412 protein-coding genes and 14 pseudogenes (1 of these 426 cut by a window edge) are annotated in these 461373 nt (G+C 72.4%); 192 read left to right on the forward strand and 234 right to left on the reverse strand.

What is annotated here, in order from left to right; all coding sequences use genetic code 11:
• The 6 genes and pseudogenes from OHA72_RS53495 to OHA72_RS53520 form a co-directional block, all read left to right on the forward strand.
• Positions 1–1308 carry the 3' end of an AMP-binding protein gene (locus OHA72_RS53495; RefSeq protein ID WP_327003803.1) on the forward strand. Its footprint begins 1329 nt before the window's first position, so the window shows 1308 of its 2637 coding nt (coding positions 1330–2637); its start codon lies beyond the left edge, outside the window; its stop codon occupies positions 1306–1308.
• Positions 1206–2408: an SDR family NAD(P)-dependent oxidoreductase gene (locus OHA72_RS53500; RefSeq protein WP_327011834.1), complete on the forward strand. Its 1203-nt coding sequence runs from the start codon at positions 1206–1208 to the stop codon at positions 2406–2408. The genes OHA72_RS53495 and OHA72_RS53500 overlap by 103 nt, the downstream gene beginning before the upstream one ends.
• A gap of 46 nt (positions 2409–2454) precedes the next feature.
• Positions 2455–2820 (forward strand): nuclear transport factor 2 family protein, encoded by a 366-nt coding sequence (locus OHA72_RS53505; RefSeq protein WP_327003804.1) that lies wholly within the window; start codon positions 2455–2457, stop codon positions 2818–2820.
• Between the two features lie 163 nt (positions 2821–2983).
• Positions 2984–3424 (forward strand): annotated as a pseudogene (locus OHA72_RS53510) (methyl-accepting chemotaxis protein); the annotation flags it as partial.
• 155 nt (positions 3425–3579) lie between these two features.
• Entirely contained in the window at positions 3580–4605 is a 1026-nt protein-coding gene (locus tag OHA72_RS53515; protein ID WP_327003806.1) for a LacI family DNA-binding transcriptional regulator, read from the forward strand.
• A gap of 345 nt (positions 4606–4950) precedes the next feature.
• The gene (locus tag OHA72_RS53520; RefSeq protein ID WP_327003807.1) at positions 4951–6318 is read left to right on the forward strand and encodes an endo-1,4-beta-xylanase; all 1368 of its coding nucleotides are present in this window, start codon (positions 4951–4953) and stop codon (positions 6316–6318) included.
• A 58-nt stretch (positions 6319–6376) separates the two neighbouring features.
• Here the strand turns inward: OHA72_RS53520 and OHA72_RS53525 are convergent, their stop codons facing one another.
• The 9 genes and pseudogenes from OHA72_RS53525 to OHA72_RS53565 form a co-directional block, all read right to left on the reverse strand.
• On the reverse strand, positions 6377–7732 hold the full coding sequence (locus tag OHA72_RS53525; protein WP_327003808.1) for an extracellular catalytic domain type 1 short-chain-length polyhydroxyalkanoate depolymerase: 1356 nt from the start codon (positions 7730–7732) through the stop codon (positions 6377–6379).
• A gap of 76 nt (positions 7733–7808) precedes the next feature.
• On the reverse strand, positions 7809–10118 hold the full coding sequence (locus tag OHA72_RS53530; RefSeq protein ID WP_327003809.1) for an endo-1,4-beta-xylanase: 2310 nt from the start codon (positions 10116–10118) through the stop codon (positions 7809–7811).
• Positions 10119–10336: 218 nt separating this feature from the next.
• Positions 10337–10639 carry a ribbon-helix-helix domain-containing protein gene (locus tag OHA72_RS53535; RefSeq protein ID WP_327003810.1) on the reverse strand — a complete coding sequence of 101 codons (303 nt, stop codon included), beginning with the start codon at positions 10637–10639 and terminating at the stop codon, positions 10337–10339.
• A gap of 108 nt (positions 10640–10747) precedes the next feature.
• Positions 10748–12499, reverse strand: coding sequence for a family 43 glycosylhydrolase (locus tag OHA72_RS53540; RefSeq protein ID WP_327011835.1), 1752 nt, complete (start codon positions 12497–12499; stop codon positions 10748–10750).
• 77 nt (positions 12500–12576) lie between these two features.
• Positions 12577–14214: a glycoside hydrolase family 27 protein gene (locus OHA72_RS53545; RefSeq protein ID WP_442788425.1), complete on the reverse strand. Its 1638-nt coding sequence runs from the start codon at positions 14212–14214 to the stop codon at positions 12577–12579.
• Between the two features lie 2 nt (positions 14215–14216).
• Positions 14217–15335, reverse strand: a complete 1119-nt coding sequence (locus tag OHA72_RS53550; RefSeq protein WP_327003811.1) for a ricin-type beta-trefoil lectin domain protein — start codon at positions 15333–15335, stop codon at positions 14217–14219.
• A gap of 64 nt (positions 15336–15399) precedes the next feature.
• Positions 15400–16893, reverse strand: a complete 1494-nt coding sequence (locus tag OHA72_RS53555) for a non-reducing end alpha-L-arabinofuranosidase family hydrolase (RefSeq protein WP_327003812.1) — start codon at positions 16891–16893, stop codon at positions 15400–15402.
• A gap of 32 nt (positions 16894–16925) precedes the next feature.
• A pseudogene (locus tag OHA72_RS53560) lies at positions 16926–18305 on the reverse strand (endo-1,4-beta-xylanase); the annotation flags it as partial.
• An 89-nt stretch (positions 18306–18394) separates the two neighbouring features.
• Complete coding sequence (locus OHA72_RS53565; protein WP_327003814.1) at positions 18395–20497, reverse strand: family 43 glycosylhydrolase; 2103 nt, start codon at positions 20495–20497, stop codon at positions 18395–18397.
• Positions 20498–21071: 574 nt separating this feature from the next.
• On the opposite strand from OHA72_RS53565, the gene OHA72_RS53570 reads away from it, so the two are divergent.
• On the forward strand, positions 21072–22349 hold the full coding sequence (locus OHA72_RS53570; RefSeq protein WP_327003815.1) for an ROK family protein: 1278 nt from the start codon (positions 21072–21074) through the stop codon (positions 22347–22349).
• Between the two features lie 32 nt (positions 22350–22381).
• Here the strand turns inward: OHA72_RS53570 and OHA72_RS53575 are convergent, their stop codons facing one another.
• The 3 genes from OHA72_RS53575 to OHA72_RS53585 all read right to left on the reverse strand — a co-directional run bounded on the left by OHA72_RS53575 (position 22382) and on the right by OHA72_RS53585 (position 24796).
• Positions 22382–23152, reverse strand: coding sequence for a FadR/GntR family transcriptional regulator (locus OHA72_RS53575; RefSeq protein WP_327003816.1), 771 nt, complete (start codon positions 23150–23152; stop codon positions 22382–22384).
• Positions 23153–23270: 118 nt separating this feature from the next.
• Complete coding sequence (locus tag OHA72_RS53580; RefSeq protein WP_327003817.1) at positions 23271–23615, reverse strand: L-rhamnose mutarotase; 345 nt, start codon at positions 23613–23615, stop codon at positions 23271–23273.
• Entirely contained in the window at positions 23612–24796 is a 1185-nt protein-coding gene (locus tag OHA72_RS53585) for a mandelate racemase/muconate lactonizing enzyme family protein (RefSeq protein ID WP_327003818.1), read from the reverse strand. Before OHA72_RS53585 ends, OHA72_RS53580 begins: the two co-directional genes overlap by 4 nt.
• 199 nt (positions 24797–24995) lie before the next feature.
• Between OHA72_RS53585 and OHA72_RS53590 the strand changes: the two genes are divergently transcribed.
• The gene (locus tag OHA72_RS53590; RefSeq protein WP_327003819.1) at positions 24996–25766 is read left to right on the forward strand and encodes a FadR/GntR family transcriptional regulator; all 771 of its coding nucleotides are present in this window, start codon (positions 24996–24998) and stop codon (positions 25764–25766) included.
• Positions 25767–25832: 66 nt separating this feature from the next.
• On the opposite strand, the gene OHA72_RS53595 is transcribed toward OHA72_RS53590, so the two are convergent.
• The 3 genes from OHA72_RS53595 to OHA72_RS53605 form a co-directional block, all read right to left on the reverse strand.
• Positions 25833–28244: an RICIN domain-containing protein gene (locus OHA72_RS53595; protein ID WP_327003820.1), complete on the reverse strand. Its 2412-nt coding sequence runs from the start codon at positions 28242–28244 to the stop codon at positions 25833–25835.
• Positions 28245–28352: 108 nt separating this feature from the next.
• Positions 28353–30053 carry a ThuA domain-containing protein gene (locus OHA72_RS53600; RefSeq protein WP_327003821.1) on the reverse strand — a complete coding sequence of 567 codons (1701 nt, stop codon included), beginning with the start codon at positions 30051–30053 and terminating at the stop codon, positions 28353–28355.
• Positions 30054–30134: 81 nt separating this feature from the next.
• Entirely contained in the window at positions 30135–32936 is a 2802-nt protein-coding gene (locus tag OHA72_RS53605; protein WP_327011837.1) for a PQQ-dependent sugar dehydrogenase, read from the reverse strand.
• A gap of 229 nt (positions 32937–33165) precedes the next feature.
• On the opposite strand from OHA72_RS53605, the gene OHA72_RS53610 reads away from it, so the two are divergent.
• The 6 genes from OHA72_RS53610 (at position 33166) to OHA72_RS53635 (ending at position 41492) form a co-directional block, all read left to right on the forward strand.
• Positions 33166–36003 carry a glycosyl hydrolase family 95 catalytic domain-containing protein gene (locus OHA72_RS53610; RefSeq protein WP_327003822.1) on the forward strand — a complete coding sequence of 946 codons (2838 nt, stop codon included), beginning with the start codon at positions 33166–33168 and terminating at the stop codon, positions 36001–36003.
• A 178-nt stretch (positions 36004–36181) separates the two neighbouring features.
• Positions 36182–37765, forward strand: a complete 1584-nt coding sequence (locus OHA72_RS53615; protein WP_327003823.1) for a sigma-70 family RNA polymerase sigma factor — start codon at positions 36182–36184, stop codon at positions 37763–37765.
• Positions 37766–37877: 112 nt separating this feature from the next.
• Positions 37878–38906: a zinc-dependent alcohol dehydrogenase gene (locus OHA72_RS53620; protein WP_327003824.1), complete on the forward strand. Its 1029-nt coding sequence runs from the start codon at positions 37878–37880 to the stop codon at positions 38904–38906.
• Positions 38903–39664 carry an SDR family oxidoreductase gene (locus OHA72_RS53625; protein ID WP_327003825.1) on the forward strand — a complete coding sequence of 254 codons (762 nt, stop codon included), beginning with the start codon at positions 38903–38905 and terminating at the stop codon, positions 39662–39664. Before OHA72_RS53620 ends, OHA72_RS53625 begins: the two co-directional genes overlap by 4 nt.
• A complete protein-coding gene (locus OHA72_RS53630; RefSeq protein WP_327003826.1) occupies positions 39661–40539 on the forward strand; it encodes an amidohydrolase family protein in 879 nt (292 codons plus the stop codon). The genes OHA72_RS53625 and OHA72_RS53630 overlap by 4 nt, the downstream gene beginning before the upstream one ends.
• Positions 40536–41492 carry an aldo/keto reductase gene (locus OHA72_RS53635; protein WP_327003827.1) on the forward strand — a complete coding sequence of 319 codons (957 nt, stop codon included), beginning with the start codon at positions 40536–40538 and terminating at the stop codon, positions 41490–41492. Before OHA72_RS53630 ends, OHA72_RS53635 begins: the two co-directional genes overlap by 4 nt.
• Before the next feature lie 28 nt (positions 41493–41520).
• Here the strand turns inward: OHA72_RS53635 and OHA72_RS53640 are convergent, their stop codons facing one another.
• Together OHA72_RS53640 and OHA72_RS53645 are read right to left on the reverse strand one after the other, a co-directional pair.
• Complete coding sequence (locus OHA72_RS53640) at positions 41521–43137, reverse strand: arabinofuranosidase catalytic domain-containing protein (RefSeq protein WP_327003828.1); 1617 nt, start codon at positions 43135–43137, stop codon at positions 41521–41523.
• The gene (locus OHA72_RS53645; protein ID WP_327003829.1) at positions 43092–44429 is read right to left on the reverse strand and encodes an extracellular catalytic domain type 1 short-chain-length polyhydroxyalkanoate depolymerase; all 1338 of its coding nucleotides are present in this window, start codon (positions 44427–44429) and stop codon (positions 43092–43094) included. Before OHA72_RS53645 ends, OHA72_RS53640 begins: the two co-directional genes overlap by 46 nt.
• A gap of 618 nt (positions 44430–45047) precedes the next feature.
• On the opposite strand from OHA72_RS53645, the gene OHA72_RS53650 reads away from it, so the two are divergent.
• The gene (locus OHA72_RS53650) at positions 45048–46409 is read left to right on the forward strand and encodes a ricin-type beta-trefoil lectin domain protein (RefSeq protein ID WP_442788426.1); all 1362 of its coding nucleotides are present in this window, start codon (positions 45048–45050) and stop codon (positions 46407–46409) included.
• Positions 46410–46836: 427 nt separating this feature from the next.
• Here OHA72_RS53650 and OHA72_RS53655 read toward each other — a convergent pair whose 3' ends face one another.
• Entirely contained in the window at positions 46837–47019 is a 183-nt protein-coding gene (locus tag OHA72_RS53655; RefSeq protein WP_327003830.1) for a hypothetical protein, read from the reverse strand.
• Positions 47020–47112: 93 nt separating this feature from the next.
• On the opposite strand from OHA72_RS53655, the gene OHA72_RS53660 reads away from it, so the two are divergent.
• Positions 47113–47964, forward strand: a complete 852-nt coding sequence (locus OHA72_RS53660; RefSeq protein ID WP_327003831.1) for an alpha/beta hydrolase family protein — start codon at positions 47113–47115, stop codon at positions 47962–47964.
• 51 nt (positions 47965–48015) lie between these two features.
• On the opposite strand, the gene OHA72_RS53665 is transcribed toward OHA72_RS53660, so the two are convergent.
• Positions 48016–48483 carry a hypothetical protein gene (locus OHA72_RS53665; RefSeq protein WP_327003832.1) on the reverse strand — a complete coding sequence of 156 codons (468 nt, stop codon included), beginning with the start codon at positions 48481–48483 and terminating at the stop codon, positions 48016–48018.
• A 192-nt stretch (positions 48484–48675) separates the two neighbouring features.
• Between OHA72_RS53665 and OHA72_RS53670 the strand changes: the two genes are divergently transcribed.
• Positions 48676–49674 carry a cellulase family glycosylhydrolase gene (locus OHA72_RS53670; RefSeq protein WP_327003833.1) on the forward strand — a complete coding sequence of 333 codons (999 nt, stop codon included), beginning with the start codon at positions 48676–48678 and terminating at the stop codon, positions 49672–49674.
• A gap of 7 nt (positions 49675–49681) precedes the next feature.
• Here the strand turns inward: OHA72_RS53670 and OHA72_RS53675 are convergent, their stop codons facing one another.
• Both OHA72_RS53675 and OHA72_RS53680 read right to left on the reverse strand, forming a co-directional pair.
• Positions 49682–51082: a serine/threonine-protein kinase gene (locus OHA72_RS53675; RefSeq protein ID WP_327003834.1), complete on the reverse strand. Its 1401-nt coding sequence runs from the start codon at positions 51080–51082 to the stop codon at positions 49682–49684.
• An 88-nt stretch (positions 51083–51170) separates the two neighbouring features.
• A complete protein-coding gene (locus tag OHA72_RS53680) occupies positions 51171–53159 on the reverse strand; it encodes a cellulase family glycosylhydrolase (protein ID WP_327003835.1) in 1989 nt (662 codons plus the stop codon).
• Between the two features lie 137 nt (positions 53160–53296).
• On the opposite strand from OHA72_RS53680, the gene OHA72_RS53685 reads away from it, so the two are divergent.
• On the forward strand, positions 53297–54340 hold the full coding sequence (locus OHA72_RS53685) for a LacI family DNA-binding transcriptional regulator (RefSeq protein ID WP_327003836.1): 1044 nt from the start codon (positions 53297–53299) through the stop codon (positions 54338–54340).
• Between the two features lie 1362 nt (positions 54341–55702).
• Here OHA72_RS53685 and OHA72_RS53690 read toward each other — a convergent pair.
• The 7 genes from OHA72_RS53690 to OHA72_RS53720 all read right to left on the reverse strand — a co-directional run bounded on the left by OHA72_RS53690 (position 55703) and on the right by OHA72_RS53720 (position 65141).
• On the reverse strand, positions 55703–58147 hold the full coding sequence (locus OHA72_RS53690; RefSeq protein ID WP_442788428.1) for a glycoside hydrolase family 2 protein: 2445 nt from the start codon (positions 58145–58147) through the stop codon (positions 55703–55705).
• 43 nt (positions 58148–58190) lie between these two features.
• Entirely contained in the window at positions 58191–59084 is an 894-nt protein-coding gene (locus OHA72_RS53695) for an ROK family protein (protein ID WP_327003838.1), read from the reverse strand.
• Positions 59081–59896 carry a carbohydrate ABC transporter permease gene (locus OHA72_RS53700; RefSeq protein WP_327003839.1) on the reverse strand — a complete coding sequence of 272 codons (816 nt, stop codon included), beginning with the start codon at positions 59894–59896 and terminating at the stop codon, positions 59081–59083. The genes OHA72_RS53695 and OHA72_RS53700 overlap by 4 nt, the downstream gene beginning before the upstream one ends.
• A complete protein-coding gene (locus tag OHA72_RS53705) occupies positions 59893–60852 on the reverse strand; it encodes a carbohydrate ABC transporter permease (RefSeq protein WP_327003840.1) in 960 nt (319 codons plus the stop codon). Before OHA72_RS53705 ends, OHA72_RS53700 begins: the two co-directional genes overlap by 4 nt.
• Positions 60853–60926: 74 nt before the next feature.
• Entirely contained in the window at positions 60927–62210 is a 1284-nt protein-coding gene (locus OHA72_RS53710; RefSeq protein WP_327003841.1) for an ABC transporter substrate-binding protein, read from the reverse strand.
• 115 nt (positions 62211–62325) lie between these two features.
• A complete protein-coding gene (locus tag OHA72_RS53715) occupies positions 62326–63318 on the reverse strand; it encodes a glycoside hydrolase family 5 protein (RefSeq protein ID WP_327003842.1) in 993 nt (330 codons plus the stop codon).
• A 245-nt stretch (positions 63319–63563) separates the two neighbouring features.
• Positions 63564–65141, reverse strand: a complete 1578-nt coding sequence (locus OHA72_RS53720) for a methyl-accepting chemotaxis protein (RefSeq protein WP_327003843.1) — start codon at positions 65139–65141, stop codon at positions 63564–63566.
• A 131-nt stretch (positions 65142–65272) separates the two neighbouring features.
• Between OHA72_RS53720 and OHA72_RS53725 the strand changes: the two genes are divergently transcribed.
• On the forward strand, positions 65273–65830 hold the full coding sequence (locus tag OHA72_RS53725; protein WP_327003844.1) for an alpha-ketoglutarate-dependent dioxygenase AlkB: 558 nt from the start codon (positions 65273–65275) through the stop codon (positions 65828–65830).
• Positions 65831–65947: 117 nt separating this feature from the next.
• Here the strand turns inward: OHA72_RS53725 and OHA72_RS53730 are convergent, their stop codons facing one another.
• The 10 genes and pseudogenes from OHA72_RS53730 to OHA72_RS53775 all read right to left on the reverse strand — a co-directional run bounded on the left by OHA72_RS53730 (position 65948) and on the right by OHA72_RS53775 (position 79551).
• Entirely contained in the window at positions 65948–66523 is a 576-nt protein-coding gene (locus tag OHA72_RS53730; protein WP_327003845.1) for a TerD family protein, read from the reverse strand.
• 98 nt (positions 66524–66621) lie between these two features.
• Positions 66622–67266, reverse strand: a complete 645-nt coding sequence (locus tag OHA72_RS53735) for an AIM24 family protein (RefSeq protein ID WP_327003846.1) — start codon at positions 67264–67266, stop codon at positions 66622–66624.
• Between the two features lie 397 nt (positions 67267–67663).
• Positions 67664–68155 (reverse strand): annotated as a pseudogene (locus OHA72_RS65330) (TerD family protein); the annotation flags it as partial.
• A gap of 274 nt (positions 68156–68429) precedes the next feature.
• Complete coding sequence (locus OHA72_RS53745) at positions 68430–68777, reverse strand: VOC family protein (protein ID WP_327003848.1); 348 nt, start codon at positions 68775–68777, stop codon at positions 68430–68432.
• Positions 68774–70051 (reverse strand): pentapeptide repeat-containing protein, encoded by a 1278-nt coding sequence (locus OHA72_RS53750; protein ID WP_327003849.1) that lies wholly within the window; start codon positions 70049–70051, stop codon positions 68774–68776. The genes OHA72_RS53745 and OHA72_RS53750 overlap by 4 nt, the downstream gene beginning before the upstream one ends.
• Positions 70052–70060: 9 nt before the next feature.
• Positions 70061–71911 carry an ABC transporter ATP-binding protein gene (locus tag OHA72_RS53755; RefSeq protein WP_327011839.1) on the reverse strand — a complete coding sequence of 617 codons (1851 nt, stop codon included), beginning with the start codon at positions 71909–71911 and terminating at the stop codon, positions 70061–70063.
• Between the two features lie 73 nt (positions 71912–71984).
• Positions 71985–74144, reverse strand: coding sequence for an RNA polymerase recycling motor ATPase HelR (gene helR, locus OHA72_RS53760; RefSeq protein ID WP_327003850.1), 2160 nt, complete (start codon positions 74142–74144; stop codon positions 71985–71987).
• A 267-nt stretch (positions 74145–74411) separates the two neighbouring features.
• Complete coding sequence (gene sigJ, locus OHA72_RS53765) at positions 74412–75311, reverse strand: RNA polymerase sigma factor SigJ (RefSeq protein ID WP_327003851.1); 900 nt, start codon at positions 75309–75311, stop codon at positions 74412–74414.
• A gap of 89 nt (positions 75312–75400) precedes the next feature.
• Positions 75401–78040 (reverse strand): winged helix-turn-helix domain-containing protein, encoded by a 2640-nt coding sequence (locus tag OHA72_RS53770; protein WP_327003852.1) that lies wholly within the window; start codon positions 78038–78040, stop codon positions 75401–75403.
• A 65-nt stretch (positions 78041–78105) separates the two neighbouring features.
• Positions 78106–79551 carry a peptide MFS transporter gene (locus OHA72_RS53775; RefSeq protein WP_327003853.1) on the reverse strand — a complete coding sequence of 482 codons (1446 nt, stop codon included), beginning with the start codon at positions 79549–79551 and terminating at the stop codon, positions 78106–78108.
• Positions 79552–79733: 182 nt separating this feature from the next.
• On the opposite strand from OHA72_RS53775, the gene OHA72_RS53780 reads away from it, so the two are divergent.
• From OHA72_RS53780 to OHA72_RS53795, 4 genes are all read left to right on the forward strand, one after another.
• Positions 79734–83834 (forward strand): RHS repeat-associated core domain-containing protein, encoded by a 4101-nt coding sequence (locus OHA72_RS53780; protein ID WP_327003854.1) that lies wholly within the window; start codon positions 79734–79736, stop codon positions 83832–83834.
• A gap of 120 nt (positions 83835–83954) precedes the next feature.
• On the forward strand, positions 83955–84758 hold the full coding sequence (locus tag OHA72_RS53785; protein WP_327003855.1) for a MerR family transcriptional regulator: 804 nt from the start codon (positions 83955–83957) through the stop codon (positions 84756–84758).
• Between the two features lie 16 nt (positions 84759–84774).
• Positions 84775–85128, forward strand: a complete 354-nt coding sequence (locus OHA72_RS53790; RefSeq protein WP_327003856.1) for a VOC family protein — start codon at positions 84775–84777, stop codon at positions 85126–85128.
• A 22-nt stretch (positions 85129–85150) separates the two neighbouring features.
• Positions 85151–85987, forward strand: coding sequence for an isocitrate lyase/PEP mutase family protein (locus tag OHA72_RS53795; protein WP_327003857.1), 837 nt, complete (start codon positions 85151–85153; stop codon positions 85985–85987).
• A gap of 18 nt (positions 85988–86005) precedes the next feature.
• On the opposite strand, the gene OHA72_RS53800 is transcribed toward OHA72_RS53795, so the two are convergent.
• The 5 genes from OHA72_RS53800 to OHA72_RS53820 all read right to left on the reverse strand — a co-directional run bounded on the left by OHA72_RS53800 (position 86006) and on the right by OHA72_RS53820 (position 91669).
• Positions 86006–86899 carry an alpha/beta fold hydrolase gene (locus OHA72_RS53800; RefSeq protein WP_327003858.1) on the reverse strand — a complete coding sequence of 298 codons (894 nt, stop codon included), beginning with the start codon at positions 86897–86899 and terminating at the stop codon, positions 86006–86008.
• 10 nt (positions 86900–86909) lie between these two features.
• Positions 86910–88427 (reverse strand): arabinosylfuranosidase ArfA, encoded by a 1518-nt coding sequence (gene arfA / locus OHA72_RS53805; RefSeq protein WP_327003859.1) that lies wholly within the window; start codon positions 88425–88427, stop codon positions 86910–86912.
• Between the two features lie 13 nt (positions 88428–88440).
• A complete protein-coding gene (locus OHA72_RS53810; protein WP_327003860.1) occupies positions 88441–89301 on the reverse strand; it encodes a carbohydrate ABC transporter permease in 861 nt (286 codons plus the stop codon).
• On the reverse strand, positions 89298–90251 hold the full coding sequence (locus OHA72_RS53815; protein ID WP_327003861.1) for a carbohydrate ABC transporter permease: 954 nt from the start codon (positions 90249–90251) through the stop codon (positions 89298–89300). Before OHA72_RS53815 ends, OHA72_RS53810 begins: the two co-directional genes overlap by 4 nt.
• Positions 90252–90316: 65 nt before the next feature.
• A complete protein-coding gene (locus OHA72_RS53820; RefSeq protein WP_327003862.1) occupies positions 90317–91669 on the reverse strand; it encodes an extracellular solute-binding protein in 1353 nt (450 codons plus the stop codon).
• 313 nt (positions 91670–91982) lie between these two features.
• On the opposite strand from OHA72_RS53820, the gene OHA72_RS53825 reads away from it, so the two are divergent.
• From OHA72_RS53825 to OHA72_RS53835, 3 genes are all read left to right on the forward strand, one after another.
• Positions 91983–93017 (forward strand): LacI family DNA-binding transcriptional regulator, encoded by a 1035-nt coding sequence (locus OHA72_RS53825; protein WP_327003863.1) that lies wholly within the window; start codon positions 91983–91985, stop codon positions 93015–93017.
• A gap of 283 nt (positions 93018–93300) precedes the next feature.
• Positions 93301–95805, forward strand: coding sequence for an alpha-L-arabinofuranosidase family protein (locus tag OHA72_RS53830; protein WP_327003864.1), 2505 nt, complete (start codon positions 93301–93303; stop codon positions 95803–95805).
• An 8-nt stretch (positions 95806–95813) separates the two neighbouring features.
• Positions 95814–97205 carry a family 43 glycosylhydrolase gene (locus OHA72_RS53835; protein ID WP_327003865.1) on the forward strand — a complete coding sequence of 464 codons (1392 nt, stop codon included), beginning with the start codon at positions 95814–95816 and terminating at the stop codon, positions 97203–97205.
• Positions 97206–97235: 30 nt separating this feature from the next.
• Here OHA72_RS53835 and OHA72_RS53840 read toward each other — a convergent pair whose 3' ends face one another.
• The 8 genes from OHA72_RS53840 to OHA72_RS53875 form a co-directional block, all read right to left on the reverse strand.
• Positions 97236–97469, reverse strand: coding sequence for a hypothetical protein (locus OHA72_RS53840; RefSeq protein WP_327003866.1), 234 nt, complete (start codon positions 97467–97469; stop codon positions 97236–97238).
• Between the two features lie 163 nt (positions 97470–97632).
• Entirely contained in the window at positions 97633–98823 is a 1191-nt protein-coding gene (locus OHA72_RS53845; protein ID WP_327003867.1) for an alpha/beta hydrolase family protein, read from the reverse strand.
• Positions 98824–98905: 82 nt separating this feature from the next.
• A complete protein-coding gene (locus OHA72_RS53850) occupies positions 98906–99259 on the reverse strand; it encodes a transcriptional regulator (RefSeq protein WP_327003868.1) in 354 nt (117 codons plus the stop codon).
• Positions 99256–99954, reverse strand: coding sequence for a hypothetical protein (locus OHA72_RS53855; protein WP_327003869.1), 699 nt, complete (start codon positions 99952–99954; stop codon positions 99256–99258). The genes OHA72_RS53850 and OHA72_RS53855 overlap by 4 nt, the downstream gene beginning before the upstream one ends.
• A 40-nt stretch (positions 99955–99994) precedes the next feature.
• Positions 99995–100381: a VOC family protein gene (locus OHA72_RS53860; protein ID WP_327003870.1), complete on the reverse strand. Its 387-nt coding sequence runs from the start codon at positions 100379–100381 to the stop codon at positions 99995–99997.
• Complete coding sequence (locus OHA72_RS53865) at positions 100378–101133, reverse strand: arsenate reductase/protein-tyrosine-phosphatase family protein (protein WP_327003871.1); 756 nt, start codon at positions 101131–101133, stop codon at positions 100378–100380. The genes OHA72_RS53860 and OHA72_RS53865 overlap by 4 nt, the downstream gene beginning before the upstream one ends.
• A gap of 32 nt (positions 101134–101165) precedes the next feature.
• Complete coding sequence (gene chrA / locus OHA72_RS53870) at positions 101166–102302, reverse strand: chromate efflux transporter (RefSeq protein ID WP_327003872.1); 1137 nt, start codon at positions 102300–102302, stop codon at positions 101166–101168.
• Between the two features lie 107 nt (positions 102303–102409).
• Positions 102410–103060 carry a TetR/AcrR family transcriptional regulator gene (locus OHA72_RS53875; protein WP_327011840.1) on the reverse strand — a complete coding sequence of 217 codons (651 nt, stop codon included), beginning with the start codon at positions 103058–103060 and terminating at the stop codon, positions 102410–102412.
• Between the two features lie 12 nt (positions 103061–103072).
• Here OHA72_RS53875 and OHA72_RS53880 point away from each other — a divergent pair, with 12 nt between their 5' ends.
• Positions 103073–103204: a hypothetical protein gene (locus tag OHA72_RS53880; RefSeq protein WP_327003873.1), complete on the forward strand. Its 132-nt coding sequence runs from the start codon at positions 103073–103075 to the stop codon at positions 103202–103204.
• 104 nt (positions 103205–103308) lie between these two features.
• Here OHA72_RS53880 and OHA72_RS53885 read toward each other — a convergent pair whose 3' ends face one another.
• On the reverse strand, positions 103309–104085 hold the full coding sequence (locus OHA72_RS53885; RefSeq protein WP_327011841.1) for an endo alpha-1,4 polygalactosaminidase: 777 nt from the start codon (positions 104083–104085) through the stop codon (positions 103309–103311).
• A gap of 270 nt (positions 104086–104355) precedes the next feature.
• Between OHA72_RS53885 and OHA72_RS53890 the strand changes: the two are divergent.
• Together OHA72_RS53890 and OHA72_RS53895 are read left to right on the forward strand one after the other, a co-directional pair.
• Positions 104356–105006 (forward strand): annotated as a pseudogene (locus OHA72_RS53890) (carbohydrate kinase family protein); the annotation flags it as partial.
• 116 nt (positions 105007–105122) lie between these two features.
• Entirely contained in the window at positions 105123–105302 is a 180-nt protein-coding gene (locus OHA72_RS53895; RefSeq protein WP_327003874.1) for a PfkB family carbohydrate kinase, read from the forward strand.
• Here the strand turns inward: OHA72_RS53895 and OHA72_RS53900 are convergent.
• From OHA72_RS53900 to OHA72_RS53920, 5 genes and pseudogenes are all read right to left on the reverse strand, one after another.
• Positions 105283–106116: a carbohydrate ABC transporter permease gene (locus OHA72_RS53900; RefSeq protein WP_327003875.1), complete on the reverse strand. Its 834-nt coding sequence runs from the start codon at positions 106114–106116 to the stop codon at positions 105283–105285. The genes OHA72_RS53895 and OHA72_RS53900 overlap by 20 nt on opposite strands.
• Positions 106116–107054: a carbohydrate ABC transporter permease gene (locus OHA72_RS53905; protein ID WP_327003876.1), complete on the reverse strand. Its 939-nt coding sequence runs from the start codon at positions 107052–107054 to the stop codon at positions 106116–106118. The genes OHA72_RS53900 and OHA72_RS53905 overlap by 1 nt, the downstream gene beginning before the upstream one ends.
• A complete protein-coding gene (locus tag OHA72_RS53910) occupies positions 107051–108382 on the reverse strand; it encodes an ABC transporter substrate-binding protein (RefSeq protein ID WP_327003877.1) in 1332 nt (443 codons plus the stop codon). Before OHA72_RS53910 ends, OHA72_RS53905 begins: the two co-directional genes overlap by 4 nt.
• Before the next feature lie 73 nt (positions 108383–108455).
• Positions 108456–109333 (reverse strand): annotated as a pseudogene (locus OHA72_RS53915) (SIS domain-containing protein).
• A 78-nt stretch (positions 109334–109411) separates the two neighbouring features.
• Entirely contained in the window at positions 109412–110719 is a 1308-nt protein-coding gene (locus tag OHA72_RS53920) for an alpha-glucosidase/alpha-galactosidase (RefSeq protein ID WP_327003878.1), read from the reverse strand.
• Between the two features lie 110 nt (positions 110720–110829).
• On the opposite strand from OHA72_RS53920, the gene OHA72_RS53925 reads away from it, so the two are divergent.
• On the forward strand, positions 110830–111609 hold the full coding sequence (locus tag OHA72_RS53925) for a DeoR/GlpR family DNA-binding transcription regulator (RefSeq protein ID WP_327003879.1): 780 nt from the start codon (positions 110830–110832) through the stop codon (positions 111607–111609).
• A gap of 7 nt (positions 111610–111616) precedes the next feature.
• Here OHA72_RS53925 and OHA72_RS53930 read toward each other — a convergent pair whose 3' ends face one another.
• Together OHA72_RS53930 and OHA72_RS53935 are read right to left on the reverse strand one after the other, a co-directional pair.
• Complete coding sequence (locus tag OHA72_RS53930) at positions 111617–112804, reverse strand: RNA polymerase sigma factor (protein ID WP_442788785.1); 1188 nt, start codon at positions 112802–112804, stop codon at positions 111617–111619.
• A gap of 5 nt (positions 112805–112809) precedes the next feature.
• Positions 112810–113172 carry a YciI family protein gene (locus OHA72_RS53935; RefSeq protein WP_327003881.1) on the reverse strand — a complete coding sequence of 121 codons (363 nt, stop codon included), beginning with the start codon at positions 113170–113172 and terminating at the stop codon, positions 112810–112812.
• A gap of 79 nt (positions 113173–113251) precedes the next feature.
• Here OHA72_RS53935 and OHA72_RS53940 point away from each other — a divergent pair, with 79 nt between their 5' ends.
• The 5 genes from OHA72_RS53940 (at position 113252) to OHA72_RS53960 (ending at position 119074) form a co-directional block, all read left to right on the forward strand.
• Complete coding sequence (locus OHA72_RS53940; protein WP_327003882.1) at positions 113252–114082, forward strand: SMP-30/gluconolactonase/LRE family protein; 831 nt, start codon at positions 113252–113254, stop codon at positions 114080–114082.
• Between the two features lie 54 nt (positions 114083–114136).
• A complete protein-coding gene (locus OHA72_RS53945; protein WP_327003883.1) occupies positions 114137–114691 on the forward strand; it encodes a carboxymuconolactone decarboxylase family protein in 555 nt (184 codons plus the stop codon).
• Between the two features lie 46 nt (positions 114692–114737).
• The gene (locus OHA72_RS53950) at positions 114738–115886 is read left to right on the forward strand and encodes a hypothetical protein (RefSeq protein ID WP_327003884.1); all 1149 of its coding nucleotides are present in this window, start codon (positions 114738–114740) and stop codon (positions 115884–115886) included.
• Positions 115883–116665 carry a helix-turn-helix domain-containing protein gene (locus OHA72_RS53955; RefSeq protein WP_327003885.1) on the forward strand — a complete coding sequence of 261 codons (783 nt, stop codon included), beginning with the start codon at positions 115883–115885 and terminating at the stop codon, positions 116663–116665. The genes OHA72_RS53950 and OHA72_RS53955 overlap by 4 nt, the downstream gene beginning before the upstream one ends.
• An 81-nt stretch (positions 116666–116746) precedes the next feature.
• Complete coding sequence (locus OHA72_RS53960) at positions 116747–119074, forward strand: transglutaminase TgpA family protein (protein ID WP_327003886.1); 2328 nt, start codon at positions 116747–116749, stop codon at positions 119072–119074.
• A gap of 150 nt (positions 119075–119224) precedes the next feature.
• Here OHA72_RS53960 and OHA72_RS53965 read toward each other — a convergent pair whose 3' ends face one another.
• Positions 119225–120052, reverse strand: a complete 828-nt coding sequence (locus OHA72_RS53965; protein ID WP_327003887.1) for a TIGR03619 family F420-dependent LLM class oxidoreductase — start codon at positions 120050–120052, stop codon at positions 119225–119227.
• Positions 120053–120118: 66 nt separating this feature from the next.
• Between OHA72_RS53965 and OHA72_RS53970 the strand changes: the two genes are divergently transcribed.
• From OHA72_RS53970 to OHA72_RS53985, 6 genes and pseudogenes are all read left to right on the forward strand, one after another.
• Positions 120119–121066 (forward strand): ankyrin repeat domain-containing protein, encoded by a 948-nt coding sequence (locus OHA72_RS53970; RefSeq protein ID WP_327003888.1) that lies wholly within the window; start codon positions 120119–120121, stop codon positions 121064–121066.
• A gap of 239 nt (positions 121067–121305) precedes the next feature.
• Positions 121306–121629: pseudogene (locus OHA72_RS65335) on the forward strand (DUF7134 domain-containing protein); the annotation flags it as partial.
• A gap of 199 nt (positions 121630–121828) precedes the next feature.
• On the forward strand, positions 121829–121900 hold the full coding sequence (locus OHA72_RS65340; RefSeq protein ID WP_442788786.1) for a hypothetical protein: 72 nt from the start codon (positions 121829–121831) through the stop codon (positions 121898–121900).
• A pseudogene (locus tag OHA72_RS53975) lies at positions 121897–122199 on the forward strand (response regulator); the annotation flags it as partial. The gene OHA72_RS65340 and the pseudogene OHA72_RS53975, both read left to right, overlap by 4 nt.
• Positions 122200–122844: 645 nt before the next feature.
• Positions 122845–123216, forward strand: coding sequence for a nuclear transport factor 2 family protein (locus tag OHA72_RS53980; protein WP_327003889.1), 372 nt, complete (start codon positions 122845–122847; stop codon positions 123214–123216).
• Complete coding sequence (locus OHA72_RS53985) at positions 123171–123377, forward strand: hypothetical protein (RefSeq protein WP_327003890.1); 207 nt, start codon at positions 123171–123173, stop codon at positions 123375–123377. The genes OHA72_RS53980 and OHA72_RS53985 overlap by 46 nt, the downstream gene beginning before the upstream one ends.
• Here OHA72_RS53985 and OHA72_RS65345 read toward each other — a convergent pair.
• Positions 123353–124286 (reverse strand): annotated as a pseudogene (locus OHA72_RS65345) (helix-turn-helix domain-containing protein). The gene OHA72_RS53985 and the pseudogene OHA72_RS65345 sit on opposite strands and share 25 nt — an antisense overlap.
• Before the next feature lie 71 nt (positions 124287–124357).
• Between OHA72_RS65345 and OHA72_RS54000 the strand changes: the two are divergent.
• On the forward strand, positions 124358–125299 hold the full coding sequence (locus OHA72_RS54000) for a saccharopine dehydrogenase family protein (RefSeq protein WP_327003892.1): 942 nt from the start codon (positions 124358–124360) through the stop codon (positions 125297–125299).
• Positions 125300–125317: 18 nt separating this feature from the next.
• Here the strand turns inward: OHA72_RS54000 and OHA72_RS54005 are convergent, their stop codons facing one another.
• The gene (locus tag OHA72_RS54005) at positions 125318–125683 is read right to left on the reverse strand and encodes a hypothetical protein (protein ID WP_327003893.1); all 366 of its coding nucleotides are present in this window, start codon (positions 125681–125683) and stop codon (positions 125318–125320) included.
• Between the two features lie 56 nt (positions 125684–125739).
• The gene (locus OHA72_RS54010; protein ID WP_327003894.1) at positions 125740–126201 is read right to left on the reverse strand and encodes a peroxiredoxin; all 462 of its coding nucleotides are present in this window, start codon (positions 126199–126201) and stop codon (positions 125740–125742) included.
• A 238-nt stretch (positions 126202–126439) separates the two neighbouring features.
• On the opposite strand from OHA72_RS54010, the gene OHA72_RS54015 reads away from it, so the two are divergent.
• Both OHA72_RS54015 and OHA72_RS54020 read left to right on the forward strand, forming a co-directional pair.
• On the forward strand, positions 126440–127699 hold the full coding sequence (locus OHA72_RS54015) for a hypothetical protein (RefSeq protein ID WP_327003895.1): 1260 nt from the start codon (positions 126440–126442) through the stop codon (positions 127697–127699).
• 56 nt (positions 127700–127755) lie between these two features.
• Positions 127756–128322 (forward strand): hypothetical protein, encoded by a 567-nt coding sequence (locus OHA72_RS54020; protein ID WP_327003896.1) that lies wholly within the window; start codon positions 127756–127758, stop codon positions 128320–128322.
• Here the strand turns inward: OHA72_RS54020 and OHA72_RS54025 are convergent, their stop codons facing one another.
• The 3 genes and pseudogenes from OHA72_RS54025 to OHA72_RS54035 form a co-directional block, all read right to left on the reverse strand.
• Positions 128323–129705: an outer membrane protein assembly factor BamB family protein gene (locus OHA72_RS54025; RefSeq protein ID WP_327003897.1), complete on the reverse strand. Its 1383-nt coding sequence runs from the start codon at positions 129703–129705 to the stop codon at positions 128323–128325.
• Between the two features lie 51 nt (positions 129706–129756).
• Positions 129757–130323: an AarF/UbiB family protein gene (locus OHA72_RS54030; RefSeq protein WP_327003898.1), complete on the reverse strand. Its 567-nt coding sequence runs from the start codon at positions 130321–130323 to the stop codon at positions 129757–129759.
• A 94-nt stretch (positions 130324–130417) separates the two neighbouring features.
• Positions 130418–131125 (reverse strand): annotated as a pseudogene (locus OHA72_RS54035) (ABC1 kinase family protein); the annotation flags it as partial.
• Here OHA72_RS54035 and OHA72_RS54040 point away from each other — a divergent pair.
• Positions 131076–131411, forward strand: coding sequence for a hypothetical protein (locus OHA72_RS54040; RefSeq protein ID WP_327003899.1), 336 nt, complete (start codon positions 131076–131078; stop codon positions 131409–131411). The pseudogene OHA72_RS54035 and the gene OHA72_RS54040 sit on opposite strands and share 50 nt — an antisense overlap.
• Before the next feature lie 64 nt (positions 131412–131475).
• On the opposite strand, the gene OHA72_RS54045 is transcribed toward OHA72_RS54040, so the two are convergent.
• From OHA72_RS54045 to OHA72_RS54065, 5 genes are read right to left on the reverse strand one after another with little or no spacing between them, the layout of a single operon-like run.
• Complete coding sequence (locus OHA72_RS54045) at positions 131476–132336, reverse strand: sugar phosphate isomerase/epimerase family protein (RefSeq protein ID WP_327003900.1); 861 nt, start codon at positions 132334–132336, stop codon at positions 131476–131478.
• An 11-nt stretch (positions 132337–132347) separates the two neighbouring features.
• Positions 132348–133553 (reverse strand): ABC transporter substrate-binding protein, encoded by a 1206-nt coding sequence (locus OHA72_RS54050; RefSeq protein WP_327003901.1) that lies wholly within the window; start codon positions 133551–133553, stop codon positions 132348–132350.
• 34 nt (positions 133554–133587) lie between these two features.
• Positions 133588–134568 carry an ABC transporter permease gene (locus OHA72_RS54055; RefSeq protein ID WP_327003902.1) on the reverse strand — a complete coding sequence of 327 codons (981 nt, stop codon included), beginning with the start codon at positions 134566–134568 and terminating at the stop codon, positions 133588–133590.
• Positions 134565–135590 (reverse strand): ABC transporter permease, encoded by a 1026-nt coding sequence (locus OHA72_RS54060; RefSeq protein ID WP_327003903.1) that lies wholly within the window; start codon positions 135588–135590, stop codon positions 134565–134567. The genes OHA72_RS54055 and OHA72_RS54060 overlap by 4 nt, the downstream gene beginning before the upstream one ends.
• Complete coding sequence (locus OHA72_RS54065) at positions 135587–137098, reverse strand: sugar ABC transporter ATP-binding protein (RefSeq protein ID WP_327003904.1); 1512 nt, start codon at positions 137096–137098, stop codon at positions 135587–135589. Before OHA72_RS54065 ends, OHA72_RS54060 begins: the two co-directional genes overlap by 4 nt.
• A 682-nt stretch (positions 137099–137780) precedes the next feature.
• On the opposite strand from OHA72_RS54065, the gene OHA72_RS54070 reads away from it, so the two are divergent.
• Positions 137781–139487, forward strand: coding sequence for a sigma-70 family RNA polymerase sigma factor (locus OHA72_RS54070; protein WP_327003905.1), 1707 nt, complete (start codon positions 137781–137783; stop codon positions 139485–139487).
• A 19-nt stretch (positions 139488–139506) separates the two neighbouring features.
• On the opposite strand, the gene OHA72_RS54075 is transcribed toward OHA72_RS54070, so the two are convergent.
• Positions 139507–140712 (reverse strand): ABC transporter substrate-binding protein, encoded by a 1206-nt coding sequence (locus OHA72_RS54075; protein ID WP_327003901.1) that lies wholly within the window; start codon positions 140710–140712, stop codon positions 139507–139509.
• A gap of 651 nt (positions 140713–141363) precedes the next feature.
• Here OHA72_RS54075 and OHA72_RS54080 point away from each other — a divergent pair.
• A complete protein-coding gene (locus tag OHA72_RS54080) occupies positions 141364–144870 on the forward strand; it encodes a ThuA domain-containing protein (protein ID WP_327003906.1) in 3507 nt (1168 codons plus the stop codon).
• 58 nt (positions 144871–144928) lie between these two features.
• Here OHA72_RS54080 and OHA72_RS54085 read toward each other — a convergent pair whose 3' ends face one another.
• Positions 144929–145669 (reverse strand): hypothetical protein, encoded by a 741-nt coding sequence (locus OHA72_RS54085; RefSeq protein WP_327003907.1) that lies wholly within the window; start codon positions 145667–145669, stop codon positions 144929–144931.
• Positions 145670–145897: 228 nt separating this feature from the next.
• Between OHA72_RS54085 and OHA72_RS54090 the strand changes: the two genes are divergently transcribed.
• Positions 145898–146329 carry a Rieske (2Fe-2S) protein gene (locus OHA72_RS54090; RefSeq protein WP_327011842.1) on the forward strand — a complete coding sequence of 144 codons (432 nt, stop codon included), beginning with the start codon at positions 145898–145900 and terminating at the stop codon, positions 146327–146329.
• A gap of 48 nt (positions 146330–146377) precedes the next feature.
• On the opposite strand, the gene OHA72_RS54095 is transcribed toward OHA72_RS54090, so the two are convergent.
• Both OHA72_RS54095 and OHA72_RS54100 read right to left on the reverse strand, forming a co-directional pair.
• Positions 146378–146950 carry an RICIN domain-containing protein gene (locus OHA72_RS54095; RefSeq protein ID WP_327003908.1) on the reverse strand — a complete coding sequence of 191 codons (573 nt, stop codon included), beginning with the start codon at positions 146948–146950 and terminating at the stop codon, positions 146378–146380.
• A 78-nt stretch (positions 146951–147028) separates the two neighbouring features.
• Positions 147029–147505 carry a GNAT family N-acetyltransferase gene (locus OHA72_RS54100; RefSeq protein WP_327003909.1) on the reverse strand — a complete coding sequence of 159 codons (477 nt, stop codon included), beginning with the start codon at positions 147503–147505 and terminating at the stop codon, positions 147029–147031.
• 49 nt (positions 147506–147554) lie between these two features.
• Between OHA72_RS54100 and OHA72_RS54105 the strand changes: the two genes are divergently transcribed.
• Entirely contained in the window at positions 147555–148796 is a 1242-nt protein-coding gene (locus OHA72_RS54105) for an MFS transporter (RefSeq protein ID WP_327003910.1), read from the forward strand.
• Positions 148797–149055: 259 nt separating this feature from the next.
• On the opposite strand, the gene OHA72_RS54110 is transcribed toward OHA72_RS54105, so the two are convergent.
• The 3 genes from OHA72_RS54110 to OHA72_RS54120 all read right to left on the reverse strand — a co-directional run bounded on the left by OHA72_RS54110 (position 149056) and on the right by OHA72_RS54120 (position 151931).
• The gene (locus OHA72_RS54110; RefSeq protein WP_327003911.1) at positions 149056–150393 is read right to left on the reverse strand and encodes a condensation domain-containing protein; all 1338 of its coding nucleotides are present in this window, start codon (positions 150391–150393) and stop codon (positions 149056–149058) included.
• Positions 150394–150877: 484 nt separating this feature from the next.
• Positions 150878–151252: a hypothetical protein gene (locus OHA72_RS54115; protein WP_327003912.1), complete on the reverse strand. Its 375-nt coding sequence runs from the start codon at positions 151250–151252 to the stop codon at positions 150878–150880.
• Between the two features lie 10 nt (positions 151253–151262).
• The gene (locus OHA72_RS54120; RefSeq protein ID WP_327003913.1) at positions 151263–151931 is read right to left on the reverse strand and encodes a hypothetical protein; all 669 of its coding nucleotides are present in this window, start codon (positions 151929–151931) and stop codon (positions 151263–151265) included.
• Between the two features lie 24 nt (positions 151932–151955).
• Here OHA72_RS54120 and OHA72_RS54125 point away from each other — a divergent pair, with 24 nt between their 5' ends.
• Complete coding sequence (locus OHA72_RS54125) at positions 151956–152495, forward strand: MarR family winged helix-turn-helix transcriptional regulator (protein WP_327003914.1); 540 nt, start codon at positions 151956–151958, stop codon at positions 152493–152495.
• A 14-nt stretch (positions 152496–152509) separates the two neighbouring features.
• Positions 152510–152857, forward strand: a complete 348-nt coding sequence (locus OHA72_RS54130) for a hypothetical protein (protein WP_327003915.1) — start codon at positions 152510–152512, stop codon at positions 152855–152857.
• Positions 152858–153080: 223 nt separating this feature from the next.
• Here the strand turns inward: OHA72_RS54130 and OHA72_RS54135 are convergent, their stop codons facing one another.
• From OHA72_RS54135 to OHA72_RS54150, 4 genes are all read right to left on the reverse strand, one after another.
• Positions 153081–153488, reverse strand: a complete 408-nt coding sequence (locus OHA72_RS54135; protein ID WP_327003916.1) for an ATP-binding protein — start codon at positions 153486–153488, stop codon at positions 153081–153083.
• A 60-nt stretch (positions 153489–153548) separates the two neighbouring features.
• Positions 153549–153800, reverse strand: coding sequence for a hypothetical protein (locus OHA72_RS54140; protein ID WP_327003917.1), 252 nt, complete (start codon positions 153798–153800; stop codon positions 153549–153551).
• Positions 153797–154804: a glycerophosphodiester phosphodiesterase family protein gene (locus OHA72_RS54145; protein ID WP_327003918.1), complete on the reverse strand. Its 1008-nt coding sequence runs from the start codon at positions 154802–154804 to the stop codon at positions 153797–153799. The genes OHA72_RS54140 and OHA72_RS54145 overlap by 4 nt, the downstream gene beginning before the upstream one ends.
• 72 nt (positions 154805–154876) lie before the next feature.
• Complete coding sequence (locus tag OHA72_RS54150) at positions 154877–155509, reverse strand: response regulator (protein ID WP_327003919.1); 633 nt, start codon at positions 155507–155509, stop codon at positions 154877–154879.
• 28 nt (positions 155510–155537) lie between these two features.
• Between OHA72_RS54150 and OHA72_RS54155 the strand changes: the two genes are divergently transcribed.
• From OHA72_RS54155 to OHA72_RS54180, 6 genes are all read left to right on the forward strand, one after another.
• A complete protein-coding gene (locus OHA72_RS54155; RefSeq protein ID WP_327003920.1) occupies positions 155538–156083 on the forward strand; it encodes a DUF7134 domain-containing protein in 546 nt (181 codons plus the stop codon).
• Between the two features lie 5 nt (positions 156084–156088).
• A complete protein-coding gene (locus OHA72_RS54160; protein ID WP_327003921.1) occupies positions 156089–156652 on the forward strand; it encodes a sensor histidine kinase in 564 nt (187 codons plus the stop codon).
• 58 nt (positions 156653–156710) lie between these two features.
• Positions 156711–157034 carry a hypothetical protein gene (locus OHA72_RS54165; RefSeq protein ID WP_327003922.1) on the forward strand — a complete coding sequence of 108 codons (324 nt, stop codon included), beginning with the start codon at positions 156711–156713 and terminating at the stop codon, positions 157032–157034.
• 35 nt (positions 157035–157069) lie between these two features.
• On the forward strand, positions 157070–157702 hold the full coding sequence (locus tag OHA72_RS54170) for an acVLRF1 family peptidyl-tRNA hydrolase (protein WP_327003923.1): 633 nt from the start codon (positions 157070–157072) through the stop codon (positions 157700–157702).
• A 69-nt stretch (positions 157703–157771) separates the two neighbouring features.
• On the forward strand, positions 157772–159016 hold the full coding sequence (locus tag OHA72_RS54175) for a condensation domain-containing protein (protein WP_327003924.1): 1245 nt from the start codon (positions 157772–157774) through the stop codon (positions 159014–159016).
• Positions 159013–159279 (forward strand): hypothetical protein, encoded by a 267-nt coding sequence (locus tag OHA72_RS54180; RefSeq protein ID WP_327003925.1) that lies wholly within the window; start codon positions 159013–159015, stop codon positions 159277–159279. Before OHA72_RS54175 ends, OHA72_RS54180 begins: the two co-directional genes overlap by 4 nt.
• 69 nt (positions 159280–159348) lie before the next feature.
• Here OHA72_RS54180 and rnhA read toward each other — a convergent pair whose 3' ends face one another.
• Positions 159349–159795, reverse strand: a complete 447-nt coding sequence (gene rnhA, locus OHA72_RS54185; protein ID WP_327003926.1) for a ribonuclease HI — start codon at positions 159793–159795, stop codon at positions 159349–159351.
• A gap of 209 nt (positions 159796–160004) precedes the next feature.
• On the opposite strand from rnhA, the gene OHA72_RS54190 reads away from it, so the two are divergent.
• Entirely contained in the window at positions 160005–160478 is a 474-nt protein-coding gene (locus OHA72_RS54190; RefSeq protein WP_327003927.1) for a macro domain-containing protein, read from the forward strand.
• Positions 160479–160653: 175 nt separating this feature from the next.
• Here the strand turns inward: OHA72_RS54190 and OHA72_RS54195 are convergent, their stop codons facing one another.
• Positions 160654–161727 (reverse strand): hypothetical protein, encoded by a 1074-nt coding sequence (locus OHA72_RS54195; protein WP_327003928.1) that lies wholly within the window; start codon positions 161725–161727, stop codon positions 160654–160656.
• Positions 161728–161789: 62 nt separating this feature from the next.
• Here OHA72_RS54195 and OHA72_RS54200 point away from each other — a divergent pair, with 62 nt between their 5' ends.
• Complete coding sequence (locus OHA72_RS54200) at positions 161790–162290, forward strand: MarR family winged helix-turn-helix transcriptional regulator (protein ID WP_327003929.1); 501 nt, start codon at positions 161790–161792, stop codon at positions 162288–162290.
• On the opposite strand, the gene OHA72_RS54205 is transcribed toward OHA72_RS54200, so the two are convergent.
• Positions 162287–163102 (reverse strand): hypothetical protein, encoded by an 816-nt coding sequence (locus tag OHA72_RS54205; protein WP_327003930.1) that lies wholly within the window; start codon positions 163100–163102, stop codon positions 162287–162289. The two genes, OHA72_RS54200 and OHA72_RS54205, sit on opposite strands and share 4 nt — an antisense overlap.
• A gap of 22 nt (positions 163103–163124) precedes the next feature.
• On the opposite strand from OHA72_RS54205, the gene OHA72_RS54210 reads away from it, so the two are divergent.
• Entirely contained in the window at positions 163125–163625 is a 501-nt protein-coding gene (locus OHA72_RS54210; RefSeq protein WP_327003931.1) for a DinB family protein, read from the forward strand.
• Positions 163626–163657: 32 nt separating this feature from the next.
• On the opposite strand, the gene OHA72_RS54215 is transcribed toward OHA72_RS54210, so the two are convergent.
• Positions 163658–164260, reverse strand: coding sequence for a hypothetical protein (locus tag OHA72_RS54215; RefSeq protein WP_327003932.1), 603 nt, complete (start codon positions 164258–164260; stop codon positions 163658–163660).
• 18 nt (positions 164261–164278) lie between these two features.
• Positions 164279–165421 (reverse strand): SDR family oxidoreductase, encoded by a 1143-nt coding sequence (locus OHA72_RS54220; RefSeq protein WP_327003933.1) that lies wholly within the window; start codon positions 165419–165421, stop codon positions 164279–164281.
• Between the two features lie 117 nt (positions 165422–165538).
• Between OHA72_RS54220 and OHA72_RS54225 the strand changes: the two genes are divergently transcribed.
• A complete protein-coding gene (locus OHA72_RS54225; protein ID WP_327003934.1) occupies positions 165539–166573 on the forward strand; it encodes a helix-turn-helix transcriptional regulator in 1035 nt (344 codons plus the stop codon).
• 6 nt (positions 166574–166579) lie between these two features.
• On the opposite strand, the gene OHA72_RS54230 is transcribed toward OHA72_RS54225, so the two are convergent.
• A complete protein-coding gene (locus OHA72_RS54230) occupies positions 166580–168745 on the reverse strand; it encodes a beta strand repeat-containing protein (protein ID WP_327003935.1) in 2166 nt (721 codons plus the stop codon).
• A gap of 41 nt (positions 168746–168786) precedes the next feature.
• On the opposite strand from OHA72_RS54230, the gene OHA72_RS54235 reads away from it, so the two are divergent.
• The gene (locus OHA72_RS54235) at positions 168787–169098 is read left to right on the forward strand and encodes an SDR family oxidoreductase (RefSeq protein ID WP_327003936.1); all 312 of its coding nucleotides are present in this window, start codon (positions 168787–168789) and stop codon (positions 169096–169098) included.
• Here OHA72_RS54235 and OHA72_RS54240 read toward each other — a convergent pair.
• Positions 169086–169652, reverse strand: coding sequence for a dihydrofolate reductase family protein (locus OHA72_RS54240; RefSeq protein WP_327003937.1), 567 nt, complete (start codon positions 169650–169652; stop codon positions 169086–169088). The genes OHA72_RS54235 and OHA72_RS54240 overlap by 13 nt on opposite strands.
• Positions 169653–169746: 94 nt before the next feature.
• Between OHA72_RS54240 and OHA72_RS54245 the strand changes: the two genes are divergently transcribed.
• Positions 169747–170310, forward strand: coding sequence for a dihydrofolate reductase family protein (locus OHA72_RS54245; RefSeq protein WP_327003938.1), 564 nt, complete (start codon positions 169747–169749; stop codon positions 170308–170310).
• A gap of 90 nt (positions 170311–170400) precedes the next feature.
• Here OHA72_RS54245 and OHA72_RS54250 read toward each other — a convergent pair whose 3' ends face one another.
• Genes OHA72_RS54250 through OHA72_RS54260 form a run of 3 tightly spaced genes read right to left on the reverse strand, consistent with a single transcriptional unit; the run spans position 170401 to position 172870 of the window.
• Positions 170401–171120: an ABC transporter ATP-binding protein gene (locus tag OHA72_RS54250; protein WP_327003939.1), complete on the reverse strand. Its 720-nt coding sequence runs from the start codon at positions 171118–171120 to the stop codon at positions 170401–170403.
• Positions 171093–171908, reverse strand: a complete 816-nt coding sequence (locus OHA72_RS54255; RefSeq protein WP_327003940.1) for an ABC transporter permease — start codon at positions 171906–171908, stop codon at positions 171093–171095. Before OHA72_RS54255 ends, OHA72_RS54250 begins: the two co-directional genes overlap by 28 nt.
• Entirely contained in the window at positions 171905–172870 is a 966-nt protein-coding gene (locus OHA72_RS54260) for an aliphatic sulfonate ABC transporter substrate-binding protein (RefSeq protein ID WP_327003941.1), read from the reverse strand. Before OHA72_RS54260 ends, OHA72_RS54255 begins: the two co-directional genes overlap by 4 nt.
• Before the next feature lie 154 nt (positions 172871–173024).
• Here OHA72_RS54260 and OHA72_RS54265 point away from each other — a divergent pair, with 154 nt between their 5' ends.
• Positions 173025–173768 carry a DUF5995 family protein gene (locus OHA72_RS54265; RefSeq protein WP_327003942.1) on the forward strand — a complete coding sequence of 248 codons (744 nt, stop codon included), beginning with the start codon at positions 173025–173027 and terminating at the stop codon, positions 173766–173768.
• An 81-nt stretch (positions 173769–173849) separates the two neighbouring features.
• Entirely contained in the window at positions 173850–174140 is a 291-nt protein-coding gene (locus tag OHA72_RS54270; RefSeq protein ID WP_327003943.1) for a peptidoglycan-binding protein, read from the forward strand.
• 18 nt (positions 174141–174158) lie between these two features.
• On the opposite strand, the gene corA is transcribed toward OHA72_RS54270, so the two are convergent.
• Positions 174159–175319, reverse strand: a complete 1161-nt coding sequence (corA, locus tag OHA72_RS54275; protein ID WP_442788787.1) for a magnesium/cobalt transporter CorA — start codon at positions 175317–175319, stop codon at positions 174159–174161.
• Positions 175320–175390: 71 nt separating this feature from the next.
• On the opposite strand from corA, the gene OHA72_RS54280 reads away from it, so the two are divergent.
• The gene (locus OHA72_RS54280) at positions 175391–175819 is read left to right on the forward strand and encodes an STAS domain-containing protein (protein WP_327003945.1); all 429 of its coding nucleotides are present in this window, start codon (positions 175391–175393) and stop codon (positions 175817–175819) included.
• Positions 175820–175961: 142 nt separating this feature from the next.
• On the opposite strand, the gene OHA72_RS54285 is transcribed toward OHA72_RS54280, so the two are convergent.
• The 6 genes from OHA72_RS54285 to OHA72_RS54310 all read right to left on the reverse strand — a co-directional run bounded on the left by OHA72_RS54285 (position 175962) and on the right by OHA72_RS54310 (position 180518).
• The gene (locus tag OHA72_RS54285) at positions 175962–176357 is read right to left on the reverse strand and encodes a VOC family protein (protein ID WP_327003946.1); all 396 of its coding nucleotides are present in this window, start codon (positions 176355–176357) and stop codon (positions 175962–175964) included.
• Complete coding sequence (locus OHA72_RS54290) at positions 176354–177202, reverse strand: helix-turn-helix domain-containing protein (protein ID WP_327003947.1); 849 nt, start codon at positions 177200–177202, stop codon at positions 176354–176356. Before OHA72_RS54290 ends, OHA72_RS54285 begins: the two co-directional genes overlap by 4 nt.
• A 4-nt stretch (positions 177203–177206) precedes the next feature.
• Entirely contained in the window at positions 177207–178046 is an 840-nt protein-coding gene (locus OHA72_RS54295) for an alpha/beta fold hydrolase (protein WP_327003948.1), read from the reverse strand.
• A gap of 24 nt (positions 178047–178070) precedes the next feature.
• Entirely contained in the window at positions 178071–178397 is a 327-nt protein-coding gene (locus tag OHA72_RS54300) for a plasmid stabilization protein (protein ID WP_327003949.1), read from the reverse strand.
• Between the two features lie 16 nt (positions 178398–178413).
• A complete protein-coding gene (locus OHA72_RS54305; RefSeq protein WP_327003950.1) occupies positions 178414–179352 on the reverse strand; it encodes a TIGR03557 family F420-dependent LLM class oxidoreductase in 939 nt (312 codons plus the stop codon).
• A gap of 71 nt (positions 179353–179423) precedes the next feature.
• A complete protein-coding gene (locus tag OHA72_RS54310; RefSeq protein ID WP_327003951.1) occupies positions 179424–180518 on the reverse strand; it encodes a glycosyltransferase in 1095 nt (364 codons plus the stop codon).
• A 79-nt stretch (positions 180519–180597) separates the two neighbouring features.
• Between OHA72_RS54310 and OHA72_RS54315 the strand changes: the two genes are divergently transcribed.
• Together OHA72_RS54315 and OHA72_RS54320 are read left to right on the forward strand one after the other, a co-directional pair.
• The gene (locus OHA72_RS54315; RefSeq protein WP_327011982.1) at positions 180598–180795 is read left to right on the forward strand and encodes a hypothetical protein; all 198 of its coding nucleotides are present in this window, start codon (positions 180598–180600) and stop codon (positions 180793–180795) included.
• A complete protein-coding gene (locus OHA72_RS54320; RefSeq protein ID WP_327003952.1) occupies positions 180792–182033 on the forward strand; it encodes a multidrug effflux MFS transporter in 1242 nt (413 codons plus the stop codon). Before OHA72_RS54315 ends, OHA72_RS54320 begins: the two co-directional genes overlap by 4 nt.
• A 108-nt stretch (positions 182034–182141) precedes the next feature.
• On the opposite strand, the gene OHA72_RS54325 is transcribed toward OHA72_RS54320, so the two are convergent.
• A complete protein-coding gene (locus tag OHA72_RS54325; RefSeq protein ID WP_327003953.1) occupies positions 182142–182498 on the reverse strand; it encodes a histone-like nucleoid-structuring protein Lsr2 in 357 nt (118 codons plus the stop codon).
• Between the two features lie 192 nt (positions 182499–182690).
• Here OHA72_RS54325 and OHA72_RS54330 point away from each other — a divergent pair, with 192 nt between their 5' ends.
• Entirely contained in the window at positions 182691–183296 is a 606-nt protein-coding gene (locus tag OHA72_RS54330; RefSeq protein ID WP_327003954.1) for a DinB family protein, read from the forward strand.
• Between the two features lie 63 nt (positions 183297–183359).
• Positions 183360–184613, forward strand: coding sequence for a phenylacetate--CoA ligase family protein (locus OHA72_RS54335; protein ID WP_327003955.1), 1254 nt, complete (start codon positions 183360–183362; stop codon positions 184611–184613).
• A gap of 42 nt (positions 184614–184655) precedes the next feature.
• Here the strand turns inward: OHA72_RS54335 and OHA72_RS54340 are convergent, their stop codons facing one another.
• The 6 genes from OHA72_RS54340 to OHA72_RS54365 are packed head-to-tail and all read right to left on the reverse strand — an operon-like array spanning position 184656 to position 190792.
• Complete coding sequence (locus OHA72_RS54340) at positions 184656–185675, reverse strand: GNAT family N-acetyltransferase (protein ID WP_327003956.1); 1020 nt, start codon at positions 185673–185675, stop codon at positions 184656–184658.
• Positions 185676–185683: 8 nt separating this feature from the next.
• A complete protein-coding gene (locus OHA72_RS54345; protein ID WP_327003957.1) occupies positions 185684–186976 on the reverse strand; it encodes a hypothetical protein in 1293 nt (430 codons plus the stop codon).
• Positions 186951–187658, reverse strand: a complete 708-nt coding sequence (locus OHA72_RS54350) for a hypothetical protein (RefSeq protein WP_327003958.1) — start codon at positions 187656–187658, stop codon at positions 186951–186953. The genes OHA72_RS54345 and OHA72_RS54350 overlap by 26 nt, the downstream gene beginning before the upstream one ends.
• Positions 187655–188839 (reverse strand): ATP-grasp domain-containing protein, encoded by a 1185-nt coding sequence (locus OHA72_RS54355; protein ID WP_327003959.1) that lies wholly within the window; start codon positions 188837–188839, stop codon positions 187655–187657. Before OHA72_RS54355 ends, OHA72_RS54350 begins: the two co-directional genes overlap by 4 nt.
• Entirely contained in the window at positions 188836–189810 is a 975-nt protein-coding gene (locus tag OHA72_RS54360) for a glycosyltransferase family 2 protein (RefSeq protein WP_327003960.1), read from the reverse strand. The genes OHA72_RS54355 and OHA72_RS54360 overlap by 4 nt, the downstream gene beginning before the upstream one ends.
• A gap of 13 nt (positions 189811–189823) precedes the next feature.
• Complete coding sequence (locus tag OHA72_RS54365; RefSeq protein WP_327003961.1) at positions 189824–190792, reverse strand: NAD-dependent epimerase/dehydratase family protein; 969 nt, start codon at positions 190790–190792, stop codon at positions 189824–189826.
• Positions 190793–191290: 498 nt separating this feature from the next.
• Here OHA72_RS54365 and OHA72_RS54370 point away from each other — a divergent pair, with 498 nt between their 5' ends.
• From OHA72_RS54370 to OHA72_RS54385, 4 genes are all read left to right on the forward strand, one after another.
• Positions 191291–191827 carry a hypothetical protein gene (locus tag OHA72_RS54370; RefSeq protein ID WP_327003962.1) on the forward strand — a complete coding sequence of 179 codons (537 nt, stop codon included), beginning with the start codon at positions 191291–191293 and terminating at the stop codon, positions 191825–191827.
• A gap of 69 nt (positions 191828–191896) precedes the next feature.
• Complete coding sequence (locus OHA72_RS54375; RefSeq protein ID WP_327003963.1) at positions 191897–192925, forward strand: hypothetical protein; 1029 nt, start codon at positions 191897–191899, stop codon at positions 192923–192925.
• Between the two features lie 199 nt (positions 192926–193124).
• The gene (locus OHA72_RS54380; RefSeq protein ID WP_327003964.1) at positions 193125–194417 is read left to right on the forward strand and encodes a ThuA domain-containing protein; all 1293 of its coding nucleotides are present in this window, start codon (positions 193125–193127) and stop codon (positions 194415–194417) included.
• Positions 194418–194550: 133 nt separating this feature from the next.
• A complete protein-coding gene (locus OHA72_RS54385; protein WP_442788432.1) occupies positions 194551–196782 on the forward strand; it encodes a rhamnogalacturonan lyase family protein in 2232 nt (743 codons plus the stop codon).
• A 36-nt stretch (positions 196783–196818) separates the two neighbouring features.
• Here the strand turns inward: OHA72_RS54385 and OHA72_RS54390 are convergent, their stop codons facing one another.
• A complete protein-coding gene (locus OHA72_RS54390; RefSeq protein ID WP_327003965.1) occupies positions 196819–197166 on the reverse strand; it encodes a hypothetical protein in 348 nt (115 codons plus the stop codon).
• A gap of 382 nt (positions 197167–197548) precedes the next feature.
• Between OHA72_RS54390 and OHA72_RS54395 the strand changes: the two genes are divergently transcribed.
• Positions 197549–199699: a discoidin domain-containing protein gene (locus OHA72_RS54395; protein WP_327003966.1), complete on the forward strand. Its 2151-nt coding sequence runs from the start codon at positions 197549–197551 to the stop codon at positions 199697–199699.
• A 53-nt stretch (positions 199700–199752) separates the two neighbouring features.
• Here OHA72_RS54395 and OHA72_RS54400 read toward each other — a convergent pair whose 3' ends face one another.
• The 5 genes from OHA72_RS54400 to chvE form a co-directional block, all read right to left on the reverse strand.
• Positions 199753–199896, reverse strand: coding sequence for a hypothetical protein (locus OHA72_RS54400; protein ID WP_327003967.1), 144 nt, complete (start codon positions 199894–199896; stop codon positions 199753–199755).
• 378 nt (positions 199897–200274) lie between these two features.
• The gene (locus OHA72_RS54405) at positions 200275–200901 is read right to left on the reverse strand and encodes a maleylpyruvate isomerase N-terminal domain-containing protein (RefSeq protein WP_327003968.1); all 627 of its coding nucleotides are present in this window, start codon (positions 200899–200901) and stop codon (positions 200275–200277) included.
• 183 nt (positions 200902–201084) lie between these two features.
• Positions 201085–202308 (reverse strand): multiple monosaccharide ABC transporter permease, encoded by a 1224-nt coding sequence (gene mmsB, locus OHA72_RS54410; RefSeq protein ID WP_327003969.1) that lies wholly within the window; start codon positions 202306–202308, stop codon positions 201085–201087.
• Positions 202305–203846 carry a multiple monosaccharide ABC transporter ATP-binding protein gene (gene mmsA / locus OHA72_RS54415; protein WP_327003970.1) on the reverse strand — a complete coding sequence of 514 codons (1542 nt, stop codon included), beginning with the start codon at positions 203844–203846 and terminating at the stop codon, positions 202305–202307. Before mmsA ends, mmsB begins: the two co-directional genes overlap by 4 nt.
• Positions 203847–203848: 2 nt before the next feature.
• Positions 203849–204976, reverse strand: a complete 1128-nt coding sequence (chvE, locus tag OHA72_RS54420; RefSeq protein WP_327003971.1) for a multiple monosaccharide ABC transporter substrate-binding protein — start codon at positions 204974–204976, stop codon at positions 203849–203851.
• Positions 204977–205197: 221 nt separating this feature from the next.
• On the opposite strand from chvE, the gene OHA72_RS54425 reads away from it, so the two are divergent.
• Genes OHA72_RS54425 through OHA72_RS54435 form a run of 3 tightly spaced genes read left to right on the forward strand, consistent with a single transcriptional unit; the run spans position 205198 to position 208012 of the window.
• Positions 205198–206544: an AMP-binding protein gene (locus OHA72_RS54425; RefSeq protein ID WP_327003972.1), complete on the forward strand. Its 1347-nt coding sequence runs from the start codon at positions 205198–205200 to the stop codon at positions 206542–206544.
• A gap of 48 nt (positions 206545–206592) precedes the next feature.
• Complete coding sequence (locus OHA72_RS54430; protein ID WP_327003973.1) at positions 206593–207030, forward strand: cold shock domain-containing protein; 438 nt, start codon at positions 206593–206595, stop codon at positions 207028–207030.
• A 1-nt stretch (position 207031) separates the two neighbouring features.
• Positions 207032–208012, forward strand: a complete 981-nt coding sequence (locus OHA72_RS54435) for an SDR family oxidoreductase (protein WP_327003974.1) — start codon at positions 207032–207034, stop codon at positions 208010–208012.
• A gap of 22 nt (positions 208013–208034) precedes the next feature.
• Here OHA72_RS54435 and OHA72_RS54440 read toward each other — a convergent pair whose 3' ends face one another.
• From OHA72_RS54440 to OHA72_RS54455, 4 genes are all read right to left on the reverse strand, one after another.
• On the reverse strand, positions 208035–208472 hold the full coding sequence (locus OHA72_RS54440; RefSeq protein ID WP_327003975.1) for a DUF5990 family protein: 438 nt from the start codon (positions 208470–208472) through the stop codon (positions 208035–208037).
• A gap of 29 nt (positions 208473–208501) precedes the next feature.
• Positions 208502–211381, reverse strand: coding sequence for a tetratricopeptide repeat protein (locus OHA72_RS54445; RefSeq protein ID WP_327003976.1), 2880 nt, complete (start codon positions 211379–211381; stop codon positions 208502–208504).
• A gap of 309 nt (positions 211382–211690) precedes the next feature.
• Positions 211691–213004 carry a HAMP domain-containing sensor histidine kinase gene (locus tag OHA72_RS54450; protein ID WP_327003977.1) on the reverse strand — a complete coding sequence of 438 codons (1314 nt, stop codon included), beginning with the start codon at positions 213002–213004 and terminating at the stop codon, positions 211691–211693.
• The gene (locus OHA72_RS54455) at positions 213001–213714 is read right to left on the reverse strand and encodes a response regulator transcription factor (protein ID WP_327003978.1); all 714 of its coding nucleotides are present in this window, start codon (positions 213712–213714) and stop codon (positions 213001–213003) included. The genes OHA72_RS54450 and OHA72_RS54455 overlap by 4 nt, the downstream gene beginning before the upstream one ends.
• 58 nt (positions 213715–213772) lie before the next feature.
• Here OHA72_RS54455 and OHA72_RS54460 point away from each other — a divergent pair, with 58 nt between their 5' ends.
• The 3 genes from OHA72_RS54460 (at position 213773) to OHA72_RS54470 (ending at position 217690) form a co-directional block, all read left to right on the forward strand.
• A complete protein-coding gene (locus tag OHA72_RS54460) occupies positions 213773–214351 on the forward strand; it encodes a DNA mismatch repair protein MutL (protein WP_327003979.1) in 579 nt (192 codons plus the stop codon).
• Positions 214352–214943: 592 nt separating this feature from the next.
• Positions 214944–215939, forward strand: a complete 996-nt coding sequence (locus tag OHA72_RS54465) for a DUF305 domain-containing protein (RefSeq protein ID WP_327003980.1) — start codon at positions 214944–214946, stop codon at positions 215937–215939.
• Between the two features lie 188 nt (positions 215940–216127).
• On the forward strand, positions 216128–217690 hold the full coding sequence (locus OHA72_RS54470; RefSeq protein ID WP_327011844.1) for a cellulase family glycosylhydrolase: 1563 nt from the start codon (positions 216128–216130) through the stop codon (positions 217688–217690).
• Between the two features lie 64 nt (positions 217691–217754).
• Here the strand turns inward: OHA72_RS54470 and OHA72_RS54475 are convergent, their stop codons facing one another.
• The 5 genes from OHA72_RS54475 to OHA72_RS54495 form a co-directional block, all read right to left on the reverse strand.
• Positions 217755–218348 (reverse strand): TetR/AcrR family transcriptional regulator, encoded by a 594-nt coding sequence (locus OHA72_RS54475; protein WP_327003981.1) that lies wholly within the window; start codon positions 218346–218348, stop codon positions 217755–217757.
• A gap of 11 nt (positions 218349–218359) precedes the next feature.
• Positions 218360–219001, reverse strand: coding sequence for a YhgE/Pip family protein (locus tag OHA72_RS54480; protein ID WP_327003982.1), 642 nt, complete (start codon positions 218999–219001; stop codon positions 218360–218362).
• Positions 218905–220506 (reverse strand): YhgE/Pip family protein, encoded by a 1602-nt coding sequence (locus OHA72_RS54485; protein WP_327003983.1) that lies wholly within the window; start codon positions 220504–220506, stop codon positions 218905–218907. Before OHA72_RS54485 ends, OHA72_RS54480 begins: the two co-directional genes overlap by 97 nt.
• Positions 220503–221069 (reverse strand): ATP-binding cassette domain-containing protein, encoded by a 567-nt coding sequence (locus OHA72_RS54490; RefSeq protein ID WP_327003984.1) that lies wholly within the window; start codon positions 221067–221069, stop codon positions 220503–220505. The genes OHA72_RS54485 and OHA72_RS54490 overlap by 4 nt, the downstream gene beginning before the upstream one ends.
• Before the next feature lie 76 nt (positions 221070–221145).
• Positions 221146–222060: a LysR family transcriptional regulator gene (locus tag OHA72_RS54495; protein ID WP_327003985.1), complete on the reverse strand. Its 915-nt coding sequence runs from the start codon at positions 222058–222060 to the stop codon at positions 221146–221148.
• Between the two features lie 81 nt (positions 222061–222141).
• Between OHA72_RS54495 and OHA72_RS54500 the strand changes: the two genes are divergently transcribed.
• On the forward strand, positions 222142–223371 hold the full coding sequence (locus tag OHA72_RS54500) for an MFS transporter (RefSeq protein ID WP_327003986.1): 1230 nt from the start codon (positions 222142–222144) through the stop codon (positions 223369–223371).
• Here the strand turns inward: OHA72_RS54500 and OHA72_RS54505 are convergent.
• Positions 223340–223780, reverse strand: coding sequence for a DUF305 domain-containing protein (locus OHA72_RS54505; RefSeq protein ID WP_327003987.1), 441 nt, complete (start codon positions 223778–223780; stop codon positions 223340–223342). The genes OHA72_RS54500 and OHA72_RS54505 overlap by 32 nt on opposite strands.
• Before the next feature lie 1174 nt (positions 223781–224954).
• Here OHA72_RS54505 and OHA72_RS54510 point away from each other — a divergent pair.
• The gene (locus OHA72_RS54510) at positions 224955–225161 is read left to right on the forward strand and encodes a hypothetical protein (protein ID WP_327003988.1); all 207 of its coding nucleotides are present in this window, start codon (positions 224955–224957) and stop codon (positions 225159–225161) included.
• Positions 225162–225739: 578 nt separating this feature from the next.
• On the opposite strand, the gene OHA72_RS54515 is transcribed toward OHA72_RS54510, so the two are convergent.
• The gene (locus OHA72_RS54515) at positions 225740–226783 is read right to left on the reverse strand and encodes a LacI family DNA-binding transcriptional regulator (RefSeq protein WP_327003989.1); all 1044 of its coding nucleotides are present in this window, start codon (positions 226781–226783) and stop codon (positions 225740–225742) included.
• A gap of 115 nt (positions 226784–226898) precedes the next feature.
• On the reverse strand, positions 226899–230369 hold the full coding sequence (locus tag OHA72_RS54520) for a galactose-binding domain-containing protein (RefSeq protein ID WP_327003990.1): 3471 nt from the start codon (positions 230367–230369) through the stop codon (positions 226899–226901).
• A gap of 262 nt (positions 230370–230631) precedes the next feature.
• On the opposite strand from OHA72_RS54520, the gene OHA72_RS54525 reads away from it, so the two are divergent.
• Complete coding sequence (locus OHA72_RS54525; RefSeq protein WP_327003991.1) at positions 230632–232035, forward strand: GH1 family beta-glucosidase; 1404 nt, start codon at positions 230632–230634, stop codon at positions 232033–232035.
• A 117-nt stretch (positions 232036–232152) separates the two neighbouring features.
• On the opposite strand, the gene OHA72_RS54530 is transcribed toward OHA72_RS54525, so the two are convergent.
• Entirely contained in the window at positions 232153–232608 is a 456-nt protein-coding gene (locus OHA72_RS54530) for a response regulator (RefSeq protein ID WP_327003992.1), read from the reverse strand.
• 98 nt (positions 232609–232706) lie between these two features.
• On the opposite strand from OHA72_RS54530, the gene OHA72_RS54535 reads away from it, so the two are divergent.
• Both OHA72_RS54535 and OHA72_RS54540 read left to right on the forward strand, forming a co-directional pair.
• Positions 232707–233042 (forward strand): STAS domain-containing protein, encoded by a 336-nt coding sequence (locus OHA72_RS54535; protein ID WP_327003993.1) that lies wholly within the window; start codon positions 232707–232709, stop codon positions 233040–233042.
• 48 nt (positions 233043–233090) lie between these two features.
• Complete coding sequence (locus OHA72_RS54540) at positions 233091–233921, forward strand: zf-HC2 domain-containing protein (RefSeq protein ID WP_327003994.1); 831 nt, start codon at positions 233091–233093, stop codon at positions 233919–233921.
• A 16-nt stretch (positions 233922–233937) separates the two neighbouring features.
• On the opposite strand, the gene paaK is transcribed toward OHA72_RS54540, so the two are convergent.
• Entirely contained in the window at positions 233938–235239 is a 1302-nt protein-coding gene (gene paaK, locus OHA72_RS54545) for a phenylacetate--CoA ligase PaaK (RefSeq protein ID WP_327003995.1), read from the reverse strand.
• Between the two features lie 110 nt (positions 235240–235349).
• Here paaK and OHA72_RS54550 point away from each other — a divergent pair, with 110 nt between their 5' ends.
• Genes OHA72_RS54550 through OHA72_RS54560 form a run of 3 tightly spaced genes read left to right on the forward strand, consistent with a single transcriptional unit; the run spans position 235350 to position 236809 of the window.
• Entirely contained in the window at positions 235350–235595 is a 246-nt protein-coding gene (locus tag OHA72_RS54550) for a hypothetical protein (protein ID WP_327003996.1), read from the forward strand.
• A gap of 45 nt (positions 235596–235640) precedes the next feature.
• On the forward strand, positions 235641–236195 hold the full coding sequence (locus tag OHA72_RS54555) for a TetR/AcrR family transcriptional regulator (RefSeq protein WP_327003997.1): 555 nt from the start codon (positions 235641–235643) through the stop codon (positions 236193–236195).
• Positions 236196–236203: 8 nt separating this feature from the next.
• Positions 236204–236809, forward strand: coding sequence for a DUF4865 family protein (locus OHA72_RS54560; protein WP_327003998.1), 606 nt, complete (start codon positions 236204–236206; stop codon positions 236807–236809).
• A gap of 63 nt (positions 236810–236872) precedes the next feature.
• Here the strand turns inward: OHA72_RS54560 and OHA72_RS54565 are convergent, their stop codons facing one another.
• Entirely contained in the window at positions 236873–237325 is a 453-nt protein-coding gene (locus tag OHA72_RS54565; RefSeq protein WP_327003999.1) for a DUF309 domain-containing protein, read from the reverse strand.
• A 57-nt stretch (positions 237326–237382) separates the two neighbouring features.
• On the opposite strand from OHA72_RS54565, the gene OHA72_RS54570 reads away from it, so the two are divergent.
• Genes OHA72_RS54570 through OHA72_RS54600 form a run of 7 tightly spaced genes read left to right on the forward strand, consistent with a single transcriptional unit; the run spans position 237383 to position 240775 of the window.
• Entirely contained in the window at positions 237383–237649 is a 267-nt protein-coding gene (locus tag OHA72_RS54570) for a hypothetical protein (protein ID WP_327004000.1), read from the forward strand.
• Complete coding sequence (locus tag OHA72_RS54575; RefSeq protein ID WP_327004001.1) at positions 237649–238266, forward strand: phosphotransferase enzyme family protein; 618 nt, start codon at positions 237649–237651, stop codon at positions 238264–238266. Before OHA72_RS54570 ends, OHA72_RS54575 begins: the two co-directional genes overlap by 1 nt.
• Before the next feature lie 18 nt (positions 238267–238284).
• Positions 238285–238470 carry a hypothetical protein gene (locus OHA72_RS54580; RefSeq protein WP_327004002.1) on the forward strand — a complete coding sequence of 62 codons (186 nt, stop codon included), beginning with the start codon at positions 238285–238287 and terminating at the stop codon, positions 238468–238470.
• A gap of 41 nt (positions 238471–238511) precedes the next feature.
• The gene (locus OHA72_RS54585; protein WP_327011845.1) at positions 238512–238763 is read left to right on the forward strand and encodes an FAD:protein FMN transferase; all 252 of its coding nucleotides are present in this window, start codon (positions 238512–238514) and stop codon (positions 238761–238763) included.
• A complete protein-coding gene (locus tag OHA72_RS54590) occupies positions 238760–239359 on the forward strand; it encodes a ferric reductase-like transmembrane domain-containing protein (RefSeq protein ID WP_327004003.1) in 600 nt (199 codons plus the stop codon). The genes OHA72_RS54585 and OHA72_RS54590 overlap by 4 nt, the downstream gene beginning before the upstream one ends.
• A 7-nt stretch (positions 239360–239366) precedes the next feature.
• Complete coding sequence (locus OHA72_RS54595; protein WP_327004004.1) at positions 239367–240569, forward strand: NADH-ubiquinone oxidoreductase-F iron-sulfur binding region domain-containing protein; 1203 nt, start codon at positions 239367–239369, stop codon at positions 240567–240569.
• Positions 240566–240775 (forward strand): ferredoxin, encoded by a 210-nt coding sequence (locus tag OHA72_RS54600; protein WP_327004005.1) that lies wholly within the window; start codon positions 240566–240568, stop codon positions 240773–240775. Before OHA72_RS54595 ends, OHA72_RS54600 begins: the two co-directional genes overlap by 4 nt.
• 1 nt (position 240776) lies before the next feature.
• Here OHA72_RS54600 and OHA72_RS54605 read toward each other — a convergent pair whose 3' ends face one another.
• Entirely contained in the window at positions 240777–244601 is a 3825-nt protein-coding gene (locus tag OHA72_RS54605; protein ID WP_327004006.1) for a SpoIIE family protein phosphatase, read from the reverse strand.
• Between the two features lie 218 nt (positions 244602–244819).
• Here OHA72_RS54605 and OHA72_RS54610 point away from each other — a divergent pair, with 218 nt between their 5' ends.
• The gene (locus OHA72_RS54610; protein ID WP_327004007.1) at positions 244820–245512 is read left to right on the forward strand and encodes a GntR family transcriptional regulator; all 693 of its coding nucleotides are present in this window, start codon (positions 244820–244822) and stop codon (positions 245510–245512) included.
• A gap of 43 nt (positions 245513–245555) precedes the next feature.
• On the opposite strand, the gene OHA72_RS54615 is transcribed toward OHA72_RS54610, so the two are convergent.
• Positions 245556–246410, reverse strand: coding sequence for a DUF2127 domain-containing protein (locus OHA72_RS54615; protein ID WP_327004008.1), 855 nt, complete (start codon positions 246408–246410; stop codon positions 245556–245558).
• A 38-nt stretch (positions 246411–246448) separates the two neighbouring features.
• Entirely contained in the window at positions 246449–247345 is an 897-nt protein-coding gene (locus OHA72_RS54620; RefSeq protein WP_327004009.1) for a phosphatase PAP2 family protein, read from the reverse strand.
• Positions 247346–247473: 128 nt separating this feature from the next.
• Between OHA72_RS54620 and OHA72_RS54625 the strand changes: the two genes are divergently transcribed.
• Positions 247474–248265: a maleylpyruvate isomerase family mycothiol-dependent enzyme gene (locus OHA72_RS54625; RefSeq protein ID WP_327004010.1), complete on the forward strand. Its 792-nt coding sequence runs from the start codon at positions 247474–247476 to the stop codon at positions 248263–248265.
• Between the two features lie 162 nt (positions 248266–248427).
• Here the strand turns inward: OHA72_RS54625 and OHA72_RS54630 are convergent, their stop codons facing one another.
• From OHA72_RS54630 to OHA72_RS54640, 3 genes are all read right to left on the reverse strand, one after another.
• On the reverse strand, positions 248428–248760 hold the full coding sequence (locus OHA72_RS54630) for an LppU/SCO3897 family protein (protein ID WP_327004011.1): 333 nt from the start codon (positions 248758–248760) through the stop codon (positions 248428–248430).
• 133 nt (positions 248761–248893) lie between these two features.
• A complete protein-coding gene (locus tag OHA72_RS54635; RefSeq protein ID WP_327004012.1) occupies positions 248894–251116 on the reverse strand; it encodes a M4 family metallopeptidase in 2223 nt (740 codons plus the stop codon).
• Positions 251117–251333: 217 nt separating this feature from the next.
• Positions 251334–252038, reverse strand: coding sequence for an HAD family hydrolase (locus tag OHA72_RS54640; RefSeq protein ID WP_327004013.1), 705 nt, complete (start codon positions 252036–252038; stop codon positions 251334–251336).
• Between the two features lie 68 nt (positions 252039–252106).
• Here OHA72_RS54640 and OHA72_RS54645 point away from each other — a divergent pair, with 68 nt between their 5' ends.
• The 3 genes from OHA72_RS54645 to OHA72_RS54655 all read left to right on the forward strand — a co-directional run bounded on the left by OHA72_RS54645 (position 252107) and on the right by OHA72_RS54655 (position 255673).
• Positions 252107–252508 (forward strand): hypothetical protein, encoded by a 402-nt coding sequence (locus OHA72_RS54645; protein ID WP_327004014.1) that lies wholly within the window; start codon positions 252107–252109, stop codon positions 252506–252508.
• A gap of 129 nt (positions 252509–252637) precedes the next feature.
• The gene (locus OHA72_RS54650) at positions 252638–253693 is read left to right on the forward strand and encodes a magnesium and cobalt transport protein CorA (RefSeq protein WP_442788788.1); all 1056 of its coding nucleotides are present in this window, start codon (positions 252638–252640) and stop codon (positions 253691–253693) included.
• Positions 253694–255673: an APC family permease gene (locus OHA72_RS54655; protein ID WP_327004016.1), complete on the forward strand. Its 1980-nt coding sequence runs from the start codon at positions 253694–253696 to the stop codon at positions 255671–255673. It abuts the gene before it with no gap.
• A 150-nt stretch (positions 255674–255823) separates the two neighbouring features.
• On the opposite strand, the gene OHA72_RS54660 is transcribed toward OHA72_RS54655, so the two are convergent.
• The 3 genes from OHA72_RS54660 to OHA72_RS54670 are packed head-to-tail and all read right to left on the reverse strand — an operon-like array spanning position 255824 to position 259202.
• On the reverse strand, positions 255824–257995 hold the full coding sequence (locus tag OHA72_RS54660) for an ABC transporter permease (protein ID WP_327004017.1): 2172 nt from the start codon (positions 257993–257995) through the stop codon (positions 255824–255826).
• Positions 257992–258669, reverse strand: a complete 678-nt coding sequence (locus OHA72_RS54665; protein ID WP_327011846.1) for an ABC transporter ATP-binding protein — start codon at positions 258667–258669, stop codon at positions 257992–257994. Before OHA72_RS54665 ends, OHA72_RS54660 begins: the two co-directional genes overlap by 4 nt.
• Before the next feature lie 2 nt (positions 258670–258671).
• The gene (locus tag OHA72_RS54670) at positions 258672–259202 is read right to left on the reverse strand and encodes a PadR family transcriptional regulator (RefSeq protein ID WP_327004018.1); all 531 of its coding nucleotides are present in this window, start codon (positions 259200–259202) and stop codon (positions 258672–258674) included.
• 85 nt (positions 259203–259287) lie between these two features.
• Here OHA72_RS54670 and OHA72_RS54675 point away from each other — a divergent pair, with 85 nt between their 5' ends.
• Positions 259288–259896, forward strand: a complete 609-nt coding sequence (locus OHA72_RS54675) for a DUF4240 domain-containing protein (RefSeq protein ID WP_327004019.1) — start codon at positions 259288–259290, stop codon at positions 259894–259896.
• 173 nt (positions 259897–260069) lie between these two features.
• Here the strand turns inward: OHA72_RS54675 and OHA72_RS54680 are convergent, their stop codons facing one another.
• The 5 genes from OHA72_RS54680 to OHA72_RS54700 all read right to left on the reverse strand — a co-directional run bounded on the left by OHA72_RS54680 (position 260070) and on the right by OHA72_RS54700 (position 265898).
• Complete coding sequence (locus tag OHA72_RS54680) at positions 260070–260288, reverse strand: hypothetical protein (RefSeq protein WP_327004020.1); 219 nt, start codon at positions 260286–260288, stop codon at positions 260070–260072.
• Complete coding sequence (locus tag OHA72_RS54685) at positions 260285–260788, reverse strand: DUF6232 family protein (protein ID WP_327004021.1); 504 nt, start codon at positions 260786–260788, stop codon at positions 260285–260287. Before OHA72_RS54685 ends, OHA72_RS54680 begins: the two co-directional genes overlap by 4 nt.
• A 34-nt stretch (positions 260789–260822) precedes the next feature.
• Entirely contained in the window at positions 260823–260957 is a 135-nt protein-coding gene (locus tag OHA72_RS54690) for a hypothetical protein (protein WP_327004022.1), read from the reverse strand.
• Positions 260958–261330: 373 nt separating this feature from the next.
• Positions 261331–263817, reverse strand: a complete 2487-nt coding sequence (locus tag OHA72_RS54695) for a DNA gyrase/topoisomerase IV subunit A (RefSeq protein ID WP_327004023.1) — start codon at positions 263815–263817, stop codon at positions 261331–261333.
• Positions 263818–263840: 23 nt separating this feature from the next.
• Entirely contained in the window at positions 263841–265898 is a 2058-nt protein-coding gene (locus OHA72_RS54700) for a DNA gyrase/topoisomerase IV subunit B (protein WP_327004024.1), read from the reverse strand.
• A gap of 224 nt (positions 265899–266122) precedes the next feature.
• On the opposite strand from OHA72_RS54700, the gene OHA72_RS54705 reads away from it, so the two are divergent.
• Entirely contained in the window at positions 266123–267760 is a 1638-nt protein-coding gene (locus OHA72_RS54705) for a methyl-accepting chemotaxis protein (protein WP_327004025.1), read from the forward strand.
• Here OHA72_RS54705 and OHA72_RS54710 read toward each other — a convergent pair.
• Together OHA72_RS54710 and OHA72_RS54715 are read right to left on the reverse strand one after the other, a co-directional pair.
• The gene (locus OHA72_RS54710) at positions 267750–268298 is read right to left on the reverse strand and encodes a hypothetical protein (protein ID WP_327004026.1); all 549 of its coding nucleotides are present in this window, start codon (positions 268296–268298) and stop codon (positions 267750–267752) included. The genes OHA72_RS54705 and OHA72_RS54710 overlap by 11 nt on opposite strands.
• Before the next feature lie 15 nt (positions 268299–268313).
• Complete coding sequence (locus OHA72_RS54715; RefSeq protein WP_327004027.1) at positions 268314–268862, reverse strand: hypothetical protein; 549 nt, start codon at positions 268860–268862, stop codon at positions 268314–268316.
• A gap of 84 nt (positions 268863–268946) precedes the next feature.
• On the opposite strand from OHA72_RS54715, the gene OHA72_RS54720 reads away from it, so the two are divergent.
• Genes OHA72_RS54720 through OHA72_RS54735 form a run of 4 tightly spaced genes read left to right on the forward strand, consistent with a single transcriptional unit; the run spans position 268947 to position 272560 of the window.
• Positions 268947–269915, forward strand: coding sequence for a sulfite exporter TauE/SafE family protein (locus tag OHA72_RS54720; RefSeq protein WP_327004028.1), 969 nt, complete (start codon positions 268947–268949; stop codon positions 269913–269915).
• 28 nt (positions 269916–269943) lie between these two features.
• The gene (pgi, locus tag OHA72_RS54725) at positions 269944–271581 is read left to right on the forward strand and encodes a glucose-6-phosphate isomerase (protein WP_327004029.1); all 1638 of its coding nucleotides are present in this window, start codon (positions 269944–269946) and stop codon (positions 271579–271581) included.
• A 30-nt stretch (positions 271582–271611) separates the two neighbouring features.
• Complete coding sequence (locus OHA72_RS54730; RefSeq protein ID WP_327004030.1) at positions 271612–272163, forward strand: hypothetical protein; 552 nt, start codon at positions 271612–271614, stop codon at positions 272161–272163.
• Between the two features lie 13 nt (positions 272164–272176).
• Positions 272177–272560: a VOC family protein gene (locus OHA72_RS54735; protein ID WP_327004031.1), complete on the forward strand. Its 384-nt coding sequence runs from the start codon at positions 272177–272179 to the stop codon at positions 272558–272560.
• Between the two features lie 19 nt (positions 272561–272579).
• Here the strand turns inward: OHA72_RS54735 and OHA72_RS54740 are convergent, their stop codons facing one another.
• The 4 genes from OHA72_RS54740 to OHA72_RS54755 all read right to left on the reverse strand — a co-directional run bounded on the left by OHA72_RS54740 (position 272580) and on the right by OHA72_RS54755 (position 276070).
• Positions 272580–273428: an NAD-dependent epimerase/dehydratase family protein gene (locus tag OHA72_RS54740; RefSeq protein WP_327004032.1), complete on the reverse strand. Its 849-nt coding sequence runs from the start codon at positions 273426–273428 to the stop codon at positions 272580–272582.
• Positions 273429–273588: 160 nt separating this feature from the next.
• Entirely contained in the window at positions 273589–274938 is a 1350-nt protein-coding gene (locus OHA72_RS54745) for an RNA polymerase sigma factor (RefSeq protein WP_327004033.1), read from the reverse strand.
• Entirely contained in the window at positions 274911–275330 is a 420-nt protein-coding gene (locus tag OHA72_RS54750) for a YciI family protein (protein WP_327004034.1), read from the reverse strand. Before OHA72_RS54750 ends, OHA72_RS54745 begins: the two co-directional genes overlap by 28 nt.
• Before the next feature lie 107 nt (positions 275331–275437).
• The gene (locus OHA72_RS54755) at positions 275438–276070 is read right to left on the reverse strand and encodes a TetR/AcrR family transcriptional regulator C-terminal domain-containing protein (RefSeq protein ID WP_327004035.1); all 633 of its coding nucleotides are present in this window, start codon (positions 276068–276070) and stop codon (positions 275438–275440) included.
• Between the two features lie 68 nt (positions 276071–276138).
• Between OHA72_RS54755 and OHA72_RS54760 the strand changes: the two genes are divergently transcribed.
• Both OHA72_RS54760 and OHA72_RS54765 read left to right on the forward strand, forming a co-directional pair.
• Positions 276139–276369: a hypothetical protein gene (locus OHA72_RS54760; protein WP_327004036.1), complete on the forward strand. Its 231-nt coding sequence runs from the start codon at positions 276139–276141 to the stop codon at positions 276367–276369.
• Complete coding sequence (locus OHA72_RS54765) at positions 276369–277328, forward strand: quinone oxidoreductase family protein (protein WP_327004037.1); 960 nt, start codon at positions 276369–276371, stop codon at positions 277326–277328. The genes OHA72_RS54760 and OHA72_RS54765 overlap by 1 nt, the downstream gene beginning before the upstream one ends.
• Positions 277329–277831: 503 nt before the next feature.
• Here OHA72_RS54765 and OHA72_RS54770 read toward each other — a convergent pair.
• From OHA72_RS54770 to OHA72_RS54780, 3 genes are all read right to left on the reverse strand, one after another.
• Positions 277832–279820: an ABC transporter ATP-binding protein gene (locus tag OHA72_RS54770; protein WP_442788434.1), complete on the reverse strand. Its 1989-nt coding sequence runs from the start codon at positions 279818–279820 to the stop codon at positions 277832–277834.
• 249 nt (positions 279821–280069) lie between these two features.
• Positions 280070–281806, reverse strand: a complete 1737-nt coding sequence (locus OHA72_RS54775) for an ABC transporter ATP-binding protein (protein ID WP_327004038.1) — start codon at positions 281804–281806, stop codon at positions 280070–280072.
• 2 nt (positions 281807–281808) lie between these two features.
• Positions 281809–282438, reverse strand: a complete 630-nt coding sequence (locus tag OHA72_RS54780; protein ID WP_327004039.1) for a TetR/AcrR family transcriptional regulator — start codon at positions 282436–282438, stop codon at positions 281809–281811.
• 185 nt (positions 282439–282623) lie between these two features.
• Between OHA72_RS54780 and OHA72_RS54785 the strand changes: the two genes are divergently transcribed.
• From OHA72_RS54785 to OHA72_RS54795, 3 genes are all read left to right on the forward strand, one after another.
• Positions 282624–283817, forward strand: coding sequence for a GAF domain-containing sensor histidine kinase (locus OHA72_RS54785; RefSeq protein WP_327004040.1), 1194 nt, complete (start codon positions 282624–282626; stop codon positions 283815–283817).
• Between the two features lie 131 nt (positions 283818–283948).
• Positions 283949–285061: a lytic polysaccharide monooxygenase gene (locus OHA72_RS54790; protein ID WP_327004041.1), complete on the forward strand. Its 1113-nt coding sequence runs from the start codon at positions 283949–283951 to the stop codon at positions 285059–285061.
• Between the two features lie 11 nt (positions 285062–285072).
• Positions 285073–285792 (forward strand): hypothetical protein, encoded by a 720-nt coding sequence (locus OHA72_RS54795; RefSeq protein WP_327004042.1) that lies wholly within the window; start codon positions 285073–285075, stop codon positions 285790–285792.
• 52 nt (positions 285793–285844) lie between these two features.
• Here the strand turns inward: OHA72_RS54795 and OHA72_RS54800 are convergent, their stop codons facing one another.
• Both OHA72_RS54800 and OHA72_RS54805 read right to left on the reverse strand, forming a co-directional pair.
• Positions 285845–287191, reverse strand: a complete 1347-nt coding sequence (locus tag OHA72_RS54800; RefSeq protein WP_327004043.1) for a DnaJ C-terminal domain-containing protein — start codon at positions 287189–287191, stop codon at positions 285845–285847.
• Positions 287091–287696 (reverse strand): annotated as a pseudogene (locus OHA72_RS54805) (Hsp70 family protein); the annotation flags it as partial. The pseudogene OHA72_RS54805 and the gene OHA72_RS54800, both read right to left, overlap by 101 nt.
• 132 nt (positions 287697–287828) lie before the next feature.
• On the opposite strand from OHA72_RS54805, the gene OHA72_RS54810 reads away from it, so the two are divergent.
• Genes OHA72_RS54810 through crcB form a run of 5 tightly spaced genes read left to right on the forward strand, consistent with a single transcriptional unit; the run spans position 287829 to position 291705 of the window.
• Positions 287829–288575 (forward strand): class I SAM-dependent DNA methyltransferase, encoded by a 747-nt coding sequence (locus tag OHA72_RS54810; protein ID WP_327004044.1) that lies wholly within the window; start codon positions 287829–287831, stop codon positions 288573–288575.
• Between the two features lie 50 nt (positions 288576–288625).
• Positions 288626–289255, forward strand: coding sequence for a hypothetical protein (locus OHA72_RS54815; RefSeq protein ID WP_327004045.1), 630 nt, complete (start codon positions 288626–288628; stop codon positions 289253–289255).
• 29 nt (positions 289256–289284) lie between these two features.
• Positions 289285–290913, forward strand: coding sequence for a hypothetical protein (locus tag OHA72_RS54820; protein WP_327004046.1), 1629 nt, complete (start codon positions 289285–289287; stop codon positions 290911–290913).
• A 46-nt stretch (positions 290914–290959) separates the two neighbouring features.
• Complete coding sequence (locus OHA72_RS54825; RefSeq protein WP_327004047.1) at positions 290960–291364, forward strand: fluoride efflux transporter FluC; 405 nt, start codon at positions 290960–290962, stop codon at positions 291362–291364.
• Positions 291361–291705: a fluoride efflux transporter CrcB gene (crcB, locus tag OHA72_RS54830; protein WP_327004048.1), complete on the forward strand. Its 345-nt coding sequence runs from the start codon at positions 291361–291363 to the stop codon at positions 291703–291705. The genes OHA72_RS54825 and crcB overlap by 4 nt, the downstream gene beginning before the upstream one ends.
• A gap of 45 nt (positions 291706–291750) precedes the next feature.
• Here crcB and erm read toward each other — a convergent pair whose 3' ends face one another.
• The 6 genes from erm to OHA72_RS54860 form a co-directional block, all read right to left on the reverse strand.
• Positions 291751–292536 carry an ErmE/ErmH/ErmO/ErmR family 23S rRNA (adenine(2058)-N(6))-methyltransferase gene (erm, locus tag OHA72_RS54835; protein ID WP_327004049.1) on the reverse strand — a complete coding sequence of 262 codons (786 nt, stop codon included), beginning with the start codon at positions 292534–292536 and terminating at the stop codon, positions 291751–291753.
• A 307-nt stretch (positions 292537–292843) separates the two neighbouring features.
• Positions 292844–293563 carry an amino acid ABC transporter ATP-binding protein gene (locus OHA72_RS54840; protein WP_327004050.1) on the reverse strand — a complete coding sequence of 240 codons (720 nt, stop codon included), beginning with the start codon at positions 293561–293563 and terminating at the stop codon, positions 292844–292846.
• A 20-nt stretch (positions 293564–293583) separates the two neighbouring features.
• Positions 293584–294429, reverse strand: coding sequence for an amino acid ABC transporter permease (locus OHA72_RS54845; protein WP_327004051.1), 846 nt, complete (start codon positions 294427–294429; stop codon positions 293584–293586).
• Complete coding sequence (locus OHA72_RS54850) at positions 294429–295307, reverse strand: ABC transporter substrate-binding protein (protein WP_327004052.1); 879 nt, start codon at positions 295305–295307, stop codon at positions 294429–294431. The genes OHA72_RS54845 and OHA72_RS54850 overlap by 1 nt, the downstream gene beginning before the upstream one ends.
• Before the next feature lie 59 nt (positions 295308–295366).
• Positions 295367–296881 carry an MDR family MFS transporter gene (locus OHA72_RS54855; protein ID WP_327004053.1) on the reverse strand — a complete coding sequence of 505 codons (1515 nt, stop codon included), beginning with the start codon at positions 296879–296881 and terminating at the stop codon, positions 295367–295369.
• A 58-nt stretch (positions 296882–296939) separates the two neighbouring features.
• Complete coding sequence (locus tag OHA72_RS54860; RefSeq protein ID WP_327004054.1) at positions 296940–297620, reverse strand: hypothetical protein; 681 nt, start codon at positions 297618–297620, stop codon at positions 296940–296942.
• 464 nt (positions 297621–298084) lie between these two features.
• Here OHA72_RS54860 and OHA72_RS54865 point away from each other — a divergent pair, with 464 nt between their 5' ends.
• The 3 genes from OHA72_RS54865 to OHA72_RS54875 all read left to right on the forward strand — a co-directional run bounded on the left by OHA72_RS54865 (position 298085) and on the right by OHA72_RS54875 (position 301019).
• Entirely contained in the window at positions 298085–298933 is an 849-nt protein-coding gene (locus tag OHA72_RS54865) for a sensor histidine kinase (protein ID WP_327004055.1), read from the forward strand.
• The gene (locus OHA72_RS54870; protein ID WP_327004056.1) at positions 298930–299586 is read left to right on the forward strand and encodes a response regulator; all 657 of its coding nucleotides are present in this window, start codon (positions 298930–298932) and stop codon (positions 299584–299586) included. Before OHA72_RS54865 ends, OHA72_RS54870 begins: the two co-directional genes overlap by 4 nt.
• Before the next feature lie 92 nt (positions 299587–299678).
• Entirely contained in the window at positions 299679–301019 is a 1341-nt protein-coding gene (locus OHA72_RS54875) for a hypothetical protein (RefSeq protein WP_327004057.1), read from the forward strand.
• Between the two features lie 369 nt (positions 301020–301388).
• Here OHA72_RS54875 and OHA72_RS54880 read toward each other — a convergent pair whose 3' ends face one another.
• From OHA72_RS54880 to OHA72_RS54900, 5 genes are all read right to left on the reverse strand, one after another.
• Positions 301389–302006: a response regulator gene (locus OHA72_RS54880; protein ID WP_327011848.1), complete on the reverse strand. Its 618-nt coding sequence runs from the start codon at positions 302004–302006 to the stop codon at positions 301389–301391.
• 53 nt (positions 302007–302059) lie between these two features.
• A complete protein-coding gene (locus OHA72_RS54885; protein WP_327004058.1) occupies positions 302060–303406 on the reverse strand; it encodes a sensor histidine kinase in 1347 nt (448 codons plus the stop codon).
• A gap of 11 nt (positions 303407–303417) precedes the next feature.
• Complete coding sequence (locus tag OHA72_RS54890; RefSeq protein ID WP_327004059.1) at positions 303418–304200, reverse strand: ABC transporter permease subunit; 783 nt, start codon at positions 304198–304200, stop codon at positions 303418–303420.
• Positions 304197–305093: an ABC transporter ATP-binding protein gene (locus OHA72_RS54895; RefSeq protein ID WP_327004060.1), complete on the reverse strand. Its 897-nt coding sequence runs from the start codon at positions 305091–305093 to the stop codon at positions 304197–304199. Before OHA72_RS54895 ends, OHA72_RS54890 begins: the two co-directional genes overlap by 4 nt.
• A gap of 92 nt (positions 305094–305185) precedes the next feature.
• Positions 305186–306346, reverse strand: coding sequence for a cytochrome P450 (locus OHA72_RS54900; protein ID WP_327004061.1), 1161 nt, complete (start codon positions 306344–306346; stop codon positions 305186–305188).
• 53 nt (positions 306347–306399) lie between these two features.
• Between OHA72_RS54900 and OHA72_RS54905 the strand changes: the two genes are divergently transcribed.
• The 5 genes from OHA72_RS54905 (at position 306400) to OHA72_RS54925 (ending at position 310724) form a co-directional block, all read left to right on the forward strand.
• Positions 306400–307401, forward strand: coding sequence for a TetR/AcrR family transcriptional regulator (locus OHA72_RS54905; protein WP_327004062.1), 1002 nt, complete (start codon positions 306400–306402; stop codon positions 307399–307401).
• 58 nt (positions 307402–307459) lie between these two features.
• Positions 307460–308383: an NAD(P)/FAD-dependent oxidoreductase gene (locus OHA72_RS54910; protein ID WP_327004063.1), complete on the forward strand. Its 924-nt coding sequence runs from the start codon at positions 307460–307462 to the stop codon at positions 308381–308383.
• A gap of 88 nt (positions 308384–308471) precedes the next feature.
• A complete protein-coding gene (locus OHA72_RS54915) occupies positions 308472–309221 on the forward strand; it encodes a nucleotidyltransferase domain-containing protein (RefSeq protein WP_327004064.1) in 750 nt (249 codons plus the stop codon).
• On the forward strand, positions 309205–310173 hold the full coding sequence (locus OHA72_RS54920) for a DNA polymerase domain-containing protein (RefSeq protein ID WP_327004065.1): 969 nt from the start codon (positions 309205–309207) through the stop codon (positions 310171–310173). Before OHA72_RS54915 ends, OHA72_RS54920 begins: the two co-directional genes overlap by 17 nt.
• Positions 310173–310724 (forward strand): GrpB family protein, encoded by a 552-nt coding sequence (locus OHA72_RS54925; protein WP_327004066.1) that lies wholly within the window; start codon positions 310173–310175, stop codon positions 310722–310724. The genes OHA72_RS54920 and OHA72_RS54925 overlap by 1 nt, the downstream gene beginning before the upstream one ends.
• On the opposite strand, the gene OHA72_RS54930 is transcribed toward OHA72_RS54925, so the two are convergent.
• Both OHA72_RS54930 and OHA72_RS54935 read right to left on the reverse strand, forming a co-directional pair.
• Positions 310708–311130: a VOC family protein gene (locus OHA72_RS54930; RefSeq protein ID WP_327004067.1), complete on the reverse strand. Its 423-nt coding sequence runs from the start codon at positions 311128–311130 to the stop codon at positions 310708–310710. The genes OHA72_RS54925 and OHA72_RS54930 overlap by 17 nt on opposite strands.
• 10 nt (positions 311131–311140) lie before the next feature.
• On the reverse strand, positions 311141–311590 hold the full coding sequence (locus tag OHA72_RS54935; protein ID WP_327004068.1) for a helix-turn-helix domain-containing protein: 450 nt from the start codon (positions 311588–311590) through the stop codon (positions 311141–311143).
• 151 nt (positions 311591–311741) lie between these two features.
• On the opposite strand from OHA72_RS54935, the gene OHA72_RS54940 reads away from it, so the two are divergent.
• Positions 311742–312623 carry a polysaccharide deacetylase family protein gene (locus OHA72_RS54940; protein ID WP_327004069.1) on the forward strand — a complete coding sequence of 294 codons (882 nt, stop codon included), beginning with the start codon at positions 311742–311744 and terminating at the stop codon, positions 312621–312623.
• Here the strand turns inward: OHA72_RS54940 and OHA72_RS54945 are convergent.
• From OHA72_RS54945 to OHA72_RS54955, 3 genes are read right to left on the reverse strand one after another with little or no spacing between them, the layout of a single operon-like run.
• Positions 312604–313119: a metallophosphoesterase family protein gene (locus OHA72_RS54945; protein ID WP_327004070.1), complete on the reverse strand. Its 516-nt coding sequence runs from the start codon at positions 313117–313119 to the stop codon at positions 312604–312606. The genes OHA72_RS54940 and OHA72_RS54945 overlap by 20 nt on opposite strands.
• Before the next feature lie 56 nt (positions 313120–313175).
• On the reverse strand, positions 313176–313553 hold the full coding sequence (locus tag OHA72_RS54950; protein ID WP_327004071.1) for an RDD family protein: 378 nt from the start codon (positions 313551–313553) through the stop codon (positions 313176–313178).
• A 46-nt stretch (positions 313554–313599) separates the two neighbouring features.
• On the reverse strand, positions 313600–314001 hold the full coding sequence (locus tag OHA72_RS54955) for a DUF2752 domain-containing protein (protein WP_327004072.1): 402 nt from the start codon (positions 313999–314001) through the stop codon (positions 313600–313602).
• Between the two features lie 205 nt (positions 314002–314206).
• Here OHA72_RS54955 and OHA72_RS54960 point away from each other — a divergent pair, with 205 nt between their 5' ends.
• The 4 genes from OHA72_RS54960 to OHA72_RS54975 all read left to right on the forward strand — a co-directional run bounded on the left by OHA72_RS54960 (position 314207) and on the right by OHA72_RS54975 (position 318553).
• Positions 314207–315100 (forward strand): ABC transporter ATP-binding protein, encoded by an 894-nt coding sequence (locus OHA72_RS54960; RefSeq protein WP_327004073.1) that lies wholly within the window; start codon positions 314207–314209, stop codon positions 315098–315100.
• Complete coding sequence (locus OHA72_RS54965; protein ID WP_327004074.1) at positions 315097–315819, forward strand: ABC transporter permease; 723 nt, start codon at positions 315097–315099, stop codon at positions 315817–315819. The genes OHA72_RS54960 and OHA72_RS54965 overlap by 4 nt, the downstream gene beginning before the upstream one ends.
• A gap of 23 nt (positions 315820–315842) precedes the next feature.
• Positions 315843–316988 (forward strand): sensor histidine kinase, encoded by a 1146-nt coding sequence (locus OHA72_RS54970; protein ID WP_327004076.1) that lies wholly within the window; start codon positions 315843–315845, stop codon positions 316986–316988.
• Positions 316989–317380: 392 nt separating this feature from the next.
• Entirely contained in the window at positions 317381–318553 is a 1173-nt protein-coding gene (locus OHA72_RS54975; protein ID WP_327004077.1) for an aminoglycoside phosphotransferase family protein, read from the forward strand.
• Between the two features lie 722 nt (positions 318554–319275).
• On the opposite strand, the gene OHA72_RS54980 is transcribed toward OHA72_RS54975, so the two are convergent.
• Complete coding sequence (locus tag OHA72_RS54980; protein WP_327004078.1) at positions 319276–320274, reverse strand: FAD-dependent monooxygenase; 999 nt, start codon at positions 320272–320274, stop codon at positions 319276–319278.
• Between the two features lie 74 nt (positions 320275–320348).
• Between OHA72_RS54980 and OHA72_RS54985 the strand changes: the two genes are divergently transcribed.
• Both OHA72_RS54985 and OHA72_RS54990 read left to right on the forward strand, forming a co-directional pair.
• Complete coding sequence (locus OHA72_RS54985) at positions 320349–320957, forward strand: TetR/AcrR family transcriptional regulator (RefSeq protein WP_327004079.1); 609 nt, start codon at positions 320349–320351, stop codon at positions 320955–320957.
• Positions 320958–321642: 685 nt separating this feature from the next.
• A complete protein-coding gene (locus OHA72_RS54990) occupies positions 321643–321828 on the forward strand; it encodes an antitoxin (protein WP_327004080.1) in 186 nt (61 codons plus the stop codon).
• On the opposite strand, the gene OHA72_RS54995 is transcribed toward OHA72_RS54990, so the two are convergent.
• On the reverse strand, positions 321825–322331 hold the full coding sequence (locus tag OHA72_RS54995) for a DUF1360 domain-containing protein (RefSeq protein ID WP_327004081.1): 507 nt from the start codon (positions 322329–322331) through the stop codon (positions 321825–321827). The two genes, OHA72_RS54990 and OHA72_RS54995, sit on opposite strands and share 4 nt — an antisense overlap.
• Positions 322332–322471: 140 nt before the next feature.
• Between OHA72_RS54995 and OHA72_RS55000 the strand changes: the two are divergent.
• Positions 322472–323833: pseudogene (locus tag OHA72_RS55000) on the forward strand (DEAD/DEAH box helicase); the annotation flags it as partial.
• A 511-nt stretch (positions 323834–324344) separates the two neighbouring features.
• On the opposite strand, the gene OHA72_RS55005 reads toward OHA72_RS55000, so the two are convergent.
• Both OHA72_RS55005 and OHA72_RS55010 read right to left on the reverse strand, forming a co-directional pair.
• Positions 324345–324746 (reverse strand): hypothetical protein, encoded by a 402-nt coding sequence (locus tag OHA72_RS55005; protein ID WP_327004082.1) that lies wholly within the window; start codon positions 324744–324746, stop codon positions 324345–324347.
• A 5-nt stretch (positions 324747–324751) separates the two neighbouring features.
• Positions 324752–325168, reverse strand: coding sequence for a hypothetical protein (locus tag OHA72_RS55010; RefSeq protein ID WP_327004083.1), 417 nt, complete (start codon positions 325166–325168; stop codon positions 324752–324754).
• A 153-nt stretch (positions 325169–325321) separates the two neighbouring features.
• Between OHA72_RS55010 and OHA72_RS55015 the strand changes: the two genes are divergently transcribed.
• Complete coding sequence (locus OHA72_RS55015; protein WP_327004084.1) at positions 325322–325909, forward strand: EAL domain-containing protein; 588 nt, start codon at positions 325322–325324, stop codon at positions 325907–325909.
• Here the strand turns inward: OHA72_RS55015 and OHA72_RS55020 are convergent.
• Together OHA72_RS55020 and OHA72_RS55025 are read right to left on the reverse strand one after the other, a co-directional pair.
• On the reverse strand, positions 325831–326625 hold the full coding sequence (locus OHA72_RS55020) for a hypothetical protein (RefSeq protein WP_327011849.1): 795 nt from the start codon (positions 326623–326625) through the stop codon (positions 325831–325833). The genes OHA72_RS55015 and OHA72_RS55020 overlap by 79 nt on opposite strands.
• A pseudogene (locus OHA72_RS55025) lies at positions 326599–327687 on the reverse strand (lytic polysaccharide monooxygenase auxiliary activity family 9 protein); the annotation flags it as partial. The pseudogene OHA72_RS55025 and the gene OHA72_RS55020, both read right to left, overlap by 27 nt.
• A gap of 57 nt (positions 327688–327744) precedes the next feature.
• Here OHA72_RS55025 and OHA72_RS55030 point away from each other — a divergent pair.
• From OHA72_RS55030 to OHA72_RS55060, 7 genes are all read left to right on the forward strand, one after another.
• Complete coding sequence (locus OHA72_RS55030) at positions 327745–327909, forward strand: hypothetical protein (RefSeq protein WP_327004085.1); 165 nt, start codon at positions 327745–327747, stop codon at positions 327907–327909.
• Entirely contained in the window at positions 327878–330736 is a 2859-nt protein-coding gene (locus tag OHA72_RS55035; RefSeq protein WP_327004086.1) for a hypothetical protein, read from the forward strand. The genes OHA72_RS55030 and OHA72_RS55035 overlap by 32 nt, the downstream gene beginning before the upstream one ends.
• Before the next feature lie 57 nt (positions 330737–330793).
• Positions 330794–331174, forward strand: a complete 381-nt coding sequence (locus OHA72_RS55040) for a hypothetical protein (protein WP_327004087.1) — start codon at positions 330794–330796, stop codon at positions 331172–331174.
• A 128-nt stretch (positions 331175–331302) separates the two neighbouring features.
• Entirely contained in the window at positions 331303–331818 is a 516-nt protein-coding gene (locus OHA72_RS55045; protein WP_327004088.1) for a hypothetical protein, read from the forward strand.
• A 27-nt stretch (positions 331819–331845) separates the two neighbouring features.
• Positions 331846–332727 carry a DUF4097 family beta strand repeat-containing protein gene (locus OHA72_RS55050; protein WP_327004089.1) on the forward strand — a complete coding sequence of 294 codons (882 nt, stop codon included), beginning with the start codon at positions 331846–331848 and terminating at the stop codon, positions 332725–332727.
• Positions 332724–333638 (forward strand): ATP-binding cassette domain-containing protein, encoded by a 915-nt coding sequence (locus tag OHA72_RS55055; RefSeq protein WP_327004090.1) that lies wholly within the window; start codon positions 332724–332726, stop codon positions 333636–333638. The genes OHA72_RS55050 and OHA72_RS55055 overlap by 4 nt, the downstream gene beginning before the upstream one ends.
• A 5-nt stretch (positions 333639–333643) precedes the next feature.
• Entirely contained in the window at positions 333644–334411 is a 768-nt protein-coding gene (locus OHA72_RS55060; RefSeq protein ID WP_327011850.1) for an ABC transporter permease, read from the forward strand.
• 46 nt (positions 334412–334457) lie between these two features.
• Here OHA72_RS55060 and OHA72_RS55065 read toward each other — a convergent pair whose 3' ends face one another.
• Together OHA72_RS55065 and OHA72_RS55070 are read right to left on the reverse strand one after the other, a co-directional pair.
• A complete protein-coding gene (locus OHA72_RS55065; protein WP_327004091.1) occupies positions 334458–337388 on the reverse strand; it encodes a glycosyl hydrolase in 2931 nt (976 codons plus the stop codon).
• Positions 337389–337513: 125 nt separating this feature from the next.
• Positions 337514–338092, reverse strand: coding sequence for a TetR/AcrR family transcriptional regulator (locus OHA72_RS55070; protein ID WP_327004092.1), 579 nt, complete (start codon positions 338090–338092; stop codon positions 337514–337516).
• A gap of 55 nt (positions 338093–338147) precedes the next feature.
• Between OHA72_RS55070 and OHA72_RS55075 the strand changes: the two genes are divergently transcribed.
• Positions 338148–338639: an FBP domain-containing protein gene (locus tag OHA72_RS55075; protein WP_327004093.1), complete on the forward strand. Its 492-nt coding sequence runs from the start codon at positions 338148–338150 to the stop codon at positions 338637–338639.
• A 1-nt stretch (position 338640) separates the two neighbouring features.
• On the opposite strand, the gene OHA72_RS55080 is transcribed toward OHA72_RS55075, so the two are convergent.
• The 12 genes from OHA72_RS55080 to OHA72_RS55135 form a co-directional block, all read right to left on the reverse strand.
• Positions 338641–339615: a magnesium transporter CorA family protein gene (locus OHA72_RS55080; RefSeq protein WP_327004094.1), complete on the reverse strand. Its 975-nt coding sequence runs from the start codon at positions 339613–339615 to the stop codon at positions 338641–338643.
• 28 nt (positions 339616–339643) lie between these two features.
• A complete protein-coding gene (locus OHA72_RS55085; protein ID WP_327004095.1) occupies positions 339644–340831 on the reverse strand; it encodes a hypothetical protein in 1188 nt (395 codons plus the stop codon).
• Entirely contained in the window at positions 340825–341361 is a 537-nt protein-coding gene (locus tag OHA72_RS55090) for a SigE family RNA polymerase sigma factor (protein WP_327004096.1), read from the reverse strand. The genes OHA72_RS55085 and OHA72_RS55090 overlap by 7 nt, the downstream gene beginning before the upstream one ends.
• Before the next feature lie 43 nt (positions 341362–341404).
• The gene (locus tag OHA72_RS55095) at positions 341405–343330 is read right to left on the reverse strand and encodes a response regulator (protein ID WP_327004097.1); all 1926 of its coding nucleotides are present in this window, start codon (positions 343328–343330) and stop codon (positions 341405–341407) included.
• Complete coding sequence (cheB, locus tag OHA72_RS55100) at positions 343312–344358, reverse strand: chemotaxis-specific protein-glutamate methyltransferase CheB (RefSeq protein WP_327004098.1); 1047 nt, start codon at positions 344356–344358, stop codon at positions 343312–343314. Before cheB ends, OHA72_RS55095 begins: the two co-directional genes overlap by 19 nt.
• Positions 344355–344897, reverse strand: a complete 543-nt coding sequence (locus OHA72_RS55105; protein ID WP_327004099.1) for a response regulator — start codon at positions 344895–344897, stop codon at positions 344355–344357. The genes cheB and OHA72_RS55105 overlap by 4 nt, the downstream gene beginning before the upstream one ends.
• An 89-nt stretch (positions 344898–344986) precedes the next feature.
• Entirely contained in the window at positions 344987–346444 is a 1458-nt protein-coding gene (locus OHA72_RS55110) for a chemotaxis protein CheA (protein ID WP_327004100.1), read from the reverse strand.
• Positions 346441–347922 (reverse strand): HAMP domain-containing methyl-accepting chemotaxis protein, encoded by a 1482-nt coding sequence (locus OHA72_RS55115; RefSeq protein ID WP_327004101.1) that lies wholly within the window; start codon positions 347920–347922, stop codon positions 346441–346443. Before OHA72_RS55115 ends, OHA72_RS55110 begins: the two co-directional genes overlap by 4 nt.
• Positions 347919–348443: a chemotaxis protein CheW gene (locus OHA72_RS55120; protein ID WP_327004102.1), complete on the reverse strand. Its 525-nt coding sequence runs from the start codon at positions 348441–348443 to the stop codon at positions 347919–347921. Before OHA72_RS55120 ends, OHA72_RS55115 begins: the two co-directional genes overlap by 4 nt.
• Before the next feature lie 29 nt (positions 348444–348472).
• On the reverse strand, positions 348473–349846 hold the full coding sequence (locus tag OHA72_RS55125; RefSeq protein WP_327004103.1) for a CheR family methyltransferase: 1374 nt from the start codon (positions 349844–349846) through the stop codon (positions 348473–348475).
• Complete coding sequence (locus OHA72_RS55130) at positions 349836–350345, reverse strand: chemotaxis protein CheW (RefSeq protein ID WP_327004104.1); 510 nt, start codon at positions 350343–350345, stop codon at positions 349836–349838. The genes OHA72_RS55125 and OHA72_RS55130 overlap by 11 nt, the downstream gene beginning before the upstream one ends.
• Before the next feature lie 37 nt (positions 350346–350382).
• Entirely contained in the window at positions 350383–351015 is a 633-nt protein-coding gene (locus tag OHA72_RS55135) for a GNAT family N-acetyltransferase (protein ID WP_327004105.1), read from the reverse strand.
• Positions 351016–351088: 73 nt separating this feature from the next.
• Between OHA72_RS55135 and OHA72_RS55140 the strand changes: the two genes are divergently transcribed.
• On the forward strand, positions 351089–352279 hold the full coding sequence (locus OHA72_RS55140) for a DNA polymerase III subunit beta (protein ID WP_327004106.1): 1191 nt from the start codon (positions 351089–351091) through the stop codon (positions 352277–352279).
• 411 nt (positions 352280–352690) lie between these two features.
• Positions 352691–353227 carry a hypothetical protein gene (locus OHA72_RS55145; RefSeq protein ID WP_327004107.1) on the forward strand — a complete coding sequence of 179 codons (537 nt, stop codon included), beginning with the start codon at positions 352691–352693 and terminating at the stop codon, positions 353225–353227.
• A gap of 361 nt (positions 353228–353588) precedes the next feature.
• Here OHA72_RS55145 and OHA72_RS55150 read toward each other — a convergent pair whose 3' ends face one another.
• The 3 genes from OHA72_RS55150 to OHA72_RS55160 all read right to left on the reverse strand — a co-directional run bounded on the left by OHA72_RS55150 (position 353589) and on the right by OHA72_RS55160 (position 355498).
• Positions 353589–354008, reverse strand: a complete 420-nt coding sequence (locus tag OHA72_RS55150) for a CBS domain-containing protein (RefSeq protein ID WP_327004108.1) — start codon at positions 354006–354008, stop codon at positions 353589–353591.
• Positions 354009–354018: 10 nt separating this feature from the next.
• The gene (locus OHA72_RS55155; RefSeq protein ID WP_327004109.1) at positions 354019–354621 is read right to left on the reverse strand and encodes a TetR/AcrR family transcriptional regulator; all 603 of its coding nucleotides are present in this window, start codon (positions 354619–354621) and stop codon (positions 354019–354021) included.
• A 103-nt stretch (positions 354622–354724) separates the two neighbouring features.
• A complete protein-coding gene (locus OHA72_RS55160; protein ID WP_327004110.1) occupies positions 354725–355498 on the reverse strand; it encodes a D-Ala-D-Ala carboxypeptidase family metallohydrolase in 774 nt (257 codons plus the stop codon).
• A 110-nt stretch (positions 355499–355608) separates the two neighbouring features.
• Here OHA72_RS55160 and OHA72_RS55165 point away from each other — a divergent pair, with 110 nt between their 5' ends.
• Genes OHA72_RS55165 through OHA72_RS55175 form a run of 4 tightly spaced genes read left to right on the forward strand, consistent with a single transcriptional unit; the run spans position 355609 to position 357733 of the window.
• The gene (locus OHA72_RS55165) at positions 355609–356469 is read left to right on the forward strand and encodes an aminoglycoside phosphotransferase family protein (RefSeq protein ID WP_327004111.1); all 861 of its coding nucleotides are present in this window, start codon (positions 355609–355611) and stop codon (positions 356467–356469) included.
• Between the two features lie 56 nt (positions 356470–356525).
• The gene (locus tag OHA72_RS65350) at positions 356526–356816 is read left to right on the forward strand and encodes a DUF998 domain-containing protein (RefSeq protein WP_442788435.1); all 291 of its coding nucleotides are present in this window, start codon (positions 356526–356528) and stop codon (positions 356814–356816) included.
• Positions 356726–356983 carry a hypothetical protein gene (locus tag OHA72_RS55170; protein ID WP_327004112.1) on the forward strand — a complete coding sequence of 86 codons (258 nt, stop codon included), beginning with the start codon at positions 356726–356728 and terminating at the stop codon, positions 356981–356983. Before OHA72_RS65350 ends, OHA72_RS55170 begins: the two co-directional genes overlap by 91 nt.
• 9 nt (positions 356984–356992) lie before the next feature.
• Complete coding sequence (locus OHA72_RS55175; RefSeq protein WP_327004113.1) at positions 356993–357733, forward strand: hypothetical protein; 741 nt, start codon at positions 356993–356995, stop codon at positions 357731–357733.
• Position 357734: 1 nt separating this feature from the next.
• Here the strand turns inward: OHA72_RS55175 and OHA72_RS55180 are convergent, their stop codons facing one another.
• The 3 genes from OHA72_RS55180 to OHA72_RS55190 all read right to left on the reverse strand — a co-directional run bounded on the left by OHA72_RS55180 (position 357735) and on the right by OHA72_RS55190 (position 359872).
• Positions 357735–358664, reverse strand: a complete 930-nt coding sequence (locus tag OHA72_RS55180) for a sugar phosphate isomerase/epimerase family protein (protein ID WP_327004114.1) — start codon at positions 358662–358664, stop codon at positions 357735–357737.
• A 133-nt stretch (positions 358665–358797) separates the two neighbouring features.
• Positions 358798–359490 (reverse strand): STAS domain-containing protein, encoded by a 693-nt coding sequence (locus OHA72_RS55185; RefSeq protein ID WP_327004115.1) that lies wholly within the window; start codon positions 359488–359490, stop codon positions 358798–358800.
• A 64-nt stretch (positions 359491–359554) separates the two neighbouring features.
• Positions 359555–359872 (reverse strand): STAS domain-containing protein, encoded by a 318-nt coding sequence (locus OHA72_RS55190; protein ID WP_327004116.1) that lies wholly within the window; start codon positions 359870–359872, stop codon positions 359555–359557.
• An 89-nt stretch (positions 359873–359961) separates the two neighbouring features.
• On the opposite strand from OHA72_RS55190, the gene OHA72_RS55195 reads away from it, so the two are divergent.
• From OHA72_RS55195 to OHA72_RS55205, 3 genes and pseudogenes are all read left to right on the forward strand, one after another.
• On the forward strand, positions 359962–360636 hold the full coding sequence (locus OHA72_RS55195; RefSeq protein WP_327004117.1) for a response regulator transcription factor: 675 nt from the start codon (positions 359962–359964) through the stop codon (positions 360634–360636).
• Positions 360633–361982, forward strand: a pseudogene (locus OHA72_RS55200) (ATP-binding protein); the annotation flags it as partial. The gene OHA72_RS55195 and the pseudogene OHA72_RS55200, both read left to right, overlap by 4 nt.
• Before the next feature lie 187 nt (positions 361983–362169).
• Positions 362170–362538, forward strand: coding sequence for a GerMN domain-containing protein (locus tag OHA72_RS55205; RefSeq protein WP_327004118.1), 369 nt, complete (start codon positions 362170–362172; stop codon positions 362536–362538).
• Here the strand turns inward: OHA72_RS55205 and OHA72_RS55210 are convergent.
• Complete coding sequence (locus OHA72_RS55210) at positions 362525–362959, reverse strand: response regulator (protein WP_327004119.1); 435 nt, start codon at positions 362957–362959, stop codon at positions 362525–362527. The two genes, OHA72_RS55205 and OHA72_RS55210, sit on opposite strands and share 14 nt — an antisense overlap.
• A gap of 91 nt (positions 362960–363050) precedes the next feature.
• Here OHA72_RS55210 and OHA72_RS55215 point away from each other — a divergent pair, with 91 nt between their 5' ends.
• The 4 genes from OHA72_RS55215 to OHA72_RS55230 all read left to right on the forward strand — a co-directional run bounded on the left by OHA72_RS55215 (position 363051) and on the right by OHA72_RS55230 (position 366660).
• Complete coding sequence (locus OHA72_RS55215; RefSeq protein WP_327004120.1) at positions 363051–363557, forward strand: MarR family winged helix-turn-helix transcriptional regulator; 507 nt, start codon at positions 363051–363053, stop codon at positions 363555–363557.
• The gene (locus OHA72_RS55220) at positions 363557–364129 is read left to right on the forward strand and encodes a GNAT family N-acetyltransferase (protein WP_327004121.1); all 573 of its coding nucleotides are present in this window, start codon (positions 363557–363559) and stop codon (positions 364127–364129) included. Before OHA72_RS55215 ends, OHA72_RS55220 begins: the two co-directional genes overlap by 1 nt.
• Before the next feature lie 135 nt (positions 364130–364264).
• Positions 364265–364603, forward strand: coding sequence for a PadR family transcriptional regulator (locus OHA72_RS55225; protein ID WP_327004122.1), 339 nt, complete (start codon positions 364265–364267; stop codon positions 364601–364603).
• Positions 364604–364854: 251 nt separating this feature from the next.
• Positions 364855–366660 carry a hypothetical protein gene (locus OHA72_RS55230; protein WP_327004123.1) on the forward strand — a complete coding sequence of 602 codons (1806 nt, stop codon included), beginning with the start codon at positions 364855–364857 and terminating at the stop codon, positions 366658–366660.
• A 73-nt stretch (positions 366661–366733) separates the two neighbouring features.
• Here OHA72_RS55230 and OHA72_RS55235 read toward each other — a convergent pair whose 3' ends face one another.
• Positions 366734–367825 carry a BtrH N-terminal domain-containing protein gene (locus OHA72_RS55235; protein WP_327004124.1) on the reverse strand — a complete coding sequence of 364 codons (1092 nt, stop codon included), beginning with the start codon at positions 367823–367825 and terminating at the stop codon, positions 366734–366736.
• A 202-nt stretch (positions 367826–368027) separates the two neighbouring features.
• On the opposite strand from OHA72_RS55235, the gene ligD reads away from it, so the two are divergent.
• Both ligD and OHA72_RS55245 read left to right on the forward strand, forming a co-directional pair.
• Entirely contained in the window at positions 368028–369374 is a 1347-nt protein-coding gene (gene ligD, locus OHA72_RS55240; RefSeq protein WP_327004125.1) for a non-homologous end-joining DNA ligase LigD, read from the forward strand.
• 10 nt (positions 369375–369384) lie between these two features.
• Positions 369385–369879, forward strand: a complete 495-nt coding sequence (locus OHA72_RS55245) for a DinB family protein (protein ID WP_327004126.1) — start codon at positions 369385–369387, stop codon at positions 369877–369879.
• A gap of 28 nt (positions 369880–369907) precedes the next feature.
• On the opposite strand, the gene OHA72_RS55250 is transcribed toward OHA72_RS55245, so the two are convergent.
• A complete protein-coding gene (locus tag OHA72_RS55250) occupies positions 369908–371548 on the reverse strand; it encodes an FAD-binding dehydrogenase (protein WP_327004127.1) in 1641 nt (546 codons plus the stop codon).
• A 127-nt stretch (positions 371549–371675) separates the two neighbouring features.
• On the opposite strand from OHA72_RS55250, the gene OHA72_RS55255 reads away from it, so the two are divergent.
• Together OHA72_RS55255 and OHA72_RS55260 are read left to right on the forward strand one after the other, a co-directional pair.
• Positions 371676–372770, forward strand: a complete 1095-nt coding sequence (locus tag OHA72_RS55255) for a PucR family transcriptional regulator (protein ID WP_327004128.1) — start codon at positions 371676–371678, stop codon at positions 372768–372770.
• 891 nt (positions 372771–373661) lie between these two features.
• On the forward strand, positions 373662–374303 hold the full coding sequence (locus OHA72_RS55260; protein WP_327004129.1) for a HEAT repeat domain-containing protein: 642 nt from the start codon (positions 373662–373664) through the stop codon (positions 374301–374303).
• A gap of 209 nt (positions 374304–374512) precedes the next feature.
• On the opposite strand, the gene OHA72_RS55265 is transcribed toward OHA72_RS55260, so the two are convergent.
• The 9 genes from OHA72_RS55265 to OHA72_RS55305 form a co-directional block, all read right to left on the reverse strand.
• On the reverse strand, positions 374513–375817 hold the full coding sequence (locus OHA72_RS55265; RefSeq protein WP_327004130.1) for an acyltransferase family protein: 1305 nt from the start codon (positions 375815–375817) through the stop codon (positions 374513–374515).
• Positions 375818–375894: 77 nt separating this feature from the next.
• On the reverse strand, positions 375895–376161 hold the full coding sequence (locus OHA72_RS55270; RefSeq protein ID WP_327004131.1) for an acylphosphatase: 267 nt from the start codon (positions 376159–376161) through the stop codon (positions 375895–375897).
• Positions 376162–376183: 22 nt separating this feature from the next.
• Positions 376184–377824 (reverse strand): Na+/H+ antiporter, encoded by a 1641-nt coding sequence (locus tag OHA72_RS55275; RefSeq protein WP_327004132.1) that lies wholly within the window; start codon positions 377822–377824, stop codon positions 376184–376186.
• 27 nt (positions 377825–377851) lie between these two features.
• A complete protein-coding gene (locus OHA72_RS55280) occupies positions 377852–379039 on the reverse strand; it encodes an LCP family protein (RefSeq protein ID WP_327004133.1) in 1188 nt (395 codons plus the stop codon).
• A 161-nt stretch (positions 379040–379200) separates the two neighbouring features.
• Complete coding sequence (locus tag OHA72_RS55285; RefSeq protein WP_327004134.1) at positions 379201–379653, reverse strand: hypothetical protein; 453 nt, start codon at positions 379651–379653, stop codon at positions 379201–379203.
• Between the two features lie 15 nt (positions 379654–379668).
• The gene (locus OHA72_RS55290) at positions 379669–380265 is read right to left on the reverse strand and encodes a hypothetical protein (RefSeq protein ID WP_327004135.1); all 597 of its coding nucleotides are present in this window, start codon (positions 380263–380265) and stop codon (positions 379669–379671) included.
• Between the two features lie 137 nt (positions 380266–380402).
• Positions 380403–381134: a hypothetical protein gene (locus OHA72_RS55295; RefSeq protein WP_327004136.1), complete on the reverse strand. Its 732-nt coding sequence runs from the start codon at positions 381132–381134 to the stop codon at positions 380403–380405.
• Entirely contained in the window at positions 381073–385110 is a 4038-nt protein-coding gene (locus OHA72_RS55300; protein ID WP_327004137.1) for an ATP-binding protein, read from the reverse strand. Before OHA72_RS55300 ends, OHA72_RS55295 begins: the two co-directional genes overlap by 62 nt.
• A gap of 89 nt (positions 385111–385199) precedes the next feature.
• Complete coding sequence (locus OHA72_RS55305; RefSeq protein ID WP_327004138.1) at positions 385200–385874, reverse strand: hypothetical protein; 675 nt, start codon at positions 385872–385874, stop codon at positions 385200–385202.
• A 26-nt stretch (positions 385875–385900) separates the two neighbouring features.
• Between OHA72_RS55305 and OHA72_RS55310 the strand changes: the two genes are divergently transcribed.
• The 4 genes from OHA72_RS55310 to OHA72_RS55325 all read left to right on the forward strand — a co-directional run bounded on the left by OHA72_RS55310 (position 385901) and on the right by OHA72_RS55325 (position 390562).
• Positions 385901–386671, forward strand: a complete 771-nt coding sequence (locus tag OHA72_RS55310; protein ID WP_327004139.1) for an SDR family NAD(P)-dependent oxidoreductase — start codon at positions 385901–385903, stop codon at positions 386669–386671.
• 1007 nt (positions 386672–387678) lie between these two features.
• The gene (locus tag OHA72_RS55315) at positions 387679–388017 is read left to right on the forward strand and encodes a MerR family transcriptional regulator (protein ID WP_203844090.1); all 339 of its coding nucleotides are present in this window, start codon (positions 387679–387681) and stop codon (positions 388015–388017) included.
• A 2-nt stretch (positions 388018–388019) separates the two neighbouring features.
• Positions 388020–388346, forward strand: a complete 327-nt coding sequence (gene trxA, locus OHA72_RS55320) for a thioredoxin (RefSeq protein WP_327004140.1) — start codon at positions 388020–388022, stop codon at positions 388344–388346.
• 41 nt (positions 388347–388387) lie between these two features.
• A complete protein-coding gene (locus tag OHA72_RS55325) occupies positions 388388–390562 on the forward strand; it encodes a putative bifunctional diguanylate cyclase/phosphodiesterase (protein ID WP_327004141.1) in 2175 nt (724 codons plus the stop codon).
• Here OHA72_RS55325 and OHA72_RS55330 read toward each other — a convergent pair.
• Positions 390533–391417 (reverse strand): NADP-dependent oxidoreductase, encoded by an 885-nt coding sequence (locus tag OHA72_RS55330; protein WP_327004142.1) that lies wholly within the window; start codon positions 391415–391417, stop codon positions 390533–390535. The two genes, OHA72_RS55325 and OHA72_RS55330, sit on opposite strands and share 30 nt — an antisense overlap.
• Before the next feature lie 163 nt (positions 391418–391580).
• Here OHA72_RS55330 and OHA72_RS55335 point away from each other — a divergent pair, with 163 nt between their 5' ends.
• Entirely contained in the window at positions 391581–391940 is a 360-nt protein-coding gene (locus OHA72_RS55335) for a winged helix-turn-helix transcriptional regulator (protein WP_327011851.1), read from the forward strand.
• Here the strand turns inward: OHA72_RS55335 and OHA72_RS55340 are convergent.
• Positions 391909–392205 carry a hypothetical protein gene (locus tag OHA72_RS55340; protein ID WP_327004143.1) on the reverse strand — a complete coding sequence of 99 codons (297 nt, stop codon included), beginning with the start codon at positions 392203–392205 and terminating at the stop codon, positions 391909–391911. The genes OHA72_RS55335 and OHA72_RS55340 overlap by 32 nt on opposite strands.
• On the reverse strand, positions 392157–392648 hold the full coding sequence (locus OHA72_RS55345) for a hypothetical protein (protein WP_327004144.1): 492 nt from the start codon (positions 392646–392648) through the stop codon (positions 392157–392159). Before OHA72_RS55345 ends, OHA72_RS55340 begins: the two co-directional genes overlap by 49 nt.
• A gap of 73 nt (positions 392649–392721) precedes the next feature.
• On the opposite strand from OHA72_RS55345, the gene OHA72_RS55350 reads away from it, so the two are divergent.
• Both OHA72_RS55350 and OHA72_RS55355 read left to right on the forward strand, forming a co-directional pair.
• Positions 392722–394359 carry a diguanylate cyclase gene (locus tag OHA72_RS55350; RefSeq protein WP_327004146.1) on the forward strand — a complete coding sequence of 546 codons (1638 nt, stop codon included), beginning with the start codon at positions 392722–392724 and terminating at the stop codon, positions 394357–394359.
• A 23-nt stretch (positions 394360–394382) separates the two neighbouring features.
• On the forward strand, positions 394383–394574 hold the full coding sequence (locus OHA72_RS55355; protein WP_327004147.1) for a hypothetical protein: 192 nt from the start codon (positions 394383–394385) through the stop codon (positions 394572–394574).
• A 698-nt stretch (positions 394575–395272) separates the two neighbouring features.
• Here OHA72_RS55355 and OHA72_RS55360 read toward each other — a convergent pair.
• From OHA72_RS55360 to OHA72_RS55375, 4 genes and pseudogenes are all read right to left on the reverse strand, one after another.
• Complete coding sequence (locus OHA72_RS55360; RefSeq protein WP_327004148.1) at positions 395273–396220, reverse strand: putative endonuclease domain-containing protein; 948 nt, start codon at positions 396218–396220, stop codon at positions 395273–395275.
• A 792-nt stretch (positions 396221–397012) separates the two neighbouring features.
• Positions 397013–400480, reverse strand: a complete 3468-nt coding sequence (locus OHA72_RS55365; protein WP_327004149.1) for an ATP-binding cassette domain-containing protein — start codon at positions 400478–400480, stop codon at positions 397013–397015.
• A 70-nt stretch (positions 400481–400550) separates the two neighbouring features.
• Positions 400551–402953, reverse strand: coding sequence for an ATP-binding protein (locus tag OHA72_RS55370; RefSeq protein ID WP_327011852.1), 2403 nt, complete (start codon positions 402951–402953; stop codon positions 400551–400553).
• Positions 402954–403025: 72 nt separating this feature from the next.
• A pseudogene (locus tag OHA72_RS55375) lies at positions 403026–403729 on the reverse strand (AfsR/SARP family transcriptional regulator); the annotation flags it as partial.
• 221 nt (positions 403730–403950) lie between these two features.
• On the opposite strand from OHA72_RS55375, the gene OHA72_RS55380 reads away from it, so the two are divergent.
• From OHA72_RS55380 to OHA72_RS55400, 5 genes are all read left to right on the forward strand, one after another.
• Positions 403951–405750 (forward strand): galactose-binding domain-containing protein, encoded by a 1800-nt coding sequence (locus tag OHA72_RS55380; RefSeq protein ID WP_327004150.1) that lies wholly within the window; start codon positions 403951–403953, stop codon positions 405748–405750.
• Between the two features lie 96 nt (positions 405751–405846).
• Positions 405847–406170, forward strand: a complete 324-nt coding sequence (locus tag OHA72_RS55385) for a hypothetical protein (RefSeq protein ID WP_327004151.1) — start codon at positions 405847–405849, stop codon at positions 406168–406170.
• Positions 406171–406174: 4 nt separating this feature from the next.
• Positions 406175–407107, forward strand: a complete 933-nt coding sequence (locus OHA72_RS55390; RefSeq protein WP_327004152.1) for a carbohydrate kinase family protein — start codon at positions 406175–406177, stop codon at positions 407105–407107.
• 180 nt (positions 407108–407287) lie between these two features.
• Positions 407288–407413, forward strand: a complete 126-nt coding sequence (locus tag OHA72_RS55395; protein WP_327004153.1) for a hypothetical protein — start codon at positions 407288–407290, stop codon at positions 407411–407413.
• A 12-nt stretch (positions 407414–407425) separates the two neighbouring features.
• A complete protein-coding gene (locus tag OHA72_RS55400; protein ID WP_327004154.1) occupies positions 407426–407725 on the forward strand; it encodes a dihydrofolate reductase family protein in 300 nt (99 codons plus the stop codon).
• Here the strand turns inward: OHA72_RS55400 and OHA72_RS55405 are convergent, their stop codons facing one another.
• From OHA72_RS55405 to OHA72_RS55425, 5 genes are all read right to left on the reverse strand, one after another.
• Positions 407726–408733 carry an RNA polymerase subunit sigma-70 gene (locus OHA72_RS55405; RefSeq protein ID WP_327004155.1) on the reverse strand — a complete coding sequence of 336 codons (1008 nt, stop codon included), beginning with the start codon at positions 408731–408733 and terminating at the stop codon, positions 407726–407728.
• A 256-nt stretch (positions 408734–408989) separates the two neighbouring features.
• Positions 408990–411842, reverse strand: coding sequence for a hypothetical protein (locus OHA72_RS55410; protein WP_327004156.1), 2853 nt, complete (start codon positions 411840–411842; stop codon positions 408990–408992).
• Complete coding sequence (locus OHA72_RS55415) at positions 411839–412234, reverse strand: hypothetical protein (protein WP_327004157.1); 396 nt, start codon at positions 412232–412234, stop codon at positions 411839–411841. The genes OHA72_RS55410 and OHA72_RS55415 overlap by 4 nt, the downstream gene beginning before the upstream one ends.
• Entirely contained in the window at positions 412231–414678 is a 2448-nt protein-coding gene (locus OHA72_RS55420; protein WP_327004158.1) for a hypothetical protein, read from the reverse strand. The genes OHA72_RS55415 and OHA72_RS55420 overlap by 4 nt, the downstream gene beginning before the upstream one ends.
• A gap of 15 nt (positions 414679–414693) precedes the next feature.
• A complete protein-coding gene (locus OHA72_RS55425; protein ID WP_327004159.1) occupies positions 414694–417000 on the reverse strand; it encodes a putative bifunctional diguanylate cyclase/phosphodiesterase in 2307 nt (768 codons plus the stop codon).
• A gap of 282 nt (positions 417001–417282) precedes the next feature.
• On the opposite strand from OHA72_RS55425, the gene OHA72_RS55430 reads away from it, so the two are divergent.
• Positions 417283–417792, forward strand: a complete 510-nt coding sequence (locus OHA72_RS55430; protein WP_327004160.1) for a hypothetical protein — start codon at positions 417283–417285, stop codon at positions 417790–417792.
• 101 nt (positions 417793–417893) lie between these two features.
• On the opposite strand, the gene OHA72_RS55435 is transcribed toward OHA72_RS55430, so the two are convergent.
• Positions 417894–419750 carry a ricin-type beta-trefoil lectin domain protein gene (locus OHA72_RS55435; RefSeq protein WP_327004161.1) on the reverse strand — a complete coding sequence of 619 codons (1857 nt, stop codon included), beginning with the start codon at positions 419748–419750 and terminating at the stop codon, positions 417894–417896.
• Positions 419751–419906: 156 nt separating this feature from the next.
• Here OHA72_RS55435 and OHA72_RS55440 point away from each other — a divergent pair, with 156 nt between their 5' ends.
• Positions 419907–420902, forward strand: coding sequence for a LacI family DNA-binding transcriptional regulator (locus OHA72_RS55440; protein WP_327004162.1), 996 nt, complete (start codon positions 419907–419909; stop codon positions 420900–420902).
• An 11-nt stretch (positions 420903–420913) separates the two neighbouring features.
• Positions 420914–421630 carry an AAA family ATPase gene (locus OHA72_RS55445; protein WP_327004163.1) on the forward strand — a complete coding sequence of 239 codons (717 nt, stop codon included), beginning with the start codon at positions 420914–420916 and terminating at the stop codon, positions 421628–421630.
• Here OHA72_RS55445 and OHA72_RS55450 read toward each other — a convergent pair.
• Together OHA72_RS55450 and OHA72_RS55455 are read right to left on the reverse strand one after the other, a co-directional pair.
• The gene (locus tag OHA72_RS55450) at positions 421562–422278 is read right to left on the reverse strand and encodes a phosphatase PAP2 family protein (RefSeq protein ID WP_327004164.1); all 717 of its coding nucleotides are present in this window, start codon (positions 422276–422278) and stop codon (positions 421562–421564) included. The two genes, OHA72_RS55445 and OHA72_RS55450, sit on opposite strands and share 69 nt — an antisense overlap.
• Positions 422279–422316: 38 nt before the next feature.
• On the reverse strand, positions 422317–423342 hold the full coding sequence (locus OHA72_RS55455) for a hypothetical protein (protein WP_327004165.1): 1026 nt from the start codon (positions 423340–423342) through the stop codon (positions 422317–422319).
• Positions 423343–423676: 334 nt separating this feature from the next.
• Between OHA72_RS55455 and fxsT the strand changes: the two genes are divergently transcribed.
• Positions 423677–426157 carry an FxSxx-COOH system tetratricopeptide repeat protein gene (fxsT, locus tag OHA72_RS55460; RefSeq protein ID WP_327004166.1) on the forward strand — a complete coding sequence of 827 codons (2481 nt, stop codon included), beginning with the start codon at positions 423677–423679 and terminating at the stop codon, positions 426155–426157.
• A gap of 43 nt (positions 426158–426200) precedes the next feature.
• Here the strand turns inward: fxsT and OHA72_RS55465 are convergent, their stop codons facing one another.
• Positions 426201–426764, reverse strand: a complete 564-nt coding sequence (locus OHA72_RS55465; protein ID WP_327004167.1) for a hypothetical protein — start codon at positions 426762–426764, stop codon at positions 426201–426203.
• Positions 426765–426842: 78 nt separating this feature from the next.
• Between OHA72_RS55465 and OHA72_RS55470 the strand changes: the two genes are divergently transcribed.
• Both OHA72_RS55470 and OHA72_RS55475 read left to right on the forward strand, forming a co-directional pair.
• Positions 426843–428168, forward strand: coding sequence for an ATP-dependent 6-phosphofructokinase (locus OHA72_RS55470; protein ID WP_327004168.1), 1326 nt, complete (start codon positions 426843–426845; stop codon positions 428166–428168).
• Between the two features lie 24 nt (positions 428169–428192).
• On the forward strand, positions 428193–428453 hold the full coding sequence (locus tag OHA72_RS55475; RefSeq protein WP_327011853.1) for a DUF3303 domain-containing protein: 261 nt from the start codon (positions 428193–428195) through the stop codon (positions 428451–428453).
• Here the strand turns inward: OHA72_RS55475 and deoC are convergent.
• Positions 428450–429118, reverse strand: a complete 669-nt coding sequence (gene deoC, locus OHA72_RS55480) for a deoxyribose-phosphate aldolase (RefSeq protein WP_327004169.1) — start codon at positions 429116–429118, stop codon at positions 428450–428452. The genes OHA72_RS55475 and deoC overlap by 4 nt on opposite strands.
• A gap of 48 nt (positions 429119–429166) precedes the next feature.
• On the opposite strand from deoC, the gene OHA72_RS55485 reads away from it, so the two are divergent.
• Genes OHA72_RS55485 through OHA72_RS55500 form a run of 4 tightly spaced genes read left to right on the forward strand, consistent with a single transcriptional unit; the run spans position 429167 to position 436094 of the window.
• The gene (locus tag OHA72_RS55485; RefSeq protein ID WP_327004170.1) at positions 429167–429919 is read left to right on the forward strand and encodes a GntR family transcriptional regulator; all 753 of its coding nucleotides are present in this window, start codon (positions 429167–429169) and stop codon (positions 429917–429919) included.
• A gap of 57 nt (positions 429920–429976) precedes the next feature.
• On the forward strand, positions 429977–431482 hold the full coding sequence (locus OHA72_RS55490) for an RNA-guided endonuclease InsQ/TnpB family protein (protein WP_327004171.1): 1506 nt from the start codon (positions 429977–429979) through the stop codon (positions 431480–431482).
• 9 nt (positions 431483–431491) lie between these two features.
• Positions 431492–433684: a hypothetical protein gene (locus tag OHA72_RS55495; RefSeq protein ID WP_327004172.1), complete on the forward strand. Its 2193-nt coding sequence runs from the start codon at positions 431492–431494 to the stop codon at positions 433682–433684.
• Entirely contained in the window at positions 433611–436094 is a 2484-nt protein-coding gene (locus OHA72_RS55500) for a DUF4132 domain-containing protein (RefSeq protein WP_327004173.1), read from the forward strand. Before OHA72_RS55495 ends, OHA72_RS55500 begins: the two co-directional genes overlap by 74 nt.
• Positions 436095–436114: 20 nt before the next feature.
• Here OHA72_RS55500 and OHA72_RS55505 read toward each other — a convergent pair whose 3' ends face one another.
• Genes OHA72_RS55505 through OHA72_RS55515 form a run of 3 tightly spaced genes read right to left on the reverse strand, consistent with a single transcriptional unit; the run spans position 436115 to position 438793 of the window.
• A complete protein-coding gene (locus OHA72_RS55505; protein ID WP_327004174.1) occupies positions 436115–437308 on the reverse strand; it encodes an FAD-dependent oxidoreductase in 1194 nt (397 codons plus the stop codon).
• Positions 437309–437366: 58 nt separating this feature from the next.
• Positions 437367–437957, reverse strand: a complete 591-nt coding sequence (locus OHA72_RS55510; protein WP_327004175.1) for a PadR family transcriptional regulator — start codon at positions 437955–437957, stop codon at positions 437367–437369.
• Positions 437954–438793 carry an oxidoreductase gene (locus OHA72_RS55515; protein ID WP_327004176.1) on the reverse strand — a complete coding sequence of 280 codons (840 nt, stop codon included), beginning with the start codon at positions 438791–438793 and terminating at the stop codon, positions 437954–437956. The genes OHA72_RS55510 and OHA72_RS55515 overlap by 4 nt, the downstream gene beginning before the upstream one ends.
• A 144-nt stretch (positions 438794–438937) precedes the next feature.
• Here OHA72_RS55515 and tnpB point away from each other — a divergent pair, with 144 nt between their 5' ends.
• The 9 genes from tnpB to OHA72_RS55560 all read left to right on the forward strand — a co-directional run bounded on the left by tnpB (position 438938) and on the right by OHA72_RS55560 (position 450414).
• The gene (gene tnpB / locus OHA72_RS55520; RefSeq protein WP_327004177.1) at positions 438938–440041 is read left to right on the forward strand and encodes an IS607 family element RNA-guided endonuclease TnpB; all 1104 of its coding nucleotides are present in this window, start codon (positions 438938–438940) and stop codon (positions 440039–440041) included.
• A 72-nt stretch (positions 440042–440113) separates the two neighbouring features.
• A complete protein-coding gene (locus tag OHA72_RS55525) occupies positions 440114–441814 on the forward strand; it encodes an IS1182 family transposase (protein WP_327001903.1) in 1701 nt (566 codons plus the stop codon).
• A gap of 66 nt (positions 441815–441880) precedes the next feature.
• The gene (locus tag OHA72_RS55530; protein ID WP_327011854.1) at positions 441881–442240 is read left to right on the forward strand and encodes a zinc ribbon domain-containing protein; all 360 of its coding nucleotides are present in this window, start codon (positions 441881–441883) and stop codon (positions 442238–442240) included.
• A gap of 57 nt (positions 442241–442297) precedes the next feature.
• Positions 442298–442765 carry a hypothetical protein gene (locus OHA72_RS55535; protein WP_327004178.1) on the forward strand — a complete coding sequence of 156 codons (468 nt, stop codon included), beginning with the start codon at positions 442298–442300 and terminating at the stop codon, positions 442763–442765.
• 61 nt (positions 442766–442826) lie between these two features.
• A complete protein-coding gene (locus tag OHA72_RS55540; protein ID WP_327004179.1) occupies positions 442827–445178 on the forward strand; it encodes a PAS domain S-box protein in 2352 nt (783 codons plus the stop codon).
• A 64-nt stretch (positions 445179–445242) separates the two neighbouring features.
• Positions 445243–446682, forward strand: a complete 1440-nt coding sequence (locus OHA72_RS55545; RefSeq protein ID WP_327004180.1) for a B12-binding domain-containing radical SAM protein — start codon at positions 445243–445245, stop codon at positions 446680–446682.
• Positions 446679–447533, forward strand: coding sequence for an NAD(P)-dependent oxidoreductase (locus OHA72_RS55550; protein WP_327004181.1), 855 nt, complete (start codon positions 446679–446681; stop codon positions 447531–447533). Before OHA72_RS55545 ends, OHA72_RS55550 begins: the two co-directional genes overlap by 4 nt.
• 185 nt (positions 447534–447718) lie before the next feature.
• Positions 447719–448732, forward strand: a complete 1014-nt coding sequence (locus OHA72_RS55555; RefSeq protein WP_327004182.1) for a serine hydrolase domain-containing protein — start codon at positions 447719–447721, stop codon at positions 448730–448732.
• Positions 448733–448842: 110 nt separating this feature from the next.
• Positions 448843–450414 (forward strand): ABC-F family ATP-binding cassette domain-containing protein, encoded by a 1572-nt coding sequence (locus OHA72_RS55560; RefSeq protein WP_327004183.1) that lies wholly within the window; start codon positions 448843–448845, stop codon positions 450412–450414.
• On the opposite strand, the gene OHA72_RS55565 is transcribed toward OHA72_RS55560, so the two are convergent.
• Entirely contained in the window at positions 450411–451580 is a 1170-nt protein-coding gene (locus OHA72_RS55565; protein ID WP_327004184.1) for a hypothetical protein, read from the reverse strand. The genes OHA72_RS55560 and OHA72_RS55565 overlap by 4 nt on opposite strands.
• A 125-nt stretch (positions 451581–451705) precedes the next feature.
• On the opposite strand from OHA72_RS55565, the gene OHA72_RS55570 reads away from it, so the two are divergent.
• The gene (locus OHA72_RS55570; protein WP_327004185.1) at positions 451706–451855 is read left to right on the forward strand and encodes a hypothetical protein; all 150 of its coding nucleotides are present in this window, start codon (positions 451706–451708) and stop codon (positions 451853–451855) included.
• On the forward strand, positions 451852–452541 hold the full coding sequence (locus OHA72_RS55575) for a hypothetical protein (protein WP_327004186.1): 690 nt from the start codon (positions 451852–451854) through the stop codon (positions 452539–452541). Before OHA72_RS55570 ends, OHA72_RS55575 begins: the two co-directional genes overlap by 4 nt.
• 3 nt (positions 452542–452544) lie before the next feature.
• On the opposite strand, the gene OHA72_RS55580 is transcribed toward OHA72_RS55575, so the two are convergent.
• The 7 genes from OHA72_RS55580 to OHA72_RS55610 form a co-directional block, all read right to left on the reverse strand.
• On the reverse strand, positions 452545–453588 hold the full coding sequence (locus OHA72_RS55580; RefSeq protein ID WP_327004187.1) for a 3-deoxy-7-phosphoheptulonate synthase: 1044 nt from the start codon (positions 453586–453588) through the stop codon (positions 452545–452547).
• A gap of 212 nt (positions 453589–453800) precedes the next feature.
• The gene (locus OHA72_RS55585) at positions 453801–454955 is read right to left on the reverse strand and encodes a metallophosphoesterase (protein ID WP_327004188.1); all 1155 of its coding nucleotides are present in this window, start codon (positions 454953–454955) and stop codon (positions 453801–453803) included.
• Between the two features lie 38 nt (positions 454956–454993).
• Positions 454994–455542 (reverse strand): DUF4291 domain-containing protein, encoded by a 549-nt coding sequence (locus OHA72_RS55590; RefSeq protein ID WP_327004190.1) that lies wholly within the window; start codon positions 455540–455542, stop codon positions 454994–454996.
• A 74-nt stretch (positions 455543–455616) separates the two neighbouring features.
• Entirely contained in the window at positions 455617–456126 is a 510-nt protein-coding gene (locus tag OHA72_RS55595; protein WP_327004191.1) for an O-acetyl-ADP-ribose deacetylase, read from the reverse strand.
• A gap of 27 nt (positions 456127–456153) precedes the next feature.
• Positions 456154–456717, reverse strand: coding sequence for a hypothetical protein (locus OHA72_RS55600; protein ID WP_327004192.1), 564 nt, complete (start codon positions 456715–456717; stop codon positions 456154–456156).
• A 134-nt stretch (positions 456718–456851) separates the two neighbouring features.
• The gene (locus OHA72_RS55605) at positions 456852–459284 is read right to left on the reverse strand and encodes a DUF2334 domain-containing protein (protein ID WP_327004193.1); all 2433 of its coding nucleotides are present in this window, start codon (positions 459282–459284) and stop codon (positions 456852–456854) included.
• An 82-nt stretch (positions 459285–459366) separates the two neighbouring features.
• Positions 459367–461328 carry a collagen-like triple helix repeat-containing protein gene (locus OHA72_RS55610; RefSeq protein WP_327004194.1) on the reverse strand — a complete coding sequence of 654 codons (1962 nt, stop codon included), beginning with the start codon at positions 461326–461328 and terminating at the stop codon, positions 459367–459369.
• Between the last annotated feature and the right edge of the window lie 45 nt (positions 461329–461373).

Below are 461373 nucleotides of genomic sequence, written 5' to 3' on the forward strand. Positions count from 1 at the left end.
ACCGAGGTCGGCGCGCCGATCCCCGGGGTGGCGCTGCGCATCGTCGATCCCGCCGACGCGGTGCTGCCCGAGGGGCGGGTCGGCCGGCTGCACATCTCCGGCACCACCGTGCAGCACGGCTACGCGCACAACGAGAAGGCCAACGCGGAGAGCTTCACCGCCGACGGCTGGTTCGACACCGGCGACCTCGGCTTCCTGCGCGACGGCCGGCTGTTCCTGACCGGCCGGCAGAAGAACATGGTCATCGTCAACGGTGCCAACTTCCCCGCGCACGAGATCGAGGCCGTGGTGGAGCAGGTCGCCGGGGTACGCCCGGCGTGCTCGGCGGTCGCGGGCGTGCCCGACGAGGACACCGGCACCGACGCCCTCGTCGTCTTCTTCGTCCCCGACACCGATGACGTGCCCGCCGTCGTCGACGCCATCCGCACCGCACTGTCGCGTGATCTGGCGCTGCGCCCGACGTACCTGGTGCCGGTGACGGAGCAGGAGTTCCCCCGCCAGAACGGCGGGAAGGTGCAGCGCGAGCGGCTCCTGGAGGGCTGGCGCGGCGGCGTGTTCGACGACCGCTGCTACGGCGACTCCGCCGCGCCGGACACTCCCGTCTCCGACACCTCGGCGCTCGCGGTCGTGTGGGAACCGGCGGGGACGCCGCTGCGGCCGCGGCCCGCCGGACCTGTGGTCGCATACGTCTGCGGGCCGGCCGCCGAATGGCTGGACCGGGCCGTCGACGCCCAGGTCTCCGATCCTGGACGGCTCGCTCCGGCGCTGTCCTCGGCGGCGCCGTCCACCGTCGAGGTCCAGGTGCCGCAGGTCCTGTTCGTGGCCACCGGCGATCCCTCGTCGGCGCCCGCCGACGGCGACACCGGCGTCCTCACCCAGTTCCTCGCCGTGGCCGCCACCCTGGCCCGGACGCGTCCCGACGCCGAGCTCACCGTGCTCACCCGTGGCGCCGCGCAGGCCGCCGCCGGCGACCTCATCGTCCCCGGCAGGGCAGGGCTGACGGCGCTGGTGCGCACGGCGGCCTCGGAGCGCCTGATCGCCCGCACCGCGCTCATCGACGCCCCGCCGACGCGGGCGACGACGAGCTGGCGATGCTCGCCGGCCTGCGCCACGACGGCGACGTGGTCGCCGTGCGCGACGGGGCGCCGCTGCAGCAGCGGCTGCGCACCGTGGCGCTGCCGGAGGCGTTCGACGTGCCCACCGGGGTGCTGCCGCGCGGCGGCACGGTCCTGGTCACCGGCGGGCTCGGCGGGCTCGGCCGGACCGTCGCCGAGCACCTGGTCGCCGCGCACGGCGCACGGCTGCTGATCGTCGGGCGTACCCCGGCGTCGCAGCTGCCCGACGGCTCCCGGGAGGCCCTCGAGATCCTCGCGACCGTCGGCGAGGTCCGCTACCGCGCCGCCGACGTCGCCGACCCCGACGCCCTCGCCCGCGAGGTGACCGAGGCGGAGCGTGCCTGGGGACGCGGCCTGGACCTGGTGCTGCACCTGGCCGGCACGCCGGTCGCGCCGCAGTGGGAGCGGTTGTCCGAGCATGAGCTGCGGACCGAGTCCGCCGGCTGGCTGTCGCGGATGCTGCGGCCCAAGGCCGGTGGCTGCGCTGCTGTGGACCGGCTGCTGGCCGCCCGTCCCGGCACCGCGGTCGTGCTCTTCTCGTCCGTGAACGGCCTGTTCGGCGGCACCGGCTTCGGGGCGTACGCCGCGGCCAACGCGGTCCTCGACGGCTGGGCGCAGCGCTGGGCCGCGACCGGCCGGCGGGCGCAGAGCCTGGCCTGGAGCATGTGGGACGGGCCCGGCATGAACCAGGGCAGCCCCCTCGTCGCCGCCGCCCGGCACCGCGGGCTCGCCCTGATCGACCCGGCCCGCGGCACGGTGGCGCTCCTCGGTGCCCTGCACGCCGGCGTGGTGCACCTCCTCATCGGCGCGGACCCGGAGAACGAGCAGATCAAGCCCTTCCTGGCGGCGGACCAGCTGCGCGGCGGCACGATCGCCGTGGCGGTGGTGCCCGGTCCCGGCGAGGACCCGCAGCGGGTCCGCTCCGCGGTCGCGGCACGCCTCGCCGGTGAGGGGATCTTCGCCCGGGTCGCGGTGACGTCACGGATCGAACGGGACCGCAGCGGCGCCCCCGACGCGGCGGCCGTCCTGGCCGCCATCGGCTCCGGCGGCGGCGGTTACACCGCACCCGAGGGCCCCGTCGAGGAGCTGGTTGCCGGTGCCGCGGTGGACGTGCTGGCGGTGCCCCGCATCGGGCGCGAGGACTCGTTCTTCAGCCTCGGCTGCGACTCGGTGCGCGCGTTGCAGCTCGCCGAGGCGCTCAGCGAACGCCTCGGCGCGAGGGTCACCGTCGGATCGCTCTACGAGTCGCCGACCGTGCGCGCGCTGGCCGCCACCATCGCCGCCCCAGTTTAGTCAATGAGGCTCCGGGTAACCGACCACCAACCGGAAGGGGGCCAACATGACAATCGCCAGCGAGCTGAAACACCTCGAGAAGGAAATGTGGCGCGCCAACCGCGAAGGCGACGGCAAGTTCTACGACCGCGTCGTACGGGATGACGCCCTGACCGTGAGCAAACACGGCGTCGCGAGCAAGGCGGACATCGTCCCGAACGTCACCAAGAACGAGAACCCGTTCCTGAAGACGGATCTGACCCACCTGAAGGTCGTGCAGATCGGTGAGGACAGTGCCCTGGTCACGTACAAGGCCACGGTGACCGCGCTGATCGACGACGAGAAGCAGAAGTTCGAGGTGCTGGCCACCAGCGTCTACGCCCGCGAGGACGACGAATGGCGCAGCGTGTTCCACCAGCAGACCGAGGTCTGATCACGGCGATCGGCACGGCCCCGGTCCCCCGCGAACACCGGGGCCGGGGTCGCCGCTGACGTCCTGCCCGGAACCGCCGCGCGGTGCACCTGCCAGGTGCCAGAGTTTGCACCGAGCGACGACTCAGCGGCGGCGCCCGACGACGGGGGTCCGCCGTGCCCGTGGCGCTGCGGGCGCGAAGGTGCAGCGCCTGGAGCGCTCCCTCGCCGAGATCGCGGAGGTCAACGCCCTCATCGCGTCGCCGGCCGACCAGACGAACCTGCTCGCCCTCAACGCCACGATCGAGGCCGCCCGCGCCGGCGAGGTCGGCAAGGGCTTCGCCGTCGTCGCCGGCGAGATCAAGGACCTCGCCCAGGAGACCGCGACGTCCGTGGAGCGGATCAGGACCGTCATCTCCGCCATCGTCAGCGAGACCACCGACGTCGCGGGGACCATCGCCTCCACCGCCGGTGCCGTCGACGACATGCACCAGCTGCAGATCACCATCGCCTCTTCCGTCGAGGAGCAGGCGACCGTGCTGTCCTCGGTCGCCGACCAGCTGTCGCAGGCGACCGCCGCCGCCGATCACGTCCTCGCCGGCCTCGAACGCCTCACCAGCGCCTGACGCCGCATTCCGGCTCGGATGCGCCGGCGTTCAAGAGGACAGGAAAAACACGCCGACTCGCGGTTTACCCGCGGCGTAACACATTTTTCGGCGGATGTCCGGTCGCATTGTGGCGCGGTTAGCATCGGCATTCACGAAAGGACGGTGTGAATGTGATGGTGCAGCGACGAGCGGCAGTCGTGTACGACGTCGCACGCCTTGCCGGGGTGTCGCATCAGACGGTGTCACGGGTGCTCAACGACCACCCGAGCGTCAGCCAGGCCACCCGGCAACGCGTGCTGGAAGCGGTCCGCCAGCTCGACTACCGGCCCAATGCGATGGCCCGGGGGCTGGCGGGCCGCCGGTCGCGGATCGTCGGCGTGGTCAGCTTCGACACGCTGCTGTACGGGCCGGCGGCGACCCTGCTCGGCGTGGAGCGTGCCGCCCGCGCCGCGGGCTACGGGGTCAGCATCGCCACCGTCGAGCGGATCGATCGCCAGGCGGTGGTGTCGGCGACCGGTGCGCTGGCGGAGCAGTCGGTCGCCGGGGTCGTGGTGATCGCGCCGCAGACGGCGGCCGCGGCGGCGCTGGGCAGCATGCCCGCGGGCATGCCGGCCGTGGCGGTGGAGGCCGACACCGACGGTGCCATCCCGACGGTCTCGGTCAACCAGTTCGCCGGCGCACGGATGGCGGTGGAGCACCTGCTGCGGCTCGGGCACCGCACGGTGTGGCAGCTGTCGGGGCCACGCGACTGGCTGGAGACCCGCGGCCGGATCGAGGGCTGGCGGGCGGCGCTCGCGGACGCGGGGGCGCCCGCGCCGCAGCTGATGACCGGCGACTGGAGCGCCAGGTCCGGGTACGCGGCCGGGATCCGGCTGGCCGCGCGCACCGACGTGACGGCCGTGTTCGCCGCCAACGACCAGATGGCGCTGGGCATGATGAGCGCCCTGCACGAGCGCGGGATCCGGGTCCCCGAGGACGTGAGCATCGTCGGCTTCGACGACATCCCGGAGGCGGAGTTCCTCTCGCCTCCGCTGACGACGGTGCGTCAGGACTTCGACGAGGTCGGCCGGCGCTGCATGGCGGCGCTGCTACGGCGCATCGAAGCGGACCTGCCCGACGGTCCGGACCGTCCGCCGGCGGACCCGACGGTCGCACCGTCGCTCATCGTCCGGCACAGCACGGCCGCGCCGTCCCGCTGACGCGAAACGCGCCGGAAAAGTGTTATCCGGTGCCGTTCCAACGAGTCGCAGAATGGCATCGAAACGCAATGCCCCCGAAAAGTTTCGGAAACTATTGCCTCGCCGATGGCTCCGTGTGAGCATGACCTGGCATTGAAGCCCACCGTTCTTCGGTCCGGGTTTGTGCGAATTCACCGACACCCCATGCACGTGCACGGCCGCCGCCGTGCGCGCGGTGGACCACGGCCCGGACACAGAACCGAAAGAGGAGGCCTTGTGCCAGCCCGTCCCCCACACAGACGTTCCCTGCGGGTCAGGACAGCGATCGGCGCCGCCGTCGCCACTGTCGCCGCCGCCGGGGCGATCATGATGATCCCGAACGCGAATGCCGCGGCGAGCACCCTGGGTGCCGCGGCCGCGCAGTCCGGCCGGTACTTCGGCACCGCCATCGCCGCCAGCAGGCTCGGTGACTCGACGTACAGCACGATCGCCGGGCGCGAGTTCAACATGATCACCGCCGAGAACGAGATGAAGCCCGACGCGACCGAACCCCAGCGCGGGCAGTTCAACTTCAACTCCGGCGACCAGATCTACAACTGGGCTACCCAGCGCGGCCTGAAGGTCCGCGGCCACACCCTCGCCTGGCACGCGCAGCAGCCGAGCTGGTGGGGCGGGATCAGCGGCTCCACCCTGCGCCAGGCGATGATCGATCACATCAACGGCGTGATGGGCCACTACCGGGGCAAGCTCGCAGCCTGGGACGTGGTCAATGAGGCGTTCAACGAGGACGGCAGCCGCCGCAACTCGAACCTGCAGGCGACCGGCAATGACTGGATCGAGGTCGCGTTCCGCACCGCCCGCGCCGCGGATCCGTCGGTGAAGCTGTGCTACAACGACTACAACATCGAGAACTGGTCCTACGGCAAGACGCAGGGCGTCTACCGCATGATCCAGGACTTCAAGTCCCGGGGCGTGCCGATCGACTGCGTCGGCCTGCAGACGCACTTCACCGGCGGCAGCTCGCTGCCGAGCAACTTCCAGACCACGCTGTCGAGCTTCGCAGCGCTCGGGGTCGACGTGGCGCTGACCGAGGTCGACGTCACCAACTCCTCGACGTCGCAGTACGCCGGGCTGACCCAGGCGTGCGTCAACGTGCCGCGCTGCATCGGGATCACGGTGTGGGGCGTGCGGGACAGCGACTCGTGGCGCTCCGGGGAGAGCCCGCTGCTGTTCGACGGCGGCGGCAACAAGAAGGCCGCGTACAACTCGGTGCTCAACGTCCTCAACAGCGTCGGCCCAACCAGCTCACCCCCCACGAGCGGCGGCACCACCTCCGCCTCACCCTCGACCCCGTCGGGCGGTGCGAAGCGGATCGTGGGGGCGCAGTCGGGTCGGTGTGTGGACGTGCCGAACTCGTCGCGGACCAACGGTACGAGGGTGCAGTTGTACGACTGCCACGGCCAGGCCAACCAGCAGTGGACGCTCACGTCGAGCCGGCAGCTGACCGTGTACGGCAGCGTGTGCCTGGACGCCGCCGGGTCCGGTAACGGCTCGGCCGTGCAGATCTACGCCTGCAACGGTCAGGCCAACCAGCAGTGGAACGTCAACAGCAACGGCACCATCACCGGTGTGCAGTCCGGGCGCTGCCTGGACGTCTGGGGCACCGGTAACGGCCAGCAGATCCAGCTCTACGACTGCAACGGCCAGGCCAACCAGCGGTTCAGCCTGAGCTGACCCGGACACACTGAAGCGGTGTGGCGGCGAACCTGCCGCCACACCGCTTCGCTGTGCGTCAGGCGATGGCGCAGGTGGTGCCGTTGAGCGTGAACGCCGCGGGGCGGGCGGTGTTGCCGGTGTGTGTGGCCTGGAAGCCGATGGTCGTCGACGCACCCGGGGCAAGCACCGCGTTGTAGGTCATGTTGCGGGCGCTCACCTGACCGCTTGCCGGGCTGTACACGGCGTTCCAGCCCGAGGTGATGCTCTGCCCGGCCGGCAACGTGAAGACCAGCGTCCATCCGTTGACCGCCTGGCCGCCGGTGTTGGTGATCGTGATGTTCTCGGTCAGGCCGGTGTTCCAGGCGCTCACGAGATCCGTGACCCGGCACCCACCACCGCCGGGCGGCGGGCTGGACACCGGCGGGCTCGACGCGGGCGGGCTGGACACCGGCGGGCTGGACGGTCCTCCCGAGGTGCTCGGCGAGCCGCTGGGGCCGGTGCCGGTGAGGCCGAAGAACGCGACGGCCTGCGCGGCCATGCCACCGGCCGGCAGGCTGTGGCCGGCGCCCTGGATGCTGTACGCCTCGACCTGCACGGTGCCGGACGAATCAGCGTAGCGGCGGCGGTTCCAGCCGGACTGCGGCGTGTCGGTCGACGTCGGCGTCTGGCTGAGCCCGGCGACGTTGGTCCACTGCTCGATCTCCTCCTGCAGCAGCCGGTACGGCACGAGCGTGTCGCTGGTGCCGTGCCACAGCTGCATCCTCGGCCGCGGCCCGGTGTACCCGGGGTACGCCTGGCGGACCGCGTCACCCCACTGCTGCGGGGTGCGGTCCATGTTGCCGCCGGTGCACTGGCTGGTGCCCGGCGGGTAGTCCGCGGCGTTGGCGAAGCAGTTGAACGGCACGCCCATGAACGCCGCGCCGGCCTTGAACACGTCCGGGTACAGGGCGAGCATCTCGTTGGTCATCATGCCGCCGGAGGAGCTCCCGGTCGCGTAGACCCGGTTCGGGTCGCCACCGTACTGGCGTTGCACGTAGGTCACCATCGACACGATCGAGACCGGGTCGCTGCCGCCGCCGCGCCGCTTGGCCGCGTCGGACCACGTGTCGAAGCAGTTGCCGAAGCCGGCCTGCTGCGTGGCGGTCGGGTAGATGACGATGTACCCGTACCGGTCGGCGAGCCCGGCGAACTCGCTGCCGGAGTAGAAGCCCGGCCCGGAACCGCCGCAGCCGTGCATGGCCACGACGATCGCCGGGTTGGCCGGCCGGGAGTCCGGCACGTACACATGCATGCGCATGCCGCCGGGGTTGGTGCCGAAGTTGGTGACCTCGGTCAGGGTGGCCGCGTACGCGGGGCGCAGCGCCACGATGGTGAGCCCGGTGCACACCAGCACCGCGACCCAGCCGAACAGGAATTTCCTTCTCAAACTCATGCGTCTGCTCCTTGGGGTGCCCGTGGCCGTGCGCCGCATGGCCACGGGCTCGCTGTCTGCGTCGGGAGTGGGTGGGTCAGCTCAGGCTGAACCGCTGGTTGGCCTGGCCGTTGCAGTCGTAGAGCTGGATCTGCTGGCCGTTACCGGTGCCCCAGACGTCCAGGCAGCGCCCGGACTGCACACCGGTGATGGTGCCGTTGCTGTTGACGTTCCACTGCTGGTTGGCCTGACCGTTGCAGGCGTAGATCTGCACGGCCGAGCCGTTACCGGACCCGGCGGCGTCCAGGCACACGCTGCCGTACACGGTCAGCTGCCGGCTCGACGTGAGCGTCCACTGCTGGTTGGCCTGGCCGTGGCAGTCGTACAACTGCACCCTCGTACCGTTGGTCCGCGACGAGTTCGGCACGTCCACACACCGACCCGACTGCGCCCCCACGATCCGCTTGGCACCGGAGGGCGGGGCCGAGGACGACGACGGCGGCGGGGAGGACGGGCCGCCGCCCGACGGGATGAGCGAGCACCTGGCCGTGTACCGCGAGACACTGCTGGTGTCCTTCAGCGTCGGGCACAGGAACTGGCTGTAGCGGGTGTCGTTGTCGACGAACGTCTTCAGCCACGGGATCTGGCTGCGCATCTCGATGTCGTTGGGCCGGGTGAAGAACAGGTGGTCGGCGCCGGACAGCAGCAGGTAGGCGCCCGGGGTCGCGGACGGCAGGGTCGGGTACAACCCGTCGAGGTAGGACGGGGTGACCGTGGTGTCGTTCTGACCGCTCAGAATCAGGGTCGGCACCCGGTTGTTGGCGAGGTTCCCGGAGGGCTTGAACGGCGCGAGGCCGATCGCCGCCTTCAGCGACGGACGCTGGTCCGCCGCGACCAGCGCGCCGCCGCCGCCCATCGAATGGCCGATGACGGCCAGCCGGTTACGGTCGACCCGGTCGCGCACCGCGCTCTGGTTGGTGAGGTAGTCCAGCGCGGCGAGCAGCTGGGTGCCCCGGGCGGCGTCGTAGTCGGTGCGGCTGTTGGTCTCGATGCCGATCACGACGAACCCGAACGACGCGAGCCGCGGCCCCATCCACGCCTCTTCGTCGGCGAACAGGGCGGTGTAGCCCGGCACGATCGCGACCGCGCCGTAGGTGTTGCTGGTATCGGTCGGGTAGTAGATGAAGCCGCCGTTGAAGCCGTTGCCCGGCGGCACCGTCATCTGCGCGGTGGCGAAGGTGCCGTAGGTCGCCGCGACGCTGGACACGGTGGGCTCAGGCCCGCGCTGGTACGGGTTGCCGGCGGGCGTGCTCGGCGAGGTGCTCGCCGACGGGCTGGTCGTGGGCGACGTGGTCGGGTTGCTCGGGGTGGCGGAGTTGAGGACGTTGAGGACGGAGGTGTACGCCGCCTTCTTGTTGCCGCCGCCGTCGAACAGCAGCGGGCTCTCCCCGGAGCGCCACGAGTCGCTGTCCCGCACGCCCCACACCGTGATCCCGATGCAGCGCGGCACGTTGACGCACGCCTGGGTCAGCCCGGCGTACTGCGACGTCGAGGAGTTGGTGACGTCGACCTCGGTCAGCGCCACGTCGACCCCGAGCGCTGCGAAGCTCGACAGCGTGGTCTGGAAGTTGCTCGGCAGCGAGCTGCCGCCGGTGAAGTGCGTCTGCAGGCCGACGCAGTCGATCGGCACGCCCCGGGACTTGAAGTCCTGGATCATGCGGTAGACGCCCTGCGTCTTGCCGTAGGACCAGTTCTCGATGTTGTAGTCGTTGTAGCACAGCTTCACCGACGGATCCGCGGCGCGGGCGGTGCGGAACGCGACCTCGATCCAGTCATTGCCGGTGCCCTGCAGGTTCGAACTGCGGCGGCTGCCGTCCTCGTTGAACGCCTCGTTCACCACGTCCCAATAGGCGAGCTTGCCCTTGTAATGCGCCATCACGCCATTGATGTGATCGATCATCGCCTGGCGCAGGTTGCTGCCGCTGAGACTCTGCATCCAGCCCGGCTGCTGCGCGTGCCAGGCCAGAGTGTGACCACGCACCTTCATCCCACGAGCGGTCGCCCAGTTGTAGATCTGGTCGCCGGAGCTGAAGTTGAACTGCCCGCGCTGGGGTTCGGTCGCGTCGGGCTTCATCTCATTCTCGGCCGTCACCATGTTGAACTCACGGCCGGCAACCGTCGTGTACGTCGAGTCACCGAGCCTCCCCGCGGCGATCGCCGTACCGAAGTACCGGTCCGACTGCGCCGCCGCCGCACCCAGCGTGCTCGCAGCGGCGTTCGCGGACGGGACCATCACGGCAGCCACCGCCACCGCCACGACGCCGACCATGCCGGCGATCACCGTGCGCAACAACGGCGGGCGTCTCCGTCCGGCCCTGCCACGACGGGCAACTTGACCCACCACCATCAGGAATTCCTTTCGTCACCTGCCAGAACGCTTCGGCGGAAACGACTGGACGTCGAATTACGGGATTCGTGCGCGTCGATACTGCTCCGCACTTCCGACACCGGCAACAGTTTTCGGAAATGTAAATAGCGGAGCAATGTCAGCACGTCGCAAACGGTTCCCGATTCGCGACCTTTCCGGACGCGGCGACATAACAGAAACTCGGGGAATTCCTCCGGCTAACCTGAGTGGTGGGCGCCCTCGGCGCCGGTCGGGGCGTCGGCGCGCTGGGCGAGGTGCGAGGACAGCGCCTGCCGGATCACGTCGGCCCGCTGCGCGTTGCGGACGCCGGCGACCCGGTCCAGTTCGCGCAGCATCGGCACCGGCAGCCAGATGTTCACCGGTGTCATCGGCACATCGGCCGAGCGGCGGGTCTCCAGGTCGAGCTCCGGCGCGCTCGGCGACAGGCCGGTGTCCACGGGCGGGTCGAGCCAGGCGATGACCTCATCCTTGGACATCCGGTCGAAGTCCGGTCCGTGCACGGGACTCTGCCTCCTTTGCCAGCCCTCCACGCCGGTGACCACGCCGGCCTTCGCGGGCCGCCGGGCGATTCGATCGCCCGGCGGCCCGCACCGCGTCAGCGGCCTGATCTACCGCAGCGAGACGTCGTCGAGGTAGAGGTTGTCGGTGCCGGCCGTGGTCTCGACGTAGAAGGTGGCACCGGTCAGGGTGCCGGTCCACGACACGGTGGCGGTGCCGGTCAGCTGGGTCCAGCCGTTGGCGTTGACGGCGGTCGCCGGGGCCAGCTGGACGTAGCTGGTCGTGCCGTTGGCGGTCACGGCCACCATGGCCTTCGCGCTCGGTGTGCCGCTCTGCGAGCGGACCCACACGCTGGTCGTGTAACTCTTGCCGTTGACCAGCTTCGAGGTCAGGTCCTGGCTGGCGCCGTTCCACGCGGCGGTGCGCCCGGTGACCTGCAGCGACTGGGTCCCGCCGTGCGCGACGGCGGTGCTGGACGACAGCGTGCCGCTGCCGAACATGCCCCAGCCCGACGTGCCGCTCTCGATGGTGCCGTTGGTGATCAGGTCCCCGCCGGAGCCGCCGCCACCGGTGAACTGCCACCAGTTGACGTTGAACAGGTTGCCGCTGCCGCCGGTGAACTTGAGGTACAGGTCGCGGGTACCGGTGGCGCCGCTGACCGGGCAGGTGACGCTCGTCCAGGTCTGCCAGCCGCCGGTGCCGCCGACGGTGCACGTGCCGACGAGCGGGCCGTTGACGTTGTCCAGGCGCAGCTCGATGCGGCCGCCGCTGGTCGCCGAGGCGACCCTGGCGGTGAACGTGGTCGCGCCCGTGCCGAACGCCGCGCCCTTGACCTTGATGGAGTCGTTGTTCTCGATCCAGCCGACGTTCATGCCGCCTTCGCTGGACGGTTCGGTCTCCACACCGGAGCCCCAGGCGATGGTCTCGGCCTCCTGGCGCACGTACGGGTTCAACGTGCCGACCTGCGGCGCGCCGCCGCTGCTCATGGTGATCGTCGGGATGGTGCCGTCGGCGTTGTAGGCGAACTTCTCCACGGCGACGGACCGCGTGTAACCGCCGCCGCCCGGCAGCGCGCCGTTGTGGTAGAAGAAGTACGAGCCGCCGTTGAAGTCGATGACCCCCGCGTGGTTGGTGAAGCTGCCACCCTGCGTGGGCATGACGGTGCCGCGGTAGGTCCAGGGACCGGTCGGCCCGGGAGCCGTGGAGTAGCCGATGAACTCCGAGCAGCACTTCGCGGCGAACACGTTGTAGTACGTATTCCCGCGCTGGTAGACCCAGGGTCCTTCCTCGTAGAGCGTCGGGCGGCTCGCGTTGCCGGTGCGGGTGCCGAACCCGGCGGTGGTGAGCGGGATCTGGGTCACGCCGCCGGAGTAGCTGATCATGTCGGTGTTCAGCCGCACGTACCAGAGGTTCGGGTTGCCCCAGTACAGGTACGCCTGGCCGTTGTCGTCGATGAAGACGGTCGGGTCGATCTCGTTGTTCTCCACGAGCGGCCGTCCGATGGCGTCGGTGAACGGCCCGGTGGGGCTGTTCGAGACGCCGACGCCGATGGACATCCGCCCGGTCGCGCGGTTCGTCACCGGCACGTACCAGTAGAACTTGCCGTTGCGGTTGACGACCTGACCGGCCCACGCGTTGGCGCTGGCCCAGCTGAACGTGGTGAGGCTCATCGGGGAGCCGTGGTCGGTCCAGTTCACCATGTCGGCGGAGGAGTAGACCCGCCATTCCTTCATGGTGAAGTAGGTCGAGTTGTCCTCGTCGTGTCCCGTGTACAGGTAGACGCGACCGTCGTACACCAGCGGCGCCGGGTCGGCGGTGTAGATCGTCTGCACGATCGGGTTGTCGGCCCGCGCCGACGGCATCGACACGGCCGCGACGGCGACGGTGCCGGCCACCAGCAGGAACCCCGCGGTGATCAGGCCTGCGAGGCGTCGCACACTCATCCTCTCGTCCAGCGCTGGTTGGCCGCGGCGGTGCAGGTCCACAGCAGCACGACGGTGCCGTTCGCGGTCAGGTTGTGATCGACGTCCAGGCACAGCCCGGATGCGACGCCGCGCACGGTGCCGTCGGTGTTGAGCGTCCACTGCTGGTTGGTGCCGCCGTTGCAGTCCCACAGCTGCACCTTGGCGCCGGCCGCGGCGCCGAGCGGCGCGTCGAGGCACTTGCCGAGGGCCTGGACCGTCTGACCGCTGACCGTCCAGCGCTGGTTGGTGCCACCGTTGCAGTCCCAGATGACCGGCTGCGTACCGTTGGTGGTGCTGCCGTTCGGCACGTCCAGGCAGCGTCCGGAGGAGGCGCTGACGAACGTCGTGCCCGTGGTCGGTGGCGTGCTCGGCGAGCTGGTGCCGCCGCCACTGACGCGGTACACCACCGTGCCGTGCGCGGGCACCGAGGCGGAGATGGCGCCGCTGGTGGTGCTGGTGCCGTTCGTCCAGGCGTCGCGCAGCGTGAACGAGCTGCCCGACTTGCCGACCGCCGCCGCGGTGGTGCTGACGGTCGTGGTCGAGCCACCCTGGTTGAACAGGGCGACGGCGACGTCACCGTTGGACAGCCGTTTCGCGAGGACCCGGCGGGTGCCGTCGTTGGACACCTGCGTCGCCTGCAGGCCCAGGCTGTCCTGGTTGATCGCGATCAGGTTCTGGTTCTTGAGGATCGTCGCGGTCGCGGAGTTCTGGGAGCGGATGTCGTTGCCGGCGATGAGCGGCGAGGCCATGACCGCCCACAGGGCGAAGTGGCTGCGCATCTCGGTGTCGTTCATGCCGCCGCGGCCGACCTCGAGCATGTCGGGGTCGTTGAACCGGCCCGGTGCGGCGTAGGAGGCGATCGGGACGGTGACGTTGACGATGTTCTGGATACCCATCGGGTAGCCGTTGGTCTGGCCGCTGTCCCACGTGTTGGTGATGTCCTCGGTGGTGCGCCACATGTTCGCCACGTCGCCCCAGTTGCGCTGCGGGCCCGTCTTGGCGTGGATGCTGTTCGGGTTGATGCTGTAGACGATCGGCCGGCCGGTTGCCGCGAGCGCGTCACGCATCTTCGCGAACGTGGTGACCTGCTCGCTGATCGAGCCGGTGGGCGAGCACCAGTCGTACTTGAGGTAGTCCACGCCCCAGGCGGCGAACTGGCGCGCGTCCTGCGCCTCGTGGCCCTGCGCGCCGGTCGCGCCCGGGTAGCTGTTGAAGTACTGCGCGCAGGTCTTGTCCAGCGGCGCCTGGTAGATGCCGAAGAGCAGACCGCGGGCGTGCAGGTAGTCGCCGAGGGCCTTCATACCGCTCGGGAACCGGCTGGCGTTGGCCTGCAGGTTGCCTTGGGAGTCCCGGGTGGAGTTCATCCAGCAGTCGTCGACGACCACGTACTTGTAGCCGAGGTCCCGCATGCCGCTGCTGACGATCGAGTCGGCCATCTGCTGGATCAGCGACTCGCTGATGTTGCAGCCGAACGTGTTCCAGCTGTTCCAGCCCATCGGTGGGGTGCGGGCCACGCCGTTCTCGAGGGCCTGCGCGTCGGGGCCGCGCAGCACGGTGGTGAGGCCGGCCACGAGCAGGAGGCCCGCGGCGAGCAGTCCGGTCAATCGTTTCATGATTATCTCCTGGTCCAGCGCTGGTTCGCCGCTGCGGTGCAGGTCCACAGCTGCACAAGGGTCCCGTTGGCGGTGGCGTTGCCGCGCACGTCGAGGCACAGGCCGGACTGCGCGTTGCTGATGGTGCCGTTGGTGTTGAGGTTCCAGCGCTGGTTGGTCCCGCCGTGGCAGTCCCACAGCTGCACCTTGGTGCCGGCGGTGGCGCCGGTCGGTGAGTCGAGGCACTTGCCGAGCGACTGCAGGGCCTGACCGTTGAGGGTCCAGCTCTGGTTGGCGTTGCCGTTGCAGTCGTAGATGATCGGCTGGACGCCGTTGGTCGCGCTGCTGTTCGGCACGTCCAGGCAGCGCCCGGACGCGGCGCTGACCAGCGCGGTGCCGTTGCCCGGGGGCGGGGTGGTGGGGGTGGACGGGTCGCCGATGCTGCCCGGCACCGCGCGCAGCGCCGTGTACCAGGTGGCGGCCATCTTGTCGTAGCCGCCCGCGGTCGGGTGGACACCGTCGATGAGGTCGCCGGTGCCGAGCGCGGCGTGCATGTCGACGAAGTGGACCCGCTTGCCGGCGTTGACCTTGCTCTGCACCATGCCGGGGATGGTGGCGTTGAAGTTCCGGGCCGCCGTCTCCTGGCCGCTGTTGCTGATCGGGATGATGCTGGCGACGAACACGTCGGCGTTCGGCGCGGCGGCGGTGATGTGGTCGACGAGGGTGGAGAGCCGGCCGGGCGCGCCGGAGACGTTGTAGTTCTGCAGCACGTCGTTGGTGCCGATGTGCAGCAGGACGGTGCGCGGGGTGGTGTTGCGCAGCCAGCCACTGATGTTGGCGTCGATCTGGTCGATCCGCCATCCCGGGTGGCCTTCGTGGTCGTGGTCTCCCAGGGACCCCGGGCCGTTGAACTGGGAGCCGACGAAGTCGTTGCGGTAGCCGCCGGCGGCGAGCCGCTGCCACAGGCCGATGCGGTAGCCGCCGGGGACCTGGGTGCCCTCGGTGATCGAGTCGCCGAGCGGCATGACCCGCACGCCGCCGTTGGACTCCGCTGACGCGGGTGCGGTGAGGACCGCGGCGCCGGCCGCGGTCAGTGCGGCGGTCATTGCCGCGGCGATGAGCCAATGTCGTGCCGTGCGCATGGCGGTGCCTCCTGGGGGATGAAAGGCCGGCCGCCCGGAGGCGGCCGGCCGGTGATCCGATGGGTTAGCGCTGCAGGGTCAGCACACCGGGGCGGTACGGCAGGAGGCCGTAGTCGCCGCCGGAGCTGGGGCTGCGGCCCTGGTACAGCAGCTGCAGGTTGCACGGGTCGACGGTCTTGGTCTGGTCGGGGTTGCTGCGGACCAGGTCGCCGTGGCTGATGTCGTTGGTCCAGGTCGCCCCGCTGTTGGCCTTACCGGCGAAGGGGTTGCTCTCGCTGGCGGCGTTCGGCGTCCACGAGCCGCTCAGGCTGGAGGACGTGAACGAGCGGAAGTAGCGGCCCTGGCTGCCGATCGCCTCGACGAGCATCAGGTACTGGTTCTGGCCCTGGACCTTGTACACCTCGACGCCTTCGAACAGGTTGTTGGTCGAGTCGCTCATGATCTGGGTGTAGGAGGAGCCGAAGTTGCCGGGGAAGTTCCCGATCGGCATGCTGGCCCGGTAGATCTTGCCGTTGTCACCGGCGAAGAACAGGTACATGTTGCTGCCGTCACCGATGATCGTCTGGTCGATCGGGCCGGTGCCGGAGCCGGAGATGCTGCCAGTGAACAGCGTCTGCGCCGAGGACCAGCCGTTGGCGTTGGTCGGGTCGCTGGAGGTCCGGTAGTTGAACGCCGCGCCGCCCCACTGGTAGGTCAGCACCCAGATGTTCTTCGGTGCGAAGTAGAACAGCGTGGGTGCCACGGCACCGAAGTTCATGCCGTTCTGGCTGGCCGAGCCCATGTCCGACCAGTTGGTGAACAGCCCGAAGTTCATCGAGCCCCACGTCGACCCGGTGTCGTGCGTCGTGGCGTAGACCAGGTGCCGGCCGTTGTAGACGACGTTGGTGAAGTCCTTCAGCGAGACCCACCCGGACTTCGGGTTGGCCAGGGAGCCCGTCGATGACCACCGGTAGGAGGACGGCAGCGTGCACCCGGAGCCGGTGGTGGTGCCCGGCGTGGTCGGGGTGGTGCCACCGACTCGGACGAGCTGCCACTGCTGGTTGTTGCCGCCCCAGTCGGCGTACTGCACGATGTTGCCGCCGTCGGCGGTGGAAGCGCCCTGAACCTCCAGGGCCTTGCCACTGTTGCGGTTGATCAGCCGCACGTAGCCACCGGACGAGTCCGCCAGGCGCCACTGCTGGTTGGTGCCGTTGAGGTCGGACCACTGCACGACGGACGCGCCGTCGGCCGTGGAGAAGTTGTACACGTCCAGGACCTTCGAGGACAGCTTCGACTTGAGCCGGTAGTAGCCGCCGCCGGAGTCCACGAACTGCCACTGCTGGTTGTTGGCGTCACTGCGTGCCCACTGGGTGATCCGCGCGCCGTCGTTCGTGGCGAAGTTGTACACGTCCAGGGCCTTGCCGCTGTTGCGGTTGACGAGGACGTAGGACGCGCTGGTGTCCACTGTGGCCGCCGAGGCGGTCGACATGTTGAGGACGGTCACGCCCGCGCCGGCCAGTACGGTCGCCACCGCGGCAACGGCGAGGCCGAGCCGTCGACGTGTTCGTTGCGTGTTCATTCGGGATGTGCTCCTTCGAGGGGTGTCTATCAGATGCGGACGAGCTGCCACTGCTGGTTGTTGCCGCCCCAGTCGGCGTACTGCACGATGTTGCCGCCGTCGGCCGTGGAAGCGCCCTGAACCTCCAGGGCCTTGCCACTGTTGCGGTTGATCAGCCGCACATAGCCGCCGGAGTCCGCGAGCCGCCACTGCTGGTTGGTGCCGTTGAGATCGGTCCACTGCACGACGGTGCCGCCGTCGGCGGTGGAGAAGCCGGAGACGTCCAGGACCTTGCCCGACTGCTTCGACTTGAGCCGGTAGTAGCCGCCGCCGGAGTCCACGAACTGCCACTGCTGGTTCGCGGCGCTGGTCCGCGTCCACTGGGTGATGCGCGCGCCGTCGTTGGTGGCGAAGTTGTACACGTCGACGGCCTTGCCGCTGTTGCGGTTCACCAGCACGTACCAGGCGCTCGTGTCCACGGGGCCACCCGTCGGGCCGGGGTTGGTGCCGGCGTTCAGCGCGTTGAGCGTCGAGGTGTAGGCCGCCTTCTTCGCGCCGGAGGCGGTGAACAGCAACGGGTTCTCGCCGGTACGCCACGAGTCGCTGTCGCGGATGCCCCACACGGTGATGCCGGTGCAGCGGGACACCGCGAGGCAGGCCTTGACCACGGTGGCGTAGTTGTTCGCCTGGTTGCTGCCGGCGATGTCGAGCTCGGTGATCTGCACGTCGACGCCGAGGTCGGCGAAGCGCTGCAGGTTGGCCTGGTAGTCACCGGACACCGAGTTGCCCAGGTGGGACTGGAATCCGACGCAGTCGATCGGCACGCCACGGGACTTGAAGTCCCGCACCATGTTGTAGATGCCGGTGCTCTTGGCGTTGATCCCGTCGGTGTTGTAGTCGTTGTAGCAGAGTTTCGCGCCCGGGTCGGCGGCGCGGGCGGTGCGGAACGCGACCTCGATCCAGTCGTTGCCGGTGCGCTGCAGGTTCGAGTCCCGCCGGCCGCCGCTGCCGCCGTCGGCGAACGCCTCGTTCACCACGTCCCAGGCGAACACCTTGCCCTTGAAGTGCGTCGCGACCTGGGTGATGTGGTTGACCATCGCGTTGCGCAGCGTGCTGCCGGACATGTTCTGCGCCCAGCCGGGCTGCTGGGCGTGCCAGGTCAGCGTGTGGCCGCGGACCTTCTGCCCGTGCGCCTGGGCGTGCGCGACGATCTGGTCGCCGCCGGTGTAACGGAACTGGCCCTGGGACGGTTCGGTGGCGTCCCATTTCATCTCGTTCTCGGGCGTGATCGCGTTGAACTCACGGTCGAGGATGCCGACGTAGGTGCTGTCGCCGAGCCGGCCCGCGGCGACGGCGGCGCCGAAGTAGCGGCCCTTCTCCGCCGCCGACGCGCCGAGGGTGGTGCCGGCGTCGGCGGAGCCGTTGAAGAACACGGCGGTGCCGGCGGCAAGCACGGTGGCCGCGACGAGTGGCAGGATCACGCGAAGTCTTCGAGCGGTCATGCTGTGGTGGCTCCTTTCGCTCACGGGGTGGTCTGCACGAAGCGGTTGACGGTGGCGGTGCCGCCGAGCGCCCGGGTGGCATAGTTGAAGATCGCGTAGCGGTAGCCCATGAAGAACTGCCACGCGTTGTTGAGCGTCAGCGCGGAGCCGAGCGCGATGAAGTTGGTGCCGTCGGTGCTGTAGGAGAACCTGGCCTGCCGGCCGCTGCCGGGCCGGATGTCGGCCGTGGCCCGCAGCCAGATCTTGCCGCCGGACACCACCGCGCTCGCCGCTTCCGTGCCGGTGCTGGCGGTCCCCCAGCTGCTGTTCATCGTCAGCCCGTTGACCATCGCGACCCGTGTGGTCGTGCCGTCGCGCCGGACGCCGATCCACGCGGAGGAGTCGCGCAGCATCGCCAGGCCGGCCCGGTCGCCGTCGGCGAGCGCGGAGTAGTCGAGCTCGACCGTCGCCGTGGACGTCGGTCCCTGGATGCGGTGGGTGAGGGTGTTGCGGGCCGAATACAGGTCGTTGGTGACGGTGGCGGTCTGCAGCCGCAGCCCGTTGCCGACCGAGAACTTCGACGTGTCGGGGTTGTGGTTCCACTCCCACTGCGGCCCGAGCGCCGTGCCGGTGAAGGTGTCGGCGCCGATCATCGGCTTGACCGTCTTCGACGTGGTGATGTTCGGCTTCGGGTACGTGGCGCCCCAGCCGCCGTTGACGGTCTGCACGACCGGCCAGCCGTCCGCGGTCCACGTGATCGGGGCGAGCGCGGGGACGCGACCACCGGGGTAGGCGTCCACAAAGGACATGTAGTACCAGTCGCCGTTCGCGGTCTGGACCAGGCCGCCCTGGTGCGGGGTGCCGCCGCCGGAGATCGGGCTGGGCATGTTGAGCAGGACCTGCTTCATCTCGTACGGGCCCCAAGGGCTGCTCGACTTGAGGATGTACTGCCCGTTGGCCGGCCGGGTCACGAAGATGTAGTAGCTGCCGTTGCGCTTGTAGAAGCGCGACCCCTCAAGGGTGCCGACGCTCGACGGGGTGGTGAAGACCTGCTGGGTGCGGACCTGGCTGAGCCCGTCCGCGGACAGCTGGGCGACGCTCAGGGTGCTGTTGCCGTAGGCGACGTACATGGTGTCGTTGTCGTCGACGAGCAGGCCGGCGTCGTAGTAGCAGTTGTTGATCTGCGACCGCTTCTGCCAGGTCCCGTCCACCGCGGACGACGTGTAGACGTAGGTGCGGTTGAACTCGACGCAGCCGAGCCAGTAGTACGTGCTGTTGCTCTTGCGGTAGTTCAGCGTCGAGGCCCAGATGCCCTTGACGTAGGCACGGCCGCCGCTCAGGTCGTAGTTGCTGGAGCCGAAGTCCAGTCTGGGCACCGAGTGCCCCGCGTATTCCCAGTTCACCAGGTCGTAGGAGCGCAGGATCGGCGCGCCGGGCGAGTAGTGCATCGTGGACGCCGAGTAGTAGTAGGCGTCGCCGACCCGGATGATGTCGCCGTCGGCGAAGTCCTGCCACACCACCGGGTTGTTGTACGTGCCGCCCGGGTTCGGCGGGTTCGACGTCGGGGTCGTCGTACCGACCCGCACGAGCTGCCACTGCTGGTTGGTGCCTCCCCAGTCGGCGTACTGCACGATGTTGCCGCCGTCGGCGGTCGAGGCGCCCTGCACCTCCAGTGCCTTGCCGCTGTTGCGGTTGAGCAGGCGCACGTAGCCGTCGGACGAGTCCGCGAGGCGCCACTGCTGGTTGGTCCCGTTGAGGTCGGACCACTGCACGACCGCTCCACCGTCGGCGGTGGAGAACCCGGAGACGTCCAGGACCTTCCCGGAGTGCTTCGACTTCAGCCGGTAGTAGCCGCCGCCGGAGTCCACGAACTGCCACTGCTGGTTCGCGCCGTCGCCCCGCGTCCACTGGGTGATGCGCCCGCCGTCGTTGGTGGCGAAGTTGTACACGTCGACGGCCTTGCCGCTGTTGCGGTTCACCAGCACGTACCAGGCGCTCGTGTCGACCGTCGCCGCCGACGCGGACGTCATGTTGGCGATGACGACCGCGCCGCCTGCCAGCACCGTGACGAGCGCAGCGATGATGCCCGAGCGCCAGCCGCGTCGCCGCTTCGCGACCGGCGGCGCAAGATCGTGGACGTCCATGGGTTCTCCTTCGGTCGGAAGCCGCATCGTTGGCATCGGTGCAGGTGAATTCTTGTTACCGCTCACATGCGGCAACCGATGCAGCGCAGCGCGTATTGCCAATGGCGGATCGGCATCTTGCGAGCGGGGGCGGGAGCGCTCACATCTAGGTCGCGAGATTGCCAGAACTTCTTCGAACATTCAAGTGGACGAGTGCGCCCCAGCAAGCCCGTGGCACCAGCACTCCGAAATTTTCATGGCCCAATGAATGCGACTGCAGCGGGCGCCCGCCGATAACACTTTTCGGGACGAACATGTTACGGCGACGTTTCGCCGCAGCTCAGCTGGGTGCCGGCAACCCGTGCCCACCGACGACACAGATCGCAGAATACTTTTCCGTTATCCGCGTGGAGCCGTCGGAGTCGTCCGTAAATACCGATATTCGCGAACGCGCGATCCCTTGACTCGGTCCTGCGGTTCACGCACATTGGAGACCCGTGACACGCCAATCCAGACAGACCATCCGCCGGTCGCCGCCGCATCGTCGAAATGACCATGCCGCCCGGTCGACCGCGCTTCTTCCGGAAGAGCGTTGATGATGAGGAGCAGGGACCCGGCCGGAGCCGGCGCCGCCGCGGAGCCGACGGACCAGCTCGCCGTGCGGCGCGCCAACCTCACCCGCACGCTGCGCTACATCCGCGCCAACGGGCCGCGCTCACGCGCCGCGATCGCCGCCGCGACCGGCCTGCACAAGACCACCGTGTCGAGCCTCGTCGACGAGCTGTCCACCCGCCGTCTGGTCCGCGAGATCGGTCTGGAGTACTCCGGCACCGCCGGGCGCCCGGGTCGCGGCGTCGCCCTGAGCCCGGACGTCGGCGCCGTCGGCATCGAGATCAACGTCGACTACCTGGCGGTGCACGGCACCGACCTCACCGGGCGCACCGTCATCCAGCAACGGGTCGCGTTCAACGCCATGCGCGGCGGCGTCGAGCGGTGCCTCGACGACCTCGCCGACGCGGCCCGGCGGTCCCTCGCGGAGCTGGCGCGCCGCGGGGTGACCCCGATCGGTCTCACCGTCGGGGTGCCGGGCCTGGTGGACACCGCGCGCGGCGTCGTCGTGCTGGCGCCGAACCTCGGCTGGAACGACGTGCCGGTCGCCACGCGGCTCGCCCGCGGGCTCGCATCCGACCTCTGGATCGGGGTGGACAACGACGCCAACCTGGCCGCCCTCGCCGAGCACGCCGGAGGCGTCGCCGCCGGCACCGACGACCTCGTGTACCTCACCGGCGAGGTCGGCGTCGGCGGCGGCGTGATCCTCGGCGGCCGGCTCCTGCGCGGCGCGGACGGGTTCTCCGGCGAGATCGGTCACCTGCCGGTGGACCCCGGCGGCAGCCGGTGCGGCTGCGGGCGGGTCGGCTGCTGGGAGACCAAGGTCGGCCTCGCCGAGCTGGTCCGCCGGGCCACCCCGGACGCCGCGTACGGCCTCGACCTGGACCCGGTGCCGGACCCGGAGGAGCGCATCCGTGAGATCGCGCGCCGCGTCGCCGCCGGTGACCGCGCCGCCGTCACCGCCGTCGCCGAGATCGGCAGGTGGCTCGGGCACGGCGGCGCCGTCCTGGTCAACCTGTTCAACCCGCGGGTGATCGTCCTGGGCGGCTACTTCGCCGAGTTCGCCGACCATCTCATCCCGGCCGCGCAGGCGGGGCTCGCCGGGCTCGCCATGGCCTCGACCGCGCGCCCCTGCCACTTCGTCGCGTCGCACTTCGGCTTCACCGCCGCCGCACGCGGCGGGGCCGGTGTCGTGGTCGACCGCATGATCGAGGACCCGACCGGCTTCATGCTCCCCCAGTCCCGGCCGCTGGCGGCGGTGTGAACGGGCCGCGCGCGGCGCGCGCCGGGACGCCGCTACCGGCGCAGGCGGTCGGGGTCCGCGGACCCGCTGCGCCGCACCAGCCAGGCGTCGGTGATGTGCGCGAACATCGCCTCCGCCGCGCCCTCGGCGTCGTGCGCGGCGACGCGCTCGAAGATGCGCCGGTGCCCGCGGTTGGCCGCCTCGCGCAGCGGACGGTCGGTCCTGCCCACGTACCGGTCGATGTTGGCCACCTGCTGATGCAACGACCGCACCACGGCACGGGCGATCCGGTTTCCGGACGCCTGCATGATGGCGTCGTGGAAGGCGGCGTCGTGCTCATGGAACGCGTCGGGGTCCGCGATGACCTCGTCCATGCGCTCCACCAGCTCCCGCATCCGCTCGACGGCCTGCGGGTCGGCCAGCCGCGCGGCGACGTTCGCCATGTCCGACTCGAGGACCCTGCGGGTCACGACCACGTCGTCGAGCACCGCCAGGTCCTGGTCCACGGCGATCGCCGCAGCAAGGACCAGCTCGTCCAGCAGGTCCCACATCGCCGGCGGGTTCACCACCGTGCCGCTGCCCTGCCGGACCTGGACCAGGCCCTTCTCCTGCAGGATCTTCACGGTCTCCCGCACGACCGTCCGGCTGACCGAGTAGGTCTCGCACAGCACCGGCTCCGGGGGCAGCGAGCTGCCCGGCTCGTGCGTCCCGCGCACGATGCGCTCCACCAGCTCGGCGGTGAGTGCCTTCGCGAGGCTGGCAGGTCCCCGGACCCACCCGGGAGGCGGTGCGCCGCCCACGGTCGAACGCTGTGATGCCGTCATCTACCCTCCGCCGACCCGCCGCGGCCACGTGCTGCGGGTCGGCGCAGAGTCTACCGAGCGGCGCGGGCCGGCGTGACGGCCAGTTGGCCACGGCGACGGACCCGGACCGCACGCACCGTCACGACAGGTGCCAGATCTCCTCGATGGGCTGCCAGAGGGCGCCGGGGATCCGTTCCTCGACGATGCGCACCTGGCACGGGTCGGTGTGCGTCCACCACTCGCGCGTCACCGGGTCCTCGCCGACCTTGGCCAGGTCGGCCTCGTGATCGTCGCCGACGTACTCGTAGTACGCGAACAGCATGTCACCGACGATGAAGATCGAGTAGTTGGTGATGTTCGCGTCGCGCAGGGTCTGTTCGACCTGCGGCCACACGGCGCTGTGCAGCCGCAGGTACTCCTCCCGGCGCTCCGGGCGGACACCGACGATGAGGGCGTGCCGTTCGACGCCCCGGGGCGCGCTCACGCCGTCGCCTCCGCCGCCGTCGCACCGAGACGCCGCTCGTGGCGGTCGTCGAGGGTCAGCCGCAGCCCGGCGCGGGCGGGCCGGACGTGCGGGCCGGCGACCGCGATCAGCGAGCCTGTGACCTGCAGCGCGGCGATGTGCGCCTCGTCGACCCTGATGCCGAGGCCCGGCTCGTCGCCGAGCACGATGCCGCCGTCCTGATACTCCTGGTCGACCGTGAGCCCGATCGGCGACGAGACGTCCTGGATCTCGAACGCCAGGTGGTTCGGCACGGCGGCGGCGGCGTGCGCGGAGGGGTTGGCGTGGTACGCCACCGCGCTGACGGGCAGGTCGTGCCCGTGCGCCAGGGCGGCCACCCGCAGGAAGTGGGTGATGCCCCAGACGTTGCCGACCTGGACGATGTCGACGGCGTCGGCGTCCAGCAGCGGACGGTACTGCTCCAGGCCGGTGAGGTTCTCCCCCGTGGCCACGGCGGCCCGGATGCCGTGCCGGACGGCGGCGAGTCCGGCGGTGTCCCAGCGTCGCACAGGCTCCTCGATCCAGGTCAGGTCGATACGGCGTTCCAGTGCCGTGACGAACCGTACCGCCTGCGTGCGGTTCCACGACTCATTGGCGTCGAACATCAGCGCCGGCTGCGCCGAATTGCGCCGCAGCACGTCCCGCAGCGCCTCCAGCCGGCGCAGGTCACGCTCGAGGTCACGGCCGCCCTTGAGCTTGGCGGCGCTGAATCCCCGGTCCGCGAAGCCCTCGTACAGCCGCACCAGGGCGTCGTCGTCCAGGGCGATGTCCAGCCCGGAGGCGTACCCGGGGACGAATCGGTCCAGCGCGCCGAGCGTGCGCCAGAGGGGCTCGCCGGCGGCCTTGGCCTTGAGGTCCCACAGCGCCATGTCGATGGCGCCGATGGCGCCGAACGTCGCGCCCGCGTGCCCGGTCTTGAACACCCAGTCCAGCATCCGGTCGTACAGTGCCGACACGGCCCGGGGATCCTCGCCCTCGACGGCGCCGAAGACCCGGCCGATGTCACTGTGCGGGCCGACGCCGACGCCTTCCAGCCCGCTGTCGGTCTCCAGGATCAGCACGTGGACATCGGTGCGGGGCTCGGACATCACCCCGTTGGCGTCGCCGATCAGCCGCCCCCAGTCGTGCTTGGTCGTCAGGCTGCGGTATCCGGTGACTTTCACAGGTGCTCATTTCCGACCATATTCGCGCCCTTCGTATCGAAGACGGTGACGATCAGCCGTTCATCGCCACGAAATATAAGGGCATACGTATGACGTCTGCAAGAGCCGGAAGAGATTCGTATTACGTCTGACGTCACTGGGCCCGTATACTGCGTAGCAGTCGCGACGCCGGTGCAAGGCGTGGGATCCGGGAGGCGTCATGACGGGATCACAGGTGACCGCGGCGGGCGCCGCGGCGCCACCGGGCTGGGCGCGGCGACCCGCGAACCTCGCCAAGGCCATCACCGCCGAGCTGGTGAGCCGCATCGTCCGCGGGCTCCACCCGCCCGGCACGCCGCTGCCGCCGGAGCCCGCCCTGTGCGAGACGTTCTCGGTGAGCCGGACCGTGATCCGGGAGGCGGTGAAGCTGCTGCAGGAGAAGGGACTGGTCCAGGTCCGCCAGGGCAGCGGCACCATCATCACGCCACCGGCGACCTGGAACATGCTCGACGAGCTCGTGCTCGCCGCGACCGTCGCCGAGGACGACACCCTCGCGGTCCTCGACGACCTCGTCGTCACCCGGCGCCTGCTGGAGTCCGACATGGCCAACGTCGCCGCCCGCACCGCCGACCAGGACACGATCGACCGGCTCCGGGCGCTCGTGGACCGGATGGATGAGCTCGTCGACGACCACGTCACCTATGAGGAGTTCGACCGCGCCTTCCACGACACGGTCATGCACGCGTCGGGCAACCGCATCGCCCGCGGGGTGGTCAAGTCGCTGGAGAGCCAGGTGATCCACACCGCGCGGTACGTGGGTCGCACCGAGCGGGCGCTCTGCGTGGCGTCCAACGTGGGTCATCGGCGCATCTGCGAACGCATCGCCGCGCACGACCCCGACGGCGCCGCCGAGGCGATGTTCGCGCACATCACCGACGCCTGGCTGGTGCGCCGCGGCGGGCCGGGCGACGCGCTGCGGCTGCAGCGGTAGCGCCCGGACCGGATCCCCCGGCCCTTCTGGGGCGCCCACGCCGCCGGCGCCCCAGAAGGTCGATGCTCAGGACGAGACCTTGGTCCACTGCTGGTTGGTGGCGCCGAGGCAGTCCCAGATCTGCACCTTCGTGCCGTTGGCGGTGCCGAAGGCGCTGACATCGAGGCACTTGTTCGCCCCGACGGCGGTGACGCTGCCGTTGCTGTTGAGCCGGAACTGCTGGTTGGTCTGGCCGTTGCAGTCCCAGATCTCCACCGCGGTGCCGTTGGCGGTCCCGCGACCGAGCACATCGAGACACTTGCTGCCGTTGTACATCCGCAGCTCCCCGGCCGCGGTCAGGGTGAACCTCTGGTTCGCGTTGGAGTTGCAGTCCCAGATCTGCGCGAGGGCGCCGTTGGCCTGCGAGGCGCCGGCGATGTCGAGGCACCGGTTCGACGCCGTGCCGCGCAGCGCGAACGTGTCCGCAGGCTGGGTGGACTGCACGCCGGCCGCGGCCATGATCGTGCGCGCCCCGCTCGGCCAGTTGCCGCCGGTCACGACGACCGTCCCGGTGTTGACGTTGCCCCTGGTCCCGTTGGTCACGTTGCTGCCGTTGTTGGTCGTCCAGTTGTTGGTCAGGGTCAGGTTGCCGGTGTTGTTGTTCGCCCACTCCTGCGTGTAGGCCCAGGTCCCCGTGTTGTCGAAGACGTTGTTCGCGGCGGACACGTAGCGCGAGCCCTCGTCGAAGTACAGGCCGAGCCAGCCGTTGCTGTTGCGGAAGTAGTTCTCGTTGACGGTCGTGCCGGGGCTGGCCGAGAGGTGGTAGAACGCGCCCGCATCCGTCATCTGCTGCACCACGTCGTGGACGTAGTTGGCCGTGACGCGGTTGTTCGCCGCGACGGTGGCGGTGGTGTAGCGCGGCTGGTAGTTGTAGAGGCCGCGGTCGATGTAGTCCTGGCTGCCGCCCGCGTCGTTGGCGCCCCAGCCGTAGCCGAGGGCGATGCCGGAGTAGGGCAGGTTGTAGAGCTCGTTGTGCGCCATCGTCGAGCCGGCGGTGTAGGTCATGAGCAGCCCGACGTGGCTGCGGTACTCGGTCGCGACGTCGTGCACGACGTTGTTGCTGACGTTGATGTTGCTGTTCGTCATCCGGCTGTCGCTGGGGTGGTGCGCGTCGGCCTGGACGCCGCCGACGATGACCGCCCCGGCGGACATGTACTCGAACGTGTTGCCGGTCACCGTGACGTCGCGGGCGCCGAGCCCGACGCCGGTGCCGTGCGCGTTGGCGTCGTTGCCGATGCCGAGACCGACCTGGCCGAGGTTGGTGTACCGGTTACCGGTGAAGGAGATGGTGTTGGCCGCCGACACCTGGACCGCGGCCGGCATCTGCCGCCAGGCGGGACGGGTCGCCTCGAAGAGCTGGCAGCCTGACTGGCACGACGTGAGCGCGTCGGCCGGCCTGTTCCAGGTGCCGTAGGCGTACGCGCCGGTCTGCTGGTCGGCGTAGCCCTGGTTGCCGCTGGGCTGCAGCCAGCTGGTGTTGGAGAACTGCAGGCCTGCGAAGGACAGGTGGTGCGCCGGCGAGGCGTAGGTGCCGCCGACCCGCAGCAGCGACTCGAGCCGCGGCAGCTGCACGTCGGCAGTGGCCATGTTCTGCCCGGACAGCGGCTTGTAGTACAGCGCGCCGGCGGCCGTGTCGAGATACCACTCCCCGGCGGCGTCCAGGAACTCACGGGCATTCACCAGGTACATCGGCCCGGCGCGGAACGGGCGGGCGAGGGTGTCGTAGCCCCAGTTGTTGTTGTTCCAGGCGGGCTGCTGCATGGTGAGCGTGTTGTTGCTGATCGTCTGCACCGGCACGTAGCGGTCGGTGAACGAGTTGACCGACTCCACCTCGACCCGGCTCTTGTTGGCGAGGTTGTTCAGGTAGGACAGCGCGCCGTTGGTGAACGTGAGCCCGGTCGTCGTGACGGTGAAGTCGCCGCGGTTGACCTGGGTGCGGGCCCTGGTGGCGATGCGGCCGTCGACGTAGAGCTGGCGGCTGTCGAAGCCGGTGCCGACGTTGGCCCGCCAGACGTTCTGCGCGGAGTCGGCGAGGGTCCATCCGGTGACCTTCTGCCCCCCGGAGATGATCGGGCGGGTGCCGGCCGCGGCCTGCCACACGACGGTGTTGCCGTTGGTGCCGGAGTCGGCGGCGGTGAACGTCAGTGGCGTGCTGAGCTGGTACGTGCCGCCGGCGAGCTGCACGACGACGTCACCCGTCATGCTCGGCACGATCGTCCGGACGTTCGCCTGCGCCTGGGTCAGCGAGCACGGCTGGGCGGAGGTGCAGGCGGTGCCGGTGCCGGTCGGCGCGGCGTAGACGGTCTGCATGACGGCGGCCGTCGCCGGCGGCGCCAGGACCGCGACGCCACCGGCGATGACGATCGCGGCGGCGACCCTGGTGAGCGACCGCAACCGGCCCGGTGGCCGCGGTGAGGGATTGGCGGATCTCGAGAGCACGAGGCGCTCCTTTGGTGGGGTGTGATCGTGAGGTGTCGGTGTCAGGGCGCCGCACCCTGACACCGTCAGCTCATCATATGTATGACGTCTTATCAATAACGCGATGCGCTACGGCAGCGTCCACTTCTGGTTGGCCGCTCCCGCGATGCACGTCCACAGGTGCACGACCGTGCCGTCGGCGGAGTTGTTGCCGGACACGTCCAGGCACTTGCCGGACTGCGGGTTGCGCAGCGTGCCGTCCGACTGCGCCGACCAGTTCTGGTTGCCGCCGCCGTTGCACGTCCACAGCTGCACCTTCGTGCCGTTCGCCGTCCCGCCGCCGTTGACGTCCAGGCACTTGCCGAGCGCCTGCAGCGTCTGACCGGAGCGGGTCCAGGTCTGCGCCGCGTTGCCCTGCTGGCACGTGTACAGCTGGATCTGCGTGCCGTTGGCGGAGCTGCCGCCACGCACGTCGAGGCACTTGCCTGCCAGGCCCTTGACCTGGCCGACGCCGGTCGGCTGGGTCCCCGACTCCTTGATCCGGATGTTGCGGAACGCGACGGTGTTCCCGCTGCCATGGTTCTGGATGCCGATGTAGCCGTCGAGGTTGCGGTTCGGGTCGGTGTTGGTGAAGTCGTTGATCAGCACGCTGTTGAGGTAGACGCGGATGCGCTGCCCCTCGACCAGCACCTCGAAGGTGTTCCACTCCCCCGGCGGGTTCAGCGCCGCGTCCCGGGCGGCGATGTCGGCGGACTTGACGGCGTAGATCGCGCCGGTGGTGCGGTCCGCGGCGTCGGTTGCGTCGATCTGGACCTCGTACCCCTGGGTCTGCGCGACGTTCGGGTCGTTGCCGGGGTTGGGGAACCCGACCTGGATGCCGGAGTTGCTGTCCCCGGTCATCCTCCAGTCGGCCTTCAGTGAGTAGGACGTGTACTGCTTGGCGTTGTACCAGAACAGACCCATGCCACCGACGGACGTCAGCGTGGCGTCGGAGTTGGTGAAGCTGCCGGGGCCGGACTGCGACCAGCCCGTGGTCGAGCCGTTGTAGAGCGCGGTGTACCCGGTCTCGGGCCGGCAGTCGGCGTTGGCCCGCTTGGCGGAGTACCGGATGCCGCCGAGCAGCTGGGCGCGCAGCGCCGTCTCCGCGTAGGACGCCTGGCTGTGCCCGAGCCCGGTGTAGAACGACCGTCCACTGTCGATCGTCTTGCACCACGTGATCGGGTGGTCGGAGCCCATCGTGCCGCCGGAGTACGACGACTCGTCCAGGGTGGCCAGGACCCGGGCGGTGGCGCGCGGGTTGCTCTGGTAGTTGTACAGCTCGTCGGTGCGGGTCCAGGTCTGCGGCAGGTGCGCCGTGCCCGGGTGGGCCCGGTTCTCGACCTTCACGTTCGCCTGCTGGATCGCCGGGTGCGACGCGAAGTACGCCCCGACGAGCTGGCCGTAGAAGGACCAGTTGTACTCGGTGTCGGCGGCGGAGTGGACGCCGACGTAGCCGCCGCCACCGCGGATGTAGGACTCGAAGGCGGTCTGCTGCGTGTCGTTGAGCACGTCGCCGGTGGTGCTGAGGAACACCACCGCCTCGTACTGGGCGAGGTTGCCGCTCGTGAACGCGGCGGCGTCCTCGGTCGCGGTCACCGTGAAGCTGTTCGCCGCGCCCAGGTCACGGATGGCCTGGATGCCGGCGGCGATCGAGTCGTGCCGGAAGCCGGCGGTCTTGGAGAACACGAGGACGTCGTAGGGCGCGTCGGCGGCAGCGGCGGGCAGCGACGCGGTGAGGGAGCCGGCGGCGAGGGCGAGCAGGGCGCTCGCACCGGCGAGAAGTCTGCGCATGGTTCCTCCGGTTTGCGGAAGGGTTGCGGAAGGTGGGAGATGGGCGCCCGCGCGGGGTGCGCGGGCGCCGTCGTCCTCAGGTCAGGGCAGGGTCCACTTCTGGTTGGCCGCGCCCGAGATGCACGTCCACAGATGCACGACCGTGCCGTCGGCGGAGTTGTTACCGGACACGTCCAGGCACTTGCCGGACTGCGGGTTGCGCAGCGTGCCGTCGGTGTTCGCGACCCAGTTCTGGTTCGCGCCACCGTTGCACGTCCACAGCTGCACCTTCGTGCCGTCGGCCGTCCCGCCGGCGTTGACGTCCAGGCACTTGCCGAGGGCCTTCAACGTCTGACCGGACCGGGTCCACGTCTGCCCGGCGCTGCCGGAGCACGAATACAGCTGGATCTGCGTGCCGTCGGCCGTGGCGCCGCCGCGCACGTCGAGGCACTTGCCCGCCAGACCCTTGACGGGGCCGACGCCGGACGGCTGGGTGCCGGTGCCGAACGTGAAGCTGTCCACGTCGAACAGCAGCCCCGTGCCGGAGCCCGCGAAGGTCACGTACAGCGACGTGGTGCTGGCGGGTGGGCTGGTGATCGGCACGGTGACCGTCGTGAACGTCTCCCACGAGCCGGTGACCGGGATCGTGGCGGAGCCGATGACGGTGCCGGTCGGTGAGCCGGTGCGGAACTGCACGGTGCCGCCGGTACCCCCGGACGACGCCCGCACCAGCACGGAGGTGGCGTTGTTCACCTTGTACGGGTCGAACTCGATCCAGTCGCCGTTGTTGATGTCGCCGACCGTCTTGCCGCCCTCGGCGGTCGTCTTGGTGAACGTGTTGATGCCCGAGGAGGTCTTGAAGTGCTCCGCCTGGCGGTGGCGGGGTTGCAGGATGTTCTGCGCGTGCACCGTCAGGCCGCCGTTGTCGGTGTAGGACGCGTCGAAGATCGGGAAGATGTTCGCCGCGTCGTCGTGCTCACCGTCGACCGGGATGGTGATCGTGCCGGAGCACCCGGTCTGCGAGGTGATCTGGTGCGCGTGCTGGTCGTGGCCGAGCAGGTAGGTCATCGTGACCTTCGAACAGTCGACCGTCCCGTCCTCGGGGTCGCTGACCGTGACGCTCCACGGCACGCTGTCACCGAAGGACACCAGCTGCCCCGACGCCGGCGCGGTGACCGTGACGGTCGGCGCGGTGTTGCCGACACCGATCTGGACGCCGGCCGACCCGGTGGCGCCCTGCGGGTCCCGGACCGTCAGCGTGACGTTGTAGGTGCCGTTGGCGGTGTAGGTCTTCGTGGGGTTCGCCGCGGTCGAGGTGGTGCCGTCGCCGAACGCCCACGAGTAGGACAGTGCACCACCCTCCGGGTCGCTGCTGCCCGCTGACGAGAAGTTGACCGTCAGCGGTGCGGCGCCCGATGTCACGTTGGCACCCGCGACGGCGGTCGGGGCCCGGTTGTTGCCGCTGCCGACATAGTCGAAGCGGTACAGCGCCGAGTTCGCGTCGCCGTTGCCGAAGCCCGCGCCGTAGTCCAGGACGTACAGCGCGCCGTCGGGGCCGAACTGCATGTCCATGACCTGCTTGCCGACCCACGGGAAGTTGTCGATCGCGCCGCGGGTGCCGTCGCTGTTGACAGCGATCGGCTTGATCCAGCCGCGACCGAACTCACCGGCGAAGAACAACCCGTTGAGCGAGGCAGGGAACTTCGTGGTCGACGGGTTGGCCGCGTCGTAGCGGTACACCGGACCGGCCATCGGCGACTCGGAGCCGCTGCCGAACTCCGACGGGCTGCCCGCGTCGCCGGCATAGCGGATCCACGCGGGACGGGCCGCGGGCAGCGTCTGCAGGCCGGTGTTGCGGAACGAGTTGTTCGTCGGCCCGCCGGTGCAGTTGAACTTGGACCCGGTGGAGTTCGTCGCGAAATTCCACTCGTTGTAGGTCTCGTTGGTGGTGTTGGTCCCGGTGCAGTACGGCCAGCCGTAGTTGCCCGGCGACGTGACCCGGTCGAACTCCACCTGCCCGGACGGCCCGCGGGTCGAGCTGGTGCTGCCCGCGTCGGGACCGTAGTCACCGACGTATACGACACCCGTCGCCTTGTCGACGCTCATCCGGAACGGGTTGCGGAAGCCCATCGCGTAGATCTCGGGCCGCGTGTTCGCCGTCCCCGACGGGAACAGGTTGCCCGACGGGATCGAGTACGTGCCGTTGGCGTTGACCTTGATCCGCAGGATCTTGCCCCGCAGGTCGTTGGTGTTGCCGGCGGAGCGCTGCGCGTCGTACGCCGGGTTCCGGTTCGTCCGCTCGTCCAGCGGCGAGTACCCCGCGGAGTCGAACGGGTTGGAGTCATCACCGGTGGACAGGTACAGGTTGCCCGCGGCGTCGAAGTCGATGTCGCCGCCGACGTGACAGCAGATGCCCCGGTTGGTGGCCACCTCCAGGATGTTGACCTGGCTGCTCATGTCGACGGTGAAGTTCGCGTTGAGCGTGAACCGCGACAGCCGGTTGACCCCGGCCCACGTCGCCCACGTCGCGTCGTTGCCCGTCGCTGGCGCGTCACCGGACGGGGTGCTCAGCGGCGGCGAGTGGTACAGGTAGATGTACCTGTTGGTGGCGAAGTTCGGGTCTGCCGCGACGCCCTGCAGGCCTTCCTCGTCGTGGGTGTAGACGGGGATGTTGCCGATCACGGTCGTGGTGCCGTTGGCGTCGGTGCGCCGCAGCGTGCCGTTGCGGGCCGTGTGCAGGACCGAACGGTCCGGCAGCACCGAGATGGTCAGCGGCTCGCCGACCTCCGAGAGCCCCTTCGCGAGCGTCACCTGCTGGAAGTCCGCGGCGTTGATGGCCGCCGCCGCCGGTGTCGCCGGCGACAAGGCGACGGCCGTGAAACTTCCACCGGCCAGCGCGAGCATCACCGCCACTGAGATTCGTCGATGTCTTTGGTGCTTCTGGTGCATGGAGAACCCTCCTGACAAGTGCGGGTCAGTTGGGCGCGCGCCGCCGCGCCGGTTGCAGTGCACCGATGGACGCCGGGTTCCGGCGCCCATCGATACATCGAAGCACGCTACAGGATTGACGACATACGTCATACGTTTGTAGCTTGACGGAAACACATCCCCCCGTCTCGACAGGGAGATCACGATGACCGATGTCACTCGAAGGCGGGTGCTCCAGCTCGGGGCGGTCGGCGCCGGTGCCGCGCTGACGCCCTGGATGGCGGTCGGTAGCGCCGCCGCCGCGCCTCCGCCGGAGGTGGGCGCCGCCAACGACCTGGCACTCTGGTACGAACAGGGCGCCGGCACCGACTGGCTGCGCGCCCTGCCGATCGGCAACGGGCGGCTCGGCGCCATGGTGTTCGGCAACGTCGACGTGGAGCGGCTCCAGCTCAACGAGGACACCGTCTGGGCCGGCGGGCCGTACGACTCCAGCAACCCCGCGGGGGCGGGCTCGCTGGCCGAGATCCGGCGGCTGGTCTTCCAGAACCAATGGAGCCAGGCCCAGAGCCTCATCGACCAGTCGATGCTGGGACGCCCGGCGGGCCAGCTGGCCTTCCAGACCGTCGGCAACCTCCGGCTGACCTTCGCCGGCGCCTCCGGCGTCTCGGAGTACTTCCGCCTGCTGGACCTGACCACCGCCACCGCCGTGGTGTCGTTCCTGCAGAACGGTGTGCGGTTCCGGCGCGAGGTGCTCGCCAGCGCGCCGGATCAGGTCATCGCCGTGCGTCTCACCGCCGACAGGCCGGGCTCCATCACGTTCTCCGCGCGGTTCGACAGCCCGCAGCGCACGACGCTCACCAGCCCTGACGGCGCGACGGTGGCGGTCGACGGCATCTCCAGCGACCAGGACGGCGTCGCCGGCAAGGTCAGGTTCCTGGCGCTGGCCCGGGCCGTCGCCGACGGCGGCACGGTCAGCAGCTCCGGCGGGACGCTGCAGGTCCGGGCGGCGAACAGCGTCACGCTGCTGCTGTCCATCGGCACCAGCTACGTCAGCTTCCGCGACGCCGGTGGCGACTACCAGGGCATCGCCTGGCGCCATCTCAACGCCGCCGCAGGCACGGCGTACGACGAGCTGCGCCGCCGCCACGTGGCCGATCACCAGCAGCTGTTCGGGCGGGTCACGCTCGACCTCGGCCGCACCACCGCGGCGGATCAGCCGACCGACGTGCGGATCACCCGGCACGCGAGCGTCAGCGACCCGCAGTTCGCGGCGCTGCTGTTCCAGTTCGGCCGGTACCTGCTGATCGCCTCCTCCCGGCCCGGGACCCAGCCGGCCAACCTGCAGGGCATCTGGAACGACGCGCTGTGGCCGTCATGGGACTCGAAGTACACCCTCAACGCCAACCTGCCGATGAACTACTGGCCGGCCGAGACGACGAACCTCGCGGAGTGCTGCGAGCCGGTCTTCAGGATGATCAACGACCTCACGGTCAGCGGCGGGCGCACCGCGCGGGTGCAGTACGGCGCCGGCGGCTGGGTCACCCACCACAACACCGACGCGTGGCGGGGCACGTCGGTGGTCGACGGCGCCCTGTGGGGCATGTGGCAGACCGGTGGCGCCTGGCTGGCCACCCTGATCTGGGAGCACTACCTCTTCACCGGCGATCTGACGTTCCTGCGGGCCAACTACCCCGCGATGCAGGGTGCCGCGCAGTTCTTCCTCGACACGCTGGTTGAGGAGCCGACCCTCAAGTGGCTGGTCACCAACCCGTCGAACTCCCCCGAGCTGCCCCACCACTCGGGCGTCAGCGTGTGCGCCGGCCCCACCATGGACAACCAGATCCTGCGCGACCTGTTCAACGGCTGCGCCCGAGCGAGCGAGGTGCTCGGCGTCGACGCGGACTTCCGCGCCCGGGTCCTCGCGGCCCGGGACCGCCTGCCCCCGATGAAGGTCGGCTCCCGCGGCAACATCCAGGAGTGGCTGTACGACTGGGTCGAGACCGAGCGCACCCACCGGCACGTCTCGCACCTCTACGGCTTGCACCCGAGCAACCAGATCACCAGGCGCGGCACCCCGGCCCTGTACGACGCCGCCCGCCGGACCCTGGAACTGCGCGGCGACGACGGGACCGGCTGGTCGCTCGCCTGGAAGCTCAACTACTGGGCCCGGATGGAGGAGGGCACCCGGGCACACGACCTGCTGCGCCTGCTCGTCACCACGGCGAGGCTCGCACCGAACATGTTCGACCTGCACCCTCCCTTCCAGATCGACGGCAACTTCGGCGCCACGTCCGGCATCGCGGAGATGCTGCTGCACAGCCACGCCGGCGAGCTGCACATCCTGCCGGCACTGCCGGCCGCCTGGCCCACCGGCCGGGTGCAGGGGCTGCGCGGCCGGGGTGGTCACACCGTCGGCGCGACGTGGAGCAACGGCCAGGCCACCGAGGTCCTCGTCCGGCCCGACCGCGACGGGGCCGTCAGGCTGCGAGGCCGGATCTTCACCGGCACCCATCAGGTGACCGACCTGACCAGCGGCGCCGCCGTCACCGTCACCAGGCTCGACACCGACCTCGTCGAGCTGCCCGCTCTCGCAGGCCGCACGTACCGGGTGACCGGCGTGCAGCAGCAGGTCTACTACTCGCGGATCACGAACGCGACCACCGGCCTGGTGCTGGACAGCGGCGGGAACGTCGCGTCGGGTTCGGTGCTCAAGCAGTGGAACTGGGACGGCAGCACCAACCTGCAATGGCAGCTGATCGACCTGGGCAACGGCTACCACCGCATCGTGAACCGGACGAACGGCATGGTCGTGGACAGCCGGGGCAACGCCGCCAACGGCGCCGCCGCCGCGCAGGCGCCGTGGAACGGCGGCAACAACCAGCAGTGGCGGCTCACCAGCACCGGCACCGGCCGCTGGCAGATCGTCAACCGCGGCACCGGCACCGCCCTGGACGGCATGGGCAACGCCACGGCGGGCTCGACCGTGGCCATGTGGGCGCCCAACGCGAACACCAACAACCAATGGTCGATCACGTCACTGTGACCGGCGGAATTCTTCCCCGATTTCTGTTATCCCCGGGCCGATCAGATGGTCGCGAGAGCCGAAACCCGGTCGCTGCTTGACGTGGCGGCCGGTCGTCGGTGACAGTCAACGACCATGCGGGAGGCCATACCCGCCATGAACGGCGGCTGGATGTCGGTTCTGTGACTGCGATGTGACGATGCGAACTACCGGCAGGGATTTCCCGCCCGACCTGGTGCTGGCGGCCCAGGCCGGAGACCGGCGGGCCCTGGATGAGCTCGTCGCCACCGGCCTGCCGCTGGTCTACTCCATCGTCCGCCGCGCGCTGGACGGGCACCCGGACGCCGACGACGTCGTGCAGGACACCATGCTGCGCGCCGTGCGGCAGCTGCCGGCGCTGCATCACCCGGAGAGCTTCCGTCCGTGGCTGGCGGCGATCGCCGTGCACCAGGTGAGCACCCACCTGCACCGCCGGTCCGCCGCGGCCCGCCGGGCCGCGCCGCTGGACGAGGCGGCCGGGATGCCGGACGCCGACGCCGAGATCGAAGACCTCACGATGCTCCAGCTGGAGCTGTCCGGGCAGCGCCGCCAGGTGACCAGGGCCAGCCGCTGGCTCGACCCCGACGACCGGGCGCTGCTGTCGCTGTGGTGGCTGGAGACCGCCGGCGCGCTCACCCGCGCCGAGCTGGCCGCGACGCTGGACGTCAGCATCGCCCACGCCGCCGTGCGCATCCAGCGCATGCGCCAGCAGCTGGACGTGAGCCGCGAGCTCGTCGCCGCGCTGGACGCGACGCCCAGGTGCGCGGTCCTGGACGATCTGGTGTCCGGCTGGGACGGCATGCCCAGCCCCCTGTGGCGCAAGCGCATCGCCCGTCACACCCGGACCTGCCGGGTCTGCGGCCACTCCGCGGAGGGCCTGATCAGCGCGGAGCGGCTGCTGGCCGGCCTCGCGCTGCTGCCGGTCCCCGTCGCGCTCACCGCGAGCCTGATGGGCAAGACCGCCCTCGGCGCCACGGTCACCGGCTCGCTGACGGCGGCAGCGGCCGGCACCTCCGGCGGCGTCGGGGCGACCGTCAAGGCCGGACTGTTCGGCCAGCTCGTCCAGGCAGTGGTGGCGCACCCGGTGGCCGCGGCCGTGGCCACCGCCGTCGCCGCCGGCGCGGCGGTCACCGTCGTCGCCCTGCCCACGCAGGCGCCGCCGTCCCACGGCGTTCAGGCGGCGCCGTCGACGGCCGCCGCGGTCCGGGCGACGCCCTCCACGGCACCGCCGGCCACCGGACCGCCGCCGAGGCCGCCGGCCACCACCACCGCGGCCGCCTCATCGACGCCTCGGACCGACTCCCTCGCACCGGGCCGGACCGTGTCGCTCGAGTCGGCCGACCAGCCCGGACTGTTCGTCACCACCGCCGACAGCCTCGGCGTGCTCGCGGCGGTCCCAGCGGACAGCACCGCCGCGACGCGGCAGCAGGCGACGTTCACGGTGCTCCCCGGGCTGGCAGATGCCGCGTGCTTCTCGTTCCGCGCCGAGGACGGCCGGTACCTGCGCCACTCGTCCTGGCGGTTCCAGCTCCACCGGGACGAGGGCACAGCGCTGTTCCGCGGTGACGCCACGTTCTGCGCGCGCGCCGGGGCGACGCCGGGCACGATCCTGCTGGAGGCGCAGATCTATCCCGGCTGGTTCCTGCACCACCGCGGCGACCAGCTCTGGGTGGACCAGCCCGACGGCAGCGCCACGTTCTGGACCGGGAGCTCGTTCCGGGTCCGGCCCGCGCTGACCGGATAGGACCCGACGCACCGACCGGTCTCCGCGCGCTTCGTGTTGACTGCATACGTCATACGAGTTACGTTTTTTGCCGCCCGGGGTCCCGGACAACCCACCGCACGGATGGAGTCCGATGAAAGTCGTCGTCTATCGCGGGGCACGCACCCTTGAAATCGAGGAGCGGCCCGAAGCAGAGCCCCGCCACGGCGAGCTGAGCATCGCGGTCGCCTACACCGGCATCTGCGGGACCGACCTGCACATCTACCACGGCGACATGGACGCCCGGGTCGGCGCGGACGCGGTGATCGGGCACGAGATGTCGGGGCGGATCGCCGGGATCGGCCCAGGCGTCACGGGCTGGTCCGTCGGCCAGCCGGTGACGGTGATGCCGACGCGGTCCTGCGGCGCGTGCGCCGCGTGCCTGCAGGGCCACTCCCACATCTGCCACGCCATGCAGTTCCTCGGCATCGACTCCCCGGGCGCAATGCAGTCGCGCTGGAACGTCCCCGCGGACCTGGTGCTCGCGCTGCCGGAGGACCTGTCGCTGGAGCACGCCGCCCTCATCGAACCGACCGCCGTCGCCGTCCACGACGTCCGCCGCGCGAACATTGCCGCCGGCGACCAGGTGGTCGTGGTCGGCGGCGGCCCGGTCGGCCTGCTGATCGCCGTCGTCGCCCAGCGCGGCGGCGCCCGGGTCATGCTCATCGAGCCGGACGGGTTCCGCCGCCAGGTCGCCGCCGAGCTCGGCGTCGAGGCGTTCGATCCGGCCGCGACGGACGTGGTCGCGACGGTGAACGAGCGCACCCAGGGCGCGGGTGCCGACGTCGCCTTCGAGGTCTCCGGCTCCGCCGCCGGGGTCGCCACCGCCGTCGACGTCCTGACCACCCGTGGCCGCCTCGTCATGGTGGCCATCCACCCGCAGCCGCGCCCCGTGAACCTGCACCGGTTCTTCTGGCGCGAGCTCGAACTGTTCGGCGCCCGCCTGTACCAACGCGACGACATGACCGAGGCGATCCGGCTCATCGCGACCGGCGCCGTAGACGCGAAACGGCTCATCTCCCGGGTCGGCGCGATCGACTCGGTCACCGACGCCTTCACCGCACTTGAGTCCGGTGGCAGCGTCATGAAGGTTCTCATCGACTGGCAGGAGCAGACCAGGTGACCCCGGCGTTCGATCTCTCCGGACTGACCGCCGTCGTGACGGGTGCGCGGCGGGGCATCGGCCTGGCCATGGCCGAGGCACTCGCCACGGCCGGCGCCGACATCATCGGCGTCTCCGCGCACCTCGAGCCGGTCGGCAGCGACGTCGAGCGGCGGGTCGGCGCCGCCGGGCGGAAGTTCACCGCGCTGACGGCCGACCTCTCCGACCGCGACGCGGTGCGCCGGCTCGCCCAGGAGCTCAACGCGCTCGGCGGCATCGACATCCTCGTCAACAACGCCGGCACGATCGCCCGGGCCCCGGCGGCCGAGCACCCCGACGAGTCGTGGGACCACGTCATCCAGGTCAACCTGACCAGCCAGTTCCTGCTGAGCCGGGAGATCGGCCGGGAGATGGTCGCCCGCGGCCGAGGGAAGATCATCTTCACGGCGTCACTGCTGAGCTTCCAGGGCGGCATCAACGTCCCCGGCTACACGGCCGCGAAGTCGGGTGTCGCCGGGCTGACCAAGGCACTGGCCAACGAGTGGGCCGCCCACGGCGTCAACGTCAACGCGATCGCGCCCGGCTACATCGCCACGGACAACACCCGGGCGCTGCAGGACGACCCGGTGCGCCACCGGGCCATCCTCGAACGGATCCCCGCCGGCCGCTGGGGCAGACCCGACGACCTGGCCGGCGCCACGGTGTTCCTGGCCGCGCCCGCGTCGGACTACGTCAACGGCGTCATCCTTCCCGTCGACGGCGGCTGGCTGGGCCGATGACCGACAGCGCGCCCCACGCACCGCGGGAGATCGTCGATGCGCACCACCACCTCTGGGTCCGCGCCGAGCACCCGCAGCCCTGGATCAACGCCACGACCATGGCGGCGATCAACGCCGACTTCACCGTCGACGACCTCACCCCGCTGGCGGCCGATGCCGGCGTCACGCAGACCGTCGTCGTGCAGAGCATCTCCTCGGAGGCGGAGACCACCGATCTGCTGCGCCTCGCGCACAGCACGGACCTCATCGGCGGCGTCGTCGGCTGGGTCGACCTCACCGCGGCCGACGTCGCCGACCGCATCGCCCGCATGCGGGCCGGCGACGGCGGGGACCGGCTCGTCGGCTTCCGCCATCTCATCCAGGAGGAGGCGGATCTGGGCTTTCTCGACCGGCCGGACTTCCGCCGCGGCGTCGCCGCGGTCGGCGCCGCCGGCCTCGTGTTCGACCTGGTGATCCGCCGCCATCAGCTGCCCGCGGCCGCCCGCCTCGTCCGGGACCTGCCCGGCGTGTCGTTCACGCTGGACCATCTCGGCAAGCCCTCGCCGCCGTACTCCAGGAACGGCGGCTGGGCACGGGACCTGCGGACCTTGGCCCAGCTGCCCAACACCACGGCGAAGCTGTCCGGTCTGGTGACCGAGGTGGACTGGTCCTCGTGGACGCCGGCGCAGCTGCGCCCGGCCATCGAGCACGCGCTGGACACCTTCGGCCCGTCCCGGCTGATGTTCGGCTCGGACTGGCCGGTCTGCCTGCTCGCCTCGTCGTACCAGCGCTGGATCGAGACGCTGGCGGCGCTGCTGGATCCGCTGGACGAGACGAGTCAGGCGATGATCTGGCGTGGGACGGCGCGCCGCGTCTACCGGCTGCGACGGTCATGACCCGCCGTTCCGCGCTCGGGCTCACCGCGCTCGGCTTCGGCACCTCGCGGGGCGGCAACCTGTACAGCGCGATCACCGACGAGGCCTTCGCGGCGGCGGTCGACGCCGCCTACGACGCGGGCATCCGCTACTTCGACACCGCCCCGCACTACGGGCTGGGGCTCGCCGAGCGACGACTCGGCGCGGCCCTGCGCACGCGGCCCCGCGCCGACTACGTGATCTCGACGAAGGTCGGCCGCCTCCTCGTCCCGTCGCCCGCGACGGCGCACCAGCGCGACCCGGAAGGATTCGACGTCGCGGCGACCCACCGCCGGCAGTGGGACTTCAGCCGCGACGGCGTGCGCCGCTCGCTCGACGAGAGCCTCGCGCGCACCGGCCTCGACCGGATCGACATCGTGTACCTGCACGACCCCGACGAGCACTGGCAGCAGGCCGCGACCGAAGCGGTGCCGACCCTGGCCGAACTGCGCGACCAGGGCGTCATCGGCGCCATCGGGGCGGGCATGAACCAGTCGGCGATGCTCACCCGGTTCGTCCAGGAGACCGACATCGACCTGGTGATGTGCGCCGGCAGGTTCACCCTGCTCGAACAGGGCGCGCTGCACGACCTGCTGCCCGCCGCGCAACACCACGGCGTCGGCGTCGTGGTCGCCGGCGTCTACAACTCCGGCCTGCTCGCCAGCGACCGGCCACCAGCGGATGCGACGTACAACTACCAGCAGGCCTCCGCCGAGCTCATCGACCGCACGACCCGTATCGCCGCGGTCTGTGAGGCGCACGGCGTGACGCTGCCCGAGGCCGCGCTCGCCTTCGTCCGGCGGCATCCCGCCGTCGTCTCCACGGTGGTCGGCGTCCACGACCGGGCCCAGGTCACCGAGACCCTGCGCCGCGCGGCCGTCACCGTGCCGGACACGCTCTGGCCGGCGCTACGGGCCGAGGGCCTCATCGAGTGACGATGAGGCCCCCGCGCCCGCGGTGCGATCAGCGGTAGCCGGCCGCGGTGATGTTGGCCTGGACCGCGTTCTCCGTCGCGTCGGACGGGTAACCCGCCACCATCGCACCCTCATAGAACGTGCCCGCGCTCTGGTTCGCACCACCATCGGGCTTGCAGCAGTCCCCGCCACTGCCCAGCACGATCGCGCCCTGCTTCTTCATCGGGCTGTACCCGTTCGGCAGGGTGCCGTCGTACAGCGTGAACAAGCTGCCCGACTGGGCGTTGCTGCCCTTCATCGCCATCCGCGACGTACCGTTGTTCTTCAGTGTCGCGGTGACGAACTTGCTGGTGAACGCCCGCTGGTTCGGGTTCCAGGCGCTGCTGCCACCGGGGAACAGCCCCCACTCCAGATCCGCCTGCACCCACGGCCCGGAGCCCGAACAGCCACCGAACCAGCAGCTCGTGCCGAAGTAGATCGCGTCCATCGCACCGGCCGCGTCGGCCTTCCGCGTCGTCTCGCTGTTGCCGTAGTCGAAGCAGCAACCGCTGTTGACATGCGTGCCACTGGTCACCATGTACATACCCTCAGGCGCACTCCCGGTCGGCACACCCGTCAGATGACCGTCACGCCAATAACTGTTCCCCGGGTTGATGTACAACGAGTACGCCTTACCACCGCCCACCGTCAACGACTCCGTCGTCGCCCGCGCCGGGCTGCTCTGCGGCGAACCAGGAACCACACTCGACCCCTGATACCACAGGTCGTTGCCACGCCCGGACTGGTCGAACAGCACCGTGATGACACACGTGGTGCCGGCACAGAAGGAGTCCTGGGTCGCCGCGTTCGCGACGCCGCCCGCGGCGACGACACCGATGTTCCTGGTGGTGTTGTCCGACGAGCGCCGCACCTGGTACAGGTTGCCGGTGTACGCGGCGAAGAGCGCCCGCGTGGTGCTGTGCGCTGCGACGCACGGCGTGCCGCCCGCGGCGTAGATGTCGCACGGACCGCCGGTGCCTCCGGTGGGTGGCGTCGTCAGGGTCCACTGCTGGTTGGTCTGGCCGGCGCACGCATACAGGATGATCTTCGTGCCGTTCGCCGTGCCACGGCCGGTGGCGTCGAGGCAGAGGTTCGACTGCACACCGGTGATGGTGCCGTCGGCGTTGACGTTCCACTGCTGGTTGGCCTGACCGTTGCAGTCCCAGATGATCACCGGGGTGTTGTTGGTGGTGCCCCGGCCGCTGGCGTCGAGGCACTTGTTGCCGTACACGGTCAGCTGCTTGGACGCGGTGTACGTCCACGACTGCCCGGTCGCGCCGTTGCAGTCCCACAGCTGGACCTGGGTGCCGTTGGTGGTGCTCGAGTTCGGCACCTCGAGGCACCGCCCGGAGCCGGTGCCGACGATCGGCTGGGCGACCTCGGCGGCCAGGGCGGCGCGGCTCAGCGTCACCGCGGCGACGCCGGCGACCACGAGCAGGACGACGGACGCCGCTACCGCGAGGCGGGCGCGGGAAGCGATCATGGTGTCTCCTTTACGGGAGGTGTCCCGGCCGGCGGTGGCACGGGCCACGGGGGGATCGACCGGCGCCATGGGCGGCATGGCGTCGCTGCGCGGGCCCATCAGCGCCGGGTCCAGCGCTGGTTGGCCGCGGCGGTGCACGTCCACAGGATCACCGGGCTGCCGTTGGCGGTGGCGGCGCGGTTGACGTCCAGGCACAGCCCGGACTGGACGTTGCGGATCGTGCCGTCCGAGTTGAGGTTCCACTGCTGGTTCGCCGCGCCGGTGCAGTCCCACAGCTGCGCCTTGACGCCGGCCGTCGCGTTCTGCGGGGCGTCCAGGCACTTGCCGAGCGACCGGAGCGTCTGGCCGCTCACGGTCCATTGCTGGTTGGTGCCGCCGTGGCAGTCCCAGATGTTCGGCTGGGTGCCGTTGGCCGAGTTGCCGCCGGGCACGTCGAGGCAGCGCCCGGACGCGACACCGACCAGCGCCGTGGCACCGGTCGACGGCGGCGGCGTGGTGGGGCCACCGGTGCCGTCCAGGCCGAGGAAGGCGATGGCGTACGCGAGCTGACCGGACATCGGCAGCTGGTGCCCGACGCCGGCGATGCTGATGCCCTCGACGGTCGCCTGGGTGCCGATGGTGCCGTAGCGGGTGCGGCTCCAGCTCGACTGCGGGTGGTCGGTGAACCCGGGTGTCTGGCCCAACCCGTTGAGGTTGGTCCACTGCTTGAGCTCCTCACCGAAGTTCGGGTAGGCGAGGGTGGTGTCGGTGGTGCCGTGCCACAGCTGCATGCGCGGGTACCGGCCGGTGTAGCCCGGGTACATCGAGCGCGCCTGGTCGCCCCACTGCTGGGCGGTGCGGATGATGCTGCCGCCGGAGCACTGGCTGTTCCAGAGCGAGCCGTTGGTGGTGGCGAAGCAGCCGGCGGGGACGCCGGAGAACGCCGATGCGGCGCTGAAGACGTCGGGGTACTGCGCGGCGAGAACGTTGGTCATCATGGCGCCGGAGGAGAAGCCGGAGACCACGATCCGCGACGCGTCGATCGGGTGGTTCGCGCGGGCGTACGCGACCATCGACATGATGCCGGTCGAGTCGCCGCCGCCGTTGCGCTGCAGCGCGGCCGGGGTCGACACGTCGAAGCAGTTGCCGCTGCGGGTGGCCTCGGGCAGCACGATGATGAAGCCGTAGCGGTCGGCCGCGCTGACGTAGTCGTGCCCGTTGCCGTTGAAGATGCCGCCGGCCGAGCCTCCGCAGTAGTGCACCAGCACCAGCAGCGCCGGCCGGGCCGCCACGTTGGTCGGCACGTAGATGTACATGTTGAGGCCGGTCGGGTTGTTGCCGAAGCTGGTGACCCGGGTCAGCCCAGCGGCCGAGGCGGGCCGCACCGACATCAGCACCGCGGCCACCACGAGCGGCAGCGCCGCGACGAGCAGCAGCGCCCGAAGTTTGCCTTGCATGAAGCCCTCCTCCTGAGGACGTGGCGTGCGGCTTGTCGTGTGAGCGCTCACTCGGGCGACAGGCGGGTCGGCACCGAGTTACCGGAACAATGCACGCCGGGATACCGAGACCCGACTATGTGCGCGGGTCTCGGATAACAGTTTTCCGCCGCTGTTCTTGCTGCACTTCACGCCGTTGCCGGTGGCACTTTGTGCCATTGTCAGGCTGGCGCGAGTGGCCGCCGCTCGTGCGGCGCGGGCGACGGCCACTGCGTCATTTCGGGAGTGCCATTCCCGTGTTCCTACTGCTGGGGCCCCTCAGGCAGGACGTACGCTACTGTCGTAATACGTCAGATGTCAATGCCGCACATCAATGCCGGGCCGCATGCGTCGCCGCGCGAATTCCGGGCGAAAAAGCGTTATCCGCAACGGCGCCGCAGAGTCGTGAGTGCCGCCCGGCGAATTTTCACGCCCCCTTTCCGCATTTACCCAGGCGGGTGGCGGTATCCGGCTTTCGCCCATTGACGGTCAGGAGCCCGCGTCCTAGCGTCTGACGTCTCACGTCATACCTTTACAGCGGCGTCCCGCCGGACCCCATCGACGTGTGCCGACCCTCAGGGCGGCAGAAGGAGTTGCGTGATGTCGAGACACAGATCCGTGGCCGGAGCGGTCGCGGTCGTGACGCTCGTCGTGCTGGGCATGGCCGCCGCCGTGGTCAGCGGCAGCATCGGGGGTGGTCCTGCGCCCGCGTTCGCGGCGTCGACCGCCGGCTGCGGCAAGGCACCGACACTGACGAGCGGTACGCGCACGATCCAGACCAGCGGCAAGAACCGCAGCTACATCCTGCGGGTCCCCGACAACTACGACGTCAACCGCCCGTACCGGCTGATCTTCGGATTCCACTGGAACGGCGGCACCGCCAACGACGTCGACTCGGGCGGAACCAGCGGCTTCCCCTGGTCCTACTACGGCCAGCGGGCACTGTCGAACAACAGCGCCATCTTCGTCGCACCGCAGGGCCTCAACAACGGCTGGGCCAACTCCGGCGGCGAGGACCTGACGTTCGTCGACGACATGGTCCGCCTGATCGAGGCCGGCCTGTGCGTCGACACGACGCAGCTGTTCGCCCTCGGCTTCAGCTACGGCGGCGGCATGAGCTACTCCATCGCCTGCAGCCGCCCGACGGTCTTCCGGGCGGTCGCGGTCTACTCCGGCGGCCAGCTCAGCGGGTGCAGCGGCGGCACGCAGCCGATCGCGTACATCGGCCTGCACGGCCTGCGCGACCCCGTCCTGAACATCTCGCAGGGCAGGTCGCTGCGTGACCGGTTCGTCAGGAACAACGGCTGCACCGCCCAGAACCCGCCGGAGCCGGCGCAGGGCAGCCTGACCCACGTCGTCACGTACTATTCGGGATGCCGGGCCGGGTATCCGGTGGCGTGGGCCGCCTTCGACGCGGGCCACACCCCCAACCCCGTGGACGGGTTCTCCGGAGACTACGAACCCGGCGAACGATCCTGGACCAGGGCCGTGGTGTGGAACTTCTTCGCCCAGTTCCAGTCCGGACCGTCGACGCCGCCCTCCAGCAGCTCCCCTCCCCCGGGCAACCCCCAGCAGAACGTCACCCTCGTCGGCGGCCAGTCCGGCCGCTGCGTGGACGTGCCGAACGCCACGACCGCCAACGGCACGCAGGCGCAGCTGTGGGACTGCCACGGCCAGACCAACCAACGCTGGACGTACACCTCGGGCAAGCAGCTGACCGTCTACGGCAACAAGTGCCTCGACGCCAGCGGCCGCGGCACCACCAACGGCACCGCCGCGATCATCTGGGACTGCAACGGCCAGAACAACCAGCAGTGGAACGTCAACACCAACGGCACCATCACCGGCGTCCAGTCCGGCCTGTGCCTGGACGCCGCCGCCCTCGGCACCGCCAACGGCACCAAGGTCCAGCTCTGGTCCTGCACCGGCGCCGCCAACCAGCAGTGGAGCCTGCGCCCCTGACCCGACGCGAGGCTCAACCACCAACCCGGGGATCGAGGCCGACCAGCCTCGATCCCCGGCCGCCGCGGGCTGCCAGCGGCTCGGGGTCCTGGCACGGCGTCCGGCGGCACGCATGAGCCGGGTGATGCGTTGACGGGCCGCGCCGCCGCCCAGTGTCGCCGAGTCCGACGTGGGGTGCGCGGCGCGCCGTAGGTCCCCCTGCAAGCGTTCTTGACCGCGACGATCCGCGAGGTCAGGTCAGCATCGGTGCGGTCTGGCCGGACTCGTGCCCGCGGCGGTACTCGGTAGCAGGCGGACCCGCGAGACCTCGCACGCGCGCTTGACGTCCGTGCTCGCCGGCCTGCTCCGCCTCGATGAACGGATACCCGTTGACCTGGTCTCCTCGCGGAGAAGGGCCGCCTCAAGCGACGGGGCGATGCACCACGCATCAGGCGGCCGGCACGTTCGTCTCCTCCTCATGGCGCCAGCGCTCGTGGTCGGCGTCGGTGGCTGGGCGGTAGCGGCCGGTGGTCTCGTCCTCGATGACGGCCGGCTGGTGCAGCGTGCCCTCCGTCCAGCCGCCCAGCCAGGTCGTGAGATCCAGGGACCGCCTCGAACACCAGATCCTCATCGTCGAACACGCGGTCATCATCGCAGCGGGGTACGACATTTCCGCGCGGCGATGCCACCATCGGTAGGGCCCCGGACCGTTGGAGGTTGCGCCGTGCGCTTCGGCCGTTTGCTGCTCATCTGTGCGGTCCTGACCGGGCCGCTCGCCGGATGTGAGCGTGGCGAGCCCGCCGGCCGCCAGGAGCCGGCCGCCGGTGCGGTCGCGGAGCGGACCCTGCAGCTGAGCAACGGCGCCGACCGGCCGTTGCCCACGCTGCTCGTCCACCCCACGACGGCCGGCCGGTTCCCGGTCGTGGTGTTCAGCCACGGGTACACGCGGCGACCGGAGGACTATCTGCGCCTGTTGCGCACGTGGGCGGCGGACGGGTTCATCGTCGCGGCGCCCGCGTTCCCGCACTCGGCCCGCGGGTCGCAACGCCTCGACGACAAGGACATCGTCAACCAGCCCGGTGACACCGCCGCCGTCCTGACCGCCGTGCTGGCGCTCGACGGCACCGCGGGCGACCCCCTCGCCGGTCGCGTCGACCGCGGCGCCGTCGCCGCGGCGGGGCACTCGCTGGGCGGCATGACGACCGTCGGCATGTTCACGAAGCACCGCGACGACCGGCTCAAGGCGGGCATCGTCCTCGCCGGTGGTCAGTGGCCGTTCGGGGTCGGCTACACCGGGGCGCCGGCGCCGATGCTGTTCGTCCACGGCCGCCAGGACACCGTCGTCAGGTTCGAGGGCGGCACCGAGGCGTACGAACCGCTCCCCTGGCCCAAGGCACTGCTGGACCTGCCCAACGGTGACCATCTCGCCCCGTACCTCGGACCGGACCCCGACTTCGACACGGTCGCCGCCGTCACGCTCGAGTTCCTGCGCTGGTCCCTGCGCGGCGAGCAGGCGGCCCGCACCCGGATGCCCGCCGCCGCGGGCAACCGCGGCAAGCTGGAGGACCGCCTATGACCCCTCATTCCGGGTGGCCGTGCAGATCCGGGACTCCAGCCGCCGCACCGGTCAGTCCAGCGCCGCGCGGGCCGCGCCGAGGAACGCGTCACGCAGGCCGTCGAGCTCTGGGTAGAGAGCCTCCATCGACGGTACGCCGTCCCAGACCGCACGGTTGAGCCGATGGTGATAGGCCCGGCCGGAGGCGTGCACGTCGGCGGGGAAGAGCACCTGCAGCATGCGCTCGGCGACCCAGAACCGGTGCATTGCCTCGTCTGCCGCGTTGGACCAGGCGTCGCCGACGACCCAGTCGTCGGGGCGGGCGAAGGCGACCCGCTCCGCGTCGGCCGCCGCGGCGATGAACCGCTCGAGATGGGTCAGGCGTTCGGCGCGACGGGCCTCGGTGCGCAGCGCGTCCTGCCTGTGCTGCTCGGCGCGCTCGCTCATGCGTTGCGCGGTGTGCTGCACCAGGTAGGACAGGCCGCCACCGAGCGCGACGCCGCCCAGCGAGATGATCGCGGTGACGAGCTGACCGTCCATTGTGCTCACTGTAGTGACACCTTGCGACTTAACCCGTTAAGTGCTCTACTGATGCGCATCGTCACTCGCGAATGACTCGGCACCGCCCGCCAGCGCTGCACTTCTCGCATCGACGTTACCCGCCCGTGGCCACGGGCGGGCGCAGCGCTGTCGACCGTCAGCTTCATCGGTTCAGTGCAGATCGGAGCTTCCATGAACCACTCACCCCGCCTCGCCCTCGCCGCCGTCGCCGCCGGGCTGCTCGCCGCCGCCGGGCTCGTCATCGCCGGGCCCGCCGCGCCGGCCGCCGCCGCGACCGGATTCCGGGTGTCCGGCACCAAGCTGCTCGACGCCAGAGGCAACCAGTTCATCATGCGCGGCGCGAACCACGGCCACGCCTGGTACACCGGCCAGACCCAGGTCTGGGCGGACATGAAGAACTCCGGCGCCAACACGATCAGGGTCGTGCTCACCGGCGGGCGCTACGGCTACAGCAGCGCGAGCGACGTGTCCGCCGTCGTCTCCCGGTGCCGTTCCTCCAAGCTGGTCTGCGTCCTGGAGAACCACGACACCACCGGCTACGGCGACCAGGGCGGCGCCACGACCCTCGACGCCGCGGCCAACTACTGGCTGGCGGTGAAGAGCGCGCTGCAGGGCCAGGAGGCGTACGCGATCATCAACATCGGCAACGAGCCGCTGGGCAACAACAGCGCCTCGCAGTGGGCGAACGCCACGAAGAGCGCGGTGCAGAAGCTGCGCAACGGCGGCCTGCAGCACACGCTCGTCGTGGACGCACCCAACTGGGGCCAGGACCACCAGTGGATCATGCGCAACAACGCGGCGAGCGTGCTGGCGGCCGATCCGCTGCACAACACCGTGTTCTCCGTGCACATGTACGGCGTGTACGACACGGCGCAGGAGGTGTACACCTACATCGACTCCTACTACAACGCGGGCCTGCCGCTCATCGTCGGGGAGTTCGGCCACTGGCACTCCGACGGCCCGGTGGACGAGGACGCCATCATCAACCATGCCAACTACCGCGGCATCGGCTGGCTCGCCTGGTCGTGGTCCGGCAACGGCAGCGGCGTGGAGTACCTCGACATGGTGTACGGCTTCAACGTCAACAGCCGCGCCTGGTGGGGCGACCGCATCATCTCGGGCACCAACGGCTGGAAGCAGACCTCGAAGCAGGCGACCGTCTACAACTGAACGGCCGTCACCGCTTCGGCTTCGCCGGCTTCTTGAGCTTGGCCGCGGGCCCGCCGGCAGGTGGGCCCGCGGCCGATCCCGCCACGTGCGGGTCGGTGCCCGCCGTCGGCGGCGTCGTGCCCGCCACGTGCGGGTCGGTGTCCGCCGTCGGCCGCGTCGCGTCGGCGCCGGTGGGTGCGGTGGTGATGAGCACCTGCCGGCAGGGGGTGCCGTTCAGCGCGAAGTCCGCCGGCAGCCCGGCCTCGCCCTGGTACACCCCGGAAATCGGCAGCTGCAGTGCCGTCCCGGACGGCAGCGCGGTCGCACCCACCACCTCGACCGCCGTGCCGTTCTGGCGCAGGTCGACGCCGTCCGAGCCGGTCAGCGAATGCCCCTGCGGCACCGCGAACCTGAGCGTCCATCCGGCGCCGGGCGAGTCGGTCGCGCTGGTCAGGACCAGATCGGCGGTGTACGTGCCGGCCGCCGCGGACCGGACCGTGTACTGCACCGTGCATCCCTCGGCGGCACCCGGGTGGGTGCCGGCAGCCAGCCGCTGCGAGCGGTCACCGGTGGACGGGTCCTGCGCCGCGCACGTGGCGAGCGCGCCGAGCGCCAGGACCGCCGCGCCGGCCGCCGCGAGCCGGGTCCGGTCGACGCGCAACCGGCGCCGCGGCACAGGTCGCTCATCGCGGCCGGCGGTGAGCAGGTCGCGGACGTCGGCGGCGGACGGCCGGTTGTTCGGGGCCTTGGCCAGGCAGCGCATGATCGTCGCGCCGACCGGCTCGGGCAGGTGCAGCGCATCGGGCAGCGGTGCGGGCCGCGTGCGCTGGTGCGCCTGCAGGACCTCGGTCGTGGTGCCGGTCGCCCACGGCAGCTGCCCGGTGAGGCACCGGTACAGCACCAGGCCGAGGGCGTAGACGTCGGTGGCGGGCGTCGTCGGGTCGCCGCGCAGCCGTTCCGGGGCCAGGTACTCGGGGGTGCCCAGGATCTGGTCGGCCGCGTCGGCGTGATCCCCGGCGACGGCCGTGATGCCGAAGTCGACGAGCTTCGCGCCGCCCGGCGTGAGCATCACGTTGGCGGGCTTGACGTCGCGGTGCACCAGGCCACGGGCATGGACCGCGGCGAGCGCGTCGGCGAGCTGCGCGCCGAGGCGGACCACCTCGCCGACCGGCAGGACGCCGGCGTCCTGCAGCGACCTGCCGGAGACCAGCTCCATGACGACGAACGGCGCGCCGTCATCGGTGTGCCCGAAGTCGTGCACCTGCGCGATGTGCGGGTGGCTGAGCAGCGCCGCCGCGCGCGCCTCGGCGAGGATCCGCTCGCGGTGCTGGACGTCGCTGATGCGTTTGAGCGCGACGGCCCGCCCGAGCACCTCGTCGTAGGCACGCCAGACGACGGACATGCCGCCCGTGCCGAGCGGCTCGATCAACCGGTAACGATCCACCATCCCTTGTTGCCCCGGCCGGTGGCACCTCACACCGGTGCGGGCCGTCGAGATGACGGCCCGCCCGGCGTGGCTACTGCGCGCGCAGGTGGTCGATGTCGTATACGCCGTTGCCGTCGAACCAGATGTAGACGGCCCGCACGTCGGCAAGGGCCGCCGCGTCGCAGGACATCGCGGTGCTCAGGTCCGCCTCGACGGTGATGGTGCCGCCCGCGCTGGCGTAGCCCCAGGTCGACTGGCACCACGTGTAGGCGTCGCCGGTCTGCAGCGCGACGCTGTACGAGGTGCCGGTCGCGCCGGTGCGCAGCTCGTACCGCAGCACGGACTTGCCGGACAGGTCGGCGCGTTCCGGCAGGCCGGCCACGCCGAACCAGCCGCCGTCGGCGGTGGTGGCCCGCAGCCCCGCGGCGCCCTCCGGATGGAACTCGGTCGTCTGCGTCACGGTGCCTGCGCCTGCCTGCCAGCTCGCCGGCGCCCAGCCCTCGGTGCCGGACTCGAACGACGCCAGGACCAGCGCGTCGCCGGGGCGGTTCTTCACGGTGACGCGCACCTCTGCCACGTTCGAGGTGCGACCGGCCTGGTCACGGATGGTGTACGGCGCCACGACCCGACCCACGAACCCGGCCGCGGGCGTGAACGTGACGACGCCGGCGCTCAGACCGAACCTGCCGCCCGGCAGTGTCACCGTCGTCTGCTGGCCGGCGACGGCCGGGTCGAGGTCGATGGTGGACGGCTTCACCTTGGTGCGGTACGCGATGTCGTTCGTCGCGGGCGACACCGTCACCGGCTCCTCGCGCAAGGTCTGCGCGGTGTCGTGGTCGGCGACCGGTGGGCGGGAGCGCTGACCGTGGCGCAGCTCGTCACCGGCGTTGGCGATCGTGGTGCACACCGGGCTCGGGCAGTAGACGGTGAAGCCGTCGTAGTCCGGGTAGTCGGTGCCGTCGTCCTGGACGCCGGACAGGATCCAGTACAGGAACCCGTCGATGCCGGAGCGCACGGCGGCGTCGGTCCACTCCTTGTACACGACGTTGCGCGTGGCCTTGTCCAGCAGCCCGAACTCGCCGAGCATCACGGGCTTGCGCAGCCGGTCCGCGAGGCGGACATGGGTGGTGATCCAGCCCGTCCCCCAGGCCGGGTCCTTCTTCCAGTGGTCCGGGTACAGGTGGAAGGACATGAAGTCGATCGCCGGCAGGGCGGCCAGGGCCGACGAGTCGACGCCGTCGGCACAGTTCAGTGTGAAGTCGGTGCCGGCGCGGTCGGTACACAGGAATCCCTCGTCGCCGGAGCTGATGAGGTGCCGCCCGTCGACGCCGTCGATGTGCGCGCTGATGTCGGCGGCCCATGCGGTGATCGTGGCGTCGGTGCAGGTCGCCGAGCGCGGGTAGACACCGGATCCGCCACAGCGGGGCTCGTTGGCCAGCTCCCACGCCATGACGGTGGGGTCGTCCTTGTACTTGACGCCGGTGAGGCTGTTCGTGCGGTTCAGCACGTGGCTGATCCAGTCCTTGTACCAGCCGCGGATCACCGGGTCGGTGTAGAACTGGTCGTGGTGGGTGCCGCCGCGCCAGCGCACGTACTGGTCCATGCCGCCGAACGCGCTCCAGTTGTTCGTGAGCGGGATGACCAGCCTGATGCCCTTGTCCCGGGCGGACTTGATGACCTGGTCGAGGTGCTGCAGGCCGTCGGCGCCGTCGTTGTAGGCCGGTCCCGTGCCGTCCCAGTACTGGAAGTAGACGCCGTTCTCCTTGTGGTGCACGGATCCGGTGTCGTCCTGGGCGCCGATGTCCAGGAATCCCCACGTCCGCAGGACGGTGAAGCCGGCCCCCGCGGCGTCGGCGAAGACGTCGTCGACCATCGCCGGGGAGCGGTACATCAGGTAGTAGTTGTTGGACCCGGCGAAGCGGAAGTCCTTCCCGTTGAGGGTCAGGTCGTCGCCGTGGCGCACGACGAAGCCGTCGTGCCTCGCTTGATGCTGGGTGCTCGCGGCTGCCTCACCGGTGCTCGCCACCAGGGCCAGACCGGCGAACAGGGCGAGAAGGCGGGCAAGGGGGCGTCTGATCATCGGTCGCCTTCCTGGCGGGGGCAGCACGCGGCTGCGAGGGGGACTTAACCGAATCAGGTCGCAGCGTACGAGTGCCTGTCTGTAGATGTCAACGATGTCCATCGCTGCGCGGGGCAATTGTCTTATACGCTTCAGTAATGGTCGACAGTGCTGGGCGCTCCTCCCGGGTCACGATCCGCCAGGTCGCCACCCACGCCGGGGTGTCGGAGGCCGCGGTGTCGTATGCGCTCAACGGCCGTCGAGGCGTGTCGTCGCAGACCCGCGCGAAGGTCCTCGCCGCGGCCGGCGAGCTCGGCTGGGCGCCGAACATCGCCGCGCGCTCCCTCGGCCTGTCCCGCGCCAACGCGATCGGGCTCGTGCTCGTGCGGCCGCCGCGGGTGCTGATCGTCGACTCGTACCTCACGCAGATGCTCAGCGGGGTCGAGGCCGAGCTCAACCGCAGCGGCATGAGCCTCCTGCTGCACCTGGTCGACGCTGTCGACGACAGCATGGACGTGTACCGCAAGTGGTGGGCCGGCCGCCACGTCGACGGCGTGATCGTGACCGAGGTCCGCGAGGACGACCCGCGCATCGCCGCGCTCGTCGACCTCGGCCTGCCCGCCGCCGTCATCGGCGGGCACCGGGGCCTGGACACGATCAGCAGCGTCGACGTCGACACCGCCGGGACGGCCGGCCGGATCGCGGACTACCTGCGCGCACTCGGGCACCGCTCGTTCGCCCGCGTCGCCGGTACCGCCGAGCTGCTGCACACCCGCCAGCGCGACGTGGCGTACCTCGACGCCCTGACCCGCGCCGGTCTCGACCGCGACCGCTACCGGGTGCTGCACACCAACTACAGCGCGGTCGAAGGCATGGGCGCCATGCTGGAGCTGATGAGCGACAGCTCACCACCGACGGCCGTGGTCTTCGACAACGACGTCATGGCGGCCGCCGCCCTGAAGGTCGTGCACGACATGGGCAGATCGGTCCCGGGCGACGTGTCGGTCATCGCCTGGGACGACTCGGACCTGTGTCAGATCACCGTGCCGGCGATCACGGCCGTGGAGCAGACCCCGGCACACCAGGCGGAGCTGACGGCCCGCGCACTGCTCACCACCCTGACCACCGGCGAGATCACCCACACCACGGTTCCCCCGGGCACGCTGCACGTCCGCCAGTCAACCCGCCCCCTGCGCCTGTAATCGACGGTACGAGGTTGTTCACGGGGAGTCATGGCGTTGGACATGGTGGTGTGCGGGTTCGAGAATGAGGGGGTAGCGCCTGCCGGGGGGAGGCTGCACGTGCCACGACCGTACTTCTCATTGGACGCACCGTCTTCCGGGTCTTCTGCGGCTCCCGGGTCGATCGATTGGGACGCACGCTTCGCCGCGGCGCAGGCCTCGTGCTCGCGGCGCCGGTCGGAGCGGTTGCGGGTCAGTGCGGAGTTCGCGGAGGCCCGGGCGCATGGGCTGGTGGCCCGTCATGCGACGAAGCTGGCCCGGCTGCGCGCCGCTCGGTTGCTGGCGCAGTTGGAGGCCTCGCCGTCGCCCAACGCGCCGCAGCCTCTGCCACCGATAGCCGTGACGACCACAGCAACGGCGTCGTCCGCGGCATCTCGGGCGCCGGAGGTCACGGTGCCTCCCCCCGATGACAGCCACGGCGTCCCCCGGCAAGAACAGTCGCGGCGTCCCCAGCGGAAGCGGTCACGCCGTCCCCCACGACGGCGGCCACATCATCCCCCGCAGGACGGGTCGGGGCGTCTCCCACGATGGCAGCCACGCCGTCCCCCGCGGGAAGGGTCACGCCGTCCTCAGCGGCGAAGGCTGCGGCCGTCACGCGGGCACCTGTTCGTTCGGCCTCGGTCGCTGCCTTCACAGCCAGGCCCGCCCAACCGCCCACGGCCGGCCCAGGACGCACGCCTGCTGACCGCTCACCGGCCGCAGTCGGCACGGCACCCACATCCGCTCCCCCGGAACCCGTCACGCCGTCGCGCACGCCTTTGACCGAGCAGCAGGACCGGCCACGCCGGCCCCCACGATGATGGCAGCCACGCCGTCCCCGGAGGGAACGGTCGCGTCGGCCTCAGCGACGCCCTCGACGGCGACGAGTTCGAGGTCGTGCCGATCGGCGAAGGCCAAGGCCGTCACACGGGCGCCCGGTCTCCCGGCCTCGATCGCTGCCCTCACGACCAGGGCCGCCCAACCACCCACGGCCGGCCCAGGACGCGCACCTGCCGACCGGCCGCCAGCCGCCGTCGGCCCGGCACCGACATCCGCAACCCCAGCGCCCGTCGCGCTGTCACCCGCGCCTTCTGCCCGGGCAACCGCGCCTGCGGGCTCAGCGCGCTCGGTCATCAACGTCGCGTCGGTCCGCTGCGGCGCGCCTGTGGCACGGTCGCCTCGGCGCCTCACCCGCCGGGCAACGCCGTTGTGCCGATGGTGCCCGATCGTCGGGGTGTCGCGGCTCGCGGCCAGCAGGTCACGCCTGGTCCGTCCTGGGCGGGCGCCTCCCGTGCGGGCCCGGGCGGCGCACCCGTCCGTGAGTAAGTTCGGCGTGAGGTCTGGTCAGCCGGCCGTGAGGTCGTTGGCGGTGCGGAGGGCGGGAGTGGTGCGCCAGGCGGCGTCGTCCGGGGCCGGCAGGGCGGTGGTGCCGGTGACGTGCAGGGTGACGGTCTCGCCGGGGAGCAGGGTGACGAGTTGGCGGTCGACGTCGGCGGAGGGATGGAGACGGTCGGCGAACAGGGTCAGATCGCGGACGAAGGTGCGGGCGGTCACCTCGACCAGCGCGCCGTCCGCGGTGGGGTGGACCACGACGTCCGTCGCCGCCGTCGGGTAGTGCAGGTCGATGTCTTCGGCGAAGTACCAGGCCGTGCGGTCTGGGCCGCCGTCGACGACGATCAGCTCGCGGCTGGGGTCGTCGGGTGTGGTGACCTCGGGCGGCAGCGGCAGGGTCAGTGTCCCGCCGGCCGGCACGTCGATGGTGATGGTGGTTTTTGCGCGGGGGTCGCCGTTGAAGGTGATGCGGCGGACGTCGATTTCTGTGTGCCAGGGTGTGGTGGTGTCGTTGATGGCGATGAGTGTGGGGACACCGTTGCGGGGTTGGATGGTGAGGAGGTGTGCGGTGTAGGCGTGGCGGAGGGCGTACCAGAGGGGTTTGCGGCGGCCGTCGCCGTCGATGGTGGACCAGGAGGTGACGGGCCAGTTGTCGTTGAGTTGCCACAGGATGGTGCCCATGCAGTGGGGGCGTAGGGAGCGGAAGTGGGTGATGCCGAAGGTGATGGCGCGGGCTTGGTTGAGTTGGGTGGTCCAGTGCCAGTCGTCGAACCCGGCCGGCGCGGGGAGGTGGCCGGTGAGGCCGCGGGCGAGTTTGCCGTTGCCGTCGGCGGCTTTCTGGTGGTGCAGGACTCCGGGTGACGTCGGCGTCAGCGGCTCGTCCGAGACGGCCCGGCGTAGCGTCGCGTATGCCGGTGGGGCCTGGAATCCGAATTCGGCGAGGAACCGGGGCCGGTAGGTGGCGTAGTGCCGGTAGTCGTGGGTGTTCCAGACGTCCCAGATGTGGGTGGTGCCGTGTGCCGGGTCGTTGGGGTGCAGTGAGGGGGTTCCGGAGTAGGGGCTGCCGGGCCAGTACGGGCGGGTCGGGTCGACGGCGGCGACGATGCCGGGTAGGAGGTTCAGGTAGTAGCCGGCGCCCCAGGTGCGGCCGGCGAGGGGTTCCTGCCAGTTCCAGTCCTCATGTCCCCAGAGGTTTTCGTTGTTGCCGACCCACATGACCAGGCTGGGGTGCGGCATCAGTCGCAGCACCTGCTCGTGGGCTTCGGCGGCGACCTCGGAGCCGAGGGGTTCTTCTTCGGGGTAGGCGGCGCAGGCGAACAGGAAGTCCTGGCCGATGAGGAGGCCGTGTTCGTCGGCGAGGTCGTAGAAGTCGTCGCTTTCGTATCGGCCGCCGCCCCAGACCCGCAGGTAGTTGACGCCTGCGTCGAGGGCCTGCCCGATGCGGGTGGCGTAGCGGGCGCGGTCGACGCGGGTGACGAACGCGTCATCGGGGATCCAGTTGACGCCCCGCACGAAGATCGGCACGCCGTTGACGATGAGGGTGAACGCGGTGCCGTCAGCGTCTGCGGTGGTGTCCAGCACCACGGTCCGGAACCCGATCCGCCGCTGCCACGTGTCCAGCAGGCCACCGTCCGAGGAGGCCAGGGACACGGTCAGGTCATACCGGTCGGGAGCACCGAACCCCCGCGGCCACCACAACCGCACCGACGGCACCCTGACAGTGACCACGGCCGAGGACGCGCCGGCGGCGACGGGCACCGACACCGTGACCCCGCCGACCGTGGCAGTCAGCGTCACCGGGTCCTCGGCGGCGCGTTCGACCGTGACGTGCACGTCGGCCACGCCGTCACCGCCGTCAACGGTGACCAGCGGCCGGACCTCCGCCAGCCGCGCCCGCGACCACTCCTGCAGGCCGATCCGCTGCCAGATCCCGGCGGTGACGAGGGTCGGGCCCCAGTCCCAGCCGAAGTTCGACGCCATCTTCCGGATGTACTGGAACGGCTCGTCATACGCGTTCGGCCGCTCACCCACCGCGTCCCGCACCGCCAACGCATACCCGTACGCCGAATCGAACCGCACCTCAAGACGGTTCCCGGTGGGACGGAGCACCTCACGCACGTCGAACCGGTACCCACGATGCATGTTCGCCGTCCGGCCCAGCTCCACCCCGTTGAGCGTCACCGTCGCCACCGTGTCCAGACCATCAGCGACCAGATCCACCCGATCACCACCCACATCGGCAGCGTCGAACACCGTCGAATACACCCACGCCGCCCGACCGATCCACGCCACCGACAGCTCATTCGCATCCAGATACGGATCCGGGATCAACCCAGCCGCCAGCAGATCCGTATGCACACAACCCGGCACAACCGCCGCGACGACGACATCGCCGAGCGGAGTCGGACCGGCCGGACGCACTGTCCAGCCAGAGTGCAGCGGACGCAGGACAGGCATGGGCACTCCCGTGATGGTGGTTGGACAGGGTGGAACGGGCCGATCAGCGGATCGACCGCTGATACTCGTGCTCGGCGAGGCCGAGCGCGCCCAGGACGCCGGAGAAGGTACCCAGGTCCGGCGGCACGATGTATTCGTCCATCCGGGCCGTGGCGGGCACCGCGTCCAGGGCCTTGCCCAGCCGGGCCGCGGTGGCGTCGCGGACGGCGTCGAGGAGGCCGGGGATGTTGAGCACGCCGCCGCCGACGACGATGCGGTGCGGCATCAACAGGTAGATGATCGACGTCATCAGCTGGGCGAGGTAGTGCGCCTCGATCGCCACGGTACGCCGGAGCTCAGGGCCGAGGTCCCGGGCGGGACGGCCCGCGCGGCGTTCGATGGCCGGGCCGCTGGCGAGCCCTTCGACGCAGTCGCCGTGAAACGGGCAGCTGCCGGCGAAGTCGTCGTCCGGATGCCGTTGGACGTGCAGGTGGCCCATCTCGGGGTGCAGCAGGCCGTGCAGCGGCTGCCCGTTGACGATGGCGCCGCCGCCGATGCCGGTGCCGACGGTGACGTAGACGACGGTGCCCTGGCCGCGGCCGGCACCCCAGCGATGTTCGCCGTAGGCGGCGCCGTTGACGTCGGTGTCCAGCGCGATGGGCACCCCGAGGCCGCGACGCAGCGCCCCGACGAGGTCGGTGCCGCCCCAGCCGGGCTTCGGTGTGGTGGTGATGCGGCCCTCGGCGAGGTCGAGCGGGCCGAACGACGCGACGCCGAGCGCGGCGATGTCACGGCCGGCGGCGCGCTGGCCGAGGAAGTAGCCGATGATCCGGTCGAGGGTCTCCCGCGGGTCGGTCGTCGGGATCGTGGTGCGGTCCAGGACGGCGTCCGGGCCGACCCCGACCGCGCACACGACCTTCGTCCCGCCGGCCTCGACACCACCGAACACAAGACTCACTTGCCCGCTCCAGCCGTGAAGCCGTTGTAGATGAACCGTTGCAGGGCCAGGAACGCGATCAGGGTGGGGATGATGACGAGGATGACGCCGGCGGAGATGACCTCCCACTGCGCCCCGAACGGGCCCTTGAAGCGGTACAGCGACGTGGAGATGACGCCCAGCTCCTGCGACGGCATGTACAGGAACGGGATGTAGAACTCGTTGTACATGGCGATGCCCTTGATGATGACGACGGTCGCGATCGCGGGCTTCAGCAGCGGCAGGATGATCTTCCAGTAGATGCCGAACGGGCTGGCGCCCTCCATCGCGGCGGCCTCGTCGAGCTCGCGGGGCACGCCGCGCAGAAACTGCTGGAAGATGTAGATGGAGATGATGTCGGTGCCGAGGAAGAGCACGATCGCGGACCATCGGCTGTCATACAGGTCGAGGGCGTCGACGACCTTGAACGTGGCGACCTGCGTGGTGACGCCCGGCACGAGGGTGGCGAGCAGGAACAGCGCCACGACCACCCCTCGCAGGCGGAACCTGAAGCGGTCGATGGCGTAGGCGGCCATCGACCCGATGAACACGGTGCCGACGAGCGAGGCGGCCATGATGATCGACGTGTTGACGAAGCCGCGGAGCATGTGCCCCTTGGTGAACGCCGTGACGTAGTTGTCGAAGTTGAGCCAGTCGCCGGGCGGGTCGAACGGGCCGCTGTTGAGGTATTCGTTGTTGGTCTTCAGCGACGCCATGACCAGCACGACCGGTGGCAGCAGCACCACCAGCGACGCACCGATCAACGAGCAGTACTTCAGCACACGCGCGATCACGACAGGTCCACCTTCTCGTCGGGCGCGATGCGGCGCTGCAGCCACGTCACCAGCAGGATGATCAGCAGCAGGACGACCGCCATCGCCGAGGCGAGGCCGAGCTTGTAGTACTTGAAGGCCATGCTCACGGTCTGGATGACGAACGTCTCGCTGCCGTTGGCGCCGCCGGTCATGATGAACGGGATCTCGAAGACCGACAGCGAGCCGGAGATCGCGAGGATGAACGACAGCCCTACGATCGGCCGGATGCCCGGCAGGATGATGTGCAGGAACTGGTCCCACCGGTTGGCGCCGTCGATCTCGGCCGCCTCGTAGAGGTGCGCGGGGATCGACTGGATCGCACCCAGGAACAGCACGAAGTTGAGGCCCAGGTAGCGCCAGATCGAGGTCCCGGCGAGGGAGTAGTTGACCACTTCGGGGTCGCCGAGCCACTGCTGGGTCGCGCCGCCGAGGCCGACCGCGGACATCGCCGAGTCCAGGGTGCCGCCGGGCTGGAAGAAGAACAGGAAGATCATGCCGATGGCGACGCCGTTGATGAGGTACGGGAAGAACAGCACACCCTTGAACAGGTTGCGGAAGCGGGTGTTGAAGCTCAGGATCGTCGCGAAGTAGAGCGCGAGCACGATCTGCACGACGGAGGCGCCGATGTAGTACAGGCTGACCTTCAGGACCCCGAACAGCTCCGGCCGGGTGGCGATCTCGACGTAGTTGTCGAACCCGACGAACTCCCGGCTCGGGCTGAGCCCGTCCCAGGACGTGACGCTGTAGCCGAACATGTTCACCACGGGGATGTAGGTGAACACGATCAGGAACGTCAGCGGTGCGACGAGGAACAGGTACGGCGTCAGCGTGCGGGCAAGGCCGCGGGAGGGCCGCGCCGACCGGCCGGGGGCGGCCTTGCGCGGCGAGGAGCGCCGGCGTCTGGAGTCGGACGCGAGGTTGGTGCCAGTAGCCATCGGGCTCACTTCCGGGCTGGGACGGCGGCGTGCGGACGATGGGTGGTTCGTCCGCACGCCGGTGCGGCGGGGTCCTACTTGAGCTTGGCCCGGGTGTCGGCCCACTTCTTGTTCAGGTCGGCGAAGATCTGTTCCTTCGTCTCCTTCTTCGCACCGCGGGCCGCGTCGACGATGCGCTGGCGGTACTTGCCGTCGAACAGCGCGATCTCGGCCGTGTTGCCGATCTTGTCGGCGAGCCCCTCTTCACCCTTCGGCGCCGGGTTCAGCTCGATGAACTCCGTCTTGGCCGTCTGCAGGTCGGCGAGGGACGCGGGTAGCTGTGCACTGGTCACCACCGAGACCCCGCCCTGGTCGGTGGCGTAGTTCGACTCGTTCGCGAACCAGTCGACCCAGGCCCGCGCGGTCGCCTTGTTCTTGGAGTTGACGTTGATGCCGTTCTTGTAGTCGCCGCCGACGACGGTGTAGAACTTGCCGTTGACCTGGTTCGGGAACGGCCAGTAGCCGATGTCGTCCTTGCTCGCGGCCGCCGCCTGCATCTGCACGACGGACCACGAGCCGAGCATCATCGTGGCGATCTTCCCGGTGCCCAGCATGCCCTTGGACTGCTCCCAGTTCGTCGTGGTCGGGTCCGGCTCGGTGTAACCGCCCTTGACCGCGTCGAACAGCAGCGAGTCGATGATGAACTGCTCCTTGCCCGGGCTCCACGGCGCGTCTTCCTTGCCGAGCTTGATCACCGCGTCGGGGTCGCCGCTGACGGCGCCGCGCGCGCCCTCCCACTGCCCAAGGGGCCAGCCGTCCTTGTAGTTGGTGTACAGCGGGATCACGCCGGTCTTGTCCTTGATGGCCTTCAACGCCGACAGGAACTCCTCCGGCGTCTTCGGCGGGGTGGTGATGCCGGCGGCGGTCCACACCTTCTTGTTGAACACGTAGCCCTGGGCGTTGCCGGTGATGGCGAGGCCGTAGACCTTGCCGCCGACCGTCTGCTCGGAGCGCACGAACCGGTACTTGTCCTTCAGCTCGTCCACGGTGCCCAGCGGCTCGAAGAACGACGGCAGCTGGTCGGCGGTGACGGAGTTCGGGATCGGCAGCACGTCGCCGTAGTTCTTCGTGTTCATCCGGACGCGCACCTCCCCCTCGTAGTCGGTGATCGCCTCGAATTTGACGTTCGTGCCGGGGTACTTGGCCTCGAACTTCTTCTTGTACTCCGGCAGCACGGTGTCGACCAGGTCGGTGCGCTGGGTCAGGACCGTGATGTCACCGGCGATCTTGCCGTCGGTGCTGCCGCCGTCATCGCCGTCGCCGCACGCGGTGAGGACGAGGGATGTCAGGGCGAGCAAAGCGATGAGGTGCTTCTTCATATGCGCGGTACCACCTTCCGATGTCTACGCTGCAGCACCGTCGGGGGGATGCTGCCGGGGCGTGGGGGTGTTATCGGTTGCGCTGTACGTGCCTCAGGTCGGTCGTTGCATGGGGTTACGGGGTGCGGGGCAGCGCCCGCTGCATGAGGTCGAGCAGGTGACGGTCGACGGCGAAGCCGTCGCGGTGCTCGAAGACGGCGCCGGGCCGGCGGTGCCCGACGATGCCGAAGGGGCCTTCGAACTCCCACAGCGCGAAGCCCCAGCCGAACTGGCCGAACACGTCGAACAGGTCGGCGAACCAGGCGCGGGCGACCTCGTCGGGGGTGTGCTCGTAGCAGCCGAACTCGCCGACGTGCACGGGCACGCCCGCGGCCTCCAGCTCGCGCCACGGCGCGTAGAACGCCCGCAGGCCGGCCTCGTCCCACCAGCGGCCGTCGTATTCGCACGGGTAGCTGGGCAGTGGGAGCCCGCGGTGCTCCGGCCACCACGCGGCCTGGTAGTGCGACACGCTCATCGGCTGGTAGCCGCGGACGCTCTGGGTGAGGCCCAGGTCCGCGAGCTCCGGCATGGCGAGGTTGCCGCCGTCGAGGCCGTCGATGACCAGCGGCCGGTCCGGTGAGATGGCCCGCACCGCGCCGACCGCGTGCCGGACGACGGCCTCGTGGGCGTCGCGGGTGAAACCGCGCAGGCCCAGCGCCGGCGGCTCGTTGACGAGGTCGAAGCTCAGGTCCTGCGGCGGGACGTCGGCATACCGCCGCGCGAACCGTTCCCAGGTCGCGACGAACGCGTCGCGGGCGGGCCGGTCCGTCCAGAGGTTGTACGGCTCGGTCTCCCAGCCGGTGATGATGTAGCCCGGCGCGCGGTGCAGGTTCAGTGAAAGATGCAGACCCCGCTGCCGGCAGGCGTCCAGGGTCTTGTCGACAAGGGCGAGCACCGACTCGTCCGCCCGGTGCGGGTCGCCGTCGATGCTCCACGACCGGTAGTCGGTCGGCAGGCGGATGAAGTTGAATCCCCACGCCGCGACGGCGTCCAGGACCCGTTCGTCCGGCCCTGACACGCCGGCGTGGGCGTTGAACATCCACTGGACGTTGAACCCGTGGTGGGACATCGCGGGAGACCCTTCAGGCGGTGCGACGCGGCCGACTCCGGCCGCACGGGCGCCGGAGGACGGGGGTGTGTCGTCGCGGCGAAGTGACTGAACCGGATAAGTTCCATCAACCTAGGCCCGCACTCTGAAGCTGTCAATCCCACGTTTCGCAACAGTTTCCTCACGAGGACCGGATGGTGCGCGGTCCCCGCCGCGCAGCCCTTCCGCACACCTCGCGCCCGGTACTGAAGCGCATAATCAGTGCGTCAGTACTTGAACTGGCCGACCAGGCTGTGCAGGGTCGCGCTCATGGTGGCGAGCTCGGCGACGGACTGCTGGGTGTCGCCGATCGCGGCGGTCGTGCTGGACGCGGCCGCCGCGACCCCGGCAAGGGTGCCGGCGATCTCCCGGGTGTTGCTGGAGGCGTCGGTGACGTTGCGGGCCATCTCCGCCGTCGTGGCCGTCTGCTCCTCCACCGCCGAGGCGATCGTCGTCTGGTAGTCGTTGACCTGCTCGACGATCTCGCTCATCCGGCCGATCGCACGGCTGGTCGCGTCTGCGTTGCGCTGGATGCGTTCCACCTGCTTGCCGATGTCCTCGGTGGCCCGCGCCGTCTCCTGGGCGAGATCCTTGACCTCGCTGGCGACCACGGCGAAGCCCTTGCCCGCCTCACCCGCCCGGGCGGCCTCGATGGTGGCGTTCAGCGCGAGCAGGTTGGTCTGCTCCGCGATCGCGGTGATGAGCTTGATGACGTCGCTGATCTGGGTGGAGGACTCGCCGAGCTCGGTGACGGTGTCGGTGGCGGACGTGGCGACCTGGACCGCCTCCGCGACGACCCGGCTCGCCTCGGAGGCGTTCGCGGCGATCTCGCGGATCGAGGCGCCCATCTCCTCCGCCCCGGACGCGACAGTGCTCAACGCCCCGCTCATTGTCTCGGTGGCGTCGGAGACCCGGCCGGCCTGACCTGACGTCTGCTCGGCGGACTCGGAGATCTGCCGGGTCGCGGTCGACAGCTCCTCCGTGGCCGCGGCGAGGGTGTTGGCCTGCTCCCCGATCCGGCCGATCGTGCCGGCCAGCTTGCTGACGAACCGGTTGAACGCGGCACCCAGCAACCCGAACTCGTCCCGGCGGGCCTCGTCGACCCGGCGGGTCAGGTCACCCTCGCCGTCGGCGATCTCGCTGAGCCGGGTGGTGAGCGCGGACAGCGGGCGCAGGATGCTGCGGCTGATCACCCAGGCCAGCAGCAGCACCAGGACCAGCGCGATCGTGGTGCCGGCGAGCACCGCGGTGCGCGAGGAGTCCGCGGCGTCGGCGGTGGACGCGGCCCGCACGGCGAGCAGGCTCGACTCGGCCTGCGTCAGTTCGGTCAGCTTCGCCCGGATCTGGTCCATGACCGTCTTGCCCTGATCGGTGAGCACGACCGCACGGGCGGCGTCGAACCCCTGCGTGCGGCGCAGGTCGATGGTCTGCTGCAGCTCGGCGAACTTGGCCTTGACCAGCGGCCGCAGCTGCGCGATCCGCTGCTGCTGCGCCGCGTTGTCGCTGGTCAGCGCGGCAACCGCCTGGATCTTGGCATCGATGGCGGCGCTGGCGTTCTGGTACGGCTCCAGGTACCGGTCCTCGCCGGTGATCAGGTAGCCGCGCTGGCCGGTCTCGGCGTCCTTGAGCGTGCCGGTGACCTCCTCGACGGCGCCCATCACCACGTAGGTGTGTTTGACCAGGTCACTGTTGCGCTCCAGCGTGCCCGTGTTGCGGTAGGCCAGCGTCCCGACGACGGTGAGCACGACGAGCGGCACAGCAAAGGCCGCCAGCAGCCTGGTGTTGACGCGGTACAACCAGCCCACGGGACACACTCCCAGCCGAATTTGTGAAAAACGCTCCGTGACGGTCGATTCGGGTCGGACGGCCCCTGCCTGAGGAAAACCGGAAAGAATTTCGCGGCGGTACAGTTCCTGCGGGCACGGCAGGAGGGCACATGGACATCGACGGGCTGACCAACCTGCCCGGCTACCTCGACGCGGACGGGCAACGCGACCTGCTCGCCACGATCGACGCGCTGCCGTGGCGGGACGACCTGCGCCGCCGCGTCCAGCACTACGGCTACCGCTACGACTACAACCGCAAGCGGGTCGACGCCGGCGCGTTCCTCGGGCCGCTGCCGGCGTGGGCGGGCGCCCTCGCCGGGCGGCTGCACCGCGACGGGCACGCGCCGGCACCGCCGGACCAGGTCATCGTCAACGAGTACCAGCCGGGGCAGGGCATCGCCCCGCACGTGGACTGCGTGCCGTGCTTCGCCGGCACGGTGCTGTCGGTGAGTCTCGGCTCGGCGTGCGTGATGACCTACACCCTGCCGAAGTCGGCGCAGCGGCTGGACGTGCTGATGGAGCCGGGCAGCCTGCTGGTGATGCGGGGCCCGGCCCGCTACGACTGGCGCCATGGCATCGCCGCCCGCAAGACCGACCGGTGGCAGGACGCCGTCATCACCCGCGGCCGGCGCGTGTCGCTGACCTTCCGCACGGTACTGCCGAGCTGAGCAGGACGTGACGCACGTGGGCCTCGACCGTCCGCTCGCTCACGACGAGCCACTGTGCGACGGCCAGCGGGCCCGGCTGACGTTCGCGCGGGCCCGCCGGTCATCGGCACCTGTTCGCTACACGTTGACGCCGTAGTCCTTGGCGATGCCGGCCAGGCCGGACGCGTAGCCCTGGCCGACGGCGCGGAACTTCCACTCGGCGCCGTTGCGGTACAGCTCCCCGAAGACCAGTGCGGTCTCCGTGGAGTAGTCCTCGGTCAGGTCATAGCGGGTCAGTTCGTTGTTGTCGGCGGCGTTGACCACCCGGATGAAGGCGTTGGTGATCTGCCCGAACGACTGACCCCGGGCGTCGGCGTCATGGATCGACACCGGGAAGACGACCTTGTCGACCTCCGGCGCCAACCCGGCGAGGTTGACCTTGATCATCTCGTCGTCGCCCTCGCCCTCACCGGTGAGGTTGTCACCGGTGTGCTCGACCGAGCCGTCGGGCGACTTGAGGTTGTTGAAGAACACGAAGTGCTGGTCGCTGAGGACCTTGCCGTCGGCGCCGAGCAGCAGTGCGCTGGCGTCGAGGTCGAAGTCCGCGCCGGTGGTGGTGCGAACGTCCCAGCCAAGACCGACGTTGACGTTGGTCAGGCCGGGCGCGGCCTTGGTCAGGCTGACGTTGCCGCCCTTGGTGAGGCTGACTCCCATTAATCCTCCAGGTGATGCCGGGCACGGGCACAGCCCGCTCTCAGTAAGCCATCATGCTCCGCCACCCTGGACATCCGCTGGGAGGGTTGCCGAACACGTCAAACCTCGTAGGGCTGAACCACCACGAAATGGCCCTGCAGTCCCATGAACTGCAGGGCGAGCCCCTCGGCCGGGCCGCCGGAATAGATCTGCCGGGAGACCCTGACCTGCGTCGACACCGAGACCCGCATCCCCGTGGTCCAGGCGACCACGGCGGCCATGTCGGCGAACGTCGGCCCCTGGCACTGCAGGGTCACCGGGGTACCCCGGGTCATGACCACCACCGAACCCTGGCCGGACACGACCAGGTGGAACACGCCGCCGCCGGGGATGCCGGGGCTCTCGATCCGCTGGATCTCCGTCTGCAGGGTGGCGTCGAAGGCGAGCACGTTGTTGGCGTTGATACACAGCGAGTTGCCCTGCAGCTCGACGATGTGCACGTCGGTGGCGTTCTCCGCGAGGAACACCTCACCCTGGCCCTTGCAGGTCATCAGCTTGAGACCCTGCCCGGTGACGGCACCCTCGAACATCGCCCTCAGGCCGCCGGAGCCCTTGTAGATGAACTCGACATCACCCTGGTAGGCGACCATCGAGCCGCGGCGCGCGTGGAACTCGGGGCCGAGCGTCACCTTCACCATCTTGCTGTTCTGCTTCGTCCACCGTCCGGTGGCCGGCACCTCCCGGTACTTCTGCAGGCTCACCATGACGCCCGGCTGGACCCGCTCGGCGGGCGCCGGCCGGACCTGCGGCGGTCCTGGGTGCTGGGGCTGGAAGCCCTGCTGAGGCGCCCCCGGCTGCGGCGCAAAACCCGGCTGCGGCTGCGGCGCAAAACCCGGCTGTGGTCGCGGCGGCCCTGGCGGCGGCGCAGCCCGGACCCGGCGGCGGCGCAAAGCCCTGGCCCGGATGCGGCGCGAAGCCCGGCTGCTGTGGCGGCGGGGGCGGCGGCCCTGGCGGCGGTGCGAACCCCGGCGCGGGACCGACGGGCGCGAGCGGCGGCGGCGACGACGGCGCGGGCGCCGGCTCATCGTCGACCGTGCCGCCGTAAGAGCGGATCAGGTCGGCCAGCCCGCCCGCGAAGCCCTGCCCGACCGCCCCGGCCCGCCACACCCCCTTGCGGTACAGGTCGCAGATGATGATCGCCCGCTCCGTGCCGAAGTCGGCGCCGGTGAAGCTGTACCGCATCACCTCCTGCCCACCCGCGACCAGCCGGACGTACCCCGACCGCAGCTGGCTGGCGGTGCCCGCCCCCTCGATCGCGGCGCAGAACGACAGCTTGGCGATCTTGTCGGGCACCCGGGCCAGCGTCGCCTGGAACGAGTCGGTGTCACCCGACTGCGGCCCGAGCTGCCGGATCGCCCCCTCGGGTGAGGCGGGCTGGTTGAAGAAGATGAAGTACGCGTCGTCGGAGAGCTTGTTGCCCGCGTCGAGCCCGAAGCACGAGACGTCCCAGGTGAGCCCGGGCCCGTCCAGCCGGATGCCGACGTAGATGTCGTCCGCCGGGGTCAGCGCCGAGAGCGGACTCTTCTGCCCCCGAGTGAATACCTGAGCCACCTGTACTCCCCCGGCTGCCGACGATGCGTCCGCGACCAACATATCCGGGCCCGCCTGTGCGGTCACACCAGTGCCGCCGGCCCGCGCGGATCAGCGCCGTCGCGAGCAGCTCACGCTCCTGCGGTCCGGTGGCCGGGGCCAGCACGGCGATCGCCTCGTCCGGAGGACCGGAACAGGCCAGCAGGGCGGCCAGCCGCTCGCGGGCGTACCCGCCTCCCGCGTCGGGATCCGCCCGCAGCTCGGCGACCGCCTGCTCGTGGCGGCCGGAGGCGACCAGCGCCTCGATCCACTCCAGGCGCACCATGACCGGGTCCGGTCAGGACGGCAGCGGGGCGCCGCCGAAGCCCATCTCGTTGCCGTCGGGGTCGCGGAAGGTGGCCTTGCGCACGCCGTTGGCATACGTCTCCTGCTCGGCGGGTTCCAGGCCGCGCGAGGCGATGTCGGGGATGCGGGTGTCGAAGTCGCTGAGGAACAGGGTGTGCATGGCGTGGCCGGCGTGGTCGGGGCGCACCTCGATGAACACGTAGCGGTGCTCGGCGAGCTCCCACACCGCCTCGGTGTCGTTGGGCAGGAAGGACGGTGGGGCGCCGAGCAGCTGCTCATACCAGGCCACCGCCGCGGCGTAGTCACGGACCGGGATGCCTGCGAACAGATCGACGGTCATGGGCTCATGATAGGCGTGACCGGGCCGTGGAAGGTGGCACGGCCCGCCGGGCCGTCCAGGGTGAAGGCGGTCCGGTCGAAGCGGCTGCCGTCGAAGCGGGTCGTGCCGTGGAACTGGGCGCCGGTGAAGTCGGCGTATCCGCCCTCGCAGCCGCTGAGGTCCAGGTCGACGAGTGTGGCGCCGCACAGCCACAGGTGCATGCCCTGCCACTGCCCCGGACCGGGCCGCAGCCGGGTGGCGAGCAGCTCCTGCGCCGCCAGCCGCAGCTGGAGCAGCGTCGTCTGCCCGGGTGTACGGCCACCGGCACGCAGGTCGAACGGGACCGGCATCCGCAGGAACGCGCACACCGTGGTCACGACCCGCTGGCGCAGCTCGGGGCGGTCGTCACCGAGCCGGGCCAGGATCCGCAAGCCGTCCGCACGGGTCGCGGGGTCGCCGAGCTGCCCGGCGTAGGGCAGCACCGCGGCGTCCCGCACGACACCACCGGCGCCGGGCGCCGTCCAGCCGAGCGGCCACACGGACCCGCCGTCGCCGGTGCCGCCCGCCCAGTGCGCGCCGGCGAGGTCGACCGCGGGCTGGTCGAGGTGGACCCGCCCGGCGAAGCGCGCGCCGGCGAACGCGGCCGCCGCCCCGAACCGGGCGTGGTAGAACCAGGCGGGGCCGTCGAAGCGGGCGTCGCGGAACGACGCGTCGCCGTTGAACCGTGCCCCGTCGCCGCCCTCCTCCCAGTCCTGGTAGTCCTCGATGAGCACGGCGACGGGCCAGCCCGGGTCGTGCTCGTTCGGCTCGTCCCACGGCGCCGGGTCGATCTCCTCGACCGTGTCCCAGGCCTCGTCGTCCTCCCACCACGTGTCGGCGCCCCGGCCGAACCAGGCCATGCCGCCGAACACCGCGCCGGTGAAGTCCGCCGCGCCGCGGAAGCGGGCCCGGCCGAACTCGGCGTCGCCGTCGAAGCGGGCGCCGGCGAAGCCGGTGTCGCCGTGGAAGACGGCGCGCTGGAACGCGGCGCCGCCCTCGAACGTGGCGCCGTCGAACGCCGTGGTGCCGTGGAACCGGGTGTCGGCGAACGTGGCGCCGCCGAGCCGGCAGTCACTGAAGTCGGCGTCGGTGAGCGTCGCGCCCGACAGGTCCACCGTGGCGCCGGCCCACGGCCCGCGCAGCGCGTCGGTGAGCAGCCGCAGTGCCGCGCGGACCTCGCCGTCCGGCAGGGCCCGGGTGCGCAGCCGCGAGCAGATCGCGTCCGTGGCCGGCTGCCCCGGCGAGGTCTCATCCACGGCGCGAGCCTACGTGCGGACCGGCTCGTCCGCGGGGGCGAACTGGGTGTGGTACAGCTCCGCGTACCGGCCGCCGACGGCGAGCAGCTCCGTGTGGGTGCCGCGCTCGACGATCCGGCCCGCCTCGACGACCAGGATCAGGTCGGCGGCGCGCACCGTGGACAGGCGGTGCGCGATGACGACGGCAGTGCGCCCGGTCAGCGCCTCGGCGAGCGCCGCCTGCACGGCCGCCTCGGACGTCGAGTCGAGGTGCGCGGTCGCCTCGTCGAGCACGACGACCTGCTGGCCGGCCAGGAGCAGCCGGGCGATGGTGAGGCGTTGCCGCTCGCCGCCGGAGAGGCGGTAGCCGCGCTCGCCGACGACGGTGTCCAGGCCGTCGGGCAGCGAGGCGACCAGGTCGTCCAGCCGCGCCCGGCGCAGGACCGCCCACAGCTCCTCCTCGCTCGCGCCGGGACGGGCGAGCAGCAGGTTGGAGCGCACGGACTCGTGGAACAGGTGCCCGTCCTGGGTGACCATGCCCAGCGTCGCCCGGATCGCGTCGGACGACAGGTCCCGCACGTCGACGCCGCCCAGCCGCACGGCGCCGCCGTCGACGTCGTACAGGCGGGGCAGCAGCTGCGCGATCGTCGACTTCCCCGCACCGGACGAGCCGACCAGGGCGATCATCTGGCCCGGCTCGGCGGTGAACGAGACCTCGTGCAGGACCTCGACGCCGCCTCGGGTGTCCAGGGTCGCGACCTCCTCCAGGGAGGCGAGGGACACCTTGTCCGCGGACGGGTAACCGAACCGGACCGCGTCGAACTCGACGGACACCGGGCCGGCGGGGACCGTGCGGGCGTCGGGCTTCTCCGCGACGAGCGGGCGCAGGTCGAGGATCTCGAAGACGCGTTCGAAGCTGACCAGGGCGCTCATCACCTCGACCCGGGCGCTGGCGAGGGCCGTGAGCGGCGCGTACAGCCGGGTCAGCAGCAGCGCGAGCGCCACGACCGCGCCGGCGTCGAGGCTCCCGCGCAGTGCGGCGACGCCGCCGACGCCGTACACGACGGCCAGGGCGAGCGAGGAGACCAGCATCAGTGCGGTGATGAAGACGGTCTGGTTCATGGCGGTGCGCACGCCGATGTCACGGACCCGGCGGGCCCGCTGGGCGAATTCCGCCGACTCGTCCGCCGGGCGGCCGAACAGCTTGACGAGGGTCGCGCCGGGGGCGGAGAACCGCTCCGTCATCTGTGTGCTCATCGCCGCGTTGTGCGCGGCGGCCTCCCGCTCCAGCCGGGCCAGGCGGTTGCCCATCCGCTTGGCCGGCACCAGGAACACCGGCAGCAGCACCAGCGCGAGCAGGGTGATCTGCCAGGACAGCGTCACCATCACCACGAATGTGAGCGACAGCTGGACGAGGTTGCTCACGACGCCGGACAGGGTACCGCTGAACGCCCGCTGCGCACCGATGACGTCGCTGTTGAGGCGGCTGACCAGGGCGCCGGTGCGGGTCCGGGTGAAGAACGCCACCGGCATGCGTTGCACGTGGTCGAAGACGGCGGTGCGCAGGTCGAGGATCAGCCCTTCGCCGATCTTCGCCGACAGGAGCCGGGCGAGCAGCCCGACCCCTGCCTCGACGAGGGCGATGACCGCGATGAGCACGGCGAGGGTCACGACGGTGTCGCGGGAGCCGCCGCCGACGATCGCGTCGACGACCCGGCCGGCGAGCACCGGGGTGGCGACCGCGAGCAGCGCGGTCACGACGCTCAGGGACAGGAACCCGGCGAGCCGGGCCCGGTGCGGACGGGCGAACGCCGCGATGCGTCGCAGCGCGGCGGCCGAGAACGGGCGCTTGTCCTGAGACGCGTAGATGGCGTGGTGCATCTGGGTCCAGGCGGTGACTTCCATACTCACGTCAGCCACCGTACGACCTCGACCACGGTTGAGGTCCAGTCGTTCATGTGCTCCTGAGGATGACGAGCTGCTGGGTGGCCCTGGTCATCGCGACGTACCGGTCGACGGCTCCCTCGATGCCTTCGCCGAAATTCTCCGGGTCGATGACGACGACCAGGTCGAACTCGAGCCCCTTCGACAACGATGGGGTCAGCGACCGTACCCGGGGCGTCGCCCGGAACGTCGGTGAGCCGATGACGCAGGCGATCCCGTCGGCGTGCGCGGCGAGCCAGGTGTCGAGGACCGTGTCCAGCTCCGCGACGGCGCCGTGCACGACCGGGACGCCGCCGCTGCGGATGGAGGTCGGCACGTTGGCGTCGGGGATCGCGGCCCGGATGACCGGCTCGGCCTCCGCCATGACCTCGGCCGGCGTGCGGTAGTTGATGCTCAGCGACGCCATGGTGACCCGGTCGACGCCGACCCGGTCGAGCCGCTCCTGCCACGACTCGGTGAAGCCGTGCCGGGCCTGGGCGCGGTCCCCGACGACGGTGAAGCTCCGCGACGGGCAGCGCAGCAGCAGCATCTGCCACTCCGCGTCGGTCAGCTCCTGCGCCTCGTCCACGACGATGTGCGCGAACGGCCCGGCCAGCAGGTCCGGGGCCGTGCCGGGCCGGGCGGCCTCGTCGACGAGGGTGTCCTGCCAGCCCTCGTGGCGCAGCATCGTCACCAGGCCGACGCCGTAGTCGTCGTCGAGGACGGCGCTGAGGTCGTCGACGACCCTGGCCCGCTGCTCGCGCTCGGCGGCGACGGCCGCGTCCCGCCCGCGCTGCCGCTGCGCCGCCTCCGGGTCGCCGAGCCGCTGCCGGGCCGCGTCGAGCAGCGGAAGGTCCGACACCGTCCAGGCCTTCGCGTCGGTACGCTGCAGCTGCAGCACCTCGTCGGGCCCGAGCCCGGGCGCGCACCTGCGCAGGTAGGCGGGGACCGTCCACAGGTCCCCGACGAGGTCGGCCGCCTCGATCAGCGGCCACGCGCGGTTGAGCGCCGTGTGCAGCTCCCGGTTGCGCAGTAGCGACGCGCGCAGCGCCTCGTCCGGCGTGTCACCGTCGTACCCGGCGATCAGCAGCGAGCACAGCTCCTCCAGGACCTGCTCGCGCGCCTCGTTGTGCGGGGTGCCGGGCTCCACCGCGTCGAACGCCTCGGCCCAGTCCCCGGGGCTCAGCCAGAGGTCGTCGGCGTCGGTCTCGACCGTCATCCCCTTGGCCGGTGGCCGCTCGTAGAACCTGACCGCCGCCTCGACCGCCCGCACCAGGTCCGCGGACGACTTCAGCCGAGCCACCTCCGGGTCCGTCTCGACCGCCGCCGACGCCCCCTCGGCGACGAGGTCCCGCACGGTGCAGGTCTGCACGCCCTCCTCGCCCAGGCTGGGCAGGACGTCGGCGACGTAGGCCAGGTACGGCTGGTGCGGGCCGACGAACAGCACCCCGCCCCGCCGGTGACCCAGGCGCGGGTCGGCGTAGAGCAGGTAGGCGGTGCGGTGCAACGCCACGACGGTCTTGCCGGTGCCGGGGCCGCCGTCGACGACGAGCGCACCGCTGGATCCCGCGCGGATGATGGCGTCCTGGTCCGCCTGGATGGTGCCGAGGACGTCGCGCATGCGCGCCGACCGGTTGCCGCCGAGGCTGGCGATGAACGCGGACTGGTCGTCCAGCGCGGCATGCCCCTCGAACCCGTCCGCGGTGAAGACCTCGTCCCAGTAGTCGCTGATCCGGCCGCGGGTCCAGCGGTACCGCCGGCGGCTGACCAGCCCCATCGGGTTGGCGTGCGTCGCGCCGAAGAACGGCTCGGCGGCGGGCGAGCGCCAGTCGACCAGCAGCCGACGGCCCGAGCCGTCCGTGAGCCCGAGCCGCCCGACGTACACGGGCTCAGGGTCGTCGGCGCTGACGATGTGCCCGAGGCACAGGTCCAGGCCGAACCGGCGCAGGGCGCGCAGCCGGGCGGTCAGCCGGTGCACCTCCATGTCCCGGTTCATCGCGGCCTCGCCGATGCCACCGGGCGCCAGCCGCTCGGCGTCGAGCCGGTCGGACAGCTCCGCGATGGATTGCGCGAGGCTCTCCGCGATGGCCGCGAAATGCCGGTCGTCGCCGGCGATCAACGCGGGGTCGGCTTTCGGGGAAAGATGCTCGGGAAGGTCGAACGCACTGGTGGTCAGCGGGGTCACGTGCATCAGCTCCGATCCTGGCTTCGACCAGCGATTCTGCGCCACGACCAGGGTCTTGCCACAAGCCCCCGGGTACGATATACGTTAAGAATGGAAGGAGTGGGTGAGCCTCCTTTCCATGCTTCGCGCACAATGCGCTGACAATGCTGCTCGCGGCGATCGGCTCAAGTTCGTGGCCGCCTCGCCGATCGGGGTGAAGTGGGCGTCGGACTGCGCGGCCAGCTCGACGACACCGTCCACGAGGTTCTGACCATGGTCGCCGCCGACGCCGGCCTATGACGTCCAGGGCCGCAGCTTGTCGGGGTTGAGCACCGCCCAGATGCGCGTGATGCGGTCCCCGTCGACGTCGAACGCCAGCACCGACACGGTCACACCGTCCAGCTGCGCCACCAGCCCGGGCTGGCCGTTGACGGTGCGTTCCAGGACCGTCACACCGGACACCAGCACGGCACGCTCGACGAAGAACAGCGCGATCTGCCCGGCGCCCTGCACCGGGCGCGGCGCGGCGCTGACGAGCCCACCGCCGTCACCGGTCGCCGTGGCGTCCGCGGCGAGCAGCCCGACGAGGGCGTCGATGTCCTTGGCCTCCCACGCCCGCTTGAAGTCGCGCACGACCCCGGCCCGCCGAGCCGCCGGCGTCGCGGGTGACCGCGCGGCACGCAGCCGCCGGCGCGCCGACGAGGCGAGCTGGCGGCACGCGGCCGGCGTGCGGCCCACGATCCCCGCCACCTCGGCGAAGGAGTAGCGAAAGACGTCGTGCAGCACGAACGCGACCCGCTCCGCCGGCGTCATCGACTCCAGCACGACCAGGAACGCCATGCTGATCGACTCGTCGAGGGTGATCCGCTCGGCCGGATCGGCGCCGCCGCGCCCGTCGGCCCACTCGGTCGGCTCCGGCAGCGGCTCGGGAATCCACTCGCCCACGTACCGCTCCCGCCGCACCCGCGCCGAACCGAGCAGATCCAGACAGACCCGCCCGGCCACCGTCGTCAGCCACGCCCCCGGCGACACGATGGCCTCCCGCTGCCCCGGCGTCATCGCGTACCAGCGCGCGTAGGTCTCCTGCACGACGTCCTCCGCGTCCGCCAGCGACCCGAGCAGCCGGTAGGCCACGTTGAGCAACTGCCGCCGCTCCCCCATGATCGCGTCCAGGCCCGGCTCCGGGCTGCTCATGGCGCCGGCTCCCTTCGGTCGTCCCGCCCTGCACCTGTCCGACGAGACACCACCCCGGACTGTCAGGTCACGGTGCGGCGGTCACCGGATCACAGGAGGCCGAGCTCGCGGGCGCGGCGGACGGCCTCGTGGGGGGTCGTGGCCTGGAACTTGCGCAGGACCTCGCGGATGTGGGTGCGCACGGTGCCGGCCGACACGTGCATCATCGCGGCGATCTCCTCGGCCGGGATCAGCGCCGACAGGTGCCGCAGCACCTCCGTCTGGCGGGCGCTGAGGACGGGCACCGGGTCGGCCGCCAGCGGGCGGGCCGGGTCCGTGGCGGGGTCGGACGTGGATGGGTGGGTCAGGGCGTGCTGGCGCAGCAGCCGGCGCAGGATCGCGTCGGACTCGTACACGGCTCGGGTGCCGCCGTCGTCCGCGGTGAACTCCACCGCCGTCTGCAGGGCTTCCGTGGCCCGTTGGTGGTCGCCCTGGCGGGCCGTTGCGGCGGCCAGCAGCAGCCACGCGTCGACGAGGACGCCGACCGGCAGGCCGAGCCTGCGCAGGACCCGGTGGGCGCACTCGACCGCGCGGGACGTGTCGCCCTCGGCGAGGAAGGCCGAGCCGCGGACCACCGTGACCTCGGGGCGCTCCTGGTCGAGCCGGGTCAGCGCGGCGCGGGCCTCGTCGTGCCGGCCCATCGCGACCAGGACCCGTAGCTCCGCGAGGTTGAGCTCGTCGCGGACCCACCTGCGGGGCGGCGCCTCGGCCGGTGCGCCGCGCAGCACCGACAGCGCCGCGGGCAGCTCGCCGCGGGCCCGCAGCAGCCTGGAGCGCACGATGGTCAGGGTGGCCGAGTAGGCGCTCTCCCGCGGGCCGGCGTCGGTTTTCAGGCCGGCCTCGGCGGCGTGCAGGTAGTGCCAGGCGGCGGCGGTGTCGTACCGCTCGGCCGCCACCCACGCCAGCGCGACGTCGGCGATGTGCCGCGGCCCGCGGTTCAGGGCCTCGGTGCGCGCCACGAGGTCGAACGCCCGCTGCGCCGTGTCGTACGCCGCCCGCAGCCGGCCCAGGTGCGCCTCGGCGAACGCGAGATGCTGGATGCAGTACGCGATGAGCGCGCCGCACCGCTCATCGGCCGGCGCCCGGACCGCCGCGGCGAAACCCGCCGCGGCCTCGGCGAGCCGTCCGGCGCGCAGGTGCGCGGTCGCGACCCCGGACAGCACGAACACCCACAGCTCGGGACGCGCGGCGATCCGGCCCGGGTCGACCTGGGGCAGCAGCTGCGCGGCGGCGTCCGTGACGGCGTGGAGCCGCTCGGCGTCGCCGGTCTCGTAGGCGATGCTCTGCTGCACCATGCACGCGGCGATCCGGCTCGGCAGCGGCGCGTCCGGGGCCGGCAGCCACGCGTCGCCGGCCAGCAGCCGCTCGGCGCGGACGATGTCGTCGTGCGCGAGCGCGAGCGCGGCGGCGACCATCACGCCCTCCGAGGTCGCGGGGGTCGCGGGCATGCCCGCCAGCAGGCCGGTGATCCGCCCGGCGGGCCCATCCATGATCACCTCGCCGATCGCCAGGTCGTCGACGACGAACCGGGCCGCGTCCTCCCACGCGCCCACCTCGGCGGCGTGCCCGACCGCACCGGCCAGGTCGCCGTGCCGGGCGCACCAGCGCGCCGCGACCAGCCCGGCCGAGCGCGCCTCCTCGGCCGGCAGCGGCAGCCGGTCGCGCAGCACCGCGCGGAACAGCGGATGGAACCGGTACGTGCCCTGCGCCTCGCTCGCCGGTTCCAGGAACGCGCCGGCCTCCTCGAGGTCGGCGAGCACGTAGTCACTCCTGGTGGAGCCGGCGACGGGCAGGCCGCCGGCGATCGCCGCGAGCTCCGGGGTGAACGTGTCGAGCCGCGCGACGCCGGCCAGGAGCCGCCGTTGTCGCGGCGTCAGCCCTTCCAGGATCTCCCCGGTGAAGTAGTCGACGACGTAGTCGTGGGTGGCGAGCGCCGGTACCGCGGAATCCCCGGCGTCCTGCATCGCCATCGCGCACAGCCGGACCCCGGCGAGCCAGCCCCGGGTCTGGTCCATGACGTCGTCGAGGGCCGCACCGGTCAGGTCGGTGCCGTGCAGCGCGAACAGCGCCTGCACCTCGGCGGGGCTCAGCGCTAGGTCGGCGCCGCACAGCTCACTGAGCTGGTCCGTCAGCCGGTACCGGTGCAACGGGAACTGCGGCCGGTGCCGGCCGATGAGGACCAGCCGGAGACAGCCCTGCGCGTGCCGCAGCAGGAAGTCGATCTCGTGCAGCTGCCCCGCGTCGAGCCGGGACGCGTCGTCGAGGACCAGCACCAGCGGGTGCTGGTGCCTGGACAGGACGGCCGCGACCTCGGTGACCGCCCGGTGCCCGTGCAGCGCCGACCACTCCAGCAGCGTCGCGGGCAGCAGCACACCGGCGCGGCGCAGCGCGGCCAGCAGATGCCGCCACATGCGCGCCGGCTGCCGCGTGTCGTCCTGGTCGAGGGTGAGCCAGGCGATCGTGTCCCAGCCGGGGCTGTCATCGGCCCACGCCGCGACCAGGTGGCTCTTGCCCGACCCTGCCGGGCCGGTGATCACGGTGACCGGCAGGTCGGTGAGGCTCCACAGCTCGTCGATGAGCCCTTCGCGCCGAAGCGTCCACTCCACGGGCTCGGGCCGGGTCAGCTTCGCGGACAGCAGCGGGGACGCGCCCGCCGGCTCGGGCGCGCCCTTCGTGACGCCTCCACTCATGTCGATAGACCACAGCATATGCAGCACGGCGGCTCCTGACGGTCCGTTCAGCAAAACGGCGACGGTCAGTGCACGCCGTTGAGCAATCGCCGGATCAGCGGGGTGAGCGCGGCGAGGGCGGCGCCGAAGACGACCGCGGCACCACCGAGCACGCCGAAGTACAGGGTTTCGTGCTCGGCGCTGTAGTAGCGGGCCAGGACGCCGGACATGGCGGTGCCCAGTGCGACGGACAGGAAGAACAGTGCGACGGTCTGGGTGCGGAACGCGGCCGGGGCGACCTTCGTGGCCAGCGACAACCCGACCGGCGACAGCAGCAGCTCCGCGACGGTGAAGACCAGCAGGATCCCGGCGAGGGCGAGCAGCGGGGTACTGTTCGGCCCGCCGCCCGCCAGCGGCAGGAACAGCAGGAACGCCAGGCCCATGACGACGGTGCCGGCGGTGAACTTCGCCGGGGTCGACGGCTGCCGGTCGCCGAGCCTGGTCCAGAGTGCCGCGAACACGCCGGACAGCAGGATGATGAACACCGGGTTGATCGACTGTACCCATGACACCGGCATCTCCCAGCCGAGGACGGTGCGGTCCAGGCGCTGGTCGGAGTAGATCGTGACCACGGTGAACTGCTGCTGGTACAGCGACCAGAACACCGCGCTGGCAAGGAACATCGGGATGAACCCGACCATCCGGCGCCGCTCGACCGGTGCGACGGCGCCGGAGGACAGGATGACCACGAAGTAGGCGACGGCGGCGACCGCACTGAGGACGACCACGGCGGTGGCGAGCCGACCGGCCGGCAGGACGCCGGTGAGCACGACGGCACCGGCCACGACGATCACCGCCGCGGCGACCAGCGCGACCAGCGGGCGGCGGGCCGGCGGCAGCGGGTTGGGCACCTCCCGCGCCGCGCCCGTCAGCTGCCGGCGGCCGATCGCGTACTGGGTCAGCCCGATCGCCATGCCGACCGCGGCGAGGCCGAAGCCGTAGTGGAACCCGGCCTTCTGCTGCAGCAGCCCGGTCAGCAGCGGCCCGGCCAGCGCGCCGACGTTGATGCCGAGGTAGAACAGCGAGAAGCCGGCGTCGCGGCGCGGGTCGTCCTCGGCATACAGCGAACCGACGAGCGAGGTGGCGTTGGCCTTCACGCCGCCGCTGCCGACGGCGATGCACACCAGCCCGGCGGCGACCCCGGCGAGCCCGGGCAGCACCGCGAGGCAGATGTGCCCGGCCATGACCAGCACGGCGCTGCCGAACAGCACCCGTTCCGGGCCGAACAGCCGGTCCGCGGTCCACGCGCCGAGGATGGTCGACAGGTACACGGCACCGCCGTACGCGCCGACGATGCTCGTCGCGGTGGTCTCGTCGATGCCGAGTCCACCCCGGTCCGCCCCGTAATACAGGTAGATGAGCAGGATGCCCTGCATGCCGTAGAACGAGAACCGTTCCCACAGCTCGACGCCGAACAGGTTCCCCAGAACCCTCGGTTGGCCGAAGAACGTGCGCTCCCGCGGCTGCGTCATACCGGTGACCCCTACCCGCCCGGCGTGCGGCTACCCGTCCGTCATGAAGGTCATAGGCGGCGAACGGCCGCACCGCACGAACCAAACGGTCACTGCAGGTGGTTGCGGCGACTCGCTACGTTGCTGGCGAACGCGGCGCGTGGCGGCTGCCACCGGCCGGTCGAACCGGGGTCGGGGGGACGATGCTTCGGCAGCTGGCGCGGCGGGTGCAGGCATGGTGGCGGCCGACGCAGGTGCGCAAGAGCATCGTGCTGGGCCTGGCGGCCCTGCTGCTGCTCGGATCCGACGCCGTGGCGGTCCTGCCGGGACACGACGGCCCGCCGCCGCACGCGCTGCCCTACCCGGTCGCGGCCCGGCCGGCGCACGAGACCACCGTCGCGGTCGGCTTCACGGAACCGCCCAGGTCCTGGCGCCCGGTGGCCGGCATGAGCTCCGCGACGACCGGGCCGGCCGCCCCGTTCGGGCAGTGCCCCGCCATCGGCGCGGCCACCGGCTGCGCAATGCTGCTGGAGGTGACCGGCGACGGCCGCGCCGCCATCCGCGCCGACCCCGACCAGTCCCCGTACGACGGCTCCAGCGGTGCCACGCTGATCGGGGTGCTCAACTCCAGCCCCGCCCCGGTCCGCGAGCTCACCTTCACCGCGGACACGGACCTGTTCGCGTTCACTGGCGGCGGGATCTGCGCCGGGCACGCCCCGCCGACGCCACGCGGCTGCCGGTTCGGCGACACCGGGTTCGAAGGGCCCGGCGTCGAGTTCACCAGGCTCGGCGCGGACCGGCGCACCGGCACCGTCCGCTTCGACCGGCCCGTCCGGCAGGGCGGCACCGCCTACTTCGCCCTCGCCCAGTCCCCCGCGCCGACGGTGCCGGCGGCCGGCAGCCCGACCCGCGCCGAGCTGGGCGGTGACCCGAGCCCGTCGCTGCGCACCGTGGCGTGCGGCGCGGCGGACGTCAACTGCGCCACCGGGGTGCTGCGGCGGCAGTTCACCGACATCTCCGTCGAGGGCCGCGGGGCACCGCTGCGGCTGACCCGGACCTACAGCTCGGACCGGGCCGCCGTGCCGTCCCGGTTCGGCAACGGCTGGGCCGACAGCTACGACCTGTCGCTGTCCGTCGCCGGCGGCACCGCCACCGTCCACGAGGAGAACGGCGCGGCGGTCGAGTTCACCGCCACGGGCGGCGGCGGCTTCACCGCACCGGCGCGGGTCCTCGCGACCCTGTCGAGGGATGCCGACGGCCGGTACCGGTTCACCCGCCACGGCACCGGCGTCCACCACCTCTTCGACGCCTCCGGGCGGCTGGTGGAGCAGCGGGACGGCAACGACGCCGTGACCCGCCTGAGCTACACCGGCGACCGGCTGGTGGAGGTCGCCGACGCCGCCGGCCGGAAGCTGACGTTCACCTACGACGGTACCCACGTGCGGCGGGTCGACGGGCCCGGGCAGCAGTCATGGACCTACGGGTACGACAACGGGGACCTCGTCGCCGCGACCGAGGCCGAGGACCACGGCAGCCGCACCTTCGCCTACGACGCGCACCGGCTGGTCCAGGAGACCCTGGGCCACGAAGGGACGTGGCGGACCTGGTACGGCGCCGGGGATCGGGTGGTCCGGCAAGAGGACCCGACCGGCGGGCAGACCGGCTGGGCGTACCGCGGCGACGGTGCGGCGGCCGGCGGCGGCACCACGACGATGACGAACGCGACCGGCGACGTCACCGTCCTCACGTACGCCGATCTGCGGCTGACCGAGGTCACCCGCGGCGCCGGCACCGCGGACGCGGCCACCACCCGGTACACCTACGGACCGGCGACCCTGGTCAGCTCGATGACGGACGGGAACGGGCACGTCACCCGCTACCGGTACGACCCGGAGGGCAACCCGACCACGGTCACCGACGCCCGTGGCTACTCCACGGTGTCCAGGTATGAGCACGGCCGCCTCGTCGAGGTCATGGACCCGCTGGGGCACACCACCCGGTACGGGTACGACGCCCGCGGCAACCCCGAGTGGTCGACGGACGCGTCCGGCAACACGACGAGGTACGAGCACGACCCGAAGCGCCCCGGGGACCTCATCGGGATCGTGGACCCGCTCGGACGCCGCACCGCGTTCACCTACGACACGTGGGGCAAGGTGCGGACCGTGACGGTCCTCCCGGCGGCCGACCGGCCCAGCACCGTCCAGTACATCCACGACGCGTCGGGCCTGCTGCGCTCTACTGTGGACGGTCCGGCGGTGACGTCGGTGGAGTACAACCGTTCCGGCCGGCCGACGAAGATCACCGACCCGGCGCTGCACACCACGACGATCGGCTACGACGACGACGGCAACGCGGTCTCGACCCTGGACCGCAACAACAACCTCACCCAGCATGCCTTCGACGCCGCGGGGCGGGCGCTGCGCGTGACGATGGCCGGTGCCAACGGCGGCACCAGCACCGGGACGGAGTACGACGCGGCGGGCCGGCCGAGGGAGCAGGTCGACCCGGCGGGGCGGGTGACCGGGTTCGGCTACGACGCGCTCGGCCGGGTCACCACGATGCGGGACCCGCTGGGGCGCACGACCAGGCTCGGCTACGACCGGGCCGGCAACATCACCGCGATCGTCGACCCGGCCGGCCGGACCACCGCGCTCGCCTATGACCGGACCGACAACCTCCTGTCGGTCACCTACTCCGACGGCGTCACCCGCCAGGTGCGCTTCGAGTACGACGCGGCGGGCCGCCGGACGTCGATGCGGGACGGGACCGGGCTCACCAGGTACACCTATGACGACGACGACCGCCTGCTGGAGGTCATCGACGGCGCCGGCGTCACCGTCGGCTACCACTACGACGAGGCCGGGCAGCAGGACGAGCTGCGCTACCCGGCCGGCACCGTCCGCCGGACCTTCGACGGCACCGGCCGGATCACGTCCGTCAAGGACTGGCGGGAGCGCACGACCTCCTTCGAGTACGGCCCCGCCGGGAACCTGACGAAGAAGATCTACCCGAACGGCGTCACCACCACCTACGAACCGTCCATCGTGGAGCGTCGCGGCGGCGAGCAGCTGGCGGGGTACGAATACGGCCGCGACTGGACGGGTCAGGTCAACTCGGCGACCACCACGTCGGGCACGGGCGCGAAGACGACGGTGCAGTACGGCTACGACAAGTCCAACCGCCTCGACCGCGTCGGCGACCGTGTGCTGACCTACGACGGCGCCGGCAACCTCACCGGCCTGCCCGACGGCACCACGCAGCAGTTCGACGAGGCGGGGCAGCTGAAGGCGTACACCTACGACCAGCAGGGCAACCGGCTCACCGCGCAGACCCGTGACGGCACCGTCCGCCTCGGCTACGACCAGGCCAACCGCCTTGTCACCGTCGGGCCGGACCTGGCGTACGGCTACGACGGCGACGGGCAGCGCACCACCGTCACCCGCCGCGGCGCCGTGCAGAACCTGACGTGGGACCGCTCGACGTCGACGCCGGTGCTGCTCGGCGACGGCACCAGCACCTACGTCTACGGGCCCGACGGGGTCCCGGTCGAGCAGCTCGACGCCGCCGGCAACGCCTCGTTCCTGCACACCGACGGTCAGGGCAGCGTCCGGCTGCTCACCGACAAGGACGGCACCGTCACCGCCCGCCGCGACTACGACGCCTTCGGCCGCACACTCACCACCACCGGCCCGGTTCCGGCGCTCGGGTACCGCGGGCAGTACACCGACGTGGAGACCGGGTTCCAGTACCTGCAGGCCCGGTACTACGACCCGGCGACCGCGCAGTTCCTGACCCGCGACCCGCTGCTCACCACGACCCGGGCGCCGTACTCGTACGCGGGCAACAACCCGGTCAACGCCTCGGACCCGTCGGGGCTGAACCCGTTCGACCCGCGGACCTGGTTCGCGAAGGGCGTCAAGCTGCTCCGCGCGATCGTCGCTCCCGTGGTGCGTTTCGTCGCCGACCTGGCCAAGGTCGTGGTCGCCTCCCTCGGCGACCTGGTCGGCGACCTCGTCACCGGCATCTGCGAGGCCGCCGTCGGCGTCGCGACCGGCGGGGCCGGCCTGATCGCCGCGGCCGGTGCGTGCGGCGCCCTGGGCGGCGCGATCGGCGGCGCCATCGACTACCTCGTCGCCGCCATCCAGACCGGCGAGTTCTCCTGGTCGGGCCTGGGCGGCGCGACCTGGGAGGGTGCCTGGCAAGGGGCCCTTTCGGGCTTCGGCGGCAAGGCGGTGACGGTGCTCGTGCGGTACGGCCGGAAACTCGACACGCGACCCGGCCCGCCGGTGCACGCGATGTGACCCCGATCCGGTCCGCTTCGGCTTCGGCTTCGGCTTCGGCTTCGGCTTCGGCTTCGGCTTCGGCTTCGGCTTCGGCAAAAGCTTGACCTTCCAGCTACTGGAACGGGTTGACTACGTGGCATGACAACGGGCGTCACCATCGGGGAGTTCTCGCGACTGTGCCACCTCAGCGCCAAGACGCTGCGGTACTACCACGACATCTCGCTGCTGGTGCCGGCCGGCGTCGACGAGGAGACCGGGTACCGGCGGTACGCACCCGCGCAGGTCGACGACGCGCACCTCATCCGGCGCCTGCGGGACCTGGACATGCCGCTCGCCGAGATCCGCGGCGTGCTCGCCGAGCCGGACGCGGCCGCGCGGCAGGACGCCCTCGCCCGGCACCTGGACCGGATGGAGGCCGAGCTCACCCGCACCCGGGACGTGGTCGCCTCGCTGCGGCGGCTGCTGGGCCCGGAGCCCGAGCTGCCGGTGCGGCACCGGATGGCGCCGGGATCGCCGGTGCTGCACATCGCGGCGCGGCTGGGCCGCACCGAGGTGGCGGACTGGTGCGGGCGGGTGTACCCCGAGCTGTACGCCGTCCTCGACGCCCTCGGCACGGACCCGGCCGGCCCGGCGGGTGCGACCTACTCGGCCGAGTTCTTCGAGGGCGAGTCCGGTGAGGTCGTCGCCTTCGTGCCGGTGGCGGCGTCCGCGGTGCCACCCGGTGACGACCGCTTCACCTCCCTGCCCGCGTCCCGCTACGCCGTCGCGGTCCACAGTGGACCGTTCGCCGACTGCGACATCACCTACGGGCGGCTCGGCCTGCACGTCGCCGAGCACGACACCGCCCTGCCCGACCCGATCGTCGAGCTGTACGTCGTCGGCCCGGACGACACCGCCGACCCGGACGGGCTCCGCACCGAGATCTGCTGGCCCATCAGTTGAACAAGGAGTTTCTCGCATGACCGACCTCGCCATCGCCCACGTGACCGTCGACTGCACCGACGCGGCCACCCTCGCCGGCTTCTACGCGGCGCTGCTGGACCGTCCCGTCGACCCGTCCCCCACCGAGTTCTTCGCCACGGTGGGCCGCTCGACCGGCGCCCAGCCGGTGCTCATGTTCATCCAGGTGCCGGACCGCACCCCGGGCAAGAACAGCATCCACCTGGACCTGCACACGACCGACCTGCCGGGCGAGGTCGCCCGGGCCGTCAGCCTCGGCGCCAAGCAGGTCGCCGACTTCGCCGAGTACGGCGCGGTCTGGACCACGCTGAGCGACCCGGAGGGTAACCTCTTCGACATCGGCGCCAGCTGATCTTCTGTCTGGGGGGCATGACGTGGACCGGCAACAGCGTTTCGTGGACCTCCACCGGGAGGGCTGCTTCCTGCTGCCCAACGCGTGGGACGTCGGCAGCGCCCGGGTGCTGGAATCGGCCGGGTTCCCCGCCGTGGCGACCACGAGCGCCGGGATCGCGTTCTCCCTCGGCCGGCCCGACCACGACTTCTTCGCCGAGCACGGCCCCCGGGGCCGCCTCGACCGCGACACCATGCTCCAGCGGGTCCGGGAGATCGCCGCGGAGGTCGCGGTGCCGGTCAGCGCCGACCTCGAGGAAGGCTTCGGCGAGACCCCGGATGCGGTGGCCGCCACGATCACGATGGCCCTCGCCGCCGGAGCCGCCGGCGGCAACATCGAGGACTTCACCGGCGAGCGGGCCCGCCCGCTGCACGACACGGCGCTCGCGGCGGACCGCATCCGGGCCGCCCGAGCCGCCGTCGACGCCACCGGCGAGCCGTTCGTCCTCGTCGGCCGCACCGATGCCCTGCTCGTCGGCGGCTCCCTCACCGACGCCGTCCAGCGCGCCAACGCCTACCTGGCCGCCGGCGCGCACTGCGCGTTCGTGCCGGGCGCCGCCGACGCCGCCACCATCGCCACCCTGGTCCGCGAGCTCGACGGCCCCCTCAACGTCGTCATGGGCCTCACCGGCAACGCCCTGTCCGTGGCCGACCTGCGCGACCTCGGCGTCCGCCGCGTCACCGTCGGCGGCAGCATCGCCCGCGCCATGTACCGCCACCTGCAGCGCGCCGCCCAGGAACTCGCCGAGCACGGCACCTTCACCTACGCCCAGGACCAGCTCTCCCAGTCCGACCTCAACGACCTCTTCCGCACGACCTGAGCCTGCGGTGGCGTGCGGTCACCCCCCGTTGAGGACCTCGCGGAGTTTCTGGGCGAAGGCCTCGGGCTTGCCGGCGTAGCCGTGCTCCCCGCCGAGGAAGCCGCCGTGGTGGCTGGGGAACACGGTCGCGGTCTGGCCGAGCAGCTCGGCGGTGGCGACCGCGGTGCGGGCCGTGAACGTGCCCGCGGACTCCTCGCCGACGGCGATCACGATGCGGGTCGGGGCGGCGGCGAGGGCTGCGGCGTCTGGGGTGTAGCTGCTGATCGGCCAGGACCGGTCGGACAGCAGGGGGTCGTCGCGGGAGCCGTCGTCGGTGGTGGGCATGCCGAACTGGGCGGGGTCCGGCACCGGCTGGGCGAAGTAGTCGTCGGTGTACTCGCCCTCCCATGAGGTCATCGCGATGAAGGCGGCCATGCCCGCGTTCGACCCGCGCGCCTCGTACACCTCGCGGATGCCGTCGCGGGCACGGAACACCGCGTCGGCGTCGGGGAGGACGGGGATGAGCGGGGGCTCGTGGGCCACGAGGGTGGTCACGTCGGTGGGGTGCGCCGCGACGAGGGCGAGCGCGGTGACCGCGCCGCCGCTGCTGGCGAACATCTCGACCGGGCCGGCGCCGAGTGCCTCGATGAGGGCGTGCACGTCGGCCGCCTGGACGGTCGGCGTGTTGTCGGTCCGGCCGTCCCGGCGCACGCTGCGGCCGAGGCCGCGCGGGTCGTAGGTGACCACGGTGCGGTCGGGGAAGAGCGAGGCGAGGGTGGCGAAGCCCCGCGCGTCCATCGGCTGGCCGATCATGAGCAGCGGCGGCAGCCCGCCGCCGGGCGGCAGCGGGCCGTGCACGTCATAGGCGATGTCCGCGTCGGCGATGGCAAGGATGTGCGTCGTCATGGCATTGCCCTCTCCCGTGGTGAGCACTCACCGGACCCTACCCGCGGGTGAGCCGGATCGCGGTCCACGACACCGCGGGCAGCGTGGCGTGCAGGACGCCGTCGGCCATGGAGACGTCGCCGGCCGGGTGCGGGACGACGCGGTCCGGGTCCGCGGCGGTGTTGGTGGCGCTCAGGTCCGCGTCGGCGAGGGTCCATGCCTCGGCGACCCGCAGCGGCGTACCGAAGGCGGACAGCGGCACCGAGAGCGGGACGGCGTCGGTCTGGTGGCGGTTCACCACGAAGACGGTCACGTCGCCGCCGGCAGGGTCGTGGGTGGCGACCGCGTCGAGCAGCGGGACCTCGCCGAAGCGTTTCGTGTGGTACGTCGGTGCCTGCAGCTCGACCCGCAGCACGTTGCCCTGGGCGAGGCGGGCGGTGAGGGCGAACGGGTGGAAGATGGTCTGCCGCCACGCGGGGCCGCCCGGTTCGGTGCGGATCGGGGCGATCACGTTGACCAGCTGGGCCTGGCAGGCGGCGGTGACCCGGTCGCTGTGCCGCAGCAGCGAGATGAGCAGGCCGCCGACGACCACGGCGTCGGTGACGTTGTAGCAGTCCTCGATGACCCGGGGCGCGATCGGCCATTCGGTGGACGCGGTCTCCTGGCGGGCCTGGAACTCCCGGAGGTACCAGACGTTCCACTCGTCGAAGGAGATCTGCAGGCGCTTGCTGCTCTTGAGTCTCGCCCCGACGCTGTCCGCGGTGGCCACGACGCTGTTGACGAAATGGTCCATGTCGACGGCGGAGGCGAGGAAGCTGCCGATGTCGCCGTCGACGGGCTCGTAGTAGGCATGCGCCGAGATGTAGTCGACGGCCTCGTAGGCGTGCTCGAGGACCTCGGCCTCCCAGGCCGCGAACGTCGGCATCGACGAGCCGGAGCTGCCGCAGGCGATGAGCTCCAGGTCCGGTTCGGCGGCGCGCAGCGCCCGGGCGGTCTCGACGGCGAGCCGGCCGTACTCGTGGGCGGTCTTGTGACCGGTCTGCCAGGGGCCGTCCATCTCGTTGCCGAGGCAGAACATCCGGATCCCGTAGGGCTTGTCGGTGCCGTTGGTCCTGCGCAGCTCGGCGAGGCGGGTGCGGTCGGGGTGGTTGAGGTACTCGTGCACGTCCAGGGCCGCCTCGACGCCGCGGGTGCCGAGGTTCAGGGCGTACATGACCTCGACGCCTGCCTTGTCGGCCCAGCGCATGAACTCGTCGATGCCGACCTCGTTGGTCTCCAGGCTGTGCCAGGCGAGGTCGCGGCGGACGGGCCGGTCCGCGACGGGTCCGACGCCGTCCTCCCAGCGGTAGCCGGAGACGAAGTTGCCGCCGGGGTAGCGCACCAGCGTGACGCCGAGCTCGCGGGTCAGCGCCAGCACGTCCTGGCGGAAGCCGTCGGCGTCGGCGGTGGGGTGCGTCGGCTCGTAGATGCCGGTGTAGACGCACCGGCCCATGTGTTCGACGAACGAGCCGAAGGTACGCCGGGAGACCGGCGCGACGGTACGGGCGGGATCGAGGCCGAGTGATGCGGGGTGCACAGGTCTCCCAGGGTCATTTGAGGCTGCCCGCCGCCAACCCGTCCTGCCAGTACTTCTGCAGGGTGAGGAAGGCGACGACCAGCGGGATGATCGAAACGAGCGAGCCGACGATGATGAGGTTCCACAGGGACTGCCCGCCGCCGTTGTTGGAGCTGGCGAGCTGCTCCCACAGGCCGATGCCGACGGTGAGCGGGTAGAGCTTCGAGCTGGACAGCATGGTCAGGGGCAGGAAGTAGTTGTTCCAGGTTGACACGACCGACAGCAGCAGCACGGTGACGACGCCGGGCCGCATGAGCGGCAGCGCGACCCGCACGAAGGTGCGCAGCTCGCCGGCGCCGTCGATGCGGGCCGCGTCGAGCAGCTCGTCGGGCACCGACGCCGAGGCGTAGACCCGCATCAGGTACACGGCGAATGGGCTGAGCAGCGACGGCAGGATCACCGCCCAGATCGTGTCGGTGAGCCCGGCGTTGGACATCATCACGAACGTCGGGATGACCAGCGCCGTGAGCGGCACCATCACGGAGCCCAGCACCAGCGCGAAGACCGTGTTGCGGCCGCGGAAGCTGAACTTCGCGAAGCCGTAGCCTGCCAGCACCGAGATGATCGTACAGCCGATGCCGCCGGCGAACGCGTACAGCGCGGAGTTGCCCAGCCAGCGCAGGTATTCGCCGTTGTTGTAGGTGAACAGGTCCGACAGGTTGTCGAACAGGTGGAACCCGGAGAACCACAGCGCGCCGGATCCGGAGAACAGGCCCTCGGCGTTCTTGGTGCTCGCCACGAGCAGCCACCACACGGGGACGAGGAAGTACCCGACCAGCGCGAGCAACAGCAGTTTGGCCCCGACGTGGCGGGGTCTGCGCCGCACGTCGTTCATGTGAACATGCTCCCTCGCTTGCGGGTGACGATGAGGAAGATCGCGACCGCGACGAACACGACGAAGCCGAGCGAGAACGAGATCGCGGATGCGTAGTTGAACTGTGCGTACCGGAACGCGAGGTTGAACGCGTAGATGTTGGGGGTGAAGTCGGGCGTGACCGAGCCGTTGGCGATCGGGGCGAGGATCTGCGGCTCGGCGAAGAACTGCAGGGTGCCGATCAGCGCGAAGACCAGGATGAGGATGAGTGCCGAGGACACCATCGGGACCTTGATCCGCAGCGCGATGTGCCGCGGGCCGGCGCCGTCGATGCGGGCCGCCTCGTAGATCGCGGGGTCGATGCTGCGCAGCGCGGCGTAGATGATGATCATGTAGTAGCCGGACCACTGCCAGGTGACCACGTTGAGCAGGCCGGAGAAGATGTTGCCCTGGCTGAGCAGGAACGGCGCCTGCACGTCGAACGCCGACGCGATCTGCTCGACCGGCCCGAAGCTGGGACTGTAGAGGAAGCCCCACATGAGCGCGCCGAGGACGGCCGGGATCGAGTACGGCAGGAAGATCATCAGCCGGGAGAAGCGGGCCAGGCGGCCGGTGACCTCGTCCAGGACCAGCGCCGCGACCAGCGCCACGATCATCTGCAGCGGGATGACGACGAGACTGAACCGCACCACCAGCCACAGTCCCTTGCGGAACGACGGGTCGTTGAAGGCGCGGGTGTAGTTGTCGACGCCGGCGAAGGTGGTGCCGGTCGCCAGGCCCTTGGTGTAGAGGCTGAGGTAGCCCGCGTACAGCAGCGGCGCGACCAGGAAGCCCGCGAACACCACCAGGAACGGGGCGATGAACAACCAGCCGGCCGCACCGCGGCGGGCGGGGCGGCGGCGGGACGGCGCTGCGGCGGGCGGATAGGGCAGGACAGCGCCCGGCACCGCCGGCCCGGCCTGGACGGCCATGTCACGTCTCCTTTCGAGCGTGCGGTCCGGGCGGCCGCGGCCGAGGCGGCCGCCCGGGGTCCGCGTCAGCGCACCGTGAAGCCCTGGCTCTTGGCGTACTGGACGATCTGGTTGTGCAGGTCGGTGGCGGCCTGCGCGCCGGTCGTCTGCCCGGCGTTGATCTTCACGATCTGGGCCTGCAGCTGGGCGTAGTAGTACACGGTGAACGGACTGTAGACGGCACCCTTGTACGCGTTCTCGGCCGGGACGTAGATGTCCTTGTTGGCCGTCTGCCCGTTGAAGAACTCGGTCCTGGCGTTGACGAACGCGTCGGACTTCAGCACGTTCTGGTTGAGCGGGAAGATGGTCTGCGTCTTCCAGCCGTCGGTGAGGGATGCCTCGTCGGCGTAGAGGCCGATGGCGACCGTGGCGGCCGCCTTCTTGTCGCGGGCCTGGTTGGTCACCGCGAAGGCGGAGCCGCCCCAGTTCACCGAGACCGGGTTCGCGGCGTCCCACTGCGGCAGCGGGGCCACCGCGAACTTGCCTTTCTCGTTGCCGCTGCCGACACCGGCGCCGCTGAGGTAGCCGGGCGCCCACGCCGCCGACACGTAGGTCGCATACTTGCCGCCGACCATGCCGGTGATGTAGTCGGTGGTGAACTGGTCCTCCTTGCCGACCAGGCCCTTGGCCGCCAGATCGCCCCAGTAGTTCAGCACGTCCTTGGTGGCCTGGTCGTCGAGCTTGACGGTGATGTTCTGCTTGTCGGCAAGGTCGTAGACGAAGGGCTGCGCACCCTTCTGGATCATGAGCGCGGTGGTCACGGCCGGCACGTTGCTGCCGAAGTCGCCGAAGACCGGGCCGCCCGCCGCCTTCACCTTCGCGGCCGCCTCGGCGTACTCGGCCCAGGTCTTCGGCGGCGCGGTGATGCCGTACTTCTCGAAGACGTCGGTGCGGTAGATCAGCGCCATCGGGCCGCCGTCGACGGGGATCGCGTAGACCGCGGCGCCCTGCGAGACGTCCTTCCAGGCGCCGTCGCTGAAGTTCTGCTTCACGTCGTTGGCGCCGAACTGCGACAGGTCCACCAGCGCACCCTGGATCTCGAAGCCGACCAGCTGGTCGGCCTCGAGCATGATGACGTCGGGTGCGCCCTTCTTCGCCGAGATCGCGGTCTGGAACTTCTCGTACTCGGGCTGGCCCTGGCCCGCGTTCGTCCAGCACACCTGGACGTCGGTGTGCCCGTTGTTGAAGTTGTCCACGACCTTGGCCATGTTCGGGTACCAGGCCCAGACGAGGACCCGCGCGGCGTCCTCATGGACGATCTTGTTGGTGCAGTTGGTCGGCTTCGCCTGCGTCGCGTCATCGCCGCCGCAGGCGGACAGGCCGAGCACGACGGCCAGGCAGCCGGTGGTCATGACGGAGAAACTCTTCCTGAAGCGCATTCTTCTGGCCTCCTGGTCAGCTCACGCGCCGGCGGTCACTGCGCCTGCGGCATCCTCGGCGTCGTCGTCCGGCCGGGTTTTGCGCAGGCGCCGATCACCGAACGTGACGCACGTTCGGCCGGCGGGGTGCGGGGCGGCGCATGGTGTCGGGGGTGGATGTGCCTCGCCACGGAGCAGCGTTCTGGGGTGTATGACGGATTGCAGCGCTGCAAAGGACTATGCCTCGACCCTTCGGCCCTGGCAAGAGGCAACCTCACGGAAATACGATGCGACCGTGAGCGATCTTCACGCACGACTTCGGGAAGGGTGATCCATGCCGGAAACTACGCTGCGTGATGTCGCTGACCTGGCGGGCGTCTCGCCCCGCACGGTGTCGAACGTGGTCAACGGCTATGCGCGGGTCACCGACGCCACCCGCGAGAAGGTCGAACGCGCCATCGCCCAGCTCGGGTACCGCCCGAACGTGCTGGCCCGCAACCTGGCCACGGGCCGCTCCGGGCAGATCCTGGTGGTGGTGCCCTACCTCGACACCGCGTACTTCGCCGAGCTGCTCCAGGCGATCATCCCGGCGGCGCGCAAGGTCGGCTACAACGTGCTCGTCGACCAGACCGACGGCGACCGGGCGCACGAGGGCGACCTGATCGGGCGGGCCTCCCGCAGGTTCCTGTTCGACGGGATGATCATGAGCCCGCTCGGGCTGTCCCAGGCGGACCTCGCCGTGCGCGACCCCGACCTCCCGCTGGTCATCCTCGGCGAGCGGACCTCGGACGGCACCTTCGACCACGTCGGCATCGACGACGTGGCCGCGTCCACCGACGCCGTGCGCCACCTCATCGACCTCGGGCGCCGCCGGATCGCCGCGATCGGCGACCAGCCCTACCCCACCGGTGAGGCCGCCCAGCTGCGCACGAAGGGGTTCCACGCGGCGCACGCGGCCGCGGGGCTCCCGGTCGACGAGTCCCTGATCATCGGCACCGCCCGCTTCAACCGGATCGACGGCGCCACGGCGATGGCGACCCTGCTGGACCGGCCCGATCCGCCGGACGCGGTGTTCTGCTACAGCGACCTGGTCGCCTCGGGCGCGGTCTACACGCTGCTGGAGCGCGGCCTGCGGGTGCCGGAGGACGTCGCCATCATCGGCTACGACGACATCGAGGACGGGCGCTACAGCCACCCCACGATCAGCACGATCTCGCCCGACAAGAACGCCATCGCCCAGCTCGCCGTCGAGCGGCTCGTCATGCGGATCGCCAGCTCCGGCGGGGTACCGGGGGTCGAGCTGCGGGCCGGCCACCGGCTGATCGCCCGGCAGAGCACCCTGGGGCGCGCCGGCGCGCCCGGAACCTGACCGCGGGCGTCAGACCCACTCGACCCCGCGGCTCTCGACGAACCAGCTCGCCACGACCGCCACGACGCCCCCAGGCCTCGTCCGCCATGCGCCGACGGTATCCACGAATGTCAACGCCATGCTCCCCGGCGGGATTCGGCGGAGGGTTGACCGTGATAGCGGCATCGACGATACTCGACGCTCGTTAGCGCTCACATAACACGACTGCAACTGTAATGAAATCTTGCAGAGTCAACGCGTGCGCGGCATGTTAGCGCTCACGTTCCGGTAATGGAGGACACGGATGTCCCTTCCCCGCGCCAAGATCGGACTGACGGCGGCGACGCTGTTCGTCGCGTCGCTCGCCGGGGTGACGCCCGCGGTCGCCACGCCGCCGGTGGTCCAGCCGGACTACACGATCACCGTCGACCCGGCCGCCACGGGCGCGGCGATCGACGACAGCATGTACGGCGTCTTCTTCGAGGACATCAACTTCGCCGCCGACGGCGGCCTCTACGGCGAGCTGGTGCGCAACCGCTCGTTCGAGTTCCTGCCCGCCGACAACGGCTCCTACACCGGCCTCACCGCCTGGACCGCCGCCGGTGCGACGGCGACCGCGGCCAACGACGACGGCCGGCTCAACGAGCGCAACCGCACCTACCTGAAGGCCGCGCTCGCCGGTGCGCCGTTCACGCTCACCAACGCCGGCTACAACCGGGGCTTCGCGGTCAGGGCCGGCGCCACCTACGACTTCTCGGTCTGGGCCCGCAGCGACGCGGCCGGCCCGACCCCGCTGACCGTCGGGCTCGACGCCGGCCTCAGCAGCCAGGTCACGTTCAGCGTCCAGGGCGACGGCTGGAAGAAGTACACCGCGACCCTGACCGCCACACGCACGACGGACGCCGGCCGGCTGTCCGTGCGGGCCGACGGCGCGGGCACCCTGCGCCTCGACGAGATCTCGCTGTTCCCCCGCGACACGTTCAAGGGCCGCGCCAACGGGCTGCGCAAGGACCTCGCGGACAAGGTCGCCGCGCTGCACCCGGGCTTCGTGCGGTTCCCCGGCGGCTGCCTGGTCAACACCGGCAGCATGTACGGCTACGACGCCGCGTCGAACTTCCCGCGGGCCCGCGCGTACCAGTGGAAGGACACCGTCGGCCCGGTCGAGACCCGCGCGGCGAACGCGAACTTCTGGGGCTACAACCAGAGCTACGGCCTGGGCTACTTCGAGTACTTCCAGTTCTCCGAGGACATCGGCGCGATGCCGCTGCCGGTGGTGCCCGCGCTGGTGACCGGCTGCGGGCAGAACCGCGCCACCGTCGACGAGGCGCTGCTGCAGCGGCACATCCAGGACACCCTGGACCTCATCGAGTTCGCCAACGGACCGGCCGACTCGACCTGGGGCAAGATGCGCGCCGACATGGGACACCCCGCGCCGTTCCACCTCAGCCGCGTCGCGGTCGGCAACGAGGAGAACCTGCCCAACGAGTACTTCGCGAACTTCACCAGGTTCCGGGCCGCCATCAAGGCGAAGTACCCGGACATCACGGTGATCAGCAACTCCGGCCCCGACGACCAGGGGTTCGTCTTCGACCTGCTGTGGCGCTACAACCGTGAGGCCGGCGTCGACATGGTCGACGAGCACTACTACAACAGCCCCACCTGGTTCCTGCAGAACAACAAGCGCTACGACGCCTACGACCGCAACGGCCCGAAGGTCTTCCTCGGCGAGTACGCCTCGCTGGACAACAAGCACTTCAACGCGCTCGCCGAGGCCGCCTACATGACGGGCCTGGAGCGCAACGCCGACGTCGTCAAGATGGCCTCCTACGCGCCGCTGCTGGCCAACATCGACCACGTGCAGTGGCGGCCGGACATGATCTGGTTCGACAACGACGAGTCGTGGGGCACCACCAGCTACCAGATGCAGAAGCTGTTCATGAACAACGTCGGCGACCGGGTCGTGCCGAGCAGGACGACCGGGAAACTGGCCCAGCCCAGGCCGATCACCGGCGCGCTCGGGCTGTCCACGTGGGCGACCGCCGCGACGTACGACGACGTCAAGGTCACCGCACCCGACGGCACCGTGCTGTTCAGCGACGACTTCTCGGGCGGGTCCGGGCAGTGGACGCCGGTGGAGCCGCGCGGCGCCTGGTCGGTCGTCGACGGCGCGTTCCGGCAGACGGACACCGCGGCGCTGGACACCCTGATCAAGGCCGGCAACATCACCGCGACCGACTACGACTACACCCTCAAGGCCACGAAGCAGGCCGGCGCCGAAGGGTTCCTGGTCGCCTTCGGCGTGCAGGAGTCGGGCGAGCTGTACTGGTGGAACCTCGGCGGCTGGAACAACACCCTCGGCGCCATCCAGAAGGGTGCCGGCGGCGGTAAGGAGATGGTCATCTCCAAGCCGAACACGATCGCCACCGGCGTCACGTACGACGTCAAGATCGAGGTTCGGGGCACCAGCGTCAAGCTGTACCTCAACGGCGAGCTGTGGGGCGGGTTCGACGACGACAAGGTCGCCGAGCCGTTCGCCCAGGTCGTGACCCAGGACCAGGCGACCGGCGACCTCATCGTGAAGGTCGTCAACGCCCAGGACACCCCGGCCGTCACGAAGCTCGATCTGGGCGGGCGCAAGGTGCGCACCACCGCGCAGATGACCGTCCTGAGCGGCGACCCCGGCGAGCAGAACACCCGCTCCGCCGAGCCGATCCAGCCCGTCACCTCCACGCTGCAGCGGGTGTCGTCGAACTTCACCCACACGTTCGCGCCGAACTCCGTCACGTTCATCCGGATCCGGACCAGGTAGGGGCCGTCATGTCGTATCAGATCAGCCGGCGGACCGTGATGGTGGGCGGCCTGGCCGCGGCCGGCGCCGTCGCGGGCCTGAGCTCCTCCGCCCGCGCCGAGCGCTCGCAGGCGCCGGTCCCGACGTTGAATCCGCTGATCGAGCAGCGGGCCGACCCGTTCATCACCCATCCGGTGCGCGGCATGTACTACTTCACCGGGTCGGTGCCGGAGTACGACCGGATCGTGGTGCGCGGCGCAGCGACGATCGAGGGGCTGTCGACGGCCACGGAGACCGTGATCTGGCGACGGCCCGCGACCGGGCAGATGGCCGGGCACATCTGGGCGCCGGAGCTGCACCGCATCGACGGCCGCTGGTACATCTACTTCGCCGCCGGCGACTCCGACGACGTGTTCCGCGTCAGGATGTACGTGCTGGAGTCCGCGCTCGCCGACCCGCGGGACCCGTCCGGCTGGACGCTGCGCGGGAAGATCGAGACCGAGTGGGACGGCTTCTCGCTGGACGCCACCACGTTCGAGCACCGCCGCAAGCGGTACCTGGTGTGGGCGCAGAGCGAGCCGGAGATCGCGGTCAACACCAGCCTGTACATCGCCGAGATGGCCTCGCCGTTCGCCCTCGCCACGAAGCCCACCCGCATCGCCACCCCGACCCGCAGCTGGGAGATCCAGGGGTTCCGGGTCAACGAGGGCCCCGCGGTGATCGTGCGCAACGGGCGGGTCTTCGTGACGTTCTCCGCCAGCGCCACCGATTCCCGCTACTGCATGGGCCTGCTCACCGCGGGCGCGGACGCGGACCTGCTGGACCGCGCGTCGTGGACGAAGACCCCCGACCCGGTGTTCGTGTCGGACGAGCAGACGAAACAGTGGGGTCCCGGCCACAACTGCTTCACCGTCGCCGAGGACGGCGTCACCGACCTGCTGGTCTACCACGCCCGCGACTACCGCAACATCGTCGGCGACCCGCTGTACGACCCGAACCGGCACACGCGGGTGCAGCAGCTGTACTGGCACCGCGACGGTACCCCGCTGTTCGGCGTGCCGGTCGGCAAGGGCGGGCCGATCGTGCGGCTCTCCCCCGCCGACGCGCCGCACGGGTTCGTCCGCCACGCCGCGTTCCTGCTGCGCGTCGACGCCGACGTGCGGGAGCTGGCGGACAGCCAGTTCCGGTTCGTGGCCGGCGCCGACGGCACGGAGGTGCTGCGGTCGGTGAACTTCCCGGACCGGTCCGTGACAGTCGCGGGCGCCGCGGTCCGCATCGAGCTGGGGCCGGGCACCGCCTTCCACCGCCGGTCCCGGGGCAAGGGCGTGACGCTGGAGGTCGCCGCCGCACCCGGGACGTTCCTGCGCCACGAGCGCGGCATCGTCACGGTGGGCCGGGAGACGACCTTCCTGCTCGGCTGAGTGGGGTGCCCCGGGTATGGGGCACCCCACTCACTCGCCGATGGCCAGGGCCTCGACGAGCGCATCCACTTCGAGGTGGCGCAGGGCGTCGGTGTACGCCGACGGCGGCGCGCCGTGCTGCAGGCCGAGCGTGATCGCGGTGGCCAGGGCGTCGGCCAGGCCGGCCAGCTCCGATCCGTGCACGCCGGCCCGCAGGTCGACCCGGCGCAGCCCGCCGTCGGGACCGTGGCCGGTGCTCATCGCGCCGGGCACGCCGTCGATCATGAACTCCACGGTGCATCCGGTGGCGCGGCGGTCCCGCGGCCCCGGCACTGCTGTGGTCCCCGTCATTCGATCCACCCGTCCGGTCAGGCCGGCACCCCGACGGCCGGCAACGACACCGAACCGTAGGCCATCCGGCACCTCGGCGACGGCACCGACACGAACGTCATGGGATGTATCGAACCTCGGGGAAAGCGCGGGACGGGCCCTCGAGGAGACGCTGCCGGCGGTGGCGCAGGTGCAGGTCGAAGAAGGCCAGCGGATACGCCTGCTGGATACGCACCCCTCGGGCCTGCTCGAGGGGGCCGATCCATTCCAGCAGCTCCTCGTCGCTCATCCCGACCGCGGCCGCCAGCTGCCGCACGATCACCTGGTAGTCGCAGTAGGAACGGTGACCCGCGCCGTCGGCCTGGATGTTGAGCCTCCACCCGGTCAGGTGCGACCATGCCTGGGCGACCGGCTCGGTCTCCCGGGTGTATTCGGCGGTCATCATCATGAAGGGCCGGTCGAGGTCGGTCTCGATGAGCGGCTCCATCGGGCCGTCGATGCCCAGCCCGGCGTGCACCCGCCGATCCTCCAGCATGGTCCAGGCGGTGGCCGTCGCCCCCTTCGACCAGCCGAACATGCCGATGCGGTGGGGGTCCGGGGCGCCGCGCAGCCCGGCCGGAAGCGGCCGGTGCCCGGCGTCGGGGTTCCGGCCGGCGGCGAGGTCCTCGATGCAGTCCAGGACGAACGGGATGTCGGCGGCGAAGTCCCGGGCGCCGAGGAAGAAGTCTCCGTCCCGGAGCGGTTCGAGGAGCCGGCCGTCCGGGAACACCGTGAACGCGTCGTAGGTGTGATCCACGGTGACCACCACGTACCCGTGGCTGGCCAGTTCCTGCACCACGATCGTGTACTCGGCGCGGTGGCCGTGCGCGCCGTGCGAGAACACCACGACCGGCAGCCGCTCGCCCGCCCGCCGCACCGGCGCACCCACGTGCCCGTCCGTGAACGCCGTCGACACCGCATCGGGCGGGAACCCGTTCTCCGCCAGCAGGGCGCGCACGGCCGCGTCGGCCAGCCAGGGCGCCCGCGGGAACCGGGCCACGTCGCGGGCCGGGTACCAGACGCTGACCATCAGCTCACGGTGGTGGCCCGAACCGGCGACGGGGTCGGGCCGGGAGCGGTCGACGAGGTGCAGCGCGACCGTGCCGACGGGGAAGGGCCCGGTCGGCGCGGGCAGGACGAGCCTCGGGGCGGCGGCCGCCCCTGCCCGGCCTGGAAGGCCGAACGGCACGGTGAGGCCGGCGGCGAGCGCGGCCGTGATGACGCCACGGCGGGACAGGTGTGCCCGGCCGATCGACGGGGTGCTGGTCATGGGGCCTCCTCTGGTTTCGGGCAGCACAGGGCCGCCGGTCACCGTCGGGGTGCCGGCCGCCGTGCGCAGGGATGGTCTGGTGCTACTGCCCGTTCGTCGTCTCGACGCGGGCGATGAGCAGCTTGAGTCGCGCGATCTCCTGGGCGAGCGCGGTGTTGCCGGCCGCGGTCAGGCTGATCCAGGTCCGGCCGCGCTTGCCGGCGTAGCCCTTCTCGACCTCGACCAGGCCCGCGGTCTCCAGCACGCCGAGGTGCTGGGAGAGATTGCCGGCGGTCAGCTCCAGCTGGGTGCGCAGGAACCCGAACTCCACCCGTCGGGCCTCGTGCGCGATGGTGAGGATGCCGAGCCGGACCCGCTGGTGCACGACGTCGTCGAGCCCGGTGACCGGGTGCGGGGATTCGGGCTCCTCCGGCGGCGGGATGTCGGCGCCGGTCACCGGGGTCCCCGCAGGCGTTGTGCCAGCGCGAATCCCGCGCTGCCCAGCAGCAGCACGCTGCCGCCGATGACCAGCATCGGCACGAACTGCCACTGGCTCATCATCGTCCAGCCGAAGTCGATCGGCACCAGCACCACCGCAAGGTACACGAGGGTGAACAGCAGCAGTGCGACGTGCCGCTCCAGCCAGGCCAGCACCAGCAGGGCCAGCCCGATCCCGCCGGCCGGGGCGAGCAGCCGGAACATGAACTGGGCGAAGGCGGACGGGCGCAGCAGGGCCTGCTCGTCCGGGACGATCCACTTCCCCGCGCCGGCCATGACGGCCGCGAACAGCAGCAGCGCGATCACGGCACCGGTGAGCGCGTACGGCAGCACCCGGGCGTCCACTCCCCGAGCCCGGGCCACCCGCAGGTAGCCGGCCGCGATCACCACGTACGCCAGCACGAGGGCCCCCAGCCAGTAGAACTCGGCCGGGAACCACACCTTGCAGATCTCGCCGCCCTCGACGGGCCGGCAGTCACTGACCTGTCCCTGAAGGAGCAGGTAGAACGGGATCGCCCCGAACGTCACCACCCCCAGCACCAGCAGCGGCAACCACGTCACCCGCTGGGCAAAACGGACCCGGCGCGCAAGGTTGCGCGCGTCGGCGAGGAGCCGGCGTGGGTCACCGCCGGCAGGAACCGAATCGGAAGTCATGCCAACAGGTTTCCATAACAAACCAATTGGCGCCAGTGCTTCAGCGGGCGGGCTGGAAAAGTTCGACGACGTTGCCGGACGGGTCCTCCAGCAGGATCTGCCGGCCGCCGGGGCCACTGACGATCTCGTTGCGGAACGTGAGGCCGGCCGCGCGCAGGCGGGTCACCTCGGTCGCGATGTCGTCGACAATGAGGTGGATCCGGTTCCACCCGCCGGGCACCGGCGTGGCGCCGTCCGGCATCGGGCGGCCCGCGGAGCTGGCCGGCCCGCTCAGCAGGAGGCGCAGGCCGCCGCGCACGACGTCGGCGAACGCCGGGGCCGCGCTGGTCCTGAGGGTGAACCCGAGGTGCGTGGTGTAGAACTCGACGGCGGCGTCGACGTCGTCGACCATGTACCGGACATTGACCATAGCTTCGAGGTCGGTCATCGCTCGCTCCTTGTGGTGGTGGTGTCGATGGCGTGCATCAGGAAGGTGATGCGCGTCCTGAGCTCCTCCGCGGCCCGCACGAACGGCGCGTAGCCGGGCTCCGCCGCCGGGTCGGGCATGCTCCAGTGCGCCACCGCGGGAGCGCCCGGAAACTGCGGGCACACCTCCCGGACGCGGTCGCAGAGGCTGATCACGTGGTCGAACCGCTGGCCGGCGAACACGTCGAGGTGCTTGGGGTGGCGGCCGCCGATGTCGATGCCGCCGGCCCGCATCGCGCGCACGGCGTTGGGGTGCACGGGTTTGGGGTGGCTGCCGGCGCTGGCGGCCACGACCCGGGCGCCGCCCTGCCGCTCCAGGAGCGCCTCGGCCATCTGGGATCGGGAGCTGTTGCCCGTGCACAGGAACAGCACCCGGACCGGTCGGCGCCGGCCCGGCGCCGCTGCCGGCGGGTGCGGCGCCGCCGGGACCAGCTGGAGACCCGGGTGCAGCGCGGTGCCGGCGCCGGCGAGCTGATCGCGGTATGCGGCGAGATCGAGGCTGTAATAGGTGTCGCGCCGGTCCGCGGAGCTGCGGCGCATGGTGACGAGGCCACCCTCGCGCAACTGGCCGAGATGGTAGGACGTCAGGCTCTGCCGCTGGCCGGTCAGCTCCACCAGCTCGTAGACCTGCCGGTCGCTGCGTGCCAGCTCACGCAGCAGCTGCCAGCGCACGGGGTGCCCGGCCAGGCGCAGCACGGCGGGCGGTGATTCCATGTCCCGAGTTTACATCAAATTCATTTGATCGATTATTGTGGCAGCGGTCCACCTGCAAGGGCGATGACGACACCGACGGCGCCGGCGCCGAGCAGGGTCGGCACGACGCCGCGGCGCAGCGGCAGCAGCAGGACCGCGGCGCAGGCGAGGACGGCGTACTGCCACGGCTGCTTCAGCGCGGCGGCGAGGAGGATCGCGGAGCCGAGGATGGCGCCGATCGCGGCGGGGCCGGCGCCGTCGAGGAAGGCCCGGACCCGCTCGTCGGCGCGGAGGCGGTCGAAGCGGTGCGCACCGAGCAGGATGAACGCGAACGACGGGCTGAACGCGACGACCGAGGCGAGCAGGCCGCCGCCGACGCCCGCGGCGGCGTAGCCGACCACCGCGATCGTCTGCACCACCGGCCCGGGGGTGATCTGCCCCAGCGCCACGGCGTTGAGGAACTGCGTGTCGCTCATCCAGTGGTAGTGCTCGACCGCGTCGGCCCGCATCAACGGGATGATCACGAAGCCGCCGCCGTATGACAGCGCTCCCACCTTCAGCGCGAGCCAGGCGACCGACAGCAGCACGCCGCCGCCGAGCCCCGCTCCGGCCAGCAGCGGCACCTGGAGGACCCGGCCGGGCCGGGCCACCCGTTGTGCGATCGTCTCGGCCACGCCGCACGCGAGCAGGACGAGGACGAGCCACGGGCCGAGGGTCGCCGCGGCCAGGATGCCGGCGACGAAGTACACCGCCCAGCGCACCCGGCCGCCGGCCTGCGACACGCGCCGCCAGCTCGCGGGCACCAGGCTGGAGCCCGCCTGCACGGCCACTGCCGCGACGGCGGCGCCCGCGCCCGCTCCGGCGCCGCGCACCCACAGCGGCGGGGTGCCGGCGAGGAACACCACCGCGAGGGCGAGGATGAGGATCAGTCCCGGCACGATGAACGCGGCGCCGCCGACGAGCGCGCCGATCCGGCCGCGGACCCGCCAGGCGCAGAAGATCGCCAGCTGGGTGGAGGCCGGGCCGGGCAGCAGGTTGCAGGCCGCGACGGCGTCCTCGAACTCGGTGTCGTCGAACCATTTCCGGCGCTCGACGCAGAGCTGGCGGAGCAGGGCGATGTGCGCCGGCGGCCCGCCGAAGCCGACGCAACCGATGCGTCCCCATTCCTTGAGCACCGTAAGCAGTCCCACCGGTTCCACGCCGCGGAGACTACACCAATCCATCTTGATGCGTTTGCCGACGGGCCGACCGCCCGGCGCTGCTGTTCGCGGCCGGGCCTGCGGCGCGTCTGGACCCGTCAGCAGGAGCGCGGGGTGAGGGGCGGCAGCCATTCCAGCAGCGCGGCGATGGTCTCGGCGGCGTACGGGGCGGCGTCCGGCACGACCGGCCGGAGCAGGCCGAACACCTCCATCGACACGAGCCCGTGCAGGCGGACGTACGTGTCGAGCCAGACGGCGAGGACCTCCACCGGCAGGTGTGCGTCGTGCCGCGCGGACCACGCCGACAGCTGCGCGGCGGTCTGCGGCGACACGGCGGCGGCGCGGCGGCGCAGGGCGGCCGGGTCGAACCGGCCCTCGGCGTGGGCGCGGGCGAGCAGGCCGAGGCCGAACCGGCCGATGCGGGTGCCGGGCCGGACGGTCCGCTCGGGCGGGGCGACGTAGCCGGGGACGGGGGAGCCGTAGGCGAGGCCGAACTCGGCCGGATGGGCGAGCGCCCAGGCCCGGTACGCGTGCAGGGCGCCGCGCAGCGCGTCGGCGACGTCGTCGTCCGCGCCGCCCCGCTCGACCGCGTCGGCGTGGGCGTCGAACGCCGCGACGATGAGGTCGGTGAGCAGCTCGTCGCGGCTCGGGAAGTAGCGGTAGAGCGCGGACACTGCGATGCCGACGTCGCGGGCCACGGCGCGCAGGGACAGCGCGGCGGCCCCGGAGCGGCGCAGCCCGTCGACCACGTTCAACCTGCGATGACCGCGGCCCTGCTCGCCCACGGCGGGCACGTCGCACCGCACGGCGGCACCGAGACCTTCGCCGGGGTCGTGCTGCTGCTCGCGGGCGCCGCCACGGCACTGTGGTGGGCCCGCCGGCGCAACGGGTGAACCCGCGGTGCCAGTCGATTCCGCCGCTGACGTGAGAGCGGGGCGCGGGCGGCACCGGCGTCCGGGTTGACCGGAGCCGCTGCCGCCCGCCTGGAACGCCTGGGTCAGCAGGCGTCGTACTTGTAGGTGCCGCTGCCCGGTGCCGTCACGTTGACGTCGCGCAGCACGATCGAAAGTGCCGAGCCATGGCTGCGGCACGCCTTCGTGAAGGCGCTCTTGGTGTACTCGATGGCGATGACGTTGTTGCCGTAGACGGCGGTGTAGTCGCCGCACTCGCTGTAGCGGCCGCATTCCTCGGCGACGGCGAAGTCCAGGCCGGCCGCCTTGCCTGCGGTGCCCAGGTCGGTGGTGTTCTTCTGGGCGATCGCCAGGCCCTTGTCGTGCGCATGCTTGGCGATCAGCTTCAGCAACGCGATCGCGTTGGCCTTGGTGAGCAGGCCGTCGGAGCGGTCGTAGGAGTCGATGTTGTCCGGCTCGACGGCCTTGAAGCCCTTGGTCGCGCAGCCGTCGATCCAGCCGTTGACGATCGCCGCCACGGCGGTGCGCTTGGCCGCGGTGGAGACGTCGATGAGGTTCTCGCCCCAGTCGCCGTCGATGACGTACTCGCCGTCGCCGTCGCGCAGCAGCAGGTCGTCGTGGTTCGCCTGCCACCACGCGATCTCGTCGGGCTGGGTCTGGAACACGTTGACGTAGCAGATGTTGTAGAGACCGGCCGCCGGTGCGACCGTCCGGTCGCGGCTGACGACCTGGACGCCGGCCGGCGGCGTGTAGGGGGCGCCGATCTGGTAGTCGAACTTGGCGTTGACCGGCGGCAGTGTGTAGGTGGCGGCATCGGCGGTACCGCTACCGAATCCGAGGCCGACGGCGGCGGTCGCCGCCAGGACGAGGACGCCGACACGGCGCAGTGCGGTTCTCACAGGAAGACTCCGAGGGGATCGGGATCTGCCCCGCCTCGGGCGCTGCAGCACCCTGGCGACCTGTGTGCCGGACTCGGGAGGGGTTCCGCTACCGGCTGGGCTCGATCGCGTCGTGCGAGCGATTCAACTGCACGAAACGACACCTGTCAATAGCTGTTTCCGCCCGAAAATGAGCTGTATGAGCGTGATCGACCAGCTGCTAGTGTCCATACGGACATTGAGCGAGGAGTGACGATGCGGCTCGACGTGCTCGTGGTCGGCGACGCCAACCCCGATCTGGTGCTGCGCGGTGACGTGCGCCCGCGGTTCGGCCAGGAGGAGCAGCTGCTCGACGCGGCCGACCTGGTGCTGGGTGGTTCGGCCGCGATCACCGCGGCCGGCTGCGCCCGCCTCGGGCTGCGCACGGGGCTGCTCGCGGCCGTCGGCGACGACGTCTTCGGCGCGTTCGTCCGGGAGCGGCTCGCCGAACGCGGGGTGGAGCTGCTGGTGCCGCACAAAGCGGAGGCGACACCGACCGGGCTGAGCGTGATCCTGTCCGCCCCCGGCGACCGGGCGATCCTGACCCTGCCGGGCACCATCCCGGCCCTCGCCCCCGCCGACGTCACGGACGAGCTGCTCGCCTCGGCCCGGCATGTCCACGTGGCATCGCTGTTCCTGCAGCCACGGCTGCACGAGGGCCTCGCCGCCGTGTTCGCCCGGGCCCGGCACCGCGAAGTCACCACGTCCCTGGACACCAACTGGGACCCGACGGGCCGGTGGTCGGCGCTGACGGAGATCCTCGCGGTGACCGACGTGTTCCTGCCCAACGCGGCGGAGCTGCTCGCGGTGACCGGCGGCGACCCCGCCGACGCCGACGGGCCGGACAGGGCAGCGGCCATCGAGGGCGCCGCGGCCCGGCTGGTGGCCGGCGGCACCACCGTGGTGCTCAAGGACGGCGCCCGCGGTGGCCGCGCCTGGTGGCCGGGCGGGAGTCCTCCGCGCCGGGGCTGCCGGTCGACGTGGTGGACACCACCGGCGCCGGCGACAGCTTCAACGCCGGGTTCCTGGCCGCCCGCCTGGCCGGCCGGGACATCCCGGAGGCGGTGGCCTGGGCCGCACGGGCGGGCTCGCTGAGCACCCGGGCCGCGGGTGGCACCGCGGCCCAGGCGACGATCGACGAGGTCACCCCTTCAATCCGCTGAAGGTCATCGTGGCGATGAACCGTCGCTGCGCGAACAGGAACGCCAGGATCAGCGGCAGGGTCGCCACGACGTTGCCGGCCATCAGCTGCGACCACTCGGTGCGCCGCATACCCTGGAAGCTGGCAAGCCCGACCTGCAGGGTGAAGCGGTGGTCGTCGCTGATCGCGACCAGCGGCCACAGCAGGTCGTTCCAGCTCGACAGCAGGGTGAAGACCGCGAGGGTGGCCAGCGCCGGCCGGGCCAGCGGCAGCACGATGCTGACGAAGGTGCGCCACACCCCGCACCCGTCGATGCGGGCCGCCTCCTCCAGTTCGATCGGCAGGTTCAGGAAAAACTGCCGCATCAGGAAGATGCCGAACGCCGACGCGAGCCACGGCACGAACGCCGCCGCGAGGGTGTCGACGATGCCGAGCCGCGCGAACATGAGGTATGTCGGGATCATCAGCAGCTGGATCGGGATCATCACCGTCGCGATGATCGCCACGAACGCGACGCCCCGCCCGGCGAAGCGCATCCGGGCGAAGCCGTAGCCCGCCGCCGAGCACAGCACCAGGTGCGACACCACGGACACGGCGGAGACCAACACCGTGTTGCCGAACCACAGCAGGATGTGTGACTGCGCGAACAGCTGCCGGTAGCCGTCCAGGTGCAGGCCGCTGGGCAGGAACCGGGGCGGGAAGCGGTTGATCTCCCCGTCGGTCATGAACGACGTGAGCACCATCTGCACGAGCGGCAGCACGAACAGCAGCGACAGCGGCATGAGCAGCAGGTGCCACGGGCTGAAGGGCAGCCGCAGCCAGCGTTTGCCTCGCATCAGAACGCCTCCTCGCCGCTGCGCCGGCTGCGCCAGATCACCAGGGCGGTGAGCAGCAGCGTCACCGCGAACAGCAGATAGGCCACGGCCGCGCCGTAGCCGAGCCGCCGGGTCTGGAACGCCAGCTCGTAGATGTAGTAGACGACCGTCTGGGTGCTGTTCATCGGCCCGCCGCGGGTCGTGGTGTAGATCAGGTCGAACAGCTGCAGCGCGGTGATGCTCTGCCAGACCGTGGTGAACAGCGTGACCGGGCGCAGCTGCGGCAGCGTGACGCTGAGGAAGATCCGCCATCGGCCGGCGCCGTCCATCGTCGCCGCCTCGACGAGCTCCCGCGGCACGTCCTGCAGCGCCGCGAGGTACACCACCGTGGTGAAGCCGACCTCGCCCCACAGCGCGATGACGCAGATGACCAGCAGGGCCTGCCGCGGGTTCTCCAGGAACTGCTGGGTGGGCAGGCCGAGCCGGCGCAGCGCCTCGTTCGCCGCGCCGAACTGCGGGTTGAACACGTAGCCGGCGAGGATGCCGGTGGCCGCCGCGGACGCGACGTAGGGCACGAAGATGCAGGTGCGATAGAACCCGATGAGCCGGATCCGCTGGTTCAGCGCGGTCGCGATGAGCAGGCCGAGCATGATCGACGCGGGCACGAACAGCACGGTCAGCACCAGCGTGTGCTGGGCCGCCGCGGCCAGGTCCGGGTCCTGCGCGAGCCGTTCGTAGTTGCGCCAGCCGATGTCCTGCGGTTCGGCGATGCCGTTCCACTTGGTGCGGGAGATGAAGAACGCCCAGACGGCCGGGAACAGCGACAGCCCGACGACGATGACCGTCGCCGGTCCGGCGAACGCCCAGCCTGTGAGCGTCCGCCGGATCGCCGGTCGCCGGGCCGGCCGCTTCGCCTTCTGTGCGCCGGCGCGAGCGGGGACCGCGAACGTGAATGTCACGAGTCCTCCAACACCCCGACCGACTTCTTGGCCGCGTCGTCGAGGGCCTCCTTCGGCTTGGCCGCGCCCTGCAGCACCTTGGCGATGGCGTCGCCGACGTTGCGGGACATCTCCTCGTAGCCGGCGAGGGTCGGGCGGGCCTGCTTGGCGTTGGCCAGGTTGTCGAAGAACTTCTGGCCGCCGGGGTACTCCTTGACGTAGGAGGCGAACTCGGGGGTGCCCTGCTCGCTGGAGCGCAGCGGGAGGTTACCGATCGCGAGGTTCCACTTCGCGTCGGTCTCCTTGCTGGTCAACCACTTGATGAAGTCGCGGGAGGCGCCGGCCCGGTTGGCGTCGGCGTGGTCGAACAGCACCCACAGGTCGGGACCGGACACGGTCTGGTGGTCGCCGTTGTGACCGGGCAGCTGCGTGACGCCGTACTCGAGCCCGGCCTCCTTGAGGTCCAGCAGCGTCCACGGGCCGGACATGATCATGCCGATGTGGCCGTCGGCGAACAGCGGCACGTACTTCTCGTCGGTCTGGTCGAGGTACATCGACTTGTCGTCGACCGCCATCGCCCGCAGCAGCTCCAGCGCGGCGACCCCGGCGTCGGAGTTGAACGCCGGCTTCTTGCCCTCAAGGATCTTCCCGCCCCGCTGCCACAGCATCGGCCACAGGTGCCAGGTGGTGTCCTCGCTGCCCGACACCGAGTAGGCCGAGCCGTACTGGTTCTGCGCCGTGTTCGTGAGCTTCTTCGCCGCGGCCCGGTAGTCGTCCCACGACCACTGGTCGGTGGGGTACGGGATCTTCGCGTCGTCGAAGAGCTTCGGGTTGTAGATGAGCGCGAGGTTGTCCACCAGCGCCGGGACGCCGATGACCTTGCCGTCGTAGGTGGCCGTGCTCCGGGCCGCCTCGGGGATCTCCTGCCACCCGAAGGACGGGTCGGCGACGTACTTGGCGAGGTTCTGGGTCTTCCCGCTGGTCGCGAGCTCCCCGGCCCAGCTGCCGTAGGCGTAGGAGATGTCGGGGTAGCTGCCGCCGGTGAACCCGGCCGACAGCTTGGTGAGCAGGTCGTCGGTGGTCGACGCGCCGGTCGAGGTCTTGATCGTGACGTTCGGGTGTGCCTTGGTGTATTCGGCCGCGAGCTGCTCGGCCGTGGCCTCCGCCTCGGTGGTCTGCCCGGTCCACCAGGTGATGGTCACCTGGGCGGCCGGGTCGTAGCCGTCGGCTGCGTCCTTGGTGTCGTCGGCCTTGGAGCCGCCGCTGCTGCACGCGCCGAGCAGCAGGGCGACGCCGGCGGCGCCGGCCAGCAGCCTGGTCCGTCGGATGGCTCGGGTGTGGACTGTCATCGCTGCACCTCTTCAGTGGGGGTTGCCGAGGGCTGTCGGTGCCGGGCGGGGGGCACTGGGGTGGGACGAGGGTTCAGGCGAGCACGACCGACCTGGTGAGCAGGCGGGGATGGTCGGGGTCGAGGCCGCGGTGCGCGGCCAGCGCGACCGCGAAGCGCTGGGCCAGGACGAGCTGGGCGAGCGGGTCCCGGTCGTCGCGGTACGGCGTGGCGCCGGCACCGCGCACGGCGTCGTCGAGCCCGCCGGGCACCGCCCCGAACGACCAGACGAGGCTGCGCGGCCCGGCGACGGCGACCGGGCCGTGCCGGTAGTCCATCGCGGGGTAGGACTCCGACCACGCCTGGGCCGCCTCGCGCACCTTGAGCGCCGCCTCGTGGGCCAGCCCGACGGTCCAGCCGGTGCCGAGGAACACGAGGTGGCCACCGCCGCCGGGTCCGCCGGCAGCGGCGCGGCGAGGGCGGCCTCGCCGTCGCCGACGAGGTGGCGCAGGTCCTCGCCGAACGCCGCCCGCGCCATGGCGAGCACGGTCGTCGGGAAGCGGGTCTGCACGACGCTGCGCTCGTCGGCGAAGCCGAGCAGGACGCGGGTGTCGGTGAGGTCGTCGACCGGCTCGCCGTCCACGGCCGTCACCGCCACCCGGTGCACCCCGGCGGGCAGCCGGCGCAGCGCGTCGAGCACCTCCGTCGACGTGCCGGACCGGGTGATCGCGACGACCCGGTCGTACCGGCGGCGCGGCACGAACTCCGACGCGCACACGGCGTCGGTCTCGCCGAGGCCGGCTGCCTCGCGCAGCTCGGCCAGGCTCTGCGCCACGAACCAGGAGGTGCCGCAGCCCAGCACGAGCGTCCGCTCGCCCGGCGCGGCGAGGGCGGCGCGGGCCTCACCGGCCAGCGTGAGCCCTTGCCGCCACACGTCCGGCTGACTGGCGATTTCCAGTGCAGTGTCGTTCATGCACGGAAACTATGCTCGTTTATGTTTGTGCCACAAGGCCATCTGCACAAGTGAACATTCTGCATTGCACGTTTCGGCCTAGAAGGCGATCCGCCCGCGCAGCGCCGGGGGCAGCAGGTCACCGTGCGCCGCGGTCAGGTCGTCGCACAGGGCCCAGATCTGCTCGACGGTCAAGGTGGCGGCGGTGTTCGGGTCGACCATCGCCGCCTGCCGGACCAGCCGCGGGTCGCCGTCGAGCATGGCCCGCACGGTCAGCTCGCCGACGCTGACGAACCCGCGGTTGACCGCCGCGCACTGCGGCGGCAGCGCGCCGACCCGCTCCGGGCGCACGCCGAGGCGGTCCACGACGCACGGCACCTCGACCGCGAAGTCCTCCGGCAGGTTGCTGATCAGCCCGCGGTTGGCGACGTTGGCGTGGATGCGGCGCAGGGTGCCGGTCTCCATGCTGTGGATCACCTGCGGCGCGTACTCGGTCGCGTCGCGGTGCAGGTCCAGCGGCTCGCCGGCGAGGACCGCGGCGCGCGTGGCGGTGTAGTCGGCGAGGTTCGCCTCGCTGATGCGCACGTACTCCCCGACCGGGATGCGCAGCCGCTCCACCTCGCTGTCGTGGTGCAGGTACCACGGCACGTACTCGGCGGAGTGCTCACTGGTCTCGGTCGGGAAGTGGCCGAGCCGCCGGTACATGTCCATCCGCACCCGGCGGCGCAGCTGCGGGTCCTCGGCGATGCGCGCGTCCAGCCGCGGGTACAGGTCCTCGCCGCGGTGCTCCCAGCGCAGCAGCCACGCCTGATGGTTGACGCCCGCCGCGCGGTAGTCGACCTCGTCGAGCGGCACGCCGATCAGGGCGCACAGGTCGTGCACGGTCCAGAAGACGGAGTGGCACAGGCCGACCACGTTGAGGTCGGGGGCGATCGCGGCCAGGTAGGCGACGTTCATCGCCATCGGGTTGGTGTAGTTGAGCAGCCACGCGTGCGGGCACACCGCGCGCATGTCGGCGGCGATGCCGGCCAGCACCGGGAAGGTCCGCAGCGCGCGGAAGATCCCGCCGACGCCGACCGTGTCGCCGATCGTCTGCCGCAGCCCGTATCCGGCCGGTACCTCGAAGTCGCGCACCGTCGCGGCGTGCATGCCCACCTGGATGGCGTTGATGACGTACGTGGCGCCGTCCAGCGCGGCCCGCCGGTCGAGGCTGGTGACGATCTTCGGCGCGACGCCGAGCTGCTCGGCGGTGCGGCGGGCGATCGCCTCGGCGGTCTCCAGCCGCTCCGCGTCGATGTCGTGCAGGGCGAGCGTCACCTCGCGCAACTCGTCGAACGCGAGCAGGTCGGCGAGCAGTTCACGGGTGAACACCACACTGCCCGCGCCGAGGAACGTGATCACAGTCATGGTTCGGATTGTCCGCAGGCGATACAGAAGCGCGCAAGGTTCTTTGACCTTCCGGACGGAAACGACCTATCCTGACTGCGCGTTTGATCATTGTTGGAATCGGAGCCTCCATGCCGCAGAGTTCCCTGCGCCGGGCCGACCGCGTGTCGGCCATCCTTGAACGCGTGTCGGGCCTCGGCTCCGTCGACGCCGGCGAGCTCGCCGAGGAGTTCGGCGTCTCGGCCGCCACCATCCGCCGCGACCTGCAGGTGCTGGAGGACCAGAAGCTGCTGTCGCGCACCCACGGCGGCGCCGTCGCCGTCGACATGGCCTACGAGCTGCCGGTGCGCTACCGGGTCGGGCAGCACCGCGAGGAAAAGGCGCTCATCGCCCAGCGGGCCGCCGCCCTCCTCCCCCGAGGCCCCCTGACGCTCGGCCTGACCGGCGGCACGACCACGCACATCCTGGCCCGCCTGCTCGCCGAGCGGGTCGACCTCACGGTCGTGACCAACGCGCTCAACATCGCCTCCGAGCTGGCCCTGCGGCCCCGGCTCAAGCTCATCATGACCGGCGGCGTGTCCCGCACCCAGTCCTACGAGCTGGTCGGCCCGATCGCCGACCAGGCACTGTCCGGCCTCAACATGGAGGTCGCCGTGGTCGGCGTCGACGGCATCAGCGCCCGCGGCGGCCTGACCACCCACGACGAGATCGAGGCCCACACCAACGCGGCGATGATCCGCCGCGCCGACCGGGTCGTGGTCGTCGCCGACGGCTCCAAGGTCGGCCGCAACTGCCTGGCCCGCATCTGCGCCATCACCGACGTGGCCGTCCTGGTGACCGACGCCGGCGCCGACCACGACCACGTGGAGGCGATCCGCCGCGCCGGCACCGAGGTCGTCGTCGCCGGATGAGCCCGCCTCAGTCGCCGGCGCGCGCCTCGAGGTAGCGCCGCTCCGGCAGGCTCAGGGTCCGCTCGGCGGCGCGGCGGTAGTCGTCGCGTGCCGCCGCCGCGTCCCCGGCAAGCTCGTGCAGGTGCGCGCGGACGGCGAACAGCCGGTGGTGCCCGCCCAGCGCCGGCGCGACGGCGGCGACCAGCTCCAGCCCGGCGCGCGGGCCGTGCACCATCGCGACGGCGACGCTGCGGCTCAGCGCCACCATCGGCCCCGGCGTCAGGTGCTGCAGCAGGTCGTAGAGGCCGAGGATCTGCGGCCAGTCGGTGTCCTGCGGCCGCCCGGCCTCGTCGTGCACGGCGGCGATCGCGGCCTGCACCTGGAACGGCCCGACCGGCGCGGTGGCCAGCACGTCGGCGACGAGCGCGGTGCCCTCCGCGATCAGGCTCCGGTCCCAGCGCGTGCGGTCCTGCTCCGTGAGCGGCACGAGCGCGCCGTCGGGGCGGGTGCGCGCCGGGCGGCGCGCGTCGGTGAGCAGCATCAACGCCAGCAGCCCCTTGACCTCACCGTCGCCGGGCAGGAGCCGGGCCAGCTGCCGCGTGAGGCGGATCGCCTCGCCGCTGAGGTCCGGCCGGTGCAGCGCCTCGCCGGAGGTGGCGGTGTACCCCTCGTTGAAGACGAAGTAGAGCACCTGGAGCACCGCCGGCAGGCGCTGCGGCAGCGGGGTCGCCGCGGTGCCGCCGAAGTCGGCGCCGTGCTGCCGCAGCCGCTGCTTGGCACGGCTGATGCGCTGCCCGACCGCGGCGTCCGGCTGCAGCAGCGCGCGGGCGATCTCGGCGGTGGTCAGCCCGGCGACCGCGCGCAGCGTCAGCACCGTCTGCGCGGCCGGCGGCAGGCATGGATGGCAGCACAGCAGCAGCAGGACGAGGGTGTCGTCGCCCGCCGGTACCGGTGGCGCGTCTGACGGCGACAGCGCGGCGGCGGTCTGCTCGCGCCGGCGACGGGCGACGTCAAAGCGGAGCATCTCGACGCGCCGCCGCGACGCGACGGTGATCAGCCACCCGGCCGGGTTGTCCGGCACGCCGTCGACCGGCCACTGCGCGGCCGCCGCGATCAGCGCCTCCTGCACGGCGTCCTCGCAGGTCTCGAAGTCGCCGTGGCGGCGCACGAGCACCCCCAGCACCCGCGGCACGAGCGGCCGCAGCAGGTCGTCCAGGCCGTTCACCGCACCAGGTCGGCGGCGTCGACCGCCGGCCGGACCTCGACCAGCCCGAGCGACGCCTCCGGCACCCGCCCGGCGATCCGCACGGCACGGTCCAGGTCCACGCAGTCGACCAGGATGAACCCGGCGAGATGCTCCTTCACCTCCGCGAACGGGCCGTCGGCGGACTGCCCCTCGGCCGGGAGCCGCCGGCCCTGCGCCGGGTCCGCGAGGGCGTGCGACACGACCAGCTCACCGGAGCGTTCCAGGTCGGCGGTGAGCTCGGCGTAGTACTGGATCCCGGCCTCCTGCTGTTCCCGGGTGAAATCCGACCAGATCTCCCGGGACAGCGGATTGCTGTGGATCAGAATCATGAACTTCATGCAAAAAGTCTGCCCCAGCTTCGACACCCCCGGTGACGTGCCCACGAAGGGTTCGCCGGTACAGATGAGGAGCAGGATTGTGACAGCACTGCGCACGCTGGTGTCGGGGCTCGCCATGGGCGAGTCGCCGCGCTGGCACGACGGCCGCCTGTGGTTCTCCGACATGGGGACGAAGGTGGTGACGGCGGTCGACCTCGACGGCCGCGCCGAGGTGGTCGCCGAGGTGCCGGGCATGCCGATGGGCCTGGGCTGGCTGCCGGACGGCACGATGCTCATCGTGTCCTCGGACGGGCGGCTCCTGCGGCGCGAGCCCGGCGGTTCCCTGGCGACCCAGGCCGACCTGACCGGCCTGTCCCGCTACCCGTGGAGCGACATGGTGGTCGACGGGCGCGGCAACGCGTACATCGGCAACATCGGCTTCGACTTCGGCGCCCGCGACGAACAGCCCGCGGGCGGCGCCCACCCCGGCACCGTCGCCCTGGTCACCCCCGACGGCACCGCCCGCATCGTCGCCGACGACACCGCGTTCCCCAACGGCATCGCCGTCACGCCGGACAACGCCACGCTGATCCTGGCCGAGTCGTACGCCAACCGGCTCACCGCGTTCGACATCGACGCGAGCGGCGCACTGTCCAACCGACGCCTGTGGGCCGACCTCGGCGACGGCGTCCCGGACGGCATCTGGCTCGACCCGCAGCAGGCCGTCTGGTACGCCGACGTGCCCAACCAGCGTTGCGTGCGGGTCCGTGAGGGCGGCGAGGTCCTGCAGACCGTCGAGGCGGACCGCGGATGCTTCGCGTGCGTCCTGGGCGGGCCCGGCGACCGGACGCTGTTCGTCATGGCGGCGCGGTGGCCGGACTGCATGGACGGCGACCTGCGGACCGGTCAGGTCCTCGCGATCGACGTGTAGACGCTTACCTCGGAGGGAATTGGTGTGCCGCACCGCGGCGCCGAGGCTTGGTCCATGACGACCTACCCGATCCACACAGTCGATTCGGCACCCGACGGTGCCCGGCAGGCGCTGCGGGGCCTGCAGCAGGCGTTCGGCCTCGTGCCGAACCTTGCCGCCACGATGGCGAACGCGCCGTCGCTGGTGAACGCGTTCGTCGCGGCGTTCGGACAGTTCGGCGGCACCCGCTTCACCGGCGGCGAACGGCAGGTGCTGCTGCTGTCCAACGCCGTGGCGAACCGGTGCGCGTGGGCGGTCGCGTTCCACTCGACGATGGCGCTCAAGGAGGGCGTCGACCCGGGCGTCGTCGACGCGGTCCGGCACGGGCGGCCGCCGGCCGACCCGCGCCTGGCGGCCCTGTCCGCGATCACGGGCCGGCTCATCGAGCGGCGCGGCCACCTCGACGAGGGCGACGTGAAGGCGTTCACCGCGGCAGGCTTCGACGACGTCGCGGTGTTCGAGGTGATCACCGGCCTGGCGGTCTCGACGATGGCGAACTACGCCGGCAACGTGGCCCGGCCGCCGCTCGAGCCGCCGTTGCAGGCGCAGGCGTGGCACGAGCAGCGGTGACGCCGGCACGTCGGCCGGGCTTTGGCGGCGGTGCTACGGTGCGGGCATGGCTGCGCGGCGGGTCCCGGCCGGCGGCGACTGCATCGTGGCGGCGTTCCCCGACACCGACACCGCAGGTCTCGCCGCGGCCGCACAGGCGATCACCACGTCGACCGGTTCGACGGTCGGCACCGCCTTGACCGACGCGCTGGACCCGCGGCACTGGCAGCAGAGCCGCTCGGCGATCGGTGGCCTGCGCCGCCTGGGCGTCGCGGCACTGGCCGCGGCGCCCGCGCTGGCCGGCTGGGTGAGGTTGTGCGCACCCGTGGCGGTCACGGCCGAGGAGCAGTACACCGTGAACGAAGGATTCCTGGCGCTGGCGGAGCTGCGGCGCCTGGCCGTGACCGCGCCCGAGGTGCCGCCCGCCGCGGTCGCCGCGGTGACCGGCTTCCTCGACACGACCTTCGAGGCGTCGCTGACCTCCCTGCTGGCGCCGCCGCTGCGGATCTGGCACCGGGGCGCCCTGGGCTACCTGCGCGGCCTGCACGGCGACCCTGAGCGCCTGCTGCCGCTGCTCCACGGTTTCCTGACGGCGCTGGACGGCCCGCAGGAGGCCGACCCGGACGCGGCGTGGCACGAGTACACCCGGATGGAGCTGGTCTCGGTGATCGCGGACCTCGGGCCACGCCTGGACCGGCTCCGCGTCGAACGCGGCTGGCAGGAGGCGTTCCGACCGGCCCAGCCGCCGGACCGGCCCTCGGGCAGGGCCACGGATCCGGCGACGCCGCCTGGCCTCACGCAGCCGGGCGGCGCCTCGGACCTGGCGCCGCCGGACCTCACGCCGCCGGACAGGGGCGCGGACCTGCTGGCGGAAGGGGCCCTCGACCCTGCGGCGCCGCGGGACGTCGCACCGCCGAACCTCCCACCGCCGGACCTCGCGGCGCGGGAGGTCGCGGCGCAGGGCCGGACTCCTGAGGCGCCGGCGGATCTCACGCAGTGGCTGATCGGTGAGCTGGCGGTGCCGTCGATCGCGCGGCGCCGGGCGGCCTGCGCCGCGCTGGTCACCCTCGGGCCGCGGGCGGCCGGCGCGCTGCCCGCGGTGCTCCGGCTGCTCACCGAGCTGGACGCCGCCCCGCAGGCGGTCGTGGGCGAGCTGCGGGACCAGGCCCTCGCGGCCGCCGTGGCCATCAGCACCCCACCCGCCTGGGACCGATGAGCGCCGGGCACGCCGTGGGCCACCTGCTGCAGCAGTGGCGGCGGACGCGACGGCTGAGCCAGCTCGCCCTCGCCGGCACCGCGAAGGTGTCGCCGCGGCACCTGAGCTTCGTCGAGAGCGGCCGCGCCGCACCGAGCCGCGACATGATCATCATGCTGGCGGCGGCGCTCGACGTGCCGCTGCGGGACCGCAACCAGCTCCTGCTCGCCGGCGGGTTCGCCCCGATCTACCACGAGACGCCGCTGACGGACCCGGCGATGGCACCCATCCAGGGCGCGCTGCGACGGGTGCTGCGCCACCACGAGCCGTTTCCGGCGGTGCTGCTCGACCGGCACTGGAACGTCCTGGCCACGAACGACACCGCCACGGCGATGTTCGCGTTCCTGCTCGCGGGCACCGAGGCGACCCAGCCGCCGAACGTGCTGCGGCTGATCTTCGGCCCGCTGCGCCCGTACGTCACCAACTTCGACGACGTCGGCCCCGGCCTCATCCAGCGGGTGTACCGCGAGGCCGTCGGCGGCGCCGTCGACGCGCGGACAGGGGCGCTGCTGGCCGAGGTCCTCGCGCTGCCGGGGATCCCGGCCGCGTGGCGCCGCCCGGACGTCACCGCCCCGCTGACCCCGATGGTGCCGGTCCGGTTCGCCCGCGACGCCGTCGCCGTCAGCTACTTCTCGATGGTCACGACGGTCGGTACACCCCAGGACGTGACGGCGCAGGAGCTGCGGCTGGAGTCGTTCTTCCCGGTCGACCCGGCCACGGAACACCACCGCTGGCGCTGACAACGTCCGGCGGGCAACCGGGCGTTCCACTCATGAGTCCACCAACGTGACAGCGCCGGCGGCATGAGCATCGGAGGCCCGATGAGCCAGCAGAGGCATCGCACACCGGTGGCGGCCGGCGCGTCGTTGCTGGCGGCGTTCCCGATGCTCACCGTGTTCGACCACGCCACCTGGGCGGTCAGGGCGGTCCTCGTCGTCGCGGCCATGTGCGCCGTGGCCCTGCTGGTCCGCAGCGTCCGCGCACACCGCTGGGCGCCCACCGCCGCCATGGCGCTCGCCGCGCTGCTCGTGCTGACCTGGCAGTTCCGCAGCGGCCGCGAGTACGCCGGGATCCTGCCCTCCCCCGCGACCCTCACCCACTTCGCCGCCCTGCTGCGCACCGCCGCCGTCGACATGGGCAGGTTCGCCGCACCCGTCAGCGACCGCGACGGCCTGCTGTTCGTGGCCGTCCTCGGCGTCGCCGTCGTCGCGCTGCTCGTCGACCTCTTCGCCGTCGTGCTGCGCCGACCGGCCCTGGCGGGGCTGCCCATGCTGGCCGTCTACTCGGTGCCGGTCGCCGCCACCGCGGGCAGCACCAACGGGCTCCCGTTCGTCCTGGGCGCCGTGGGCTTCCTGTGGCTGCTCGGCACCGACAACGTCGACCGGGTCCGCGGCTTCGGCCGCAGGTTCACCGGCGACGGCCGCGACGTCGAGCCCTGGGCGGCCTCGCCCCTTGCCGCGGCCGGCCATCGCCTCGGCGCCGTCGGTGTCGGCCTGGCGGTCCTGATCCCGCTCGTCCCGTTCGCCATGCCCGCCGGTGCCACCGACCGGCTGCGCGGATGGGGCGACGCCGGCACCGGCGGCCGGCCCGTCACCATGCTCGCCGAGTTCGCCGGGCAGCTGCACCAGAGCGCAACGTTCGACATGGTCAGGGTGACGGGCGCGACCGACCCCGAGCCGCACTACCTGCGCCTCAACACGCTCGATGTGCTGACCGACCGCGGCTTCAGCGACCGGCCGGTCACCGCGGGCACGCCACTGCACGAGGGCCTCGCCGGGCCGCCGTGGGACGGCCCGGTCAGCAGCACCGAGTACCGGGCCGAGATCGAGGTCACCGGCGGGCTCGGCGGCGGCTTCCTGCCGATCTACCCCTGGCCGACCGGGATCGGCAACCTCGACGGGAGCTGGACGTTCGACCGCCGGACCACCGTCGTGCACTCCCGGCGGCAGAGCGCGGCACGGCAGCGGTACACGCTCACCTACGTCCGCCCCCGGATCACCGCCGACGACCTGCGCGCCGCGGCACCGCTGGACCCCGGCGACCCGGCGCTCAAGGACCTGCTCGCCGCGCCGCCGAACGCGGTCGTCGCATCCACTGCGGAGCGACTGGTGCGCGGCAAGGCGACCGAGTACGAGAAGGTCGCCGCGATCCACGCGTTCTTCTCCGCGGCCAACGGCTTCGAGTACGACACCGGCGTCGGCCCGGACACCGACATCGCCGCCTTCCTGCGGACCCGGCACGGGTTCTGCGTCCAGTACGCCGCGGCGTTCGGCTGGCTGCTGCGCGCGGCGGGGATCCCGTCGCGGGTCGCGATCGGCTTCGCCCGCGGCACCAGGCGCGGCGGCACGACCACGATGACCAACCACGACCTGCACGCCTGGACCGAGGTGTACTTCCCCGGCTTCGGCTGGCTGCCGTTCGACGCGACCCCGGCGGCGGCCGTCCCCGGCTCGGCGACCACCTCGTACCTGCCGCGCCCGGACACCACGGCCGGCGGGGACGACCCCGGCCGCGGCGGACCTGCCCCGGTCCCCACCGCGGCCGATCCCGGTCCGAGCGGCGGACCGCAGACCGAGCAGCCCGGCCCGGCTGACCCCGGCGGACCCGGCCCCGGCGAGCCCACAGCGGACACGCTGCTCGGCGGCGTGGCGCGGTGGGCGCTCGGCAGCACCCTGGCGCTGCTGCTCCTGCTGTCCCCCGCGATCGCCCGCGCCCGCGTGCGCCGCACCCGGCTGGCACTCGCGACGGCCGCACCACCGGACGACGCGGCCGCGAGGTCCCGCGCTCATCACGCCTGGGACGAGCTCATCGACACCATGCTCGACCACCGGCTGCCCGTCCACGACACCGAGACGCCGCGGGCCACCGTCGAACGCCTCGCCGCCGACGGGCGGCTGGGCACGACCGCCCGGGCGGGTGTACGGCTGCTCACCGACGTCGAGGAGCACGCCCGGTACGCCCAGCACCCGCTCACCAGCCGGGAGCTGCGGGCGGCCCTGGCCGCGGTCCGCACCGACCTCGCCGGGCACGCGTCCGCCGCCACCCGGATCAGGGCCGTCCTGCTGCCGCCGTCGGTGCTGCGCCGCTGGCGGTCCCGCCTCCCGGCTCGCGGGACGACGGCGTTCCCGCCGGTCGGGCCGGTCCGGTGAGGAGGTCCCCGAGCAGGAACCGGCGATGGTCGGCCGCCCCGGCGAGCGGTCCGCCGTCGCACGCCTTCGCTCAACCGTCCGGCACAATGTCGCCGCCGGCCGCCGTGGCACTGCCCGGCGCGGCGCGTTCAACCGGGCGCCGTCGCCGGTTCACCGGTGGCGCGCGGCGAACGCCGTCAGGTCCTCCTCCGTGCCGCTGACCACGATCCGGGTCACGCCTTCCGCGGCCAGCGCGTCGACCTGTTCCGGCGTCAGGGCCGTGGACCCCCACCGGGTGTACTCCAGTGCGTCCGGGTCGCGTCCGGCCCCGGCAGCGGCGGCGCGGGCCAGGTCCAGCTGCCGGCGGCGCTCCTCGGGCGTCAGCAGGCCGCCCGGGAAGTAGCCGTCCCCGCGCCGGCCGGCCCGCCGTGCCGCGGCCGCGCTCGACCCGCCGACGTGGATCGGCAGGCCGGCCGCGCCGTGGGGCTTCGGGAAGCTGCACACCTCGTCGAGGTCGAAGAACTCGCCGTGGTGGCGCACGCCGCGCTCGTCGCCGGCCCACAGCAGCCGCAGCACGTCGATCGCCTCGTCCGCCCGCCGCCCGCGGGTGGCGAAGTCGACGCCCGCCGCGCGGGCCTCGACCGGCAGCGTCCCCAGGCCGACGGTCAGCAGCCGCATCCGGCCCTTCGACAGCACGTCGACGGTCGCCAGCCGCTTCGCCAGCACGACCGGATGGTGGTAGGGCAGCAGCAGCACCGCCGTGCCCAGCAGGATGCGGTCGGTGGCGGCGGCGACGAAGGCCAGCAGGTCCAGCGGATCGCCGTAGGGCAGCGACGGCGGGAGCTCCCCGCCGCCGACGCTGGCGCCCGGGTGCAGGGCGATGTGCTCCGGCACGTACAGCGCCTCGAACCCGCACGCCTCGGCGTGCCGCGCGTAGCGCACGAGCCGGTCGGGGTCGGTGCCGAAGCCCGCCATGCTGTACGACACCGCGAATCTCATGGCCGCGAACGTAAACGTTGCCACCGGCGTCAACGCAACACCGAGCGGCTGCGGCAGGATGCACGTGTGGCCGAGCAGACATGGGACGGGACGACACAGGCGGAGAGTCAGACGCGGCAGCGGCTGGCGGACTGCGCCAAACGCTACGACTGGCCGGAGGTGTTCGCGGTCCTCGACGCCGAGCCGGCGCTGGTCAACTCGGCCCGGCCCGGTGGCACGTCGTGGTTCGCGCCGCTGCACCAGGCCGCGCACGCGGGCGCGACCGTGGCGGTGGTGGAGCGGCTCGTCGGCCTCGGCGCGTGGCGCGGGCTGCGCACCGCCGCCGGGGAGCGGCCCGTGGACCTCGCCCGGCGCGGCAACCACGCGCACCTGCTCGACGTGCTCGAGCCGCCGCGACGGGTCGACGTGCCGGCCGAGACGCTGCGGCGCATCCAGGTGTACTTCCACGCCGTCATCCGGGCACGGGCCAACCATCTCGTCCAGGAGCATTCGCTGCGGTTGCCGGAGCTCGAGGTGCTGCTGGAGCTCGACCAGCCGCAGATGGTCTTCCAGCCGCCGGACATGCACGGGCGGTTCGAGTTCCGGCTCGAACCCGACGGTCCCGCCACCCGGCTCGTCGTCGATGTGTTCGCCGACCGGCACGAGGTGACCGCGACGGAGGTCCGGGTGCGCCAGCAGCCCACCGCGGCCCTGGTACGCGTACCCGACGAGCGGGCCGGCTTCCCGGTACTGGTCACGTTCGCGCACACGTACAACGGCTACGACCTGCACGGCGGGTCGGCGGGGCTGTCCGAACTGGTCATGCCGGTGCAACGCGAGTGGGAGCGGACCGCCGCGCTGCCCAACGACGTGGACCTGCTGCGGGCGTGCCTGTTCTTCCAGCAGCGGTCGCACTACTGGGACGGCGGCCTCTGGGACTTCGAGACGGCACCGTTCGTCGTCGCCCTGCTCAAGTGGATCCGCGCGCTGTCCGGCGGCACCGTGCCGGTGCGGTCCGTGAAACCGGCGCCGTAGGGCCGCTTCGGGGTGCCGTTGATCGGCGGCCACACCGGGCCGCCGCCGGCAGCGACCTCAGACATCTCACGTGCGCCCCGACGAAAGCGACGCTCTTCTCTGGCGCTCGAACACTCGCCGCCCGCCGCGGCCGGTGATGGCGACGGCGGAGATGATCTGTGCGTGCAGCACACGGTGATCGGCGTGCGGGGGCGGTGGCCGGCGCGGGGGACGTCGGGCTGGCGGTGGTGGTCGTGGCGGTGAGCGGGCTCGCGGCGGCCGCGGCGCCGTACCGGCCGGCGGACGGGTTCAGCGTCACGGTGGCGGCCCTCGCGGCGCTCGCGCTGGCGTGGCGGCGGGTCCGGCCGGTGTGGGCGGTGGCCGGCACCGGCGCGGCGGTGGTCCTGCTCACCGCGGCGGGTTACGACGTCGGGGTGGTCCCGTGGGCGACGTGGACGGCGTTGTACAGCTGCGTCGCCGCCGGCACGTTCCGCGAACGGGTGGCCGGAGTGGCCCTGGCCGTCGCCGGTGCCGTCGGCTACCTGGCGGCGACCCCGGACGAGCCGGGCCTGTCCGTCACGACCGGGGTGGTCGTCCCGACGCTGCTGGCGGCGCTCGCCGGCGAGGCGGTGCGCACCCGCCGGGCGTACGCCGCCGAGCTCGAGGCACGTCACGCCGCGCTGGAGCGCGCGCAGGTGCTGGAGCGGGCCCAGGTGCTGCTGGAAGGAGCGGGCGCGGCTCGCCGGGGAGCTGCACGACGCCGTCGGGCACGCGGTCAACGTCATGGTGATGCAGGCCGGTGTGGCGCATCGGGTGTTCGACTCCAACCCGGGGTACGGCCGGGAGGCGACATGATCACGGTGCTGCTGGCCGACGACGACGCCCTGATCCGCACCGGGCTGCGGGTGCTGCTGCAGGCCGAGGACGGCATCGAGGCGGCCGACGGGGAGCAGGCGGTCTCGCTCGCCCGGCAGCTGCGGCCCGACGTGGTCGTGATGGACGTCCGGATGCCGGTGCGCGACGGCCTGTGGGCCACCCGGGAGATCGTCTCCTGGCTGGAGCCGCGGCCGCGGGTGCTGGTGCTGACGACGTTCGACCTCGACGAGGTCGTCGACGACGCGTTGCACGCCGGCGCCGACGGGTTCCTGCTCAAGATGAGCTCCTCGCCGAGCAGGTAGTTGAACAGGATCAGCGGCGGCAGGACGCCGAGCAGCCACCACTGGCCCTTCGCCGGTTCGGCGAGGTTCTCGATCAGCGCGTAGTCCGGCGGTGCCAGGAACGGCAGCGCCCGGACCCAGGCGTCGTTGAGCCAGTCGAGCACGCCGAGGTTGTCCCAGGCGAAGAGGAACAGGATCGCCGGCACCGCCAGCCACAGCAGCCGGGCCGCCGGCCGGGCCGTCCGGGGCCGCACGGGGAGGTTCAGCCACAGCCTGCGCCGCAGGCCGGCCCAGGTGAACGGGCGTACCTCACGGCGCAGGATCAGCAGCGCCAGGACGCCCTGCCAGACCAGGCCACCGGTGATCAGCACCAGGTACGCGAACCCGGGGTGGACGTCGAGGTGCGGCACGAGCAGCGGCATGACGACCCAGAGGATCAGTCCCATCGGCAGGGCCGCCGCCGCCCAGATCCCGAGGATCTGTCCGATGCTGTACTGTCCGCCGAAATCCTGCGCGGCGCGGGCCGCCGCCGGTTCGACGTGTGTCGTTTCCATGGTGTGATCGTCGGGCGGGCCGGTCCGCGGGGCATCCCCGCGCGAGTGCATCGGGTTACCTCGCACGAGGGCATCGAGAGGAGCGCACATGGACGACAGGGCCGCCGTGGTCGCGACGGTGACGGACTACTTCGAGGGCTGGTTCGACGGTGACGCCGCACGGATGGAGCGCGCCCTGCACCCGGCGCTGGCGAAGACCGGCGTCAGAGCCGGCCCGGCCGGGGAGCTGCTCACGGAGTCGATGGGCGCCGCGGACATGATCGGCTGGACCCGCGAGGGCGAGGGCGTGGCGCGCAAACCGGCCGACTTCGGCTTCGACGTCACGGTCAACGAGATCTACCACGACATCGCGACCGTCACCGTGCACAGCCCGGTCTACCGGGAATACCTGCATCTCACCAGGACCGCGGACGGGTGGCGGATCCTCAACGCGCTCTACATGAACGTCCTGGAGAGCTGACCGCCGGCCAGCTCTGGCGGGCCGCGGCGGCGCTGCTGCCCGGCGGGATCGACGTCCTCCTCGAGTTCGTCCCGGGCGACGACCCGGCGCTCGTCGCGCCGGAGGCCGCCGCGCTGCGCCGGATCCTGACCGGCGCTCAGGCGCGGAACGTCCGGCGGTAGGTCTCCGGCGGCACGCCGAGCTGCTGGTTGAAGTGCCGGCGCAGGGTCGTCGCGGTGCCCATGCCGGTCCGCGCCGCGATCTGCTCGACGCTGAGGTCCGAGGTCTCCAGCAGCTCCTGCGCGCGGTGTACCCGCTGGGTCAGCAGCCAGCGCAGCGGGCTGAGGCCGGTCACGGCGTGGAAGTGGCGGGCGAGGTGGCGCTCGCTCATCCCGGCCTCGCGGGCGAGGTCCCGCACGGTCAGCGGCTGCCCGATGCGCTCCAGCGCCCACGGCAGCAGGCCGGCGAGCGCGTGGCCCGGGCCGTGCGTGACCGCGGCGGGGATGTACTGCCCGCCCGCCCTGCCGGTGCGGCGGCACCACGAGCGTGCGGGCGAGGGCGTTGGCGACCGCCGCGCCATGGTCGCGGCGCACCAGGTGCAGGCACAGGTCCATGCCGGCCGCCTTGCCCGCCGACGTCAGCACGTCGCCGTCGTCGATGTAGAGCACGCCGGCGTCGACCTGCACCGCGGGATGACGCTCCTGCAGCAGCTCGGTGTGCGCCCAGTGGGTGGTCGCCCGCCGGCCGTCGAGGAGCCCGGCCTCGGCGAGCACGAACGCGCCGGTGCACAGCGACGCCACCCGGGCGCCGGCCGCGTGGGCCGCCCGGACGGCGGCGACGAGCGCCGGCGGCTGCGGCGCCTCGTGGTCGCGGCACGACGGGACGATCACGGTGTCGGCGGCCGCCAGGGCGTCCAGTCCGTGCCGGATGCCGGCGGTGAGCCACCCGCCGACGGCAGCGCCGTCCTCGCCGCAGACACTGAAGTCGTACCAGGACCGGGTCAGCCCCCGGTCGACGCCGAAGACCTCGCACGCCGCGGCCAGCTCGAACAGCGGCGTGCCGTCCGTGACGGCCAGGGCGACGGATCGCATGTCCGAAACTGTACGTGGTACGTCGTTCCGGACACTGGCCGCACCGGATCACCGCGACGACGCTGGACGTCATGAACAACAAGCAGCGAATCGCAGTCCTCGGCGCCAGCGGTCACACGGGCGGCTTCGTCGTCGCCGAGCTCCGGCGGCGGGGCATGACGCCGGTCCCGTGCGGGCGCACGACCGACCTGGACGTGGCGTTGCGGGCCGCCGACGCCGTCATCAACTGCGCCGGGCCGTTCGTGGCCACCGCCGCACCGGCGATCGAGGCCGCGATCCGCGCCGGGATCCCGTACCTCGACGTCACCGCCGAGATCGAGGTCGTGGCCGACACCTTCGCCGCCTACGCCGGCGCCGCCGTCCCGATCGTGCCGGCCGCGGCGTTCTACGGCGGCCTCGGTGACCTGCTCGCCACCGCGGCGCTCGGCGACTGGCCGGCCGCCGACGAGATCACCATCGCCTACGCCCTCAGCAGCTGGCACCCGACCCGCGGCACCACCGCGACGGGCCGCGTCTCCGCGCAGCGCCGCGACGGCCGGCGGATCGCGTACACCGGCGGCCGGCTGCAGCACCTGACCGGCGACGCGCCCGACACGTCGTGGACGTTCCCGGCGCCCGTCGGGCAGCGGCCGGTCGTCGGCGAGTTCACGATGGCCGACAGCGCCACCATCCCCACCCACCTGGACGTGCCGGAGATCGCCACGTACATGACCCGTAACGCCGTGCAGGACCTGCGCGCCCCGGACCCGTCGGCCCCCGTCGCGGTCGACGCCCAGGGCCGCTCGGCGCAGACGTTCCTGGTCGAGGTCGTCGCGCGCTCCGGCGGGATGCAGCGCCGCGCGGTGGCGAGCGGTCGCGACATCTACGCGGTCACCGCGCCGCTCGTGGTCGAGGCCGCCTCGCTGGTACTGGCCGGCGAAGGCGCCTCCACGGGGGTCGCCTCGCTCGGCGCCCGCTTCGACGCCAAGGCGTTCCTGGGCGCGCTGAGCCCCCGGCACCTGACCCTCGGCTGACGCAGTGACGGCCGCGGCTCAGAACGGATCGAGTCGCAGGCGGGCGAGGTCGGCGGCCATCATGAGGGCGCTGACCGCCACGTATTCGTTGGCTGGCTCGCCCGCGTCGCCCTCCGGGCCGCACAGCCAGGCGTCGATCTGCTCCAGGTCGACGCCGTCGACCGCCTGGACGAGGTTGTCGAGCTCGATCGGCGCGGCGTCGTCGATCGCGTCCACCCGGAACACGTCGTCGGAGATGCCCCACCGGCGCGCCGGTGCCAGCAGCGACCGCAGCGGCGCCGGGACGCGCCCGGGATCGAGGTCGACGACCCAGACGCCGCACCACGCGCACGCCGGCTCGTCGGCCGGTGAGTCCCGGCGGCATCGCCAGCAGTTCAGCGTCACGCCGGTGATCCTGGCGGGACACTGCTCGATCCGCAACCGCCGAAGCGCCTTTCCTGTCAGGCGGTCTGCCGCTTGCGCAGCGCCTCGACGGCCTTGTCGGCGTGGGCGTCCATCCGGATCTCGCTCTTGATGACGGCCAGGATCCGCCGGTCGGTGTCGATGACGAACGTGATCCGCGCCGTCGGGGTGAGCCCGAGCGGCCCTCGTTTGACCCCGAACTGTGCCCGCACCACGCCGTCCGGGTCGGACAGCAGCGGATACCCGAGCCGGTGCCTGGTGGCGAACTCGGCCTGCCGCTCGACGGTGTCGCCGCTGATGCCGACCGGCTGCCCGCCGACGGCCTTGAGCTCGGTCGTGATGTCGCGGAAGTGGCAGGCCTCGGCCGTGCAGCCGGTGCTCAGGGCCGCGGGGTAGAAGAACAGGACCACCGGCCCGTCCGCGAGCAGCCCCGTCAGCGACCGGGTCACACCCTGGTCGTCCGCCAGCTCGAAGTCCTCGACGATGTCGCCGACGTCCATGTCAACCGCCCTTTCGTCCCCGCCCGCCAAGATCCGCGGCGGGATGGTCCATCCTGTTCGCTCGCTGGCCCGGGACGCAACTCGGCGCCGTCACCCGGCGCTGCCCGACCACGCCGCAACGGTTCGCCGCCCGCTACGAACGGACGCGCCGACCGGGGTGCACCCGCCACCTCCCGGAACAGTGCCAGACCCGCGCCGGCACGCGTCCGGGCGGCCGTTGCGTGCCTACAGTCCCGGCATGATCAGATCCCAGCAGCCGGGGCGCGGTGCGGTGGCGGTGCTGTCGGCGACCGCCGTGACGGCCTTCACCGTGCTCGTCGCGCTGCTGCTGTCCCTGTACGCGCCCGCCACCGCGCACGGCGCCGCCGGACTCACCCTCACCGGGCCGGTCGTCCGGCCCGGCGAGAGCCCCCTCGACGCGATCCGGGACGTCCTGGCCCGGCAGTCGGAGGCGCTGCTGCGCGGCGATCGCGACGGCTACCTGCGGGCGATCCCGGTGGAGCGGCAGGAGCTGCGCGAGCAGGCCGGCCAGCGGTTCGACTCGCTCACCGCGCTGCACGTGCGGCGGTGGACCCTGACCGCGACCACCATGCCCGAGCGGTACGGCGACGGGTGGCGGCAGGCGGTCGGCGTCGCCTACTGCTTCGGCGCGGACGACTGCACGACGGTCGACCTGCGCGTCGACACGGCATGGTCGGTGGCGCGTGGACGGCTCCAGCTCGTCGCGTACGAGCAGACGACCCGTCCGTGGGACACCACCAGGCTGACGGCGAAGGTGGGCGCCCGGGTCACCGTCGCCGGGCCGGCCGACGGTGAGCAGGTCTCACCCGCGACGCTGGACCTGGTGCTGCACGCCGCCGAGGCCGCCGCACCGATCGACGACCGCTTCGCCACCTCGTTCGAGGGCCCGCCGCAGCGGTACTTCGTGTACGTCGCCGGCGACGCGCAGTGGCTCCGCTGGTACGACGGCACCACCAGGTCCTACTCCGCCGCGTACGCCATGCCGCTGCAGCCGGGCGCGACCGACGTGGTCCTCAACGTCCGCGACGTCAGGTCCGACGCCGGCGCGACGCTGCTGCTGACCCACGAGTTCGCCCACGTGGTGACGCTCGGCGGCACGGTCCCGCCGGCCCAGGCGTTCTGGCTGACCGAGGGCATCGCCGAGTACATCGCCGACGGCGACGGCGCGGCCACGCGCCAGAACCTGCCGGCGGTGCGCGGCTATGTGACGGACGGCCGGTGGGACGGTTCGGTGACCCCGGCCCGGCCGGCGAAGGACGCGTCGCTGGACGACGCCACGGCCCGGTACGGCATCGCCCTGCTCGCCGTGCGGTACCTGGCGCAGCGGTACGGCGAGCCGAAGCTGCTCGCGTTCTTCACCGAGGTCGTGCGCCGCCGCCAGCCCCTGGACGCCGCGTCGCAGTCGGTGTTCGGCACCGACTGGCAGAGCGTCTCGAAGGACGCGGCGGCATCGGTCCGCGCCGCCGCGACCGCGTGAACGCCCATTGCGGACGGTCGATAGCATCGCGGCTGCCTCCGGGAAGGGAGCCAGTCTTGCGACCGATCGGACTCGCGCTGCTGCTCGTCGTGGCCGCGCTCACCGGGTGTTCGGGCGGCACCGCCGACCCGGCGCCCGCACCCCAGACCCGGACCCAGTCCCAGCCGCCGGCCCCGACGCAGGCGGCCGCGGCGGCGTCACCGGTGCCCGGCTGCGAGTTCTACCAGGCCGCCGACGCGAAGGCGGTGCTCGGCGCCGAGGTCGGGCCCGCGAAGTTCACCGACAACGAGCCGGGCAAGACCGACACGAAGTTCACCTCGTGCGTGTACTGGACCGCGGACGGCCAGCGCTACGCCAACGTCGGCTATCGCAGGGCACTGACCGAGGCCGGCGGCGCAGACAACCGGTCCCAGTTCAAGAACCAGCGCACGCCCGACGCGATCGCCATCCCGGGGCTCGGCAGCGACGCGTACTGGGACACCCCGAACGGTCAGATCCTCGTGCTGGTCGGCGACGCCCTGCTCGTCGTCTCCACCGGCGTCAAGGACGCCCCGAAGACCGGCCGCAGCCGCCCCGACACCGAGAAGCTCGCCACGCTCGTCGTCTCCCACCTGCCGAGGTAGTCACCCGGCATAGAGCCGGATCTCCTTCGGACCGTCGGTGTCCTCGATGCCGTCCGCGCCGGTCACCGCCCAGCCGGGGCCGGCGCCGAGCAGGTAGCCGCTGTCATCGGCGATCCAGTCCAGCCGGCCGGAGCCGAGGTCGATGACCCGCAGCACGTTGCGGGCCTTGCCGCCGACGCCGCTCGGAACGAAGTAGTACTGGTACAGGAGCCGGTCGCCGGTCGCGGTGACCCGGTCCAGCCCGACCGGCCTGCCGAAGCTCTCGGGCACCGCCGATTCCCAGCGGCGCCCGCCGTCGGCCGGGTCGAGACCGACGAGGCTCCCATTGCCGCCGTTGCGGGCGACGACGCACCGGTCCGTGAGGGCGAGCGCGTGCAGGTCCGGTCCGCCGGTCCACCGGACCCGGCCGCCGGCGAGCTCCACCAGCTGGACCCGTGCGCCGGCGGTCGTCACCGCCATCGTCGCGCCGGTGACCAGGGGCGCCCAGGCGGACCGCTCGCACTGCATGTGGCCGGCCCAGACGCCTTCCGGGAGGTGCCACTGCCCGGCCGCGGCGGTCCACGTGACCTGCCCGGCGCGGACGTCGTACGCGGAGACGGTGACGTCGCATCCGTCCGCTTCCAGGTCCCACGCGAGCATGGTGCGGGCGCCGACGATCCAGGTCGTCAGGTCGGGCATCGGGTAGCCGCCGACCGGGTCTCCGGTGGTGATGTCGCGGATCGTCACCTTCCAGGTGCCGTCCTGGGCGCGGCCCTCCCGGACCAGGACCACCTCCGCCGCCCGGGTCGCCATCGACTCGGCGCGCTGGTTGCCGCCCAGCACCATCGGCGAGCCGAGCACCTCCACGGTTTCGAAGGACTGCTCCCAGCCGGCCGGCCGCGGGTAGCTGCGCTGCCACCGCTGGCCGCCGGTGGTCATGTCGCGGGCGGTGATGCTGCACTGGGCCGCCGTCGCGGGGCAGTCGTTCACCACCAACGTCGAGGTGGTGACGGCCACGTCCCCGGTGAACGCCTGCGCGTAGCGCTCCTCACCCGTGACCAGGTCGTACAGCTTGACGGACTCCCGCGAGAACGTGGCGACGCCGCCGGCGCCGGTGCGCACCCGGCGGTGCCGTTCGAGCGGCCGGTGCCAGCGGATCCGGCCGTCGGCCTTGTCCAGCACGACGAGTTGGGTCTCCCCCTGCACCAGCACGGCGTCGCCGGCCACCATCGCGTCGCGGACCGGGCCGGTGCCGTCGACCAGCCGGGACCAGGTCGCCGCGCGCTTCGTGCCCTCCGGCTCGGACGGCTCCTGCCCGCCGCGCAGGATCCACCAGACGAAACCGGCGAACGCCACCACGACCACCAGCAGCACCGACAGCAGGATGCGCGCGACACGAGCCATGGTTTCCCCCAAACCGGATCGAACCATCGATCGTAGTCATCCCGTGCACCCTCACCGGCCGGTGCGGAAGATGACGACGAGGACCCGCAGTGCCAGGATCGCCGCGACCGCCAGCAGGTGGTAACCGAACAGCGCGTACAGCGACAGCGTCGCCGTCACCATCGGCCCGCCGGGGGTGCCGAGCAGCATCACCGCCATGATGCCCGCGACCCCGCCGAGCACGGTCAACAGCACCTGGTGGACGAGCGCGCTGACGTGCCGCCGGTCGCGTTCGTCGGCGAACAGCCGCACGTTGACGCCGAGCCGCCCGCGCTCCAGCGCCGAGGCGATCCGGTCGACCCGCCGGGGCAGCCTGCGCAGCACCGGCACCAGCGTGGTGAGCTCCTCGTCGACCTTGTCGGGGCGGGCCACGACGCCGAGCAGCGCGTCGGTGGCGCCCGCCGGGTCGCCGCGGTCCAGGGCCAGCAGCAACCGTTGCAGCGCCTCGCGGACGCCGCCGTCGAGCCGGCCGACGGAGCCGAAGTCGAGCAGCCCGAGCCGGCCGTCGGTGAGCAGCAGGACGTTGCCGGGGTGCGGGTCGGCGTGGAAGACACCGGCGACCAGGATCTGCCGCAGCACGCAGAACAGCAGGGTCCGGGCGAGCTCGGCGGCCGCTGAGCGGCACCCCGTCGAGGCGGCTCATGACGAGGACCTTCTCGGTGCACAGGGCGGAGACCGGCACCGGGAACGTCACCGGGCCGTCGGGGTCCGCGGCGGCGACGGCCACCAGGTTGCGCGCCTCGATGCGGAAGTCGAGCTCCTCGCGCACCGCCTGGGCGAAGCCGTCGGCGAGCCCGACGGCGCCGGCGGTGCGGCCCCAGCGGGTCCGCGTCTCGAGCGTCGCCGCGAGCCGACCGACGATGTCGAGGTCACGGTCCACAATGGACCGGATGCCGGGCCGCTGCACCTTCACCACGACCGGCGCACCGGAGCGCAGCGTCGCGGCGTGGACCTGCGCGACGGAGGCGGCGGCGAGCGGCTCCGGCTCGATCGAGGCGAACAGCTCACCCGGCGGCACCCCGAACTCCGCCTCCAGGACCGCCTGCACCTCGGTCCAGGCGATGGGTGTTGCCCGGTCCCGCAGGGTGCTGAGCTCGTCGACGAACCCGCCCGGCACCAGGTCGCGGCGGGTGGACAGGACCTGGCCGAGCTTCACGAACGTCAGCCCGCCCTCTTCCAGGGCCTGCCGCAGGGACCGGGCGGCCGGGGCGGCGCTGCGGCGCCCCCGCAGGTACGGGCCGAGCCCGTGGCGCACGGCGATGGTGAGGATCTGCGCGTAGCGGCGGGCGCGCCGCGACCGGGCCCGCAGGCCGCGCAGCCACAGCAGCGGCGTGACCCGCCCGGTCGGCACCAGCGCCTCGGCGATGACGAGGAACACCATGGCGACGATGAGGGACGCGATGACGGCCAGGATCAGCAGCCACAGCGGCGCCGTCGACGTCGTCTCGCGCGGCACGGAGCCGGCCATGCCGCGCGAGATGGGGCCGGACACGAGCAGCGCGAGCACCCCGGCGAGCAGCAGCCGGATCCGGCCGAACCGCACCCCCAGCAGGCGGCGCGCGGCGGCGGCCATGACGGCCACCAGCCCCAGCACCGTGACGACGACCGCGACCCAGACCGCCAGGCTCCCCATGGGCAACGACCGTAGTCGATCGCCTACCGGTTAGCGCCTGTTTCATAAGGGGGGTCGAGGCGAGGCGGCGTCTGGGCCCGCCGCAGCCCGGCCATCCCTTATGAAACAGGCGCTGACAGCCCCCGCAGATACGCCAGGCCGTCCAGGGCCAGCCGGTCCTGGGACTCCGCGAGGGGCCGCCAGATCGACGCGGCCGTCGCGATCGTCGCGTTCTGCGCCGTGAACGACTCGATGCACAGCGCGCCCGCGTAGCCGGTCTTGTCCAGCGCCGTCAGGAACCGCGGCCAGTCCAGGTGGTCGCTGCCGGGTGCGCCCCGGTCGGTGCCGCTGACCTGGACGTGCTTGATGTGCGGGCCGGCGACCGCCACGGCCGCGTAAGGATCACGTTCCTCGATGTTCATGTGGTACGTGTCGAGCATGATCCCCACGTTGGCGGGCAGGCCGGCAATGAGCTCGACGGTCTGGGCCATCGTGTTGACGACGCTGGTCTCGTACCGGTTGAGCGCCTCCACGCCGATGGCGACGCCGCGCTCACCGGCGTAGTCGGCGACCGGGGCGAGGCCGGCCCGGAAGTCGGCGTAGCACGCCTGCCGTTGCGCTGGGGTCATCCGCCAGGTGCGGCCGACGGCGGCGTAGACGGGGCCGCCGACGCAGGTCGCGCCGACGGCCGCCGCCGCGTCGACGCAGGCCCTGAGGTAGGCCTGGGTCGACGCGACGGTCGGCGCGTCGGTGCACACCAGGTCGCGGCCGGGCGGCGTGACCGCACAGACGCCGGCGGCCTGGATGCCGTGCTCGGCGAGCAGGTCGCTCGTGCGCGCCGGGTCCCAGTCGCCGACCTGTTCGATCGGCAGCTCGACCGCGTCGAAGCCCCATGCCGCCAGCCGCGGCACGAGCACGGCGAGGGCGTCGTCGTCGACGGGTGAGGACCAGATCCACGGGTTGGCACCGATGGCGTGCACGAGTGAATCCCCTACTTCCAGCGCTGCGGGTAGCCGGGCAGGTCGGTGCAGCCGCACATGGCGTAGTGCAGCGGCGGCATGTTCGCGTCGACGTACTTGTCGAGGTTGTCCTGGGTGATGGTCGGCTGCGGCAGCTTCCACGGGCTGGAGACCTGCTCGCCGGCCAGGATCTTCAGGGCCGCGATGATCGGGGTGCGCCACTGGTAGGTCGGGTAGGTCGGCGCGATCGCGGTGAGCTTCTTGTCCTTCCACAGCTTCAGGAAGTCCAGCTGGTCCTCGCCGTTGATCGGCGGGACGGGCTTGCCCGCGTCCTGGAAGGCCTCGACGGCGGCGACGGCGGTGGCACCGGCGTCCATCCAGATGCCGTCGATCGTGCCGTACCGCTGGATGTAGTCGTTGACGATCTTCTTGGTCTTGGCGGGGTCGCCGTCGGTGAACTCGACGCCGACGACGTTGACCTTCGCCTTGTCGAACTGGACCTTGGCGGCGGACCAGCGGGTCTCCAGGACGTCGACGCCGGGCAGGATGCGCAGCGCGAGGACCTTGCCGCCGGGCTTGACCTTCTCCGACAGGAACGAGGCGCCGACGTGGCCGAAGCCGTAGCCGCCGATGGGGTTGATGAACGTGACCGGGCACTTGGTGTCCACGCCGCGGTCGAAGACGATGACCGGCAGGCCCTTGGCGCAGGCGGCCTCGACGGCGGGGGTCAGGGTGGCGGTGGTGTTGGGTGAGACGATGAGCGCGTCGCAGCCCTTGCCGAGCAGGTCGTTGATGTCGGCGATCTGCTTGCTGTCCTTGCCTTCGGCGTCGACGTGCACGAACTCCTTGATGAGGCTCTTCTGCTTCTCGACCTCGGCCTGCATGACCTTGTAGCCGACCTGCCGCCACGGGTTGTTCAGCGCCGCGTTGGAGAAGCAGACCTTGTAGGGGCCGGCCTTCTTGAACTTCGCGGTGTCCACCAGCTTCGGGTTGAGCACCTGCTCCCACGGCTTGTCGGCGGGGCCGGTCGCGGTCGCCTGCAGCAGCGACAGCTCGTTGTCGTAGTCGGCCTGCACGAAGAACTTCGACTGCTCACCGGTGCCGGATCCGGCGGCGGCGCTGGACGAGGCGGCACCGGACGCGGTCGTGGTGGGTTCGTCGGTGGCGCAGCCGGTCAGGATCAGCAACGCGGCGCTCAGTGATGCAGCAGCCGCGACGACGGACGTGGTTCGTCTCACGTGTTCTCCTATGGATGGGGTGTCGGGGGTGCCCTCAGCGGCGGCGCAGTGCTCCGACTGCCACGGCGATGAGGATGATCAGGCCCTGCACGGTGGATCTGAGGGCGCCGGAGACGCCGTAGAAGTTCAGCAGCGCGAACAGCGTCTCGAGCGTCAGGGCGCCGAGCATGGCGCCGACGACGGAGCCGCGGCCGCCGCCGAGGACGACCCCGCCGAGCACGACGGCGGTGATCGCGCCGAACTCGAGGCCGGCGCCCGCCTGGAACGACACGCCGCTGTAGCCGCCGAGGAGGATCGCGGCGACGGTGGCGATGACGCCGCTGAGCACGAACGCGATCGTCTTGGTCCGCCAGACCCGGATGCCGGTGAGCTCCGCGGTGCGCGGGTTGCCGCCGACGGCCACCAGGGTCCGGCCGAAGTCGGACCGGGTGACGGCGACGCAGACGGCGGCGACGCCGAGCAGGATCAGCAGCGCGTAGGGCACCCGGCCGAGCAGCGGCACGTCCTCGAACGCGCGGCGGCCGAAGCGGCGGAACTCCTCGGACAGGCCGCCCTTGGGCGCACCGTCGGACCACAGGTAGACGGCGCCGACGAGGATCAGGTACATGCCGAGGGTCGTGATGAACGACGGGACCTTCAGCAGCGTGGTGACCAGGCCGTTGACGAGCCCGACGGCGACGCCGAAGGCGAGCACGACGAGCACGACGGGCCAGGTGCGGTCCGGGTCGCTGTCGATGAGCCGGGCCGCGACGACGACCTGCGCGGTGACGAGCGACCCGACGGACAGGTCGAACTCGCCGGAGACGATGACGAAGTACTGCCCGGCGGCGAGCAGGATGATGGGCGCGGACCGGCCGATGAACGACAGCAGCGACGCGGGCGCGAAGAAGTCCGGCTGCCGGAACGCGACCAGCACGAGCAGGATCGTGAGGATCCCGACGATCGGCGCGATCCCGCCGGGCTTTGTGAAATTGAGCCGCCGGCGCGGGCTCGTCTCGACAACGGTGGTCGTCATGCCGCCGCCTTCCGGGTCGTGGTGCGGCGGCGGTGCATCCGCCGGGCGTAGACGGCCACCGCGGCGATGATGATGACGCCGCGGATGACCTGCTTGAAGAACGCGTCGACCTCGAGCTGGTTGAAGATGCTGTCGATGCTGGCCAGCAGCAGGACGCCGCCGACGGTGCCCAGCACGCCGCCGCGACCGCCGGCCAGGGCGGTGCCGCCGAGCACGACCGCGGCGATGGACTCCAGGTCGTAGAGGCCTTCGACGCCGACCCGGGGCGCGCCGGAACCCAGCCGGCTGGCGAGGTAGATCCCGGCGAGGCCGGAGCACAGCGCGCACAGCACGTGGGCGGTGATGAGGATGCGGTCGTTGCGGACGCCGGAGAGCCGGGCCACGTCGGGGTCGCCGCCGACGGCGATGAGGTGGTGGCCGAAGCGGGTGTTGCGCACGACGAACCAGGCCGCTGCGGCGACGGCGAGCAGCAGCAGGAACGCGACGGGGACGGGCCCGATGCGCTGGTAGCCGAGGCTCTGCACGAACGCGGGCGCGGTCTTGCCGGCCGGGCCGTCGTAGCCGTTGTCGAGGTAGCCCTTGAGCAGCAGCCCGACGCCGACCGTGGCGATGAACGCGTTGATTTGCAGTTTCGTCACCAGCAGCCCGTTGAGCAGCCCGATCGCGGCGGCGACGAGCAGCACCAGGCCGACGGCGGGCAGGATGTTGCCGTCGCGTCCCGCCATGGTCTCGGCCGCGACGAGGGTGCTGATGCTGATCACGTACGCGACGGACAGGTCCAGCGAGCCGGCGAGGATGACCAGGGTCTGCCCGACGGCGACGAGGCCGAGGCCGGTCGCGACGTGCAGCAGGCTGACCACGGTGGACTGGTTGAACAGCGACCCGCCGTCGATGGCGACGACGAGCCACCCGATCGCGAGGGTCAGCGCCAGTGCGATGTAGACCCCGCGGGCGGGCCCGGCGGCGGACGCCCGGAGCCTGATTGCGGCGGTTTTCGCGGGTACAGGCGGGGCTACGGTCACGCTGTCACCTCGGTTGCGGTCAGGGCGCCGGTCGCGAGCCCGACGACGTCCTCTTCACTGGCGTCGGCGGGCAGTTCGCCGGCGACGGCGCCGTCGCGCATGACGACGATCCGGTCGCTCATGCCGAGCAGCTCGGGCAGCTCGGAGGAGATCATCAGCACGGCCGCGCCGTCGCGGGCGAGCTTGCGCACCAGGTCATGGATGGCGGACTTGGCGCCGACGTCGATGCCCCGGGTCGGCTCGTCGAACAGCAGGATCTTCGGCCCGAGCGCAAGCCACCGGGCGAGGACGACCTTCTGCTGGTTGCCGCCGGACAGGAAGCGGATCTCCTGGTCGTCCCCGGCGGAGTGCACCTCCACGGCCGCGAGCAGCTCGCGCACCTTGACGGTGCGGGCACCGCGAGCCCTCCACGAGGGAAAGACGGCGCGGCCGGCGAGCAGAGCGTTGTCGAGCACCGACTGGCCGGCCACGATGCCTTCGCCCTTGCGGTCCTCGGTGACGTACGCGATCCCGGCCCGGATCGCGGTGCGGGGCGAGCGCAGCTGCACCGGTGCGCCGTCGAGCTCCACGGTGCCGGCGGTGAACGGGTCGGCGCCGAAGATCGCGCGGGCGAGCGCGGAGCGGCCGGAGCCCTGCAGGCCGCCGATGCCGAGGATCTCCCCGGCGCGCAGCCGCAGGTCGACGCCGCGCAGTTTGTGGTTCGCCCCACCGTGGACGGCGAGCCGGACCGCGCCGACGTCGCCGGGGACGGCCCTGGGCGGGAAGTAGCCGGCCAGTTCCCGGCCGACCATGTGCTTGACGAGCTGGTCGCCGGTGGTGTCGGCGGTGGCGAGGGTGGTGACCCGGCGGCCGTCCTTGAGCACCGTGATCCGGTCGGACAGGTCGAACACCTCGGTCAGCCGGTGCGAGACATAGAGCAGGCCGATGCCGCGTTCCTGGAGGCGGCGCACCAGCGCGTAGAGCAGCTCGACCTCATGGTCGGCGAGGGCCGCGGTGGGCTCGTCCATGATGAGCAGGCGGGCGTCGAGGGCGAGGGCCTTGACGATCTCGACGACCTGCTGCTGGGCGACGCCGAGGCGGCCGACCAGCACGGCGGGGTCGAAGGACGTCTCGCCGGCCGCGGCAAGGAGCTCCGCGGTGCGCCGGTGCATGGCCTTGCGGTCCACCAGGCCGCGGCGGACGGGTTCGTGGCCGAGGAAGACGTTCTCGGCGACGCTGCGCTCGGGCAGCAGGTTGAACTCCTGGTGGATGATCCCGATGCCGGCCCGTTGCGCGTCGCGCGGGCTGCGGAAGCTCACGGTGGCGCCGTCGAGCTCGACGGTGCCGCCGTCCGGCGCGTACACCCCGGAGATGATCTTCATCAGGGTCGACTTGCCGGCGCCGTTCTCGCCGACGACGGCGTGCACCTCGCCCGGCCGCACGTCGAGGTCGACGTCGGCGAGGACGCGGACGCCGAGGAACGACTTACCGATCCCTCGCAGCCGCAGCAGTGGCTGTGGTTCAGGCATCGCAAACCCCTAACTGACCGTAACCATCGAAGACGGCCGTGATCGCGGTCGGGCATCGGTGGAGCACGTAGCGTGGGGACTTTCGCCGTTGAAGTCTGGAACTTTTGCTAGTTTCGACTAAAGGTCGCGGAGAGCAGAGTAAATGTTTCAATGTTCGGCCGCAACGGCGCAACGCCACCGAAACAAAGCCGTTGCCCGACCTCCACTGCTCGACCGAGTTCGACCGGCCGAACGGACGAGGCCAGTGAGAGCGCTTTACCGGCCGAGCTGGCCGGAAAGCGCCGCCTACCTGTGCATACTCGCCAATATATCGACTTCTGGAGATGGCTCTGGCACGCTTGGCGTCGCAGACATGGCCCGGGAACCCCGAGCGTGACTGTCCGTCGCGGCGAGCGACAGTCGATCCGGCCGGAGTCTCATGCTTCGCGCAACCCTGCGCAGCCACAGGATCGATGTGTCGTGCGCCCGTGACTGCATCCCGCCGGCCCGCCGAGAGGAAACGTTCGAGACGTCGCCGAACCGCTCCCGTAAAAATTGTTATGTCCATTCGCGCAACGGACCGCCATTCAGTGGGATCTTGACACCATCGTCTTCCGTCGCCACTGTGGTGGGCCGATGCACGACCCTGCGCATTCATGACAGCGATTGTGGGACCTGATATGCACAGACAGCGAGCCGGTGGGTGCGCCGCGTTGCAACCGACAGCTGGCCCACTCCTCGCGCCGTGAACCAGGGCGGACCGGCACCCCGGCTGCGGAAGCCGCCATCTGTACCGCCCCTGACCTTCCGGGGTGACTATGCGCCGCTGGTCATCGCCGCGCAGGCCGGCAGCAGGGACGCGCGTGACGAGTTGATCTCGGCGTGCCTGCCCCTGCTGTACAACATCGTCGGCCGAGCCGTGGGCAGGCCCGCCGACGTGGACGATGTAGTGCAGGAGACATTGTTGCTGGTGCTGCGAGACCTGCCGGGCCTGCGCAGTCCTGAGAGCTTCCGGCCGTGGCTGGCCGCTGTGGCGATGCATCAGATCGGCAGACACAGGAACCATTGGCAGTCCGCGGCAGCACGGACCACTGTGATCGAGGAGGCGGCCGACGTCGCGGACAGCGCGGCGGACGTCGAACGCACGACAGTGCTGAACATGCAGCTCGCGGAGCAGCGACGCCGGTTGGCCGAGGCCAGCCGATGGCTGGATCCGGACGACCGGACACTGCTGTCGTTGTGGTGGCAGGAGACGGCGGAACTCATGAGCCGCGCCGAGGTGGCCGAAGCCATGGCGGTGAACGTCGCTCACGCCGGTGTCCGTCTGCAGCGGATGCGCGAGCAGCTGGAGCGATGCCGGGCAATCGTCAGCGCCCTCGCCGCCGAGCCTCGCTGCGCCGGCCTGGACACCGTCGTGTCCGAATGGGACGGGCAGCCGTCGACCGTCTGGCGCAAACGGATCGCCCGGCACATCCGCGACTGCGCCGTCTGCACCGCGACCACGGCAGACCTGATCAGGATCGACAAGATCATCGCGGCCCTCGCCGTGCTCCCCGTTCCGGCCACGCTCATCGCTGCCCTCACAGCCAAAGGCCTGCTTCCGGCGGCCGCCACGGGCGCGGCGACCTCCTTCGCGCACGCCGCCTCCGGCGCCGCCGCGACCGGCACCGTGCACTTCTCGCTGACCGGCAAGCTCGCGGCTGCCGTAGCGGCACATCCCATCGTCTCCCTCGTCGCGGGCACGGTCATCGTGGCCGGTGTCGTCATCACGCCGATCGCGGTGTCCACGCCACCGGCGGAACCCGAGCCCGCCCGCGTCGCGGCGGCACCGCCGACGCCGCCGCGACCACCGGTCACCGCCGGGTCCATAACCAAAGGGCCGGCACCGGTCACACGCGGGCCCACCGCATCTTCGACACCGGGACCAAGTCCTTCGGGCACCACGCCGATCACCGGGCGGACGTGGACGCTGACCGCGGAGCACAGCGGCAAGCTCATGGACGTCGAGGCGCAGTCCGACACCGATCGAACCCCGGTCATTCAATGGCCCGGGACCGGCGCCGACAACCAGCGGTGGCAGGTCATCGACGCCGGCGGTGGCACCGTCAATCTGAAAGCCGTTCACTCCGGCAAGTGCCTGGACGTCGACGCCCGCTCCACCACCGCAGGGGCGTACCTGCAGCAGTACCGGTGCCACAACGACGACAACCAGAGATTCACCATCACACCGGTACCTGTCGCAACGCCGGCACCGACCCCGACGGCGACCGCGGGTGTCTACATCATCAGGAACGTCCTGAGTGGACTGTGCGTCGACGTCTTCGGCAACGCGGCGACCGACGGCACACGGCTGGTCCAATGGACCTGCCAGGGCACCACCAACCAGCAATGGCGATTCACGCGGGTCTGATCGGCATCCCGACCCGACCTCATTTCCAGCGCTGCGGGTAGCCGGGCAGGTCGGTGCAGCCGCACATGGCGTAGTGCAGCGGCGGCATGTTCGCGTCGACGTACTTGTCGAGGTTGTCCTGGGTGATGGTCGGCTGCGGCAGCTTCCACGGGCTGGAGACCTGCTCGCCGGCCAGGATCTTCAGGGCCGCGATGATCGGGGTGCGCCACTGGTAGGTCGGGTAGGTCGGCGCGATCGCGGTGAGCTTCTTGTCCTTCCACAGCTTCAGGAAGTCCAGCTGGTCCTCGCCGTTGATCGGCGGGACGGGCTTGCCCGCGTCCTGGAAGGCCTCGACGGCGGCGACGGCGGTGGCACCGGCGTCCATCCAGATGCCGTCGATCGTGCCGTACCGCTGGATGTAGTCGTTGACGATCTTCTTGGTCTTGGCGGGGTCGCCGTCGGTGAACTCGACGCCGACGACGTTGACCTTCGCCTTGTCGAACTGGACCTTGGCGGCGGACCAGCGGGTCTCCAGGACGTCGACGCCGGGCAGGATGCGCAGCGCGAGGACCTTGCCGCCGGGCTTGACCTTCTCCGACAGGAACGAGGCGCCGACGTGGCCGAAGCCGTAGCCGCCGATGGGGTTGATGAACGTGACCGGGCACTTGGTGTCCACGCCGCGGTCGAAGACGATGACCGGCAGGCCCTTGGCGCAGGCGGCCTCGACGGCGGGGGTCAGGGTGGCGGTGGTGTTGGGTGAGACGATGAGCGCGTCGCAGCCCTTGCCGAGCAGGTCGTTGATGTCGGCGATCTGCTTGCTGTCCTTGCCTTCGGCGTCGACGTGCACGAACTCCTTGATGAGGCTCTTCTGCTTCTCGACCTCGGCCTGCATGACCTTGTAGCCGACCTGCCGCCACGGGTTGTTCAGCGCCGCGTTGGAGAAGCAGACCTTGTAGGGGCCGGCCTTCTTGAACTTCGCGGTGTCCACCAGCTTCGGGTTGAGCACCTGCTCCCACGGCTTGTCGGCGGGGCCGGTCGCGGTCGCCTGCAGCAGCGACAGCTCGTTGTCGTAGTCGGCCTGCACGAAGAACTTCGACTGCTCACCGGTGCCGGATCCGGCGGCGGCGCTGGACGAGGCGGCACCGGACGCGGTCGTGGTGGGTTCGTCGGTGGCGCAGCCGGTCAGGATCAGCAACGCGGCGCTCAGTGATGCAGCAGCCGCGACGACGGACGTGGTTCGTCTCACGTGTTCTCCTATGGATGGGGTGTCGGGAGCTCTTGCCATGGATGACCTTGGAAAACACTTCGGAGCGTGAGCAACGAATGCGACGCCACAGCGATTTCCCCTAACGCCGTGTCACCTTCGGTGCGACCGCGTCTGCGTTCGCAGCCCGATGCAGCACTCAACGTAAGCAGCAAACTTCAAGTTGCTAGATCTTCCGGCAACCGGTACAGCACTTCTGCTGGATGAGACAAAAGATCGTGTCCGTCACGTTAAAGGTCTGAGCGTCGACTGGCAACGACGTAACCCGATCAAGACGAAACAGCTACGAAACCGTGCTCTCCCAGCGCAGAACTGAGCCGCAAAAAAGCGTTATGAGCTGCCCATCTGTTGTCCGTATTGACTTCAAAAGGTTCGCCGGAGCAGGCTTGGCGCCGCGAGCCATGACAGAAGATCCCATCGATGTGACTCTTCGTCACGGTAGCTGACGCGTCTCCATCCAGTCGATGTCACTGTCCGTCGCGGCGGACGGCAGTCGAATCGACCGGATCACTCACGCGCCACTCAACCCTGTCCACGGGGGTGCTGTCGTGCGCCCATGGCCCGCATCGCGTTGTCCCGCCGAGAGGAAACGGCATGCGAAGAAGCACGTTGATCTTGGGCACCATCGTCGGCATGCTCTTGTCGATGGCGCTCATCAAGCCCGCGGCGGCCGCGCCCGCGTTCCGCGCGCTGCTGTTCACCGGTACCCTTGGATATCGACACGATTCGATTCCTGCCGGTATCTCGATGTTCCAGCAGCAGGCCGCGGCCAACAACTTCGAGGTGGTGCAGACCGAGGACCCGGCCGTCTTCACGACCGCGAATCTCGCCACCTACGACGTCCTCATCATGTTCCAGACCTCGGGCATGGTGTTCACGACCGCCGCGCAGCGCTCCGCCGTCGAGGGCTTCCTGGCCAGCGGCCGGGGGATCGTCGCGATCCACAACGCCACCGACATGGGCATCGACACCGAGTACCCGTGGTGGGACCAGACGGTCAACGCGGGCGCCCACATGCCGGCGCACTCCCCCGGCGTCCTGGCCGGCCAGGCCATCGTGGCCGACAAGAGCCACCCGTCCACGGCAGGCCTGCCGGACCGGTGGAACCGCAGCGAGGAGTGGTACAACTTCGACAAGAACCCACGCGGCGACGTCCACGTGCTCGTCACCGCCGACGAGCGCACCTACACCCCCGGCGGCTCCGCCATGGGCAGCGACCACCCGATCTCCTGGTGCCGCAACACCGGCGGCGGGCGGGTCTGGACCACCGCGATGGGCCACGCGATCGAGTCCTACAGCGAGACCAACTTCCGCAACCACGTCCTCGGCGGCGTGCGGTGGGCCGCCGGCAACCTCGCCGGTGACTGCGGCGGCACCGTCTGGGGCAACTTCGAGAAGCGCACCCTGGACGACAACACCGCCGACCCGATGTCCCTCGCCGTCGCCCCCGACGGGCGGGTGCTCTACGTGCAGCGGGCCGGGCAGCTGAAGATCTTCAAGCCCAGCACCAACACCACTGTCACCGCCGGCACCCTGAGCGTCTACACCGGCGGCGAGGACGGCCTCACCGGCCTGGCGCTGGACCCGGCCTTCGCCAGCAACGGTTACGTGTACCTGTACCACTCGCCGTCCAGCAGCACGACCGACATCAACCGGGTGTCGCGGTACACGCTGAGCGGCGACACGCTGAACATGTCCAGCGGGGTCACCATCATCGACATCCCCGCGACCCGGGACCGCACGTCCCCGGAGCCCGGCCACACCGGCGGCTACATCGCCTTCGGGCCGGACGGCAACCTGTACATCGGCACCGGCGACGACGTCGCGCCGAACCTGGACACCAACTGGCAGGGCTACGCCCCGCTGGACTGGCGGGCCGGCAAGTCCCACCTCGACTCGGCGAAGACCGCGGGCAACACCAACGACCTGCGCGGCAAGCTGCTGCGCATCCGTCCCGCGGCGGCCGGCGGCTACACCATCCCGACGGGGAACCTCTATCCACAAGGGACCGCACAGACGCGGGCCGAGGTGTACGCGATGGGCTTCCGCAACCCGTTCCGCTTCTCCATCGACCCCTCCAACGGCTGGGTGTACCTCGCCGACTACGGCCCGGACCGCGGCCTGCCGACCACCAACCGCGGCCCCGAAGGGCTGGTGGAGCTCAACGTCATCAAGGCGGCCGGCAACTACGGCTGGCCGTTCTGCCACGGTGACAACCAGCCCTACGCCCCGTTCAACCCGGACACCGGCGTCGTCGGCGCGAAGTTCAACTGCGCCGCGCCGGTCAACAACTCCCCCAACAACACCGGCCTGGTGAACCTCAAGCCGGTCGTCGCGCCCAACATGTGGTACGGCTACGGCGCCTCGCCGAACTTCCCCGAACTGGGAACCGGCGGCTCGGCACCGATGGGCGGCCCCGTCTACCGCTACGACGCGGCGAACCCGTCGGCGACGAAGTTCCCCCAGTACTACGACGGGGTCCACTTCTTCTACGAGTGGTCCCGCAACTTCGTCAAGGAGGTCCACTTCGACAGCAGCACCGCCGTCACCCGCACCAACACGTTCCTGCCCGGCGGCAACTTCAACAAGCCGATGGACATGGAGTTCGGCCCCGACGGCTCGCTGTACCTGCTCGAATGGGGTTCCGCGTTCGGCGGCGGCAACAACGACTCCGGCCTCTACCGCATCGACTACGTCCAAGGTGGACGGTCGCCGATCGCCAAGGCCAACGGCACGCCGACCAACGGCAACGCCCCGCTCAACGTCCAGTTCTCCAGCGCGGGCTCGATCGACCCGGACCCCGGCAACACGATCAGCTACCTGTGGACGTTCGGTGACGGCACCACGTCGACGGCGGCGAACCCGGCCAAGACGTACACCACCAACGGCAACTACACCGCCCAGCTGAAGGTCACCGACAACACCGGCAAGACCGGCTTCGCCAACGTGCAGATCACCGTCGGCAACATCGCGCCGACCGTCACGGTCAGCACACCGGTCAACGGCGGCATGCTCAACTTCGGCGACCAGGTCTCCTACACCGTCAGCGTCACCGACCCCGGCGGCGCCGCGATCGACTGCTCCAAGGTGTACGTCAACCCGGCCCTCGGCCACGACGACCACCTGCACGAGACCACCGAATACCCGGGCTGCTCCGGGACCATCTCCACCGACCTGCTCGGCGGGCACCCCGACGGCGCGAACCTGTTCTACGCCCTCGTCGCCCACTACACCGACAACGGCGGCTCGGGCGGCGCGGCCCCGCTGACCGGCTACGGCCAGGCGATCCTGCAACCGAAGCACAAGCAGGCGGAGTACTTCACCGCACAGAGCGGCATCCGGGTCATCGACCAGGCCGGCGCGGAGAGCACCAAGCGCATCGGGGACATCTCCAACAACGACTGGATCTCGTTCAACCCGATGAGCCTGCAGGGCATCACCAACGTCACCTACCGGGTCTCCTCACCGACCGGCGGCGGCTCGATCGAGCTGCGCGCCGACTCGCCGACGGGCACCCTCCTGGCGACGACGACCGTCCCGAACACCACCGGCTGGGACAACTACCAGAACACGGCCACGGTCAACACGGCCGCCCTGTCCGGCACGCACACGCTCTACATGGTGTTCAAGAACAGCGCCGACAACGGCTTCGACCTGGACTCGTTCACCTTCGGCGGGGCCGGCGTCGGCACCCCGGGCACCGGCGGCGTGGCCGGGAAGACGTGGACGATCACGGCCCAGCACAGCGGCAAGCTCGTTGACGTCAACGCCGGCTCCACCGCCGACGCGGCCCAGATCATCCAGTGGGCGGCCACCGGCGGCAACAACCAGAAGTGGCAGGCCGTCGACGCCGGCGGCGGCGCGGTCTACCTGCGGGCGGTGCACAGCAACAAGTGCATCGACGTGACCGGCAGCTCGACCACCAACGGCGCGTTCCTGCAGCAGTTCACCTGCAACAACGGCAGCAACCAGAAGTTCACCGTAACCCCGACCGCCACCACCGGCGTGTACACGGTGAAGAGCGTCCTCAGTGGACTGTGCGTGGACGTCAACGGCGGCTCCACCGCCGACGGCGCCCGCCTGCTGCAGTGGTCCTGCCACGGCGGCACCAACCAGCAGTGGAGGTTCACCCTGGCGTGACCCGTTGAACCGGCGCCGGTCCCCGCAACGTCGCGGGGGCCGGCGCCGCTTGCCGTCGTCAGCTGAAGCCGGCGAGGTCCGCCCGGGCGTTGGCGAGGCCGGTCTCGTTGCCGAGCCGCTCATACACGTGGACCCGGTCCGCCATCGCCGTCCTGGCGCCGGCACCATGTACGTCTATGCCGCCACCGCCTACTGGAACTGCGCGAGGCCGAGCACCGCGGCCCGGCCGGAGGTCTGCCCGGCGTCCAGTGACCCGAACCAGGCCAGCACGTCCAGCACGTCGAAGACCCGCCGGAAGATCCGGCCCGTGGGGCGCGGCGGTGCCGGCGGCGGCGGGTGCTCGGGTCCCGTGCCCGGGTGCTGTTCGCCGCCGCGCGGGGGTATCGGCCCGCCGGGTGGCACCGGCCCGCTGTGCGGCACCGGGTCTGGTCGGCAGTGGGTCCGCGAACGGCAGCGGGAACCGGTTGCCGAAGGCCGCCAGCCGCAGCAGTGTGGTCCGGCCGTCCTCCAGCATCCAGGTCCGTTCGATCTCGAACGGGTTGCAGGAGTCGGCCCGCACCGCCGGGTTGTCCCTCCACGTCACCAGGTTCTGCCCGTACGCGATCATCGCCGCGTCCCGCTCGTCGATCGTGGCGCTCGGCCGGCCCTCCGGATCGCCGCGCAGGTAGCCCCTGCGGATGGCGACACCGTTGCGGACCGGGTCCAGGACGAACGTCAGCGGGTCCGTCGTGGCCCGGCGGATGAACTCGCGCCGGCGAGCCTCGTACCCTTCGAACAGCTGCCCGTACGGATCGCTCATGACGGCCCCCCGCATGCCACCACCAGGTCGGCGCCCCCGAGCTTAGGCACGAGGTGTGCGGGCAAGGTCACGCTTCGTCGACATGTCGACGCTCTGCACCGCCTGGGTGACACGGCGGACCGTCGATCGTTCGGGCGACGATGAAAGACCATGCAATTTATTGCCATCGATTCTATCCGTCCGTACCGTGCGGGGTCGATCCACGACGGAAGGAACACGAGCGTGTCGATGCGATGGTGTGCCGGCAGGCGGGCTCTCCTGGCCGGGGCCGGCGCCGCCGGGCTGCTCGCGGCGTGCGGGGACGACCCCGCGCCACCCGCCTCCGCACCTGCGGCGGCGGCCCCGGCGACGTCCGCGGCGCCCAGCGCGCCGTCCCCTGCGACCAGCCTGGCCAGCACCGCCGACGTCCCGGTCGGCGGCGGGGCCGTGATCGGCGACGTCCTGGTCGTCCAGCCGGTGGCCGGCACCTTCAAGGCCTACGACGCCGCCTGCCCCCACAAGGGTGTCAAGCTGGGCGTGCCCAAGGACGGCGTGGCCACCTGCCCCGCGCACAACTCGACCTTCGCCATCGCCGACGGCGCCCGCATCAGCGGACCGGCGACGAGCGGGCTCAAGGAGATCGCCATCAAGGTCGACGCGGGCCGGATCACGCAGGCGTGACACCCGCCGGTCCCCGTTGCCGAACTGGGACCGGCGGACGCCCAACCGCTACGCGAAGGACCACACCTGGCGGATCCAGGTGATGTCGTCCTGGTTGTCGTAGTTGCAGCCCGCGATGACGATCCGGGTCCGGTCACTGCCCGAGCTGTTCGCCGTCGCCATGCACTGCCCTGGGAAGCCGATGTTCTGCAACCCGAAGTACGGCCCGACGTTCCGCGTCGGGTTGACCCACCACAGCCCGTTGAAGAGCTCGTTGCAGGGCTGCTGCACGACGGCGCCGGACGAGATCGCGGCGAGGCAGAGGTTGCTGCCGACGTTGCGGATCTCGTAGTACGCGTTGCCGACGTCACCCCGGTTGAACAGCTGCCACCGCTGCGGGCTGCCGTTGCTGGCGTAGCCGTGGCAGTGGAACACCTGGACCGGGTTGTTGACGCTGTTGCTGCCGTTGGTGTTGTCCAGGCATTTCGAGGCCGACGTGTTGAAGTACGGCGGGTAGATCTCCACCCAGTCGGCCGGCGACGGCACGGTGTTGTCGGCGCGCGCGGCCGCACCGGCACCGACCGTGAAGGCGGCGGCGAGCACGAGCGTGAACAGCACACGCACGGTGTTACGGGTAACCATGAAGCCTCCTGTCCCTGTTACGGGATCGACGGTGCCGACACCGTCGCAGGAGCCGCTGACGCCGGACTGACGTGGCGCTCAAAGGTCCAGCTTCATGCCCTCGTGGCTGGCGACGAAGCCGAGCCCCTCGTAGAACCGGCGCGCGTCGGTGCGCCGCTTGTCGGTGGTGAGCTGCACCAGCGCGCAGCCACGGGCCCGCGCCCGGTCCACCACCCACGCCATGAGCGCCGCTCCGGCGCCGCGGCCCCGCCGGTCGGCGCGGACCCTGACCGACTCGACCAGCGCCCGCTCGGCACCGTGCCGGCTCAGCCCCGGGATGTAGGTCACCTGCAGCACCGCGACCACCTCGCCGCCGTCGTCCGCGACGATCAGCTCGTTGCGCGGGTCGTCGGCAACGGCCGCGAACGCCCGCTCGTACACCTCGTCCACCACCGCCTGGTCTCGGGTCCGGCCGAGCAGGTCATCGGCGAGCATGGCAACGACGGCGGGCAGGTCGGCGCGGACGGCCTCACGGAAACGCACCCGCCGATGGTAGTCACCGCGGCGGCGGTACATGGGGAACAATCGGCGTGATCCACCCGGCCCCGTCCCCTGGGAGCGTCCCGTGTCAGCAGCGCCGCCACGCAATGTCCTGGTGCGGGCGCGGGTCGCCACCGCGCTGCTGTTCCTGTTGTTCGGCATCACGCTCGGGGTGTGGACCGCCCGCATCCCCGCGATCAAGCGGGAGCTGTCGCTGGACGACGGCGCGCTCGGCATCGCGCTGCTCGCGTTCGCCGCGGGCGCCATCACCGGCATGCAGGCCACCGGCCGGCTCGTGGACCGCCTCGGCAGCCGCCGGGTGATGCTGCCGGCCGCGTTCGCCGAGGGCCTCGTGCTCATCCCGCCCGCCTTCGCGCCGACCCTCGCGGCCCTCGCCGCCGCGCTGTTCGTCTTCGGGGCGGTGCACGGCACGCTGAACATCGCCATGAACGCCAACGCCATCGACGTGCAACGTGCCTGGCAACGGCCGATCATGTCGTCCTTTCACGCGGTGTACAGCATCGGCGGGTTCATCGGCGCGAGCGCCGGCGGCCTGTTCGCCCACGCCGGCACCGGACCGCGCACCACGTTCACGGCCGTCGGCGGCGCGATGGTGGTGTTCGCCGCCTGGTCGGCGTGGTGGGCGCTGCCGCCCACGGCACCGTCGGCGCCCGCCGCCGCCGCGCTCCCGTCCGGCCCGGTGCGGGGCGTGCTCTTCCTCGGCGTCCTCGTCTGCTGCGCGCTCGTCGGCGAGGGCGCGGCCGCCGACTGGAGCGCCGTCTACCTCCGCGACGACCTGCACAGCTCGGCCGGGTTCGCGGCGGCCGCGTTCGCCGCGTTCTCCGTGGCGATGACGGTCACCCGCCTCGCCGGCGACCGCCTCACCGCCAGGTTCGGTCCCGTCCTTCTGGTCCGCGCCAGCGGCCTGCTGGCCGCCGGCGGCCTCGGCGCGGCCCTGCTCATCGGCGAACCACCGGCCGGCGTGGCCGGCTTCGCCTGCCTGGGCGCCGGCATGGCCCTCATCGCCCCGCAGGTGTACTCGGCCGCCGGCGACCGCAACCCGGAGGCCGCCGGGCGCGCCCTCGCCCGCGTCGTCGGCCTCGGCTACCTCGGGTTCCTGCTCGGCCCGGTCCTCATCGGCGCCGCCAGCAGGGTCACCGGGCTGCCCGGCGCCCTGGCGATCCCGGTGGTGCTGGCACTGTTCGTCGCCGCCACCGCCACCGCTCTGCGCCCCAGACCCCGCCACCCATCGACGACCGCACCGGACACGGCTGGACCGGACACGGCTGGACCGATGGCAACCCGCCCTGACGCGACCCGCCCCTGACCACCACCACGCCGCCCTGACCCGCCCCGCCCCGCACCGCACCGCCCGGCACCGCCGCCCCGCACTGCCCGATCTGCCTCGCACTGCCCGCACCGCGCACCGCGCGCTCCGCACAGCCCTCGCCCAACCCCGCACGGCCTCGCCCAACCCCTGCCGCGCAACCTCGTGCGCCCCCGACACCGCCCAGGCCCGACGCGGCACGGCACGGCACGGGCGCGGCGTGGAGCAGCGCAGCACGGGCCGACACGGGTGTGAGTGGTCAGGGGGTGGTGAGCGCTCCCGTGGCGGCGTCGACGGCGACCTGCTCCATGCACCGCAGCAGCGCCTCGGCGGCCGACGGGGGGACGTGGTGCGTGTCGATCTCGATGTGCAGGCGGACCGTCTCCGGTGAGGCGTCGTCGACGTTGAGGAACAGCCGCGGGTACACGTCGTCGCGCTGGATCGTCCACTCGAACACGGTGCGCGGCAACGCCTGCCGGGCCAGTTCCGGGTCGACGGGGTCGGCCTGGACGGGCGCACGGCGGTCGTTGTAGAAGCAGTTGAGGTCGAAGTCCGGGCCTCGTTCCAGGGTCACGGCCGCCGTGATCTCCTCCAGCCGTTCGCGGTCGTAGTAGCCATGCTTGTAGGCCACCATCGCCGCCCGCTGCACCCGGCCGAGCAGTTCGTCGAACGGTACCCCGGCCACCTCCACCGACCACAGGGCCGTCTGCGACACCGGTCCGACGACCTCGGCGAGGCCGGGACGGAACCGGTTGCTCGACACCAGCCTGGTCGCCACCGGGTCGACGCCGCAGATCCGGGCCGTCGCCACCGCGTAGACGGCCAGCATCACCTGCGTCGCGTCGACCTGGGTGCGGCTCGCGACGGCCCGCACCGCGAGGGGCAGCGCCGCCGAGGTGAGCTCGCCGCGCCAGTAGCGGGGCTCGTGCGGGTCGCCGTCGCCTGCGTACCGGCGCGGCGGGATGGCCCGCAGCATCGTCTCCCAGTATCGCAGCGCCGCCGCGCTCTGCCGCTGTCCTGCCGGCGAGCGCTGCCACTGCACCTGCTCCAGTGCCTGCAGGCCGTTGACCGGCGCGGTCTCGCCCCGCTCGCCCTCCTCGAGCATCACCAGCGCGCCGCGGCCGTCCATGACGAAGTGGGTCATGATGGCCACCAGGTGCGTCGCCGCGCCGCCCTGCACGATCACGGCCATCCGCACCGGCCATTCCTCGGCGAAGTCGTAGTCGGTCTGCTCGTATCGCAGCCGCACCGCCTCCGCGACCGCCTGCGGGTCGTCCGCACCCGCGTCGACGACCTCCAGCACGGTCTCGCCCGACGCGTGCACCACCTGCCGCGGCGTCCCGTCGGGCTCGAACCGCAGCCGGGTGCGCATCGACTGGTATCGCGACATGAGGTACCGCAGCCGCTCCTGCATGTCCTGCACGGTGGTGCCGGCCGGCAGCGGCTGCGCACCGCCGATCGGCATCCAGGTCTTCTGCTCGACCAGCGCCTGCCAGATCTCCCGCTGCCCCCACGACAGCTCGTCCTCGCCCGACCCCTCCCCGGCGAACGCGACGGGGATCAGGGTGCTACCGGCGGGCGGCGTCATACTGGTCATGTCGATCCTGTTCACTGTGGTCGGGGAAACCATCCCTGCCGATGTTACGGCGCTCCTGTCGTCACATTCACGACCGGAACAGTCCCCGCGGAGCACCCGGACATCGGATACCCGCGCCGCCGCAGTGTGCTGCGGGGGCGGCGAGCCAGGACGTTGGACCGCGGTGGCGTGCACGAGCACCGTGAACGTCAGGAAGCTCACGAACCGCACCGTCCACAGTGGGCCGTGCTGGTCGCCGGCGCCCGTAGGCCGCCCGCGCGTCCCGCCACGGTCCACAGCGGACACTCATTCTGCCGTGGTGCCCGCCGAACATCCGGCGCAGCCGCGCGGTGGACGCGACGCGGGCCGGGCCGGAGGTCGCGGCGGCGTGACTGTGTGCGGAGGTGGCAGGGAGGCCGTTCACGGCCGACCGGTGGCTGACGGGAGCGACGGTCGTGCCCACGACGGACCGGAGCCATGCTCTGCACCGGCAACGGCACGGCGGTCAGCGGACCACGTAACCGCCGTCGGAGGCCGCCTGCTCGTTGAAGGCGGCGAACTCGTCGACCCACTCACGCAGCTGCGTCGGCTGGTCGTAGTAGAACAGGGCCATGTCGCCGATCAGGTCGGCGGTGAGGGCGGCACGCAGGCGGGCCGCGATGAAGGCGCTCTGGGCGGCGGTCACCGGCCAGCCGTCGTTGGAGCTGAAGTGGCCCACCGGGACGGTGTCGGCGGACGGCGCGAACTGCTCATTGCCGAACAGCCGCTCGAGGCCGTCACCGGCGATGGCGCCGGCCTCCAGCATGACGAGGCGGACGTGACCCATCTGCCAGTCGTTGAGGCGGTATCCGGTGCCGGCACCGGAGAAGTCGTAACCCACCCGGCACAGACTAGTGGCAGTTCCAGTAGGCGGTGGCGGCATAGACGTACATGGTGCCGGCGTCGCCGAGGTTGACGTCGACGACGGCCTCGCTGAACTGCCAGAGGAAGTCCTTGGTGTACGTGTCGCCGGACCAGTGCAGGACCGGGCCGCCGATGCGGTCGGCGGACACGAGCAGGTCGTGCAGGTCGTCGAGGCCGGGGTCGACGGCGTCCTCGTCGAAGGTCGGGTCGAAGACGTCGTAGAACGCGCGGGCGGGCACGTCCAGCGGGTGCAGCCGGTAGGCGCGGGCCGGCGGGTCCTGCACCGCGGGGCCGGTCCATTCGCCCTTGGCGAGGTCGGCGTCGGTGAGCCGGACGAGCTCGGTCTCCGGCGTGCCGGCCTGGAAGGCCTCGTTGTCGGTGGCATTGGAGATGAACAGCGCCAGGGCGCGGACGCCGGGCACGCGCAGCTGCGGCACGTCGTCGAGGTCGACGGTGATCAGGTGTGCCATGAAGCCGTCCCGCCAGCGGGGGCGGGTGTGCTCGTCGACGCCGATCGGGGCGCCGCCGGCCCTGCGGATCGAGCCCGGCCGGTAGGCCCTGGGCAGCGGCTCGATCAGGTCGACGCGGACGAGCGTGTCGCCGGGGCGTGCGCAGCGGGCGGCCAGTTCAGCGGCGGCGGTTGAGTTGAACGGCATGGACAGTTACTGTACTACTTCATTATGCAGTACGTAACTGATGACGCGGGGCTCGTGTTCGATCCGGGGACGCGGGCGGCGCTGACCGCATTCACGGGAGCCGGGGAGCAGGCCGGCGAGCGGGCGCTGCCGCTGCTGGAGGCCGCCGCGGCGGTGCGGGCGGCGGCCGGGGCGATCGAGCACCTGCGCTCCGCCGGCACCGGTGGCCGCGGGCTCAGCGCCGGCGGGTTCGACCTGCTGCTGCGGCTGCGCCTCAGCGGCGACGGCGGGCTGCCGCTCGGTGAGCTGGCGCAGGCGCTCGGCGTCACGCCCCGCAACGTCACCGGGCTCGTCGACACCCTCGAGCGGGAGGGGCTCGTCCGGCGCGTGCCGGACCCCGCGGACCGGCGGTCGGTGCGGGCCGTCGCGACCGCGGAGGGCCTCACGTGGCTGGACGCGTTCAGGGCGCCGACCCGGGCGGCGATGACCGCCGTGTTCGCGGGGTTCAGCACGGCCGAGGCCGATCAGTTGCGGGACCTGTGTCTCAGGCTCGTCCAAGGTGTACGAGGATTGCGAGAGCGATGAATACTGTCGATGTTGTGCGGGCCTATCACGACGCGCGGTTCCGCGGGGACGCGGCCGCTGCGGTCGCGTTGACCGGGACGCCGTTCCGCTTCGAGAGCCCGATGCTGCGGTTCGACGACCCGGCCGCGCACCTCGCCGGCCTGCCCGGCTTCCTGCAGATCGTGACCGGGGTCGAGCTGCGCAGCGAGCTGTATGGTGCCGACGAGGCCACCCTCGTCTACGACGTGCACACCGCCACGCCGGTCGGCACGCAGCGCACCGCCGAGCACTTCCGGCTCACCGGCGGGCTGATCACGTCGATCACCCTCATCTTCGACGCGACCCCGTGGCAGGCCCTGCGACCCGCGGTCGCCGGCGGGTGATCGCGGCGCGCGGGTTCAAGCGGGGGCAGGTCGGGCGCGACGAGGTCGAGGCGGTGATCCGCCGGCACCGCGACCCGCGCAAGGTCCGCAACCTGTTGCAGGGCCTCGATGAGCTCGATCACTACGACGCCGACATCCTGGTCGTCGACGGGGACCTGCAGGCGGGACTTCCGGGCCGTGAAGCGCCGCGTCGCCGCGGGCCTGCCCCTGCGCACGCGCTGAGCTACACCGGGGCGCCGGCCGTGGACAGTTCGAGCCAGACGCACTTGCCCGCCAGCCGGTCACGGTCGACGCCCCAGCGGGTGGCCAGGGTCTCGACCAGCGCGATCCCCCGGCCGTGGTCGGCGTCGGGCGCGGCGTGCTGGGCAACCGGCGGGGCCGCGACGTGGTCACACACCGTGACCCGCAGGGTCTCGTCGGTGAGGCACAGCTGCACGGCGGTCACCCCGCCGGCGTGCACGACGGCGTTCGTGACCAGCTCGCACAGCAGCAGCTCGGTGTCGTCGTGCAGGTGACCGCGTGGGCGGCGGCCGACCAGCCGCGGCAGGGCCAGGCCCAGCCAGTGGCGGGCGCGGGTGACGACGGCGACGTTCCCACCGTCGGTGGGCCGCCAGACCAGCTGCGTGATCATGATCGTCGGGCCTCCCTCGGCATGGTGCGCTCCGGCTTGTTGTACCCACGTCACCCACGCTCAAGCAGAACGTGACGTGTCTGTACGTCGAGCGCCGTCGAAGTCCGGCGGCCAGGCGGGCGGGCGGCGGCGGTTCAGCAGCCACCAGGCGGTGCCGAGGTCCTCGGTGCGCCGCAGGTCGGGGCCGCACGTCGTGGTCCGGGGGTCGCTGACCATGCCGGTGCCGGGCGGCTCCGCCCCGCACGTCGCCGTCACCGGCCACGTCGGGCCGGCGGGCGTCGCGGAACCGGAGGTCCACGCGAAGATCCTCATCGATCCTCGGCGACCAGTGGGGCGATGACGTCGACGCGGTTGGTCCAGATGCCGCCCGTGTACCCGTCGGGCAGCGATGCCACATCGGCGGGCGTATCGAAGCCGGCGGACCAGCCGCCGTCGCCGCGTACCAGGACGACCCGGGTGTCGGCGGCGCGCATCCGGGCGATGAACAGGTTGGGCCAGCCCCACAGCCACCTGCCGTAGCGGGCCGGGAGGATCAGCTCCCGGTGCCGGCAGCTGTCCGGGACGTGGCCGGTCCAGCCGACCGCGGCGTAGTCGAGCAGGCAGTCCTTGATGATCGCGCGGGAGGAGACCCGCACCTGGGGGAAGCGGCGCTGGACGGTGGCGATCGCGGTGTCGCCGCCGGTCACCGTGACCGTGGCGAGCCGGTCGGCGGGCAGGGTCGCGAGGAAGTCCGCGACGGCGTCGGCGTCGGCCGGGTCGTCGCGTTTGAGGTCCAGTTTCAGCGCCCGGCCGGGCAGCGCGGCGAACACCTCGGGGACCGTCGGCAGCAGCCCGACCCCGGTCCCGCGCAGGGGGAACGTGGCGCCGCCGTCGGCGGTGTACCCGTAGCCGACATCGAGGCGGCGCAGCTCGTCGAGGGTGTGCCCGCCGACGGTGCCGGTGCCGTCCGTGCGGCACTCAAGGGTGGCGTCATGGAAGACGGCGAGGTGGCCGTCGCGGGTCAGCTGCACGTCGATCTCGGCCTGGTCGGCGCCCGCGTCGAACGCCGCACGCAGTGACGGCAGCGTGTTCTCCAGGTACGGCACCTGCGGCGGGTGGATGATCCGGGCGGTGCAGGTGTCGCCGGTGACGCCCGCCAGGTCGAAGGTCTGCGCGATGCCGCGGTGCGCGAGCAGGAACGGCCGCTGCCCGGTCTCGGGGCCGGCGATCGTCGAGCTGTTGCGCAGGTACAGGCCGGCGGTGACGACGAGCGCGACGGCCAGGACGACGGCGGCGCGCCGCGGCCATCGGCGGGCCCGCGGTGGGTCGGTGAGCACCGTGGCAGCCTGGCAGGGCGCCGGCGGCGGTGGGAAGCGGCGAAGGACGTAGCCCGACCGGTCCCTTGGTCCCTATGGTCCCTGGCGCGGTGGCAGGTCCCGGGCCAGCAGCGCCGCCTGGGTGCGGCTGGCCACGTCGAGCTTCGCCAGGACGTTGCTGACGTGGGTCTTGACGGTCCGCTCGGCGAGCGCCAGCTCCGCGGCGATCTCGCGGTTGCCCATGCCCTGCCCGAGCAGGTCCAGGACCTCCCGCTCCCGGGGCGTGAGCGCGCCCAGATCGGCCGCGACGGGGGCCGGGCCCGGGCGCGGCCACAGCAGCTCGGCGGCGGACGCGCTCAGCGGGCGGACCCCGGCATGCGCGCCACGCACCGCCGCTGCCAGCTCGGCGCCGGTGGCGTCCTTGAGCACGAAACCGTCGGCGCCGGCGGTCAGGGCCCGCTGGATGTCGGCGGCGCTGCCCACGGTCGTCAGCATCAGCACCTTGGCCTCGGGCTGCCCCGCCCGCAGCTGCCGCATCGTGGCGACCCCGTCGGCGCCGGGCAGGTAGAGGTCCAGCAGGATGAGATCGGCCCGGACCGGGTCACGCAGCAGGCCGGCGCCGTCGGCGAACTCGGCGACCACCTCGATGTCGGGCTCGGCACCGAGGATCAGGGCCAGACCTTCGCGGACGAGGGCCTGGTCGTCGACGATGGCGAGCCGGATCACCCGGCCGATGATATGTCAGGGGGTACGGATGCCGGTCAGCCTTCGCCGGCACTGGCGGCTCGCGATCGACGTGGCCCTCTACGTCACCCTGGTCACGCTGTACGCGCTGTCCGGCACGGTGCTCAGCGTGCCCCTGGCCGTCGCGCAGCTGGCGCCGCTGGTGTGGCGGCGCCGCGCACCCGGCACGGTGCTCGCCGTGATCAGCGTCGCCACGGCGGCGCACTCGCTGCTCGGGATGGGGCGTGCCGTGGGCTACCTGCCGGTGTCCCTCGCGATGTACACGGCCGCGACGCACCGCTCGCCCGCGGTGCGGTGGGGCATGTGCGGCGCCGCCACGGTCCTCGTCACGGTCGCCGGCGCGATCCGGCGCGGCCCGGTCGAGGGCGGCCTGCTCGCGGCCGTGGCGCTGACCGTCACCTGGCTCGCCGGCGTCGAACGCGGCGAGCACCTGCGCGAGCGCGCCACCGTCGCGCAGCTGCGCCTGGAACGGCGCCTCGCCGACCAGGCGGCGGCCACGGCCCGCTCGGGGAGCGGCTCGCCCGCCGCCTGCACGACAGCCTCGCCCACACGATGACGGTCATGGTGGTGCAGGGCGAGGCGCTGCGCACGACCGCCCGGCTCGCCCCGGCCGACGAACGCCGCCTCGACACCGTGCTGCGCGCCGGGCGGGACGCCCTCGCCGAGGTGCGCCTCGCGCTGGCGGAGGAGGCGGAGCGGGACACGGCGGCCACCCTGACCGCGCGCCTCGACGCGCTGCGGGAGGCAGGGTTGGTCGTGCCACCGGCCCTCGCGGACGACCTGGCCGTGCTGCCGGCGGGCGTGCGCGAGGTGGCGTTCCGGCTGGCCGGGGAGGTGGCCACCAACGCGCTGCGGCACGACGGCCCGGGCGCCATCCTCCGCGCCGACCTCGACCGGGCCGACGGGCACTGGACCCTGCGCCTCACGAGCCATCGGCCGTCCGCCGCGGGCGCGGCGACCGGACCGGCCGGCGGTGGGGGGTACGGGCTGCGCAGCCTCGACGCCGACGTGCGCGCCGCCGGCGGGACGCTGCGCTACGGTCCCCGCGACGCGGGCTGGCACGTGACCGCGGAGTTCCCCGACGGGACTCCGGGCGCTCATCCGGACGTTCACGCGGGAGGGTGACGCGGGTGCCCGACGGGCCGGGCGCCACCTACGCTGGGGTCCGACTCGGGGAGGTGGCGTGCAGGGACGGTTGCGGGCCGTCGCGCAGCTTGCCGTCGCCGTGCTGGTGGCCGCGCTGACCGCGATCGTCGTGAGCCACATGCCCCCACTGACCGGCGCCAGGCTGGTCGTCGTCGCGACCGCGTCGCCGATCGCGCTGCTCGGCGGGCTGTGGCTGGAGATCTTCGCCGTCACCCGGGACGAGCCCAGCCCCCGCCCGCGCCGCCGCGGGCTGCGCCGCCGGGTCCGCCGGTTCCTGCGCACCTGGCGTGGCGTGCTGTCCTCCATCGTGATCGTGGGCGTCGTCGTCCTCGTGCCGCTGCTGTTCGTGCACGGCACCTGAAACCACCGGGGCCTCGGAAGGGGCAGACTGGGCCCATGGTGAAGGCGCGGCCCGCGGCCGGCGGGGGACGATGGGTCGAGATCTCCCCGGAGCGGCTCAAGGGGTGGCTCGACGGGTTCTACGGCCGGCACGACGGCGCGACCGAGGACGCCCTGACCCTGACCGGGGCCAGCAACGGCGACACCGCGACCCTGCACCCACCGCCCGGCCTCGACGGCGTCCCCGACGTCGACGCGCTGCTGCAGGGCATCACGAAACCACCGCGAATCGGGCTGCTGCTCGTGCGGCGGGGCGCGGCGGCGGTCGGGGTCGCCGACGGCACCACCCTGGAGACGTCGAAGGTCGAGCGGTTCTACGTGCAGGGCCGCACGGCCGCGGGCGGGTGGTCGCAGCAGCGGTACGCCCGCCGCCGTGGCAACCAGACCGACGCCGCGATCGAAGACACGGCCGACATCGCCGCCCGCGTCCTGGGCGGCCGCACCGACCTCGCCTCGCTGGTCTGCGGCGGCGACCGCGGCATGATCGACCTGGTCCTGGAGGATCCCCGCCTCGAACGCGTCGCCGCCCTACGCCACCCCCACCTGCTCGAAGTCCCCGAGCCACGGCTCACCGTCATCGAGGACGCCGCGGTCACCGCGCGAAAGGTCCGCATCCATCTGGTGCCGTGAGCTCCGACCGTTACGCTGTCCTGGGTCGCGAGCCTTCCTTACGAAAGTGGTTCGTCGATGGTTGACGTGGTGGATCGGATCGACGTCGCATTCCGCGGCGAGGGCAGCGGCGTGGCCGAACTGACCTGGGGCCAGCAGTCGATGCTGCTGACCATGGACCGTGAGCGGTCCTGGCTGCCGATGGGCGGGCACCAACCCGTCGCGCCCGGCGCCACACTCGCCGACGTGGTCGACGAGCTGCGCTATTCGCAGGAGCGCTACCAGTCCTTCCGCACCCGGCTGCTGCATGACGGGCGGCCGATGCAGCAGGTGCACGCCGCCGGCACGGTGACCGTCGAGGTGTACGAGACCTCCGACGACCCGGTCGCGTTCGCCGCCGAGGTCGAGCACGCGTACCGCACCGCCCAGCCCGACCTGACCGCCGACTGGCCGCTGCGCGCCGCCGTCATCTGCCGCGACGGCCGCCCCGAGCGCCTCGTCGCGATCATGCCGCACCTCGTCACCGACGCCACCGGCGCCGGCGTCATGGTCGCCGAGGCCACCGCCCGCGTCGCCACCCCGGTCACCGGCCCGCAGCCGCTCGAACTCACCGCCTGGCAGCGCTCCCCCGCCGGCGAACGGTGCAGCACCGCCGCCGTCCGGCACTGGGAGCGGCACCTGCCGTCGGTCACGGTCCTGTCCCCGACGCTGCGGCCTGATCCTCAGCAGTTCCCGAAGGCCCGCTTCACCTCGCCGGCGATGGCGTCCGCAGCCCCGGCCGTCGCCGCCCGCACCGGCGTCGACCCGGCCACGATCCTGTCGACCGCGTTCATGATGGCCGTCGGTCAGGTCACCGGCACCGTCCAGGTCGCGGTCCGGCACCTGGTGGGCAACCGGTTCCGCGCCGGCCTCGCCGAGGTCGTCAGCCCCCTGGCACAGCTCGGCCTGTGCGTCGCCGACGTGGCCGTCCCGCTGGACGAGGCGCTCGGCCGGGTCGCCCGCGCGTCCCTGGCCGCCCACAAGCACGCCTACTACAACCCGCTGCAGCTCGCGGACCTGCTCGCCCGCACCGACACCGACACCACCCGCACCGTCTGCTACAACGACCGCCGCACGTCCCGCGCTGCCGCCCCTGACACCCCGGCCGGCGACGGCCTGTTCGAGTGGGTCGGCGCCTCGACGGGCCCGACGGAGCCGCTGTTCCTGCACATCGACGACGAGCCCGGCGCCCTGGTCCTCACCATCGACGTGGACACCGCGTTCCTGTCCCGCACCGACGCGGAGGCCATCGCCCGCACCATGGAGTCCATCATCGTCAAGGGCCGGACCGCATGACGCCGATGAACGACCGCGGCCTGCAGGTCCTGCTCGACGCCATCGGCCTGCTCACCCTGCGAGCCGACGGCAACCACCTCAACGTGCCCGAACAGATCGCCTACCTGAAACAGGTCTATGGCGACAACACCATCGCCGGCGCCGGCGCGATGACCATCGCGCTCGCCACCCTCTGCGAACACCTGATCAGCGACGTGGCCACCCTGCGCGGCATCACCACTGCCGAGGTCCTCCAGGAGCTGGCCGCCCGGTACATCACATGAACCGGGACGGTCACCCACATCGACCTCGGCCGAAGCCGCGTCCGGCGGCCGGCGCAACACGGCCGGCCCCTAAGCGGACAGTGCCTCGCGCAACCCGCGCGCGGCCAGCCGGTCGGCGCGCTCGTTCTCCGTGTGCCCGGCGTGTCCCTTGACCCAGTGCCACACGACCTCGTGCCGGGCGACCGCGGCGTCGAGCTCCCGCCACAGATCTTCGTTCTTCACCGGCTGGCCGGCGGCGGTCCGCCAGCCGTTACGCTTCCACTTCGCCACCCACGACATGATGCCGTTGCGGACATACGTGCTGTCGGTGTGCAGGTCGACGACCGAGGTGCGGGTCAGCGCGTCCAGCGCCCGGATCGGCGCCGTCAGCTCCATCCGGTTGTTCGTCGTCGGCGTGGCCTCGCCGCCGCAGAGTTCCTTCTCCACGTCGCCGTAGCGCAGCAGCGCTCCCCACCCGCCGGGCCCCGGATTGCCGCTGCAGGCACCGTCGGTCCAGATCTCCACCCGAGCAGTCATCCAGAGAACCTACGTCACGAACCCGATCCGGTACGCGAAGATCACCGCGTGTGTCCGGGCCCACGAACAGCTTCTCCGCATTGGACAGTCCTTCCGCGAGCTGCCACAGCACTCCGCCTCCCGCGGCGTCAGGTGGTCGGCCGGCGGCACCACTGCGTCCGGCGGCCACGACCCGATTTTTGTCGTACCCCGCTGGCATGCTGTCGGCCATGACACCGCTGACGGTCATCAAAGGCGACGCGACCAGCCCCCAGGCCGCAGGGCCCAAAATCATCGCCCACGTCTGCAACGACCAGGGTCACTGGGGCGCGGGATTCGTCCTCGCCGTGTCGCAGCGCTGGCCAGAGCCCGAGCGTGACTTCCGGCGGTGGCACCGGGAGCGCGCCGGCAACGACTTCGCCCTGGGTGCCGTCCGGATCCTGGAGGTCCAGCCGTCGTTATGGCTCGCCAACATGATCGGGCAGCACGGCATCAAGAGGGGCAGCTCAGGCCCGCCGGTCCGCTATGAGGCGATCGGCCGCGCCCTGACGACGGTCGGCGACCGGGCGCTGGAGCTGGGCGCGTCGGTGCACATGCCGCGGATCGGCTGCGGCCTCGCCGGCGGCCGGTGGGAGAAGGTCGAGCCGCTGGTGGTTTCGGCGTTGTGCGGTCGCGACGTGCCGGTGACGGTCTATGACTTCTGATTCCGTCTGCGCGTGGTGCACGAGGTGAGCTCCCCGTCGAAATCCGCTCCGGTGACCCGGCAACCCGCGCGGTCCGCGGCGACCTCGAAGGGTCGCCGCAGCCGGCCGCCACGCGGACCCGGTCCGCCTTCGGCCGCGCGCTGGCGTTGCAGACGATGGCGTGGTCGGCGGCGGGTCACTGACGCGGCGTCGTTGCCAGTGGCGCGGTCATGAACGACACGATCGCCGGCGGCGCGGCCTCGGCGGGCAGCGCCGGCACCGGCCGCGTCGCCTGAGGTCCGCGCCCGGTCGCGACGGAGGCTGACGGTGCGGATTCGGCGGCGGCGATGGGCGTTCCCGGCGCGGCAGGTTCAGCCGCCACGGACGCCTTCGCCTTTGAAGCGATCGTCGTGGCTGGCGTCGCCACGGACGCGGAGCCGGCAGGGGACGTCGCCGCGGTCGTTGCGCGAGCGGTCGTGGGCGGCGGCGCGACCGGGTCAGTGCCGTCAAGGAAGGCGGTCGCCTGACCGGCAAGCGATCCGGCGCCGATCGCGCCCGCCCATCGGGCAATCTCGGTGGCGAGGGCGACCGCGGCGGGTTCGTTGCCCGTGTCCCGGGCCAGGACCGCGAGGAGGAGTTGCTGCGACAGCGTCCCCGGCACGTTGCCGCCGGCGGCGCCCAGTTCGGTGGCGCGGTGCCACCGTTCGAGAGCACGGTCGTGGTTGCCGGCGTCGTGGTCGTGGCCGCCGAGGTGGCGCAGCGCCTCCCTGGCAAGGAGCGGATCGCCCGCGCCGGCCTCGAGCGCGGCGGCGTAGTGGGCGGGTGCGGCGGCCGGCCGGTCGAGGAGGTTGTCGGCGATCAGTCCCTGATACATCTCCGCCCAGCCGTTGCGCACCGCGTCCGGGGCGGAGGCGCCCAGCTCGGCCGCCCGGCGCAGGATCTCGTCGTCCGGGGCGGGTGCCTGCGTCGACCGGTCCGTCATCAGCAGCGTCCGGTATGCGTTGCGCAACTCGGCGAACGCAAGGTCCCACCGGCCCGCGTCGTCCAGGCCGTCGGCGAGCCGGGTGGCGGTGGCGAGGCGTTGCGTGGCGCTGGTCGTACCGGCGAACCAGTCCAATTCAATGGCCACCTGCGCCGAGGCGAGGGCCAGCAGCGGGTCTTCCGGTGGCGCCGCGTCGAGCAGGGCCGACGCGTCCAGCCACCGGCCGGCGTGGGCGAGGGCGCGTGCGGCGGACGCGATGGCCTGGCGGGGGACTGCGAGTTCGGTCATGCTGCGACAGTAGTAATCGAAAAAACTATCCTCAAGAAAACTACTTTGCGCGGGGAGCGGCGATGAAGGACGACGTCGAGCAGCACATCGACGCCTGGGAGCGGGAGCTGCCGTGGCTCGATCCGGTGAAGGAGGCGATCTTCATGCGGCTCGCGATGCTGGCCCGGCACACCCAGCAACTGCGTCGCGACACCCTGGCCGCGGACGGCCTGCCGCACTGGCAGTACAAGATTCTGATGAAGCTGCGGAGGTTGGGTCCGCCGTACGCGGCAAGCCCGTCGGAGCTCGCCGACACGCTCGGGCTGACCCGCGGCGCGCTGTCCGCACGGCTCGCGCCCATGGAGGAGGCGGGCCTGATCACCCGCGCGAGCGACACCGCCGACCGCCGCCGGGTCCACGTGCGGCTGACGGAGGCGGGCAGCGCCGCGTTCGAGCAGCAGGCGGGCCGGGAGGACCACGGCGAGGCCGCACTGCTGGAAGCCCTCACCGCCGAGGAGCGCCAGGTCCTCGCCGACCTGCTGCGCAGGCTGGTCCTCGCCGCCGAGGAACGGCCGGCGGCCTAGGCTCGCAGCGACTGCAGCAGCTTGCCGGCCGTCGGGTCGGTGCACATGGTGGAACTGCGCAGCGTGCGGGCCAGGTCCCCGATCGTCCACACCGATTCGAGCACCCGCCGCAACGCGTCCGGCTCGTCGCCGTGCAGCCACCACGCGGAGCCGTCGGCGTCGGCCGTGAGCTGGATGAGGGCGTCGGGCATCCCCCAGCATCGCGTGGGCCCGGCCACGCCCGGCGCGCCGTGCCGACGCGTCAGCTCCTCGACCACGGCGTCCGGGACGGGCAGGTCACGGGCCCGCGCCCACAGTTCGTTGCCGAACGGCAGGACCGGCTGCCGGTCCTCGGCGGCGTCATGATCGGCGTCCGGACCCCAGAACGACACCGGACTGCCCGTGTCGTTGTAGTACGACGCGAACCAGTCGAACAGCCAGCCGCTGAACGGCTCCGCCTCGACGCTCCACCCCTCGCCGCGCGTGTCGTGGTGCAGCACCGGATCGTCGCCTTCGCTTGCGAAGTACACATGATGGATCCGCATCACGTCGGCCTCGAAGCACACCTTCGGCTCTCCGGTCAGGATCTCGTCGAGTGTCCACAGTGTCGCGTCGCCGCTGAACTCGCGCCACAGGTCCGTGAACGGCAGCGTCCACGTGCCGCCGTCGGACAGCTCGAGGGACACCTGAGTGGTGTAGAACTCGCGGACCGCAGCGGGCAGCACCAGCCCCGTGCGCCGGCTCCACGCGTCGACCGTCGCGCCCGCGGCGGCGTCCGGAGCGGCCGTCGCACACATCAGATCCAGCGTGTCCTGGAGCCGCGAAACTGTCATACCCCGATCCTATGGTTGTCCCATGACCACCCCACCGCAGCCACCGCTCGCACCCGATGAGCTGGTCAGCGCGGCCGGCGAGCGCGAGGTGCTGGAGACGTTCCTCGACCTGTATCGCGCGATCGTCACCCGCAAGGTCTCCGGACTGTCCACATCAGACGCCACCCGCCGGCTGGTGCCGTCACGGACCACCCTCGCGGGGCTGGTCAAGCACCTCACGGCCGTGGAGCGTGAATGGTTCCATGGCATGCTGGGCGGCGCCCGCCCCACGCCCGATGACGACTGGGGCGTGCGTGACGACGACACCGTCGAGTCACTCGTCGCCGACTACCTCACGGCGTGCGCCACCTCGCGGGAGATCTGCCGCGGCTTCACGCTCGACGACACGGTGCCCTCGCCGCGCCTCGGCAGGGTGTCGCTGCGCTGGATCTATGTGCACCTCATCGAGGAGACCGCGCGCCACGCCGGACACGCCGACATCCTGCGGGAGCAGACCGACGGCGCGACGGGGTTCGACGCATGAGGCGCCTCATCCGCTGGGCGCTGTCGCGCCTCTCAGCTCTCCGGCCAGCTGTAGGCGAAGGACAGCGAGAAGGTCCGGTCGATCCAGTCCTCGGCACTCTCCCCCGGCGCCGGCTCCGGCCTGGTGCCGACGAGGCGGCTCCGCACCTCGGCGAGGTCCGCGGAGCGGTCGGCCGCCGCGGTCAGCGCGCCGCCGTCGAAGGCCAGCTCCCAGACACGCGCGAAGCCGTAGGCGGGGCGGAAGCCCATGTGCAGGTAGCCGATGGACACCGGCTCCGCCCCGATCAGCAGCCGACCCGTGAAGCCGACAGGGGCATTGAGGTCCACATAGGACAGCTGCCCGCGAAATGCCTCCGGATACGCCGAGCGACCGGGCTCGACGCCCAGCAGCGGGACCGGCGGCGTGCCGGGGGCCGCCCCGATCTCCGCAGCGTGCAGCACGAGGCGCCGTGCGTCGATGCGATACTTGCAGAGGCTGCCCCGGTGGCACGCCGTGCTCATCATCCTGGGCGAGAAGCCGTGCTCGGCGGCGTCGAAGAGGCCGGTCCCGTCCACGGCGGTGATGGCGTGCCAGGCATCGTCGTGCATGACCTCGTCGGCGAACTGTCCCGTCACCCGCCCAGTCTGCCACGCCACCGGCCGGCTCCTCGGGCGTCACACGAGGCGGTGCCCGCCGTCGACGTGCAGGACGGTGCCGGTGACGAAGCCGTTGTCCAGCAACGCGACGATCGCCCGGGCAATGTCGTCGGGAGTGCCGACCCGCCCGGCGGGCAGCCGAGCGGCCATCGCCGCGAGCCGTTCGCCTTTCGCATCGCCGGCGAGGACGTCCCAGATCGGCGTGTCGACCCACCCAGGCGAGACGACGTTGACCCGCACCGGCGCCAGCTCCAGCGCAAGCGACCGTGCCAGCGCCTCCAACGCCCCGTTGGCCGTGGCAATCATGCTCGCCCCCGGCCCGGGCCGGTAAGCCGCGACACCCGAGGTGAAGACGAGCGAGCCACCGGCCGGCAACGCGCCACCGAGGTGCTTCGCCACCAGCCACGGCCCCAACACCTTCGTGGCGAGCACCGCCCTGGCCGCCTCAACGGCAAACCCGGCCAGCGGCGCATACGCCCCAACCGCATCCGCCGCGGTCACCACCACGTGGTCGTAGGCATGCCCCGCAAGCGCCTCAACCTCTTCCTCCACACCGATATCAACCTGCACCGTCCGAAGCCGCCCGTCCACCTCACGCTCCATCCCGCCCACCGCACCGCCCGCCCCGCCATCTGGACCAGCCTCCGCACGACCCGTGCCACCCTCCGACCCGACCATCGCGCGCCGCGCAGCGCCGTCCGACCCGGCCACCGGACTGCCCCCGCCGCCGTCCGTCCCGGCCACCGGACTGCCCCCGCCGCCGTCCGTCCCAGCCGCCGCACCGCCCGTGCCGCCGTCCGGCCCGACCACCGCGCCCGCGCTGCCGTCCAGCCCGGTCGTCACGCGCCCGCCGGCTCCGTCGAGTCCGACCACCTCGCGCCCTGCGCCACCATCTGACCCGGCCACCGCACCGACCGACCCGGCCACCGCACCGACCCCACCTCCGTCCAGCCCGACCGGGCGAACTGCGCGGTCCGCCGTTGCGGGGTCCGGCGCGGTGGTGTCGCGGTCCAAGGCGGTCAGGTGGGCGGCTGCGGCGGCGAGACGGGTGGCGGAGCGGCCGGCGATGGTTACCCGCTGGCCGGCGTGCAGCAGGCGGGCGGCGAGCGCCAGGCCCATCCCCGAGCTGCCGCCGATCACGAGCACGTGCTGGTTCGTCATGTCCGGCAGCGTCGCGGGTTTGCGGGACGGGCGGGAGACCGGGGCTGGCCCGGGTGTGGCGGGAGGGGTCCTGGCAGGGCCACCCCTCGCGCCGGGGCGGCGGGGCAGAATGGCCGGGTGAGTCTCGGGGACTTCCTACGGAACCGGCGCGGCCGGGTCAGCCCCAAAGAGGTCGGGCTGCCCGACGGGGCGGGGCGGCGGCAGACGCCGGGGTTGCGGCGGGAGGAGTTGGCGGCGCTCGCCGGGGTGAGCATCGACTACTACACGCGGCTGGAGCGGGGGCGGGACACGAATCCGGGGCGGGCGGTCCTTGACGCGCTGGCGACGGTGTTGCGGCTCGATGACGACGAGCGGGCGCATCTGCATCGGCTGGCGCACCCCGGGGTCGGCAGCGTGGCGGCGCCGCAGGTCGTCCGGCCGGCGCTGGTGCGGCTGTTGGAAATGGTACGGCCGACGCCCGCGTACGTGCTCAACCAGACCAGCGACCTGCTCGCCGCCAACGCCGAGGGCCGGTGTCTGCTCGTCGGGGTGGCGGTGCCGGGCAACCTGGTCCGGTACGTGTTCACGCACCCCGCGGCCCGGGAGGTGTTCGTGTCGTGGCGGCGGATGGCGGAGGACTGTGTGGCGCACCTGCGCACGCTCGACGACAGTCCGGCCCGGGCCGCGCTCGTTGATGAGCTGCGTGGGCGCAGCGCCGAGTTCGCGGATCTGTGGGCGCATTACGACGTGAGGGTCAAGAGTGGCGCGCGGCGGACGTTCCAGCATCCGGAGGCGGGGCGGCTCGAGCTGACGTCGGAGATTCTGACCGCCGTCGACGGGCAGCGGTTCGTCACGTTCCAGGCGGAGCCGGGCACCCCCGACCACGCCGCACTGCGGCTACTCGGCGACGACAGCGACAGCGACAGCGACAGCGACAGCGACAGCAACAGCAACAGCAACAGCAACAGCGACAGCGACAGCAACAGCAACAGCAACAGCAACAGCAACAGCGACAGCAACAGCGACAGCAACAGCAACAGCGACAGCAACAGCAACAGCAACAGCAACAGCAACAGCGACAGCAACAGCGACAGCAACAGCGACAGCGACAGCGACAGCGACAGCGAGAAAGGCAACCACAGTGGACGGCCGAGCGCCGGCCGTCCACTGTGAGGCGGGTCAGACGACCGTGACGCAGGCCGCGAACTCCGACGTCGGCCCGACCGCCGCGCCCGCCGGCAGCACGGTTGCCGTAGCGGTGACCTGCTGGCCGACCGAGGTCGGCACGGCGAAGGTGTAGATGCCGTTCGCCGCGCCGGCCGCCGCGGGCGTGGTCACGGTCAGGGCGCCGAGGAACTTGCGGCCCTCGCCGTGGCCGCTGGCGGAGCAGGTGGTGTTGACGAAGAACTCGATGCGGTACGTGGTGGCCGGCTGGCCGTCCAGTGCCCAGGTGGCGGCGACGCTGGTCGAGGCGGCGATCACCGGGTAGTTCTGCAGGTCGTTGTCGCCGACGTCGACGTCGCCGGCGTCGTTGGCCAGGACGCCGGTGTTGCCCAGGTCGATGCCGAGGTCGGCATTGCCGTAGATGGCGTTACGGCGGATCGGGTTGTCGGTGCCGCTGGTGACGGTGACGCCGTCCAGCTGGTTGTTGGCGATGGTGTTGATCGGGACGGCGACGGTGCCCGAGCCGATCTGGTTGCCGTTGCCGCCGATGGTGACGCCGCTGCCGAGGTTGCCCAGGGCGACGGTGCCGGTGGTGTCGGTGCCGATGGCGTTGCCGGTGACGATGGTGTCGTCGGCGGAGATCTCGATGCCGTCGCCGGTGTTCGCGGCGATGGTGTTGCCGGTGAGGACGTTGCCGTCGCCGTCGACCTCGACGCCCGCGCCGGTGTTGGGCAGGGCCGCCGCGCCGGTGCGGTCGGTGCCGACGAGGTTCTTCTCGACGGTGGTGCCGGGGCCGAAGAGGTAGATGCCGCCGGCGCCGTTCGCGGCGATGACGTTGCCGGCGATGCGGTTGCCGGTCGCCAGGACACGCACGTCGACGCCGCGGTCGCCGTTGCCCAGCGGGTTGAGGCCGTTGCGGGTGGTGCCGATCAGGTTGGCCTGCACGACGTTGCCGGTGGTGACGTTGCCGAACTGCTCGTGCAGTTCGACGCCGTCGAGGAGGTTGCCGGAGATGAGGTTGCCGTCGACGATGTTGTTGACGCCCTCGATCTTGACGCCTTCGTCGTTGGCGATGGCGGTGTTGCCGCCGATGCCGGTGCCGATCGTGTTGCCCCGGATGACGGTGCCGTCGGCGGAGGCGTCGGTGGAGACGCCGCTGGCGCCGTTGCCCGAGATGACGTTGCCGGCGCCGGTGGCGGAGCCGCCGACGACGTTGCCGACACCGGCGACGAAGACGCCGTCGGTGGTGTTGCCGCGGTCCGCGGTGCCGGCGGCGTTGGTGCCGATCAGGTTGCCCTGCACGGTGTTGGTGTCGCCGTCGAGCAGGACGCCGTGGCGGCCGTTGTTGGAGATGACGTTGCCGGCGCCGGCGGTGGAGCCGCCGACGGTGCCGGTGTCGCCGACGAGGCTGACACCGGTCTCGCCGTTGCCGAACAGGCCGGCGCCGTTGGCGTTGAGGCCGATCAGGTTGCCCTGGATGACGGCGCCGGCGCCGACGGTACGGATGCCGTGGTTGCCGTTGGAGGAGATGACGTTGCGGTCGCCGGGCAGGGTGCCCCCGACCCGGTTGCCGGTGCCGTCCATGTCGATGCCGTCGCCGGAGTTGCCGAACGCGTTCAGGCCGGCGACGCCGAGGCCGATGTAGTTGCCGGTGATGACGTTGCGGTCGCCGCGCACGCAGATGCCGTCGTCGACGCACGGCGCACCGCCGGCCGCGACGGCGTTCGAGCCGCGGATGACGAGGCCGGACACCGTGCTGTCGGAGGTGGCCAGTTCCAGGCCGCGGGTCGTGTTGACCGCGTCGACGACGACGTCGAGCACGGCCGGGGCGACCGCGGTGGCCCTGGCGGTGCCGGGCTGGCTGTACCCGTCGACGGTGGCCCAGCCGGTCAGTGCCGGCAGGTCGTTCACCGGCGTGATGGTGTGCGGCCCTGCGTTCGGGATGTTGAAATTGATCTTGGATCGATTCGGCAGGGCGATGCCGTTGGCGGCCGTGATGGCGTCGCGCAGAGACCCCGCGCCCGTATCGGCTGTGTTGGTCACGGTGAAGATGACGGTGATCGGGATCAACGGCGGCGCCGCACCGAACGCGACGGAAGTGCCGACAGCACCGGAAGCACCGACAGCGGCCAGCACGACGGCTGCGACGAGTCCTGGACCGCGAATCTGGACGATCTGCATGCCTGCTCCTCTGTACCCACGGACCGGCAGAGGACCGGACTATGACGCGGGTCACAACCTCACAGCACGTCAAGAACCGTCGATGCGTTCGGCACTCGCCGGTCCGTAAACCGACAGGAGCTCACCAGGGCAGGCGGGAGGCGGTCAGGCAGGCCGGCCTCGCGGGGCTCACCAGAGCCCTGGCGCGCGAGGTCGGGCCGCGCGGCATCACCGTCAACACCGTGCAGCCGGGCCCCGTCGACACGGACATGAGCCCGGGCGAGGTGGCGAGCCTCGTCGCCTACCTGGCCGGGCCCGAATCGGCGTACGTCACTGGCGCCACGCTGAACGCCGACGGCGGCTACTCGGCCTGAGCCCGCCGGTACCGCAGCAGCACCACGCCGTTCGCGAACTGCCGCGACCCGTCCAGGGCGAGCCTGAGGGTCGTGCCGGGGCGGAAGAGCGGGTTGCCCGCGCCGATGACGGCAGGGTGCACGTAGATGCGGTACTCGTCCACGAGGTCGAGGCGCTGGAAGGTGGCCAGGAGGTCCGGGCCGCCGATGAACAGGTCCCCGGTGGCGGCCGACCTGAGCGCCTCGACCTCGGCGGGCACGACGTCACGCACGATCGTGGTGTTCCAGCCGGCCTCCCGCAGGGTGCGCGAGTAGGCGACCTTCGGCGTCTCGCGCCAGATGCGGGCGAACTCCGCCACGGGCTTCGGCGCGGCCGGGTCCTCGTCGGCGGTCGGCCAGGCCCGCGCCATGAGCTCGTAGGTGACCCGGCCGTTGAGCATGCCGCCGGCCGCGGCCAGCTCATCGTTGAAGTGCGTGTGCAGCTCGTCGGAGATGTCCTGCCACGCGAGGCTGTGATCAACGGTCTCGAAGTAGCCGTCCAGCGACACCGACATCATAAAGATGATCTTGTTCAAGGCGAGGTCCTTCCACAGATCTTGGGGGACGTACTCCCATACTGACGACGGGCGGTTCCCGAACTCATCGGTTCCGTCGCGACGGAGGGACGGCATGGCTGCGATCGAGGCGAACATCTCGATGTCCGTGGACGGCTACGTCACCGGACCGGACCTGGACACGCACCCCGGGCTCGGCGCGGGTGGCGAGGCACTGCACACCTGGGTCTGGACCGAGGACGGCAGGCGGCTGCTCGCGGACACGTTCGGGGCGTCCGGCGCCGTCGTCACGAGCCGCCGGGTCTACGACGCCACCGACGGCTGGGCGGTCGAGGACGGGTTCTTCGGGATGCCGGTCTTCGTCGTCACGCACCGGCCGCACGAGCCGGTGACGCGGGGCGGGACGACGTTCACGTTCGTCACCGGCGGTGTCGAGGCGACGGCGCGCGCGGCGGCGGCCGTCGCCGGCGAGCGCCGGGTGCACATCATGGGCGGGGCGAGCATCATCCAGCAGGCCCTGCGGGCGGGCCTAGTCGACCGGCTCAGCCTGCACGTGGCGCCCCTGCTGCTGGGCGCGGGCACGCCACTGTTCGCCCACCTCGGCGGCCCGGTCACGCTGACCCCGCTCGAGCCGCACCACACCGCCGATGCCACCCATCTGACGTACCTGGTGGGCTGACCGCCCTCGCCGACGCCGGCCGCGTCCGTGGTGCACGGCACGGTGATCGCAGGCGCCTGGATCGACCTCGCGGGGTCGCGGGACAGCCCGTCAGGCGGGCGAGGCCGGGACGTTGAGCAGGCCGAGCAGGGCGCGGCGTTCGGCGCCGAAGCCGGGGGCGTCGACCGCCCGCGGGCGCGGCAGCGGCACCGGCCGGTCCTCGGCGATCCGGCCGCCGTCCAGGACCAGGACCCGGTCGGCGAGCAGCAGCGCCTCGTCGACGTCGTGCGTGACGAACAGCGCCGCGAAGCCGTGCGTGGCGCGGAGCCGGCCGAACAGGGCCTGCATCCGCAGGCGGGTGAGGGCGTCGAGGGCGCCGAACGGCTCATCGAGCAGGAGGAGGTCGGGCTCGCGGACCAGCGCCCGGGCGAACGCGACCCGCTGTGCCTGCCCGCCGGACAGCTCGGCCGGCCAGGCGTCGCGGCGGTCGGCGAGGCCGACCTCGGTGAGGGCGGCGTCGACGCGTTCGCGCAGGGAGCCGCCGCGCACGCCGAGGGCGACGTTGGCCGCGACCCGCTTCCAGGGCAGCAGCCGGTGCTCCTGGAAGACGACGGCCGTGGATCCGGACGTGGTCACCGAGCCGGTCGCGTCGCCGTCCAGGCCCGCGAGGATGCGCAGCAGGGTGCTCTTGCCGGAGCCGCTGCCGCCGAGCAGAGCGACCACCTCACCGGCGCCGATGGTGAGGTCGACGCCGTCCAGGACGACGGTGTCGCCGAACGCGCGCCGCACCCCGAGGGCGGTGCTCACCGCGCCCGCAGTCCGTGGCGCCATGCCAGCAGCCTCCTCTCGCCGAGTCGCAGCAGCAGGTCGGAGAGCAGGCCGAGCAGCGCGTACGTGACCAGGCCCAGGACCACCACATCGGTCTGGCTGAACTCGCGGGCCTCCATCATCATGAAGCCCAGCCCGCCCTGCCCGTTGACCTGCTCGCCGACGACGAGGCTGAGCCAGCCGGCCGCGAAGGCGAGCCGCACGCCGAGGAACAGTGACGGCAGCGCGCCGGGCACGACGACGTGCCGGACCCGTTCGAAGGCCGTAAGCCCGCAGGTACGGGCCGCCTCGACCAGCCGTTCGTCGATGTTGCGGATCCCGGCGTAGGTGTTGAGGTAGATCGGGAAGAACGCGCCGAGCGCCACCAGGGTCACCTTCAGCGACTCGCCGATGCCGACCCAGATGATGAGCAGCGGCACCAGACCGAGGTGCGGCAGCATCCGGGCCATCTGCACGGTCGGGTCGACGAGGTCGTCGCCGAGCCGGACGAGCCCTGCGAGGGTGCCCAGCGCCAGCCCGAGCAGCCCGCCGATGAGCAGCCCGAGGACCGCCCGCTGGACGGAGTCGAGCAGGTACTCGCCGAGCGTGCCCTCCAGCGCCAGCCGCCGGCCCGTGGCGAGGACCACGCTCGGCGCGGGCAGCTTGTCCGGGTCGAGCAGCCCGCCGCGGACGCCGCCCTCCCACGCGGCGAGCAGGACCAGCGGCGTCACGGCCCGCAGCCAGCGGCGCCGGGCGGCGACCCGCCGCGGTGCCGATTTCCGCAGGGCCGGGCGCTCCAGGAGCGTCGTCATCGCAGGATGTCCGAGAACTGCTCGTCGATGCGCCCCTTGATGTCGACCTTGCCCGGGATGAGCTGCAGCTCGGTGAACCCGTCGGCGATCTGCTGCAGCTCCTCGCCGACGGCCGCGTCGATCGCGGCGAGGGGCTGGGCGCTGCGGTCCAGGGCGCGGCGGGCGACGTCCTCGGGGATGTTGAGCTCCGGCGCGAGGATCTTGACGCGCTCGTCCGGGTTGCCGATGCCCCAGTCGGTGACCTCGCGGTAGGTCTTGAGGAACTCACGGATCTTGCCGGGCTTCGACTTCAGCGCCTGGGGCGACACCAGCAGGTACTCGCGGTTGTTGGCAAGGCCGGTCGCGTCGACGAGCACCTTCACGCCGGGCGTCTCGGCGAGGGAGAAGTACGGATCCCAGATGATCCACGCGTCGACCTGGTCGTTGTCGAACGCGGGGCGGGCGTCGGCGGGCTTGAGGTACTGCACGTCGATGTCCTTGATGGTCATGCCGTTCGCCTCGAGCAGGCGCACGAGCAGCCAGTTGACGTTCGACCCCTTGTTCAGGGCGACCTTCTTGCCCTTGAGGTCCTTGAACGTGGTGTACCCCTTGCTGGCCTTGACCAGGACGGCCTCGCCTTTGGGCACCGGCTTCGACGTGCCGATGATCCTGAAGTCGATCTTCCCGGCGGCGGCGAAGATCGGCGGCGCCTCACCCACCTGGCCGATGTCGATCGCGCCGGCCTTGATGCCCTCGGTGAGCGCCGGACCGCTCTCGAACAGCGACCAGGTGGTGCCGGCGGCCTCGGCCTTGCGCGCCTTGACCAAGCTCAGCCCGCCGAAGCGCTGGTACCCGACGCGCAGCGGCTCCTCGGCGGAGCCGGGCTTCGCCGAGGCCGGCTCCTTGTCGGCGGCGCAACCCGCGGCCAGGGTGGTGCCGAGCAGGACCAGGACACCGGTCAGGACGACCGAGAGCCGACGCATCGATGACGCTCCTCATTAACGGACGTGTGTGGCGGCACTATACCCACTACACCTACCAATTGACTAGGATTCAACTTGCCGGCCTTGCCTCGGTGCCGCACACTGCGATCGTGACCTCACTCACCGCGCCGGCCGTCTCGCGTCCTGGGCGGGCATGAACGACGCCGTCGCCGCGGTCATCGCGCGGATGGAGAAGGGCCTGGCCCGCCTCGCGCCGGATGACGCCCGCCGTCATTTCCACGGTACGTACCTGCGCACCACGCACGCCGTCGCCGAGGAGATCGAGCGGGGCGGGTTCCTCGACGCCGACTGGCTGAACCGGTGGGACGTGGCGTTCGCGGAGTTGTACCTGGACGCGTTCGACGCCGACCTCAACGGCGGGCAGGTGCCGCGGCCGTGGCGGATCGCGTTCGACACCGCGCGGGACCGGCCCGGCCTGCCGGCGCTGCGACACGTGCTGCTCGGCATGAACGCCCACATCAACTACGACCTGCCGCAGTCACTGATCGCGGTGATCGAACCGGCCGAGTTCGACGACCCCGAGGTGCGCGCCGACCGGGAACGCGACCACACCCACATCGACACCGTCCTGCTCGCCAGGGTCGGCGCCGAGGAGGCCGAGGGCCGCGCCGCCAACCGTCCGAGCCTCCTGGACCGGATCCTCGCCCCGGCGAACCGGGCCGCGACCCGGCGGCTGCTCACCGAGGCACGGGCGAAGGTGTGGCGCAACACCGCCGTCCTGGACGCCGCGCGCCGGACGGGACCCGAGGCGTACGCGGGAGCCGTCCGCCACCTCGAGGACGCCTCCGCGGCGAAGCTCGACACGCTCACCGCCCCGGGCCAGGTCCTGCTGCGCCTCGCCCGCACCGGCTTCGGTGTCCTCATCCCCGGCGCGTAGAGCCCCGTCAGGGCAAATTCAGGGTCAGCCGACAGGAAAGCCCTGACGCGGTGTGCAGGTGCGCGGGCCAGACTTGAGCGCATGACCGTTCGCCGTACCTTGCAGGCCGTCGGCGCCGCGCTCGCCGGGGCCGTCAGCGCAACCGACACCGCCGCGCCGCCCGCCGACCCGCGCGCCGTGCGCGACCTGCTCGCAGACATCGGCCTGCTGCACCCGCGGGCGCCCGAGGCGGAGATGCCGCTGGTGCTGTGCCGCTTCCAGGCCAGGGCCGGGCTCACCATCGACGGGATCGCCGGGCCCCGGACCGTGCAGGCGCTGACCCGCGCCGCCCGCGAGGCCCGCCACATGCGGTCCCTCGGCCTGGCCGCGTAGAGCGCCGAAGCCCGGGCGCTACAGCCAGCGGTTACGGCGCAGCGTCCGGTACAGCAGCAGCCCGCTGCCGAACATGAGCGCGAGCGCGTAGAAGTACCCGTAGCGCCAGTGCAGCTCCGGCATGAACACGAAGTTCATGCCGTAGACCCCCGCGATGGCGGTCTGCAACGCGGCGAGGGCCGCCCAGGACGCGATCTTGCGCATGTCGTTGTTCTGGTCGATGGTCACCTGCGCCAGCCGGGCCTGCAGGATCGAGTTGAGGATGTCCTCGTGGTTGGCGACCTGCTCCACGACGCGGGTCTGGTGGTCGTTGACGTCGCGGAAGTAGCGGCGGATCTCCTTGGACAGCGCGAACGTCTGCTTGTCCAGCAGCGTCAGCAGCGGCCGCTGCAACGGCACCGCCGCCGTGCGGAACTCCATCAGCTCCCGCTTGAGCTGGTAGACGTGCTCGATGCTGGTGCCGCTGTCCCGGCGGAACACGGCCTTCTCCAGGGCCTGCACGTCCGTGTCGATGGCGGTGACGATGACGAGGTACGCGTCGACGATCCGGTCCAGGATCGCGTGCAGCACCGCCCACGGGCCACCCGCGAGCTGCGCCGGGTTCGCCTCCAGGTCCAGCCGGGCGGACCGCAGCTCACCCGCCTCACCGTGACGGACCGTGACGATGAACTGGCCACCGAGGAACATCCGGAGTGAGCCGGTGTCGATGACCTCGCTCGATTCGGTCAGTTCCCCGTGCGGCAGGTACCGGGCGGTCCGCGCGACGAAGAACGTCACGTCCTCGTACCGCTCGACCTTCGGCCGCTGCGGCGCCGGCTTCAACGCGTCCTCCACCGCGAGCGGGTGCAGCCCGAAGACCTTCTCGACCTCGGCGAACTGATCCGGATCCGGTTCGTGCAGCCCGATCCAGACGAACGCGTCCGGCTGTTCGCGGGCCCGTTCGTACAGTTCGGCGAGGGGCAGGTCGCCCGTTTGGCGGACCCCGCCGACGTACAACGCGCAGTCGACAACCGCAGGCCTTGCGTCCAGTTGCACCGGAAAAGCACCTTTCGTCGGGGCCTGACGTACTGCGGGGGCTGCTGGTTGCGTACCCACCCGGCTTCGTCCATGAACACCCGCCCGACCAGTGCCACGCCCGCTTGTCGGATCACCCGCAGCGACGACCGGCTGCCCGGCCACCGGCCGGTCGGATGGTGCCTCCACCTGGACAGGGGTTCACGGACCGTCACGGCGGACCGTATCGTCGCAGCATGGCAGCTCTCACGTTCGCGGTGGACCGACTCGCTGCCGCGACGGTGCTGACCTGTCACGGTGCGCTGGTCGCGGCCAGTGCGATGCAGCTGGAGACCGCGCTCTCACAGCTCCTGCTCCGCCCCCAGCCCAGGATCGTCATCGACCTGGCGAAGGTCACGGCCATCGACTGCACCGGCGTCATGATGTTGCGCGTCACTGCGGGTATAGCCCTTGAGCAGGGCGGATCGCTCGTCCTGGCGCTGCCGACGCCGCAGGTCGTCCACACGCTGCGTGAAGGCGGCACCCTCTCCACGATCGAGACCTACCGCAGCCTGGAAAGCGCTCTCGCCGCCGACCCGCAGGGCCTCATCACGGACGCCGACGTCGCCGCCCAGTCCACCGGCACCCAGTGGCCGATGAACGCCGACCGCCGCCGCTCCGCCTGATCAGAACCCGCCGCCGCCGCTCGGCGTGAGCCAAAGCCACGGCATGAGGACAACACGGCATGAGGACAACCCGGTGGCGCATCAGCTCCACCGGGTTGCTGAAGATCCGCCGGCCGCCCCCGTGACGCCCGGCGGGCCGGTCCTACACGGGCTCGCCGCGATAGGTCCCGAAGGACCACAGATTGCCCTCAGGGTCGCGGACGGAGAACTCCCGCGAGCCGTAGTCGGTGTCGTTGAGCTCCTTGTGGACCGTGGCGCCGGCGGCGACCGCGCGGGCGTACACCCCGTCGGGGTCGTCGGTCACCACGTAGGCGCCGAAGGTGCCGGGGCGCAGCGGCCAGCCCGGTCCGTCGTCGTCGCGGACGCTGCCGAGCATGATGCCGCCGCCGGGCGGCCAGGCGAGCTGGGCGTGGTCGACACGGTCGCCTTCGCCGTGCACCACGGTCTCCCGGAAGCCGAACGCGTCGACCAGGAACCGGATCAGGGCACGGGCGTCGGTGGCACGCAGTGTCGGCCACACCTGCGGTGGAGGTGTCATGCGGCCCAGTCTGCCGACCAGGGCGCGTCCGGGTCTTGGACGTTTCGGAACGGCGGCAGGTTCTCCTCGGCAAGCCACTTCGCCGGTGGGCTGCCGGCGAACCCGGTGAACTCGCGGGTGAGGTGCGCCTGGTCGTAGTACCCGCAGGAGGCCGCGAGCGCGGCGAGGGACGCGGCGCCGTCCTGCAGCCGGCGCCGGGCGAGGTCGAACCGGGCGACCCGGGCCGCCGCCTTCGGCGAGAGCCCGATCTCCAGGTTGAACTGGCGGCTGAGGTACCGCCCGCTCCACCCGACCTCCCGGGCGATGTCGGCGGTGGCGAGGGCGCCGCCGGCCTGCAGCAGCCGCCACGCGTGCACGACCTCCGGGCGCGGCAGGACCGGCGCGGCGAGGCGGCGGGCGAGCATCTCATCGACGATGCGGAAGCGGTCGGCCCAGGTCGTCGCGGCCCGGACCCGGTCGCGCAGCGCGTCGATGCACGGGCCCAGCACGTCGGAGGCGGTCACGTCGAGGTTGGCGAGCTCACCGGCGGGCAGGCCGAGCAGGGTCCGGGCGCCGAGCGGCGACAGCGCGATCTGGATCCCGGACTGCCGCCCGTCGTGCACGATCGTCGCGGGCGTGGTGTGCAGCCCGCCGAGGAGCGTGTCGTACCGCCCGGGCGGCGTCGCCGGATCGGGGTGCGACGAGATCTGCAACGGGTCGTCGAGGGTGACGATGAGCGTCAGGAACGGTGACGGGAGCCCCCGGTGCACGGCGGGCGCGACGCCGGTCTCGCGGTAGCCGGAGTACCAGCCCGCGAACGGCCGCACCCGCGGTCCCGCGGGCCGGCGCACGTATTCCGACAGCACGCCCTCACGGTAGCCGCCGGGCGGTGTGTTCGAGCAGCGAGGCGGTGAACAGCGGCCACAGCGGACGGGGCAGCTCGTGTCCCGCCCCGGGCAGGACCAGCAGCGACGCGCCGGGGATCGCGTCGCGCAGGGCGGTGCCGTGTCCGAGCGGGAAGACGGGGTCGCGCTCGCCATGGACGACCAGCGTCGGCGCCCTCAGGCCGGCGAGCAGTTGCGGGCCGGCGCCGCCGGTGTCGATGACGAAGTGGTTCACCAGGCAGGAGGCGATGTCGGTGGTGCGGGGGACGTCCCGTTCCGCGAGCCGGCGCACCGCGGGCTCGTCGAAGTACGGGGAGCCGCCGCCGTACACCCGCATGAGACCGACGATGAACTCGACGACGGCGACCGGGTCCGCCGGGTCAGGGCCGCCGCTGCCGGTGAACTCGACGAAGGCGGGTGACATCGGCGGCAGCCCCGGCAGGCCCGGGGTGGTGGTGACGAGGGTCAGCGTGGCGACCCGCGACGGGTGCTCCGCGGCGGCGACGGTGACGATCCCGCCCGCCATCGAACGCCCGACGAGGTGCGCGGCGCCGACGCCGAGCCCTTCGAGGATCCCGATCGCATCGAGCGCCATGTCCCGCATCGTGTACCCGGGCCGCCCCGGCGGGTAGGCGGTGGAGCGGCCCGTGTCGCGGTTGTCGTAGCGCACCACGTGCCGGCCGCCCGCCGCGAGCAGCTCGCACAGCTCCTCGTCCCACCAGAGCATCGACGCGGCCGCGCCGTGGACGAGCAGGATCGTGGGATCGGCGGGGTCGCCGAACGTCTCGACGCACAGCCGCGCGCCGCCGGTCTCAAGAAATCGCATACCTGTTCAACGCTGTGGAGGTGCCTAACCGACGGCCTTCTCCAGTTGCGCCTTGGTCATCTTGGAGCGGCCGTTGATGTTCTTGCGCCTCGCCTCCTCGTACAGCTGGTCGCGGGTGCGACCGCCGGGACCGCCCGAGCGGGCGCGCAACCCGCCGCGGCGGGCGGAGGAGATGTCCTGCGTCGAGGTGCGGCTCGCGGTGCGGGACTCGCCCGCGCGGGCGCGTTCCTTGTTCACGACCCGGGCCGCGATCTCCTCGGCGACGTCCTCCGACCGGCCCTGGGCCTTCTGCTGCCGCTTGATGTGCTCGTACTGCCGTTCCCGTTTGTTGCTCCATGCCGCCTGCGGCATGACCCACCTCCGATTTCTACAGGAATTCGCGCTTGTACAGGTCGATGAGGTCCGCGTAGTGGGGACCGATGTTCGCCACGTACACCTCGTCGAACCCGGCGTCCTTGTACTTCTTGAGCTGCGCCGCCTGTTTGGCCGGGTCGGGACCGCAGGCGATCGCCTCGCGGGTCATGTCCGGGGTGACGAGCTCGGAGGCCTGCTCGAAGTGCTTCGGCGACGGCAGGACCTGCGACAGTTCGCCCGGGACGCTCGCGTTCGCCCACAGCTCGTGCGCGATGCGTACCCCGGCGTCCTCGGTCTTCGCAAAGCAGGCCTTGAAGCCGCCCTGCACCGGCTTGTCCCCGCCGCCGCCCTTGCGGAACGCCTCGACGTGCTCGGCGACGGGCGCCACGGACATGAACCCGTCCGCGATCCGCCCGGCGAGTTCGAGGGCCTTCGGCCCGAACGCCGACATGTACACCTTCGGCGGGGTCTCGGGCCGCGTGTACACCTGGGCGTGCTCGACGGTGTAGTGCGTGCCGCGGTGGTTGACGAACCCGCCGTCCCACAGCTCCCGCATCACGTGGACCGCCTCCTCGAGCATCTCGAGGCGCTCGCCCGCGCTCGGCCAGGCGTCGCCGAGGATGTGCTCGTTGAGCGCCTCGCCGGTGCCGACACCGAGGACGAACCGTCCCTCGTGCAGGACCGCGCTGGTCGCGGCGGCCTGCGCGACGACCGCCGGGTGGATGCGCATGATCGGGCAGGTCACCGCCGTCGTTACGGGGATGGTGACCACCTGGCTCAGCGCCCCGATCAGCGACCACACGAGCGGCGCCTGCCCCTGCGCGTCGTTCCAGGGGTGGTAGTGGTCCGAGATCCACAGCCCGGAGAACCCGGCGTCCTGCGCGAGCTTCGCCTGCTCGATCAGCTCTGCCGGGGTGTATTCCTCGCTGGACAGGAAGTAACCGATTCGCATGCCGTCACTGATACCCACCCGCACGCGAGAGAAGCACACCGGCGACGAACTCCACGACGATCCTGTTCCAGCTAGTGACTGTTGGACATCGAGTGCAGGCGGTCCAAGAGGCGCTTGAGCTCGGCGAGGTGCTCCGGCGGGTACACCCGGCCGGCCGGGTCGACGACCCGTTGCACCGGTTGCAGCAGCCGCCAGGCCTCCGCCACCTCGCCGAGCTGCGCCAGGGCCTGCGCGTCCAGCCAGTCGCAGTAGTCACGGGCGACCCCGGCGCCGCGCAGCTGCGCGGTCAGCACCAGCACCGCCTCGTCCATGCCGGCGCCGAGCAGCAGCCGGGCCAGGGCGTCGGTGCCGAGGATCCACTGCCGGGTGCCGGGCGCCAGCTCCCGCAGCGTCTCGAACGCGTCGACCGCGTCCTGGGTGCGGCCCGCCCCGACCAGGCTGCGCCCCAGGTCCAGCAGCGTGTCCGCGACCTGCCCAGGGTCCGCCGAGCCGTCGGCGATGCCGTCCAGGACCGCCTGGGCCAGCTCGACGTTGCGTTCGGCCTTGCTGCGCCGCTCGTCGGGGTCCGCGTACCCCTGATGCTCCAGGCGGATCGCCTCGCGCGGCGCCGACGGCCACTCCGCGATCCCGATCCCCTGCACCGTCCCGGTGCCGTGGCCGGTGCCGACCCCCGTGCCGTGCCCCCGGTCGACAAAGACGTCCGGGGTCGGGCCGGCGCCCTTGACGCGGACCAGGTGCTCGTGGACGCGGCCCTTCCACCGCAGCTGCGTCGGGCGGAACAGGCGGGCGGTGCGGAACGTGTACGGCAGCTCGTCGTGCGCGTTGTCGATGTCGACCAGCAGCGCGTCGGTGGTGGTGGCAGCGAGGACCTCCCGCAGCTTGCCGGGCGCGGCCACGGCCCGGTCGTCGGCGTCGATGCTGAGCACCCAGTCCGCGGGCGCCCACGGCGTGCCCCTCGCCGCGGCGGCCTCGGCGAGCGCGGTGTTGCGGGCGGCGGCGAAATCCCCGGTCCAGGTGCCGTGACTGACCACGGCGCCGAGCTCGCGGGCCAGGGCCGGGGTGTCGTCGTTGGAGCCGGTGTCGTGGACGTGGATCGTGTCGACGACCCCGCTCAGCGACGTCAGGCACCGGGACAGCATGGTGGCCGAGTCACGCACGATCAGCACCGCGGCAAGGTTCACCTCCGCCCGATCGGCGGCCGTTCGGCCGACCTGAGCGTTTGTCCGGGCGCGGCACCATAGACACATGGCGATCGAAAGCGTCGATCCTGCGGACGAACTGGCGGTCCCCTACGTCCTCGACCACGGTGTCCTGGTGGAGGAAGGCACGCACGAGGAGCTGTCGGCGGCCGGCGGCCTCTACGCCCAGCTGTACGCCCTGCAGGCGACGGCGTACCAGGACGGGAATGTTCTGGACGATCAAACGCTTGACCACAGGATGTGACTGCAAACCCCGTCCGCCTGGTGCTGGTGCTCGGCTCGCTCATCGCCATCGGCCCGCTGACCATCGACATGTATCTGCCGGCCCTGCCGAGCATCACCGAAGACCTGCACACCACCTCGACGGCGGTGCAGCTCACCCTCACCGGCACCCTCGCGGGTCTCGCGCTGGGCCAGCTGGCGATCGGCCCCTGGTCCGACGCCGTCGGCCGGCGGGTGCCGCTGCTGGCCGGCCTCGTCCTGCACGTCCTGGCGTCGGTCGCCTGCGTCTTCGCCCCCGACGTCACCGTCCTCGGCGCGCTGCGCGTCCTGCAGGGTCTCGGCGTCGCCGCGTCCTCGGTCGTCGCGATGGCGGTCGTGCGGGACCTGTTCAGCGGCGCCGCGTTCGCCCGCTTGTTCTCCCGGCTGATGCTGGTCATGGGCGCCGCCCCGATCCTCGCACCCACCCTCGGCAGCGCCGTGCTGCGCTGGACCGAGTGGCGCGGCGTCTTCGTGGTCCTCGCCGTCTTCGGTGTCCTGCTCACCACCCTCGCCGCGCTCGCCCTGACCGAGACGCTGACACCCGCCCGCCGCCGCTCCGGTGGCGTCGTGTCCACCCTCGGCGTCTACGGTTCCCTGCTGCGTGACCGCGTGTTCGTCGGCCTGGTCCTGGTCGCGGGGTTCGCGATGGCGGCGCTGTTCGCCTACGTCGGCGGCTCGTCGTTCGTCCTGCAGGAGGTGTACGGCCTCAGCGAGGCCCAGTTCGGGCTGGCCTTCGGCGCCGGTGCGGTCGGACTGATCGGCGGCACCCAGTACAACGTGCGGCTGCTGCGCCGCTTCACCCCGCAGCGCATCCTCGTGTCGGCCCTGGCCGCCGGCACCGTCGCCGGTGCGGTCCTGGTCGTCCTCGCCGCCACCGGCCTCGGCGGCCTGCCCGCCCTGCTCGCGGCGCTGTGGGCGGTCCTGACCGCGGCCGGCCTGGCGCTGCCCAACGCCCCGGCCCTGGCGATGTCCCGCCACGGCGAGGCGGCCGGCACCGCGGCGGCGCTGCTCGGCGCGGTGCAGTTCGGCATCGGCGCGGTCGCCGCCCCGCTGGTCGGCGTCCTGGGCACGGGCGCGACGGCGATGGCGGTGGTGATCGCCGGCGGCCTGCTCACCGCGACGCTGACCCTGCTCGTGGTCGTCCGGCCGGGGTCACTCGTTACGAGCGAGGACGACCACGACCCGGCCGTCACCCTGGACCGTGCCCCCGCGGCGGTCTGACCGTCCCGCTCACCGCTCGATCGTGACCAGACAGCGGACCGCTGTCTGGTCACGACGGCTTCTGCCAGCGGCTCCCGGCGGTTTCGCCGGCGGCCCCGGCGGTGCTTGTCAGCGGCCGCCGGCGGCGGCGTGGTAGCTGTCGACGATCTCCTGCTTGATCCGGCCACGGTCGGAGACCTGGTAGCCGGCGCCCTGCGCCCACTCGCGGATGGCCCGGTTCTGGTCGCGGTCGCCGCGGGCGGCACCCCGGCCCCGGGCTCCCGATCGGGCCGCGGCGACGACCGCGCCCCGTCCGACCTTCGTACCGGCGGAAACGTAGGGCTTCAACGCGGCGCGCAGTTTCTCGGCGTTCTTCTTCGACAGGTCGATCGCATACTGCACGCCGTCGAGACCGAACTGCACGCTCTCGTCGGCCGGCTTGCCGTCCAAGTCGTCGATCAGTTCTTGAATGACGCGCTTGGCCATGACGGCGCCTCCTCGGCAACGGTACGGGTGACGGCGGCGACCGAACGGCCGGCCATCGGAGAAATAGTATCGCCCATTCTGCGGATTTGAAGTGCACTCTGTTTCAAATGGGCACCATCACCGATCGTGTTGGTTCAATTACCACCGGCCCGGCACGGTGCGCATGATCCGAGCATCGGCGAGACTCTACCCATGGCGAACACTTCCACACCCGATTGGGGCGACCTGCTCATCGGCCAGTTGGCGTTCTACTGGGACGTGCATCTGCGCCCCCGGCTGGACGGGCTCACGGACGAGGAATACTTCTGGGAACCGGTCTCCGGATGTTGGACGGTCGGGCCCGACGCCGCCGGAAATTACCGCGTGGAGGGCGGTCCGGGCGCAGACCCGGCGCCGGTCACCACGGTCGCATGGCGCATGATGCACATCGCGGTCGGTTGTTTCGTGACCCGGAGCAGCACGTTCTTCGGTGACGGAAGTGTCTCCGGCGACGCCGACATGTTCGACCCGCGGCACGTGCCCGCTGATCTGCCGCACACGGCCACGGAAGCGGTCGCGTTCCTGGACGACAGTTACCGAGAGTGGCAAGGGCACGTTTCCGGACTCGACGAGGAGGGACTGCGCGCACCTTTGGGACCGAAGGGCGCCTATTTCTCGCAGGAGCCGATGGCGGCGCTGATCGTGCACGTCAACCGCGAGGTGATGCACCACGGCGGGGAGATCGGGCTGCTGCGCGATCTGTACCGCGCCACGGGGGCGACCCGGCGCACGGATCACCTCGCCACAGCCGCGGCATGACATAGATCGAGGCCACCGTCTGCAAGACTTGCTGCCATGTCGACCATCGGTGGCCTTCTTTCCGTGCGGTCCGTGCTCCGGGCGCAGTACCTCGACCGGGGCACGCTCGACCGGCTGACCCTGGCCGGCCTGCGCGGCGCACTCGATCACGCCCGTGCCCGCGTGATGGCGTACGACGACCACCGCTACGACATCGGCGTCCCGCGCGACCTGACCGACTTCGCGCGCCTGCCGATGCTGCGCAAGGCCGACGTGCTCGCGGCCGGCGAGGACCGGTTCCGGGATCCGGCGTTCGCCCGCGACGCGGTCACCGTCTACACGACCAGCGGCACCAGCGGGCAGGTCCTCGAGGCGTGGCACGACCCCGCCAACCACGCCCACGACCGGGCCAGCAACATCCGCCGGTTCGCGGCCGCCGGCTGGCGGTACCGGCCGTGGTCGCGCCTCGTGCACTTCAAGCCGCACCCGGTCGGCGTCGCCTGGTACCAGCGCATCGGCGTCTTCCGCAGGTCGCTGGTCTTCAGCGCGCTGCCGGTGCGCACCCGGGTGGAGCGCATGCTGCTGGAGCGCCCGCAGGCCGTGATCGGCTATCCGGTGATGCTCCGCGACCTGCTGCGCGGCATGCGGTCCGACGAACTGGCCGCGCTGCGCCGCACGCTGCGCGTGGTGTTCACCGAGTCGGAGCTGCTGACTCCGGAGATCCGCCGGCAGCTCACCGACGGATTCGGGGTGCCGATCTTCAACGAGTACTCCGCGTTCGAGCTGCTGCACATCGCGTACGACTGCCCGGAAGGCCACCTGCACGTCGCGGAGGACCGCGTCCACGTCGAGATCGTCGACGCCGAGGGCAGCGCCGTGCCCGACGGCACCGAGGGGCACGTCGTCGTCACCGGCTGGCGGGAGCGGGCGATGCCGCTGCTGCGGTACTGGCTCGGCGACCGCGCGACCCGCCACACCGGCCGGTGCGCGTGCGGCCGGACGTTCGCCCGCCTCGAGCTGACGAAGGGGCGCGCCGACGACTACGTGCTCCTGCCCGACGGCGAGCGGATCTACGCCGGCACCTTCATCGGCATGGCGATCAACACGGCCGGCGTCGCGGAGTGCATGGTGCGCCAGGACTCCGCCGGCAACATCACCCTGTGGCTCGTCCCGGACGCCCGGGCCGGCCGCGACTTCGACGACCTGGCCCGCGACGCGCGTGCGTGGCTGCACGACAGCGCCGGCCGCCCGTTCGACCTCGACGTGCGCCGGGCGGAGACCGTGGAGCTGACGAAGGGCGGGAAGGGCCGCTTCGTCGTCTCGGAGTTCCGGCGCTGAACGGGTCCCCGGCGACGCCCTGCCCGCCTGACGGTCCGGTCGCTACAGCGTCACGGCGGCGTGCTGCGGCACCAGGTGGGCGCCCAGGTCGGACTTGAGCTCCGCCATGCCCTTGCCCAGGATCATGCCGCTCGCGCCGCGGTCCACAACCCGCTCCACCAGCCGGCGGAACAGGTCGAAGTAGAGGTGCCGGCGGCCGCCCTCCTCGACCGGCAGCGCGCCCCAGGACAGCCAGATGGGCCAGCTCGGATGGTCCAGGATCGTCGCCGCGCCGAGCAGGGCGCCGGCGTTGTCGCGGTAGGCCACGACGTGGACGTCGTCGCGGCCGGCGACCGCCTCCTGCCACAGCTGCGAGCGGGGGCCGCTGCGCAGCTCGACGCTGCCGGCCGAGTGCTTGGCGAAGTTGAGCCGGGTCAGGTGCGCCAGCTCCGCCGGGCTCACCACGTCACCGATCGCGCCGCCGCGCACCTGCAGGTCGGGGTCGCGGGCGACGAGCCGCTGGGTGCGCCGCACGCTCGCCCTGCGTTTCGTGCCGAGGCCGGCCAGCCACGCGTCCACGGACGCCGGCGCGTCGAGCACGGCGAGGGGCTCGGTGGGTCTGGTGTACCGCAGGCGGGGCAGCCAGGCGCCGTCGGCCGCGCCGAGCTGCCGCCACAGCGCCCCGCCGACGCCGGGACCGAGGGCCCGCCGGGCCGCCCGCCGGAACGCCCGGGACAGCTCCACCCGATCCTCCGCTGTGGACGACGCGGTCCACCATCCGGCCAGGGCGCTGCTCTGCGGTGCCTGGACGTGCAGGTACCCCAGCCGCGGCCAGCCCGTGGCGCCCTCGCGGCGGCGCAGCGGGACCACCGACGCCGAGTACAGCCCGACCGGTCCGTCCAGGTCGGACAGCACGGCGAGCAGCAGCGGGTCGGCGCCGGAGCGGACCCCGGCCCGCATCGCCGGCCAGGCCCAGTTGGCCCGCAGCCCGGCCCGGCACCGCAGGGCGTCCCAGCCGGCGGGCTCCGGGTCGGTGGCCGGGTTGTGCAGCCGGACCGTCAACCCCTCGGTCACCACAGCCATCTCCACCATCATGTTCCCCCGTGCCGCTGCGAACCGTCCCCGGGACCCTGCGGCAGGGGCCGCGCGGGGCGACGCCACCACCCGCTGAGGCCGACGTCGAGACTGAGCGCGCTCGCCCCGGCCGACAGCAGCAGCGCCGCCATCGCGCCCGACGACGCCGCGTGAGGCACCAGCACCGCCGCGGCGGCGGCCGCGACGACGAGACCGACGGTAGCCGATGCGGCGGTCAGCCGGGGGGACCGCCCGTCGGTGTTCTCCACCAGGTAGCCGGCGTAGGCGACCAGCGCGAACAGCGGCGTCTCCAGGCAGGTCAGCAAGGCCAGCAGGAGCGTGCCGGGCTCCAGCAGCAGCACCAGCGGCAGGCCCGGCAGGCACAGCAGCATCGCGACGCGCAGGACCCGCCGCGCCTTCGCCCGGCCCGTGCGCCCTGCCGGGCCGCGCAGCCGCAGGGACGTCGCCGGCTGGCGCAGCCGGAACAGGTAGGTCAGCGCCGCCGAGCAGAACCCGGACAGCGTCACCGCGACGTAGAACGGGCCGCTCTCGGTGCTGTGGCCGGCGATGCCGAGGACCACGTAGCACACGGCGAGGCACAGGCTGGCCACCAGCTCCGGCAGGCCGAGCAGGGCGCAGGTCCGCAGGACCAGCCGTGCCATCCGGCGGCGGCGCGGCGGCCCGGCCACCCGGTCCGCCCGGCCGGCGACCGACCAGCCGGGCGGCAGCCGCCACAGCAGGACCGCCGACGCGGCCAGCGCCGTCGCGGCGAGCAGGTTCAGCTGCCACAGCGGCGGCCAGGCGAAGTGGAACGTCAGCGCGGACAGGGTCAGCAGCGTGCCGGTCACCGCGGCGAAGGTGACCGCGTCGGTGCGGAGGTGCCCGCGCACCCGGTGCAGGCCGACGGCGACCTGGAGCAGGCCGAGCGCCGCGCTCCACAGCAGCGCCGCGGCGAGCACCCGCCCGCGGTCCAGGACGGTGGCGGCGGCGAACGCGGCTGCGGCGAGGACCACCGGCGCCGCCGCGACCCGCAGCACGACCCTGGCGATCCCCCCGCCGAGCCGGCGGGCGCGCGGCACCAGCTTCAGGGCGGCCTTCTCGCCGCTGGAGGCGAGGAACACCGTCCACATCGACATCCCGACCGCGCCGGCGTATTCGGCGAAGCGGACGGCGCCCCAAGGCACCGCGAGGGCGAGCGGCGCGAGCTGGATGGTCGCGCGGAACGCCCCGCGCCCGGCGAACAGCGCCAGCATCAGCCGGCCGCCGGGCGCGACGGTGCGGGCCTCAGCCTCCGGCGCGAGCAGCGTCATGACCGGCCGACGGCGAGCCTGCCGGGGCGTCGTCCGGGCCGGGGTCGGGTCCCCGGCCTGGCGTCCGGTGCGGGCCGGTGCCCGCGGTGGCGGCCCGGCGGGAGCGCGACGGCCAGCACAGCACCGCCAGGGCCAGCGCCAGGTGCACGGCGATGAACACGTATGCCTCGGTACGGCTGGCGACGTGGCCGAGCCGGACGGTCATGTGGTCGGCCCAGTCCCACCGCTGCGGGACGGGTTGCCCGCGCCACAGCCAGAACGACAGGTCCTCCAGCCCGGACAGCATGACGAGGATGCTCGCGTAGCTGATCCGGCGCACCGTCGCCGCGGGTGATCCGCCGAGCCGCTGGTGCAGCGCGAACGCCAGGATGAGCAGCGGCGCGAGGACTCTGACGAGGGCGTAGAACCCGTCGAAGTCCTCGGCGATGACCCGGTCGAACATGCGCGGCACGAAGCCGCAGAACACCGCCGTGAACGTGAGGACCCCGATCACCTCCGGCAGCCGCCAGCGCCGCAGCCACTCCGGGTCCAGCGCGGCGATCGTCTCGGCGGCGAGCACGAACGGCACCAGGTACGCCAGGAACAGCCACAACGAGTCCAGCTGTTTGCCGCCGGGGGCGAGCGCGACCAGCAGCACACCCGAGACGAGGGTGGCCAGGACGAGGGCGAAGAAGCGTTTCACGGGCGCACCTCGAAGCGCACGGTCGACAGCAGCCGGTCGGCCGCCCGGCGCAGCTGCACCGGGGTGTCCGCGGCCAGCAGGGCGTAGCCGAGCTTGCTGGTCAGGTCGATGGTGGAGGTGACATGGCGGCCCGGCTCGGCGAGCAGCACGATCCGCAGCACCTCGGGCCACCCGCGGGCCTCCTCGACGCCGTGGACGGCGGTGAGGATGCCGGTCTCGGCGGCGTTGAGCAGCTGCACCATCACCGGGTGCGGCACCGTCCGGGACGGGATCGGCGGCAGCGGCGCGCCGACCGCGACGCTGATCGACGCCTCGATCGGGTCGACGCCGTAGCAGTGCCGGGCGAGCTCGCCGAGGGGGTCGCCGCCGGTGCGGGCGCCCATCTCGATGAGGCGGGGCCGGCCGGCGGTGTCCACGACGAGGTCGAGGTTGAGCGGTCCGCGGCGGTAGCCGAGCCGGGCGCACAACGCGTCGACGGCGGCCACGATCTCGTCGTGGACGTCGTCGGGCACCGCCGCGGGCAGCAGGTGCGCGGTCGTCGTCGCCTGGGGCGGCGGGGTGAGGTGCCGTTCGGTGAGGGCCATGAACACGACCCGCCCGTCGTCGATGACGCACTCACAGCCGCAGTGCTGCCCCTGTACCTCCTCCTCGATGACGATCCCGGCGGTGTAGGAGTGCCGCAGCGCCTCCGCGATCGCCGCGTCCACTGTGGACTCGTCGGGGCAGCGGGTCACGCCACGGCTGCTCTGCGCGTCGACGGGCTTGACGACCAGCGGGAACCGCAGGCCGGCGGAGCGCCAGCCGGTGCCCTCGATCCAGCGGTACCCGGGCAGCCCCAGCTCGTCGCAGACGGTGCGGAAGCGCCGCTTGTCCACCGACGCCTCGACCGTCTGCTCGGTCAGCCCGCACGGTAACCCGAACCGTTCGGTGAGCGTGAGCTGCGTCGGCAGCGCGATGTCGCTGCTGGGCGCGAGGATCCCGGCGACGTCGGAGCGGCCGCGCAGGATCTCGGTCAGCGCGGGCACGTCGCGGGTGCTGACCGGCAGCAGCTCGTCGGCGAGGGCGACCGCCGGGGCGGTGTCGCGCAGGTCGACGGCGACGGTGCGGTACCCCAGCGCCCGAGCGGTGCGGTAGGTGGCCATCGCGCCGTCGGCGGCGCCGAGGATGAGCAGGCTCTTCATGCGGCGTCCTCACGCTGGGCGGGTATGAACGGCGCCGCGGCGGCGCCCGGGAACAGCTGGTCGGAGGCGTCCACGGGGATCGACGCCTCGCGGATGTAGAACATGGCGGGGCGCGGCTGCGCGTCGGCGACGAGCACCGTGTAGCGCAGCATGACCGCCGCCCCGGCGAGCGCGACGCACTCCGCCAGCAGGCCGCCGCCGATCGCGGCCGTGACGCCGAGCCAGCCGGCGAACGCGGCGACGGCCAGGCCCACGGTCAGCAGAGCGGTGAGCAGGAGCACGAACGTGACGGCGTGCACGGCGCGGCGGGAGAACGCGACGTAGAGCTCCAGCGCGTGGCCGATGAGCCGGCCGAGCCGGAACTTCGACGTGCCGCGGGTGCGTGGCCGGTGCTCGACCGGCACGGTGGCGATCCTGGAGGTGAGCAGCGGCACGGTGGCCAGGAAGTACGGCGTGCCGAGGCGCAGCTCGACGACCCGCCGGGCGAGTTCGGTGCGCAGCACCCGGAACGTGGTCGCGCCGGGTGGGATCCGGATGCGCAGCCGGCGGCCGAGCCAGTGGTAGCCAGCCGCGCCCCACCGGCGGTGCCATGGGTCGTGGCGGGTGCGCCGCACCCCGAACACGGCGTCGTACCCTTCCAGGGCCCGCTCGACCAGGTGGTGCACCTCGGCGGGCGGGAACTGCAGGTCGGCGTCCAGGTGCACGAGCCACGGCTTCCGGGCGTACTTGTAGCCCGCCGAGAACGCCGCCTCGAACCCGAAGTTGCGGCTGAACGACAGGTACTGCACGCGGGGATCGGCCGCGGCGAGCCGCTGGATCTCGGCGAGGGTGGCGTCGGCGCTGCCGTCGTCGACGAAGAGGATCTCGAGGTCGTAGCCGCCGAGCGCGGCCGTGATCTCGGCGTGGGTCTGCGCGATGCTGTCCGCCTCGTCGTAGCAGGGCACGACGGCGGTGAGGCCTAACGGGTGCATGGGCCGGCAGGGCTCAGCGGGCGGCGAGCGCGAGCGGCTCGGGCGCGGTCCAGTGCTCGCCCCTGGTGGCGATGAACCAGTCGATGGTGCGCTCCAGGCCCGCCTCGAGGGACACGAGCCCGGCCGGGTCGATGCCGACGGCGCGCAGCGTCTCGGCGTCGGCGCTGACGACGGCGCCGGGCTGCTCACCGGGGCGCATCGGCAGGTCCACGATCTCCACCCGCGGGTAGCCCTTGCGCTCGCACTGGTCGATGACGATCTCGGCGACGTGGCGGATCGTGGTCGAGGCGACCGGGCCGCACTCCACCACGTGGTCCAGCACGGTGCCGGCCTCGGCGGCCTCGAACGCGGAGACCAGCGCCCTGGCGACGTCGCCGACCCACACCATGTCGGAGATCTGGTGGCCGCCGCCGTAGAGCTCGACGGGCATCCCGCACAGCGCGCGGCAGACCACCGCCGGCGTGATCTTGCGGACCTTGCCCGGCCCGAACGGCGCGGCGGCGAGCTGCCGCGGCCCGTAGGCGTTGACGGCGCGCACGACGTTGACCCGGCTGCCGCGGTCGGCGTTGAACATCGACACGAAGCGCTCGACGGCGGTCTTGGAGATGGAGTAGCTGTTGTTCATCCAGTGGTTGCCGACGCCGATGTAGACGCCCGGCAGCTGGTACTGGGTGACGGCCTCGAGGAAGTTGAGCCCGCCGACGAGGTTCGTCTCGGCGGCCGGGCGCGGGTTGAGGATGGTCTCCTGGGTGCCCAGCACCGCGGCGAGGTGGATGATGCCGTCGCAGTGGGCCGCGAGCTCGACCATGGCGGTCGCGTCACGGATGTCGCCGAGCATCACCTCACGCTCGGGTGCCGCATGCGGCCCGCGCCGGCCGTGCGCGTGGTGGTCGAACACCAGCGCCTCGTGCCCTCTCGCTTCGATCTCCTCGCAGACATACCGCCCGATGAACCCGTTGCCCCCGGTCACGCCGATCTTCATGGGTTGTTTCCTATTCACTCGATGGGGCGGATCCTCGCCCATGGCCGGTATCCGGCAAGCCTTTCCACAGGGTGGTGCCCCATGTCAAAGAAGCCGATGAGCAGCGCAAACACCGAAGACACATTGATCTTAATGCCGAGTGATCTCATCCTCATGCGCCGGTCGCAATCTACCGTCCACTCGCCAGTGATCACAGTCCGAGCGCAAAGATTTATTGACTCTGTCGTATCTGAGGCAACGTTTTGCCGAGGTTGTCCGCCATCCGCCGTAATTTACGCGAAGCGATGTGATTTGAGCGCTGCCGTTGGACGCCGTTGGACAGCGGGCGGCGCCGCGCGACACCCGATCGGACGTCGCCGGGACCGGCGCCCTGCTGCCAGGCTGGTGTGAACCCCGGCAGAACCCTGGCAAACGCTCCGACCGGCGGGCTGGCGGTCGACGTTGACCCCGCCGGGCCGAACGGCGGCCCGGCAGTACGGCACCACGGATGGAGCACACGTGACCTCGATCAGCGGCATCAGCGGCATCTCCGGCTCGTTCGCCACCGCCCAGACGGCCCTGCGCCCCCCGCCACCGAAGGACGGCAAGGACCCGATGGCGGCGGTCACCAAGGCGCTCGGCCTGTCCGGCGACGAGCTGAAGAGCAAGCTGGACAGCGGCCAGAGCCTGGCGGAGATCGCCGAGCAGCAGGGCGTCTCGCACGAGGACCTGATCGCCGCGATCAAGGCCGGCAAGCCCGCCGACGCCTCCGCCGTCGGGTCGGCCGCCGAGGAGGAGCAGGACGCCGCCGCCGAGCGGATCGCGGCGCAGAAGGGCCGGCCCGGCCCACCGCCCGGCGGCCCCCGCGGCGGCGCCGCCGGCCTGACGGACGAGTCGAAACTGCAACAGCTCAGCATCCTGCTGGAGACCGACAGCGAGTCCCTGCGCGGCAGCAGCGCCACCGACGTCGTCAAACGCCTGCAGGACAAGGGCATCGACCTGTCCCAGCTCCGCTCGGTCCTCAACAGCGGCGACCTGGTCGACTACGCCGCCTGAGCCGGCGCTGGCTAGGCTCGGCCCCGACGCGGCGGCGCGGCGGAGCCCGCCGGCTGAGGACGGGGGCACATGCCGGTTCTGGTGGACGACGGGTCCGACGACGTCGGTGTGGTCGAGACACCCACGCCGGCGCGCGCCGGGACGGTGACGGACGTGGCGGCGATGACCGCCGGCGGCACCCCGATGTGGCTGCTGCTCAGCGAGGGCGGCCAGGTCGGGCGGTGGCACGTCGAGTCGGACGACTACCAGCGGCTGGCGGTGGCGTCGGTGCCGCCCGAGGCGGAGCGGGACCGGTGGGCCGACCGGGTCCCGCGCCCTCGGCTGCACGCGAGCGCCGACGGCCGGTTCGCCGCCGTGGTCAACGACTACGGCCGGCTCGGCCAGGTGCTCGACCTGCGCACCGGCGAGGTCACGATGACCCTGGACAACACGGGCGACGAGGAGGAGACCGTCCCCTTCTCCCTGGCGTTCCTGGAGCACGCCGGGCGGACCGTGGTGGTCCACCGCACGGCGTGGAACCGCCTGGACGCGTCCGTCGCGGCGACCGGCGAGCCGCTGACGGCACGCCCCGGCGACCCGTCCGACCACTTCCACGGCGCCCTGTACGTCAGCCCGGACGGCCGCCGGATCCTCGACGACGGGTGGATCTGGCATCCCGTCGGCGTCGTGACGGTGTCGGGCGTTCAGCGGTGGCTCGCGCGGGACGAGGACCCGGCGCTGCACGTCTGCTCCCGCGACTACTACTGGGACCACGCGATGACCTGGATCGACGAGACCCGGGTCGCGGTCGAGGGCATCGGTGACGACGACAACCGCATGCGGCCCGGCGCCCGCGTGTTCGACACGGGCCGGACCGCGGTCACGGCGCCCTTCCCCGCCCCGCACGCCGTCGAGGTCGCCACGATTCCCGGTCCGGCCGGGCGGTTCTTCAGCGACGGGGCCGTGCTGTACAGCGCCGACGGCGACGGGCTGCACTCCTGGGATCCGGCCGGGGGCGAGCGGCTCGGCACGGTGCCCGGCTTCACGCCGACGCACCACCACCGGCCCGCCGGAAGGTTCCTGGAACTGCGGGACGGCTCGGTGCGCATCCGCGCCTGACCGTCCGTGCCCGCCGCCGCGGTCGAGGAGATCGCCGTACAGCGGCCTCAGCCTGCATCGACGACTTAATTGGAGACTTAACCTAACTATTAGGGTTCTTTACCTTGTGGCGGCGTCATAGATGGCTGATGATGCGAGGGGAGCGGATCCGCCCGTCCCTCCACCTACCGAAGGACCCCTCGTGCTCAAGAAGCTCCCCTTGAGCGCGCGACGCCTCGTGCTCGCCGCGCTCGCCGTGCTGACCGCGCTGGGGGTGGGCCTGGTCATCAGGCCCGCCCTTGCCGCCACCCCGTTCAAGGTGCTCGCCTTCTACAACGGCACCTGGGACGCGGCGCACATCGACTTCGACAAGGAGGCCAGGGACTGGTTCCCGGCGCAGGCCGCGCAGAACGGCTTCACCTGGGAGGCGACCACCGACTGGAGCCGGCTCAACACCGGCAACCTGGCCCAGTACAAGGTCATCATGTTCCTCGACGACGCGCCGCCGTCGGGGCAGCGGGCCGCGTTCCAGCAGTACATGAACAACGGCGGCGCCTGGATGGGCTTCCACGTCAGCGCGTTCACCACCGATCCCGGCTCCTGGAGCTGGTACTACAACACGTTCCTGGGCTCGGGCGCGTTCCAGACCAACACGTGGGGCCCGACCCGCGTGACGCTGAAGGTCGAGGACCGCAACCACCCGTCCACGCTGCGGCTGCCGGCGACGTTCCGGTCGGCGGTGAGCGAGTGGTACTCGTGGAGCAACGACCTGCGGCAGAACCCGAACATCGACATCCTCGCCTCGGTCGACCCGAGCAGCTTCCCGGTCGGCACCGACCCCAACCAGTCCTGGTACAGCGGCTACTACCCGATCCTGTGGACGAACCGCAACTACAAGATGCTGTACGCGAACTTCGGCCACAACGGCATGAACTACTCCACCAACACCCGCACGTCGTCCACGTTCGAGAGCGCCGACCAGAACCGCTGGCTCATCGACGGCATCCTGTGGCTCGCGGGCCAGAGCACCACCCCGCCGTCGACGTCCCCGACGCCGTCGCAGAGCGCGGGACCGATCTCGCCGACCGCGTGGTACACCGTCGTCAACAAGAACTCCGCGAAGTGCATCGACGCGCGGGCGGCCGGCACCGGTAACGGCACGGCCATCCAGCAGTACACGTGCAACGCCTCCAACGCGCAGCAGTACCAGTTCCAGCCGACCAGCGGCGGGTTCGTGCGCATCAACAACCGCGGCAACAGCGCGCAGGCCCTCGACGTCACCAACGTCTCCAGCGCCGACAACGCGCCGATCCAGACGTGGACCTACGGTGGCGGCACCAACCAGCAGTGGCAGCCGGTGTCCGAGGGCGGCGGCTACTACCACTTCGTGAGCAGGCTGAGCGGCAAGTGCCTCGACGTGCCGGCCGCCTCCACCGCCAACAGCGTGCAGCTGGTCCAGTACACCTGCAACGGCACGGCGGCGCAGTCGTTCCGCGTGGCGCAGCAACCGTGAAAGTTTCGGCTCCGGCGGTTCGTTCGCCGCATTGACGTCCGGTGATGCATTGCCCGACCTGGGTCCTGGGGCTACGGTTCCGCCGTCCCGGGTCGGGCACCCGACCCGCCTTTCGCACAGCGAGGAGCGGATCGTGCGGTACTTCCACCATCGGCGGCGGATCGTCGCCTCCGTCGCGGTCGGTGCGGCCGTCGTCGCCGTCGCCGCGGTCGGCGTGACCGTCGCATCGGCGGCCGCATCCGGCTGCCGGGTCACGTACACCGTGACCAATGAATGGCAGGGCGGCTTCGGTGCCAACGTCGACGTGACGAACCTCGGCGACCCCGTCAACGGCTGGGCCCTCACGTGGGCGTTCCCGGCCGGGCAGGGCGTCACCCAGGCGTGGAACGCGACCGTCACCTCCAGCGGCGGCCAGGCCCGGGCCACGGACGCCGGTTACAACGCCTCCATCGCCACCGGGGCCACCGTGTCGTTCGGGTTCAACGGATCATGGACCGGGAGCAACCCGTCGCCCACGTCCTTCGCGCTCAACGGCGTCACGTGTACCGGCGCCGCCTCGTCCTCGTCGCCGCCCACCTCCGCGTCGCCGTCCGCCTCTGCGTCGCCGTCCGCCTCCACTTCCACTCCTCCCCCTCCCTCGGGCAACGCCAAGCAGATGGAGGACCTGGACCGCGGGCTCATCTCGGTCCGCTCCGGCAGCGGCAACCTCGTCTCCTGGCGGCTGCTCGGGACCGAGGCGCTGGCGACGGCCTTCAACCTGTACCGCGGCGGCACCCGCGTCGCGACGGTCACCGCCTCCACGAACTATCTGGACTCCGGCGCCGCCGCCGACGCGTCCTACACCGTGCGGGCGGTCGTCGGTGGCGTGGAGCAGGCCGCTTCCGGGGCGTCGCTGCGCTTCACCGGCGGGGGCTACCTCGACGTGCCGATCTCCTCGCCCGGCTCCGGGTACACCGCCAACGACGCCTCGGTCGGCGACCTGGACGGCGACGGCCGCTACGAGATCGTGCTGAAATGGGACCCCGCCGACGCCAAGGACAACTCCCAGTCGGGTGTCACCGGCGTGGTGTACGTGGACGCCTACCGCCTCGACGGCCAGCGGCTGTGGCGCATCAACCTCGGCCGCAACATCCGCGCCGGTGCGCACTACACGCAGTTCCAGGTGTACGACTACGACGGCGACGGGCGCGCCGAGGTCGCCATGAAGACCGCGGACGCCACCGTCGACGGCACGGGCCGCGTCATCGGCAGCGCGTCGGCCGACTACCGCAACAGCTCCGGCTACGTGCTCAGCGGCCCCGAGTACCTCACCATGTTCAACGGCCTCACCGGCGCGGCGATGTCCACAGTGGACTACGTGCCGCCGCGTGGCACCGTGTCGTCGTGGGGCGACAGCTACGGCAACCGGGTCGACCGTTTCCTGGCCGGCACCGCGTATCTGGACGGCCAGCGCCCGTCGCTGATCATGGCGCGGGGGTACTACACCCGCTCGGTCATCGTCGCCTGGGACTTCCGCAACGGGACGCTGACCCGGCGCTGGACGTTCGACAGCAACAGCTCGGGCAACAGCGCCTACGCCGGGCAGGGCAACCACCAGCTCTCCGTCGCCGACGTCGACCTCGACGGCCGCGACGAGATCGTGTACGGCTCGATGACCGTCGACGACAACGGCGCCAAGCTGTGGAACACCGGCAACGGCCACGGCGACGCGATGCACGTCGGGGACCTCGACCCGTCCCGCGCCGGCCTGGAGGAGTTCAAGGTCGACGAGGACGGCAGCAAGCCGTCGTCGTGGATGGCCGACGCCCGCACCGGGCAGATCCTGTGGAGCACGCCCGCCAACGGCGACAACGGCCGCGGCGTGTCCGGCGACATCTGGGCCGGCAGCGCGGGCGCCGAGTCGTGGTCCTCGGCCGCCGACGGCGTGCGCAGCCCCCGCGGGGTCGTCGTGTCCTCCCGCAAGCCCGGGTCGACGAACTTCCTCGCCTGGTGGGACGGCGACACCACCCGGGAGCTGCTGGACGGCACCCACGTCGACAAGTACGGCACCTCCGGCGACACCCGCCTGCTGACCGCCTCCGGGGTGCACTCCAACAACGGCACCAAGTCCACGCCGTCGCTGTCCGGCGACATCCTCGGCGACTGGCGCGAGGAGGTCGTCTGGCCGACCTCGGACAACACCGCGCTGCGCATCTACAGCACGCCCGACCCGACGTCGACGCGGCTGTTCACGCTGATGCACGATCCGCAGTACCGGTGCGCCATCGCCTGGCAGAACACCGCCTACAACCAGCCGCCGCATCCGTCGTACTTCATCGGCAGCGGCATGTCGACCCCACCGGCGCCGCTCATCTACGTCCGGTAGGTCCCCGTTTGCCGGGTCTCTGCGGACTCGGAACTGTCATACGGGGGCGGTAGGTTGTTGCGCATGACGTCGGCGAGCGCTGGTTTCACCCGCAGGGTGGATCACTGTCTGCTCGCCGGCGACGTGCCGATGCTGCCGGTGGTGCCCGACGGGTGGCTGGCCGTGCTGGTCGCCCCCGACCTCGAGGTGACCGCCGGCGACCTCGCCGAGCCTGTGCTGGCCGGGCTCGGCGGCGACAGCGTCCTGCTGCTCGCCGCCGGCCCGCTCGGCGCCGCCCTGGCCGTCGCCCTCGACCGGCCCGTGGTCGCGCCCGACGGCCCCGTCATCCAGACGCCCGGCGGCATCCTCGTCACCACCGACGTCGCCGGGGGCTGGTGGCGGCACCGCCCCGGCCGCCCCGCCGAGCCGCTCGGCCCGCGCTGGCCCGCCCCCGGCTGGCAGGACCTCGTGCCACCGTCGACGCAGTGGCCGGCCACGGTCATCGCCCAGCCCGTCCCCGCCGGGTGGCTGCTGTCCCCGGCCCGGTCGGCGCCGCGGCTGCCTTCGACGGCGTCGAGTTCGCCGTCGCCGTCGACCCCGAGCGCCCCCGCCTGCTGCTCGACCCCACCCTCACCGACGACCTGCTCGCGCTCGCCATGGCCGCCCTGCCGACCAGGGTCCGCCGCGTCGCCGACCTCGTCCCCTCGCCGCCGGCCAAGGCGCGGGCCGTCCGATCGCCGCTGCCGCCGCCCGCCGCCTCGGCGAGCCGGTCCACCTGGTCAACGGCGTGCCGCTGCACCCGCCCGCCGGGCCGATCACGGTCTTCGCCCTCGACGCCCACCGCCGCCCCGTCTGGTCCGAGCCGGCCTGGCTGCTGCGCCTCACCCCGGACGGCGCCGAGGAGGTCATCGCGTCCTCCCCGCCGCACACGTCCCTGCGCCTCATCGACCCCGCCACCTATGCGATGGACATGGGCTGGCAGGTGCGGCTGAGCGGCGGCGGCATCCACGCGCTCCCAGGCCCTCCCCCACCCCCGGCGAAGGGCCGCGCCTCCCTGCCGGACCCGTTCGACAGCACCCGTTCCCTGTCATTCACGGTGACAGTGCCGGGCGTCCTCGTCCCCAACCCACCGCCCAGCGGAGCCATCGCTTCCACGCACGCCGACGCGGTCACTGTCGTCTCCGACCCATCGCCCAGCGGTGCCGCTGCTTCCACGCGCGCCGACACGGCCACTGTCGGTGACGCCCGCACCGATGGTGAGGCCGGGTCCGGATCCGGTTTGACCGGGACCGGTGCTGGGCTGGCCGGGGTTGGTTTCGGCCATGGCAGGGTTGGTGACGACACAGGCATCGGCGACGGCACGGGCGGGCTCGGCGCCACTGCCGCCGTCGGCACGCGCTTCACCACGGACAGCCCCACGGCCACCCGCGCGGACACCGCCACCAGCTATGGCATCGCCACCAGCACGGACATCGCCACCGGCCAGGGCATCGGCCGGGGCACCGCCACCAGCACGGACATCGCCACCGGCCAGGGCATCGGCCGGGGCACCGGCAGCGGCGCGGGCACCAACAGCGGGGCAGGCATCGGCCAGAGCATCGGCCAGGGCATCGGCGGCGGCGCGGGCACCAACAGCGAGGTGGGCATCCGCGGCGACGCGCGTGACGCAAGCCCGGCCAGCAGCGGCACGCACATCACCAACGCCGGCAACGCCACCACAGACGCAGCCATCGCCACCGGCGCGGGCAGCGACAACGGCACGGCCATCGCCACCGGCGCGGGCGGCAACAACGGGGCGGCCACTGTCACCAGCGCGGGCGGCAACAGCGGCGCGGGCGTCGGCGCGGGGTGGCCCGGTGGTGTGGGGGGTCACCGTGGCGGCGGCACTCTGCCGGCGCAGGAGGAGCGGGCCGGGGTCTATCGGGTCGTTGTCGGCAGTGCCGGTGAGGTCATCGACGACCTGGTGTGGCCGCCGCTGTCGGCGATGTTCACCGCGTTGTTGACCGACATCCCGGCCGCCGTCGACCTGGTCGTCGAGGGCAAGTCGTCCGCGTGGGGCGGGGCAGCCGAGCGGGAGCTCGCCGAGCGGCACCCGGGCGCCGGCGTGGTCAGCGGGCAGGCGCGTGAGTTCCAGCGCTGCGAGCTGCTGCCCATGCCGCTCGAGCCGGAGGCGCCGGAGCCGCCCAGTGCGGTTCGCCGGGCGCGCAACGGGCTGACGCTGCTGGCCGCGGCCGTGGTCGTCCTGCTGGTGGCGGTGGCGGGGGCGGTCCTGTTCTGGCCGCGTGGCGGTGACGGCGCCGGCCTCGCGGGCGGCACCGATCCGCAGACCGCGGCGGTCCCCGGGGCCGGCGTCGCGGCCGGCAGCCCGGCGCCGTCGGCGTCCGCCGCGAGCGGGAGCGCCTCGCCGAAGGCCAGCGTGTCGGCGTCGGTGAAGGCCAGCGCCTCGGCGCTGGCGTCGGTGTCGGGGAGCCCAGGTGCGCCCTCGTCGGCGGCGAGCACCCCGCCGTTGCCGCTGGACACCGCCACCGACGTCGCGCGCGGGCGGCCGACGTCGGAGAGCAGCCACACCGAGGTGTACGGCTCCGGCCGCGTCACCGACGGCGACCCGATGAGCTACTGGGAGAGCCGCAACAACGCCCTGCCCCAATGGGTCCAGGTCGACCTCGGCGCCCCGGTCGCCGTCCGCCGCGTCGTGCTGCGCCTGCCCCCGTCCGGAGCCTGGCCCGCCAGGACGCAGAACGTCACGGTCCAGGGCAGCATCGACGGCGCCAACTTCACCAGTCTCACGAGTGCCTCGTGCCGCTTCGACGCCGGCAACGGCCAGCGCGCCACCATCAGCGTCAGCTCAGGCGAGCACCGCTACATCCGCATCGTCATCTCGTCGAACACGGTCCAGCCGGCGGGACAGCTGTCCTCGGTGGAGCTGTACCGCGGCTGAGCCTTCTGTGGCACTGTCTCCGTCTGCGGTCGTGCCTTCGTCCGCGGTGCCGTTCACGGCGCGGTGAGGCCGGACTTGCGGCGGTCGTAGCGGGTGGCGGGCACGGCGATCGCCTCGGTCGACCTGGCCGCGGCGACCGCGCCGAGCACCGGCCCGTGCCGGGCACCGCACGCCGGGCAATCCTGCGCGCCGAGCACCGGCCCGATGCCACACGCCGCACGCCGCACGCCGCACGCCGCACGCCGCACGCCGCACGCCGCACGCCGCACGCCGCACGCCGCACGCCGCACGATCCTGCGCGCCGAGCACCGGCCCGTGCCGGGCACCGCACGCCGCCCGATCCTGCGCGCCGAGCACCGGCCCGATACTGGGCACCGCACGCCGCCCGATCCTGCGCGCCGAGCACCGGCCCGATACTGGGCACCGTACGCCGGGCCATCCTGACGACGGTCGCCGCGGCGGGTGCCTCGACAACGGGTGAACACGCCGGGGGTCCAGGCGCCGACGTGACTACCGCTTCGCCAAGTTCGTCGACGTGACCCGCGCGCACGGCCGGTGCAAGGGCGCGGACCTGGTCAGAGAGCCGCGATCGAGTCGGGGGCGCGTTCGCGGCGGGCGAGGGCGCGCACCACGGGCAGTGGGCCGTGCCGCCAGGCAGCGAGCCGGCCGAGCAGGTCGATCGTCGCCCCGGTCGCGGCGGCGGGCAGGTCCGGCGTCGGCAGGTCCAGGCTGACCGCGAGGTCGTCGGTGTGCACGACCAGTTCGAGGACCCTGGTCAGCAGGAAGTCGTCGACGAGGAGTCCCCATCTTCCCAGGTCGACGACGCGCTCGGCGTGCTGGGCCGGCACCATGGTGCTCAGCTCGGCCAGGGCCGCGTCGACCTCGGCGGCGAGGTCGGCGGCGGTGGTCTGCGCGGCGGCCGTCTCGCTGCGCTCCAGGATGGCGGTGTTGTCGGCGCTGTCCGCGCCGGAGTTCACCCAGCCGGCGCCGGTGAAGTGGTCCATCACCGGGATCGCCGACGTGCCGGGCGGGGCGGCCAGCGCCGTGACCGTGCGGGTGACCTGGTTGGCGAGGTGACGGGCCAGGCCGCCGACGGAGAAGCCGGGCAGCGTGCTCGGCGTTGACCAGCGCGCGGCGACGGCGGGCTCCCGCAGCAGTGCCGCTGCGCTCTGCGCGGAGTCCAGGAAGGCGGATCGGATCATCGGCCGACCCTATGCGGCGCAGGACGTCGGCCGCGACCCCGTGGCGATGTCACCCGGATACCGCAGAGCACAGGAGCGGGTGTGAAGCCCAGGGGCGTCAGCAAACCCCTGGGCTTCACCCATCTCTGCCGGGTCAACGGCCCGCCCAGCCCGTGACCCGGCAGCCAACCATCCGATGGAGGGTCAGCGTGAGCGGCCGGCGCGGCGCTTCGCCCACACGTCGAAGGCGACCGCGGCCAGCAGGACCAGGCCCTTGACCAGCATGACGCGTTCGCTGGGTGAGCCGATGAGCGACATGCCGTTGTTGATGACGGCCATGATGAGGCCGCCGGTGATGGCGCCGACGACCTTGCCGACGCCGCCCTGCACGGCGGCGCCGCCGATGAACGCCGCGGCGATCGCGTCGAGTTCGAAGGCGTTGCCGGCGGTCGGGCCGGCCTGGTTGAGGCGGCCGGCGAAGATGATGCCGGCGACCGAGGCCAGCAGGCCCATGTTGACGAAGATCCAGAAGGTGACCGACTTGACCTTCACCCCGGACAGGCCTGCGGCCTGCAGGTTGCCGCCGACGGCGTAGATGTGGCGGCCGAAGACGGTGCGCTGGCTGATCAGGGTGTAGGCGAGGACCAGCGCGGCGAGCAGGACCAGCACCCAGGGCAGGTTCTTGAAGCGGGCCAGCTGCACGATGATGAACATGAGGACGACCGCGGCACCGGCGATCTTCAGGCCGAAGACCAGCGGTGTGTCGACGGCCTGGCCGTAGCCGATGCGGGCGCGGCGGGCCCGCCACTGCACGACGACGATGCCGGCGACGGCGGCGAGGCCGACGAGCAGCGTGAAGAGATCCGCGCCGCCGAGCACGCCCAGGCCGACGTTGTTGAGGAAGCCGGGGGTGAAGCCGTTGGCGAGGGTACGCACGTCGTCGGGGAACGGCCCGATGCCCTGGTTGCCCAGGACCGTCATGGTGAGGGCCCGGAACACGAGCATGCCGGCGAGGGTCACGATGAACGCGGGGATGCCGAAGTACGCGATCCAGAAGCCCTGCCAGGCGCCGATGAGCGCGCCGACGACGAGCGTCGCCAGGATCGCCAAGGGCCACGGCACGTCGAGGTCGACCATGAGGACCGCGGCGACGGCGCCCGTGACGGCGACGACGGAGCCCGCGGACAGGTCGATGTGCCCGGCGATGATGATCAGGATCATGCCGATGGCGAGGATCAGGATGTAGGAGTTCTGCACGACGATGTTCGAGATGTTCTGCGGCTCCAGCAGCGCGCCGGACGTGAGGATCTCGAACAGGACCACGATCGCGGCGAACGCGATGTAGATGCCGCTCTGGCGCAGGTTGACCGAGAACCTGGTCGGCGCCGCGACCACGGGATCGGTCTCGACCTCCACGATCGTCGTCATGAGAACTCCTTAGCTGAACGAGCCGTCATGAGCTGCATGAGGCGCTCGGGGGTCGCGTCGGCGCGGGACAGCTGTCCGGTGACCCGGCCCGCCGACAGGGCGTAGATGCGGTCGCAGATGCCGAGCAGCTCCGGCAGCTCGGAGGAGATGACGAGGATCGCCTTGCCCTCATCGGCGAGCCGGTTGATGATCGTGTAGATCTCGTACTTGGCGCCGATGTCGATGCCGCGGGTCGGCTCGTCGAGGATCAGCACGTCAGGGTTGGTGAAGATCCATTTGGCGAGGACGACCTTCTGCTGGTTGCCGCCGCTGAGCGTGCCGGTGACCGAGCCGACGCCGGGTGCCTTGATGTTGAGGCTGTGCCGGTATTCCTCGGCGACCTGGAACTCGCGGTTGTCGTCCACCCAGCCGCCCCGGGCGATGCGGGACAGCGCGGCACCGGAGACGTTGCGCTGGATGTCCTCGATGAGGTTGAGGCCGTAACGTTTGCGGTCCTCGGTGGCGTACGCGATGCCGTGCGCGATCGCGTCGCCGACGGTCCGCAGCTCCACCGGAACGCCGTCCTTGTACACCTGGCCGGTGATGCCGATGCCGTAGCTGCGGCCGAAGACGCTCATCGCGAGCTCGGTGCGCCCGGCGCCCATCAGCCCGGCCAGCCCCACGATCTCGCCGCGGCGCACGGACAGGTGCGCCCGGTCGACGACGATCCGGCCGTGCTGCGTCGGGCTCCGCACCGTCCAGTCCTCGATCCGCAGCGCCTCCTCACCGATCGAGGACTCGTGCGGCGGGAAGCGGTGCTCCAGGTCCCGGCCGACCATGCCGGAGATGATCCGGTCCTCCGACACGTCCTTGCCGCGCATGTCGAGGGTCTCGATGGTGCGGCCGTCGCGCAGGATCGTGGTGGTGTCGGCGACCGCCTCGATCTCGTTGAGCTTGTGCGAGATGATCACGCAGGTGATCCCCCGCTCCCGGAACTCCAGCAGCAGGTCGAGCAGGTGCCGGGAGTCCGACTCGTTGAGCGCCGCGGTCGGCTCGTCGAGGATGAGGAGGCTGACCTCCTTCGACAGCGCCTTGGCGATCTCGACCAGCTGCTGCTTGCCGACGCCGAGGTCCATCGCGGGGGTGACCGGGTTGTCCCGCAGGCCGACCCGGCGCAGGAGCGCGCCGGCGTCGGCGTTGGTGCGGTTCCAGTCGATCAGCCCGCGGTGGACCCGCTCGTTGCCGAGGAAGATGTTCTCCGCGATCGACAGGTGCGGGATGAGCGCCAGCTCCTGGTGGATGATGACGATGCCGCGCCGCTCGCTGTCGCGGATCCCGCCGAAGTGGCAGGGCTCCCCGTCGAACTCGATCTCACCGGTGTAGGAGCCGTGCGGGTACACCCCGGACAGCACCTTCATGAGGGTCGACTTCCCGGCGCCGTTCTCACCGCAGATCGCGTGGATCTCCCCGCGGCGCACCTCGAGGTTCACATCCTGCAGCGCGGCAACGCCGGGAAAGGTCTTGGTGATGCCGCGCATCCGCAGAATTACGTCGTTCATGATTACTTGAGGTCGCTCTCGGCGTAGTAGCCCGAGTCCACGAGGACCGCCTTGTAGTTGCTCTTGTAGACGATGACCGGCTCGAGCAGGTACGACGGGACGACCTTCACGCCGTTGTCGTAGTCCTTGGTGTTGTTGGTCTCCGGCTTGCCGCCCTTGAGCACCGCGTCGGCCATCTTGACGGTGACGTCGGCGAGCTTGCGGGTGTCCTTGTAGATCGTCGCGTACTGCTCACCGGCGATGATCGACTTGACCGACGCCTTCTCCGCGTCCTGGCCGGTGACGATCGGGTAGGGCTGGCCGGCCGTGCCGTAGCCGCTGCTCTTCAGCGCCGACAGGATGCCGATCGACAGGCCGTCGTACGGGGAGAGCACGCCCTGGACCTTGGTGCCGCCGACGTAGGTCTTGGTGATGATGTCCTCCATGCGCTTCTGCGCCGTGGCGGGGTCCCAGCGCAGGATCGCGACGGTCTTGAAGTCGGTCTGGGTGGACTTCACGACGAGCGTGCCCTTGTCGATGTACGGCTTGAGCGTCGCCATCGCGCCGTTGAAGAAGAACGTGGCGTTGTTGTCGTCCGGCGAACCTGCGAACAGCTCGATGTTGAACGGGCCGGTGGCGGTGCCGTCGGTGCCGTCCTCCTTCTTCAGGCCGAGGCCGACCAGCAGCGACGTGGCCTGCTGCACGCCGACCTTGTAGTTGTCGAAGGTCGCGTAGTAGTCGACGTTGGGCGAGTTACGGATCAACCGGTCGTAGGCGATGACCGGGATCTTCTTGTCCGCCGCCTGCTGCAGCTGCGTGGTGATGGCCGTACCGTCGATCGAGGCGACGATGAGCAGCTTCGCGCCCTTGGTGATCTGGTTCTCGATCTGGTTCACCTGCGTCGGGATGTCGTTCTCCGCGTACTGGAGGTCGACCTTGTACCCGAGCTTCTCAAGGGCCGCCTTGACGTTGTTGCCGTCGGCGATCCACCGCTCGGAGGACTTCGTCGGCATGGTCACGCCGATGAGGCTGCCCGCGCCCGCGGACGCTCCGGCATCCTTGTCGGCGGTCTTCTCGGACGAACCGCACGCGGTGACGCTGAGCGCCACGGCGAGGCCGAGGCCGACGGCCAGTGCTCTGGGGAACTTCATGGGGGTGTCCTCCACCTGTGCGCAGGGTGCAGCAACCGGTGACGCGCATGTGAGCGTTATCAACGGTCCTGGCAGAAATCTTCGGGTGTCTGGGTCATGTGGCGGCTTGAACGCCGGGAAACGTTTCAGGCCTATGGCGGGGGTGTTGCTCGGGACAGTGTTAACGCTCACAAAAGGAGGTGTCAAGACGGTGCCACATCACGAAATGGGAGGATGCTGCCATGCGCCTGATCGCCGGCATCACCGGCCCGGGATCCGCCGACCGGCCCGACGCGGTAACCGTCGCGGGACGGTCACTGTCCGCCGAGGCCCTGCTCGGCGCCGCTCTCGCCGTCGCCGATGACGTGCGCGGCGCGACCGCCGTCGCCGTCGACGCGACCCCGACCCTGGAGACGGTCGTGGCGGTGCTCGGCGGGCTGCTCGGCGGCGCCGCGGTGGTGCCGGTGCCCGCCGACGCCGGCCCGGCCGAGCGTGAGCACATCCTGCGCGACTCGGGCGCACAGCTCGTGCTGGGCCCCGGCACGGCCCCGATCGACGTCACCCGCCGGTCGTCGAGCACTCACCCCGCGCCGGCACCCGGGGACGCGGCGCTCATCATGTACACGTCCGGCACCACCGGCGCGCCCAAGGGCGTCGTGCACACCCACGCGTCCGTCGAGGCCGGGGTCGACGCGGTCGCCGACGCCTGGGACTGGACCCCCGAGGACCGGCTCGTGCACGGGCTGCCACTGTTCCACGTCCACGGCCTGGTCCTCGGTGTGCTGGGTGCCGTGCGGGCCGGCTCGCCACTCGTACACACGGGAAAACCGCAACCGGAGCGTTATGCGGCCGCCGGTGGGACCCTCTACTTCGGGGTGCCGACCGTGTGGTCGCGGGTCTGCGCCCAGCCCGCCGCCGCCCGTGCCCTGTCCCGCGCCCGGCTGCTCGTCTCCGGCAGTGCCGCGCTGCCCGTGCCCGTCTTCGAGCGGCTCCACGCGCTGACCGGCCACCGGGCCGTCGAACGCTACGGGATGACCGAAACCCTGATCACGATCAGTAGCCGCGCCGACGGCCCGCGCCGCGCCGGCCACGTCGGCTTCCCCGTCCGCGGCGTGCAGACCCGCGTCGACGCCGAGGACGGCGCCATCGGCGAGCTCTGGGTGCGCGGCCCGATGCTGCTGCGGGGATACGTGCATCAGCCCGCCGAGCTCACCGACGGCTGGTTCCGCACCGGCGACATCGCCCGCAAGGACCCCGACGGCTGGCACCGCATCGTCGGGCGCGCCTCCACCGACCTCATCAAGTCCGGCGGTTACCGCATCGGCGCGGGTGAGGTCGAGGACGCGCTGCTGGCCCACCCCGCGGTCCTGGAGGCGGCGGTGATCGGCACCCCGCACGCGGACCTCGGCGAGGCCGTCACCGCCTACGTCGTCGCGGCCGAGGGCGTCGGCGAGCGCGAGCTCGTGGACTTCGTCGCCCGCCACCTGTCGGTCCACAAGCGCCCCCGCGTCGTCCACCTGGTCGACGCCCTGCCGCGCAACGCCATGGGCAAGGTGCAGAAGAAGCGCCTCGGGAGTCCTATGCTCTGATGTGCCGGACCCAGCGGACGCGGGCCGGTTCGATGGCTGGTGGTGGTCGTGGTGGAGACAGGCAGGATCCTGCGGTTCGACGAGGTGCGTGGTTACGGGTTCATCGCGCCCAACGCGGGAGGCGAGGACGTGTTCGTCCACGCCAACGACTTCGGTGAGCAGCGGCACCTGGTGCATCCGGGGATGCGCGTCGAATACGAGGTCGAGGAGGGCGAGCGGGGGCTGAAGGTCGCCACCGTGCGCATCCTGGACGCCCCGGCCCGCCGGGAGCACGCGCGGCCCGTCCGGCCCGCGCACGACGCCGACGAGGACGCCGAGCCCGGCGACGACGACGGCCTCTGCGACGTGCTGAGCAGCCGCGAGTTCTCCGCCGAGGTGACCGAGCTGCTCATCCAGCACGTCCCGTCGCTGACCGGCAGCCAGATCGCGCAGGCCCGGCAGCACCTGGTCAGCTTCGCGCGCACACACGGATGGGTGGAGAGCTGAGTTGAAGGTCCTGTTCATCGGCGGCAGCGGCATCATCAGCTCCGCCTGCACCAGCCTGGCCGTGCAGCGCGGCATCGACCTGCACGTGCTCAACCGCGGCTCCAGCACCACCCGGCCGCTCCCCGACGGCGTCACCGTCCTGCGCGGCGACATCCGCGACCCTGAGTCGGCCCGCTCCGCGCTGGCCGGGCACACGTTCGACGCGGTGGTCGACTGGGTCGCCTTCACCCCCGAGCACGTGCACACGGACCTCGAGCTGTTCCGCGGCCGCACCGGTCAATACGTGTTCATCAGCTCCGCGTCGGCCTACCAGACCCCGCCGGCCCGGCTGCCCGTGGTGGAGTCCTCACCGCTGCGCAACCCGTTCTGGCAGTACAGCCGCGACAAGATCGCCTGTGAGGACCTGCTCGTCCAGGTGTACCGGGACAAGGGTTTCCCGGCCACGATCGTGCGCCCGTCCCACACCTACGACCGCACCCTGGTCCCGTTCGACGGCGGCTGGACGGCCATGGCCCGCATGCGCCAGGGCCGCGAGGTGGTCATCCACGGCGACGGCACGTCCCTGTGGACCCTCACCCACCACGAGGACTTCGCCAAGGGCTTCGTGCCCCTGCTCGGCCACCCGCGCGCCATCGGCGACGTCTTCCAGATCACCAGCGACGACGTCCTGACCTGGAACCAGATCGCCGAACACATGGCGGCCGCGCTGGGTGTGCAGGCGAAACTCGTGCACGTCCCCTCCGACGCGATCGCCGCCGCCGACCCCGATTGGGGTGCGGGGCTCCTGGGCGACAAGGCCCACTCCATGGTCTTCGACAACAGCAAGCTGCGCGCCCTCGTCCCCGACTACGTCGCCACGATCCCCTTCCACGCGGGGGCGCGGGAGATCGTCGCCTGGTTCGACGAGGACCCGTCCCGCCAGGTCATCGACGAGCGCCTCGACAAGGTGATGGACGACCTGGTCGCCCGCTACCGCGTCTGACCGGTCCAGGGGCAGGCCGGCCTCACGCCTCCACCGTCCAGACCGGGCGGACCCGGGCGCAGGCCGGCTCCCCCGCGGCGTCGGTCAGCCCGAGCCGGCCGACCAGGGTGCCGGCGCCCTCGTGCGCGGCACGCAGCACGTCGGTCGGGATCTCACCGAACATCAGCTTGGCCCGGCGGAACATGGCGAACCCGTCGCCGTCCACCGCGCCCCAGCTGAGGTAGAGGAACCGCGCACCCGGGCGGCCGTGCACCCACGGCCCGCCGACGTCGAGCAGCCCGTCCACCTCGCGGCTGGTCACCTCGAAGCTCCACCGCGCCTGCGCCGCGTCGGCCGGTATCCGCTCGACCACCTCGGCCTTGCGCTGCACCCCGACGTGCACGTTGTGCAGCCGCAGCCCGTCGGCGACCGCACCCGGCCGCCGCCCCGGCAGGTCGCTGCCCTCCAGCCGAATCAGCACATCCCGACTGTAGTTGACCCGCGGCGGCGTCAGACGGCACCCGTTTTCGCCGCCTCCGACACGGCTCGTGCCGCCTCCGGTGTACCGGCGGCCACCTCGTCGTCGAGGTCGTCGAGGCGGCCGAGCCTCACCAGCACGTCGACCAGCCGGTAGGCGGCGTTGCGATCACCAGCGTCGGCACGGTCGCGGAGCAGCTGCAGCGCCTCGTCCACGCGATCCTGCTCGACCAGCACATCGGTCAGCCGGTAGGGCGCATCCCGATCGCCGGCGTCCGCCCGGTCGCGCAGCAGCCGCAGCGCCTCATCCACCCGGCCCTGGCCGACCAGCACGTCGACCAGCCGGTAGGCGGCGCTGCGGTCACCGGCCTCGGCGCGGTCGCGGAGCAGCTGCACCGCCTCATCGGCACGGCCGAGGTCGGCCAGCAGGTCGGCCAGCTGGTGGGCGGCGTTCTCCGCGCCCGCTGCGGCACGGTCGCGCAGCTGCTGCAGCGCCTCATCCTTGCGGCCCAGCTGCCTCAGCAGGTCGCTCAGCTGCTGGGCGGCGTACCCGTCACCGGCATCCGCACGATCGCGAAGCAGCCGCACCGCCTGCTCCTGGCCGCCGCGCTGGATCAGCAGGCGGGCCAGTTGCTGGACGGCGCCGCGATCGCCGGCGTCGGCACGGTCGCGGAGGAGTCGCAGCGCCTCGTCCACCCGATCCGTCTTGGCCAATACGTCGGCCAGCTGATCGGCGGCCTGCACGTCTCCGGCGTCCGCACGGCCGCGGAGCAGCCGCAGCGCCTCATCGACACGGCCCTGCCCGGCCAGCATGCCACCCAGCATGCGGGCGGCGTACCCGTCGCCGGCGTCCGCACGGTCGCGGAGGAACTGCAGCGCCTCCTCCGTGCGCCCCCGCTGCATGAGCATGTCGGTCAGCTGGTGGGTCGCGTTCCGATCGCCGGCGACGGCACGGTCCCGCAGCAGTTGCAGCGCCTCGTCCAGGCGATCCTGCTCGACCAGGACGTCGATCAGGCGGTAGGCCGCGTTCCGATCGCCCGACTCCGCGCGCCTGCGGAGCAGCTGCAGCGCCTCCTCGACCCGGTCCAGCTTGCCCAGCACACCGATCAACTGGTTGGCCGCGTACCCGTCGCCGCCGTCCGCCCGGTCGCGGAGCAGCTGCAACGCCTCACCGACCCGCCCCTGCTGGACCAGCCTGTCGGCCAGCAGCCGGGCGGCATGCACGTCTCCGGCGTCCGCGCGGCTGCGGAGCAGCTGCAGCGCCTCCTCCGCCCGATCCAGTCCGACCAGCACGCCGACCAGCCGGTAGGCGGCGTCACCCACATCGGCGCGGCCACGGACGAGGTGCAGCGCCTCGTCCACGCGATTGAGCTTCGTGAGCACGTCGGCCAGCCGGTAGGCGGCGTACAGGTCGCCGGCGTCCGCACGATCGCGCAGCAGCTGCAGCGCCTCATCGACGCGACCACGCTCGAACAGCAGGTCCACCAGCTGATGGACGAGGTACCGGTCGCCTATGGCGGCGCGGTGGTAGAGCGTGATGGCGTCGTCGAGGCGGCCTCGGCGCTCGGCGTTGCCCGCGATGCGGGCGCAGTCATCGGGGTGATGATGCGCGATGAGGGCCTGCCACACAGCGTCGGGCAGGGCAACGGTGCGGCGGGTGCTTCGGGCGTGCTGATGCAGGTAGTCGGCGGTGACGTAGCCGGCGGTCTGACCCATGCCGGCCGGCACCGGGGCAAGACAGGCGGCGGCGCCGAGCACCCGGGTCGTCGCATATGCCAGGGCCTGGTCGAGCCAGTCGAGCGGGGCGGTGGCCTGCCGGTCCGGGGTGAGATAGGCGGGGGCGGCGGCGTCGAGAAATGCACGGGTCACGGGCCGATGCGCGCCGACACGGCGGGCGTCGAGCGCGGCGGTGATGACCGCCATGCCGTAGCACTGCCGGTCCGGAGCCTGCTCCCATCGCTGGATGAGCTCGGGCCCGGCGGCCAGCACCTGCGTGAAGCCCGCATCGGCGGTCTCCAGAGCGATCTGGATCCGTCGATCGGTCGGCGCGAGGACGGCGCCGCGACGGCGTTCGGTGGTGCTGAACGCCCCAGGCACCCGGACCACATGGGCAAGCCTGAGCACGTCGCGGTCGTTGGCGTACGGGTCGGGCTGGCCGGCCTCAGGGCGGACGGTCCGGATGTCGTACTCGTCCGTCCACAGTGTTGCGACGACCACCGTTCCAGCGGCGATGAGCTGCTGCATGACACCGACCGGCACTCTGGCCGCGTGGTTGAGATACCGCTGCAGCTCGTCCAGCCACAGCACCGTCCGCGGTGCCGGATCGGCGGCGTGGGCACCGATCCGGACGGCATCGGCGGGATGCACCAGCCACCACTCGGCCAGCACCGTCCGGATCGCCTCGAGCAGCGCACGCGTCTTGCCGACGGACGAGCCACCGACGAGCAGCACGAACCCGCCGTCGGCCGCGGCGGCCGTCACGGCGGTGCGCAGGTCGGCGTCCAGGTCGCGGGGCACGTACGGGGGCAGTTCGTCAACGTCGGGCAACTGGATCGCGGCATGCACGCCGAGGAGCCTCGGGCGGGCGTCACGGACCCGGACCGCCCCGGCCGGCCGGGCCTGGTGGCCGGTGCTGACCCGCTCCAATGCCGACAGCCAGGGTTGCTGCGACGCATCGCCGAGCCCGCACGCCTTCAGAAACGTCCTCAGGGTCTCCGGGGTCGGGATCGACCTGGCGTTGATCAGGTTGCTGAGCGTCGATGACGGCAAGGACCCGGGCGAGGCGTTTCGCCGCAGGTCGGCATAGGAGCGATCGGCACGCAGCGAGTTGCACGCCGCGGCGAACGCGGCCAAGGTCTCCACGGCATCCACGTCGGGCCCGGCGTTGTCGCCCGCAGCAACATCGTCGATCACGGTGATGCCCTCCTCGGCCGTCCGGCGGCCGCACCGGACACTGCCGCATCACCGTAGGGCCCATCGGTGTCCGGCGGCCATTGGCCGGTCACCTGATCGGGCGATCCATCGACGACCCGACCCACCACCCGGCGGGCCCGACCTCCGGCCGGCGGTCAGGCGCGGGCGGCGGTGGCCGTCGCGGCGGCGATGGCGCCGAGCATGGCTGAGCGGCGCGTGAGCCTGAACGGCAAGGTTCCTCCCCCGAAGATGATCAGCGGGAGTGTTCGGGCGACCGGCGCCAGGACGGCAGGACCGAATGACCAGGTTTCAGCGCACGACACGGCGTTGCGGGCGCGGTGCCGCCAGCGCGACCGGCTCCAGCACGATCGCGACCCGGGCGCCGCGCAGCGGGCTGCGCCCGACGACCAGACGGCCGCCGGCGGTCTCCGCGACCCGGCGGACGATGTCCAGGCCCAGCCCGGTGGAGCCGGCGCCGCTGGAGCCGCGGCGCAGCGCCCGCGCCGGGTCCGCGATGCCGGGGCCCGCGTCGTCGACGGTGAGGCCGCGCGGGGAGACGTGCACCTCGAAGCCGGCGCCCTCAGGGGTGTGCTGGAAGACGTTGCCGAGCATGCAGTCCACCGCGGACACCAGGTCGGACTCGGCGACCGGCACCCACACCGGCTCGTGGCCGCCGACGACCCGCCACGGGCGCTGCTGGTCCTCGGCGAGCACCGACCAGAACGCGAGCCGGTCCGCGACGACCTCGACCAGGTCGGAGCTCTGCGGCACCCGGTCCGCCGCGGACCGCCGCGCGGTCGTGATGATCTGCTCGATCTCGTCGTCGAGGGCGTCGAACGCCTGGCGCATCCGCTCCCCGATCGGGCCGGGCGGCATCGCGTCGGCGTCCAGGCGCAGCGCGGTCAGCGGGGTGCGCAGCCGGTGCGACAGGTCCGCGGCGAGCTCGCGCTCGGCGTCGGCGAACGCGACCATCTGGTCCGCCATCCGGTTGAAGCTGCGCGCCGCGTCCCGCAGCTCCGGCGGGCCGTCCGGCTCGACCCGCGCGTGCAGGTCGCCGTCGCCGAACGCCCGCGCGCCGTCGGCGAGCCGCTTCGTGGACTTCACGATCTGCGCGCCGAGCCGGTCCGCGACCAGGGTCGAGCCGCCGATGAGCACGACGGCGAGCCCGACCAGGGCCAGCCACGCCGCGCCGACGCCCCGGCTGAGGTCGGCGTCGGAGACGTACACCTCCACGACCGCGGTCCGGTCGCCGTCCAGGACCACGGTCTGCAGGTACGCCACGCCGCCGGGTGCGTCGACGGTCAGCGACCGGCCCTGCGCGGCGGCCCTGTCGACCTCCACCGCCGGGGCGTGGCTGGTGCCGACGGTCGGCTCGCCGAGCAGGTGCACGGCCAGCCGCCCGCTCTGCCCGGCCGGTACCGTGGCCACCGCCCGATCCAGGGCGCCCGATCCGTTGCCGGAGGTGGACGCGAGCGCCGCCACCATCGCGTCGGCCTGATAGCGCGCCTCGGCCAGGGCCCGGTCGTGCGCGATCTCCTTGGTGACATAGGCCAGCGGCACCAGGAACGCCAGCGCGATCATCGACGTGATCGCGAACGACAGGCGCATGAGCGCGTTCCTCATGGCTGTGCGGGGGGCTGTTCCGGGTCGACGAGCATGACCCCGACACCACGGAACGTGCGCAGATACCGCGGTGCCGTCGCGCTCTCCCCGAGCTTGCGGCGCAGCCACGACACGTGCACGTCGATCGTCTGGTCCTCGCCGGAGCTGTCCGGCCGCTGCCACACCTCGGTCAGCAGCTCACGCCGGCTCACCACCCGCCCGGCCCGCTGCGCCAGGAACGCCAGCAGGTCGAACTCCTTCTTCGTCAGCTGCAGCGGCCGGCCCCCGATCGACGCGAAGCGTTGCTGCGGGTTGACGTGCAGCGCACCGATCGTCACGCCCGCCGGCACCGTGGCCGGCCCGGGCGTGCCCTGCCCGCGGCGCAGGACCGCGTTGATCCGCGCCGACATCTGCGCGCTGGAGAACGGCTTCGTCACGTAGTCGTCGGCGCCGGCGTCCAGCAGCCGGATGATGTCACGCTCCGAGCGCCGTGCCGTGGCGACGATGACCGGCGCGTTGGAGATGCCGCGCAGCATCCGCAGCACGTCAAGGCCGTCCATGTCCGGCAGCCCGAGGTCGAGGATGACCAGGTCCGGCGGGTCGGTCGCGATGACCCGCAGCGCGGATCCGGCATTGCCGACGGGACGCACGACGTGCCCGGCGTCGGTCAACGCCCGCGAAAGGGCGCCGGAGACGGCGACGTCGTCCTCGACGAGCAGGATCAGCGGCATGGCAACACCGTAACGCCGGGTTTGCCACGCAAGGCAGCGCGGGTGAGAAGATCTGCCGGTGCGGGTCAGACGTGCGGCGGTGCCGGTGCTGCTGTGGTGCCTGGCGACCACGGCGAGCATCGCCGTGGCGTCGCTGGCGCTGCGCCCCGTGCTGCACACGGCCGTGCCATCGGACTGGCTGCCCGTGCCGGCCGCCGAGGCCCGCGGCCCGGGCGACCTCATCCCGCAGCCGGGCCTGCCCCCGCCGTCCTCGCCGCCCGGGTCCTCGCACGCCTCGAGCCCTTCCCCCGCCGCGCCACGCACCTCGTCCGCGCCCTCGCCGACCGCGAAGGTCACCACCGGCGCGCCCGCCCGCGTCGTGGACGGCTGGACCGTGACGACCGGCAGTGACGGCATCGACACATACCTGCGCTCGTTCCGCTCCGAGGGCGGCGACGCGGTCATCCGCATCCGCGACGGCGTCGTCTCCGTCGTCACCGCCACGCCCCGCGACGGCTACTCCGTGTCGCGGGGCCAGACGGAGCCGACCCGCCTCGTCGTGCAGTTCATCTCCGACGGCGGCAACGCCGCCTACCTCGTCGACGCCATGTGGTGGCAGGGCGCCCCGCACGGCAGCGTGACCCGCATCGGCACCTGACCCGCCTCAGGTGCTCATGTGCCGTTCGAAGCGGCGGCGGTACGCCAGGCTCGACGCGGCGCCCGCCAGTCCCAGCAGCACCACGTATCCCGCGAACGCCGGCACGAGCACGGTCGCGGTCGTTTCGATGTGGTGGCGGGGTCGCAGGACGGCGGCCGGCCAGAGCGTGACGTGGCCAGGGTCGCGGACGTAGAAGTCGGCCGGGCGAGCCGTGCCACGACAATCAGTCTGCGGAAAAGTTGTTATCGGCGGGGGCGGAAAACGTCGGGGGCGTCTGCGCGAATCTTAAAGTCCCTCTAATGCTCTCCGCAGGTCCGGGCGCTTACCGTCGATGCGTGACCACCGCCCGGACGGTTGCGGGACCATCACCCGTCACCATGCTGCCGCTCGCCCACGGGTGCCGCGGCGCGGGCACCGTGTCCACGGGTTCCCCTGGGGGTCAACCGCCCCATGGGAACCGCTCCGCGGCTGTGCCCAGCGCCGCGGCGCCGTCGGCCGGGGCCGCCACCCCGACCGCGGCGGACAGCGTCACCGCACGCCGGCAGAGCGTCGTGCGCCGGGAGAGCGTCGTGCGGCGAGGAAGTGGCTTGCGGTGACCGACGACAAGCCGGCCATGGCCGGAGCGGAGCACGCGACGGAGACGGCGGCCGGGACCGCAGAGGTCGCCGAGGCCACGGACGCCGTCGACACCGCCGAGGAGACCCCGACGACCGTGCCGGCCCCGGTGGCACAGCCGGCCGTGCCCGCCACGGAAACCGCCGCACCGGCCGGGGGTGGCACCACCGAGACCGCCCGCACGGGGACGTCGGCGGGCAAGCCGAACCGCAACGTCAAGCAGCGGACCGGCCGTGAGCCCATCGCCGCCGCCGGCAAGGCATCCGCGGGTGCCGGTCCGGCCACGGCGACCGGGACCGCCACGAAGACCGCCACGAAGACCGCTACGAAGGCGGCCAAGGCCACCGCAGCCGCGCCGCTCGACGACGCCGACGCCGACGACGCCGGTGGCGGCAGGGACGTCTGGCGGCGCGTCGGGGCGGTCGCGATCGTGCTCGTCGCCGCGTTCGCCGTCGTCGTGCTCTGGGCGCGCCCCGCGCACGAGCCGGCACCGCCCGTCGCGCAGCGCAACAGCGCGCCGCCGGCCGTCACGGTGCTCAACCCGACCGACATCGCCTACCTGCAGCTGATGATCTCCCTGGACACCAGCGCGGCGCAGCTGTTCGACCTCATCGTCGCCGGCGGGGACCCGGTCCTCGCACCGATCGCGCGCTCCGCCGCCGACGGTCACCGCACCGAGCTGGCGGCGCTGCGCAAGGCACTGGCCGACGGCGGGGCCATCGAGGACTCCAGCATCCACGCCGGGCACGACCTGCCCGGGATGGTCGTCGAGGCCGACATGACCGCGATCCGGGCGCTGCCCGCCGCGCAGCAGCCGGCGAAGGCCCTGGAGGTGCTCCGCGAGCACCTGACCGGCACGACGGCGCTGTGCGGCTCGGAGGCGAAGAACGGCGCCGACCCCGCCACGAAGGCCGCCGCCGAACAGGTCCTCGCCGCGCACAGCAAGCTCCTCGCGCAGCTCCCGGCGATGTAACTTTCGTAACAGAAACACGGTTGACCTGCGCAAACGCGCCACACAACACACGGCGATGGCCCGTCGAGCGGGCTGCTCCTAGCGTCGGCACGCACCCGCCGCCGGTACCAGCGAAACCACCGGCGACGGCAGTGTCCACTGAGGAGGGTGTGGTGAGAAGACTCTGGGCCGCCGTCGCGGCCAGCAGTATGGCCGTCGTCGGCGCGGTCGCCGTGATCGGGCTCAACAGCACGGCCGAGGCGGCCGTCGGTGGCACCGGCACCGGCTACCTGAGCACCCGCGGCAACCAGATCATCGACGCGGGCGGCAACCCGGTGCGGCTGACCGGGCTCAACTGGTTCGGCATGGAGACCGACAACAAGACGTTCCACGGCCTGTGGGCCCGCCCGTGGCGCGACCACATCGACCAGATCGCCAGCCTCGGCTACAACACGCTGCGGGTGCCGTTCTCCGAGGATGCCCTGAAGCCCGGCGCGACCGCCAACAGCGTCGACGGCTACACCAACCCGGACCTGCAGGGCCTGACGCCGCTGCAGATCCTGGACAAGGTCGTCGCGTACGCCGGGACCAAGGGCATGCGCATCCTGCTGGACCGGCACCGCCCGACCAGTGCCGGGCAGAGCGCCCTCTGGTACGTCTCGGCGACCCCCGAGTCCACGTGGATCGCCAACTGGCGCTCGCTGGCCCAGCACTACGCGAACAACCCGACCGTCGTCGGCGCGGACCTGCACAACGAGCCGCACGCCGACGGTACCGACCCCAGCGGCACCGGCTCCTGCTGGGGCTGCGGCGACGTGAACCGCGACTGGCGCCTGGCCGCCGAGCGCGCCGGCAACGCCATCCTCGAGGTCAACCCCAACTGGCTCATCGTCGTCGAGGGCGTCAGCTGCACCAGCGGCGGCAACGCCAACGCCTGGGACAACATCCCCGACGAGCCCTGCGGCTGGTGGGGCGGCAACCTGTCCAAGGCCGGCCAGTACCCGGTCCGGCTCAACAAGCCGAACAAGCTCGTCTACTCCGCGCACGAGTACGGCAACTCCGTCTACCACCAGGCCTGGTTCGACGACCCGGCGTTCCCGAACAACCTCCCGGCGATCTGGGACGGCTTCTGGGGGTACCTGGAGAAGCAGAACATCGCACCGGTCCTCGTCGGCGAGTTCGGCTCGACGCTGCAGAGCCCGCAGGACGTCCTGTGGCTGAAGAAGCTCATGGAGTACATGGGCACCGGCGTCACCGGCATGGACTTCACCTACTGGTCCTGGAACCCGAACTCCGGTGACACCGGCGGCATCGTCGCCGACGACTGGAAGACGGTCAACCAGCAGAAGCAGTCGATCCTCCAGCCGTACCTGATCCCGCCCGTCGGCGGCACCGGCCCGACCGGTTCCGCGTCGCCGTCGGTGTCGGTGTCCGTCTCCCCGTCGGGCAACACCGGCCCTGGCGCCTGCACCGCGACCGTCCGCATCGACAACGCGTGGCAGGGCGGCTACCAGGCCGCGGTCACGGTGAAGAACACCGGCTCGTCCGCCGCGAACCCGTTCTCCATCACGTGGACCGTGCCGTCCGGGGTGACCCTCGGCAGCGGCTGGAACGCCACCGTCACCCAGTCGGGCACCACGTTCACCGCGGCCGCACCGACCTGGGCACCGTCCCTGGCCGCCGGCGCCTCGGTGACGATCGGCTACACCGCCAACGGTCCGTCAACCCCGCCGCCGAGCAACGTCAAGCTCAACGGCGCGACCTGCTCCTAGGGGTCGGGTGGGGAGGGGGCCCGGGAAGCGCATGCTTCCCGGGCCCCGCGCCTTTCCAGCGTGCTCAGACGCCGACGCGGGCGCGGATGACGGTGATGAGGGCGTCCTGCACGTCGGCGAGGGAGCGGTCCGGCTCGAAGACGAGCCAGTCGACGGCGACCACGAGGCACACCCCGAACAGGGCCGCCGCGGCCATGCGCACGTCCAGCGCGGCGTCGAACTGGCCCTCGTCGACGCCGCGGCGCAGCACCGCGGCGATGACGTCGACGGCCTCGCTGCGCAGGAGTTGCAGGGTCTGGTGCCACTCGCGGTTGGTGCGCCACATCTCCGACAGCAGCAGCTGCGCAAACGAGCGGTGGCGCTCGATGTACGCCAGCTCCGCCCGGATGAGTGCGAGGACCGCCTCCGGCGGCGCGACGCCGTCGACCGCGGCACGGAAGTCGGCGGTGAGCAGGCCGACGCCGTGCCGCAGCAGCTCCTCGAACAGCGCGTTCTTCGAGGGGAAGTTGTAGTAGACGGTGCCCTTGGCGACGCCGGCGCGCAGGGCGATGTCCTCGACGGTCGTGGCGGAGAAGCCGTGCTCGGCGATGAGCTCCATCGCGGCCTCGTACAGCCGCTGCCGGGTGTCGGTGCGGCGCCGGGTCCGGCCGTCTCCCACGTGAAACCCCTCTACATCACCAGGTCCGGGTGCAGCTTCGACGGCGTCAGGCGGCGCCCCCGCCACGCGGCCACGGTCGTCAGCGCGAACGCGGCAGCGGCGAACCCGGCCAGGACCAGGGCCCCGGTGACGACCGTACCGCCCGGGCCGCCGTTGACGAGGTGCCGGACCCCTGACACGACGTACGTCATCGGCAGGAACGGGTGGACCGCCTGCAGGATGCCGGGCGTGGTCTCGATCGGGTACGTGCCGCCGGACGACGTGAGCTGCAGCATCAGCACGGCGAGCGCGACGAGGCGGCCGGCCGTGCCGAGGCGGGCGCCGAACCACTGCACGATCGCGGTGAACGCGACGGCGGTGAGGCACAGGAACCCGTACATGGCGAGCGGGTGGGCGGGGTGCAGCCCGAGCGCGAACCGCACGACCAGGAACAGCGCCGTCGCCTGGACCACGCCGACGATGAGGCCGGGCAGCCAGCCGGCGAGGGCCGCGCGGTGGGCGGGCGCGCCGGACACCAGGTGCCGGCGGGTCAGGGGGCGCAGGACCATGTAGCTGATCATCGCGCCGACCCAGAGGGCGAGGCCGAGGAAGTACGGCGCGAAGCCGGCGCCGTACGTGGCGGCGGGGTGTTCGGTGTCGCGTTCGAGGGCCACCGGGTCGCCGAGGACGCCGGCCCGTTCGGCGCGGGTGTCGGGGTCGTAGCCGGGGATCTTCGCCGCGCCGTCGGACAGGCCGCGGGCCAGCCGGCTGGCGCCGTCGGAGAGCTCGCCGAGCCCGCCGGCGAGCCGGTGCCCGCCGTCGGCGAGGGCGCCGAGCCCGTCGTCGAGCTGCCGGGCGCCGGTGGAGAGCCGGAACAGCCCGCCGGACAGGTCGCGGGCACCGTTGGACAGCGAGCCGGTGCCGGCGTGCAGCTGGGCGGCGCCGGCGGCGGCCGGTTGAGGCCGTCGGCGAGCTGGTCGACCTGCGCCCGGGCGGCGACGACGTCGTCGGCGAGGTGCGGTGCGGCGGCCGCGACCTGCCGGGCGATCCGCGACGCGCGGTCCAGGTCGGCGCGCACGGCGGCGAGGTCGCCGGTCTCCAGGCGGGTCTGCACCGCCCGCGCCGCGGTGACGGCGGTGTCCGCGGCCGTGACGGCCGTGCGGTACTCGGCGCTGTCGACGATCTGCGGGTACCGCCTGCCGAGCTGCTCCAGCGACGCCCGGGTGGCCGTGGCCCGCTGGGTGGCGGTCGTGGCGAGGGCCGGCAGCGCGTCGAGGTGCTCGCGCAGCAGGTCGGCGCCGTCGGCGATGCTGGTCGCGGCGGCCTCGATGAGCGCGGCGTTGTCGCGCAGCACCGGCTCGATCGCGCCGGCGGCCGCGTCGACCTTCCCGGCGAGCAGCTGCCCGCCGGCGGCGGCCTGCGCCGTGCCGTCGGCGAGCTGCGCGGCGCCCTGGTCGAGGGCGACGAGCCCGTCGTACAGCTGCCGGGAGCCCTTCGTGGCCTCGTCGAGCCCGGCGGCGAGGTCGCCCGCGCCGGTGCCGGCCTGGTCGAGGCCGCCGGCGAGGTCGCCGGCGCCGGTGCCGGCCTGGGTGGCGCCGTCGGACAGCTTGCCCGCGGCGTCGGCGGCCTGGGCGGTCTGCGACTTGAGGTCGGTGAAGCCGATCAGCATCCGGTCGAAGTAGCCGCCGGCGGCGGACGCCGAGGCGCTCGCCCGTACCTCGGTGAAGACGCTGCGCGACAGCTGTCCGGTGAGGTAGTTGGTGGCGTCGTCGTTGACGACGAGCAGCCGCCCGCCGGTCGGGTCGCGGTCCGGGTCGGGCGGGGTGACCAGCGACGCGGAGAAGTCCGCCGGGATCTCGAAGACCACCTGGAAACGCCCCTCCGCGAGGCCTCTGCGGGCCGCCGCGTCGGTGGTCTGCTGCCAGCCGAACACGTCGCGGCGCAGGAGCCTGGCGGTGAGATCGTCGCCCGCGTGCACGGTGCTGCCGTCGGTGGCGGTCGCGGGCCGGTCCGCGTTGACCACCGCGACGGGGATGTGGCGCATGTTGCCGTACGGGTCCCAGAACGCCCACAGGTACAGCGCCCCGTACAGCAGCGGGATCAGCGCCAGGACGGCGAGCGCGGCGACGGTGATCGGCGCCCGGGTGAAGCGCCGCAGCTCGAACAGCGCGAGCCTCATCGGTGTCCCTCCAGGGCGAAGACGCGGCCCGTCGCGCTCTCCCGGGCGGCGGTGATGACGGCGATCCCGTCGGCCGTCAAGGCCTCCAGCGCCTCGTCGAGGCCGGCGCGCTCCACCGTGGACAGTCCGCTGTCGACGTCGTCGACGACCACGGCGGCGGGGCCCGCGATGCGGGCGAGGGTGAGGCCGAGCAGGTGCCGGCCGAGGGCGTCGAGGTCGCGGCCGAGGGTGCCGGGGTCCAGCGGCGGGTCCTCGACGCGACCCCTGCCGCGGCGGCCGAGCAGGATGCGCCGCTCCTCGACGTGCTCCGCGACGGTCAGCGCGGGCTCCGGCTCGTGGACGCCGGGGACGTGCCCGAGAGCGACGACACCCCGCCGGTGGACGCTGCCGGCGCTGGTCGCGAAGTAGCCGGCGAGGGCGAGCAGCAGCGACGTGCGCCCGCTGCCGGCCGGGCCGGTGACGGTGACCCGCTCCCCCGCCTCGATGTCGAGGTCGACGTCCCGGAACACCCAGCCGCGCCGGGTGCGGGCACCGAGCCCGCGCGCTTCCACAACGGTGGTCACAACAGCCCCCTGACTTGTACTGACCAGTCAGTCTAAAAACATGGGACTGCGATGATGCAAATGGATGTGCCGGACCTCACCCGGCGCGCGCCTCAGACGCGGAAGCCTGCACCCGATGGGCGTCGACCAGGTCGAGCAGCGCACGGACCGCGGCGCTCGGCCGGCGGGCCGAGCCGGTCGCCACTCCGAACGTCCAGCGCAGCCTCGCCCCGGTCACCGGCAGCGTCCGCAGGCCGGCCCCCGTGCCGACGGAGAAGCGCGGCAGCAGCGCGACGCCGAGGCCGTTGCGCACGTACTGGGCGACGGTGGCGATGTCCGCGACCTCGAGGGCCACCCGCCGCAGCAGCCCGGCGGCGGCGAACCCCCGGTCGACCTCGGTGCGGTTGCCGTAGCCCGGCGGCGAGTCGACGAACGGCTCGTCGGCGAGGTCGGCGAGGGTCACCGCGGCCCGGCCGGCGAGCCGGTGCGCCGCCGGCAGGACCGCGACGATCGGCTCGGCCACCAGGACGCGCACGGACAGACCCGTCGGCGGCCGCCCCGCCAGGGACAGGAACGCCACATCGAGCTCCCCGTCCAGCAGCGACCTGGCCAGCCCCGCCGACCCGGTCGGCGCCGCCCGCAGCCGCAGGTCAACGGCGGGATGCTCGGCCCGGAACTGGCCGAGCAGACCCGGCAGGTCGACGAACCCGACCGAGATCAGGGTGCCGATCCGCAGCGTGCCCCGCAGCCCGCCGCGGACCTCGTCGACGGCGTCCCGGGCGGCCTGGGCGGCGTCGATCGTGGCCCGGGCCGCGGGCAGCAGCGCGCTGCCGGCGTCGGTGAGCGCGACCCGCTGCGAGCTGCGGTCGAACAGCTGCGCGCCCAGCTCCCGCTCCAGGGACCGGATCGCGGCGGACACGCCGGACTGCACCACCCGCAACCGCTCGGCGGCACGGGAGAAGTTGCGCTCCTCGGCAACGGTCACGAAGTACACGAGATGCCGCAGCTCCATTGCAGCACTATCGCATTTCGTGATGGTGCCCAGCACGAACATTCGTCGCAGGTGCTGATGCGCCGCGGGCACAGTGTCACCATGACCACCGTGCTGACCCGGCCCACCGACCAGACGGCCACTGCCGACGCCACCCGCCACGAGCGGGGCTTCTGGACGATCGCGGTCGCGTTCGCCATATCCCTGGCCTTCACCGTCGTGCCGACCCCGTTGTGGGCGATCTACCAGCGCCACGACGGTTACTCGACGATCGCGGTCACCGTCGCGTTCGCCGCGTACGCGGTCGGCGTCATCGTCAGCCTCTTCCTCGCCGGGCACCTGTCGGACCGCTGGGGCCGCCGACGGGTGCTGCTGCCGGCGATCCTGCTCGAGGCGGCCGCCGCGGCGCTGTTCCTGACCTCGACGTCGCTGGGCGTGGTGATCGTCGCCCGGGTCCTGTCCGGCCTCGGCATCGGCATGATCACCGCGACGGCGACCGCGCACCTGTCCGAGCTGCACGCCACCGCCCGCCCGGCCGCCGGCCGCGGACGCGCCGACCTGGTGGCGACGGTGGCGAACCTCGGCGGGTTCGCGTTCGGCCCGCTCGTCGCGGGACTCCTCGCGCAGTACGTGACGGCGCCGCTGCGCACACCGTACGCCGTCTTCCTGGTGCTCCTGCTGGCGGCCGCGGCTGCCGTCGCCCTGGTGCCCGAGACCGTCGCGCGTCCACTGCGGCGGCAGCGGTACCGGCCGCAGCGGGTCGCCGTCCCGGCCGCCGCCAGGCCCCGCTACTTCGCCGCCGGCGGTGGCGCGTTCGCGGCGCTGTCGGTGCTGGGGCTGTTCACGTCGCTCGCGCCGGCCTTCGTCGCCGGTACGCTGCACCACCCGTCCCGCGCCCTCGCCGGGCTGGTCGCGTCGATGGTGTTCGCCAGCGGCGCCGCCGCGCAGGTCCTGCTGCGCCGCGAGCCGGTCCGCCGCCAGGTCGCCGGCGGCCTGGTGCTCATGACCGCGGGCCTGGTCACCGTGACCGCGGGCGTGTGGGCGGTGAGCCTGCCGGTATTCCTGCTCGGCGGCGTGGTGGCCGGTGCGGGCGCGGGCGCGCTGCTCAAGGGCGCCGTGTCCACGGTCGTCGACCTCGCACCGCCGGCCACCCGCGGCGAGGCCCTGGCGGGGGTCTTCCTCGGCGGGTACCTGGGGCTCGCGGTCCCCGTCCTCGGGCTGGGCGTGGCGACGCAGTTCCTGCCGGCGAGGGTGGCGCTGCTCGGCTTCGCCACCGTCATCGTGCTCGTGATCGCCGCGGTCAGCCGCCGCCTGCTGCGGCGCCGGCGGTGACGGTGACGCCGGCGGGCAGCGTTGCCAGACCCGCGGACCTCGACTCGGCGACCTGCCGGGCGAGGTCCTTCACCGACGGGCTGGTGCCGTTGCTGAGCTCCGACCGGGCCAGGCTCGCCAGCTGGTCCAGGTGCCCCCGCAGGCATTCGGCGACCTTCCGGTCGAACTCGGCGCCGCCCGCCCCGCCGATCGCGGCGAGGGTGTCGGCGTCCACCAGCCCCGGCATCTTGTGCCCCGCGTGCGGATTGCTGTCGTCCAGCCCCGCCTTGACGCGCAGCGCCTTCAGTTGCTGGATCTCCGAGGTGTACCGGACGCGCAGGTCCGCAGCGAGCCGGGTCAGCGCCGGGTCGGCGGAGCGCTGCGACACCAGGTCGAGCACGGGCAGCAGCTGCTCGTCCATCGGGATCATGAGCTGCACCCATGCGATGTCGGTGCCGCCGAAGTCGGTCGCGGCGGCGGCACTCGCGGTGGGGCCGCCGGTGCCCGGAGGGTCGGCTGCGCCACAACCTCCGAGGAGCAGGACGACAAGGGCTGCTGCGGCAAACCGCCTGGCGGGACGGCAGGGTCTGGGTAGCACGGCTGCTGGCTCCTTCCGTGGGCCTGGCCGCGGTCCCGCAGTTGCGGCGGTCAGGGCGCCCAGAGCCCGGAACGACCGCCACAACTGCGGAATCGGTGCACGGGATGGTCGCTCGCGCGGCCGCCCCGCCGGCGACGACCCCAACCCGGTCGCCGTCGGTGACATGCAGGTGGGACTTCCGGAAAATGCCCGGACGCCGCACCCGGCCGACACCGTGGGCGCGGTCCGCGGGCCGTGACGGCCTCGGCAGACCCACCCGCCGGACGATCGTTTCGAGCAGCCCCCGCCTGGACGACCAACCCGAACTGCCAGTCCTGCGGCGTCGGTCAGGTGACCCAGCCAACCCCCGTCGATCCGTTCGAATCGTGTGGCCGGCCACCTCGGCGCTGCTCCCCGCCGGCACCCGACCCGGCTGGAGAGCGCTCTCCGTAAAGGAAGTTTCCCGCCTGCTCCGGGCAGGTGTCAACACCTGCACAGCCACTCCTGACCGAATCCTGATCTTTGCCTCCCAATGGCCACCCGGCTTGACGAACCCCATCCGCACCGGCAGACTCTGACCATCTCGGAGAGCGCTCTCCAAGACGCAGCCCACCCCACCGCACCCCCGCGCCCTCAGCCCGCGCGGCCCACGAGACTGCCGGCGCGCGTCACTGACTCCAGGTCGCGGCGCGCGCCGGTTCAGCGCGATCGGACGATCTTGCCGACGTGATCCAAGTCGCGTGCGGGCCCGAATCGCGGGGAAGTCGTGACCATCGATGACCGGACCGTGAAGTACCACGCTTCACGCGCCGATCTTCACCCCGCCACTTGATCGAAGGACACCCGTGGTCGCCGGCGCGGCCACTGCTGCCCTTTGATCACGCCCGCAAGATCGTCCGCCGGCGCCGAACCGCGGCCGCCGACAGAAACACTGCCGTGCGCGCGCCGCCACCTCGCCCCTGCGCCGTGATCCAAGTCCCGGACCGGCCGTTCGGGCAGCCAGACCACGACTTCGATCAACCGATCCGTGATCCAAGCCCCGGACCGGCCGCGCCGGCAGCCGCACGGAACGGTCGCGCGGGCGGCCACCGGACGACTCGACCTCACCGCCGCGGCGCCACCTCACCGCCGCGGCGCCACCTCACCGCCGCGGCGCCACCTCACCGCCGCGCCGCCACCTCACCGCCGCGCCGCCACCTCACCGCCGCGCCGCCACCTCACCGCCGCGCCGTGATCGAAGTCGCGGGCCGGTCGTCCGGGCAGCCAGACCACGACTTCGATCAACCGATCCGTGATCCAAGTCCCGGACCGGCCGCGCCGGCAGCCGCACGGAACGGTCGCGCGGGCGGCCACCGGACGACTCGACCTCACCGCCGCGCCGCCACCTCACCGCCGCGCCGCCACCTCACCGCCGCGCCGCCACCTCACCGCCGCGCCGCCACCTCACCGCCGCGCCGTGATCGAAGTCGCGGGCTGGTCGTCCGGGCAGCCAGACCACGACTTCGATCAACCGATCCGTGATCCAAGTCCCGGACCGGCCGCGCCGGCAGCCGCACGGAACGGTCGTCCGGGCGGCCACCGGACGGCTTGATCGAGAATGCGGTGATCAAAGTCGCCCTGCGGTTGCCCGAGCGACCAGCGCACGGCGTTGATCACGGCGGTGTGATGGGCGCCAGCCGGCGCCGGACCGTACGTGCCGGTGGATGCGAATTCGGGGCGGCCGACGACCTTGCTGAGCGTGATCGAAGGACCGCGGCGGTCGTCCCGGTGGCCACTGGACGACTTCGATCAAACCCGGCCGGACCGTGAACGTCAGGCGGACTGGCGCACGACGAGCTTCGGGTCGAAGATGACCGACTCCACCCGTAGTGACGGATCGTCGATGCGGGCCAGGACCAGGCGGGCGCTCTCCGCCGCCATGTCCTCCAGGGGATGCCGGACCGTGGTGAGCTGCGGCCGGGCGTCCAGGGCGGCGCTGCTGTCGTCGAAGCCGACCACCGCCACGTCGTCCGGGACCCGCAGTCCGCGGCCGCGCAGCGCCATCACGGCGGCCTGGGCCATGACGTCGTTGGCGACGAAGACCCCGTCCAGCTCCGGCTGCTGCTCGAGGAGCTCCAGCAGCGCGGTCTCCCCCGACTCGTAGGTGAAGCCGCCCTCGACCGTCGGGAACCAGGCGTAGCCGTGGCGGGCCAGGGCCTGGCGGAAGCCGGTGAGCCGGTCCTGGCTGGCGGGGACGTGCGCGGGGCCGGTGATCATGCCCAGGCGGGTGCAGCCGCGGCCGATGAGGTGCTCGGCGGCCAGGACGCCGCCGGCGTCGTTGGCGAGGTCCACGTAGCTGATCGGCACCGGCTGGGCCGGGCGGCCGACGAGGGCCGCGGCGATGCCGGCCTCGTACAGCTGGCGGGGCAGCGTGTCGTCGGGGTGCAGCGACAGCACGACCGCGCCGTCGGCCTGGCCCTGGCCGAGGTCGCCGACGAGCCGGCCGCGGGCCTCGTCGGTGCCGACGATCTGCAGCGCGAGCTGGATGCCCTTGGGGCGCAGGACCGACATGACGCCGCCGACGATGCGGCCGAAGAACGGGTCGGCGAAGAAGCGGCGCATGAACGGGTCGTCGTCGTGGCTGACCGCGTCGGAGACGACGAGGGCCACCGTCCCGCTGCGGCGGGTGACGAGGGAGCGGGCCGCGCGGTTGGGCACGTAGCCGGTGGCGTCGACGGCCTGCCACACGATGGCGTGCAGCTTCGGGTCGACGTTGCGAACACCGTTGATGACGCGCGACACCGTGGCCCGGGAGACGCCGGCGGCTTCCGCGACGTCTTCAAGGGTGGGTTTGCGGGCCGAACGTGGATCGCTCATGGCCGGTTTTATAGCACGGTGCATGGAGAGCGCTCTCCACTACATAGCACGAAATTCGCTGAAAAATACAGACGAAAGGGCGGGCGGCCGAGGCCGCCCGCCCGATTCGCGGGGCCTACCGGTACACGCCGAACTCCCAGAGCGAGTAACCGTAGGTGGTCGGCTTCGCCGTGCCGTTCATGCGCACGTACCTGGCGTTGCCGCTGACGTTGAGCTCGTCGAAGCCGCCGTTGCCGGTCGTCGTCGAGTAGATCGTCGTCCAGTTCGCGTTGTCGTCGGACGTCTGGATCTGGTAGCCGCTCGCGTACGCCGCCTCCCAGGCCAGGAAGACCTTGTTGAAGGTCTGCTTGCTGCCCAGGTCGACCGTGCACCACGCGGTGGCGACCCACTCCGACGCCCAGCGGGTGCCGTAGTTGTTGTCGGTCGCGTAGGACGGCAGCTGCGGGCCGTTGGTGCCGGTTGGCTGGTAGGACGACGCGGTCACGGTCTTGCCCTGGGCGATGTTGGTGCCGGCGATGACCGGCGGCACCACCTTGAACGACTTCGTCTCGATGCCGACGTTGCCCTGGCCGTCGAAGGCGTAGACGTAGACCTTCCACACGCCGAGGGTCTCCGGCGCGGTCACCGTGAAGGTGGAGCCGTTCTGGGTGAACCTGACGTTGCGGAAGCCGGTGTTGCCGGTGATGTGCTTGTCGCTGATCATCACGTTGTACCGGATGGTGTCGCCGTTGGGGTCGTTCGCGGCGACGTTGACGGTGAAGGTGCCACCGGCGGGCACGGCGGTCTGGTTGCCGACCGTCATGCTGGTGATCTCCGGTGCCGTGTTGGCCAGCGGCGTGCCGGTGTAGGCCTGCTTCAGCGCGCCGTACCCGAGCCGGCGCCAGCCGCCGCCGTAGGTGTTGAGCCAGACGCCGCCGAAGTCATTCTCCAGGCCGTAGTGGAACTCGGTCGCGCCGAGCGCCACGCCGGGGTGACCCTTGATCGCGTTCCAGCTGGCGGTGTAGCCCGCCCGCTTCTGCAGGTCGGTCGGCTCGGTGGGCACACCGTTGACGTCGTTCGGGACCTCCCACTCACCGGACGGGCCGGCCTCGGTGACCACGTACGGCTTGGTGTAACCGCCGGCGATCCAGTCCGGCTTGATGTTGTTGATCGCGCCGTAGGAGTTGACCGCGAGCAGGTCCAGGGCCGGGGCGTTGTTCTTGTAGTACGGCCACGCGCCGGTGTACGCGTCGGTCGAGGTGACCGGGTGGTTCGGGTCGGCGGCATGGATCGCGATCGCCAGCTCGTTGACGAACTTGGCGTACGCCACGCGGCGGGCCTCGACGACGTCCGCGGCCAGGCCGTGGTCCTGCATGGTCAGGATGACCTCGTTGCCGACGTCCCACATCAGCACGCCCGGGTGGTTCTTGAGCGCGTTGACCCGGTTCACGACCTCGGTCTTCGTGGCGTTCTTGTACGCGGTGTCGTTGACGTAGTCGGCGCCCTGGTTGAGCCAGTGCCCGACGATCACCTTGATGCCCTGCTGCGCGGCCCGGTTGAGCAGCGTCGGGGTGTTCGCGTCGTCCACGCCCCAGGTGCGGATCGTGTTGACGCCCATGTTCTTCAGGTCGCGCATGTACCCGTCGGCGGCGGCCTGCGGCGGCCCGTAGGTCAGACCGCGGATCTCCCACGGCTGGCCGCCGACCTGCAGCTGCCAGTTGCCCTGCGAGCCGGTGACCTTGACGACGCTCGGGCCGCCCGGCGTGGCCGGGTCCGTCATCGCGGCCGGCGTGGTGCCGGTCTGCTTGGACACCGTGACCGAGTCGACGGACAGGATGCCGCCGGACGTGGTCTGCGGGGTCGGGACGGTGTAGCCGGCGATCGCGTTCGGCCACGCGCCGCCCATGGCGAGGTCGAGCCGCAGGTAGAAGCCGTGCTGGACGGCCGCGTTCCACGCGGTGACGCCGACCTGACTCTTGCGCACGACCCAGGACTGCTTGCCGTCGAGGTAGAAGCGGATCTCCTCGTCGGTCTTCGTGCGGTCGATGACCTGGGTGTACTCGTGGAAGCCGGTCTGGCAGCCGGTGCAGCTGGCCAGGCCCGAGGTGCGGCCGTTGTACTCGCCGCACGGCCCGTCGGGGGCGGTGCCGCAGTGCAGGGTCTGCGACAGCTGGCTGCGGCCGTTGACCCCGGTCATGATGTCGGTCTCGCCGACGCCCGGCCAGTTGTTGTAGTTGCCGCGGTAGGCGGCGCCGGTGGCCCGGAAGCCCGGCCAGTAGCCGTCGCCGTTGGCGACGTCCGGCTGCTTGAGCACGGCGGTGAACTTGACCTGCTCGCCCGCGGCGGCCTGGAAGTCGGTCCGTTGGGTCTCGATGCGGCCCGACGTCCACGCGCCGGCGCCGTCACGGATGGCCTTGATGTTGAGCTTGCCGGCGCCGTCGAGGTAGACGTTGGCGGTCGACGCGCTGGAGGTCTCGACCGAGCCGGTGCCCCAGTTCGCGGCGCCGCCCGGGTACTGCGTGCCGGTCCGCAGCAGCCAGTTGGCCGCCGACGGGGAGGTGTTGGCCGGCCCGTCGAAGGAGTCGGTCCAGACCTGCGTCCAGTTGGGGTCCTGCGACGGCGACGTGCTCGGCGTCGGGCTGGTGCTGGTCGGCGGGGTGGTGGTGCTGCCGCCGCCACCGAGAGCGATCTTGAACTCCCACAGGGAGTAGCCGTAGCCGCCGGGGCGGGCGGTGCCGTACATCCGGACGTACCGGCCGGCGCCCGTCACCGGGATCGTCTGGGTGCCGCCGGTGCCGGTGCTGGTCGAGTAGACGTCGGTCCAGCCGGTCGCGTTGTCGGACACCTGGATCTGGAAGGCCTTGCCGTAGGCGCCCTCCCACTGCAGCACGACCTGGCAGACGTTCTGCTTGCTGCCGAGGTCGACCTGCAGCCACTGCGGGTCGCTGAACTGGCTGCTCCAGCGCGTGCCGGCGTTGCCGTCCACGGCGTTGGCGGCGACCACGTCCGCGCCCTCGACGCTCGACGCGGTGGCGGTCTTGCCCTGCGCGGCATTGGTCCCGGTGTCACACGTCCCGGGGTTGGTGGTGCCGTCCAGGGAGCCGTACACCTTGAACTCGTACAGCGAGTAGCCGTAGCCGGTGCCGCGCTCCGTGCCGCTCAGCCGCACGTAGCGGCCGGCGCCGGACACATTGAGCGTCTGCGTGCCGCCGGCGCCCGTCGTGGTGGTGTAGATGTCGGTCCAGGTCGTGTCATTGCTCGACGTCTGGATCTTGAAGGACTTGCCGTAGGCGCCCTCCCACTGCAGCACGACCTGGCTGATGGTGGCGGGACCACCCAGGTCGATGCGGATCCACTGCGGGTCGCTCCACTGGCTGCTCCAGCGGGTGCCGGCGTTGCCGTCGTTGACGAAGCTGGCGGCCACGTCGGGTGCCTGGTCCGACGACGACGTGACGGGCTTGCCCTGCGAGATCAGGCTGTCGGCGGCGCGCGCGAACGGCGCGACCACGACAGCGACGGCGGCGACGACGGCAACGACCAGGGCGATGCGCCATCGCGAACTGAGCAGTCTCCGCCAGGCGGGGGCGGAAGCATGTGCCGGATGCACGTGAGCTCCTTGCTGAGGGGTGAGGAGGCGCGGGCGGGGGGATCTCTTGGAGAGCGCTCTCCGATAGGTCGCAGTGTTGCCCCGCTGTTTCCCGTGTGTCAAGAGTCCTCGATTTCTTTGGTGGCATTTTGTCCGGTACGCGCAGAAGCGTGCTCCCTCGCACCTTGACACTCGGACACGCGACGTCGCAGTCTGGTCACACGGCTTGGAGAGCGCTCTCCAAGCCACCTATCTGTTGACGTTCGGGGAAGTGGTGGTGGGTGTGAGCACGACAGCGGTGCAGACCGCGAAAGGCGTCCTGACGTTTCCCTCGGACTTCTGGTGGGGCGCGGCGACCGCGGCCTACCAGATCGAGGGCTCCGTGGACGTCGACGGCCGCACCCCGTCGATCTGGGACACCTTCTCCGCCCAGCCCGGCCGCATCGACAACGGCGACACCGGCGCCCGCACGACCGGGCACTACCAGCGCTACCGCGACGACGTCGCGCTGATGCGGGACCTGGGGCTGTCGTCGTACCGGTTCTCGATCGCGTGGCCGCGGATCCGCCCCGCCGGTGGATCCGGGGTCAACGAGGCCGGCCTCGGCTTCTACGACCGGCTGGTCGACGAGTTGCTCTCCGCGGGGGTACGGCCCACCGCGACGCTCTACCACTGGGACCTGCCGCAGGAGCTCGAGGACGCCGGCGGATGGACCAACCGGGACACGGCGCTGCGCTTCGGCGACTACGCGGCGGCGGTCGCCGCCCGGCTCGGCGACCGCGTCGCGCTGTGGAACACGCTGAACGAGCCGTGGTGCTCGGCGTTCCTCGGCTACGGCACCGGCGGGCACGCGCCCGGCCGGCGCGGGCACCTCAACGCCCTCGTCGCCACCCACCACCTGCTGCTCGCGCATGGGCTCGGCGTCGCGGCGCTGCGCTCCGCGGGGGTCGCCGGGCAGGTCTCGGTGGCGTTGAACGCCGGCGCGGTGCGACCGTTCACCGACGCCCCCGCCGACCTGGACGCGGCGCGGCGCATCGACGGCCTGCTCAACCGCATCTACTTCGACCCGATCCTGCGCGGCTCATACCCCGCCGACACGGTGGCCGACATTTCCGAAATCACGGATATGTCGTATGTGCGGCCCGGCGACCTGGAGGTGGTGTCGCAGCCGATCGACGCGGTCTGCGTGAACTACTACCAGCCGGACCTGGTCAGTGCGGCCACGGACGGCACCCTCGACGAGGGCACCCCGTATCCGACGGCGCAGCACGTCCGCTTCCACCCGACCCCGGGCCCCGTCACACACATGGGCTGGTCCGTCGACCCGACCGGCCTGCGCGACCTGCTCCTGCGCATCCGCCGCGACTACGGCGACCGGCCGATCTACGTCACGGAGAACGGCGCCGCCTACGACGACCGCCCCACCCCCGATGGCGCGATCCACGACCCCGAGAGGATCGCCTACCTGCAGGGGCACCTGGCCGCGGTCCACGAGGCCATCACCGCCGGCGTCGACCTGCGCGGCTACTTCGCCTGGTCCCTGCTCGACAACTTCGAGTGGGCCTTCGGCTTCAGCCGCCGCTTCGGCCTCATCCACGTCGACTACGACACGCTGCGCCGCACGGTGAAGTCCTCTGGCCACTGGCTCGCCGAGGCCATCACCCGCAACGCCATCGACGCTCCGTGAGAGTTCAGGCGGCCGGCGCGGGTGGACGGGTGAGTGCTCGCGCGTGGCTCGTCGGCGCCGCTGTCCGTGAGCAACCCGAGGCTGCTTTTCGTACCATGGCGGAAACGAGCGCCACGGTCAGGCTGGTGTGCTGCGCCGCACGCTGATGAAGAACGTCTCGATCCGGCGCACGACGTGCATCAGGCTGGCGAAGTCGACGGGTTTCGCGATGTACGTGTCGACCCGCAGCTCGTGACTGCGCAGGAAGTCCTCCTCGGCCCTGGAGCTGGTGAGCACCACCACCGGGATGCTGTTGAGCTCGGGGTCGGCGTGGATCACCTCGAGGACCACGCGGCCGTCGACGCCGGGCAGGTTGAGGTCCAGCAGCACGATGTCGGGCCGCGGCGCGCCCGCGTGGACGCCCTGCCGGCGCAGGAACCGCAGCGCCTCGGCGCCGTCGGTGCAGACCGACAGCCGGTTGGACACCTTGTGCTCGGCGAACGCCTCGCGCGTGATGAGCACGTCGCCCGGATCGTCCTCGACGAGCAGGATCTCGATCGGCACGCCGGGCGGCGCATCGTCCACGGTGCTCATCGAGTGTCCTTCCGGTGCAACATGTCCCGGGCCAACGATAACGCCCGGCGCAAGACCGGCTACGGTCATACCGCTACCCACGAAGTGGAGATTGTCGGATGGCGTTCTCGATCTCGACGTTCAATGGGCACAGCGTGGTCCGGGCAGACGGCGAACTCGACGTCAGCACCGCACCGCAGCTGCGCCAGACGATCACCACCGCGCTCGACGAGGGCGGCGGCAAGGTGATCGTCGACCTGACCGCGGTCACGTTCATGGACTCCACGACCCTCGGCGTGCTCATCGGCGCGCACAACCGGGTCCGCGAGACCGGCGGCGCGCTCGGCCTGGTCTGCCCGGACGACAAGGTCCGCCGGGTGTTCCGGATCACCGGCCTGGACAAGGTCTTCTCCCTGCACGACACCCTGCCCGAGGCCGCCACCGCGCTGGCTTAGCGCCCGTGGGGCCGCCCATCCAGCGGGTGCGTCTGGCACCATCGGGGGGTGGAGCGTTCCCCTGCCGCCGGTTGCGAGGCCTTCCGCGAGGCGCTGTCCGCGCGTCTCGACGGTGAGGCCGAGCCGATCGACGCCGCCCTGACGGACGCGCATCTGTTGCGCTGCGCCGGGTGCCGCACGTGGCACGCCGACGCGGCGTCGGCCACCCGGCTGTTCCGGGTCCATCAGGTGCCCGCCCAGCCGGCCGGCTCCGACGACCTGCTCGCCGCGCTCGACGCCCACGGTGTCCTTCCCGCCGCGGAGGTACCGCCCACGCGGCGCTTCGCGGGTGCCTTGCGCAGCAGGTTCGCCGGGCGCCGGGCCCTGGTGGTGGGGTTGCGGGTGCTGCTCGGCGGGTTCGGGGCGGCCCAGTTCGTCCTCGGGATCGCCCAGGTCACCAACGCCGCCACCGCCACCGAGCTGCACGGCAACGGCTCGGGGCACCTGTGGCACGAGTCCGCCGCCTGGAACGTCGCCATCGGCGCCGGCTTCGGCTGGATCGCCAGCCGCCGCGGCCGCCCGGCGGGCGCGCTGCCGATGCTGACCGCGTTCGTCGCGCTGCTGGCCCTGCTCAGCGTCAACGACGTCCTCGCCGGGCGGGTCGAGACGGCACGGCTGCTCAGCCACGGGTTCGTCCTGGCCGGGTACGCGATCGTCGTCGCCCTCACCCGGCCCGCCCTCGACCCGGGCCGCCCGCCGTCGCGCCTGCCCTCTCCCCCGTCTTCGTCTTCGTCCTCTTCCTCGTCCGGGGGCGACGGCGGGGACGCTCCGCCGCGGCGACGGTTGCGGCTCGTTCCCGGGCAGACGACCGCCCGGGCCACGGACCGCGAGGCGGCCTGACCCTCGGCCGTCCTCGTCAGGGGCGTTCGTCCACCACGCGGCGCATCTTGCCGGCGGAGCGTTCCACGCCGCCCGGGTCCAGCACGCGGACCGTCACCGTCACCCCGATGACGTCCTTCACCAGGGACTCCAGCCGCGCCCCGGCGACCGGGGCGTCGCCGGGGTGGGTGTCCGGCCGCCGTTCGACCTGCACCGTGAGCGTGTCGAGCCGGTCGGGCCGCGTCAGCACGCACTGGAAATGCGGTGCCAGCGCCGGCACCCGCAGCAGCAGCTCCTCGATCTGGGTGGGGAACACGTTCACGCCACGGACGATCATCATGTCGTCGCTGCGCCCGGTGATCCGCTGCATGCGGCGCATCGTGCGGGCGGTGCCGGGCAGCAGCCGGGTGAGGTCGCGGGTGCGGTACCGGATGACCGGCATCGCCTCCTTCGTCAGCGACGTGAGCACCAGCTCGCCGACCTCGCCGTCGGGCAGCACGGCGCCGGTGACGGGGTCGATGATCTCCGGGTAGAAGTGGTCCTCCCACAGGTGCAGGCCGTCCTTGGTCTCGGCGCACTCGACGGCGACACCGGGCCCCATCACCTCGGACAGCCCGTAGATGTCCACCGCGTGCATGTCCAGGCGCGACTCGATCTCGGTGCGCATGTCACCGGTCCACGGCTCCGCCCCGAGGATGCCGACGGCCAGTGACGTCGCGGCCGGGTCGATCCCCTGCCGGTGCATCTCGTCGACGATCGCGAGGAGGTACGACGGGGTCACCATGATGACGTCCGGCCGGAAGTCCTGGATGAGCATGACCTGCCGCTCGGTCATGCCACCGGAGACGGGCACGACGGTGCAGCCGAGCCGCTCGGCGCCGTAGTGGGCCCCGAGGCCGCCGGTGAACAGGCCGTAGCCGTACGCGACGTGCACGACGTCGCCGGGGCGCCCGCCGGCGGCACGGATCGAGCGGGCCATGAGCGCGGACCACGTGTCGATGTCGCCGGCCGTGTACCCCGCGACGGTGGGCCGCCCGGTCGTGCCGGAGGAGGCGTGGACCCGGACGACCTGCTGCCGCGGTACCGCGAACATGCCGAACGGGTACTGCCGCCGAAGGTCCTCCTTGGTGGTGCACGGGAACGCCGCGAGGTCGCCCAGCTCGCGCAGGTCGTCCGGGTGGACCCCGGCGGCGTCGAACGCTTCGCGGTAGTGCGGCACCCGCTCGTAGACCGTCTGCAATGTCTGCCGCAGCCGTCCGAGTTGCAGGGCGGCGAGCTCGTCCCTGGAGGCGGTCTCGACAGGATCGAGCGTGGCGGGGTCGACGTCGATGTCGCGCACTCCTGCATCCTGCCGCACGCGTGTCGCGTCTCACCATCAATCCAGGTGTGATGATCTTTCTGAATCGATACAGTAGACGGCAGGACCACCCCAGATGAAGGAGTCGAATGATGGCCACCCAGACGACCGCGAGCCGGGTTCGCAACGCTGTGACCAGCCGTTTCGAGGCGCGCCGGGCACGGCGGACCCTCGCGCGGGAGATCGCCGCGTACCGGACGCCGGCCGAGCGCCTGGAGCTCGACCTGATCCTCGGCCGCCACACCGCCGAGGAGACCCGCGAGATCGACGAGATCCTGCGCAACCAGGCGGCCGCCTCGCGCTCGACCTTCCAGGCCCTGCAGGTCGAGCTGACCTAATGCTGTGTGGCGGTGTCCATTGTTGTACCAACTAGTATGTACAGCATGGACACCGCCGACCGCCTGGTCGAGAGCACCCGCGCGCTGCTGTGGGAGCGCGGCTACACCGGCACCAGCCCCCGCGCCATCCAGGACCGCGCCGGCGCCGGCCAAGGCAGCATGTATCACCACTTCCGCGGCAAGCCCGACCTCGCCGCCGTCGCCATCGAGCGCACCGCCTCCGAGTTGCGCGCCCGGGCCGGTGTCCTGCTGGACGGCCCGGGGACTGCGGTCTCGCGGATCACCGCGTATCTGACAGTGGACCGCGACGTGCTGCGCGGCTGCCCGGTCGGCCGTCTCACCCAGGACCCGGACGTCCTGGCCGACCCGGCGCTGCATGGCCCGGTCACGGAGACGTTCGCCTGGCTGTGCTCTGCGCTGTCGTCGGTGCTCGCCTCCGACCCGTCGCTGTCGTCCAAGCTCGATCCCGACGACACCGCTGCCGCGATCGCCGCCACCCTGCAGGGCGGCTATGTCCTTGCCCGGGCGGCGGGTTCCCGGGAGCCGTTCGACCGGGCGGTCCGGGGCGCGCTCGCCCTGCTGCGATCGGCGGCCGCCTGATGCTCGCGATGCAGTACTCGCTGACGCTGCCGGCGGACTACGACATGGGCATCATCCGGGAGCGGGTCCGGCGCAACGGGCACGCCTTGGACGACCGCGCGGGTCTCGCCCTGAAGGCGTACCTGATCCGGGTCCGCGGTGTCGACGGCTCCCAGGTGAGCCAGTACGCCCCGTTCTACCTGTGGAACTCCCCGGCCGCGATGACGCAGTTCCTGATCGGCGGCGGCGGCTTCCAGAACATCGTCCGCGACTTCGGCCGCCCACCCGTCTCCCAGTGGACGGTGATCGCGTGTGTTCGCGGCGCCGCCGGCGAGTCACCACTGGCCGCCTCCCGGCGGATCGTCGAACTCCCGCAACCGCCCCAGGGCGACGCGGCCGTTTCGATCGACGACGAACTTGCCGAGCTGGCCACCCTCGCCGACCACCCGGACCTGCACACAGCAGCACTGGCTTTCGACCCGAGGGACTGGCACCTGCTGCGCTTCACGCTTTGGCGCCACCAGGTGCCCGCCGGCGAACCTGCCGGCGAACGCTACGAGGTGCTGCACGTGTCCGCGCCTGAACTCGACCTGCACAGCGCCGGATATCGCGACTCCACCGATATGCACAAATGAAGGGTGGCGGGCCTCACACCGATCTGCAGGACGAATGTCTGCGGTACAGCTGATTGCGATACCTCAGCTCGCCGGCAGCCTCAGGCGTGGGGTCGGAGGGTCGGTGCGGGTTGCGGCGTCGCGGGCCCAGGTGACCAGGCCGTCGGCGTCGATTCCGTGCGGGACAGGGTCCTGAGCGGCGATGCGGTCGGCGGCGCGGGACAGCAGACGGGCCGCGCCTGTCGCGTTGCCGCGGCGCAGGTGGGTCAGGCCGACCGCCAGCTGTGCCAGCCCTCGCCACAACTCACGCTCCGGCGGTGGGGCGCTCTTCCACGCCGCCTCCAGCACCTCGTGCGCGTGGAACGGTCGCCCGGCGTCCAGCAGTTCCTGCGCCTGGGCGAGCGCCGTCGCGGGCGTGACCGTCAGGTCGTCGGGCATCGTCGGTACGCCGGGGGAGCCATACGGCAGCGGCCGGCCCAAGCCGTCGCGCGGGCGGGCGTTGCGGGCTCTGCCAGTGTCGTCGCGGTCCCGGTCCACGTCTCCAACGTAGTACCAGGCCACTGTTCCCGTTCAATGTCCGGCATGATGTACGGCGTGACGCAATGGGAGTATGCACGACTGGAGTACCGGGCCGCCGGGACGCTGGGCACGGACAAGTTCGAAGACTGGGACGCGGTGTTCCACTACCCGGGCGGGGTGCAGCGGTGGGGCACCGACGAGCGGTTCAACGATCTGCGGCATCTGAACAGGGCCGGGGCTGAGGGCTGGCAGGCGTATGACCGGGCCGCACTGGTCATCGGGCAGCCGCACCGGTTGCACGCCATCACGTACTCCCTGCGCCGGCCGATCCAGCAGCGGTAGTGGCGTTTCCCGAGGACGCCCTCGCCGGGCACTGGGGGCTGGCCGGCGCGGACGTGCGCCCCCACCACGGCGGGATGAACTCGGCGACCTGGTTCGTGCGCGCAGGTCAAAGGCGATTTGTCGCGAAGGCCGCGGATGGCTGGTTCCCCGGCGGCATCGCGGTCGCCGATGCACTGGCCCGGCGCGGGTTCGCCAGCGGCGCCCCGGTCCGCACGAAGGACGGGCGGCTCACGGTCGACGTGACCGGCGGCCACCTGGCGCTGCTCACCTTCGTCGACGGCGAGCCCGGCACGGCCGAGGACCAGCACGCGATCGGCACCACCCTGGCCGAGGTCCACCGGCTGCTGCGCGACGTGACGGTCGAGCACGAGGTCGCCATGGACTGGGTCGATCCGGACGCCGCGCACCTCGGGCTGCGGCCCTGGCTGCGCCCCGCGGTCGCCGCAGCGGTGCGCGGCCTCGCCCAGGCCGGGCCGCTCACCCAGGGCCTGCTGCACGCCGATCCGGCCCCGGAGGCGTTCGTCGGCGACGGGCTCATCGACTGGGGCGTCGCGATGCGGGGTCCGCTGGTGTACGACGTCGCCTCCACCCTCATGTACCTCGGCGAAGACGGCTAGACGTTCCTGTCCGCCTATGTGGCAGCGGGCATCGTCGCCGAGGAGGAACTGCGCACGGCGCTGCCGGTGCTGCTGCGGTTCCGGTACGCGGTGCAGGCCGACTACTTCGCGCGCAGGATCGCGACCGGCGACCTCACGGGCATCGCGGACGCGACCGAGAACGAAAAGGGGCTCGAGGACGCCCGGCTCGGGCTGCACAGCTAGGACACAGCCACCTGCCAAGGGCCCTCGCCACGTCCAGCACGATCAGCCGCCAGTGGCACGGACCGGAAGGGTTGCTGCACCACATCCTGGACCCGCGGACCGGGATGCCGGCGCCGCGGGTGTGGCGGACGGTGTCCGTCGCCGCCCGCAGCTGCGTGCACGCCAACACGCTCAGCACCGCCGCGATCGTGCGGGGGCGCGCGGGGCACGGGTGGCTGGCCCGGCAGGGAGCCCCGGCGCGCCTGGTGTCGCAGCGGCGCCAGGTGTACGCGACCGCGGGGTGGCCGGCATGAACGACGCCCTGTGGTACCTCGCACGAGGCACCGGCGTCACGTCGCTGGTGCTGCTGACGGTGGTGGTCGCGCTGGGGATCGCGAACCGGGTCGGCCGGCCGGCGTTCGGGCTGCCCCGCTTCGGCGTCGCGCTCGTGCATCGCGACGCCTCGCTGCTGGCGGTCGGGTTCGTCCTGGTGCACGTGGTGAGCCTGTTCTTCGACGTGTACGCGCAGCTGGAGCTGTTCGACCTGATCGTGCCGTTCGGTGCGACGTACCGTCCGATGTGGACGGGACTCGGCACACTGGCGGTGGACCTGCTGATCGCGCTGGTCGTCACGAGCCTGCTGCGGCACCGGCTGGGCCTGCGGGCATGGCGGGCGACGCACTGGCTGGCGTACGCGTGCTGGCCGGTGGCGTTCGCACACGCCCTCGGCACGGGCTCCGACGCCGGTACGTGGTGGCTGCGGACCGTCGCCGGCGCCTGCCTCGCGGCGGTCCTCGCCGCCGTCGCCTGGCGTCTGTCCACAAGCGAGCGCCGCACCGTCCCCAGTGGAGCTCCCCCTGTGACGACCCCTGAGACGACCGGCACCGTCCGCAGTGGAGGTTCACGATGAGCACGGTTTGACCGCCGGGCGGCTGCTCGGCGCCGCCCACACCGACCTGCGCTCGCACGCCGCCGCGCACGGGCCGCTGCCACGGCCGCCGCAGGAGGCGCTGATCGGCGCCGTCCGGGACGCCGGGCTCACCGGGCACGGCGGGGCCGGGTTCCCGACGCACCTGAAGCTGGCCGCGGTGCGCGGGCACGCCGGCGGGCGGCGGACGCCGGTGGTCGTCGGCAACGGCGCCGAGGGCGAGCCGGGCAGCGCCAAGGACCGCACGCTGCTGGAGCACTCGCCGCACCTGGTGCTCGACGGGCTGCAGCTGGCCGCGGCGGCGGTCGGGGCGGCGAAGGCGTACCTGTACGTGCGGCAGGCGTCGGCCGGGCACCTCGCGCGGGCCGTCGAGGAGCGCAGGGCGGCGGGATGGGATCGGGTGCCGGTGGCCGTACACCGGGCGCAGGAGACGTTCCTGTCCGGCGAGGAGTCGGCGGTGGTGGCGGCCCTCGGCGGCGGGCGGGCGGTGCCTCGCGACAAGCTGCGCCGGGTCACGGAGTCCGGGGTCGGCGGGGCACCGACGCTGGTGCAGAACGTGGAGACCCTGGCGCACGTGGCCCTCGTCGCGCGGCACGGCGCCGGATGGTTCCGGCAGGTGGGCACGGCACGGGAGCCAGGGACGTTCCTGGCGACGGTGTCCGGTCCGGTCGCGGCGCCGGGCGTCCACGAGGTGCCGCACGGCGTCGCCCTGGGCGAGCTGCTCGCCGCCGCCGGTGGACCGGTCGCGCCGCTGCGGGCGGTGCTCGTCGGCGGTTTCCACGGCGCGTGGGTGCCCGCTCCCCTCGCCGGTGTGCCGATGAGCCGCGAAGGTCTGGCGCCGTACGGCGCGTCGCCCGGTGCCGGGGTCGTCGTCCCGCTCGCCGTCGGCGAGTGCGGGCTTGCCAGGACGGCGCAGATCGCCGGGTACCTCGCTGCGGCCGGTGCGAAGCAGTGCGGGCCCTGCCGCAACGGCCTGCCCCGGCTGGCGGAGACCCTGGCGGCCCTGGCGAGGATGGCGGGCGACCGGGAGCTGCCGGCGGGCGTGGCCCGGCTGGCGGCGCTGGTGCACGGCCGTGGCGCCTGCGGCCATCCCGACGGCACGGTCCGCCTCATCCGGTCCGCGATGACGGTGTTCGCCGACGACGTGACCGCCCACCTGCACGGCACCTGCCTGGAAGGAGCCCGGCGATGACCGCCCTGCACGTCGACTGGACCGCCTGCGACGGGCGGGGGCACTGCACCGAGCTCCTGCCCGAGCTGCTCGCGCCGGACGAGTGGGGGTACCCCCGCAGCACCGACGGCGGCAAGGAGCCCGAGGTCCCGCCCGGCCTGCTCCCCCATGCCCGGCGGGCCGTCCAGCACTGTCCGCGGCTCGCCCTGCACCTGACGCAGCGGTAGGTCAGATCGAGCGCATGCACCACACGGCCTTGCCGTCGACCGTGGGGCGGGTGCCCCAGCGGTCGCACAGCGAGGACACCAGCTGCAGCCCGCGGCCGTGCTCGTCGTCGGGGGTCGGGCGCTGCTTGCGGGGCAGGTACGTCGCGGTGTCGTGCAGCTCCAGCACGACGTGGGTGCCGCCGTTGCGCAGCCGCAGCTGGATCGGCGGGCGGCCGTGCAGGACGGCGTTGGCGGCCAGCTCGCTCACGACGAGGACCAGGTCGTCGATGACGCGGGCCGGGACGTTCCACCGGCGCAGCGTGGTGCCGACGAGCTGGCGGGCGGTCCGCACGGCCCGCTCCTCGGCGGGGATGTCGTGGATGACGGACTGCTCCTCACCGGGCTCGGCGACGACCCGGGCGAGCAGCACGGTGATGTCGTCGTCGGGCCCGTCGGGCAGCAGCGCGGCGACGAGCCGGTCGGGCACGTCCGCGAGCGGGCCGGCGAGCTCACCGGCCGAGCCGCCCGCGACCGGCCCGGTGATCGTGCTGACGTGCTCGGCGAGCGCGTCGATGCCGGTGTCGAGGTCCCGGTCACGGTGTTCGACGAGCCCGTCGGTGTACAGGGTGAGCAGCGCACCGACGGGCAGCTCGACGCGTTCCTCGGTGAGGGTCAGCGGGCCGGTGCCCAGCGGCGGGCCGGAGACGGTGAGGTGCCGCACCGTGCCGCCCGGGAGCAGCAGCAGCGGCGGGAGGTGTCCGGCGTTGGCGTAGGTGAGGCTGCGCTCGCCCGGGTCGTACACGGCGTAGACGACGGTGACGATCTGGTCCTCGCTCAGGTCCCGCACGACGCCGTCGAGGAACTCCAGGACGTCGGCAGGCGGCAGGTCCAGCCTGGCGTAGGCGCGGACCGCGGCCCGCAGCTGGCCCATGACGGCGGCGGCGGGCACCCCGCGGCCCATGACGTCGCCCATGACCAGGGCGGTGCGGTCGGCGCCGAGCTCGATGACGTCATACCAGTCGCCGCCGACCTGGGTGCCCGCGACGCCGGGCCGGTAGTACGTGGCGACCTCCAGGTGCTCCGGGTCGAACGTGAGCGGCGGCATGAGGCTGCGCTGCAGCTCGTCGGCGATGCGGTGCTCGCGGGCGGCGGCCTCCTGCAGGCCGCTGGCGGCGGCGAGGGCCTGCTCGGCGCGGCGTTGCTCGGTGACGTCCTGGTTGGAGCCGCGCAGCCGGACCGGGGCGCCGACGGCGTCGCGTTCGAGCTCGCCGATGGTGTGGAAGACGCGCAGGGTCCCGTCGTGCTGGTACACGCGGACCTCGTAGTCCAGTGGCTCGCCGGCGATCGCGGCGGCCATCGCCGCCTCGACGAGTCCGCGGTCGTCGGGGTGGAGCCGGGCGTCGACGTCGGCGCGGGCGGCCGGGTCGAGCAGCTCGGCGGCGCTCATGCCCATCTGGCGCAGGAACTCCTCGGAGCCGTGGATGTCGCCGGTGGCGAGGTCCAGCTCCCAGCTGCCGACGGACGCGAGGCGCTGCGCCTGGTCCAGCAGCTCGCGGCTGCGCTGCAGCTCGTCGCGGGTGCGCCGGACCCGGTCGAACTCGAGGTTGGCCCGGACCCTGGCCCGCAGCTCCCGCGGCGAGAACGGCTTGATGAGGTAGTCGTCGGCGCCGGCGTCGAGCCCCTCGACGGTCGCCTCGTCGCCGGCCCGGGCCGACAGCATGATGACCGGCAGGTGCGCGGCGGAGCTGTCGGCGCGCAGCGCGGCGACCAGGCCGAAGCCGTCCAGCTCTGGCATCATCACGTCGGTGAGGACCAGGTCGGGCTGGGTGTCGTGCAGCAGCCGCAGCGCGGCCGCGCCGTCGGTGGCCTCCGCGACATGGTAGTCGGCCTCAAGGATGGTGCGGATGTAGTCGCGCATGTCGGAGTTGTCGTCGACGACCAGGACCGTCGGCGCGGTGGACCGCGCCACGGGCCCGCCGGTGGCCGCCGCGGGGGTGATCCACCGCTCGATCTCGGCGAGGAAGCCCGGCACGACCCGGTCGGCCGCCGCGGGCCGGTCCCCGAACACGCCGGCGCCATGATCGTCCGGACCGAGGCCGTTGAAGCCACCGCCGTCGGTGAAGCCCGCACCGGACGGCGGTCCGTCGCCGAACGGCAGCCGGACCGTGAACGTGCTGCCGGCGCCCGGCGCGCTGCGGACCCCGACCGCGCCGCCGTGCAGCGCGGCCAGCTCGGCGACCAGCGCCAGGCCGATGCCGGAGCCCTCATGCGTGCGGGAGCGGGTGCCCAGGATCCGGTGGAACCGGTCGAAGAGGTTGGCCTGGTCGGCCGGGTCGATCCCGACCCCGGTGTCGGTGACGCTGAGTTCGGCGGCACCGTCGGCGGCCGCGACGCGGACCGTGATCGACCCCTCGAACGTGAACTTCAACGCGTTGGACAGCAGGTTCAGCGTGATCTTCGCCCACATCTCGCGGTCGGCGTGGACCGGCCGCGGCAGCGGCGGGCAGTCCACGACCAGGCACAGACCCGCCCGGTGGGCCGCGGACTCGAACATGCCGGCCAGCTCGGCGGTGACCGCGGCCAGGTCGAGCGGCTCGAAGCGGGGCTCGACCTTGCCCGACTCCAGCTGCGAGAAGTCCAGCAGCGTGTTGACGAGCTTCAGCAGCCGCTCGGCGTTGCGGTGCACCACCTCGACGCGTTCGCGCTGCTCCGGCGGCAGCGGCACGGTCTGGTCGGTCAGCGCGTCCTCGGCGGGGCCGAGCAGCAGGGTGAGCGGCGTGCGGAACTCGTGGCTGACGTTGGTGAAGAACGCCGTCTTGGCCCGGTCGAGCTCGGCGAGGGACTCCGCGCGGCGCCGTTCGGCGGCGTAGGCCCGGGCGGTGCCGATCCGCGCCGCGAGCTGCCCCGCGATCAGGTCGATGAAGCCTGCGTACGCGGCGTCGAAGGGCCGGTAGCGGTTGAGCCCGACGACCAGGAACCCGTAGGGCCGGCCGCCGCCGGGCGCTGGCAGCGGGACGAGCCGCACCTCGGTCGGTGGCTCCTCCCACGCGCCGGCCGGCAGGTCGGTGTAGCCGCCGAGGGTGAGCGGCACGCCCCTGGCGAGCTCGGTGACGGGCCAGAACGGCTCGGTGGCCGGGTCGAGCGCGTCCGGTGCCATCGGGGTCCCCGCCGGCACGCCGGTGCGGCAGGCTAGGTGCGCGGTGTCGCCGTCCTCGTCGAAGAGGTAGGTCAGGGTGAACGGCAGGTCGTCGGCGCGGGCCGCGAGGTGCCGGGCGGCGGTGGCGAAGACGCTGTCCTCGGTCACGCCGTCCCGGTCGCCGCCCTCGGGGTCGGCGCCGAGGTCGCGCAGGGTCGCCATGCGGCGCTCGCCGATGACCCGGTCGGTGTCCTCGCTGACCACGCAGAGCATGCCGGCGATGACACCGTCGTCGTCGGTGAGCGGGCTGTAGGAGAACGTGTGGTAGGTCTCCTCGGTGTAGCCGCTGCGGCTGAGGAACAGGCGCAGCGCCACGTCCCAGGTGGCGGTGCCGGTCGCCATGACCGCGTCGATCCGGGGGCCGATCTCGGGCCAGATCTCGGCCCACACGTCGCGGGCCGGCTTGCCCAGCGCCCACGGGTACTTCTTGCCGAGGGTGTCGCGCCGGTAGGCGTCGTTGCAGAAGAACGTCAGGTCCGGGCCCCACGCCATCCACATCGAGAACCGCGAGCCGAGCAGGATCCGCACGACCGAGCGCAGGCTCTGCGGCCAGTCCTCGGGTGGCCCGAGCGGAGTGGCTGCCCAGTCGACCGCGCCGAGGTCGCGACTCACCTCGGAATCGTCGGTCATCGACCAGGCCGCCTCACCCACCTGACCAGCGTACGCAGTATCAGGGCCCTGCCGCGACGCTGAGCGGTGCGTCCGCGACCGGCGCCCCAGTGCGCCACCAGCGGTGCGGCCGCCCCCGTCAGCATCAGCCGCACCGCCGATGGCGAACCAGCTGCGGGAATGTGAGGATGACTCCGCCCTCCATCCGATCGTATATGATTGTGCGGGCGCCCGGCCCCTGTCAAGAGTGGAACTCGCACGTGCAGCCTGAGCACAACAGCACCGGGCCGTCCGGGCCCTCGAAGCACGAGCTCGCCTACCGCCGGATCCGCCAGCGCATCCTCGACGGCCGCTACCAGCCGGGGCACCGCCTGGTGCTCAGCACCCTGGCCCGGGAGCTCGACGTCAGCCCCGTCCCGGTCCGGGAGGCGATCCGCCGCCTGGAGGCCGAGGGCCTGGTCAGTTTCGAGCGCAACGTCGGGGCCCGGGTCGCCACGCTCGGCGACGACGACTGGGTGCAGCTGGTGGAGATGCTGGCGCTGCTGGACGGTTACGCGTTCGCGGCCGCCGCGCCGCAGATGACCGCGGAGCGGATCGCGATCGCCAGGGGGCTCAACGCGCAGCTGCGGCTGGAGCAGACCCACGAGCGGGTCATGGAGCTGCACCGGGAGTTCCACCGCACGATCTACGGCTGCTGCGGCAACCGGCACGTGATCGAGGCCCTGGACTGGATCTGGGACCGCATCGACGCGTCGCGGGTCCTGGCGTCGCTGTATCCACGGCTGCGGGTCCGGACCGCCGTGGACGAGCACGACGCGCTGCTGGATCAGCTGGAGGAGGGCGAGGACGACGCCGGACGGCTGGAGTCGTGCGCTCGCGAGCACAACCTGAACACGATCCGGGCGATCCGGGCGATCCGCTCGGCCGAGGCCATGAACAAGCCTGGACATTAAGAAGACCGGCATCCACGGGGGAAGATGCCGGTCTCGCGCTCAACTATACGACGCCCACACGATTCCCGCCAGTGGTCACTTCGGCGGAAGGCTCGTCCCGCGCCCCGGCCGGCGCCTTCGGGTTGCGCAGCCCGTGCGGCAGGGTCGGTTCGCTGGCGGCGATCTCGACCTCGATGAGGCTCGTCTCGTGCCGCTCGGCGGCGTAGGCGGCGTGACCGCCCCGCAGCCCGAAGAGCCGCTTCGACAGCAGGATGTAGAGCACGGCGACGATGTTGACCACCAGCGCGCCGATCCGCAGCCAGGTGACCTTCTCCGACAGCTCGTAGATCTCCACCGGCAGGCCCAGCGACGTGGCGACGACGGCGAAGTACTCGCCCCAGCGCTTCAGCATCCACAGGCCGACGCCCTCGACGACCTGCAGGACGCCGTAGAACGCCAGGCCGAGCGCGACCCACAGCAGGGTCTTGGACTCCGCCTCGATGACCGTCCGGATCGTGTGGATCATCGCGGAGTCCTCGAACTTCCAGCCGATCCGGTCCGCGAACGGCCGCAGCAGCGGCAGGTCCTCGTTGAACGCGCGCTCGACGCCGTCGCGGTGGGTGCGGAAGCGGTACACCCCGTAACCGGCCAGCAGCACCACGATGCCCTTGACGAACCGTTCGATCGACAGCAGCCGCAGCACGAGGGCGTCGCGCAGGGCCCGGCCGCGCAGCACGATCGGGGCGGCATCGGCGGGCCCGGCCGACTGCGGCTCGCCGATGACGAAGTCACCGCACCGCAGGCAGCGCCACGCCGCGCCGACGGGGGTGGTGGCGTGCAGCCGTTCCCGGAAGGGTGCTTCCTCGGGCGCGTAGGTGACATGGCCGCGCCGCGCGCAGGTGCGTAGATTCCAGTCCACGCGCTATTGGTACAACAGCCGCGCCCGTCCTGAGAAGATCAGGTCGGCTTTCCAACCTTCTGCGGCTGGCCGCTGCTGTCGGTGATGGTGTCGCCGAGCGTGGCCAGGTAGGCGGCCTCGCCGACGGCGAGGTACTCCAGGTTGCGCCGCAGCTGCACCGGGATCTTGGCCGGCGGCGCGTCGGCGGGCCTGCGGGCGCGCCCGACGGCCAGCATCAGCGCGCCGACCAGGATCGCGGCGATGATGCCGTCGAGCCAGTAGTGGTTGGCGGTGCCGACGACGACGACCGTCGTTATGACCGGGTGGGCCAGCCACAGCCAGCGCCACCGGCTGCGGGTCGCGACGATCAGCCCGCAGGCGACCACGAGGGCCCAGCCGACATGCAGCGACGGCATCGCCGCGTACTGGTTGCTCAGCGTGTCGGTCTGCGGCGGCCCGTACACCGAAGGCCCGAACTTCGCGGCGGTGTCGACCATCCCGATCCCGGCCAGCATCCTGGGCGGGGCGAGCGGGAACGCGAAGTGCATCACGAGACCCGCCGCGGTCAGCCACGCGAGGATGCGCCGGAACCGCAGGTAGTGTGCGGGACGGAAGATGTACATGAATAACAGGAAGGCGACCGTCGCCGGGAAGTGCACGACCGCGTAGTAGACGTTGGCGGAGCGGATGACGGCATCGGAGGCGAGCAGCAGGTGCTGCAGGTCCACCTCATCGGGCAGCCACAGGGCCCGCTCGGTGTGCCAGACGAGCTTCGCGTTCTCGTATGCCTGCCCGACCCGGCCGTCGACGAGCAACCGCCCCATCTTGTAGGCGAGGAACAGTCCGACGACCAGCAGCAGCTCGGCCCACGCGCGGGGGCGCACCCGCGTCCGCTTCTGGGACGTGGTTCGCGTGGCGGCGTCGTCCCGTTCACGCAACCCCGGCCCCGTGTTCACGATCGACAACGTACCTGATGTTGCCAACCCGGCAATATTGCCGATCGGACAGGACCCGCCATGTCCTGCGTCACAAACTTGTTTATCCTTCAAGGAAATAGTCGATGTTCAAGGGTTGAGGGAGCACGATGACCAGCCGAGCCGACCAGGCGATCGCCGCCCTGCGCAAGGGGCACGAGGACCTCACCGCCGTCGTCCGCGGGCTCACATCCGAGCAGCTCACTGGCCCTTCAGCGGCCAGCGATTGGGACGTCTCCCAGGTGATCAGCCACCTGGGCAGCGGTGCCGAGATCAACCTGGAGGCGGTGCGCGCCTCCCTGGAGGGGCGGCCCGCACCGGAGTTCGAGTTCAACAAGGATGTGTGGGCCCGGTGGGACGGCATGACCCCCGCCGAGCGCGCTGTCGAGTTTCCGATCGCCAACCAGCGGCTGGTCGAGGCGTATGAGGCCTTCGACGCCACCCAGCGCGCCGAGCACCGCATCGACGTCGGCTGGATGCCCGAGCCGGTCGACGTGGCGACGTCGGCGCTGCTGCGGCTCACCGAGTTCGCCTACCACGACTGGGACGTCCGGGTCGCGCTCGACCCGTCGGCGACGCTCGCCCCGGAGGCGGCCGTCCTGATCGACGACCGGGTCGAGGGGCTGTTCGGCTGGATCGCGAAGCCGGCCTACCTCGACGGCCGCACCGCCGACCTGCTCGTCACGCTCACCGACCGCGGCGAGCAGCGCGGCCTGCGCCTGGCGGACCCGGTCACGCTGATCGGGGCACCGTCCTCGCCGGACGGCGAGCTCAGCATCACGCTGGAGGCGTTCCTGCGCCTCGCCGCCGGTCGCCTGTCGCAGCGGTACACGCCGGCCGACGTGAAGATCACGGGGCCGATCAGCCTCGACGACCTCCGCGCCGTGTTCCCCGGTTACTGACCGCAGCCGGCGGTCCGGCCGCCGTCACAGCGCGACCCCGGGCACAGAGCGACCCCGGCACCGGAGATCCGGGCCGGGGTCGCAGGGGGACGAAAATGAGGGGTGGAGCCGTGCTCGGCGGCGCTGTCGTGCCGGACGGTGCCGCCGTATCCGATCAGCCGATCAGGCGGCCTTGAGCTCCTTGAAGCAGAGCACGTCGCCCTTCTTGCCGCTCTTGCCCCACCAGTAGAGGCCCGTCGCGTCGGGGAACGCTTGGCACACCGTCGTGTTGGGGTCGCGGGCGACCGACGCGTCCTGGTTGCCGACCTTGCCGACGACGCTGTAGTCCGCGTCGGAGCCACCACATTCGACGATCTTCAGTTCGTTCGTCGACACCTCGTGCAGGCAGTCACCGACCTTGGCGTTTGCCGCCGAGTCGCGGCTGAAGTACCACCCGACCCCAGCGATGACGATCAGCACGACGATGGAGACACCGAACCTAACAAGCTTGGACATGCGGACGTTTCTACAGGTCACGGAGCGTCAGCGTTGCCCCGCAGTTGTATCGAATTGATCACGGCGCAGTCTCACATTGGCGCAGGCGGACCGGTCGATGCCCGCCTGCGCCGTTGTGGGTCCTATGCGACGGTCACAGGGTGAGCGTCCAGGTGTCGATCCGGCCCGTATCGAGGCTGGCGGCGTCCCGGACCCGCAGGGTCCAGGTGCCGTCGGCGGCCTCCGAGGACAGGTTCACCGTGTACGTCTGGATGATGTTGTCGGTGCTGCCTCCGGAGCGGTTGTGCAGGTTGTAGACCGAGCCGTCCGGCGCGACCACGTCGACCACCAGGTCACCCTTGTAGGTGTGGATGATCGTCACGTTCACCGAGCTGGTGGCCGAGGCGTTGCGGCCGCAGCCACTGATCGTGATCGTGCTGGTGACCGTGGTGTTGTCCGGGATCGCCACGTCGTTGCCGTTGGTGCCGGTGCAGCCGGGCGCGCCGTTGACGGTCAGGCTGAACGTGGTGGTCCGGGTCGAGCTGGCGCCCGTGCCCGTGACGGTCACCGCGTATGTGCCGGACGGGGTCGACGCGGAGGTCGCGATCGTCAGCGTGGACGTGCCGCCGGCCGAGCTGATCGAGGCCGGGCTGAAGCTGGCGGTCGCACCCGACGGCAGGCCGGACGCGGTCAGCGCCACGGTCTGCGCCGAGCCGTTGGTGAGCGTCGCGGTGATCGTGCTGGTCACCGAGTTGCCCGGGTTGACCGCGCCGCTCGCCGGCGAGGCGGCGAGGGAGAAGTCGTTGCCGGTCGGGCAGGCGGCGTCGTTGCCCGCGACGTTGACCGCGGTCCACGCGGCCTGGACGGCCTTGTACTCCACGGAGCAGGTGCCGTGCAGGTCGGTCGCGGCGCGCAGCGAGTACGCCCGCGCGGTGTTGGCCGGGTTGCTGGTGTTCACGTACGACGTGCTGGAGGTGAAGTACACGTCCAGCGCGCGGTACCAGATCTTCTCCGCCTTGGCCCGGCCGATGCCGACGACCGCGGGGGCGGAGCCGCAGACCGGCGAGGTGCCGAACGCGGTGGCGCCGGTGCCCTCGGCCAGGTCGAAGAAGAAGTGGTTGGCCACACCCGAGGAGTAGTGGACGTTCTTGTTCTTCGTGCTGGTCGACCAGCAGCTGTCCGACGAACCGTCGAGCGAGGGGTTGTACATGTAGCGCAGCGGCGTACCGTTGCCGTTGATGTTGATCTTCTCGCCGATCAGGTAGTCACCCGCGTCGCTGGTGTTGCCGGCGTAGAACTCGACCATCGAGCCGAAGATGTCGCTGGTGGCCTCGTTCAGGCCGCCGGACTCGCCGGAGTAGACCAGGCCCGCCAGGGCCTCGGTGACGCCGTGGCTCATCTCGTGACCCGCGACGTCGATCGCGACGAGGGGCCGGCTGTTGCCGGAGCCGTCGCCGTAGGTCATCTGCGCGCCGTCCCAGAACGCGTTGACGTACGCGTTGCCGTAGTGGACCCGGCTCGGCACGCCCTGGCCGTTGCCGAAGATGCCGTTGCGGCCGTGCACGTTCTTGTAGTAGTCGAACGTGAGCGCCGCGCCGTAGTGCGCGTCGGCGCCGGCGGACTGCCGGTTGGAGTTCGCGCCGGTGCCCCACACGTTGTCCGCGTCGGTGAACGTCGTGCAGGTGCTGGTGCCGTTGTTCATGTCGCAGGTGCGGCCGTTGCCGTGGGACGGGTCGATCATCGAGTACGTCGAGCCGGACAGCGTCGTGTCGACGGTCACGGTGCCCGAGTAGAGGCTGTTCCCGGTGCCGTTGACGGTCTCGATCTCGTCGAAGGCGCCCCGGACCGCGTTGGTGTTCGCGTCGGTGATGACGTGCAGCTTCGACGGGGTCTGCCCGTCGCTCTGCCAGCCGCTGATCACGGTCTCGTAGGCCAGCACGCCGGTACCACCGCTGGCGTCGACGAACAGCTCGGGGCTGCCGACGGCGGTGATCGAACCGCTGAACGCCGACTTCGCCTTCGCCGCTCCGGCCGTCTTGGAGACCGTGGCGGTCGTGCCGACGGTGAGCGGGGCGTGCAGCCCGACGGAGGTGCCGGCGAACGTGCCGTCCGGCGCGGCGTGCACGACGAAGTCACCGCCGTAGACCCGCAGGCCGTGATACGTGCGCGAGTAGCGGGTGTGCGAGGCGCCGTTGGCGTCCTTCTTGCTGCTGGTGACCGTGTAGGCCTCGCTGTCGGCGGCGCGGATGTCGGCGCGGTGCGCCTGCAGTGTCGAGGGGGTTGGCGTGCTGGGCGAAGCGCTCGCTGGTGACGCGATGGCGGCCAGCATGCCGCCGGTGAGCAGCAATACACTGGCGGCGGCGATCGATCGTTTCACTCGGCCTCCCTGGCAGTGGAACGTCCCGTGACGGTAGTCACACATGTACATATAGCAATGGGATTTCAACCGCCTTCCATATCACTTGGTCCATACCATCGCCGCCGTCACCCGTTGGGGCGCGGATCACACTGACCTGCTGCGGCACCGGGGCGCGCTGACCCCGCAGCAGCGCCCGGCGGCGGCCGCGGCGCTCGACCCGGCCGGCCCGCGCCCGCTACCGGGCGGACGCCCGCACCTTCGCGGCCAGGTCCAGCACCGAGCCCAGCCGGCGGTCCCCGGGCACGTCGGCGACGCCCGCCGGGTCGATGAGGTACGCGGTCATCCCGAACTTCTCCGGCCCGGCGAAGTCGGCGGTGTACGTGTCGCCGACGAAGATCGCGGCGCCGGGCTCGATCCCGAGCCGCTGGACGGCCTCGGCGTAGATCGCCGGGTGCGGCTTGCGCCGGCCGACCTCCACCGACGTCACCACGGCGTCCATCGCGTCGAGGACTCCCATCGCCGCGAGGTGGCCGGGCACCAGGTCCGGCTGGTGCGTATTGGTGACGACGGCCAGCCGGTACACCCGCGACAACGAGCGCACCAGCGCCACGACCCCCTCCGGGTAGGAGACACCCGCGCTCCACTCGGCGAGGTAGCCCCGGATGAACGCGTCCACGTCGCCGGCCGCCGGGACCCGCCCGAGGACCTCGGTGAGGTAGGCCGTGCCGACCTGCGTCATCGAGAACTCGCGGTCCTCGGGCTCACTGCCGCGGTCGAAGACGGCGAACGTGCGGTCCCAGCCCTCGACGAAGTCCGCGTAGGACACCGTGGCGCCCAGCCGCACGAGCTCGGCGTGCGAGCGCGGATACCCCTGGCTGGTCCGCCGCGCGTCATAGCGGACGAGGGTGCCGAAGAAGTCGAACAGGATGTGCGTGTGCATCAGCGCAACCCTAACGACGCGCATAGACGGGTCTTGAAGCCTGAGCTACCCGGGAGTAACTTGACCGGATGCGAATGGTGGCACTGGTCATCGCGGCGGTCGGGATCCTCGTCGAGGGCGTGGTCGTCGGCGCCGCCCTGTTCGTGGTCGGCGGGGTGATCGGCGCGTATTCGATGTCGCTCAACGGCGCCGACCCCAGCCACGCGCAGGTCGCGATCCGCATCGCCGCCGTCGTCCTCGGCGTGCTCCTGGTCGCCCTGAGCGCACGGCTGCTCGTCGCCGCCCTGCGCCAGCGTGCGGCCCGGCGCTGGACGATCGTGGCGCTGGTCGTGCAGTGCGTGGTCGTCACGATCGCCGGGGTCGCGCTCGGCTGGGAGGTGTTCGCCGGCACGCTGCTCGTGCTGGGCACGCTCTTCTATGCCGTGCTCGACGAGAGCGACGAGCCGGCCCGGGCACTGTCCGGCAGCTGACCCCGGCACGCCGGGCCCCTCCACGATCAACGCGGTAGCGTGTCGCGGAGCGTGATGCTCGGCGCGAAGGGAGCCAGGGTGGAGCAGGTCAAGGTTGGCCGGCGGGTCGGCCGGATGATCGGGCGGATGATGCGCCACCTCCAGCCGGAGGAGGAGCTGCCCCACCTGCTCGCCGACGCCTCGCAGGACGACGCGGTCGTCGACTGCGCGCTCTACGTGCGCGGCGTGCGCCAGCCCGGCGGGCAGACGTTCCACGAGGCGTACGCCGCGGCCCGCCGCAGGCGCAACGGCTTCGTCTGGCTGGGCCTGTTCCAGCCGACGTGGGCGCAGTTCGCCGCCGTCGCCGAGGAGCTCGGCCTGGACGACCTCACCGCCGAGAAGGCCCTCGCGGCGGAGCGCCGGCCCGCGGTCGAGCGCCGCGGCGACGTGACGATGCTGGTGTTGCGCACCGCCAGGTACGTCGAGCACGCCGAGCTGACCGCCACGTCCGAGGTCGTCGACACCGGCGCGGTGACGTTGCTCATCGGTGCGCACTTCGTCGTGTCCGTCCGCCACGGTGGCGCCGGCGCCCTGGCCGACGTCCGCCAGCAGCTCGAACACCGCCCGGCCATGCTCACCAACGGTCCGTGGTCGGTCGCGTACGCGGTGTGTGATCGGATGGTCGAGCTCTACCACGAGGTCTCGACCGACGTGGAGCAGGACGTCGAGCAGCTGGAGCAGACCGCGTTCCTGCGCGTCGGCGGCTGCGACGTGCAGCAGATCTACCAGCTGAAGCGTGAGCTGGTCGAGTTCAAGCGGGCGGTGCTGCCGCTGCAGGCGCCGCTGCGGCGGATGAACGACCCGGCCATCGTGGAGCTGCCGCCGCAGCTGCGGCAGTACTTCGCCGACCTGCTGGGCCGGCTCACCCAGGTCGTCGACCGGGTCGCCTCGGACAACGAGCTGCTCGACTCGATCCTGCAGGCCCGCCTCGCCCAGGTCGGCCTGGATCAGAACAACGACATGCGCAAGATCGCCTCGTGGGCCGCGATCGCCGCGTTGCAGACCGCCATCGCGGGGATCTACGGCATGAACTTCGAGCGCATCCCGGGACTGCAGTGGCAGTACGGCTTCTACCTGATACTTGTGATCATGGCCGCCGGCTCGGTGGTCCTGTACCGCTCGTTCCGTCGATCCGGTTGGCTGTAGATGACCTCACCTGAATACCTCCTGCCGGCGAAGGTCGACAGCCCGGCGCCGCCGAGCCCGCCCGGCAACCCGCTCAGCCGGTGGCTGCTGGCGCACCGCGTGGCGCCGATCGGCCCGGAGGCCCAGGAGGGTCACGCCAAGCCACAGGCATGGTGGAAGGTCATGTCGCTGACCGGCGTCGACTACTTCTCCACCCTGTCCTACCTGCCGGCCATCGCCGCGCTCGCCGCGGGCGCCCTGTCGCCGCTGGCGACCCTGCTGATCGTCGCGCTGACCCTGCTGGGGATGCTGCCGATGTACCGGCGGGTCGCCCGGGAGAGCCCGCACGGGCAGGGCTCGGTGGCGATGCTGGAGAACCTCCTGCCGTTCTGGCGCGGGAAGCTGTTCGTCCTGGTGCTGCTCGGCTTCGTTGCGACCTCGTGGATCATCACGATCACCCTGTCGGCGGCCGACGCCTCCGTGCACATGATCGAGAACCCGGTCTTCCCGGACTTCATCCACGGCCATGAGGTCATCATCACGGTCGTGCTGCTGCTCATCCTCGGCGGCGTGTTCCTGCTCGGCTTCAGCGAGGCCGTCGCCGTCGCCATCCCCCTCGTCGCGGTGTTCCTGCTGCTCAACGCCGTCATCGTGGTCGTCGGCACGGTCGACGTCTTCACCACCGCCGGCGCGCTGGAGCACTGGCGGCACGCGCTGACCACCGAGCACGGCAGCGGCTTCGGCGGCCTGGTCCTGCCCGCGCTGGTCGCGTTCCCCTCCCTGGTGCTCGGCCTGTCCGGCTTCGAGACCGGGGTCAGCATGATGCCCCTGATCGCCGCCGACGGCACGACCGACGAGCAGCGCCGCGAGTCCCGGCTGCGCAACACGAAGCTGCTGCTCACCACGGCCGCCGTCATCATGTCGGTGTACCTGGTGGCGACCAGCTTCATCACCACGGTGCTCATCCCGGCCGAGGAGTTCCAGCCGGGCGGCGCCGCGAACGGCCGGGCCCTGGCCTTCCTCGCGCACGAGAAGCTCGGCAACATGTTCGGCACCGCCTACGACGTCTCCAGCGTCCTCATCCTGTGGTTCGCGGGCGCCTCGGCGATGGCCGGCCTGATCAACATCATCCCCCGCTACCTGCCGTCCTACGGCATGGCGCCCGACTGGGGCCGTGCCGTGCGCCCCATCGTGCTGGTCTACACCGCGATCAGCATCGGCATCACCATCGCCTTCGGCGCCGACGTCAACGCGCAGGCCGGCGCCTACGCGACCGGCATCCTGGCCATGATGGTCTCCGGTGCGGTCGCCGTGACCATCTCCGCCGCGCGCGCCGGCCAGCGCGGCGCCGCGCTCATGTTCACCGTGCTGACCCTGATCCTGCTGTACGCCCTGGCCGCCAACGTCATCGAGAAGCCCGACGGCATCACGATCTCCGGCATCTTCATCGCCGGCATCGTCGTGGTCTCGCTCGTCTCCCGGGTCACCCGCACCACCGAGCTGCGGGCCGACGCCATCGAGTTCGACGACACCGCCCGCCGCTTCGTCACCGACTCCATCGAGTACGACGGCGAGCTCAACCTCGTCGCCCACCGCGAGTCGGGCGACGAGGAGGAGTACGCGGACAAGGAACGCGAGCAGCGCGGCGTCAACCCGGTCCCCGACCCCGCCGACATCCTCTTCCTCGAGGTCAACGTCGTCGACCCGTCGACCTTCAGCGGCACCCTGCACGTCCGCGGCGTGCAGGTCGGCAACCACCGCATCCTGCGCACCGAGAGCCCGGCCGCGCCGAACGCGATCGCCGCGATCCTCCTCGCCCTGCGCAACGCGACCGGGGTCCGCCCGCACGCCTACTTCGCCTGGGCGGAGGGCAACCCGCTCGGCCACCTCTTCCGGTACCTCATCCTCGGCCGCGGCGACACCGCCCCGGTCGTCCGCGAGATCATCCGCTCCGCCGAGCCGGATCCCGCCCGGCGTCCCGGGATCCACGTCGGCGGCTGACGGTCACCCGAAGCGCACGGTGTCGTGTCATGTGGCCAGGTCCGTCAGACGGTCACTCGAAGCGCACGGTGTCGTGTCTTGTCGCCAGGTCCGTCAGACGGTCACTCGAAGCGCACGGTGTCGTGTCTTGTCGCCAGGTCCGTCAGACGGTCACTCGAAGCGCACGGTGTCGTGTCTTGTCGCGAGGTCCATGAACGGCAGGGCGACGAGGGACACCGCGAACGCCGCGAGGGCCCCGGCGCCGAGGCCGGCGAAGAAGCCGGTGCCCGGCCAGTTCCACTCCCCCGGCGGCACCGCCACCAGCGTGCCCACCAGCGCCAGCCCGACGCCGCCGAGCACGCTGAGCGCCAGCGGCAGCCCGATCTCCAGCATCACGACGCCGCGCAGCTGGCCCAGGCGCATGCCGGACGCGCGCAGCACCGCGAACGGGCGGCGGCGCTCCAGCACTCCGTTGATCACCGACACGGTCAGGCTGCACGCGGCGACCAGCAGGACGAACACCATGGCGTACGGCACCACGGTCGCCAGGCCGCCGACCGATCCGGCGGCGCTGCGCCGCGGCAGGTCCTGGCTGGTCTTGCTGCGCGACAGCGGCACCGTGGCCGCGGCGACGGTGCGGATGCGTTCCTGCGCCGCGACGGTGCCGTCGGTCGGGATGAACAGCGTCTGGATCGCCAGCTGACCGGCGTCCGGGCCCGGCTCGGCGAAACCGTTGGCGCCGAAGATGTGATCGGCGCCGCTCGCCCCCGGGTACGGCAGCGCGAACAGGTCCTCCAGGGCGAGATGGTCCTCGTTGCCCGTCGGACCCTCGACGTACCGAGGCAGCGGGCAGCCCAGGTCCGTCACCCTGGCCAGGTCGGCGCACGCGATCACGATCTGGCGGGACGGGTCGCGCCGGGCGACCGTCACGTCCCCGGTCATCAGCGGGGCGAAGAGCTCCTCGGGCACGCCCTGCACGTGGACCGCGACGACCCCGCCGTCCAGCACCGACGGGGTGTCCGCGGCGGCGGGTTCGCCCTGCGCCGCGACGAGGGCGATGCCGGTCGCCACGTAGACGGCCAGGGCGGCGCCGCTGACGGACCGGAACGCGCTGTACGGGTCCGCGGCGATCCGGCGCGCCACCATCAGCGTGGTCGGGCCGGCGCTGAGCCGGGCCAGGCCACGGGCCGCCCAGTGACACGCCCACGCCCCGACCAGGAAGAACCCCACCAGCATGGACAGCGAAGCGACGGCGGCGAGCAACCCCACGTACACGGGAGGCTCCTGGTCGGCGTCGTTGCTCAGCTCGGCGGAGTACCACGAACCGAGGATCCCGAAGGCGAGGGGCAGCAGCCGCCAGGCCCGCGGTGCTCTGCGCCGGCCGCGCCGGAACACGCCCAGCGGCATCGCCTGCACCGCGGTGAGCGTCACCAGCGCGGTGCCGACGGCGAGCACGAACACCGCGATGAGCGCCACCACCATCGGCGCCACCGGCACCCGGATGTCCTGCGGGAAGATCGGCATCCCATGGCCCAGCGTGATGCCCTCCGCGAAGACCGGCCGCAGCACTGCGAAAGCCCCGCCGCCGACCGCGATCCCGGCCAGCGCCGCGCCGGCCGTCTCGGTCGCGGCGAGCGTCGCGGTCTGCAGCCGGGTCGCGCCGGCCAGCCGGAGCGCGGCGAAACGCTGCTCGCGCCGGATGCCGCCGACCCTGGCGGCCATGGAGACGAAGACCGCGACGGGGCCGATGATGAGCGCGGCCAGCATCCCGAAGAGGACGCCGAGGATGGCGTACAGGTCGAGGCGCTCACCCGGCTGCTCGACGCCGTGGATCACGGTCGTGCTGGCGGTGGCGCGCATCTGCTCCGGGGTGCGCCCCACGATGCCCACCAGTTCGTCGGGCATGATGAGCCCGGCGTCGCCGATCGTGCCGACGACCCGCCCGGGGAACCGGTCGCCCAGCTGGTCGGCGGGCACGCTGCGCATCAGCTCGGCGAGCGCCGGCGACACCACCACCTCGCCCGGGCCCGGCAACCGGTCCACGCCGGGCGGCACCGGCGGGTGCTCCCCCAGCACAGCGACGTGCACCCGGATGACGTCCCTGCCCGCGTACCGGTCAGTGACGGCGAGCCACAGCGCCGGGTCGGGCGCGGTCGCAGGGCTGGCCGCGTCGGTGCGGTGCCACGCCAAGCGGTCGATGTGCTGCTGCATGATGGGCAGCGCGGTCAGGCTCAGCAGGAGCAGCACCACGCCGACCGCGACACCGATCGTCATCAACGCCATGCGGGCGACCGCCTCCCGCCCCCCGGCGAACGCCATCCTGATGCCCAGCAGGAGGTTCATGACGACCTCGACACGGATGCCGGCAGCACGATCCGCCCGTCCCGCACGATGACCTGCCGGTCGGCGTACGCCGCGACCCGCGCCTCGTGCGTGACCACGATGACGCCGGCGCCCTCGTCCTTCGCCGCCGTGACGAGCAGCTCCATCACCTCGTCGGCGGCGACGGAGTCCAGCGCGCCGGTGGGCTCGTCGGCGAACACCACCCGCGGCCCGGCGATCAGCGCACGGGCGATCGCCGCCCGCTGACCCTGCCCACCGGAGACGTCCCCGGCGAGCCGCTGCCCGACGTCCTCCAGTCCCAGCCGCGGCAGCCACTGCTCGGCGGCGCTCAGCGCGGCCCGCCGCCCCTTGCCGGCCAGCAGCAGCGGCAGCGCGATGTTCTCCAGCACCCGCAGCTCGGGCACCAGCTGGCCGAACTGGAACACGTAGCCGAACACGCTCCTGCGCAGCCGGCTCCGCTGCCGGTCCGGCATCCGGTTGATGTGCCGGCCCTCGAAGACCACCTCACCTTCATCGGGCCGCAGGATGCCGGCGAGGCAGTGCAGCAGCGTGGACTTCCCGGAGCCGCTCGCCCCCATCACCGCGAGCACCTCACCCGCGGCGACCTCGACGTCCACCCCGCGCAGGGCCGGCGTCGCCCCGAACGCCTTGTGCAGTCCCCGCCCGACCAACATGCTCACGGCCCGACCTCCATCTCGTCGGCGAAGTGGTCCAGGCGGCCGGCCGCGTGGTCGATCCACCGCAGGTCCGCCTCGATGTGGAACAGCTGGAAGTCGATGAGCAGCCCGTCACGCAGCGACGAGGTGCGCCGCGCCGACGTGAGCTCCCGCATCACCTTGAGGTGCGCCTCGCGTTGCGTGTCGAGGTACTCCAGTGCGGGCCGCCCCGCCATCAACGCCAGCAGAACCTTCTGGAACAGCACCGTCTGGAGCTGCGGTTGCGGCTCCTCCGGCTCGGACAACCAGCGCTCCAAGTCCGTCACCCCTTCCGCGGTGATCGAGTAGCGCTTGCGGTCGGGCCCGGCCCCCGACTCGACACCGGCGATCGTGACGAGACCGTCGCGCTGCAGTTGCGCGAGCGTCCGGTACACCTGGCCGAACCGCACCGGCCGCACGGCGCCGAACCGCCGGTCGTAGGACTGCTTGAGGTCATAGCCGTGCCGGTCGGCCTCCTGCAACAACCCGAGCAACGCGTACGACACCGTCATGCTCCGTGACTATACCCGGTGGGTATACCCGGCGGGAATAGTCACCGGACGACGCGTGCCTATGGCGCGTGCGAGCATTCGCACCGTGGACATCGACCGCTGCTGGGACATCATCGAGGCGGCCCGGGCCGAGGCGGCCGTCGACTGGAAGGGCCTGGGCGAGCACGACCTCGACGTCGCCCTGGCGACCGCGCTGATCGCGCGGCTGGCCCAGCTGGGCGCCGACAAGATCGCGGAGTTCGAGGTCCTGTCCTCCTCACTGCGCAGCCACCTCGACCGCGACGACGTCTACCAGGCCGCGTTCCTGCTGACGCACGGCTGCGGCGACGACGGCTTCAGCGACTTCCGCGCGGGCATCGTCGGACTGGGCCGCCACTGGTACGACCTCGTCCTGCAGGACCCGGACCACCTCGCCGACCACCCCGCGGTCCGCGGCATCGTCACCGGCGACGTCGACCAGCACGTCCTGCGGATGGAGGCCTTCCAGTACGCGACCACCGACGCCTACGGACAGGTCACCGGCGACGAGGACGCCCTCTACGACCACGCGGCCCGCATATCGGCCGAGGTCGACGACGAGCCGGAGCCGACACCGCCGTCCCCGCCACGGCGGCTGCCCCGGCTCGCGGCGATGTTCCCGGAAGCGCAACGCACCTACGACCACTTCCATCCACCCACCCCGCCGGCACCGTGACCACCACCCACGGCCCGCTCAGTCGTCCCGGCCGCGCCGGATCTCGCCGCACGTCACCCACATGACCGGCGGCAGCACACCCGGCGGACGAGCGCGCTGCCTGCGGCAGTCCAGGGCACGCTCGCCCGACCCGGTGGCACCGCCCCTTGGCCGTCAACCGCGACGAGCCGGTTTCACTCCGGTCCGGTGCCGGCCTGCCGCCCGATGCGTTCCCGGCTCACACCGCCAGAGATCACATTCACCCATGCGATTCTCCGGTCGTGGGCCATGTTCTGCCTGGCCGCGGCGAGCAGGGCCTCGGCGATCTCGGGCGCGTGCTTCTTCATGGCGGCCGCGCGCTCATACGGCGCCAGCGAGTTCCACGCCGCCCGCTCAGCGCTCTCGGTCGTCATCGGTCCCGTCCCTCGTTCGCCTGCCAACCGGGCGGGGGTCCGACCCGCAACAGCAGGTCGTCGTACCGGGCGAACGCCTCGTCGATCAGTCCGGGTGGCACGGATGCCTCGTCGACGGCGAGGGAGTCGATCGACGGCGCATCCTGCGGCCGGGCATCGGCGGTCGCGGGGGCGTCCTGTCGCTCGGTCGGCGCCTCCGCGGGACGGGTTGGCGGTCCGGTGGCTCCGACAGGTGAGGTCGTCGGCGTCGCGGACTGGAACGGTGTCGGAGACCGATCCGCGGTTGCGGTGCCGAATCCGGCTGAAGGACCGTCCCGGCCCGATTCGAGCGCCCGCATCAGCGCACGGCTGATGCGGCCGAACTCTGCCGCGTCACGCGTGACGGACAGTGTCACCCGCCGGCCCTGGTACTCCGCCGACAACACATGCTGACGTGGCCCGCATCGCACATAGGAGAAAATGGCTCCCTCCAGCGGCAGCAGAGCGACTGCCAGCAGCACGACGCCCACCGATCCGGCGGCGTTGCTCCGCGAGTCACCCCGGATAGATGCCTGATGAGAAATCGACCAGCTCACTGACAAAGACTTCTGATGTGACCAGGACGCCGTGCAGGGAGTAATGCGTGGGGGCGTGCCGGGTCATGCCGGAGACATCATCACTGCGAGTCATGGCGTTCCACCTTTACATCAGTGGCTCCGACTTCGCGGCGAACGCCGGCGGCACGATGCACCGGGCGACCCAATGGCGTCCTTCAGTGCGTGGGCGGACGCCGTGCCCCGCCGCGGCGGCCCAGTGGCGCCACGCGGGCACCGCACGGGCACGGTGGCGCCGCGCGGGCACCGCACGGGCACGGTGCGCCGCGCGGGCACCGCACGGGCCCGGTGGCGCCGCGCGGGCACCGCACGGTGGTCCGGTGACGCTGCGCAGGCGGCTTGCCCGCACGCCGTCGCGGGGCCGTGGGGCGCGGGCGGGCGACGTGTGTCCTCGCGCGAGCCGCCGCGGATCGTGGGTGCGGCGGCTCGCCGTGCTGGTCGTGGCGGGGTCAGCCGCGCTCGACGAGGTGGCCGACGATCTCCGGGGCGCGGAGCTGGGCGCCTGAGCCGTCGCGGCGCTGGTCGGGGGCGGGCAGGTCGCGGGGCTCGCCCTTGGTGGAGGAGGCGGCGGGGCGGGCGCCGACCCAGGCGAGGACCAGGTGGGTCTCGCCCTTGAGGAAGCGCTGGGCGCGGACGCCGCCGGTGGCGCGGCCCTTCGCCGGGTAGAGGCGCAGCGGGGTCATCTTGGCGTTGCCGATGGTGGCGGTGACGACCATGGGCTCGCCGTGCTGCGGGTCGTGGGTGTTGACGGCGCCGAAGAAGAGGACCTGGGCGCCCTCGGGGAGGGCGATGCCGGCCATGCCGCCGCCCTTGAGGCCCTGGGGGCGCACCAGCTTGGCGGGGAAGCGCAGCAGGGAGGCGTCGGAGGTGACGAAGGCGAGGGTCTCGGCGCCGTCGACCAGCCAGGTGGCGCCGACGACCTCGTCGCCTTCGCGCAGGCCGATGACCTCGAACTCGTCGGCGCGGACGGGCCACTCGGGGGCGCAGATCTTCACCATGCCGTTGCGGGTGCCGAGCGCGAGGCCGGGTGAGCCTTCGACGCCGGGGCCGCCGAGCGGGGCGAGGGCGACGACGGTCTCGCCGGCCTGGAGCGGGACCAGCTCGGCGGTGGACATGCCGCCGCGCAGGGAGACGGTGCCGGCCTGCTCGGGCAGGACCGGCAGGGGCAGGACGTCGACCTTGAACGCCCGGCCGAGGCTGGTGACGAGCAGGACCTGGCCGCGGGCCGTGGTGTGCACGACGGCGCGGACGGTGTCGTGCTTGTCGCGGCCGGCCTTGCGGTTGCCCTCGGGAGCCTCCTCCGACTCGGCTGCGGTGCGGGCGACGAGGCCGGTCGCGGACAGCAGGACCTGGCACGGGTCGTCGGACACCTCGAGCGGGCCGGCGGGGACGGACGCGGCGAGGACCTCCTTGAGGTCGCCGTCGATGAGGGTGGTGCGGCGCGGCTGGGCGAACTCCTTGACCACGGCGGCGAGCTCGTCGGAGACGACCTTCTTGAGGATCTTCTCGTCGTCGAGGATCTGGCTGAGCGCGGCGATCTCCTCGTTGAGGCGGGCCTGCTCGGCCTCCAGCTCGATGCGGTCGTAGCGGGTGAGGCGCCGCAGCGGGGTGTCGAGGATGTAGGTGGCCTGGATGTCGCTGAGGCCGAACTCGCTCATGAGCGACGCCTTGGCGGCGGCCGCGTTCTCGCTGGCGCGGATGAGGGCGACGACCCGGTCGATGTCCAGCAGCGCGACGAGCAGGCCGTCGACGAGGTGCAGCCGGTCCTGGCGCTTCTTGCGGCGGAACTCGGTGCGCCGGGTCACGACCTCGTAGCGGTGCGCCAGGAACACTTCGAGCAGCGGCTTGAGGCCGAGGGTCTGCGGCTGGCCGTCGACGAGGACGAGGTTGTTGACGCCGAAGGACTGCTCCAACGGGGTCAGCCGGTAGAGGTCGGCGAGCAGTGCCTGCGGGTTGACGCCGACCTTGCACTCGATGACGAGACGGGTCCCGTTTTCCCGGTCGGTGAGGTCCTTGACGTCGGCGATGCCCTGCAGGCGCTTGGTCTTGTTGACCTCGTCGGTGATCTTCTCGATGACCTTCTCGGCGCCGATGCCGTAGGGCAGCTCGGTGACGGTGATCGCCTGCCGGCCGCGGCTGCCCTCGAGCAGGCCGATCTCGATCCGGCCGCGCATGCGCACGACGCCGCGGCCGGTCTCGTAGGCGCGGCGGACCTCGTCGAGGCCGAGCAGCAGCCCGCCGGTCGGCAGGTCGGGGCCGGGGACGAACTCCATGAGCTTGTCCAGGGTGGCGGCCGGGTGGTTGATGAGCCAGCGGGCCGCGGCGACGACCTCGCCGAGGTTGTGCGGGATCATGTTGGTGGCCATGCCGACGGCGATGCCCGAGGATCCGTTGACCAGCAGGTTGGGGAACGAGGCCGGCAGCACCGACGGCTCCTCGAGGGAGCCGTCGTAGTTGGGCCGGAAGTCCACGGTGCCCTCGTCGAGCTCGCCGACGAGCAGCATCGCCTCCCGGGACATCCGCGCCTCGGTGTATCGGGAGGCGGCCGGCCCGTCGTCCGGGGAGCCGAAGTTGCCGTGGCCGTCGATGAGCGGCACGTTGAGCGAGAAGTCCTGCGCCATGCGGACCATCGCGTCGTAGATCGCGCTGTCGCCGTGGGGGTGGTACTTACCCATGACGTCACCGACGACGCGGGACGACTTGACGTGGCCACGGTCGGGGCGGTGCCCCTGCTCGCTCATCGAGAACAGGATCCGGCGGTGCACCGGCTTGAGGCCGTCCCGCGCGTCGGGCAGCGCGCGGGAGTGGATGACCGAATACGCATACTCCAGGTAGGAGTCCTCGACCTCGGTGACGAGCGGGTTGTTGAGGACCCGCGCGCCCGCCTGATCGAAAGCGGACAGGTCGGCCTTCATTGGTGTGGCCTTGCGTGCCATGTCGGCGGACTACCCTTCCTGACTCAGGCGTCGATGTTCTCTTGGTCGACCCGCGGCGCGGCGTCGATGAGCCAGTTGCGACGGGGCTCGACCCGCTCACCCATGAGCAGCTCGAGGACCTCCTCGGCCTTCTCGACGTCGTCGAGGGTGATCCGCCGCACGGCCCGGGTCGCCGGATTCATCGTGGTGTCCCACAGCTCGTCGGCGTCCATCTCACCGAGACCCTTGAACCGCGGGATCGGCGTGACGACCTGCTTGCCGGCCTTCTCCAGCCGGGTGACGGTGCTGACCATCTCCGCCTGCGTGTACGTGTAGATCGTCTCCGAGTTGCGGCCCTTGGTGACGATCTTGTGCAGTGGCGGCACGGCCGCGTAGAGCCGGCCGTCGGCGATCGCCGGGCGCATGTACTTGGCGAACAACGTGATGAGCAGGGTGCGGATGTGCGAGCCGTCGACGTCGGCGTCGGCCATGATCAGAATCCGCCCGTAGCGCATCGCCTCGAGGTCGAACGTGCGACCGGAGCCGGCGCCGAGCACCTGCACGATCGCGGAGCACTCGGCGTTGTCCAGGACCTGCTGGATGTTGGCCTTCTGCACGTTGAGGATCTTGCCGCGGATCGGCAGCAGCGCCTGATACTCCGAGGAGCGGGCCATCCGGGCGGTGCCGAGGGCGCTGTCGCCCTCGACGATGAACAGCTCGCTGCGCTGCACGCCGGTGGAGCGGCAGTCGACGAGCTTCGCCGGCATCGACGCGCCCTCCAGGGCGGTCTTGCGCCGGGCGGCGTCCTTCTGCTGCTTCTGCGTGAGACGCACCCGCGCCGCGTCGACGATCTTCTGCAGGACGGTGCGGGCCTCGACCTTGGTCTTGCGGGCCTCGACCCACGCCTTCACCTGCTGCTCGACGATCGCCTGCACGACCCTGGTGACCGGCGCCGTGGACAGCTCGTCCTTGGTCTGCGACGTGAACTGCGGCTCGGGGATGCGCACGTGGATGACCGCGGTCATGCCCTCCAGCACGTCGTCGAGGGTCGGCAGGTCCTCCTTCGGCCGCAGCAGGCCGCGGGTGTTGCGGATCGCGTCGGCGAGGGCCCGCAGCGCGCCGCGCTCGAAGCCGCGCCGGTGCGTGCCGCCGTGCACGTTGCGGATCGTGTTGGTGAACGACTCCACGATGCGCTCATAGCCGGTGCCCCAGCGCAGCGCGATCTCGATCTCGGCGCGGCGCTCGACGTTGGCCTTCATGACGCCGTTCTCGTCGGCGGCATTCTCCTTGTAGGTGCCCTCGCCGGTGATGTGCAGCATGCCGCAGACGGCCCGGTCGCCGGAGGGCGCCAGGAACTCCACCATGTCGGCGAGGCCGTTGGGATACTGGAACGTCTCGGTGGCGATCTGCCCGCCGGTCGCGTCCTTGAGCACATAGGCCACGCCGGGGACGAGGAACGCGGTGTTGCGCAGCTTGGTGCGGACCGTCTCGATGTCGAGCGTGGCGCCGGTCTCGAAGTAGCGGGCGTCGTGCCAGTAACGGATCGAGGTGCCGGTGGACTGGCCCCGCTTCATCCGGCCGATGACGCTGAGCCCCGAGCGGCGGGTGAACGGCGCGGCCGGGCCGGCACCGTCGAAGTCGCCGGGGACACCGTGCTGGAAGGCCATGTGGTGGACCTTGCCGCTGTGGCGCACGGTGACGTCGAAGCGGTGCGACAGCGCATTGACCGCGGACGCGCCGACGCCGTGCAGGCCGCCGGAGGTCTTGTAGCCGGAGCCGCCGAACTTGCCACCGGCGTGCAGCCGCGTCAGCACCAGCTCGACCCCCGACATGCCCGACTTCGCGTGCACGTCGACGGGGATGCCGCGGCCGTCGTCGTCGACCTGGACGGAACCGTCGGCGTGCAGGGTCACCTCGACGCGGGTCGCGTAGCCCGCGATGCCCTCGTCGGTGGAGTTGTCGACGATCTCGTTGAACAGGTGAGCGACGCCGCGGCTGTCGGTCGAGCCGATGTACATGCCGGGCCGCTTGCGGACAGCGTCCAGCCCTTCGAGGAGCGTGAGGTCGTCAGCCCCGTACAAGGTCTCGGGTTGTGCGGTCAACTCGATGCTCTCCAATGATCCTGGTGCGCTGCTGCCCGCGAGCGTAGCCGCAGGGTCTGACAATTCCGTGGCACCCTCGCCGGATGTGGTGCCCGCCGCGTCGTGAAAAGCAAACCCGCACCCGGAAAACCAACTGCAAGGTTGCTCCTCAGGTGCGGGCAGGTCTCGCCGATGTCCCGGTCAGACGCTGTTTCAACGCCGTTCGCCGAATGAGGTGCGCCCCCGTGACCGCTCCTACCGCTCCGCCGCGCTCCGGTCCGCTGCGCGCCTTCCACGACATGCGGGTCGGCAGCAAGATCTACCTTGCCGTCGTCATCGTCATCCTCGTGGCGGTCGGCGTCGGCGGGTTGTCGATCGCGCGGATGAGCACGCTCAACGACCGGCTCACCACGATCAAAGAGCAGAACGTCGATGGCCTGCGCTACGCAGACGCCGCGCGGGGCGGTATCGAGAACATGTACTCAGACCTGGCATTCTACTTTGCGGTCGAGGTCAACAATCCGCAGGGGCCGGACGTAGCGAAGTACCTGACGATGGTCCGCGCCGACGACAAGATCGTCGACGACGCGGTCGCGGCCTACCGGGCGGCCAAGAACGGCGCCAACGAGACGCCGGTGCGGGCGTTCGAGGCGGCCGCCACGCAGTACCGGGCCCTGCGCGACACGGTGGTGTTCCAGCAGCCGCCGGCCGGTGTCACCATCCCCACCGGCCAGGCCGAGGTGGTCAAGGCGTTCCGCGACGGCCAGGACCAGATGGACGTGCGGCTCCAGGAGCTCGTCGATGCCGAGGTGGCCAGCGCGGGCGCGCAGGTCAAGGCGACCACGGACACCTACCACGCGGCCGTGCGCCTGATCGTCGCCGTGATCGTCGTGGGCCTGCTGCTCGCGGTGCTGCTGGCCACGGCCATCACCCGGCGCATCGTGCGGCCGCTGCGTGAGGTGTCGCAGTCCCTGGCGAAGGTGGCGGCCGGCGATCTCACCCACACCGTCCCGGTCACGTCCCGCGACGAGGTCGGGCAGATGGCGGCGTCGCTCAACCAGGCCACCGAGTCGGTGCGGGAGACCGTCCGCGCGTTGCGTACGAGCGCCGACACGTTGTCGTCCAACTCCTCGCAGCTCACGTCGCTCAGCGACCGCATCGCGGTGAACGCCGACTCGGCCAGCACCCAGGCGAGCTCCGCGGCGAGCAGCGCCGACCAGGTGTCGCGCAACATGCAGACGGTCTCCACCGGCGCCGACGAGATGGGCTCGTCGATCCGTGAGATCTCCGCGAGCGCCAACGAGGGCGCCCGGGTCGCCGCGCAGGCCGTGGCGGTGGCACAGTCGACGAACGCGACGATCGCGAGCCTCGGCGAGTCCTCGGCGCAGATCGGCTCCGTCATCAAGGCGATCACGTCGATCGCGGAGCAGACCAACCTGCTCGCGCTCAACGCCACCATCGAGGCCGCCAGGGCCGGTGAGGCCGGCAAGGGCTTCGCCGTCGTCGCCGGCGAGGTCAAGGACCTGGCGCAGGAGACCGCGAAGGCGACGGAGGACATCTCCCGCCGGGTGGAGGCGATCCAGGCCGACACCGGCCGCGCGGTCGAGGCGATCAGCGAGATCGGCGACATCATCGCCCGGATCAACGACTACCAGGTGACGATCGCCAGCGCCGTCGAGGAGCAGACCGCGACGACGAACGAGATGAACCGCAACGTCGGTGAGGCCGCCGGCCTCGGCGCGGAGATCGCCGCGCACATCAGCGGGGTCGCCACCGCCGCGCAGGCGACGGCGCAGAGCACCGGCGAGAGCCGCCAGGCCGCCGCGGAGCTGGCGGCGCTGTCCGACGAACTGCGCGGCCTGGTGTCACGGTTCAGGTACTGATCGAGCCGCGGAACCTGGCGACCGTCGCGATGATCTCCGCCTCTGTGCGGTCGTTGAGCCGCAGCGGTACCAGATAGCGCACGCGGCCGCCGCCCACGGTGACGACGAGCGTGCGGGCGAGCAGGACCCGGCGCGGGCCGGCCCGCTCGACGGACTCCCACGGGACCCAGACCGCGCGGGCCCACATCGCCTGCGAGTTCCTGACCCAGAGACCGGCGTGGTCGAGGGCGAGCACCGGGCCCGCCGCGACGACCAGGCGGACGGCGACGGCGACCACCGCGGCGAACGCCAGCAGCGCGCAGAACCCGAGCGCCACGACAGCGACGAGGTCGCCGCCGGTGCGGTCCGGGGACTCGCCGGCGAGCAGGCCGAACGCCAGCAGGCCGGTCAGCAGCACCCAGATCGCCAGGAAGACCATGCCGAGGAACACCGCCATCCGCCCGGCGCTGCGCCGCACGACGAAGGGCAGATCGCCCGGAATCCGTTTCTGGGGCGCCGGCGGCGCACCACGCCAGGACGGCGGCCTCGGTGCAGTCACGCGAGCAGGATACGGTCAGCCGCTCGTGCGGTCGATCCACGAGCGGTAGCTGTCCCCGGTGCCGTGCGTCTCCATGTAGTACTCACGCAGGTCGCTGCGGGTGATGAAGCCGGCGATGAAGAACAGCAGGCCCGCCGCGAAGAGCCCGGCGATGCCGTGCACCCACAGATACCACTCCGGCACGGCTCGCGCGTACTCCTGCCGCAGCAGCTCCGGCTCGTCGCCGGTTGGGGCGACCGCCCACTCGGGGCCGCCGACGAGCCCGCACAGCAGGGCGAGGGCGAGCAGCGGGCCGATGACCCAGATCGCCGCCCTGATCTTCGGGCTGTGCCGGCGTACAACCAGCGCCAGCGCTGTCACGATCACGGCGCCGACGGAGGCGACCAGCAGGTTGTTGGTGTAGTCCGCCTCGACCTGCTGCAGCTGCCGCGGCGACATGAGCACGCTGTGCAGCGCCGCCAGGTCGCGCTGCACGACCGCGGTCACGGCGGCGTCGAGGACCAGCAGCACAGCGGTCGCCGCGACGGACCAGAACACCAGCCGCACCTGGGTACCCACCTGCATCGTCACACGGTATCGGGGCGACGCGGGCCGTCGCAGCCCCGTTTCGAACCCTCCAAAGCGACCGGCATGGTGCACAATTCCCCGGTGGATCCTGTGATGGCCCTGGCCGGGCTCGGTGTCGGCGTCGTCGTCGGCCTCACCGGCATGGGCGGCGGCGCGCTGATGACACCGATTCTCGTGCTGTTCTTCGGGATCCCTCCGCTCGCGGCGGTCTCCAGCGACCTGGCCGCGAGCGCGGTGATGAAGCCCTTCGGCGGCTGGGTGCACGCCCGCCGCGGCACGGTCAACTGGGCGCTGGTGCGATGGCTGTGCCTGGGCAGCGTGCCGTCGGCGTTCCTCGGCGTGCTGCTCATGCGGGCACTCGGCGACGGCGAGTCGGTGCAGGACGTCGTCCGGGTCGCGCTCGGCGTCGCACTGCTGCTCGCGGTCGCCGGCCTGCTGATCAAGGCGTACAAGGGGAGCAAGTCCGACAAATCCGAAATGCACCAGAAAATCGTGATCAGGCCGGTGCCCACCGTGCTGCTCGGCGCGCTCGGCGGGGTGGTCGTCGGGATGACCTCCGTCGGGTCCGGCTCGCTCATCATTGTGATCCTGCTCGCGCTGTACCCGATGCTGCGCCCCAACGACCTCGTCGGCACCGACCTGGTCCAGGCCATCCCCCTGGTCGCCGCCGCGGCACTGGGCCACGCGATCTTCGGTGACCTGAAGCTCGACCTCGCCGCCGCGGTCCTGGTCGGCTCGGTGCCCGGCGTGCTCATCGGCGCCCGGCTGTCGTCGCGGGCGCCGGCCGGCGTGGTCCGAGCGGCGCTGGTCATCGTGCTCATCGCCAGCGCGCTGAAGCTGTTCGAGGTGCCGACGCCCGCGGTCGGCGCCGTGGTCGGGGCCGCCACGGTCGCGGCCGTCGTGATCGCGATCCGCCGGCGTCAGGCATCTTCCGCGGGTGTACCGGCACCGCCCGCCGAACCGGTCGCCGTGCTCCTCACGGGGCGGGACCAACCGCAAGATCGGCGCACGGAGGACGAGACGGACGCGAAAGGGGCACAATCCCAGTGAGAGTGTGACCTCGCTGAAGGAGTGCTTGATGTCTCACGGCCGACTCAACCAACTGCCCGAGTGGGCTGCGCTGGCGAAACACCGCGCCGAGCTGGGTGAGGTGCACCTGCGGGACCTGTTCGCCGACGACCCCCGGCGCGGCGAGAAGTACTCCCTGCAGGTCGGCGACCTGTATCTCGACTACGGCAAGCACCTCGTCACCGACGAGACCCTCGGCCTGCTGCGCGACCTCGCCGCGGCGCGCGGGGTCGCCGGCCTGCGCGACGCCATGTTCCGCGGCGACCGGATCAACTTCACCGAGCACCGGGCGGTGCTGCACACCGCGCTGCGCGCGCCCCGCGGCGCGGTCGTCGAGGTCGACGGCGAGAACGTGGTGCCGAAGGTGCACGCGGTGCTGGACCGGATGGCGGCCTTCGCCGAGCGGATCCGATCCGGCGAGTGGACCGGCTTCACCGGTAAGCGGATCTCCACGATCGTCAACATCGGCATCGGCGGCTCCGACCTCGGCCCCGCGATGGCCTACGAGGTGCTGCGCGCCTACACCGACCGCAACCTGGAGATGCACTTCGTCTCCAACGTCGACGGCGCAGACCTCTACGAGGCGGTCCGCGCCGCGGACCCGGCCACGACGCTGTTCATCGTGTCGTCCAAGACCTTCACCACGATCGAGACGATCACCAACGCGACCGCCGCCCGCCAGTGGATCCTCGAGGCGTTCGGCGACGACGCCGCGGTCGCGAAGCACTTCGTCGCCGTGTCGACCAACGCCGGCGAGGTCGCGAAGTTCGGCATCGACACGACCAACATGTTCGAGTTCTGGGACTGGGTCGGCGGCCGCTACTCCTACGACTCCGCGATCGGCCTGTCGCTGATGATCGCGCTCGGCCCGGACGGGTTCCGGGAGATGCTCGACGGGTTCCACGCCATGGACGAGCACTTCCGCACCGCCCCGCCGGAAAGCAACGCGCCGCTGCTGCTGGGCCTGCTCGGCATCTGGTACCGCAACTTCCACGACGCGCAGACCCACGCCGTGCTGCCCTACAGCCACTACCTGTCCCGATTCACCGCATACCTGCAGCAGCTGGACATGGAGTCCAACGGCAAGTACGTCGACCACGACGGCCACCCGGTCGACTGGCAGACCGGCCCCGTCGTGTGGGGCACCCCGGGCACCAACGGCCAGCACGCCTACTACCAGCTGATCCACCAGGGCACGATGCTCATCCCGGCGGACCTCATCGGCTTCGCCCAGCCGGCCCCTGGCCTCGGCGTGTTCGCCGACCAGCACGACCTGCTGATGGCCAACCTGTTCGCCCAGGGCCAGGCGCTCGCCTTCGGCAAGACGTCGCAGGAGGTCGCGGCCGAGGGCGTGGCCGCCGCCGAGGTCCCGCACCGCACGTTCCGCGGCGACCGCCCGACCACGACGATCCTCGCCGACAAGCTGACCCCGTCGGTGCTGGGGCAGCTGATCGCCCTGTACGAGCACAAGGTCTTCGTCCAGGGCGCCATCTGGGACATCGACTCCTTCGACCAGTGGGGCGTGGAGCTGGGCAAGGTCCTCGCGAAGCGGATCGAGCCGGCGCTCACCGGGGCCGGGGACCTGTCCGCGCTGGACTCCTCGACCGCCGCCCTGGTCTCCCGCTACCGGGCGCAGCGCGGCCGCTGAGTGCCGGTCACCGACGACGAGCTCGCTCGGATGTCGCCGTCCGAGCGGGCCGACCTGGCCCGGCGCCTCGCCCGCCTGGCGCCGGCGCCGATCGCGTCCCAGACCGCCGCCGAGCACGCCCGGCGCCGGTTCGTCGTCGTGGTCGCCACCGCCAGCCTGCTCATGATCCCGTGGGTGGCGGCGCTGGCGTGGACGCTGCCGCCGCGGTACCTCGCCGGTCACTGGCGGGCCACCTGGGTGGGCTTCGACCTGGTCCTCGCCGCCGCCCTCGCGCTCACCGCGTGGGCGGCGGTGCGCCGCCGCCAGGTCGTCGTGCTGACCGCGGTCCTCAGCGCCGCCCTGCTGGCCTGCGACGCGTGGTTCGACCTCATGACGGCGGCCGGCCCGGACCGCTGGGTCAGCCTCGGCACCGCCCTGCTGATCGAGCTGCCCCTGGCGGGCTGGCTGTTCTACACCGCGCACGCCCTGGTCCGCCTGAGCATGCGCCACCTGCTGACTCTGGCCGGCGAGCCCGTCACCGACGTGCCGCTGCGGCGCATGCCGCTGTTCGGCGTCCCGCCGCGCCGCCGGCGCGGTCCTTAGCTACGGTGCGCGTATGGCGACCCACTGGACCCTCGGCTGCGACGCCGCCGACCCCGCCGCACTCGCCGCGTTCTGGGCGGCCGCGCTGCGCTACGTGCCCGAGCCCGGCTACGACGAGCCGGACGGCGCCTCGATCGTCGACCCGGACGGCGTCGGCCCGGCAATCGGCTTCCTGCGCGTACCAGAGGGAAAAACCGCCAAGAACAGGATGCACATCGACATCCGGGTGGCCGGCGAACCGCCGTGGGACCTGGCCGAACGGGCCCGGCTCATCCGCGACAGGGCCGCCGAGCTGGTCGCCGCGGGCGCCACGCTGGTGCGCGAGGTGACCTACGACGAGCAGCTCGGCAACATCGTCATGCTCGACCCGGAGGGCAACGAGTTCTGCGTCGCCTGAGCGGTCAGCCGACGCCTGTTCAGCCGCGCAGGTCCTCCACGAGGGTCGCCCGGGTCGGCGTCCAGCCCAGCGAGCGGGCCTTCGCGCCGGTCGCCTGCTGGTCCAGCAGCAGCGCGTCGGCGAACGGCGCACCGAGCCGCTCCCGGGACGCCTCGACGCTCTCCGGTGCCACCCCGGCGCCGCCGGACGCGGCCTCGGCGACCTCGCGGACCGTCGGGTTCACCCCGGACGCGGCGACCACGTAGCCGAGGCGCTCCCGCCGCTCGACCACGGTGACGTACAGCGCGGCCACGTCCTCGACGTGGACGCTCGTCCAGTGCTGGCTGCCGTCGCCGACCAGCCGGACCCGGCCCTGCTCGTCCCGCCCCGGCGCGAGCACCCCGGCGGGGATGCCGCCGCCGTGCCCGTAGACGATCCCGGGCGCCACGATGGTGGCCGTCAGGTCCGCGTCGAGGACCGACCGCTCGACCGCCCGCCGCCACGCGGTCAGCGCCGGCGGCGCGAACGGCGCGTCCTCGGCGATGTCGGCGTTGTCGCCGTACACCCAGACCCCGCTGGTGTGCACGTACGGCTTGCCGGTCCCGGACAGCGCCTCCACCGCGGCCGCCACGACCGCCCGGTCGAACTGCTCGCTGGTCCCGTCGCCGGGGGCCGCGGTGTGCACCACACCGTCGGCCGCCGAGAACAGCCGGGCCGTCCACGCCGTGTCGTACAGGTCCCCGACGGCCGGCTCCGCACCCGCCTTACGGACCTTCGCCGCGGCCTCGTCACTGCGCACCAGCGCCGTGACGGCGTGCCCGGCGGCGACGAGCTGCTCCAGCACCACAGATCCGATGTACCCGGTCCCACCGGTCAATACGATCTTCATGGAACGACCGTAGGGCCGGGCAGGAGTCCGGCGCAGCGTGACCAACGCCGCGCCGCTGACCGGGAATGCCCCCGCGACGAGGGTATTCCCGGTCACCGTCGTGACGATGGCGATCGTCCGGCCGTTCTCGGCGGCCGACGATTCCGTACCGTCGTCGCCCTCAGGTCAGGGCGGCCGCCTTGCGCAGCAGCACCGCGCGCTCCGGGGCGTTGCGGCACAGCCGGGCGGCCAGCTCCAGCTCCTTGCGGGCCTCGGCGGTGCGGCCGAGCCTGATGAGCAGCTCGCCGCGGACCCCCGGCAGCAGGTGCGAGCCCGGCAGCCGGTCGGTGGCCACGAGCTCGTCCACGATCGACAGCGCCCGCTGCGGCCCGCTCGCCATGGCGACGGCGACGGCCCGGTTGAGCTCGACGACGGGCGAGGGCGCGATCCGCCCGAGCGCCTCGTACAGCAGCACGATGTGATCCCAGTCCGTCTCCCCCACCGACGCCGCGGTCGCGTGGCAGGCCGCGATCCCGGCCTGCAGCCCGTACGGGCCGAGCCCCCGCCCGAGGTTCGACGCCGTGCCGAGCGCGGCGAGCCCCCGGCGGATCGCCGAGCGGTCCCACAGCCGCCGGTCCTGGTCCTCGAGGAGCACCGCCTCCCCGTCGGGCCCGGTGCGCGCCGGGAACCGGGCCGCCGTCAGCTCGAACAGCGCCTGCAGCCCGTACACCTCCGGCTCGTCGGGCAGCACCGCGGCCAGCATCCGGGCCAGCCGCATCGCCTCGTACGCCAGATCGGGCCGCAGCAGGTCATCCCCGGCCGTCGCGGTCGAACCCTCCGTGAAGATCACGTAGAGCACGCTCAGCACCCCGCCGAGCCGCTCCCGCCGCTCGCCCGCCGGCGGCAGCTCGAACGGCACCTTCGCCGCGGCGATCGTCTTCTTCGCCCGGGTGATCCTCGCCTGCACCGTCGGCACCGGCACCAGAAACGCCCGCGCGATCTCCTCGCTGGCCAGCCCGCCGACGGTGCGCAGCGTCAGCGCGACCCTGGCCTCGGGCGCCAGCACCGGGTGGCACGCCACGAACATGAGCGCCAGGATGTCGTCGTCGATGCGGTCCGGGTCCCACGGCAGGTCGTCGCCACGCACCGGCGGCGTCACGGCCCCCGTGGCCGCCTCACCCTCGGCGAGCTGACCGGCGAGCACCGCGTACCGGTCGTCCCGCGCCGACCTGCGCCGGTAGCTGTCGATGGCCCGTCGCCGAGCGGTCGCGAGCAGCCACCCCACCGGGTTGTCCGGCGCCCCGTCCCGTGACCAGCTGACCAGGGCCTCCGCCACCGCCTCCTGCGCGACGTCCTCGGCGAGCTCGAAGTCGCCGGTGTACCGGGCGAGCGCCGCCACGATCCTCGCCGACTCGATCCGCCAGACCGCCTCGACGGCCCGCCGCGCCCGCGCGTCGGCGACGGGAGGGCCGCCCGTGGGCGGCCCCTCGCTGCCGGTCGGCATCAGAGCTGGCCGGTCCGCTCGCGCCACGCCCGCTCCTTGACGATCCACTCGTTGTCCTGCGGGAACTCGTCGATGCTCGGCACCCGCCGGATCTCACACTTCGAGCCGGCGCCCGCCGGGAGCCGCTTGGCCCACTCGACGGCCTCTTCCTTGCTGGCCACGTCGAGCAGGTAGAAGCCGCCGAACAGCTCCTTCGTCTCCCCGTACGGACCGTCGGTGACCACCGGCGCCTCACCGTCGAAGTGCACCACCACACCGGCCGCCGGGTCGTCCAGCCCCTCGGCGGCGACGAGCACACCGGCCCGCATCAGTTCCTCGTTGAACCGGCCCATCGTCTCGAGCATCTCCTCGAACGGCGTCTCCATCATCTTCGCCATCGACTCGTCGGTGCCGCGCATGATCAGCATGTACTTCGTCATCGTGGTTTTTCTCCTTGCCTTTCGGGGTCGCCCCTCGACCCTCTCACCCCTAGGTCGAACGACGTGGCCACCGATCGACAGCGCCCCGAAGAAATTTCCCGGATCGGTCAGGGGGTGGTCCCGGCTTTGACCGCGGCGCCTGCGATGACCACTTCGAGGCAGTCGCGGAACAGGTCGTCGACGGTGCGGCCGGGGCGGAAGTACTCGGTGATGGCGGCCACGACGGTCGGGTGCTGCTCGGTGAATGTGGCCATGTCGAGGTCCTTGACCGCTTCGGCGTCGGGGCGGGGGGCTTGTTCCTCCAGGACGTGGCCGACGGTGAAGCGTTCGACGGTCAGGACGATGACGCGGGCATGTCGCAGGGGGACGCCGCGGGCCACCAGTGTGCTCATGGCCAGTTCGGAGATTGCTGCCATGGTGCGGGAGAGCTGGGAGGCGGAGATGACGCGGGCGCCGTCGGGGTGGGCGAGCAGGGCCCGGCGCAGCCGTCCGGCGAGCCCGCTCAACCAGTCCTGCCAGGGCTGGTCCGGCTCAGGTGGTGACATGTCGCCGAATTCCTGGTCGAGGATGGCGTCGGCGATCGCGGTGACCAGGGCCGCCTTGTTGGGCAGGTGCCAGTAGAGGGTCGGTGACTGCACGCCGAGCCGGGCGGCGAGCTTGCGTGTCGTCACGCCGTCGAGGCCCTCGGCATCCAGCAGGGCGACGGCTTCGGCGACGATCCGCTGTCGGTCTAGCGCCACTTGGTACCTCCCCACCGGCACTCTATCAGTGCTAAAGTCTCCCTATCACTGGTAGAGAGGGAGATCAGATGACCACCAGGCACCCGCTCCGCGACCTGCTGCACCGCACGACCCACCGCATTCCGGGAGTCCCCGCGCACGCCGACCAGCCGGCCGGTCACCACGGCACGACGGTCCACGGCCGCGGCACCGCTCGCCCTTCGCTGAACCACCGGTGGAACCACTCGCCCGCTCGTCCTGCCCGGTTCATGCCGGCCTGGCAGCGCCGGGTCGCGGCGTTCTTCGGCCGGGAGGTGTGATGAAGGCGGCGGTGCTGCACGAGATCGGTGGCGTCCCCCGCTACGAGGACTTCCCCGATCCCGTGCCCGGCGACGACGAGGTGGTCATCGACGTGAAGGCGGTCGCGGTCGAGAACGTCGACAAGCGCATCGCGGCCGGCACGCACTACGCGAGCCGGCAGTACACCGCCCAGCTACCGGCGATTCCCGCCTTCGACGGCATCGGCGCACTACCCGACGGCGCCCTGGTCGGGTTCGGCAACCCACGCCGGCCCTATGGCGCGCTCGCCGAGAAGACCGTGGTGCCCAAGGGCGCCCACATGCCGATCCCGGAGGGCATCGACCCGGCCATCGCGACCGTGCTGGGCACGGCGATCACCGGCATGTCCATCAGGACCGCCGCCGGCTTCGCGCCGGGCGAGACCGTGCTCGTGCAGGGCGCCACCGGCGTCGCGGGGCGGCTCGCGGTGAAGGTCGCCCGGCTGCTCGGCGCCGGCCGGATCATCGCGACCGGCCGCGACAACGCCGCCCTGGCCGAGGTGCGCGAAATCGGCGCCGACGAGGTGATCAACACCGCCGTTCCGGACGAAGCCCTGGCGCAGGCGTACCTCGACGCCAAGGGCGACGGCTACGACGTCGTGCTGGACTACCTCTGGGGCCGCCCCACCGAGATCCTGCTGCGATCACTGATCCCGGAGACCTTCGCGTTCCCGAAGCCGACCCGGCTGATCCAGATCGGCGAGTCCGCCGGCGCCGGCCTCACCCTCGCCGCGGAGAGCCTGCGCACCTCCGGTGTCGAGATCTGCGGTGCAGCCAAAGGACTCGACCCGCACACCATGCACGAGGCGTACACCCAGGTCGTGACATGGGCACGGTCCGGCGAACTCACCTTCGACATCGTGAAGGTCCCGCTCAGCGACATCGAGACCGCCTGGCAACGCACCGACCTCCGCGGCTGCCGGCTCGTCGTGCTGCCGTGACCGGCAGACCGGATCGGGGCCGGGGAGCGTGAAGACGGCGTTGCGCTTCAGCTGACGACTCTGGCGAGTCAGGTGCCGTGGTGAGGTCTTCGCGGAGCTTGCGTTCGTCGGCGGGGACGCGGCCTCGTGCGATGGAACGGACGTCCTTCACCCACGCCGCCGGCACCCGACTCGGCTCGCCACGTCATCCGCCGGTCCCAGCCCTTACCGCGCGACCCCAGGCGGCTGTAGAACAGGCACTCGGACGGCGATCTCCCCGCCCGACTCGTGATCGAGAGACAACCATGGCCGCCCGGACAGCCATCCTCGTCCTTCGATCATGACCGAGCCCCAGCCCGGAAGTGGGCAGTAACAGCGCCACCCGTCCCGCAGCCGGAGGCTGCGCGGAAACACAAAGGCCGCAGCCGTGACGGATTTTTCTATTACGGGCATGACGACCCGAACGCGAAGCGCGACCCACCCCCGAGGAAGGATCTCCAGGCGGGGGTGGGTCGCGCCGGCGGTCAGTCGACCTCGACGGCCGCGGCGGCGAACTGGGCGGAGTACAGCCTCGCGTAGGCGCCGCCCGAGGCGAGCAGCGACTCGTGGGTGCCCTGCTCGACGATCGTGCCGTGCTCCATGACGAGGATCAGGTCGGCGTCGCGGATGGTGGACAGGCGGTGGGCGATGACGAAGCTCGTCCGGCCTGCGCGCAGGGTGCTCATCGCGCGCTGGATCAGGACCTCGGTGCGGGTGTCGACGGAGCTGGTGGCCTCGTCGAGGATGAGGATCGTCGGCTCGGCGAGGAAGGCCCGGGCGATCGTGATGAGCTGCTTCTCGCCCGCCGAGACGCCGGCGCCCTCCTCGTCGATGACGGTGTCGTAGCCGTCGGGGAGGGTGCGGACGAAGCGGTCGGCGTGGGCCGTCTCGGCCGCGGCGACGATCTTGTCCTGGGTCGGGTGGTCGGCGCCGTAGGCGAGGTTCTCCGCGATGGTGCCCTGGAAGAGCCACGTGTCCTGCAGGACCATGCCGATCTGTTCGCGGAGGTCGTCGCGGGTCATGGTGGCGATGTCGACGTCGTCGAGGAGGATGCGCCCGGCGGTCAGGTCGTAGAAGCGCATGACCAGGTTGACGAGGGTGGTCTTGCCGGCGCCGGTCGGGCCGACGATCGCGACCGTCTGGCCGGGCTCGACGGTGAGGGTGAGGTCCTCGATGAGGGGCTCGTCGGGCTTGTACCGGAACGACGCCCCCTCGAACGTGACCTTGCCCCGCACCTGGGCGGGCCGGGACGGCTTGACCGGATCCGGGGACTGCTCGGCGGCGTCGAGCAGCTGGAACACCCGCTCCGCGGAGGCGACACCGGACTGCACCAGGTTGGCCATGCTCGCGACCTGGGTCAGGGGCTGGCTGAACTGGCGGGAGTACTGGATGAACGCCTGCACGTCACCGAGGGACAGCGACCCCGACGCGACCCGCAGCCCGCCGACGACGGCGACGAGGACGTAGTTGAGGTTGCCGATGAACATCATCGCGGGCTGGATGAGCCCGGAGATGAACTGGGCCCGGAACGACGCGGTGTACAACGCCTCGTTGTGCTCCTCGAACGTCTTCGCGGCCTCGGCCTGGCGGCCGAAGATCTTCACCACGGAGTGCCCGGTGAACATCTCCTCGATGTGGCCGTTGAGCTTGCCGGTGGTGGCCCACTGCCGGACGAACTGCGGCTGGGACCGCTTGCCGATGCGCATCGTGACCAGGACCGAGACCGGCACCGTGACCAGGGCGATGATCGCGAGCAGCGGCGAGATCCAGAACATCATGCCCAGGACGCCGATGATGGTCAGCAGGGACGTGAGCAGCATGCTCAGCGACTGCTGCAGGGTCATCGCGATGTTGTCGGTGTCGTTGGTGGCGCGGCTGAGGACCTCGCCGCGGGGCTGCTGGTCGAAGTAGCTCAGCGGCAGCCGGGACAGCTTCGCCGAGACCTGCTCGCGGAGCCGGTAGACGGTGCGCTGCACGACGACGGTGGTGAGCCGGGCCTGCAGCAGGCCGAGGATCCAGGCGCCGAGGTAGATGACGGCGACCCAGAGCAGCACCCGCTCGAGGCGGTCGAAGTCGATGCCACGGCCGGGCACGACGTGGTCCATCGCGGCGAGCATGTCGGCGTAGCGGTCCTGGCCCCTGGCCCGCGCCGCGGCGACGGCGGCGTCCTTGGTGACGCCCTCCGGCAGCTCCCGGCCGATGATGCCTTCGAAGATGACGTCGGTGGCCTTGCCGAGCAGCCTCGGCCCGATGACCGACAGCACGACGCTGCCGATGCCGAAGATGAGCACGGCGATGACCAGCAGCCGGTCGGGGGCCAGCATCCGCAGCAGCCGCTTGCTGGAGCCCTTGAAGTCCTCCAGCTTCGCCGGCGGCCCGCCGGCACCCATCATCATCCGGCCGGGGCCGAACGCGGGCGGCGAGGGCCGCGATCCACCGCCCGGCCCGCCGCCAGGACGTCCAGGTCCGGTCATGCTGCCACCTCCGCTGCGCTCCAGCGTCCGCACGACGGACTGCACTGCCGATGCCCGGCCCCTCCGCTGCGCTCCGGTCCGGTCATGCTGCCACCTCCGCTGCGCTCCAGCGTCCGCACGACGGACTGCACTGCCGATGCCCGGCCCCTCCGCTGCGCTCCGGTCCGGTCATGCTGCCACCTCCGCTACGCTCCAGCGTCCGCACGACGGACTGCACTGCCGATGCCCGGCCCCTCCGCTGCGCTCCGGTCATGCTGCTGCCTCCTGCTCGGTGAGCTGGGACAGGACGATCTCGCGGTAGGTCGCGTTGTCGTCCATCAGCTCGGTGTGGGTGCCTGTGCCGACCACGCGGCCCTCGTCGAGCACGACGATGGTGTGCGCGTCGCGGATCGTGCTGACCCGCTGCGCGACGATGACGACCGTCGCGTCGGCGATCTCGGCGCGCAGCGCGTCGCGCAGCGCGGCGTCGGTCGCGTAGTCCAGGGCGGAGAACGAGTCGTCGAAGAGGTAGACCTCGGGCCGGGCGACCAGCGTCCGGGCGATCGCGAGCCGCTGCCGCTGCCCGCCTGAGACGTTGGTGCCGCCCTGCGCGATCGGCGCGTCGAGCGCGTCGGGCATGGCCCGGACGAAGTCGGCGGCCTGCGCGACCTCCAGGGCCCGCCACAGCTCGGCGTCCGTCGCGTCGGGCCGGCCGTAGCGCAGGTTGGACGCGACGGTGCCGGAGAACAGGTACGGCTTCTGCGGCACCATGCTCACCGTCGCCGCCAGCAGCGCGGGGTCGATGTCGCGCACGTCGACCCCGTCGACCAGGACGGCGCCGCCGGTCGCGTCCATCAGGCGCGGGACCAGGTTGAGCAGGGTGGTCTTGCCGGCGCCGGTGCTGCCGATGATCGCGGTCGTCTCGCCGGGGCGGGCGGCGAGGTCGATGCCGCTGATGACGGGCGACTCCGCGCCCGGGTAGCGGAACTCGACGCCGCGCAGTTCCAGCTCGCCGTGGCGGGGCAGGCTCGTGACCGCCTTCGCCGGCGGCACGACGCTGGACTCGGTGGTGAGGACCTCCTGGATGCGCTCGGCGCACACCTCGGCCCGCGGGATCATGACGAACATGAACGTCGCCATCATGACCGCCATCAGGATCTGCATGAGGTAGCTCAGGAACGCGGTCAGCGCCCCGACCTGCATGCCGCCGCTGTCGATGCGGTGCGCGCCGAACCAGAGCACCAGGATGCTGGAGGCGTTGACGACCAGCATCACCGTCGGGAACATCAGCGACATCAGGCGGCCGACGGCGAGGGACACGTCGCGCAGGTCGCCGTTGGTCTTGGCGAAGCGGACCCGCTCGTGCTCGTCGCGGACGAACGCGCGGATGACCCGGATGCCGGTGATCTGCTCGCGGATGACCCGGTTGACGAGGTCGATGCGCTCCTGCATGGTGCGGAACAGCGGGCGCATCCGCACCACGATGACGGAGATGACGCCGATCAGGATCGGCACGACGACCAGCAGCAGCGCCGAGAGCGGCACGTCCTGCACCAGCGCGAGGATGATGCCGCCGACGCACATGATCGGCGCGGACACCATCAGCGTGAAGGTCATCAGCACCAGCATCTGGACCTGCTGGATGTCGTTGGTGGTGCGGGTGATCAGCGACGGCGCGCCGAACTGCCCGACCTCCCGCGCCGAGAGCTCCTGCACCTTGTCGAAGATGCCGGCGCGCACGTCGCGGCCGAGCGCCATCGCGGTGCGGGCCCCGTAGTAGACCGCGGCGGCCGAGCACACGATCTGCACGGCGGTGACGGCGAGCATCCAGCCGCCGATGCGCATGATGTAGCCGGTGTCGCCGGTGACGACGCCGCCGTCGATGATGTCGGCGTTGAGGGTCGGCAGATACAGCGTCGCGAGGGTCTGCACCAGTTGCAGCAGCACCACCAGCGTGATCGGCCGTTTGTATGGCCGTAGGTAGGTCTTGAGCAGTTGGATGAGCATCGTCAGGCGTCTCCCCCGGTGGTGTCGGTCGGGTGGACCAGCAGGCCGTCGAGCAGGACGGCGACCACGCCGTCGGCGTCGAGCGCGTCGGGCTCGGCCAGCTCCGACCGGACCGACGCGATGGACAGCAGCATGAGCATGCCGGCGGTGCTGCCGGGGCTGCGCCGCAGCAGCGCCCGGTCGGGCTCGATGATGGCCGCGACCGTCTCGGTCAGCCGTCGCCGGCCCTCCATCAGCTGCTCGACCTGCCGCCGGCCGACCTCCATCGGCAGCGTCCGGGCGACCATCATCAGCTGCGCGTTGGTCTCGAAGCGGCGCATCAGGATCGCCGCGGCGTCGCGCATGCGCTCCCGCAGGGGTGCCTGCGGGTCGATGGCGCTCAGCTGGCGCTGCACCGACTCCTGGTCGAAGGCGGTGCCGAGCGCGGCGAGGATCAGCGACGCCTTGTCGGGGAAGACGCCGAAGATGGTGCCCTCGGCGACGCCCGCGGCCTCGGCGATCTGCTTCGTGGTGACCGCCGCGCCGTGCGTGCGCAGCAACGGGATGGTCGCGGCGATGATCGTCGCCCGCCGCTCGTCCGGCGACAGCGCGGGCACGCGCCGGCGGCGGGTCTGCACGGGCTGCTGGTTCACGATGGCCACCCTAATGAGCGAGCACTCACTCGTACAAGCGAATTTCCGAAGAGGTCGAGAACCACACCCTAAGCACACCCACCGACACTTCCCGGCGGCCGCTACCACACGGCAACCGTCCGTGATCGCTGCAGGCACCTGGGTATCCCGAACCTGATGAAGCACCGTCGAGGCTGGGAGACGAGATGACGACACATGCTCACGACGAGGACGCCCGCCTCGCCGCGCTGCACAGTTACGGCGTCCTCGACGGCCCGCGCCCTGCGGCCCTCGACGAGCTGACCCGGCTGGCGAGCTCGATCTTCGACACCCCCATGTCGGCGGTCTCCCTCGTCGACCGGGACCGGCAGTGGTTCGCCGGCACCACCGGCCTCGCCGACGCCGAGACCCCGCTGGACGTCTCCTTCTGCGCGCGCACCATCACCGACCGGCGGCAGCTCGTCGTGCCCGACGCCCGCACCGACCCGCACTTCCACTCGTACCGCAACGTCACCGGCGACCCGCACATCCGCTTCTACGCCGGATCCCCGCTCGTCGACGAGGACGGCCACGCCCTCGGCGCCCTGTGCGTCATCGACGACCGCCCCGGCGACCTCGGCCCCCGCCAGCGCGAGGCCCTGGACACCCTCGCCGCGCAGGCCGTGGGCCACCTCTCGCTGCTGCGCAACCGGATCCTGCTCACCGAGCTCGGCGACGAGCTGGCCCGCGCCACCCAGCGCGAGGAGGACCTGATCGCGACCGTCTCGCACGAGCTGCGCACCCCCGTCGCCGCGATCCAGGGCTACCTGGAGCTGCTCGCCGAGGAGGAGCAGCCGGCCGCGTACGCCCAGCTCGTCGAGCCGATCCAGCGCAACGGCGAGCGGCTCATCCGCATGGTCGACCACCTGCTCACCGGCACCCGGCCGGCGCACGCCCCGAGCGAGCTGCACCGCACCCAGGTCGACCTGGCCATGGTCGTCGAGGCCGCGTGGCGCGCCTGCCGTGCCCTCGCCGAGCAGCGCGCGGTGGCGCTGACGGTGGTGCCTGCGCCGGCCCAGGTCGTCGTGCGCGCCGACGTGACCCAGCTGACCCACGCGGTCCAGCAGCTGGTGCGCAACGCGGTGCTGTTCACCCCGCCCGGCGGGGACGTCACCGTGTCCGTCGTCGCGGGCCCGGCGCCGACCGTCGAGGTCGCCGACACCGGCGTGGGCGTGCCCGCCGACGAGCTGCCCTACCTCTTCCAGCGCTTCTACCGGGGCCGGCACGCCCGCCAGCAGGCCGTCCCCGGCGTCGGCCTGGGCCTGCACATCGCCCGGCAGGTCGCGGCCGCCCACGGCGGCAACGTCACCCTCAGCTCCGGTGTCACCGGCACCACGGCCAGGCTGTCGCTGGCCGGCTGAACCACGGCGTACGTGGAACTTTCACGGCCCCTGCCTTGTCCCGGCGTACCGGTGACGTCGATGCTTGCCAATGCGCGAAACCCGTGGGAACACTGCGCTCACCTCATGTGAGGAGGAGCACATTGCGCCCTGTGTGGAGCGTCGTCGCGGCCATTGCCGTCGGCGCCGTCGCGGTCCTCGTGGTGCCCGCCCCGGCGGAAGCTCACGGTGTCGCGATGGTGCCCGGCAGCCGTACCTATCTGTGCTATGTGGACGGTCTGCGATCGACCGGCCAGATCGTCCCGACCAACCCCGCCTGCGCCGACGCCGTCGCGCAGGGCGGGCAGCAGCCGCTGTACGACTGGTTCGGCGTGCTGCGCTCCGACGCCGGCGGCCGCACCACCGGCTACATCCCCGACGGTCAGATCTGCGGCGCGGGCACGACGAAGTACGCCGCGTACAACGCCGCCCGCACCGACTGGCCGCTCACCCACCTGACCGCCGGCTCGACGATCCAGCTGCGCTACAGCAACTGGGCCGCCCACCCCGGCACGTTCCACCTGTACGTCACCCGCAACGGCTGGAGCCCCACCACCCCGCTCGCGTGGGGTGACCTCGAGCCGTTCTGGAGCGCCACCGACCCGCCGCAGTCCGGCCCGCCCGGTGCGCTGAACTACTACTCGTTCAACACCACCCTGCCGTCGGGCAAGAGCGGCCGGCACATGCTGTTCATCCAGTGGGTGCGCTCCGACAGCCAGGAGAACTTCTTCAGCTGCTCCGACATCGTCTTCGACGGCGGCAACGGCGAGGTCACCGGCATCGGCGGCACCCCGACGTCGCCGTCCGCGTCGGTGTCCACGTCGCCGTCGCGATCGACCTCACCGTCGGCGTCGGCGTCCGTGTCACGCTCGCCGTCACGGTCCGCGTCCTCCTCGCCGGCCCCGTCCGGCGGCGGGTCCGCGTGCACCGCGACCTGGAGGGTCGTCCCGAGCTCGTGGGCCGGGCACTTCCAGGCGGAGGTCACCGTCCGCAACAGCGGATCCGGCAGCCTCAACGGGTGGACGGTGCGGTGGCAGTACCAGAACGGGCAGGGCTTCGAAGGATCGCCGTGGAACGGCACCCTGGTCGGGCAACCCCCGAACGTCGCCGTGAGCAACGTCGACTGGAACAGGGTCCTGGCCGCCGGCGCCACCACGTCGTTCGGGTTCAACGCGACCGGCACCGCCCCGGCGACCGCTCCGACGCTGAGCTGCTCCAGCCCATGATCAAGTCCCCGTTGCTCCGACTGCTGACCGGTGTGGCGGCGGTGGCGTTGGTACTGGTAGGCCTCGTCATCGCCACCACCCGGACAGGTACGCCGGACAAGCCTGCCGAGAAGGAGCCGGTGCACACCGTCACCGGCACCCTCGACGGCCGGCAGGCGGCAACGCTCGAGGTGGTCACCGGCGCCGAGTCGGTGATCATCCACAGCGAGCCGATGGAGGGCTACCTGTACCGCGCCTCGACGCTGCCCGGCAGCCGGGTCGAACCGGCCGCCGCGGTGGACGGCGACGTGGTGCGGCTCAGCCTGAACGGCACCGAGATCGCCGGGCAGGCCACCGTCCACGTGTACCTCAACTCGACCGTCCGCTGGCAGCTCAAGCTCGCCGGCGGCGGCCTGCGGCAGGTCGTCGACTTCGCCTCGGGCCGCCTCGCGGGCGTCGACGTGGTCGCCGGCGTGCAGGAGCTCGAGGTCACCGTCCCGAAACCGGAGGGCGAACTGCCGATCCGGGTCGGCGGCGTCGGCAAGCTGCTGGTGCACGCGCCCGCCGGGCCGCCGGCCCAGCTGACGCTCGGCGCGGGCAGCACCGTCGGCAAGGCCACCCTGGACGCCTCCGCGAAGCAGAACCTGTCCGGCGGCACGGTCCTCGCGCTGCCCGGCTGGCAACAGGCCGCCGACCGCTACACCCTGCGTGTCGACGGCGGCGCGGCCGAGGTCCTCCTCGACCGCCGCTGAACCTGCTCAACCTCACGGCGAAGGCGCGGGCGTCAACCCCGCGCCTTCGCCGTCAGCGGATCCGGATGGTGACGAGGAGGGCGCCGGCGGGGCGGGCGCCGCGGCCGGGGATGCGCATCGTGCGGCCGTCCGGCACGTCCCTGGGCAGGCGGACCTCGACGGTGCCGGTGGTGGTCGGGACCGTGACGACGGCGCCGGAGCGGGCCTGTTCCCTGGTCACGTCGAGGGTGTACAGGAAGTCGTCGCCGCGGCGTTCGAAGCGTTCGTGCGGGTCGATGAGGACGCGGACGAACAGGTCGCCGCCCGGGCCGCCGGGGTCCGGGCTCGGGTGTGCCCGGCCGGACAGCCTGACCCGCTGGCCGTCGCTGATCCCAGCCGGCAGGCGCACCTTCATCGTCTGCTTGCCCAGCTCGCCGGTCAGCCCTGAGCCGCCGCAGGCGGCGCAGGTGGCGCCGCGGGCCGCACCGCCTGCGACACCGGTGCCCTTGCAGGGACCGCACAGGGTCGGCCAGTTCATGTTCAGCACGACGACGCCGGCGCGGGCCTGGGCCTTGGTGAGCACGACGTCGGTCTCATGGTTGCGGCCCGGCCGCAGCGGGGTGTCGCTCGTCCCGGACTTGAAGAACGCGTCGAGGATGTCAGCGAACCCACCGGGCCCGAACGCCTCCGGCGCCGCCGGTTGGGCGTCCGCCTCCGAGGCCGGCGGTGCACCCCCCGACGACACCGACGAGGCCACCGACGAGGCGGACCACGAGGTCGACGTGGGGTCCGCAGACGTAGGGCCCGCAGATGTGGTGGACCGTGAGGTCGGCGGCGGCGCGGGCCGCTGCGGTGCGGCAAGGGTGACCAGGCCGCCGTGCGCGACCACCAGCTCCGGCTGCTCGATCACGACCGGAGCCAGGCGCAGCGTCCGGTGCAGCATCGTGGCCACCAGCGGGGTCCGGCTCGCGCCGCCGACCAGGAACACGCCGGTGAGATGGTCCACGGGGACCCTGCTGGCGGCGATCGTGTCGCGGGTCAGGCGCACCGTGCGCTCCAGCCACGGCCGGGCGATCGTCTCGTACTCCTCGCGGGTGAGGTGCGCGTCGACGTCCAGGACCGGCACCGCGAGATCCGCCGTGGTGCCCCGCGAGAGCTGCTCCTTCGCGGCCCGCGCGTCGTCCCACAGGTGGCGGCGGTGGCGGCGGTCGGCCGGGCTCTGCGCGCAGCCGCTGCCACGCGGGGTCGCCGGGCTGGACGGTGCGCTGCGCCCAGTCCACGACGGCGGCGTCGAGGTCGATCCCCCCGACGTCGTCGAGGCCGTCCGCCGCGGCGACCTCCCAGGTGTCCTCGCCGGTGCGGCGGACCACGCTGACGTCGAACGTGCCGCCGCCGAAGTCGTACACCACGATCGCGTCACCGTGGCGGACCTGATGGCCCAGGACGGTGGTGAAGTACGCCGCCGCGGCGACGGGTTCGCTGACCAGTTCGACGCCGGTGAGGCCGGCCGCGGACGCGGCGGCGGACAGCAGGCCACGGCGGTGCTGGCCCCAGCCGGCGGGGCAGGTGAGCACGGTCCGCGGGGGCGCCGACCCGCCGAGGGTGCGGGCCGCCTCCTCGCGGACCCGGCGCAGCACGGCCGCGCACGCGTCGACCACGGCGACCTCGACGTCGCCGAGCAGCAGCGTGCCGTCGTCGAAGCGGCGTTTCGGGTTGGGCTCATACCTGGCGGGGTCGGCCCTGGCGGAGCGGTCCGCGTCGCGCCCGACCAGCAGCCTGCCGTCGGCGCCGGCGAACACGGCCGAGGACAGCAGCGGTGAGGCGTCGAACAGCAGCGGCTCGACCCGCCCGTCGTCCCGGGCGAGGACCGCCACGGTGTGGGACGTACCGAAGTCGAGGGCGAGCCCGGGCACGATCGACGTCACCGCAGCAGCCTATCGATGCCACGCTCGCCCGGCGTCCGCCGCGCGGGTGGGCGCGCCCGGCGCGGGGTGCGGCCGGAACCGGATACGCGCCCCGCAGGTACCGAAATCGGGCAGCCACGATAGGGTCCGGCGATGATCGATGAGGACGGCTATTTCGGGGAACGGGTCGCGGCCCGCTACGACGAGTCGTCGAGGGAGATGGCGGACCCCGCGGTGGTGCAGCCGGCCGTCGACACCCTCGCCGAGCTCGCCGACGGTGGCCGGGCGCTGGAGCTGGGCATCGGCACGGGCCGCATCGCGCTGCCGCTCTCGGCCCGTGGTGTGCCGGTGCACGGCATCGACCTGTCCCGGGCGATGGTGGCCCGGCTGAAGGAGAAGCCCGGCGGCGACGCGATCGGCGTCACGATCGGCGACTTCGCCACCGCGCGGGTCGACGCGGCGTTCTCCGTGGCGTACCTCGTCTTCAACACGATCATGAACCTGACGACGCAGGCGGCGCAGGTCGCGTGCTTCCGCAACGTCGCGGCGCACCTGCAGCCGGGCGGGCGGTTCGTCGTCGAGGTGATGATGCCGGACCTGCGGCGGCTGCCGCCGGGGCAGGACGTCGTGCCGTTCCACGTGAGCAAGACCCGCTGGGCCTACGACCTGTACGACGTCGCCACCCAGTCGATGAGCTCCAACTACGTCGAGGTCGCCGGCGGCCGCGGCGGCTTCCGGTCGATCCCGTTCCGCTACGTGTGGCCCGCCGAGCTGGACCTGATGGCGCAGATGGCCGGCCTGCACCTGCAGCACCGCTGGTCGGGCTGGCAGCGGGAGCCGTTCACCAGCGACAGCGCCCAGCACGTGTCGGTGTGGGAGAAGCCACTCCTGCAGGATTGACAGTCAACCCGTTTGACCATGGCGAGCGTGTCCCGGCAGGATGCTGCTCCATGCGGAACCGGCGGGTGAGCCTGCTCGACATCGGGCTGGACCAGTCGTTCGACGCGTCGATGGCGTTCGTGCAGTCCACGCTGCAGAGCATCAACGCCGGGCTGCCGGAGCCGATCGTGGACATCGACTTCGTGCGCTCCCGCGACCTCGACACGGTCCTGGCCGCGTTCACCGCGCAGTGCGACGTCCTGCACGTGATGGCGCACGGCGATCACGGCGAGACACCCATGTTCAGCAGCACCGACGGCAAGACCGCGATCACGCTGGAGGCGATCGGCGACTACTCCGCCGACCGCGGCCACGGCCTCAACGCGAGCACCGTGCTCGCCGACGGGTGCAAGACGGGCATCGGCGCATGGCAGCGGGCCCTGCGCAACTGCCTGCACGGCGAGATCGTCTACATCGGCGCGTCCGCCCTGGTCGGCTGGCATGAGAGCACCGTGTTCTGCTCGGCGTTCTACGGCGCGCTGTTCCGCAACAAGGGCAAGGGTGTCACCCCGGCGGAGCAGGCCTGGGACGCCGCCCGCCGCGCCATCGACGCGTACGCCGCGATCACCGACCGGGTCTGCCCGTACAAGGTGATGGTGCTGGAGCCGAGCCGCCGGGCCCGCCTGACATTGGGCGCTTAAGGGCGGATTTGTCGGGTAGGTCGGGCGCCGTGCTGACGAATCTTGCGCATCTGGACTCGTTGCGGGTCCGTGTCACCCCGCCGCCGCAGCCGGGGCACACCACGTTCCGCCTGGTGGAGGAGCCCTCGGTCGAGGTCGTATGGACCTACGCGGAGCGGCTCCCGGACGGCAGTTACCTCCCGGTCGGCGGCGGTCCCGTCGACCCCGACACCGGCCACTACACCCAGGGGGCGTTCAACGCCGACGACATCGCCCGGGCCGCGGTGGTGTACCTGCGGCACTGGCGGGCGACGGGCGCGGACGCGAGCCGGGCCGCGGCGCGGCAGCTGCTGCGCGGGCTGTGCTACCTGCAGACCGTCCACGACGAAGACCCGGACCACCCCTGCCACGGCAACGTCGTGCTGTGGCAGCAGCCGGACGGCACCCTCAACCGCAGCGGGATCCCCGCGGAGAGCCCCGACCCGTCCGACAGCGGCGAGTCGGCGTGGCTGGCCCGCACCGTGTGGGCGCTCGGTGAGGGCTATGCCGCGTTCCAGGGCGACCCCGACTTCGCCGCGTTCCTCCGTCGCCGGCTCCGCCTCGCGATGAGCGCGATCCGCCGGCAGGTGCTGCCACGGTACGGCCAGTGGCGCGTCGTGGAGGACTCCGCGACCCCGGCGTGGCTGATCGGCGACGGCGCGGACCTGACCGGCGAGGCATTGCTGGGCCTGTGTGCGTACACCGGCTGCAGCGGCGACGACGACGCCCGGAAGCTGCTGGAGCAGCTCGCGGAGGGCGTGACCGCCATGCGCACGGGCACGCCGTGGACGTGGCCGTTCGGGGCGGTCCTGCCGTGCGCCCTGTCGCGCAGCGCGTGGCACGCGTGGGCCGGGCTGGCACCGGCCGGGCTGGCCCGCGTCTACGAGGTCGCCGGTGACCTGGCGGCCCGCGACGCCGCGCTGGCCGACGCCGCGTCGTTCACCCCGCACCTGCTGGTGGAGGGCGGGCCGGACAACCTGCGGGTCGCGGTGCCGGGCGCGCGGGAGGCGCTGACGATCGACGGGGTGCAGCTGTCCTACGGCGCCCAGTCACGCGTCGAGTCGCTGCTGAGCACGGCCAGGGTGACGGGCCGCCCGGCGCTGTCGACCCTCGCCGGGATCGCCGGGTCGTGGTTCTTCGGCAACAACCCGGCCGGCGCGCCCATGTACGATCCGGCGACCGGCCGCACCTACGACGGCGTCGACATCCCCGACGCCCCGCCGCAGCAGCCGGGCCGCCGCGGCGTCGTGCACCGCGACGCGGGCGCGGAGTCCACGATCCACGGCCTGCTCGCCATGCTGGCCCTGGACGCCGACCCGCACGCGGCCGCCGTCGCGCGGATCGCCGAACCCGACGGCGACACCGACACCGGCGACTGCCGCAAGGGCGGCGAGGTGCGCTGCCTGTCGCTGCGTGACCCACGCACCGGGGCGCGGGTGACACTGCTGCGCAGCGTCGCGACCAGCACCCGCATCTGCGACGTCGACCTGGGCGACGCCGCCGAGGGCACCTCCACCGTCACCGTCAGCGACCCCGCCGGCGAGGAACTGGAGCACTACACGACGTCGGCCGGCCGTATCCGGGCCCTCGTCCCGGCCGGCGGGTTCACCATCGTCACGAGGATGCCGGAGATCGGCTGACACATCCCCGGAAGCGCGGACCAGGGCAGCCGCTACCCTTGGCCGCGTGTCTGATCAACCCGTCCGCCCCGGCGCCGTCCTCGCCGTCGTCGCGGTGGGCGGGTCGGCCGGCAGCGCCGCGCGGTACGGGGTGGCGCTGCTGCTGCCGCACGACGCCGGGACGGGCGTGCCGTGGGCGACCCTGGCGGTCAACTCGCTCGGCTGCCTGCTCATCGGGGTCCTCGTGGTCGTGGTCGAGGGCCGCCATCCGCTGCTGCGGCCGATGCTCGGGATCGGGGTGCTGGGCGGGTTCACGACGTTCTCCACCTTCGCGGTCGACGCGGTCGTGCTCGCCGACCGGGGCGCGGTCTGGACCGCTGCCGCCTATGTCGCGGGGACCCTGGTCACCGCGCTCGCGGCCGTGTCGCTCGGGGTGTTCGGAACCCGCCGGCTGCTGGGCCGGGTCGTATGACGCTGCTGCTGGTGCTGCTCGGCGGGGCGGTCGGCGCGCCCGCCAGGTACCTCGCCGACCGGGCACTGCAGGACCGCGCGCCGCTGGGGACGCTGATCGTCAACGTCTTCGGCAGCGCCCTGCTGGGCGTGCTCATCGGCGCCGGCGACGCGCTGCCCGTGGCCGTGAAGACCCTGGTGGGCACCGGGTTCTGCGGTGCGCTGACGACGTACAGCACGTTCAGCCTGGAGACGCTGCGGCTGGTCGAGGAGGGCATGCCGCGCAAGGCGGTGGTGTACGTCACGGCCAGCCTGCTGCTGGGGCTGGCCGCCGCGACGGCCGGGTTCGCGCTTTCATCGTGACCTCGCATGCAGCAGCTTTCATCGTGACCTCGCATGCAGCAGCTTTCATCGTGACCTCGCGTGCAGCAGGCGGAACAGGGTCAGCCACTGCTCCGGCCAGACCAGCCCGACGGGCGTGTCCGGGGCGAGCCGCACCGCCCGGAACGCCCCGGAGACCCGGCGCGGGTCGAACCGGCGGCACAGCGACGCGTGCAGCGACCCGCCCACGCCGCTGAACCCGAGGTCCACGAACGCCTCGTAGCCGTGCGCCGGGGCGAGCGGCACCGGCCGGCGGGTCAGCCGCAGGATGCCGCCGTCGACGCGGGGCACCGGCCGGAACGCCTCCCGCGGCACCCGCCCGGCCAGCCGCCAGTGCCACTGGGGCCAGGTGAGGATCGTCAGCCGGCTCCAGCGGCCGTAGTCGCCGGTGCGTTTCCGCGCGTACTCGAGCTGCGTCAGCAGCGTCGCCGCGGTCAGGCCGGGTGCGTGCAGGCACCAGTCGACGACGGCGGAGGTCAGCGCGTACGGGATGTTGCCGACGACCGTGAACGGCCCCGCCGGCGGTGCCGCGGCGAGGAAGTCCGCGACGCGGACCGTGACGCCGGGGCGGGCGGGCAGCGCGGCGGCGAGGTCCGGGTCGACCTCGTAGGCGATGACCCGCCGGCACCGGTCGGCGAGCGCGGCGGTGAGGTGCCCCCGCCCCGCGCCGACCTCGACGACCACGTCACCGGGGTCGAGTTCGGCGGCGTCGACGAGCCGCCGGACCGCGCCGGGTGCGGTGAGCAGGTTCTGCCCGTACACGCGGCGGCTTCTGGCCTGGGTGTTGCTGTGTCTGCGAGCGGATGGCGCCATGACCGTGGTCCCGTCTGCCGCCGCGGTACGGGCGGCGAAACACGGACAGGCGGCATCGCGGCCCGTCCGATTCCGAAGATGGACTCGACAGGGCCCTGGTGCGGCTCAGGTGGCGACGGCCCGTCCCGCTCGGCGGCGGGAGGGCAAGGACGTCAGACCGAGGACCTAGCGGACCAGGGCGCGACGCCGGATGCGCAGGCGCGCGGCCGGCATCGCCGCCGGCGCGAGGAGGGCATGCGTCATGGTCATGGCCATTCCGGCACCATAACGGACCGCGCGCCGCCCGGCACGCGATTATCCGCGGGGATCACAGCCGGCCGGCGTCGGTGATGCGTTGCAGGAACTGCCGGGTGCGGGGTTCGCGGGGAGCGCCGAACACCTGCTCCGGCGGGCCCTGCTCGACGATCAGCCCGCCGTCGAGGAAGCAGACCCGGTCGGCGACCTGCCGGGCGAAGCTCATCTCGTGGGTCGCGAGGATCATCGTGACGCCGTCGCCCTTCAGGTCGCGGATCAGGGCGAGGACCTCCCCGACCAGCTCCGGGTCCAGGGCGGAGGTGACCTCGTCGAGCAGCAGCAGCCGCGGGTCGTTGACGAGGGCCCGCACGATCGCGACCCGCTGCTGCTGGCCGCCGGAGAGCCGGTCCGGGTAGGCGGCCGCCTTGTCCGCGAGGCCGACGCGGTCCAGCAGGTCCATGGCCTTGGCCTTGGCCTTCGCGGCCGGCAGTCCGTGGACGTGCCGCGGGGCGAGGGTCACGTTGTCCAGCACGCTCAGGTGCGGGAACAGGTTGAACGCCTGGAAGACGATGCCGATGCGGCGGCGGACCTTGTCCGGGTCGGCGCGGGGGTCGGTGATGTCCTGCCCGTCGAGGTGGATGGTGCCGTCGTCGACCTGTTCGAGGAGGTTCACGCAGCGCAGCAGCGTCGACTTGCCGGAGCCGGACGCGCCGATGAGGGCGATGACCTCGTGCTCGTCCACGTCGAGGGACACCCCGCGCAGGACGGGATTTCCGTTGAACAGTTTGTGCACACCGGCAATCTGCAGAAGCGTCACAGCCGGTTGTCTCCTGACTGGCGGCGGGCGGCGCGCAGCGTGACCCAGTCCGTGACGGCGACGACCGGGATCGCCAGCAGCACGAACAGGACCCCGGCCACGACGTACGGGGTGTAGTTGTAGGAGCCGGCGGTCTCGATCTGCGCGGCCCGGATCGCGTCGATCGGCCCGGCGAGGGAGATCAGCCCGACGTCCTTCTGCATCGCGACGAGGTCGTTGAGCAGCGGCGGCGCGACCCGCCGGACGGCCTGCGGCAGCACCACGTGCCGCATCGTCTGGCGGTAGTTGAGGCCGAGGGACCGGGCCGCGGCCCGCTGCGACGGGTGCACCGACTCGATCCCGGCGCGGAACACCTCGGCGATGTAACCGCCGTAGGTGAGCACGATCGCGATCCCGCCCAGCACCAGCACACTCGGCGTGCCGCTGAGCCGCAGCCCCGGCACGCCGAACGCGAACAGGTACAGCGTCACGATCAGCGGCAGCCCGCGGAAGGTGTACGTGTACCCGGCCGCCAGCGCCCGCAGCGGGAAGAACACGGCGGGCCGGATGGTGCGCAGCGTGGCGATGCCGAGCCCGAGCAGCACCGCCGCGACCGCGCAGACCACCAGGAGCCTCACGTTGAGCCACAGCCCGCGCAGCACGGCCGGCAGCGACTCGCGGGCGACGTCGAGGTCCAGGAAGCTGGCGCGGAACCGGTCCCACCCGGGCGCGCCGGTGACGGCCGCGTACAGCAGGATCCCCACGACGAGCGTGGACCCGGCCGCGACCGCCACCGACAGGGTCGTCTGCCGGCGGCGGTACGCGTCGCGTTCCAGCTGTAACGGGCTGGGTTCGAACGTCATCAGGTGAGCGCCGGCGCGCCCTGGACGGACGACAGCCACTTCTCCGTCAGGGTCTTGAGGGTGCCGTCACCGCGCAGCCCGTCGACGGCCTGGCTGACGCAGCCGGTCAGCGGGGAGCCCTTGTCCAGGACCAGGCCGAACTGCTCCGGGGTGCCGGACGGCTGCGGGAGCTGCCCGACGATCTGCGCGTCGGTGATCTCGGCGCCGGTGATGTAGAACGCGGTCGGCAGGTCCACGACGAGACCGTCGATCTGCCCGTTCTGCAGGGCCTTCTTGGCGTCGTCGTTGTTGTTGTACACCTGCGGCTGCGCCGACGGCTTGATCACCTCGGTGATCGAGCGGTAGCTGGTCGTGCCGACCTGTGCGCCGAGCTTCGCGCCCTTGAGGTCCGCGACGCTCTTCGCGCCGGCGATCTTCGAGGACTTCAACGCGATGACCGTCTGGGTCACGTCGTAGTACGGGGCGGAGAAGTCGACGGCCTGCTTGCGCTCGTCGGTGATGGAGAACTCGTTGACGTCGAAGTCGAAGGTCTTCTTGCCAGGAGCGATCGCGTTGTTGAACGTGACCCGGGTCCAGACGACCTGGTCCTTGCTGTAGCCGAGCTTGCCGGCCACGGCGTAGGCGACCGCGGCCTCGAAGCCCTCACCGGACTCGGGTTTGTTGTCCTTGAACCACGGCTCGTAGACGGGTTCGTCGGTGGCGACGGTGAGCTTGCCCGCGGCGACCGTCTTGAGGGAGGCCGGAACGCAGGCCGCCGCGGAGGAGGCGCCGCCGGAAGCGGCCGGGGTGGTGGTGTCGTCGTCGGCCGGTGCGCAGCCGGCAGCGGCGGCGAGGGCCGCCGTCAGTCCGGCGGCGATGAGGAGAGTCCTGGTGCGCATGGCGGCGATCGTACCCACCACAGTGGTAGGAAATGGATCAACCGTGCGTCGGATCACCGTCACGGCAGCGGCGTCGTCCGCCGGGGCATGAGCAGCAGCGTCCCGATGCCGAGCACCGCCACGCAGGCGAGCGCGATGAACACGTGGTGGGTCGCCGCGTACAGGCTGCCCCGCGCGTAGTCCAGCACCGCCGGTGGGGTGTCCTTGGCCTTGAGCACCACGTCGGTCGCGTCGACCCCGCCGCCCAGCTGGTCCCGCACACCGTCCGGCGCCGCCGCGAACCGCCGATCCAGGGTCGCGTTGGCAATCGCCCCGAACACCGCCGCGCCGACGGCGCTGCCGATCGACCGGAAGAACATGTTGGTGCCGGTGACCACCCCGCGGCGGTCCCAGCCGACCACCGACTGCACGGCGACCAGGTTCGGGCTCGACGTCAACCCCAGCCCCACCCCGACGACGAAACAGGCGAGCGCGAGCACGGGGATCCCGGTGTACCGCCCGAGCACAGCACACAACACGGTGCCGGCGATGATGACCGCACCGCCCGTGAGCGCGGTGTCACGGAACCCGATGCGCAGGTACACCCGCCCGGACAGGGTCGCGGCGATCGGCCAGCCCAGCGTCATCGCCGCCACCACGAACCCGGCCACGACGGCGCTCGCGCCCAGCACACCCTGTGCGAAGTTCGGCACGTAGGACGTCAACCCGATGAGCAGCGCGCCGACGACGAGCGCGGTCAGGTTGCCGCCGACGAGCGTGCGGTGCCGGAACACCCACAGCGGCAGGACCGGCTCCGCGGCGCGCCGCTCCACGAACCAGAACCCGACCATCAGCACCACCCCGACCGTGAAGATGCTCACGCTCGGCACCGACGTCCACGCCCAGGTGGTGCCGCCCTCCAGGGTGCCGAGGATCAGCAGGGTGCAGCCGGTGACGAGCAGCGACGCGCCGAGGTAGTCGATGCGGTGCTCGCGCCGCTCGACGCGCTCCTTGAGGTTGCGGGCGAGCATCCACGCGGCGACGAGCCCGAGCGGGATGTTGACGAAGAAGATCCACCGCCACGACAGGTAGTCGGCGAAGACCCCGCCGAGCGTCGGGCCGATCACCGACGACACGCCCCACACCCCGGCGACGTACCCCTGGACCCTGGCACGTTCCTCGACCGTGTACAGGTCCCCGATGATCGTCATGCTCATCGGGGAGATCGCGCCGGCGCCGATGCCCTGCACGGCCCGGAACACGATGAGCGTCAGCATGCTCCACGCGAACCCGCACAGCACCGACCCGAGCAGGAACGCGGCGATCCCGGCGAACATCACCGGCCGCCTGCCGAGCACGTCGGCGAGCTTGCCGTACAGCGGTGTCGTCACCGCCTGGGTCAGCAGGTACACGGAGAACAGCCACGGGAAGTGCGAGAACCCGCCGAGGTCACGCACCACCGACGGCACCGCGGTCGCGATGATGGTGCTGTCGAGGGCGACGAGCCCGGTGCTCAGCATCACCGAGGCCAGGACCGGTCCGCGATCGGACCGCAGCCCCACCGCCCGCCGCTCGGTGAAAGTGGCGTCACTCATGCCGACACCTTACGACGGAGGCCGCCCGCAGTCCTGCGGGCGGCCCGAGGTACAGGGTTCAGGCAGGGACCGGCACCGGGCCGGCGGCATCGACCCTGGTCCGGGCGATGACCCGCAGCCCGGCCACGGCCATCACCGCGAGCATCGGCACGGTGCCCAGCGCCGGCAGGATCGGCGTGTCGTACGGCATGAACAGCAGCCCGGCGTACCCGAGCACGATCCCGCCGATCGCCCACCAGCCGAGCACCCCGGCACGGGCCAGGCCCGCGAACGTCAGCAGCAGCGCGACGGAGACGAGCGGCCCGGGGCTGAACGCCAGCTGCTGCGCGGGGTGCGCGAGGACCTTGTCCGACAGCGCCACCGCCTGCTCCACCGGCAGGTTCCGGCCGATCTCCATGTGGAACCAGTCCGACAGCAGCGCCCCGGACATCTCCAGCAGGGTCAGCGCCCCGAGCAGCGCCCCGACCAGGGTCATGACGGCCCCGCGGCGGCCCCGCACCAGCAGCGGCAGCGCGAGAAGCCCGGCGCCCATGAGCAGGTTGCCGTAGTGCAGCAGCAACGCCGACAGCTGCGTCTGGAACGGGTCGGCGGCAAGGGACTGCAGGTAGGCGGCCTTGTCGTCGCCGGTGCTCGGCGGTGACGTGGCAAGACCGGCGAAGAAGAAGGCGGCCCCCGCGATCAGCGAGACACCGGCGGCGTAAGGAAGGACCCGGCGAGCGGGATTCGAGGTGTTGTTCATGGCCGGAACGCTATGGAACAGCACCCCACCGGGTCTGCTGCCCGGCGTCTCGACCCGCGTCCCCCACCCGGCGGACACGGCACCGTCACGCTGTCCCCCACACGGCCGACCCGGCACGCTGACCAGCGACAATAGGATCACCCCCATGCACCGCACGCTCGTGCCCTGGGCCGCCGCCGCCACGCTGACCGTCATCGGCGTCGCCGAGATCCTCCTGGACAGCGCGTTCTCCGCCGCACCCGTCGTCCCCGCCGCCGCGCTGGTCGCCGTCGTGGCCGGCACCGCCCTCGCCGGCCGCCTCCCCGTCACCGGCGCCGCCGTCGTCGCGCTCGCCTTCCCTCGCCGTCGCCGGCGGCCTCAACGGCCCGACCGGCGCCGCCGTCCTCGGCTTCTTCCTGGCCCCCGGGTGGGCCGGCTACCTGCGGGCGACCGCGTCCTGGCCGGCGCCCCTCGCCGCACAGCTCATGGCGAGCCTCGGCACCTGGATCGCCGCCCGCGCCGCCGGCTCCACCGTCAGCGGCGTCGCCGCGATGGCGTGGGAGAACCTGTTCTTCGGCCTGCTGTGCTGGGGCGCCTGGGGCGTCGGCCTGCTCGCCCGGCGGCTGCGCGACCGCGCGGAGCTCCTCGCCCGCCTCACCACCGCCCTGGACGCCGAACGCGACGCCCGCGAGCACGCCGTCGTCGCCGAGGAACGCCAGCGCATCGCCCGCGACATGCACGACGCGGTCGCCCACTCGATCAGCGTCATGGTCCTGCAGCTCGGCGCGGTCCGCGCGACCCTGCCCGCCGGCACGCCCCAGGCCGAGATGCTCCAGGGCGTCGAACGCCTCGGCCGCGAGTCGGTCCGCGAGCTGCACACCTTGGTCGGCATCCTGCGCGACACCACCGCCGTGGCCACGGCACCGCAGCCGTCCCTCGCCCGCGCCGCGGACCTCGTCGCCGAGGTCCGCGCCGCCGGCCTGCCGGTCGAGCTCACCGTCGACGGTGACCTGACCGGCGTGCCCCGCGCCCAGGACATCTCCGCCTACCGGGTGCTGCAGGAGGCGCTGACCAACGTGCTGCGCCATGCCGGCACCGCGGCGACGAGCGTGCACGTACACCGGACCGCCGAACACATCACGATCACCGTCGACAACGCCGCGGGCAGCCCGCCGTCCCCGCCCGGCGGCGGCGGGCACGGGCTCATCGGGATGCGGGAACGCGTCGCCGTGTTCGCCGGCACCCTCGCCGCCGCACCGCGCCCCGGCGGCTTCACCGTGCGTGCCGTCTTCCCCCTCGGTACCGCGAGCGCACCGGCCAAGGCCCGCTCGTGATCCGCGTCGTGGTCGTCGACGACGAGGCGATGATCCGCGCCGGCCTGCGCATGCTGCTGGATCACCAGCCCGACATCGAGGTCGTCGGCGAGGCCGCGGACGGGGCCCGCGCGCTGGACGAGGTCCGCCGCACCGCCCCCGACGTGGTCCTGCTGGACGTCCGCATGCCCCACGGCGACGGCATCGAGGCCGCCCGGCACATCCTCGCGCTCGGCGACACCCGGGTGATCATCCTGACGACGTTCGACGAGGACGAGGCGGTCCGCCGTGCCCTGCGCCTCGGCGTGAGCGGGTTCCTGCTCAAGGTCGCACCGCCCGAGCAACTCGTCCACGCGGTGCGCACCGTCGCCGCCGGCCAGGCGCTGCTCGACCCGGCCGTGACGCTGCGCGTCATCGAGTCCTACGCCGCCGCCCCCACCGCCGACCCGCGGGCCGCCGCGCAGCTCGCCACCCTCACCGAGCGCGAGGTCGACGTGCTGCGGCTGGTCGCCCGGGGCCGATCCAACGCCGAGATCGCCGCGGCGCTGTTCCTCGGGGAGGCCACCGTCAAGACGTACATCTCGCGCATGCTCACGAAACTCGACCTCCGCGACCGCGTCCAGGCGGCGGCGTTCGCCTATGAGAGCGGCCTGATCCGTCCTGGGACCCCGTAGCGGTTCTGCGGCGGCCCACACCCCGACATTCAGGGTCGCCTCCGGGCAGACGCCGGATGCGTCTCGGTCCCGCCCCGGGCGAGGCTTGGCCGATGCAGGGCTTCGCCAGATCCGGCACGTCCCGGGCCGACCTGTGGGTCCTCGCCGCGTCGGGCATCGCCACCGTGTTGCTGACCCGCTGGTTCCTGGCCACGGCCGGCTACCCGAAGCTCGGCGGCGGAGGCCTGCACATCGCCCACGTCCTGTGGGGCGGGCTCCTGCTGGCCGCCGCGCTCGGCGTCGCGCTGGCCTACCCTGGCCGTCCCGCCCGGGTGACGGCGGCCGCCGTGGGCGGCGCGGGGTTCGGCCTGTTCATCGACGAGGTCGGCAAGTTCATCACCGAACGCACCGACTACTTCTACCGGCCGGCGGCGGGCATCATCTACCTGGTCTTCGCGGTGCTCGTGGTGCTCGTGGTCCGCCTCCGCGACCCCGGCCACCGCACCCCTGACGAACGCACCGCCGAAGCCCTGCGCCTGGCCCTCGACGGTCTCCCCGCCGGCCTCACCACCACCCAGCGCGCCGAGGCCCTGCGTCTGCTCGCACCCCCAGCCGACCTCCCCACCAACGCCCAGCCCAGCACCGACACCCGTCCCACGACGGACACACAGCCGGCGGCGGACGCTCAGCCGGCGGGGCACACTCGACCGGCGCCGGGCACTCGCCCCACGGGGGACACTCGGCCCACGGCGGACACTCGACCGGCGGGGGACGCTCAGCCGGCTGGGGGCGCTCGGCCGGCTGGGGGCGCTCGGCCGGCTGGGGGCGCTCGGCCGATGCCGGACGGCTCGTCCACAACGCACGCCTCGCCCACAGACGGCTCGCCCGAGGCTGACGGCCTTTCCCTTGTCGACGTCGCGTCCACGGCTCACGGCTCGCCGCCCGCAGCGGACGCCGGGTCCACGGCCGGTGGTCGGCGTGAGGTCGACATCGCGGTGGCGGCACTGGTCGCCGCGCTGCCCCACCGGGACAGTCCCTGGGCCGCCCGCCGCCACGCCCTCGCCGCCTTCGCCCGCCGGCTGGTGACCCGACCGGTCGTCGCCATCGCCGTGGCCGGCGTCTACCTCCTGCAGGTGCCACCCCTGGTCGGCGCCGCGGTCGAGGCCGCCACCGGCGAACTGCACCAGACCCGCGAACTCGGCGCGAGCCTCGCCATGGTCGCCGCCGCAGCCGTCGCCACCACCCTCGCCGTCCGCGCCGCCTTCCTCCTGCGCCCCGACCGCCCCCGAGCGCTGCGCCTGCTGCGCGCCTCGGTCCTGGTCGACCTGCTCGCCGGTCAGGTCTTCAAGTTCACCGCGCTGCAGTTCGACGCAACCGTCGGCCTCGGCCTGTCCTTGCTCCTCCTCGCCATCCTGACCGTCGAACTCCACCGCTCACCCGCACCCCAGCAATGACCCACCCGCCCCGCAGCATCGCCGACCTGGCCCTGGGCCTGACCACCGCCGACCGCGCCACCGAAGACACCGCCCACGACCACCGCTAACCTCGCCGTCGAAGACCACCACCCACCTCACCGCCAAATGGCTTCCGCCGCACCGCACCATCCCCGTCCCCCTCCCACCGATGAAGCAACCGCCCGCGACCGCGCCCTCCCCGCCCACAGACCACGCCGCACCGCCGGACCGGCACGTCGTCTCCGGGTCGCTGAACGCCCCGCACCGCCGCGGTCGCATCCCCCTCCCGGCCCGTCGAGCCGTGCTGACGTGGTCGCGAGCGCGGCGGCGCCGAGCGCTGGGTTGCGGCGCCGCCACTCCGGGGCTGTTTCAGGGTTCGCCGCGGCGGACGACGCCGGCCTCGTACGCGAAGACGACGACCTGGACGCGGTCGCGCAGGCCGAGCTTCATGAGCAGCCGCCCCACGTGTGTCTTCACCGTGGCCTCCGACAGTGACAGCGCCGCGGCGACCTCCAGGTTGGACCTGCCACGGGCCACCTCGACGAGCACCTCCCGCTCCCGACCGGTCAGCCGGTCCAGCAGCACGTCGGCCGGCGACGGTCCCGCCGACGGGTCCGGCAGGTGCCCGGCGAACGCGTCGATCAGCCGCCGGGTCACCTTCGGCGCGACGACGGCGTCGCCCTCCGCGACCGAGCGGATCGCGCCGACCAGCTCGACCGGCTGGACGTCCTTGAGCAGGAACCCGCTGGCGCCGGCCCGCAGCGCCGACCACACGTACTCGTCCAGGTCGAACGTCGTCAGCACCAGGATCTTCGCCGCCGAACCCGACCCGACGATCCGCCGGGTCGCCTCGATCCCGTCGGCGACCGGCATCCGCACGTCCATGAGCACCACGTCCGGCGCGAGTGCCGCCGCCATCGCGACCGCCTGCGCGCCGTCGGCGGCCTCTCCGACCACCTCCAGGTCGGGCGACGTCGACAGGATCATCCGGAACCCGAGCCGCAGCAGCGGCTGATCGTCAACCAGCAGCACCCTGATGCTCACGGCCCGTCCTCTCCCCCGCCGCCGTCCAGCGTCGCCCGGACCGACCAGCCACGGCCACCGGGCCGCGGTCCGGCCGTGAACCGCCCACCGTATGCCGCGGCCCGCGCGGCCATGCCCGTCATGCCCCGCCCGTCTCCCCGTCCTTCGACCGCCACGTCACCAGGCCCGCCGTCCCACCCGCCGTCCCGCCCGCCGTCCCACCCGCCGTCCGGCCCGCCGTCCCGCCCGCCGTCCGGGCCGCCGCCGCTCCCCGGCGCACCCGGCCCGTCGTCGGTGACCTCGAGTTCGACGCGTCCGCCCGTGTACCGCAGCCGCACCTCCGACCGGCTCGAAACCCCGGCGTGCTTGAGCACGTTGGTGAGCGCTTCCTGCGTGATGCGGTACACCGCGAGCTCCGCGCCCGCACCGAGGTCCCCGGGCACCCCCTCGACGGTGACCTCGACCCGCAGCCCTGCCGCGCGCACCCCGGCGACGAGCGCGTCGAGATCGGCGAGGCCCGGCTGCGGCTGGGGGGCGGGATGCGGGTCGGGGTCGGTGTGCAGCAGCCCCAGGACGCGACGCATCTCGCCGAGCGCCTGCCGGCCGGTGCCCGACACGTGCCGCATGGCGGCCACCGCGTCGTCCGGGGACGTGCCGGCGGTGAGCGTGGCCGCGTCGGCGAGGGTGACCATCACCGACAGGTGGTGCGCGACGATGTCGTGCATGTCGCGGGCGATCCTGGCCCGCTCGGCGGCGACGGCGATCTCGGCCCGCTGGTCCCGGTCCCGTTCGAGCCGGCGGGCCCGGTCCTCCAGCTCGGCCAGGTATGCCCGCCGCGTGCGCACCACCAGCCCGAGCAGCACCGCCGCGGCCAGCCCGAACGTCACGAACCCCACCGCCGTCCACTGCGGACCGGCGACGAGCGACGCCGACAACGCGAGCGTCTCGACCACCACCACGATCGGCACGAGGTGCCGCAGCGGGCCGTGCCGGGCGACGGTGTACACGGCGACGGCGATCACCGCCTCCGGATACAGCCCCTCGACCCTGATCCCGACGAGGAGCAGCGTCAGCAGCGACAGCCCGAACACGCTCCAGCACACGGCGACGGGCGCGGCCCGCCGCCACGCCAGGATCAGGTGGACCACCACGTAGCACGCGACGCCGACGACCCCCGACCCCTCCAGCGACCGGTGCGCGTTGACCAACCCGATCGCGGCGGCAAGCATGCCGTCGACCCACCGCGGATGCCGCACCACGAACGCCCGGACCTCCCCGAACCACCGGGCCCCGGCCGCACCCTCCACCGAGCCCCCGGCCTGCGCAGCGGACCGGGGGTCGACAGGGTCGGTGATGGGATGCACGGGCAGCAACGCTATGCGTCTCGGCGGCGCAGGACGAGCGTGCCGCCGAGCAGGAGCAGGACGGCCCAGCCGGCGAGGACGGCGGCCGAGCCCGCCGGGGTGAAGGTGTGGAACGGCGTGCCGGTGCCGTCGATGCTGTACATGGCCTGGGCGGCGACGGTCGGCACGAAGGGCATGATGTCGTCGGCGCGGGCCGGGGGCAGGGCGGCACCGAGCAGGGCGGGGCCGACGAACATCGCGGCCACCAGGGCGGTGATCGCGCCGGCGGAGTGGCGCAGGAGCGTGCCGACGCCGAGGCCGAACAGGCCGGTGAGGACCAGGCCGGTGGCGGCGCCCGCGATCGCCCGGGGCACCTGCGGGTCGGCGAGGGACGCGCCGTCGGCGCCGAGGAAGGCCTGGCAGATCAGGAACGAGCCGAGGCACACGACGCTCATCAGCGGCACCGTGACCGCGACCTGGGCGACGGCCTTGGCCGCGACGACCGGCCAGCGCCGCGGCACGGCGGTCAGGGTGGAGCGGATGGAGCCGGTGCCGTATTCGCCGGTCATCTGCAGCACGCCGAAGACACCGACGACGAGGACGACGAAGTCGACGGGGAGGAACCCGGCGCCGACGGCCTGAGCGACGCCGGGCGGTGCGTCGCCGCCGACGATGGAGCGGTGCACGCCGTAGCCGACGGCGCCGGCGAGGCCGACGGTGACGACGGCGAGGATGCCCAGCGTGAGCCAGGTGGAGCGCAGGGACAGCAGCTTCGTCCACTCGGAGCGCAGGACGCGCGGGAACGTGAGCGTCATCGGTATTCGACCTCCGACTTGGTGAGCTCCATGTAAGCCTCCTCCAGGGACGCGCGACGTGGGGTGAGCTCGTGCAGAGTGATGCCGGCGGCGCGGGCGACGTCACCGATGTGTTCGGCGGTGGCGGCGGACACGTGCAGCAGGCCGGGCTCGACGCCGGTGACGACGGCGCCGGTGGCGATCAGGGCGTCGCGCAACGCGGTGGCGGCCGGTGAGCGGACCACGACGGTGCCGACCCCGACCCGCGCGATCAGCTCGGCGACGGTGGTGTCGGCGAGCAGGCGGCCGCGGCCGACGATGACGAGGTGCTCGGCGGTGACGGCCATCTCGCTCATGAGGTGACTGGACACCAGGACGGTGCGGCCCTCGGCGGCGAGGTCCTTGAGCAGGGTGCGGATCCACAGGACGCCGTCGGGGTCCAGGCCGTTGACCGGCTCGTCGAGGATGACGACGGCCGGGTCGCCGAGGAGCGCGGCGGCGATGCCGAGCCGCTGCCCCATGCCGAGGGAGAACCCGCCGGCGCGACGGTGCGCGACGGACTCGAGGCCGACGAGGCCGAGGACCGCGTCGACCCGGGCCGCCGGGATGCCGTGGGTCTGCGCGAGGGCGAGCAGGTGCGCGCGGGCGGTCCGTCCCTTGTGGACGGAACGGGCGTCCAGCAGCGCGCCCACCTGCCGCAGGGGGTCGGGATGCGCACGATACGGCCGGCCGTTGACCGTCGCGGTGCCCGCCGTCGGGCGGTCCAGCCCGACGATCATGCGCATGGTGGTGGACTTGCCGGCGCCGTTGGGCCCGAGGAATCCGGTCACCTGCCCGGGCTTCACGGCGAACGTCAGTGCGTCGACGGCGACGGTGCCGCCGTAGCGTTTGCTCAGTGCCTGCGCCTCGATCATGCCTTCGACGCTAGGGCTCGCACCGATTCGCAACGACCGTCTCAGGTCGCGACCCGGACCCCGGGATGTCGTCCTCAGGGAGGACCCGCGTCCTACCCGGCGACGACGGGCAGCGCCGCGAGCCGCCACGTGCCGGGGTCCGGCACCCGCCGCGCGACGACGCCCGCGAGCGCGCCCGCGTCGCTGAGCGCCAGGTCCGGGAACCGGCGCAGCAGCGTGCCGAGCGCCACCTCGGTCTGTACCCGCGCGAGGGGAGCACCCAGACAGAAGTGTGGGCCGTGCGCATAGCCGAGGTGCGCCCCGGCGGACGTCGAGCGCAGGTCGAGCCGGTCCGGGTCGGGGAACACCCGCGGGTCCCGGTTCACGGCCACGATCGCGACCGTGACCGGTTCACCAGGGGCGACGGTCACTCCGGCGAGGTCGGCGGGGGCTTGCACGTACCGTGGAATCGTGAGCAGCTGAGGACCGCACCATCTCGTGAGCTCCTCGACGGCGCCCGGCAGCAGGTGCGGTTCGGTGCGCAGGAGCGCGGCGCGGGAGGGGTCCTCCAGCAGGGTCGCGACGGCGTTCGCGATGAGGTTCGTCGGGGTCTGCCCAGCGAGGACCAGATGCCAGACCAGGGTGATCAGCTCCTGCTCCGTGAGCCCGTCGCCGAACACGGCCGCGACCTGCGGGGCGGCGGTCCTCGCCCCGTCGATGATCGCCGGGACGGCCGCGGCGAAGGCGGGCCCGTTGCCCGCGGCGACGGCCCGGCCGTGCGCCAGCCACGCCGGACGCTGCGCCGCGGGGACGCCGACCAGCGCGCAGACGACCTCCATCGGCAGCGGCCCGGCGAAGTGCTCCAGCAGGTCGACCGGACCGTCGAGGAGCCGGTCTGCGACGTCGTCGAGCAGGCGGTCGACGATCTGCTCGACCGCGGGGCGGAAGCCGGTCGCCCGCCTAGCCGTGAACGCGGGCGCACTCAGCCGGCGCAACCGCTGATGCTCGGGGCCGTCCATCTCCTGCATGGTCCGCATGTACGGCCGGCAGTGCTCCGGCACGTCCGGGCGCTGATAGCTGGCGGCGCTGTTGCCGAACCGCGGGTCGGACAGCATGGCCCGCGCCTCGGCGTGCCGGGTGACGGCCCACATGGGGCCGAAGCCGGGTGCGACGAGCCTGGCGATCGGCGCGCGCTCGCGGGCCCGCCCGTAGACGGCGGCGGGGTCGTGCAGCAGCTCGGGGTCGGTGAGGTCGATCTCGGGCACAGTCGTCACAGGTACACTCCAAATGATCGCATCATCTGAATGGTGACAGTATCTTAAACACCATGGCCCGACTGACCCGCGCCGAGGCGCAGGAGCGCAACCGTGCGGCCGTCCTCACCGCCGCCCGGGCCGAGTTCGCCGAGCGCGGCTTCCGCGACGCGAAGATCGACGCGATCGCCGAACGGGCCGAGCTGACCCGCGGCGCGGTCTACTCCAACTTCCCGGGCAAGCGCGCCCTGTACTTCGCCGTCCTCGCCGACGACGTCCCCGCCGTCCCCGCGGCCGCCACCACGACCACGGCCCGGGCCGCGCTCGGCGCCCTCGCCAGGGCCTGGGTCGCCCGGCTCCCCCTGGCCACCGACGACACCGGACCTGCCGCCCGCCTCGCCGCCGACCTGATGGCCGAGGTCGTCGCCGACCCCGCCGCACGCACGGCCTTCGCGCAGCTCAAGCACCTCGACGCGATCGTCCTCGGACTCGCCCTGGAACGCCTGCGGCACGACGGAACACGGCAGGTCCGCCTCGCCGAGCTCGCCCTCACCGTGCTGCACGGCGCCGGCCAGCTCGCCGCGGCCGCGCCAGGATTCGGCGAGCCGTTCCACGTCGTGCGGGCCGTCGAGGAGCTCCCCGCCGTCGACGACACCTGGGTCCCGCCGCCGGCCGCGACCACCGCCCACACCACCGACGAGCCGTGGACCCCGCCGTCCACCGCGGACCTGCTGCGCGGCGCGCCAGTCGAGGCCCGACCCGACGGGATCGTCGCGATCGTCGGCCTGCACCGCCTCACGGCCGTCGAGCACGCCGCCCGCAGCGGGCTGCCCGTCACCGCGATCCTCGTCACCGATGCGCCGGACGAGCTGCTGCCGCTGGTCCGGCTCTCCCTCGCCGAGCTGCGGCACCACCTCGCGCACGCCGCACCGCCCGCCGCGTGGCCGGACCTGCAGGTCACCTACGACCAGCGACCCACCGACGACGCCACGGAGACCGCCCTGCGGATCGCCGGGGGCCGGGTCGTCGCCCGCGCCGACGGCTGGGGCGCCTGCCACGCCGTGACATCCATCTAGCCTTGCCATTTCAGCAACAGCCCTTGCCGCAGGCGCCAGGCCGAGCGACGCTCGGGTCATGCGGAACGAATACGACGTAGTGATCATCGGCGGCGGCGCGGCCGGGCTGAGCGCGGCACTGACCCTGTCCCGTGCCCGCCGCCGGGTGCTGGTCGTCGACGCGGGCAACCCTCGCAACGCACCGGCGAGCCACATCCACAACTATCTCGGCCGCGAGAGCACCCCGCCGGGCGAACTGCTGGCCATCGGCCGCGCCGAGGTCACACAGTACGGCGGCGAGATCCTCGACGGCACGGTCACCGCCGTGCACCCCCGGGGCGCCGACCTGCCCCGGTTCGCTGTCGAGCTCGCGGACGGCACGACGGTCGAGGCGCGCCGGGTCCTGGTCACCACCGGCCTCACCGACGAACTGCCCGACATCCCCGGCGTGGCCGAGCACTGGGGCAGCCGGGTACTGCACTGCCCGTACTGCCACGGCTGGGAGGTCCGCGACCGGCCCGTCGCGATCCTCGCCACCTCCACCATGGCCGCCCACCAGGCGCTGCTGTGGCGGCAATGGACCCCGGACGTCACCCTGCTGCTGCACACCGCCCCCGCCCCGACCGCCGAGGAGCTCGCGAAACTCGCGCGGCGCGGGATCCGCGTCATCGAGGGCGAGGTCACCGGGTACGGCACCGACGGCGCCCGGCTCGCCGACGGCACTCTGGTGCCCGTCGACGCACTGGTCCTGATGGGCCGCGTCGAGGCGCGTGTCGACGCGCTCGCGCCGCTGGGCCTGAAGCCGGTCGACTTCGAGGCCAATGGCCTGCGCCTCGGCACGCACATCCCCTCCTCCGGGCCGGGCGGCGCCACCACCGTGCCGGGTGTCTACGTGGCCGGCAACGTCACCGAGCCGATGGCCACGGTCATCGCCTCGGCCGCCGCCGGCGTCTCCACCGCCGGAATGCTGAACATGGACCTCGTCATGGAGGACGCCGCCTGATCCCCGCGGCGGCACCGGTTGCCTCAGCCGGTGCCGCTGTGCCCCCCGCCACGTCGCGCATTGCTTCCTAGGATGCTAGGATTCAGACATGAAGGCGGTGCAGCGGCTCGCAGACCAGATCTCGGAGGTCGTCCAGGGCGACCTCCTCGCATTGATCCTGCACGGATCTCTTGCCACCGGGGACTTCCTGCCCGGCCGCAGCGACATCGACCTGCTCGTCGTCGTCGGCACCGACCTCGCCAGCGACCGGGCCGGCGCGCTGGAGCGGCTCGTCCGGGGTGCGGACCTCGGCGACGCGGCGGGCATCGACCTGCACGTGGTCACCGCGTCCGCGGTCGCCGCACCGCAACGGACACCACCGCTGGAGCTGCACATCGGCCGGTATCCGTCCGGCGTCGAGGTCACGGATGCCGTCGACGCCGACGCCGACCTGCTGGTGGAGCTGGCCATGGCCCGCGACGGCGGACGGGCGCTGCACGGTCCCCCGCCGCAGGAGGTGATCGGCGAGATCCCGGCACAGTGGGTCCGCGACCGCGGCCGGCACTGGCTGACGACCTGGCAGGTGCTGACGGAGGACGACGAGCACGCCGCGCACATGGTGCTGACCGCGTGCCGGATCTGGCGGTTCGCCGCCGAGGAGCGCCACTGCGGCAAGGTGGACGCCGCGACCTGGGCCACGGCCCGGGATCCGAGCCTGGTGGCGATCACGGCCGCGCTCCACCGGTACACCACCGGAGAACGCGACCGCATCGAGCCTTCGGCGATCGGGCAGGTGCTCGACACGGTGCTCCGCGAGGCGGAGCGGCAGATACGGTGTGACCGTGACCGCATCCGGTGAGGAGCGCGACGGGGTCGCGCTGACGAACCTCGACCAGCCGCTGTTCGACGAGGCCGGGGCGACCAAGCGCGACCTGGTCGACTACCTCGACGCCGTCCGCGACCGGATCATCCCCGTGCTGCGGGACCGGCCGCTGTCGGTGATGCGGATGCTGCGCGGGCAGCAGCCCTTCATGCAGAAGAACCTGCCCAAATACACGCCGGACTGGGTCCCGAGGCTGACCGTCTGGGCGGAGTCGTCGAAGCGCAACGTCACCTACGGGCTGTGCGAGGACCGGCGGACACTGCTGTGGTTCGCCAACCAGCGGGCGATCGAGTTCCACCCGCTGCTGGCCAAGGCGCCGGACTTCGCGCACACCACCCACATGATCCTCGACCTGGACCCGCCGTCGCCGGACGCGTTCTCCCTCGCCGTCGGCGCGGCCAAGCTGATCCGCACCGTGCTCACCGACCTCGGCATGGACAGCGTGGTGAAGACCAGCGGCGCCAAGGGGCTGCACGTGTTCGTGCCCATCGACGCGCACGCGCCGATGGAGGACATCGCCGCCGCGACCCGCGCCGTGGCCGCTCGCGCCGCGCGGCTCGACCCGGATCTCGCCACGACCGCGTTCATCCGCGAGGACCGTGAGGGCAAGGTGTTCCTCGACCCGACCAGGGTCGGCGGGGCGACCGTCGCCGCCGCGTACAGCCCACGGCTGCGGCCCGGCACACCCGTGTCGTTCCCGCTGGCGTGGGACGACCTCGACGACGTGACGCCGGCCGACTTCACGATCCACACCGTGCCCGCGCTGCTGGGCGACGGCGACCCGTGGGCGGCCCGGATGCCGGCGCCGCAACGGCTCGACGCCGACCTCATCGCCGAAGGGCACACGATCCCCGTGCCCCGCGTGCAGGCGATGCATGAAGGGAAACGCCGCGCCAAGGCCAAACGGGACGCCGAGGTCGACGGCTGATGCCGATCGTCGTCGACCCGCCGCGGGAGGAGTGGGCGGCGCTCGGCCTCACCCTCGCCGCCCGGATCCGGCACGACCTCGGACCCGTCGCCGTGCGGGTCGAGCACATCGGCAGCACGTCGATCCCGGGGATGCCCGCCAAGCCCGTCATCGACCTGCAGCTCAGCGTCACGGACCTGGACGCGCCCGTGGCCGGGCCGCTGGAGGCGCTCGGCCTGTCCCTGCGGCCGTGGGTGCGCGACCACGTCCCGGCCGGCCTGACCGACGATCCGGCCCGGTGGGCGAAGCGGATGTGGAGCGGGCCGGGCGTCAACCTGCACGTGCGGCTCGCCGGCTCGCCGAACGAGCGGCTGGCGCTGCTGTTCCGTGACTGGTTCCGGGCGCACCCGGCGGCGGTGCCGGCCTACGGCGCGTTCAAGTCGGCCCTGGCCGGGGTCCTCGACGACGTCGGCGAATACAGCGACGTCAAGGACCCCGTCGTCGACCTGGTGATCGTGGTGGCGCAGGAATGGGCGGCGGCGACCGGGTGGTCGGTCAGCCCTCAGGAGTGAAGGCGCGGGGCTCGACGAGGACCAGCCAGTTGCCGGTGTCGTCGCGCATGACCGCTTCCACGCCGTACGGGCGGTCGGAGGGCTCCTGCAGGAACGTGACACCCTTCGCGGACAGCTCCGCGAACGTCTTGTGACAGTCGTCGACCCGCAGGCCGAGCGCACCCATCTGGCCCTTCTCCAACTGGCGGCGCACGAACGCGGCGGCCTCCTCGTCCAGCGGCGGGCCGGGAAGCATGAGCGTCACCTCCAGCTCCGGCTGGTTCGGGTGGCCGATCGTCAGCCACCGGTAGCCCTCACCCATCGTCACGTCCGTGCGAGGTTCGAAGCCGAGCAGGTTGACGTAGAAGTCGCGGGCTTTGTCCTGGTCAAGGCAGTAGACGGTGACCAGCGAGACGTTGGTAATCATGCCGGCGACGTTACGGACCGTCAGACACCGGGCGCTTCTCCAGAATTGCGCCCTTGTGCAGGACCCCGTTCATGAACAGGAAGCAGCCGGGCACGTGCGGCACGCCGCGGGCCGCCCAGCGGTCCCGGTACGCGGTCGGGCTCTCCCCCACGACCGCGGTGAACCGGGACGAGAACGAGCCGAGGCTGCTGAAGCCGACCATCATGCAGATCTCGGTGACGGTCAGGTTGGCCGAGCGCAGCAGGTCCTGGGCGCGCTCGATGCGGCGGCGGGTCAGGTAGCGCATCGGCGTCTCGCCGTAGGCCGACTCGAAGCACCGCACGAAGTGATACTTGGAGACCCGCGCGACGGCGGCGACCGCGTCCAGGTCGAGGGGCTCGCGGTAGTGCCGGTCGAGGTGGTCGCGGGCCCTGCGCAGATGCGCCAGCAGTTGCACGGGCACCGACTGCGTCGACGTCACCCCAGCACCTTACCGCGAGCCGATGGTCACTCCAGGCATCCATACATGCACACAGCGCTACAGGGGATGTGAAACCTGCCCGGATTCGGTTAGGTTGGCCGGACGTGCCGTTCACCGCCGTTCGCCGCCGTTCGTTCGAGGAGTGCTCAGGGTGTCCCGACGCAGGACCGCTGTCGTGTTGCTGGTGACGTCGCTGCTCGCCATGTCGGCGTGCGGGTCGGACAAGAAACCGGACCACTCGGCCGCCCTGCCCGCCACCGGCGCACCCACCGCCTCCGCGACCGACGGCCCGTCGCCGACGGCCGCGGCGTCACCGTCGGCCGGCCCGTCCGCGTCGAAGTCGGGCAAGCCGTCGCCGAAGCCGAGCGCCTCGACCGTGAAGGGCCCCGAGGGCACGTTCGTGATCCGCCCGCCGGGCACCGGTCACGGCGCCGCCGGCTCGCAGAGCCGCACCGGGTCCACCGCGGTCGCGCTGACGTTCGACGACGGGCCAGACCCGGTCAACACCCCGAAGATCCTCGACCTGCTGCGCGACACCGGCGTGAAGGCCACCTTCTGCCTGGTCGGCTTCCGCGCCCGGGACAACCCGGGCCTGGTCCGGCGGATCGCCGCCGAGGGGCACACGCTGTGCAACCACTCGTGGCAGCACCTGACGGACCTGGCGAAGAAGGAGCCCGGGTACATCGACTGGGACCTCAAGCACACCAACGAGGCCATCCGCGCCGCGGCCGGCGCCAACGTCCCGATCAGGTACTTCCGGGCGCCCGGCGGCAACTTCACCCCCGGCCTGATCGCGAAGGCCAAGGACATGGGGATGGCGTCGATCTACTGGGACGCCGACCCGGCGGACTGGAACCACTCGAAGGACTCCGACGACGCCGCCCACATCAAGCGGGTCATCGCCGAGGTGAAGAAGCAGGTCCGCCAGGGCTCGATCATCCTGTCCCACGACAACAAGCAGCCGGACACGATCATCGCCTACCAGACGCTGATCCCGTTCCTGAAGCAGTACTTCACCCTTGAGGCGCTCTGAGCCGCTGCACGCGGTGCAGGACGACGTCGCCGAGCGTGCCACCCGCCACGTCCGCGGTCATGAAGGTGGCGAACGGCTGACGCCGCCGGTCCGTCGGTGAGCCCGGGTTCAGCAGCCGCAGGCCGCCGGGCGTCACGGTGTCCCACGGGACGTGGGAGTGGCCGAAGACGAGCAGGTCCCTGCCCGGAAAGCGCGCCTCGCAGCGCTGCTCGCGGCCGGTCGCCGGTCCCGTCTCGTGGACGACGGCGACCCGCAGCCCGTCGAGCTCGACATCGGCGACCTCGGGCAGCCGCGCCCGCAGTGCCGGGCCGTCGTTGTTGCCGTACACGCCGACCAGCCGTGCGCAGCGGGCCTCGAGGCGATCCAGGAGCGCCTCGTCGACCCAGTCGCCCGCGTGGACGACGAGATCGGCGGCCTCGACGGCGGTCCAGACCGGTGCCGGGAGGTCGCGGGCGCGCTTGGGTACGTGGGTGTCGGCGATGAGCACGAGCCTCATCCGGTCAACGCTAGTGGCGGACCCGGCGCTGCGGGCCCGCCACCAGCACGTGACTGTCAGACCTTAGTGACGACGGTGCCGAGGATCTTGTCGCTCAGGGTCTGCCGCTTGGCGTCCCAGAGCGGGAACAGGAAGCCGACGAAGCAGATGATGGCGTCGACGAAGTGCACGATGTCCCGAACGAACGCCATGCCCGCGCCGATCGGCTGGCCGGTCTCCTCCTTGATCAGGCGCAGGCCGAGGAGCTTCTTGCCCCAGCTCTGACCCTGGCCGCCGAGGATCCACCGGTTGTAGACGAGCCAGGCGATGCCGACCGCAAAGCTCAGGTAGTAGACCACGTCGCCGATGAGCGAGCCGATCATGACCACGACGATGTAGGGGAGGAGGTCGACGATGTAGGCGCCGACACGCACCGGCCATGTTGCGAGGTTCATGGATCTCCTTGGAGAGAACATTGGGGGGGGTGGGGGTGGATGCTGCTCAGGCGAACCCGAACCGGTGCAACTGGAATGCCCAGCTCATGGCGGCGGCCACGAGCATCACCCGTCCCATCCGTGACCGGGCCCGGTCCGACCACGGCGCCGGAGCGCTGATCACGCCGAGCCTGCGCAGGAGGACCAGCGGCAGCGCCACGACAGTCACCGCCGCGAGCCCGAAGATGCCGGGGTTCGCGGCCGCGGCGCCGGCGAGGTGTCCGTGCACCAGCGCCACCGCGGCGGTGGTCAGACCACAGCCAGGGCACGGCACGCCGGTGACCTTGAGCAGCAGGCACGGCACGCCGAGGCCGGTGGACGACGTGAACGTCGGCCACAGCACCGCGGCCGCCCCGGCGAGGACGCCGAAACCGCCGATTCGTTCCGGGACGGAGAACTGCCTGCGCACGTGACCTGCTCGATCGACGGATGAGATCGCGATCGTATGGCAACAAACGGTCCTGTAGGTCATCCGAACGACCGACATCTCTGCCATACCCGGCTACAGCACTGCTCGCATATCGGTCTTTTCGGTCGGGCCATGACATCCGTCATGGGGTCGCGGGTGACGCCGCACAGATCCGCCGGGGTGGACAGCGGGCGATGCTCTCCCCATGACGAACGCAGCTGTCCAGTTGACCGGCCTGACGAAACGGTTCGGTGCGCTCACCGCCGTGGACGGGCTGGACCTCACGATCCGCCGGGGCGAGGTCGTCGCGCTGCTGGGCCCGAACGGTGCCGGCAAGTCCACGACGATCGACATGCTGCTCGGCCTGCAGCGGCCCGACGCGGGCACGGTCCTGCTCGACGGGCAGTCCCCGGCGAAGGCGATCGCCCGCGGTACCGTCGGCGCCCTGCTGCAGAGCGGCGGCCTCCTGCCGGACCTCACCGCCGGTGAGACGGTGCGCCTCACCGCGGCCCTGCAGCAGCGGTCGCGGCCGGTGCGGGAGGTCCTCGACCGGGCCGGCGTCACCGAGTTCGCCAACCAGCGCGTCGGTGGCCTGTCCGGTGGGCAGCAGCAGCGGATCCGCTTCGCGATGGCCCTCGTCGCCGACCCCGAGCTGCTGGTCCTCGACGAGCCGACGACCGGCATGGACGTCGAGACCCGCCGCGGCTTCTGGACCACGATGCGCCAGGAGACCGCGCAGGGCCGCACCGTGCTGTTCGCGACGCACTACCTGGACGAGGCCGACGCGTACGCGGACCGCATCGTCCTGCTGCGCGCCGGTCAGGTCATCGCCGACGGCACCGCCGCCCAGATCAAGGCCGCGGTCACCGGCCGGACGATCCGCGCCACCCTGCCCGGCGCCGACCTCGTGGGCCTCGCCGCCCTGCCCGGCGTCGACCGGGTCGAGACCCGCGGCGACGTGGTCATGCTGCACTGCGACGACTCCGACGCCGCCCTGCGGTCCCTGCTCGGCAGCACCGACGCGCACGACGTCGAAGTCACCGCACGCAACCTCGAAGACGCCTTCATCGCCCTCACCGCAGCCGGGAGCAGCAAGTGAACACCACCTACCTCCGCATGGAGATCGTCCGCCTGGTCCGCAACAAGCGGGTCGTCATCTTCTCCATGCTCATGCCGGCCCTGCTCCTGCTCATCATCGGCGGCGTCTCCGTCGGCGACGACTCCGACGCCAAGAAGTACGTCATGGTCAGCATGGCCCTGTTCGGCGCGATGACCGCCGCCCTCACCAGCGGCAGCACCATCGCCGTCGAGCGCGGCCTCGGCTGGAACCGCACCCTGCGCCTCACGCCCCTGTCCCCCGGCGGGTACGTCGTCAACAAGGTCATCGTCGCGCTGCTCGTCGCGATCCCCCCGGCCCTCTTCACCTTCATCATCGGCGCCGCCGCCCTGCACGTCCGGCTCACCGCCCTCGAGTGGGTCCTGTGTTTCGTCGGCGCCTGGCTGTCGGCGCTGCCCTTCGCCGCGCTCGGCGTCGTCATCGGCTACCTCGCCAAGCCCGACGGCGTCCAGCAGGTCACGGCGCTGCTCAACCTGACCCTCGCCGCGTTCGGCGGGCTCTGGGTGCCGGTCTCGCTCATGCCGCACTTCATGCAGCAGATCGCGAAGCTGACCCCGTCGTACTGGACCGGGCAGGTCGCCCGCAGCCCCCTCGACAACGGCCACATCGACGCCGAAGCGATCCTCGTCCTCGGCGCCTGGACCGTCGCGCTCGCCCTCGTCGCGCTGCGCAGGTTCCGCGTCGACACCGCCCGCGCCTGAGCGTCGTCGGTACCGTGTCCGACATGAGCACAACCGCCGCCCGCCGCCCCTTCTGGTTGTGGGCGGCGGTCTGGCTGTTCTACATGGCCGGCCCGATCGGCGACGCCTGGCGCCGGCCCGAGATCTGGGAACGGGTCGTCGGCCTCTCCGCGGCGACCGCCTTCTGCGCGCTCTACCTGCTGTCCTTCGTCGCCGCCCGCACCGCGATGAAACGCACCGGCGCCCTGATGCGCCTGCCGACGGCCCTGCTGCGGCTCGGGCTGATGGTCGCCCTGACCACCGTGCTGACCCTCATCGTCGGCGAGTCCGGCCTCACCTCCCTCGTCTACGTGGCCGTGATGGCTGTGTTCACCCTCTCCCCGCGCCTGGCGTGGTCCGTCGTCGTCACCGCCGCCGCCGCCGCCTTTGTCCTGCCCAAACTCGTGCCCGGCTGGGACGGCGGCATCGACCTCACCTTCGCCGTCCTGGTCGCCGCCCTGGCCGTCTGGGGCGTGACCCGGGTCGTGCAACGCAACGCCCAGCTGGCCGAGGCCCGCGAGGAGATCACCCAGCTGGCCGTCGCCGCGGAACGCAACCGCTTCGCCCGCGACCTGCACGACCTGCTCGGCCACTCCCTCACCGTCGTGTCCGTGAAGAGCGAGCTGGCCGCGCGCCTGGTCCGCCTCGCCCCTGACCGCGCCGAGGCCGAGCTCGCCGACATCCAGCGCCTCGTGCGTGAGGCCCTGGTCGACGTGCGAGCCGCCGTCTCCGGCTACCGCGAGATGTCCCTGGCGACGGAGCTCGCCTCGGCCCGCAGCGCCCTGGACGCCGCCGGCATCGAGGCCGACGTCCCCCTCACGGCCGAGGCCGCCGACCCCGACCGGCAGCAGCTCTTCGCCTGGGTCGTCCGCGAAGGCGTCACCAACGTGATCCGCCACAGCGACGCGAAGCACTGCTGGATCCGCCTCGAACACGCCGCCGTCGAGATCAGCGACGACGGCCGCGGCCCGACCGCCCGCTCGGCTGCCTCCCCTGCCACCACCCCGGCCGGCTCCCGGCCCACATTCGACGGCGCCGCCAGCCAGGGCCACGGCCTCGCCGGCCTCCGGGAACGCGTCGACTCCGCCGGCGGCACCCTGACCATCGGCAACCGCGACGGCGGCGGCTTCGTCCTGCGCGCCACCACCTGACCCCCGCCGCACCCTGCCCCAGCAGCCTGACCCGCACTCCCGTGACCGACGCACCGCCTGGCCAACGCACCGCCTGGCCAACGCACCGCCTGGCCGACGCACTCCCGTGACCGATGCACCGCCTGGCCGACGCACCGCGTGACGCGTGGCTGGCGAGTCACATGGGCGGCGAGTCGCATGGGCGGCGTGACGCGCGGCCGCGCAACGCATGGCTGACGCAACGCGTTGCCGACATAACGTGTGGCCGGCAAGTCGCGTGTGGGCGGGCGACCGTATCCACCGCGTGGGTCGAGGCGACCCGTTGAACCGGACCTGGCGCGGGTCGATCGGCCCCCTCCCCTCAATGCCTAATGCGGTTGCCGGGCCGCCGGGCGACGGGCAGGCTGCGGCCGGTGGACACGCTGCCGCCCTCAGACGGATCCCAGGACGTGACGGTCCCGGAACCACAACCCCCGACGCCCCCGCCGAGCGCACAACCCGCGACGCCCCAGGACGGCTGCACGACTGCTCCGGACAGCGCCACGACGACCCACGACGGTTTACGGCGCGAGGAGCCTGCAGTCGGGCCGCGGCACGAGGAGCCCACGGTCCGCACGGGGCGGCAGGAGCCCACGGTCGGGCTGTCACACCGGGCAACCGCGGACAGGCGACGACGTGCGGCGGTCGCGGAGGCGCTGCCGGCAACGGTGCGGGCAAAAGCCGAAGCCGCCGGCGCGCACGACTGGCTGCGGAGGTTGCCGGAGATCGTGGCCGAGATCGAGGAAGAGTGGGCGGTCGCGATCGGGAAGGTGTACGCCGACGCGACCGAAGCCCTGGTCGCCGACGCCACCACGGCCGACGGATCGCCCGCGGTCCTGAAGCTGCTCGTGCCGCGTCCCAGCGACGCGACCGCCAACGAGATCACCGTGCTGCGGCTGGCCGGCGGCGACGGATGCGCCCGGCTGCTGCGGCACGACGCCGCCAGGGACGCGCTGCTGCTGGAGAAGCTCGGCCCGAGCCTGTTCGAACTGGGACTGCCGGTCACCCGACGCCACGAGATCCTCTGCGACGTGGCCAGCCGCGTGTGGCGACGGGCGCCGAACGCCGGCCTTCCCACTGCGGCGACGAAGGGCGCGCGGCTCGGCGCCTTCATCACGGATCTGTGGGAACGGCTCGACCGGCCTTGCGCCGAACGCACCGTCGCCCACGCGCTGGCCTGCGCGGAACGCCGAGTCGCCGCCCACGACGACGCCCGGGCCGTCCTGGTCCACGGCGACGTCCACCAGTGGAACACCCTGCGCGCCGCGGACGGCTTCCGCCTCGTCGACCCCGACGGCTTGCTCGCCGAAGCCGAGTACGACCTCGGCGTCCTGATGCGCGAAGACCCGGTCGAACTGATGGCAACCGGCCCCCGCGACCGGTCGCGCTGGCTCGCCGCCCGCACCGGCCTCAACGAGACCGCGATCTGGGAGTGGGGCGTCGTCGACCGCGTGGCAACCGGCCTCGTCCTCACCCAGGTCGGCCTCCAGCCCGTGGCCGCCCAGATGCTCGCCGCCGCCGATACCATCGCCGCCATGCCCACCTGACGCCTCCTCCCGCGTCGCCCGCCGTTCCGCCGCTTTCACGCCGAGCCTGCTCGCCACCTACCCGTCCCGGACCCGCCGCCCGAGTGCACGCGGTGATTCGCGTCCACTGTGGATTCCAGGTCCCGCGCATGACCGGCAGGACTGCTCGCCGCTCGCCCCCGTTCACCTCCGAGCGTCTTCCGCAGTCTGACCACCCCATCCGCCTTCGCCCCAGGCGTGCTCGCCACCTGTTCGCCCGTGTCCGCACGCCAGGCTGCGCACCCCGGTCCGCCTTCGCCCGGCCCGGCCACGCCCGCCCACCTTCGCGCCGCGGGTCCACCGCCGACCGCTCACACCGACCCGCCTACGCCTTGCCCGCCCGGTCGGGTGCTGCGTGCACCAGGTGCGGCGCTCCGAGTGCTGTGCGCTGCTCGCCCGCGTCCGCCTTCGTGCAGCCTGGCCACCCGTCCGCTTTCGCACCGTGCGGCCCCCGCCTACCCGCCCGCGCCTGCACGTGCCGGGTCTGACCGTGTCCGTATTCACGCCACCGCCCACCCCGTTCCGCCTGGCCAGCGTTCCGTCCGGCCACCGCGTTCCGTCTTCGCGGCGCACCGGAGCGCTGTCGAGACGGCTCAGGGCGTGTCGTCCGCCTGCCGCCTCCCGGGGTGGTGCTGGTCAGCTGTGGGAGAGGAGCACGCGGGCGGCGGCGTTGCGGGTGGCGATGCCGAGCCTGGTCTTCGGGATCAGCATCGCCGTGGCGAGGCCGGCGGCGCGCTGCTTGGCGTCGGTGTGGACGCGGTGTGCTGTCTCGTATGCCCTGAAGGCCGACGTGTGGTCCTCCGGGCTTGCGGCCAGAGCGGCGGCGAGGGTGTGGGCGCCGGCCATGGCGAGGCTGGATCCGTCGCCGAACAAGGACACACAGGACGCCGCGTCGCCGAGCAGCGCGACCCGGCCATGCGACCAGGACGGCAGAGTAGCTCCGGCACGCACCAGCCGGCGTCCGCATAGGCCTCCGTCACGATGCGCTTGTGCTGGGCGGTGTCGCGGTGGTCGAACCCGTCGACCATCGGGCCGCGGAAGATGAACGCGACCATCGCCCGGCCCGTCGACGGGTGGATCGACACGAGCCTGCCGGGCGTGTTGTGCATCAGCACGTCGTGCGGATATTCGGCCGGGCCGTCCAGCGGCATGGTCGCCACCCAGACGCCCATGTGCCGCACGAAGTCGCGCTCCGGGCCGAACACGAGCCGGCGCACTGCGGAGTGGAGCCCGTCGGCGCCGATGACCAGGTCGAAGCGTCGCGGGGCCTCTCGCTCGAACATGACGTCGACGCCCGAGCCGTCCTGGCTCACCGACGTGACGGTGTCGTCCCACAGCAGCTCGGCGTCGTCGCGGGCGGCCTCCTGCAGGATCGCGGCCAGGTCGCCGCGGGGCAGCTCGACCTCGCGGTTGCCGGCCGCGCTCTTCGACGACGGCATCGGCACACGGCCGGCCGGGCGGCCCTTGGCGTCGATGACGAGCATCGACGTCGCGTGGGTGGCCGCCGCACGCAGCTGCGGCATGATGCCCAGCTCCTCGGCGACGGGCAGGGCCGGCCCGCGCACATCGACCGGGTTGCCGCTGGAGCGCTGGCCACCGGCGCGCTCCACGATCGTGGGCCGGAACCCGTGGCGGGCCATGAAGTGAGCGAGCGTCGGGCCGGCCACGCCGGCGCCGGAGATGAGGACAGTGGGAGGAGTCATGCCGACACACTATCTGCATCGAGTGCAAAAATGCAATGAGTGCAAGTCGACACTTGATGCGGTACCATGGCAGCATGACCTTGCGCGACCGCAAGCGCGCCCGCATCCGGCAGTCGCTCGTCGACGCTGCGACAGAGCTGTTCGAGCGGGACGGCTATGAGCGCACGACCGTTGCGGACATCGCCGCCGCGGCGGACATCGGCACGCGCACGTTCTTCAGCTACTTCGCCAGCAAGGAGGAGCTGCTTTTCCCCGAGAGCGATCACCGGGTCCAAGCGGCCATCGATGCGATCGCGGCCCGCGGACCTCACGACACCCCCGTCGAGGTGCTGGTCCGCGCTCTGCACCTGACCGGCGCCGACAACGACGACCTGACCGACCGACTGGCGGCGCTGCGGATGAGGCTGATCCGCGAGGTGCCGGCGGTGCGGGGCAGGGGGTTGCAGATCCAGCTGGACGCCCAGCAGCAGATCGCGGCACACCTGGCAGAGGCGTTCCCGGAGCAGTTGGACCGGGTGAGGGCGGGAGCGCTGGTCGGGGCGTTCGTCGGCGCCGTCACCGGGGCGGTGCAGGTGGTGATGGAGGACCTGCCGCCGCATCACGATCCGAAGGAGCTGCGGTCCGCGGTTGAGGAGGCGACGAGCATCGCGTTACGGCCATGGATGACGCTCCCGGCCGGCTAGAGCGGCCGGCGCCCCGGCCGCGGTGGGCGGTGATCCGGACAGGCGCCGGAACGGGAACCCGCACCAGCGAGCACTGCGGGCGGAAGGCGTCCGACAGGCACCGCGGGCGGGTCGTCGAGCCTCCGGCCCGGCCGGCCATCTGCCGCGGTATGCCCGAAGTCCGCCGCGCCCGGATCCGCCACCAGGCGACCGGCCTCGGGAGCGCCGGTTCAGGCGGACTCGAACGCCAGCGGACCAGGCAGCGCCGCTGGGCGCCCGGCAGAGGGAGCCGGACCGGGCTGACCTGCGGGGACCGTGCGATCCGCCAGGACGAGGGGTCGGACCGCGCAGACCCACGGCGAACCGTCTAGGCCACCAGGACGCGGGCCGGACCGGGCAGGCCCGCGGGCACCGCCTGAGCCACCAGGGACGCGGGGCAGACTGGGCAGGTCTCCAGGGGACTTTGTGAACCGCCAGGACGCGAGGCCCGACCGGGCAGGTTCTTAGGGGGCAGCAGAGGCACGAGCGACGGTTCGGGTGCCGGTGCGTCTGATTTGTGCGATTTGTCAAACCCTGCCACGCGACCACCGGGTCGCCTCGTCCGGGTGACCTGGCGGAGGCGGTCGGGCATGATCGTGGCAAGGTGGCAGGGGCGCTTGCCCCGTATCAACAGCGCGCACGCAGATCGGGCAAAGGGGGACGAACAGTGAACAGCTTCTTCGACCGGGTGAAGGATCTCGCGGACCAGCACGACGACAAGGTCGACGCTGCGCTGGAGAAGGTCGGTGACGTCGTCGACGACAAGACCGGCGGCAAGCACTCCGAGCACATCGACAAGGCCGTCGACGCCGCCCAGCAGCACACCGGCGACGGCGACACCACGAGGAGCTAGCCGGCGGCCTTCTTCGCCGCCGCGTAGGCCAGGTGCAGGAAGTCGGCGCCGGCGATCGCGCTCGCCACGCCCATCCCGAAGCGGGTCAGCCGCGGGGCGAACACGAGGCCGGCGCCGAGGCCGGACGCGACCCAGACCGCGGTGCAGAACGGGCAGGTCAGCAGCTCGCCGAGGGCGTGCTGCACGCCGTGGCCGCGGGGGCTCTCGTTGAGCTCCGCCGACCCCGCCGCGCTCTCGAACTGCGTGACCGGGGCGCGCAGCGGGCTGGTGATCGTGTCCTTGGTGATGAGGCGGGACAGCTTGTGGGTCGACACCGCCAGGAGCGCGACGTCGGCGAGGGCGGGGCGCTCCGGAAGCCGCTTTCCGGTGAGTTTGGCAACACCCCCGGCAGCACCCACGGCGGCGCCGAAGACGGCCATGACGGTCGCATACCCCCGCAGCGGACGCTCATCGGGCGCCTTCCGCGCATAGGAGGACGCCGGCCGGGCATCGATGTCTGCCATACGGCCCCGGCTACCCGAACCGTCCGAGCGGCAAACCAGGTGATCGTCTCGGGTACGATGACTCTGCAACGTCGACCCCCGCGCCGCGACCACCACCGTCAGCGCCGGGTTGGACGACCCCTCAGACGTTCGGAGACTTCATGGCGGTCCGCCGCCTCATCCCTTCATCCTCTTCGGCGACCTTCGCCGATCTCGGCGTCCCAGCACCGCTCGTCGCGGTGCTGCACGCCAACGGCGTGACTGAGCCGTTCCCGATCCAGACGGCCACGCTGCCCGATGCGATCGCCGGCCGTGACGTCCTCGGTCGTGGCCGCACCGGCTCCGGCAAGACGTATGCGTTCGTGCTGCCGGTGCTGATCCGGCTCGCCGCGAGCCGCGCCCGCAACCCGCGCCGCCCCGGCCGGCCGCGGGCGCTGGTGCTCGTGCCGACCCGTGAGCTCGCCACGCAGGTCGAGGCCGCGATGGCCCCCCTCGCGCAGGCGTTGTCGCTGCGCACGCAGGTCGTGTTCGGCGGGGTCGGCGCCAACCCGCAGATCTCCGCGCTGCGCGCCGGTGTCGACGTGCTCGTCGCCTGCCCCGGCCGGCTCGACGACCACGTGCGGTCCGGTCACGCGCGGCTCGACGACATCGAGGTCACCGTCCTGGACGAGGCCGACCACATGGCCGACCTGGGCTTCCTGCCGGTGGTCCGCCGGCTGCTGGACGCGACGCCGTCAGACGCGCAGCGGCTGCTGTTCTCCGCGACCCTCGACGCCGGCGTCGATGTGCTCGTCCGCCGGTATCTCACCGACCCGGTGACGCACAGTGTCGACCCGGTCGCCGCCCCGCCGGTCGACATGACCCACCACGTGCTGCACCTGCGCGACGAGGACCGGTTCCCGGTGCTGGTCGAGCTGACCGCCGCGCCGGGTCGCACCGTCGTGTTCACGCGGACGAAGCGCGGCGCCAAGACGCTGGCGCGCAAGCTCGTCATGGCGGGTGTACCGGCCGTCGAGCTGCACGGCAATCTCGCGCAGAACGCCCGCGACCGCAATCTCACCGCGTTCTCCGACGGCAGCGCCCGCACGCTCGTGGCGACCGACATCGCCGCGCGTGGCATCCACGTCGACGACGTCGCGCTGGTCATCCACGCGGACCCGCCGGCGGAGCACAAGGCGTATCTGCACCGCTCGGGCCGCACGGCCAGGGCCGGCGCCAGCGGCACCGTGATCACGCTGATGACCGACAAGCAGACCGGTGACGTGCGGCAGCTGGCCCGCGAGGCCGGCATCAAGCCGACGATCACGAAGCTGCGCCCCGGCGACCAGCTGCTGACCGAGCTCGCCCCGGGCAAGCGCACGTTCCAGGAGCCGCCCGCCGAGCCGGTGGCCGTGCCCCGGCAGCAGGGTCGCGGCCGCGCCAGGGACCCGTTCGACGACGGCGCCGACAGCGCGCGCACCGCGGGCCGCCGCTCCGGTCGCCGCAGGGCGCCGGCACGGGCACGGAGAGTGCCACAAAGACGGGCACGGGCACCGACACCCGGCGCGGCACGACGGCCGGCGAGGCACGCGGCACCGGGCGCTCCGACGGCGGCGCCCGCCGCGGGCAGCAGGGCGACGGCACCACGAGGCGCGCCGCGGACCAGACCGGCACCGCACGCCGGGCACCGGACCAGGCGGGCACGGCACGCCGGGCCGCCGACGACGGCGAGGCAGGTGGGCGTCCACGCGGCCGCCGCCCGTCCAACCAGCGGGAAGTTCAGCGCCAGGCGTCCACCGCGGCCGGCGCCGGGGCCACCGGCGGGGGCGCGGCGAAGACCGGCGGCGCGGCAGCGACCGGCAGACCGGCGAGCGCCGCGGCGTTCTCGTCGCAGACCAGAGTCGGCCGCCGCAGCGGCCGATAAAGCCCCGGCGGCCGATGAAAGCCGGTGAAAAGGCCGCAGCGGCCGATAAAGCCCCAACGGCCGACAAACGATGAAAGCAGCAGCAACCACGAACGACCCGGCAGATCCGCCGGGTCGTTCCTTCAACAGCGTCAGACGGGCAGGCCCCAGCGGACCAGCACCCGCTCCGCGCGGTAGGGGTCGACCTTCACCGAGACGCGCTGACCGATCCCGGCCTGCGCCGAGGCGTGCAGCGGCAGCATCGTCTCGACGGTGACGGGGTAGGGCGGCCTGCCGCTGTGCTCGACGAGCAGGTTCAGGCGCACCAGCGGCACCATGTTGATCCGCGTGCCGGTGTCCACGAGACCGAGGATCGTCGCCGCGCCGGGGGTACCGGTGTGCTCCAGCTCCAGGTCCGCGGTCTGTGCCTGCATGCTGTGCTGGGCCTGCTGCATCTGCGCCATGCCCGCCCGCATCTGCGCGCCCGGGTCGTAGGTGGCGTCGATCGCCCGCGCCTGCTGGTTCAGCTTGCGGAGGTCACCGAAGAGGCCCATGGCTGTCAGACCTGACCGAACAGGTTGCCGTAGTGCACGGCGAGCTGGGTGTCGCCACGCATGCGGGTCGGCCAGCCGGTGGCGGCCTCGTTCCACGCCTCGGCGGGCACACCGAACGACTGCGCCTTGAGGATCAGGCCGTCGACGTTGAGGCCCTCCTGCGAGGCGGCCTTGGAGATGCGCGCGTACATGGCCAGGTCGACGCCCGCGATCGGGGCCAGGCGCGGGTCGTCGGCGGCGATACCGGTCGCGACCGGGGCACCGTAGGCGTTGGCGGCGCCGTAACCCTGCATGCCGTACGCGGCCTGCTGCTGCGCGGCGTAGGCCTGCGCGGCGGCGCTGGTCTGCTGCGCCTGGGCGACCATGCCGGGGGCGGCGGCCACGACGTTCTTCATGTCCTTGAACTGCTTGAAAAGTCCCATGTCTCCCTCATCTGCTGCGTTGTCCTGCCAGACGGTAGAGATCCGGTTCATCGCGCAGCGTCAGGAAAGCGATCAAGGCACTGTCACCAAACCGCATCGTGCGCTGCGCCACAAAGGCTCAGGAGCGCGGTGGCGGCGCCGAGGTTGGTTGGTATGGCCCGAGCCCGCACCGAGTCCGCTCAGCAGATCGCCGAGCTGCTCAGGACCGCCCGTGAGGCGCTCGGGCTGAGCCTGGCGTTCATGACCAGGATGGACGAGACGACCCAGCACCTGGAGGTGGTGGAGTCGGCGATGCCGCTGCTGTTCCGCGACGGGACCACCCGCCCGCGGGCGAACTCGTTCTGCCAGAGCATCATGGACGGCAAGCTCCCGGCGGTGATCCCGGACGTCGGCGCGGGGTTCTCCTCGCTGCGGCACATCGTGCTCACCCAGCCGGACGTCATCAAGCTCGACCGCAGCATCGTCGCCGGGGTCGACGCCGACCCGGTGCTGCGGGTCCTCGCCAGGTCGCTGGTCGACCTGGCGGCCGCGTGCGGCGCCGCGGTCGTCGCCGAGGGGGTGGAGACCGAGGCCGACTCGCTCGCGCTTGCCGGCCTCGGTGTGCACTATGGTCAGGGCTGGTTCTTCGGGCGCCCCGGTGCCCCGTCGGCGCTGCGGCCCAGTTACGAGCTGAGGCAGCCGATCCTGGACGCGCCGACGGCGACGTCGTCGAACCACAGGGTGTCGTCGCCGACGCCGTAGCTCTCCCAGCCGAGCCGCAGGTCCGACAGCCGCGGCTGCCACACCCTCGACGACCACTGCTGGTCGATGTCGGCGGTCGGCACCCCGTCGACCTGCAGGCCGGGCACGGCGGTGCCGTTGAGCCACGTCGACAGCAGCCCGCGACCGTCCACCATGAACTCCACGCAGTTCCACTGCCCGGTCGGCAGCGGGCGGCTCTGCGCGACCCCGGCCGGGCTCTGCGCCGGCAGCGTCGCGTCGTCGGACTCACGGTTCCACTGCAGGGCGCTGTTCTGCCCGCCGAGGCGCAGGTCCTTGCCGTCCACGGTGTCCTTCAGCGCGGCGAACGCCACGTGCGCCTCGGGCAGCGCCGTCGTATGCCGCACGTACATCCGCCCGTACCACACCGAACCCAGACCGCTGAGGTCCTTCGTCGGCTTCAGGTAGACGTGGTTGCAGTAGCCCGCCTTGCCGTCGACCCGGACCGACTTCGTGCCGCTGTGCGTGACCGCACTGTCCACTGTGGCCGTCCCGGTGCCGGAGCAGTTGGCGTTGCTGACCGTCCACGCGCCGCTGACGGGGCCGCTGGTCTGGCTCTCGAACCCGTCGCAGAACGCCGCGCCGGTGCAGCCGGCGGGCGGCGGGCCCGACGACGACGTCGACGGCGACGGTGACGCCGACGACGGGCCCGGCGAGGTCGGCGTCTGGCCGTTCGCGGCACAGCTGAGCTGCGGCACCGAGCTGGTCCCGTTGGCCAGGAAGCCGAAGGTGGTGCTGCCGCCGGCCGGCACGGTGCCGTTCCAGGTCGCGTTGGCCGCGCTGACGGCGGCGCCCGACTGGGTCACCTGGGCGTTCCAGCCCTGGCTGACCTGTTGCCCGCCGGACCAGTTCCACCCGACGCGCCAGGCGTTGATCGCGGTGGTGCCGGGGTTGGCGACCGTGACCTGCCCCTGGAAACCGCCCTGCCAGCTGCCGGTCACCTGGTACGTGGCGGTGCAACCGGCGTTGCCCGCCGGGGGTGGCGGGCTGGAGGACGATGGCGGCCGCGGTGAGGCGGACGCCGACGCGGACGTCGAGGGGCCCGGGTCGGTGGTGCCGACGCCGGTCACCTCGCCGTGGCCGCCGTCGAACATGACGTCGGAGCAGCCGTAGAACGTCTCGGTGCTGTCCGAGCGCGACCACACGGAGTAGATGATGTGCCGGCCGGACTTCGCCGACGGCAGCCGGCCCGTCCAGTAGTAGTGCCCGTCGGCGGTGCCGGGCGAGCCGACCATCGGCGGGTTGGTCGCCTGCAGGAACGGCGTGGACTCCAGGTCCGACCAGCCGAACGAGCGCGTCGGGTCGAAGCCGTCCTTCGTGACGTACAGCGAGAACGTGCCCGGGTGCGCAGCCCAGTTACTGTAGTCGAACTCCATGGTGGAGCCTGACGTGAGGTGGGTTACCGGCCAGTCGGAGCGGTTCAGGTCGAAGCCGGAGAAGTCGTACACGGTCGCGCCGCCGCTGCACAGCTTCCCGTCGGGGATGAACCCGGCGGTGCGCCCGGCCCCGTCGGAGCGCAGCATCGCGAACCAGTTGTACAACGAGTTCGGCCCGCTCTGCGCGACTGCGGCGGCGCACGCCGGGTTCTTCGGCTCGATCGCCCCGGTGGTGCTCAGGCCGTCCTTCCAGCACAGATAGGTCCGGCTGCCCGGCACCATCATCGCGCCGTGCGCGGCCGCCGGGTCCGCCGCGATGACCACCGTGCCCGCACCGACGGTCGCCGCCGCGAGCCAGAGCGCGAGTCTTCGTCGTCGATTCAATGGAACCCCTCTCACAAGACATGCAACTTCGTGGATTGCACGGTGTGTGACGGGCACATGGCAACGAACCCGCGGGCAAAGGACGCATCGACGCTGGAAGGCCGTGAAACATTCACCGAATGGTCGGATATTTCGATACTTCAGGTGAACCGCTCGCGCGAGGGACGTGCGACCCTCGATGCTTACCGCCATGTCGAGCACTGGACCGGCAGCGGTCCTTGAAGCGGCGGAGCTCTGCTCTGCCGCCGGCGAGCACGCCGATGCCGCCCACCTGCTGGCGCAGGCCCTGATCACGGGCCCATTCGACCCTGCCCTGCTGCGCGCGCTCGCCGAGGCGCAGTTCGCGGTCGGCTGGGACGGCTGCGCGCTCACCCTGCTCGCCGAGGCGCAACGCCTCGCGCCCCAGGACGAGTCGGTGGTGGCCACCCGCAACCACCGCCTGCGGGAGCACGGCCGGTTCGCCGAGGCGCTCGCCGCGCTCGACACCCTGCCCGCGGACAGCGTCTGGGCGGCGGTCCTGCGCGCCGGCACGTACGACGCGATGAGCCTGCCCGTGCTGGCGGTCGAGTCGGACGCGGCCGGGCGGCGCGGGCTGTGGTGGCGCACCGGCGGGCCGCTGCCGTTCCTGCGGGCGAAGCGGCGGCGGCAGGAGCAGCGGTTCCTGGCCCGGCTGCTCGACTCGGCCGGCCCCTTGGCACCCGCACCGGTCGACCTGCCGGCGCTGCTCACCCGGATCGTCAACGGCACCGCGCAGGACCGCGACGCCCTCGCCGCCACCCGCGCCGCGGCACGCCACCTCGACGGCGACCGGCAGGCGGAGGCCGCCGCGGTCCTCGCCGAGGCACTGCGCCGCGACTCCACGCACCCGCTGCTGCTGCGGCACGCCGCCCGGACCGCCGAGGCGCTCGGACGGCCCACGCCGGCGCTCGCCCTGTACCGCAGGATCGCGGTGGACCCGACCCCGATCGAGGTTCTCGTGCGGCAGGGCGAGCTGCTGATCCAGCTGCACCGGCTGCCGGAGGCCGCGCTGTTCGTCGACACGCTGCGGGCCGACACCGCCCGGGCGGTCGACCTGCGCCGCGTCGTCGCGGACGCCTACGCCGACGGCGGGCTGCCCGCCGCCGCGGCCGACATCCGCGACCGGACCGGCGTCGCGGCGGACTGGCACCGGTCGCTGTGGTGGCGCAACGGCGGCCCGCTGACGTCCCGGCAGGTCCGGCTGTACGCCCGGGACAGCGCGCTGCTCGCCGAGTGGACGCCGCTGCCCGTCGAGGAGCTGCTCGGCCCCCTCGTGACGGTCGACGCCGCGGACCTCATGGACGCCGCCGCCCGCGCCGCGGCGGTGCTGGAACGGGCCCGCCAGGCGGAGGAGCGCGACGGCCCAGCGGCCACCGTCGACGTCCTCACCGCGGCCGCCACCGTCGACCCCGACCCGCAGGTCGTCAAGGAACTGGCGCTGCAGCTGTCATTCGCCGACCGCGAGGAGGAGGCGCTCACCTGGCTCGAGCGGGCCGCGACCGCGGACCCGAACGACGTGGACGTGGTCGACGGCCGGTTGATGGCGCTGACCTGGCTGGACCGCACCAGGGACGCCCTGGACACGCTGGAGGCGCTGCCGCCCGCCGTGCGGGCCGCGCCGGCCATCCGCAGCCGCGAGTCCTGGCTGTACGAGCGGCAACGGCTCTGGGCCTCGGCCCTGGACACGCTCGGGCCGGCCGCGACCACGCCGCCCTGGCACCGCCGGACCCGCCGGCAGCTCTGGTGGCGCACCGGCGGTCCACTGTGGACGCTCCGGCGGCGGGTGCGCGACTCCGACGAGCAGGCCCTCGCCGCCTGGCGCTCCGGGACCCTGCCGCTGCTGTCCACACTGGACAGCACGGTCCCCGCCGCCACCCCCGCCATGCGGACCATCGTGGACAGCAACCGGCTCAACCACGAGATGCTCACGATGCTGTGGGAACGCGCCAACGTGGTGGCCCGGCTCACCGCCGGCTACCTGGCGACTGCGGCCGCGTTCCTCGTCCTCAGCCGGATCGCCGCGACCGCGGTCGGGCTGTCACCCGGCTGGGCCACGCTCGCCGGCGCGGCCGCCGCGGGCCTGGACTACGTGGTCCTGTCCCGGTGGCTGTTCCAGTACACCCGCGCCGACGCGGGGCGTCTCGTCGTCACCCGCGCGGCCCCGCTGATCGTCGGCCTGGCCGTCGCCGGCACGGCGCTCTACCGGCTCGACCACTGGCAGGGCCTGGACGGCTGGCCGGCGTTCGCCGGCGGCACCGTCGCCGCGCTCGCCGTGATGGCGACCGCCCGGCTCGCCGCCGCCGCCGTCTGGCGGGTCGTCGCCGCCCGGGTGATGGGCCGGCTCCGGCGTCGCGAACCACGTGCCGCCGCACTCACCGAGACCCTCGCCCTGCTCGCCGAGCTGCGCGAACCGTCCCGGCGCAACGACCTGCGCTGGCGCCGGTTCTGGCTGGAGCGGCTGGAACGCATCGCGCACGCCGTGGAGCACGAACTGCCGGCCACCTTCGGGTTCGTCGACCCCGACACGCACCGGCAGCTCACCGACGGCGGCAGCGGCGCCGCCCGCGCGGTGCGGCAACTGAAGTTCCTCGTCGCCGCGCCGGCCTCCCCCGACACGTGGCGGCGGGTCGAGGACGTGCTGCGCCACAACACCGCCGCCCTCGCCACCGGCGAGCTGGGCCGGCTGCGGCGCGCCGAGCCGGTCACCGTGCCCGCCCCGGCGCCGCGCAGCCGCCGCGCGGTCGCCGTCGAGGTCCTGCGCACCGCCGTGTTCGCCGGGCTCCCCCTCGCCGTGGTGTACCTCGCGCAGCCGTGGCTCGCATTCTCCGACACGGCCCTGGACTGGGCGAAGGTGGTCGGTCTCGGCTGGGCGCTGCTGTACGTCCTGCTGACCCTCGACCCGACGCTGCGGGACAAGCTCAGCACCGGACTCGCCCTGGTCACCCTCGGCCAGGGCGGCGGGATCCCCACCGCCGAGGACCCCGTGGTGGTGGCACGTTCCCGGGATTCGGCGAGGTCGCCGGCTCCGTAATGTTCTGTGCATCGCAAGGAACACACCGCGAACCACAGACATACAAGGGGAAACGACATGAGCGAGTACGGCGAGATCGAGACCGGCGAGCAGCACGAGTCGGTGGACCAGCTGCACCAGGTCGACGCGAGCGAGCAGGACTACCAGTCGCAGTTCGGCGTGTACGAGCAGGACCACGCGGCCGCCGAGTCGACGTCCTTCGACCAGGGTCACCACGTCGAGTACTCCAACCCGAACGGCGAGCACTACGAGGAGTCGGACTACACCTCCTACGACCACTCCGCCGCCGAGACCGACCACGTCTTCGCCGCCGAGGGCTCCGAGTCGGCCAGCTCCAGCGAGTTCCACGAGCTCGACGCCCTGCGCGCCCAGCTCGACTCCGCGTTCGCCCAGGCGACCGTGGTCCAGGACGGCCCGGCCGAGCTGGCCGCCTCCTGAACAACTCCACAGCTGCACCCCTGAAGCGGTGCCGGTCAGCCTGAAACATGGCGGGCCGGCACTGACTCGTCTCCACCTCCTGGCGCCACGGCATTGTCGTGGCGCCATTTTGGTGCCATAGTGGCGCCATGGATTTGACGCCGTACGTGGAGAGCCTCCGGCACGAGCTTGCCGTCGCCGCGCAGGCCGGTGGGGACGAGGCGCGGGCCCTGGCCGAGCGGCTGTCGGCACCCCTGGACTCGGCGGTGCGGCTGACGCTGCTGGGGGCGCTGTCGGCGGCGATGGACGAGGTCACCCGCGAGCTGGCGCCCGGATCGGTCGACGTCAGGCTGCGCGGGGTCGATCCCGAGTTCGTCGTGACGCCTCCGGATCAGAGCCCGGCGCCACGGATGGCACCACCGATGGCACCAGTGGCGCCACCGGCGGGCGACGACGACGGCAACGCGGCGCGGATCAACTTCCGGCTGCCCGCGCACCTCAAGGCCAGGGTCGAGGACGCCGCCGGGCGGGAGGGGCTGTCGGTCAACGCCTGGCTCGTCCGGGCCGTCGCGACCGCCCTCGAACCCGTGCCGCAGGCCGGTCCCCGGCCGCCGGGCAGGAGCCGGGGGCGCGGCGAGCAGGGCTTCACCGGTTGGGTCAGCTGACCACCCCCGAGGCAGAAAGGGACCACCATGCCGAGCTTCGACACTCCCGAACCGATCTCCGTGACCCTCGAGTTCGACATCGGCTTCGCCCGGGTCGTCGGCGGGGCCCGCACCGACACCGTCGTCGAGGTACTGCCGACCAACGGCGCCGAAGACGCCGACGTGCGCGCCGCGCAGGAGACCAGGGTGACCTACAACGGCGGGGCGCTGCTGGTGAAAGGGGCGCGGAAGCGTTCCCTGTTCGGCCGGCCGGGCTCCGTGGACATCGTCGTCGAGGTGCCGGCGGGCTCCGACGTGCGCGGCACGACCGCGCTCGGCGACATCAGCTGTGAAGGGCGGCTCGGCGAGTGCCGCATCCGCACCGCGGCGGGCGCGATCCACGTCGAGGAGGCGGCGGCGGTGCACCTGCGCTCCAGCTACGGCGACATCCGGGTGCGGCGGGTCGGGCACGACGCCGACGTCACCGGCGCCGGGCAGATCGAGGTCGGCACGGTCGGCGGCGCCGCCGCGGTGAAGAACGGCAACGGGGACACGACGATCGGCGAGATCGCCGGCGAGCTGCAGGTCAGCGCGTCCAACGGCGGGATCACCGTCGGGGTCGCGCACGCCGGCGTCGAGGCGAAGTCCGCCTTCGGCAGCATTCGCGTCGGCGACGTCGCCCGCGGGCGGGCGCTGCTGCGCACGGCCGCCGGTGACGTCGAGGTCGGCATCCGCGGCACGACGGCCGCGTGGCTGGACGTGCACACCAGCCTCGGCAGCATCCGCAACTCGCTCACCCCGTCCGACGGGCCGGGCGAGGGCAAGGAGACCGTCGAGGTCCGGGCCCGCACCAGCCTCGGCGACATCATCGTGCGGCGCCCCGACGCCGGCGTCACCGGTACCGCCGCCGCCGCGAAGGGACAACGATGACCATCACCGCCACGGGACTCGTGAAGTCCTACGGCAGGAAGCCCGTCCTGCGCGGGGTCGACCTGGACGTCGCGGAGGGCACCGTCTTCGCGCTGCTCGGGCCGAACGGGGCGGGCAAGACCACCACCGTGCAGATCCTGTCGACGCTCATCGCCGCGGACGCCGGCGAGGCGCGGGTCGCCGGGCACGACGTGCGGCGCGACGGCGACGCGGTGCGCGCCGCGATCGGGGTCACCGGGCAGTTCTCGGCGCTGGACAACCTGCTCACCGCGAACGAGAACCTGATGCTGATGGCGGACCTGCACCACCTGGACCGCCCGGTCGGCAGGCGGCGCACCGCCGGGCTGCTGGAGCGCTTCGAGCTCACCGAGGCCCGCGACCAGCCGGTGGTCACGTTCTCCGGCGGGATGCGGCGCAAGCTGGACCTGGCGATGACGCTGGTCGGCAGCCCGCGGGTCATCTTCCTCGACGAGCCGACGGCCGGGCTGGACCCGCGCAGCCGCCGCACGATGTGGGACATCATCCAGAGCCTCGTCGCCGACGACCGGGTCACCGTCTTCCTGACCACGCAGTACCTGGAGGAGGCGGACCGGCTCGCGAGCCGGGTCGCGGTCCTCGACGGCGGGCGCGTCGTGGCCGAGGGCACCCCGCAGGAGCTCAAGCGGCGCATGCCCGGCGGGCACATCCGGATGCGTTTCGCCGGCGTGCCGGACCTCGACGCCGCCGCGGGACGGTTCGCGGCGGGGACCGCCGACCGGGAGGCGCTGACGCTGCGGATCCCGGGCGACGGGCGGCCCGCGACGCTGCGTTCGGTGCTCGCGGTCCTCGACGGCGTGCCGGTGGAGGAGCTCACGGTGCACACGCCCGACCTCGACGACGTCTTCCTCAGCCTGACCGGGGGCACCCGGTGACCACGATGCCCTACGCGGTCCGCGACTCGATGACCATGCTGCGCCGCAACCTCAAGCACGCGCAGCGGTATCCGTCGATGACCGTGTCGGTGGTGATGGTGCCGGTCTTCATCCTGCTGCTGTTCAACTCCGTGTTCGGCAAGGCGCTGGGCGTGGGGATCGGCGGCGTGCGGTACATCGACTACATCGCGCCGGGCGTGATCCTGATGGCGGCCGCGTCGGGTGCGCTGACCACCGCCGTGGCCGTGTGCGTCGACAAGACCGACGGCATCGTCAACCGGTTCCGCACCATGGCGATCTCGCGGGCGTCGTTCCTGACCGGGCACGTCGTGGCCGGCACGCTGCAGACCCTGCTGAGCATCGCGGTGGTCGTGGGACTGGCGCTGCTGCTGGGTTTCCGGCCGTCGGCGACGCCGGTCGAGTGGCTCGCCGCCGCCGGGCTGCTCGGCCTGCTGGCGTTCGCGCTGACGTGGGTGTCGGCCGGGATCGGCCTGGTGGCGTCCAATGTGGAGAGTGCCAGCAACCTGCCGATTCCGCTGCAGTTCCTGCCGTTCCTGGGCAGCGCGATCGTGCCGGCGGACGCGATGCCGGGCTGGCTGCGGTGGTTCGCGCAGTACCAGCCGTTCACGCCGGTCATCGAGACGCTGCGGGGTCTGCTGACCGGAGCGGGCATCGGCTCCAGCGGGCTCGTCGCGCTCGCCTGGTGCGCCGTGCTCGGCGTGGTCGGCTACGTGTGGGCGAAGCGGGTGTTCGCCCGCGGGGTGGCGGGGTAGGCAGACGGGCGGACCTCCGTGGGAGGCCCGCCCGCCGCGTCGTTGGTCAGACGGTGTAGGGGATCGTCAGGGTCGACTGCCGGCCGTTGGCGGCGGTGGCGTCGATCCGGACCGTGGTGGCGGCGTTGCCGATGGCGTTCCAGACCTCCAGGCGGACGCAGCCGTTGCTCATCGCGGCGAGGCTGCCGGTCGAGGAGGACAGGCCGACCGCCTGGGTGTACTGCTCGGTCCCGACGACCGGGTCGGTGGCGAAGTACCGGTAGGTCTCCGTCCGCCCGTAGCTGCCGCCGCCGGTGAAGTCGTAGGACACCTTGACCTGGATGCCCTGCCCGACGGTGTTCGCGGCGTCGACGTGCAGCGAGAACGCCGTCGCGGCGCCGTTCGCCGAGCCGGTGATGCCGCACTTGAGGTACGTGACGGGGTTGTGCGGCGTGCCGTCGTAGTTGCCGTTGGCGGCGCTGACGGTCTGGGTGCCCGCCGCTCCACCGGCGGTGGTGTTCAGCGCCGGCCCGCTGCGCAGGTAGAACAGGTTCGATCCGACCGGCGGCTGGGACGTCGGCGGCTGCGACGTGGGCGGCTGGGAGGACGGCGGGTTCGACGTGGGCGGCTGCGACGTCGGCGGGTTGCTGGTCCCGCCGCCGCCGACCCAGGTGTACGCGCCGGTGGTGGCGGTCTTGCCGGCGGGCACGGTCAGCGTCCGGCCGTCGGAGAACGTGACGTTCAGCGGCGAGCCGGTCAGGTTCGACGCGACGTAGGTCTTCGCGCCGTTCTTGGTGAACACCGCGTACAGCGGGGTGTTCGCGGTGACCGTGGTGTCGACCTGGCCGAGCGCGGCGAGGTTGCGCAGCCAGTGGAACGTGTGCGCCTTGCTCTCGCCCTCCTCCGGGGTGTAGCCGGAGTTGGCCCGGAAGTTGGCAAGGGCGGTGTCGCCGTTGCCGAGCGCCTGGAACGACCACAGGACGTCCTGCCACACGGTCGGCGGGCCGCCGTTGTTGGTGACGAGCTCGTTCCAGTTGGTGGTGTTGTAGGCCGGCTTGTAGCCCATGTACAGCGAGCCGCCGGTGATCGGCAGCATGTTGATGCCCTGGATCATCTCCGGCTCGGCGGAGAACCAGGTGGCGTACGCGCCGCCGTCGCCCCAGACCATGCCGACCGTGTTGTGCGCGAAGGTGCTCGGGAAGTTCTGGTTGGACGAGTCGAACCAGTACTCCTGGATCGCCTGCGCCTGCGTGGTGTAGATGAACAGGCCGGCGTCGCGCACGGCGGTGTTGCCGGTCGCCTGGCCCCACTGGATGAGGGCGTTGGCGAAGTTCATGCCCTCCGAGGAGGACTCCTGGTTGTTGCCGGCGCCGAACGCACCGTGCCCGGAGGCCCAGTCGTGGCCCGCGTAGATGTCGAAGTCCCGCAGGAACGGGAACATCGTGTCGTTGCGGTCGGGGTTGTTGGCGTCGCGGATGAGCAGGTTCACCATGCTGCCGTAGGCGCCGTTGGCGGCCCAGGCCGGGTCGAACTTCGCCAGGGTCGCGGCCGCGGCGATGTAGTAGCCGTAGTGGAAGTGGTGGTCGTTGAGCTCGCTGTCGGAGCCGTAGGACGCCGGGTAGCCGATCAGGGTGCCCCAGTTGGCGTCGTACACGAACAGCCGGGTGGCCTCGCCGGGGCTGGCGGTGAGCCAGTTGGTGAGCCTGGTGCGGATCGCGGCCAGCAGCGCGTCGCGCTGGGAGGTGCGGCCGAGCTGGTCGGCGATCTCGGCGGCGCGGGCGGCGCGGCCGAGGCCCTTGCCGGTCCAGTACGTGTCGTCGCCGAACCCGGCCAGCGGGTCGCCGGTCGCGACCTGGTCGAGGTAGCCGCCGAGGGTGGTGAGGTCGGCGCCGCTGCTGTCGGCGACCGCGGGAATCTCCGGCAGGACGCCCTGGTACTTGGTGCCGGTGGTGAACGACGAGACGCCGGTGAGGGTCTTCATCGCCCCGCGCGCCGAGACGTAGGTCTGCGCGATCGGCGTGGCGCCGGTGAGGGCCTTCCACTGGTGCGGGTAGAGCGACACGACGGTCCCGGAGCCGCTGCCCTCGCGGGCGGTGGTGGTGAACGTGTAGGTCGCGTTGACCGTGCTCGCACCCTGGTTGTAGGCCCAGCTGACTCTGGTGTTCGTCACGTGGTTGTGCGCGTACGTGCCGTACGTGTTGGCCAGGGCGGTGCGGTCGGCGGCCGACGTGGACGTGGTCGTCGGCAGCAGCGCCACCGAGTAGTAGTCCTTGCCCGCCAGGGTGGAGGTGATGGTGCTGCCGCTGACGGTCCAGGTGGCCCCGGTCGGCGCGTAGGCGACGTAGTCGTGGCCGCGGACGGTGAAGCCGATCCGGGCGCCGCTGTTGCTCCACACGGCGGGCGCGCCGCCGAAGGTGAGCTGGGCGCTGCCGCCGCTGGTGCGGGCGTACACGAACGGCAGGCCGTGGCCGATGGTGGCGCGCAGCGTGCGGGCGCCGTCGGACCAGTACGGGGTCACGGTCCAGTCGGTCCAGCCGTCGACCTTGGTGTCGGGCGAGTTGAGCCCGGCGACGCCGAGGGTGAACTCCGTGGTGTACGGGAAGTGGTACTCCCCCACGCCGGTCGCGGTGCCGGAGATGGCGGCCTCGGTGGTGTAGCTGACGCCGAGACCGTTGTTGGCCGGCTTGAACGCCATCGGGTGCGCCACGAGCGGCTCGGAGTAGGCGCAGTTGAACTTCTTGAACAGCAGCGATGACCACCAGTCGTTGGTGGGCACCGCTCCGGCGGGGGCGTTGGCGGTGACCCACTGGCGGGGGTTCGTGCCGATCGATCCGCAGCCGGCCGGTGGGGCCTGGCCGGCGGGACGGGTGGTGGCGTAGCTGCCGGAGCCGAGGGTGTCGGCCGCGGCGCTCTGCAACGCCAGGAACGTGACAGCGGTGGCGACCATCGCCAGCGCGGCGGCGCCGGCGAACAGCGGTCGGCCTCTGGAAAGACGCATCGGGTGGGACTCCGATCAGAAGTGGGCGGCTTCTTGGGGTCCCTGGTGATTTTGGGCAACCAGCGTGACTATTGTCAATGGTCAACTTGAGAGAGCGCTCTCAAACACCGCTCTGAGCTGCGGTTTTATGGTGAGAGCGCTTCCCGCCAGCGGGTCAGCAGGACGTGCAGGGCGTCCACCGTGCGCCGCCAGGACACCTCGACGTCGCGCGGGTCGTTGAAGCCGCCGCGGCACTCCAGGTCCACGAAGCCGTGGAAGGTGCTGCGCAGCAGCCGCACCGCGTCGGTGACGTCGGGCTCGTCGAGGCCGTAGCCGCGCAGCACCCCGTAGGTCAGCTCGACCCCGCGCCGGAACCCGGCCGTGTCGGGCAGCGCGGCGGGGTCGACCGGCTGCTGCATGGCCGCATACCGCCCCGGGTGCGCGCGGGCGTAGCCGCGGTACGCATCGGCGAACGCCACGAGGGCGTCGCGGCCCGACCTGCCGGCGACCGCGGGGCCGAGCAGGTCGGCGAACTCCCCGGCGGCGAGCAGCGCCACCCGTGAGCGCAGGTCGCCCAGGCCGCGCACGTGCGAGTAGAGGCTGGCGTCCTTGACCCCGAAGTGCCGGGCGACCGCCGACACGGTCACCCCGGCCAGGCCGACCTCGTCGGCGAGGTCCGCGGCGGCACGCGTCACCAGGTCGGCCGTCAGTCCCGCACGTCTCATGCTAGCCACAATAGTCAGTTGCCTAGGGTCATTAGGCATGGGTACGGTCGGCGACGTGAGACCACTGACCGAGCCCGACATCCGCGCGTCCTTCGTCAACTGCTCCAAGGGGGAGGCGAAGCGGCTCGCGCTCCCCCGCGACCTCGCCGAACGTCCCTGGGACGACCTCGACTTCCTCGGCTGGCGCGACCAGGGCGCCCCGGACCGCGCCTACCTGATCGCGCCGTGGCAGGACGGTGTCGTAGGGGTCACGCTGCGGCTGGCGTCGCAGCAGCGGGGATTCCTGCACCGCAACATGTGCTCGCTGTGCCTGACCACCCACGGCGGCAACGGGGTGTCGCTGATGACGGGCCGGCGTGCGGGCGAGGCGGGCCGGCGGGGCGACTCGGTCGGCGCGTACATCTGCACCGACCTCGCCTGCTCGCTCTACGTCCGCGGCCGCAGGACCCCGGACACGGGCACCCGCCTCAAGGAGACCCTGACCGTGCAGGAGCAGGTGGAGCGGACCCAGGGCAAGCTCGCGGCGTTCCTGCAGCGGCTGCTCTGACTCACCACCAGCCCTGACGCCGGGCCCAGGTGAGCAGGGTGCCGGACATGATGGCCATGACGACCAGGACGGCGACGAGGTGCAGCCCCTGGGTGTGGTCGTTGACGATGAGGTTCATGCCGAGCACCGAGGACAGCGCCGTGATCGGCAGGGTGACCGCGGCGATCACGGCCAGGCGCTCCGCGGCGATGGTCATCTTCGTCTCGGTCCGCGCCTGGTAGAACTCGATGACGCCCTGCAGGTACTCCCGCTCCCCGTCGGCGACCGACCGGACCCGGCTGAACTGGTCGACGACGTCGGCGATGTAGTGCTCGTCCTGCGGGTGGCGGGACAGGGCCGCCATCCGTCCGTAGATCTCGCCGCCCAGGGCCGCCATCGTCCGCACCGCGAGCAGGCCGTGGCGGGCCTGGAACAGCTCTTCCAGGAACTGCTCCGGGTTACCGAGGTGCCCGGCGGTGACCCGCTGCTCCAGCCGCCACACGTCGGCGGTCATGTCCTCGACGAGGGTTTCCTGCAGCCGGGTGATGCCGGACACGATCGCGTAGGACAGCTCGAACGGGGTGGCCGGCGCGAGCTTCCCGGCCTCGATGCGGCGCAGCACGTCGCGGGTCTGCCGCAGCGGGATGTCCGGCGGGACCGCCGGATTCGTCGGCCCGTGCACCGTCACCAGGAACCGCTTGCCGATGAACTGGTCCAGCTCGACGTAGTGGACGTGGCCGCGGGCGCCGAGGTGCGGCGCGTGCAGCACCACGAAGACATGGTCCTGATACGGGTGGATCTTCGGTACCCGGTTGCGCTGCGCGGCGTCGCGCAACGCGAGCGGGTGGAAGCCGAACACCTCGCCCAGCACCCGGGTCGCCGCCTCGTCGCACACCGGCACGTCGACCCAGAGCAGGCCGTCGCCGTCGAGGAGGCCCGGCAGCTCCTCGACGGCGTGCGTGCTCACCGCACCTGACCGGATGACCCGGACGTCCATGCGGCCACGATCGCACACCCCGGCCCGGTCACCGGCCCTGGGTGACGGCCACGGGGTTGCCATTGGCGTCGGTGGCGATGCCGGTGACCTTCCAGCCGTCCTGCGCGGGTACCCCGCTGATCCAGGCGATCCGCAACCGCGGATGGGCGCTCCAGCGGACCGAGCCGCGGCCGGTCGACACCGGGGCCGCCGCGGTCACAGTGGCCGCCGGCCCGACGTAGACGAGCAGCACGACCTTGGTGCCGCCGGGCTCGTCGAGCTCGGTGCGGCCGCCGTAGAAGCCGATGTCGAACGGCGGGCGGGCGAAGCGGCCGAGGCCCCGCAGCTCGGTGGGCTCGCCGCCGCCGGTGTCGCTGCCGGCGAACAGCCCCGTGGAGCGGTCGTCCCCGGCGAACCACAGGACGAGCTCCCCGCGGTCGGCAAGGGTCACGCCGGTGGGCATCAGGTCGCCGATCCGCACGGCGGTGTCCTTGATGACGACCTGGCCGTCGCTGCGCTGGACGTAGCCGCCGGTGGCGACCGTCGCGCCGGTGACGTCGCGGGCGGTGAACGCGAGGTTCGGGGTGGGGCCGCCGACCTGGCTGGTCGGTCCGACCGCGATCCCGGTGCGCCGGACCCAGAACAGGGTCGTCCCCGGCAGGACGGGGATCGCGGCGGAGGTCGCCGTGGCGTGCTGCCCGTCGAAGGTGACCTCGACGGTCACCCCTGGGGCGCCGACCACGCCGTAGTCCACGATGCCGCCGCGCCGGTCCTCGATCTCCATGATCGTGGAGAACTGCCCGGCGGCGGGCACCATGAGGCCGCCCTCGAACCTGCGGTACTGCGACGTCTTCGGGTTGTACAGCCCCGAGAACACGCCGTTCATGTCCTCGCCGCTGTAGCGCAGGACGAGCTCCTCGTCGGCGCCGTAGGCGACGCCGGTGCGCACGATCGGTCCGCTGCCCTGGAACTCGGCGCCGCCGGCGAGGTCGGTGACCACCGGCGTCGCCCCGGACGGCGGGTCGACGGGCGACGGTGACGGCCCGGCCGGCCCGCCCGCCAGGGCCGTCATGGTGACGCCGACGGGCACCAGTACCGCTGCGGCAAACGCGACCAGGCCGGTGAACCGGCGGCGCCGGGCCCGCTGCCGGATCTGCCCGAGCGTCACCCGGGGTGCGAGGTCGCGGGTCTCGTCGCGCATCGCCCGGCGGAGCTCCTCGATGCTGTGCATCACCATGCCCCCTTGGTCTGGCTGTCTGCGGCGGTCACGGTGTCCAGCGCCGGGTCGATGCGCAGCTTGCGCAGGGCCCGGGCGGTGGTGCTCTTGACGGTGCCGACGGCCACGCCGAGCTCGTCGGCGGTCTGCTGCTCGGTGAGGTCCAGGTAGTACCGGCAGACGACGACGGCCCGTTCGCGCCGGGAAAGCCCTTGCAGTGCCCGCGCCACGCTCTGCCGGGCGACGACGGCGTCGGCAGGGTCCCGCTCCGCGCGGCGGGGCTCCGGCACCTCCCCCACCGGGCGTTCCCGCAGGAACCGCCGCCGCCACCAGTCGTTGTGCAGGTTCACCAGGATCCGCCGGGCGTAGCCATAGGCCGCACCGGCGTCGATGCGGGCCCAGGCCGTGTAGGTGCGCACCAGGGTCTGCTGGGTCAGCTCCTCGGCCTGCGCCGCGTCCCCGGCGAGCAGGTACGCCACCCGGTACAGCCGGGGCGCGGCGGCACCCATGAAGCTCGCGAACTCATCGTCGTCGTCCCTCGGACGCTGCATGCACTCCATACTCCGCAGCGCCCCGAAAGGTTCTGCGGTGCGGTCAGAAGTCGGGGAGGGTGAACGAGAACGTGGCGCCGTTCCCCGGTTCGCTCTGCGCCCAGACGCGGCCGCCGTGGCGGTCCACGATGCGCTGCACGGTGGTCAGCCCGATGCCGGTGCCCGGGAAGTCGCTGCTGTCGTGCAGCCGGCCGAACGGGCGGAACAGCTGGTCGGCGCGCTCGGCGGGGAATCCGGCGCCGTTGTCGCGGATGTAGAACGCCGAGGGCGTGCACCCGATCTCGATGCGCGGCGACGGGGTCCGGCCCGTGAACTTCCACGCGTTGCCGACGAGGTTGATCAGGACCGCGCGGACCAGCTCGCCGTCGCAGGAGGCGCGCATCCCGGCCTCGACGGTGACCTGCACGTCGCGGGACGGGTCGCGCTGGCGCAGTTCCTCGACGACGTCAGCGGCCAGCGCCGACAGGTCGACCTCGGCGCGCTGGATCTGGCCGCGGTTGGCGCCGGCGAGCTGCAGCAGCGCGTCGATGAGCGCGTTCATCCGCTTCGCCGCCTTGTGGATACGCATGACCAGGTCCGTGGGTTCCTTCCCGCTCTGCTCCTCCAGCAGCAGCTCGCTGAAGCTGAGGATCGTCTGCAGCGGCGAGCGCAGGTCGTGCGAGACGGAGCCGCTGAACGCCTCCAGTTCCCGGTTGCGCCACTCCAGCTCCTCGACGAGCTCGGCGCGGGTCTCGGCGACCTGCCGGGCGGCGCGCTCCTCGGCCGCCTCCAGCTCCCGGCGCACCAGCTCGTCGCGGATGCGCCGGTTCTGCTCGTGCAGCTGCTGCCGGCGGATGTGGGCGCGGATGTGGGCACGCAGCGTGCTCGCGCCGTCGGTGCGGCGCACGTAGTCGTCGGCGCCGGCGCCGAGGCAGTCGAGCAGGGCGTCACCGGCGCCGAGGCCGATGACCGGCATGTCGCGCAGGCCCGGCACCGACCGGATCCGCGAGCACAGCGCGAAGCCGTCCACGCCGGGCACGTCCACGGCGAGCACCACACAGCCGGCGGGCTGCACGGCGAGCATGGCGAGGGCGTCGTCGGCGTCAGGCGCCGCGACCGGCTCGTAGCCCTCCTCCCTCAGCAGCTCCGCCGCCTGATCCAGGAACACCCGGTCGGGCTCGACGATGAGCACCTTCACCTGGCCGTGGAACGGGCCGGCCGCCGGCAGCGGCGTGTCGGTGCTCTTGCGCAGCACGGCGGCGAGCTTCGCCAGCACCACGGTCAGGCTCTCCTGCTTGCGCACGAACGCATCCGCGCCGGCGTCGAGGATCTGCAGCTCGGTCGCGTAGTCGTCGGCGGCGGTCAGCAGCAGGCACGGCACGTTGCGCAGCGTCGCGTCGAGCCTGACCCGGCGGATCACGGTGGCGCCGTCGATGCCGGGCAGCACGCCGTCGACCATGATCGCGCTCGGCGGCCGGGCGGCGGCGGCCCGCAGCCCCTCCTCGCCGCTTTCGGCGGTCTGGACGTCGTAGCCGGCGGTGGTGAGCAGCTGCCGCAGCTCCTCGCGGAAGGTGAGGCTGTCGTCGATGACCAGCACGGAGCGCTGGGCGGGCGCGTCGCCGCCGCGCTGGAGCAGCTCCCGGCTGCGGGCCACGACCGCGTGCGCGTCGTAGGGCTTGCCGACGTAGTCGTCGGCACCGTGCCGCAGCCCGCGCAGGCGGTCGCTGACCTCGGCCTCGCTGGACAGCAGCAGCGCCACCACCCCGGCGTGGCGCGGGTGGGCGCGCAGCTCGCCCAGCAGCTCGACCCCGTCGGCGTCGGGCAGCAGCACGTCGAGGAGCGCCACGTCGAACCGTTCGGCCTCGAACGCCTTGCGCGCGTCGGCGCCGGAGCCGCACAGCACGGTGCGGAACCCGCCGTCCTCGAACGCCTCGTGGAGGTCCATCCGGACGGTCAGGCTGTCGTCGACGATCAGGACAGTGCTCGCCATCCGACCTTCTCCGTCAGGCTCGCCGCGATCTGGTCCGGTGGCAGGATCTCCGCGGCCGCGTTGAGCGCCACGGCCTCCTTCGGCATGCCGTACACCACGCAGCTGGCCTGGTCCTGCGCGTAGGTGTGCGCGCCGGCGCGGCGCATCGCGAGCAGGCCCTCGGCGCCGTCGCGGCCCATGCCGGTGAGCAGGACGCCGGTCGCGCCCGCCCCGAGCTCCGCGGCGACCGACTCGAACAGCACGTCGACCGACGGGCGGCACGAGTGCCGCGGCGGGCCCGAGGTCAGGTGCAGGTGGCCGCCGCGGACCGTCAGGTGGCGGTCGGGCGGCGCCATCACGACCTTCCCGGCGATCGACTGCAGGCTCTCCCCGCCGCGGGCGTACCGCACGTCGTGCCCGGTCTGCTCGGCGAGCCACCCGGTGAACGCCTGCGCGAAGGACTCGTTGGCGGCGAGGTGCTGCACGTACAGCAGCGGGACCGTGAAGCCCGGCGGCACGCCCCGCAGCAGCGTGACGATGGCACCCGGGCCGCCCGTGGAGGCGCCGACCGCGACGAGCCGTCTCGGGATCTGGTGGGTACGGGCAGCGGGCGCGGACGGCGCGGCACCGCTCGCGGCGGGACGGTGCCGGGTCACCACCCTGATGCGGGACACGACCTTCACCGCGGTGCGCAGCCGCGCGCCCCACGTGTCGTCGGAGGCGTCGCCGCGCGGCTTCTCCAGCACGTCGACCGCGCCGGCAGCGAGCGCGTCGTAGGTGGTGAACAGCTCCTGCCGGGACGCGGAGCACACCACCAGGATCGGCGTCGGCTGGCTCGCCATGATCCGCTCGGTGGCGACGAGGCCGCTCATCACCGGCAGCACCACGTCCATGGTGATGACGTCGGGCCGCAGCCGCCGGCACAGGTCCACTGCCTGCGCCCCGTCGACGGCCTCGCCGACGATCTCGAAGCCGTGCCGCCCGGTGAGCGCCTCGCGCAGGCATTGCCGCACCGTCGAGGAGTCCTCGACCACCAGGACCTTGATCACGGCTCCCCCACGAGGTCGCGGATGTGACCGAGAAGCTCCTCCTGGTTGAACTCCGACTTCACCATGTACGCGCTGGCGCCGGCCTCCGCGCCCCGCCGGCGGTCCTCGGCGGACGCCCGGGAGCTGACCAGGATCGCCGGGGTCTCGCGCAGCACCGGGTCCTCGCGGGTCAGGGCGACGAACGTGAACCCGTCGATGCCGGGCATGTCGATGTCGACGAGGAACAGTGCGTACCGCCGCAGCTTGACGCGCTCCAGGGCCTCCTCCGCGGAGGCGGCCAGCTCGACGTGGTAGCCCGCCGACTCCAGGATGCTGCGCTCCAGCATCCTGGTGGTGAGCGAGTCGTCGATGACGAGGACCGGGTCCCGCGCGGGGGTGTTGCTCGCCTCGCCGGTGACCGGATCGACGACGGCGGCCTTTCCGGTGGCCGCGGCGGCCAGGCCGTGCGGGTCGAGCACGATGCGCGGGTTGCCCTCCGCGTCGATGGACAGGCCGTTGACGACCGCGCTGGCCGGGGCGAGCTCCGGCAGCGGCCGCACGACCAGCGCCGACGTGCCCAGCAGCCGGTCGACGCCGACGGCGACGGTGCGCTCGCCGGCGGCGAGGATGACGGCGACCGCGCCGCCGGTCAGGCCTGCGGCGCCACCGGACCCAGCACCCCGGCCAGGGACAGGAACGCGATGACGTGCCCGTCGTGGGCCATCGCGCCCGCGGCGCCGGCGGCGGCGACCTCCACGGCGTCGAGCAGGACGCAGGTGCGCACCGCGTCCAGGGGCAGCGACGCGAGGGTCCCGGCGGCCTCCACCACGAGACCCGACAGCGACACCAGCGACAGCGGCACGACCAGTTCGACGGTGGTGCCGCGGCCCGGCTCGGTGCTGACGTTGACCTCGCCGCCGAGCTGCTCGGCGACGTCGCGGACCGCGTCGAGGCCGATGCCGCGTCCCGAGATGCCGGTGACCTCGCCGGCGGTGCTGATCCCGCCGTGCATGAGCAGCCGCATCAGCTCCCGGACGTCGGCCTCGGCGCCGGACGTGACCAGCCCCCGGGCCTCCGCCTGCCGGCGCACGGCGCCCAGGTCGAACCCACGGCCGTCGTCGCGGCATCGGAACGCGGCGTTCGTGCCGCGGCGGTGCACCTCGACGGTGACGTGCCCGGCGCCGGGTTTGCCGGCGGCGAGCCGTTCGGTCTCGCCCTCCACCCCGTGGGAGACGGCGTTGCGGACCACGTGCAGCAGCGCGCCGGACGCGAGGCTCAGCACGTGCGGGTCCAGCCGCAGGTCGCCGCCGCGGCTGTCGAAGACGACCTTCTTGCCCTCGGCGCCGGCGGCGTCGTACGCGGCCCGGTGCAGCGTCGTCAGCACCGTGGCGACCGGCACCAGGCGGAGCCGTTCGGCGCGGCCGCGGATGTCGTCGAGCTCCCGTTCGACCTGCTCGACGGTCTCGGTGAGCTGCCGGCCCAGCGCGGTGAGGTCGGCGGCGAGCCGGGTCGCCATGCCGCCGGTCCGCCCGTCGGCGCCGTCCGGCTGCGCGCCGCGGATCCGCAGCTGCTCGGTGATCGCCTCGGCCGCGCGGCGGGCCCGTTCGACGGTCGCGACCTGCCGCCGCAGCGGCGCGAACCGGGCGTGTGCCTCACCGACGGCGTCGAGCAGCTCGTCGATGTCGGCGCTGTCGCTGCGCACGGGCGCGGCGGCGGGCCGTGGCTCGGTGTCCGCCTTCTCCGCGGCGGGTGGCGGTGCCTGCGGCGGCTGCGGCGGCTGCAGCGCGCCGGCCAGGACCGACATCCGGTCGGTCAGGGTGAGCAACGCGCCGACGGTCTCCGGCGGGACCGGGTCGGCGCCGTCGCGGTGCGGCACGAGCAGCTCTTCGAGCTGGTGCGCCGCGCCGGCGATCTCGCTCTGCCGCACGACCCGGGCCGCGCCCTTGAGCGTGTGCGCGTGCCGCAGCAGCCTCGCCACCGGCTCGCGGTCCGCGCCGTCGCGGGTCAGGTCGAGCACGCCCTGGCTGAGCTGGTCGACCAGCTCCCGGGCCTCGATCCTGAAGTACCGCAGCGGGTCCTTGGCCACCGCGGGCGTCGGAGCGCTCAATGCCGGTCTGTGCCTGCGGCGACCAGCCTGAGCAGCTCGTTGGAGAGCCCGGCGAGATGTGTCGCGGTCTGTCTGGTCTGCACGGCGCTGGACTCGCTCTCCTGGGTGACCCTGGCGGTGTCCGTCACCGCGACGTTGACCTGCTCGACCGCGGTCGTCTGCTGCTTGGTGGACAGCTCGATCTCGCGCGCCGACTCGGTCGTCGTCGCGACCAGGTCCGCGATCTGCTGGAACGACGCGGTGACCGCGCCGAACTGCCGGGTGCCCGCGTCGACGGCCTTCGCGCCGGTCTCGGTCGCCATGACCGTGGTGTTCACCGCGCCGCGGACGTCGTCGATGAGCGCCCGGATCTCCTTCGCGGAGCCGGCGGTCCGGTCGGCGAGCTTGCGGATCTCGTCGGCGACGACGGCGAAGCGGCGCCCCCACTCCCCCGCGCCGGACGCCTCGATGGTGGCGTTGATGGCCAGGATGTTGGTCTGCTCGGCGAGCTCCGACACCAGGTCGACGACGCCGCCGATCTGCTGCGAGCGCTGGCCCAGCTCCAGCATGTGCTGCACGATCAGGTCGACCTGCCGGCGGATCGCGGTGATCGACTCACGGGCCTGCTCGATGGTCGCGTCGCCGGAGTGCGCGGCCACGGCGGTCTCCTCGGCGATCTTCGCCACCCGCTGCGAGCCCTCCGAGATCTGCCGCGACGTGATCAGCAGCTCCTCGATCGTCGTGTTGATCTCGCTCATCGCGGTCGCCTGCTCGCGGGCGCCGGTCGCCTGCTGGCTGGCGGCCGCCTCCAGCTGCGCCGAGGAGCTCTGGATGTGCCCGACCGCGCCGGCGACCTGCCGGCCCAGCGCGCGGGTCAGCAGGATCGCGATGCCGACGCCGAGCGCCAGCGCGAGGACCGCGATGACGATCACCACGACGGTCGCCACCTGGGCCGTGTTCGACGCGGCGTCGCGCTGGTCCGTCAGGTCCTCGCGCAGCAGCGAGGCGAGGGCCTCGATGTGCTGGTTGAGGGCCTCGCGCTGCGGCACCACCGTGTCCTCGAACTCGTCGGCGATGCGCTGCGCGCTGACCGCCGGGTCCTGCCGCAGCGCCAAGACCGCCTGCAGGGCCGTCTCGTGGCCCTGTTCGGCCTGTACGGCGAGGTTGAGCAGGTCACGTTCCCGCTGGGAGTCCGCGACGTCGCGCAGCTGCTGGATTGCCCGGGTGAAGTCGGCGCGGGCGGCGGTGATCTGCGCCCGGAACGCGTCGTCGCCGGTCAGCAGGAACCCACGGGAGGCGCTGCTCTTCTCCTCGACCGCGACCCGCAGCTGCTGCGCCTCGACGAGGCCCTGCACGCCGATGTCGATCACGTGGTCCTTGCCGGAGACCACGGTGTCCAGCGCGCCGACCGTGACGCCGCCCGTGAGCAGGGTCAGCAGCACGACGACCGCGAAGCCCGCGGCGAGCTTGCGGCCGAACGTCCATTGTCGCCTCATCATTCCCCGTCTCTTGCTGTGCTGGTGTTGCCGGTGAGGGCCTGGATCGCGGCGCGGACGGCCGGCACGTCGACGATCGGGCGGGCGCCGCCGTCCAGCGGGACGATGCCGCGCAGGCAGCCCCGCGGGCCGTGGCCCGTCGACTCCTCGACGATGAGGTCTCGGGGCACGCGCAGGTGCCCGTCCAGCTCCTCGAAGGCGAGCGTGACCAGCGGCTCGCCGGCGGCCAGGACCAGCCAGCGGGCGGCGGCGACGGCCGGGTGGCCGAAGACGGCGCCGAGGTCGTAGACGGGCACGATCGAGCCGCGGAAGCTCGCCACGCCGAGCAGCGCGGGCAGCGGGCCGGGCAGCCGCGTCACCGGCCGGTCCGGGAACAGCCCGGCCGCCTGGGTGAGGCGCAGCGCGTACCGGTGGCCGCCGACCCGGATCGCCAGCAGGTCGGCGAAGCCGGCGACCTCCTCGCGGTGCGGGTCGGCGAAGGACCGGTCGAACGAGTCGCGCAGCTCCGCCAGGCGCTGCTGCATGTCCCCGCTCTGTGCGGTCTGGGCGGCGGTCATCGGGCCGCGGCCAGTTCGGCGTGGCACAGCGCGATCAGGGCGCCACGGCCGAAGCCGCCGCCGAACAGCAGGATGCGCTCGTCGCTCTCGTGCCGCAGCAGGGTCACGGCGCGGTCGAGCTCGCGTTCGGCGGTGCGCGGGTCGCCGCGGCGGCGGGCGAGCAGCCCCAGCCGCAGCCGCGGCATCGCGAAGGCGGCGTCGAGGTGCGCGGCCATGCGGTGGTGCTCCAGCGCCGCGGCGAGGTCACCGTCGCCCTCGAGGCACTCGGCGAGCAGGTGATGGGCGTCGGGGTTGAGCGCGTCACGGTCCAGCAGCCGCCGGCACAGGGCCGCCGCCCGGCCCGTGCGGCCGAGGTGGGCGAGGACCGCGCCGCGCACGAGCATGACGTCGGGCCGGTCCGCCTCGGCCGTGTCGATGCCGTCGAGGACGGTGAGGGCCTCGCCGAAACGCTCCTCCTGCACCAGTTGCAGCACCTGGTCCCGCTGCCGCACCTTCGGCCTTCCCCGCTTCGGTGGGCCGGGCCGGGCCGGTACCGGCGCCGGTCGTGCCGGCGGTACCACGCCTGCCTTCTGGTAGTAGAACGTGCCGTGGGTGTGCTGGACCGTCAGCGCGGTCGGCCGGCTGCCGAGCGAGTCGGTGTGGCCGAGGAAGAGGTAGCCGCCCGGCGCGAGGGCGCGGGTGACCCGGGCGACCGCGGCGGCGACCGTGGCCGGCGTCAGGTACATCAGCAGGTTGCGGCAGAACACCACGTCGTAGGTGTCCGGGGCGAACAGCAGCGGGTCGTCGTCGACGGCGTTGTACTCCAGGAACCGCACGCGCCCGCGGAGCCGCTCGTCGATCTCGACACCGTCGGCGACGGCGTGGAACCAGCGGTGCTGCGCGGCGGCCGGGGTCTCCCGCAGCGACCAGCGGGAGTACCGGCCGGCGGCGGCGACCCGCAGCGCGGCCCGGTTGACGTCGAGCCCGACGATCGAGGTGTCCCAGGCCGGGTCGACGCGCTCGGCGGCGACCATCGCCAGGGTGTACGCCTCCTCGCCGGTGGAGCAGCCGACCGACAGCAGCCGCAGCCGCCGCTCGCCGGACCGGGCGCGGACCCGCTCCGGCAGGACCACCTCCGCCAGCACGTTGAACTGTTCGATGTTGCGGAAGAAGTACGTCTCGTTGACGGTGACCGCCTCGGCGAGGGCGGCGAGCTCGTTGTTCCAGGCGGTGCCGAGGCGGTCGAGGTAGCCGCGGCCGGACAGGCCGTGCTGGGTGGCGCGCGCCCGCAGGACCTCGGCGAGCTGCGGGTCGCGCTTGTCGTCGAACGCCAGGCCGAGCCGCGCCGACAGCAGCTGCCGCAGCCGGGCGATGTCCTCGTCACGCTCCATCGGGCGGCACCTCGATGTCGGCCATGAGCCCGGCGTCAATTTCGGTTATCGGCCCGGCGTCAATTTCGGTTATCGGCCCGGCGTCTCGCAGGAACAGCAGTGGCCGGGAGTCCAGCACGCCGACGGCGGCGACGAGTCTGGTCGCGGCGGCGGCGAGCATCGGCGGCGGTGGGCGGCTGTCGTCGGGTTCGACGGGCAGGACGCCGACGACGGGTCCGGTGGCGTACGCGAGGGTGCCGCGCCCGGTCCGCGTCGTGACGAACCGGCTGGGCCGCTCCGCGCCCACTCCCAGGAGCCTGGCCGTGTCGACGACCGGCACCGCGAGGCCGCGGATCACGCTGACCCCGAGCAGGATGTCGGCGGTGCCCGCGAGGGGCTGCACGGGCAGCGGCCGGATCGTCTCCACCACGTCGCGCAGCGCGATGGCGCACAACAGGTCGCCGACGCCGAAGACCAATGACAGTCCCGGCGGCGCCTCCGTGACAGCTGTGATCGCCACGCGATCATGATATGTGGCATAGGTCGGTTTTTTACCACTATCGGGCGAGGCGGGTGATCAGCCGTTCCTTCACCGCCGGCCAGTCGTCGTCGACCATCGCGTACAGCACGGCGTCCCGCCACGAGCCGTCCGCTCGCTGCCGGTGCTTGCGCAGAACCCCCTCGCGGGTCGCGCCGAGCCGTTCGATCGCCAGCTGCGAGCGGGTGTTGCGGATGTCGGTGTACCAGACGACGCGTACCGCACGAAGGTCCTCGAACGCGAACGTCATCATGAGCAGCTTCGACTCGACGTTCATGCCGGTGCGCCACCAGCGCTGCCCGAGCCAGGTGTAGCCGATCCAGAGCGTGCGCTGCACGGGGTCGGGCTCGGCGAACGACGTCGTCCCGGCGAACTGTCCCGTCACGGCGTCGAGCTGGGCGTACGGCAGCCGCCGCCCGCGCGCCCGCGCCGCCAGCGCGGCGGCGATGTGCTGCTCGGCGTCGGCGACCGTGGCGGGCGCCTGGAGGCCACCGCCGGGTGGGCTCTGCCAGCGGAACACCTCCTGCCGCTGCTCGGCGTCACCGGCGGCGGCGAGGTAGCCGGGGGCGTGCTCCATGCTCAGCGGTTCGAGGCGGACCTTGTCCCCGGCGAGGGCGGGCATCGCGAACCATCGGGCGTCGTCGGTCGTCATGCCCGCCAGTCCAGCATCGTGGGGGTGCTCCTGTGGAACGCTTTTTGTCGTACCCCGGCTGTAGGTTCCCTCCATGGATGTGACCGCACCTGTCGCCCGGCTCGCCACCGCCGCCGCGCTCATGCTCCGGCTGCTGACGGCCCGGTCCCTGCAGCCGTCGCACGCGGGCGCCCTGCTGCGCGCCGACGACACCGGCCTGCACCTCATCGGCACCGACGGCGAGGTAGTCGTCCACCTGCGCGTCCCCGCCACGGTCCACACCCCGGGCGAGGTCGTCGTCCCCCGCCGCGCCGTCGCGGAGACCCTGACCGCGCTGGACGCGGCCGACGCCCGGCTGACCGTGCAGGGCGGCCGCCTGGCGATCCGGGTGCCGGGCGCCCGTTTCGCGCTGCCCAGCCTCCCCGGCGCCACGCCGCCCACCGTGCCACTGCCTCCCGCACACGGCACCGTCACCGGCGACGACCTGCGCACGGCGGCCGTCCCGGTCGCCGGCGCCGCCTCCCGCGAGCACGCCCTGCCGATGTTCACCGGCGTCCGCCTCCGCACCCACGACACGGCACTGACCCTGCTCGCCACCGACCGCTTCCGCCTGGCCACCGCCTCCATCCCCTGGCACGCCGCCCTCCCCCCGGCCACCGCCACCCCGACGGACACCGACGCTGCGTCCCGCGCCACCGCGGGCAGCATCGGCGCCGCGACGGGCGGCTCCCGGGTCGAGGCACTCGTCCCGGCCGCCGTCCTGGCCCGCGCCGCCCAGCAGCTGAGCCGCATCCCCGCCGTCCACGTGCACGCGGCCGACGACGTGTTCGCCCTGTCCTGGGACGGCGGCAGCATCACGACCGCCACCCTCGGCGGCGGCTATCCCGACGCCCAGCTCTCCCGCCTGCTCGACATCGCCCCCGCCTGCACCGTCGAGGTCGACGCCGACACCCTCGCCCACGCGGTTGACCGCGCCGCCGCCTACGGCGGCGCACACGGCCGCGTCACCCTCCAGGCAATCGACGGCGCCCTCCTCGTCCGCGCCGACGACCCCCTCACCGGCGAGTCGGAGCAGACCGTCAAGGCCACCACCGACGGCGCCCACACCATCCGCTCGTTCCAGGCCCGCCTGCTACTCGACGCCCTGCGCGCCTTCCCCCACCACACCGTCCAGCTGCGCATCCAGGAGGGCATGCGGGCGACCGCCTTCACCGCCGACCTCCCCGCCGCCACCCTCGACTACCTCGTCGTCCCGCTCCGCACCCCGCCCTCTACCGACACCTGACCCTCCCCGCCCCCCGCAACCGACCGGCGCCCGCCCCACCTCAGCATGTCGCGTCGCCGCACGCCCCGCCGCCCGACGCCCGCCACCTCGCGCCCCGCCATCTCGTACCGAGCGCCTCGCAACAACCCCGATCCGTCACGGCCATCGCTGCGGTCACGGCTTCCCGCCGCGCCGCGGGTCCGCGGCCCTCGGGGTCCACCGCATCGCAGGGGATCGACAGCGCGGGAGGTCCACTGCGGGCGCCTCCATCCGTCCCAACGTTGCAGGTTCACCGCCGGAAATGGTCGACGCGGCATCGCGGGTCCCTGGCGATCTGGTTCGCGAGAGCAGGAGCCAGATGCTCGTCACTTCTGCGCCATCTCACCAGCCGGTGCCGCACCAAGATCAGTGGGTGTTCGCCACAATTGGCGGATGGAGATCATCGCCGGCGTCGGTGTCGAAGCCGTGAGGATCGGTGACGTACGCGGAGAGGTCGAGCGGCGGCTTGGGCGTCCGGTCCATGCACTCGGTGACGCCAGGGCCCTCGCCCGCAGAGCCGTCTACGACGCCATGGACCCGATGCTGGTCGTGACCTACGACCGGGAAGACGTCGTTGAACTCGTCGAGGTCAGCTACGGCCGGGACGATCAGGTGTTCTTCGAAGGGGTGCAGCTGACCTACCGGTTCATGGACGAGGTGATCGCCGACCTGGCCGCCAACGGGCACTCGAGCACTCCGTCCGACATCGGGTTCGACGTGCCGGCCGGGTTCGCGATCTTCTCCATGGCGTCGCTGTCGCCCAGGGACCTGGACCCTGCCGCACCCGAGGAGGACAGCCGCCGCGTCGTCGAGGGCGTGTCCATTGCGCCGTATTCGTACTTCACCGCTGACAAGCCACCGTTGAACGGGACCATCGAAGAACTCGAAACCTGGCTGCGGCAGCGAGGCGTACTTCCGACGGAGTCGTGATCTGTCGCAGGGCGGGAGGTTCGTTGAGGGTTCCAAGATGGGGCGCGTGGCGTCACGGGATTCGTCGTTCTCGGACGTTTGTGGGGCGGCCCGCTTCCTGCACGCAGCCGTTTGCGCGTCTTCCGGCTTTCGCCCGTCGTCCATATTCCGAGACGCCTTGATCGAAGGCGCGGTGCGGCTGTCCGGACGGCCAGAGCTCACCGTTGATCACGGGATCTAGAACTCCGAGCGCCGGAGCCAACGCCGCAAAACCGAGCGAATTGGGCACCAAGGGACGACCGGGCGCGTGTCACGGTGCGTTGCCTGCGGGAGGCTTCGTGGTCTTCGGGGCTGGCGTCCTGGTCGTATTGGTGTGCGGGGGTCAGCGGGTCGGGGGTTCGGTGCTGATGGCGGCGAGGGCGGAGGTGGCGTCCTGGTCGATGGCGAGGTCGCCGAGGGAGACGATGCCGACGAGGTGGTCGCCGTCGAGGACGGGGAGGCGGCGCAGGGCGTTGGTGCGCATCAGTTCGGTGGCGGTGGCCACGTCGTCCTGAGGGGAGACGGCGACGAGGTCAGGGGCGACGATGTCACCGACAGCGGTGGTGGCCGGGTCGTTGCCGGTGGCGACGACGCGGACGGTGACGTCGCGGTCGGTCAGGACGCCGCGGACGCCGCTGCTGTCGGTGACGACGAGGGCGCCGACGTCGGCATCGCGCATCAGTTCGGCGGCGGCGGTGACGGACGAGCCGACGTCGATCGTGAGCGGTGCGTTGGTCATGATGTCCTTCACGTGCTGGCTCATACCGGTACGGCTACCCAGTGGTGGGCGGCGCAATCAGCAGTGTCGACGCGGCGAGGGTGTTGAGGTGGTCGGCGACGGTGTCGGTGGGCAGGCCACGGCCGGTGTAGAGGGTGTCGAACGTCTCGAATGCGGTGAGCAGCCACAAAGTGTCCACGGCGGTGGTGTGGGGCACGCGGAGCAGGCCGGCGTCGTGTAGGCGGTCGACGAGGTGCCGCAGGCCCCCGAGACGGGCCTCGCCGGCGCGGCGCACGGCGCCGTCGGTCGAGGCGGCGAGGGCGTGGAGTGCGGCGAGGGCGTCGCGCTGGGCGGCGTACATGCGGGCCGTGGCGGTGATGCCGCCGCGCAGGTGCTCGCGGGGGTCGGTGGCGCGGACCGCGACGAGCAGGTCAGCGTAGCCACCGCGGTCCAGGACGTCCTGGGCGAGGGCGTCGAAGAGGCCGCCGCGTGAGCCGAACACCAGGTAGATCGTGGAGCGGGCCACGCCGGCCTGGCGGGCCACGGCGTCGACGCTGGGCATGGCGGGCAGTTGGGCGTACATCGCGTCGAGGATGCGGCGGCGGGTCTCCTCCGCGGTGGCCGCGCGGCGGCGCTGCTCATACCGGCGCGTGGTCACCGCGCCCCCCCCCGCGCTGCGGCACCCGCACGGCGGGCGCCGGGGCAGGGCGGGCGCCGGAAGCGCGGCGGAGGGGGCGGTCATGCCTGAGAACGTATCGCGGTCAGTTGTCGCGCAGGGGGTCGAGGCCGCCGGTGAGGCTGGCGACGCCGCAGTTGGGGGCGGACCAGAAGCGGCTCGGGCGGCCGTCGACGTGGGTGTGGTCGTTGTGGTCGGGGTAGCCGGGGCCGAGGATGCCGGCGAAGCCGTGGTTGCGAGCGGCCTGGGCGAGGGTGCACAGCGAGTGCGGGCCGGCACCGAGGTCGGCGGCGTCGCCGTACAGGTGGCGGCTGGTCGAGGCGCCGCCGACGGCGTTGTTGCACGAGACGCTGCGGAAGCCGCTGGTGACCCGGAGCGGCTGGTCGCCCAGGGCGTGGCGCAGTGCCTGCAGCTTCCACATGGTGACGAGGGCGTTGGCCTTGGCGGTCGCGGCGGAGACGTTGCCGCCGGACCAGGTGCTGTTGCAGTTGTTGAGCTCGGCGTAGCTGAAGTTGACCGGGGTGCAGTCGTCGTCCTGCAGGGCATAGAGCTTGGAGAACGTGGCGGGGCCGGCGACGCCGTCGGCGGTGAGGCCGTACGCCGCCTGGAACCGGGCCACCGCGGACTTCGTCGCGGGCCCGAACTGGCCGTCGAGTCCGAGGACTCCGCCGGAGCCGGGGTAGCCGGCGACACGGATCTGCAACTGCCGGACCGCCTCCCCCGACGATCCCTCGGCCAGTATCCCGCTCCACGTGTAGCAGGCGTCCGCGTGTGCCGGCGCCGCCGTGGCGGCCACCACTCCCACCGTGGCCCCGATCGCGAGCAGCGCGGTGGTGAGCAACCGAATCAGTTTCTGCATAGAAGCATGCAAGTGTGTCAATTGGACGTTGTCAATGAGGAGGTGTACCAGCAGCATGGCTACGATCTGGTCGAGATCCCGTCCGGCCCGGTGGAGGAGCGACCCCTGTGATGCGTGACGGCGAGGCCACCACCTCCGTCGAGCTGGTGCGGCGCCTCGTCGCCGGGCAGTTTCCACAGTGGACGGACCTGCCCGTGGCACCGGTCGGCACGCCCGGCACCGACAACGCGATGTACCGGCTGGGCGACGACCTCGCGGTGCGGCTGCCCCGGCTGCGGGGCGGCGTCGCCCAGATCGAGCGGGACGGTCGCTGGCTGCCGCTGCTCGCGCCGCGGCTGCCGCTGCCGATCCCCGAGCCGGTCGCGGTCGGGCGGCCCGCCCACGGCTACCCGTTCGCGTGGACCGTCGGCCGGTGGCTGCCCGGCGACACCGTCGAGGCGTTCACGGACCGCCGCGCCGCGCTGGACCTCGCCGCGTTCGTCACCGCGCTGCGGGCCGTCGACCCTGCCGGCGCGCCGCCCGGCTACCGCGGCGGCGCCCTCGCCGACCGGGACGCCTCGGTCCGGGACGCGATCGCGCAGCTGCACGGCGACGTCGACACCGCCGCCGCGACCGCCGCCTGGGAGACGTCCCTCGCCGCGCCGGCCTGGGACGGGCCGCCGACCTGGAGCCACGGCGACCTGCACGCCGGCAACGTGCTGGCCGTCGGCGGGCGGGTCAGCGCCGTGATCGACTTCGGCTGCGCCGGGGTGGGCGATCCCGCCTGCGACGTCATGCCCGCCTGGACGCTGCTCGGCGCCGAGCACCGCGGCACGTTCCGCGACGCGGTCGGCGCCGACGACGCGATGTGGGAGCGGGCCCGCGGCTGGGTGCTGTGCATGGGCCTGGTCGCCCTGCCGTACTACCGCGACCGCAACCCGCCGTTCGCCGCGACCGCCAGGCGCATGCTCGACCAGGCCCTCGCGGACTGAGGCGTCACCGCGACGGTCCACACCACCAGCGGCAGCATCGTGGCCGGCGCCGGCCGGTGTCCGGATCGCGGCGGCGGCTTCGACGTCCCGCGGGCAGGGCCGGCACGTGGGGGCCGCTGCTGGTCGGGGCGCTCGGCGTCGGCCTGGTCGTGGCGGGCGTGTTCGTCACCGACGCGGGGCCGGATTCCCGCCGGGGGCACCGGAGGGGGCACCGCGGATCAGCTGGCACGGGTGGCTGCACGGGCTGGGCACGACGGTGTCGTTCAACGGGATGGCGGTCGGGTGCCTGGTGTTCGCGCGGCGGTTCGCCGGTGACCGGGAGCGGGGCTGGACGGCCCTCGCCATGACCGCGGCGGTGCTGCCGACCGCGCTCGTGGCGTGGCCGTCGGCCGAGGGGTTCAGCGTGCGGCTGCTCGTCGCGGCGGGGCTGATGTTCGCGTTCGTGGGGGCGCTCGCCTGGCGGTACACCCGGACAACGGGCAAAACGCAACGGCAGGTCGAAATGTCCAATTAGTCTGCCTGAGTGGATCGCAGATCGTTGCTGGTGGCCGGTGGGGTGCTCGCCGGGTCCCTGCTGGGTGGCGGGGTCGCGCACGCGGCCGTGCAGTGGCCGATGTTCGAGTGGGAGGTGCCGGGTGGGTTCTTCCCGCCAGGCGTCGGCGTGATGGTGCCGCCGCTGCTGGCCGTCTACGGCGACGGCGAGGCCTACGCCGATGCGGCCGCGCACCGGTACCTGTCCGGGCGGGACGCGCGGTCGCTGCAGGACCACGCCGTGCGGGTGCTGCGGAACCGGGCCGACACCAGGCGGCTGGTCGGCCGGGAGGGGCCCGCGGACGCGCCGACGGACAGGGTGCGGGTCCGCACCACCGACGGGCGCTACCTCACCGCGCACCTGGACGGGTGGGGCGACGGCGACGAGTCCCACGACTTCCCGAAAGCGCTGCACGAGCTGTACGACCACGTGCAGACGATCCGCAGGGCGGTGCGCAGGGACGGCGAGCCGTGGCGGCTGGACGCGGTGCTGCTGGTCGCGGTGCACCTGGACTTCGAGCCCGACGAGTACGAGCCGTGGCCCGGCGGCGTGCCGCTGCCGAAGGTCGACGCCGACCACCTCTACCTGGAGGCGAGGCTCGCCGGCGCGAAGGCCCGCCGGGTGCGCCGCAACCTGCCGAAGTCCGGCGACGACACGTGGCCGTTCTACCGGACCCCGGCGGGTGCGTTCGTCGCGGCGAACTGGCGCTACAGCCTGCCGCACGAATGGTGAATCAGAACCGCAGGTCCGCCAGGTACCGGTAGCCGTTGCGGGCCGTGGTCAGCGCGTCCGCGGGGGTGCGTGGCGGGGTGCCGGCGTCGTCGCGTTCGACGATGTACTCCACCAGGCCCGCCTCCCTGGCGTGCTGGAAGATCCGGCCGAAGTCGATGAGACCTGCGCCGGGGTCGGTGAACGCCGCCGCGGTGTCCATGTCCTTCACGTGGACCTGGCGGATGCGGCCGCGGTGGCGCTGGATGAGGTCGACCGGGTCGGCGGTGCCGCGCCAGGCCCAGAACAGGTCGACCTCCAGGTGGACGAGGTCGGGGTCGGTCTCGGCGGTGAGGATGTCGTACCCGGTGCGGGAGCCGCCGTCCTGCCGGACGAACTCCAGCTGGTGGTTGTGGTAGCCGAAGTCGAGGCCGGCCCGCCGGGCGAGGGCACCGGCGCGGTTGAGATCTCGGGCCAGCGCGTGATACTTGGCGCCGTCGCGGATCGGCTGGCCGGTGGCGGAGTCGATGCCGAAGAACGGGTGGACGATGAAGTGGTTGCCCACGACGTTGGCGTCGTCGAGGGCGCGCTGCCACGCCATCGCGTCCCACGGCTGCGGGACGGCGACGTGGCCGGAGGTGGCCTTCAGACCGGCGGCGTCCAGCGCGGCGCGGAACTGGGCGGCGGTCCGGCCGACGAACCCCGCGTGCTCGACCCTGGTGTAGCCGATCGCGCGCAGTTCGGCGAGGCTGGCGGCGAGGTCGACGCCGAGCTGGTCGCGCAGCGTGTAGAGCTGGACGCTGATCCGGTCGAGCGGCACCCGCGACTGGCGGTGGGCGGGTGCTGCGGCGGGTGCGGCGGCCGCGGGTGCGGCGCCGATGAGTGGTGCGGCGAGCAGCGGGGCGGCCGCTGCGGCGCCGAGCAGGTTGCGCCGGCTGACGGGGGAGCTGGGCATGCTTGCACTTCCCTCCGGAACGTCACGGACTTTCGTACATCTGAACCTTTCTATATTCGGATCAAGCACTTTGTCACGGGTGCACAGCAAAAGGGCGCCCGATGGGCGCCCTTTTGTCGGAAGCGGTACGAAGTCAGGCGGACGTCGTCTCGCCGCGCAGGTCGCGCTGGCGGGGCAGGTCCGCGTCGTCGCCGCGCAGCCAGCCGACGGCCGTGGCCCGGTCGGGCAGGACGACGAACAGGTGCAGCAGGCACAGGGTGTGCATCATCCGCCGCATGAACGGGGCGAGCCCGACCAGGCAGGTGTGACCGCCGGCCTGCGCGGCGCGGTGCCGGGCGGCGACGAGCAGCCCCAGCACCGACGAGTCCAGGGTGGTGACCCGGCTCAGGTCGATGACCAGGTGCCCGGGCCGGTAGCCCGCGGGCGACAGCGCCGCGCGCAGCGCCGGGCCGACCTCGATGTCGAGGTCGCCGCTGAGGGTCACCACGAGCGCCTCGTCGACGACGGCGCCGGTGACCCGCGGGTCGGTGACCGCCGTCGCCGGGGCGGGCTCGGCGGCGACGGGGGCGTCCGCCACGGCCGACGGCGCGTCCCCGGCGAGCCAGCCGACCGGGTCGGCGTCGGCGGAGGCGAGCGGCACCCGCGAGCAGCGCCCGCAGCTGTGCGGACCGGTCGCGAGCCGGGCGCCGGTCCAGCCGTGCCGGCGGAACAGGCTCCAGACGAGGTCCCAGTTGTGCATGGTCGCGCCGAGCCCGGTCACGCTCTGGCCGCATGCGTCGCAGATCAAGGTGAAATCGGTGCCGTCAGGTGTCGTCGCCGCGGTCACGGTCGCCGCTCCTCTCACTGAGCTGAGTCCGATCAGTTCACTGGGTCTCCGTCATCATGTCGTGTCAGTCGCCCTCCGGGACCATACGTAACACGTGATTTACATGCGCGATTTGCAACGTTCGCCGGACACGGGGTGACGGGGCGCGCAATGTGAGTCTTCCTCCGGATGTCCAGACCTGCCGATGGATGTCCAGCAGCATGCCGATCGCCGTCGCGTCGATGAAGGGGCAGCCGGAGAGATCGATGATCAGCTGCTCGGGATGCATCGTCAGCGCATCCTCGAGCAGAGCCCGCACCCGGGGCTCCGACCCTGCGTCCAGCTCCTCGGTGACCATGATCTCGACGAGCGGCGTTCCAGGGGCGTCGATGCCGGTGTGCATGGGACCGAGCCTCCGCCGCTCATGTGGCGGGCTTTCCGCGGAACTGTGACAGTTGTATGACAACGGACCCGGCCTGGCATGATGCAGTGGTGGCGGGCGTACTGGTCATCGAGGACGACGATCGGATCCGGTTGTCGCTGATGCTCGCGCTGGAGGACGAGGGCTACTCGGTGCGAGGGGTGTCCAGCGCCGAGGACGGCCTGGTCGCGCAGCGCGCGGAGCCCGCGGACACGGTGCTGGTCGACCTGATGCTGCCGGGCGTCGACGGGTTCGAGTGCATCCGCCAGCTGCGCCGCGACGACGACGTGCCGATCGTGGTCGTCAGCGCCCGCGACGACACCCACGACATCGTCGCGGCCCTTGAGGCCGGCGCCGACGACTACCTGGTGAAGCCGGTGGCGGTGAAGGAGCTGTCGGCGCGGCTGCGGGCGCTGCGCCGCCGCGGCCGCACGGTGCTGTCGGCGGTGTCGACGCTCGTCTTCGGCGACCTGGAGATCCTGCCGGAGGCCGGCGAGGTGCGGGTGGCCGGCGCGCCGGTGGCGTTGACGCGCACCGAGTTCCGGCTGCTGTGCGAGCTCGCCGAGCACCCCGGCCTGGTCCTGACCCGCCAGCAGCTGCTGCAGCGGGTGTGGGAGTACGACGTCGGCGACGAGCGCCTCGTCGACGTGCACATCGGGCGGCTGCGGCAGAAGATCGAGGACGACTCGCGGACGCCCCGGCGCCTGGTGACGGTCCGCGGCATGGGCTACAAGCTGCAGCGATGAAGAAGGCCGGGCTTCGCACACGGGTCATCGCGGGGTTCGCCGCCGGTGCGCTGGCGCTGTCCGCGTCGATGGCGTTCGTGTCCTACCAGCTGACCCGCAGCTACCTGCTCGCCGGCCGGGAACGTGCGACCGTGCGGGCCACGGCCTACGACGCGCGGATCATCAACGCCAGCCTCGCCGGCGACCGGCCCGACGTCGTGGCCATCCTCAAGTCGCTGGACACCGGCGGCAACCGGCGCACGCTGCTGCGCCGCGACGGCCGCTGGTACACCCGCAACGCCGACCCCGGCGCGGCCGACGCCGTGCCGGCCGAGCTGCAACGGCTCGTCGAGCAGGGCGGCCAAGGCGCCCAGTGGGTCCGCATCGACGGCGTCCCGGCGCTGGTCATCGGGGTGTCGCTGTCGCCGACCACGGCGCTGTACGAGATCGACTACCTGCGGGAGCTCGACCAGACGCTGCGCACCCTCGCATGGGTGCTGGGCCTCGTCGCGGCCGCGGTCGCGGCGGCCGGCGCGGGCCTCGGCGGGTATGCGACACGGTACGTGCTGCGGCCGCTGCGCTCGGTCGCCGACGCCGCGCAGGGCATCACCGACGGCGACCTGAGCGCCCGCCTGGACCCCGCGGCCGAGCCGGACCTGGCGCGGCTGACGGCGTCGTTCAACGGGATGGTCGACCAGCTGGCGCGCCGGCACGAGCGGGACCGCCGCTTCGCCGCCGACGTGAGCCACGAGCTGCGCTCCCCGCTGCAGACCCTGGCCGCGTCGGCGAGCGTCCTGCACCGGCGCCGGGAGCACCTGGACGAGCGGACCGCGCTCGCGGCGGGTCTGGTCGTGGAGGAGATCGAGCGGTTCCAGTCCCTCGTCGACGACCTACTCGAACTGGCCCGCAGCGACCAGCCGGCCCGCCGCGCACCGGTCGACCCGCACGACCTGGCGCGGCGGGTGGTGGAGGGCCAGGGTCTCGACCCCGACCTGGTGGAGCCGGCCGGCGACGACGCCTCGCGGTGGCTGGTCGACCGGCGGCGGCTGGAGCAGATCCTCGCGAACCTGCTGGACAACGCGGTCCGCCACGGCGGCGGGCCGGTCGCGGTCCGACTGGCGTGCGTGGCCGGGACCGGCCGGGTCGAGGTCGACGACGAGGGTCCCGGGGTCCGCCCGGCCGACCGGGCGGTGATCTTCGACCGGTTCGTGCGGGGCCGGTCGGCGGGTGCCCGCGGCGGCGACGGCACCGGCCTGGGCCTGTCGCTGGTGGCGCAGCACGCGACGGCGCACGGCGGCAGGGTCGTGGTCCTGGACCGCCCCGGCGGCGGCGCCCGCTTCCGGGTCGAGCTGCCCGGGGTCGTGGTGAGGCGCGCCCGGGTCCTCGCGCTCGCCGGGCTGCTCGGGGTGACGTGCACGGCTGCGGGTGCCCGAGGAGCGCACGCCGCGGCCGATCGAGCCGTCGCTGGTGATCGGCAGCCCGCCGCCGCAGGCCGCCGGGAACTCCGCGGGCGCGGTGGTCGAGCGGCTGTACCTGGTCCGGGACGACCAGCTCGTGGCGGTGGAGCGGCGGGTCGGCTCGACCGCCGACGTCGCGGCACTGCTCGGTGACCTGGTCGCCGGCCCCACGGACGCGGAGCGCGACGAAGGGTTGTCCAGCGCGCTGACGGGCACGGATCTCATCGCCGGGGTACGGCTCGTCGCCGGCACCGCAGAGGTGTCGTTCCGGCCGCAGGCCGGTGGGCGTACCGACGACATCCTGGCGATCGGTCAGATCGTGTGCACCCTGGACGCGCGCACCGACGTGGACACCGTCCGCTTCCTGCTGGACGGTCAGGTGCTCAAGGTGCCCCGCGCCGACGGCTCGCTCACGGAGCTGCCGCTGACCAGCGCCGACTACCGCGCGCTGATCACTGACCGGTGAGGCGGTCGATCACCAGGTAGTACTGGTCGATGCCGTTGATGAGCTTCGCGAGCTGGGCGAAGTCCACCGGCTTGCGGAAGAAGTGCTCGGTGGGGACGCCGAAGTCGCGCAGCATCTGCTCCTCCAGCGGCGAGCTGGTCAGGACGACGACGGTGAGGTCGGCCAGGCGGGGGTTGCTGAGGATCCGGTCGAGCACCACCCGGCCGTCGACGCCTGGCAGGTTGAGGTCGAGCAGGACGATGTCGGGCGTCGGCGCGTCGGCGTGGGCCCCGCGGTGCTCGAGGAAGTCGATCGCGTCCAGGCCGTCGCCGATCACGGTGACCTCGTTGCGGAGCCGGTACTCGCGGAACTCGTCGAGGGTGAATGCGACGTCACCCGAGTCGTCCTCGATGAGGAGGATGTGGGCGAGCTCCCCGTTCATTGGCCTCCTTCAAGAATGTTGCACTACTGCAATCTTCACGGCACACGATAGTGCACACCGGCGGCGGTATCCACCGTGCAACGATGTCCGGATGACCACCCGGGGGGAAAACGAGGCGCTCGTGCGTGCGCTGCTGGCGGTCAGTCGGAGCATGGTCGCCCTCGCGGCGCGCAACCTGGCGGCGATGGAGGCCGACGTGACGCTGCCGCAGTACCGGGCACTGGCGCTGCTCGCGACGGCCGGCCCGCAACGCAGCGCCGGCCTGGCCAAGGAGCTCGAGGTGGCACCGTCGACGCTGACCCGCATGTGCGACCGGCTGGAGCGCAAGCACCTGGTGCGGCGCTTCCACCGCGACAACGACCGCCGCTCGACGTGGCTGGCACTCACGCCCGCCGGCCGGGACCTGGTCGGCGTGGTGATGCGGGAGCGGCAGCGGGAGCTGTCGGCGATCGTGCACGAGGCCAAGGTCGACGCGTCACAGGAGTGCCTGGACCTGCTGGACCGCATCGTCGAGGCGTCCGGTGAGCTGCCCGACGCGGTGTGGTGGGAGCGCTGGGAGACCTCCGCGGACCCGGTCGACGGCGTGACGCTGCCCTGATGAACGATCCGGTGCTGCCCCTGGTCACCCTGACCACAGACCGCCTCCTGCTGCGCCCGTTCGGCCCCGCCGACGCCGCCGACGTCCACGCCGTGTGGCAGGACACGCGATTCATCGATTCGGCGCCGCTCGGATACGCCTACGCCGGCGCCGACTTCGATGTCGCCCTCGCCTGGTGCACGAGCGGTATCGAAGAGCGCCGCCGCACCGGCAAGGGCATCGGCTTCGCGGTGGTGCTCCGCGACGGCGGCCGCCTGGTCGGGCACGTGTCGCTGTTCGGCGCGGACTGGACGGCGATGTCGGCGGAGATGCACTACTGGACCGCACCGTGGGCGCGCGGACACGGCGTCGCGGCGGAGGCGGCCGCGGCCGTGGCCCGGTGGGCGCTGACGACGCAGGGCTTCGCCCGCATCGCCCTGCAGGCGGCACCGGCGAACACGGCGTCCCGGCACGTCGCGGAGCGGGCCGGCTTCCAGGCCGAGGGGGTGCTGCGCAACGTCGCGGTCTCCCGCAACGGCCGCCACGACCTCGTCATGTACAGCATGATCCCGTCCGACCTCGGGGTCATGTAGAGGAACCGCCTCTGGCCGCGGAGGAACCGCCTCGGCCATGGAAAGGAACTGCCTCGGGCTATGCATGAGGAACTGCCTCGGGCTATGTAGAGAAACTGCTGAGCCCTATGTAGAGTGCCGGATGTGGTGGCAGACGTGCGCACGACCGCGGCGGTGGCGAAGGTGCTGTCGGCGTTCCTCGCCGATCCCGGCGCGGACCGCTACGGCCTGGACCTCATGCGGGCGACCGGGCATCCGAGCGGCACGCTCTATCCGATCCTGCTGCGGCTGCAGCGGGCCGGTTGGGTGGACGCGCGCTGGGAAGAGGTCGATCCGGTCGCCGCCGCGCGCCCGGCCCGGCGCTATTACCGGTTGAGCCCTGATGGTGCGGTCGCGGCACGCATGGCCGTCGCGGAGCTGTTCGCGCGGCTGGCACCGGGTGCCGGCCCTGCGGGCACGGTCGTCACGCCGAGGACTGCAACGGGGGCGGCGTGACGACCGGCGACGGGGGCGACGGGGGCGATGGGCCGGTTGCGGACCGGATCGCCGAGGCGCTGCTCCGGGTGGCGGCGCGGCGGTGGCCCGCCGAGGTGCGCGAGGAGCAGGCCGGGAGTGGGCCGCCGAGCTGCACGAGCTGCGCTCCGAGCCGGGCAGCGGTGCGGCCGGCGGGCGCTCGGTCAGCTGCGGTTCGCGTTCAGCCTGGCCGCCGCGTCCCCGGTCGAGGACGAGTCGGGCGTGCCCCGCGGATGGCGGAGGGCCTGCCCGAGGTGAGTCGCGCGCTGCAGCCGATGGCGGTGCTGGCGGTCTTCGGCGTGCTGGCGGCCGGCCCGGGCGGCAGCGTCCTGCGGGGCGCCGCGGAGTGGCTCCTGGGCCTGTGCGGTGTGCAGGTCGGCTGGCCGGCCGGCACCGACGTCGCGACCGTGACGTCGGTGCCGGCGCTGCTGATCCTCTCGCTTCTCGCGGTGTGGGTCGGCCGCCGCATGCCCGTGCAATGGACCGGCCTGCGGCGACTGGCCGGCGCCGGCCCGGCGGCCGTCGCACCCGCCGCGCTGGCGGTCGCGTTCGCCGTGCTGACGATCGCGATGCAGAGCATGACCGGCCTGGGCAACCCCGCCCTTGCCGGCGGCCTCGGCGCCGCCGCGACGGCGTGGGCCCTGCTGGCCGCGGCCCTGGCCGTCGCCGTCGTGCGGCTGTCACGGCGGCGCGGGCGGTGGTGGCTGGCGGGGCTGCTCGCCGCGGTCGGCACGCCGCTGGTCGTGGAGCTGGCGGTCACCGCGGCGGTGCTGCCGTCCGGGGCGGGCCTGCCGGCCGCGCTGTCCTGGGCGCCCGACCTCGTGTCCGGCCGGGCCTGGTCCGACCTCGTCATGTCACAGCAGACGCCCGATGGCGCCGCGCTGCTCAACGCGACCAGCACGTTTCCGGTCCACCTGCTGCTGTTCACCGGGCTGGCACTGGGATACGGGCTGGGCGCGGCGCGACCGAGGCCGCGCCGCCCGGCGCCGCTGCCCGATGCCGCGCCCACGCGGCTGCGACCGCTGCCGGCCGCTGCCGTGGCCGGTGTCGTGTCGCTGCTGGCGGGGCTGCTCACGTGGGCGTACACCCTCGCGGTCCTCACCCCCGAGCTGCCGCTGATCGGACAGAGCGCGCCGATGCCCGGCGGCGACGGCGAGCTGTACATGTGGGGGGCCGAGCTGCGCTGGGCGGGCATCACCCTCGCCGCCCTCGGCCTGCTGCTCGCCGCGGCCGACCGGCGGGGCGCGTCGCTCGCCGCGGCGCTGCAGACCGTCATTCTGCTGGTCGCCGACGGCATCCTCGCCCGCGCCGGCGCCGCGGGCCCCGGTGGGCTGCGGACCGCCCTCGCCGTGGCGGCGGTCGCGGCGGCGCTCGCCTGGCAGGTCGCCGGCCGGCGGCACGGCGTGGACGCGCTGGTCGCCCGCCGCCGCCTCGTGTGGACGGCGGTCACCGCCGCCTGCTGCGGGCCGATCCTGTTCGGGCAGGGCACGCCGGCGGTCAACCATCCGTTCCTGCCGCTCGGCCTCGCGGGGGCGACGGCGCTCCTGGCCGCGACCTTCGCGGTCGTGGCCGCGCACGCCGCCGCGGCGGCCCGCCCGGTGCGGCCGTCCGTGCGGCGGCTCGCCGTGCACGGTGCCGTCCCCGCGCTGCTGCTCGGCGCGTGCGGCGCCGCGACGGGCGCCGGCGTGTCCAACGACGTCACCGCGGCCGGCATGCTGCTCGCCGCGCCGCTGATGGTGCTGACCGCCGGGACGCTGAGGGGTCCGCGCCGAACGGCCCTGTGGACCACGCTGGTCCTGGCGAGCCCGGTGCTCAGCGCGCTGGTCGTCGCCCTGGCGCTGCTGCTGTCGATCTTCGTGGCGAACGTGTTGTTCGCGGTGGCCGGCAGCAGCTGGGCGGCCGACGGGCTGTCGCTGCTGCCGGGCGCGGTGGTGCTGGCGGTAGGGGTCGGCGTGGTGGCCGGCCGGACGCTGGTCCGCGCCGATCCGGCTGCCGGGCAGCAGCCCGTCCCTGCCTGCCCGGATCCGGTGGGTCTGTAGCCATCCTTTTGCCGATGCGCTGATTGCCTCCGATCCAGGTTCGCGTGCGGTGCTCGTCATGCCCGTAAAAGGGTCAGCGCAGCAGATCCACAGCGGCCTCTTCCACGGCGCGAGCCTCATCGAGAAGGTCCGCAAGCACGGCGAACACCGCCGCCGGCTCCGATCCATCCGGCTCCCACGCCGTCGCCGACATCGCCGACCACACCGCGGCCGAGGTCCGGAACGCCGCGGCGGCCTCCGCGAGCCGGGGCCGGGACGTCACCGCCGCCGCCTCGTCCAGGAAGTCGGCGTAGATCGGGCGGGTGGCGCCGGGCGCCGTGTACTGCGCTTCGAGGCACTCGTGCACCCGGCGCAGCACGAACGCGAACGCTTCCGGTGACGCGAACCGGCGGGTGAAGCCGGTCCTGGTCCTCGTGTCGCGCAGCTGCGCGGCGAGGCGGGTCATGCCGGCGAAGCCGACGTTGGCGTCGAACGCGTTGCCGAGGACCGGGCCGGTCAGGTGGGCGGCCGTCTCCGCGGTCGCGGCGATGACGGCGGCGTCCAGGGCCACGGTCGGTGCCGCGCCGGTGACGACGAGACGGTGGTGGCGGCCCTTGCGGTGGGCGGACCACGCGTCGAGGAACCCGTCCACCGGCAGCCGGTGCGGGCCGGCGTCGTGCACGGCGAACCCGGAGCCGTCCTCGCCGGTGACGACGACGCCGTACGGGTCTGCGTCCACGGGCACGGTCACGGCCCGCCAGGGCAGGCGGGCGGCGGAGACGGTGCAGTACACCGGCCGTCCGAGCGCGAGGGAGGATCGCAGGGCCTTCAGTGCGGCGGCCGGGGAGGTGCTGTGCGCCTCGGTGAACGCGATCCCGAGCCGGTCCAGGACCGTGGGCGCCCAGGGCGCGGGGTGGTGCTGGGCGACGATGGTGAGGATCGGTGGCATGCCGCGGTAGTCGAAGACGGCGGCCAGGAAGCCGATGCCGCCGCCGAGGCCGCAGAGCATCGGCTCGCTCAGGTCGGTGCCGGCGGGCAGCAGCTGCCGCACCAGGTCGCTCGGCTGGTGCCGGACGGTCCCGTGCGGGCGTGCGGCCAGGACGTGGCGGCGGGCGGTGGTGTAGGACTCCCCCGTGCGGGCGCTGCGCTCCCGGACGAGTCGCTTGAGATGCTTGTGGTCGGTCATCACGGCTGCCTCACCGACGGTCGGGCCGCCTCGCATGCCCACGCGGCGAGCCGGCGACCGTCGTGCGGGTCGGGTGGTGGACCGGCCGTGCACGAGCTGACCGCGATGGCATGAGACCACCTTCTCCCCCGCACCGCCGGTGGGCGTGGGCCACCGGTCAGGGAGTACGGCGCGCGGCGGCGCCACATGTCACCATACCGTAGTGGCTGGTGAGCGGCGGTTCGTGGTGCAGCGGCACCGGGCGACGCGGCTGCACTACGACTTCCGGCTCGAGATCGACGGGGTGCTGGTCAGCTGGGCGGTGCCGAAGGGGCCGACCCTGGACCCGAAGGTGCGGCGGGCCGCGTTCCACGTCGAGGACCACCCGATGGACTACATCGACTTCGAGGGGGTCATCCCCGCGGGTGGGTACGGCGGCGGCGACGTCATCGTGTGGGACGCCGGCACGTGGGAGCCGACCAAGGACCCGGACCCGGCCGCCGCGGTCGCCGCCGGGGAGCTGCACGCGCGGCTGCACGGCGACAAGCTCCGCGGCACGTTCGTGCTGATCCGCACGCGGCGGCAGGGGTCCGGGAAGGACGACTGGTTGCTGCTGCACAAGCGCGACGAGCACGCCGTGGACGGCTGGGATCCGGAGGAGCACCCGCGGTCCGTCCTCAGTGGACGGACGAGCGACGAGGTGCTCGCCGACCCGGACCGGCTGTGGGACCCGCACACCGGCGCGCGCCCACTGAAGGCGAGCCGGGAGGAGCTGCGCGCGCTGGAGGAGGTCCGCGACGGCGACACGTGGCACGTCTTCGGCCGTGACCTGCGGGTGAGCACACCGGACAAGGTGCTGTTCCCGCCGTTGCCGGGGCAGGCGCCGGTCACGAGGCGGGAGCTGCTGCGGTACACCACCCGGTTGGCGCCGACCGTGCTGCCGTACGTGACCGGTCGCGCGCTCGCCCTGCGCCGCTTCCCGGGCGGCGCCGGCTCCACCGGGTCGTGGCAGCGCCGGCCGCCGCGGTGGGCGCCGCCCTGGCTCACCTCCCTGACCGTCACCGAACCCGCCGCCCTGGTGTGGGCGGCGAGCGTCGACGCGCTGGAGTGGCACGTGCCGGCGGCCGGGTTCGCGGTGATCGAGCTGGGTCACGGCACCGCGTGGGCGGATCAGCTGGTGCTCGCCCGGCTGTACCGGACCGCGTTCGAACACCTCGGCGTCACCGCGGGCGCGAAGGTCACCGGCGCGCGGGGCATCGAGCTCTGGGTGCCGGCCGCCGGCGACGCCGGCGGCTGGATCGACGCGCTCACCCGTTCGATCGCGGCGGTCGTGCCCGAGCTGGGCCGGCCCGGCACGGCGGGCGGGCCGTCGGTCGTCGCGCCCTACAGCCCGCTCGCCGCTCCCGGCGCGCCGGTGTCGGCCCCGATCGGCTGGGACGAGCTGGACGACCCGGCGCTGACCCCGGACGCATTCACGATCCGCACCGTCCCGGACCGCGGCGGCGACCCGTTCGCCGCCGTCCTCGGCCCGCCGCGGCCCTTGCCAGCGCTGGACCGGGTGGAGCCGTAGGGTCGATGGCATGGCGGAGACGCAGCGGCGGCCGGTGCCGCGCAACGACGGCGGCGAGCTGGACACGGCACTGGCGTTTCTCACGTTCGCGCGGGAGTCGGTGCTCATCAAGACCGAGGGGCTGAGCGACGAGCAGTTGCGGCGGGTCCTCGTGGCCACCGGGACCACGCTGCTGGGGCTGGTCCACCACCTGGCCGTGGGCGAGCGGTACTGGTTCGGGTATCACCTCGCCGGGGAGGGCCCCGACCGGGAGTGGGACTTCGGCATGGACGTGCCACCGGATCGGGACGCCGCGCAGGTGCTGGACGACTACCGTGCGGCGGTCGCGCGCAGCGACGAGATCGTCCGCGCGATCGGCGACCCCGACACGCCCGCCGCCCGCGCGGTCGACGGCCGACACCTGACGCTGCGGTGGGTGGTGGCGCACGTGACCAGCGAGACGGCCCGCCACGCCGGGCACGCCGACATCCTGCGGGAGCTGATCGACGGCACCACCGGCCGGTGAGGCCGGCGGCCCGCCACGCCCGGCCGAGCTAGGCGACCGCGGCCGCCGCTGCCCGCCCCGCGACCCGGCCGGAGAACAGGCAGCCGCCCAGGAACGTCCCTTCGAGGGAGTTGTACCCGTGCATGCCGCCACCGCCGAACCCGGCGGCCTCGCCGGCCGCGTACACGCCGGGCAGTGGGGTGCCGTCGTCCTGCAGGACCCGGGCGGACAGGTCGGTGTGCAGGCCGCCGAGGGTCTTGCGGGTCAGGATGTTGAGGCGCACGGCGATGAGCGGGCCCGCCTTCGGGTCGAGCAGCCGGTGCGGGGTGGCGACGCGGATGAGCTTGTCGCCGCGGTACGCGCGGGCACCCCGGATCGCGGTGATCTGCGCGTCCTTGCCGAACGGGTTCGTCAGCTGCCGGTCCCGGGCCTCCATGACGGCCCGCACGTCCGGCGCGGACAGCAGCTCCTCGCCGACCAGACCGTTCATGCCCGCCACGAGCTTCTCCACGGTGGGCGCCACCACGAAGTCGGCGCCGTTGCGCTTGAACGCCTCGACCGGGGCGGGCGCGCCGGGGCGGACCCGCTGCAGCACCTGCCGGACGCTGCGGTTGGTCAGGTCCGGGTTCTGCTCCGACCCCGACAGCGCGAACTCCTTCTCGATGATCTTCTGGGTGAGCACGAACCAGCTGTAGTCGTGCCCCGTCGCCATCAGGTGCTTGAGGGTGCCGAGGGTGTCGAAGCCCGGGTAGAGGGGCGCCGGAAGGCGCTTGCCGGTCGCGTCCAGCCACAGCGACGACGGGCCCGGCAGGATGCGGATGCCGTGGTTGGGCCAGACCGGGTCCCAGTTCTGCAGGCCCTCGGTGTAGTGCCACATCCGGTCGGGGTTGATGATCTGCCCGCCGGCGGCCTCGGTGATGCCGAGCATCCGGCCGTCGACGTGCGCCGGGACGCCGGCGACCATGCGCTTCGGCGGCGCGCCGAGCCGGGCCGGCCACGCCTTGCGCACCAGGTCGTGGTCGCCGCCGATGCCGCCGGACGTGACGATGACGGCCTGCGCGGTCAGCTCGAACGCGCCGGTGACCTCGCGCGAGCTCGTCTGTCCACGTTGGACGTCGCTGGGCTCCAGTGTGGACCCGCGGACCCCGGTGACCACGCCGCCGGTCTTCACCAGGCCGTCGACGCGGTGGCGGAAGCGGAGCTCGACGAGCGGGCTCGCCCCGACCCGCTTGGCGAACGGCTCGACGACGCCCGGCCCGGTGCCCCACGTGATGTGGAAGCGGGGCACCGAGTTGCCGTGCCCGTCGGCGGGGCCGCCACCGCGCTCGGCCCACCCGACGACCGGGAACAGCCGGTGGCCCATGGCCCGCAGCCAGGAGCGCTTCTCACCGGCGGCGAACTGCACGTATGCCTCCGCCCACCGGCGCGGCCACAGGTCCTCGTCACGGTCGAACGCGGCGCTGCCGAGCCAGTCCTGCCAGGCTAGATCGACGGAGTCCTTGATGCCCATGCGGCGCTGCTCCGGCGAGTCGACCAGGAACAACCCGCCGAACGACCAGAACGCCTGCCCGCCGAGACTCTGCGGCGGCTCCTGCTCCAGCAGGATCACCCGCTTGCCGGCGTCGGCGACCTCGGCCGCCGCGACCAGCCCCGCCAGTCCGGCACCGACCACGATCACATCTGCATCCACGCCCTCAGACTAGGCACCAGCATGCGAGAATCGTGGCGCCGGGAGCAGAATCTCGGCATCATTTTGTCACCGCGGTGACAATTCCGGGAGGTGTACGGTCGACCTCAGCCCGACGGTCCGGGACCGCTTGCGCGGTCTGCGTGGCCGGTTGCACGAGCACACCCTGGCCACGGTCAGCGCGGCGATGCTCGACCAGGGCCGGTCACTGACCGGCGGGCAGGGCCGCGGCCTCACCGTCGGGGTCGAGACCGCCGTCGACGCGTTCGTCGACACCTTCGTCGCCGGCGGCGACCTGACCCGCACCCGGGCCGCGTTCCACGAGTTCGGCCGCACCGAGTATCGCGAAGGCCACCGCATCGACGCGCTGCGCTCCGTGCTCACCGTCGGCGCCCGCGCCATCTGGTCCGCCGTCAGCGACCCGGCCTCGCCCCTCGACCGCGCCGACCTGTCCGCCGTGGCGCACGCCCTCTTCGGCTACGTCGACATGCTCGCCGGCGCCGCCGCCGAAGGCTACCTGGACGAGCAGCAGGACGCCGCGCACGACTGGGCCCTGCTCCGGCGCCGCCTGATCACCCTGCTGGTGCAGCCCGACCCGCCCACCGACACCGCCCTGCACGCCGCGGGCGAGGCGGCCCGCTGGCCGCTGCCGGCGGCGGTGACCGTCGTCAGCGTCGAGGGCACCGACGCCGAACACCTCGCCCGAGCCGTCGGCGCCGGCGCCATCGCCACCGTCATCGACGGCGCCACCAGCCTCGTCGTGCCCTCCCGCGCCGCCACCGTCCTGCCGGGCGCCGTCGCCCGCGGCCTCACCGGACGCCGTGCGGCGGTGGGCCCGGAGACGGAGCTGCGGCGGGCCCGTGTCTCGCACCGCCTGTCGCGCCGCGCCCTGCAACTGCAGCAGTCCGGCACCCTGCCCGACGGCGTCATCGGCTGCGACGACCACCTGGTCACGCTGCTCACCGCCTGGGAGCCCGGCGTCGCGGACCGCCTCACCGCCCGCGCCCTGGCCCCGCTCGCCTCGGCGACCCCGGCGTCCCGCGAGGTCCTCGCCGAGACGCTGCTCGCCTGGCTGCGCTGCCAGGGCCAGGTCATCCCGACGGCCGAGGCCCTGCACACCCACCCGCAGACCGTCCGCTACCGCCTCCGCAAACTCCGCGACGCCTACGGCTCCCGCCTCGACGACCCCGACGAACGCCTCGCCCTCCACCTCGGCCTGCTCTGATTGGTCAAGATCACCATGCGTGACACATCCCTGGGCGCATACCCAGGCCGTGCGCTGCGACGACGCATGCGGGCCGCCTGCCGATGCCCGTCGCGGCCCCTTGAGTCCGTGCCGCGCCCCCGGGTGGATCTTGTGGTTGATCGAAGTCGGGTACCGGTCGCGCGGACGGCCGCGGGGCGACTTCGATCACGACGACAAGATCGAGTCCAGGTGTGCAGGCGCGTGAGGCACGCAGGTCGCGCACCCGGCCCTGCCCCGGACCCCCGTGATCGCAGAACTTCGGTGGCGCCCAGCACCCAGTGAAGTTCCGTGATCACGGAGAAGTGATCGGAATCGATGACTGGACCGGACAGCACCACACTCCAGGCGGCGATCTTCACCCCGGCCGCTTGATCGAAGGACGCCCCTGGCCACCGGGACGACCACCGCTGTCCATTGATCACGCCCGCAAGATCGTCCGCTGGCACCGAACCGCGGCCACCGGCAGGAACACTGCCATGCGCGGGCCGCCACCCCGCCACTGCGCCGTACCGAGTGGTGCCAGCGCCTCCCGGATCGCTGCGAAGTTCGCGACCATCGATGACTGGACCGGTGGGTACCACGCTCCAGACAGCGACCTTTCCCCGCCCCGTTTGATCGAAAGACGCCCCTGGCCACTGGAACGACCACCGCCGTCCTTCGATCACGGTCGCAAGATCGTCCGTCGGCTGCCCGCCAGCCGCGGCGACACCCAACGACGGCAAACACCAATCTTCGTCGCAGGATCGTGCTCGTCTCGCGCTTGGACGTGAGCGCTGGGGCGGGGCAGCGTCGTGGGGCGACTTCGCGGCCGCCGCGCCCTGTTGCCGGTCGCTCACTGCGCGACTGAGGCCGCACCCTATATTGAGCGCCGTGGTACCAGTGAACGAGCGGACGACGGCGGAGCTGTTCGACGGCGCGTTGGCCGAGGTCGAGGACGACGACCCGGAGTGGCACTACGACCACCTGCTGGCGCTGCACGGGCGGCCGACGCCGGAGGTGTTCGAGACCGCCAGGGCCCTCACCCGCGACGCCGACCCCGCGCGGCGGGAGCTCGGCGTCAGGGTGCTGCGTGAGGTGGGGCGCCACGCCCCGGAGGCGGCGGCGCTGCGGCTGGGCAACGCGCCGCTGCTCATGGAGATGCTCGAGCACGAGCAGGACCCGGTCGTGCTGGGCTGGGTCGTGTCCGCCGCCGGCTACCACGGGATGGCGCAGGCGCTGCCGGTCCTGGTGCGGCTCGCGGGCCACCCCGACGACTTCGTGCGGTTCCACGTCGCGGCGAACATCCCGTGCGTGGTCGATCCCGGCGCGGCCGGCGACGCGGCGGTCACGGCGATGGAGGTGCTGACCGGCGACGAGGACGACGATGTCCGCGGCTACGCGATCTACGGCCTGGTCGTCGAGATGGGGGTCGACCCCACCCGGATCGCCGGCACCGTCGCGAGGCTCCTGACCGACCCGGACCCGCACGTGCGGTGGCTGGCGTCCGGAGCAGGGTCCGACCCGGACTCCTGAGCGCGGACCTACGGCGCCGGCACCCGCAGGCCGGGGCGGGCCGGGCGGAGCAGGCCGGCACCGACCGCGACGAACAGCACCGACGGCGGACCCCTACGGCGCCGGCACCCGCAGGCCGGGGCGGGCCGGGCGGAGCAGGCCGGCACCGACCGCGACGAACAGCACCGACGGCGGACCCTACGGCGCCGGCACCCGCAGGCCGGGGCGGGTCAGGCGGAGCAGGCCGGCACCGGCCGCGAGAGCAGCACCGACGCCAGCGGGGTGACCGGCACGACGATCAGCGTGGCGGTGCGCCCGGCGAGCACGCCGCCGAACCCGACCGCCGAGACGCCGAGCACGCCGGCGGTGCACAGGAGCATGCCGGCGGCGGCGAGCGGGGTCCGGTGGCGCCGGGCCGCGGCGCCGGCGGACGGCACCCAGGCCGGCCGGGGACGGTCCGCGCGGCGGAACAGGACCACCAGCGCCGCGGTCGGGACCAGCAGCAGCGCGATCCACACCGGCCGCCACAGCCACCACGCCGCCGAGCCGGCCGGGGGCTGGGCGACGCCGAGGGCGAGGGCGCCGGCGCCGATCACGAACATGCCGGTGAGGTGCCACAGGAACGTCGTCATCGACAGGCCGTTGGCGGTGACCACGCCCCGCCAGACGGCGGGACGCTGCAGCCACCGCGTCACCGGCCCCCGGGCGAGCAGCACCAGGCCGATCTGCAGCACCGCGCAGGCGAGCAGCGCGACGGTGGGCGGGGACATGTTCGACACCCGCTCGCCGGGCACCCCCACCATCGAGGTCGGGTACCCGCCGGCCGTGGTCAGCGCGACGGTGCCGGCGAGGCCCGTGCCCGCCAGGGCGAGGCCGTGCCGCAGGGAGCCGTCGGCATACAGGAAGCCGGCCTGGTGCACGGCGAGCCAGACGAACGCGACGTTGGCGAAGCCGATGAAGGGCACGCCGTAGCCGAACCGGGCCACATCCACGGCCACGGCCGCCGCGCCGAGCGCCACCGGGACCAGCGGCGCGAGGCGCCCGGCCCAGTGGTGCAGCCGGAGCATGAGCGGGGCGAGGGCGACCACGCCGAGGTACACGCCGATGAACCACAGCGGCTGGGCGACGACCCGGGTGGCGAGGCGCAGCACGCCGCGGTCGGCGCCGGCGAGCTCGATGCCGAGCGCCAGGACCAGCCACACCGCCGCGAAGGCCGCCGTCGGGCGCAGCAGCCGCCCGGCCCGGGAGCGGACGAAGTCCGCATAGCGTCCGCCCTGGCGGCGTACCGACGACCACGCCACGGCGTGGGAGAACCCGCCGACGAGGAAGAACACCGGCATAACCTGCAGCAGCCAGGTCGCCGGTTGCAGGGCGGGGACGAAGGCCAGGACGTTGCCGGCGCGGGCGACCCCGTCGTCGCCGACCGCGACGACCGCCATCAGCCAGTGGCCCAGGACGACGACGCCCAGGGAGAGCACCCGGAGCAGGTCGACGTAGCGGTCCCGGGTCACCGCGGTGGACTGGAGCTCACGCATGCCGTCCAGCGTCCCGCCGGCGCGAGCGGAACGGATCGGTGCTGCTGCTCAATCCTCCTGAGTACCGCTACCCGGTGTCAGAGGATGGCGAAGACCGCCAGGCCCTCCGGGGTCTCCTCGTGGACCTCGACGCCGGTCACGGACGCCTCGGTGGGGCCGTGCCAGGTCCACGCGACAAGCCGGTCGACCGCCTCCGGTGGTCCTTCGAAGACCGCCTCGACCCGGCCGTCGGCGAGGTTGCGCACCCAGCCGCCGACGCCCGCGCCGGCCGCGACCCGCCGGCACGTGTCGCGGTAGTAGACGCCCTGGACCCGCCCCGACACCAGCACCCGCCTGCGCTCCATCCTGCGACGGTACCCGCCGGCGTCACGACGACGGCCGGTCGGGCAGGAGCCGCTCCTCGTGGTCGAGCTCCCGTTCCAGGACGCGCAGGCCCTCGTCGGGGAGGGTGCCGGCGTCACGCCAGCGCAGCAGCTCCTCACGCTGGGCGTCCATCGCGGCACGGCGGATGCGCAGGGCCGCCTCGTACCGCGGCGACACCGGCATCTCCGGGGACTCGGCGCTCTGCAGCAGGTCGATGCGGCCCTGGTAGCGGGCCAGCCGCTGGGCGAGCAGCCCCCGCATGGTCTGGATCGCCTCAGCCTCGCTGGCGTCGATCCCGGGATCGCCGGCGTCGGGGTCTTCGCGGCGGTCCCGCTCGAGGTCGTCGAGGCGGTCGAGGGCCGCACGGACCGACGCCGAGCGGGCCTCGTTGCGCAGGCGGGCCTCGTCGACCGCGTCGGCGCGCAGGCCGAGGCGGCGCACCAGCGGGGCGAACGTGAGGCCCTGCCCCACCAGGGTCACCAGGACCACGGCCAGGGTGCAGAAGAGCAGCAGGTCCCGGTCGGGGGTGATGCGGGGCAGTGTGAACACGGCGGCGAGGCTGATGACGCCGCGGGTCCCGGCCCAGCTCAGGGCGATCACCTCCCGGCCGGTGAGCTTGTCGGAGTGCTGCCCGGTGCCCAGCCGTGAGTGCAGCGACCGGGGCAGCGACTGGGTCAGCAGCAGCCACAGCGGGCGGATGAGCAGCACCGCGCCGACGGACACGGAGACCGCGATGACGACCGTGGACGTGTCGTACTGCCGCAGCCCGCGGATCACCTCCGGCAGCTGCTGGCCGATGAGCAGGAACACGAAGCCTTCGAGCAGGAAGTCGACGAGGCGCCAGACGGCGTTGGTCTGCAGGCGGCTGGCGCCGGACGCGGTGCGGGGGGCGTGGTGGCCGACGACGAGCCCGGCGACGACGACCGCGAGGACGCCGGAGACGTGCAGGTGCTCGCCGAGCAGGTACGCGGCGAACGGGGTGGCGAGGGAGATCGCGTTGGCGGCCATCGGGTCGCGGGTGACCGGCCGCAGCAGGTGGACCAGGTAGGCGATGGCGGCGCCGGCCGCGGCGCCACCGGCGGCCGCGACGACGAACTTGACCACCGCCGCGGACGCGGAGAAGCCGCCGCCGACGACGGCGGCGGACGCGAAGCTCAGGATGGTCAGGGCGGTGGCGTCGTTGAGCAGGCCCTCGCCCTGGATGATGGTGACGAGCCGCTGCGGCAGGCCGACCTTGCGCCCCACGGCGAGGGCGGCGACCGGGTCCGGCGGGGCGACGGCGGCGCCGACCGCGATGCCGGCGGCGAGGGTCGCGCCCGCGACCAGGTGGTGGAAGCCGTAGCCGATCGCGAGGGCCGTGATGAGCACCAGGATCACCGACAGGCTCACCACGATGCGGACGTTGCGCCGGATGGCCAGCAGCGAGGAGTCCAGGGCGGCGCTGTACAGCAGCGGCGGCAGGACGAACGTGAGCACGATCTCCGGCTCGAGCGCGACGTTGGGGCCGGGCAGCACCGCATAGGTGATGCCGAGGACGGGCAGGATCGCCGCGGCCGGCAGGCCGGTCCGCCCGGCGAACCAGCGCACCCCGACCACGACCGCTACCGCGGCGAGGATGAACAGCAGCAGCGTCTCGGCACCCACCACTCCATTGTCAGGGGTGCAAGACCGTTACCGGGTCGAAGCCTTCACGGACGGTGATTTCGTCGGGGTCGTGGTCGGTGAGACGGCGGCCTGGTCGGCGTTGTTGTTGACGATCTCGGGGTGCAGCGCGACGAACGGGCCGACCTCGTCGCGGATGATCGCGGCCAGGAGCTCCTTGGCGGTGTCGTCGAGGATCTCGTAGGACTTCCCGCCGACCGTCTCGGAATGGAAGTCGCCGTTGTTCACCTTGAGCGTCACCATCTTGTCCGGGTCGATGCCCTTGAGGGTGAAGATCCAGTCGGTGAGCTCGATCTTGTTGTTGTAGAACGAGACGGCGTCGCCCATCTTGTTGAGCATCTCGGCGACCTTCAGCGGGTTGGTGATGACCCCCGCGCTGGTCGCCTTCTTCACCATCGCCTTGATGAACTGCTGCTGGTGGCGCTGCCGGCCGTAGTCGCCGTCGTTGTTGGCGAGCATGTCGCGCTGCCGCACGTAGTCCAGGGCCTCCCAGGCCGCCATGTCGTAACAGCCGACCTCGTAGATCTGGGGGCGCATGTTGGGCTTGAGGCTGGTGGGCAGGTCGTTGACGAAGTTGTAGGGCGGGCCTTCCTTCCCGGTCTTGGTGTTCCAGCCGGTGTGGATGGAGATGACCCGCTCGTCGACGCACATGTGCACGCCGCCGATCGCGTCGACCAGGCCCTTGAAGCCGTCGAAGTTGACGATCGCGGCGCCCTTGAACTTCAGGCCGCCGGCCAGGGTGCTGACGGTCTCGGCGAGCAGCTCGAGGCCGCCGACGCGGCCGCCGCCGTTCTGGAAGCCGCCCTGGAACGCGGCGTTGATCTTGTCGGTGCCGCCCACGAACTTCGTCTTCGGGTGCGGCGGGATCCTGACCTTCGTGTCCCGCGGGATCGAGGTGAGGTAGACGGCGTCGTGGCTGGCCGGCACGTGCGCGATGATGATCGAGTCGGCGCGGACGCCCATCTCGGTGTTGTTGACGCGCTCGTCGATGCCCACCAGCAGCAGGTTGATCGGGCCGTCGATGCTGTTGCCCTCGGCCGCGGCCGCGCCGAGACCGCCGGGATGGGTGATCTCGTCGCTGTAGTGGTCCAGCAGCAGCTTGCCGCTGATCAGCCCGCCGCCGCTGGCGACGAGCAACAGCGCGCCGAGCCAGAGCAGCAGCTTCGCCCACAGCGGATCCTTGCGCTTCTTCGCCACCACACGCCCTTCCGACCGTCGATCTCATGCTGAAGACGGAACCGGGGCGTGCAACGTTGCGTTCCCGCTTCTCGGGTCGGCCGCCTCCGACGATAGCGCCGCCGAGTTTCCACTGTTCTCCGTGCATTCACCTGCTGGACCGGGCACGAGTGTGGCAATGGTCACGCCCGATTCCCATCACCTCCGTCGTCGTCGACGTCGACGACCGCGACCGGCTCGGCGACGACCTCGACGGCGGCCACGGACGGTCGCCGGGGCGACACGGGAGCCGGTTCGGCACGGCCCGGCACGCCGATGCGCACGACCATCGCGGGGTGGCCGACGTCGCCGAGCATCCGGCGCAGCATCGCGCGGGCCGGCACGACCTCGACGAGATCGCTCATCGGCGAGGCGGCCAGGCCGTCGCCGGCGGCGGTGAGCAGCACCGCGGACAGCGCCTCCCCCGCGGCGATCCAGTCGCGGGCCAGGTCGCCGCCGGTGACCAGCACCGCGTAGCGGGCGTGGCGGTCGGCGACCTCGCCGCCCGCGTAGACGCTGGCGGGCTCGGCGGTCCCGGTGAAGTCGCGGATCGGCACCGGGCGCGGCCCGCCCGCCGCGGCGGTCTGCGGCGGCACCCGTCGGCGGCGCCGTCACGGACCCAGGCCGCGAGCTCCGCCCGGTACGCCGGGTCCTCGCGCTCGACGTCGGCCGCGTGGCCCGCGGCGACGACGACGTCGACCTGGTCCCGCGGGCGCACCAGGTGCAGATCGGCGCCGGGCGGCGGCGGCGGCCCGCAGCCGGTCGAGGGCGGCCTCGGGCACGTCCTGGTCGGCGAACGGCCGCCGGTCGGTGCGCCGGATGCTCATCGCCCGGCGCAGCCGCTGCGCCTGGGCGCCGCGCTCCACGGCGCCGGCGGGGTGCACGGTGGCGAGCAGGTCGGGATCGTCGCCGTCGGGCAGGTACGCCACCTCGGCGGCGACACCGTCGGCGGCCAGCGCGACCCGGACGTGGTGCAGCGCGGCGCCGCAGCTGAGCGTCAGCAGCCGCCCGTCCGGGTCGATCGTGGCCAGCTGCCGGGACCGGTCGGCGCGCAGCTGCGCGGTGTCGCCGTCGATGCGCCAGCGCCACGGCTGGGTGTTGAGGATCGACGGAGCGTCGAGCGCGGCGAGGACGGCCTCGGTCAGCGCCCGGCCGGCCGGGCTGACCCGCACGGCGGTGCCGCGGTCGGTGTACTGGATGGCGGCCATGACGGGCTCCTTCGAACGGTCGGCTGGTGACTTCCCCACCGTGGCTCCCCGGCATGGGTGGCGGGCAGTGCGGACCGGCCCGCACCGGCGGGACCTTCGGCCCCCGCCGGGCGGGACACGGGCGTGCACGCGGCCGGTCAGGCGGTCGCGGGCACCTGGACGCGGGTGCGGCGCAGGCGCGGCAGCCACCGCACGTCCTCGGCGGTGCGCGCATCCGAGCCGTAGGCGAGCAGGGTCAGGAACACCCCGTACACAGGCAGGTGGCCGAGCAGCTCGGGGGCGCCGAAGATGAGCAGCGTCGCGTTGAACGGCACCGCGGCCACCAGCATCGCCAGCTGCGGCATCGCGCCGGACAGCACCAGCAGGCCGAAGAGCAGCTCGGTGGCGCCTGCGACGAGGATGAACGTGTCGGCGGGCACGTGCAGGCCCAGGTAGGCGAAGACGTCCAGCTGCGGGTAGTGCTCCAGCGTGGCGCGGGCCATCGCCGGGTTCGCCAGCTTCTCGGAGAAGGCGAGCGTGACCAGGGCGGTGGCGACGCCGACCCGCAGCGCGAGCAACGCCCGGCGCAGGGCCCGCGGGTCGGCGGTGACCGCGCCGTGCCGGTCGCCGGACGGCGGCAGGAACGCGAGGAACCCGGCGATGCCGAGCAGGTCCGCGGCCTCCAGGAGGCTGACCGGCCCGGTGGCGGCGAGCGCGACGGGGCCGACGACGACAAGCAGCAGCGCGGCGGCCCGCAGCCGGAAGCCGGTGATGAACCAGACGCCCAGCGCGCCCTCGACGACGCCGAGCAGCGCGGACGCCGGCAGCTCACGCAGTTCGAGGTCGGCGGCGAGGAAGTACCCGCGGGCCGCGAGGGCGAGCAGGCTCACGCCGAGGTGGATGGCCAGCAGCCGCGGCAGGTACGGCGTGATCCGCCCGATCGGCCGCAGGATCGTCAGCTCCGGGGTGCCGACGCGCCGGGCGACCGCCCGCCACGCGACGGTCACCGCGACGACGAGCGCGAGCACCGCGAGGGTCACCGGCCGGGTCGCGAACGACCAGTCCGGCGTGTACGCCGAAGGGTCCCGCAGGAACCACTTCTCGTGCGCCAGTACCGTGTCCTCGAGTTGCATCGGGTCGCCTCCAACGTCCGCCGTGTCCAACCGCAATCAGCATCGGCAGGGGTGGCGCCGGTCCGCAGGGCCGAAGGTCCCGACCCCGTGGGACGTCAGGCACCCGGCCCGGCAGCTGGATGCCTGACGCAACGCCGGCCGACGCGGATCCGGGTGGGCGGGACGGACACGACTTGGACGTGGCCGTGGCCGCGCGGCCCCAGGAGCCCGGGTCAGGTCCCGCCTGATTCGAACGTCCCAGCCACGCGCATCGTGTCGAGCGCGGCGCGGACCGAGCGCGGGGTGAGCAGCAGCGCCTCCGCGATGTCGCGTTCACCGACGCCGGCGAGGTGCCGGTCCAGGATCTGCCGTTCGGTCGCCGACAGGGTCTCGGTCGCCGGTGGGCGGGCCGGCGCCGGCTGCCCGAGGGCGGCGAGCGCGGCAACGGCGTCGCGGTGGACCCCGTCGGCGCCGCCGGCCGCGGCGAGGGCGGCGGCCTGCCGCAGCGCCGCGACCGCCTCCGGCTCGGCGCAGACCCGGGCGAGGACACCAGCGCGCGGGCGTGCTCGACCCGGGCGTTGCCCCGTCCGAGCAGGTCGACCGCGGCGCGCAGGTCGGCGGCCCCGTCCCCGCCGAGCAGTTCGCCGCGCAGCCGCAGGGTCCGGCCGATGACACGGGGCGCTCCCCACGCCTCGGCGAGCTCCAGTTCCGCCTCGACAAGCTCAAGTGCGGCACTGGTACGACCCTGCCCCGCCAACGCACGCGCCCGGGCCGAACGCCACGGCCGCCAAGCGGGGTTCGCCACCCCCGCCATGATCGGTGCGACGCCGTCCAGGACGTCGAGGGCCTCCGCGTGGCGGCCCTCGGCGACGAGGAGCCGGGCGTGGGCCTCGCCGAACATGCGGGCGCCCTCGGTGATGCGCGGGTGCGACCGCACCTGCTCCAGGTAGGCGCGGCAGGCGCGCAGGTCGCCACGGTCCAGCAGCAGCCCGAGCTGGAACGCCTCGCCGTAGCCGGACGCGATCCCGCCGGCGCCCCACACGAACGACAGTTCGTTGCCGGCGGCCAGGGCCTGCGACGCCTCCCGCAGGTCGCCGCGGCCCCACTGCACGTAGCCGCGCCACAGGTGCATGCCGAGCGCGGTGAACAGGTCGCCGCGCTGGTGCGCCTGGGCCAGGCCGGCGTCCCACAGCCCGGTCGAGTCCTCGTCGCACAGGTCGAGGACCTGCCCGGCGATGACCCACAGCATGCCGGTGTCGGCGGAGAGCAGGTCGCCGTCGGCGACGCCGAAGCGGGCCAGCCGCACGGCCCCGGCCCGGTCGGTGCCGTCCATGACGGCCTCCCACGCGAGGGCCACGGCGAGCATCCGGGCGCCGCGGCCGGTGCCCTCTATCGCCGGCTCGGGGCGGCGCCGCCACACCGCGGGGTCGAGGTCGTGCAGGTAGCCGCTGATGCGTTCGGTGGCCAGCAGCGCCTGCCGGTCATCGGCGTACGGCGGATCCCCGGGCAGCGCCGCGCCGGCCTCGCGGGCGAACCGGGTCGCGGATCCGGGCGCGCCGACAAACACGAGCGTGCGGCCGAGGGTGAGGGCGAGGTCGGCTCGTACACCCGGATCCGTGATCGCGTCATAGGCTTGCCGCAGATGCGCCATCGCCGCCGGCGCGTTGCTGATCGCCTCGGCCTGCCCCAGCTCCAGCAGCACCTCCGGCAGGGCGTCGGCGTCCGGCGGCTCCTGCAGCGCACGGGTGAGCGAGGCGACCGCCGCGTCCGGCGCCGCGCGGTCGCGGGCCCGGGCGGCCGCGGTGCGCAGCACGCCGACGACCCAGGCGTCACCGCGCGGCGGCACCTGCGACAGGTGCGCCGCGACCTGTTCCAGGGCGGCACCGGCGGCGGCGAGGACCCGCGCGGCCCGGTCGTGCCGCAGCTGCCGCTGCCCTGGCGCCAGGTCGGAGTAGACGGCGTCGGCGACCAGCGGGTGCACGAACCCGAGCGGGTACTCGTCGCGCAGCACCTCGGCGCGCGCGAGGGTCGCCACCGCGACGGCGGCCTCGTCCTCCGGCACGCCGGCGAGGACCGCGACCGTCGGCAGCGCCGCCCCGTTGCCCAGGACCGCGATCGCCTTCGCCACCGCGGCACACGCCGGGGACAGCCGGCCCAGCCGCATCAGCACCAGCCCCGACACGGCCCGCGAGCCGATCGCGGTCACCGTCCCGGCGTGCGCGGCGTCCGGCGGGACCCGCTCGCTGTGCAGCGCCTGCAGCAGCTGGCGCAGCAGCAGCGGGTTGCCGGTCGTGCTGCGGTGGCAGGCGTCGACGAAGCTGTCGGCGGCCGCACCGAGCCGGCCGCGCACGACGCTCGCCGCGCCCTGCGCGCTGAGCGGCCCCGGGCGCACCGGCACGGTGATCGGGTCGGCGGTCAGCTCCTCCAGGATCGCCGCGTCGTCGTGCGGTTCGCCGGTCCGCAGCGTCGCGACGATGAGCACGGGCAGCCCCTCGACCCGCCGCACCAGGTACGCGAGGAACCGCAGCGACCCGCTGTCGCACCACTGCAGGTCATCGACGGCCAGGACCAGCGGCGCGGCGGCGGCGAGGTTGACGGTCAGCCGGTACAGCCCGTGCATGACGGCGAGGCCGCTGTCCTCGCGCTGCGCGGTGCCGGCCACGTCGAACACGGTCGCGGCGGAGGCGGCGGCCCCGTCGAGCACGCCCGGGGTCGCGGCGGCCTCGAACAGCTGCCGGATCGCGCCGAACCCGTACTCCTTCTCCAGGCGGCTGCCGCGTGCGGTGAAAACCTGCGCCCCGCGCGCCGACCCTCGGCGGCGGGCCTCGGTGAGCAGCCTGGTCTTGCCGATGCCGGCGGGCCCCTGGACGAGCAGCAGCCGCGCGTCGCCGCGCAGGGCGTCGGCCAGGGCCTGGTCGAGGTCGGCGAGTTCCCGGTCCCGGTCGACGAGGTCCTCGCCGCTCGTGTTCTGCGGTTTGACCACGGTTTCCGTGGGTCGTACGTCCAGCGAGTCGGCCTGAGCGTGCACCTCCGCCTCCAGGGCGCGCAGCGCCGGCCCCGGATCGATGCCCAGTTCGTCGGCGAGCAGCTGCCTGGCCCGGCGCAGCGCGGCGAGGGCGTCGGCCTGCCGGTGCGAGCGGTACAGCGCGAGGATCAGCAGCCGCCACCGCTCCTCCCGCAGCGGCGCCGCCGCGACGAGCGACTCCAGCTCGGCGACCGTCACCGCCGCCTCGCCTCTCGCGAGCCGGGCCGCGGCGAGCTGCTCCCGGGCGACCTCGCGCAGCTCGGTCAGGCGGGCGGTCTCCGCCTGGGCCCAGGGTTCGTCGGCGTACTCCGCGTAGGCGGGCCCGCGCCACAGGTCCAGGGCCCGCTGCAGGTCCTCCGCCGACGGCTCGCCGCCCGCGTCGCGCACCAGGCGCTCGAAGTGCCAGGCGTCGACGGCGTCGCCGCGCAGCAGCAGCGCGTACCCCCTGCCCTGGCTGGCGATCACCGACGCCCGGGAGCGGGCGTCCCGGCCCGGCTCGAGCCGGCGGCGCAGGTGCGACACGTACGACTGCAACGCCGCGACCGCGGCCGGCGGTGGCCGCTCACCCCACAGCGCGTCGATCAGACGGTCGGCCGCGACCGTGTCACCGCGGGCGAGGACCAGCATCCCGAGCACCGCCCGCTGCCGCCGCCCGCCCAGGTCCAGCGGCACGCCGTCACGAATGGCGGAGACCTCACCGAGCACGCCGACGACCAGCTGGTTCGGCACCGCACGTCCCTTTCATGGCCGGCCGCCGACTTCCCGGCGCGCCATGAATCTAGGTGATCCCCGGCCCCACGTCGTCCGCCGAACGGCTCTCAGCGCTCGACGGCGATCCAGGTCGCCTTGGCCAGGGCAAGCACGTCGCCGCCCGGCCCGTACAGCGTCGAGAGCACCGTCGCCTTGCGCCCCTCCGACGCGACGTGCCGGCCGGTGATCACGCATTGCGTCCCCGGCTCGGGTACCGCGTCGATGCGGGTGGTGATGCGGCCCAGCACGTACGGGCGGCCCTGGGTGAGCACCGACCAGCCACCGGGGCAGTCCAGCGCCGCCCACAGCAGCACCGGCGACACGTCCCGCGGGACGCGCCAGGGGGTGGCCGTGCGCCCGTCCGGCAGCGGGCCGGGGAACAGCGCCAGGCCGTCGGTGCGCTCAGGGCCGCACACGAAGCAGGTCGGGAACGGGTGGGCGGTGAACCCCGGGTAGCGCTCGGACGCCTCGACCGCTGCCGCGAACGACACCGCCGGCACGGCGTCGGGCCGGTCCCCGGTGTCGACGCGGGCGGACGCGACCAGCGCCTCACCGTCGTGCACCTGCACCGTGCCGCCGGTCTCATCCCCGACGGGCGTGCTGACGGTGAGCGGCGTGTCCAGCGGCGGCGGCCGCCGCAACGTCACCTCAACCGCGCCGCTCATCTGTGTCGCGATCAGCCCCGCCGTGTAGCCGCCGTTGCCGGAGCCGGGTGGACCGTTGAACCGCGCCGGAATGATCATGGTGCCCTTTCACGTACGCTGCCCGTATGGACGCCTTTCCGCGCTTCGACGTGCCGGGGCAGGTGGCCCTGGTGACCGGGGCCGCGCGGGGCCTCGGCCGCGCGATCGCCCTCACCCTCGCACACGCGGGCGCCGACGTCGCGCTCGGGCTGCGCGACGTGGACGCCGACGCGGGACTGGCCGCCGAGGTCACGGCGCTGGGCCGCCGCGTCCTGCCGCTGCAGATGGACGTCACCGACGTCGCGCAGGTCCGCGCCGCCGTCGACGCGGCCGTGACCCACTTCGGCCGCCTGGACATCCTGGTCAACAACGCCGGCATCGCCCCGGAGAACCTCGCCGAGGACGTGGTCGAGGACGACTTCGACCGGACCCTCGCGGTCAACCTGAAGGGCACCTTCTTCGCCAGCCAGGCCGCCGGCCGGGTCATGATCCGGCAGGGCTACGGCCGCATCGTCAACATCGGCTCACAGGCCGGCGCCGTCGCGCTGCCCGGCGAGGCGGTCTACTGCATGACGAAGGCCGCGATCGCGCACCTGACCCGCTGCCTCGCCGTCGAGTGGGGCGGGCACGGCATCACGGTGAACGCGGTGGCCCCGACGTTCATCCACACCCCCGGCACCGAGGAGTACCTCGCCGACCCTTCACACCGCCGCGACGTGGTCGAGCGGATCGCCGCCCTGCACCGCATCGGCGAGCCGGTCGAGGTCTCGGGCGCCGTGCTGTTCCTGGTCTCCCCCGCCGCCTCCCTCATCACCGGCGAAACCCTCCTCATCGACGGCGGCTGGACCGCGCGCTGATGTTTCCGCGGCGGCCTTCGCGCTGCATCTGGAAGACCCCGGCGCGAGAGGCTCCGCGAATCAGGTCGGCGACCACGCTTCGGGAGGCAAACCGGACACGCCTCGGTGGCGCCCTCGCCCTCGATCTCATCTGTTCGTGATCGAAGGACGCGAACGGCCGTCCCCACGACCACCCGGCGACTTCGATCACAAACCAACAGGTGAACGACGCCGAAACACAGGCGCGGCGGCGGCGCCAACGACACTGGGCGCCGCACCGGGACTTCCGCGGCCAACGCCGGTGATCCAAGGACAGCAACGGCTGCCCCAACAGCCGCCCGGCGACTTCGATCACGAACCAATGGGTGAACGACGCCGAAAGCACGGGCGCGGCCGCCAACGGCACTGGGGCGCGCACCAGCGTTCCACGACCAACGCTGGCGTTCCGCGGCCAACGCCGGTGATCGAAGACGCGAACGGCCGTCCCGACGACCACCCGGCGACTTCGATCACGAACCAACGGGTGAATGACGCCGAAAGCACAGGCGCGCCGCCAACGACACCGGCGCGCCGCACCGGCGTTCCACGGCCAACGCTGGCGTTCCGCGGCCAACGCCGGTGATCGAAGGACAGCAACGGCCGCCCCAACAGCCACCCGGCGACTTCGATCACGAACCAACGGGTGAACGACGCCGAAAGCACGGGCGCGGCCGCCAACGACACCGGCGCGCCGCACCGGCGTTCCACGGCCAACGCCGGTGATCCAAGGACAGCAACGGCCGCCCCAACAGCCACCCGGCGACTTCGATCACGGATCGGCGCGTGGGCTGGGTCGCGCGGGCTGGGTGAGGAGTGCCTGTCGTGGTGGGGTTCGGGATGCGGGAGGGGCGCACCGCCGGACATCCCGCGCCTACCACTCGTGATCCAAGGACGGGAATGGCTGCCCCGGCGGCCGCCCGGCGACTTCGATCACGCGGGGCGGATCGAGGCTGGCGTTGACGTCACTGTCAAGGTTTACGGTTTGTCGTATGCGGATCGGTGAGCTGGCGGAGCAGGCGGGGACGAGTGCCCGTGCGTTGCGCTACTACGAGCAGCAGGGGTTGCTCAGCGCCCGGCGGAGCTCCAACGGGTACCGGGACTACGACGAGGAGGACCTGCGGCTGGTGCGGGAGATCCGTGCGCTGCTGGAGATCGGGTTCAACCTCGAGGACACCCGGCCGTTCGTGGAGTGCATCCGTGAGGGGCACAGCTCCGGCGCGGAGTGCCCGGCCTCGGTCGAGGTGCTGACGCGCAGGCTTGCCGAGATCGACGACTACATCGTGCGGCTGCGGCGCATCCGCGCCACGATCGTGAAGGAGCTGGGCTGAGCATGCAGAACGTCACCGATGCCACGTTCGCCGAGGAGGTGCTGGGCAGTGAGCTGCCGGTGCTGGTGGACTTCTGGGCCGAGTGGTGCCCGCCGTGTCATCGGCTGTCGCCGGTGCTGGACGAGCTTGCCGTGGAGTATGCGGGGCGGGCGAGGATTGTGAAGATCGATTCGGATGCGAATCCGGAGACGGTACGGGCGTACGGGGTGATGTCGATGCCGACGCTCAGCCTGTTCCGCAACGGGGAGCTGGTGTCGCAGGTGGTGGGGGCGCGGCCGCGGTCGCAGCTGCGGGCGCAGATCGACGGGGCACTGACAAGCGTGAGCTGAAGCACCCTCATGCCGGACCCGCGGCCGCCGATGGTGCACAGGTGCGGGGAACAGAGCGGTTGTGGATGTGGTGGACGGTCGCCGGCCTGCTGGCGACCGCCGGCTACTTCACGCTGCCCAACGGGTCCCTCGCCGCGGGGCTGGTCTATGACGGGCTCGGGGCCTCCGCCGCGCTGGTGATGCTGGCCGTGGCCCGCGGCAGGCTGCCGTGGTTGCTGTTCGCGGCCGGTACCGGGCTGTGGGCGAGCGGTGACGGCGTCTACAGCTATTACGTGCACGGACTGCACCAGGATCCGTTTCCGTCGGTGGCGGACGCGCTGTACCTGATCGCGTACCCGCTGCTCGTCGCCGGGGTCTTCGCGCTCGTGCGGGAGCGGGCAGGACGCAGCCGCGCCGCGGTCCTGGACGCCTCGATCGTGGCGACCGGGGTCGGGCTGGTGCTGTGGACGTTCGTGATGCAGCCGATCGCGCACGACGGCAGCGTCGGCGTCGGTGCGCGGGTCGTGGCGCTCGCGTACCCGGCGTTCGACGTGCTGCTGCTGGCGATGCTCGCCCGGTTGTTCGTCTCCGGTGCCGTGCGCGACACCGGCATCCGGCTGCTCGCCGCCTCGTTCGCCGTGCTCACCTGCGCCGACGTCGCGTACTCGGTGTTCACCGCGTACACCTCCTATGACGGCGGGTTCTTCGACGCGGGCTGGCTGCTGTCCTACGTGCTGTGGGCCGCGGCCGCGCTGCACCCGTCCTCGAAACGGCCGGCGCGCAAGCCGGACACGGGCGAGGAGGGGCTGCGGTCCGGCTGGGTGCGGCTGCTGACCCTGGCGAGCTCGTCGCTGCTGGCACCCGGGGTGCTCCTGGTGCAGGGCGTCACCCGGCCCGAGGACATCGACTGGCTGCCGGTCGGCGCCTGCGCCGTGGTGTTGTTCCTGCTCGTCGGGGTACGCATGGCCGGCCTCGTCCGGCAGGTCCGGCAGCTCGCCATGCGTGACGACCTGACCGGGCTGGCCAACCGGCGGGAGCTGGAGCTGCGCATCCGTGCGGCGCTGGGCTCGACGACGACGGTGGCGCTGATCGACCTCGACGACTTCAAGGCCATCAACGACCGGCTCGGGCACGGCGTCGGCGACCGGCTCCTCGTGGCCGTCGCCGAGCGGCTGCGATCCGTGGCCAGCCCGGGCGACACCGTGGCCCGGCTCGGCGGCGACGAGTTCGCGCTGCTGGTGCCGTCCGGCGACGTGACCGTGTTCGCCGACGCGCTCGACCTGCCGTTCGTGGCCGGATCGCACCGGCTGCTGGTGCGGGCCAGCATCGGCGTCGCGGACTGCCAGGGCACCACCGAGGCGTTCGAGCCGCTGCGGCGCGCCGACGTCGCGATGTACGCGGCGAAGGTCACCGGCGGGCGGCAGCTGCGCTACGAGCCCGGCCTGGACCTCCGCGCCACGGAGCACGCCGAGCTCGGTGCCGACATCCGGACCGGCCTGGACGAGTCGCAGTTCTTCATGGTGTACCAGCCGATCGTGGCGCTGCCGTCCGGCGACACGGTCGCGGTGGAGGCACTCGTGCGCTGGCGGCATCCGTTGCGCGGCACGGTCAACCCCGTCGACTTCATCCCGGTCGCCGAGCACAACGGGCTGATCGTCGAGCTCGGCGCCTGGACCCTGCGCGAGTCGTGCGCCCGGATGGCGCACTGGCGGGCCACCCTGGGCGCGCGGGCCCCGCAGCGGGTGAGCGTCAACGTCTCGGCCCGGCAGCTGTCGGAGCCGGACTTCGCCGGTACCGTCGCCGCGGTGCTCGCCGTGACGGGCCTGCCGCCGCGGTGCCTGGTCGTCGAGGTCACCGAGACCGCGGTCTTCGACAGTGACACCGCGCTGGACACGCTGCGCGCGGTGCGGGCCCTCGGGGTGCGCATCGCCCTGGACGACTTCGGCACCGGGCACTCGTCGCTCGGCCTGCTGCAGACCGCGCCGGTCGACATTCTCAAGGTGGACAAGTCGTTCATCGATCACGTCGGTACCCCCAGCCGGCAGGCCGTCATCGCCCGGGCCCTGATCGACGTGAGCAACCACCTGGAGCTGACCGCGATCGCGGAGGGTGTGGAGACCGCGGCGCAGGCCGAGGAGCTGTACCGGCTGGGCTACCGCTACGTCCAGGGGTACCACTTCGGCCGGCCCGCGCCGGATCTCGCGATCTCAGACAGTCAGCACCAGCTTGCCGCGTAGGCCACCGGCCTCCAGCCGCCGGTGCGCCTCCGCCGCCTCCCTCAAGGGCAGGGTGCCGGCGACCCGGGTGATCAGCCCCGCGCCGAGCAGCCGCGTGAGCAGCTCCCGGTCCGGGGTCACGTGCACGGTGGCGACCCGCACGCCCCGCTCCGGAGCCGGCGTCGCCGGGTCGATCACCGCCACGAACGCGCCGCCGTCGCGGACCGCGGCGATCGCGCCCGGCACCGACGCCGCGTCGAGCACCCCGTCGAACGACCCCGGCGGCGGCGTGTCGGACCGCGACAGCACCGCCTTCGCGCCGAGCCCCGCCACGTACGCCTCGTCGCCGGTGGAAGCGACCGCGGTCACGTCGACGCCGGCGGCGACCGCCAGCTGCACCGCGAACCCGCCGACGCCGCCGCTCGCGCCGGTCACCAGCAGCGTCTGGCCGGCGGCGAGCCCTGCGAGGCGCAGCGCGTGCGCCGCGGTGACCGCGTTCAACGGCACCGTCGACGCGGTCGCCAGGTCGGCGGGCCGGTCATCGGGCACCGGCACCGGCGCGAACCACGCCGGGTCGGCGAGCAGCACCGATGCGTACGAGCCGACGGTGCCGCCCTGCTCGAACCACGGCACGAACCCGGCGACCGCCTGTCCGTCGTCGGTGACCCCGGCGAAGTCCCACCCGGGAACGAACGGGGCGGTCACGTCCGGCGCCGCCGCAGCCAGGTACCCGGCCCGCGTCGCCGTGTCGACCGGGTTGACCGTGACGGCGGCGACCCGCACCCGCACCCGGCCGCCGGCGGGTTCCGGTTCCGGCCGGTCCGCGACCCGCAGCGTGTCGGTCCCGCCGTACCGCTGTACCTCGACCACTCGCATGACTTCCCTCACTGTTCGATGGATCTGACGGGAAACAGCCTTACTGAGACAGGTACCGTGGGAAACCAGGCACCTAAAAGTGCCCTGGGGAGCCGGGAGGAACGTCGTGCCGAAGACCGCCGAGCAGCAGCGCGCCGAGGCGAAGGTCCTCTACGACGCGTACATGGCCGCCTGCCCGACCCGCGAGGTCTTCGAGACGATCGCCGACAAGTGGGCCGGCCTGCTGGTCAACGCGCTCGCCGACGGCCCGCGCAGGCACAGCGAGCTGCGGCGGCGCATCGCCGGCGTCAGCCAGAAGATGCTCACCCAGACCCTGCGCACCCTGGAGCGCGACGGCCTGGTCAAGCGCACTGTCACCGTCGCCGTCCCGGTCCGCGTCGACTACGAGCTGACCCCGCTCGGCAGGTCCCTCGCCCCGGTCCTCGGCGCGCTGAAGGCGTGGGCGGAGACCAACATCGAGCACATCATGGCCGCCCGCGACGCCTACGAGCTCACTGGAACAGGCCGACCAGGGCACGCGTGAGATGGCCGTCGTGGCGGGTGTCGGCCCAGGTCACCACGTCGACGGGCCGGCCGCTGGAGCGGCAGTAGGCGAGCACCCCGGCGGCCGCCGGGCCGTCGATGACCGCCAGGGCACCGTCCGCCCGGAGCCGGTAGGCGGCGTCCTCCGCGTCGCGCACTGCGTGGCTGCCGTCGTCGCCGAAGCCCGCCGCGACCGCGATCCGCCACCGTAGCCCGGTCACCGACCAGGTGCCGGCGGGCAGCTCCGGGGCCGCGGCGATCCGCACGTTCGCCCTGCCCAGCGCGTCGCACAGCTGGGTGCGGTACTGCAGGCCGCGCACCCGCGCTCGCGCCGCGGGTCGGTGACGCTCGTGACCCGCCGCCGCTCCTCGGCCGGCAGGGCGTCCAGCAGCGCCGCGAGCGCCTCGTCCGGCATGACCGCGACGACCGCGCCGAGCCGGGCGGTCGGCAACGCCGGGACGAGCGCCACCGCGTGCGCGGCGACCAGCGCCGGCAGCCGCTCGTCGGTGACCGCGGCGACCAGGTCGCGCCGCGCCGGGGCGCCGAGCGCCGGCACCAGCCTCGCCAGGTCCGCCGGGCGCAGCTGCGCCGCGAGCAACGGCAGCCGGTCGGCGGGCATGGACATCAGCAGGCCCGCCGCCCCCTTCGGCGGGGAACTGCGGATCATAGCGACGAGCTGGGTGACGGGCATCATGCCACCGGGCAGCATGCAGCGTTCATAGCATCGGCGATGTCACACGGGAAGGTCTTCAGCGCACTACTGACCGGCCGATGACGCAGGCATGGCCGGATCGACGATGGACACCGACGCGCGCGACGCGGTGCTCGCCACCCTGCAGGCGGAGCACCCCGACGCGTTCGTCAGCGCCGTCACCATCCAGGGCCTGTTCGCGCCCCTGCCGGAGGAGCTGCGGCGCACCGGCATGCGCCCCCTGGACGGGCCGACCTCGGCGCTCGGGCTCGTGATCGGCGACGACCACGCCGTCGTCGTCGACACCTGGCACCGGGCCCTCACCGAGGGCGCCGCAAGCTGCCTGTTCCACCCGAAGGCCGCGCCCGGGGCGACCGCCCGCATGCACCTCATCGACACGACGCACCGCTTCGGCCTGTACACCTGCTGCATCACCGGACTCGAGGCCCAGCCCGACGCACTCGGCATCGACGCGGTGCGGCCGCGGCTCGTCACCGTCCGCAAGGACCAGACGGCCGTCATCACCGACGCCGACCCCGGCATCGTGCGGCTGCTCGGCTGGACCGCCGAGGAGCTCGTCGGCCGCCGCGCCATCGAGCTCGTCCACCCCGACGACCACCAGCGGGCCATCTCCAGCTGGATGGACCTGCTCACCGTGCCGTCCGGGGAGGCCCGCCGGGTCCGGCTGCGGCACCTGCACCGCGACGGGCGCGCCATCTGGTTCGAGATCACCAACCACAGCTTCCTCGGCGTGCCGGACCATCCGCACGTCCTGGGCGAGATGCTCGACATCACCGACGAGATGGCCGCCGCGGAGGCGCTGCGCGCCAGCGAGCAGCTGCTGCGCCGGCTCACCGAGGCCCTGCCGATGAGCATCGTGCAGATCGACGCCGACCGCCGCATCGTGTACCGCAACGCGCGCGTCGCCAGTACCATCGGCATCCAGGAAGGCGAGATCCTCAGCGCCGCCGTCCTCGCCGCCGGTGTCATCCCCGGCGACCTTCCCACCGTGACCGACGCCCTCGACGGGGTCCTGCGCGACGGCGTCGACGTCGACCTCGAATACGGCTTCCGCCACCCGACCACCGGCCTGCGCCGCGTCGACGCGAAGGTCCGCGCCCTCGCCGCCCCCGACGGCCAGATCACCGGCGCCATCATCTGCCTCACCGACGTCACCGACGCGGTCCGGATGCGCGAGGAACTGCACCGGCAGGCCACCTACGACGCGCTCACCGGCTGCCGCAGCCGCGCCGCGACCCTCACCATCCTCGACGAGGCCCTGGCCGTGCCGGCCACGAACCGCGGCGTCGCCATCGTCTTCGTCGACCTCAACGAGTTCAAGGCCGTCAACGACCGCCACGGCCACGCCGCCGGCGACCGCCTCCTCACCCACGTCGGCTCTCTGCTGCGCGGCGCCGTCCGCGATGGCGACGTGGTCGGCCGCTTCGGCGGCGACGAGTTCGTCGTCGTCTGCCGCGACGTCGCCGGCCGGGCCCAGGCCCACCGCATCGCGGAGACCCTCGCCACCGCCCTCGCCGCCGACACCGCCGCCCTGCACTTCGACACCGACGCGGGCACCGTGCGAATCCTGCCGCGGGCGAGCATCGGCGTCAGCTGGGCCTGCCCCGGCATGCTCGACGCCGACACGCTCATCGCCCGCGCCGACGCCGCCATGTACGCGGCGAAGAAGACCCGCGCCGGCCGCGTCGCCCTGCAGGTCGCCTTGTAGCCCGGCGCATCGGCCGTCGATCCTTGGGACTGACCGACATCCCGCTCACCGCGACGGTCCTGCTGTACCACGGCGGCCGGGTCATGTTCGTCGGTGCCCACCCGGGCGGACTCCGCGACCCTCTTCCAACCGCCGCCGCACCGCCGCTGCCACGACCGCTGCTGGCTCCGCCGGTATGGCGTGGCCCGGCCCTCCGTACCGCCCCGCCGCCGTGATCGAAGTCGAGTCCTGGTCGCCGGGGTGCCCGTTCCCATCCTTCGATCAGCGACAGGCGGCGCCGGGCTGCCCGCTGACATAGCGCCCCGACCGCTCGGCGCACATCGCGGCCCGCGCTCCCCGCCGCCCGCGCTCCCCGCCGCCCGCGCCCACCGCGGGCCGCGCCCACCGCGGGCCGCGCCCACCGCGGGCCGCGCCCACCGCGGGCCGCGCTTCCCGCGGGCCGCGCTTCCCGCGGGCCGCGCCCACCGCGGGCCGCGCCCACCGCGCCGCCGCCGTCCCGGTCGGCGCCGTCCCGGTCGGCGCCGTCCCGGTCGGGTGATCGAAGTCGCCAGCGGGCCGCCCGGACGACCATCCCCGTCCTTCGATCACACCCCGCCGCGCGGCGTGCCCGCCACCCCGCACCCCATCGTTGCGCGGGTTGATGATCGAAGTCGCCAGCGGGCCGCCCGGACGACCATCCCCGTCCTTCGATCACACCCCGCCGCGCGGCGTGCCCGCCACCCCGCACCCCATCGTTGCGCGGGTTGATGATCGAAGTCGCCAGCGGGCCACCTGGACGACCATCCCCGTCCTTCGATCACACCCCGCCGCGCGGCGTGCCCGCCACCCCGCACCCCATCGTTGCGCGGGTTGATGATCGAAGTCGCCAGCGGGCCGCCCGGACGACCATCCCCGTCCTTCGATCACGGGCGGGTCACCGCGGGGCGGCGTGGATGCGGCTGCGATGTGCGGCGGCGAGCCGGGTCAGGTACGCGCGCTCGACCGAGCCCACGAACGCCGTCGGCTCTTCCTGGATCTGCAGCGGCGAGAAGTGCAGCACCAGCGCACCCGCCTCGGCGAGCTGCCGGTGCCGTCGCATGGTGCGCTCCCAGTCCTCCGGCGACAGGTGGTACGCCCGCGAGTCGACCTCGACCGCCAGGTCCACCTCGGCGATCCACCCGTCCGGCGTCGGCAGGGCAGCGCCGGCCGGGCCGGTCAGCCGAGGGTTCCACAGCAGCGCCGGCAGCACTTCAGACCCGGCGAGCAGCGCCCGCGCGTCGCCCTCGGCCACCGATCTGACGCCGGTCACCACCTCGTCGATCGCCCGCCGCAGCGCCGCGGTCCCGGCCCGCGGCGCTGCCCGCAGCTCGCGGAGCAGGTCCTCAACCGTGCAGTGCCCTACCTGTACCGCTTCGGCCACCCAGGCACGAACCCGCCGCCGATCCACCGCCGCCCGCGCCGCCTCGACCACCGCCCGCTCCGGCGACGCGACACGGAGCGTGCCGACGAGCCGTGCGAACGGGTCGGGCCGCGCCGTGCGGTGCACGCGCACGAAACCGGTCGACGGCACCCTCCGGTTGCACGGCACGACGATCCGGACACAGTGCTCGACCGGCACGCTGCGAAACCCGTGCACCGCCAGCGCCACCGCACCCGTGAGGCGCGCGTCGGGCCCCCCGTACAGCAGCGCCGCGATCATCTGCTGCTCGCGGCGCAGGTCACCGGTGAACGTCGCGAACACCCCTGGCAGCACGGCGATCCAACGCCCGGTGCGCAGCCGCCAGCGCAGCTGCGACCGCGTCACTCCTGCCGCTGTGACCTGAGCGCGGGACATGAGCCCCTGTTGCGCCTTGCTGAGCCGCTCGAACCCGCCGTCCCCCATCCGTACGACGCTGCCCCACCCCCGCACAGACCGAAACCCCGAACCGCATCCTGTGGACAACCACCCCGTGATCGAAGGACAGCACCGGCCACCCCGACAGCCACCCAGCGACTTCGATCACCGGGACGGAGCGGCAAGGGGGTGCGGGCAGGGAGCACGGGACATGGCAGGCACCGCGGGCACCGCAGGCACCGCGGGCACCGCAGGCACCGCAGGCACCCGTGCCGTGATCCAAGGATGGGATCGGCCACCCCGACGACCACCCAGCGACTTCGATCACGGGACCGGCGGAACGGCACCCAGATCGCCGGGCACCGTTCCGAGCACCGAGCACCGCACCGCGGGATAGTCGCGTCGCAGGGAGCCGCCCCGAACTGACGGACCCGACACCGTGATCCAAGGACAGGAACGGCCACCCCGACGACCACCCAGCGACTTCGATCACGGACCGGCGGAACGGCACCCGGAGCGCCGGGCACCGCACCGCGCACCGTTCCGAGCACCGCACCGAGCACCAAGCACCGCACCGCACCGCACCGCACCGCACCGGGCACCGCACCGCACCGCACCGAGCACCGCAGCGCGGGACGGTCGCGTCGCAGGGCGGCGCGCCCGAATTGACGCACCCGCCACCGTGATCCAAGGACAGGAACGGCCACCCCGACGACCACCCAACGACTTCGATCACCGGGTCGGGGACGGGTGCACGCCCGCCGGACGCCACGCCACCGGTCGCCCGCTGGGCCGCTCGGCGGCGGTCCAGGCAGACCGGCGGCAGGCGGCCGGGCGGGATCAGCCGGCCAGGTGCCCCCAGCGGTCCTCGAGTTCGTGCCAGGTGCCCTGGGCGGCCGCGGTGCCGTCGAGGAGGACGACGACGCGGTCGGCCTGGGTGAGGGCGGCGCGCTTCGAGGTGGAGCCGATGACGGTGACGCCGTGGTCTCGCAGGGCGCGCCACAGGGCGAGCTCCGTCGTGACGTCCAGCGCCGAGGAGACGTCGTCGGCGATGAGGAGCTCGGTGCGCGGGGCGAGGGCGCGGGCCAGGGCGAGGCGCTGCAGCTGGCCGCCGGACAGGCGGGTGCCCTTGTGACCGATGAGCAGGCCGAGGCCGGCGCCGGCGGCGGCGAGGTCGTGGGTGAGCTGGGCGGTGGAGACGGCGTCGTCGGCGTCGACCTCGTGGCCGAGGCGGATGTTGTCGGCGACGGTGCCGGACAGGACGCGCGGGAGCTGGGCGACGTAGCCGATCTGGTTGGGGCGCAGGAACATCTCGGGTTCGGTGACGGGTTCGCCGTTCCAGCGCAGGGCGCCGGTGTGGTGGACGATGCCGGCGAGGGCGCGCAGGAGGGAGGACTTGCCGGAGCCGACGGGGCCGACGACGAGGACGAGCTCACCGCGGGAGACGGTGAGGTCGAGGTCGCGCACGGCGACGGTGCCGTCCTCGTGCACGGCGGTGAAGCCGGCGAGGTCGAGGCGGCGCAGCGGGCGGCGGGGCGGGGTGACGGGGGCCGGCGCGTCACCGGAGGAGAGGTCGACGCCGGGGACGGCGGCGGCGTACTCGGCCTCGCCGGTCATCGCCACGGTGCGGCGGGTCCAGACGCGGGCCGAGGGCAGCTGCGAGACCAGCGACGCGGTCGTCCACGCGAACCAGCGGGCGGAGCCGAGGGTCGACACGGCGACGAGGGTGGCGCCGGCGGAGAGGCCGCCGCCGAGGAACATGGCCCAGGCGCCGATCGGCAGCAGGCCGCTGGCGATGGCGGGTGTGGAGCGGGCCCAGACCTGCATGGAGATCTCCCAGCGCTGTCTTGCGCTGCGGACGTCGTCCAGGCGGGCGAGGTGGTCCAGGACGGGGCGGGTGGCGCCGGCGAGCTTGACGGTGCGGGACGCGGACAGCGACGAGACCAGGGCTGTGGCGAACGCGGCGCGGGCGGCGACGGTCTTCGTCGCGGAGCGTTTCAGCACCGGGCCGAACAGCGTGGCGGTGAGGCCCGAGACGACGATCGTGGCGGCCATGAACGCGGCCGGGACCAGGGAGCCGGAGACCAGCGTCATCGAGATGAGGACGAAGACGCAGATCCACTGGTCGATGAGGTTGTCGGCGAGCACGACGACGCGTTCGGTGTCGCCGCCCTGGGCGACGACCTCGGCGGGGGTGTGGCTGCTGACCCGGCGCGGGCCGGTCTGGCCGTGCACGAGGCGCAGGCTGATGCGCAGCAGCTGCCGGACCCACCACTCGGGGAACCACTTGCCGGTGTAGTACGGCAGGGGCAGCGGCAGCAGCAGCCCGGCGACGATGCCGGCGGCGGGCCACAGGGTGCCGCCGGTGCCGTCGACGAGGTCGGCCCACAGCCACGGCAGCACGGAGCCGTCGAGGCCGAGGAACACCATCATGGCGAACATGGCGACGGACACGAGGCCGTACCGCGCGTCGTTGGTGGCGAGCTTGTAGATGTTCCACAGCGTGCGGGCGCGGGGCAGCTTCGGCAGCGGCGGCGGGTCCGTTTTGTCCGTCATCGACGAGACGAGCGAGCCCACAAGCGGCGCCGGCTCCAGCACGGCGATCGACGAGCCGGCCGCGACCGGCGCCGCAGTACGGACAGTGGAGGCGGCCAGCAGCGACGCGAAACGGGCCGAGGACGACATCGGGCCGGCCTCGACCACGGCGCCGTCGGCGAGGACCACGACCTCGTCGCACCGGCGCACCGACGACAGCCGGTGCGCGACGATGATGCCGATCCGGCCGACGAGGAGCCGGTCGGTGGCCCGCTGCACCTGCAGCTCGGTGACCGGGTCGAGCCGCGCGGTGGCCTCGTCGAGGATCACGACCTGCGGGTCGCGCACCATGATGCGGGCGAACGCCACCAGCTGCTCCTGGCCGGCGGACAGCTTGTGGCCGCCCTCGCCGAGTTTCGTCTCCATGCCGTCGGGCAGCTCGGCGACCCACGACGAGAGGCCGAGCGACTCCAGCGCGGAGGCGGCACGCGGCACCAGGACGGGGTCGAACAGGGCGATGTTCTCCGCGAGCGTGCCGGCGAGGATCTCGGTGCGCTGCGGCACGACGGCGATCCACCGGCGCAGCGCCTCCACGTCCAGGTCGAGCAGGTCGACGCCGCCGAGGAAGACGGTGCCGCGGGGCAGGTCGACGGCGCGGGTCAGCACCTTCGCCAGGGTCGACTTGCCGGAGCCGGTGCGGCCGACGAGCGCGTAGGACCTGCCGCGCGAGAACGTCAGGTTGACGTCGCGCAGGGCGGCCCGGCGGCCGGCGTCCTGGTCGCCCCTGGTGTAGCGGAACGTGAGGTCCCGCACGATCAGGTCGCCCCCGGTCGGCGCGAGACCGCCGGCGGGCTCCTGCGGCGAGTCGCGCAGCAGCTGGACGCGGCCCCAGGCGCCGAGCGCGTACTGCAGCTCCGGCACCATCCGGCTGGTGTGCTCGACGGTGGCGCCGAAGCCGAGGGCGAGCAGCCACACGGCGGTGAGCCTGGCGCCGTCGATGCGGTCGGTGGCCATGGCCCACAGCCCGGCGACGACGATGACGGCGATGCCGGCACGGACGGTCCCGGCGGCGACGGCGGTGACCGCGCCGGACCGGATCCAGACCTGCCGGCCGCGGGCGAGCACGACGCTGGCGCGGTGGGCGTACAGGCGCAGCACGTAGGGCCGGGCGAGGCTGGTGCGCACGTCGTCCTGGCCGTGGATGGACTCCTCCATCACGGCGGCCAGGTCGGACCAGGCCTCCTCCTCGCCCATGCGGGCGGTGCCGATCTTCGCTGTCGGCTTGCGCAGCACGACGATGAGGCCGCCGACGAGCACGATCATCGCGATGCCGGCGGGCCACCAGACATACATGGTGGTCGCGATCGACAGGACGCCGAACGCGAGCGACTGGGCGATCCGCACGCCGCTGCCGCGCACCTCGGAGGCGACCTGGTACACGTCGCCGTCGATGCGGTCGAGCAGCTCGCCGACGGGTGTCGTCTCCAGCGTCGGCAGGTCCTGGCCGAACGCGACCCGGCACAGCCGGCGGCGGACGTCGGCGGACCAGTCGGCGGTGAGCCGGGCCATGACGAGTCCGACGATCAGGTCGGTGAGCACGGCGGCGACGAGGGCCACGGCGAGCACCGCGAACATCGTCCATGATCGATGTATCAGGACCGATCCGGCCACGCCGGCCGCGGCGGCCTGACCGGCGGCGCCGAGGATGACCAGGAACACCACCAGACCGGTGCGGCGCGGCGACGTGGCCCAGAGGTCACGGAGCAGGCGCATGGTGGGATCCCCCCGGATCGTTGTGGCGGCCTCTCAGCGTGCGCCGCGACCCCGGGCATTTTCAATCCAATTACAGGAGATCGGCCGCGGTCTCGATCGTCGTGGCTCGACCCCTGGCGACCGCCGCGGCACGCTCCTCGGTCGTCAGCGCCTCGGATGCGGCGCTCGCGAGCGTGGCCAGGTGCGGCCGGGTGTGGTCGGGGCCACCCCGGATCTTCTCGGCGGCCGTGAGCAGCGTCACGGCCAGGGCGGGCTCGCCGTCCAGCAGCATGACCTCGGCGGCGTCCTCGAGCACCGCACCCGCGACGGGTCCGTCGAACGCGCTGCGCGCGTGTTCAAGAGCAACGGCGGCCATGGTACGGGCATCGCCCGGCGCTCCCTCCAACGCGCGCACGACCGCCAGTCCACCGTGGACCGCCGCGAGCATCTGCGGTGACGCGCGGTCACCGGCCAGGACGTCCGCCGCGCCGTTGAAGTGCCGCCGCGCGTCGTCGAGCCGGCCGGCCCGCAGCGCCCGCTCGGCGTACACGTACTCGACAAACGCGATCCCGTCGGGCAGCCCGACCTGCAGTGCCGTGCGCCGCGCCCCGGCCAGCACCAGCTCCGCCCGCTCGGGGCGGCCGAGCAGCTCGTGCAGCTGGGCGAGTCGCACCTCGGCGGCCGAACGGTCCTCGGTCGTGCCCAGCTCGCCGAACAGCCGCAGGCTCTCCTCCAGGTGATCGACGGCGGCCGCGTAGTCGCCGCGGCGGGCGAGGATCTCCGCGAGGGACTGCAGCGACGCCGCCGTCCCCCACCGTTCGCCGATCTCCTGGAACCCGGCGAGCGCCTTGGCGAACCTGCGGGCCGCGACGTCGTACGGGATGCCCACGTTCATCTCGGCGTGGCAGTACAGCAGCTCACCGAGGCTCGCCAGCCACGGATCGGGGTCGCGGGTGAGCCCGCCGATGTGCTCGAGAGTCTCGGCGGTCGACCCGTCCCGGAACAGCAGCGAGACCGCCTTGAACAACCGGAACATCGGATGCCGGCCCTGATACGTGAACGCCTCCTCGAACCAGGCGTTGACCTGGCCGGCCTCGCCGATGCCGTCGAAGCCGTTGACCGCGGCCACACCGCACGCCATCGCCCGCGCGTCCGGGTCCGTCGGCCCGTCCAGCGCGAGCGCGGCGACCGCCAGCCCGGCGCCCTCGACGCGGTGGCCGCGCATCCACCAGTACCAGCCGAGGACCAGCACGAACTGCACGGCCAGATCGGCGTCCCCGGCGGTGATCGCGCGCCGCAGCGCACCGTGCAGGTTCTCGTGCTCGGCGGACAACACCGCGAGCGACTTGAGCTGCTCGGCGGTGCGCAGCGAAGGCTCCAGCCGCCCGGCGAGCTCCAGGAACCAGGTCGCGTGCCGCCGCCGCAGCCGCGCGGTCTCGCCGCACTCCTCCAGCCGCTCCAGCCCGTACGCCCGGATGGTCTCCAGCATCCGGTACCGGCCGTCGTCCTCGACCAGCAGCGACTTGTCCACCAGCGCCGCGACCAGGTCCACCGGGTCGCCGAGTGTCCCGTCCGGGTCGCAGACGGCGGCCGCCGCGTCCAGCGTCGCCCCGCCCGGGAACACGGCGAGCCTGCGCAGCATCACCCGCTCGGCCTCGGTGAGCAGGCCCCAGCTCCAGTCGACGACCGCCCGCAGCGTCTGGTGCCGGGGCAGCGCCGTGCGGCTCCCCCGGGTCAGCAGCCGGAACCTGTCGTCGAGCCGGTCGGCGACCTGCGCGGCGGTCATCGACCGGCACCGGGCCGCCGCCAGCTCGATCGCCAGCGGCATGCCGTCCAGCGCGCGGCAGATCCGAAGGGCGGACCCGTCGAGCTGGAAGCCTGGTCGTACCGCCGCCGCACGATCCGACAACAGCCGCGCCGCCGGCGAGTCCAGCCCGTCCCCCGGCAGCGGCCCGACCGGCAGCAGGACCTCCCCGGTGATCCCGAGCGGCTCGCGACTGGTGGCGAGGATCCGCAGGTGGGGGCAGTCGCCGAGGAGCCGATCCGTGAGGGCTGCCGCGGCCCCGATGACGTGCTCACAGTTGTCGAGGATGAGCAGGATCCGCCGGTACGCCAGCGCCCCCGCCAACCGGTCCAACGCCACCGTCCCGTCGGCGGCGACGCGACGGCCCGGACCGGTGGCACCGGCCGGATCCCGCATGCCGAGCGCGGTCCACACGGCCTGGACGACGTCGGCCGGGTCGGCGACGTTGGCCAGCTCGACCAGCCACACCCCGCCGTCCGGCGCGTCCCGCAGCCACCGCCCCGCCTCGACGCTCAGCCGCGTCTTCCCGGCGCCACCGGGCCCGACGAGTGTCACGAGCCGGGCCTTCGCGACCAGGTCGCCGACCGCGCGCACCTCGTCGTCCCGGCCGACGAAGCTGGTCAGCGGGGCCCGCAGGTTCCCGGCCCGCCGGGCTCCCGCCACGTCGCCGGCCGCGCCGGCCGCCACCATCGGCGTGTTGCGCAGGATCGCCAGATGGACGGCGGCGAGGGCGGGTGAGGGGTCGGCGCCCAGCTCGTCGGCGAGACGGTCCCGGCAGCGGGCGAATGCCTGCAGCGCGTCGGCGGTCCGGCTCTCGGCGTGCAGGGCGCGCATCAGCAGCCCGACGAGCCGCTCCCGCAGCGGGTGCGCCGCGACCATGGCCTCCAGGTCGGCCGCGGCGCGGGCCCCCAGGCCGAGCTCCGCGTCGAGGCGGTCCTCGGCGGCGGACAACCGCAACTCGTCCAGCCGGGCCCGCCACGCGAGCGCGAACGGCGCCTCCCCGCGTCGGCCAGGGCCGGCCCGCGCCACAGTGCCTCCGCCTCGCGGAGCAGCTCGACGCCGGCCGCGGGGTCCCGGTCCAGCAGCGCCCGGGCACGGCCGACCAGCTCGGCGAACCGCACGTGATCGACGTCGAGGGGGTCGACATCCAGCAGGTACCCGGCCGGGCGCGCCACGAGCATCCCGTCGGGCAGGACCCGCCGCAGCCGCGACACGAGCGACTGCAGCGCGTTGCCGGCGTCGCCGGGCGGCGTGTCGCCCCAGACGCCGTCGGCGAGCCGCGCCGCGGTGACGGTCCGCCCCGGCTCCAGGGCCAGCAGCGTGACCAGGACCCGCAGGCGCGCGCCACCGACCTCGATGGGCGCGCCGGACCCGGCCCGCACCTCGAGCGGCCCCAGCACCCCGATCCGCACGCCACCGATTGTGCCTCCACCGCCCGGTGAACCGTCGAGCACCGTCAACGGCACGCCTCCGGCGAAAGCAGGGGTTGGAGGAAGCGTCGGCCGCTGGTACCGTGCCGAGAGAGCGCTCTCTCACTCATTCGCATCGACCATGGCCGATCACCATGGTCGGATTTCCCCTGGCCCGGACGAACCCCACCGGCCCGCCGATCCGCCATCGGCCCGCCGCCGCGTCCGCACCGGGTGGACCCCGCCGCGCTCCGCGCGTCCCGCCCCGAGGAGACCTCATGCACGATCCGACCCACCGCCGGCGCCGCTTCCGTGGCTGGACTGCCGCCGGCACCGCCGTCACCACGATCGCCCTGGCCGCGGTCACCGCCGTCGCGTACGCCGGCACCGAGGCGTCCACCGACGGCCTGCAGACCGCCCGGCTCGCCGCCGCCGCGGCGGTGCCCGCCCCGCCGGCCGGGTTCAACCTGACCTGGAGCGACGACTTCAACGCCGCCACGGGCACCGGGATCAACACCGCCAACTGGAAGTACGACACCGGGCCGGGCAGCAGCTTCGGCACCGGCGAGATCGAGACGATGACGAACAGCACCGCCAACGTGTTCCACGACGGCAACGGCCACCTGGTGCTGCGTGCCCTGCACAGCGGGACCGACCCGCGGGCCGGCTGGACGTCGGGCCGGATCGAGACCCAGGCCGCGACCTACGGCGCCGAGGCCGGCGGCGTGGTCCGCATGGAGTCCTCGATCCAGCAGCCGAACGTGACGACCGCCAACGGCGCCGGCTACTGGCCGGCGTTCTGGATGCTGGGCTCCACGCTGCGCACCGGCACCAGCTGGCCGACCAGCGGCGAGATCGACATCCTGGAGGACATCAACGGCCGCAGCTCCACCTTCGGCACCCTGCACTGCGGCACCAACCCCGGCGGTCCCTGCAACGAGTCGACCGGCCTCGGCAGCGGCGAACGGCCGTGCCCCGGCTGCCAGACCGGCTACCACACCTACGCGGTGGAGATCGACCGGTCCAAGTCGCCGGAGGAGATCCGCTGGTATCTCGACGGCGCGCTGTACTTCACGCTGCCGGCCACCCGCGTCGACGCCACCACCTGGGCCAACGCGGTGCACCATCCGTTCTTCATCATCTACGACCTGGCCATCGGCGGCGGGTTCCCCGACGCGTTCGGCGGTGGCCCCAACGCGGCCACGATCTCCGGCGGGCAGATGAACATCGACTGGGTCGCGGTCTACAACAAGGGGCCCGGCACCGTGCCGCCCACCAACAACATCGCGCAGGGCAAGCCGACCACGGCGTCGTCGACGGAGAACGCCGGCTCGTGCCCGGCCTGCGCCACCGACGGCAACCTCACCACCCGCTGGTCGAGCGCGTTCAGCGACCCGCAGTGGCTGCAGGTGGACCTGGGCCAGTCGTACAACCTGACGAACGTCAGCCTCAACTGGGAGGCCGCGTACGGCAAGGCGTACCAGATCCAGGTCTCCAACGACCAGCTCACCTGGGTCTCCGTCGCGGTAACCACCACCGGCGACGGCGGCACCGACACCTATGCCGTCAACGCCAGTGGCAGGTACGTGCGGATGTACGGCACCCAGCGCGGCACCGCCTACGGCTACTCGCTCTGGGAGATGGCCGTCGCCGGGACGCCGAGCACCAGCACCGGCGGCACACTCGTCTCGCAGGGCAAGCCGACCACGGCGTCCTCGGCGGAGAACGCCGGGACCGCCGCGGCCAACGCCACCGACGGCAGCACCGGCACCCGCTGGTCGAGCGCCTTCAGCGACCCGCAGTGGCTGCGCGTCGACCTCGGCGCGGTCGCGAACATCAACAAGGTGGTGCTGAACTGGGAGGCCGCCTACGCAAGGGCGTTCCAGGTGCAGACGTCCACCGACGGCACCACCTGGACGACGATCTATTCCACGACGACGGGCACCGGCGGCGTGCAGACCCTCAACGTGACGGGCACCGGCCGCTACGTACGGGTCAACGGCACCCAGCGCGCGACGGCCTACGGCTACTCGTTGTGGGAGTTCCAGGTGTACGCCATGACCTGCTGCACCCCGTAAGCCTTCGAGCGGCGATGTGCGGCCCGGCCGGATACCGGCCGGGCCGCCAACGAATCCGGCCGACCGCCTGACGCGCAGGGCGCAGTATCACAGGATGTGGCCGGCACCCCGGAAGTCCTGTGGGAGCAGGTCGCGGCCGGCACCGACCGGCTCGGCGCCCACCTGCGCGAGCACCCCGACGACCGGGCGGTGCTCGCCGCCGCACCGCACCCCGGCGGTGCCACCCCGTGGATCGGCGCCCTCGTCGGCAACGGCGTGCGCCTCGGCCTGATCGACCCAACCCCCGACGTCGGACTGCTCACGTCGGCGACCGCCGCGGTCATCGGCGCCGTCGACGCCTGGGCCCTGCGGCGGACCGGCGCGCAGCACGACGCGCTGACCGTCCTGGTGCGGCGGCTCTGGAACACCCGGGGAGAATGACCCGATGACTGAAGCGCCCCTGGACGTGCTCGTGCTCTGCGGTGTCGGTGTGGACACCATCGTCCGCGTGCCGGACCTGTCCATCCCGCCGGGCGACCTGCTGCACGTCGAGCCGGTCAGGGACTACGTCGCGCACTCGGGCAACGGGGTCGCGCTGGGGTTCCACGCGCTGGGGCTGCGCACCAAGTTCATCGACTTCCTCGGCGACGACGCGCAGGGAGCGCAGGTCCTGGCGCGCTATGCGGCCGTGGGCCTGGACTTCGAGCACGTGCCGGCGCCGAACGGCACGCCCCGCAGCGTCAACCTGGTCGACGCCGCCGGCCGCCGGTTCTCCTTCTACGACGGGCGGCACCCCGCGGACCTGCGCCTGCCGCGGGCGTCGTACCTGCCGGCGCTGGAGCGGGCCCGGCACGTCCACGTCGCCGGCAGGGCGTCGGAGGCGTTCGCCGACGCGCGGCGCCTGGGCATCACCACGTCGACCGACATCCACTCGTGGGACGGCGAGGCGCCGTGGGCGATGAGCCTGGCCCGGGAGGCGGACCTGGTCTTCCTCAGCGCCGAGGCGGCACCGCAGAAGATCGAGGACCTCATGCACAGCATCCTCGACGCGGGCCGGGCCTCGATGGTGGTGGCGACGGAGGGCGACGCCGGCTGCCGGGTCCTCGCCCGCGCCGACCGGCGGGTCGTCCGCTTCCCCACGGTCACGCCGGAGCGCCCGGTGGTCGACAGCAACGGCGCCGGCGACGCGTTCAGCACGGCCTTCATGAGCCGCTGGTTCGCCGGCCGCCCGCTGGAGGAGTGCGCCCTGGCGGGTGCGGTGTCGGGCGCGTTCGCGTGCGGCGCCCCCGGCACGCACGAGGAGCAGATCACCGCACCGCAGCTGGACGCCGCGATCGAGCGCGCCCGCCACACCGACCACTGGCGCAACGGCCGCTAGTTCGGCGTGTCAGGCCGCCGTCGTGAGTGGGCGTCCGCCCCAGCGGATGCCCTTCTCGCTGCGGATGCGGGCGCGTTCGCGGCGTTGGGCGGCGGTGCAGGACGCAGATCCGCGCACCGATGAGGTTTCCGCGCCGCGCCCGTCTGTACGTATGAGATCGACCTACGAGAGGCTGGCATGATGCGGAAACTGACCTTCGGCGTGAATGTGACCCTGGACGGCTACATCGCCGCGCCCGGCGACGACCTCGGCTGGAGTGGCGGTGAGGGACCGGACTCCTCGCCGAGCGACGAGCTGTTCCAGTAGTGGTCCGACCGGGTGGCGGCGACGGGCCTGGCGCTGTATGGGCGCAAGCTGTGGGAGGCGATGAGTTCCCACTGGCCGACCGCCGACCAGCCGCCCGGCGCCACACCGGCGGCGATCGAGTTCGCCCGCCGCTGGCGGGACATGCCGAAGGTGGTGTTCTCCTCGACGATCGACAAGGTCGACTGGAACACGCGCCTGGTCACCGGCGACACGGTCGCCGAGATCACCCGGCTCAGGGGGTGCTCATTCCGCGGTGACTTCGGTGACGCCGGCCCGTGGCGCTGGACTCGTCGACGACGGGGACTTGTCTGATCACAGCGTCGCGGGCAGGGTCAGCCATGGTTTGTCGGTGGCGTCGAATCCGGTGAGTTCGGCGATCTTCCCGTCGACGATGTGCAGGACCGCGATGGTGAACAAACGGTATTCCGGGTCGTCGGGGGTGCGGAGGTACAGCGCGGCGGCAGGCATGCGGTTGACCGTCGTGGCGGTGCAGCGCCAGTCGTCGTAGCCGTGCTGGAAGAGCCCGGCGGAGACCCAGCCGTCCACCGCGTCCTTGGCCGTGACGGTCACGGTGCCCGGGTCGGGCAGCATCGTGAAGCGCAGGTCGTCGCGCAGCAGGGCCATCAGCCCGTCGACGTCGTTGCGCTCATGGGCGTCGATGTACGACTTCACCACGCCGCGCTCGTCATCCGACAGTTCGTGCGTGGCAGGGCGCCGCCAGTCGAGGCGGCGGTCGGGCAGCTGCTCGCGCATCGTCACGCGCGCCCGCTGCAGCGCGCTGGTCACCGATGCGACGGTCAGTTCGAGGGCGTCGGCGGCCTTCGACGCCGGCCAGCCGACGACGTCGCGCAGGATGAACACCGCCCGCTGCCGCGGCGGCAGGTGCTGGACGGCGACGATGAACGCCAGCTCGATCGTCTCCCGCGCCACCGCCGATTCCTGCGGGTCCTCCGGGAGCATCAGGTCCGGGTAGGGCTGCAGGTAGTGCACTTCCGAGCCCGCGCCGGGCAGCTCGGCAGGCACGGGTATGCGGTCGTTGCGCTTGTCCAGGAAGTCGAGGCAGGCGTTCGTCGCGATCCGGTACAGCCAGGTCCGCAGCGCGGCGTGGCCCTTGAACGACTCCCGCTTGTTCCACACCCGCAGGAACGTCTCCTGCGTCATGTCCTGGGCGTCGTCGTAGTTCGCGAGCATCCGGTAGCAGTGCACGTGCAGCCCACGCCGGTAGCGCTCCGTGATCAGCGCGAACTGTGCCGCGTCATCTGAGCGGGCCGCCGCGATGAACGCGGCCTCGTCGTCGCCCAGCAGTCTGGCGTCGGTCATGGTCGTCAGTCCTTCCGCGGGTGGCGAGGGTTACCAGAACTGACGATGTGGCGGAGCATTTCTGAGCGGTGAAGCCGCTGACACCGGGAAAGGTCGTCCTGGTTGGGGCTGCCTCAGCGTCTCAGGCCGCCGTCGTGCGTGGGCGTCCGCCCCAGCGGATGCCCTTCTCGCAGCGGACGCGGACGCGGACGCGTTCGCGGCGTTGGGCGGCCGTGCTCATCGTGCCGCGCCGCACGATCACCAGGCCCATGCGCGGTCAGCGCCGGGTGGCGGTGGCCTGGGCGGCGAGGCCGGCGAGGGCAAGGACCAGCAGCGTCGCCGCGACTGTCGCCGCCGGCACCGCGAGCGGCGGCGGCCCGGTCCCCGTCAGGCCCGGCAGCGCGCCGCCGACCGCGACCCAGGCGACCGCGGCCGCGAGGACCCCCGCGAGTCCGGCCGCCGCGACGAGCGCCACGACCACGAACGGCTCCACCAGTGTGCCGGTCGCCCGCCGCAGGCCCTGCACGCGTAGCGCCCGCAGGTCGGCGGTGCTGGTGCCGATGGCGGCCACCGCCGGCCCCGCCGCGCCGAGCGCCACCGACAGGAGCCCGGCGAAGAGGTAGAAGCGCAGGCCGAGCGCGGTGCCGCCGGCGGCGATCCCGGCGCGGGTGTCGGCGACGGTGCGGCGGCCGGTGACGGTGAGCCCCTGCGCCCGCAGCGCGTCGACGATTGTGGGCGGGGCCGTCGCCGACAGCCACACCTCGGCGTTCTCGGCGCGGCCGTCGTCGGCGGCGAACAGGTCGGCGTACTCCAGGTCGACGAGCGCGCCGAAGGTCCCGACCCGGGGCAGGTGGGTGGCGGTCGACACCTCCGCAGGCACCGCCTTGCCGCCGAACGTCTTGAACGTGCCGTTCTCGGGCGGCGGCGCCGTGGTCACGACCGGCAGCTCGGCGGGGCCGCCCGCGGGGCGCAGGCTCCCGGCGGAAGGCTGCGAGGTCATCGGCAGGGTGAAGGTGACCCCGTCGGCACCGCTCGTCGCGGTCGCGCCCGGCGCGGTGCGCCAGTCGGCCGCGGGCGGTGAGTGCAGCGTGACCACGATCGCCGGTCCGACGTACGGCGGCAACCGGACAGCCAGCTCGACCAGTCGGCACCCCTGCGTGCACATGGTGGTTTCCGCGGTGTACGACTGGCGCCCCCGCACGAGCGTCCCCAGCTCGACGGTGGCGGTCGGCCGGCCGTCGAGCGGGGCGAGGGTGGCGGCGAGGACGACGTCGGTCCGATCGAGCGTCGCGGCGGTGACGTCGAGGGTGAGTGACGCGCCGGTGAGCATGACCGGCGGCGCGGCCAGCGGCGGGTGCAGTTGCGCCGCGACCTCGGCGACCGGGCCGCCACCGGCGGGCCAGAGCGCGACGGCGGGCAGCCGGGTTGCGTCGACGGCGACGACGCCAGGTTCGCCGTTCTCGGGGAGGCGGACCGGCACGGCCGCCATCGCGGAGCGGCCGTCGGGGTCGGCGGCCCGCACGGCGCGCAGCAGCTGGGTGCGGCTGGTCGCGTCGACGGTGAGCACGACCCGCGCGCCGGTGTCGAGGTCGGCCTGGTCCCGCTGGCGCTGGTCGACGGCGGAGGTGGCGGCCGCGGCGAAGGCGAGCGACCCGACGGCGAGGGTCAGCAGCGCCAGGAGGCGCGCGCCGACGGGCCGGCGGGCCAGCCGGAACCCGGCGAGCGCCCCGGCGAGCCGGAATCGGCCGACGGTCCGGCGGCGCAGCGCCCGGCCCGCGAGCAGTCCGCTGAGGATCGGCACGGCACGGCCGGCGAGGACGGCGCCGGCGAGCATGACGAGGGCCGGCGCGAGCAGGGCGACGCCGCCGGGGCGGCCGCGGACCTGCGCGACGGCGACGGCGGCGGCCACGACGAGGACGCCTTCCAGGGCGAGGCCGCGCCAGCGGGCGGTGTGCCGGTCGACCTGCCGCAGCAGCGAGGAGACGGGCGCGGAGACGGTGCGCAGCGCGACCGCGACCGCGACGGCGAGGGCGCCGAGGACGGCGACCGCCGCGTACGGCCAGGCACCGCGGGTCTGCCAGCCGCCGGCGGCGGTGAACCCGAGCAGCGCCCCGGCGAACACGGACAGCAGGGTCTCCCCCGTGGCCAGCCACCACCGCACGGGACGGGCGACGCCGCGCAGAGCGATGACGCCGTGCTCGAAGCGGCGGGCCCGGATGACGGTGGACACGGCGAGGGTGATGACGGCCCAGGCGAGCAGCAGCACCGGCGCGACCGCGAAGGGCACGGCGGCGCGGACCTCGGTGCGGCGTTCGGCGATGCGGTCCAGCAGCACGTCGAGGTCGGTGTTGAGCCGCGCATCGTCGGTGCTGCGGCGCTGCGCGTCGACGACCCATTCGCGCAGCGCGGGGAGGGTGTCGACGGTGATGGCGCCCGGCAGCGGGTACGCGTCGTAGGACTGCAGCTCGCTGGGGCGGGCGAACGTGTCCAGGGTGCGCCGGTCGACGTGGAACGCGTCGCGGACGCCGCCGGCGCGGCCCCAGTAGGGTTCCCCGCCGTCGCGGGGCTCGACGACGCCGACGACGGTGAGGGCGGTCGGCGGTCCGGCCGGGACGTACCGCTTGAGGTCGGTGTCGTAGCGGGAGCCGCTGAGCGCGATGGCGTCGCCGGGGTGCAGGCCGAGCCGGTCGGCGGTGCGCCCGGTCAGCACGGTGTCGCCGGTGCCCATCAGGCACCTGCCGGCCACGACGCGGACGTGCTCGCAGATGCCTTCGCGGAACAGCACGGTGCTGAGCTGGCTGGCGGATGCCTGGGGAATCTCGGCCGGTTGGGCGGCGAACTGCGCGGAGAAGACGGTGGCGTAGCCGGGGGTGTCGAGCCAGCCGCCGGCGAGGTTCTGGAACGTGTTGGCCATGCGGCCGCCACCTGAGGACTGGACCTCGCCGGTGATGAGGACGGTCCGTTCCGACGGCGCGGCCCCGGCGACCTCGGTGCGCACGATCCGGTCGTCGGACCGGGCGAGGAACACGGGGGCGGCGAGCGCGCCGGCGGTGGCGAGCGCGGTCAGGAGCATGACGGCGACGGCCCGGCCGCGCCGCGACCACAGCATGGCCAGGACCAGTCCGATCACCGGGACCTCCGGGCGCCGTCACGGGTGGGGTGGGACCACAGTGCGGGTGGCAGCAGTACCGCGAACACCACGACGGCCGTGGCGAGGATCGCGAGCCACTGCACCGGCTCCACCGGCACGGGCCAGCGGTCGGCGAACGGGCGGACCGGTGCCGGCGCGAGCAGCCGCAGCAGGACCGCCGCGGCAAGCCCGACGGGGACGGCGACGAGGACCGGCGCGGCCGCGGTCCACCGGCCCACGGTGCGCACGGTCGACGCCGGCAGGCCCTGGCGGCGCAGGGCGGCGAGCTCGGCGCCGCGCTGGCGCCGGTCGACGGCTGCGACGACGGCGGCGGTGACCGCGGCGAGCAGCAGGGCGATCGCGCCGCCGGCGAGCCCTGCGCCCAGGGTCACGGCGGGGCGAGGCGCGCCGCGCGGGCGGTGGCCGCGCCGGTGCTGTCGCCGCCGGCGATGGTGATCCCGGCGGCCCGCAGCCGGTCGGGCAGGTCGGCGGGGGCGGACGGGCCGAGCCACACCTCGAGGCGCTCCGCGGTGGTGGTGGGGACGCCGCCGGACGGGCCGACGACGTGGGCGGCGTATTCGAGGTCGACGAGCACTCCTTCGGCGCCGCCGCGCGGGACGGACGTGACGGAGCGGGGCGCCACCGGCACGTCGGCGCCGAAGACCCGCACGCGGGGCACGTCGTTGTCGGCGGACAGCGTGAGGTCGCCGGCGATCACGGCGGGCAGCGGGACCGGGGTGTCGACGACGTAGAGGCGGTTGTCGCGGGGGCGTTCGCTGGGCGGGTCGACGTCCTGCAGGCGCAGGCGGCCGTCGTGCTGGCCGGCCTGCACGGTGCTGACGGACCGGGCGAGGGTGGTCCGCCAGCGGGCCGGGTCGGCGAACGCGGCGCCGTCGACCACCACCGTGCCGCCGGCGCGCAGTTCGAGCAGGTCGACGGGGCCGCGGTTGGTCTCGACCGAGACGAGCCGGCAGCCGGCCGCGCACTGCGGCACCGCGACATCCACAGTGGACTCCGCGGTCGCCGCGGTGCCCGGCTCGGCGAGGAAACCGGGTGTCTGGAAGACGGCGGTGACGCGCTCGCCGGGGGCGGCCAGCTGGAGCGTGACCGTCGAGCCGGCCGACACCGAGCGCAGCGCCAGCGCCGTCGCGGTGAACGTCAGCGGCGCCGGTGCCTCGGCGCGCAGCGACGGCAAGGAGACGCCGGTGACCGCCCGCAGGCGGGTGGCGTCCACGGCGATGACCGGCGCGCCGGTGCCGCCGCTGATCGCGACGGCCATCGCGTCCCGGCCACCGGGGTCGGCGGCGCGGACGGCGGCGAGGAGCTTCTCCCGGTCCATCGGCGCGACCCGCAGCACGCGGTCGGCGCCGACCTCGACGGCGGCGCGGTCGGCGCGGGCGCCCGCGGCCCCGGCCCAGTCCTGCGCGGCGACGGCCAGGACGCAGGTGGCGGCCGCGATGACGGGCACGATCCGGTACGCGGTCCGCCGCCGTCCCAGGGTCAGGCCCGCGAGGGCACCGCCGACGCGGCCGCCGGCGAGGGCCGTCCGGCCGGCGAGCCCTGCGGCGGACAACAGCGCGCGGGTCGCCAGTACACCCGCCGCCAGAGCAATCAACAGCGCTGCGGCCTGGCCGAGACCGAGACCGGTGTCGCGGCGGACGTCGGCCGGCGGCTCCGCGGCGAGCTGGAACACGGCGGCGGCGCCGAGGGCGAGCACGCACACCTCGAGGGTGGCGGCGACCAGCTGGCGGCGGGGCTGCACGACCCGCAGCAGCGCCGGCACGCTCGCACGGGTCGCCGGCCACTCGGCGGCGACGACCACGAGGACCGCGATCGCCAGGGCCTGCCACAGGGCGGGGCGCACCGCGACGGCCCAGGCGGCACCGGCGAGCAGCGGCAGGAGGCTCTGCCCGGCGGTGCCGGCGAGGATCCGCCACGGCGGCAGGCCCCGGATCGCCATGCGGGCCGCATCGGCGCGGCGTTCCTGCGCGGCGTAGGCGGCGGCGACGGCAACCGCGATGCCGCCGCACAGCAGCACCTGCAGCTCGACGAGCAGCAGGCCGCGCCGCACGCCACGGCGGTCGGCGGCGACGGTCGCGGCGAGCGTCGCGGCGGCCGAGGAGACCTCGAGGGACCCGGCGCGCAGCCGGGTGACGGTGGCGGCGATCTGGGCCGGGTCGTCGAAGGCGGAGGCGGGCAGCAGCGCGTCGTAGGTGGCGACCGCGGCGCCGCCGGGTTTCGCGACGGTGCCGCGGGTGGTGTACGCGGCGAGGCCGTCCAGCCCGGACCAGTACCAGCCGAGCGGGTCGCTGGGTGCGAACAGCCCGACGAGGGTCAGCGGGACCACGGCGACGCCGGAGCCGCCGTCCTGGCGCAGCGGGTCGCCGACGGCGAGGCCCAGCTGCCGGGCCACGTCGGGGGGCAGGACGATCTCGCCGTCGCGTTCGGGGCAGCGGCCCTGCAGCATGGTGGCGTTGCCGCAGAAGCCGTCGACGGCGCGCAGCTCGATCGGCAGGCGCAGCTCGTCGCCGGCGCGCAGGACGCCGGAGTACCGCACGCCGAGCACGCTGCGTTCGGCGGGGACACCGGTGATCAGCGCCTGGAACCTGCCGACGATGTCGTCGGGCTGGGTGCCGAGGGCGACGGCGGAGCGGACGGACAGGGTGCGTTCGACCGGGGTGGCGGCGGCGATCCTGGCGGTGACGGCGTCGCGCTGCATCCGGCCGGACGCGGCGGCGGCACCGACGGCCGCGCCCATGGTGACCGCGGCGAGGACGAGCATGACCAGCGCCGCGGCGCGCCGGGCTCTCAGCGCGGCGACGATCAGGCCCAACACGTAGAGGACCTTACGTCACACCAGACTGTTTTCGGGGTCCAGAGCTCCGGGGGGTGCGACCTCGTGCAGCGGGCCGGCGAGGCCGTAGCGGTGGCCCTGGCCGTACCGGCAGCCCAGCGCCGCCATCGTGGCCTCCTGCCGGTCGGTCTCGATGCCCTCGGCGACGACCGTGACGCCCATGCCCGCGCAGATCGAGACGATGGAGCGGCAGATGGCCTCGCTGCGCCCGCCGTCGGCGAGGGTGAAGCTGCGGTCGAGCTTCACCTCGTCGACCGGCATGGCGTGCAGCTGGGCGAGGGCGTTGTAGCCGGTGCCGAAGTCGTCGAGGGCGAAACGGACGCCGAAGCGGCCGAGGCGCCGCACCGCGCCCGCGGCGGCGGACAGGTCGGGCAGCGGGGCGGTCTCGGTGAGTTCGAGCAGCAGCCGGTGCGGGGCGAGGCCGTGGCGCAGGATCGCGGCGCGGACGGTCTCCTCGTGCTCGGGGCGGCCGAGCCGGGCGGCGGAGGTGTTGACGTGCACGGCGATGCTGGCCCACGGGCCGCGGAACGCGGCGGCGTCGCGGCAGGCGCGATCGAGCACGAAGTCGTCGACGAGGCGGATCAGGCCGATCTCCTCGGCGGTGGCGATGAACATGTCGGCGGAGACGGGGCCGAGGCTCGGGTGGGTCCAGCGGGCGAGGGCCTCGACCGCGACGACGGTGCCGTCGTTGAGCCGCACGATCGGCTGGTAGTGCACGTCGAGGCCGCGGCCGTCGCGCAGGGTGTCGGCGAGCATCTCGGCGAGGTCGGAGCTGCCGGTGCCGTCGGGGAGGTCCACGCGGTACCGCACGAGGGTGCCCTTGCCCTGGCGCTTGCCGGCGTACATGGCGGCGTCGGCGCGGCGCAGGAGCATGTCGGCGGTGTGCACCGGCCCGTGCGTGCCCGCCTCGACGAGACCGACGGACGCGGCGACGGTGACCGTGGCGCCGTCGAGGTCGAAGGGTTCGCGCAGCGAGGCCATGATGCGCTCGGCGGGGACGCCGGGGTCGCCGCCGCCTTCGAGGAGCACCGCGAACTCGTCGCCGCCGACGCGGGCGATGGTGTCGCCCTCGCGGACGGCGCCGCGGAGCCGGTCGGCGACCAGGTGCAGCAGCCGGTCGCCGGCGTGGTGGCCGTAGCGGTCGTTGACGGCCTTGAAGTCGTCGAGGTCGAGGAAGAGCACCGCGAGGGGGCGCTGGTCGCGGTGGTGCAGGGCGAGCGCGTGGTCGAGCCGGTCCTGGAACAGCACCCGGTTGGACAGCCCGGTGAGGCCGTCGTGGAACGCCTGGTGGCTCAGCCGCGCCTGGCTGTCGGAGAGGCGGTCGAGCAGCACCGCGTTCTCGACCAGCGTGACCGCCTGCCGGATGATGAGCAGCGAGATGACGGCCGTCTCCACGACGATCTCGAACATGTCCATCGGCCGGCCCTGCACCAGCTGGATCATGAAGAGGACGCCGGTGCCCGCGACCGGCACGTACGGCAGCAGCAGGTGGCCCCACCGGTGGTGCGGGCGCGGGGAGCCGGGCGGCACCTCGCGGGTCGGGGTCGCGGCGGCGACGGCGACGAACGCCTGGCCGGCGATGAACCCGGCGTCGGCCAGCGGTGGCATGCTCTGCGCGCCGGCGGCGACGAGGTAGGCGAACACGCTGTCGGAGAAGGACAGGCAGAACAGTCCGATGCCGAGGATCGACAGCTGGCGCCGGTTGACGGCCGCGGACCTGGCCAGCAGCAGGATGACGATGACGGTGAGCAGCAGGTCGGTGACCGGGTAGGCGATCGCGACGGTGTAGGCGAACGGGGTGGCGGCGCCGGCGTGCATGACGGCGCCGAGCGAGGTGGCCCAGGTGAGCACGAACAGCGCGCCGACGACGATGAGCCCGTCGAGGACCATGACGAGCTGGGTGGCGATGCGGCGGGGGCCGCCCTCGACGGGCCGGTCGCCGGCGAGGGCGATGAGGGCCGGCAGCGCGAAGACCGGCAGGGTCAGGTAGCCGGCGTCGGCGAGGGACGGGGAGGGCAGGCTGTCGTCGCGGAACAGCTGATACCAGGACCAGATGAACTGCCCGATGGTCCAGCCGAAGGTGCCGGTGCCCATCCACAGGCGCCAGCGGCGCTGGGCGCCGGTGTGCCTGCGGGCGGTGATCCAGCAGGTGAGTGTGGCGGCGAGACCGGCGCTGAACTGCGCGAGGTCGTCGACGAACAGCGACCACCAGGGGCCGAGCACCCCCGAGCTGCCAAGGCCGACGGCCCCGAAGACCCCTGCAACGGCGACGGCGAGGGGCAGGGACACGGGTCTGCGCGACAATGAACGCATCCTCACCGGTGGTGATCACGACAACACGCGGATGACCTTCCGTACGGTACCTCAAGCCCTCGGTCCTGAGGCCATGAACACATTGGACACGCCTTGCATTGACGCAATGCAGGATGAGCGCTCAGCACGGCCGGAACATCGACCGTTATCGGGCGTTTCCGCCTGGTCTCGGACTTCCAGCTCGAATCGACAGCGTCGCCCGGTCCGGGCTACCATCCGACGTCCCCGCGGCCGGTCGCCGCGAACGTTCCACACCTGAGGAGCACCTCCACCATGCGACGGTTCCTGACCGCGGCATTCCTCGTAGCGATCGTCGGCACCAGCGGCGCCTGCGCGTCGACCGACGACACGGCGACGCCCGGCGCGTCGGCAGGCACGTCCAGCGCAGCCGCCCCCTCGAAGACCCCGTCGATCGACGTGGCGGCCAACACCAAGGACATCTGCGCCCGGTCCGAGGCGCTGATCAAGGAGGACGAGGTCCGTGAGGTCGGCCGGCAGGTCGGTCTGATCATCGCGGCCCGTCAGCAGAAGAACGCCGACGCCGAGGCGAAGGCGAAGGTCGCCATCCGGGCCAAGACCGACTCGTGGGCCAAGGACCTCGGCGTGATGCAGCAGGAGGCGGCCGACCCGGCGCTGAAGGCGGCGCTCGGCACGCTGATCACGGCGCTCACCACGCTCGGCAAGGACGAGTACCTGGCCGGCTTCAAGAGCGCCGCGGACGCCGCCAAGCTGGAGGCCACGCTGACCACCGCGACCGACGCGATGACCAAGGTCTGCGGCTAAGGACGGTCCGTGGGTGGGACGACCGGCCCCGACCGGCCGTCCCACCCGTTCGGCTCCCGCGACGGCCACCCCACCGGCGCCGTCGCGGGACCCGATCTGTGTCAGGCCGGAAGGACCCAGCGCTGGTTGGCGCCGGCGAAGCAGGTCCACAGCTGCAGCGGGGTGCCGTCGGTGGAGACGTTGCCGGTCACGTCGAGGCACTTGCCCAGGGCGCGCAGGGTGCCGTCCGTGCCGGCGGTCCAGGCCTGCGCGGCGCTGCCGTTGCAGTCCCACAGCTGGATCTTCGTGCCGTCCGCGGTGCTGGCGGCGTTGACGTCGAGGCACTTGCCCAGCGCCCGCAGGGTGCCGTCCGTGCCGACCGTCCACTGCTGTGCGCCGCTGCCGTTGCAGGTGTACAGCTGCACCACGGTGCCGTTGGCGGTGTTCGAGCCGGCGACGTCCACGCACTTGCCGGCCAGGCCGGTGACGGCGCCCGTGCGCCCGGGGTTGGGGTTGGTGGCGCCGGCCTTCCACGTGAAGGTCGCCGAGGTCTTCGTCGGCAGGGTGTACGTGAAGCGCTGGCCGCTCCAGTTCACCGTGACCTGCTGGCTGCTGGACGTGTTGTTGTACGCGATGAGCGCCCGGGTGCCGTCCGGGTTGAGGTAGGCGATGTTCGGCACCGAGCCGTTCGCGGTGGAGTCGACGCGGTACGCGCCCGGCTTCACGAACTTCGTCAGGTGGCCCATCGTGTAGTACTCGACGGTGTAGTCGACCTGCCCGCTGCGGCTGTCGCCGTTGTGCACGGTGATCAGGCCGGTGCAGGTGCCGCAGCCGCCGTAGTGCGGGCCCATGTTCTGGTCGACGGCGAGGCTCCACTTGATGAAGCTCTTGCCCCAGTTGCGCCCGTAGTTGATGAGGTTGAGCATGTCCTCCTGCTGCTGGTTGCCGATCCACGTGCCGCCGGAGTGCTCGGTGTCGTAGGCGTCCAGGCCGGGGTACTGGTTGTGCACGGTGCTCTGCTTGCCGACGTCGCCGCCGTACCCGTGCCAGGCGATGCCGCCGAAGTTCGGGTGGTTGCGCACGGCCGCGTTGTTGACCGACTGCGCGGCGTAGGCGTCGTAGGTGTCCCAGTTCCAGTCGTGCGCGAGCACCTTGGTCGACAGGCCGGCGCCCTGCAGCGCGGGCAGCAGGTTGCTGGCGGTGAAGTAGTCCAGGCCGGAGGCGTTCCAGCTCATCGACGGGTAGCCTGCGCAGCAGGTCGGCTCGTTCTGCGGGGTCACGAAGTTCACCTTCACGCCCTGCGCCTGGTACGCCTGGATGTACTTCACGAAGTACTGCGCGTAGGCGCCGTAGTACTGGGCCTGCAGCCAGCCGCCGTTGAGATTGCCGTTGTCCTTCATCCACGCCGGCGCGGTCCACGGGCTGGCCATGGTCGACAGCTGCGGGTTGAGCTGCTGCGCCTGCTTCGTCAGCGGCAGCACGTCGGCGAGGTCGTGGGCGATGCTGAAGTTCGCCAGGCTGGGGTCGGTCTGCCCGGCCGGGCGGTCGTCGTAGGTGTAGCCGAAGCGCGCGAGGTCCGAGGCGCCCATCGGGTTGCGCAGGAAGCTGACGCCGATGCCGTTGACCGGGTCGAACAGCTTCTGCATGACGGTGGCGCGGGTGCCGGCCGACAGGGCGCCGGAGCTGTTCATGAGCCAGGCGGCGGTGTCGGTGAACGAGGCGCCGCCGCCGGTGAAGGTCTGATAGCGGGTGGCGTCGTTGACGGTGATGTTCTGCCCGCCGCCGCCGGTGCCGGCGGTGAAGCCGACGGCGGGCTGCTGGGCGAGGCCGCGGGTGACGGTGCGGCCGCCGGCGTCGCTGGTGGTGGTGAGCCAGACGTTGACGGTCTCGCCGGCGGCCAGGGCGTCGGGGACCGCGATCCAGCCGACGGCGCCGATGGTGACCGCGGCGAGGATCGCGGCGGCGGTACGCCTGAACATAATGTCTCCTCGTGATGAGGACGGGGCGGACGTCCTACATTCGGCTGATGAAACAAATGAAACACCGTGTAACATCGCCAGGAACAGGAAACAGCGAGGCTCGTCAAACTGTCAAGAGTCCTTAATGAAGACCTATGAAACGGGGGACTGAAACGGATGCGCAAGGTCACGGTCAGAGAGATCGCGGCGGCGACGGGCATGTCGATCGCCACCGTCTCCCGCGCGCTCAACGACCACGACACGGTCGCCCCGCACACCCGCGACCTGGTGCACCAGACCGCGGAGCGGCTCGGCTCGCAACGGCCCGACCGCGCGCCGCGCCCCACTGGTGACCGGGTGTACCTGCGCTGCCCGTACGTGCTGACGGACTACTTCGGCCTGATCGTGTCCTCGATCGCGGAGACCGTCGAGCTGCACGGCAGGCAGCTGGTGCTCACCGCCGGCGAGGCCGCCCAGCGCACTCCCCTGCTGCGGGACCTGGACCGCCACGACGGCATCGGCGGGATCATCGTGATCCTGCCGCCCGAGCCGGGCGCGGACCTGGTCGAGCTGCAGCGTCGCCGGATCCCGTTCGTGGTCGTCGACCCGCGCACCACCCTGCCGCCGGACATCGTGTCGGTGTCCGCGGCGCACTTCGCCGGCGCCCGGAAGGTCACCGCGCACCTGGTCGGCCTCGGCCACCGGCGCATCGGCGTCGTCGGCGGCCCGACGGAGTGGCTGGCCAGCGACGCCCGCCTCGCCGGGCACAACGCCGCCCTCGCCGACGTCGGCGTGCTGCCGGCCGTCGAGCTGCTGCGGGCCATCGAGCCCACCACGGAGCAGGGCCGCCGCGCGGCCGGCGCGCTGCTGGACCTGCCGCAGCCACCGACGGCGCTGGTCGCGTTCAACGACAAGGCCGCCGTGGGCGCGATGCAGGCAGCGGCGGAGCGCGGGCTGCGGGTGCCGGACGACCTGTCGGTCACCGGCTTCGACGACATCGACCTGGCCGAGGCAACGAACCTGACAACGGTCCGCCAGCCGCTGCCGGAGATGGGCCGCATGGCGGTCTCGCTGCTGGTGCGGCTGCTGGAGCGGCACCAGCTCGACGCGCTGCACGTCGAGCTGGCCACGCACCTGGTGGTGCGCTCGTCCACAGCCGCGCCCCGGGCTTAGGATCGGCTTCGATGTCTCTGCCTGTACGCGGCCCCTGGGTCGTCACGCCCACCTCGTCGTCCGTCGACTGGGTGGTCGCCGCGGCCGCCCTCGCCGCGACCACCGACGGCACCGCGGCGGCGGTCGTGCTCGGCCCCGCCCCCGCGTCGCTGGCGTCGCACGTCGCGGCCCTGGCGGAGCTGCCCGCCGGGATCGGCCTGGACGCCGTCGCCGCCGTCGTCACCGACCTGTGCGCGGCGCACGACCGGGTCGTGGTGCTCATCGGTGACGGGGTCGTCACCCCGCTCGGCGGCGGCTGGACGGTGGCCGACCTCGCCACCGCCGTCCGCGCGCCGGTCGTCGTGGTCACCGGCACCGACGCCGACGCGACCGGGCACGCGATCCTCGCCCTGGAGGCCCTCGACCGGCGGCAGGTGCCCGGATCGGTGATCGTGGTCGGCGACGGCGGCGACTTCGACGCCCTGCCGGTGCGCCTCGCCGGGCGCATCCCCGCCGACCACGCCACCTACGGCGACCGCTTCGCCACCGAGGCGGCGCACTGGGTCGACCCGCTCGACGGCAGCCGCCCCGCCGCCGACGACGACCGGCCGGTCAAGACGCCGGGCCCGGAGGACCTGCAGACCCGCATCGCCCGGCGGGCGGCGTGGACCCTCGCGATCTCATTCCTGCTGGCGCTCATTCTGCTGTTCCTGTGCAACGGGTCCGGCTACACGGGCCCGTTCACCTGAGCCGATGCGTGCCGCGACGCCGGCGGCGATCGCGAGCAACGCGGCGCTGCCCGCGACGTCGAGCACGTAGTGGTTGCCGGTGGTGAGCACGACGGCCGTCATGACGAGCGGGAACGCCCACACCAGCAGCGCCGCCCGCGGATGCGTGGCGCGCAGCGCCAGCCACACGGCGTATGCGCACCACAGCGACCACCCCACGTGCATGCTGGGCATGGCGGAGAAGTGGTTCTGCCCGTTGCCGAGGTCCCGCGACGCGGTGCTGCCGAAGAGGTCGTGCTCGGCGACGACGTCGACGACGCCGGGCAGCGCGAACCGCGGGGGTGACATGGGCAGCGCCCAGAAGACCGGCAGCACGAGCACCGCCATCGCGAGCAGGGTCCGGCGGACCTGGCGGTACACCTCCGTGTGCCGGACGTAGACCCACACCAGCACGCCGAGCAGCACCGCGTAGTACAGGCGGTAGCAGTACACCGCCGGTTGGATCAGGGCCGGATGCCCGGCGAGCCAACGGTTCGCCGCCGGCTCGACGTCCAGGTGCAGGACGCGCTCCACGGACTGCAGGTGCCGCGCGTTGGCGGTGGCCGCGGCGCGGCTCGTGCCGGCGGCCGCGTGCAGGCGCGAGAAGAGCAGGAACCCGAGCACCAGCACGGCCGCTTCGGCCCACGCGGCGGGGCGCCGCCGGCCCGCTACAGACGGAGCTGGCTGGTCTTGCCGCACGCCGTGTCACCGCCCGAGTACCGCGCCGGCTTGCCGGCGTAGCTGGTCGTACCGTTGAAACTGAAGGCGACGGTCAGCCCGGCGTCACCGGCGGCGGCGTCGAACACGTGCTCCGTCGTGGCGCGGTTGTCGCCGCCGGACACGCCGGCCCCCGCGGTGCCGGCCGTGCCGGCGATCGGCAGGCGCCCGCCGGAGCCGGTCACCGTCAGGTCGGCGGCCAGGTCCGTCATGGCGCTCAGGTCGGCGTCGAGGGCGCCGAGCCGCACCTGCGGCTTGACCACCAGCCAGCGCCGGCCCTCGGGCGCCCAGCCCTTGTCCTTGAGCCACGGCATCAGCGAGGCGGTCAGGTTCAGCTCGACGGCTACCTGGTTGCCCGGCGCGTTGGTCAGCTTCACGCCCGGCTCGGTGATCCTGATCGGGCACTGGATGAGCGCACTACCTGAGCGCACGGGGTAGTAGCCGTCGATCAGGTCCGATCCGCGTCCGGTGCGCAGGTCCAGCTTCTGCGTCCGCCCGGCCGAGGTGATGTCGAGGCTGACCGGGCCGCCGACCGGGGTGTCCACGATCAGGACCGTGCCGACGACCGATCTCGCGACGGCGCGGTCACCGATGTGGAACACCACCTCGACGCCGTCGCGGGCATGGATCAGGCCGAAGCGTTCCGCGGCGGCGACGGCGAGGAATTCGACGCCGGCGGGCGCCGTCAACGGCTCCGTGCGGCTGCTCCGCAGCGTCCGCAGTTGCTCGGGGGTGAACCGGGTCGTGGTGCCGACCCGGGTCATCCGAAACGTGACGCCGGGGCCGACGAGCTGGCCCTGGCCGGTGGGCACCGGCTGCAGCGGAAGGCCGAGCGCGGCGATGTCGTCGTCATCGAGGTCGTAGTCCTCGACCGGGCTCGGCCCCGTGGGCGAGGCCGACGGCGGGGCGGCGGGGGCGGCGGTGCCGGAGCGGTCGGGGTGGCCCGCCGAGCAACCCGCCAGAGCCGAACCCACCACCAGGGCCAGAACAACTCGGCGCCACATTCGATACCCCCGGTGCGGTAGCTGTCAGCGGGAGACCATATCGCCGCGGTCGATGGATCGCTGGCCCGGACGAGTCACCCGCGTCCGTCAGTGTGTTGTGCGGTTTGTGGTAAACAGACGTGACATCGCGTGACGGGAGGGTTGCGGTGGTGAATGTTGGTGCAGTCGCCTGGGCGGTGGTGCCGCACCTGTCCGCAACGGCCTGTGCGCACGGCGCCGCAATGATGCAGCCGGCCAGCGACGTGACCGTACGGTCGAGTCAGCTGCAGGCGGCGACGGTGGACAACCACTTCGGCGGACCACGGCGATGAGCGAGGATGTGGGCGTGCCGCCACAAGGTGGATCTCTTCCCGACGTGTCCATCCACGACGGGCAAGGAGTGCAGGTCGGGGATGGCAACAGGCAGACCAACCTCGGCCAGGCCCGGTTGGGTGTGCAGGGGCAAGGTCTGCAGGTCATCATCAACGCCGACGGTCTGCTGGCCGACGAACACGAGCGCGGTGCCGGCTCCAACGCGGCGGTCGCGGTGGGCGACCGGGCTGGATCGACGCCGGGGTTGGTGTCGAATCTCGCCCGCCGCAACGCGGGTTTCGTAGGCCGTGACGCCGTCCTGGAGCAGATGCAGCGCCTGCTGCGGGAGCAGGGACGGGTGGTGACGCGCCCCCGGGCCCGGATGGGCGGCGTGGGCAAGACCCAACTGGCGGTCGAGTACGGTCACCGGTTCGCCGACGACTACGACGTCATCTGGCTCGTGGCGGCGGAGCAGGCCGAACTGATCGGTGGCCAGCTGGCACAGGCCGCGCTCGCGGCCGGTCTGATCGGCGCGGACGTGACGTCATCGGCGGCGGTCCAGGCGGTGCACGCGGCGGTGCAGACAGGCCGCCGCTGGCTGCTGATCTTCGACAACGCCGAAGAACCGCAGACCCTTGCCCCGTGGCTGCCGACTCGGGGCGGGCACCTCATCATCACCTCACGCAACCCGGGCTGGGACGAGATCGCCGCCCCGGTCGAGGTGAACCTGTTCGACCGCAGCGAGTCGGTGACGCTGCTCCAACGGCGGATTCCCGGCCTGCCCGCCACTGCGGCCGGCCGTCTCGCCGAGCACCTCGGTGATCTGCCCTTGGCGGTGGCGCAGGCGGCCATCTTCATGGCCGACACCGGCATACCCACCGACGAATACCTCGACCACCTCAACCGCCACGCCGCCCAGCTCCTGGACAACGGCCGACCCGGCGGCTACCCGACATCGCTGGCCGCCTCGATCAACCTTGCCGCCGACAGCCTCCTGCGGGACAGCCCGCCCGCAGCGCAACTGCTGAACCTCTGCGCCGTCCTGGCACCCGAACCCATTCCGTTGACGGTGTTCACCCGCTCCACAGCGCTGCCGGAGCCCTTGCGGACCGCGGCTTCGGACTGGTCGGCGTTCTACCACCTGGTCAAGACTCTCGGTGATCACGGCTTGGCGGACACCAGCCACCAAGGCATCCAAGTACACCGGCTCATCCAGGCCATCATCCGGGACAGAATCGATCCTCAGGACCAGGCCATTACGCGGGAACACGCCGCAGCGATCCTCGTCGAGGCTGTCCCGGGCGACACCGACGACCCGGCCGCCTGGCCGGTGTGGTCGACCCTCGCGCCACACCTGATCGCCGTCGACGCGGCTACCACCGACGACCCGCAACTCCGCACCGCCGGCGTCGACCTCGTCCTGTACCTCCTACGACGCGCCGAAACCCGATCCGCGCTGCACCTCGCCGAGCGACTCCGCCACCACTGGCACGACCGCCTCGGCCCCGACGATCTGCACACCCTGAAAGCCACCACCGAATACGCCCACGCCCTGCACGCCCTCGGCGAAATCCATCAAGCCCGCCCCATCATCGAAGACACCCTCACCCGCCGCCGACAGATCCTCGGCAACGACCACCCCGACACCCTGCGCTCCGCCCACGACCTCGCGATCAGCCTCAACACGCTCGGCGAACACACGCAGGCCCGCGACATGCACCAAGACACCCTGACCCGCTACCGACGGGTCCTCGGTGACGACCACCCCCACACCCTGCGCTCCGCCCACAGCCTCGCGATCAGCCTCAACGCGCTCGGCGAACACACGCAAGCCCACGACATCCACCAGGACAACCTGACCCGCTACCGACGGGTCCTCGGCGACGACCACCCCAACACCCTGGCCTCCGCCCACAGCCTCGCGATCAGCCTCGACGCGCTCGGCGAACACACGCAGGCCCGCGACATGGACCAGGACAACCTGACCCGCTACCGACGGGTCCTCGGCGACGACCACCCCAACACCCTGCATTCCGCGCACAGCCTCGCGATCAGCCTGCGCACGCTCGGCGAGCACACCCGGGCCCACGACATGGACCGAGACACCCTGACCCGCCGCCGACGGGTCCTCGGCGACGACCACCCCAACACCCTGCATTCCGCGCACAGCCTCGCGATCAGCCTGCACACGCTCGGCGAACACACGCAGGCCCGCGACATGCTTCAGGACACCCTGACCCGCCGCCGACGGGTCCTCGGCGACGACCACCCCGAAACCCTGACCTCCGCGCACAATCTCGCACGTGTGCTGTATGCCACCGGGGCGATCATGCCGGCTCGGAAGATGATCGATGACGTCGTGCAGCGGATGCGTCGGGTACTTGGCCAGAACCACCCTGACACGAAGCGGGCACGCGAAACTCGAGCCGTGATCGTCGGATCAATGGGAGGACGGACGGCTCCACCACAACGTCGGCCGAAGCGAAAGAACAAATAGCCAAGATTGCGGTGGAGGGTCACGTCCAGCTGTCGTCGCGGTGCTAGGACGCGCGGCGCAGGGGTGCCTGGCGGCGCTTGACCCTGCGGTCCAGCGGGACCAGGCGGCGGTGCCGGGGCCAGGTCAGCGTCAGCTCGGCGCCGATCTGCAGCCGCGCCCAGGTCTCCTGCGCCGCCCGTAGCGCCCAGACCGCCCGGCGGACGGCCGCCTTGTCGAGCTCGCTCAGCGGGTCGGCGCCCTGCTGGGCGGCGAGGCGGTCCAGGTCGGCGTCCGGCACGGCCGCGGCCCGCTCGACGAAGCCGCCGATGAGCTCGGCGCGCTGCAGGCGGTCGCGGTTGGCGCGGATCAGCTCCGCGGAGCGCTCCGCGGCGTGCGGCGGCCGGCGGCCCGACACGTGCGTCATGCTGCGGAACACGACACCGCCGGCGATCGCGCCCCAGATGCCGTCGGGCATGCCGAGGGCGTCCTCGACGGTGAAGTGGACGAGGTCGTGCGGGGCGTGCGAGGTCACCGGACCCGCGTGCATCCGGTAGACCACGCCGTCGTCGCGCTGGATCAGCACGTCGGCCCATTGATGGTCGGGCAGCCGGTGGAAGGTGACTCGCATCGCTCCACCATCCACCGAGGTGCCTGCTCGCTCAACCGATTTCACCGGTACGAAACGAGCGTCGATCAGCATTGGCGCATGGTGGACGAACGGGCCCAGCTCGAGGTCAAGACGCTCGGCGAGAGCCGCATCGACTCGCCCCTGGCGGCGCTGCTGCGCACCGGGCGCACCACCCAGCACTACGTCGACGAGTCCGACCGGGTCCTGCTGGACGACACGGTCTCGCTCGTCGCGGCGCGCGGCGTGCCCGTCGACGAGCTGCCCGGCTTCGAGCCCGGCGGCCCCCGCCGGAAGATCTTCTTCGACCCGTCGAAGACCCGCGTCGGGATCGTCACCTGCGGCGGGTTGTGCCCCGGCCTCAACGACGTCATCCGCGCGCTGGTCCTGGAGCTCACCAACCACTACGGCGTTCGGCGCATCTTCGGCTTCCGCAACGGGTACCAGGGCATGATCGCCCGCTACGGCCGTTCCGTGATCGATCTGGACGCCGAGACGGTCGCCGGCATCAACGAGTACGGCGGCACGATCCTCGGCACCTCCCGCGGCAACCAGGACCCGAACGAGATCGTCGACTGCCTCGAGCAGCTGTCCGTCAACGTCCTGTTCGTCATCGGCGGCGACGGCTCCATGCGCGGCGCGTTGAAGATCGCCGAGGTCGTCGCCGAGCGCGGGCGGCGCATCGCCGTCGTCGGCGTGCCCAAGACGATCGACAACGACATCCCGTACATCGAACGTTCCTTCGGCTTCCAGACGGCCTTCGCCAAGGCGACCGAGGCGATCCGCGCCGCGCACGTGGAGGCGACCGCGTTCCCGAACGGGATCGGCCTGGTGCAGCTGATGGGCCGGCACTCCGGGTTCATCGCGTGCTACGCGGCCCTGGCGAACAACGACGCCGACTACGTGCTCATCCCGGAGGTGCCGTTCGCCCTCGACGGCCCCGGCGGCTTCCTCGCGCACCTGCGCGACCGCGTCGTCGACCGCGGCCACGCGATGATCGTCGTCGCGGAGGGGGCCGGGCAGGAGTTCCTGCTCGACTCCGCCTCGTCGCTGGACGCGTCCGGCAACGTGCGGCTGCAGGACTTCGGCCGCTATCTGCGGCACCGCATCGCCGAGGACTTCGCCGCGGCAGGCGTCGAGGCGAACCTCAAGTACATCGACCCGAGCTACACGATCCGCAGCGTGCCGGCGAACCCCTACGACAGCGTGTACTGCATCCGCCTCGCCCACGCCGCGGTGCACGCCGCGATGGCCGGGCGCACGGAGATGGTCGTCGGGCGGTGGCGGGGACGCTTCGTGCACGTGCCGATCGCCCTGGCCATCAGCTCCCGCAACCTCGTCGACCCCGACGGCGACCTGTGGCTGTCGGTCCTGGAGGCGACCGGCCAGCCACCGGCGTTCGTGTGACGGTAGGTTGAGGTCGTGCTGTTCATGGTCATCGAACGCTTCAAGGACGGGCAGCCGCGCCCGGTGTACGAGCGAGCCGCCGCCGACGGCCGCATGATGCCCGACGGCCTGCGCTACGTCGACAGCTGGGTCGAGGCGAGTTTCGCCCGCTGCTTCCAGCTCATGGAGTGCGACGACCTGTCGCTGCTGATGACCTGGATCGCGCGCTGGTCCGACCTGGTCGACTTCGAGGTCGTGCCGGTCGTGCCCAGCGCGTCGGCCTCCGCTGCTATTTCCGGCGTCTAGCCGTTTTTTCTCCGGCTGGCCAGTTCGTCGAGGATGGCGGCGGTGGCGGTGGCGCCGAACCTGGTGACGCCGACGTCCGCCATGGCCAGGAGGATGTCGAGGGTCCGCACCCCGCCGGCGGCCTTGATTTTGACGTGCGGTGAGACGCTCGCGCGCATGAGGGCCAGGTCCTCCATGGTCGCGCCGCCCGGCGCGAACCCGGTCGACGTCTTCACGTAGTGCGCGCCGGCGCGCTCGGCCGCCTGGCAGCCGGCGACCTTCTCCGCGTCGGTGAGGTACGCGTTCTCCAGGATCACCTTCACCGTCGCACCGCCGGCGGCCTCGACGACCGCGCGGATGTCGGCCTCGACGGCCTCGGTGTCGCCGGAGCGCAGCCGGCCGATGTTGAGCACCATGTCGATCTCGGCGGCGCCCTGCCCGACCGCCAGGGCCGTCTCGGCGACCTTGACCGCGGTGGCGGCACTGCCGTGCGGGAACCCGGCCACGGTGCCGACGAGCACGCCCGTGCCCCGCAGCAGCGCCACCGCCTCCGTCACGTCGCACGGGCGGACACACACCGACGCCACCTCGTAGCGCGCGGCGAGCGCGCAGCCGGCCCGCACGTCGTGCAGTGTCAGCTCCGGCCGCAGCAGCGAGTGGTCGATCATCTTCGCAACGCTCTCCATGCGCCCCAGTCTAGTTGTCTATACAGCTTTGTGTGTACCGTCGACGTCGTGACCGACTTCACGCCGCACTACCACCGCATCGAGCAGGCGTTGCGTGCCCTGGTCGCCCGGTCCGCGCCGCACGACCCGCTGCCGTCGGAGCCGGAGCTCGCGCGGGAGCACGGGGTCAGCCGGATGACCGCCCGGGCCGCCGTCACCAACCTGGTCAGCGCCGGTCTGGCGTACCGCTCCCCCGGCCGCGGCACGTTCGTCGCCGTGCCGGCCGCGCCCCGCCGCGCCGACAACCTGGTCCGGTTCAGCGACGAGATGCGCCGGCAGGGCCGCACCCCGTCGTCGCGGGTCCTGCTCGCCGCGGTGCGGGCGGCCACCACCGCGGAGACCGCCCGGCTGGTGCTGCCCGCGGGCGCGGACGTGGTCGCGGTCGAGCGGGTCCGGCTCGCGGACGGCACGCCGGTCGCGGTGGAACGGGCCGTGTTCCCCGGCACGCTGGCCGCGCTGCTGTCCGCCGACCTGGCCTCCGGTTCCCTGCACGGCGCCGTGACCGCGCTCGGCCACACCCCGACGCGCGGGACGGCGACGCTGACCGCGGCGGCCGCGACCCGCGCCGACGCCCGGCTGCTCGACGTCCGGGCGGGCGCGCCGCTGCTGGTCGAGCGGCGGCTCATCCTCGACGACCGGGACGTGCCGCTGGAGCTGACCGAGTCCCGATATGCCGGCGACCGGTACCACCTAGACGTCGCCTTCGGTGTGGCCTTCGGGGTGGCCTTCGGGGTGGCCGAAAATGTCGGTGGGTCTGGCTAGTGCTATGGCCAGAGACGTTGGCCGGGTTTTGTCATACCCCTGTGCTTGAGTGTCGGCATGCCTCGACGCCGCGACCCCGACGCGGTCCGGGTGGTGCACCGCACCGCCCGGATCGGGCTGCGCGCCACCCGGGCGCAGCGGGATCGGTGCTTCGGGTTGCTGCGCTCCGCCGGGGATGTCTGGTCGTGTGTACTGGAGGTCAATCATTGGCGGTGGCGGCATGACGCGCCGCCGGTGGTGTCGTATCAGGCGCTGTGCCGAGAACTGTCCACGGCCGGACCTGGAGTGTTCGGTGACCTCGACTCGGTCGGGGCGAGGTCGGTGCTGCGCCGGTTCTCCGATGCGTGGTTCGCCGCGGCGAAACGCCGCAACGCCGGGGACGTCACCGCCCGCTTCCCGCGTCGCAGGCGTGGGCTGTTGCCGGTGCGTTACTACCACGGCACGTTCACCCTGGACGGGCGAAGGTTGCGGCTACCGACCGCGGTGGGGTGTGCGCCGTTGTGGCTGCGCCTGGACCGGGAGCCGCCCTACCCGATGGAGCAGATCCGGTCGGTGACGCTCCTCGCAGACGGCGGCCGACTGTGGGTCGAGGTCACCGCCGAGGTCCCGGTCACCACCTACCCGCCCGGTGCCGCACCGGACCCGGGCCGGGTCGCCGGTGTGGACCTCGGAGTAATCCACCCCTACGCGGTCGCCGGACCCGACAGGCACGGACTGCTCGTCTCCGGCCGCGCCATCCGCGCCGAACACCGCATGCACCTCACCGACACCAAACACCGGCAGCGGGCAACCGCCGCCCACGCCCCGAAACCTGGCCAGCGCGGGTCACAGCGGTGGCGGCAGGCACGCCGCCGCGCCCGCCTCATCGAGGGCCGGCACCGCCGCCGGATCCGCCAAGCGCAGCACGAAGCGGCCAAGACCGTCATCGGCTGGGCCGTTCAGCATCAGGTCGGGACACTCACCGTCGGGGACCCCCGCGGCGTGCTCGACCTGAAGGCTGGGCGCAGGCACAACCTGCGGTTGCGGCAGTGGCAGGTCGGGCGGGCCATCGCCATGCTGCGGGACAAGGCCGAACTCGCCGGGACCGTCGTGCACCTCGTCGACGAACGCGGCACCTCATCGACCTGCCCCACCTGCCGTCAGAAGATCACCAAACCGGCCGGACGGACCATGACCTGCCGCCCGTGCCAGCTCACCGGGCACCGCGACCTGTTCGCGGCCGCCACCATCGCCACCCGCACCCCCAGCCCAGCAGGCCAGACGGCAGCGGACGGCGGCACCAGCATCCCGGCCGCGGTCACGCTGCCGGGATGCTGGTGCCGCCGAGCGGGACGGCACCTCCCCGGTGCCGGACTGTCCCGGCGTGACCCACGCCGACCCCCACCACACCGACCACCACCAGCAACAGCGGTGGTGGCCGACGCGGCAGGGGCGGCGGCAAGGGTCAGCTGGCCGGCTGAGGCCCGCCCCACCACCAACCCGGTGGGGAGTCGCTCGACCGCACCACGCGGCGAGGAACCACAACACCACCAACCCGGTGAACGTTCGTGGTCACAGCACTAGGGTTGCGCCGTGACAGCTTCACGGATCGCAGTGCCGGCATCGTGGCGGCGCAGCATCCACCCGCGCCGCGGCGGCGCCCGCGTCGCCTATGCCCCGGTGACCTCCGCCGTGCCGGACTGGGCGGACGCCCGCGCCGATCTGCGGCTCTCCCTCGACGCCGAGCTGGCGGACGCGGCGCCCGCGACACCGCTCGGGGCGGCGGCCGTCGCCGCGATCCTCCTGTGGAGCCGGCGGGCGCCGACCTTCGATCAGCGGGCGATCGCCGACGGCTGGATCGCCGGCATGGGCCTGGAGTTCGCCGCCGTCGCGGGGGTCGAGCTCGCCGGCCTCCGCCCGGCAACCGTGCGCTGCGACAGGCCGAACTGCACCGGCCGGCACACCACGGTCGCCCGCCGCCTCGACGCGGCCGACGCCCAGAACGGCACCGGCGACATCGAGAAGGTCCTCGGCCAGATCCGGACGGCACTCGCCGCCGCCCCCGACGACCGCCACGCGGCCACGATCACCGCCCTGGCCGCGCTGCGCGACGGCATCCTGGCGCAGCGCTTTGCCGCGTCCTTCCTGGCCCCGGAGCAGTCCGCCTGGGTCGACGCCGACGCCCGCGCCCTCGCCACCGACGGCCGCCGCCACCCACACGCACCCCTGCTCATGGCCGCCGCTCACACCACCGCGCAGGCGATGCTCATCCGCCCTCAGATCCACTCCGTCGGCTGGCGCCTGCTGCGCGGCACGGCCATGCTGCACACGATCGCCGAGGCCCTCGGCGACGGCATCCTCGACGTCCACCAGGGCTGGCACCGCTGGGACTGGGGCTCCGCCACCGAGCAGCGCACGTTGATGCTGGCCCTCGCCGCGATCCCGACCGACCGCGCCTTCCAGGCCCTGCTGGACGCCGTCGACGTCCGCGGCGCCCAGGCCGCGGTCGAGGCGGCCGCCGAGCGCTTCCCCGCCCGGGCGATGCGCCTGCTGTCATCCGCCGCCTCTCCGGAGGCCCCGAAGGTCGCCGAGCTGCTCCGCCGCCACGTCGTCCGCCACCCTGCGCTCGCCCCCGCCCCCCTTCCCACCCCGCCCACCACCCTGCCGCCCGCAGCCACCACACCCGCGCCCCAGGCCACCACCCCGCCGTTCACATCCGCCACACCCCGCCTACCACCCCGCCGCCCGCAGCCACCGCACCCGCGCCCCCGGCCACCGCCCTGCCGTTCACATCCGCCGCACCCCCGCCAACCACGCTGCCGCCTGCAACCGCCACACCCCCGCCCTCGACCACCACCCCGCCGTTCACATCCGCCGCACCCCCGCCAACCACGCTGCCGCCTGCAACCGCCACACCCCGCCCTCGACCACCACCCCGCCGTTCACATCCGCCGCACCCCCGCCAACCACGCTGCCGCCTGCAACCGCCACACCCCCGCCCTCGACCACCACCCCGCCGTTCACATCCGCCGCACCCCCGCCAACCACGCTGCCGCCTGCAACCGCCACACCCCCGCCCTCGACCACCACCCCGCCGCCCGCAACCGCCACACCCGCCGCACCCCCGCCCCCGACCACCACCCCGCCGCCCGCAACCGCCGCGCCCCCGCCCACGACGACCGCCCTGCCGCCCGCAACCGCCACACCCCCGCCCACCACGACCACACCTCCACCCGCCTCGACCACCGCCCCGTCCCCCACGGCACCGGGCCGGGCCACCGACCCGCAATCCGCAGCCTCCGACCCAGCTGCAGGCCCACCACCCACAGCACCGGACGCGACCACCGGTCTGCCGCCCGCCGCCCCGCACCCGGCCGCGGGCCTGCAACCCACAGGGCCGGGCATGGCGGCGGCCCCGGACCTGGCCGTAGGCCCGCCACTCACGGAAGCGGACCCGGCCACCGGCCTGCCACCCGCATGGGCGGACCCGGCCACCGGCGCCCCGCTCACGGCACCAGACCGGGTCCCCGGCCCGCAATCCACAGCCTCCGACCCAGCCGCAGGCCCACCACCCACAGCACCGGACCCGGCAGCCGGTCCGCCGCCCGCCGCCCCGGACATGGCCGCCGGCGTGCCGCCGGCCGCGGTGGACCAGGCCGGCGCGGGTGTCCTGCCGGCGGTGTTGGTTGCGCCGCCGTGGACGGTGCGGCGTGTGGCGGCGAAGCCGGTCGTGCTCGCGCAGCTTCGTTGCGACGACGAGCCTGCTGTGATCTGGCCGCCCGGTGAGCGGGAGCGTCTGCTCGCCGGGCTTGCGACCGTGATCCACCGGGAGGACCCCGAGCAGCTCGCCTCGCAGCTGCGGGCCGGATCCCTCGATGACTGGCTCGCCGTCGACCTGTTCGAGGCCGGTCCCGAGGAGCTTGTCCGGCCGCTGCTGCCGGTGTGGAACCCGGTGCATCTGTGGGGTGCGCACCACTGGCTGCCGCGGATCGCCGCGCGGTTCGGGGTGGCGGCGCTGCCGCTGGTCCTGCGGATCGCCCGGCGCAGTCCTGGCGACGGCGGGCCGGCGCTGATGCCGTTCGCCGCGCCGGAGGTGGCGCTGCTCGCGGCCGACTGGCACGGGCGCTTGAAGGTGGCCCGGTCGATCGCCGTCGAGTGGCTGCGCCGGCACCCGGCTGCGGCGGCGAGGACGCTCATCCCCGCCGCCCTGGCCAAACCTGGCGCGGGTCGGCGGCACGCAGGGCAGGCGCTGCTCGCGCTCGCGTCGGCCGGGCACCGCGACACGGTCGTCGACACCGCAGCCGGCTACGGGCCGGAGGCCGCCGCCGCGATCCGCGACCTGCTGGACACCGATCCGCTCGACGTCCTTCCGCCGCGCATCCCGTTCCTGCCGTCGTGGGCCGACCCGTCGACCCTGCCGCCGGTCCGGCTGCGCGACGGCTCCCACGTCCTGCCCGCCGACGCCGCCGGCCACCTGATCACGATGCTGATGCTTTCGAGGCCCGGCGAGCCGTACGCCGGGATCGCCGCCGTCCGCGACGCCTGTGACGCCTCTGATCTGGCCCGCTTCGCCTGGGCGCTGCTGCAGCGCTGGGAGTTCGCCGACGCGCCGCCGGCTGACAGCTGGGTCCTCGACGCGCAGGCCGCACTCGGCGACGACGAGACCGCCGCCCAGCTCGCCGCCGCCGTCCGCTCCTGGCCGTATCAGGGCGCCCACAAGCGCGCGGCCGCGGGCCTCGACACGCTAGCCCAGCTCGGCACCGACGCGGCGCTGACCCAGCTGCAGGACATCGCCACCAAGATGAAGGCCAAGGCCGTCAGGAGCCGCGCCGAGCTGAAGCTCCGCGAGGTCGCCGAGGCCCTCGACCTGACCCCGGATCAGCTCGCCGACCGCCTGGTCCCGCACCTCGACCTGACCCCGGACGCGACCCTCACCCTCGACTACGGCCCGCGCCGGTTCGTGGCCTGCTTCGACGGGCAGCTCAAGCCGTACGTCCTCGACCAGTCCGGCACCCGGCGCAAGGACCTGCCCGCACCCGCGGCGAGCGACGACCCCCGCCGGGCGCCCGCCGCACAGCAACGCTTCGCCGACGTCAAGAAGGTCGTCCGCAAGGTCTCCACCGAACAGGTCCAGCGCCTGGAACGCGCGATGGTCATGGGCCGCCACTGGACCGGCGCCGAGTTCCGCCGGACGTTCCTGCAGCACCCGCTGCTGTGGCCGATCGCCCGCCGCCTGGTCTGGCTCATCCAGCCCCCGGCCGCCCCCAGCACGCCCGGCGTCGGGACGCCCGGCGCCGGCGCACTCGGCGTCGACGCACCCGGCGGCAGCGCCACGAGCAGTGATGGGAGCGGACGTGCCGCCGGCGGGGTCGGCGGTCTCAGCGCGATCGACGGTGACGACTTCTCCGATGACGACGGTGTCGGCGGCCTCAGCGCCATCGACGGCGGCGGCGCCGATGCCGACGTCAGCGGCGTCGCCGGCAGCACCGGCGCCAGCGGGGACGGCAGCGATGATCTGCGCGCCAGCGGTGGCAGCAGTGATCTGCGCGTTGGCGGTGGCAGCAGTGATCTGCGCGTCCGCGGTGACCTGCGCGTTGGCGGCGGCGGTGGTCTGCGCGCCGGCGGGGACGGCGGTGATCTGCGCGTCGGCGGTGGCGTCGTTGCCGTTCGGCTGGCCGAGGACCGCACGCTCGCCGATGTCGACGACGTGCCGGTCGTGCTCGCCGATGATGCCGTGGTGTCGGTGGCGCATCCCGTGCACCTTGACGTGCGGGCGTGGGCGGAGGTCTTTGCCGACTACGAGATCCTGCAACCGTTCCGGCAGCTGGGGCGCGACGTCCATGCGCTGGGGCCGGACGAGGTCGGCGCGGTGCGGCTGGAGCGGTTCGACGGCAGGAAGGCGATGACGGTCAAGCTGCTCGGTCTGGAGCGGCGCGGCTGGCGGCGGGCCGGGCAGGACGGTGGTCACCAGAGCCGGATGGAGCGTGATCTGCCCGGCGGGGCGGTGCTCATCGTCGAGCTCGACCCGGGCATCGCCATGGGGGTGCCGGCCGAGCGCCCGCAGCAGTCGCTGGACGACATCTGGATCTGTCCCGAGGGCGGCGATCGGTGGTCCCGTGAGCACACCGTGCCGTTCTCGACGCTGGACCCGGCGTCGGTCTCCGAGCTGCTCCGCGACCTCGAATCCTGCTGCTGACACGCAGGCTGGTAACCGGGTCAGACGCGGGCGGGGGTGGCGGCGGTGACGGTGGCGGACCAGTCGATCGGGTGGTCGAACTGCCAGCGCCACTTCTCCGGGTTGGCCAGCAGGCGCATCGCGACCGGCATCAGGGCGTCGCGCAGGACGCGGGCGACCGGGCCCGCGGCCTTGTCGCTGTTGGTCCGGGCCGCCGCGGCAATGACGCGTTCGACGCGGGCGCGGCGCAGGGACTCGTACGCCGTGAAGGCCTGTGGCAGGGGCAGGTCGCGCAGGCAGCGGGCGAGTTGCACGGCGCTCTCGGCGGCGAGGGAGGCGCCCTGCCCGGAGCTGGGCGAGGTCGGGTGGGCAGCGTCGCCGATGAGGACGGCGCGGTCGCGGTGCCAGACGGGCACCGACGGGATGTCCTCCAGGCCGCCGGTGACGACGAGGTCGGCGGGGGCGGTGCGGCGGATGAGGTCGACGGCCGGGATGCGGTCGCCGGTGAACGCGTCGGCGAGGATCGGCAGCCACTCGGAGGGGGTGAAGGCGGCGCCGTACGACGGGTCCTTGGAGGGCAGGTTGACGAACCAGCCGCCGTCGCCGCCGTCGGTCACCTGGTAGCCGAAGAACGCGCGGCGGCCGAAGACCAGGTGCATCTTGTCGCCGGTGGGCGTGACGCCGGTGCCGGGGCAGCGGGCGCCGAAGCCGAGCAGGCCCACGTAGCGCGGGGACGGTGCGGCCGGGTCGATGAGGCGGCGCACCGTGGAGCGGATCCCGTCGGCGCCGATGATGACGTCCGCCGACGCGGTGGTGCCGTCGGCGAAGGTCGCGGTGCCGCCGGTGAGGGAGACCAGCCGCTTGCCGTGGGTGATGCGGACGCCGCGGGCGACGGCCTCGTCGTAGAGGGCGCGGTACAGCTCGTGGCGCCACACCAGCTGCATCGGCGGCAGGTCGTCGAACGAGCCGAACTCCGCCAGGCGCTTGCCGGTGCCGCTCTGCATGACCATGCCCGACATCGGCGTGCCGACCCGCTCCACGACGTGGTCGGCGTCGACGGCGGCGAGCGCGGTGCGGCCGTTGGGCGCGATGCTCAGCGCGCCACCGACACCGTCGGCGAACCCGTCGTGGGCCTCGTAGACGGCGGCGTCGATGCCGGCCTTCTGCAGGGCGAGCGCGGCGACCGGGCCGGCGATGCCGCCGCCGATCACGATCGCGGACGTGACTGTTCCCATGACTACCCCCGGCGCGACGATTGGTTGATACCAACTATCCGCTGTCGACTAGTCAGAGTCAACTATTGAGTTCGTGGTACCCCGCCCACATCGGTCCCCAGCCGGAGACCGGGTCCGTGATCTGCTCGATGAACCGGTGCACGAACGCGATCTCCGCTTCGAGCAGGCCCTGCCGGTACACCTCCTCGACCAGGAACAACGGGTGCGGCGCGGGGCTGTCCACGAGGGCCGCGGCGGCGGCGCGCTGCTCCTCCAGCAATGCCAGGCGCTGCCGCAGCAGGTCGACGACCACGTCGGGGTGCAGGGCACTGATGAGCGACAGCGCCGAACCGAACGCCGGGAACTCGTGGCGGGGCGTGCCGACCAGGTCCCGCAGCCAGTCCCCCAGCTCGGCGCGACCGGCGGGGGTGATCCCGTAGACGGTGCGCTCGGGGCGCTGCCCGTCGCGGGTGGTCTCCTGCTCCGCGACCAGTCCGGCCTTCGCGAGCTGCTCGAACACCATGTAGACCGAGCCGTGGGTGAACTTGATGCTGCGGTCGTCGCCGTGTGCCCGCAGCGTCTTGGACAGCTCGTACGGATGCATCGGCGCCCGGCTCAGATACGCCAGCACCGCCAGGGCCAGCAGGTTGGCCACCTTGCGCTTCGTCATGAGGTGGCGAGCGCCGTCATCGCCTCGTCGTCGAGGGTGACCCGCCCGGCGGCGACGTTCTCCTCCAGGTGCTCCAGCGACGCGGTGCCCGGGATGAGCAGCGTGTTCGGCGCCACCGCGAGGATCCACGCGAGGGCGACCTGCGCCGGGGTGACGTCCAGGCGCAGCGCGGTGGCCTTCACCGCCGGGTGGCCGAGGACCCGTTCGCGTCCGAACGCCGCGCCGAGGGGGAAGAACGGCACGAACGCGATCCCGCGGGCGGTGCAGGCCCGCAGGACGTCCTCGCCGCCCCGGTCGACCAGGTTGTACGGGTTCTGCACGCACGCGACCGGGGTGCGGGTCAGCGCGTGCTCGAGCTGGGCGAGGGTGACGTTGCTCAGCCCGACCGCGCCGATCAGCCCCTCGTCGCGCATCGCGGTCATCGCGTCCAGCTGCGCGTCGAAGTCCGCCTCGGCGCCGGTCACCCGCAGGTTGACCACGTCGAGGCGCGGCACGTCCAGCGACCGCAGGTTGTCCAGCACGCCCGCGCGCAGCTGCTCGGGCTGCTGCGCCGGCAGCCAGCCGCCCCTGGCGTCGCGCGACGCACCGACCTTGCTCACCAGCACGAGCCGGGAGTCGTACGGGTGCAGGGCCGTGCGCAGCAGCTCGTTGGCGACGTCGGGGCCGTAGTACTGCGCGGTGTCGATGTGGTCGACGCCGAGCTCGACCGCGCGCCGCACGACCGCGAGGGCCTCGGCACGGTCCCGGGGCGGCCCGAAGGCGCCCCGGCCGGGCAGTTGCATCGCCCCGAATCCGATCCGGTGGACGGTGCGGTCACCGAGCGGGAAGGTCTTCACCCGGCCAGCCTACGACGGCGCCCGCCCTCACCGGCGGCGGCGACACCGGCGGGCGGGAGTTGTCAACTGCTGGCGGTTGAGTGCGCTGTGGTGTTCGTTGTGCGTCTTGGGTTGGTAGGGGCGGTGACGGCTGGGTCGGCGAAAGTGTCGTACCTGTGGTCGATGATGTTCGTGGGCTCGGTCGGGGAGGGGGTGGCGGTGGTGCAGGTGGTGCAGGCGTACCGGTTCGCGTTGGATCTCACCCCGGTCCAGGAGCGGGCCGTCCTGTCTCATGCGGGTGCGGCGCGTAAGGCGTTCAACTGGTCCCTGGCCCGGGTGAAGGCTGTGCTCGGTCAGCGGGAGGCGGAACGGTCCTACGGTGTGGCTGAGGAACTGCTGACGCCTGCGGTCGGCTGGTCGCTGCCCGCCCTGCGTGAAGCGTGGAATGCGGAGAAGGAAGTGGTGGCGCCGTGGTGGCGGGAGGTGTCGAAGGAGGCGTTCAACACCGGCCTGGACGCCCTCGCCCGCGGCCTGAAGAACTGGTCGGACTCCCGCCGCGGCACCCGCGCAGGGCGCAGGGTCGGGTTCCCCCGGTTCAAGGCGAAACACCGCTCAGCATCGAGTATCCGGTTCACGACCGGGGCGATCCGGGTGGAGCCGGACCGCAGGCATGTGGTGCTGCCGCGGTTGGGGCGGTTGAAACTGCACGAGTCGGCGCGGAAGCTGGCCCGCCGGGTGGAGGCCGGCACCGCCAGGATCCTGTCCGCGACCGTCCGCAGGGACGGCGGGCGGTGGTACGTCGCCTTCACCGTCACCATCAACCGCGCCGAACGCACACCGGCGCGGCCGAGCAGCATCGTCGGTGTCGACGTCGGCATCACCCATCTCGCGGTGCTGTCCACCGGCGAGTGCGTGCCGAACCCGCGGCATCTGCACGCCGCGCAGGCACGGCTGTGGTCGCTCGGCCGGGTGTTGTCCCGCAAGCGGGGCCCGGACCGGCGGGCCGGGCGGAAGCCGTCGAAACGGTGGCTGCGCGCATCAGCCCGGCTCAGTCGGGCGCACGCCCGGGTCGCGAACCTGCGCCGTAACGGCCTGCACCACCTCACCAGCCGGCTCGCCCGTGAACACGGCACGATCGTGGTCGAGGACCTCAACGTCGCCGGGATGCTCAGCAACCACAGGCTGGCCCGGCACATCGCCGACGCCGGGTTCGGTGAGATCCGCCGGCAACTCGATCCTGCTGGCCAATTGGGAGTGTTGTGGTGGTAGCTGTTCCGGCGTGACGGCGTGGTAGCTTCTGCGGCTTTCTGTTTGTTGGTTGTTGTGGAGGTGGGTTCGGCGATGTCGATGCAGCCGATGCCGTGGCCTGAGCCTGATCCGCAGGTCGCTGCGGTGATTCGTGCCATGTATGTCGGGCGTGAGGCTCCGTTGCCGGTGGTGGTGCGGGATCGGTTGGGGGAGCTGTTCGCCGATGAGGAGTTCGGTGTGGCGTTTGGGGTGAGAGGTCGGCCTGGCTGGTCTCCTGGTCGGTTGGCGTTGATCACGGTGTTGCAGATGGTGGAGAACCTGACCGATCGGCAGGCGGCCGAGGCGGTCCGGGACAAGCTGTCGTGGAAGTACGCGCTGGGACTGGAACTGACCGACACGGGCTTCGACGCGTCGGTGTTGAGTGAGTTCCGCGCCCGGGTGGTCGCTCAAGGCTTGGAGGAGCGGGTCCTTGATCTGCTGCTGGCCAGGCTGATTGGTGAGGGTCTGCTGACTGCGGGTGGCAAGCAGCGCACGGACGCCACCCATGTGGTGGCGGCTGTACGGGATCTGAGCCGGCTGGAACTGGCCGGGGAGTCGGTGCGGGCCTGTCTGGAAGCGTTGGCGGTGGCGGCGCCGGACTGGGTCGGGCAGACACTCGACGTGCCGGTCCTGGCGAAGCGATACGGGCAGCGGGTCCACGAGTGGCGGCTGCCGTCGTCGCGGCCCGCCCGGGCCGAGTTGGCCGACGTCTACGGCCGTGACGGGTTCGGGCTGTTGAGGGCGGTCTACGACCCTGCGAGCCCGGCGTGGTTAGCTCGTCTCCCGGCCGTGGAGGTGCTGCGGGTGGTGCTGCTGCAGAACTACGTCCGTGAGCGCGACGAGCACGGGCGGGAGGTGGTCAGGCGGCGGGAGTCCACAGTGGATGGTCTCCCGCCGGGAAGACAGCGCATCGCATCGCCCTACGACACCGACGCCCGGTGGGGCACCACCCGCGCCGCCGGCAAGGTCTGGCACGGCTACAAGGCCCACTTCAGCGAAACCTGCAACGATCCGGACCCGGCCGCAGATGAGCTGCCCAACCTCGTCACCAACGTGATGACCACCGACGCGACCGTGAACGACTCGGTGATGACGACCCCGATCCATGAACGGTTGGACCAGCGTGGGCTGCTGCCTGACGAGCACTACCTGGACTCCGGCTACCCGTCCATCGACCTGGTCGTCGCCTCCGCAGCTCGCTACGGCATTACGCTGGTCACCCCGTTGCGGAAGAACAACTCCGTCCAGGCGCGCGCTGCCGGCGGCTTCGACAGCACCGCGTTCACCATCGACTTCGACAACCAGCAAGCCACCTGCCCCCAAGGCCACAGCAGCGCCGTCTGGAGTCCGACCACGAACCTGGGCCACGATGTCATCGTCGTGCAGTTCGCCCGCTCGACCTGCCAGCCGTGCCCCATGCGTCAGCAGTGCACCACCGACCGCACCGGCCGCCGGAAGCTGACGATACGTCCCCGACAGGTCCACGAAGCCATCCAACAGGTCCGCGCAGAGCAGCAAACCCAAGCCTGGCAAGCGAAATACGCGCGGCGCGCCGGTGTCGAAGGGACCATCAGCCAAGCCGTCAACGTCACCGGCACACGCCACGCCCGCTACCGAGGACTGAACAAAACCCACCTGCAAAACGTCTTCAGCGCCGTCGCGATCAACCTGATACGACTTACCGCCTACTGGAACGACAACCCCCTTGAACGAACCCGCACCAGCCACCTCGCCCGACTCGCCCAAGCCGCATGAACCCAACAATTGGCCAGCAGGATCCAACTCGCGTACAAGAGCGCATGGGGCGGCGGCACACTGATCGTGGCCGGCCGCTGGTACCCGTCCAGCAAAACGTGCTCACAGTGTGGGGCGGGGAAAGCCAACCTGCCTCTGCGTGAGCGCACCTACACCTGCACCACCTGCGGTCTGGTCCTGGACCGCGACGTCAACGCCGCACGGAACCTCGCCGCCATCGCGGCCGGGACCAGCACCGAGCACAGCACCACCGAATTCAGTACCGCCGGGAGTGGCCCGGTGGCAGCACGTGGAGCCAGCCAGAAGACCCGCACACGCGGGCAGGAGGCGAAGAAACGTGAACCCGGCACGGCACCCGCCGGGCAGACCGGGACCGTCCCACCGCAAGGTAGGACTACCGATCGTGTACTCACTAGAGCGCGCTGAGAGGCAACGGTACGATCGGCGGCGCATCGTCCCAGATCGAAATGTGTGAGGTACCGGGTGAGCGAGACAGTCGAGCCGTTCTCCAACGGCGTCGAGGTCGGCCTGCGGCTGCCCGTCATCCTCGTCGCCCTGGCGGGTGTGGTGCTGGCGCTGGTGCTCATCCGCCGGCTCGGTGCTCTCGCGGGGCTCCTCGGCGCGGCCGGCGGCCTGCTCATCGCCGCCGACCAGGTCGTCAACATCGCCTGGGTGCTGCACCTGACGGCGATGGCGAACGGGGACGACTACGACGCCGACACCTACGTCACGGCGGGCAACGCCTACACGATCGCCGACGTCGTCCTCGTCACCCTCGGCGTGGCGCTGCTGATCGGTGCGGTCGTCGCCGCCGCCCTCAGGAAACCGGCCGCAACCGCACACCCGCAGCAGTCCCCGTTCCCTCAGCAGGCCCCGTTCCCGCACCCCCAGCAGGCCCCATACCCCCAGCCGCAGCAGCCGCTGCAGGCGCCACCCTTCGACGCCCGGTAGCGGAGGGGGCGGTTCCGGCGTTCGCCCGTCCCGGGTGACGGCGCCGCAATACGCTGCTCGCATGACGGCCCCCGCTCCGGCGTCCGTGGCCGGTGCTCTGCTCGACGCGGCGCCGGATGCCATCATCGCCGTCGACGAGGCGGGCCGGATCACGCTCGTCAACGCCCAGGCCGTCCGGCTGTTCGGCTACACCCGTGAGGAGCTGCTCGGCCAGCTGGTCGACGTGCTGGTGCCCGACGGGGTGCGAATCCGGCATCCCGTGCACCGGCAGGGGTACTTCGCCGAGCCGCAGCCGCGGCCGATGGGTGCCGGGATGCACCTCGCCGCGCGGCGCAAGGACGGCACCGAGTTCCCCGCCGAGATCTCGCTGTCGGCGATCGACACCGGCCGGTGCCGGCTGGTGTCGGCGGCGATCCGTGACGTGACCGAGCAACGCCGGATGGCCGAGACCCGCAACCACCTGGCCTCGATCGTGCAGTCCTCACACGACGCGATCGTCTCGACCACCCTCGACGGCGTGGTCACCGGCTGGAACCCCGGCGCCGAACGGTTGTACGGCTTCACGTCGGCGCAGATGCTCGGCGCCCCGATCGAGACCCTGTACCCCGCCAGGCACGCCGCCAGGGAGACGGCGGTGCGGGCCAGCATCGCCGCCGGGGAGCGCGTCGAGCAGTACCAGACGGAACGGGTGCACGCGGACGGCTCGACGGTGACCGTCTCCGTCACGATGTCGCCGATCACCGACACCGGCGGCGGGATCGTCGGCATCGCCTCGGTCTCCCGCGACATCAGCGAGCAGCAGCGCTTCGAGGCCCGCTTCCGGGGGTTGCTGGAGGCCGCCCCGGACGCCATCGTCGGCGTCGGCCGCGACGGTCGCATCGCGCTCATCAACGCGCAGGCGGCACGGCTGTTCGGGTACACGGCGCAGGAGCTCACCGGCCGCCCGATCGAGGTCCTGGTGCCGGAGCACGCCCGGGCCGTGCACCCGCAGCACCGCACCGCCTACTTCGAGCATCCGGCGCCGCGGCCCATGGGCGCGCACGGGATGCAGCTGGCGGCGCGGCGCAAGGACGGCACCGAGTTCCCCGCCGAGATCAGCCTGTCCGCGCTCGGCGAGGGCGACGACCAGATCGTCTCCGCCGCGATCCGTGACGTCAGCGAACGCCTGGCGTGGGCCGCCGAGCGGGAGGACCTGCGCGCCCAGGCAGAGCGGGAGCGCCTCGAGGGGCAGCTGCACCAGTCGCAGCGCCTGGAGAGCCTCGGGCAGCTCGCCGGCGGCGTCGCCCACGACTTCAACAACCTGCTCGCCGTCATGCTCAACTACACCGCCTTCGCCGCCGAGGAGATCGACGACCTCGCCGCGCACGCCCCTGACGGGTCCGCGGAGCGGTGGCGGGTCCTGCAACGCGACATCGCCCAGGTGCAGCGGGCCGGCGACCGGGCCACCCAGCTCACCCACCAGCTGCTCGCGTTCGGCCGGCGCGAGGTGGTCCGGCCCACGGTACTGGACCTCAACGCCGTCGTGGCCGAGGTCGAACAGCTGCTGTGCCGCACCCTCGGCGAGCACGTCCAGTTGCACACCGAGCTCACCCATGACCTGTGGCGCGTCCTCGCCGACGCCGGGCAGATGGAGCAGGTCCTGGTGAACCTGGCGGTCAACGCCCGCGACGCGATGCCCGACGGCGGCACGCTGCGCATCGACAGCGCCAACGTCGTCGTGCGCGGCGAGGCGCCGCAGGCCGGTCCGGCTGGGCCGGGCCGGTACGTGCAGCTGTGCGTCGCCGACACCGGTGCCGGCATCCCGCCGGACGTCCTGGCCCGGGTCTTCGAGCCGTTCTTCACCACGAAACCGAAGGGTGAGGGCACGGGACTGGGGCTGGCGACGGTGTACGGCATCATCACCCAGGCCGGCGGGCACGTGCGGATCGACTCGGTCCCGGGCACCGGCACCACCGTCACCGCCATGTTCCCGGCCACCGACGCCGGCCCGGAGCCCGCCGGCGAGCGCCGGCAGTCCGTGACCACCCAGCAGGGCGGGGAGACGGTCCTGGTCGTCGAGGACGAGGACGCGCTGCGTGAGGTGACCCGGCGGCTCCTGACCCGCAACGGCTACACCGTGCACGTCGCGGCCGGTGGACCCGAGGCGCTCAAGCTCGTCGACGAGGTCAGCCAGCCGATCCACCTGCTGCTCACCGACGTCATCATGCCGAAGATGCTCGGCAAGGAGCTGGCCGCCGCGGTCCTCGCGGCCCGCCCCGACGTGCGGGTGCTGTACATGTCCGGTTACGCCCAGCCGGTCCTCGCCGAGCGTGGCACGCTGGATCCGGGTGTCCGCCTCGTGGAGAAGCCGTTCACGGAGCCGGACCTGCTCGCCCACGTCCGCGAGGTGCTGGACGACCCCGGCGCCCGCTGAGGCGCCACCACATCTGCACACTTCGCACACCCGCTCGCCGCGGCCCGCCCATACGGTCGGTGACATGCGGGTGCTGATGATCCTTCCGGCCCTGACCGAGGCGACCAGCCCTCTGTTCCGGCCGATCAAGTACAGCCTCTTCCCACCGCTCGGCCTGGCGACGCTCGCCGGCTACCTGCCCGAGGACGACGAGGTGCGCATCGTCGACGAGCACGTCGAACGGTTCGACCCGGCCGCCGCCGAACTGCCCGACCTGGTCGTCATCCAGGCCTACATCACCTCGGCGCGCCGCTCCTACGAGCTCGCCGACTGGTACCGGTCCCGCGGCGTGTTCGTCGCGCTCGGCGGGCTGCACGTCACGTCACTGCCCGACGAGGCCGCCGTGCACGCCGACAGCGTGTTCTGCGGGCCGGGCGAGGACACCTGGCCGGTCTTCCTCGCCGACCTGCGAAACAGGGCGACGCTGCCCCGGTACACCTCGAAACAGCGCACCCTCGAAGGACTTCCGCCGATCCGGCGGGACCTGATCCAGCGCCACCGCTATCTGGTGCCCAACTCCATCGTCGTGTCGCGGGGCTGCCCGCACCACTGCGACTTCTGCTACAAGGACGCGTTCTTCACCGGCGGCAAGTCGTTCTACACGCAGGCGGTCGACGACGCGCTCGCCGAGATCGACCGGCTGCCGGGGCGGCACCTGTACTTCCTCGACGACCACCTGTTCGGCAACAAACGCTTCGCCACCGAGCTGTTCGCCGGGATGCGCGGCATGGGCCGGGTGTGGCAGGCGGCCGGCACCGTGGACACGATCCTGCAGCCGGACCTGCTGGAGCGGGCCGTGGAGGCGGGGCTGCGCAGCCTGTTCGTCGGCTTCGAGACCATCAACGCCGGCAACCTCGCCGAGCAGCGCAAGCGGCAGAACGTCGGCCGCGACTACGGCCAGGTCGTGCGCCGCCTGCGCGAGGCGGGGGTGATGGTGAACGCGAGCTTCGTGTTCGGCATGGACTCCGACGGGCCGGACGTGTTCGACCGGACCGTGGAATGGGCGGTGCGGCAGGGGATCGAGACCGCCACGTTCCACATCATGACCCCCTATCCCGGCACCGGGCTGTTCCGCCGCATCGAGGCGGAGGACCGCATCGTGCACCGCAACTGGGAGTTGTACGACACCCGTCACGTCGTCTACGAGCCGCGCGGGATGACGGCCCGGCAGCTGGAGGACGGCTACTGGCGCGCGTACAAGGACTTCTACCGCTGGGGCAACCTGTGGCGGGGCGCGGCCACCAAGGAGCGGCCTGGTGACCGGGTGCGGCACCTGGCGTACGCCGGCGGGTGGAAGAAGTTCGAACGGGTCTGGGACGTGCTGATCCGCTCCGGCCAGGTCCTGCACGCGCTGCCGCTGCTGGAGGCGGCGTTGAGCAGCTTCGGCACCAGGGCCCCAGGTGGGCACCGGCACCGCAGGAGTGCAACGATCGGAGGCGAACTCGTGAAGGAGGCGGCGGGATGACCGTGGCAGTGCTGGGGACCGGGATCATGGGCGCGGCGGTGGCGCGCAACTGGCTGCGCGCCGGCGAGACCGTGCGGGTGTGGAACCGCACGGCCGAGACCGCCGAGGCCCTGGCACCCGACGGGGCCGTCGTCTGCGACACGCCCGCGGCCTGCGTCGACGGCGCCGACGTCGTCGTGACCGTGCTGTTCGACGCCGCGTCCGTCGACGCCGCCATCACCGCGGCCGCACCGGCGCCCGGCACCCTGTGGCTGCAGCTGAGCACCGTCGGCGTGCCCGGCGCCGACGACCTCGCGGCCCTGGCGGCGAAGCTCGGCCTCGTCTACGTCGACGCGCCCGTCCTCGGCACCCGGCAGCCCGCCGAGCAGGGCAAGCTCAACGTCCTCGCGTCCGGCCCCGCCGACGCCCGCGACCGCGTCGAGGCGCTGTGCGCGCCGATCGCGGCGAAGGTGACGTGGCTCGGCGACGCCGGCGCCGGCAGCCGCATCAAGCTCGTCGTCAACAGCTGGGTGCTGACCGCCGTCGCGGGGCTGGCGCAGAGCGTCGCGCTCGCCGACGGGCTCGGCCTCGACCCGAAGCTGTTCCTGTCGCTGGTCGCAGGCGGCGCGCTGGACATGCCGTACCTGCACGCGAAGACACCGTCCATGATGGACCGGAAGTATCCGGTCGCGTTCCCGGTGAGCGGCGCGGCCAAGGACGCCGCGCTGGTCGGTGACCTCGCCGCGTCCGTCGGCGTGGACCGGTCCGTCGTGGACGCGGCCGCGGCGCTGCTGGCCACGGCCGCCTCGCGCGGGTTCGCCGAGGACGACATGGCCGCCCTGTACGAGGCCGTGCGGTCCCCCGACGCGTGAACCGCCGCCGGGTACTCGGCGGGCTGGTCGGCGCGGGTGTGCTCGCCGGTTGCTCGTCTCCCCGTCACGCGGGGCCCGCGGTTGCTTCGTCGCCGTCCCCGTCGCCGGTGTCGCCGTGGACGCTGCCGGTCGCCACGCCCGCACCGTGGCGGACCGGCGCGTCCCGGGCCGGGAGGCTGCGCGACGTGACGACGCGCTTCCTCGCGCCCAGCCCCGTGCACCCGCTGTACCCCGGCGGCGTGCTGTTCGCCGCCGTCGACGGTGCGGTCGTCGCGCACTTCGCGTTCGGCGACGCCGTGCGGTACGACGCCGCAAAGGCCGAACTCCCGGCCGGTGCACGGATTCCGGCGACCGTCGACACCCTCTACGACCTCGCCTCCCTGACGAAGACGTTCACCGCCGTGCTGGCGCTGCGCCTCGTCGAGCAGGGCACGCTGGCGTTGGACGCGCCGGCCGCCACCTACCTTCCGTCCTTTGTGGACAAGCCGGCGATCACCGTGCGGATGCTGCTGACACACACGTCCGGACTGTCCAAGGACGTGCCCCTGGCCGGATCGTCCGCCGCCGAACGGGTCGGGCACGTCCTGCGGGAGCCGCCGGTCGCGCCGGCCGGCAGCGGCTACCTGTACGCCGACCAGAACTTCATCGCCCTCGGCGAGATCGTCACCCGCCTGGCGGGCGGGCCGCTCGACCTGCTGGTCCGCCAGCAGATCGCCGGGCCGCTCGGCCTGGCCCGCACCGGCTTCCACCCGCCGGCGTCGCTGCCGACCGCGGCGACGGAGGGCGCGATCCACGGCACCGTCCACGACCCGCCCGCGGCCGCGTTCGGCGGTGTGTCCGGCCACGCCGGGCTCTTCGCCACCGCCGCCGACGTCGGGGTGTTCGCCTCCGCCCTGCTGTCCGGCGGCGGCCCGCTGCTGCGTCCGTCCACAGTGGACCTCATGCGGACGGACGCCAACGCGCGGTTCGGGCCGGCCGCCGCGCACGGACTCGGCGTCGACGTCGACCAGGCCTGGTACATGGGCAGGCTCGCCGGTCGCGGCGCCTTCGGCCACACCGGTTTCACCGGCACGTCGATGGTCTGCGACCCGCGCCGCCGCATCGTCCTCGTCCTGCTCACCAACCGCGTCCATCCCGACGCCACCTGGGGCAACAACAACCCCGCCCGGCGTGCTGTGGCGGACGCCATGCTGGTCTGATCCGGCTGGCCGCGCTATGTTGAGGGGGATGTGAGCCGCTGACACTTCCCGACCCGCGCCCGAGGCCATTGCCCGGCGGGTTTCCGACGTTCCTTGCCGGTGGTGTCAGCATGTCCTCATTCACCCTGCTCGCCCATGACCTCGTCCGCACGTTCGGCACCCGCCGAGTGCTCGACGGCGTCTCCCTCACCGCGTCGCCCGGCCACCGTATCGGCCTGATCGGCGAGAACGGCGCGGGCAAGTCCACCCTGCTGCGGCTGCTCGCCGGCGCCGACGAACCGGAGACCGGCACCGTCGTGCGCCCGTCCGACCTCGGCTACCTGCACCAGGAGATGCCGTTCGACGCGACCGCGACGATCGCCGACGTCCTCGCCGACGCGCTGCGCGAGGCCCGCGAGGACCTCGCCGCCCTGGAGTCCCCGGACTCGCTGACGCTCGAGGAATACGGCGAGCGGCTCGAACGCGCCCAGGCGCACGACGCGTGGGACGCCGACCGGCGCGCCGGGCTGGTCCTGGCCGGGCTCGGCCTCGGCATGCTGGAGCACGACCGCACGCTCGGCACGCTCTCCGGCGGGCAGCGCGGCCGGCTCGCCCTCGCCGCCCTGCTCATCCGCCGCCCGACCGCCCTGCTGCTGGACGAACCCACCAACCACCTCGACGACGACGCCGCCATGTTCCTGGAGGCGCAACTGCGCGAGCTGCCCGGCGCCGTCGTCCTCGCCAGCCACGACCGGGCGTTCCTCGACGCCGTCTGCACCGACCTCATCGACCTCGACCCCGCCGTCGACGGCCCCACCCGGTACGGCGGCAACTACACCGACTACCAGGACGCGAAACGCGCCGAGCGGGACCGCTGGCAACGCCGGTTCGAGGAGGAGCAGGAGGAGCTGCAACAGCTGCGGCACGCCGTCTCGGTGACCGCGCACCAGGTCGCGCCGGGCCGGGAACGCCGCGACAGCGAGAAGATGGGCTACGGCCACACCGCCGGCCGGGTCCAGCAGCAGATCTCCCGCCGGGTCCGCAACGCCGGCCGCCGGCTGGACGACCTCACCCGCACCCAGGTCCGCAAGCCGCCCCCACCGCTGCGCCTCGGCGTCCCCGCCCTGGCCGCTGCCTCGGCGGACGGCCTGCTGGTCTCGCTGCGGTCCGTGTCGGTCCCGGACCGGCTCTCGCTGGACGTCCTCGATGTCGCCGCCACCGACCGCCTCCTGGTCACCGGCGCCAACGGCGCGGGCAAGTCGACCCTGCTCGCCGTCCTCGCCGGCCGCCTGCCCGCCGCCGGCACCGTCCACCGGCGCCGCGGCCTGACGGTGGGGCTGCTCGCCCAGGACACCGTGTTCGACCGCCCCGACCGCACGGCGGCCGAGACGTACACCTCCACCCTCGGCCCGGACCGCGCCGAGGCGGTGCCGCTGAGGTCACTCGGCCTGATCGCACCCCGGGACATCGCCCGGTCGGTCGGCGACCTGTCGGTCGGCCAGCGGCGCCGGCTCGCCCTGGCGCTGCTGGTCGCGGACCCGCCGGAGCTGCTCCTGCTCGACGAGCCGACCAACCACCTGTCACCCCGGCTCGCCGACGAACTGGAGGAGGCCCTCGGCACCGGCCCCGGCGCGATCGTCGTCGCCAGCCACGACCGCTGGCTGCGCGCCCGCTGGCCCGGCCCCGAGCTGCGCCTGCGTTAGCCTGCGGGCGGTCGCAGCCACACCTCCGCCGTCCCGTCGCGCAGGGTGACCAGTCCGCCCTCGAAGAACTGGGCCGTGTCCCCGCTGCCGAGCGGTTGCACGGGACCGACCGGCGCACCGAGCCGCGCTGCCGTCGCCGCCGCATGGATCGGCAGCGGGACGGCCAGCGCGGCGTGCTGCGGCCGGCGGAGGATGACGCCGCCCTCGAAGTGCTGGACGGCGTCGCCGTGACCCGGCCCGGCGCTGTCGGCGACCGGGAACCCGAGCCAGCCCGTCGGGCCGCCGTGCTCGCGGTACAGCGCGAGGATCGGATCGAACAACGCCACGACGCCACCCCTGCTGCTGGTGTAGACAGCGGCCCGGCCGAAGCTGCCGGGGTCCGCGAAGTCCTGCGCGGATCCGGCCCAGCCGCCGGGCGACGGCCCTTCCGCCTGCTCATACGTCAACGCGCGACCGAGCGCCTCGCCGGAGGACCACCAGGCCTGACGGATGGCGCCGGCGACCGGAACCGGCATACCCCTGCGCCGGATGTGCACGTCTGCATACTCGAACCGCTGCACGCCGTCGCGCTCCGGTGAAATCGGGAAGCCCCACTCTTTGGGCCTGTGATACGCGGCGATTTCTCCGGTGACGGCCACAGCCCCGGTGATGGCACGCCAGGCGACAACTCCCCGCGCGCAGGCGAGCTGGAACGCCGGCATCGGGCGAGCGCCGGCCCGGACGATCGGGCCGGACTCGTCACCGAGCTCGGCCCGGGCGCCGTCGTGGACCTTGCGGATGGCGGCCGCGGCCTGTGGCAGGTCGGTGAGCCAGTCCGCGACGGCCGCGAGGCGGGTGGTCAGCTCCTGCGCCCGCGCCGGATGCATGCTGGTCAGGACGGCGACCGTGAGCGGTTCGTCGCGCAGGAGCAGCTCCTCCACCACGTCCGCGGCGTGTTGCACCGTCAGCTGCGCGATCAGCGCCGCGCTGTCTTCGGCCGGTAGGCCGAGGATCCGCTTCGCCGCCGTCCGGGGATGCAACGCCTGCAGGTCGGCCACCGCCGGTGACGGCGTCGCGAAGTAGCTGACCTGCACGTTGTGGTCGCCGACCTGAACACCGCGAGCGCCGCTCGCGTCCACCCCGGCGCGTTCGCCGGCCGTCTCACCGTCCGTCTCACCGCCCGTCACCGGATGAGTATCCCGGTTGGCGGCGATGCATCGACACAGCGTTGCGCCCGGGGTCCTTCGGATCGGCGGCCGGGCTGCCGATGCGGAGGGGAGATGGTGGTCATGGACGACGCGGTGACGCTCAGGTGCCCGAGCTGGTCGAGGCGACCTACATGGTGCTGACGTCCCGGCCGCCGGCGGACGTCCAGGCGGCGGCGCGCGAGGCGGCGCGGCGGCTGCCGGAGCCGCTGCGGGTCAGTGCCCTGCGGATGCTGGCCGGCCGCTGCTCAGCGTGACCATGACGCCGGTCGAGGACGCGCCGGCGCTGCCGGCGACGTTCCTGGAGGTGTTCGGCGCGTCGGCGGACCAGCTGCGGCAGGTGGCGGAGCAGAGCCACGTCATCGTGTGCCAGGCGGTGTTCGGGCCAGGGTGGCCGCCGGCGCACGAGTGGTACGCCAGGGGTGTCGCGGCCGAACGGCACGCCGAGGTGCGGCTGCGGCTCGACCCGCCGGACCGTTTTGACGGGCAGGCGTTCCTGACGGTGCTGCCGCCTGCGGCGTACGGGCGCTCCGGTGGCGAGTGCCTCGCGTCGGTGAGCGCCGCGCTGTTCGGGGAGCCGGCCTCGGCGGTGCGCCGGGCGCCCCGCGACGCGCGGATAAACGCCGCGATCGCCGCCGCCCGGGCCGCGCTGCCGGAGGCGCGGGCGCGGTTCCTGGGCGGGACGGTCGCGGCGTCGTCGCTGATCGTCAAGCACGGCCTGGCCGGGCACGGGACCCAGCGGGAATACGTGTGGTCCACCGTCACCGCCTGGCCCGACCCGTCGCGGATCCACGGGGTGAGCATGTCCGGCGCGGAGACGGACCCGGCGGTGCGCGCCGGCCGGCCGACGAGCATCGATGCCGCGACCGTCGTCGACTGGGGCGTCCGGGTCGACGGTCGCGGCATCATCGAGGGCGGCTGGACCAACCGGCTCCTGTCGTGAGGCCTACGCGCGGCGGGCCCGGACCGCCGCGGCAAGCTCGGCCAGCAGCGTCTCGGTGGTGTCCCACGACATGCAGGCGTCGGTGACGCTCTTGCCGTAGGTCAGTTCGCCACCGAGATCCTGGCGGCCCTCGACGAGGAAGCTCTCCAGCATCACGCCGGCGATCCCGGCCTGGCCCGCGGCGACCTGCTCGGCGATCTCACGGGTCACCGACCCCTGGCGGACGTGGTCCTTGCCGCTGTTGCCGTGGCTGGCATCCACGATCAGCCGCTGCGGCAGGCCTGCCTTCTCCAGCCGGGCCAGGGCGTCGCCGACGCCCTCCGGGCCGTAGTTCGGGCCCGAACGGGCGCCGCGCAGGATGATGTGGCAGTCGGGGTTGCCGGTGGTCTCCACGACCGCGGCGCGGCCGTCCTCGTCGACGCCGAAGAACACGTGCCGGCTCGCGGCCGTGTGGCAGCCGTCGATGGCGACCTGGACGTCGCCGTCGGTGGCGTTCTTGAACCCGACCGGCATCGACAGGCCCGACGCGAGCTGGCGGTGGACCTGGCTCTCCGGCGTGCGCGCGCCGATCGCGCCCCACGACACGGCGTCGGCGATGTACTGGGGGCTGGTCGGCTCGAGGAACTCGCACCCGACGGGCAGCCCCAGGCCAAGCACGTCGAGCAGCAGCCGGCGGGCCATCCGCAGCCCGGTCGGCACGTCGAACGTCTCGTCGAGGCCCGGGTCGTTGATGAGGCCCTTCCAGCCGACGGTGGTGCGGGGCTTCTCGAAGTACACCCGCATCACCACGCACAGGTCGGCGCTGTGCTGGGCGGCGGCGGCCGCGAGCCGGCGCGCGTAGTCGACGGCGGCGACCGGGTCGTGCACCGAGCACGGCCCCACGACGACGAGCAGCCGATCATCGGCGCCGGTCACGATCGCGTGGACCTCGTCGCGTGATCGTCGCACGACCTCGGCGCGGGCGTCGTCCATCGGCAGCTCGTCCTGCAGCTCGCGGGGCGTGACGAGCGGCCGGTATCCGGTGACGCGCAGGTTGCTGGTGTTCATGTCCCGTCTCTTCTCCCAGGTTGAGGCGGGTCCGGTGCTCCAGCCCGCCGTGTGACACGACAAAGGGCAGAGACGGTGGTCTCTGCCCTTGCTGGCTCCGGGTGATCTAGGTCAGCGCAAGCGCCCGCCGGCTCCACCCGGAGCCACGGTAAAACGCCGATAACCCAACATCACGACGCCATGGTACGTCATGAACACCCGCTGTCCACGGCTCAACCGCTGCGCAGTTCGACCAGGGTCACGTCGGGCGCGGCGCCGACCCGCACCGGCGGGCCCCAGAAACCGGCGCCATTGGTGACGTAGACAGGCATTCCGTCGACCACTGCCAGTCCGCTGATCACTGGCTGGGAGATGCTGGTCACATAGTGGAACGGCCACAGCTGCCCGCCGTGCGTGTGCCCGGACAGTTGCAGGTCCACGCCCCGCTTCGCGGCCTCGCGCGCCTGGACGGGCTGATGCGCGAGCAGCACCACCGGCCGGGCCGGGTCGCGCCCGGCGAGGGCCAGGTCGTAGTCGGGCGGGTCGCCGACGCTGCCACCGGTCGCGTCGTTGACCCCGGCGAGGTCCAAGCCGTCGAGCTCGACCCGGGCGTTGCGCAGCACCCGCAGCCCGAGGGTACCGACGTGCGCGATCCAGTCCTCGTGGCCGGAGAAGTACTCGTGGTTGCCGGTCACGAAGTACGCGCCCCGCCGGCTGCGGAGTGCCCGCAGTGGCTCCGCGGCCGGCGCGAGATCCCCGACGGTGCCGTCGACGAGGTCCCCGACCACGGCCACGATGTCGGCGTCGAGCGCGTTGACGGCGGCGACGACCCGCTCGGTGTGCGCCCGCCCCAGCAGCGCCCCGAGGTGGATGTCGGACACGAGCGCGATCCGGGTGCCGTCCATGCCGCGGGGCAGCTTCGCGAGGGGGATGCGTACACGGCGGGTGGTGGGCGGGCCGAGGGCGGTGGCCATGCCTTTCGTGGTGACCGCGGTCGCGGTGAGGCCGGCCGTGATGGCGACACCGCGCGCGATGAGCAGGCGCCGGGTGCGGTCGGCGGCCTCGTCCTCGGTGCCGCCGCGGCGCAGCACCGTCCGGGTCAGCCAGGCGGGCAGCTCCAGGGCCGCCAGGGCGAGGACGAGGTATCCGGCGAGGGCCAGCCACACGTACCCCGGCCAACCGACGACGCGTTCGAGCACCGGCTCATACCGGCGGGGCAGCGCCCGGTTCCCGACGGCCGTGACCGCGAAGAGCACGCTGAGGGCCCCGATCACCCAGCCGCCGGCCCGGCGGAGCGCCGAGCGGCCGGTCGTGGCCCGGACCAGCCGCAGCCAGAGATACCAGTGCAGCATCCCGACGGCGAGTACGACGATCCCGGCGAACACCATCCCGCGATCTTGTCAGCTCGCGGCAACGTGCCCCTCGGTCACGACGCGCCGATCCGCCGGGCGAGCGCGGGTCCGAGCGGGAACGGCCGCTCCGGCGGCAGGAGACGCTGCGCCTCCGCGGCCCGTCCCGTCTGCACGAGCGCCGCGATCTTCCGCACGGCCGGTGTGAGGTCGGTCAGGCCGACGACCCAGTCCGTGGCGTACTCGCGGATCAGCTCCCGCCCGACGCCGACCTGGATGCTGTAGTGGTTGAGCGCCGCGCCCCGCAGCGACCGCTCCGGGTCCCACTGCACGTGGACCCGGGCCTGCGCGAGCCCGGGATCGGTCGTCGGCACCGCCTCCGACAGCGCCCGCTCCCAGCCGGCCCGGCTGATCCGCACCGCCAGGATCCGCTCCTGGCCGGGCTTGCGCGCCCAGTTGCTGCGATGCATGAGCCACAGCAACGACGGCTTGATCCACGTCATCCGCCCGAACGAGAACGGCGCCACGAAGGTCCCCGCGGCGACCGCCGCGTCGGCGACCTGCGCCGGGTAGGCCTGGTAGACCACGATCGTCCTGGCGTCGAAGTCGGCCCGAACCTCACGCATCGCGGGCATCGCGCACCTCCGCACCCGACGATCGCGTGACCCGCCGCCCGCGGCAACCCGTTTCCGCGGGCCGGTCAGCCGTCGGCGCGGACGCGCTCGGCGATCGCCAGGGTCGGCTCGTCGAACAGGACCAGCCGGACGAGGTCCACGCCGTCCGGCAGGTCCCGCAGCGCCACCAGGGCCTGCCGGACGGCGTCGTCCTTCGGCCACCGGTACACCCCGGAGGACAGCAACGGGAAGGCCATCGACCGCGCACCCAGCCCCGCGGCCACCGCAAGGGAGTTCGTGTAGCAGTCGCGGAGGGTGGCGGAGCGGTCCTCGGTGGCGCTCCACACCGGCCCGACGGTGTGGATGACCCACGTCGCCGGCAGCCGCCCGGCGGTCGTGGCGACGGCCTGGCCGGTCTTCAGCCCCTTGCCCAGGTGCCCGGCCCGCAGGGCGCGGCACGCCGCCAGGATCTCGGGGCCGCCCTTGCGGTGGATCGCGCCGTCGACGCCGCCACCGCCGAGCAGCGACGAGTTGGCGGCGTTGACGATCGCGTCGACCCGTTGCGCCGTGATGTCACCGGCGACCAGTTCCAGCATCCGACGATGCTGCCACAGAAGGCGCGCTCAGCTGCCGGAGAACGGGATGATCTTCGTGGCGCCCTTGCCGAGGCGCTGGACGACCAGGGTCGCCGTCTCGGGGGTCAGGTTGCGGGCGTCGGCGACGTTCCACGCCTCACCGGCCGCGTAGGTCGCGCCCTCCCAGGTCGGGTGGACCACGGGGATGAGCGCCTTCATCACCGACTCGAACGCCTGCTCGTCGCTGACCCGGTCGAACGTGGTGATCGTGATGACCGTGCCCTCCAGGGAGCAGGTGCCCTGGTCGTGGTACCGGTACACGGACTCGTCGTGGTTGGTCGACTGGGCGTAGTTGTCGCACTTGAGGTCCGCGGCGATCGCGGCGGCGGGCTCGCCCATGTATGCCGGCTTGGTGAGCTCGCCGACGGCCCGCGGCGCCTGCCAGCCGATGACGCCGGCGGCGACGGCGACGAGCGCGAACCCCGCGGCGAGCCGGCCGCGGCGGCGGGGCGCCTGTTCCGGGAGCACATCGGACGGGAGCACATCGGACGGGAGCACGTCGGACGGGACGGAGGTCGTGACGGTCTCCGAGGTCTCCAGGGACGCAACCAACGCGGACCTCCTGCTGCTACAAGCGAAATTTGATGACATGTCGAATTTAGGTGCAATCGAGGTGCGGAGCTGTCCCCCGGGCAGACAGAAAGGCCGGCGCTGGGGGCACCGGCCTTTCCGCGTCCGAACGGTCGTTACATCGCTGAGGCCGGGACGAACGTGTAGCCGGCCGCCTGGATACCCGTCACGGTGTCCTGCAGGTAGCTGACGGGCACGTACGGGTGGAAGAAGAAGCTCGCCACACCGTCCCGCACGACCTTGTTGAGCTCCGCCGAGGCGACGATGTCGGCCGCCAGGTGCGCCGGGTGGTTGTTGAACGGCTCCAGCTCGATGTTGCCGATGTTCTCCGGCACGGTCAGCACCCCGTAGATGTCGCGCACCGTGTACGGGAAGAACTGGCCGAAGATCCGCGTGTTGTCCAGCGTGCCGCCGCCCAGCGCGCCGACGGAGTACAGGCCGCGGTCGTAGCGGGTCTTGAACGTCGCCGCGACGGCGCGGTTCGAGGCGTCGGAGCCGGCGTAGTGCGGGAACTCGAAGATGGTCGGCTTGGTGAGCCTGGCCGCGGCGAAGGCCGCGAATGCCCCGTCGATGCGGCTCTGCGCCCAGGCCTGCGAGTCGGTCGGCACGGGACCGTCGTAGATGACGTAGTTGGTCACCGGGTCGACGTGCGCGGTGTAGAACTCGAAGTCGTCGGCGCTGACCCCGTTGTACGGGTTGATCATGCTCTCGTACTGGTGCGTGTAGCCGTGCATCAGCAAGGTACCGCCGTGCGACTGCATGTACTTGAGCTCGGCCACGACCAGGGGACGGTCCGCGAGGGTGTAGTCCTCGGCCACGCCGCCGGTGTTGGCGCCCAGCGGGTCGCGGTAGCGGGAGTAGACGGCCACCGAGAACGGGATGTTCTTGCTGTACAGGTAGTTGGTGATCGCCCGCAGCTCGCTGGGTTCCGCGTCGGGGCCGACGTCCTCGATGCGGACCAGGGCCCGGTGCCGCTCGGTGGTCGCCGGGGCGAGCACGTCGAAGAGCATGTCGGAGAACGCGACGTACCGGTCGTCGGCGCTGATATAGGAGAACGGGATCTCACCGAGGTAGGTGAAGTTGCCCGACCGCACGCCCCACGGCAGCGTCGTGCCGTCGGCGCGGACCGCGGTCGCGACCGGCGCGGCCTTGGTGGCGTCGCTGATCGTGGTGTTCATGATGCCGGCGCCGTTCTGCGGGTCCCGGCTGAAGTTCTTCGCCTTGTACTGCACCTGCGACACCGAGGACACGTCGAAGCTGGTCCACGTGAAGCCGTGGTCGGCGACGAAGTTCGGGTCACGGGCGGTCAGCTGCCAGATGTTGTCGTAGATCCAGACGACCGGCTTCGTGGTGGCGGTCACGTCGTCGAGGAACGCCACGGGCAGCGGCTCGTCGTACGTGCTGCCCAGGTACACCACGGCCTGGAACTGCTCGAGTTCGCCGGCCACGTAGCTGGTCACCGGCTGGGCGGTCCAGTCGCCGAAGTGGGAGCTGAGGTTCGCGGTGGCGATGGCGTACTGCTCGCCGAGGAAGCCGTACGGGCCGGTGGTGTCGTACAGCACCAGGGTCTTGCCGGTGGAGCCCGGGATGCCGGTGCCGTTGACACCGTTCGCGATCGGCGTGGCCGGGGTCGTGACGACCGTGCTCGGCGACACCGCGGACGTGTTCGCGGCGGCGTCGGCGGCCTGGACGGTGAAGGCGTAGGCGGTCAGCGGCGACAGCCCCGTCAGCGTCACGCTGTTGACGGTCGAGGTGACCACGGTCGGCCCGCCGCTGATGGTGTACAGGCTGACGCCCACGTTGTCCGTCGAGGCGGCCCAGGTGAGGGTCACACCGGTCGACGTCAGGGCGCTCGCGACGGGGGCACCCGGCGCGCTCGGCGCGACCGTGTCCGGCGGCGGGGGCGGCGTCAGCGTGGTGAACTCGACCGGGACCGACGCAGCGGAGACGTTGTTCGCGGCGTCGATCGCCTTGACGGTCACGCTGTGCGCCGTGGTCGGCTCGAGGCCGGCGAGGGTGGTGGAGGTGCCGGTGACGGTCGCCTTCAGCGTGCCGTTGTCGAACACCTGGTAGCCGGTGACACCGACGGCGTCGGTCGAGGCGCCCCAGCTGACCGTGGCGCCCGTGGTGGTGACATCGGTGACGCCCGGCACGCCCGGCACGCTCGGCGCGACCCGGTCGGTGACGCCGGTCGTGAACGACCACGTGTAGGTCGACGTGCTGACCTTCACCGTCATCGTGTACTTCGTCGACTCGGCGAGCGCGGCCCGCGGCGTGAACGTGAACGTGTGCGTCGGCACGTCGTACGCGTAGTACGACGCGACGGCCGCGCCACCGCTGGTCTTGACGAACGAGTACCGCAGCGCGGCCGGGTCGACCGCGTCGGCGTAGGTGATCGTCGGGCGGACGCCGACGGCAATGCCGGTCGTCCCGTTCTTCGGCGTGACCCCGCTGACGGCCGGCCCCGCGGCGTGTGCCGCCGTGCCCAGGCCACCCGCGGCGATGGTGCCGACGATCGTCGACGCCACCAGCTTCACCACAGTGCGCACAGGTGCTCGCTTTCGCTCAGGTTTCAGGTGTACGGGTGGGAGCGGCCCGGGCGTGGGTGCCCGGGCCGCTCCGCGGGGTGGTTCAGCTGAAGCTGACGCAGGTGACCAGTGCGGTCACGGTGTTCGAGCTGCCGCTGTGCGAGAAGGTGAACTGCCAGGTCTTGCCGTCGGTCGACTGCTTGCCGCCGGTCTGCGTCACGGACCCGGAGCCGGACTCGGTCCAGGTGCCGAGCATCGCGATGCCGGCGTTGTCGCAGGTGACGTTCAGCGTGTTGTTCGACGACGTGCCGGAGTTGATGTTCAGCGTGCCCTGCTTGGTCCCGCTGGTGGCCGTCACCGTGGGCGTGGCGCCCTTGATGTTCGCGGTCTGCGTCCAGGTGGTCGCCGCGGTCTTCTTGTAGACGTTGGAGGTCGCGGTGTCCAGGTACAGGTCGCCGACCGCGCCGCTCGCGCCCGCCGGGGCACCCGCGCCGGTCAGCCAGACCGAGCCGTTCGCACCCGCGGCACCGGCCGGTCCCGCCGGACCCTGCGCGCCGGCGGCGCCCTGCGCGCCCGTCGCGCCCGTCGCACCGGTGGCGCCGTCGGCACCCGCGGCACCGGCCGCGCCGTCCTTGCCCTTGAGCGAGGCCAGCCACTCCTCCGGCGAGCCGGAGAAGGCGTTCATGTCGACGGCGAGCTGGTACGCGTCCTTGCCGTCGACGCCGTTCACGCCGACCAGCGAGGCGAGCCACTCCGCGGGGGTGCCGATGGTGGGGTCGTTGGCGAGGGCCACGTCGTACGCGCTGAGGCCGGGCATGCCCTGAATCCCCTGCACGCCCTGGATGCCCTGCGCGCCGGTCTCGCCCTTCTCGCCCTGAGCTCCGACGGTGCCGGAAGCGCCGTCGGCACCCGCGGCACCGGCGGCGCCGGTCTCGCCCTTCTCGCCCTGCGCGCCGGTCTCGCCCTTGTCGCCCTTCTCGCCCTGCGGGCCCTGGGCACCGTCGGCGCCGTTGATGCCGGGGATGCCCTGGAGGCCCTGCTCGCCCTTTTCGCCCTGGGCACCGGTCTCGCCCTTTTCGCCCTGGGCACCGGTCTCGCCTTTCTCGCCCTGGACACCGGTCTCGCCTTTCTCGCCCTGGACGCCCTGGGCACCGGTCTCGCCCTTCTCACCCTGAGCACCCTGGGCGCCGGCAGCGCCGGCAGCGCCGGTCTCGCCCTTCTCACCCTGAGCACCCTGCGCACCGGCAGCGCCGGTCTCGCCCTTCTCACCCTGAGCACCCTGCGCACCGGCAGCGCCGGCTTCGCCCTGAGCGCCCTGGGCGCCGGTCTCGCCCTTTTCACCCTGAGCACCTTGCGCACCGGCGGCACCGGCCTCGCCCTGGGCACCCTGGGCGCCGGCGGCGCCGGTCTCGCCCTTCTCGCCCTGAGCACCCTGAGCACCCTGCGCACCGGCAGCGCCGGTCTCGCCCTTCTCACCCTGAGCACCCTGCGCACCGGCAGCGCCGGTCTCGCCCTTCTCACCCTGAGCACCCTGGGCACCGGCAGCGCCCTGAGCACCCTGAGCACCCTGAGCACCCTGAGCACCCTGAGCACCCTGAGCACCCTGAGCACCCTGAGCACCCTGCGCGCCCGTCTCGCCCTTCGCACCGGCGGCACCGGCTGCACCGGTCTCGCCCTTGGCGCCGGTCGCTCCGGTCGCGCCCTTGGCGCCGGTCGCACCCGTGGCGCCGGTCGCACCCGTCGCGCCCTTGGCGCCCGCCGGGCCGGTGGCGCCCGGCAGGCCCCTCGCGCCGGTCGCGCCCTGGGGGCCGGTGGCACCCGTGGCACCGGTCGCGCCGGTCGCGCCCTTCTGGTTCCACTGGACCATCTGCTCGCTGTTCCTGCACCGCGTGCCGGCCTGGTAGTCGATGACCCGCAGCGCGCTGGTGTTCTTGTCGCGGCAACCGGTGATGACGCCGGTGTTGCTGGCCGGAATGGCGCCGAAAGCGGCGGAGCCGACACCGACGAGCACAGCCGCGGCGGTCGCACCGATGGCGGCGATCTTCTGCTTCTTCGAGCGGAACACGCAGTTCTCCTGGTTCTGTTGAATCGGGGCGGTACGTATGTCGGT

This window comes from Dactylosporangium sp. NBC_01737 (assembly GCF_035963215.1).
Taxonomy (GTDB): Bacteria; Actinomycetota; Actinomycetes; order Mycobacteriales; family Micromonosporaceae; genus Dactylosporangium.

Excerpts from the sequence above, each read along its gene's own strand:
- OHA72_RS53950 (WP_327003884.1), top strand. The coding sequence starts at position 114,738 with ATGGCTGCGCGGCGGGTCCCGGCCGGCGGCGACTGCATCGTGGCGGCG.
- OHA72_RS54485 (WP_327003983.1), bottom strand. The coding sequence starts at position 220,506 with ATGAGGCTCGCGCTGTTCGAGCTGCGGCGCTTCACCCGGGCGCCGATC.
- erm (WP_327004049.1), bottom strand. The coding sequence starts at position 292,536 with ATGGCGCCATCCGCTCGCAGACACAGCAACACCCAGGCCAGAAGCCGC.
- OHA72_RS55370 (WP_327011852.1), bottom strand. The coding sequence starts at position 402,953 with ATGGTGGCGGCCGGCGCGGCCGGCGACGTGGCGGGAGCCCGGCGGGCC.
- OHA72_RS53555 (WP_327003812.1), bottom strand. The coding sequence starts at position 16,893 with ATGAACACGCAACGAACACGTCGACGGCTCGGCCTCGCCGTTGCCGCG.
- OHA72_RS55045 (WP_327004088.1), top strand. The coding sequence starts at position 331,303 with ATGGATTTGACGCCGTACGTGGAGAGCCTCCGGCACGAGCTTGCCGTC.
- OHA72_RS55215 (WP_327004120.1), top strand. The coding sequence starts at position 363,051 with ATGACCACCCGGGGGGAAAACGAGGCGCTCGTGCGTGCGCTGCTGGCG.
- OHA72_RS54785 (WP_327004040.1), top strand. The coding sequence starts at position 282,624 with ATGACGACACATGCTCACGACGAGGACGCCCGCCTCGCCGCGCTGCAC.
- OHA72_RS54495 (WP_327003985.1), bottom strand. The coding sequence starts at position 222,060 with ATGGAGCTGCGGCATCTCGTGTACTTCGTGACCGTTGCCGAGGAGCGC.
- OHA72_RS54205 (WP_327003930.1), bottom strand. The coding sequence starts at position 163,102 with ATGACAGTTTCGCGGCTCCAGGACACGCTGGATCTGATGTGTGCGACG.
- fxsT (WP_327004166.1), top strand. The coding sequence starts at position 423,677 with ATGAGCGAGGATGTGGGCGTGCCGCCACAAGGTGGATCTCTTCCCGAC.
- OHA72_RS55265 (WP_327004130.1), bottom strand. The coding sequence starts at position 375,817 with ATGCGTGAGCTCCAGTCCACCGCGGTGACCCGGGACCGCTACGTCGAC.
- OHA72_RS54270 (WP_327003943.1), top strand. The coding sequence starts at position 173,850 with ATGACCGTTCGCCGTACCTTGCAGGCCGTCGGCGCCGCGCTCGCCGGG.
- OHA72_RS53900 (WP_327003875.1), bottom strand. The coding sequence starts at position 106,116 with ATGCGAGGCAAACGCTGGCTGCGGCTGCCCTTCAGCCCGTGGCACCTG.
- OHA72_RS54190 (WP_327003927.1), top strand. The coding sequence starts at position 160,005 with ATGACACCGCTGACGGTCATCAAAGGCGACGCGACCAGCCCCCAGGCC.
- OHA72_RS55245 (WP_327004126.1), top strand. The coding sequence starts at position 369,385 with ATGGCGGAGACGCAGCGGCGGCCGGTGCCGCGCAACGACGGCGGCGAG.
- OHA72_RS54895 (WP_327004060.1), bottom strand. The coding sequence starts at position 305,093 with ATGATCGAGGCGCAGGCACTGAGCAAACGCTACGGCGGCACCGTCGCC.
- OHA72_RS53525 (WP_327003808.1), bottom strand. The coding sequence starts at position 7,732 with ATGAGTTTGAGAAGGAAATTCCTGTTCGGCTGGGTCGCGGTGCTGGTG.
- OHA72_RS53925 (WP_327003879.1), top strand. The coding sequence starts at position 110,830 with ATGCCGCAGAGTTCCCTGCGCCGGGCCGACCGCGTGTCGGCCATCCTT.
- chvE (WP_327003971.1), bottom strand. The coding sequence starts at position 204,976 with ATGAAGTTCCCCAGAGCACTGGCCGTCGGCCTCGGCCTCGCCGTGGCG.
- OHA72_RS54550 (WP_327003996.1), top strand. The coding sequence starts at position 235,350 with ATGGCCACCCAGACGACCGCGAGCCGGGTTCGCAACGCTGTGACCAGC.
- OHA72_RS53680 (WP_327003835.1), bottom strand. The coding sequence starts at position 53,159 with ATGATCAGACGCCCCCTTGCCCGCCTTCTCGCCCTGTTCGCCGGTCTG.
- OHA72_RS53965 (WP_327003887.1), bottom strand. The coding sequence starts at position 120,052 with ATGAGATTCGCGGTGTCGTACAGCATGGCGGGCTTCGGCACCGACCCC.
- OHA72_RS54155 (WP_327003920.1), top strand. The coding sequence starts at position 155,538 with ATGCCGGTCAGCCTTCGCCGGCACTGGCGGCTCGCGATCGACGTGGCC.
- OHA72_RS54960 (WP_327004073.1), top strand. The coding sequence starts at position 314,207 with ATGACGAACGCAGCTGTCCAGTTGACCGGCCTGACGAAACGGTTCGGT.
- OHA72_RS55090 (WP_327004096.1), bottom strand. The coding sequence starts at position 341,361 with ATGCAGCGTCCGAGGGACGACGACGATGAGTTCGCGAGCTTCATGGGT.
- OHA72_RS53710 (WP_327003841.1), bottom strand. The coding sequence starts at position 62,210 with ATGAAGAAGCACCTCATCGCTTTGCTCGCCCTGACATCCCTCGTCCTC.
- OHA72_RS54915 (WP_327004064.1), top strand. The coding sequence starts at position 308,472 with ATGAAGGCGGTGCAGCGGCTCGCAGACCAGATCTCGGAGGTCGTCCAG.
- OHA72_RS54815 (WP_327004045.1), top strand. The coding sequence starts at position 288,626 with ATGCGGAACCGGCGGGTGAGCCTGCTCGACATCGGGCTGGACCAGTCG.
- OHA72_RS54285 (WP_327003946.1), bottom strand. The coding sequence starts at position 176,357 with ATGACACCTCCACCGCAGGTGTGGCCGACACTGCGTGCCACCGACGCC.
- OHA72_RS55145 (WP_327004107.1), top strand. The coding sequence starts at position 352,691 with ATGGAGATCATCGCCGGCGTCGGTGTCGAAGCCGTGAGGATCGGTGAC.
- OHA72_RS53780 (WP_327003854.1), top strand. The coding sequence starts at position 79,734 with ATGCTTCGGCAGCTGGCGCGGCGGGTGCAGGCATGGTGGCGGCCGACG.
- OHA72_RS54255 (WP_327003940.1), bottom strand. The coding sequence starts at position 171,908 with ATGACGACGCTCCTGGAGCGCCCGGCCCTGCGGAAATCGGCACCGCGG.
- OHA72_RS55310 (WP_327004139.1), top strand. The coding sequence starts at position 385,901 with ATGGACGCCTTTCCGCGCTTCGACGTGCCGGGGCAGGTGGCCCTGGTG.
- OHA72_RS54590 (WP_327004003.1), top strand. The coding sequence starts at position 238,760 with ATGAACGACGCCCTGTGGTACCTCGCACGAGGCACCGGCGTCACGTCG.
- OHA72_RS54425 (WP_327003972.1), top strand. The coding sequence starts at position 205,198 with ATGCGCCTGATCGCCGGCATCACCGGCCCGGGATCCGCCGACCGGCCC.
- OHA72_RS54110 (WP_327003911.1), bottom strand. The coding sequence starts at position 150,393 with ATGACCAGTATGACGCCGCCCGCCGGTAGCACCCTGATCCCCGTCGCG.
- OHA72_RS54690 (WP_327004022.1), bottom strand. The coding sequence starts at position 260,957 with ATGACTCGCAGTGATGATGTCTCCGGCATGACCCGGCACGCCCCCACG.
- OHA72_RS53670 (WP_327003833.1), top strand. The coding sequence starts at position 48,676 with ATGAACCACTCACCCCGCCTCGCCCTCGCCGCCGTCGCCGCCGGGCTG.
- OHA72_RS54135 (WP_327003916.1), bottom strand. The coding sequence starts at position 153,488 with ATGATCACGCAGCTGGTCTGGCGGCCCACCGACGGTGGGAACGTCGCC.
- OHA72_RS55475 (WP_327011853.1), top strand. The coding sequence starts at position 428,193 with ATGGTCATCGAACGCTTCAAGGACGGGCAGCCGCGCCCGGTGTACGAG.
- OHA72_RS54470 (WP_327011844.1), top strand. The coding sequence starts at position 216,128 with ATGGCCGTCGTCGGCGCGGTCGCCGTGATCGGGCTCAACAGCACGGCC.
- OHA72_RS54735 (WP_327004031.1), top strand. The coding sequence starts at position 272,177 with ATGGCGACCCACTGGACCCTCGGCTGCGACGCCGCCGACCCCGCCGCA.
- OHA72_RS54345 (WP_327003957.1), bottom strand. The coding sequence starts at position 186,976 with ATGACGCTGCTCGCGCCGGAGGCTGAGGCCCGCACCGTCGCGCCCGGC.
- OHA72_RS54945 (WP_327004070.1), bottom strand. The coding sequence starts at position 313,119 with ATGAGGCTCGTGCTCATCGCCGACACCCACGTACCCAAGCGCGCCCGC.
- OHA72_RS54085 (WP_327003907.1), bottom strand. The coding sequence starts at position 145,669 with ATGAGCGATCCGTACGGGCAGCTGTTCGAAGGGTACGAGGCTCGCCGG.
- OHA72_RS55335 (WP_327011851.1), top strand. The coding sequence starts at position 391,581 with ATGGCCGCCTGCCCGACCCGCGAGGTCTTCGAGACGATCGCCGACAAG.
- OHA72_RS54750 (WP_327004034.1), bottom strand. The coding sequence starts at position 275,330 with ATGACGAAGTACATGCTGATCATGCGCGGCACCGACGAGTCGATGGCG.
- OHA72_RS53635 (WP_327003827.1), top strand. The coding sequence starts at position 40,536 with ATGACCCGCCGTTCCGCGCTCGGGCTCACCGCGCTCGGCTTCGGCACC.
- OHA72_RS54530 (WP_327003992.1), bottom strand. The coding sequence starts at position 232,608 with ATGAGCACCGTGGACGATGCGCCGCCCGGCGTGCCGATCGAGATCCTG.
- OHA72_RS53910 (WP_327003877.1), bottom strand. The coding sequence starts at position 108,382 with ATGACAGTCCACACCCGAGCCATCCGACGGACCAGGCTGCTGGCCGGC.
- deoC (WP_327004169.1), bottom strand. The coding sequence starts at position 429,118 with ATGGAGAGCGTTGCGAAGATGATCGACCACTCGCTGCTGCGGCCGGAG.
- OHA72_RS54365 (WP_327003961.1), bottom strand. The coding sequence starts at position 190,792 with ATGAAGATCGGCGTGACCGGGGGCAACGGGTTCATCGGGCGGTATGTC.
- OHA72_RS54905 (WP_327004062.1), top strand. The coding sequence starts at position 306,400 with ATGGCCCGACTGACCCGCGCCGAGGCGCAGGAGCGCAACCGTGCGGCC.
- OHA72_RS54680 (WP_327004020.1), bottom strand. The coding sequence starts at position 260,288 with ATGACGACCGAGAGCGCTGAGCGGGCGGCGTGGAACTCGCTGGCGCCG.
- OHA72_RS53515 (WP_327003806.1), top strand. The coding sequence starts at position 3,580 with ATGGTGCAGCGACGAGCGGCAGTCGTGTACGACGTCGCACGCCTTGCC.
- OHA72_RS55140 (WP_327004106.1), top strand. The coding sequence starts at position 351,089 with ATGGATGTGACCGCACCTGTCGCCCGGCTCGCCACCGCCGCCGCGCTC.
- OHA72_RS55220 (WP_327004121.1), top strand. The coding sequence starts at position 363,557 with ATGAACGATCCGGTGCTGCCCCTGGTCACCCTGACCACAGACCGCCTC.
- OHA72_RS54295 (WP_327003948.1), bottom strand. The coding sequence starts at position 178,046 with ATGCGATTTCTTGAGACCGGCGGCGCGCGGCTGTGCGTCGAGACGTTC.
- OHA72_RS54625 (WP_327004010.1), top strand. The coding sequence starts at position 247,474 with ATGACCAGCCGAGCCGACCAGGCGATCGCCGCCCTGCGCAAGGGGCAC.
- OHA72_RS54650 (WP_442788788.1), top strand. The coding sequence starts at position 252,638 with ATGCGCCACCTCCAGCCGGAGGAGGAGCTGCCCCACCTGCTCGCCGAC.
- OHA72_RS54810 (WP_327004044.1), top strand. The coding sequence starts at position 287,829 with ATGATCGATGAGGACGGCTATTTCGGGGAACGGGTCGCGGCCCGCTAC.
- trxA (WP_327004140.1), top strand. The coding sequence starts at position 388,020 with ATGCAGAACGTCACCGATGCCACGTTCGCCGAGGAGGTGCTGGGCAGT.
- OHA72_RS54730 (WP_327004030.1), top strand. The coding sequence starts at position 271,612 with ATGTCGCCGTCCGAGCGGGCCGACCTGGCCCGGCGCCTCGCCCGCCTG.
- OHA72_RS54535 (WP_327003993.1), top strand. The coding sequence starts at position 232,707 with ATGGCGTTCTCGATCTCGACGTTCAATGGGCACAGCGTGGTCCGGGCA.
- OHA72_RS53935 (WP_327003881.1), bottom strand. The coding sequence starts at position 113,172 with ATGAAGTTCATGATTCTGATCCACAGCAATCCGCTGTCCCGGGAGATC.
- OHA72_RS54910 (WP_327004063.1), top strand. The coding sequence starts at position 307,460 with ATGCGGAACGAATACGACGTAGTGATCATCGGCGGCGGCGCGGCCGGG.
- mmsA (WP_327003970.1), bottom strand. The coding sequence starts at position 203,846 with ATGAACGACGTAATTCTGCGGATGCGCGGCATCACCAAGACCTTTCCC.
- mmsB (WP_327003969.1), bottom strand. The coding sequence starts at position 202,308 with ATGACGACGATCGTGGAGGTCGAGACCGATCCCGTGGTCGCGGCGCCG.
- OHA72_RS54560 (WP_327003998.1), top strand. The coding sequence starts at position 236,204 with ATGCAGTACTCGCTGACGCTGCCGGCGGACTACGACATGGGCATCATC.
- OHA72_RS54860 (WP_327004054.1), bottom strand. The coding sequence starts at position 297,620 with ATGAACAACACCTCGAATCCCGCTCGCCGGGTCCTTCCTTACGCCGCC.
- OHA72_RS54000 (WP_327003892.1), top strand. The coding sequence starts at position 124,358 with ATGAACAACAAGCAGCGAATCGCAGTCCTCGGCGCCAGCGGTCACACG.
- OHA72_RS53860 (WP_327003870.1), bottom strand. The coding sequence starts at position 100,381 with ATGACCGACCTCGAAGCTATGGTCAATGTCCGGTACATGGTCGACGAC.
- OHA72_RS54715 (WP_327004027.1), bottom strand. The coding sequence starts at position 268,862 with ATGCAGGTGGGTACCCAGGTGCGGCTGGTGTTCTGGTCCGTCGCGGCG.
- OHA72_RS55270 (WP_327004131.1), bottom strand. The coding sequence starts at position 376,161 with ATGGAGCGCAGGCGGGTGCTGGTGTCGGGGCGGGTCCAGGGCGTCTAC.
- OHA72_RS54505 (WP_327003987.1), bottom strand. The coding sequence starts at position 223,780 with ATGATCCCGATGGACGAGCAGCTGCTGCCCGTGCTCGACCTGGTGTCG.
- OHA72_RS55065 (WP_327004091.1), bottom strand. The coding sequence starts at position 337,388 with ATGCGTCTTTCCAGAGGCCGACCGCTGTTCGCCGGCGCCGCCGCGCTG.
- OHA72_RS54515 (WP_327003989.1), bottom strand. The coding sequence starts at position 226,783 with ATGAGCGATCCACGTTCGGCCCGCAAACCCACCCTTGAAGACGTCGCG.
- OHA72_RS55405 (WP_327004155.1), bottom strand. The coding sequence starts at position 408,733 with ATGACCGACGCCAGACTGCTGGGCGACGACGAGGCCGCGTTCATCGCG.
- OHA72_RS54980 (WP_327004078.1), bottom strand. The coding sequence starts at position 320,274 with ATGACTCCTCCCACTGTCCTCATCTCCGGCGCCGGCGTGGCCGGCCCG.
- OHA72_RS55290 (WP_327004135.1), bottom strand. The coding sequence starts at position 380,265 with ATGGCCGCCATCCAGTACACCGACCGCGGCACCGCCGTGCGGGTCAGC.
- OHA72_RS55150 (WP_327004108.1), bottom strand. The coding sequence starts at position 354,008 with ATGAGCCAGCACGTGAAGGACATCATGACCAACGCACCGCTCACGATC.
- OHA72_RS55490 (WP_327004171.1), top strand. The coding sequence starts at position 429,977 with ATGCCTCGACGCCGCGACCCCGACGCGGTCCGGGTGGTGCACCGCACC.
- OHA72_RS55440 (WP_327004162.1), top strand. The coding sequence starts at position 419,907 with ATGCGCAAGGTCACGGTCAGAGAGATCGCGGCGGCGACGGGCATGTCG.
- OHA72_RS55470 (WP_327004168.1), top strand. The coding sequence starts at position 426,843 with ATGGTGGACGAACGGGCCCAGCTCGAGGTCAAGACGCTCGGCGAGAGC.
- OHA72_RS53650 (WP_442788426.1), top strand. The coding sequence starts at position 45,048 with ATGTCGAGACACAGATCCGTGGCCGGAGCGGTCGCGGTCGTGACGCTC.
- OHA72_RS54655 (WP_327004016.1), top strand. The coding sequence starts at position 253,694 with ATGACCTCACCTGAATACCTCCTGCCGGCGAAGGTCGACAGCCCGGCG.
- OHA72_RS54100 (WP_327003909.1), bottom strand. The coding sequence starts at position 147,505 with ATGTACCGCCGCCGCGGTGACTACCATCGGCGGGTGCGTTTCCGTGAG.
- OHA72_RS55350 (WP_327004146.1), top strand. The coding sequence starts at position 392,722 with ATGGCCGGATCGACGATGGACACCGACGCGCGCGACGCGGTGCTCGCC.
- OHA72_RS53610 (WP_327003822.1), top strand. The coding sequence starts at position 33,166 with ATGACCGATGTCACTCGAAGGCGGGTGCTCCAGCTCGGGGCGGTCGGC.
- OHA72_RS53840 (WP_327003866.1), bottom strand. The coding sequence starts at position 97,469 with ATGATCGACGGCGTGCCCGGCGCGATGAGCACCGGCCACGGTCCCGAC.
- OHA72_RS54305 (WP_327003950.1), bottom strand. The coding sequence starts at position 179,352 with ATGCGAATCGGTTACTTCCTGTCCAGCGAGGAATACACCCCGGCAGAG.
- OHA72_RS54775 (WP_327004038.1), bottom strand. The coding sequence starts at position 281,806 with ATGCTCATCCAACTGCTCAAGACCTACCTACGGCCATACAAACGGCCG.
- OHA72_RS54985 (WP_327004079.1), top strand. The coding sequence starts at position 320,349 with ATGACCTTGCGCGACCGCAAGCGCGCCCGCATCCGGCAGTCGCTCGTC.
- OHA72_RS54845 (WP_327004051.1), bottom strand. The coding sequence starts at position 294,429 with ATGACGTTCGAACCCAGCCCGTTACAGCTGGAACGCGACGCGTACCGC.
- OHA72_RS55345 (WP_327004144.1), bottom strand. The coding sequence starts at position 392,648 with ATGCTGCCCGGTGGCATGATGCCCGTCACCCAGCTCGTCGCTATGATC.
- OHA72_RS54760 (WP_327004036.1), top strand. The coding sequence starts at position 276,139 with ATGACCACCAGGCACCCGCTCCGCGACCTGCTGCACCGCACGACCCAC.
- OHA72_RS53820 (WP_327003862.1), bottom strand. The coding sequence starts at position 91,669 with ATGCGCTTCAGGAAGAGTTTCTCCGTCATGACCACCGGCTGCCTGGCC.
- OHA72_RS54195 (WP_327003928.1), bottom strand. The coding sequence starts at position 161,727 with ATGACCGAACTCGCAGTCCCCCGCCAGGCCATCGCGTCCGCCGCACGC.
- OHA72_RS55330 (WP_327004142.1), bottom strand. The coding sequence starts at position 391,417 with ATGCGAGTGGTCGAGGTACAGCGGTACGGCGGGACCGACACGCTGCGG.
- OHA72_RS54180 (WP_327003925.1), top strand. The coding sequence starts at position 159,013 with ATGACGCCGATGAACGACCGCGGCCTGCAGGTCCTGCTCGACGCCATC.
- OHA72_RS55190 (WP_327004116.1), bottom strand. The coding sequence starts at position 359,872 with ATGCACACCGGCATCGACGCCCCTGGAACGCCGCTCGTCGAGATCATG.
- pgi (WP_327004029.1), top strand. The coding sequence starts at position 269,944 with ATGTCTCACGGCCGACTCAACCAACTGCCCGAGTGGGCTGCGCTGGCG.
- OHA72_RS54865 (WP_327004055.1), top strand. The coding sequence starts at position 298,085 with ATGGCGAGCCTCGGCACCTGGATCGCCGCCCGCGCCGCCGGCTCCACC.
- OHA72_RS54235 (WP_327003936.1), top strand. The coding sequence starts at position 168,787 with ATGACGCGGGTCACAACCTCACAGCACGTCAAGAACCGTCGATGCGTT.
- OHA72_RS54325 (WP_327003953.1), bottom strand. The coding sequence starts at position 182,498 with ATGGCCAAGCGCGTCATTCAAGAACTGATCGACGACTTGGACGGCAAG.
- OHA72_RS54160 (WP_327003921.1), top strand. The coding sequence starts at position 156,089 with ATGGTGGTGCAGGGCGAGGCGCTGCGCACGACCGCCCGGCTCGCCCCG.
- OHA72_RS54170 (WP_327003923.1), top strand. The coding sequence starts at position 157,070 with ATGGTGAAGGCGCGGCCCGCGGCCGGCGGGGGACGATGGGTCGAGATC.
- OHA72_RS53605 (WP_327011837.1), bottom strand. The coding sequence starts at position 32,936 with ATGCTCGCGCTGGCCGGTGGAAGTTTCACGGCCGTCGCCTTGTCGCCG.
- OHA72_RS55525 (WP_327001903.1), top strand. The coding sequence starts at position 440,114 with ATGTCGATGCAGCCGATGCCGTGGCCTGAGCCTGATCCGCAGGTCGCT.
- OHA72_RS55230 (WP_327004123.1), top strand. The coding sequence starts at position 364,855 with ATGGCGGAGGGCCTGCCCGAGGTGAGTCGCGCGCTGCAGCCGATGGCG.
- OHA72_RS55585 (WP_327004188.1), bottom strand. The coding sequence starts at position 454,955 with ATGGTGTTCGCCGGGATCGTCGTACTCGCCGTCGGGATGCTGCACTGG.
- OHA72_RS53855 (WP_327003869.1), bottom strand. The coding sequence starts at position 99,954 with ATGACTTCCGATTCGGTTCCTGCCGGCGGTGACCCACGCCGGCTCCTC.
- OHA72_RS54875 (WP_327004057.1), top strand. The coding sequence starts at position 299,679 with ATGCAGGGCTTCGCCAGATCCGGCACGTCCCGGGCCGACCTGTGGGTC.
- OHA72_RS55050 (WP_327004089.1), top strand. The coding sequence starts at position 331,846 with ATGCCGAGCTTCGACACTCCCGAACCGATCTCCGTGACCCTCGAGTTC.
- OHA72_RS55445 (WP_327004163.1), top strand. The coding sequence starts at position 420,914 with ATGTCTCTGCCTGTACGCGGCCCCTGGGTCGTCACGCCCACCTCGTCG.
- OHA72_RS53715 (WP_327003842.1), bottom strand. The coding sequence starts at position 63,318 with ATGTCCCACCACGGGTTCAACGTCCAGTGGATGTTCAACGCCCACGCC.
- OHA72_RS53755 (WP_327011839.1), bottom strand. The coding sequence starts at position 71,911 with ATGCACCACGCCATCTACGCGTCTCAGGACAAGCGCCCGTTCTCGGCC.
- OHA72_RS55305 (WP_327004138.1), bottom strand. The coding sequence starts at position 385,874 with ATGATCATTCCGGCGCGGTTCAACGGTCCACCCGGCTCCGGCAACGGC.
- OHA72_RS53520 (WP_327003807.1), top strand. The coding sequence starts at position 4,951 with ATGATGATCCCGAACGCGAATGCCGCGGCGAGCACCCTGGGTGCCGCG.
- OHA72_RS54405 (WP_327003968.1), bottom strand. The coding sequence starts at position 200,901 with ATGATCCGATCCGCCTTCCTGGACTCCGCGCAGAGCGCAGCGGCACTG.
- OHA72_RS55180 (WP_327004114.1), bottom strand. The coding sequence starts at position 358,664 with ATGCCCAGCTCCCCCGTCAGCCGGCGCAACCTGCTCGGCGCCGCAGCG.
- OHA72_RS54095 (WP_327003908.1), bottom strand. The coding sequence starts at position 146,950 with ATGGTTACCCGTAACACCGTGCGTGTGCTGTTCACGCTCGTGCTCGCC.
- OHA72_RS53615 (WP_327003823.1), top strand. The coding sequence starts at position 36,182 with ATGCGAACTACCGGCAGGGATTTCCCGCCCGACCTGGTGCTGGCGGCC.
- OHA72_RS54010 (WP_327003894.1), bottom strand. The coding sequence starts at position 126,201 with ATGGACGTCGGCGACATCGTCGAGGACTTCGAGCTGGCGGACGACCAG.
- OHA72_RS54765 (WP_327004037.1), top strand. The coding sequence starts at position 276,369 with ATGAAGGCGGCGGTGCTGCACGAGATCGGTGGCGTCCCCCGCTACGAG.
- OHA72_RS55035 (WP_327004086.1), top strand. The coding sequence starts at position 327,878 with ATGTCGAGCACTGGACCGGCAGCGGTCCTTGAAGCGGCGGAGCTCTGC.
- OHA72_RS54125 (WP_327003914.1), top strand. The coding sequence starts at position 151,956 with ATGCAGTACGTAACTGATGACGCGGGGCTCGTGTTCGATCCGGGGACG.
- OHA72_RS53570 (WP_327003815.1), top strand. The coding sequence starts at position 21,072 with ATGATGAGGAGCAGGGACCCGGCCGGAGCCGGCGCCGCCGCGGAGCCG.
- OHA72_RS54600 (WP_327004005.1), top strand. The coding sequence starts at position 240,566 with ATGACCGCCCTGCACGTCGACTGGACCGCCTGCGACGGGCGGGGGCAC.
- OHA72_RS54770 (WP_442788434.1), bottom strand. The coding sequence starts at position 279,820 with ATGACCGGACCTGGACGTCCTGGCGGCGGGCCGGGCGGTGGATCGCGG.
- sigJ (WP_327003851.1), bottom strand. The coding sequence starts at position 75,311 with ATGAGCAGCCCGGAGCCGGGCCTGGACGCGATCATGGGGGAGCGGCGG.
- OHA72_RS54200 (WP_327003929.1), top strand. The coding sequence starts at position 161,790 with ATGAAGGACGACGTCGAGCAGCACATCGACGCCTGGGAGCGGGAGCTG.
- OHA72_RS53565 (WP_327003814.1), bottom strand. The coding sequence starts at position 20,497 with ATGGACGTCCACGATCTTGCGCCGCCGGTCGCGAAGCGGCGACGCGGC.
- crcB (WP_327004048.1), top strand. The coding sequence starts at position 291,361 with ATGACGCTGCTGCTGGTGCTGCTCGGCGGGGCGGTCGGCGCGCCCGCC.
- OHA72_RS55505 (WP_327004174.1), bottom strand. The coding sequence starts at position 437,308 with ATGGGAACAGTCACGTCCGCGATCGTGATCGGCGGCGGCATCGCCGGC.
- OHA72_RS53730 (WP_327003845.1), bottom strand. The coding sequence starts at position 66,523 with ATGGGAGTCAGCCTCACCAAGGGCGGCAACGTCAGCCTGACCAAGGCC.
- OHA72_RS53735 (WP_327003846.1), bottom strand. The coding sequence starts at position 67,266 with ATGGTGAGCCTGCAGAAGTACCGGGAGGTGCCGGCCACCGGACGGTGG.
- OHA72_RS53945 (WP_327003883.1), top strand. The coding sequence starts at position 114,137 with ATGACGACCTACCCGATCCACACAGTCGATTCGGCACCCGACGGTGCC.
- OHA72_RS54970 (WP_327004076.1), top strand. The coding sequence starts at position 315,843 with ATGAGCACAACCGCCGCCCGCCGCCCCTTCTGGTTGTGGGCGGCGGTC.
- OHA72_RS54455 (WP_327003978.1), bottom strand. The coding sequence starts at position 213,714 with ATGCCGCTGATCCTGCTCGTCGAGGACGACGTCGCCGTCTCCGGCGCC.
- OHA72_RS54950 (WP_327004071.1), bottom strand. The coding sequence starts at position 313,553 with ATGAACCTCGCAACATGGCCGGTGCGTGTCGGCGCCTACATCGTCGAC.
- OHA72_RS54055 (WP_327003902.1), bottom strand. The coding sequence starts at position 134,568 with ATGACGACCACCGTTGTCGAGACGAGCCCGCGCCGGCGGCTCAATTTC.
- OHA72_RS54280 (WP_327003945.1), top strand. The coding sequence starts at position 175,391 with ATGGCAGCTCTCACGTTCGCGGTGGACCGACTCGCTGCCGCGACGGTG.
- OHA72_RS53785 (WP_327003855.1), top strand. The coding sequence starts at position 83,955 with ATGACAACGGGCGTCACCATCGGGGAGTTCTCGCGACTGTGCCACCTC.
- OHA72_RS55010 (WP_327004083.1), bottom strand. The coding sequence starts at position 325,168 with ATGGGACTTTTCAAGCAGTTCAAGGACATGAAGAACGTCGTGGCCGCC.
- OHA72_RS53540 (WP_327011835.1), bottom strand. The coding sequence starts at position 12,499 with ATGCCGTCGGCGCGGGCCGACAACCCGATCGTGCAGACGATCTACACC.
- OHA72_RS53705 (WP_327003840.1), bottom strand. The coding sequence starts at position 60,852 with ATGGCTACTGGCACCAACCTCGCGTCCGACTCCAGACGCCGGCGCTCC.
- OHA72_RS54930 (WP_327004067.1), bottom strand. The coding sequence starts at position 311,130 with ATGATTACCAACGTCTCGCTGGTCACCGTCTACTGCCTTGACCAGGAC.
- OHA72_RS54360 (WP_327003960.1), bottom strand. The coding sequence starts at position 189,810 with ATGCACCCGTTAGGCCTCACCGCCGTCGTGCCCTGCTACGACGAGGCG.
- OHA72_RS54300 (WP_327003949.1), bottom strand. The coding sequence starts at position 178,397 with ATGCCGCAGGCGGCATGGAGCAACAAACGGGAACGGCAGTACGAGCAC.
- OHA72_RS54220 (WP_327003933.1), bottom strand. The coding sequence starts at position 165,421 with ATGACGAACCAGCACGTGCTCGTGATCGGCGGCAGCTCGGGGATGGGC.
- OHA72_RS55055 (WP_327004090.1), top strand. The coding sequence starts at position 332,724 with ATGACCATCACCGCCACGGGACTCGTGAAGTCCTACGGCAGGAAGCCC.
- OHA72_RS55595 (WP_327004191.1), bottom strand. The coding sequence starts at position 456,126 with ATGCTGGAACTGGTCGCCGGTGACATCACGGCGCAACGGGTCGACGCG.
- OHA72_RS53655 (WP_327003830.1), bottom strand. The coding sequence starts at position 47,019 with ATGAGGATCTGGTGTTCGAGGCGGTCCCTGGATCTCACGACCTGGCTG.
- OHA72_RS54670 (WP_327004018.1), bottom strand. The coding sequence starts at position 259,202 with ATGACGGTGTCGTACGCGTTGCTCGGGTTGTTGCAGGAGGCCGACCGG.
- OHA72_RS53770 (WP_327003852.1), bottom strand. The coding sequence starts at position 78,040 with ATGAGTGGAGGCGTCACGAAGGGCGCGCCCGAGCCGGCGGGCGCGTCC.
- OHA72_RS54065 (WP_327003904.1), bottom strand. The coding sequence starts at position 137,098 with ATGCCTGAACCACAGCCACTGCTGCGGCTGCGAGGGATCGGTAAGTCG.
- OHA72_RS55115 (WP_327004101.1), bottom strand. The coding sequence starts at position 347,922 with ATGATGAGGCGACAATGGACGTTCGGCCGCAAGCTCGCCGCGGGCTTC.
- OHA72_RS53550 (WP_327003811.1), bottom strand. The coding sequence starts at position 15,335 with ATGCGCACGGCACGACATTGGCTCATCGCCGCGGCAATGACCGCCGCA.
- OHA72_RS54630 (WP_327004011.1), bottom strand. The coding sequence starts at position 248,760 with ATGTCCAAGCTTGTTAGGTTCGGTGTCTCCATCGTCGTGCTGATCGTC.
- OHA72_RS55540 (WP_327004179.1), top strand. The coding sequence starts at position 442,827 with ATGACGGCCCCCGCTCCGGCGTCCGTGGCCGGTGCTCTGCTCGACGCG.
- OHA72_RS54120 (WP_327003913.1), bottom strand. The coding sequence starts at position 151,931 with ATGCCGTTCAACTCAACCGCCGCCGCTGAACTGGCCGCCCGCTGCGCA.
- OHA72_RS54245 (WP_327003938.1), top strand. The coding sequence starts at position 169,747 with ATGGCTGCGATCGAGGCGAACATCTCGATGTCCGTGGACGGCTACGTC.
- OHA72_RS54695 (WP_327004023.1), bottom strand. The coding sequence starts at position 263,817 with ATGGCACGCAAGGCCACACCAATGAAGGCCGACCTGTCCGCTTTCGAT.
- OHA72_RS53865 (WP_327003871.1), bottom strand. The coding sequence starts at position 101,133 with ATGGAATCACCGCCCGCCGTGCTGCGCCTGGCCGGGCACCCCGTGCGC.
- OHA72_RS53775 (WP_327003853.1), bottom strand. The coding sequence starts at position 79,551 with ATGACGCAGCCGCGGGAGCGCACGTTCTTCGGCCAACCGAGGGTTCTG.
- OHA72_RS55545 (WP_327004180.1), top strand. The coding sequence starts at position 445,243 with ATGCGGGTGCTGATGATCCTTCCGGCCCTGACCGAGGCGACCAGCCCT.
- OHA72_RS54340 (WP_327003956.1), bottom strand. The coding sequence starts at position 185,675 with ATGGCTGTGGTGACCGAGGGGTTGACGGTCCGGCTGCACAACCCGGCC.
- OHA72_RS55060 (WP_327011850.1), top strand. The coding sequence starts at position 333,644 with ATGCCCTACGCGGTCCGCGACTCGATGACCATGCTGCGCCGCAACCTC.
- OHA72_RS55070 (WP_327004092.1), bottom strand. The coding sequence starts at position 338,092 with ATGAGACGTGCGGGACTGACGGCCGACCTGGTGACGCGTGCCGCCGCG.
- OHA72_RS53845 (WP_327003867.1), bottom strand. The coding sequence starts at position 98,823 with ATGACCAGCACCCCGTCGATCGGCCGGGCACACCTGTCCCGCCGTGGC.
- OHA72_RS55165 (WP_327004111.1), top strand. The coding sequence starts at position 355,609 with ATGCGTGACGGCGAGGCCACCACCTCCGTCGAGCTGGTGCGGCGCCTC.
- OHA72_RS53665 (WP_327003832.1), bottom strand. The coding sequence starts at position 48,483 with ATGGACGGTCAGCTCGTCACCGCGATCATCTCGCTGGGCGGCGTCGCG.
- OHA72_RS54375 (WP_327003963.1), top strand. The coding sequence starts at position 191,897 with ATGCCGGTTCTGGTGGACGACGGGTCCGACGACGTCGGTGTGGTCGAG.
- OHA72_RS55120 (WP_327004102.1), bottom strand. The coding sequence starts at position 348,443 with ATGCAGCAGCGCCTGGCGGAGCTGCGCGACTCGTTCGACCGGTCCTTC.
- OHA72_RS54665 (WP_327011846.1), bottom strand. The coding sequence starts at position 258,669 with ATGTTGGTCGGGCGGGGACTGCACAAGGCGTTCGGGGCGACGCCGGCC.
- OHA72_RS54450 (WP_327003977.1), bottom strand. The coding sequence starts at position 213,004 with ATGAGGAACGCGCTCATGCGCCTGTCGTTCGCGATCACGTCGATGATC.
- OHA72_RS53530 (WP_327003809.1), bottom strand. The coding sequence starts at position 10,118 with ATGGTGGTGGGTCAAGTTGCCCGTCGTGGCAGGGCCGGACGGAGACGC.
- OHA72_RS54260 (WP_327003941.1), bottom strand. The coding sequence starts at position 172,870 with ATGCGTCGGCTCTCGGTCGTCCTGACCGGTGTCCTGGTCCTGCTCGGC.
- OHA72_RS53690 (WP_442788428.1), bottom strand. The coding sequence starts at position 58,147 with ATGCCTGTCCTGCGTCCGCTGCACTCTGGCTGGACAGTGCGTCCGGCC.
- OHA72_RS54925 (WP_327004066.1), top strand. The coding sequence starts at position 310,173 with ATGCCGATCGTCGTCGACCCGCCGCGGGAGGAGTGGGCGGCGCTCGGC.
- OHA72_RS53825 (WP_327003863.1), top strand. The coding sequence starts at position 91,983 with ATGCCGGAAACTACGCTGCGTGATGTCGCTGACCTGGCGGGCGTCTCG.
- OHA72_RS54995 (WP_327004081.1), bottom strand. The coding sequence starts at position 322,331 with ATGGCAGACATCGATGCCCGGCCGGCGTCCTCCTATGCGCGGAAGGCG.
- OHA72_RS54090 (WP_327011842.1), top strand. The coding sequence starts at position 145,898 with ATGCGATGGTGTGCCGGCAGGCGGGCTCTCCTGGCCGGGGCCGGCGCC.
- OHA72_RS53685 (WP_327003836.1), top strand. The coding sequence starts at position 53,297 with ATGGTCGACAGTGCTGGGCGCTCCTCCCGGGTCACGATCCGCCAGGTC.
- OHA72_RS53545 (WP_442788425.1), bottom strand. The coding sequence starts at position 14,214 with ATGAAACGATTGACCGGACTGCTCGCCGCGGGCCTCCTGCTCGTGGCC.
- OHA72_RS53645 (WP_327003829.1), bottom strand. The coding sequence starts at position 44,429 with ATGCAAGGCAAACTTCGGGCGCTGCTGCTCGTCGCGGCGCTGCCGCTC.
- OHA72_RS55365 (WP_327004149.1), bottom strand. The coding sequence starts at position 400,480 with ATGCGCCTGCTCCGTGACCTCTGGGCCACGTCGCCGCGCCGCACCGGT.
- OHA72_RS53600 (WP_327003821.1), bottom strand. The coding sequence starts at position 30,053 with ATGCGCAGACTTCTCGCCGGTGCGAGCGCCCTGCTCGCCCTCGCCGCC.
- OHA72_RS55095 (WP_327004097.1), bottom strand. The coding sequence starts at position 343,330 with ATGGCGAGCACTGTCCTGATCGTCGACGACAGCCTGACCGTCCGGATG.
- OHA72_RS54015 (WP_327003895.1), top strand. The coding sequence starts at position 126,440 with ATGATCAGATCCCAGCAGCCGGGGCGCGGTGCGGTGGCGGTGCTGTCG.
- helR (WP_327003850.1), bottom strand. The coding sequence starts at position 74,144 with ATGCACGTGACCCCGCTGACCACCAGTGCGTTCGACCTTCCCGAGCAT.
- OHA72_RS54080 (WP_327003906.1), top strand. The coding sequence starts at position 141,364 with ATGCTCTTGTCGATGGCGCTCATCAAGCCCGCGGCGGCCGCGCCCGCG.
- OHA72_RS55125 (WP_327004103.1), bottom strand. The coding sequence starts at position 349,846 with ATGGAGCGTGACGAGGACATCGCCCGGCTGCGGCAGCTGCTGTCGGCG.
- OHA72_RS53575 (WP_327003816.1), bottom strand. The coding sequence starts at position 23,152 with ATGACGGCATCACAGCGTTCGACCGTGGGCGGCGCACCGCCTCCCGGG.
- OHA72_RS55030 (WP_327004085.1), top strand. The coding sequence starts at position 327,745 with ATGGCAACGAACCCGCGGGCAAAGGACGCATCGACGCTGGAAGGCCGT.
- OHA72_RS55465 (WP_327004167.1), bottom strand. The coding sequence starts at position 426,764 with ATGCGAGTCACCTTCCACCGGCTGCCCGACCATCAATGGGCCGACGTG.
- OHA72_RS55430 (WP_327004160.1), top strand. The coding sequence starts at position 417,283 with ATGCGACGGTTCCTGACCGCGGCATTCCTCGTAGCGATCGTCGGCACC.
- OHA72_RS55040 (WP_327004087.1), top strand. The coding sequence starts at position 330,794 with ATGAGCGAGTACGGCGAGATCGAGACCGGCGAGCAGCACGAGTCGGTG.
- OHA72_RS53960 (WP_327003886.1), top strand. The coding sequence starts at position 116,747 with ATGAGCCAGCAGAGGCATCGCACACCGGTGGCGGCCGGCGCGTCGTTG.
- OHA72_RS54660 (WP_327004017.1), bottom strand. The coding sequence starts at position 257,995 with ATGAACCTCCTGCTGGGCATCAGGATGGCGTTCGCCGGGGGGCGGGAG.
- OHA72_RS54230 (WP_327003935.1), bottom strand. The coding sequence starts at position 168,745 with ATGCAGATCGTCCAGATTCGCGGTCCAGGACTCGTCGCAGCCGTCGTG.
- OHA72_RS54330 (WP_327003954.1), top strand. The coding sequence starts at position 182,691 with ATGGCGAACACTTCCACACCCGATTGGGGCGACCTGCTCATCGGCCAG.
- OHA72_RS53835 (WP_327003865.1), top strand. The coding sequence starts at position 95,814 with ATGTCGTATCAGATCAGCCGGCGGACCGTGATGGTGGGCGGCCTGGCC.
- OHA72_RS54890 (WP_327004059.1), bottom strand. The coding sequence starts at position 304,200 with ATGACGCTCACGTTCCCGCGCGTCCTGCGCTCCGAGTGGACGAAGCTG.
- OHA72_RS53725 (WP_327003844.1), top strand. The coding sequence starts at position 65,273 with ATGGACATCGACGGGCTGACCAACCTGCCCGGCTACCTCGACGCGGAC.
- OHA72_RS54210 (WP_327003931.1), top strand. The coding sequence starts at position 163,125 with ATGACCACCCCACCGCAGCCACCGCTCGCACCCGATGAGCTGGTCAGC.
- OHA72_RS54645 (WP_327004014.1), top strand. The coding sequence starts at position 252,107 with ATGCGAATGGTGGCACTGGTCATCGCGGCGGTCGGGATCCTCGTCGAG.
- OHA72_RS54740 (WP_327004032.1), bottom strand. The coding sequence starts at position 273,428 with ATGAAGATCGTATTGACCGGTGGGACCGGGTACATCGGATCTGTGGTG.
- OHA72_RS55005 (WP_327004082.1), bottom strand. The coding sequence starts at position 324,746 with ATGGGCCTCTTCGGTGACCTCCGCAAGCTGAACCAGCAGGCGCGGGCG.
- OHA72_RS55080 (WP_327004094.1), bottom strand. The coding sequence starts at position 339,615 with ATGGACGTCCGGGTCATCCGGTCAGGTGCGGTGAGCACGCACGCCGTC.
- OHA72_RS55015 (WP_327004084.1), top strand. The coding sequence starts at position 325,322 with ATGGCCCGAGCCCGCACCGAGTCCGCTCAGCAGATCGCCGAGCTGCTC.
- OHA72_RS53745 (WP_327003848.1), bottom strand. The coding sequence starts at position 68,777 with ATGACCGTCGATCTGTTCGCAGGCATCCCGGTCCGTGACTACGCCGCG.
- OHA72_RS55135 (WP_327004105.1), bottom strand. The coding sequence starts at position 351,015 with ATGACGACCGACGACGCCCGATGGTTCGCGATGCCCGCCCTCGCCGGG.
- OHA72_RS54355 (WP_327003959.1), bottom strand. The coding sequence starts at position 188,839 with ATGAAGAGCCTGCTCATCCTCGGCGCCGCCGACGGCGCGATGGCCACC.
- OHA72_RS55560 (WP_327004183.1), top strand. The coding sequence starts at position 448,843 with ATGTCCTCATTCACCCTGCTCGCCCATGACCTCGTCCGCACGTTCGGC.
- OHA72_RS55210 (WP_327004119.1), bottom strand. The coding sequence starts at position 362,959 with ATGAACGGGGAGCTCGCCCACATCCTCCTCATCGAGGACGACTCGGGT.
- OHA72_RS53810 (WP_327003860.1), bottom strand. The coding sequence starts at position 89,301 with ATGAACGACGTGCGGCGCAGACCCCGCCACGTCGGGGCCAAACTGCTG.
- OHA72_RS53980 (WP_327003889.1), top strand. The coding sequence starts at position 122,845 with ATGGACGACAGGGCCGCCGTGGTCGCGACGGTGACGGACTACTTCGAG.
- OHA72_RS55380 (WP_327004150.1), top strand. The coding sequence starts at position 403,951 with ATGCACGATCCGACCCACCGCCGGCGCCGCTTCCGTGGCTGGACTGCC.
- OHA72_RS55160 (WP_327004110.1), bottom strand. The coding sequence starts at position 355,498 with ATGCAGAAACTGATTCGGTTGCTCACCACCGCGCTGCTCGCGATCGGG.
- OHA72_RS54880 (WP_327011848.1), bottom strand. The coding sequence starts at position 302,006 with ATGATCCTGTCGACGTCGCCCGACCTGGAGGTGGTCGGAGAGGCCGCC.
- OHA72_RS53790 (WP_327003856.1), top strand. The coding sequence starts at position 84,775 with ATGACCGACCTCGCCATCGCCCACGTGACCGTCGACTGCACCGACGCG.
- OHA72_RS55435 (WP_327004161.1), bottom strand. The coding sequence starts at position 419,750 with ATGTTCAGGCGTACCGCCGCCGCGATCCTCGCCGCGGTCACCATCGGC.
- OHA72_RS54250 (WP_327003939.1), bottom strand. The coding sequence starts at position 171,120 with ATGGCGCCACGGACTGCGGGCGCGGTGAGCACCGCCCTCGGGGTGCGG.
- OHA72_RS55360 (WP_327004148.1), bottom strand. The coding sequence starts at position 396,220 with ATGGGGGACGGCGGGTTCGAGCGGCTCAGCAAGGCGCAACAGGGGCTC.
- OHA72_RS53955 (WP_327003885.1), top strand. The coding sequence starts at position 115,883 with ATGAGCGCCGGGCACGCCGTGGGCCACCTGCTGCAGCAGTGGCGGCGG.
- OHA72_RS54500 (WP_327003986.1), top strand. The coding sequence starts at position 222,142 with ATGACCACCGTGCTGACCCGGCCCACCGACCAGACGGCCACTGCCGAC.
- OHA72_RS54140 (WP_327003917.1), bottom strand. The coding sequence starts at position 153,800 with ATGAGGATCTTCGCGTGGACCTCCGGTTCCGCGACGCCCGCCGGCCCG.
- OHA72_RS55390 (WP_327004152.1), top strand. The coding sequence starts at position 406,175 with ATGACTGAAGCGCCCCTGGACGTGCTCGTGCTCTGCGGTGTCGGTGTG.
- OHA72_RS53620 (WP_327003824.1), top strand. The coding sequence starts at position 37,878 with ATGAAAGTCGTCGTCTATCGCGGGGCACGCACCCTTGAAATCGAGGAG.
- OHA72_RS53630 (WP_327003826.1), top strand. The coding sequence starts at position 39,661 with ATGACCGACAGCGCGCCCCACGCACCGCGGGAGATCGTCGATGCGCAC.
- OHA72_RS55550 (WP_327004181.1), top strand. The coding sequence starts at position 446,679 with ATGACCGTGGCAGTGCTGGGGACCGGGATCATGGGCGCGGCGGTGGCG.
- OHA72_RS55235 (WP_327004124.1), bottom strand. The coding sequence starts at position 367,825 with ATGACCGACCACAAGCATCTCAAGCGACTCGTCCGGGAGCGCAGCGCC.
- rnhA (WP_327003926.1), bottom strand. The coding sequence starts at position 159,795 with ATGACTGCTCGGGTGGAGATCTGGACCGACGGTGCCTGCAGCGGCAAT.
- OHA72_RS53830 (WP_327003864.1), top strand. The coding sequence starts at position 93,301 with ATGTCCCTTCCCCGCGCCAAGATCGGACTGACGGCGGCGACGCTGTTC.
- OHA72_RS55395 (WP_327004153.1), top strand. The coding sequence starts at position 407,288 with ATGCGGAAACTGACCTTCGGCGTGAATGTGACCCTGGACGGCTACATC.
- OHA72_RS53815 (WP_327003861.1), bottom strand. The coding sequence starts at position 90,251 with ATGGCCGTCCAGGCCGGGCCGGCGGTGCCGGGCGCTGTCCTGCCCTAT.
- OHA72_RS53920 (WP_327003878.1), bottom strand. The coding sequence starts at position 110,719 with ATGACTGTGATCACGTTCCTCGGCGCGGGCAGTGTGGTGTTCACCCGT.
- OHA72_RS54850 (WP_327004052.1), bottom strand. The coding sequence starts at position 295,307 with ATGCGCACCAGGACTCTCCTCATCGCCGCCGGACTGACGGCGGCCCTC.
- OHA72_RS54315 (WP_327011982.1), top strand. The coding sequence starts at position 180,598 with ATGGCGATCGAAAGCGTCGATCCTGCGGACGAACTGGCGGTCCCCTAC.
- OHA72_RS54265 (WP_327003942.1), top strand. The coding sequence starts at position 173,025 with ATGAACGACGCCGTCGCCGCGGTCATCGCGCGGATGGAGAAGGGCCTG.
- OHA72_RS55315 (WP_203844090.1), top strand. The coding sequence starts at position 387,679 with ATGCGGATCGGTGAGCTGGCGGAGCAGGCGGGGACGAGTGCCCGTGCG.
- OHA72_RS55510 (WP_327004175.1), bottom strand. The coding sequence starts at position 437,957 with ATGACGAAGCGCAAGGTGGCCAACCTGCTGGCCCTGGCGGTGCTGGCG.
- OHA72_RS55085 (WP_327004095.1), bottom strand. The coding sequence starts at position 340,831 with ATGGTGATGCACAGCATCGAGGAGCTCCGCCGGGCGATGCGCGACGAG.
- OHA72_RS55580 (WP_327004187.1), bottom strand. The coding sequence starts at position 453,588 with ATGAACACCAGCAACCTGCGCGTCACCGGATACCGGCCGCTCGTCACG.
- OHA72_RS53505 (WP_327003804.1), top strand. The coding sequence starts at position 2,455 with ATGACAATCGCCAGCGAGCTGAAACACCTCGAGAAGGAAATGTGGCGC.
- OHA72_RS53590 (WP_327003819.1), top strand. The coding sequence starts at position 24,996 with ATGACGGGATCACAGGTGACCGCGGCGGGCGCCGCGGCGCCACCGGGC.
- OHA72_RS54855 (WP_327004053.1), bottom strand. The coding sequence starts at position 296,881 with ATGAGTGACGCCACTTTCACCGAGCGGCGGGCGGTGGGGCTGCGGTCC.
- OHA72_RS54640 (WP_327004013.1), bottom strand. The coding sequence starts at position 252,038 with ATGCACACGCACATCCTGTTCGACTTCTTCGGCACCCTCGTCCGCTAT.
- OHA72_RS54555 (WP_327003997.1), top strand. The coding sequence starts at position 235,641 with ATGGACACCGCCGACCGCCTGGTCGAGAGCACCCGCGCGCTGCTGTGG.
- OHA72_RS55590 (WP_327004190.1), bottom strand. The coding sequence starts at position 455,542 with ATGCGTGAGGTTCGGGCCGACTTCGACGCCAGGACGATCGTGGTCTAC.
- OHA72_RS53880 (WP_327003873.1), top strand. The coding sequence starts at position 103,073 with ATGACCGCGGCCCTGCTCGCCCACGGCGGGCACGTCGCACCGCACGGC.
- OHA72_RS54025 (WP_327003897.1), bottom strand. The coding sequence starts at position 129,705 with ATGGCTCGTGTCGCGCGCATCCTGCTGTCGGTGCTGCTGGTGGTCGTG.